Genomic DNA, 424,281 nt, shown 5'->3' on the forward strand with positions numbered 1-424,281 from the left:
GTCCGGGGTGAGCAGCAGCCGGTGCGCGAACACCGCCTCGGCGAGCGCCTTGAGGTCCTCCGGCATGATCCAACCCCGCCCGTCGATCAACGCGTACGCGCACGCCGCCCGGGTCAACGCGATCACGCCGCGCGGGCTGACCCCGACGCGCACCTGCGGGTGGTTACGGGTGGCAGCGGCCAGCCGGACCGCGTACGCGTAGAGCGGTTCGGCGATGTGCACCCGGCGGGCCATCCGCACCATCTCGCCGACGGTGGCGGTGTCGGTGACCGGGGCGAGCGCCTCCGGGGACCGGACGGTAGCGCCACGCAGCACCTCGACCTCGACCGCCTCGTCCGGGTACCCGACGGAGAGCTTCACCAGGAAACGGTCCAGCTGCGCCTCGGGCAGCCGGTAGGTGCCGTCCATCTCCACCGGGTTCTGCGTGGCCACCACCAGGAACGGCGACGGCACCGGGTGCCGGACCCCGTCCACGGTGACCGTGCGTTCCTCCATCACCTCCAGCAGCGCCGACTGGGTCTTCGGCGACGCCCGGTTGATCTCGTCGGCGATGACGATGTTGGCGAAAACCGGCCCCGGATGGAACTCGAAGTCCCTACTCGCCTGGTTGAAGATCGTCACGCCGGAGACGTCCGAGGGGAGCAGGTCGGGGGTGAACTGGATGCGCCGCCACTCACCCTTCACGGTGGCGGCGATGGCCCGCGCCAGGGTCGTCTTACCGACCCCGGGCACGTCCTCCAGCAGTACGTGACCCTGGGCGAAGAGCGCGGTCAGTGCCAGCCGCACCACCTGCGGCTTGCCGAGCACCACCGCGTTGACGTTCTCGGCCAGCCGGGCGGCCAGGGCGGCGAAACCCTGCACCTCCGGTTGGGTGAGCGGCTCGTGGGTGTTCACGGTCGGTGGTGCTCCTCGCCTGGTGGTTCAGCAGGTGGGCAGGACGTTGATGTTGTCGCCGCCCTCCAGGTTGAGCCAGGCCCACGGGATGTAGTTCTTTCCCTTGAACTCGACCTGCACCCACCAGTTGCTCTGCTTCTGGTTGTTGTAGATCCACGAGTCGACGTTCTCGCCCGACTTCTTGCAGTACGCCTTCAACCGGGTGCCGGGCTTCGCCCAGCCGGCCTGCTGGTCGTTGTCCTGCCGGGTGACCTTGAAGACCTCGTTGCCGTTGCGGCCGTCGACCTCCTTGTCGCAGTAGGTCCGCTGGTCACCGTCAGGCCCGTTGTTGCAGGTCGCGATTCCGTACAGCGGCTGCGTGTTCTGCGCCTTCTGCGCGGTGCCCTTGCCGGCGGCGTTGGTGGCCGTCACCGTGAACGTGTACTTCGTGCCCGGCGTCAGGCCCGTCATCGTGATGCTGGAGCAGGCCCCGGCCTTAGCCGGCTCGCCCGCCGTGCTCAGTGTGCAGGTGGCCTGACCGCCGCCCGCGTCCACTGTGAACGTGACAGTCGCCCCGGTGGCGGTCGACGACGAGCCGGTCACCGTGACCCGTGGCTCGGCGACCGTGCGGGCGGTGGCGGTGGCCTCCGGCCCCGGCCCGGCCTGGTTGACCGCCTTCACCTTCACCGTGACGTTCTGACCGTTGCCCAACCCGGTCACCGTGGTGCGGGTGTCGGTCACCTCGCTGACCCGCCCACCGACGTCCACCAGGTACTTCGTCACCGGCCGACCGTTGGCTTCGGCCGGCGCCCACTGCACCGTCACCGCACCCGGCTGGTTGGCGACAGTACCGGCGCGCAGGTTGAGCGGCCGACCGGGCGCGGCGAAGGGCACCACCGTGTTGCTGACCGGGGACGCCGCCGACCCGGCACCCTTGCTGTTGACCGACACCACTGTGAACGCGTACTGGGTGCCGTACTCCAGCTCACCGGCGGGCACCACCAGCTCCGTCCTGGTCGACTCGCCGGCCGGCGCGTTCGCCCCCGCCGAACTGGCCGTCACCGCGTACCTCGCGATGGTGTTGCCCTGCCCGTTCGCCGCCGGCCACTTCACCAGCACCGTGCCGTCGGGCCGTTCCTGCGCGGTCACGCTGGCCGGCGGGTCGGGGACCGCGGCGGTCGGCGTCACCGGGTTGCTGTTGCGCGCCGGGCCGTCGCCCTTCGCGTTGACGGCGTGCACCGCGAACCGGTACGTCTCGCCGTTGGTCAGACCCTTGACCTCCACCGCCCGCTGGTTGGCGCCCACCTGCAGGCGTTGGCCGGCGCCCTCCACCACGTACTTGATGATCTCGGCACCGTTGGCGGCGGCCGGCCGCCAACTCACCCGCGCCTGGGCGTTGCCGGCGGCGGCGGTGACGCTGCGGGGTGCGCTCGGCTTGCCCACCCGGGGCTTCTTCGGTGGGGGCGGCGGCGGTGGGACCGGCGGCGGGTCTCCGCCGAGCACATCGTTGGCGTACTTGTTGACCTCGCGCACCTGGTGCTTGTCGTCCACCACCCGGGCGGTCGCCGAGTCGGGGGAGTTGATGAACAGGTGATTCTCCCGGACCTCCAGCTCCAGCGGCCCGTTGGCCCGCCCTCGGATGGTCTCGACCAGCTGACCCGCCGCGTCGAAGGAGTAGATCGTGCCGGTGGCCTCGTCGGCGCAGTAGAACCGGTCCGCCCAGGCCACCGCCGGGCTGAGTCGACCCCCCTCACCCGGCACGGTGAACGCGCTCTCCTGCCCACCGTCACCCACCAGCAGCACCCGGCGGTCGGCGGTCACCGTGACCGGCACCCGTGAACCGCTGGTACGCGCGGGAAGCGCCGCCGGCCCGGTCAGCGTCAGCGGCGTCGGGTGCACCTCACCGTGCTGCACCCGCACCAGCTTGCCGGCCGTCCGGTCGAGCACCGCCACCCCGTCGTCCAGGGCAGAGACCACCAGTTCGTGGCTGGCGTCGGCGACGTCGTACGACTCGACCCGCTGCGGGCTGAGCCCGGCGCCCGCCGGCGCGGCCGACGCCGGCGCGGACGGCAGCTTGGCGGCGGTGATCGCCGAGACGGTGCCCTCGCTGGGCACCGCGATCCAGAGTCGACCCGCACCGTCGAAGGTGCCACCGGTGATGCCCGGCGGATAGCGCACCGGCTCACCGACCGGGGTCAGCGATCGCGGGTCGAGCTGCCGGACGATGCCCTGCACGGCGTCGACGACGAACGCCGCGTCCTCGTGCAGGGCCACACTCACACCCAGGCCAGGGGTGGTCCGGGTGGTCGCGCTGAGCTGGAGGGTGGCCAGGTCCAGTGAGCTGACCTGCCCCGTCTGCAGGTCACGCAGGATCAGCAGCCGGTCGGTCTGGGTGATCTGCATCGGATGCTGCCGGGCACCGGGGATCTCGGTGCGGGTGTCCACCCGGGCGGTGACCCCGTTGACCCGGGCCAGCTCGCTGCGCGCCGCACTCCACAACCAGGAACTCGCGTCGTAGTTGGCCACCGCGTTGTCCGCCGCGCCCAACCCGAGGACGGTCAACCCCATGGCGGCCAGCAGCGCGGCCACCGTGCCGACGGTCACCAGCCCGCCGCGCAGCCGGGACCGGGGGCGGGGGGCCTCGGTCCGTACGGCGTCGTCGATGCTGGCCACAGCCGGCTGCCTCCCGTGAGTCGTGGCAGGTGGCGTGCGCCTCGCGGCGACCCCTCCCCTGAGCCGGGTGCCATCATATGGCGCTGGTGGTGGCGGGGGAACCCGCACCGTCACCCCTGTGGATACCGAGCGTGTGCGTTGTGGACGTCCAGCTCAGCCGGGTTCCCGGCTCGGTTCGGCGCGGTTCCCCGCTCGGTTCAGCGCGGCGACGGTCGGCCGGAGGGCGACCCGGTCGGCGTGGGTCGGCGCTCCCTCGCCGTGCAGACCTGCCCGGAAGTCGCAAAGCTGTCAGTGGAGTAGACCGCCAACACGGTGAAACAGTGATCCACCCGGGAGTTCAGCCCGTTGACCGTGTAGCTGGTACGGCCCGGGTCCACGGTGGCGATCACACCCAACGCCTGCCCGGCCCGACCGGCGGCGACCATGAACGGCACCGCACCGCCGGTCGGGTCCGTCCAGGTCAACGTGATCGTGGTCGAATCGTCCCGCAGCTTCAGGTCGCCCGGCGCCGGCCCGGCCGCCGTCGGCGCCTGCGTCGCCGCCGTCGTCGGGGTTGCGGCCGGCGGCGGGTCGTCACGGGTCAGCACCACCGCGCCCAGACCCGCCACCGCCACGACGGCCACCCCGGCCGCCACCACCGCACCGATCAGTGCCGCCCGGTTGCGTCCCGTCGACCCACCATCATCGGCTGACGCCGACGGGTGGTACTGCTGGCCCGGGTACGGCGGCTGGTACTGGTCCTGGCCGGGGTACGGCGCCTGGGCCGGCTGATGGTGGTACTGCTGCACCGGTGGCGTCGCGGCCGGCGGCGTCGCGTCGGCGCCCGGTGACCAGGCCGGCTGTGCGACGGGGCTTGCCTGAGCGATGCTCGGGTCTGCTGGGGAGGCTCCGGTGACGTTCGTCGGCGCGGCGATGGGCTTCGTCTGCGCGGCCATCGGGGCGGGCTGGGCGGCAGCGGGCCAGCCAGGACCGGCCGGCCCACCAGGCGACGGGAACACCACGGTCTGGTCGGACAGTGCGCTCCCGGTCTGCCGGCTCGACGCCGCCGGGGCATCGAGGATGCCCAGCCCGGGGTCACCGTCCGCACCGGTACCACCCGCGTCCATCATGGTCTGTCCGGCCGCCGTGCCCTGTCCGGCGGCCGTGCTCTGCCCGGCGGTCCCGGTCCGCCCGGCCGCCGTGCCCTGTGCGGCGGTCGTGGCCTGTCCGGCGGTGGTGGCCTGTCCGGCGGTCGCGGGCTGGTTGCGCGTTGCGGGCTGGTCGGTGGCGTCGGCAGGGGGAGTCGGCAGAGGCTGCGGTGGGGCGCTGCTGCTCCAGGGCGGTGCGGTCAACCCCCAGGGCGGCACGGGTGGCGCGCTCACCGGAGGCGCGGAGACGGGTGGCCCGTAAGGCGGCCCGGAGACAGGCTGCCCGAGCCCGGGTTGGCTGTAGCCGGGTGGTGCGGAGACCGGGTAGCTGTGCCCGGGTGGTGCGGAGACGGGTTGGCCGTAGCCGGGGGGTGCGGAGACGGGGTAGGTGTGTCCGGGGGGTGCGGAAACCGGATAGGTGTGCCCGGGGGGTGCGGAAACCGGGTAGCTGTGCCCGGGTGGTGCGGAGACGGGCTGCCCGTAGTCGGGCGGTGCGGAGACCGGGTACGGGTGGGCCGGCGGTCCGGACACCGGGTGCGGCTGGCTGGGTGGCGCGGAGACCGGGTGCGGGGTCACTGGCGGTGCGTTGACGGGCAGCGTAGGTGGCCCACTTGGCGGCGGGTAGGCCGGCCCCGGGTGGTCGACGGCTGGGACGGCCCTACCCGGCAGCGTCGCCTCGGTGCCGGACACCTTGTGCGAATCGCCCGGTGCGGTTGGCCCGGCGGCGACTCGGGCGGCCTCCTCGGCGAGCAGCGGCTCGATCTGCCGTACCTGGATCGTGGGGTTGTCCCAACGCGGTGCCGGCACCACCGGTGCGGCGGTCGGCGGGGGTGGCACGTCGGCCACCGGCGGGGTCGCCTGGTCACCCACCCGCTGACGTGGTGCCACGGTTGGCCCGGCTGGCGGTCGGTGTGGTGATCGCTGCCCGGCCGGCGTTGTCGGCGGGCCCCCAGCCCTCGGCCGGGGCGTCGGGTCGACCGTTGACCGGGACGGCGCGGACGGGTGCTCGTCGGCGCGTTGAACCGCCGGCTGCGCATTCGTGGGGGACTGCCCGCTGGAGTGTGAGCCGAACGACATATCGGTCGTTGACGGCTGCTCGTCAGCGGGTGGGCCCGGCGTCGCCACAGGTCTGGGTGCGGCCGTCGGCGGGCTGGGCTGCGTCGGCCTGGCCGAGGAGACTGCCGGCTGAACGGGCATCGCCCGAGGTGCTGGGACGGCGTTGCGGGGCGACGTGGGTGCGGCGGGTGCGCGTACCGCCGGCGGGGTTGGTGGGGGTGCGGCCGGCGGTTGCGGCGGTGCCCAGGGTGAGACGGCCGGCGGCGGGCCGCCCGCGGAGGGCCGCATCGCGGCGAGGGTCGCCAGCGACAGGGTCGGGCCGGTGAGCGCCGACCGCGCAACCGGCTCGTCCGCCGGGGCGACCGGAACCGGGCCGGACGTCCGCGCGGGGTGCTGCTCGCCCGGCGTCGACGCGGACGGGCCGAGATAGTCGCGGGCCGCGCGTACCGCCGGATGGTCTTCCCCGAGCGCGGCGGGCCCGGCGGTGGCGACGCGCGTGTAGTTGCGGCGGGCCTCGTGCCGGTTGCCCAACTCCTCCGCCACCTCCGCGAGCTCGAAAGCGAGCGCGAGCATCAGCGGATCCGAGTGCTCCCAGCGCCGCTCGCCCGCCGCGAACGCCTCCTCCAAGACCCGGCGGGCGGCCGCCGGGTCGTCCCCCTCCCGGTGCAGCCGCGCCAGCAGATGCGCGGTGTGCAGCACCTCCGGATGATCGTCACCGTACGGCGGAGGAGCGGATTCGACAGCCTCCGCGAGCAGGTGCCGGGCGGCGCTGAGGTCGCCCGCGGCGCGCAGGGCGAGGGCTCGGTGCTGGGCGGCTGCCATGGGGGAGGGATGGGGCACGTGGCAATGCTGCCGTCAGAGGGCTACCGGACGCTACCCGGACACGCCTCGACCGTGTGTCGCCTCGCCGTTTGAGGTGGCTTGAGCAGCGGCGGAAGCGCCGGGGGAGAGGTGCCGGAAGGCGATGTGCATGATCCACGAGCGGCGTGTACAGTAACTCCCCGTGCGGCCCGCCGTGCCGACCACCGGATGGAAAGATCATCTGGTCGGCGAGGTAGGCTGAACGTGTAGGTCCGGGTGGCGGAATGGCAGACGCGCTAGCTTGAGGTGCTAGTGCCCGTATAGGGCGTGGGGGTTCAAGTCCCCCCTCGGACACATCATTTCCCCACGAAGCGTGATTCTCTTCGCGTTTCGAGCGATCCCCGTCCCGATGGGCGGGGATTTTTGCTGTGCGGGTCAGAACGCTCGTCGGGGCGGTGAGCGGGAACACTTCCGTGTCGGTTTCGGTGGTCCAGGCTTCGTGGTCGCACACGATGATCATGTTGTGGAGCCGCAGGTAGCCCGCGACGCTGTCTGGATCCTGGTCGCGCATCGCCGGGTGGTGCCGACGCTGCCGAGGGGAGATGCTCTCCTCTGCTGCCCTCTGAGCGGGACCGCCGGCGTGTCGGCGAGGCAACCGTCGCCCGATCGTTCGCCGAGGGTGAGCGGCCAAACCGCTTGGGTGCCCAGTCGGGTTCGCCACGTGGCACGGTCGTCTGGCGAACCTGACCCCTCCGCCGTCCGTCCGCTGCCCGTGCTGTCGTACCTTTGTCACTCTCCGTACCTCTATCGGGATTGACCCCCTTACCTACGTCCCATACTGTTGGCCACATCAATTCACGGGGGTGAATGATGTATCCAATGGATGTATCTTGGGCGACTGTCCGCCCGAGACGACTGCCTACTGGACGATCGAGGCCGTTGACGCCCACTGCGCCGGCCGAACGTCCGTCTCCGCGTAGGGCGATCCGGGTTGTGCCCGAGCTGATCCCGTACGTGTCAACGCCCCGCACGGCGCCGATCCGCCTCGAATACTGAGGCTCAGCGCGCGCTGACCGGTCGCGCACAGACCCGAGTGCCCGCACAAGTTCCGTCGGTCCCGATGGCGGCTTACTTGCGAGGCCGCCCCGCGCGCCCATCGCGCACCTCACGATATCCCGATCCTCCCTAGCGACGGCCAGGCCTGCCCTGGTCGGTTGGAGCTGCCATGTCTGTCGATGTTGGTCACGCCGCCGCCGACCCAGCAAAGGTGGGCGGGCTGCCCAGCCGCAGCCGGCCAAACGGGTGGCGCCGATTGGGGCGGCTGCGCTGGCTCGCGGCCGCCACCGCACTGCTGATGCCGGTGGCGGGGTTGCCGGTGCTGGCCGAGCGGCCGGCCGCTGCGGCACCCGCCGCTGCCCCCTGCGTGGCGGTGGCGGCCTCCCCGGCGCAGGCACTGGCCATGGCGAAAAACTGTGCCCGACCGGTGGTGGTCGGTTCGTCCCGCTCCGAGTACACGCAGGTCACAGCGCAACCGGACGGTCGGCTCAGGTTCGAGTCCGGGGTGGTTCCGCAGTGGACCCGCCGCGTGGACGGCACCTGGCTGGACGTCGACCTCGACCTCGCTCGGGGCGCGGATGGACGGGTACGGCCGGCGGCGTCGGCGGCGGAGGTGGCGTTCTCCGGCGGCGGGACGGCTCCGCTGGCAAGCCTGACCAGGGACGGGAAGACCCTCACGGTGGGCTGGCCGGCCGCGCTGCCGGCGCCGGTGCTCGCCGGGGACACCGCGACGTACCCGGAGGTGCTGCCCGGCGTCGACCTCGCGGTCCAGGCGACCCGGACCGGCTTTACCCACGTGCTGGTGGTGAAGACGCCCACAGCGGCTGCCAACCCGGCGCTGCGCCAGATCCGATTCGACCTGGGCGGCGACGCGCGGGCGGTCCGGCTGCCGGACGGGTCGTTGCGGGCCGACGTGGGCGCCACAGCTTTCGCCACGGCCACACCGGCGACGATGTGGAACTCCGCAGGTCAGACGACGATCGCCGGCCGGGCCGGTGTGGTGGCGGTGCCCGCCGAGCGCTCCTCGGTCGACGGCCCGGCGGCGACCGCGCGGACCGTACGGGTGGAAACCGCTGTCAACGCCACCGGTGACCTTCTTCTGACCCCGGACCCGGCCATGCTCGACGGAAACACGGCCGACTTCCCGGTCTTCATCGACCCCGCCTGGTCGGTGAAGCAGAACCGCTGGGCGTACGCGACCAACAACGGCTGCTCCAACTCGGACGTCAGCGTGGCCCGGGTCGGGCTGAGCCCGGAGGGGCCCTGCCAGGGGCAGCTCTACCGGTCGTTCTTCCAGTTCCCCCTCACCGCCATGAAGGGGAAGCACATCGAGAGCGCCTACGTGCAGATGAAGCTGGACCACTCCTGGTCGTGTGACGATAGCTGGGCCTACATGTACCACGTGCCGGCGATCGACCACGCCATGCAGGCGACCTGGTCGAAGATGAAGCTCAACGCGATCATGGACGGTGCGCCGGGGCACGCGAACGAGGCGGGTGGTTGCGGTGTCATCCAACCCGACATGATCATGAACTTCCAGTCCGGTGTGGTGACCTCGAAGGTCCAGGCCGTCGCCAGCGCGGGCGGCACCGCGATCACGGTCGGCTTCGCCGCCCGGGACAGCGACGGTGATGGCGAGTCCGCCGAGGGTCGGTGGAAGAAGTTCTTCCCGAACGACGCCAAGCTGATCGTCGACTACGACTCCATCCCGGGCAAGCCGAACAGTCTCCAGGTCGCCGGTGTCGCCTGCCTGTCCGACGGCGTACTGCCGATCGGCACGCTGGCCCCGACGTTCTCCGCGGTCTACCCGGACGCCGACACCACCCAGAGCCTGACCGGCACCTACGAGTGGATCGAGGTGCCGGCCGCCGGCATCGGCACCGTCACCGACGCGTACCCGACCCGGCTGACCCGGCCGCCGACCGCGTCCGCACCCGCGAACGGCCGGGCCACCACCGCCGCCGTGGCCGTCGTCACCGACAAGACGTACGCGTACCGGGTGACCGCCGTCGACCCGGCACCGTACTCGCGGTGGAGCGGCTGGTCGCCGTGGTGCCAGTTCACCGCCGACACCACCGTTCCCCCGGTCGAGGTCACGCTTCAGGGCTCGCCGGGCGGGCCGGGTGAACCGGTCACCTTCCGGATCGAGTCCACCGCGACCGACGCCACGTCATTCAAGTACGGCTGGACCGGCCCAACGACAGTGGTGACCGCCACCGGCACCCCGAAGAGCGCCACCGTGACGCTGCGGCCCCCGAAGTACGGCCAGAACACGCTCTACGTCTCGGCCGTCGACGCCACCCGCAACGAGGGGTACGGCAGCGTCGAGTTCGTCGTCGACCGTCCCTCCCCGGCGATCGCCCGCTGGGGGCTGGAAACCTACCCGGGCGTCACGCAGGATCAGGCGCTCGCCGACCAGCAGGGCGCTATCGCCGGTGACACCCCGCTGGCCCCGACGAATGTCAGCTGGGCCGCCGACGCCCGGCTGCTCGGCGGCGGCAGCGCCGCGTTCAACGGCACCACCTCCCAGGCCGCCACCGCGGCTCCCGTGCTCGACACCACCAACTCGTTCAGCGTGGCCGCCTGGGTCAGGCCGGGTGTCCTGCCGACCAGCGACATGAAGGTGCTCACCCAGGACGCCACCGACGCCGCCCGGTTCGAGTTCGGCGTACGCCGGCAGGGCACCCCGTACGTCCCGCACTGGTCGTTCGTCATGAAGGACACCCCGGCGCAGACCAGCGCGAGCCGGGTGGCTATCGCCCCGACCCCGATCACCGCGGCCGAGGCGGCACGCTGGACCCACCTGGCCGGTGTCTACGACAGGACCGCCGGCAAACTGCGACTCTACGTCAACGGCGTCCGGGTGGCCGAGACCGACTACGTCGCGGCGCCCTGGCCCACCAGCGGCAAGTTCGTGGTCGGTCGAGGCTTCTCCGCGGGTCTCCCGGCCAACTGGTGGACCGGCAACATCGCCGACGTGCAGGTGTTCAACCGGGTGCTGGTCGACCACGACTTCACCGGCCAACTCGCCACCGACGAGTACTCCGGTGGCTTCGACGAACCCGGCATCCTCACCCCGATCGAGGTCGGGCGCTGGGACATGAACGCCGCCACGCCCTGTTACCAGGTCGGCATTCCGTCCACCTGCGAGGCGCCGGACGGGGCGACGTGGGGCCGGCGGTTGAGTCTGACCCAGGGTACGACGGTCGACGCCGGCTACCGCGACAGCGGCCTGATGCTCGACAAGCGCCACTTCGTGGAGGACCCAGCCGACCCGTACTTCGGTCTGTCCACGCTGGAGCACGGCTGGTCCCAGCGCAACCTGGCCGCCGAGGGCAGCCCGCCGCAGTGGCAGGACAGCCCGGTGCTGCGTACCGACGACTCCTTCACCGTCTCGGTCTGGGTACGCCCCGACCAGTTCGAGCCCCGCACCTTCACCGCGGCCGGGCAGCGGGGCACCAAGGAATCAGCCTTCTACCTCTCCCTACGGGAGTACCGCCTCGCCAGCGGCGCGAGCGAGCATCGCTGGCGGTTCACCGTGGGCGGTGCGGACGACGACGTCACGCCGGTGCGCACACATGCCGAGGGAAACCGGCTGCTGACCGAGGACGACATCGGCACCTGGACCCACCTGGTCGGCGTCTACGACGCCCAGGCCGCTGAAATCCGGCTGTACGTCAACGGCGTCCTGGAGAACTCCAAGCCCTGCGCCGGAGTGTTCCGCGCCACGGGGCCGCTGACGGTGGGGGCGGCGTTGTTCACCGGCCCCGGTGAGCAGCCCCGCCTCGTCGACTACTTCCAGGGCGGCCTGGACGACCTGCTGGTCTACCAGGGCGCCCTGACCGACACCGCGGTTTCCGAACTGCACAAGTCCCAGGCGCAGGCAGAGCTCGAGTCCTGAGCGCTGGTCGACCGCCGGATCGCTGACCGGCTCCGTACCCACACACCCGACCTCGTCGACCCCTTATTCCGGAGGATCCAATGAACGGTCCGCGTCAACGAGGCTCGGGCGCCACGCCGCCGGGCCGCCCTCGTCGGGTGCTCGCCGCCATTGTCACCGCGGTGGTCGTGGGGTCGATGCTGGTGGCATCGCCAGCGCCGGCGGGCGCGCCGGCCGCCCCGGAGCGCCTGCGGTCACAGGCCGACCCGGTGGACAAGCACGGCGGGGAGGTGCGCGGGATCGCCTGGCCCGCACCGCCACAGGCGGGCAAGCCCGCCCCGGCGCCGGTGTGGCCCAAGGCGGGCTGGGCAGCGGCCTCGCTCGGGACCGGCCGCGCGGACACGTCGGGCACACCAGGCGTACGGGTCGGTCAGCTGCCGGTCTGGGTGAACCGGGCCGGTGGCTCCACGAGCGGGAACCCGACCGACGTCACGGTCGAGATCGTCGGTCGCGACACCGTCGCACCATCCTGGCGGGACGGCGTGGTCCTGCGGGTAAGCGGTCCGCGACGGACAGCCGGACCAGCGAAGGCCAACGTGTCCGTCGACTACAACGAATTCCGCCATGCGTACGGTGGCAGCTGGGCTGACCGTCTGCGGCTGTGGCAGCTACCGCCCTGCGCCCTGACCACACCGGAGGCTCCGGGCTGCCAGGCCAGCCCACTACCCTCCCGGAACGACACCGTGACCGGTCGCGTGTCGGCCGACGTGTCGACGGCCGGCGGCGGCGTGGTCGCGCTGGCCGCCGACGCCAAGGGGTCGGCGGGCGACTTCACGGCCACCTCGCTGTCACCGTCGGCTACCTGGACCGGCGGCGGCTCCACCGGAGGGTTCTCCTGGGCGTACCCAATGCGGACCCCGCCGGGGCTGAATGGGCCTAGCCCGACGGTCTCGTTGGCCTATTCGTCGGCGAGCGTCGACGGACGGTCGGCCGCCACGAACAACCAACCGTCGTTCGTCGGCGAGGGCTTCGACTACTGGCCCGGCTACATCGAGCGCAGCTATGTGTCGTGCAGCGACGACAAGACCTCCGGCGCCAACAACGAGAAGAAAACCGGAGATCTCTGCTGGCGCTCCGACAACGCCACCATGACCCTCAACGGCACCGGTACGGAACTGGTGTTCCAGAACGGCAAGGGCTGGCATTCGCGCAGCGAGCAGGGCGCGAAGATCGAGAAGCTGACGAACGCCACGAACGGCGACAACAACGGCGAGCACTGGCGGGTCACCACCACCGACGGAGTCCAGTACTACTTCGGGTTGAACAGCCTGCCCGGCCAGAGCAGCGGCACCAACTCGACCTGGACCGCACCCGTGTTCGGCAACCACGACGACGAGCCCTGCCACGCCAGCCAATTCCTCGACTCGGACTGCACCCAGGCGTGGCGATGGAACCTCGACTACGTCGTCGACCCGCGCGGCAACACGATGTCGTACTGGTACGACAAGGAAAACAACAAGTACGCGCAGAACCTGACTGCGGCGTCCGACGTCTCCTACGTCCGGGGCGGGATGATCCGCCGGATCGACTACGGCACCTGGGACCGCGGCGCCAGCGACCGGTCGACCACCCCGATTGCGCAGGTCCTGTTCACCCCGGACGACAGGTGTGTCACGTCGAACTGCGGCACCCACAACGCGACGAACTGGCCGGACGTGCCATGGGACCAGGAGTGCACAGGGTCGGAGTGCGGCGACAACTTCTCCCCGACCTTCTGGACCACGAAGCGACTCGCGAAGGTCACGACCCGGGTCTGGGACACGACGAAGGCGACCCCGGCCTGGCAGGACGTCGACTCCTGGACCCTCACCCACACGTTCCCGTCACCCGGCGACGGCACCAACGCGGGGTTGTGGCTCTCCTCCATTGCGCACACCGGTCACGTCGGCACGGCCGTCACCCTGCCGCCGATCACGTTCGAGCCGACCGCAATGCCGAACCGGGTCCTCACCGACTCGAACACGACGAACAACTGGCAGCGGATCGCCAACATCGTCGCCGAGACGGGTGCCAAGATCCAGGTCACCTACAGCCTGCCGGAATGCCACAAGGACAACGTTCCGAGCGACGCACACACCAACACCAAGCTCTGCTATCCGGTCATCGGACCCGACCCCAACGGTGCCGAGGGCGCGCTGCTGACGGAGTGGTGGCACAAGTACGTGGTACGCCAGGTGTCCGAGTCGGACGTGCAGCTCGCCGGTGGACACCAGGCACCGCCGAAGTTCACCACCTACTCGTACGGCGGCAAGCCGGCCTGGCACTACTCGGACGACGACGGTCTGATCAAGCCGAAACACAAGACCTGGAACCAGTTCCGGGGCTATTCAGAGGTCACCACCCGGGTCGGCGGCACCGACGGCCGGAAGACCCTGACCGTCACCAAGTATCTGCGCGGGATGCACGGTGACCGCTCCAGTCCCACCGGTGGCACCAGACAGGTTACCGTCGGTGCCTCGCTGGGCAACGAGACCGTTCACGACGAGGACTGGTTCGCCGGCTCGGTGCGTGAGGAGACCGTCTACAACGGCGACCTCGACAAGCCGGTCAGCAGAACCGTGAACGTACCCTGGCAGTCCCCGCCGACCGCCAGTCGCACGATCAACAATGACCTGGTCACAGCCCGCTTCACGAACACCCGGATGACCTACTCCGCGACCGCGCTCGGCGTGGACGGTGCGGCCGGCTGGCGGGTCACCCGCACCACGTCGGCGTTCGACGACACCCACGGCACCCTGGACTGGACGCAGGACGACGGCGACGTCAACGTGGTCGGTGACGAGCAGTGTGTCACCCAGGCCTACAACCGCAACCTGGGCAGGAACCAGACCGGTCTGTTGAAGCGGGTCACCACGAACGCCCTGCCCTGTGGGACGGCACCGGCCAGCGCCGACGACGTCGTGGCCGACGCCCGTTACAGCTATGACGGTGCGGCCAGCGCGGACACCGCACCGACCTACGGCTCCATCTCCCGGACCGAACAACTGCGGGACTGGACGACCACGACCGGCACGGTATTCCAGACGGAGGGCCAGGCAACCTACGACGCTTTCGGCCGGGCGGTCACCACTACCGATGCACGGTCGGTGACCACCGCGACCGCGTACACACCGGCCGCGGGCGGGCCGGTGACCAGGGTCAGCAAGACCATCAAGAACGGATTCAACTGGACGAGCCACGAGGAGGTGTCGCCGTACTGGGGGACGGCCTGGAAGACCACCGACGTGAACTCGCGAGTGGCCGAGGTGACCCTTGACGGCCTGGGACGGACGACCCAGGTCTGGAAGGTGGGCTGGTCGAAGGCGGACAACCCGCAGAAGCCGTCCGCCCGCTACGTGTACACCTATTCACCGACCCGGTCCGACTACTCGTCGGTCAAGACCGAGACCCTGAACTCCGCCGGCAACTACCAGACGACCTACCAGATTTACGACGCGATGCTGCGGCCGCGGCAGACCCAGTCCTCCGGGATCGGCGGCGGTCGTCTCGTCACCGACACCATCTACGACCGCTGGGGGCGGACCGCCGTCGCCTACGGGGCGCATGCCGAGCCGGGCACCGCCTCGGGGACGCTGTGGTGGGAGCCCGAATGGTCGGTACCGGCGGTCGCCCGCACCGAGTACGACGACGCCAACCGCCCGATCGCGGAGATCTCGCTCGCCGGCGACGGTGTGACGAACCTGGTGGAGAAGTGGCGGACCAGCACGTCGTACCGGGGTGACAGCATCGCCCGCACCCCGGCCCCCGGTGAGGTCCCCACCACCAAATTCCTCGACCTCAAGGGACGCGACGTCGAGGTACGCCAGCACACCACTGCGGCGGGTGTCTCCGGCGCGTACGACGCGGTCAGGTACACGTACAACCGGAAGAACCAGCTCACGAAGATCACTGACCCGGCCGGCAACGAGTGGACCTACAAGTACGACATCAGGGGTCGACAGATCGAGTCCCGCGACCCGGACAAGGGCACCAGCCTCGCCACCTACACCCTCTACGGCGACCTGGAGAAGAGCGTCGACGCCCGTGGGGAGGTGCTCGTCTACACCTACGACGCGATGGGCCGCCGGACCGGCCAGTACGACGATGAGGTCTCACCGGGCAAGCTGCGGGCCGAGTGGAAGTACGACCAGCTCTTCACCGGCGTCACCGTACGCGGACAACTGACCCAGTCGACCCGGTACGAGCCGGCCGGCTCGACGAATGCGTACACCTGGCGGGCGATCAATTTCAACACCCGTTACCAGGTGACCGGAGACCAGTACGTCATCCCGGGCACGGTGACCGGACTGGGACAGGAGTGGACCTACTCGTACGGGTTCGCCCCCACCGACGGGACGCAAGTCTCGATCACCTACCCCGCAGCCGGGGGCCTCGGCCAAGAGACGGTGAGCACCGGCTACGACGGCACGACCGGACTGCCGCAGACGCTGACCACGAACTTGCCGACGGTCGGGTCGTACGTCGTCGGGCAGCAGTACACCGTGTACGGCGAGCCCACCGTCCTGACCCGGAAAACCGCCGGTGGGACGTACGTCGAGGACAACAACGTCTACGAGACGGACACCCGCCGGATCCGACAGACGACGATCAAGCCGGAGACCTCGCCCGGCACCATCTCCGACCGCACCTACTCCTACGACGCCGCCGGCAATATCCTGCAGTTGGTCGACAAGCCGGGGGCCGGCCAGGCCGAGAGCCAGTGTTTCCGGTACGACGGGCTGCGCCGCCTGACCTCGGCCTGGACACCCCGAGCCGGCGTGGAGTGCGCCACCGATCCCTCGGTGGGGAACCTGGGCGGACCCGCCCCCTACTGGACCGACTGGACGTTCGACCGGATCGGCAACCGGCTGACCCAGACCAGCCACGGCTCGACGGGCGACACCACGAACACGTACACGGTGCCCACCAGCGGCGCGAACTCCGTACGGCCGCACGCGGTGACGTCGGTCCGGACCGAGGCCCCCGGACAGGCGCCGGTGACCAACTCGTACGGCTACAACGCCACCGGCGAGACCGTCACCCGGCCGGGTGTGGCCGCCGACCAAACGTTGGCCTGGGACGCCGAGGGTCGACTGACCAGCGTCACCGAAAGCGGCGCCACCCTGGCCAGTCACGTCTACAACGCCGACGGCGAGCGGATCCTCCGGCGGGACGCCACTGGCACCACCCTCTACCTGCCCGGAACGGAAATCCGGCGAGACCTCGGCGCCGCGCAGAACACCGCCACCCGGTACTACTCCTTCGCCGGCAAGTCGATCGCCAGCCGTTCGAGCGGCGGTGGACTGCAGTGGCTGTTCAGCGACCACCAGGGCACCCAACAGATCAGCGTGAACGCGGCGACCCAGGCGGTCACGATCCGCCGCCAGACCCCGTACGGTGCACCGCGCGGGGACCAGGCGGCCTGGCCCAACGGCAAGGGCTTCGTCGGTGGCGACATCGACTCGACCGGGCTCACCCACATCGGGGCACGGGAGTACGACCCGACGCTCGGCAGGTTCGTGTCGGTCGACCCGTTGATGGACCAGAGTCAACCGCAGCAGTGGCATGGCTACGCGTACGCCGGCAACTCCCCAATCACGTTCAGCGACCCGACTGGGTTGATCCAGGATGTCGTCTGGGACGGTCTGGCAAGTCCGGACGACGTGAAGCGGAACGACGGAGGCTCTGGTTCCGGCGGAGGTGGCGGTGGTGGTGGTGGTGGTGGTGGCTCGAAGGCTGGCCAACCGGATCGTGATGAGGAAGTCAAGAAACGGCGGAAAGCCTTCATCAATTTCACGGTTCACTACATCGGTGACTGCGACACGTACGGCGGCTTCAGTGGCTACCGCTATTTCAGGTGTCACATAACCGACTTCACTCCGGCTGAACTCCAGGAGTCGCTTGCCGCCTTCATGTGTGAGGTCGAGGGCGACTGCGCTATGCGGGACGCCCGGGCCAAGGAATCGAAGCTCGAGTTTTACGAGTGGATGAGCTGGATTCCTGGCATCGGGATTCCGTACTCCATTGCGCTCGCCAAGGAGAAGCTTGACAACGGCGACTACGTTGGGCTGGTTCTCGATCTCGCCGGAGCAATTCCGGTGGGCAAGGCCGGAAAGGTTGTCGGCGAAGGCGCCGATCTTCTTTCCGGTGCCTCGAAGGCAGCCGATGACGTGGTCGAGGCATGCAAGATTGGCAACAGCTTCAGTCGGGACACGCCGGTACTCATGGCGGATGGTACGACGGAGGAGATCGGGGACGTCAAGGTCGGCGACCTGGTGCAGGCGACCGACCCCCACACCGGTGTGACTGCAGCCAAATCGGTGACTCGCCTGCACCTGAATCGCGACTCGCAGCTCACGACGCTCGTCGTGCTGCTGCCCACCGGCGCGAAGGCTCATGTCGAGACCACGTGGGAGCACCCGATCTGGTCCGTCTCCCGTGGTGTCTGGGTCGATGCTGCAGAGCTCGTGCCAGGAGAGCGGCTGCGCTCAAGCACTGCCGGCGAGGTCCGAGTCGCGAGCGTCCGTAACTACACTGGCGCCCAGTACATGTACAACCTCACCATTTCCGACACCCACACGTACTATGTACTCGCCGGCAAAACCCCGGTCCTCGTACACAACACCGGTCCATGTTTTCCCGCGATCCAGGCGACGGCCAAGGGGGAACGTAAAATCAACGATGCCCATCGCGCGTTCGGTGGGCGGCTCGGTGGACGAAGTCAGTTCTTTGATCAGGTCAAGACCGATGATCTGATTTCCCGCGCGAGTAGTTCCACCCCTATCCAAAACGCAAAGGGTGACTGGGTGTATCAAGTAAACTACGGGAGCCCGGTCGGGGTTGATCGATCCACCGGTCTACCTACTGACTTTTTCACTCTCGTTACAAACCGTAATGGCCACTTGGTCAGTGCGTATCCAGGATTGATGTGAGAGTCGTGGCGATCTTGATAATTCGCCTACGAGGCGACAGCGTTGACGACGTTTTCGATGTAATGGCAGACGAGTCGGGAAGATTGGCCCAGGCGTTAACTGATCTTGACGACCGTTACCCCTATCTGTCGTGTATTGATCAGTATGGGATTACGGTTTTCAACCGGCTTCAGTCCAGAATGCTTCTGGCCGAGATCGCCCGGGTGAGAGGTGAGCCGCAATTTGCTTCGCTTGCAGGCCTGTTGGATCGCTTGTCTGCACTGGCGGAGCGATGCGCCCAGGGAGCGCATTTGTTCGTAGAGATAGAGGGTGATTGACGCGCTGCGCGCGCGACCACGTCGTCGGCGCTGGCGGGCGCGCTCCGCGTAAGGCGTGCGGCGCCGACCGATTCTCCAGCTGGGTACACCCCTGCGGACGGTGATCTCGAGTGTCGGTCGCGGATGGCAGAATCCCGCTCACTGCGCGGCGGGAGGAGATCAACATGGGCTGGCTGGCGGCCGGTGTCGACTATGAGGTGAGCCTGGAACGCGGCAAGGTGATCGCGCGTAACCGCCAGGGCAGGCTGCTCAAGAGCCTGCCGAAGGCGTTGCGTGACACCGACGTGGTCGTCGGCTTGCGGCAGCTCTCGGAGTGGTTGAAGCGGCACGAGGTTTCCTGCCGGCGTGAGGTTGAGCAGTGGATGGTGCGGTCGCTGCCCGTGCCGACCACGGTGATCTGCGAGGTGTGGGCAGACGAGGCATGGCGTACGTCGCTGCGTGATCTGGTTGTGGTGCCGGTGGACGGTACGGGGCGATGGGACACCGCCCGCGCGGGGCTGCTACGTGACGCGGACCCCGAGAAGGGTCTGGGTGTGGTGGACCTGGACGGCGAGAGCGGCCGGACCAGCGCCGTGCAGGTTGTTCTGCCGCATCCGGTTCGTCTGCCTGATCTGGCGGATCTGCGGGAGTTCGCCGCGGACCTGGGGGTGCGTCAGGAGACGCTGCAGTTGTTCCGGGAGGTGTGGGCGCTGCCGGAGTCACTCGACGATCGGCGGCGCGACCTGGCCCGCTACGCCCGGGGCCGGTACAAGGAGTTGCGGCACGTGCAGGCGCGGGCGACGTCGGCGGGCTACCGCGTGCAGGGTGGCGCCGCGTCGGTGCGGGTGTGGGAGGACGGCGTCCCGGTGGTCGCGTCGGTGTGGATCGGCGAGGGCGATCCACTGTACGAGACCGAGACCGGCCCGCTCTATTTCACCGATCCGGAGGGGGCGGCGGTGGCGTTGGCGGCTGTGGGGCCGGTGGCGTGGTCGGAAGGAATGCGGATGGCGGCGAATCTTCACGCCGGCCGGGTTGTGGACGAGGACGGTGAGCGGGCGTGAGTGAGGCGCTGTTGGAGGCGGGAGCGATCCTGCCTGACGGTGGGGCGCAGACCGGCCGTGATGTGGTGACCGCGCGTCACTACATCCATCCGGCGCTGACCGGCCGCACCGTCGTCCGTCTCGCCGGGGCGACCCTGGGCGAGGCTGAGGACCTGTCGATGGAGTTCCTCGGCTTCAGCCGCACCGCCGAGCCGACGCCGGTGGGCACGGCCCGGCGGCAGTCGCTCGGGTTCCCGGCGTGGGCGTTGATCAACGATCCGGCGAATGGTCGGCACGCGCTGGCGATGGTCAAGGACATGGCGCGGCTTGCGCGAAGCGCCGCTTCCAAGCCGGGTAACGCCCGCGAGGGTTACCAGCAGCTTGCCGGCCGGCTGGGTGCGGCGGCACCGCATTTCCTGCCGACGTTCTGGGAAGAGGCCGGGCGGGCGTTCCGCGCCGCCGACAACCCGCGGATGGCCGGCGGCTGCTTCGCCGATGCCCGCCGGGCCGAGCAGGTGCACGGGCTGCCAGTGGACGAGGAGCGGCTGCGGGAGGTGCATCTGGAGTTCGCGTTTGCCGGTGCGCTGACGGCGAAGATGCTGACGGAGTACTCCCGCGCGGTCGCGACGCGGCGGCCGGCGTCTGAGGCGTACGAGTTGGTGCGGACCCTGGCCATTCGTCGCGTCGCTGGCGGGCTGCCGCCGTACGCCGGGATGGCGGAGGATCTGCGGCGGCTGGCGAAGGCGGCCGGCGTGGACGTCGAGGAGCAGGCCGAGGCGGTGATCCGGCAGTTGCTGGCGTTCCCCGCGATGACCCGCTCGGGCGAGGCGGTGTGGAAGGCGTACCGCCAACCCTTGCTGCGGCTGGCCCAGCATGATCCGGCGGTGCGCGCGCGGTTGGTGGAGATCTTCCCCGAGCCGCCCGGTTGGTCCACCGACGTCACCGACTTCTGGCTGGAGCTGCTGGACGCGGCGGGCACGCTCGATCTGCTGCGTGACGAGGCGGCGACGGTGTCGGCGGCGCGGTGGCTGGAGCGGCTGATGGCGCTGCGGGAACGGCGCAGCCGGCGTCGTTGTGAGCGTCTCATCCGCGTCGTCGCGGACCTGGCGCCGCGGCTGCGGGCGGAGGGCCGGCCGGTGACGTTGTGGAGCGACTTCGCCCACCGGGCGGACGTGGACGTTCTCGACGTGTGCCTCGCTGGTGAGGTACCGGTGGCGATCGGCAGCGACAGCGGTGGGTTCAACGTGTCTGCCTGGGTGCACGACGTCGGCCCCGGCCGGCGGGACCTACGCGCCGTCGCCGCCGACCCCAGGTGTCGGGTGCTGCTGGCACGGGGGGCCGCCGACGCCCTTTCGCAGCTGCACGACAGGCAGGGGTCGGGGCCATTGCCGGCGCAGTTGGTCACCGAAACGTTGGGAGCGACCGGCCTACGGGAGGTGCTGGCCGAATTGCTCGTCGAACGGGCTGCCCGGGTGCGGGAGGGCACCGTGATCGGTTTGGACGAGGCGCTGTCCCAGCTCGCGGCCGTGTGGTCGCCCGCCGGTGTGGCGTTGGCCCCGGACGCGTTCACCGCCCTGGCGAAGGTCGACGTGCCTGCGGTACTCGCCCGGTCACTGCGGGCTGGCCTGGTCGCGGAGCTGTCCTGGCCGGCCTACGAGCAGGTGGCCGAGGACAAGCTCGGCCGACGCTTCGGCGACGGTTGGCCGCAGTTGGTGGTGCACGACAACCGGACGGCGCACGTCGTCGACGTTGACGTTGACGTTCCGACCAGTGAACACATCTTCCGGTATCCGCCCGCGGACAGCCCGCACGCGCGCAACTCCCACGCCGACACCACCTGCCGGCTGGTCAACGGGCAACTCCTGGTTACCTGGTACAGCACTGACGGCCGGCTCGTCGGCTACTGGTCGGCCGACCCGGACGAGCTGATCGACCCCGGCCAACCGACCGACCACGCCCTGTGGGGCCGCCGGTCGCTGCCGTTGCCGCTGCCCGGTGGTGCGATGACCACGGGCAGTCGGCCCTGGCACGCCGGGGACACCCGCAGTCCGGCCGCCACGTATCCGGTCGCTAGTGACGGCGTCTCGTTCTGGCGGTGCGAACAGCCCACCGACCTGACGGCCAATGAGCGGCGCTGGCGGGAGTACGACCCGGCGACGGGCGAGAGCGGCCGGTACAGCCTGCCCGCGTTCTTCGCCTCCGACCTGCCCCCGGGTGCGACCCTCATCGCTGACCTGTGCGAGTTGCGCCCGGCACCGGCACCGTTCGCCTCGTCGCCACTGGGCTGGCGTGACGGGCTGGTCGGTTGGAGGGTGATCCGCCTGCCTGACGGAACGCAGGTGGGGGAGGGGGTCGACGGGCGGCGGGTGTCCTGGCATTCGAGTGCGGTCCGGGCCAGCCGCAACCCGTTCCACAGCGACGCGCTGGTTGCCGGCCTTCGGCTACCGGGCAGCGACGTCGTGCTACCGGTGACCGGGCGACCCCATCACCGGGCCGAGTTGGAGCTGACCGTGTGGAGCGCCGACGGCCGAGAACCGGTGGACCGGTGCCGACCATCCCGGTACCTTCCGCCGCTGGCCTGGTGGCATGCACTCACCCCGCGCGATGCGTCGGGCTCGGCCCGGCTGCGGCGGCTCGACGCCGCCGACGCCGCCCGGCTGATGGCAATCGACGACAAAGTCACGAAGTCCACCGAGATCAATGCGGTAGCGCTGGCCCTCGTCACCGAGGTGCTGACGGAGGTAACCGACCCGGTGCTGCGTACCGCCGTGGCGGAGAAGGTGGTGCGCGCGGTACGGCTGCGTCGTCGATTGGAAGCAGTGCCGCAGCTGCTAACGACCGAACCGGTCGACGAGACCACGGCCGACTCCGTCGCCGACGATCTGTTGCGCACCGCCTGGTCCGGACTGTTGCCGGCGGAACGGTTCACCTACTACAGCGGCCGTGCCCAGACGCGGCGGGAGATCCTTCGCCAGATCAACGCGGTCGCCGACCTTTTCACGGCCGGGACGATCGAGGACGTACCGCAGGCCAGCCCGACGTGGGTGGACGCGCTCGGCGGACTCGGCGCCCTGGCCGTCCGCGCCGCCGCGCCGGTCACCAATGAGCAGGAGCGCCCAGCGCTGGCCCAGTTGCTGTCCACCCTGGCCGGTACCGTCCTGGCCGACCCGGCACAGGCGGTGCGGGTGCTCACCGCGACGTGGGACGAGGCGCCCCCGGAGAACCAGCGGGTCATTCAGCGAGACGGGGCCCAGGTCACGGTGCTGCTGCCAGAGCATGGTCCCACCTGGTACGCCGGGCGAGGCAAGCAGTGGCGGCGCACGGCCGTGCAGTTGTCCCCGACCGGGCGGTTCACTCCGCCGTCCGGTGCCACCGTCGAGGCGGAGACCGTCGCGGCCGGCTGGCGGGGCGCTGATCGAATCAGGGCGTTCTGCCGGCTGCTCGCTGAGCAGGGCCCGATCTCGTGGCGCGCGGAATGCGTCGACGCCCTGGTGCGGCGCACGGGCATGACGCGAACCGAGGCCGCCTTGCTGCTGGCTGGTCTTCCCGGCATCGATGACTGGCAGGCGAACTTCCTCACCGCCGACCAGCGGCGCATCCTCGGGGTGAACAGCACCCAGGCGCGCACCGCCCGCGACGCGTTGAAGGCTCTGTCGTACGGGCACCGCATCGCGCTGGTGGACGCGGCGATGCCGCAGGACCCAGCGGATCTGTGGCGCAACGGTCCGGACGTCGACCGTCTCGCAACGGCCTGGCTGGCACTGCGTGGCGCCCGCGTCGTCATCGGCGAGCAACTGCTCGCCGACGCCACCCGCATCCTGCCCACAAACCGAGCGGCCGACATCCTGCAGACGATCGCCGACCCGGCACCCGGAAGCTGGCTGACCACCGACGGGGAGAGCCAGCCCGGCGACTGGGGCCGACTGGAGACCACCGCCACGAGCGGAACCCCGTTCGACGGCAACCACCTGTACGGCTGCACGGTGGCGCTGCTGTGGCTGTCCTACCAGCTGCCATGGGGCGACCCGATGCGCGACGCTCTGCCCCGGGCGTTGGAGCTGCTGCGGCAGCGGTTGCGCAACCCGCGGCTGCTGATCGGCGCCGGACGGCACGAGGTGGACGAGCAACCCCAGGTGGGACCAGCGCTCGTGGCCGGGCACACCTTCCGGGACATGGTCGTGCACCACCTCGCCCCGGCCCGCCTCAGCGGACCGAACGACCCGGCGGTCGGCTTTATCTCCGGCCCGGTCGCGGACGCGCTGCGGCTGGTGCTCTCACCGGACATCGCCGCCGTGCTGTCCACCCCTGAGGGTGCCAGCGGCGAACACCGCGACCCCCGGGTCAGCGCACCCGACCTGGTCGACACCGTCGCAGCTCACACCGGCCTCGACCGGGACTCGGCAGGCTACTACCTGCAGCTGCTCGCTCTGCCCAACCCTACCGATGTCAACGTGCGGACCTGGAACGCGTGGAAGCCCGCCACCCTCAAGCAGGCCCAGGCGGCGCTGCTCGACTCCGGACTGGTGGTGGCAGGCAAGCGGGAACGGGCCGGCCGTGGCGTCTTCCTGCCCGGCGGCTGGCTCGCGGCGAAGAACCCCACCCCACCCATGGAGAGCTGGAAGCAGCCGCTGTACCTGTTCCTCAACGGGTTGACGCTGGTCACCCGCGCGACGCCGGAACTGTTCCGCACCGCGTGGGACCGCGTGAGCGCCGGTGACAAACCTCGCTACCTCGACCTGCAGGAGAAGGCGTGAACGCCCGACAGATCGACCCGCCGGAGCACCTGTACGCCGACGAGCTGGCGTTTCTGGCTGCCGCCGACCATGGTCCCCGCCCGCCCGGCTGGAAGCTGACCCCCCAGGCGGTGGTCACGTTCATCGCCGGCTCCGCCGGCCGGCCCGTGCAGGCCCCCGACGGCCGTCAGGTCACCATCGCGGCGAAGTTCGTGGGGGAGCGGGCACTGGTCGAGCGGTGCGTCGTGACCCTGGCCGGAGAACGGGGCCTGCTGCTCGTCGGCGAACCGGGCACCGCCAAGTCGATGCTGTCCGAGCTGCTCGCCGCCGCCGTGTGCGGCACAAGTGCCCTAGCCGTGCAGGGTACGGCCGGCACCACGGAGGAACAGCTGCGCTACGGCTGGAACTACGCGCTCCTGCTGGCCAAGGGGCCGTCCCGGGAGGCACTGGTGCCCTCGCCGGTGCTCACCGCGATGACCACCGGTGCCGTCGCCCGGGTCGAGGAAATCACCCGCTGCCTGCCCGAGGTGCAGGACGCGCTGGTGTCGATCCTGTCCGACCGTCGGATGGCCCTGCCCGAACTTCCCGACGACTCCGTCGCCTACGCGGCTCCTGGCTTCTGCGTCATTGCCACGGCCAACCTGCGGGACCGAGGCGTGTCCGAGATGTCCGCGGCGTTGAAACGGCGGTTCAACTTCGAGGTGGTGCCTCCGATCGCCGACTTCGACGCCGAGGTCGCCCTCGTCACCCGGCAGGCCCGCGCCGCCGTGGAACGGGTCGGCGCCGCGTACACGGTGGACGAGGCGGTGCTGGAGACCCTGGTGACCGCCTTCCGCGACCTGCGCACCGGCAGCACCGTCGAGGGCTGGGAGGTGGAACGCCCGTCCTCGGTCATGAGCACCGCCGAGGCGGTCGCCGTCGCCGCGTCGATCGGCCTGTCCACCGCCTACCTGCCCGGCCCGGACCCGTTGTCGCTGCTGCCCGGACACCTGGTGGGCGTCGTACGCAAGGACGACTCGGCCGACCATGCGCGGCTGTTGGCGTACTGGGACGGCGCCCTGCGCCGCCGCGCCGAGGCCGGCGGCCGGATGTGGCGGCAGCTGTGGGAACAGCGCGATGTCCTGCGTGACTGACGACAGCACAGCCGACGACCCGCGCGCCGCCGTCGCACGTCTCAGCGACACCGGCCGCGTCACCCTGATCGGCGTGCGGCATCACTCACCGGTGCTCGCCGCGGCGATCCCCGCCCTGCTGGACGCGGCCGCCCCGGACGCGGTGCTGGTCGAGTTGCCCGCCGACATGCAGCCGTGGCTGACCTGGTTGGCGCACCCCGACACCCAGGCGCCGGTGGCCCTGGCCGCCGCCAGCGGTGATGAGGGCGGACCGCTCGCCTTCTACCCGTTCGCCGACTTCTCCCCGGAGCTCGCCGCGCTGCGGTGGGCGCAACGGCGAGGCGTGCCAGCCCACTGCTGCGATCTTCCGCTGGGTGACCCGGCGTGGCAGGAGCGCGCAGCAGCCGTCGGACCGCGGGTGAGGGGGTACGCCGACAGCGTGCGGGCCGCACTGACCGGTCGGACCGGAGACGACCTGTGGGACCGCTGGGTCGAGGCGGCAGCCCCCGGCTCGCCGCCGGAGGCGGTACGCCGGGCGGCGCTGGCCGTCGGCTGGGCGCTTCGCAACGATGCCGCCGACGGCATCGGCGCCCTCGATCAGCGGCGCGAGGCGTGGATGCGGCAGCAGATCGCGGAGACCCCCGGCCGGCTCGCCGTCGTCGTCGGCGCCTTCCACGCCCCCGCCCTGACCACACCGGGACACCCAGCATCCACCACACCACCGACACCTGATGCCGAGGCGCAACGACGTACCCCGGTCATCTCCCTGGTGCCGTACTCGTTCGACCTGCTCGACGCGCGGTCCGGCTATCCCGCCGGGATCCGCGACCCTCGCTGGCAGCAGGCTGTCCATGATGCTCACGCCGATCCCAGCGCACTAGCCACGCACCTACGCGGTTTCGCCGTCGAGATCACCCGGCACCTGCGAGACCAGGGACACCCCACGGGCCCGGCGGAGGCCACCGAGATCACCCGACTCGCCCACGATCTGGCCCGACTGCGGAACCTGCCCGCCGCCGGACGCGGTGAACTCGTCGAAGCGCTGCAGACCGTCCTCGCCCAGGGCGAACCGGCCGGCCGGGGCCGAGCAGTCGCCGCTGCCATGCAGCACACCCTGATCGGACAGCGCCGCGGTCACCCCTGCCCGGACACACCCGTCTGCGGGCTGACTCCCGCCACCAAGGCCTTACTGCAGCACCTGCGCCTGCCCGGCCCCGGTGACCCGCCCCGCACCGTTCGGCTTGATCCACTGCGTAACCCACTCGACCAGCGACGAGAGGCCACCCTGCAACGACTGCTCGCCTGCCAGGTGCCCTACGCCGAGCCCGCCGAGACCACCACCGCCGACACCCTCACCACCCGCTGGCGGCTGCACTGGCAGCCCGGCACCGACGCCGGACTCGCCGCCGCCAGCCCACACGGTGTCACCCTCGCCCAAGCCGCCGCCGGCATGCTGAACACCCGGCGCCGCCGAGAGGTGACCGACGGCGGCCCCACCGCCGCACAAGCTGTCGCCGGGCTCACCCGCGCCGCCGCCTGCGGACTACCCGACGCCGTCGACGTCCGCCTCGCCGACCTGCACACCGCCGTGACCCGCGCCGCCACCCTCGCCGACCTCGCCACCGCCAGCCAACTACTCCAGCGGCTGCACCGGGGGCACATCCCCGCCACCCCGTCACCACCAGCCGGCCTCGACGAGCACCTGACACACCTGCACGCCGCGGCAGTCCGCGCCATCGACGGGCTCGCCGGATCCACCGACCCCGGGGACGCCCGCGCGCTGCTCGACCTTGTCCGGCACGCCGACGACAGTGGCCACCTGCTACGGCTCAGCCACGCCGTCAGCCGCCTCGCCCGCGACGGATCACCCCTGATGCGGGGAGCAGCCCACGCCGTCCAGGTACTGCTCGGCATCACCGCCCCCCACGCATTCGGCGTGGTCCTGGCGTCCTGGACCGAGATGCCGGCCACCGAATGCACCGACCGACTTCGCGGAGCGCTCAGCCTTGCCGCCGCCCTGCTCGAAGCCGGTGGGGAGACATTGACCCCGCTGCTAGACGCCATCGACGGCTGGGACGACGACCACTTCATCCGCCGGCTGCCAGCGCTGCGCGGCGGCTTCGACGCGTTGAGCCCCGCCGACCGGGACCGTATTCTGGACACCGTCCGTCACCGCATCGGTGACGTCGACGCGACGGTGAGCGTCGCACCCGACCTTCTCGCCGACTGGCTCGCCGTCGACCAGTCGGGACGGCAGGCCCTGACCACCCTCGGACTGCCGACGGGCGGAGACGACCACACCGCCGATAAGTCGGCTCCGCCACCGTCCCCGGCAGAATCCCGGCCCGCTCACCGAGTGCACACGCTGCCCGCCGCGCAGCGATGGCGGCTGCTGCTCGGCCGCCGCCCCGACGATTTGCCACCGCACGTCCGCCGACTCGCCACCGCACTCGACGAGCTGTACGGCAGCGGCAGGGGAGAAGGCTCCCACACCGCCGCCGGACCCGGCGGTGGGCGACAACCCGCATACCCGCAGGTGCGGGACTGGGCCGACGACCTCGAAGCGCTGTTCGGCACCGCGGTACGCGACGAGGTGCTCGCCCGCGCCGCCGAACGGGGACGTGCCGACGCCCTGCTCACCATCGCACCCGAAGACGTCCGACCTTCGGTGGAACTGCTGCACACCGTTTTGGCGCTGGCCGGCGGACTTCCCGAGGCGCGGCTCAACCGACTGCGCCCACTCGTCGCCAGGCTCGTCACCGAGCTGACCGCGCAGTTGGCCCGACAGATCCGACCGGCACTGACCGGGCTCACCACACCACGACGTACCCGCCGACCCACCGGGCGCCTCGACCTCGGCGCCACTGTGCACGCCAACCTGCACACCGCACGCCTCGACTCCCACGGTGCAGCGCAGATCCGCCCCGAACGGTTCGTCTTCCGCAGCCGCGGTCGACGCAGCGTCGACTGGCAGGTCATCCTCCTCGTCGACGTATCCGGGTCGATGGAACCGTCCACGATCTGGGCGGCGCTGACCGCGTCCGTCCTGGCCGGCGTGACGACCCTACGAACCCATTTCGTCACCTTCTCCACCGAGGTTGTTGACCTCACCGACCGGGTCGCCGACCCACTCAGCCTGCTGTTGGAGATCAGCGTCGGCGGCGGCACCCACATCGCCGCCGCCCTGCGCTACGCCCGGCAGCTCGTCACCACCCCCAGCCGCAGTCTCGTCGTGCTCGTCAGCGACTTCGAGGAGGGACATCCCATCGGCGGGCTACTGGCCGCCGTCCGGGCACTCGCCGACGACGGGGTGACCCTCCTCGGCTGCGCCAGCCTCGACGACCGAGGTCAACCCCGTTACAGCACCGCCGTCGCCGGGCAACTCGTTGCCGCCGGGATGCCCGTCGCCGCGTTGAGCCCCACCGAACTGGCCCGCTGGATCGGAGACCAGGTCCGATGAGCCTGCCCGCCGTCGCACCCCACGTCGTCGCCGACGCCGTCGCCGCCCTTCCCGCCCGGCTGCGGTCCAAGCTCGACCAGGCTCTCGAGAAGCAGCCGACCTGGACCGTCACCACATCCGACTCCGGGGCGACGATCACCATCGACGACCACGTCACCGTCACCCTCACCACCCCGGTCGACACCGCCGAACGAGCCGCCTGCAACTGCCTGCTAGCGCCGCGCTGCCTGCACCGAGCCGCGGTGCTCAGTGCCGCCCCCGTCCTGAGCACGCACCCACACCACACGGCCGCAACCGGATCGGACGGGACCACCGTCGAGGCCGCCGTGACCACGGAGGCCGATTCCGCCGCTCCGACCGCCACCGCCGACGAGAAGGCCACCGCCATCCAGACGCGCGACGTCATTGCGCAGATCCTCGAACACGGGGTGGCAGGCGCCGGTGCGGTGACCCAGGCGGACCTACTCCGCGCCATCCACCAGGCACGCGCCATCGGACTGCCCCGACTGGCGACAGCCGCGACCAGAGTGGTGGAACTCCTGCGCGCAGCCCGCCAGAGCCCCGCATTCCGGCTGGCCGACCTCACCGAGGCACTGCGCGAAGTGCTGACCGTCTCACATCTCCTGATCAGCGGCATCGGTGACCAGCAAGCCGCTCGGGGCGTGAGTCGGCGCGGCTACAGCCCCATCGGGGATCTGCACCTGTACGGGCTCTACACCGAGCCCTTGCGCACCACCACCGGCCACGTCGGCGCTATCAGCTACCTGACCGATGGCGATTCGACCATCTGGAGCCTGGCGCAGGCCCGACCCGGCGATGGCGACACAGCCCGCAACGCCGCTCAGGCGAGCGTAAACCTCGGCGACGTGACGATCAGCCACCGGGAGCTGGACCGCGCCGGGATCATCGTCATCAACGCCCATGCGTCCGTCGACCGGCGCCTCAGCCACGGCAGGACAGTGCAGGCCGTACGAACCGCAGGCCGCACCTGGTACGAGGAACCAGCCGACGCCCTCTGGCGGCAACCAATCCCCGAACAGGCCGCCCGCTGGCTGAACGCCTTCGACGTCGCCCAACACGAGCGGCCCGCCGGATACGACCTCGCCTTCATCGACGGCGTCCTCGCCGCCGACCAGCGAGGTCTACTCCTGCAGACGAGGCAACTGCCGGGGCCGGTCATCGTCCTCGCTCCACACGATGATCCGGTGCTCCCGTACGTCGCGAACCTGCGCCTGCTCGCCGCCCACGCCACCGGCATGCCGCTACGGATGATCGGGCGCTTCCACGGCCCCCGCCAGGTCCACGGTCTCGCCGTTGCCGCGCCCTGGCTGCCGGGCCGCTTCGGCGGACACGTCGACCTTGGCGTCGACCAGCTCCAGCGTGCCGACCTACCCCACGCCGGAACCACGGAGCCCTCCGGCAACGATCAACCTCAACCGCCGCTGCACCTCCTCACCCACCACCTGCAACGAGTGGTCGCCGCCGGCCGCGCCGCCCTGGTGCCGGACGTCGACCGGGACGCACGGGCGCTCCTGGACGCCCAACTGCCGACAGCCGCGTCCGTGCTGAACGAACTACGACGCGCGGGTCACCGACGTAGCCGCGACGCGTTCGGCCGCTTGAACCAGCAGGACTCCACCGCCCTCGCGGTGGCCTGGCTGACCGCTGCGGCCTACCAATACATCGCAGCAACAGCCGTAGCCGCTGGGTCATGGCAAGCCAGGGGCGGTCGCTAGGGGGATTCGGGAGTAGCAACCGGTCGAGCCAAGGGGCATCGCGCTCATCGGATCCACCGCACTCCAACTCTGCCTGAAGTTGAGCGCTCGCCCGTGCTGGTGCTGGCTCGGACGCCTCTAGTTGCCGGGGAGGGTCAGCCGCGCGTCGTCGGGTAGTGAGGTGAGTACTCGGCGCTGGCCGTTGGCGGGGTTGGCGGCGACCAGTTCGGCGCCGTGGGCGGTCCAGCGTTGCAGGAGGATTTCGGTGCCGGCGAGACCGAGGAATTCCTCACCTTGGTCATTGTTGGGCGTCATGAGGTCGATCCGGCCGGCTGGTTGGCCGGACCGCAGGTCTACCCCGACCAATGTCCAGGGGGGATCTGACTGCGTCTGCTCCGGCTGGCCGGTCGGGGCCTGCTCTTGCCGGGTGACCACCGCCCACACGCTCGGCGGATTGCCTCCGCCGCGGATGACCGGGGCGACCGCGTTGCGGATGTCGCCGGGGCCTACCTGCTGGGTGGTGGGGATCGACACCGAGCGGGCTTTGCGGCCGTCGACGTCTTGAATGGCGATGGTGAGCTGTCGGCGCGGCCGGAGGTTCGCTCCGAGGTTGAACTCCGCGGTGGCCAGTTCACGCCCGTCGAGGAATGCCAGCATTCGACGGGCCGGCATCGCGGGTAACCCCAGCGGGCGCAGCTCCCCACGGGGCAGGGTGAACGCCGTGTACGCCTCGCTGGTACCGGTGGTTTGCGCGAGCAGCAGCGCCTGTCCGTCGGTGGACCACTGCCGCAGTTCGTACCCGGGCGGGACGGCACGATCGGTGGTCCCGGTGAGGTCGCGGATCCACCACTGCCGGTCTCGACGTTGGGCGAACCACCGCCCGTCCGGGGAGAGCGCTTGACTGAACTCGCTTATGGTGGCCAGCCCGACGGCGAATTGGTCACCGGTGGCGGTCACCAGGTAGATCGGCAGTCGAGGCAAGCCGCCGCTTGTGGCGGTGTAGCGGTCGGGGTCGTTGATCTGGTAGAGCAGGGCTCCCCGTCCGACGGGCCGGTCGGTGGGTAGGGCGGTCGGGTCGGCCGGTGGCAGTAGTCGGTCGGGTAGCCCGGCGAAGAGTTCCTGAGCCGTCTCGGTGGTAGTGACCTCGGCCGATGCCGGTGACGGGGTGGCGGTTGTCCGCCAGATTGTCACTCCGGCCGCCCCGCTGGCCAGTGCCCCGGCCAGCGCGATCGCGAGCCATGCCCGACGTCGGCGCGGTCGCGGCGGCGTGACGGGTGCAGGTCCCGGTGCCGTGGTTTCCATTGTCGTCCCCCCGATCCGGGCGTTCTGCCCGCCGCACAGCTCACGGGAGTTGCACCGGAGGGTCAACGGCCCGGTCAGACCCGACATCCAATCGTGATCTTGAGTGAGCTCGGTCCTCGATGAACCTCGCACGGCCGGGCGGTGAAAGCCGTCGGGTCCTGACCGAAGCGAATGTGACGGGCAAGGAGCATCCAAGGAAGCAAGGGCTGCTGCCACCCACTGCGGACGAGACGATCAGGTGCTACGACACGAGCTGAGCAGCAGCGGATGCAGAACGAGTCACTGTAGGTGAGGCTGCTGCCGGACAGATGTCCTACTGTCCCTTTGATCCTTTCAAGTTGTGATTGATCTTTACAGGCGATTGTCAGGGCTCTTACAGTTCGGCCACTCATAGGGTGTGATCAACGGGGGCTTTGGGTGGTTGCTGCATGTCTCCGCTTCGGAGCTGAGCCGCGTAGGCGCGGCAGGCATTGGGGCGGGCTCGGATCGTTCGCGGCTGTGCTGCTGTCGGTGAGCCTTGGCGCGGTGGTGCCGCTGATAGCGGCGCCGGATCAGGCCGCTGCGGCCCCGGCGGACTGCGCGACGTTGGTTCGTGAGGATGTCCGGGCGGCGGCGCTGCTCGCAGCGGAGTGTGACGAGAGCGTTGAGGTGCTCGGCGAGCGCTCTGAGACCACGCAGGTGTTCGTCGACGCGTCAGGTGTGGGGCGGTTGGAGTCGGCGGTGGTGCCGCAACGGGTGCATCGCAAGGACGGCACGTGGGCGGATATTGATCTGGCGTTGCAGCCTGTGTCTGGTGGACTCGCGCCGGTGGCGTCGACGGCGGACATGACGTTCTCCGTTGGTGGTACAGGCGCGCTGGTGACCTGGCGGGAAGGCGCTGCCACGTTCGAGTTGAGCTGGCCGGGATCGCTGCCTGTGCCCCGGGTGAGTGGGGCGACGGCGATTTACGACGGCGTCCTGCCGGGGGTGAATTTGCACGTCACGGCGGATCGGGCTGGGTTCCGGCATGTGTTGGAGGTGTTGACGCCGCAGGCGGCGAGTAATCCGGCGTTGCGGCAGGTTCGCTACGGCCTGGGCGGCGACATGAGGGTTACTCGCGCAGCTGACGGCGGTCTGAGTCTGGCTGATGCCTCGGGTGAGAAGTTGCTGCAGGCGTCGCCGGCGGTGATGTGGGATTCGTCGATCTCGACTCCCTCACCTGGCCTGCAGGAACGGGTGGCAGGCCCAGAGGACACAGGTCAGGCGGGGACCGGCGCTGAGGTGCCAGTACCGTCCGATCTGGTCTCGACCGCGCAGCGTCCTGGAGTACTGGCTGCGTCAGCTCCGGTAGAGGTGGCGGTCTCCGGCAGCGACCTGACGCTGACGCCTGACCCGAACATGATGGCGGCGTCGTCGGCGGCGTTTCCGCTGTTCATCGATCCGGCCTTCAGCAAACTGCGATCGAAGTGGGCGTACGCGAGTAGTAACGGGGAGAACAACGACACCAGCTCCGCGCGGGTGGGACTGAGTCCGGAATCCGGCGCCCGTTACCGCTCGTATTTCAGCTTCGACACCTCCGCGATGAGTGACACAACGGTGTTGACCGCCAAGATCCTGATGAAGCTGGATCACTCCTGGTCATGTGAACCAACCTGGGTACACCTGTACCGCACCGGGAGTTGGACGGCGTCCAGCGGCAACCGGCTGGCCTGGTCCTCGTATCCGCTGGGATCCTCCGCCACCTGGTTGGACTCCTGGGAGGGCAACGCCAACGAAGCGGGCGGGTGCGGGTCGCAGCAGCAGAACTCCGACGCGGTGTTCGAAGGCGGCACCCTGCTGCAGGACGTGCAGGCGCAAGTGGGCAGCAGCAACTCCTACTGGGTGGGCCTGTGCGCCTGCAACCAGGAAAATGAATGGGAGAGCGCTCAAGACCGGTGGAAGAAGTTCTTCACCGACAGGACGTATCTGGTGGCCACGTTCGATGTGAAGCCGAACCCGCCTGTGGGCTTGGCGTTCACCACCACGACGGACTGCTACCGGCAGTGCGCGTCACCCGCGATGTTGCGTAGTTTCACCCCGACCTTGCGGGCACAGGTGCAGGACCGCTTCGGCGGTGTGTTGGGGACCGCGTTCGAGATCAGGACCTCGCCGAGCCTGACAGGGACGATCGTGGTCAGCAGCACCACGATGCCCTTCGCCTCCGTGACAACGGTAGGTAATGCCACGGGCGTCGCTACGTCGAAGGTGCCGGCTGGGTCGCTGGTGGCCGGGGTCACCTACTACTGGCACGCGACGAGCATGGATGAAGCCGGGCTGTGGAGTGGATGGGGTCCCTGGTACAGCTTCACGATCGACAACACCCCGCCGACGGTGTCGAACGTGACCTCTACCCAGTATCCGTTCAAGTCTTGGGGTGCCACGCCGGGCACGGCGGGAACGTTCGCGTTCACGGCCGCTGGAGCCGCGGAGTACACCTGGGACATCGATGGCGGAAGCGCGACCACCACCACGTCGGCGTCGGCGACCTACACCCCGGCCACTGACATGGTCCACACGCTTCATGTGAAGGCGAAGGACAGCGCCGGTAACACCAGCAGCACGTACGACTACCAGTTCTGGGTCTCTCCCGTCCCTAACGCGTACTCGCACTGGACGTTCGACGAGACGGACCCGGTGAAGACGGCGGCGGACGCAGGAAGCGGCTTCAGCGCGCGCAATCCTGCGACGCTCACCGGCGGTGCGCACTTCGTGCCTGGTTATCTGAAGAACGCGTTGCACGTGTCCGGTGCGGTCGGGGACGGCGCGGTGACGAGCGGGCCGGTACTGGACACGACGAAAAGCTTCACCGTCATGGCATGGGTACGTCCGGCCAACCTGTCGGCGCGCCCCCTGCAGACGTTCCTTGCCCAAGACGGGTCCTGGATGTCACGGTTCCAGCTGCAGTACCGCCAAGACGCCAACGGCGGCCGGGGCGGCTGGTGCTTCACGCTGTCGAGCGCGGATGCTACCGGCGCCAGCAAGACCATCCCCTGCGCGGGCCAGAACGTCGGTATTCCTACCAACGGGGAGTGGGCCCACGTGGCCGGCCGCTACGACCGCGTCACCGGCAAGATGCGCGTCTACGTGATGGGCGACCCGAACTCCTGCGCAGGTGAGGTCACGGAGGCAACTGCGCCAGTCTCTTGGTCGGCCACTGCCCCGTTCAGGATCGGGCACGACTTCAGCGGCGACATCGACGATGTGCGCGCCTATCAGAGAGTCCTGTCGGACTCGGAGATCTGTCAACAAGCTTCGCAGTAACCAGCTAAAGGCCGCCACGGCCCGGAGAGACGCCGGCCGTGGCGGCGCAGCAACATGGCGGGTGGCGGTGCCACCCATCGCAGGGCTTGGCAAGACACCGGCCAACGCCGGTCGACTCTGTCGTCTGTACCGCATGGGGAGCGTTCTGGTGAGTGGAACTGGTTCCGGTCGAGCGCGAGTGGCCTTCTTCAATCGGCGGCTGTGGCGATCGGCGTTGCTCGCCAGCGGTCTGTCGATCGCCGTGCTGGCCAGCGGGTTGGGGCAACCAGCACAGCGAGCTGAGGCCGCATCGAAGTGGACGGCGCCGACGCCGAAGGAAGCCACCGGTGTCGTGGTACGTGACGCGGTACCCGGCAAGAGCCGCTCCACGCATGCCGCGTCGAGCGTGACGACCAAGGCCAAGAAAATCACCTGGCCTTCCGGCACCGCTACGGCCGACCTCAGCCAGGCGCAGGCAGCCGCGGCCAAGGCTGCCAGTACTCGAGCGGGTCTTACCGGCCCGGTGCGCGCCCGCGCCGGGGCGCTGCCGGTGACGATATCTCCGCCTGCCGAGGGCTTCAGCAAGAGTGCCGCTGCAAGCGTCGACGCGGTCAAGGTGACCGTGCACAACCGATCGACAACGGAGAAGGCCGGTGTGCAAGGCCTTCTGGTTTCGGTCGAAGGCGCCGACGGCGCATCGGCGGCAGGACGCACCGGTCTGCAGATCGACTACGCCGGTTTCGCCGACGCCTATGGCGGCGACTGGGCTTCCCGGCTGCGGTTGGTGGCGCTCCCCGCGTGTGCACTGACCACCCCTGAAGTGTCGTCGTGTCAGAAGCGCAGCGCCCTGCGGACGGTCAACGACACTCCGGACAGCCTCCTGTCGACCGACATCGCCCTTACCGGCAGCAGCCCCATGCTGCTCGCCGCCGAAGCCGGTGCCTCCGGCGACAGCGGCGATTACACCGCAACGAGCCTGTCCCCGGCGGGCCAGTGGCAGGTATCGACCCAGAGCGGCGACTTCTCGTGGTCCTACCCGTTGAGGATGCCGCCGGCGCTCGGCGGTCCTGCCCCCAATGTCAGCTTCTCCTACTCCTCCGGCAGCATCGACGGCAAGACCGCGCTGACCAACAACCAGGGCTCCTGGATCGGTGACGGCTGGGACTCCTGGCCCGGCTTCATCGAACGCACATACCGGTCGTGCGCTGACGACAACCCCAACCACAAGACTGGGGACCAGTGCTGGTTCACCGACAACGCGACCCTGTCACTCAACGGCCACGCCGGTGAGCTGATCAAGGACGGGGCAGTGTGGCGACTGCGCAACGACGACGGCACCAAGATTGAGAAGCTCGCGAGTTCCGCGCGGGGTAACGGCGACAACGACAACGAGTATTGGAAGGTCACCACCACCGACGGGACCCAGTACTTCTTCGGCTACCACAAGCTACCCAACTGGGTCAGCGGAAACCCGGTCACCGACTCGGTGTGGACTGTCCCGGTCAACGGGAACAACTCTGGCGAGCCCTGCTACGACGCCACCTTCGTTAACGCCTTCTGCACGCAGGCGTGGCGGTGGAACCTCGACTACGTCGTGGACCCGAACTCCAACACCATGGCCTACTTCTACGGCAAGGAGAGCGGCGCCTACGCCAAGGACAATGACCCCGCCAAGCGCACCAGCTACGACCGCGGCGGCTACCTCAAGCGCATTGAGTACGGCTTGCGCAAGGACGCCGAGTACGCCCAGGCCGCGCCGCTGCGAGTGGTGTTCGACACCGCCGAGCGGTGCCTGTCGAACTGCTGGACGGGTGCGGCATGGACCTCCGACCCGGTGAACGCGCAGTGGTTCGACACCCCGTGGGACCAGTACTGCAACTCTGGTGACCAGTGCACCGAACAAGGCGCCCCGACCTACTGGACCGCCCGCCGGCTCAAGAAGGTCACCACCCAGGTGCGCAACGGCACGTCTACCTACGCCGACGTGGAATCGTGGTCGCTGCGGCAGGAGTTCATCAACGCTGGCACCGGCGAGTCCACCCCGATGTGGCTGCGGGGCATCACCCGCGCCGGCCACGTCACCACCGCCGGCGGCGCCGCCGTCTCCGACCCGGAAGTCACCTTCGACACCGGCGCCCAACCGCTGCCCAACCGGGTTGACGGACCCTCCGACCAGCGCTCGGATCTGAATCGCTGGCGAATCAAGACCGTACACACCGAGAGCGGCGGCGACGTCATCGTCAGCTACTCCGGACCAGACTGCACCCGCACGACCCTGCCTTCACCGGCCAGCAACACCAAGCGGTGCATGCCCTCCTACTACGCGCCCGAAGGCCAGGAACCGAGCCTGGACTGGTTCCACAAGTACGTCGTCACCCGCATCGACCTTGACGACACCGTCACCGACCAACCCACCGAGGTCACCCAATACGCCTACGACAACCCCGCCTGGGCCTACAACAACGATGAGCTGACCAAGGACAAGTACCGCACCTGGAGCGACTGGCGCGGCTACGGCAAAGTCGTTGTCTATCACGGCGACCCGGCCGGGCAGCAGACCGCCGTCGAGCACCGCTACCTGCGCGGCTTGGACGGTGACAAGGCCGCAGACGGTGTCAAAGACGTATGGGTCAGCGACACCTGGGGTGGCACGGTTGAAGACCACGAAGCGTTGCAGGGCTTCGAGCTGCAAGCCATCACCTACAACGGTCGTGGCGGCGCGGAAATCTCTTCCACGCGCAACGATCCGTGGATCAACGGGCCGACCGCTACCCGTAACCGAGAAGGCATCACCACCCGCGCGTGGATGACCAACACCGATATCACCCGCACACGCACCGCTCGGGCCGTCGGTGGCCACCTTTACACCAAAACCATTGTCAGCTTCAACACCGACGGCCTCACCACCGCCGTCGAAGACCAGGGCGACGAGTCCACCACCGCGGACGACACCTGCACCCGCACCACCTACGCCCGCAACGACAGCACCTGGATGATCGACAAGGTCTCACAAAGCGAAACCCTGTCCATCCGCTGTGCCGGCGCCCCGAATCCCGCGGAACCGTCGACCGTCCTCAACCGGTCGCGCACCTTCTTCGACACCTACGTCGACGACAGCTCCTTCGGGCAGGCACCCACCCGCGGCAACGTCGTCCGCACCGAGCAGCTGGAGAAGTTCAGCGGCAGCACCCCGGTCTACACCCGGCTCTCGAGCAGCACCTACGACGCCAACGGTCGACTCCAATCGGTCACCGATCCGCGCGGCTACACCACGACCACTGGCTACACGACAGCCAACGGCGGGTTGGTCACCCAGACCGTGGTGACCAACCCCAAGAGCCATACGGTCACGACGGCCATCGCACCCGCCTGGGGATCCGCGACCAAGGTCACCGACCCCAACGGCGCTGTCACCAACCTCACCTACGACGGGCTCGGCCGCATCACCAACGCTTGGGTACCCGGCCGCGACAGTGCCACGCAGACCGCCAGCGCAAGATTCACCTACAAGCTGCGCAAAAGCGGTGCCCCATCAGCGGTCACCACTGAAATCCTCCTGCCAACCGGCACGGCGTACCGCAAATCAGTGAACCTCTACGACGGGTTCCTACGACTGCGGCAAAACCAGCTCCAGGCAACCGGCGGCGGGCGAACGATCACCGACAACCGAACCAACAGCCTCGGTGTCACCGACTGGACCTCCGCCCCCTACGAGGACAAGACGAACGCCGCGGTCAACGACACGGCCCTTGCGCAACCACAGGGCCAGATCCCCTCCATCACTACCTACGCCTACGACGGCGCAGGGCGGCAGGTCGCGCAGATCCTGCTCGCCAACGGCGCGGAAAAGTGGCGCACCACCACCGCATACGGCGGCGACCGGGTCAACACCACCCCGCCGGCCGGCGGCACCGCCACCACCACCATCACCGACGCCCAAGGCCGCACCACCGCGCTGAGGCAGTACAAGAACCCCGCCGACGTCGGCAGCGACGACACGACCAAGTTCGACCAGACCACCTACACCTACACCCTGCTCGGACAGGCCAAGACCCTCACGGACGCGACCGGCGCCAACGTCTGGTCCTACACCTACGACCTGCGTGGCCGTCAGATCAAGGCCGTCGACCCCGACAAGGGCACCACCGAGACCACCTACGACGTCGCCGGCAACATCGCAACCACCAAGATTCAAGTCGGCACCGGCACGGGCACCGCCACCACGGCCTACACCTACGACGAGCTCGGTCGCAAGATCAGCATGCGCGACGACTCCGTCACCGGCGCTCTGCGTAGCAACTGGGTGTACGACACCAGGGCCAACGGCAAGGGCAAGATCTCGTCCGCCTCGCGTTTCGTCAACGGCAACCGCTACGACTCCCGAATCGATGAATACGACGCCTACGGTCGACCCACCGTCACGTCCGTCGTGCTGCCCGCCAGCGAGTCGACGCTCTGCGCCGCCGCCACCCCCAACACCTGCACCTACACCACCACGACCAGTTACCGGGCGAACGGCCAGCCCTACCAGGTCACCATGCCCGCCGCCGCCGACCTGCCCTCGGAGAAACTGACGTTCGGCTACACCGATGTCGGCGACCCAGGCACCCTCCTGTCGGCCTCCCAGATCTACGTCTACTCCGTCAACTACGACAAGCTCGGCCAACTGACCCAGCGGCAACTCGGCGCCTACGGCTCACGCGTCGCCGTCACCTCAACCATCGACGAGCCCACCCGTCGCCTCACGAGCACCAACGTCGTGCCCGAACTCAAGGCCGAAGCGGCGAACTACAACTACCGCTACGACCCCGCGGGCAACATCACCGAAATTCACGACACCCCCGTCGGCGGGGTCGCCGACAACCAGTGCTTCACCCTCGACTACCTGCGTCGCCTGACCGAGGCGTGGTCTCCGGAAAGCGGTAGCTGCGCCACGAAGCCCACCGCCTGGACGCAGGTCGACGGCTCGGCCTACCCGTACTGGCGCACCTGGACTCTGAGCCCCGACGGAAACCGCAAGACCGATATCCGGCACGGCAGCACCGACGCGACCTTCACCTATAAGTACCCGGCCCCTGGGGCGGCTCGACCGCACGCCGTCACCAGCGTCAGCGCCAGCGGCGCTGGCACCTGGACCCGCGGCTACACCTACGACAACGCCGGGAACACCACAACCCGGCCCACCACCAGCGGCGCCACGCAAACCCTCACCTGGGACCGCGAAGGTAGGGTCGTCAGCTCCACCGACTCCACCACGACCAGCTACATCTACGACGCCGACGGCAACCGACTCGTCCGTACCGACGCCACCGGCAAAACCCTCTACCTCCCCGGCGGCACCGAAGTCCGCTACACCACCAGCGGCACCACCAAAAAAGCCACCCGCTACTACACTCACGCCGGGCAAACCATCGCCATCCGCACCGCCACCGGCCTGAACTGGATCACCAGCGACCACCACGGCACCGCCGAACTCACCATCAACGCCACCACCCTCGCCGTAGCCAAACGCCGCATGCTCCCCTACGGCGAACAACGAGGCGCCACCATTGGCACCTGGGCAGCCGGCATGGACAAGGGCTTCGTCGGAGGCACCCAAGACCCCACCGGCCTCACCCACCTCGGCGCCCGAGAGTACGACCCCTCCATCGGCCGATTCATCAGCGTCGACCCCCTGATGGACCTCACCGACCCACAACACTGGAGTGGCTACTCCTACGCCAACAACAACCCTGTCACCCTGTCCGATCCCAGCGGACTCGACCCAGGCGGCGGTCAAGCCTGCGACAACGGTCATTGTTCAGATACCTGGGGAGCGCCTACGCCCGGCAACACAACCTCGCCCCCTACTTCAAGTCCCCACACGGACACGAGCATCGCGGCGACGCACAAGGACGCAGGTGAAGCCCGCCAAGAAGCGAAGAAGGCCTTCCTAGCGACCTTCACGGAAGAGCACTATGTCTGCGCAGGCTACCTCGGTAAAAACTGCGAAATGATGCGGAACCTCGTCCGAGACAATCGGATGGACCCCGACCAGGCGACCATCGAAGTCCTCTGCGGCGGCGACAGTATGTGCATCACGCAGTACTACTCCGACGGCGGTGACCTCGAAGCACTCCTCACCATCATCGGCTTCATGCCCGTCGTAGGCGAAGGGGCCGACGGCATCAGTGCGGCCATCGCCCTTTCCAAGGGGGACTGGAAAGGTGCCGCACTGTCCGCCGCTGCGATGCTACCCATTATCGGTGAAGCCGCAGGCGCGAAGCGGCTAGCGAACCTTACGAATAAGGCCTGCAGCTTCTCTGCTGAGACCGAAGTTCTCCTCGCCGACGGCACCACTAAACCAATCAGCGAGATCACCCCAGGCGACGAAGTTTTCGCTACCGACCCCGAAACCGGAGAAGAAGGCCCGCGGATCGTAACGCACGTCTGGGTACACGACGACGAGCTCGTCGCACTCAAACTTGCCGACGGCACAAGCATCACCACTACCGAAGACCACCCGTTCTGGAACGCAACGGACAAGCAATGGCAGCAAAGCCAACAGCTAGACCATGGAGACAGTCTCTACACGCGCACTGGCAAGCGACTCCTTGCCAACGGGATAGACTGGACGACCGCCCACCGAGCAAGCGCCTACAACCTCACCGTCGACGATATCCACACGTACTATGTGCTCGCCGGCAACACGCCGGTCCTCGTGCACAACACGGGCGGACCGTCTGGCCCGGCCGCCGGCGCCGCTGGCACCCAGATGCTTATCAATGACCTGCAGGTCCGTGGATACATAATTCGAGGCACCGAGATCAGCATGACAGCGGCCAACGGCGTCAACGTGCGATTCGACGTTGTGGCCGAGAAGAATGGTGCACTATCGGTCTACGATTCAAAGAATGGCCCTTCGGCTGGCTTCACGAAGAATCAGGGTGCTCGCGGCGGATATGCGGCGGTCGAAACGCATGGGGGGACCTTCTATGGCCCGAACGCCGAAAAGGCTGGCCTCGCCGGCACGTCGTTGGGGCCGACACGCGTGAACATCGCAGGGTTCGGCGGCTACCCTCACTGCTGACGTAAGGAGTGATTACATGACTAGCTTGGAGAAGGATAGCCAGGACGCTTGCGCGTCCGCCTTGAGGCGGTACGGCTTTGTGCCGAAGCGACGTGGCATTCTCTTGCAGCCACGGGGTGTTAAGGACGTCACCGGATGGCTCGGCCTGAACCTGGCAACATGGGCACTACCGGCCAAGATGCAGATCAACCCGGTGGTAGGCGTCAGGCACGTTCCACTTGAGAAGGCGCTGGTCGAACTGGCTGATTGGAAGGCTCCGGTTGCGTGCGTTTCGAAGCCTTTAGGCTACTTGATGCCTCGAAACACATTCGCGCAATGGGATTTCCCGGCAGGTGGTGACCTTGTTGCGATAGCGGAAGATTTGGCGGCGGCTGTCGCCGGCTTCGGTCAGCCGTTTATCGATAAGTGGGCGAATTGGGATACATTTTCGGAGGGCGTTACCGATGCGGGGCTCCTGCTCGATAATCAGAAACTCTTCGTGCTTCCGTTGGTTGCCGCAATCAACGGGGACCGGCGGCGCGCAGAGTCGCTAATCGAGCAGGAGTTGGACCGAATCGATGACGCCCCTGACGTCTATTCGAAGTCGTATCGTTTATTCGCTGAGAAATTCGCGGCAAGACGGTTCTAGCGGCTCGGCGCACGGTAGGTCTAACGACCTACTGCACAACGAAGTGGGGCAATTACAATAGTAGTTGCGCCAGTTCGTTGTGTCGTGGTGGCTGCGTCAGATGCCGGGCGCTGCCGGCAGCCGGTGAAACACCGTGGACGGCCATTGGGCTGATGCCCACGTCGTTCCACGGCCATCGGGTCACCCGGCCCCGGAATCAAGGCAAGTGCGGGTTGGTCAATTTTTCGGTCGCCGATCACGCTGAACCAGGCGGCGGCGTAGTTGTGAGCGAGTCTGTCGCCGGGCCGCTCGCAGCTTGCCAGGCCCATCCGAGTCGACCCCTGCCGGGCGCGTTCGAGAGCGTCGACGTCCTTCCGCAGCGGGGTGCCGGTATTGGCGCGTCGCCAGCGTTCGAAATTCGCGATGTGGATCAACGTGTGGGTCGGGGACCCGCTTGGGTGCCTGTCGGTCCGCTCGCGCGCGCACTGCGCCGTGAGAGCGGCGGAATATCCCCATTGAGAATTGACGGAGATAGTTGCTTGATAGTGCCCGCGAAAGTGATGGGGGTTGCGCTTCTCCAGTTCCTCGCGACGTTCAGCGGTACGCTCCAGGCCGATTTCGTGCCCTCGCGCCAGCTGTAGTAGCCACACCCAGGGCGGTGCGTCCGCTGGCGCCAGCTCGGCCGACGCCGGTCCGGCGTCGCGAGCGAACCCCACCAGGGCGAGTCGCCTCGGGCTCGGCGAGGCGGGCCGCCATGATTGGAGCCGCCCTCGTGAGTTAGCGGGATGCTTGCGGGTCGGCGTGGCCGGCTCAGCCTTCACCGGTTCGACCTGATCGACGCCGATCGCAACAGCCCGCATAGCTGGTGGAGGGTGCCGGCTGTTGAACTGAGGCCTGCCGGTGCCAATCAGGCGGCCAGACCGCATCGATGTATGGCTCTGCTGTCGTCGCGGTGGCGTCGGTATGGATCCCGCGAGGTGAGGCCCAGATACCAATGGCGAACCTCTGAGCAGGGCCTCCTGAACGGTGACCTCTTCGGCCAAAGAAGTCACCACCACAGCTAGACTTGCGTGAGCTTTAAAGTTGCGCTGAGCGTCAACGGCGGTGGGGCAACGGGTCGTGTCGCCCCTCGGACACAAACGATTTACCTACGGTGCGCGCTGAGGTCGACTGCAGCGCGCACCGTTTGCGTTTCAGGCTGGCAATTCAGCCGGAGACCTAGATGCCGGTAGGCCTTCAAGGTTGAGGTGAACATGGGCCGGGCCACCGCCTCCTACCGGCGGGTCTCGTCGCGAAGCGAACCGCGCCCGCCCGGCGGCGGTCGCCGAAGCTGGTGACCCGAGCGCGGTCCTCGCCATCATGGCCGGCGCCTCCAGCGAACTGTTGGCCCCTCCACGACGACGTGGTCGCCGTGCCTGTCATCGACGCACCACGGGTCACCACAGTCATCGCCTGGCCACCACACGGCCGATCCCGAGCTGTCGCCCACCTCGTCCAGACCGCGACACGTCTCCAGCTTGCTTCCCGGCCGGGCGACCCATCGCCCGGTGGATGCCGAGGTGCTACCAAGGAACCGTGTCTGATCTGACAAGCTCCCTCGGCGCCACGTCCCTGGAGACTCCGCGCCTGCTCTTGCGCCCTTTCCTGAAAGACGACCTGGACGGGTTCGCCGCGATCAACGCGCAGCCCGAGGTGATGCGCTACATCCATGACGGCAACACCCTGGACCGCGCCGCGACCGAGAAGCGCCTGGCCGTCTATCAGCGGCATTGGGACGAGCACGGCTTCGGCTTGTACGCGGTTCAGATCAAGGAGACCGGTGAGCTGGCCGGTTTCACCGGACTGGCGGTGCCGACCTTCCTGCCCGAGATCATGCCGGCAGTGGAGATCGGTTGGCGGCTCGGCCGTACGCACTGGGGTCGGGGCCTGGCCACCGAGGCGGCCCAGGCGGTCGTCGCCCGCACTCGTGCCGAGCTCGACCTCCGGCGGCTGGTCAGCATTCACGTCGTCGGCAACGAGGCGTCCGCTCGGGTGATGGTCAAGCTGGGTATGTCATTGGATCGCGAAACGGTGCAGCCGGACACCGGCCGCCGGGTCCGGGTGTATGCGATGGACCTGTAGCGCGGCATCGAGGCATGAGCCCGGCGCTCAGCGTTGGCCGGCCGACCTGCGGAGCGCGTCACGATTGACGAAGCGCCTGAGCGATCTCCTGCCGCAACAGTGCGGCCTCGTCGTCGCTGTCGCACAGCAGCCGGAGTGACCAGCGAGCGGTCGCCGGTGGCGACCGCCGCGATGAACGCCTCGATGAGGGCCGCGCCGGCGCCGCCGTGCCCGTCGGCGGCGGAGGCGTCGCCGTCGGGATCCAGGTCGATGGTCTCGGCGGTGTCGGTGAGCAAGTCGTGGACGTGCAGGGTACGGCCGTCGCCCGTGGGCCCAGGAGCCCCGTCGACGGCCGCCTGCGTCTGAAGAACCGCTGGAGGGGCACCTACGCCCATACCGAAAACATGACCGGCAGCACGACGCGCTCGATGCCGGTGTCGATCAGTTCGTTGCGGCGTTGGACGAGTCCGTCGGTGTGGAGGACGAGCGCCGCGCCCGGAGGTAGGTCCAGGGGGAGCAGGGTGGGAGCAGCGGGATGCCCTGAACGGCCGTGAACTGCGTCCAACGGCATCGAACGACCGGCCTCGCGCAGCAGGGCAGGAGTTCGGGGTGGGTGCGAAATGCGGTGGTGTCATGCTCGCGGCCGGGACGCACGGCGAGGTCCAGATAGGCCAGCCGTCGCCGACGGTGACCGCCTGGACGTTGCCGCCATGGTTGTCGTGCTTGGCCGACCACCAGAGATAGGGTCCCGGAGTGCGGCACAGGGCAGTTTCGATCAGCGTGCCGTCGATGATGACATGTGCTGTGCGGCGAGCACGTCGATGGCCTCGTGTCGGTAGTCGTAGCCGGTCGAGACGCTGATCCGGTTGCCGGCGCCGAGTTGCGTGATCCGGGTGCCGTCGTAGAACCGGTGCTGGGTCAGGATCGCCTGGTCACGGCAGGTCAGTGACCGGGTTCGGGCGTGGCCGCCACGGCGGGTTCGTTCGGCGTCCAGCAGCCCGGTCAGACGGTTCACCGTCTCCTCGCCTACCGGCAGTACGGCGGTGTTTGTGACACTCATGTCGACGCAGGGCCTCTACGAAGTTGATCTGTGGCAGGACAACTTCGTATCGGGGTCTTGCGTATTTTCGCTGCACCCCTGTCTGATCTGGCGCCCGACACCTCCCGACATTCCGGACAGCTACTGACTGCTACCGCCAGCTAGCGCGGATGGCTCAGTGCAGGCCAAACCATCTTCGCGCGCATCGCCAGGGCCTGAGCCGCACCACTCGTCCGGATCCTGAAAATCTTGACACAAAATGGAGCGAGGTGTGGACTTGTGGCCATGGGCCCGGCTTCAGCAGGAGACCAAGGATCGTTCGCCAGTTCAGATGCGGCTGACCGCCAGCTTGTGGTCCCGGGGTGGTATTACGCGACACTCGGAGTAATCGCGGGCGCTGCGGTCGTGGCATTTGCGCTTCTGCCGCAGCCGATCGCGGGCCCTACTCTCGTCGTCGCAGCTCTGCTTGTGGCAGTGACGAGCCGTATCGCGGCGAAAGCCTCGGGAACTCGTCTGCCCATTCCAGCTAGCGCTATCGGTGCCGGTTATCTGATAGCCCTGGCGGTCGCACTGGTCGGGCCCTTGATCGTTGTATGGATCGTGGTGCGTCCTGACGGCCCTTCCGGGCTCGCCTGGATGCTTGGCGCTCTCGTGTTCGTGGTCGCACTCAGCGGGACATGGGTGGCCAGGACGGGGCGGTCGGCATAGACCTCAGTGGTCCTCGGCCGTAACGGGTCAGCACGCACCAATCGCATCTGCCCCCGGGTACGCGAGATTGATCACAGCCGACGCGAGCGTCTGCTTGGTGGGGAAGTAATAGGTCAGGATCTCAGGCGCGGCGTTTTTCTCGCGATTGTCACTCAGGCTGACCCATAGCGCTCGCAGAGCGCTATGCCTAGGTGGCTCATTCTCGGTGACGCTCATAAATCCCCCGTTCATCTCCGGTGGAACGAAGTGCGGGTACGTCCCACGCCTCCACCACGGCGATGCCCTGGGGAAACGGCGGCGGTAGTAGGCGGCGCTGGCCCTGCATCCGCCGGTTGCAGGCGGCGGAGTAGATCAGGCCGCGGAAGACGTACGGATTGGGGGCGCGGCGTTGCCGTTGCGGGATGTCCAGGCCCGACCGGTGTCGTGCGAGCAGCGTTTGTGCTTGTTCGAAGGTGGCCTCATCGATGATCGGTGGGTGGGTGATCTCTTTGGAGATGACCCACTTGTCCTCCGGGTTCCAGCGCATGACTCCGGTGTGACCGAGCGCGACGTCGTCGAGGTCGACGTCCAGGAGGACCTCGTCGGTGCGTTGTTTGTCCCAGACCTGTCGTCCGGTGTAGCGGGGGTTGGTGAGGATGGCGCTCTTGGACCAGGCGATGCCGCTGCGGTGGGGGTTGCGGGCCCGGTCGTGTGCGGAGAATAGGATTCCCGGCAGACCCAGGCGAGGATGTGACAGGCACCGGCAGCGAAGAAGGCCTGGTCCGTCCGGTCCCATGCGACCCGCTGGTTTGACCGCTCAACCGGCGTCCGACGAAACGCTCCCGCTGCTGTGGCTGCCACAGCCCGGACGGTAGTGGATGAGCTGACACATCCGATCACGCCGCCCGTGGCGAGAGGCCGGCCCTCCCAAGATGGCCGGCCTCCACGCGTCACGCCGCCGCTCGGCTCATCGCGGCACTGGCCAGCCCGTTCAACGTGGTCAGGTCGGCCGCCCCCAGGTACGAGTCCGACATCATGACCACCACCACGTAGTGGCCGACTGCCGCGGCGACATAGCCGACGTAGCGGTCGCCCTCGTCGTAGGTGCCGAGGAACAGTACCGTGTCCGGCCCAAGGTGGTCCTCGGCGACCGGGTCGAAGCCCTCGTCGTCGCCGCCCACCCCGCACCGGGCGAGCTGCGCCTTCAGTTCGGTGATGTATGCGTGTGCCCCATCGCCGCGGTACCGGGCGACGTTCTCGTAGATCCGAAATCGGGTACCGAGATCGGCCGCCTCAGTGCGGGAAACGACGGGCTGCGGCACTGGCGTGTCCGCGCACGGCTGGGGTAGCAGCGGCCACACCAGCCCGTCCTCCACCGGCCCCGGCGCGGCCCCGCCGAGATCGTCCGGCTGCAACATGACCCGGTCAGGGATCCCCCGTGGCCGCTGCTGCGCCGCCGCCGGCCCGCTTGCCGACACCAGCCCCAGGATCACGGCCGTCATCACAATCAGTGTCCTTCGCATGCGAGCCATCCTTCCCATCACGGCCAAGCGATGAATGAGCAGAACTACCTAGCCATCCCTGAGTCCACGTACTCCCCTCCGGAATGGAAGTCCGGTGCCGGTGCCGCAGCAGTTCGTCGGTCTGACATTGCACCCGGGGCGAAGGTCGGCGACTTCAGTTTCCGTTGATGCGTGCGGCTGCGGCCTGACGCACGGATGCTTCCTCGACAGGGTCGTCGCGTAGCGTGAACAGCCAGCGCCGGGTCTGATGGTCAAGAGGTCGACCCGGCGACCTTGAGCGTCCTCTCGGCTGCGCTGCGCGGCGTTCAACACGCTGTCGATCCTCGGATCCCGACCCCGCAGCGCAGCCATGGCTCAGAGGTCGGCAGTATCTCGGCCACATCTTCGGACCCGATACGCGTGGCCGCGGTCTCCCACAGGTCGTCCCACCACTCCGTCGGCCAGATGGAGGCCAGCGTTGTCAAGTGCATCGATGCAGCGGACGCCGTCGCGAACGTATCCGCGCAGCGTTTCGTGCGCCTGCGTGTTTCCTTTGCGGGCGAGCGCCTCCAAGACGCCGACCGCAAGGTTGAACTGACTGGCGTCATCGGTCGGGTCCGTTTGGGGCCAAGGGCGGTACGGGCCGCAGGCGCGAAGCTGCGCGACCAGTGCGGCTGGGTCGAGGCGCAGGTCGTGCAGCAGCCGAGCCAGGTACCTGTAGCGGTCGTCGACCTGCCAGTCCCACCGGGTGTCGCGAGTGGTGCAGGTGTGAACCATGGACCCGTGATCCGGCTGACCCTGCAGCCAGGTCACTGCGGAACCCTGGCCACGTTGCAGCGCGCCCAGCCCGGTGTAGTACGGCGCATAATGCCACTGTCCGAGCAGCCGTCGTCTTCACAGCCCATCGCGAGACAGAATGAACCCGCGGGTTCCCCCGCTCCAGCGAATTGTTGCGACAGCAGGGTGCGCAGCACAGCTCCCTGAGCAGGGTGCGAGCTCAGACCCGGGTGATTCGTACCGCGTCGGCGACCACGAGTCCGGTGCCGCTGGTCCAGCGGCTCACGCCGACCTTGTTGCCCGTGCCGGCCGCCAGGGTGAACACGCCGATCGAGACCCACCTACCGCCGTTGATCCGCTGATTGACGACGACGGACCTGCTGCCTGTGGTGGTCTCCACAAGGTATGGCGTCTGGTTGTTGTAGCCCGCGTCGGCGGGGTACCAGACTGAGATCTCATAGCTTCCGGTCGCCGGGATGGTCGACCGGAACCAGGCGACGTCGCTGGACGACACCGGACTGGTAAACCGGTAGTCGGTGCCGAACCGTTGGCCGGAGTAGGCCGAGGTGCCCCATTCGGTGCTCGCGGTGAAACCGCCCGTGGTGCTGTTGTCGATGGTCGTGGTCCACTGCTGCGGCGGGGTCTGCGTACCCCTCACGTCGAGGTAGTTGCGGTCGATCTTCATCGTGACGCCACCCCACGTCTCGGTGACCTCCCCGGCGTACTGGTGTATGCGCTGCTGGTCCGCGTAGTAGGCATCGGCGCAGTAACTTCCGGCGTCCGTGTCAGCCACCCCGTTCCACCAGGCGATCCAGATCTGGTCGAGTCGCGTGTAGCTCGGGTTGTCGTATGCGTCGCAGACGTCCTTGATGCCGGACGATCCGCTGGAGTACATGCCGGCGAGGTAGCCCCGTACGTGCAACTGCTCGGTCCAACCGGACAGGAACGACAGCACGGCGGCACGGCACGACGTGTTCGACGGGTATTGCTCGATGTCGTTGTAGATGGTGCTCGCAGTGCCGATGCCCAGTGCCTGGGCGGCATTCGCGGCGCTGTTGGCCGCTAAGACGCCCTGCGACCGGGCGGTGGTGGGGTCGGCGGACATCTTCGGCGCGCGGGTCCCGCACGGTGCCTGGTAACCCAGTTCGATGGGGATCAGGCGCCATCCGTTGCTGGTCTGGTTGGCCACCCAGCTTGCGGTGAGGTTGGGCTGGGAACAGGAGCGGCTCGCCCCGCTGATGTAGATGCCGACCGCACCGTAGGGCGAACTGGCCCGCCACGCGTTCATCGTGGCCTGTGACGGAGCGGCGCAGGTATCGAATCCCCGGCCGGTGAAGGTGCCAGGTTGCGGGCCGGTGGCCAGCGGCGTCACTGCAGTTGATGCTTGTGCGGGTGTCGAGGCCACAGCAATCGACTCGGCGGGCGCCACGATTACCGCGGCGACGGTAAGACTCGCCAGCCACCTGGCAGTGACGCTCACGTCGCCTCCATCTGAAGAAATCCTTGCCTGGGAACGGGTAGTGCGAAGGATTTCTACCACAAATCGATGAGCAGCAATAGAGGTCCGCCCCCGACCCGGCGACGAGGTCAGCTGAGGGGCAGGCCCACGTCGGTCTCGGCGAGGCTGGTGGCGTGCGGGCGGGAGCTGGCACGCTGAGCGCGCTTGGCGGCCACGACTTCTGACGTCCCGATACCGAGTCGCGGGCTGTCCGGCGGATGGCGATGCCCGGTGTGCCTACCGGCCGCTGTCCGGTGGGGGGTCCTCCAGGCGCCGGGCGATCTGCTCGATGGCGGTGAGGTCGTCTGGCGTGAGCCGGTCGATGAAATGGCGTCGTACCGACTCGACGTGGGCGGGTGCGGCCCTGGTGAGGGCGCCCAGGCCCTCTTCGGTAAGCACGAGGAGGCAGCCTCGGCCGTCGGCCGGGTCGGGAGTGCGCCGGAGTAGGCCGCGCTCCTCCATCCGGCTGGCGTGCCGGGACAGCCGGCTGCGGGACCAGCCCATCTTGTCGGCCTGCGCGTGCAGGGTGCTGGTGTGGCCGGGTCTTTCCGACAGGGTGCTCAGCACCTCGTAGTCGGGCTCTGAGAGCCCGACCGCCGCCAGGTCACCCGAGGTGCCGGCCCGGACGGTCACCATCACCCGCAGAAAGGCGCGCCACGCCCGCTCCTCGTCCGGGTTCAACCAGTGCACCGGCGCTTCCTCAGGTCTCGTTGACATGTAAACAACCTACCCCTATATTTCGTTTCCATGTCAACGAAACCGCTCCGCCTCCTCGTCCTGGTATGCAGCACGCGCCCAGGGGCCCTCGGCCCCGTGATCGGGCAGTGGCTGATCGACGCGATAACGCCCTGTGCCGCCGAGCTTGGCGTCGAGTTGGTGCCGGTGGGCCTCGCCGACCTGGATCTGCCGTTCCTCGACGAGGAGGAACATCCGTCGTCGGGCATCTACCGGCAGGAACACACCCGTCGGTGGAGTTCGATCGTGGACGCGGCGGACGGTTTCATCGTGGTGACACCGGAGTACAACTACGGGATGCCGGCGACCCTGAAGAACGCGCTGGACTACCTCGGCCGCGAGTGGGCGTGGAAGCCGATCGGCTTCGTCAGCTACGGCAACACGTCGGCCGGCACGCGGTCGGTCCAGCACGCCAAGCAGGTCGTGACCACGCTGCGACTGGTCCCGTTGGGCGCCACGGTCGCGATCCGCATCGGTGACGCGTTGGACGACGGACGGCTGCGCCCCGACGCCGCGCGCGACGCGGCGAGCCTCGGCCTCCTGGACGAACTGGTCCGGGTCTCCCACGCCCTCCGGCCGATGCGCGAACGGGCAGGAGCCGGGACGGTCGCTGGCCCCGTGCCCGGATCGTATGCGCGGCGGCTGACCCCCGACGACGCGCCCGAGGTCGCCGTGCTGCAGCGGTGCTGCTGGGTAGAGGAAGCCGTCGTCAACGACACCCTGGCCATACCTGCCCTGCACGAGTCGCTGGAGCAGGTCCGCGAGTGGCTGGCCGACCAGCACACCACGGGCGTCTGGCTGGACGGTCGACTCCTGGGCATGGTGCGTACCCGCCGCGCAGGCACCGACTTGCACGTGGGTCGCCTCGCCGTCGTACCGGACCTACGCGGTCACGGGCTCGGCCGGTGGCTCCTGCGCACCGCCGAAGCCGCCGCCGACCCGGGCATCCGCCGCATCATCCTGTTCACAGGCTCCAAGAGCCAGCGGAACATCAACCTCTACCAGAGCGAGGGATACGAGCTCGTGCCATCGACCAGCACGGACGGAACCGCGCTCCTCGCCAAGGACGCTTCCGCCGACCGGTTTGACGCTGCGACCAGGTAGGCCCGCTGTCACCATCTCCGAAAACAACGGCTTCCAGGGACCCGCCCGGAGGTGCTGCGGGCGCGGCAGGAATGCGCGCTGCGGTCGAGCGCCGTACCGGTATCCGCCTTGATTCCGACCAGCGGGCCGAGGTGTCGTAGCCGCGGACTAGGCAGTCGCGGCCGGGGCGTACTCGGGCTCGCGACCTTCGCTCGGATCCGTGGCGTTGTTGCGGTTCGCTGTGGAACGCCGTACCACCAGCGCCAGCCCGGCGAGGACGGTCGCGGCTGCGGCCAGCTCCGTCGGGCCGATGGGCTCGTCGAGCAGGAGCCAGGCCGCGCTGAGCCCGAAGACCGGCACCAGCAGGCTGAACGGCGCCACTCTCGCGATTGAGTACTGGGCGATCAGCCGGTTCCAGATACCGAAGCCGACGAGGGTCGACACGTACCCGACGTACGCCACGGCTAGCAGCCCGTGCCACGACAGACCGGTGATCGCATCCAGCATCGCCTGTCCACCGTCGACAACGCCGGCCAGGCCGAGCAGCGGCAACGGCGGCACCAGGCTCGACCAGACCAGCAGCGAGAGCGGTCGCGTCTCGCCGCTGGCCCGCATGACCAGGTTTGCCAGGGCCCAACTGGCCGCCGCGAACAGCGTCAGCGCGAAGCCGATCACGGAGGCGTGGCCGCCGCTGTGGATCGCCAGCAAGCCGATCCCGACCGATCCGACCAGCACGCCGGCCACCTGCGCCCGCGCCGGCCGTTCGCCCAGCACGGCCGCCGCCAGCAGCACCGACATCAGGGCCTGCGCCTGCAGCACCAGCGAGGCCAGACCGGCCGACATGCCAGCCGCGAGCGCCGTGAACAGCGCGCCGAACTTCAGGACGCCGAGCACCAGCCCGTAGGCGACCACGTAGCGGAGCCGGGCGCTGGGGCGCGGCACCAGGAAGACCAGCGGCACCGCCGCCGCGACGAAGCGCAGCGCGGTCAGCACGAGTGGCGGCAGGTCGCGCAGGCCCAGCTCGATGGCGACGAAGTTGACGCCCCAGATAGCGGCGACGAGCAGGGCGAGAAGTCGGTGTGATGCTTTCATGCCGGCTACGCTGCCCGAGGTAACGCTTAAGGACCAGTTCAATGTTCTTCATTACTGCTGTAGCGTGGCTACATGAATCTTGACGTACGCCGGCTCCGCGTGCTGCACGAGGTCGCGCTGCGCGGCAGCGTCACCGCCGCCGCCGCGGCGCTGCACGTCACTCCGTCGGCGGTCTCTCAGCAGCTCGTCCAGCTGTCCCGAGAGGCCGGGCACGAGCTTGTCGAGCGGGCCGGGCGCGGGATCGTCCTCACCCCGGCCGGCCAGGTTCTGGCCAGCCACGCGAAGGACGTGCTAGGCGCGGTGGAGCAGGCGGAGGCCGGACTTGCCGCGCTCCGCCACGGCGTCAGCGGTACGGTGCGGGTCGGCGCGTTCGCGTCCGCAGCCGGCGCGCTGGTGGCTCCCTCCGCCGCCCGCCTGCGGGCGAAGCACCCGGAGCTGGACGTGCGGATCATCGAGGCCGAAGACCAGCAGAGCCGCCTCGACCTGCGCTCCGGCACCCTCGATGTGGCGGTGCTGCAGGAGTACGACCACGTGCCCGCGCCGCTGGTCGACGACCTGGACCGGCATCCGGTCACCACCGACCCGATGCACCTGATCACCCCGGTCCGGTGGCGCCGTCACACCGGCCGGCTGACCGAGCTGAGCGACGTGCCGTGGATCGCCAGCACCGAGCACACGCCGTGTCTACGGTCCACATTGCACGCTTGCCGGCTCGCCGGCTTCGAGCCGGACATCCGGCACCGTGCCGTCGACTTCACCCTCACGCTGGACCTCGTCGCGGCCGGGCTGGGCGCCGCGCTGGTGCCGGAGCTGGCGCTGCGCCACGTGCCACTCGGGGTGCACGTGGAGCCGCTGGTCGAGCCGGTCACCGAGCGACGCATCTTCGCAGTCACCCGCACCCTCGGCAGCACGCCGCAACGGCCCGCGGTGGACGCCCTCCTGGCGGAGCTGAGCGGCTCGTCCGGCGTCCCCCGTGGACAGCAGCCGGCGACCATCGCTTGATGTACGTGCTGTGACCCGCCATCGACGAGCATTCGGCCATGATCGGGGCAGCGGACGTTGCCGTCCGTCCGCGCGCACGTCAAGCCCGAGGTTGGTGACGATGACCAGGAAGTCAAGCAACACGGGAAGCGACGCGGTCGGCAGCGCGTCCGGAGCGGGTGGTGCCTCGGTGCGCCAGGCCAGCCGTATGCTCCATGGCCGGCCCGGCGGCCCGGCGGTAGGCGTCGGCGATGCCGCCGGCCGTGCCGCTGGAGAACCCGAGGATGCCCGACTCGAAGACCACCTCGAGCACGTGGCTGCGGCCCGAGGCTGACCGCGCCGCAGCCGCTCATGCCGCCGAGAGGTCGCTGCCGGGCGACCGCTTGCCGTCGGACCTCGGCGCCTGAACACTTTCCCGCCTGATCGGCAATGTCAGGGTGAAGCGCGGACTTTGCCGAGGAGGGCCATGGCGTCGGATGCGGATTTGATAGGCCGGTCGCTGGATGGCGATGTCGACGCCTTCGTGGAGGTGGTCGAGCGTCATGAGGCCGCCGTCGGTTCGTACCTCGTTCGCCGGGCTGGGCGGGATGCGGCTGAGGACCTCCTGGGCGAGGTGTGGGTTGCGGCGTTCGAGTCGCGGCGATCGTACGACCGGTCGTACGACGATGCGCGGCCGTGGCTGTACGGGGTGGCTTTGAATCGCTTGCGGCGCTACTGGCGGACCCGGCCGGCCGAGGACCTGGTCGCGGACGTGCCGGACGGGGCCACTGGATGGGATCCGTGGTCGGCGGTGGACCTCGGCGTGGACGCCCGGGCGGTGCTCCGGTCGGCCCTGACGCGGCTCAAACCCGAAGAGCGGGAGGTCCTGAGGCTCGTCGCCTGGGAGGACCTGACCGCGGCCGACGCCGCGCGGGCACTCGGCATACCGGCCGGCACCGCGCGGCGGCTGCTGAGCCAGGCCAGGACGGCATTGCGCGACGCCCCGGGGGTGTCCGCGCTTCTGAAGGACCGCAACAGCGCGAAGGAGAGACACCGATGACCGACGAGCTCGATCTGGTCGGTGCGTTGGGCAGCGCAGAACCACTACGCCCGGAGGCGTATCAGCGGGCGCGGGCGGTGCTGCGGGCGGCTATGGCCGACCCCGGAACCGTGCGGCTGCTGGGCGCGATATCAGCGGAGGACACGACTATGGAGGCGACGTCAACCATGGAAACGACGACAACCACGCGGGACCACGAACCCAGCCCGGCGCTTCGGCCCCGCCGCAGGATCGGTATCGCGGGCCGATTGGGCATCGGCGCCGGGGTGGGGGTCGCCGCCGCGGTGGCAGTCGTCGCTGTGGTGCTCAACTCGCCGGCGACCGGGGGCGTGGAGGCCAGCAAGGATTCGTCAGCCGCCACCTCGGGCGCGACCACCGTCGACGGGTTAACCGAGCGCGCGCCGCTGATGACCCTGGCCGGGTCCATCAAGACGGTCGCCCCGGCGACGGGCGACGCGTGGCTGGTGAAGGCGACGCAGGTCCACGGCACCAAGACCATGCAGGTCGTCTACACGCTGTACACCGACGGTCACGCGATCTATACGGGCAACAGCGTGAAGGACATCAAGCGTGCGATCGCCCGTCACCAGGACCAGATGACGGACGGCGGCTACGCTCCGCTCCTCAAGGCAGCCGTCGCGGCCGCGGACAGCAGCCCGGCCGACGGCCGGACCCAGATGCTCAAGGCAGCCAAGGATCCACTGGTGGGCCTCGACCCCGCAGCGCAGAAGGCGGTGTGGGACAAGCAGCAGGCGGACGTCCAGGTGATCATCAAGCAGAAGGGCGGCAACGCCGAGCCGAAGCCGTACAGCCCTCAGGCCGTTCAGCGGCACTTCGACAACGCCCTGTGGACGTTCAGCACCCAAGCGCTGTCCGCCGGCGACGGCAACACGCAGGTCCGGGCGGGTGTGCTGCGTCTGCTGTCCACCATCTCCGCGATCAGCGTCAAGAACTCGACCACCCACGGCAAGGCCACGCTGACGATCACCGCCGGTCCCGAGGTGTTCGGCGGCGAGGGGAGCGAGGTGCTGACCATCGACGCCACGACCGGCATGCTCGTCAAGGACGTCTCCACCGTGCCGGGTCTCCCCCCGGCCTCCACGACATACGAATCCTCCCGCGTGACGAAGGCCGACCTGTGAGCCGGGAGCTATCTGAGACACCCATCCCCAGCTAGGCGTGTGCGAGCTTCAGAATCGCACCGAGCGTTATCGGCGTTGGGGCTTCGACACGGTATTTCCCCACGACGCGTGATGTCTCTTCGCGTTTCGAGCGATCCCCGTCCCATTGGGCGGGGATTTGCTGTTGTGGCGAGGATGCCCTCCGCAGAGGTGAGCGGGTAGATCGCAGTCAGGACGCCAACCCGGTCCGTCGGACGGCTGACGTAGGTGGTCGTTGTTCGCCGATGTTGGCCGCCTACTGCTGCTCAAGATGGGACGCTGGCACGTGGACTGGGCAGCGAGCCGGGGGAGGGTGACATCGGGATCACGGTGAACGGCCTCTGATGCGTACCGCTTTGATCGTAGTAGCGGCGCTGGTGGCGGCGGTGGTCATGGACTTGATCTCCGGCTTGCTGGTTCGCCGGGTGGCCCGTGGCCGTTACCGGTGGTTGTTGGGGCCGTTGCGGCACACCTGCCGGCGCCCGGCAGCCGCGGTGCTGCTGGTGGGGGCGCTGTACTACGCGCTGCCGCTGGAGCCGGCCGGGTGGCAGCGTCATCTGCGGCACGCCGTCCTGGTGGGCCTGGTTCTGTCCGCGGCTTGGTTGGTGATCAGGGCGTTGCACGTCGCTGAGGCGGTCGCGTTCAGCCGGCTGCCGGGCGACGCGGTCGCCAGCCGACGGGTCCGGCGGGCTCGGACGCAGATCCGTCCCGTGCGGCGGCTCACCGTCGCCGTCGTCACGATTGTCGCGATCGGCCTGATACTGATCACCTTTCGGCCGGTACGCCTCTTCGGTGTCTCCGTGTTGACGTCGGCGGGGGTGGTCGGGGCATTGATCGGCCTGTCTGCCCGTACCGCGCTGGGCAATGCTTTCGCCGGTGTCCAGGTCGCCTTCGCCGACGCGCTACATGTCGGCGACGTGCTGGTGGTGGACGGTGAGTGGGGCCGGGTTGAGGAGGTGAAGCTGACCAACGTGGTGATCCGGCTCTGGGACGAGCGGATGCTCATCCTGCCAACGACGTACTTCACTGAGCGGCCGTTTCAGAACTGGACCCGAAACGAGTCCCGGGTAATAGGCAAGATCCAGCTCCATGTCGACCACACCGCCGACCTGGACGACCTGCGTCGGGAGACGCGTCGGCTGGTCGAGTCCTCATCGCTGTGGGATCGCGACCAGTGGGTGCTCCAGATGGTCGATTCCACGCCGCAGACGGTCGTCGTCGAGGTGCAGGCCTCGGCCGCCGACGGCGCCAGCGCCTGGGACCTGCGCTGCGACCTGCGCGAGGGGCTGATCTGCTACCTGCGCGACCATCATCCGCAGTGGCTGCCCCGCACCCGTAGTCAGTATCAGCCCTGAACTTTGCTTCAGGACTCGCGTCCGGCCACCTGGCGCGAGCCCGGCGGCGTGCGCCCGCTCAGCTCGCGCTGCTGGACCGCTCCCTGCCTTTCTCGTCCTGCCAGCCGCGGGGTTGGGGGTGGTAGCCGTAGGCGGCAGCCCGGACTGTCTGCTCGTTCTCCAGCCCTGAGCCAATCGCACCGCCGACTGTGGCCAGTGAGCTGATGATCCAGCCGAGCTTCAGGTAATCGCTGGCATTCACCTGCCGCTGCAGGATCTGCTCGAACACGGATGTGTCGATCAGCAGCGCCCCGACGAGCACCGTTCCCACGAACAGCACCACGTAGGACGCCGCCGTGGCCAGAGTGAGAGTGAGGATCGTACCCAGGTTGAACAGCCGTGCCAGCTCGGCCGGCGTCTCGCGGCTCGGCTTCTCCCACAGGTCGTGCGCAACGATCAACCAGGTCACCAACGCGCTCAGCCCGAGCACCATGATCACAGCGAGCCGGAGTCCGCCGAGGGCATCGCCCATCTGCCAGATGGTGTCCGTGGTGAGCGCGAACGCAGCCGTGCCGAATGCGCCGACCAACAGCTTGGACAGGCCCAGCAGGGCCCGTCCAGGACGGTTGGCGCGGACCATGCCGGTCAACAGGCGCGCCCGGCCGATCAACCCCGAGGCGAGGTAGCGCCGCTCACCAGCGTCGGCCCCGTCGATCACCCGACGGACGGCGGGAAGGTGCCGTGTCGTCTCGGCCGGTGCCCGCTCGGCCGGCGGCGCCCGGTGGTCGGAGGCGTCGGCCAGCAGTTGGCCCACCAGATCCGGGACGGCTGCGCGGACCGAGCGCATTTGCCGCAGTCCCAGCGCGGGCAGGGAAATCATCCCGACGTGGCGCCGGCCGGAGGTCTGCGCGACCAGGGGCGCCCGCCCGGCATGCAGTGGCAGGTCGGTCAGGCAGATGGCCACGTCCCACCGATCGTCCGTACGCCGCCTAGCAAGATCGTCAAGCAGCGCCTCCGCGCCGCCATCGCGACGCGGCACCACCTCCCCCCAGCCTTCTCGGACGGTCCACCGCACTTCCGCGCTCACCCGCTCGGTGAGCCCGCTGACCAACTCCGCAGCGAGCCTCCCAGCCACCCGGGCCGGCTGGTCCGGTGGGGTTGCCACCAGTCCCACGACTATTTCCGGCCGATGCCGTTCGCTGTGGGTCACCGCTGCTCCTCACCGGTAGCCGGGCACCGCCGGCGACGGCGAAAACCGCGGGCGTCACGCGCCGTCGCGACAGCTCCCGTGCCGACTGACATGGTGGTAGAGCCAGGTCGCCGAGGGGAACGCCTCGATCGCCGTAAAGCGCCAACGCGACGCCTGCGTCGAACCGGCGATCTGCCACGCAGCCTAAGAGACCATCCCGAAGGGTGTAGCTGATTCGCCGGGCTTAGGTCTTTTCGAAGGCGATGAACGCCTGGCAGGCCGGCCACCCCGCACACCGGCCAACACGCTGGTTACCTCCTCGGCCGGAGCCGAAGAGGTCACCATCGCAGCTCGACTCGTGCGAGCTTGAGAGTGATGCCGAGCATCATCGGAGGGATGGGCTCGGACGCGCGGCTGCCCTACCGGGCGGCGGCGAGCGTCAGGCGGAGAGTTCGCCCGAGATCAGCGTGGCCAGTTCGCTGGGCTGAGAAAGGAACGGCGAGTGTGAGGAGTTCATCCGCAGCACCCGTTCGGCCCGTTTGGCCATGAGTTCCTGGGCGAAGGGCGGCAGGGCGTTGTCCGCCTCGCAGACGATGTAGGTGCTGGGAATGGTGTGCCACGCCGCCTGGGTCAGCGGCTGCTGCGTCGATGCCCAGGCTTGGAGTCCGAGTCGCCCAACGGCCTGTTCGGCGGTCTCCGGATCGACGTCGCCATAGAAGACCTCTCGGGGCTGCGACGGCTTGATGTAACCCTTGCCCTTGAGCTCGGCCCGCTCGTGCACCTCCCACCACGGCGGAGCAACACCGCCGGCGGTGGAGAACAGCGAATCACCGACATCCGGTTGGAAAGCAGCGAGATAGACAAGCCGGCGTACGTTGTCCGCAGCGCCGAGCGCCTCCGTGACCGGGGCACCACCGTAGGAGTGGGCGACGACCACGACCGGGCCGTCGATAGCGGCGACGGCGGCTTTGACCACGGCCGCGTCATCGTAGAGATCGCCGAGGGCTGCGGCGTCGTTGCCGCTACTGGGCAATGAAACCGTGTGGATGTCGATATCCGGGAGTTGCTCGACGAGCGACTGCCAGGCCCAGGGCCCGTGCCAGGCGCCGTGCACGAGAAGAAGCGACGAAACTCTATTCAAAATGAACTCCTGCCCAGAATGGACGGACATGATCGTGTGGGAATTGGCTGCTGCCGGCGCCGTGGTGTGGACACCGCGGTGTGGAACATTGAACCGGATCGGCAACAGCGGAAATGTATACCGCTACTTCCCGGTAGTCAGATGCGGTCGGCTATGAGCCGAGCCACAAGACTGACGCTGACGACTGTCGTGGGTAACGACACATTGCCCGGGCTTTCATGCCGATTCAAGAGCCGTAGTGACCATGTGTTCATCTGCCATTCAGCGACTGTTGCACCAGGTCTGCGACCGCGACACGGCTTCTCGCATGAACCTGATCGGTGTCGAGCGGCTGTGCGCCGGAATGCCAGGGGAGGGGTCCGGGTGCCGCTGCGGCCCGGACCCCTCCGGCCTGCTCCGTCGGTGTGGGACGAGGAAGTGGTCTCAGGTCACCCGCAGCGTTGGCCGTTGAGGGTGAAGGCGGTTGGCGACGGATTGGTGCCGCTCCACGTGCCGTTGAAGCCGGTGCTGGTGGACGCGCCGGGGGCGAGTCTGCCGTTCCAACTCATGCTGTCCGCGGTGACGCTCGTTCCGTTCTGTTTCCAGGTGGCCGACCAGCCCTGGCCGACCTTCTGGCCGGCGGTGGGGAAGTCGAAGGCGAGTTTCCATCCGTCGATCGCGGTGGTGCCGGTGTTCTTGATCGTCACGGTCGCGGTGAAGCCGCCCGGCCAACTGTTCGCCGCGTAGGCGACTGTGCAGCTGCCGGTCGGGGCGGTGGTCGCGGTCCGCACGGTCAGGCCGGGCGAGGCCGCCGAGACGTTGCCCGCCGCGTCGCGGGCGGTCACCACGAAGGTGTACGGAGTGTCCGGCGTCAATCCGGTCACGGTGTACGTGGTGCCGGTGGCCGTGCCCACCTTCACGGTGCCGGTGGCGTCGACCCGGTGCACGTCGTACCCGGTGACGGCGGTGTCGTCGGTGGACGGCGCCCAGGCCAGCGCGATGCTGTCGCTGGTGATCGTGCCGGCGGTCGGCGTGCCCGGGACGGTCGGCGCCTGGGTGTCGCCGGGGGTGGTGCCGCGCGGCAGCACCAGGTGGGTGATCGAGTTGGCCGGGAAGGTGGTCGTGAGGCCGCCGGCGGTCACCGGCTGGTCGGCCTCCCGGACGACACCGGCGAGATTCGCCCCGCTGTAGCGGTAGACCTGGGCGGTGCTGGCGGAGGCGCCGGTGAGGGCGACCGAACTGGTCAGGTCGTCGCCGGTCTTGTTGACGACGACCAGTGTGAGCGCCTTGTCGGTGCTCCGCTCGGCGGCGTACACGGCTAGTTTGCTCTGGTCGGTGCTGGTGGCCTGGATGGAGGTCTCGCCGAACGCGCCGCCCTTTCCATCGTAGTTCCGGTAGATGCGGAAGGCGTTCGCCACCGGCTGGTCGGCCGTCGGTGCGGTCCAGAGGGTCGCCAGGTCGAGTCCTTCGCGGCCGAAGATGCCGAGTACGTCGGCCTGGGCGAGAGCGCCGTTGAGCGATCCGTAGCCACCCCAGTTGTATTCGGTCATCGCGATCTTCGTGCCCGGGTAGTGCTGGTCGACCAGTTCGCGCAGGCGCGGGATGTACCGGACGGGCTGGTTGATCCAGCTCTCGTCCACGTAGGTCGGGTCCCAGAGCTGGCGGGTCGAGCGCAGTCGCAGTGCCTGGGTGTCGGCGTCGCCGGCCGCGTCGCCGAGCACGCCGGCCTGCTGCGGGTAGAGATGGACGTCGAAGTAGTCGAGGATGCGGGTGCCGTGCTGCTGCTCGTACTCGCGCATCCGGTCCAGATACCACGGGCCGAGGTCCTGGCCGCCGTGCGCGGCCTTGTCCGGTGGGTTCGACCAGCAGCCGGTGCGCGAGCAGGTGTCCTGGTCGAGGCCCGAGTAGAAGATCGAGTTCAGGCCCCAGCCGACCGGGCCGAGCGTCTTCGCGCCGGGGTCGGCAGCCTTGATCGCGGCGGCGTACTCGTAGGTGCGGTCGCGGAGCTCGTCGTAGCCCAGTCCGGTCGGGCGGACGTCGCGGTGGGTGGAATGCCACAGGTCCGGCTCGTTGTCCAGGTTGTAGAACTGGACTCCACCGTCGGCAGCGCCGCCGAACTGTCCCTTGAGGTGGTTGACGAAGTCGGTGGCGTACTCCGGGCCGGCGGCGATGCTGGTGTCCTCCGGATCGTTGCCGGTGATCAGTGATCCGTCCGGCTTCCTGCCGTTGCCGCAGTCCGGTGCCCAGGGGTCGGTGGACTCCTGCGGGCCGTACTTGGCGACGCTGAAGCCACAGGCCCGTGACCGGTCCTTGGCGATCCAGCCGAGCATCGGCATCGTCATGACGGTGGCGGCGCCGGTGGCCCTGTTCTGCTGCACGAACCGGTCGGTCTCCGAGCCTTCCGGGAGGTCTTCCGGGGTCGGGTTGTCGTTGGGGATGTTCTCGAAGTACCAGTCCGCCGCGCGGTTGGTGGTGTCGGCACGGAAGTTGTAGCGGGTGGTGGCGTTGCCTCCGTAACGGTGCACCGGTAGCCGCAGGTCGCGGGCGAGCGCCTCGTCGGCGAAGTTCATGCCGTAGATGTACGGGCTGATCTGGTGCCGGGGGGCGGTGGTGTCGACGGCCAGCGCCGGACCGGCTACCGCCAGGGCGGGCTCCGGCAGGACCAGACCGCCGAGGGCCGTGGCGAGCACGACCGGGAGTAGAGCGGTGGTGGGACGCACGAGCATTCCTTTCGGATAGAAGCTCGACGATGGGAGCGCTTCCACAGGATTGCGCTTTCCCCGCTTCGAGTCAACGCCGGGAGACTCGTTGTGGATCATGTCGATCTCATCCAGAGCGACTTGCGCAAGGGCTGCCCAGGCCCGGTCAGTAGCCATGCCGCGAGGCGGGCGCGCGGCAGTGCAAGGCGGGGCTCCGTGTCAGGCCCCGCCCTCCGGCCGGTCCAGCTGCCGCAGCCCCATGGGCCGTTGCGCGGCGCCACTTCCTCACTGGGCACTCGAACGGACAGCATCGAGGTGAGGTCTAGTCGGCGTCCCGCCGTGATGCTGCCACGTCTACGAGAGTCAGCACGGGCTAGGTCGAGCCTTCACATCCTGCCGCCCCTGGGGACCTTGATCTCTGGGGCGACAGGGGTTGCTCAGACCGTTAGGGAGATGTCTACCTTGGATCGGAACGCGGAAGAAGCAGTATCTGGCACCACCGACGCGGGCTCGCCCCTGCAGGGCGGTCGGCCGAGTGGTGGCAGCCGCCTGAGTGCCAGGAGTCTGCTCGCTGTGACCCACGGGATTCTGGCCGGCGTCGGCGGGGTCTATCTGGCTACGGTCAGCCTGCCAGTAACGCTGATCGCCGCGGTGTCGGCAGTGCTGCTCGCCAGCCTGATCGTGATCGCGCATCGGTAGGAGGGCGATGGGCGAGATCGGATCTTGCAAGTGCCGGCCGGCCGCCCGGAAAGCTCGGACCAGGCGCTTCACGGTTGGCAAGCCTCGCAGACCTAACTCCCATGGGGAGTCATCGACGACGGAGGGAGAGGTCGCACGTGACTCGAGCGGACGAGGGCTCGGTCGAGGCGCATCCATCGCCGCATGCCGACGAACCTGTGGCTGTGGCAGGCGACTACGACCTGTTCTTCGAGAGCGCCTATCCATCTCTCCTGCGAGCGGCTCTGATCGCCGGGGCTACCACAGAGGAGGCAGAAGACTTTGTGGGTGAGGTTATGGCTTACCTGTTCTGTCGATGGGGAGCCGTGACCAACCCCTGGGCGTACTCAACCAAGGCTGTCCTGAACCGGCTTCGCAAGATCAAGAAGCGGGAGAAAGAGCGCCTGGACCGTACGACTCGTGGTGGCCACGTCACCCCGACGGGCGTCAACGATGTGACCCTGACCGATTGGGAGGAAAAGGAGTGGGTGATTCAACACCTGGCCCGCCTCCCGCTGCATCAACGTGCGGTCATGGCGTACAACTTCGACGGTATGAGCACGGACGAGATTGCTGCCAAGCTGGGCAAGAACCATGCCAACGTCCGCAAGCTCCTTCAACTTGCGAGGGAACGGCTCCGGCTCGAGTTGGCCAGGGAGCAAGAGCGCGATCGGAAGATCACCACGCAGGACGACAACGGCCGGAGAGAGGAGACCCGGTGACCGACAAAAGCCACCTGGAGCCGGTCGAGCCGCAGGCCGAGAGTCTCGATGAGCTGGCTCGGGAGGTTCGTAACCTCGCCGACGAGATTGTGGCCTCCCGCCTGCCGGACGGAGAACTCGTTAGGCGACGAGAGAGCATCAAGCAGGCTGCCGCAGGGAGGGCTGCCAGCCTGCCACAAGACCAACGCTCGGCCAGTCTTGGTGCCGGGCGCGGCCTTACGGCGCCTACGCCAATTCAACAGCACATTGGTGTCCCGACGGACCAACCCGGGGAGGCGGCGCGGCGGGAGGCAGAATCCATCCGAGCGCAAGCCCGCCAAGAGGCAGATGAGCGCCGGAAAGAGGCGCTCCAACAAGCCATGGACACCGTCGCGAAAGCCCGCCTTGAAGCACAACACATCGTGGATCGAGCTCGAGAAGAGGCATCCCGAACTCCTCGGCGGCGGACGGAGGCATGGCCGTTCGGAGCATTGTCGAGCCGCATGGGGACCGTGAAATCGTGGGCGATTGTGGTGACGGCACTCACGGTGGCGCTGTGCCTGAGTGGAAACTTGCTGGCCCTTGTACTGGAGGGTGGCCCGCTCCCTCTCAGTGTTAACTTGCTCGCAATCAGCATGGTCAGCTGTGCGCTAGTCCTTGCAATCGTCGCCGAGATACAAGAGCGACTTGACGACCGGATCAGCGCCCTGACCGAATTCCTCGTGGTGCGACTCAACGAGATTGAGACACACACCGGTGACCGGAATACCGGCTTCGTGGAGGGCTACCTGATGCGGCACGGCCAAGAGGCAAAAGTCGTTCCGATCGGTTCACGACAAGCAGATCGCTCGCGCCCTGCTCCGTAGGGTCGGAGACCGGCTTGCCTGAGGAGATCCTGCCTACGGAACGGCTCCCCGTGCTGCCGCGGGAGCCACATTCGAGTGTTGGGGTGGCGTGGGCTGGTGGATCGTGTCGGTCGTGGCGGCTCAGTCTGGGTCGGGGCCGCGTCGGCATGTCCCTGCCCGACCTGCGGCACATCGCCGCAGGACCCTCGCGTCGGGGCAGCGGGGATACCCATGACCTAGACGCGGATGGTTGGTCGATCTCATCGAACGATTCGCGATCATCGACCTGGGCAAAGGCCACCTCACCACGCTCGACATCTCGACCAACCTGAGCAGGCTCCTTGTGGCTGACGGCATCTGGCCGCGTCCAACGCAGTGAGCCGGCTCAACACCGCCTCGACAGGAGGCTGACGGCGGAAGAACCCGTACGCTGGAGCGGTGATCGACTTTCGTGCGGCGGTGGAAGCACGCGACCCCGATGCCCTTGAGGCGGCCCTGGCCGACAACGTGGTGTTTCGCAGTCCGGTGGCGTTCAAGCCCTACCCGGGCAAGGCAATCACCGCAGCGATCCTTCGCGGTGTGCTGCGGGTCTTCGAGGACTTCCGGTATGTCCGCGAGCTGAGCGGCGAGGGCGGCCGCGATCACGCGCTGGTTTTCGAGGCGCGGATAGGCGACGTCGCCGTCGAGGGTTGTGACTTCCTGCACCTGGACGAGAGCGGTTTGATCGATGACTTCACGGTCATGGTTCGTCCGCTGTCCGCCGCGCAGGCCCTGGCCGCTGCGATGGCCGCTCAATTCGAGCAGATCCAACGTGAGGCGGCCGCCGGCTAGCTGGAGCGTCGGCCGCAGCGATCACCGGCCTCCCACCCACAGGCTCCGACCTCGTCGTGCCGAGGTTTCCATCCGCGAACTGTTGCCGTTGGTGATGACGCCCAGCACCCGTCCGGGTACCCGACCTGGACCCCCGGAGCGTCTGCCTCGTCTACCTGGTACCGCATCTCATGAACTGACGCAGTGCGTCGAGTGTCGGCGGGGCGAGCACGTCGGGATTGGCGGGGTCCGTCAGGTCGTGTGCCACGCCGGCGGTACGACTCGGCCGGGTCCGCTGGTCTGAGCCCGTTCCAGCGCCACTGCCAGTGATGTGTCGTGCGGCACGGTACCTGCGGGTCGATGGTTCCGCAGGTGAGCAGGGTAAAAGTTCCCGAGGGTAGCCGGTGGGCGACCGAGGCGGGGTCGACGGCGTCGATGGTCTGCACGGGCGGCTTCGAGTGGAGGGCCGGCGAACAGAACCGTTCGGCTGAACACGCGCGAGACGACGGCAACGCCGGTATCGACTGGCGTCGGACGGTGAGGCTACGCTGCGACTCAGGCTCCATCGACGCAAGGAGATGTCGTGTCGCGCCGCACCGGTAAGCCCTCCTACCTGCAGTCCGCGCCTGACACGCGCCGCCGTCGTGTGGCGCGAGTCGCCGTCGTCGTCGGGGCGACCGCTCTCGCGGCTGTTCTTGTGGGGGGCGCTGCCGGCTACACAGCGAATCGACCGGACGGCGTCGAGTCGGCTGTCGCCGACATACGCGAGGCCGAGGCGCAGCGCGACAGTCAGCAGATCGTCGAGTTGACGGCAACGGCCCGGCGCCTTCGTGAGGAGATTTCCCCCATCCTCAACGCTCTGCGCACCGACACGCCAATCGGCGGGCAGCCCGGCCCCGACCAGGTCCGCCAGTGGCAACAGACGATGTCGCGGGCGGCGGAGCCGTTCGCCGACCCTCCGTCGGGCACCACCGCCACCAATGTGGCGCGCGGGGGTCTGCGCGGCGCTGTGGAGCAGGCTTCCCTGGCTGTCGAGTCCTACCTGCTCGCGGTTACCGGGCCGCCCACCCAGCGGGCCGCTCTGGCGCAACTGGCGAAACGGCAGGCAGTGCAAGCCGCTGCCGCGTGGTCCGTCGCGGCTACCCAACTCGATCAGGTCAACATCGATGCGGGTCAAGGTCATCAGCATGTCTACCTGGACACTGGTCCCGACGGTGGCGCCTTCACGCCTGACGGTGCTGCGGAAGGCTCTGGCGGTTGAGTGATCGCCTGCACTCTGCGGTGGGGTAGCGCTGACGCCTGAGGTTGTGCCCGGCGCTGCGGAGGGCTACTCGTACGGATCCTTGGGGGCGATCACCCGTCGCCAGGTTTCCACCTCGATATAGGGGATCTCTTCGTCGTTGATGGGGTCACGGGTCACGCGGTCCGTGTAGCGGCCGGTGACCTGGATCCAGGTGTCGTCGGCCAGACCGGTGGGGGCGTTGCCGGCCATTCCGAGTTTGACGGGTCGACCGTCGGCGGCGCAGCAGGACAGGATCATGCGGGCGAGGATGGGTTGTCCGTCGGGCCCCGGGGTGATGAAGCCGGTGAGCTGGACCCGTCGGTTGCCGATCGACTGGCCCTTGTCGAACAGGGCTCGGGCGGCGTAGTCGAAGACGTTGATCGTCGCCGGATCCCCGGCGGGCAGCGGCGGATAGTCGTAGTCGTAGTCCTGCTGAGCGGTGAGTGCGGTGCCCGCTTGGCCGGCCGCGTACGAGCCCAGGGCGGGTGGAGTCACGAGTAGCAGCCCGAGAGCGGGAAGGAGAAGCAGCCAGGCGACTCGCGGTTCGTGGTGGGTGTGCTCGTCGTGTAGGACTTCGGTCGTTGACCCGCTCGGGCTCCGCTCGGCGCTCTCCGGTCGAGTCCGGCCGGCGGGGTCGCTCTGGCCCTCGGACCCGTCCGCGTGGGGAAGTAGGTCGTACCAGAGGGTCATCACCGCGGCGACGATCAGCAGGAGGCTGGCGGCGATGAGGAACGGTCGCAGCCCTTCCTTGACGTAGCGCAGGTAGAGGTCCGTGACGCTGGCGTGCAGAACTGCCGCGCCGAAGAAGATCATGACGCAGGCCTGGGCCATCCGGTTCACAGCAGCACCATCCCGGTGATGACGGCGACCGCGACGGCGACCGTGAAGGTGGCCGGCGCGAATCGGGCGGCGAAGCGCCGGCCGAAGATGCCGGCCTGCATGGAGATGAGTTTCAGGTCGACCATCGGCCCGACCACCAGGAAAGCCAGTCGAGCGGTGAGGGAGAACTGCGACAGGGAGGCGGCGACGAACGCGTCCGCCTCGGAACAGATCGACAGCAGGACCGCGAGCGCGGCCAGGGCGAGCACGGAGAGCACCGGCTGGTCGGCGAGGGTCTGCAGCCACTGTTCGGGGACGACGACGTTGATGGTGGCCGCGGCCATCGCGCCGATGACAAGGAACCCGCCCGCGTGGGCGATGTCGTGCCGTACGGCGGACCAGAACGCTTCCCCGCGCCGCAGCCCGTCCAGGTCCGGTCGGTGCGGGAGCCGGATCCAGTCGGTGCGGCCCAGCCGCAGCCAGAGCCACCCCATGATCATGGCGACGACGAGGCTGGCGATCGCGCGGGCAAGGACCATCTCAGGGTTGTTGGGGAAGGCCACGGCGGTCGCGGCGAGGACGATCGGGTTGATCGCCGGTGCTGCGAGCAGGAACGCCAGTGCCGCCGCAGGTGTGACACCGCGGCGGATCAGGGAACCCGCGATCGGTACGGCACCGCACTCGCACCCCGGCAGGATCACCCCTGCCGCGCTGGCGACCGGTACGGCGAGGGCCGGGTGTTTCGGCAGGGCCCTGGCCCAGAACGACCGGGGTACGAAGACTGCGATGGCGGCGGACAGCAACACACCGAAGACGAGGAATGGCACGGCCTGCACCATCACCGAGACGAACACCGTCGTCCAGGTCGCCAGCGATGGTGCGGACAGCAACCTTGCCAGGGGCTCGCGCAGGAAGATGAGCAGGACGAGCACGGCGGCGAGGATCTCGACCGAACCGATCCGTCCGGTGAACGGAAACGGGGACCGGTGACCGTGGTCGTGCTGGACGGTGTCGGGGCCTGGCGGCGTGTCGGGAGTGCCGGCTGTTCCTGTGCTCGATGAGGTGGTGGGCTCGGATGCGGCCACGCCGGCCCCCTTCTGTGCTGGGCATGTGGACATGGCGTCGACCCGGTTGCCTGCCCGCGTTCCGAGGGCTGTGGCGCGCAACGTGTGTGCCGACCTTTGGTTCGCTCACACACCAACAGCGATGTGAGTGTATCGATAGCGACGGGCCATCGTCGCGAAACCGCAGGGTCCTCTCCTGAGAACGGGTCCCGAGATGACGGGGGCGTGTGAGGGAATCCTTCTTGGTGTTGGTAGTCGATGTCGATAGATGATTGGACGTTGTGATCTCTCCGTGACATCACCAGCACTGCTGGACCTGGACGCCGGCCGGTCTGCGTTACCCGCGACAGGCCAGGGGTCGGGGGACGGTGCGGCCACGCTCATGCACGACGACGCATAATGGTCTGACGGGCAGCGAGGCGAAGTGTCGGAAGCGGTAGGCCGGCGGCGCCCACATCACGGGAGGATGGCGGCCACGGTGAATCAGACGGTGCCTAATGTGACCCGGAACACCCGGCAGCGGGCAGAGGTGCTGGCACTGCTGCGCGAGGTCGAGGGCTTCCACTCGGCGCAGCAACTGCACCAGATGCTTCTGGCGCGTAAGGCGGGCGTGGGTCTGACGACCGTCTATCGGACATTGCAGCTGCTGGTGGATGCCGGCGAGATTGACTCGACCCGGTTGCCGGGTGGCGAACAACTCTTCCGTCGGTGTAGTCAGAGCAAGCACCATCACCACCTGGTCTGTCGAGATTGCGGGCGTACGGTCGAGGTGGCCGGGCCGGCCGTGGAGCGGTGGGCCGACCAGGTTGCCGCACAGCACGGGTTCGTCGACGTCGGTCACACCTTGGAGATATTCGGCACCTGCGCCGCCTGTGTGCGCTGAGCGGTCGACGGATCATCTGAACGAAGGGCGACGGGGCCCGGCCCTGGTTGCTCCAGGAGGTCCGAGCGTCGTTGCGGTGAGCTGAATCAGGCACGCCCCGAACTCCTATTGAAAACGGGACCCATTAGCATGTGGCTGAACCCGTATCGAGGAGACCTCTCATGGCCGTGCCCAAGCGCAAGATGTCCCGGTCCAACACCCGCCACCGTCGCGCCCGGTGGAAGGCGACCGTGCCGCAGTCGACGCCCTGCCCGTGTCCGCGCAAGGAGATGGTGCTGCCGCACCGCGCCTGTACGCACTGCGGTCTGTACAAGGGTCGTCAGGTGCTGGATCAGCCATGACGGAGCAGCTGCCGGTGACGGTGCTGTCCGGGTTCCTCGGTGCGGGCAAGACCAGCCTTCTCAATCATGTGCTGGCCAACCGCGAGGGGTTGCGGGTGGCGGTGATCGTCAATGACATGAGCGAGATCAACATTGACGCCGCGTTGGTGCGTGACGGTGGAGCGTTGTCGCGGACGGAGGAGCGGCTGGTCGAGCTGACCAACGGCTGCATCTGCTGCACGTTGCGCGACGACCTGCTCGACGAGGTGGCCCGGTTGGCCCGGCTGGGTCGCTTCGACTACCTGTTGATCGAGTCCAGCGGCATCTCCGAGCCGATGCCGGTGGCCGCCACGTTCGCCTTCGGTGTGGAGGACGGGCAGGTTCTGGATGACCTGGCTCGGCTGGACACCACAGTGACGGTGGTCGACGCGGCGGGCCTGCTGGCCCGCGTCGAGGCGGGGGAGACCCTCGAGGCAAGTGGGCTGGCCGCGTACGAGGGGGACGACCGGGGCGTCTCCGATCTGCTGGTCGACCAGATCGAGTTCGCCGACGTGCTGGTGGTCAACAAGACCGATCTGGTCGCACCGGAGGATCTGGCGGTGGTGGAGGCGCTGCTGAGCCGCCTCAACCCGGCCGCCCGGCAGGTGCGTGCCGTGCACGGCCGGGTGGCCCCGGCGGAGATCCTGCACACGGGCCGGTTCGATCTGGAGCGGGCCGAGACGGCGCCCGGTTGGGTCGCCGAGCTCAACGGTGGGCACGTGCCGGAGACCGAGGAGTACGGCATCTCCAGCATCGTCTTTCGCGACCACCGGCCGCTGCACCCGCAGCGACTGTGGGACCTGCTGGCCGGCGGGCTGGACGCGTTCGGTGTGGTGCGCTCGAAGGGCTTCCTGTGGCTGGCCAGCCGCCCGGACGTGCAGGCACTGTGGTCGCAGGCAGGCCCTTCCGGCCGGTGCGATCCGATCGGCGTCCCCGTCGTGGTCTCCGGGGAGTGGCCCGAGGATCCCGACGAGCGGATCGAGCTGGAGTCCCGCTGGCATCCGCTCTTCGGGGACCGGCAGCAGGAACTCGTTCTCATCGGTGTCGACCTGGACGGCCAGGGCCTGCGGGCCGCGCTGACCGCCTGCCTGCTCACCGACACCGAGATCGCCGCCGGGGAGCCTGCCTGGCGGGCGCTGCCCGACCCGTTCCCCGAATGGGACCTGAGCGACCTGCACGAACACGAGCATGTCGATCCGGTTCAGGTCTGACCCATGGCAGTCACCCTGTGACTTCGGATGATGTCCCCGTAGTCGGCGGCGGCGCGCTCGTCGGCGTTGGCGGGACCGCCCGCGGGCTCGGCGGCTGCAAAGAACGAGAGGGATTGAGGGCCGTCCCGCCGGAGCGCTGCTGACGGTCGCCCGCGAGCTGGTTGCCCTCGGCGACCGGCTCGCGGGCGAGCGTCAACTGCCATGCCCGGTTGTGACGGGGGCCGTCGACCTGTCGCGGCACCGGTCGGTCCAGTCGACCGGCACGTCACGGTCACGCGCCCTGCGGCCCCCGGCGGGCGTACTTCCGGCGGAACTTCTCGACCCGGCCGGCGGTGTCGAGCAGGCGTTGCTTGCCGGTCCAGAAGGGATGGCTGGCGGAGGAGATCTGCACGTCGATGACGGGGTAGGTGGTGCCGTCGGTCCACTCGATGGTCTAGTCGCTGGTGGCGGTGGACCGGGTGAGGAAGACGAGATCGGCGCCCTTGTCGCGGTAGACGACGGGTCGGTAGTCGGGATGGATTCCGGGCTTCATGCGGGTTGCGCTCCTTCGGTGTCGGTGTCTGCCAGTTCCTCCGCCCCAAGGGGGAAGCAGCCGGCGAACGGGTCGTGGTAGGCGCGCCACGTTTCTTCGCCGTCGGCGAGTTCGGCGTCGGTGAGCAGGCACCGGGCGAGGGTGCGGTGCAGCTCGACGGGGTCGACGTCGAGGCCGATGAAGACCAGGTGCTGGTGGCGGTCGCCGTAGTAGGGGTCCCACTCCAGGGCGGCGGCGAGGCGGCGTTGGTCTTCGACGTGCTCCCAGCGGTCCTCCGGCAGGCTGACCAGCCAGTGTCCGAGCGAGCCCATGGACAGACCGCCGCCGGCGAACTCCCACGCCACCACGGTGTCGGGTTGGCTGGCCAGCCAGAGGTGGCCCCGGGACCGGATCATCTCGGCGTTGACGTCCTCCAGGACGTCGTGCAGGCGTTGCGGGTGGAACGGGCGGCGGGCGCGGAAGACGGCGGAGACCACCCCGCAGTCGGATTCCGGCTCGTGTGCGCCCAGCGTGTAGCCCTGTAGACCACGGGCCAGCAGCCCGGGGGTCTCCGGCCGGTGCCGGTGGGTGTGGCGCAGTTGGCGGGTCAGCGTGCTGGCGTCGACGCGGTCACCGTCAACGCGGATGTGCACCGCCCACGGCGCCATCCGCCGCAGCAGGACCGACAGCCGGCTGGTGTCGAAGGCACCCTCCCGGGACTGTCCCCAGAGGACCAGGGTGTCGGCGTACTCGATCTGGCGGACCACGACGTCGGCGAGCGCGCGGTCGTCGTCGTCCGCGGCCTGGATGCCGAGTGCGGTGAGGTCGTCGGTGCTGGCGAGGCCGTCGAGCAGGTGTTCGGCGTCGAGGACGGTGACATAGGAGTCGACGCGGATGAGCTCGGTGATCGGTGCGCCGTCGACGAGGCAGTGGGCGCAGGCGGCGGCGACCGCCTCCGGCTCGACCACCTCGGGCAGCATCAGCACCAGATCCCGGCCGGGTTGGCTGCGGGCGAGTCGGACGAGGGTGGGCAGCACGTCTTCGCGCAGGGTGCAGGAGACGCAGCCGTGCTTCAGGCCGACCCGCTCGTCCTCGGTTATGCCGGTGCTGGAGCGCACCACCCGGCGCACGGCGCCGTCGCGGATCCCGGTGAGGTCGTGGCGCACCAGTAGCAGTGAGTCGTCGGCGGCGAGCAGCGCCCGAGCGACGGCGAAGGTCGCCGCCGGCCAGAACCCGGACAGCACGGTCAAGGACGGGCGGGTGTCAGTGTCCGTTGTCAGGACGTGCGTCGGTGCCTGTGGTGACGACGACATGGCACTCCTCTCGACGTAGTTGAAAACGATTGTCATTTAACCACATCCGGAGTGGCGGACGGTCGGCGGGCGCACCCGGCCCAAGTGGGGGTCGCTGGCGATCGGCCCGCTGCGGGTCTGACCGAACGGATGATGTAGAACTGAAAACCGTTGTCGTTATCGTCAACCTCAGCAAGGAGCGTGCACTGTGTCCCGACGTTGTGACGTCACCGGCGCGAAGCCGAGCTTCGGCAACGCCGTGTCCCACTCCCACCGGCGCACCCGCCGCCGGTGGAACCCGAATCTGCAGAACCACCGCTACTGGCTGCCGTCGCAACGGCGATGGGTCAGCCTCACCCTGACGACGAAGGCGCTGAAGACCGTGGACCGCAAGGGCATCGAGAAGGTCGTCGCCGAGCTGCGCGCCCGGGGGGTGAAGCTCTGATGGCCCGCCAGACCGACGTGCGACCGATCGTGCGGCTGCGCAGCACCGCCGGCACCGGCTACACGTACGTCACCCGCAAGAACCGTCGCAACGATCCGGACCGGCTGGTCCTGCGCAAGTACGACCCGGTCGTCCGCCGACACGTCGAGTTCCGCGAGGCACGCTGATGGCCAAGAAGAGCCTGGTCAACCGGCAGACGCGCCGCGAGGAACTGGTAGCCCGGCACGTCGAGGGGCGGGCGGAGTTGAAGCGGCTGGTCGCCCATCCGGACACCGACCCGGAGGTACGCGCCGACGCGGTGCGCCGGCTCAGCCGGCTGCCACGGGATTCCAGCCCGGTGCGGCTGCGCTCACGTGACCAGATCGACGGCCGCCCGCGCGGCGTGCTGGCCCGGTTCGGGTTGTCCCGGGTGCGGTTCCGCGAGCTGGCTCTGCGTGGCGAGCTGCCCGGGGTGCGCAAGGCGTCCTGGTGATGGCAGCACATGTACCACCGCGCGCAGGTACGCGCGGTGCTGAAAGGGGAGGAATGAATGCGACTCTGAGGGTTCGCGGTTTCGCGGCCCTGGTTGCCGGGGCGGTGGTGGTCGCCGGCGCGGTGCTGGCGCCCACCGCCGCGTCGGCGGCCGAGCAGGTGGTGTTGTCCAAGGGGCACACCGACGCGCTCGATGTGCACTACGCGGATGGCGTGCTGTCGTTGAAGGTGAACGACGACACGGTCAGCCCTTCGGTGACGCGGAATCCGGCGGACGTGACGTTCCAGGTTCTGCCGCAGGCGGCGATGGCCGTTCCGGACGATCCGCGGTTCGCCTTCCTCGGGCCGGCGGGGAGTCAGATCTGGCTCCTCCCGTTGACCCAGGACCCGGATCTGCTCTGGCCGGGTTGGAACACCACGACGCTCGACTCAGGGGTGTTCGAGGGCAACAAGGTGCGGCTGAGCCTGGTCGGCGTGCAGGGGCCGGGTACCGTCACGCTGTTCACGCAGGACTCGTTCGGCGGTCCGATCATCAAGTTCCGCTCCGACGACGGTCTGCCGGACGCGATCGACGTGCCGGTGCACACCCACGCGCACTCGAACTGGGCGTTCGGCGCGCTGGGCAACTACACGCTGACGTTCCAGGCCAACGCGACGTTGACCAACGGCACGACGGTCAGCACCGGGCCGGTCGACTACTCGTTCGTCGTCGGTGAACTGTCCGGCGGTGGGCCGCGGGTCAGCCTGTCGGTCAGCGGGATGGCGGACGAGTACCAGCCCAACGACACAGTGACGCTCAACGCGGTGCAGACGCCGCAGACCGAGCTGGACCACTACCACTGGTTCAGCCGGTGCCCCGGCACGGACGACTGGGCGATCATCGCGGGTGAGGCGGGTGCGAGTTACTCGTTCACGGCCACCCGTGAGCTGAACGCCTGCGAGTACGTGGTGAAGCTGTACGGCGACGCCCACGAGGTGGTCGCGACCAGCGAACCGGTGGCCCTCTGGGTGGCGTTCCCGCCGCAGGAGCCGGGCACCTCGCAGACGATCACCGCGTCGATCGACGCGACGCAGGGTTCCCTGGTGATCAGCGTCAACCCGGACGACCGTGCCGTGGTGCTGCCGCCCGCACAGCTGACCGCCGGCGGTGACCGGTGGGAGAGCACCGGGGAGCTCCGCCCGGTCACGGTGACCGACACCCGTGCCGGCCGACCGGGGTGGAGCGCGTCCGGGCAGATCCCGGCCGACTTCGCCGGGCCGGACGGTGCGACGTTCAGCTCCGGCTACCTCGGCTGGAACCCTCGGGTCATCGCCCAGGGCTCCGGGCAGGGTGTCGTGGCCGGTCCGGAGGTCACGCCGTACGTCGTCGGGTCCGGCGGCGGTCTCGGCAACAGCGCGGTGCTGGGCTCGGCGCCGGGCGACACCGGGCGGGGTACCGCCCAACTGGGTGCGGGTCTGCGGCTGAGCCTGCCCACCGAAACGGCTGCGGGGACGTACTCCGCGACCCTCACCCTCACCGCGATCTGATCGCCCGAACCCGTCCGGTGGCCCGGCGCTGAACCGCCACCGGACGGTCGCGGGGTGGGTGGGCCGTTGCCGCGACCCACCCGCCCCGCCTCACCCCTCGCACCCAGGAACGGAACCCATGCGCCTGTTCGCCGCCATTGCCACCGGCATAGCCCTGCTCGGCGCGGCTCCGGCACCGCCCACGCCCCCCGCACCGCCGGCGTCCGCCGCGACGTGGGGAGTGGCGCCGTCGAGTGCCAAGGGCCCGAACGGTCGGCCGGCGTTCACCTACAAGCTCGATCCCGGCGCAACAGTGACCGACTACGTCGCGGTCACCAACCACTCGGTGCGCCCGCTGACCCTGAACCTCTACGCCAGCGACGCGTTCACCACCGGGCAGGGCGGGTTCGACCTGCTGGCCGGTGGCCAGAAGCCCACCGACGTCGGCACCTGGGTCCGTTTCACCGGCGGCACCGTGACCATCCCGTCCACGTCCCGTGTGGACATCCCGTTCACGCTCACCGTGCCGAGCAACGCCACGCCCGGGGACCACGCCGGCGGGATCGTCGCCTCGCTCGCCGCCACGGCACCAGACGCACAGGGCAACCGGGTCGCCGTCGACCACCGGGTCGGCGCGCGGATCTACCTACGGGTGAGCGGCGAGCTGCAACCAGCGATGACCGTCGACAACCTTCGGGTACGGCACACCGGCTCGCTGAACCCCCTCGCCGGTGGCACGCTCACCGCTACCTTCACCGTCCGCAACACCGGCAACGTCCGGCTCACCGGGCGGCCCACGCTCACCGTGGCCGGGCCGTTCGGCCTCGGCCGGCGCTCGACCGACGGGGCGGCCCTGCCGGAGATCCTGCCCGGCGGCGAACTGACCACCACCGTACGTATGACGGGCGTGCCGCCACTGTTCCGGTTGACCGTGAGTGCCGCCGTCACACCCGCCGCCGTGGGCGACCAGGTCCTCGACCCGCAGCCGCAGAGCGGCACGGCGCGCGCCACCGCCTGGGCGGTGCCCTGGCCACAGCTGGCCCTGCTGGTCCTGCTCGCCCTCATCGGCTGGGCGCTGACCGCCGCCCGCCGGCGGCGGGCCCGACAGCTCGCCCGGGCGGTTGCGGCCGCCCGGGAGGAGGGTCGTTCCGAGGCCGACCGGCAGACCGAGCAGACGCCGGGCGGCGGTGCGGCAGCGGCTCCCGCCACCAGTCACGTCGGCCGGCGAGACACGACATAGACGAACCACTCCGAAGCCGTCTGGGGAGCAAGCAATGAGGATGAGAATCATGCGCGCCGGTGCCGCCGGTGTGGCATCAGTCGTACTGGCGATGGCTCTTGGGGGTGCGCCGGCGGCTGCGGAACCGGCCGCGGTCACCGCGGCCGGCGCGGACCTGGTGTCCGTCGCGCTCGACGGTGACTCGATGTCGCTGCGGCTGCGCGACGCCGCGCAGGTGTCCAGCGACGCTGCCGGACACGACCCGGCCGAGGTTGTGCTCGGCCCGGCTGGCGGGCTCGCCGGCCGGGTGCCGGCGGGCAAGGGCTTCGCCTTCCTCGGTTCGCCGGGGCAGGCGGTGTGGTCACTGTCCGCTGGCGACAGCGGGTTCCCCGCGCTGGACACCACCGGGGTACGCCCCGGCGTCGTCACCGACGAGACGGTGGCTCTCACCGTGCGCTCGGTCGAGGGTCCGGGAACGTTCACCGCGTACAGCCTGTCCGGTCTCGGCACGGCGAACCCGCTCTTCGGCAGCGGCCCGGGCCTGAAGCGGACGGCGCAGCTGCCGGTGGCGACACGGACCGGCGGCGTGGTCTGGGCCTTTGACGCGGCCGGTGACTACCGGTTGACCCTGACCGGCTCGGCCACCCTGCGCTCCGGCCGGAAGGTCAGCGCGGATGCGACGTACCGGGTGCGCGTGCCGGTGATCAGCCCGGGTGAGCAGGTGCCGCCACCCGCTCCTGCCGAGCCGGCGACCCGCCCCGGCGGGCAGTCGGCAGCGCGCGCACTCGCCGCACCCCCGGCGGCCCCGAAGGCCGCCGCCACGCCGAAGTCCGTCGCGGCCCCGTCGACGGCGGCCGCGAAGGCGGCGGGCACCACCGCCACGGGTGCCCGACAGGTGATTGCCGACGGGCACGTCGACATGGGCCCCGACCTGTCCGGAGACACGTGGACGATCCGGATCAAGGACGACCGGACCAGCCCTCCCGTCTGGCGGGAGACCACCGACGTGGTCCTGCAGGTCAAGGACAACGCGAAGATCACGGTGCCCGCCGGTGCCGACTTCCTCGGCAAGCAGGGCGACGCCGCGTGGCTGCTGCCGCAGTCGCAGCAGGCGGGCATCATCTGGCCCGGCTGGAACACCCAGCACGAGTCCGTCGTGTCGAGGGTCAAGGGCAACGTCACCTGGACGTTGAAAGGCGTCGACGGGCCCGGCCGGTTCGCCCTCTTCCTGACCGGCTCGTTCGGCAAGGCCGATGTGCTGTTCGACTCGGCCAAGGCGTTCCCGCAGCAATTGAGTGTTCCGCTGAACACCCACGCCCACGGCAACTGGGCGTTCAGCAAGCCCGGCCTGTACCGCCTCGTCGTGCAGATGAGCGGCACCACCAGCGCCGGCAAGGCGGTCACCGACACGAAGACGCTCACCATCGCCGTCGGCGACAGCACCGACCCGAACAGCGGCTTCGGTTCCGGCAGCGGCGCTGACGGTGACAAGAACGGCGACGGCGGCGCGGCTCAGGGCGGCGGCGGGCCTCTGCCGCGTACCGGTGCCGGCTGGGTGCTGACGGCCGGAGCGGTCGGCATCGTCTTCGTGGCGGTCGGGGTTCTGCTGGTGGTGTCGGGCCGTCGCCGCCGTGCCGGCCTCCCGACGGCAGACGCATGAACTCGCTGGTCGTGCCACGGCTGCGGCAGGCGATCCTGCCGCTGCTGATCGTGGGGCTGATCGCCGGCTGCCGGTCGGAGGTGGCATTGACCGCCGACGACGACCGACTTCAGGTCATCACGACCACCGGCATCCTGCGGGACCTGGTGAGCAACGTCGGCGGAGAGCGGGTGGCCGTCACCTCCCTGGTGCCCGACAACGCCGACCCGCACAGCTACGAGCCGTCGCTGCGGGACATCCGAAACGTCGTCTACGCCGACGTGGCGTTCAGCAACTATCTGCTGTTGGAGGAGCAGGCCGTCATCAAGGCGCTGGACGCGAACCTGCGGGCCGGCATACCGAACATCTCGCTGGCCGAGGGCGCGGTGAAGTACGCCGCGGAGATCATCCCTCTGGTCGAGGACGTGTCACTGGACACCATCTGGTTGGGCATGCGGGTGCGCGGCACCGGCGCGGCGCAGGGTGCGAACCGTTCCTCCGACGTGCTGCTCACCGCGACCGCGGCGGACGGGCCGGGTCGGGTACGGGCGTACCTGACCGAGTCGTTCGGCAACCCGTCGTTCTACGTCGACTCCGGCGACGGGTTCGACGCCGCCAACGGCTACCGGGACGACACCGCCACGCTGCCCCCCGACGCACACACCCACATGAGCTGGGCGTTCACCAGACCCGGCGTCTACCGGCTGACAATGCGGGCGGAGTTGGCGGTGACCCCCGAGACCGCGCCCGTACCCCTGGGGGAGCAGGTGTTCACCTTCGCCGTCGGAGTGGACCCGCACTCGGTGCCAGGGATGACAGGTGCGGACGTGCTGAACTCCGGTCACGCCGACATCGCCGTCGACCTCGACGAGCGGCGGCTCTACCTGTTCGCCGACCCGGAGGGCAGCGGCGAGGCCAACCAGCGGGTGTACGACCCGGCCAGCACCGTCATCGAGGTGCCGAACAAGGCGCTGCTCGAGGTGCCCGGTGACCGCAGGTTCCGGTTCCTCGGCCGGCCCGGCACCCAGGTCTACCAGCTCCCGCAGGCGGTGCTGGGCAAGCACGTGCACGGCGAAATCGACCCCCACCTGTGGCAGAACGTCCGTAACGCCATCTCCTACGTGGAGCTGATCCGGGACACCCTGATCGGCGTCGACGCGCAGGGCGCGGCGGACTACCGCATGAACGCCTCGGCCTACATCCGTGAACTGGAGGCGCTCGACACCCAGATCCGCGACACCATCGCCCGCATCCCGCCCTCGCGGCGGCACCTGGTCAGCACCCATGACGCGTTCGGCTACCTGGGCCAGGCGTACGGAATCCAGATCTCCGGCTTCGTCACCCCGAACCCCGCCACCGAGCCGAGCCTCGCCGACCGCCGCCGGCTCACCGAGACGATCCGCAACCTGAAGATCCCCGCCGTGTTCCTGGAGCCCAACCTGGCGGCCCGATCCACGACCCTCACCGAGGTGGCCCGCGAAGAAGGGCTGCGGATCTGCGCGATCTACGGCGACACCTTCGACCGGGACGTCACCACCTACGCCGACATGATGCGGTTCAACGCCGAATCGCTGCACGACTGCCTGACGGACAAGTGATGGAGGAGCCAGTGACGGCAGGACGGGCGCGACGGCGCCCCCGTACGACCAGCGCCATCCTGCGATACGCGGTTGCCACGGTGATCGTGCTGGCCACGACGCAGGCCCCGGCCCGGGCAGCGGAGCCGACGCCGGGCCTCGGCCAGTCGATCGCCGCCGATCAGCCCCTGGCCACCGGCCGGGCGGAACTCGCCACCGGGCACGTCGACATCGGCCCCCGCTACGTCGGCAACCGGTGGACACTGCTGGTCCACGACGGCACGAAGGCGCGACCGGTGTGGCGTGACCCCGACGAGGCCCTGCTCCGGGTCTCCGATGCCGCGTTGCAGACCGTTCCCGACGACCCGGCGTACGCCTTCCTCGGCGTTGACGCCGGCACGCGGGTGTACGTGGTGCCGCAGACCCAGAACCAGAACGTCGTCTGGCTCGGCTGGAACACCCAGGATCCCCGGGTGATGCAGACCATCGACCGAGGCGTCACCCTGACCCTGCTCGGCGTACGCGGCCCGGGAAGCCTCACGACCTACCTTCAGTCGGGCAACTTCGCCGCACCCCAGCCACTCTGGCGCTCCGCTGATTCCACCGCGCAGCCTTTCTGGGCCGAGGTCAACACCCACACCCACGCCAACTGGGTGTTCACCGCGCCCGGCGTCTACCTGGTAGCGGTGCAGGCGTCGGCCGACCTGGTCAACGGTGAGACGGTCTCGGCGACCCGTACGCTGCGCATCGCGGTGGGCGACACCACCAGCGCCGACGAGGCGTTCGCCGCCACCGCGGACCTTCCAGCAGCAGGGCAGGCACCAGCCGGAGAGGACCGGGCCGCAGACGGCGAGCCTGCCGCCACGTCCACGACAGTGCTGCTCATCGCGCTGGCGGGCGCGGCCGCCCTGCTCGCCGTCGGACTGGTCCTCCTGTTGCTACGCGGACGCGGCGCGAAGCGCCGGGCCGAACAGGAACGTGCCGCCGCGGTGTCGGAGGGGCAGCGGTGAGAGCACTCGACATCGACGGGTTGGACGTGGACCTCGGCGGCCGGCCGGTCCTGCGGGACATCCGGCTGCACCTGGACCGGGGCGAACTGGTCGGGCTGCTCGGGCCCAACGGCGCCGGGAAGACCACCCTGCTTCGCGCCATCCTGGCACTGACTGGTACCTGCGGCGGCACCGTGACGGTGGAGGGCAGGCCGTCGCGCCCCGGCCGGTCCGAAATCGGTTATGTCCCCCAGCGCCACGAGTTCACCTGGGACTTTCCCATCTCGGTCGAGCAGGCCGTGATGAGCGGCCGGACCGGGCGCCTCGGTCTGCTCCGTCGGCCTGGGGTCACCGACTGGCGGGCAGTCGGCGACGCACTGGACCGCGTACAGCTGACCGGGTTACGGCACCGGCCGGTCGGTGAGCTGTCCGGCGGACAACGTCAACGCGTCCTGGTCGCTCGTGCTCTCGCCCTCGCTCCGCGCATCCTGCTGCTGGACGAGCCGTTCACCGGACTCGACATGCCCACGCAGGAGTTGCTGGGTGACCTGTTCACCAGCCTGGCGGCAGAGGACCGTGCGGTTCTGATGACCACTCACGATCTCGTCGCGGCAGTGGACTCCTGCACTCGTCTGGTCCTGCTCAACGGCCGGATCATCGCCGACGGGCAGCCGGCGGACCTGCAGGACGCCGAGCTGTGGACGAAGACCTTCGGGGTGAGCGCCACCTCTCCGCTGCTGAAGCTCGTGAGGGCGACCTGATGTCGATCACCGATTTCCTCACCGATTTGCTCAACCCCGACCTCGCCTTTCTGCCCAAGGCGCTGGCGATCGCGGTCATGTCCAGCATCGTCTGCGGAGTCGTCGGATGCTACGTCGTCCTGCGCGGAATGGCGTTCATCGGCGACGCCGTGGCGCACGCGGTCTTCCCGGGCATCGCGGTCGCCTTCGTCCTCCAGGGCAGCCTGGTGCTCGGTGGTGCCGTCGCCGGTGTCGCCACCGCCCTGCTGATCGCGATCTTCTCGCAGAACCGACGGGTCAAGGAGGACTCGATCATCGGTGTCTTCCTGGTCGGCGCGTTCGCCCTCGGCATCGTGATCATCTCACAGGCCCCCGGCTACGCGGGGTCGCTGCAGCAGTTCCTCTTCGGCTCGATCACCGGTATCCCGGATCGGGACCTGTACGTCGTCGGTGGCGCCGGCCTGGTCATCCTGGGCTTGGTGCTCGCTCTGCACAAGGAGTTCGTCGCGGTCTGCCTGGACCGGGAGATGTCGCGCGCCATGGGGCTGTCCGTCTTCTGGCTCGACATCGTGCTCTACGTCCTGGTCACCCTGGCCGTGGTGATCTCCCTGCAGACGATCGGCAACATCCTCGTCCTGGCGCTGCTGATCACCCCGGCGGCGGCAGCCCGTCTACTCACCGACCGGCTCGGCGTCATGATGCTGCTCGCCCCGCTGGTCGGCGGCGTATCGGCGATCGTCGGGCTGTACCTGTCCTGGAGCTACGACACGCCGGTCGGCGGCACCATCGTCCTGGTCGCCACCGCGGTCTTTCTTGCCGCCTGGCTGTTCGCCCCGCGACACGGGCTCCTGACTCGACGGTGGCGGCCCGGCGGGCAGGAACTCGGCGACGACGCGCATCCGAGTCCTCGTTCAGCCCTATCGCAGGGCAAGTAAAACGACTATCGTTTTCATTAAGCGTTGGTCCACTCGGGACCTTCGCGGGAGAGGAGTCTCTTCGTGCGTAGCACCATCCGTCATCTACTGACGTCGGGCGTCCTGGGCGTGGCGTTGGTCGCCACGGCCCTGCCCGCCCAGGCCGCCACCACGTCTCTCGTGGTGTTCGACACCGGCCATCTCGACCTCGTCGACGTGGCCTACGAGGACGGCGCGCTGGAGGTCGGCGTCCACGACGAAGACAACGACGTCGAGTACGGCGCCGACGAGGTCAAGCTGATCGTCAAGCGCCACGCCAAGGTCACCGTCCCCGCCGACCCCGCCTTCGCGTTCCTCGGCACCCCGGGCGTGGCCAAGGTGTGGGTGCTGCCGCAGATCCAGAACGCCAACCTGATCTGGCCGGGCATCGCTGCCGAGGAGGTCGAGGCCGGAGTCTTCGCCGGTGACGCCCTGACGCTGTCCGTGCAGTCAGTGACCGGCCCTGGTCAGCTCGCGATCTACACCGAGAACGCCGTCGGGCAGCCGACCATCCTCGCTGACAGCGGTGACGGCCTCCCGGACGCCGTCACGGTGGCTGCCGGTGACCACGCCCACGCCAACTGGGCGTTCGACAGGGCCGGTACCTACTGCGTCACCGTGCGTGCCACCGGAACCCTGGCTGCCACCGACCAGCAGGTGACCTCCGCCCCCGCCACGCTGCGCTTCACGGTCAAGGCGTGAGCGCCATGCGAACCCGTAACCGGCTTTTCGCCGGTCTCGTCGTGACCGCCGCACTGCTCGTCGGGACCACCACGCCCGTCGCCGCGGCACCGGTCGTGCTTTCCAGCGGTCACGTCGACGTGATCGACGTCGACTACGCCGGCGGCGCGCTGACCGTCGACGTCCTGGACGGCACCGGCACCACGAGCGTCGAACGCAACCCTGCCGACGTGCTCTTCCGGGTGCCGAACACGGCCAAGATCACCGTGCCCGTTGGCTCGGCCTGGTCCTACCTCGGTACTGGTGGCCAGGCATGGGTCCTGCCGCAGTCCAGCACTGCCGGACTGCTCTGGGCCGGGTGGAACACCACCGAGGTGCCCAGCGGCATCTTCCAGAACAACCGGGTCACCTTCAAGCTCAGCAGCGTCTCCGGCCCCGCGGGCTTCAGTATCTACACCGTCTCCGGGGGCACCCCGACGGTGCTCTTCGACAGCGGGAACGGCCTGCCCGACAGCCTCAACGTCAACTACAACGCCCACGCTCACGCCAACTGGGGCTTCGATGCCGCCGGCACGTACGCCGTCACCTTCGAGGTCACCGGCAAGCTCGCCGCCACAGGTGCCACCGTGAGCTCTGGTGCCCAGACCTTCACCTTCGAAGTCCTGTCCTGATCCGTTGCACCGAAGCTGACCTGCCAGAACCGCTGTCGACATCCGCTCCGGCGGGAGGCATGTGCCGAGGCGGAGTCGGCCTGCGCGGCGCCTACTTCTGGTAGGCGCCGCGCGTCGGCGTGTGCCGCAGAGCAGGGGAAGAAATGGAACTTCCGCCATGCTCGCGCGGTTCGCTGAATGGTTGGCGATTACGCAGACGCACATGCACAACTGACTATATGAGGACGTTCGGCCGGTCGTTAGTCCAGCGCCCCTTGGCGGGCGTAGGAACATCGGTTACGTTGAAGCAGGCCGCCGTCACGAAGGGTTTCTTGACGTGATGGATGGCGGCGTCCGTGGCACCACGGCTCACCTGAGGAGTCGCATTGCCCCTCCACCTGACTCCGCGAATCGATCCGACACTGCGGTCGGTGCTCGACGAAACCGCCCTCATGGCGCAATTATCCGATGCGTTGGGATCCCCGCTCGGCGTGATTCTGCCGCAGCAGTTGAGGGAGAACATCGCCGCATTTCGTTCGGTCTTCACCAATCATCGCCTGTCAGGTCAGATTTACTACGCGCACAAGGCCAACCGATCCAGTGCCCTGGTGCGTGAACTCGCCGCCACCGACGCGGGCATCGACGTCGCATCGCTGGCTGAGCTGCAGCACGCGCTCGGTGCCGGCTTCGTGCCGCAACGGATCATGGCGACCGGGCCGAAGAACGAGCAGTTCCTCTGGCTCTGCGCCCGCAGCGGAGTCACGGTCAGCGTCGATTCGGTCGATGAGATGACCACGCTCGCCAGACTGGTGACGGACTGGTCGTTGCCGCGCGTACGCGTGATGGCACGCCTGTCGGGTTTTGCCTCGTCCGGCGTGCAACTCGGCAGCCGTCGCAGCCGCTTCGGGGTGCCGGCCGCCGCGGTGAGCGTGGTTCTCGACGCGGTCGAGAAACACGCCGACGCCCTGGAAATGATCGGAGTGGCGTTTCACCTCGACACGATCGGGCTGCCGGAGAAGGCTGTGGCGTTGGAGGGCTGCCTCGGTGCGCTGGACGAGTGCCGCCGACGCGGTCTGCGGCCCTGGTCGGTCGACATCGGCGGTGGGTTCGGTGTCGACTACCTCGCTGACGGCGTGCAGTGGGAGCAGTACACCACCGCGCTGACCGAGGCGGTGCTGGGCGTCCGGGCGCCGCTGACCTGGAACGGGTACGGCTACGGTCTGCGTGCCGAGGGTGGTCACGTCCGGGGATCGTTGAGTCTGTACCCCGCGTACCGGCCCGTCTCGGGGGCGGCGTACCTCGATCGGTTGTTGCGAACCCGCTCACCGGAACAGCGCCGCCCGCTCGGGACCCTGCTACTGGACAACATGTACGACCTGCACGTCGAGCCGGGTCGGGCTCTGCTCGACCAGTGCGGCCTCGTCCTGGCCACCGTTCTCGAGGTCCGTGACGAGGCCGACGGCGACACGATCGTGCGCCTGGACTGCAACGCCCGCGATGTCAGCCTTGAGGAGCACGGAGTCCTGATGGACCCGGTCGTCGTGCACCGGACGACCCCGGCCGCCCCAGGGCCCACAGGGGTGTACCTGTTCGGCAACCTCTGTCTCGAGGCGGATCTCATCACCCGACGGAAGGTCTTCCTGCCGTCCCGGCCCCGCCCCGGCGACCTGCTGGCCTTCGTCAACACCGCCGGCTACCTGATGGACTTCAGCGCCACGCACGCGCTGCACCAGCCGATCGGCCGCAAGGTCGCGCTGTACCGCGACGACGGCGCGTGGCGATGGTGCCTCGACGAGCAGTACTGGCCCGTTCACCGTCGTGTGGAGGCACCATGAGGTTCGAGAGCATGACGGATGCCATCGGCAACACACCGCTGGTCCGCATCGACGCCGCCGTGCACGGTCTGCGCAACATCGACCTGTACGGCAAGATGGAGCTGCTCAATCCGTTCGGCTCGCTGAAGGACCGCGCCGCATGGAACATGGTCCGACCCCTGCTCACCCAGGCCGTTGAGCGTGGTGACACCGTCGTCGAGTTGTCGAGCGGCAACACGGCCAAGGCACTCGCCGTCATCGCCGGGATGCACGGGCTCACCTTCAAGAGCGTCACCAACCGCATGAAGGTCGCCGAGATCAAGGACCTGCTGCTGCTGCTCGGCGCGGAGATCGACGAGCTGCCCGGGCAGGCCGAATGCCTCGACCCCACGGACACCGACGACCCGCTGACCAGGATGTACCACCGGCTCGCCGGATCTGATGGCGGTCACCTGCACACCGACCAGTACTTCAACGAGCTCAACGTCGACGCGCACCTGAACGGCACCGGCCCGGAGATCGTGAAGGACCTCGACGGCCGGGCGCCGGACTACTTCATCGCCTGCGTCGGCACCGCCGGCTCCTCCACCGGCGTCGCGGCCGCGCTGCGCCAGCACAATCCCGACGTACGTGTCGTGGGTCTGGTAGCGCACAAGTCCGACTTCATCCCGGGAATCCGCACCATCGACGAGGTGCACGAGGTCGGCCTCTTCGATCCCGACGTCTACGACGAGGTGGAGACGATCACCGCCGACGACGCGATCGATGGTCTGCTGACTCTCGTACGTCGGTGCGGCACGCTCGCCGGGCCGACCGGTGGCGGCGCCTACCAGGGTGCCGTCCGTCATCTGCGCGCCGTCGACGCGCAGCTCACCGAACGCCGCACGGCGGTCTTCATCGTCTGTGACCGCGTCGAAAGCTACATGGGTTACCTGCGGGACAGACGGCCCGAGCTGTTCGGCCGACCACCGCGACGCAACTCCCTTCGCACGGTCACCGACGCGGAGGTGAGGCAGGCGGCGACAATCGATGTCGCGGAGGCCGAGCGGTGGATCGCCGAGCGCCGAGGGCTGGTGGTCGACCTGCGTAGCCCGTTCGCGTATCAGGCGCTGCACATCGATGGCTCGATCAACATCGTCGACGAACTCTTCGCCGAGCTGCTGTACGGCGGGCTGCCGTTCGGGCGCCGCCAGCCGGTGCTGCTGGTCTGCCCGGTGGGGGAGAAGTCGGCCCGTTACGCGGCTCTGCTCACCCGGATGGGTCACAGTGACGTCCGGTCTCTCGACGGTGGGATCATCGCGTGGCGCGACGCGGGCGCTGAGCTTGTCCGCGACTGACATGGGTGCTCTCGACGAGCTGCGCACGTGGCAGGAAGGGCTTCGTGCCCAGTTCCCGCTGATCACCGCCAACCCGGACGTGGCCTACCTGGACAGCGCCGCTACCTCGCAGAAGCCGCAGGCGGTCCTCGACGCCGTCCTGACCTACCTGACGACGGGCAACGCCAACGCCGCCCGGGGCACGTACCCGTGGGCGAACCGGACCACCGCCCGCATCGAGCAGGCTCGCGACCGACTGCGCCGCTTCCTCGACGACCCGGCACCGCAGCGTTCGGGCGTGCACTTCGTCGGCGGCACCACCGAGGGGCTGCGGGCCATCGCCCGCGACTGGCTCGCCCCGCAGCTGCGCGACGGCGACGAGATCATCGTGCCGTTCGCCGATCACGCCGCCAACAACGCGCCCTGGCTGGAGGTCGCGGAGCTGCTGCGTCACCAGGGCACGTCCGTCGTGGTGCGGGCGATGCCGTACGACGCCGCCCACGACTACGACACCGGCCGGCTCGCGGCGATGATCAACGACCGGACGCGTCTGATCGCGGCGACCCACGTGCACCACGTGTACGGCAACGACATGAACGTGCACAGGCTGCGTTCGGTAGCCGGACCGTCGGTCCCGATCTGCCTCGACGCCGCGCAGGGAGTGGGGCACCTGCCGCTGTCCACCGCGACGACCGACGTCGACTTCGTGGTGTTCTCCGGGCACAAGGCAATGGCGTTGCCCGGGACCGGCGCGATCTGGGCGCGCAATCAGCGCGGCCCGACCTACGCGCCGGCCGGCTGGCTCGGCTCACCCAACACCAGCGGCATCATCAGCCTGGTGGCCGCACTGGACTGGCTCGACGCCGCCGGCCTGGATCGCATCGCCCGGTGGAACACCGCTCTCGGCGCACGGCTCACCGACGGGTTGCGCACGCTGTCCACCGTCGAGGTGCTGGGCTGTCAAAGCAGCCTGGCCGCCGACACCCGGACCCAGCAACGCCAGGGCATCGTGGCCTTCCGGCACCGCCTGATCGGCTCGAACGACCTCGGGTTCATCCTGGCCGCGCATGGCTTTCTGGTCCGCGCGGACGGTCACTGTCAGGGCGACCAGGGCGAGAAGACGGCATCGGTACGGGTGAGCTTGCACATCTACAACACCGCCGAGGAGGTGGATCGACTCCTGTCGGTCCTGGTCGAGCTCGACGACGATTGACGGACACGCCGCGATTCGCCGGTTCCTCCGTCTCGGCTCACCTATCCTGTCGGAAATGGCTCTCGTTATCGTTGGCCTTCCCGTCCGTGCGTCGTCCGGAGTGCACCCATGGCAACGACCACCGGCGCGCCTGCCGCCGAGCTCGACCCCACGCAGATCGTCCGGTGGCGCAAGACATGGTCTCAGGTGATGGAAGGATTCGTGCCGCACCTCGCGAGCCTCGAGGAGACGCTTTGCCGGGTCGCCGAGGCTGTTCGCGGCCGGCCGCCCGGGCGGGTGCTTGACCTCGGCGGCGGACCTGGGCTGCTGGCCGAGCGAATGGCCCGGCGGTGGGCTGACGCAGAGGTCACCCTCATGGACATCGATCCCGTCCTGCTCGCGCTGGCGCGTGGAGCCTTGGCGGGCGAGGTGCGGGCGTTGGACGGAGACCTGTCTACGCCGCGCTGGGTGGACCGAACGGGTGGCGGCTACGACCTGATCACGGTGGTCATGACCCTGCATTACCTGCCGCCGGCCCAGGTGCGCGCGTTCTACGACCACGCGCGACGCTGCCTGACCCCCGGCGGGCTGCTCATCGTCGCGGACCTTATGCCCGACGAAGGGCTCCCGTCCCTGATGAGCGCGCTGAACCCCGCCCCGAACGAGGCCGCCGCGGAGTTTGCCTGGGCGCAGTGGTGGAGCGACATCGCGGACCTGGAGGTGCTGCGCCCACTGCTGGCGCAGCGGGCGGCGATCTTCGGGAGCCGCCTGCCGGCCGAGTTCACCGCTCCAGCGTCATGGCACGCGACCGCCGCTCATGAGGCCGGATTCGACCAGGCCGGGACCCTCTGGCGATGTGGCAGACATGCGGCGCTGGCGGCCGTGGCCTGAGGGTCGACCGACGGGGCCCTGAGGGCTGTGGGTAGCGCCTGGACACATGGTCGTCTCGCTATTAGACGATACTTAGCGAAAACGATTACCGTTCCGGATCTCAGGAACGGAGTGTTTTCGTGAAGCATGGACAACGCATCATCATCGCCGCGGCGGCAGCCGCCACGCTTGTTCTTCTTGGTGGTTGTGGCACGGGTGGCGACGCCGCCGAGGGTGGTGGCACCGCCTCGGCCGGTACGAGACTCGCCGTGGTCGCCACCACCCCCGAGGTGGCCGACTTCGTCCGCACCATCGGCGGCAGCGACGTCACCGTCACACAGATCATCAAGCCGAACGTGGACCCGCACGACTACGAGCCCACCCCTGCCGACATCCAGGCGATCGGTAAGGCCGCCATCGTCGTCAAGAACGGTGTCGGTCTCGAGGAGTGGCTCGACCAGACCATCGAGTCGGCCGGCTTCAAGGGCACCGTCGTCGACTCCAGCCAGGGCGTGACCCTGCGCGAGGGCGGCCACGAGGAGGGCGAGGAAGCCCACGAGGAGGGCGAGGGCGCGCACGAGGGCGAGGAGCACGACCCGCACATCTGGCACAACCCGTTGAACGCCAAGACGATGGTCGCCAACATCGAGAAGGGCCTCGCCGCGGCCGACCCCGCGCACGCCGCGACCTTCGCCGGCAATCTGAAGAACTACACTGCCGAACTCGACAAGCTCGACGCGGACAACGAGGCCGCCTTCGCCAGGATCCCTGCCGACCAGCGCAAGCTCGTGACCAACCACGACGCCTTCGGCTACTACGTCGACCGGTACAAGTTGCAGTTCGTCGGCTCAGTCATCCCCAGCCTCGACACCTCCGCCGAGCTGAGCGCGAAACAGCTCAACGACCTCGTGGCGAAGATCAAGGCGACGGGTACGAAGGCTATCTTCGCGGAGACGTCGCTGCCGCCCAAGAGCGCCGAGGCGATCGCGAACCAGGCCGGCGTCAAGGTCATCGGCGGCGAGGACGCCCTCTACGGCGACAGCATCGGTGCCGAAGGCACGCCGGCAGGCACCTACCTTGGTGCGGAGCGGCACAACACTGAGGTCATCGTCTCGGCTCTGGGCGCCTGACATGGGCGATGTCGCGGTGGCCGACGCCGCCCTCCGCTTCACCGAGGTGAGCGTCGGCTACCACGGCACGCCCGTGCTCACCGACGTCAACCTCGACCTGGTCGCCGGGCAGCGCCTGGCCCTGATCGGGCCCAACGGCGCCGGCAAGTCCACGCTGATCAAGGCGATCCTCGGCCTGGTGCCGGTCCTCGCCGGTACGCCCACCGTGCTCGGGCGCGCGCCGGCCCAGGCCCGGACCCGCACCGGATACGTTCCCCAGACCGACTCCCTCGATGCCGACTTCCCCGTGACCGCGGGCCAGGTCGTCATGATGGGCCGCTACCGGCGCATCGGCTGGTGGCGCCCCACCCGCAGCATGGACCGTCGAACCGTCCACGAGGCCCTCGACCGACTCGGCCTCGCCCACCACGCAAGGACCCACTTCGGCGTCCTCTCCGGTGGACAACGCCAGCGGGTGTTGCTCGCCCGCGCCATCGCCGCCGAGCCACGGCTGCTGCTCCTCGACGAGCCGTTCAACGGCGTCGACGCGGTGAGCCAGGACGCCATCGTGTCCGTCCTTCGCGACCTCAGCGCGGTCGGAACCACCCTGGTGCTGAGCACCCACGACCTGACGGTCGCCCACGAGCTCGCGGACACGGTCTGCGTGCTCAACGGGCGACAGTGGGCGGTCGGCCCGCCCGACGAGACGTTGACGTCCGATACGTTGCGCCGCGCCTACGGTGGGCACGCCATCGAGTTGAGAGACGGCCGGACAGTGCTGGTGGAGCCGTGATCGAGCCGTTCACCGTACCGTTCATGGGCCGTGCCCTGGCCGAACTCGCGCTGCTCGCCCTCATCTGCGGACCGGTCAGTGTCTTCGTCTTCGCCCGCCGCCTGTCGTTCGTCTCCGACGCGCTGACGCACACCGTGTTTCCCGGCGTCGTCATCGGGTTCCTGGCCGGCGGCATCGAGGGCGTCGTCGTCGGAGCGCTGGTCGCCGGCGTCGTGACCGCTGTGGTGTTGACAGTGCTCAGCCGTGGCGGGGCGCTGTCCGATGATGCCTCCACCGCCGTGGTGCTCACCGCCATGTTCTCGATCGGTGTGGTGCTCGTGTCGCGGCGCTCCTCGTACACCTCGGATCTGACGTCGTTCCTCTTCGGGCGCATCCTGACGGTGACGCCGCGACAGATCGCGGAGACCGCCGTGCTCGCGGTCGTCATCCTTGGGCTGTTGCTGATCAGCGCCCGCGCTCTGATCTTTCGGACCTTCGACCCGGCCGGCGCCGCCGCGGCCGGCTTCCGGATCGCCGGGCTCGACCTGCTGCTCAACATCATCGTCGCGCTCGTCGTCGTCGCCGCGGTACGCGCCGTCGGCACCATCCTCGTGGTGGCGTTGCTCATTGTGCCCGCCGCGGCCGCCCGCATGCTCACCACGCGCCTGTCACTGATGGCGGTGATCGGCACCGGCCTCATCCTCATCGCCGCATACGGCGGCCTGCTGGCCAGCTGGACCGCATCGGTCGACCACGGCATCGCCCTGACCTCGGCCTCCGCCGTCGTCCTGCTGCTCGTGCTCGCCTACCTGCTGCTGCTCCCACTGGGCGCGCTGCGGTCAAGGCGCAACCACGGGCGGATCCTTCCCGACGCAAGGAGGTCCCCGCATGAACTGGTGGGATGACGCGCTGCACCGGGCCACGGCCGAAGTGCTACTCGCCGGCGCGCTCGCCGGACTCGTCGGCGTTCATGTCGTGCTCCGCCGGCTGTCCTTCTTCACCATGGCACTGACCCACGCCACGTTCCCCGGGGTGGTGGCCGCCTCCATCATCGGCGTCAACATCATCGTCGGCGGCGTGGCCGCAGGCGCGATCGTCGCGCTGGGCGTCGCCGCGCTCAGCCGCCACAGAAGCCAGAACACGGCTGCGGCGACCGGCGTCATGCTCTCCGGTGGCTTCGCGCTCGGCGCCGGGCTCGTCGCCACCCAGAACGGCTTCAGCCGAGACCTGACATCGTTCCTCGTCGGATCGATCCTCACCGTCAGCCCTCAGGATCTCGTGACCACGGCGGTCGTGCTCGTGGTCGTCGCGGTCGTCCTGCTGGCCTGCGCCCGTCCACTGCGGTACACCGGTTTCGACCGGTCCGGCGCGCAGGCGGCCGGCTTCACCACCGGTGTCTGGGACGTCGTATTGCTGCTTGCCATCCAGGTGACGGTCGTGACCATCGTCCCCGCCATCGGCACGATCCTCGCCCTCGCCCTCATCGTCGCGCCGGCAGCGGCGGCACGCCAGTGGTCGCACCGGCTGAGCATCATCACCGCCCTGGCTGTCACACTCGGCGCTCTCAGCGGGCTCGGCGGTCTGTACGCGTCGAGCCGCTGGGACGTCGCCGCCGGCGCGAGCATCACCCTGACCGCCACCGCGGTCCTGGCGCTGTCCACAGTGCTGTCCCGGCTGGTCAAATCCACGCCCACCGCGACCACCGGCCTCCGGGCGGTCCCCGCATGAGCGCCCCACATTTCGACGAGACGAGGCGCACACTGGACCGCGCGGTCGTCGTGTTACGCGCCATGGCGTACGAGCACCGGATACGCATCCTCGTCCTGCTGCAGGACGGCGAACAGACACCGGCGTCCCTGGCGGGGGCGATGTCCGCAGACCCGACGCTCATCGCCCGCCACCTGCGGTACCTCAAGGAGGCCCGGTTGATCCGGCGCAAGCGTCGCGGGCGGGAGGTCACCTACACGCTGCAGGGGGAGGCCACCAGGCGACTCATCACGGAAGTGCTGCACCACGCCGAGCACTCAGCTTGATCTCGTACACGGCGTTTGGCCACCGCAGCTAGACCTGCGCGAGCCTCAGCGTCGCGCTGAGCGTCATCCGCCGATCAGCGGCTGACCGAGGGCGGCAGACGTGAAATGATGGCGCGTTCCTCTCAGGCGCCGTGGATGATGGCTGGCGTGACTGAGAATGGCGGCGGGTTCGCGGAGCAGCGCCTGTACGACGCGGTGGCGCAATGGAACGTCGAGACCGGGTACGGCGTGGCGGACCTCATCCATTCCGCTTGTCAGGCGTTGGTCGACGGGCTGGACTCTCCGACGCTGCGTGAACTCGCCGGTGCATCGGTGAATGATTCTTCCTGGGATATCCGCGATCTCGTGGGCAAGTCGCTTGAGGAACTTGGGATCCCCTGTCCGGGCACTGTTCCCCCGGGCTTCACCCTTGCCTCAGGTGGAGGAGTCGTCCGTCGGCCAGGAGTCGACTCTCTCCGTCTGGAGGTATCCCCGCTGCCCGGCGACGCAGGCGGCGGATTCCAAGTGCAGGTCTACGTCAACGGTACGGAGATGACCTCTGCCGGAGCAGGCCTCGGGATGGACCCGTACGACGTCCTTGTTCCCACCAATCGTCTCGCGGCCGCCCCCGAGCCGAAGACCGTTGCAATCGCCCGATGCGAGTGCGGTGTGTACGGCTGCGGATCCACAGACGTCATCATCGTGCGTGACGGCGATCTGGTCCACTGGGACTGGTCGCTGGAAGTGCCCATGATGCGGGGTGTCTCCTTCACAGCTATGGAGTACGACGTGGAAGTCGCGCGTGTGGCTGCGGATCATTCGTGGGAGACGCCGGAGCGTACGGCCGGACGACGTGTCCTGACGGACATTGACCGCGATCGTCTGCTCACGTACGGCCTGAGACCCAGTTGGGTCGCCAACGACTACCGCAATCAGGAGCTGTTCCGGGTTGCCTTGCAGCTCAACGGTGACTACCAGATCTTCGTCGACACCCCGTGGCGTGGCCGCAGACCCGGGGAATTGGCGGGCGAGGTGTGTGCCACCTTGGCGCTCCCTCCCAGCGCCTGGCACGCCACCTGGCACGCCATCATCCCCACGATCACCAAACCGCCGAAGATTGCGGGGCCGTCCTGGCGACCCGCGCGGTTCTAGGGCCTGTTTCATAAGGGCGGCCGAGCCGAGGCGGAGTCCGGGCGGCGATCCGGCAAGGCGCGGTTGCGTCCGGATACCGGTGTCGTATCCGGACGAAACCGCAACGGCGCCGGTCGTCGTCCGGGCCCGCCGCAGGCCGGCCAGTTCTTATGAAACAGGCCCTAGCAGCGGCAAGCCGGCACCCGGCGCCGGGCTTGCTGGTCGGCGCCGGCTCACGCCGGCCTCTGGAGCTACCGCCAATGACCACTCCCGAACTCGAATCGCAGGTAGTCGGCCGGGACCGCCTCGGTGAGCCAGACGCCGTTGGCGCTGCGATGGAACACGTGCCCGGCGGCGGCCATCGCCGCCGCGTCGATGGTGAGGACCACGACCTGACCGGCCCGTCGGGCCCCGACCCGGTGGGCGGTCTCGGTGTCGGCGGAGAGATGGACGTGGTGCCGGCCGCCCCGGTGCAGGCCGGTGGCCCGGATCGACTCCAGCGCACCGGCACCGGTGCCGTGATAAAGCCGGTTCGGTGGGCTAACCGGGGGCAGCCCGAGGTCCACCGGAACCGAATGGCCCTGGTTGGCCCGGATCCGCAGCACCCCGTCGGCGCCGCGCTCGACAGCGAACCGCTGCTTGTCGTTGCCCGCGACGACCGCATCCAGCTCGGCCCGCCCGATCCGTAGGGCGGCGAGCAGGGCGTCGACGGGAGTCCAGCCGGCCCGGTCGAGCACCAGGCCGGCCCGCCCGGGGTCGTGCCGGAGTGCCTTCGACATCCGTTTGCTCAACTTGACCACGCGCTCGCGTTCCACTGTGGCATTGTGGTCGATTTCCGTCGCGCGGATCGAGAGGTTTTCCGCGGCACCGAACCCGGGCTTCTCTCCGGCGGGCCTGCGGGGTGCAGCGCGCGGGCTCCGACGTGTCCACTACAGAGGAGGATGCCCGGGTGATCGGCGGGATTCCGAAATCAGCCCGGGACGTCGCGGATCTTCTGCGCGATTCGACATCGGCCGTAAGGGCCATCGCGGCTCCTCGATAAGACCGTGTACGCCTCGTCCACGGCGACCACTATCGATCCCGAAGGGACCAACGACCTGGCTTTGGTTTGCCTCGCGGCGGCATGATGTAGTGACTCGACCGAGGAGTGGCGATGCGATCGGTTAACGCGGCACGCTTCATCCCGTTCGCGCTACCGATCGGCTTTCCCAGCGCCAGCACTTTGACGTACGACTTTCTCTACCCGGCCCTCGCGTTCGTCGTGGTCTTCGTCGTCGGTGCGTTCGGCGCACGGATAGTTCAGACGCTGATCCGTCGTCGGCGTGCGGCGGCACCCGCGATGGCGGTCGTGCCCGGCGGTCTGGACCTGGCCTCCGGCAGCTCGCGCCGGCAGCGGATCGTGCCCGCCGAACTGCCCCCGCCGCCCGGCCTGCTGGCCGGCCGGGACCGTGAGCTGGATGAGATGTGCGACCACCTCGCCCGGCCCGACCGGGACGGCGGTGCGCTGATCGTCATCTACGGCGAACCAGGGATCGGAAAGACCGCGTTGGCGATCAGAATGGCCCACCTGGTGTCGGACCACTATCCCGACGGGCAGCTGATGCTCCGGTTCGACAGCGCCGACGACCAGTTGACCGAGGACCGGTTGGAGACCTTCGTGCGAGCCCTGCGCGGGCCACGGGAGGTCATGCCGGAGCGCGCGGATCTCGGCCGCTGGTACAGGGACTGGACGCGGCGCCGGCGGGTGCTGGTCATCCTCGACAACATCGGCGACCCGGACCAGATCCGACCACTGTTGCCGGCCGGCCCCGGCTGCCTCACCATGGTCACCGCCCGCGGTGCGGTCCCCGGGTTCCCTGGACAGTTCCCGGTGGCGCTGGAGCCGCTGGGGGACGATGCCGCCACCGCCCTGCTCGACCGGCTGGTCGGGGGCGACCGGATCGGCGCCGAACCGGAAGAGGCGCAGCAGATCGTGGCCGCCGCGGCCGGCTATCCGGTGGCGATCCAGATGGCCGGGGCGGTGCTCGCCGTACGCAAGAACTGGACCTTGGAGATCGCCGTCCGGCGCATGCGGGACATGGCCACCGATCTGCAACGAAGGAAGGTCGTCGCCTTCTCCGGCATCCTCGACCTGGCCTTCGCCCTGCTCACCCGGGAGGAGCGGGAGGCGCTGGTCCTGCTCGGCCTGGCCGACCGGCGCCGGGTGGAGCGGTGGATGCTGGCGATGCTGTTCAACGGCGCTTTCGCCGATCGCACCATGCCCGAAAACGTCGCTGGCCGATTCCTCGACCATCTCGCCTCCGCCCGGTTCGTGGAACGTCGGGTGGACGACCACTCCGGGCTGCTGACCTTCCGGGTTCCGGTCTACGTCCACGCCTACGCCGCCACCCATCTCGACAGCTACCTGACGAGCCCGCAGCAGCGGCGTGCCCGGCGGGAACTCTCCGAGGGACGGCGCCGGCGCAACGAACGCAACGCCGATGATTTCCTGCGCATGACGGTCTTCGAGTTCCTGGACCGGGGTCAACTCGACGCCGCCCTGAACTCCGCCCGGGAGTCACTCGCCCTGTGCCGGGAACGCGCCGCCGCGGTGTCGAGCACCGACTCCGGGGCGCTGGCGTTCGCCACCGAGGAAGGTCTCACCCTCGCCGCGCTGGCCGAGGTCAACGCCGAACTCGGCTGGATCGACGAGGCCATGACCGGTGCCGAAGACGCCGCGAAACGTGGCAGTCAGTCGCCGCGCACACTGGCCCGGGCACTGCGGGTGACCGGCAGCCTGCGCCGGCGGCTACGCCAACTGCCGCAGGCCGAGGCGGACCTGCTCGCCGCCGAGCGCAGCGTCCAGAACGCCGACGACCGCGACGAGCACATCCGAGTGCTCTGCGAGTTGACCGCTCTGCAGGCTCCGCGCAAGGACCTGGATACGGCCACCCGGTACTTCGAGCAGGCCCGACGGCTCTGCGCCAGCGGGGGACCGTCGGGCGCGCGGCAACTTCCCGCCGTGCTGCTGGCGTACGCGCAGGTGTTGCGGGAGTGCGGCGACCCGGAGGCGGGCAACACCCTCGCCGAGGCCGAGCGGCTCACCGGTGACCCCGACGGCTGGCAGCGACTGCGCCGGCCGTGGATCAGGCTGCACCGCGCCCTGACCCTCCTCGACCGTGGCAAGTACGACCAGAGCCGCGAGTTCAGCTCGGCGGCGTTGGAAGGTTTCACCACGTTGCGGCACCGCTACGGCAGCGGATACGCACGGCTCGCCCTCGGCCGGGCGCACCTCGCCGACGGGAACCTCAGCGGGGCCGTCCCGGAGCTGGAGGAGTGTCACGGGACGTTCCGCCGCTGCGGGGACCGCTGGATCGAGGCAGAGTCGGCGACCTGGCTGGCGGCGGCGTACCACCGGGCCGAGCGCGGCCAGGAGGCGGTCGACCTGCTCTCCGCTGCCGAACAGGCGTTCTCGAAGCTCGGTGACGAACAGGGCGTACGGCGGGTCGGCCGGCAGCTGTGGGAGGTGGAGTCCTCACTGCCCGCCCAACCGCTGAGACCGTTGCCGGGTGTCCGGGAATGGATGGCCGCGGTCGGCCGGCAGCCGACCGACCCGGCCGGCACCCGAGCGGGAACGTGATGCTCTCCAACCGGCCCAGATGGGATGGCTTCCTTGTCGTTACGCTGGTCGATCCGGCGGTTACGCCGACGCCTCAAGCGGTTCCGGCTCCTGATCGCCGCGGCGGTGACCGTGCTGGCCAGCGTGCTCGGCACCATCTACGACAACATACCCGCCAAGCTGCAACTGGCGGCGCTGCTGGCGATCGGCACGCTCGGCGCGGCCGCGGTGATTCTGGTCGAGTCGCCCGAGGCCAGTTACGAACAGTCGCGGGTGGACCCGCCGGCCGCCCGCAAGAGCAAGCGCGCCAAGCCGGCCCGACCGCGCCGGGACCGGATGGAGCCACGCTTCCGGCTCACCCGATGGCTGGGCTGGTGGCGCAACCAGGTGGTGCCCACCCTGCCGCCTCGGGACGAGCTCTTCCGGGGCCGCGAGCGTGAACTGGCCGACCTGCAGGAACTACACGACCGGCAACGGGCGATCCGCACCGGCGGCGTACGGTCGATCTTCCGGCGCGGCGGACGGCGGACGGCGGACCGACGCGGCGCCGCCGGACCGGTGATCCTGCTTCTGCACGGCATGCCGGGGGTCGGCAAGACCGCCCTGGCCGACGAGTTGGCCCGGCGGCTCGCCCGCCGCTACCCCCACGGGCAACTGTTCGTGAACCTCGGCACCGGTGGCGCCGCCCGCACACCGATGGAGATCCTCAAGGAGCTCCTGCTGGCGTTGGGCTGGAGCGAGATGCCCGACACCGCGGTCGGCCGGGCGATGGTCTTCCGGTCACTGACGGCGAAGAAGAAGATCCTGTTCATCCTGGACGCCGCCCGCAACGCCGACCAGGTCCGGCACGTACTGCCGAGCGACTCCGCCGCCGCCGTGATCATCACCTGTCGGCGCGGCATGACCTGGTCCGATTCGCTGGCCGAACCGTCGTACCCGTTGGGCCTGCCAGACGACGATGAGGCGCTGGCCATCTTCCGGGCCGTCTCGCGGACCGCCGAGACCGTCCGGCCGGAATGTGCCGCCGAGATCGTGTCGTTGTGCGGACGGCTCCCGCTCGCCGTCCGGGCCGCTGCCGAGCGCGTCTCCAACGACGGCGCCGACATCTGCCAGATTGCCGGGCTGCTGCGCGAGCCGCGGTCCCGCCTCGGCTGGTTGGACCGCCCCGGTCGGTCCCTGCGGGCCCACCTGCAGACCGAGTACGGCCGGCTGCTGCCGAAGGAACAGCGGGCGTTGGCCATGCTCGCGCTGATTCCGTCACCCACCTTCGTGCCGTGGGTGCTGGGCCCGCTGATGGACCTGCCACCGGCCGAGGTGGAGGCCCTGGTCGACCGGCTGTCCGCGGCCCAACTACTCGAAGACCTCGGCATGGACGAGGTGTCGGAGGTGGCCCGGTACCGGCTGCACCCGCTGGTGCGGCTGTTCGCCGGCGCGCAGGCCGCCCGGATTCCGGCCCACGAACGCGAGTGGGCACTGGACCAGCTCACCGCCGCCTACATCCAGGTGGTCAGCGCGGTCCTCGCCGTCCTGCACGACGACTTCACGTACCCCGGGCCGATGAACTGGCTCGCGCCGGACTCGAAGTTCCCGCAGCGGATCGCCGACCATCCCGAGGCCTGGGTCCGGGCCGAGTACCCCAATCTGCTGCGGGTGATGGACGACACCGCGGCCCTGCCGGACACCGGCTTCGGCACGCAGTTGCACTGGCGGGTCGGCGCCTGGCTTGACGGCTGTGTCGCCGACGGGGTGAGCTCGGCGGCGACGCTGGCGGCGTACACCCAGGCGGCCCGCGCCGCCGAGCGCGACGGCAACGTCCTCGCCCAGGTGGACGTGCTGCTCGCCAAGGGCACCTTCCTGGTGGCCGTGGAACGGTACCGGGACGCCGAGCAGACGCTGGACCGGGCGATCGCGTTGTCGCACCGCCTGCTCGGGGACCGGTCGGCGGCGCGCGACGAGGCCGAGCGTCGGATCGCGATCGCCCTGCGGAAGATGGGTGAGGGATTCCTGCAGGCCGCCGCGTACCAACGCGCTGTGGAGAAGCTGGAGGACGCGCTCGCCCGGGCGGAGACCATAGCGGACGGACCGGAGCAGCGACTGATCCGGATCCTGTTCGCCGAGGCGCACCACGTCGACACGGCGGAGGCCGTCTACGACGAACTGCTCGACCCCGCGCTTTCCGACGCCACCCGCTACCGGATCTATCTGTCCCTGGCCGAGGCGGGTCGCCGACGGGGGGACTGGCAGTCCGCCGGTGACTACCTCGGTCAGGCTGCCCGGCTGGTCGACGGGGACCTGCGCCGCGTGGCGAACGTGCGGTACCGGACCGCACGTCTCGCTCTCGACCAGTACGAGGACGGGACCGGCGGCGGTCGAGACCCGGAACTCGCCACGACAGCCGTCCGGCGAGCCGCCCACGCGTTACTGACCTTCCGGCAGATGGGCAACCCGCTCGGGACGATACGGACCCAGTGTCTGCTGGCCCGGGCGATCCTGGCGATGGGCCGGCTGGTGGAGGCGGACCACGTCGCGCACGCCGCCGAGGGTGAGCTGGCCGCGGTGCAGGGATCGGGCGAGAAGCCCGAGGTGCTGGCTCCGCTCACCGCGCGGCTGACCCGGGTCAAGGGCGAGATCCGGCTGCGCGCCGGGGACCGGACCGGCGGACGGCAGCTGTTGATGGACGCCGCCATGGCGTTCGGCGAGCTGAAGGACTGGGCCGGGCTGCGCGCGGTGCTCGGCCTGTTGGAGGAGGTCGCCCCGACCGGGGCCGAGACGACCGGTGCCGGGCTGCCGGTGGTCGTCCCGGCCGACGGATGGCCGGGGCGCGGTCCGATGCCGATGGGCGGTGGTCCGGCCAGCCTGTCGCCGGCTGTCACCGAACGCCTGGCGGCCCGACTGAGCAGCCAGGTCATCGACCGGGTGCAGGATGAACTCCGGCAGACACTCACCCCGGCCGAACCGGTGGCGTTCCGCGGTGCGCTCGGCGCCGGGCTGACCAGCGCCGAACCGGTCCACAACGAAGATCCGCAGCCGACGTGGCGTATCCCGGTCGGCGAGCTGTGCCACCTCACGGTGCTCGTGGCGACCGGGCACCGGGCCTTCGCGGACGAGCCGGGGCGGCGACCCGCGCTAGCCGACCCACAGGTCTGGCGCCCGCTCGCTGTCAGCAGCGGCGCACGGGCCGACGACGTCGACCTCACCCTGTTGGTCGACGCCCCGTTCGTCGACGTGTCCGACCCGGAACTGCGCACCACCTGCCGGGTCGACGGCGGACTGGCCCGCTTGGACAGCACCCTGCGGATCGACGTGCCCGGTGGTGCCGACCTGCGAATCACCCTGCTGTCATCAGGTCGGCTTGTCCAGTCGCTGCCGATCCGGCTGTTGGCGGTAAGCGGAGAGGAGGGCACGGGTGGACCTGCCACTGTTCCGCTCTCCTGACGTGACGGCCCGGACCACTGTCAACGACAAGGGCATCTGCCTGCGGCTCACCGCCGCCCGCGGGCCGGCGCCGACGGACATCCAACTGGTCGACCCGGACATCGTGCGCGAACACTGCGCCAAACTCGGGAGGCTGGTCGGGCGGGTAGTGGCGAGTTGCCGGCAGTACTGGCCGGTCGCGACCGACGCCGCAAGCGAGGCGCTAGGCAACCTCGCGGCCGCCGGGCGGATATTTCTCTTCGACGTGCTGCACGACCCGCAACGGGACTTCCCTCGGTTGTCGCTGTTCCTACAGGCGGCCTGCCCGACCTGGCAGAGCCGGCAGAGCCGTACCCCGTTGATCCACGCCATCGCCGAACCGAACCAGTACTTCCCCTGGGAGTTGCTGCCGTTGTTCGCCCCGACCTCCACGGTGCGGGCCGGCAACCAGGCAGAGTTGGAACGGGCGGCGCTGGCCTTCCCCGGTTTCGCGGCTGTCGTCGAACGCCGCGACCCGGATCACCTGCCCGATTCCACCTCCCTGAACGGCTGGGACGGACTCCCGATCCGGATGGTGTACGACGCCAGTTTCCCGGGAGTGCAGCAGGAGGTGGGCTTCTTCCGGGGCAAGGACGCCCTGTTCCTGCTGAGGGGGCCGTACCCGAAAGACAGCGACGACCCGGCGGCGCCGACGCTGGCGCAGCAACTCTGCGACCCGGCGCTCGGGCTTGACCACAACCGGGACGGCCCGCTCGACCAGGTGGTCCACTTCTCCTGTCACTGCCAGGCAGCCGACGGCGACACCACCCGGTATGCCTACCACCTCTCCGACGAGCAGGGCCGCAAGCTGGTGGTACCGCTGGAGGAACTCGTTGAGGAGATGATGCGGATCTGGGCCGCCGAGGTGATGGCCGCCCGACCGGGGCCGCGACCGGACATGCCGTTGGTGTTCCTGAACGGTTGCGGCACCGTGGCGATGGACCCGACGAGCGCGGCGTCGTTGCACAAGCCGTTCCGGCACAATCGCAATCGGGGCATCATCGGCACCATCGCGAACGTGCCGGACCGGATCGCCGCGGAGATCTCGAAGTGGTTCTACCTGAACCTCCTCGTCGAGCGGCACGACGTAGGGCAGGCCCTGCACGAAGCGAAGTGGCGGCTCCTGCAGGACCGGGGCAACCCGCTCGGTCTGCTGTATTCCATTCACGCGTACGCGGGCCTGCGGATCGAGCCGGTTCCCACGTACGCCGGTCCCGCCGACGGAGGCGCTCGATGACCAGCCTGCTGACCAGTCTCTGGCACGAGACCCGGGGTCGGTTCGACCGGCTGCCGGTCTGGCTGCCCGGGGCGCGGATGGAACTCGGCGACGTCGGTGTCTTCGACGACGGGGGGTGGGTGAAGCACACCACCCTGGACGCACTCGGCATCCCCTTCACGCCAGATCCGCCCGGCGTTCCCACCGGCTACGACTACGCCTCGCACGACGGTGCCCAGGTGAGCACCTGGCTGGCAGCCGACGGCGACCCCACGGTCAGCGGCATCGCCCACGGCAACGCCGGGCTGCGGATCCGGTTCTCCCGGGCCGGCGCGTTCGTGCTGAAGGCCGACGAGGTGACCGTTCAGAGCCTGGCCAACCTCGCCGAGGTCGACCGGCGGGTCCTCGCCCGGCACCGGGCCGGGAAGTGGGAACGGGGCTGGGTGCTGGTGAGCGAGGTGGCCCGGGGCGGACCGGCGATCACGGTGGTCTCGGGCAGCTCCGACGGCGAGGCCTTCGTCGACCTGGGCGTGACGGCGGCCCCCGCCGGCCAGCCGCTGGCCGCCGCCGGTGCGGGGATCGCCCTCGGTACGCGGCGGGGCCTGGCCGGCTACTTCGTCAGCCCCACCGAGACGACCCTGCTGTGGCGGGGCCGCTGTGTGCGGGATCCCTGGTGGTCGTCGAAGACCTCGATGAGCGACCGGGGCGACCGGATCCACGAGGAGCTGTCGGTCGACGACACGGGCCTCCATGTCGTCGAGATCGAGCACCTCGAGGACATACCGACCGACGACGCGTGATCGCAGGCACGGCTGACAGGTCACCGCCGATTGCGTGGTCGGATCGGTCAGGCGGCCGAGCAGGCGGTGTCCAGCTCCTTGATAGCGGCTTCCAGTGCCTTCTTGCTGGGCTTGGCGTCGGCGGACTTGTTGTACGCGTCGCTCAGGCCCATCATCTCGTTCTGGACCTTCTCGGAGGCGGTGGTGACTGCCTCGTTGGCGCCCATCGAGTGCGCCAGGATCGCGACCGACCCGGCGGCCCACTGGGCACTGACCGCGAAGTGCCCGGCTGGTGGGCCGATCTTCTCGGCCTCGGCGACCTTGGTCGCGTTGTCCTTGATGTCCTTCTTGATGTCGGTGCAGGCCTTCACTGTGGCCGCGTTGTTGGCTGCCGGGTTGGCCGCGGTGGTGGCCGCACCGCCGGTCGGGGCGGCGCTCGAGGCCACCGGGGACGGCGAGGTCGCGGCGTCCTCGGACTTGGGCTGTGGATCGCAGCCGGACGCTGCGAGAGCCGCCGCAACGGCCACGCCGGTCAGGACGAGTCGAATTCGGTTCATCGATGTTACCCCCGTGATCTTCATGTTCGGCGCACGCTACCAGCCATGGTCGATCCGGTGGGGTCAGTAAATTTGCCGACGAGCACCGAGCCCCAGGTCTGCACGTGGATGCGACGAGGGCCAGTACTGTGGACGACGGCTGCCGCGCAGTGCAATCGCGGCACCGCCGGCGGGCTCGCCACATCCGACGGTGCCGCGTCCGGAGGCGGTTCAGTGTGAACGGAACCGCCCCGCCAATGCGACAGTCAATCCTCGCTCAGGCCAGTGGAGATCCGGCGACCGCATCGAGCAGCAGTTCCTCGACGTCGACGATGTCGCTGACGTCGAAGCCCTGCATGTCCGCGGCCAGTTCGGGGCTCGCCACGTAAGCGGTGGTGAATGCGGCGGGGTGGGTGTCCTCCCGAAACGAGAGCAGGGCGATCAACCGGTGCGCGCCGGCCTGGTGATCGGTCCAGAAGCCGTGCACTGTGACGCCGAAGGCGGGCATGCTGGTGACGTGCCGCGGCCAGTGCACTGTGGCGTACTGCTGGAGCGCTTCTGCCGTGCGCAGGGTGTAGGTCCTGATCTGATACATGATCGGACTCCGTTCGGGGTGTGGGGTCAGTTGATGGAGCTACGCCCCTGCGGCGGCTGTCGTGGCGGCCTCGATTGCCGAGTCGAAGTCGGGCTTCGCACCGATTTGTGCGAGCAGCACGTTCGCCGCGTTGTAGCAGTCGAATCTTTCGATTTTTCCGTCCCGGAGGTGCCAGAGATCCGCCGTCGGCACGTCGATCCGGTTGCCGGTCGGCGGGATTTCACCGACCGGGGTGGGGAACCCGCCGAGATGCGTTCCCTGAATTCGGAGTTCGACGGCGACGACAGCACCCAGCGCATGCACGCCGAGTAGCTCGCGGTGGACGTCGGGAAAGACGCTGGCGAAGCCCATCAATGCCTGCGGAATCTCGTCCCCGCGGAAGCTCATCGAGTTCGGCATGTCGTTGAACGCCCCGTCCTCCGTGAACAGGGCGCGAAAGCCATCCCCGTCCAGGACGCTTCCTTCCGCCAGCCGGTATGCCTCGCGGACAACCTCTTCGTTGCTTCTCACTTCGCTCTTTCCTAAGCCCTGGTGTCGCTACCGGAACTGCATTGCTGGCGCCCGCCAGGAGTCGCGTATCGACCGGCGCCCCAACCACGCTAACAGGTTTTTGACCATATGGTCAATAACGTATGCTTGCTCACATGCCTCGTCCCCGCAAGTTCGTCGAGAGTGATGTCGTCAGCAGCGCCGGCGAGGTGTTCGCGGCGCACGGCCTCGCGGCTGCGACGCTGGACGATCTGGTGCGGGCCACCGGTCTGGGGAAGCAGAGCTTGTACAACGCCTTCGGCGGGAAGCGGGAATTGTTCCTCCGAGCGCTTTCCGAGGACCGGGAGGAAGCGACGCGCGCCGTCTCGGAAGCACTCGGACACGCGGACGCGTCAGCGCTGGAACAAATTCGAGGTCACATGCTCCGGCTGGCGATCGAGCTCAGTGGCAGTGATCGGCGGGTCTCGCTGACCACGCGGGCGCTTGTCGAATCGACAGGCGAGGATGACCAGCTGTCAACGGCCACGAAGGCCGGTATCGAGCAGCTCGCCGAGGTCTATGCCCAATGCCTGGAACATGCGCGGGAGGACGGGGATCTCCCGGAAGATGCGAACGTGCAATCGCTGGCGGTCTACTTCGTCGCCGTCACCCGAGGGATGGAGTTGCTCGGCCGTGCCGGTGTCGGCCGCGCCGTTCTCACCGCAGTCGCGCTCGACGCGCTTCGCGCGCTCCACGGTCAGCGGATGGAAGAGCTCGATGGTTCCCCGTCTCTGAGGGAATGACTGCACGCCTGGCCGCTGCCAAGGAACTGGTTGGCTGTGAATGGCGCACCGGCTCGTACCCCAACCTGTCCGTCCCGGCCGGTGCCGGCCTCAGTCACCGGAGATCCAGAGATATCCGCGCGCCCGGGTCGCCTCCTCGATGAGCACCCCCAGCGCCTGAACGTCGACCCGGAGCTCCGGTTTGCGGCTCGCGATCTCGTCCAGCTCTGCGGTCAACTGCGGCAGCTGGATCAGGTTGATCATGGTGTCGCCGTAGGAATCGATCCTCGACACCAGGTGGTGCCGCTCCCGGTCGCTCGCCGCCACCAGGCGTTGCAGCGAGGAGCCTGCTTCCACGCCGGCATAGCGTTGCTCGTGCACCTGGTTCTCGATATATACGCCAAGCCCCATCGCCGCACCTCCTTCACGCAAATGGCCAGCCAGGGCATGGCACACTGCGGCCGGCCGACCTTACGGTCGTCGACGCTCAGTCCTTGCAGGGAATCGGGTACATCGTTCGCACGCGCCCCGCCGGTCCTGAACCACCATCTAACAACTCGTGCTCTGTGCGCCACTGTCCTTCGACGTCCGGCCGACCGGGTTGTCGGCCTTCGCCTCACACCGAGGACAGCCGAAGATCGTGCGGGTGGCCGCGTGCCAGAGCGTAGACCCGCCGGGTGGCAGGGCACAGCGTTGGCGTCCCGCCGCGACGGTAGGGCGGCATCCGCTCAGGTCGGAGCGGGCGCACACGGTTGCCGGGCTCCGTCCTCTGGTTGTCGCCTGCGTGGCACCATGGTGCGCTATGGATCATGAGGGGCAGTTTCGTCACGCAGCGCTCGCGATCGGCCTCCCGGACGACGAGGTCGGCCGGTTCGTCCAGCACCTGCGTCTGTCGATCCGGTTGAGCGGGGGATCCGGCGGTGTTCCGGTCGGGCGGTTCGGTGGGTTGCCCCGACTGCCGGTGGGCATGGACTGGCCGTCCGACGGGGTCAGTCCGTTGCCGTTCGTCTTCTCGGTCGACTGTGCGGCGCTGCCGAGAGTCGACGGTTTCGGCCTGCCGGCAGACGGCTCGATGCTGTTCTTTCTGAACCACGAGCAGGCGGCTGCCACCGGGGAGCGGAGGTACGGGCGAGTCGTGTATGTGCCGGCCGGTACCGATACCGAGGCAGCGACGGGATCCACCGACGACGCGTTCGTCGGCGAGCAGTACGACGTCTCTGCCACGCTGCGCGCGGAGTTCCCCGGTTGGTTCGGGGTCGACGAGGACGAGGACGGCGACGAGGACGAGGACGACCTGTCGCCTGTGCAGCAGCAGGTGACCCGTGACCTCGAACGTGACCTGCCGCACCTGGACGAGCTCTGTGCGCTGGCCAACGATCTCTGGCCGTCTGACAACGGGTACGCCAGCGCCTGTATCGGCGGGTACGCCGACGGGGAGGTCATCAAGAGTTTTGCGGAGCAGACCCTCGCGTGGCGCGAGAAGACCGGCGAGATCGTCATCCCGGTCGCGAAATGGTATTCCCATGTGGAGCTGGAGACGCACCGGCTGACGAGTGAGTGGGTGTCGCTGGCCCGTTTTCCCGTGGACAACGAGCGCTATTACCGCAGTGACGGGGGTTTCGTGATCCGTCACGACGACCTGGCCGCCGCTCGGCTGGACGAGGCACTGCCAGTAGCTGAGCTGACCCCGTAGAAGACCGGCGGTGCGCCGTCGGTGGGCAGGGTAACGCCGACGACCCGCCGGCCGTGCTCGGCGCGTTCGCGCTGCGCCCCGGTTTGCCGGCGCTCAACTGCGGGTCCTGCCGCTGCCGAGAGCGCGTAGCGCGTTGAGGATCACGGCCACGTCGATGCCCTCCTGTAGGAACGCGCCAGCCACCGGGGGCAGCAGGCCGAACGCGGCGGCGATCATCGCCACCACCGCCAATCCCATGCCCACGCCAGCACTCTGCGCCGCGATCGTCCGCGACCGGCGGGCGATCTCCACCGCGTCCGCCAACCGGTCCAGCCGGTCCACCGACAGCACCGCATCCGCCACGTCCGCCGAGGCCGTCGCCCCGGTAGCCCCCAGTGCCACGCCCACTCCGGCGGTTGCCAGCGCGGGCGCGTCGTTGATCCCGTCGCCGACCATCACCGTCACCGCCCGGTCGGACTCGGTCCGTACCCGGGCCACCTTCTCGTGCGGGGAGCAGCGCGCGACCACGTCATCCACGCCCACCGCGCGGGCCACCCGTTCGGCGACCTCCGGCCGGTCCCCGGTCACCATGATCACCCGTTGGAAGCCGGCCTGCCGCAGCCGTCGTACGGTGTCCTTCGCGTCGGGCCGTACCGGGTCGCGGAGAAGCACCGCCCCGGCGAGGACGCCGTCCAGGCCCACCCAGACCGTCGACAGGCCGTCCTCCTCCGCCTGCTGCCGTGCGCGTGCGGCCCAGTCCGGTACGTCACCGCCGTGTTGGCCGACCCGGACCAGCCGCCCGTCGACCCGGCCGCTCACCCCCTGTCCGGGCTCCTCCGTCACCTCGGTGGGCGCCACGAGCCGACTGCTCCGGTCCTTGGCGGCCCGCACGATCGCGGCGGCCAGCACATGGGAGGACAGTTGTTCGACCGAGGCGGCCATCCGCAGCAGTTCGTCCCCGTCCCCGCCCGGCGCGGTCAGCACCCTGGCCATCTCCGGACGCCCTGCCGTCAGCGTCCCGGTCTTGTCCACGAGCAGCGTCCGCGCCCGGCCCAGTAGTTCCAGCGAGCCGCCGTTGCGGACCAGCACACCGCGCCGGGCCGCCCTTGACAACCCCGCCACTATCGCGATCGGGGTGGCCAGCAGCAACGGGCACGGAGTCGCCACCACCAGTACCGCCACCGCCCGCACGAACTGCCCGGAGACCGCCCACGCGATACCGGCCAGGATCAGGGTGAACGGCACGAACGCCGCCGAGTACCGGTCAGCCAGGCGCACCAGTGGCGCCTTTTCCGCGTTCGCTTCCTCCGCGAGCCGGACGATTCCCGCGTAGGTGCTCTCGGCCGCCACCGACGCGACCCGCAACCCGAACGCCGCGCCCGCGTTGACCACTCCACTGGCCAGCCGGTCCCCGGCCCGGCGCTCGATCGCCTGGGACTCGCCGGTCACCGCGGACTCGTCCAGCGTCGCCGCGTCCTCGGCGAAGCCGTCCACTGGCACGACCTCACCCGGCCCGACCAGCAGCCGATCGTCTTTTCGGATGTCGTTCACGTCGACGTCCTGGATGTCGCCGTCCGGACCGCGGCGTCGTGCCCGGCGGGGTGCTCGCGCCAGCAGTTCGTGCAGGTCCCGAGTGGCCCGCCCCTGGGCGTAGCGCTCCAACGTGTGCCCGCTGGCCAGCATCAGCGCCACCACCGCCCCGGCCAGGTACTCACCGACCAGCAGCGAGGTGACCAGAGCCAGAGTCGCGATCACGTCCACGCCGATCCGGTGCCGCCGCAACGACTGGACCAACCAGCGCAGCGTGACCAGCAGGGTGACCGCGGTCGTCGCCGCCCAGCACACGTCAGCGGCCCCGCGCTGGCCCGCGAACCACAACCCCGCGCCGGCCAGCACCGGCACCGTCAACGCGACCAACGGCGCGACGTCACGCCACCGTTGCGCCGCAGACCCGCCAACCACGTCCCACCCCCACATCGAGGGGCCGTCGCGCACCCCTGGCCGGCGAAACCATGGCCGGCCGGGCCCGGCGCTGGCGAGTAACAAGGGTCTCAACAACGCGAGGCCGGCGTGGTCGAAACATCATGATTTTCTGAGGTCGGCCCCGACCGCGGGTGCCGGCCGCCGGCGCGGGCTGGCGTGGCCCCCGGATCCGCTGCCGCGCTCGGATGGGCGGGCGGCCCTTCTTGACCGTCACCGTGCCGCTTTACTATGTTCCTAGTAAATCAGTAAGGGGTCATCGTGTTCGTCTTCCGGCTCGACACCCACTCCGGTGTGCCGCCGTACCTGCAACTCGTCCAGCAGGTCCGCCAGGCGGTGCTGCTGGGCTTCCTCCAACCCGGTGACCGCCTCCCGCTCATCCGTGAGGTGGTCGAGGACCTGGCGATCAATCCGAACACCGTCGCCAAGGCGTACCGGCAGATGGAGCAGGAGAACCTGGTCACCGGCCGGCCCGGCCAGGGCACGTTCGTCAATGAGCAGCAGTCGGCCGCGATGTCGGCATCGACGTACACGTCGCTGCGCCGCGGCCTGGCGACCTGGTTGCGCCGCGCCTACGCGGCCGGCCTCGACGAGCAGGCGGTCAACGCGCTCTTCACCTCCGTGCACCAGCAGACGAGGAACGAGGACGTGGCGTGACGGCGACCCAGTTCGCGCTGCGCACCGACGCCGTGGGCAAGCGATACCGGAAGGGCTGGGCGCTGCGCGACTGCACACTGGCCCTGCCGGCGGGCGGTGTGATCGCCCTGGTCGGGCCGAACGGCGCGGGCAAGACCACACTGCTGCGCCTGGTCGTCGGGTTGCTGGCACCGAGCACCGGCACTGTGGAGGTCCTCGGCCACGACGTCACCGCCAGCACCCCACAGACGCTGTCCCGGGTCGGGTTCCTGGCCCAGGACCACCCGCTGTACAAGCGCTTCACCGTCGCCGAGATGCTCCGCTTCGGCCGGGCCTGCAACCTCCGGTTCGACCAGGGGTTGGCGGAGCGCCGGCTGGCGAAGCTGGCCATCCCGCTCGACCGCAGGGCCGGCACGCTCTCCGGCGGCCAGCAGGCCCAGGTCGCGTTGGCGTTGGCGCTGGCGAAGCGGCCGGACCTGCTCGTCCTCGACGAGCCGGTGGCCAGCCTCGACCCGCTGGCCCGGCACGAGTTCCTCCAGGTCCTCATGGGTGCGGTGGCCGACGGTGGGGTGACCGTCCTGTTCTCCTCCCACGTCGTGCACGAGTTGGAGCGTGTCTGCGACCACCTGGTCGTGCTCAACAACGGCCGGGTCACGCTCACCGGTGACATCGACACCCTCCTCGCCGAGCACCGGCGACTCGTCGGCCCGCGCACGCCCACCGACCTCGACCGGGCCGGCGCCGTCGTGGAGGCCGTCCACAGCGATCGCCACACGAGCCTGCTGGTACGCGACGGCGGGCTCCCGACCGCGCCCGGGTGGCAGGCGCAGCCGGTCGCGCTGGAGGAGCTGGTGCTGGCGTACCTGCGCCGGCCGTCCGAGCCGAGCGTCACCGTCCCGTCCGAGGTGCCGGCATGACGTGGCTGATCTGGCGCCAGCACCGGGCCGAGGTCTGCGTCCTGGGCCTGTTCGTCGGCATGTTCGCCGTCGTCCTGCTCGTGCTCGGGACGCAGGCCCACGACCTGTTCCCCGGCGGTCCCGCCCGGTGCGCGGGAGACGCCGGTGTCAACGGGGCCTGCGCGGCCTCCTTCCGCCGGCTCGACGAGGAGTACGGGTACGTCGAGAACCTGCTGGCGGGCTTCTACCTGGTCCCCGTCGTCATCGGTGCGTTCCTCGGTGCGCCGCTGCTCGCGCGCGAGCTGGAGGACGGCACGTGGCAGCTCGCCTGGACGCAGGCCGTGCCGCGGATGCGTTGGCTGGCGGCCAAGCTCGCGGCACTCGCCGGCGTCACCGTCGCGCTCACCGGGATGTTCACCGCGGTGCTCACCTGGTTCCGTCAGCCGTTCGACGCCTGGGAGGGGCGGTTCCAGTACGACGCCTTCGACCTGGAAGGACTTGTTCCGGTGGCGTACGCGCTGTTCGCGTTCGGCGTCGCCACCGCCGCCGGGGCGATCCTGCGGCGCAGCCTGCCCGCGTTCGGCGTCGCGTTCGGGGCGTTCCTCGCCGCCCGGATGTCGGTGGCGCTGCTGGCCCGTCCCGCGTACGCCACGCCGCTGACCGCCACGGAGCCGGTTCCGGTCGGCGGCTCGACGGACCAGGCCGGGCGCCGGGCCGTGCCCGGCTTCGCCGACTGGGTGATCGAACGCGGCTACGCGGACGCCACCGGGCGCAGGTTGAGCGGGACCGAGTACCACGAGATGGAGGACGCCGCCGACCGGGCCGGCGCCAACCTCAACCAGTTCCTGCACGCGCGGGGCATCCAGCGGTTCGGGGTCTACCATCCGGCGGACCGGTTCTGGACGTTCCAGTTCATCGAGGCGGCAGTGTTCGTCGCCGTCGCGGCGATCCTGATCGGTGTGGTGGTGTGGCGGATACGGCGTCGGCTGATCTAGCCGTACCGCTATGACATAGATGGGATTATATCTCTTGCGTCATCTCAGGTAGGAAGGCCGAAGGCACGTCTCGGTGCTGATTCCTGAGAAGGAGCGACAGATGAAACATGCCCTGCGCCGCCTACGAACGGGGGCGGTCGCGCTCGCTGCCTGCACACTCGGGCTGAGCCTACTGTCGGTACCCGCCGCCGAGGCGTACTCGGTTGCCCCTCTCGCGCCACCATCCGAGCGGGCACCCGAATCGAACCAGTTTTCGGCAGAGGGTGTGACCACGATCGGCGAACTCCGCACCGTCGACAGTTCGCTGTCCTACGCCCCCAACGGGGGGACACAGGTCATCCAGCACCCCGGCGCCACGTACGTCAAGGTGCACTTCAGCTCACTGCGACTGGCCGAGGGCGACTACGTCACGGTGTCGAGCCGCGACGGCAAGGAGAGCTACCGGTACGACCGCCACCTGAACCGGGCGACCGGTTCGGACTACACCACCGACGGACGGCCGGGTTTCTGGGCGATGTCGGTGGACGGCGACACCGCAGTGGTGACACTGCACAGCAGTCGCCCCGGACGGGGCAGCGCGGCCACCATCGACCGGTTCTGGCGCGGATACGACCGCGCGGAGATCACCGCGCACAACTTCTCCACCCAGTCCGTGTGCAGCACGGACGCCCGCCGCGACGTGGTGTGCTACCAGAACAGCCACCCCACCGAGTACGCCCGTGGCATGGCGGTGGCGCGGTTGCTGATCAGCGGCGGTGGAATGTGCACCACCTGGCGGGTCGGCAACACCAACCGGATGCTGACGAACAAGCACTGCTTCTCCACGCAGTCCGCGGTGAGCGGCAGCGAGATGCAGTTCAACTACCAGTGCGCCACCTGCGGCGGCGCGAATCCCGGCGCCGGCACCAAGGTCAGCGGTGCCACCCTCTACCGGGTGAGCAGCGGCGGCTCCAGCCAACTCGACTACACCCTGTTCTCGGTCAACAACTTCGCCGCCATCCAGGGATTCGGCACGCTGTACCTGGCGACCACCGCCACCAGCAACGGCACCCGGATCTACATTCCCGGGCACGGCGACGGTAGCGCGAAGCGGCTGTCTATCTACGAGGACACCCAGAACGGCGCGACCTGCACCGTGCGGAACGCGAACTACAACACCTGGAACATCAGCTACAGCTGTGACACCTCCGGCGGCAACTCGGGTTCACCGGTGCTCAACGGCAGCCACCGGGTGATCGCCCTGCACCACCTCGGCGGTTGTCCGTCGAACCAGGGCGCGAAGGCGCACCTGATCTACAACGAGATCGCCAGCCTGATCGACAACGGCTGAGAGGGTGGGCCGCCGACGCGCGCGCGGCGCCTCGGCGGCCCATCGGCATCCCTGCTGTCGTCCTGCCGGGCGTCGATGACGGCGGCGGCGTCGCGTTCGCTGGGATTCGAGCCACGGTCCAGTCAGCTGACGTACCTAGCCGAGCAGCGTCGCCGCCGCGGCCACTGTGGCCAGCGACAGCGTCGTGGTCACCAGCACCGCCCGGTTGGTCACCGCCTCGCCGACGCCGTACTCCTGGCTGTAGATGAACGTGTTCTGCGCCGTCGGCAGGCCAGCGCACACCACCACGGCGAGCAACTGTGGCGCGGACAGGTGCAGGGCCAGCCCGGTCACGTACGCGACGACCGGCTGTGCGACGAGTTTCAGCGCGGTGATCACGGCCAGCTCGGCCAGCCCGGCTGGCTCCGCCGGCTCTGCCCGCGACGGCGCTGTAGCGTGCAGCGACGCGCCGAGCGCGACCAGGGCGGCCGGAACCGCGGCAGCGGAGAGCAGTGTGAGCGATGCGCCGGCCGCCGACGGCAGTCGCAGGTCGGCGGCCGAGCACGCGACACCGAGCAGCGACGCCAGGATCACCGGGTTGCGGACCGGCAGGGAGGCGATACGGCGGACGCGTACCCGCCCGGCCGGGTCGCTGTGCCGGTCCAGGGCGACCAGGATCACGGGCGTCACCACCAGCACCTGCAGCAGCACCACCTCCGCCAGGAACGACACGTTGCCGAGAACCTGCGTGGCGATCGGGATGCCGAGGTTCGCCGAGTTCACGTACCCGGCGGCCATGCCCCAGATCGGCCGTTCGCCGGGCCTGCGACCGAACAGCCAGCTCGCGGCGGCCCACCCGAACCCGACGACCGCGACGGTGCTCACTGCGAAGGCGAGCAGCGAGCGGCCGTCGAACCCGGACAGCGGCATTCGGGACAGGGCCAGGAACAGGGCGGACGGCATCGCGAGGTGGAACACGAACCGGCCGAGCACCGACGCCGCCGCCTCGCCCAGCAGGCCCTGACGACAGGCCGCGTAGCCGACCGCGGTGAGGATCCAGATCGGTACGAACGCCGACACCAGGCTCATCCGGGCGTCACCGGCGGGCGGGCGTGGCGAGGATGTCGTCGGGCTGCCGCAGGGGGGCCGCCGGGCGGCCGAGGATCGTTCACGTGTACGCCGGTCGGGAGGCCACGCGTTCAGCCTCGCATCCCGCCTGTACCGCGCAAACATTCCATCCGCAGCTGCACGGGCCATCACCAGCGCGCACGTCTGCCGCCGTCCGGGTGCCACCCAGCGTTACGCCCGCAGTTCCTGGATGCCGTCCGGCTGTGCCGCTGAGAGGGCGGCGGAACGTGGCGGCATTAGTCGGCTGACAACGGTGGCGACGCCCGGGGCCACGCAATTCTTCCGCCGCTGAATGATGCGGATCCGCAGCCAGTCGGGTGGCGGCGGCGAGATTTTCTCCGACGGCTCTATTGCCCCGGCGTGTTCGCGGTGTCCTCTGGAAACGACGGGCCGGGTACACAGTGCCAGGGCGCGACGCCCCCTGACGCGCTCGGCCAGCCACAGCACGGCGTGCGAGCCGCCCACCACGACCACAGCTTCGGCACGTTGTCGGGGCGGTGACACCGCTGTCGGGGTCTCGTGGACCGGGCGCGTCAGCACCGGTGGCGGTCGCCCGGTGGCCGTATCGGTCAGCGGGCCGTGCCGTGCCGGCCGCCCGCGCCTCTGGTCGGCAGGTCGCCTCACCACCTGATCTGGCCGGCTGTCAGCGGTGCCGGAGTGGGCCGCCCGGCCCGTCATTACGAAGCCCGCAAGAAGGTGGTGAAGGTGAACTATCGGAGCAACTTCCGGAAGCAAGCGACAGTGGACATGACGCGGCTGTACAGGCCAACGCCATTGTCACTAAGGTGCAATAGCGGCTAGTCTGTGCCGATCAGGCGATCGAACCTCGTCGAAACTTTCGACGAGGCTACCGTTACGGAGAAGCGAAATGACGACCGCAACAAAGAGTCCGGCAGAGGCCGGGCCCCACGGCGGCGAGGTGCCTGGCCGGCTGATCCGAAACCCGGTCCTTCCCGGCTTCAACCCCGACCCGTCGATCTTGCGCGTCGGCACTGACTACTACATCGCCACGTCGACCTTCGAGTGGTACCCGGGCGTCCGGCTGCACCACTCGACCGACCTGGTGCACTGGCGCCCGCTCGGTGGCGTCATCACCGAGCGGCGGCTTCTCGACCTGAGTGGAGCGGGCGACTCCAACGGCGTGTGGGCGCCCGATCTGTCCTATGTGGACGGCGAGTTCCATCTCCTGTACGCCGACGTGGCAAGCTTCGCCAGCGGATACTGGGATCCGCAGAACTATCTGGTGACCGCCCGCGACCTCGCCGGCCCCTGGTCCGACCCGGTCGTCCTGCACGGGCGCGGGTTCGACCCGTCGCTGTTCCACGACGAGGACGGCACCACCTGGATGCTGTCGATGGTCGCCGACTGGCGGCCGGGCCGTAACCGGTTCGCGGGCATTCAGATCCAGCAGTACGACCGCGAGGCCCGTCGCCTGGTCGGCACCGAGCGGACGATCTTCCAGGGAACCACCGCCGGCGTCACCGAGGCGCCGCACGTGTACCAGAAGGACGGCTGGTACTACCTGCTGACCGCGGAGGGCGGCACCTCCTGGACGCACCAGGCGACGATGGCCCGCTCCCGTAGCCTGTTCGGGCCGTACGAGGCCCATCCGGACGGCCCGCTGCTCACCTCGCAGGGCCGCCCCGAGCTGGAGTTGCAGAAGTCCGGTCACGGCAGCCTGGTGTCCACGCCGGACGGACGTTGGTACCTGGCGCACCTGACGGCCCGGCCGTACACCCCCCTCGGCCGGTGCGTGCTCGGCCGGGAGACCGCGATCCAGGAGGTGCACTGGCCCGAGGGGGAGTGGCCGCGCATCGAGGACGGGATACCGGCGGTGCTCGTACCCGTGCCGGGCGAGGCTGAGCCGCCAGCGGACCTGCCGGAGGAGCGGGACGACTTCACCGAGCCGGTGCTCGGCCCCGAGTGGTCGACGCTGCGCCGTCCCGCCACCGAGGACTGGGTGGATCTCACCTCGCACCCCTCTTTCCTGCGGATCCACGGCGGCCAGTCGCCGGTCGGTCGGCGCCGTCCGAGCCTGGTCGCGCGTCGCGTGACCTCGCAGCAGTGCGAGCTGACGGCCGCCATGCACTTCGAGCCGGCCAACTACCGCCAGCTCGCCGGCGTCACCGCCTACTACAACACCCGCAACTGGCACTACGCCTACGTGACCGCCGACGACGACGGTCAGCCGGTACTTGAGGTGATGTCGTGCGACAACGGTCGGCGGGTCATGCACGACGCGTGCCACGTCGACCTGCCGAGCGCGGGCGACATCACGCTGCGGGCCACCTTCGACGGCCCGCGTCTGACCTTCGCCTATCAACTGGCCGGCGAGGCGCGCTGGATCGAACTGCCGGCAGAGCTCGACGCCACGATCCTGTCCGACGAGTACGCCGCGACTCTGGTGGATGGTGAGCCTGAGGGCTGGGGCTTCACCGGCGCGTTCGTCGGCCTGTGGGTTCAGGACCTGGGCGCCGAGGGCGTCCACGCGGACTTCGACTGGACGTCGTACCGCCACTGGTGAGCCCTCGCCGACGCGAGCGCGGCAGCCGCGCCCGCCGCCCCGCACAGCCGGGCGTGCGCCGTCCAGCGGTGCCACGCCCGGCTGTCGTTCCTCGACCGACCGGCGAGGCGTCGGTTGGTGCCGATCTCTTGCCTGCTAGCGACGGCGACAGCGATGACCATCGCTGCGGGCTGCGGGAATTCAGCGCTGAAAAAGGGGTGCGGCGCGTGGAAACATAGTCGACGTCCGTCGATCGACTGAACGGGGATCACCGTGACGACACAGTTGTCCAAGGCCACCGCCGTACCGGGCCCGACCGGGCATCCGCTCCTCGGCATGTTGCCGGAACTCCGCCACGACCTGCTGGGATCGATCCTGAACGGCTTCCACAGGTACGGCGATGTGGTGGCCTACCACGTCGGGCTGCCACGGGGGCCACGCGCCGTCAGCGTCGACGTGGTGAACGTGCACCACCCGGAGGGCATCCATCAGGTCCTCACCACGCCCCAGGTCTTCAGCCGTCGCGCGAGCGCGTACGAAATCCTTCGGGAGTTCATCGGTGAGGGCCTGTTGACCAGCGACGGAGACCGTTGGCTGCATCAGCGGCGGACGCTGCAACCGCTGTTCACGCCGCGCCGGGTGGCCCGCTACACCGAGCTGATGGCCGAGGAGGCGGCCCGCGTCGTCGACGACATGGCGGTCACCGCCGGGTCCGCGGTGGACCTCTACCAGGTCATGCAGCGTTACACGATGCGGGTGGTCGGCCGGGCGCTGTTCGGCGACGACATCGACGAGGTCGTTCCCCGGCTGCAGGAGCTCATGCCCATCCTGGGGGACCTCGCGCTGGCGCGCGCCCTACAGGTCGTCAAGCTGCCCCTGAGCTGGCCGACTCCACGGTCGCGCCGGATCACGCAGGTCCGCGCCACCCAGTACGACATCATCGACCGCATCATCGCCGCCCGCCAGCGAACCGGCGGCGAGGAGACCGAGGACATGCTCAGCCGGCTGTTCGCGGCCAAGGATCCGGAGACCGGGCAGACCCTGTCCATGGAGGAGATCCGGGACCAGATGCTCGTGTTCCTGCTCGCCGGGCACGAGACGACCTCGGCGGGGTTGGCTTTCACCATGCACCTGCTGGGTCAGCATCATGAGGTGCAGGAACGAGTCGCGGCCGGGGCCGCCGAGGGCGACCAGGAGCTGGTGCGGGCCGCGATCATGGAAGGCATGCGGCTGTACCCGCCCGTGTACAGCATGGAGCGGATGGCCGAATCCGACGTCGTGGTCTCCGGACACCGCATTCCGGCCAATACCAAGGTGGTGGTTGCCCCCTGGGTCACGCACCGGCATCCGGAATTCTGGCCCGACCCGGAGCGCTTCGAGCCGGACCGGTTCCTCGGGCAGCAGGATCGGCCGCGCTACGCCTACTTCCCATTCGGTGGCGGCCCACGCAGTTGCATCGGCGAACACTTCGCGCTGCTGGAGATGACCGTCCTGCTGAGCGCGTTGCTCACCCGATACCGGGTCGACACGCGTGGCGAGCGGCTGGAGGTCGTACCGATGGTCACGCTGCGTCCGGCTGGCGCGGTCCGGGCCACGCTGACCGTCAGATGACCTGATGCCCTGGCTGATCCGGACCGGATCAGCCAGGGCACCGTTCGGTTCCGGGTCCGCCTGTCGCTACGTGACCCGCGTCCCGTCACCCGTCGCGACGGGCACCGGCTCACCGGCCGGCGTAGCGGCAGCCACCGCGGCAGCCGGCGGTTTGCGGGGCTTGGCGAACCGGCGCATCATCGGCCGTTCCACGCCGATGTGAAGCAGCGATGCCAGGCCCAGGGTCAGCAGGTAGGCGCCGACCATCACGGCGAGCGCAGCGGCGACGCCGAAGCCGTTCGGAGCCATGTTGGCGGCGCCGTACAACACCAGGATGTGCAGGAGGTAGAAGGCGAAGGACGTGTCGCCCAGCCAGCCGGTGACCCGCCCGCGCAGCGGTGAGCGGTGACCCTCGACGTCCGCCCGGGCCGCGGCGGCCACCAGCAACGCGAGCGGGATGACCATCGCCGCGACGACCGAGTAGAGCAGCGGAACGACCTCGGAGACGCCGTAGAAGGCCAGCGTGACAAGTGCGGCACCGGGCAGGCTCAGCCTGATCCACAGCCCCCGCATGACGAGCTGGGCGATGACGATCCCGAGGACGAAGTCCAGCATCCGGATCAACGGAAACTGTTGGACGAACCAGAACTGCGGAAATGCCGCGTCCGCGTAGGTGTACGTCGGCTCGGCCGGGAGAAACGCCAGGGAGAAGGCGGGCGCCACGAGCATCGCGGCGACGATGCCACCCGCGAGCGACCAGAGCCAGGCGGCGTTGAGCCGCCGGATGCCGGCGAGCACCCACGGGAACGACGCGTAGAAGAAGATTTCACAACTCAGCGACCAGCTCGGCGGATTGACCCCGTTGAAGATGAACTCGTTCGGGATCCAGCTCTGCACCAGGGCCAGGTTCGCCACCGTCGGCCACAGCGGCGCGCCGCCCCGCACCAGGATCAGGAGAACGATGAACACGGCGCAGACGACCAGGTGGTTCGGCAGGATCCGGGCGGCCCGGCGGCGCCAGAACCGGCGGTTCGGCTCGTGGTCGGGAGCCGACCAGGTCAGGACGAAACCGCTGAGGATGAAGAAGAAGCCGAGCGCGGCGGAGCCGGTACGGCTGAGAACGAGGTACCACCAGTCGTCGATCCGCTCGTCGGCGAAGAAGCCGAACAACGTCGTGTGCGAGAAGAAGACCGTGACCGCGGCGATCCCCCGCAGACCGTTGAGGGTCGGCAGTTGCCGGGCCATCCGTCCCGCCTGCTGGGTCATCGGCGGCCACCTTCCGTCGTTTCGGACATCTCCTGTCGGCGTACCGGCCGGCGTGTCCGGAACGCCTCCTCGGCGATGTCGGCCGCACGCCGTACGCCGTCCAACTCCGCGATCCGGCGTTGGTAGTGCTGCGCCTTCGCCCGGTAGGCGGGGTCGCCGCTCACCGTGTCGATGGCCGCCCGCAGCCGCGCCGGAGTCACCTTGTGCACTGGGATGAACTCGCCGGCACCGAGGTACTTGAGCCGGGCGGCCACGCCCGGTTGGTCGTTCCCCACGGGCAGCGCGACCATCGGCACGCCGTGGGCGAGCGCTTCCAGTGTGGTGTTGATGCCGGCGTGCGTGATGACCAGAGACGCCCGCGCCAGCAGATCGAGCTGGGGCGCGTACCGGACCACGATCGGGTTTCCGGCAAGACCGGTCGGCGGTTCGACGTCGGTGCTGCCGAGGGAGATGACCAGTTGCGCGTCGAGTCCTGTACAGGCCGTGGCGATCGCCTCGAATATGTGCGGGAGGCGGTTCTGGAGGGTGCCCATCGACGCGTAGATCAACGGACGGTCGTCGAGCTGCTCCCACGGGAAGGACACCGGCTCGGTGCTGTCCTCGTCGTGGAACGGCCCGGTGTAGTGGAACGAGTCCGGCAGGCGGGTACGGGGAAAGTCGAAGAACGGCGGTTGTTGGGTGATCTGGGCGAGATCCGAGCCGTCATTCACGCTGTTGATCAGCGGCAGGCCCCACGCGGCGCGACGTTCGTTGATCCGTTGCAGCACCGGCCGGATGACCCAGGCGATCACCTGGTCGCCCACCATGTTGCGTACCCGCGCGAGCGGCGACGGATGGTACGGCCACGCCGTCATGAACGGCGGCACACCGGGCTCGGTGTTCAGCGCCAGCGCGTTGCACACGTTCACGACCGGAATGTCGAGGTGGTCCCCGACGGTGTTGCCGGCGCCGTAGACCTGGTCCACCAGCAGCGCGTCGATGCCGTGCTGCCGCACCAGGACCGGCAGGTCCCGCAGCAGCACCTCGACCTCGCGCACGTACCCCCGGACGATGAAGCGCACTGCGGCCAGGCCGGTCAGCCGACCCTGCTCCTCGGAGAAGCGCGCCAGGGAGCCCACCGGAAACTCGCGCTCGCCGATCGGTGCGAAGGCGAACCTGGCCGTGAACGACTTCGTTCCGGCGTCCGGCAGGGAGATCAGGGTGACCCGGTGGCCCCGCCGGAGCAGTTCTCTGCCGAGCGTGGCCATCGGGCTGAGTTGGCCGGTGTAGTCGGGAACCACGAGTCCGATGTGGAACATGGTCGGGGCACTCACGTGTCGCTCCTCGCTGGGTTCATACCACCGTCGTCAGGCAGGACGGATGTATCGAAAACTCGGCCGGGGTGTATCCGACGATCTCGCCGTCGACCTCGACCGGCAGCGGGCTGTCCGCGTCCACGCACACGGTGCGGACCTCCTGCCGGTGGATCGCCGGATGTCCCGCTGCGGCCCCGCGGAACACCTGCCACATCAGCCCGGCCACGCCGAGGCGGCCGACACCCGCCACCCGCACTGCGTCCAGGTAGCCCGCCCGCGGGGGTTGCGTGCGGCCGAAGGTCAGCCCACCGGCGAAGTACGGCACCTTGAGCACGGCGAGATTGCTGATGCTCTGGTGGGACGGTTCGCCATCGAGTTCCAACCGCACCGCCACGGGCCGCCAGCCGGCCAGCGTCCGGATGCTCGACGCCGTCTCGGCGAGCTGGAGGTTGAGCCGCTTGAGCACCCGGTTGACAGGGGTCTTCTCGGTGAACCGCTGTCCGATCACGCTGATCAGTCCGACGGTGCAGCTGACCAGGAAGTACCGCTGGTCCCGGGTGCCGTCGGGTCGGGTGAAGGTCACCATTCCGACGTCGGTCTCCCGGTCGCGGGTGCGGTCGAGCAGGTCACCGAGGTCGGTGACCGGTCGCAGGCCGCGGGCGAAGTCGTTGCAGGTGCCAGCCGGCACGTACGCCAGTCGCACCTTTTCCCCGCCGGCCTCCAGCACGCCGTTGGCCACCTCGGACAGCGTGCCGTCGCCGCCGATCGCCACCACTGTGGCGTACCCGTCCTCGACCGCCTGTCGTCCGAGGGCGATGCCGTGCCCGGGATAGCGGGTGGACCAGCACCGCGCCTCGGGTAGTTCCGCGGCGATCCGCCGCATGAGGGTGTCCCTGCGCCGAACACCGGACGCGGGGTTGGTGATGCAGACGACCGGGTCGTTCTCATCGGCTGCCATGCGCCTGCTCCCATTCCAGTTCCGCCATGGCGAGGCTCAGCGCCTCCTCGAAGCCGTACCGGGGTGAGTGGCCGATCGACCGGATCCGGCCGACGTCGTACCGCATGCCTCCGGCCACGGACCGAACCGCGTAGCGGGTGAGCAGCGGCCGGCCGGATCTGATGCCGATGCCGGCCATCCCGGCGAGTTCGGACACGGCTCCGGCGGCCAGGGCAGCGCCGAAGGGGATCGAGGTGGTCGGCGGCCTTGCCCCGATCCGCTCGGCCACCGAGGCGAACAGCTGCCCCAGCGTCAGGCCGTACGAGTCACCGACGATGAACCGGCCGCCGGCGCAGCTGGCAGTGGTGCCGGCCAGCACGATCGCGTCGGCCAGGTTCGCGCTGTACGTCAACTCGATCGGCGGTACGCCACGGTCGAACTGGACGAGATGGTTGGCGCGCAGCCCGCGCACGAGTTCGGGCAGGAAGGTGCGGTCGCCGGGGCCGAAGACCCAGGCGGGGTACACCACAGTGACATCAAGACCGTTCCCGTGGTACGACCACGCCAGGTCTTCGCCGGCAGCTTTCGACAGCGGGTACGGGTAGCGCGGCACCCGTCGTGGCGACCCCTCGTCGATGACCTTCCCGGCGTGGAAACCGAAGACGTCGACGGTGCTCAGGTAGACGAATCGGGAGACGCCGCAGCGCCGCGCCTCGTCCAGCACCGCCCGGGTGCCGTCCCGGTTCACCTGCCAGATGCGTGGGCCGGGTCGCCAGTCGGTCAGGTCGGCGGCCGCGTGCACCACCAGGTCGACGTCCGTGCAGGAGCCGCGCAGCGACTCCGGGTCGGTCAGGTCACCACGGTGGGCGGTGTACGTCGCGTCGTCCGGCGCGGGTGCCCGTACCAGCCCGCGTACCGACCAGCCCTGTTCCCGCAGGGCTGCGGCGACCGCGCGGCCGACGCAGCCGGTGACACCGGTCACCAGAGCCAGACCCGACCCCATCACGAACCCTCCGCCAGCACTGCCCGCAGGTCGGTGAGCAGCGACCCGGCCGGGTCGAGTGCGCGCATGCGCGTCAGCAGGTCCCGCAGTTCACGGCGCTGGCCGGACTCGTCGACCATCAGCAGCTCCGGACCGGCGACGAGGTGTCCGACGTGAAACGGACGCAGTCCGCGTTGCGTGAGGGCCTGGGAGCACGCCCGCGCGTCGGCCGGATCGATCGCGTACAGCAGCTCGAACTCGCCCCACTCGGCGGCAGCCGAACACCACCGGGGCAGGCCCGCCGCTTCGGCGACGGCGGAGACGATCGGCGCGTACACCTCGTCGTGCAGCACCACCTCGGCCCCCAGCCCGTTGACCTCGGCGAGGCTGACGGCCGCGCTCAACAGACCGTCGCTGGTGTCGATGCACGCCCGGGCGTAGCGGCGCAGCGGTTCGCACGCGGTCACCCGCGCCTCCGGCAGCCACGGTTCGCCTGCGCCCGTACCGCCCAGTGCCAGCGTGCGGAATCCGACCGCGTTGCCGGCTCCGATCGGGCCGGTCACGTACAGCGCGTCGCCGGGCCGGGCACCCATCCGGTTCAGGATGGATTCGCGTGGGACGGTACCCAGGGCGCACGAGGTGAAGCTCTCCTCGTTGGCCCAGTTGGTGTCGCCACCCACGACGTGGCAGCCGTACCGCTCGGCGGCCTCGGATGCGCCACGCCCGAACTCACGGGCCTCCTCGGGGCTCCAGCTGTCCGGGCGCAGCGAGCAGGAGATCAGCACGGCGACCGGGTCGGCGGCCACCGCGGCGAGGTCGCTCACGCTGACGGTGGTGGTCAACCAGCCCTTTGCGTACGGCGTGCTGGCGGTGGCCAGTTCGGCTCCGTCGTTCAAGGTGTCGACAGTGACCGCCAGGAGCCCGGCGGCGCCCAGATCGAGGAGTTCGGCATCGGCCTCGAAGGCGTTGTTGAGTTGCCGTGGCGACCGGGTCATGCGCTCGCGGATCGCCATGATCAGGCTGCTCTCGGCGGCGCTCAGCGGCAACCGGTTGCGGGTGGTGGAGGCCATGTCACGCCTGCCGGGAGGACTGGGTCGCCCGCAGCGTCAGCTCCAGGTAGGCCATCATCGGAACGGCGACGACGAGGAAGAGCGTCGGTCGGTGCAGTGCGCCGAGCGACAGGAAGAACAGTGTGGTCGCCCTGATGAACCAGACCAGTGCCTCGTACGCCCGTGTCTCTGGTGCCCGGTTGAGCGTCACGAGGCTCTGCGTGAACGCGAGCGCGGACGCGATGAGCAGCACCCAGCAGGCGATCTCGGCGTAGGCGCTCGCCGTGTCGGCCTCCGCCACGGCGGCTGTGCCCGCCGCTATCACCGCCACGACCGGAAATATCACGGCGATCCGGCTGGAGGCCCTGGTGCCGATGGCCACCGGCAGGGTCCGGTAGCCCGCGACCCGGTCGCCCTCGATGTCCTTGAAGTACCCGACGAGGCAGAAGCCGCTGAACGTGACAGCGACCAGTGCCGTCTGGAACCACGTCACCGCCGGGATGTCGAGCCATCCCGCGTCGGGTCGGACGGCCACGGCGCCGAGCACCGTGAACAGCGCCATGTCGACGCCGTTGACGAGATTGCCCAGCATGGGGATGCGCTTGGTCCACGAGTAGACCAGGTGCCCACCGATCGCGATGACGCTCCACAGCGCCAGCGTCGGTGCCACCACGATCGCTACCACCATCAGAGCCGCGGACAGCGTGAGCGTCAACGCCAAGCCGATGTGGGGGTTGATCAGCCCGGTGACGAACGGGCGGTCCGGAGCATTGACCGCGTCGGCCTCGCGGTCGAACCAGTCGTTGATGACCACGCCGACGCCGTATCCCAGTGTGCAGAACAGCAGCCCGATCACGATGCTCGCGGCGTTGGCCCCGGCCGGCGGCGCGGTCATGCCGACCAGACCCGCCGACAGTGAGAAGGGCACGAAGTGCAGGCGCCACATCCGCGCCCAGGCAACCACCAGATCCCGGGTCCGGACTGCGGGTTCGAGCTGGTTGACGGTCATTGGTCCTCCACTGACATCAGGTCGCCGACCTCGGCGAACGCGGCGACGACGCGCTTGAGCTGCTCCGGTGTGTGCGTGGTGGAGAAGCTCGCTCGCAGCCGGGGCGAGGCGGCCGGGGGGATGACCGCATTGACGTAGACGCCGCGGTCCAGCAGGTTGCGCCACGCGAGCAGGGTCTGCGGTACGCCGTCGAGCCGTACCGACACGATCGGCGTTTCGCTCGGGATCGGGTCGTAACCAAGGGCCGTCAGCTCGCGACGCACGTACGACGCGTTCTCCACCGCCTGCTGGCACAGCCCCGGCTCCGCCTTCAGGATGCGCAGCGCGGCGTACGCGGCAGCCAGGCTGGCCGGCGGCGCGGACGCGCTGAAGATGAGGCTGCGCGCGTGGTGGCGCAGGTACTCGATAACCTCCGCCGGGCCGGCCACGGCACCACCGATCGACGCCAGCGACTTGCTGAAGGTGACGGTGATGAGGTCGACCTGGTCGGTGACGCCGAAGTGCGCGCTGGTGCCCCGGCCGTCGGCCAGTACGCCGATGCCGTGTGCGTCATCGACGAGCAGGCGGGCCCCGTACTGCCGGCACAGCCGTACGACCTCGGTCAACGGGCACAGGTCGCCGGCCATCGAGTACACCCCGTCCACGACGACCAGCCGGCCGGCGTCCGAGGGGCTGGCTGCCAACTGCCGCTCCAGGTCGTCCATGTCGTTGTGGGCGAACCGTCGTGTCTTGGCGCGGCTCATGCCGCAGCCGTCGTAGACCGAGGCGTGCGCCTCACGGTCGAGGATGACCACGTCGTGACGCGACAGCAGGGATGCGATGACGCCGACGTTCGCCTGGTAGCCGGTCGGAAACACCAGGGCCGCCGGCATACCGAGGAAGTCGGCCAGCTCCTGCTCCAACGCGTCGTGCAGTGGCGTATTGCCGTTGAGCAGCCGCGAGCCCGTGCGCGATGTGCCGTACTCCTCGATCGCCTCCTGCGCCGCGGCCTTCACGCGCGGGTCGGAGGTCAGCCCGAGGTAGTTGTTCGAGCCGCACATGAGGATGTCGCCGTCGAGCGTCTGGGCGACTGTCGCGTCGTGCCCCTCGAAGGGAATGAAGTACGGGTAGAGCTTGGCTGCGCGAGCCTCCTGGCTCTCGGTGTATGACTGGCAGCGACCGAAGATATCCACTGTCACCACGGTTCGCGAAACCCCTCTCATCTGGTGCCCCGTGTGCATCGGGCCGTTCAACGGACCTGCTGCTCCAGTAGTCGGCACCGTCGCTCCGGACAGTGGCGCGCCGGCGATCGGAATCGGCCAGCACCTAGCCGCCCTGCGGAGGGAGGTGGCCGGTCGTCTCTCCCACCCGCTGGTGCCGCCGGCTCGCAGGCTGAGCCAGCGCGGGGACGTCGCGGCGCGGCTCGGTGAACCGCAGCGTGAGGGCGTTCCTCGTCCCCGGCGGAGTGAGGGCGACGTGTGTGCAGAAGACGGTCGACAATGCTGTTGATGCGCCTGGCCCGGCCGGCCCGACGAGCGACGGAACCGCCGCGGGCTCCCGGCCCTGGGACACGCCGCCGGGTGCGATGCCAGCGGTGTTGCTGGTATCGCTGTCCGATCGCTGTGGAGGCGAGTATGCGTGTCGGGCCGTCGCGGCCCGCAGTTCGGTCCGGGGCTGGCGCACACCAGCCGACATCAGGCCAATAGGCTCGTGACGGTCGGCGCTGGTCCTGTCATCGTGTTTCGCCGCATTCCTCTGGCGCAGCGGCAAGAATCCAGGGCTGTGGCGCTATGGCAGCGCAGGAAAAGTGGCATTGCAGCGGCAGCGCATAGTTCATTTCTCCCCCCGATCCGCTGTCTACATTCACCAGCGGCGATCGCTTGACGATCTCTCTGGAGCAGGATGCTACGCCGGATCCGCAGCGCAAGTCCAGCCCACTTTCCTCGTCGGATCCGCCCGCCCACCGCGCCTCAGCTGCCTTCCAGGAGTATTGCGCCAGGTGACAAGCGAGGGGGCAGGACCGAGCGCCATCTCAGCCCGTTCGGCAAGATCAACGAATAGGCGTCAGTGAAATCGGTCTCCCACCGCGAGGTGCCGCCAGTGTCGCTGCGGATCGACGGTTACTACGGGTAGTCGCTGGCGGGGACCGTTGCCGTGGCTCGTCGAATCCGGCATGGACGGCATTGAGCCGGCTCGCTTGCTTCCTGACCTGGCCGGGGCGGTGGCGGCAGCTCCTCTTTGCCCCATTTGGCCGTCATGCGATGGCGGCGAATCTCCGCACGGCTGTGGATAATGATTGATCGTGGCGCATCGCAGCAGACTCTCGACGATCCTGATCGACGTACCCCGAGGTGAGGCACCGGCAGCTGCCGCCTTCTGGTCGGAAGCGCTCGGCGTGCCTGCCCGTACAGTCCCCGATGAACAGCAGTTCACCGCCCTGCACGGTGCACTGCCCGACCTGGTGCTGGCCGTGCAGGCCGTGGATGACCAGGCTCGCTACCACGTCGACATCGAGACCGACGACGTCGAGGCGGAGGCCCGCCGACTGATTGCCCACGGCGCTGTCGAGGTCGGCCGCTGGCTGGAGTGCGTAACCCTGCGGGCCCCGGGCGGCCATCTCGTATGCGTTATTCCGTGTCACGCCGATCCGGAGACCTTCGAGTCTCTTTCCCAGGCGTGGGAGTAGGTGCGCGGACACGATTTGATCGCGGCGTCGTTAATGCGGAGCGCCGTGGCGTCCGGGCCCGGCAAGAGATGTGCGCTGCGCGTTTCTCGACGGATAGACACCTGAATCGACGCGGCCCGCCTCTCGTACTGTTCGTGACAGCCGCATGAATCTGATTCCATTGCAAATCTGTTGTGGGAATCGTCATCCACCTGGTGCGCTCGCTGGGGCTTGGGGGAGTAGGTAGGCGACGGTAGTCGCCATTTCGTCGATACCTCCGACGTGACCGATTGGCGTCGCCGCATTCATGCGTTTCAGGCGTCTCCCACGCGAAGGCGCTGGTTATTGTGGTGCTACCGCGTTGCTCGTCAGGCCGCGTCGTCCCACGTCGTGGGTCAGCGAACGAGTGAATACCTACCGGCCGGGAGCCGTCGCCCGGTGCGCGGACAAGCGGTGGAAGCCCATTGCGGCGACGATCGAGGAGATGGTGACGACGCGTCCCCGCTCGGTCATCGCCAGGGGCGACCTGTCCACCAAATGGCGTCGGCGACACAGGAGCCAGATTCACCCCGGGACTCGGGCGCGTCCGCCCGGGTCGTGATTACCGGCCGGGTCGCTGCCGCTCCGGGTGTGCCCCGCCCGGGATCTTCAGAACAGCGAGAAAGGCGTTTACCGCGGGGGTCCGGCCCAGGCGACTCCAGACGAGGTGCTCGACCCGGGCCGGCGCGTCGGCGACCGCAATGGTGGTCACGCCTTTGAGTCGTGGCACGTAGGCGGAGGGGAGCATGGCGACGCCGATACCGGCAGCGACGAGGTCAGCCATCAGGTCGGCGGCGGTCACCTCGAACGCGACGTCGCGGGCGAGGCCGGCGGCGGAGAACGCCTGATCGGTCTGGGCCCGCCCGGCGCTGCCGACCGGAAAGTCGACGAAGACCTCTGCGGCGAGCCGGTCGAGGTCGACTGCCGGTTCCCCCGCGAGCGGATGATCCGGGGCGACCACGGCGACGAGCCGGTCCCGGGCCAGTTCGTGCACGTCAACGCCCTTTGGTTGCACCGTTTCCGGCAGCCCCAGGAACGCCACGTCGATGACGCCCTGCTTGACCTGCTCCACGAGTGCGTCGCTCCCGCCGACGCGCAGGCCGACGCGCACGTACGGGTACCGCTGGCGGAACGCGCGGAGGGTGGCCGGAATGTCGACGGCCGCAACCGTGGGGATCAGACCCACCCTCAGTCGTCCCCGTACCTCTCCCACCGCCGCCGCGACCTCGGCGGCCGCGCGTTCGGCGGCGTCCAGACACTGGCGGGCGGCGGGGAGGAACGCCGCACCCGCCGGGGTCAGCCGCACCCGGCGGCTGGTCCGCTCGAAGAGCCGCGCACCGAGTTCCCGTTCCAGCCGCGCGATCTGATGACTCAACGCGGACTGGACGACCAGGCACCGTTCGGCGGCCCTGGTGAAACTGCTGGTCTCGGCGACAGCGAGGACGTAGCGCAGTTGGTGAAGCTCCATCGATCCATCTTCTCTATAGATCGGTCGGATGACAAACATGCATTGGACTCATCGATGAGCACGCGACGAGACTTCTGGCATGACACGTTCCGGACCGGAGAGAGCCGGCGGCGACACGTTCTCCAGCAACCTGCCGCGTACCGCGGTGACCGCGCTCGCTCCGCTGGCGTGGGGCACCACCTACGTCGTCACCACCGAGCTTCTTCCGCCCGGCCACCCGTTGTTCGCCGGACTCCTGCGTGCGTTGCCCGCCGGACTGGTGGCGCTGGCGTTCACCCGTACGCTGCCGAACGGGGCGTGGTGGGGGAAAGCGGCGACGCTCGGCGTACTGAACATCGGACTCTTCTTCCCGCTGCTCTTCGTCGCGGCCGAGCGGCTGCCGGGAGGCGTCGCGGCGACCCTGGGTGCGGTGCAGCCGCTCGTCGTCGCCGTCCTGGCCGCGACGCTCCTGCGGGAGGGGCTCTCCGTCTGGCGCGCCGTCTGGGGTGTCACCGGAGTGCTGGGCGTCGGCCTGGTGGTGATCGGACCGGATGCCACGTTCGACGCCGTGGGGATCGTGGCCGGTCTCCTTGGCGCGGCCGCGATGGCGCTCGGGGTGACCCTCACCAAGCGTTGGCAACGTCCCGCCGGGGTGAGCCCGATGGCCTTCGCCGGTTGGCAGCTCAGCGCGGGCGGTCTCTTCCTGGTGCCCGTCACCTTCCTCGTCGAAGGACCACCACCAGCGATCGACCCGCCCGCTGTTCTCGGCTACCTCTGGCTGGGCCTGATCGGCGGCCTGTGCGCTTATGTGCTGTGGTTCCGTGGCGTCATCGCGCTGCCGGTGACCTCCGTCGCGGTCCTCGGTCTGCTGTCCCCGCTGGTCGCCGCGCTGCTCGGTGCCGTCCTGCTCGATCAGACGCTCGGCCCGATCGAGCTACTCGGGTTCGGGCTCGCACTGGCCGCGATCGCCGCGGGACAGCTCCCCGTGCCGACCCGCCCGCGCCACCCGTACCGGAAGGGACAACCGGAGTGCCGGAGGATCTCGCCGTCGCCGTCCTCGACGAACTGGAGAGATCGGGCGGGGACAAACACTTCACCGTGGGATGAGCTTCCCGTACGGACGCGGACCGGCCGCCATGGCGATCATCGCCATCCATCGCTACGATCCGACATCGACACATCACCGAGCGTTGATGTGTGCCGTCGTGAGGTCCTGGACGCTGGCAGTCCGGCGCCGCCACCACACGGCGCCGGCCTGAGGAACACGCCGCCTCGACGAAGGGAATCCGGATGACCGAGAGCGCGCAGACCACCGAGAGCCGAACCGTTCCGCCCGCACGGGCGTACCCGTTCAGCGTGCCTGACCGCCTCGTCGTCGACCCGACCTACGGCCAGCTGCGCGAGAGCGAGCCGATGACCCGGGTGCAGCTCCCCTACGGTGAGGAGGCGTGGCTCGCCACCCGGTACGAGGACGTCCGTACCGTCCTCGGCGACGTGCGGTTCGGCCGCGCCCCGGCCGTCCAGCGCGACGAGCCCAGGCTCACCCCGCGCCAGCAGTACAGCGGCATGCTGACCATGGACCCGCCCGATCACACCCGGTTGCGCCGGTTGGTGGCGAAGGCGTTCACGGCCCGTCGGGTGGAGGCGCTGCGACCCCGCACCCAGGAGATCGCCGACGCGCTGGTCGACGACATGGTCCGGCTCGGTCCTCCGGCCGACCTGGTGGAACACGTCGCCACGCCGCTGCCGATCCAGGTGATCTGCGAACTGCTCGGCGTCCCGTACGCCGACCGCGACCGCTTCCACACCTGGTCCGAGGCGATCGTCTCGACCACCTCGCTGCCCATGGAGACGATCCAGGAGTATCTGAACAATCTCTGGGGCTACATCGGTGATCTGGTCGCCGAGCGCCGCCGCGAGCCGGGGATCGACGACCTGCTCGGCGCGTTGGTGCGGGCCCGCGACGAGAATGAGGATCGGCTCAGCGAGACCGAGCTGGTGGAGTTGGCCGGAGGACTGCTCGCGGCCGGCCACGAAACGACAGTGACCCAGATCCCCAACTTCGTCTACGTCCTGTTGCACAATCCGGACCAGCTCGCTCGGCTACGGGCCGACCCGTCGCTGGTGCCGGCCGCGGTCGAGGAGTTGTTGCGGTACGTGCCGCTCGGCGTCGGTTCCTCCTTCGCCCGGTACGCCAAGGAGGACGTCGAGGTCGGCGGGGTGCTGGTCCGGGCAGGTGAACCGGTCCTCGGCTCACTGTCGTCGGCTAACCGGGACGGCACCGTCTTCGCCGACCCGGACCGGCTGGACCTCGGCCGAGAGCAGAACCCGCACCTGGGCTTCGGGCACGGCGTCCACCACTGTGTCGGCGCGCAGCTGGCCCGCATGGAGTTGCAGGTCGCCGTCGCCACAGTGGTGACCCGCCTGCCCGGACTGCGGCTCGCCGTACCGGAGGGCGAGCTGCGGTGGAAGCGGGGCATGCTGGTCCGGGGCCTGCTCGGCATGCCGGTGGCCTGGTGAGTGCCGCCTGGCGGGTCGGGGTGGACTCGCGCCGCTGCATCGGCACGAGCATCTGCGCCGGTACCGCGCCCGAGCACTTCCGCCTGGTCGGCGGCCAGTCCGCGCCGCTTGCCGACGTCGTCGCCCCGGCCGAGGTCATCCTCGACGCCGCCGACTCGTGCCCGGTGGAGGCGATCACGGTCCGCGACGCCACCGACGACACGCTGATCGCGCCGCAGGAGTGAACCGACATCGAGCCCGGCCGTCCGCATCATGAGCCGGGCAGCTGTGGAAGCCGGCAGGCCAGCGACGAGGCGGTCATTGTACCGCACCGGACCCGCGGAAGCTCAGGTCGAGGTGATCGGGAGTCGGCAGGGGACCATGGGGGCGAGCCCAAGGTCGCCAAGGATGGCCGCGCCCCGCTGGGCATGGGCGCCACCGGCGAACACCAGGGTCCGTGCCGACTGGTATCGGCAGCCGGCGGCGTCGAACGTGTCTGCCGCAGCCAGCAGCGCCTGTTGATCGCCGTCGAGCAGCGCTTCGGCTCGTTGCACCATGGCTTCCGCGACGACGTTGCCGGCCACGACCGTCCTGGCCTCGGCCAGATGGTCACGAGCGCCCGGGGCCCCGGCGAGCACCGCAGTCTCGGCGCGCAGCGCGACATACCAGTGCAGCCAGATCCAGGTGACTGACTTCCACACGTCGCCCGGCTCGGGAGCCATCCGTTCCAGCGCCTCTGGCGCCTGCCCCCGGTGCAGCAGGAGCATGGCGTCGAAGACCGGTCCGTAGCCATAGGTCTGCTCGTGTGAGGCGCCGAGCTGATTCAGGACCGCTGTCCAGACGCTCTGCGCCTCCCGGTCGTCACGGAGACCATGGATCATCGCAACGCCGGCTGCGGCGGGACCGAGGACTGACCTGGCAGGGCTGCCGGCCCGCTGCCACGCGTCGAGGAACCGCACACTGCCGGCCAGTACGTCCTCGGTGTTACCCGCGAGCGCGTCGGCCACCAGCAGCCAGCTGGTGGCACGATGACCAACCTCCGCGAGCAGCGGGTGGTCGGCGATCTGACGTGCCAACCGGCGGGCGGCTGCCAGGTCACCCGCGCCGAGGCTGGCCTCGGTGGCGTTGCCGAGAGCGTCGAGCAGTTCGTGGGTGTTGGCCGGGGCAGCCGGTAAGGACGAGAGCAGCCCGACCCGGCGCCGCGCCGTGGCTGCGCTGTCGAACGTCTCGCCGGCCCAGCACTGGGCACCGGTGAGCGCATCGAGCGCTGCGGACTCGGCGAGCGGGTCGCGCGTTCGGTGTGCGAGTGTGACGGCCCACTCGGCGCGTGCGATCGTCTCGGGTACCGCGTTGTCGGGTGGGCCCTGGGGTGCGCCGAACGCGTCGCTGAGCACTCCGGCCTCGGCCAGCGCCACCGCGGCCTCGGCAGCCGGGTCATCGCCGGCCAGCTCTCGCGCCTCGGAGAGGAGCGCGATCGACTCCTCCGGTGGTGGAAGTAGGTCGAACCTGCTCCAGAACCGGTAGGCGTTGGTGGCAGCGGTCGCCAGGTCGGAGGCGGCACCGGCGGTATCTCCCGCTCGGCGGGCGGCCTGCGCCGCGGCCCGTTGAAGACGGTGCATGTCGTCACCGCGCATGCGGCATCCAGCCACGGCAGCGGCGTGCCGGAGCATCGATGCCTCGGCAGCGGGCTCGACAGCGAGCGCGGCCGCCTGTTCATAGCGCAGCTGAGACTCACCGACCAGGTTACGAATGAATGTCATGTCCGCCAGCTGGCGGGCAAGGCGATAGGCGTCCACGCGTTGCTCCGGCCGGCCGGCCGCCCACGACAGCGCGGCGCGAAGTTCGTCCGCCACCGGGTCGAACCGGGCACGCCAATTCGCCCGCACCACGGCGAGGTCAGCGGCAGTGGCAAGACACCAGCGAAGGTGCCGGTGACGGGACTCCACCAACTCGCCGGCGTCGGCAAGCCGCTCCGTCCCGTACTGGCGGATCGGTTCCAGCGCCCGGTACTCGGTTCCACCCGGGAAAGCCCTCACCAGCAGCAGGCTCTGTTCAGCGAGCCGGGCCAGCCCATCGGCGACGATGCCCTCCTCCGTCTCGGCTACCTCCGCCGCCGCCGAAGCGGTGAACGGCGCCACGAAGACCGACACCCGGCGCAGCAGCGCCCGGTCGGCAGGCTCCAGCAGGGCGTGACTCCAGTCCAACGTGGCGCGCACCGACCGGTGCCGGTCATCGGTACGGGCACCGCCGGTGAGCATTCGGAGCGGATGGGACAGGGCGGCGGTGATGCCATCCAGACCCAGCATCGGATACCGTGCGGCAGCCAACTCGATCGCCAACGCCATCCCGTCGAGCCGCTCACAGATCGAGGCGACCTGTTCGCGCAGTGGCGGATCCAGCGGCCAGCCCACCGCCGCCGCCCGTTGCATGAACAACGCGACCGCGTCCGACTCGCCGTCGACACCCAGCGACAGCGGCGGCACCGGATACACCCGCTCGAACGGCACCATGAGCCGTGCCCGACTGGTAGCCAGCACCGTCACCGCCGGACACGCTGCCAAGAGCCGCTCGAGAAAGACCGCCACCCCGTCCAGTACGTGTTCGCAGTTGTCGAGCACCAGCAACGCCTGACGGTCGGCCAACGCGGCGAGAACGGACTCGGTCATGTCCCGACTGGGCTGCTCGCCCAGGCCGAGCGCCACGGCGACCGCAGCTGCGATCATGTCGGGGTCGGCGACCGGAACCAGATCGACGAACCACACGCCGTCGGGGTAGTCGCCAACTGCTTGCGAGGCCACCGCCAGCGCGAGGCGGGTCTTGCCCACTCCGCCGGGCCCGACCGCGCTCACCTGACGATGAGCCCGGATCAGCTCGGTCAGCTCAGCTCGCTCACTGACCCGGCCGACGAACGGGGTCAGCGGGGCCGGCAGAACCGGCGCCTGGGGCACGGCGCCACCGCCGGCCACCTCCCGCGCCCGCTGGGCGAGCGCACGGCGATCCGGGACCTCCAGCTTGCGCAGCAGCGAGGATACGTGTGTCTCCACGGTACGCACCGAGATGAAGAGTCGTGCTCCGATCTCCGCGTTGCTGAGATGGTCTCCGAGCAGGGCAAGCACCTCGGCTTCCCGAGGGGAGACGTCAACCACCACCCCATTCTGTCGTACGCCTCTCCGTACGCCGGTTCCGTGGTGGACTCCGTGGTCGCCACGGATTCGCGCCGGGCATGCCGGAGGACATGCTGTGGACACGCAACCGACCGGGCCGGCAGTGGCCCGCGACCTAGGGAGTGACCATGGCGAGCTCGTCCACGCAGGGGATCCGGACCGTGCTGCACCCGGTGTCGGATCTGGCCAGCGCCACGGCGGTGTACGAGGCGCTGCTCGGCGTGCCGCCGACGGACGAATCGGTCTACTACGTCGGCTTCAATGCGGCGGGCCAGCACATCGGCCTGGTGCCGGGCGGTGGGCCGCAGGGCCTGACCGCGCCCCTGACCTACTGGCACGTCACGGACATCGAAGCGAAACTGGCCGAGCTGAGCGCCGCCGGCGCCACCGTGACCGCAGCGGCACACGATGTGGGCGGCGGCCGCCTCGTGGCTACCGTCGCCGATCCCGACGGCAACCTGTTGGGGCTGATTCAGGACAGGTGATCGGCCGGGCTCGTCCGAGCCGCCGTCGCAAGCAGCACCGCCAGATCCCCGAACCCGCCTTCACTCCTTCGCGGTCCGCCAACCGAGAACCGCACCGCCCGAAAGGAACCACTCATGCTCACCATCGACTCCGTCACGCTCGAGGTGCCGGCTCCGGCGCCCGCCCAGGACTTCTACACCGCGGCCTTCGGCCTTGGCCCCCGCCTGCGCGTCAGCGCGTCAGACGCACCCACTACCGGTTTCCGTGGCTTCGCCGTCTCGCTCGTGGTGTCCCAGCCGGGCACCGTCAACAGCCTCTTCGGCGATGCCCTTGCCGGCGGAGCGACGGCACTGAAGCCGGCCGCGAAGGGTTTCTGGGGCTACGGCGGGGTGCTGCGTGACCCGTACGGCACGATCTGGAAGATCGCGACATCGGCGAAGAAGGACACCGGACCGGCCAACCGGCACATCGACGAGATGGTGCTCCTGCTGGGAGTGGACGACGTCGCCGCGACCAGACGGTTCTACGTCGACCACGGTCTCACCGTGGCCAAGAGCTTCGGCCGCAAGTACGTCGAGTTCGCCACCTCGAACATCAAGCTGGCGCTGTACGGCCGTCGTGCGGCCGCCAAGGACGCGGGCGTCTCGCCCGACGGCACCGGATCACACCGGCTCGTCATCGGCAGCAGCGGCGCCGGAACCTTCACCGACCCTGACGGCTTCGAGTGGAAGGCCGGCGAATGAAACTGCCGCCCACGTCGGCGTGCCACGAATCGCCGACGCGCGCTGTTGACGACGCGTGCCGAGGGCTGATCGTACGGGTCGCGGGGGGCGGTCGTCGTCATGGGAAGGGCCGGTCGCTGGCTTTGCTGGGGGTGAGGACGTGTCGGGTCCGGTCCCCGGCCCAGGCCGCTTCGAGGATCGCGGTCAGGCTGGCGGTGTCGGTCGGACCCGGATGGTTCTGGATCAACCGGGTGACGCCACTGGCCATCTCCGCGAAGCGCGGCAGGTCGGCGCGGGCCACGCCGATGTCCGCCAGGGTGCGGGGGATGCCGATGTCGGCGAGGAGCCCGTCGAGCCAGGTGAGGAACACCTCCGCGGCCTCGGCATCGGAGGCGTCGGTGACGTCCAGCCCGCACACCCTGGCGAGGACGGCCAACCGGTCGCCGATGGCGTCCCTCGCCGCGTCCAGCGCGTAGGGCAGCAGCAGCCCGACGCCCAGGCCGTGCGGTGTGTGCGTGGCCGCGCCGATGGGGTACTGGAGGGCGTGCGGGGCCGCGTTGCCCGCGTGGGAGAAGGCGATCCCGGCGAGCATGGACCCGTAGGACATGTCCGCGCGGGCGTCCGTGTCGCCTCCATTGCTGACGGCACGACGCAGGCTACGGGCGATCCGCTCCGCCGCCAGCAGCGCGTAGTGGTCGGTGACCGGGTTACGCCCGAGGAAGACCTGCTCCACCGGGTCGCGCGGTCCGTGGGCGCGGGGTCGCGCGGTGTAGCTCTCCACCGCGTGGCAGAACGCGTCGATGCCCGAGTGGGCGGTGACGCTCGCCGGGCAGGAGTAGGTGAGTTCGGGGTCGACGATCGCGAAGTCGGGCACGATGTGGACGCTGGAGACGCCCACCTTCAGTTCGCGGTCCGGGTCGGTCAACACCGAGACGGGGGTGAGCTCCGACCCGGTGCCCGACGTCGTCGGGACAGCCACGAGAGGGGTCGTCGGCCCCGGCACCTTCGACTCGCCGTAGAAGTCGCGCGGCGTCCCACCGTGGCACCGGATGACGCCGACGATCTTGGCGAGGTCGATCACCGTGCCGCCCCCGATGGCGAGGATCACATCGGCGTCCACCTTGGCGGCGGCCGAGACGGCCAGTGCGACATCGGTCAGTGGCACGTCGGAGGTCGCGTCGGCGAACACCTCGACGGCCTCGACCTTGTCCCGCACGGCGGCCACGATCTCGGCCACCCCCGGCTGCCGGAGAAGAACCTGGTCGGTCACGACGAGGACTCGCGAGCCGCTTTCGGCCACCACTCGTGGGATGTTCTGCGCGACCCCTTCGCCCACTATCAGTTGGCGGGGTCCGCGGACGGTCTCAAGCATGTCGGTGCCTCTCCGGAACGTCGGCGGCGATGTGCGGGGCGGTCGCCTGGAGCAGCGGGCCGGTCACGGGAGGTCGATCGCCGCGTAGGTGACGTCGAGATATTCGAGGATTCCCTCGTGCGATCCCTCCTTGCCGATCCCGGACTGCTTCACACCACCGAACGGAGCTGACGGATCCGATATCAGGCCACGGTTGATGCCGAGCATCCCGGTGTCCAGCCCTTCGGCGAACCGGAGCGCCCGCTGAAGGTCACGGGTGAAGATGTAGCCGACCAGGCCGTACTCGGTGTCGTTGGCCTTTGCCATCACCTCGTCGTCGGACGTGAACGAGATGATCGGCGCGACCGGGCCGAAGATCTCCTCCTGCAGCATCCGTGCCTCGTCGGGCACGTCGGCGAGGACCGTGGGCGGATAGAAGTGGCCCGGCCCATCCGGACGCTCACCGCCCACCAGGACCCGGGCGCCGCGCTCGACGGCGTCGGCGACGAGTTCGTCGATCTTGGCGACCGAGGCCTCGTCGATCAACGCCCCGACGGTCACGCCGTCGTCGAGACCATGGCCCATCGACAGCGCGCCCATCCGCTCGGCGAAGCGCGCCGTGAACTCCTCGCGCACCGACTCCTCGACGTAGATCCGGTTGGCCGCGATGCAGGACTCCCCGATGTTGCGCATCTTGGCCACCATGGCGCCGTCGAGCGCGACGTCCAGGTCCGCGTCGGCGCACACGATCAGGGCCGCGTTGCCGCCCAGTTCCATCGAGGTACGCAGCACGTTGTCCGCGGCCTGTCGCAGCAGCACGCGCCCGACCTCGGTCGACCCGGTGAACGAGAGCTTGCGGGTCCGTGCGTCGGCCAGCAGCGCGGAGACCACCGCGCCGGAACGCTTGGTGGTCACCACGTTGACGACCCCCGGGGGTACGCCGACCTCCTCCATGATGCGGGCCAGCAACAGCATGGTGAGTGGCGTCTGGCCGGCTGGCTTGGTGATCGTCGTACAGCCCGCTGCCAGGGCGGGAGCGATCTTGCGGGCCCCCATGGCCAACGGGAAGTTCCAGGGCGTCACGAAGACGCACGGCCCGACCGGTTTCGGCACGGTGAGGATGCGATATCCACCTGCGGGAGCGGTGTTGTACCGGCCCTCGACGCGGACGGCCTCCTCGGCGAACCAGCGGAAGAACTCGGCGCCGTAGGCCACCTCTGCCCGAGCCTCGGCGAGCGGCTTGCCCATCTCGAGCGTGATCAGCCGGGCGACCTCCTCGGACCGCTCGGTCAGCGCCCGGTACGTCGCGGTCAACAACTCTGACCGTTTCCGCGGCGGGGTCGCCGCCCACTCCGCCATCGCGGCGCTCGCCGCGTCCAGCGCGGCGAGCCCGTCACCGACGTCGGCGTCCGCCACCTCGGCGATGGTCTTGCCGGTTGCGGGGTCCTCGACGGCGAATGTGGCTCCGCTTGCGGCGTCGCGCCAGGCGTCGCCGATCCGGAGCCGCCGGTGCTCCGGGGCCAGCACGTTCATCGGATCACTCATTCCGTCGCCTCCTGTGATCTTCCTGGTGATGTCCGTCGTGCCTCAGCGACCGCGGCTGTCCGCGCGCACGGATGGACGCCACCGGTCGTCTTCTCGGACTGCGGCCGGCCGGGCGTCGTCAGGCCGTGTGCACTGCTGACGATCCGCCGACGCCCGGTTGCCACTCGTTGGCGCGTGGGGGCCGTCGCCGCCGGGCGCGGTTACCGCCCCGCCTCGGACAGCGACAGCCCGGAGCCCGCGTCGAACAGGTGCGCACGGTCCAGGTCGACGGTGACCGACAGTCGCTCGCCCGGCGTACCGCTGACGGTGGGTCGTGCCTTGACCTTGACGATCTCCGTCCCCACCCGGACGTCGACCACCGTCCGGTCGCCGAGCGGCTCAAGCCCGTAGAGCTCGCCCGACAACGACGCGTCCCCACGCTGCTCGACGGAGAGGTCCTCCGCGCGCAGGCCCAGCAGCAGCGCCTGACCGTCCTCAGCCGTGGCCCAGCGGGGTCGCGGCAGCGTCCAGCCGTCCGCGCCGACCAGACGATCCCCCTCGGCGCGGCAGGTGAGCAGGCTGATCGGCGGGCTTCCGACGAATCCGGCGACCCACTGGTTGGCGGGACGCTCGTACACCTCGGTCGGTGTTCCGACCTGTTGCACCTTGCCCTCCTTGAGGACCGCGACCTGGTCGGCCATGGACAGCGCCTCGACCTGGTCGTTGGTCACGTAGACGAAGGTGGCGCCGAGGCTGCGGTGGATGCGGGTGAGCTCGGTGCGCATCTCGACCCGGAGCTTGAGGTCGAGGTTCGTCAGCGGCTCGTCCATGAGGAACGCGCGCGGGCTACGGACCAGTGCCCGGGCCAGGGCGACACGCTGCATCTCACCGCCGGACAGTTGGGCGGGACGACGCTGCAGGAGGCGTTCGATGTGCAGCAGGCTCGACATCTTCTGCACGGCGGCGGCGATCTCGCTCGACGAACAGCGGCGTGCCCGCAACGGCGAGGCGATGTTCTCGTACACCGTGTGCCGTGGGTAGAGGGCGTAGCTCTGGAAGACCATGGCCAGGTCGCGTGCGGCCGGGGCGTCGCCGGTCGCGTCCCTGCCGTCCAGATGCACAGTGCCCGCGTCGAGCTTCTCCAGGCCGGCGATCGCCCGCAGGGTCGTCGTCTTGCCTGCCCCGGAGGGCCCGAGGACGACGAAGAACGAGCCGTCCGGCACGTCCAGCGTCACCCCGTCCAGCGCCTGGACCTTGCCGAAGGACTTGCGCAGCCCGTGTGCTGCAACGGTTCCCATCAGGCCACCAGCTCTTCCGTGCTCACGTCGTAGACCGCCGGGGTTCCGCCGGTGTGCCGCAGCCCGACCTTCGCGTCAGCGGCGAAACGAACAGTTGGTGGCATCCGGACCCGGACGTCACGTTGGCCGCCGTGGTCGACCACGTAGATGATCTCGTCGCCCAGCCACTCCACCGAGACCACCCGGGCCGGGATCGAGCCTTCCGCCCCCGGTGCGGTGACCTCCAGCGCCTCCGGCCGGACGCCGGCGACCAGGCGACGGTCGCGTGGCAGGCCCGACGGTGGCGTGAGGACCAGTCCGCCCTGAGCGTGCAGCCGCCCGTCGGTGATCTCCACTTCGATCAGGTTCATCGGCGGGGAGCCGATGAACGCGGCGCAGAAGAGACTCGCCGGACGGTCGTAGACCTCCAGCGGGGTGCCGATCTGCTCGACGCGGCCCTTGTTGAGGATGGCGATCCGGTGACCGAGCGACATCGCCTCGACCTGGTCGTGGGTGACGTAGACCATCGTCGCCCCCAGCTCTCCCTGCAGGTGCTTGATCTCCGTGCGCATGTCCGCCCGCAGCTCCGCGTCCAGGTTGGTGAGCGGTTCGTCCATGAGGAACGCGCGCGGTCGCCGTACCAGGGCGCGAGCCAGCGCGACACGCTGCTGCTCCCCGCCGGACAGCTGGCGCGGTCGGCGGTTCAGGAGCGGACCGAGCCGCATCAGCCGGGCGGCCTCCTCGACCCGCGCGTTCACCTCCTGCTTGGGCAGTCCCTCGGCCCGCAGGGGGAACGCCAGGTTGTCGCGGGTTCGCAGATGCGGGTAGAGCGCGTAGAACTGGAACACCATGGCGATGTCGCGCTCGGCCGGCCGCAGGTCGTTGACCAGCGTGTCGCCGATGCGGATGTCGCCCGCCGTCTGCCTCTCCAGGCCCGCGATGGCGCGCAGCGTGGTCGTCTTGCCGCAACCCGAAGGGCCGAGCATCACGAACAGCTCGCCGTGGCCGATGGACAGGTCGACGTGCTCGACCGCCACCGTTCCGTCGGGGTAGCGCTTGTGCAGCGCGGTCACCTCGATGCCCGCCATCAGCGTCGCACCGCCCCGAGCGTCACACCGGCGATGAGGTGCTTGCGCACCAGGTACGCGAAGACGAGCACCGGTAGGGCGAACACCACGGAGGCGGCAGCCACGAGGCCCCAGTCCGTGGTGGTACCGCCGATCAGGCCGGCGATGGCCGGGGGAGCCGTCCGCACGCTGTCACTGGAGGTGAGGAAGGTGGCGAACACGAACTCGTTCCACGAGAAGATGAGGGCGAAGACCGCCGTCGCGGCGATGCCGGGCACGAGCAGCGGCAGGGTGTATCGCCAGAACGCCTGCAGACGGGTGTACCCGTCGAGCATGGCGGCATCCTCGTACTCGGCGGGCACCTCGTCGACGAACCCCTTCATCATCCAGATCGTGAACGGGACGTTGAACGCGGTGTAGATGAGGATCAGACCGAGCTTGTTGTCGTAGAGGCCGATCTGCCGGTACATGAGGAAGATCGGGATCACGACCACCACGGGCGGCATGAAGCGGGTGGACAGGATGAAGAACAGTTGGTCCTTCTTGGCCTTCACGGCGAAGCGTGAGTAGGCCCAGGCCGCCGGGACCCCCAGCACGGTGGCCAGCAGCGTGGAAGCTCCGGCGACCACCACCGAGTTGAGGAAGTTGACGGACACGGGCGTGCGGCCGTCGCCCTGGGCGACGAACACGTCCTTGTAATGCTGCAGAGTGACGGCGAAGTCGAAGAACTTGGCCGGGATGGCGTAGACGTCCCGGTTCTCCTTGATCGACGTCTCGAGCATCCACAGCACCGGAAAGAGCATCACCACGGCCAGTACGGTCAGCAGCGCGATCTCCACCAGGGAGCGGCCCCGACCGCCGAGGCGGCGCGCGGGGGGCCCGTGGTCCGGGGTTGAACCGGTGGACACGGCCTCGTCAACGGAGACGGCCATCAGTCCTCCTTGAGCTTGTTCAGGTAGCGCAGGTAGAACTGCGTGAGGACGATGACGACGAGGACCATGAGGATCCCGTACGCCGATGCGGTTCCGGAGTTGAAGCCCAGGAACGCGACCTTGTAGATGTGGAACGACAACGTCTCGGTGGAGACACCCGGACCTCCGCTGGTCAGGATGTAGACGAGGTCGAACAGCCGGAACGCCTCGATCGCCCGGAACATCACGGCGATGAGGAGCAGCGGCCACACCAGCGGGAGGGTGATGGTGCGGAACCGGAACCACTCGGAGGCCCGGTCGATCGAGGCGGCCTCGTAGAGGTACTTGGGCACCGCGGTGAGGCCCGCGAGCGCGATGAGCATGATGAACGGCGTCCACTGCCAGGTGTCGACGACGATCAGGGAGACCAGTGCCGTCCGCTGCCGGGTGAGCCACTCCACCTGCCCCAGGCCGACGGAGCCGAGCATGCTGTTGACCACGCCGAACTGCGCGTCGAGCATGAACCGCCAGAACAGCCCGACCACGACCGGTGACAGCATCATCGGAACCAGGAACAGGGTGGTCAGCGCTCCCCGCCCGCGCGTGCGCCGGGAGATCAGGTAGGCGATGCCGAAACCGAGCACTGTCTGCAGGCCGACCGCGCCGACCACGTAGATCAACGTGGTCAGGGCCCTCGTGTGGACCTGCGCCGACGTCAGGATGGCGGTGTAGTTGCCGAAGCCGATGAAGTTGGCGGGCCCGCCGCGGGTGGCCGAGTAGTCGGTGAAGGACAGGTACAACGCCCACAGCAGCGGGAACACCGACATGCCGAGCAGCAGCAGCATCGCGGGGGAGATGAACGTGACGGCGAGCCAGCGGTCGCTCAGCCGCCGGGACCGCCCCGGTGCAGGTGGCGTCACAGACACCACCTGCCCGGGGTGGTCGGTGGTCAGCGGGGCGGGGTCTTTCACAGTCCGCCGCCACCCTTGCGGTTGCTGGAGTCGAGCACGTTCTGCTGCTCCTTGGCGATGTCGTCGAGCGCGTCCTTCGGCTTCTTCGCGCCGTTGAGCGCCGCGTTCACGTTGGTGTTCTCGATGTCGACGAGGCGCGCGTACTCGGGCACGTTCCACATGTCCCGCATCCGCGGCACCGAGTCGGCGTACACCTTGTTGAACGGCCCGGCGTTGAGGAACTCGGGCGACGCCAGAGCGTCCGTACGCGCTGGCACGCCGCCGGCCGCGGCCCACTTCTTCTGGACGTCAGCCTGCTCGAACCACTTCATGAAGTTGAGGGCTTCCGCCTGGTTCGCCTTCGACGAGTAGGCCGAGATGTGCATCCCCATACCGCCGAGTGGGACCAGGTTCGTCTTCTGGCTCGGCAGGGTGGCGAAGCCCAGCTTGTCGAGAATCTGCTCCCGGCTGGTGCCGAGCGTCGACTGCTTGGGATCGAGCAGGCCGCCGCTCGCGGCGATCCAGTTGAACGCGATGCAGGCCTTGCCCTGAGCGACAGCCGCGTTCACCTCGTCGATGAACCAGTTGCCGGAGCCCTTTGCGGTCAGCGGCTTCATCTTGTTGACCAGGACGTCCATCGCCTCCTGGCCGGCAGCGTCGTTGAGGACACCGTCGATCTTGCGCGTCTTGGGGTCCCAGAGGTTGCCGCCGTAGACGCCGTTGACGGTGTTGTAGGTGACGGCCGCGGCGTCGGAGCCGTTTGCCTGGTGGAAGGCCAGCCCGCTGACCCCGGGGTTGTCCGCCTGGCACTTCTCGGCGGCTGAGATCATCTCGTCCCAGGTCTGCGGTGGCTTGTCGCCGATCAGGTCCTTGCGGTAGATCATCGTCCAGGTGTCGCCGAGCAGCGGCAGCCCGTACAGGCTGGCGTTCTCGTCGCGTTTGCCGGTCTCCGCCTGGGGGAACTGACCGTACGCCGCCAGGAGGTACGGGTTGTAGGCGTTGACGTCGATGTTCTCTTTGACGAAGTCGGTGAGGTCGAGGATGTTGCCGTTCGTCACGGCCTCGCCGATGTGTTGCGAGTCCAGGATCGCGATGTCGAAGTCGGTCTTGCGCGCGGCGAACTGGGTGAACATCGCGTCGTGCCAGTTGGCGTTCGGCACGGTGTTGACCTTGATGGTGGCGTTCGGCCGCTCTTTCTTGTACTCCGCGTTCGCGAAGGCTTCCAGTGCCTGGGCGGGGGGCCAGTCGAACCAGATGAAGCTGAGGGTCAGCGGGTCCTTGGTGAGCTCCGGGATTGCCGCTGGCGCCTTCGGGGCGCTCGCCTTCGCGCCGTCGTCCTTGCTGTCGCCGCCGCACGCCGCCACGGTCGTGGCCATCAGCAGCATGGCTGCCGTCGCCAGCTGCACCTTCCGGGCGGGAAGGGACATTCGTCCTGTTCGCTTCTGATATCGCATCTTATGGCCTGCTTTCTGGGGTGGGGACTTCTAAGGCCTCGCTATGTGCTTCGCCGTGCAGTTACGGGTTGCTCAGGCGTGTCGCCGCCGGGCTGTCGCGGGGTGCCGACCCGCGGGCTGGCGTCACAGGTGCGATGGCGGACGGTTCCGCGATGGCGCGGGATGAAGATCATCCAGCGCTTTTCCTATACGATCTGGTGGGGGCGTCAGCATGTCGCAGCGTTGTGACTGATGTCAACAGGTTCCCGAAGGCGCAAGAAAGGACCTCACGTCACGATGGACGACGAAGCGATGACCGCGCGGGGCCGTAGGGCCGTCGCAGGCGGAACGCCGCCGGGCAGATCTGGCGGCCGGCTTGCCGACGAGGTGTACGACACGCTGCTCGGACAGCTGATGTCGCTACGGATCGAGGCCGGCTCCCGCGTCACGATCGACGTCCTGGCGCGAGAGCTGGGGGTCTCGCAGACGCCGATCCGGGACGCGCTGAACCGCATGGAGGCCGAGGGTCTGGTCGTGCGGGTGCCCCATGCCGGCTACCGCATCCCTCCGCACATCACCCGCCAGCGATTCGAGGACATGCTCGAGGTCCGCCTGCTGCTCGAACCGGCGGCGGCGCGCAGATCCGCCGAACGCGCGACCTCGGAGCAGGTGGCCGGTCTGCGACGAATGCTGGAGGAGATGGCGGAGTTGGAAGGGGGCAACGGGCCAACGGCGTACGGGGCCTTCGGGCTGCGCGATGCCGCCTTCCACGATCTCGTCGCCCTGAGCGCGGAGAACCAGGTCATCCGTGAAGCGCTCGCTCGCCTGCACAGCCACGTGCACCTCTTCCGGCTCCACCACGACACCCAGGTCACGCACTTGGCGATGGCCGAGCACGAGGACGTGGTGGCCGCGATCGCCGCGCGTGACCCCGACGCCGCCGCCTACGCGATGCGTCGGCACATCCTGCGCTCCGGCGAGCGTTTCCGGCGACTGTTCGACGGCGTCAGGGACGCGGACGGGATGGCGGCAGACGCTTGACGGGCGGGCCGGGCCGGGGAATGCTAGCCCAATCGGATCGGATTGGATTCGATGGGATCCACCACCTCACCCGCCCCCAGACGCGAGGAGAAGCAGGTGCCCAGAGCGCTGCTGCTGACCGGCGACGCCGCCGAGGAACTCGACACCATGTATCCCTACTACCGCGTGCAGGAGGGCGGCTGGGACGTGGACGTCTCGTCACGGACGATGCGTGACGTGCAACTGGTCATCCACGAGTTCGACCCCAACTCCGACGCCTACGTGGAAAAGAACGGCCGGAAGCTGCCGGTCGACGTGCCCTGGGCCGACGTCGACGTCGAGCGCTACGACGCCCTCATCATCCCCGGCGGCCGTGCCCCCGAATGGATCCGGGTCGACGCCGATGTCAGGCGCATCACCGAGCACTTCTTCGCCCGCAACCTCCCCATCGCGCTGGTGTGCCACGGCGCGCAGGTGCCAGCGGTGTACGGGCTGCTGAAGGGCCGCAAGACGGCGTGTTTCCCGCCCATCACCGGTGACATGGAGAACGCCGGCGCGACCGTCATCGACGCTCCCGACGTCGTGGACGGCAACCTCGTCTCCTGCCGGGGCTGGCCCGACATGCCGCAGTTCGGGCGGGCGATGATGGAGGTCTTCTCGAAGTCCGTCAACCCCGCATCGGCATGAGCGCAGCTGGCTTGTGCCGGTGACGGCACTTCGGACCGTCACGGTCGACGGTTCCCCGGTCCACGTCCTGGAGAGCGGCGCCGGACCCGCAGTGCTGATGCTGCACGGCTCCGGACCCGGCACGACCGGGTCCGGCGCCTGGGCAGCGACGGCGCAGGCGCTCGACACGTCCTGGCACGTCGTGGCTCCCGACCAGGCGGGGTTCGGCCGTACACCCGTCCCGGCGGGCTCCACGGGCGGGCTTCGTCTGTGGACGGAGCAGGCCGCGGGCCTGATGGACGCTCTCGGTATCGAGCACTACGCCGTGGTGGGTCACTCCATGGGTGGTGCCGTGGCGCTGGCGTTGGCGGCCGCGCGCCCCCGACAGGTCACCCGTGTCGTGGCGGTCGCGACGATGGGCGCCCCCGGCGCGCCGCTGTCCGCTGGACTCGACGCGATCTGGGCCGCCCCCGCCGGCCCGCTCGGGGCACGAGACATGCTGAGTCGCCTCGTCCTCGACCAGGCGCTCGTGACCGAATCGGCCGTCGACGCACGGGCGGCCGCGATGCGAGCGGGGGAGGCGGCCTTCGCGTCGTTGTTCCCCCCACCCCGGGCGCGATGGGTCGACGACCTCACCCTCTCGGCGCGAACGCTGGCGGCGATCAGCGCGCCCGTGCTGCTCGTGCACGGTGCCCAGGACCGCATCACCCCACTCGAAACGGCAACCCAGCCCCTGCTCGAACACCTGACCGACGTCCGCCTGCACGTGTTCGGCCGGTGCGGGCACGTGCCGGCGATCGAACACCCGCAGGAGTTCAGGCAACTGCTGTCGTGCTTCCTCGGTCACGGCTACCGGTAGTTCGGTCAGGCTGGGCCGGTGACCAGGGGGTCGTGGACCCGGCCGAGGAACAGCGGCACGCCGGTGAGCCGGTCGTGAATGACGTACAGGAACGGTCGGTCCACAAAGAACTCCGGCCCTTGCGGAATCGACGGCGGCCGGACGATGACGGCCGTCGCGGCCGCGGCTTCGGTGCCCTTCTCGTCCACCGCGATGAACGTCTCGTGCACCACGTCGTCGATGCACAGGGACGGTTCGGTGCTCATGCCGGTGAAGTCGGCCTGTGCGGTGAATGCCGTGGGCATGCCGAGGCTGCCCAGCGCGGCTCCCAGTTCGGCCGGCAGGCGGAACCTCCATCGGGGCAGGCGTAGTTCGACGTCGGTGACCTGGAACCCGGTCAGCAACGCGCCCAGCCAGGTGGCGTCGAGGTTCGCCTCGACCGCGGCGAGGTCGCCCCGGGTCGGCATGACGATGGCCATGGCGAGCCCGTCGCCCGCGTACGGCACGTCGACCGCGCGCCAACCGTCGCCCTCGAGGTAGCCCATCCGGTCGAACGGCCCGCGCATGATCGAGACGTCGACGACGCTGCCGTCATCCCGGGTGAACGGCTCCACCATCGTGGCGGTGGGGGTGAACGGGTACTTCCACGCTGCCATGAGGTAGATCGCGTTGGTGAGGATCAGGCGGGTGTCGGGGCTGACGCCGTCGGGCAGCAACAACTCCGGGATCTTCGCGTTGGTCCGATCGGACACCCAGGTGTTGATCTCCTGGCGGGCCCCCTCCGGGTTGCCGCCGAAGTCGACCGGATGCGGCGCGGCGCCGTAGTAGCCGGCCAGAGTGTCCCGGAACCCGGGCCGCAGGCACAGGTCGAGTCGTGTCCACAGCGCGTTGGCGGTGGTCAGCCGAGGCTGCTTTGTTCCGTCCCCGTTCTGGTAGCGCTCGGCGAGCGCCTGATCGACGGTGTTGAGCCCGCTGTCGAGCGCGCTGGGGCGCGGATGCGGCGCGTGGAGTACGGCGTCCATCTCGTCGGCCGTCGTCGAGCGGGCGCCCGCCCGGGTCATCGCGAGCGCGAGCCCGACCGAGTACGGTGCGCACACCACATTTCCGCCAGCCTCAGTCGAGGCCAGTGTGCGGTAGAGGTCGGCCGTGAAGCCGCGAACCGCGGCGGCGGCGGCCTGCATCGTGGCCGGGTCCGCTGGTACGCGGGCCGCATCCGTCGAGGTCGACGACGGGTCAAGCCAACGGGAATGATGTGGGGCGGCGGTGAGGGCGGCAGCCGCAAGTGGCACCGCTCGCAGAACAGATCGACGGGAGACCATGTGTTGACGGTAGGACAGTCCCCCGGAAACCCGCCAGACACAACGGCGAATTAATCGAAGCTCGACAATGTCCGTCACTCGTGCGGCGCAGAGAGCTGTCCACGGCCCGCTCCCGCCCTGGCCCCTTCGTGTTCGTGATGCGGCAGCCGATGAGTTGGACGTTCAACACGTCTGGCTGTGGTGTCCGGGCTCCGGCAGCGATCGGAGCAACGCCGGCAGGGTGTCGAACACGAGCGGAAGCTCGGCCATCTGGCTGAGCGTGATCCAGGCGATGGCGTCATGCTCCTCGGGTGCCCGGTTGGTGGGGGAGCCGACCCAGTCTGCGATGTGCCAGACGCCCACGTGGACGGCGTCCTCGCCGCTGCCGGCACGCAGGTCGCCCACCCGTGACGAGGACTGCGCCGCGATGTGCACCCCGAGCTCCTCGTGCATCTCACGCGCGAGGGCCTGGAGCTCCGACTCGCCGGCGTCGACGTGTCCTCCGGGCAGGTCCCACAGGTCCGGGTACGCCCGGCGGGTCGGGCTGCGGTGGACCAGCAGGACCGCGCCGTTTCTGACGAGTGCGCCGCAGACGACGACATGCATGACGGGATTAGAGCACGGGGATAGGACAAGCCCGTGCCGGCTCGACACTGTGCACCGGATAGTCCAATCGGCCGTTCAACCCTGAGCCGCCCTTCGGCGGGTGAACCTCGATATCCGGGCGGCTCAGCTGGGCTGATGAGTGGAATGTGCCATCGTGTCCCGGACCGGACTGATCAGTGCCAACGCTTCAACCGGACCAGGAGGTCCCTGTGGTCTGGCGGCTGCAACTAGATGCCGGCCGGGCGGGAGTCAGCGTCGATCGACGGCGGAATCAATCCTGCCGTCGGCGGTTTGCTGCAAGATGGAGCGCCTCGCTCTCACGATGACGCTCCCATTGACCTCCGGCTGCTCGCGCCCACCGCGAGCAGCCTCATCGCCACTGATGGGGCCCATTAACGGGTCGGTTCACCGGGCGGCTGCACGAGGAACGATTTGATGTGGTCCAGCGCCATGTCCAGTGCGACTTCCATGGGTGCGACGTCGTGCGCGGCGTTCGCCAGCAGGTAGCCGCCTTGCAACGCGCCCATCAACCCCGTGGCCAATTTTTCCGGGTCGGCGTCCTGGCGCAGGAGACCACTGTCCCGCATTCGGTGCAGACCATCACTGATCAGCTTTTCCCATGCCGCGAACGTCTCCGACAGCGACGATCGGGCCTGCTCATCTTGATCGGACAGCTCGAGGGCCATCGACCCGAGGCCGCACCCGTATTTGCCGTTGTTCAGTGAGTTGGCCTGGACCAGCGCGTTGCGCCACCGGACCAACCCGGAGAACGATCTGAGTCGTTCGAGCCCCGCGCGCTCACGCTGAAGCACGAGCGCGCCTCGATACTTGACCAAGGCGCGCACGAGTTCCTGCTTGTCGGCGAAGTGGTGGTAGAGCTGGGACTTGCTCGTCTGGCTTGCCTCGCGGATGTCGTCGAGGGTCGTCGCGTTCACTCCGCGCACGAGCATCAGCCGGTTCGCTGCGTCGAGGATCCGCTCTCGGGTCGCAATGCCCCGTTGGCTGATCCTCCGCCTATTCGTCGGCGCAGCCACCTGCTCGTCGCTCATCTGTCAAGTGTATCCAGCGCGCCAGATAATCCCGTGCGAATGGGACCGTCGAGTCCATGCCGTGTCACGCGGCATTCACCTGGTGGTGTCTCGATGAACGTGTTCCCACGTCGCCAGACATTCTATTTGGCAGCTTACATGGACCATTTAGTCCCAGGTCTCCGGTCTTGTGTGGCGACGTCTCGTACGCGGCGCTCCGGCGGGAGCCCCAACCCATCCGGGTTTCTCACCTCGACCGGCCCGGCGCGCGGACCCTTGGGTCCGCGCGCCGAAGGTGTCAGGCAGTCGCCCGCTTCGGCAGCTTCCATCCCGGGCGGGGGAAGTGGCAGGTGTACCCGTTGGGGTAGGTCTGCAGGTAGTTCTGGTGCTCCGGCTCGGCCTCCCAGAAGTCTCCTGCCGCGGTGACCTCGGTGACGACCTTGCCGGGCCACAGGCCCGAGGCGTCGACATCGGCGATCGTGTCCTCGGCGACCCGCTTCTGCTCGTCGTCGGTGTAGAAGATCGCCGAGCGGTAACTGGTGCCGATGTCGTTGCCCTGGCGGTTCTTCGTCGACGGGTCGTGGATCTGGAAGAAGAACTCCAGCAGCGCGCGGAAGTCGGTCTTGTCGGTGTCGTAGACGACCTCGATGGACTCCGCGTGGGTGCCGTGGTTGCGGTAGGTGGCGTTCGGGACGTCGCCGCCGCTGTACCCGACGCGCGTCGACACGACGCCGGGCTGGCGACGGAACAACTCCTCCATGCCCCAGAAGCAGCCGCCGGCGAGGATTGCCTTCTCGGTGTTCACATCGTCTCCTTGGCTGATGTCGTGCCCGTGTTGGTGTCGCTCGTGAACAGGGTGCGGTATTCGCCGTACCCTGCGTTTTCCAGGTCGTCGCGGTGGATGAACCGCAGCGACGCCGAGTTGATGCAGTAGCGCAGTCCGCCCTTCTCGGGGGGACCGTCATTGAAGACGTGGCCGAGGTGGCTGTTCCCGTGCAGCGAGCGGGCCTCGGTCCGAATCATTCCGTGGCTGGAGTCGTGGCGCTCGACGACGTTCGTCCTGGCGATCGGCCGGGTGAAGCTCGGCCAGCCGGAGTTGCTGTCGTACTTGTCGACAGATGCGAACAGCGGCTCGCCGGACACGACGTCGACGTAGATGCCGGGTTCATGGTTGTCCCAGTAGGCGTTGGCGAACGGTCGCTCGGTGCCGTCCTGCTGGGTTACCCGGTACTGCTCCGGGTTGAGCCGCGAAACGGCCTCCGGGTTTCTGTGGTACTGGGTCTGCTGGTGCACAGCTCTCCCTTCGTGGCCTCAGCTGCGGAGCCCAGGCGGAGCGCACCTGGACACGCAGGTACAGACAATCTCCGGGTCGGCCGTATTCCCGCAGCCGTCGTCACATCTGGACGGCGTAGTCCAAGCAAGAATCCATGCCTGCTGGGGCGGGTTTCCTTGCGATGGCTCTGAGCTGCAATTACTGCGGCTTCGGCGCCGGCCAGGCAGCCAAATACTGGACTTGACAGACCAGTTTTGCCGCAGCTAGGTTCGGGACGGCCGACGAGCTGCCCGGCTCGCCCGTCGGCATCGAGGTCGACAGGCGTCCCCGCCGACACCCCACCGCGCCCGGTCGCTACCGGTCGCCGTGCTCTGACGCGACGCCGAGGCGTGGCGCCGCCGGTGCTGGGAACGAACAGTGCTTCTCGTGGCAGTGCGGCGAGGGCTGAATACCAGGAGGTATCTGATGAAGGCGATCGTGGTGACCGACGAGGCCGCGGGAACGGCCGGAATGACGGTGATGGAGCGGCCTGAGCCGGTCGCGGCCATCAACGACGTCGTCGTCCAGGTTCACGCGTCGGGATTCGTGCCAACCGAGCTGACGTGGCCCTCGACCTGGACCGATCGCCTCGGCCGGGACCGGACGCCGTCGATACCCGGGCACGAACTGGCCGGAGTGGTCAGCGCACTCGGGTACGGCACGACGGGGCTGTCAGTGGGGCAGCGGGTCTTCGGCCTCACTGACTGGAGCCGCGACGGCACCCTGGCGGAGTACGTGGCGGTCGAGGCGCGCAACCTCGCACCGTTGCCCGGCGACGTCGACTTCACGGTGGGCGCGAGCCTGCCGATCTCTGGCCTGACCGCTTGGCAGGGACTCTTCGAGCACGGCCGCCTCCAGGCGGGGCAGAGCGTCCTCGTGCACGGCGCGGCCGGCGCTGTCGGTTCGATGGTGACGCAGCTCGCCCGTGAGTTCGGCACCTACGTCATCGGTACCGGGCGCGCCGCCGACCGGCAGCGGGCGCTCGACTTCGGCGCCCAGGAGTTCGTCGACCTTGAGAACGACGTCCTCGAAGATGTCGGTGGAATCGATCTGGTTTTTGACGTCATCGGTGGCGACATCGGGCGGCGTTCGGCAGGCCTGATTCGCGCCGGCGGAACCCTGGTGTCCGTCGTCGGGCCGCCCGAGGTGCGGCCCGCGGACGCCCTGACGATCGACTTCGTCGTGACGTCTGATCGCACCCAACTGGGTGAGATCGTCCAGCGGGTACGGGACGGGCGACTGCTGACGAACATCGGCAAGGTCGCGGACCTCGACGACGCCGTCGCCGCCCTCAACCCGACCGAACGGGCCACCGGCAAGACGGTCATCCGCGTTCGCGCCTAAGGACCTCGGGGGAGAGCGGTCGGGACGCGTTCAGCGTCCCGACGCGTGTTCAGTGCCCTCGCTGGCCGGGGTGTGACCGGAATGTCGGGTCCAGCACGTCGGCGTACTCCGGATGAGCATCGACGAACGCTGCCGCGAACGGACACGTCACGGCAACGGTCTTCCCCTGCCCGCGCAGCTCGTCGAGGACGCCGCCGAGAAGCCTGCTCGCCACCCCCTTCCCCCGGAACTCGGGGAACACGGATGTCGCCGACAGGATGACGCGGTTCCCGGCGGTGCTGTAGACGAGCCCTGCCGCTGTCCGGCCCCCTACCGTGGCCTCGTAGATGCCGCCTGCGCTGTTGTTGGTGATGACGAGGTCCTCCTGGCCGGCGGGCGGCAGGTTCGAGGCGCCCCAGTCCTGCTCGGCGTTGGTCAACGCGATCATGTCCTCGGCGTTGTTCGCCATGGTGTCTCCCGAATCTCGCTTCGTCGCAATTGTTCGAATCTCGGTCCCTTGCTGGGTCCGAAGCGTTCGGTGCGAATGGTCGAGGGGTTGTGGCCGATGGTGACGAGAAGGTCGGCCACGGTCTCGACGAATCCGGTGGGCCCGCAGACGAACGCGACGGCGTCGGCGTCGTGGGGCCATGCGACGCGGGCCAGGGTGTCCGCGTCCAGTCGTCGAGGTTGGGCCGGCCAGCCGGGGGGCGCGACCCGGGTATAGACGCGGGTGACGGCGACTAGACCGGCTTCTGCGGCTTCCGCGGTGGTGAGATCCGCCGTGAACAGCGCATCCGACGGGGATCGGGTCGAGTAGAGCAGCCTGGTGGGAGCCGTCGCCGCCCGTACCATCGACATCAGCGGCGCCACGCCGGATCCGCCGCCGATCAACAACGCCGGGCGCGGATCGGTGGGTCGGCGCACGAACCAGCCACCGAGCGGCCCACGGATCTCGAGATGGTCACCCGGTTCCGCGACATCGACGAGGTACGGCGAGACCTCACCGTCGATCACCGTCTGGACTGTCACCTCGAGCCGGCCCGGTCCCGGGGCGGACGAGATCGAGTAGCTGCGTTGTGCCGTGTAACCGTCAGGAGCCGTCAATCGAACGTCGACGTGCTGGCCCGGCACGTGACCTGCCCAGCCGTCGACGTCGAGGACCACCGTCCGCGCCGTCGCGGTCTCCGCCCTGGTGGCCGCGACGGTCGCCGGTCGCCAGGTCAGTCCGCCAGGTAGCGTTGCTCGCGCCACGGGTCACCGTAGTTGTGGTAGCCGGCCGTCTCCCAGAACCCAGGCTCATCGTCATGACGTAGTTCCAGGGCGCGCAGCCACTTCGCGCTCTTCCAGAAGTACAGGTGCGGAACGAGGAGGCGGGCCGGACCGCCGTGCACCGCGGCCAGCGGCTCGCCGTCGAACTCGTACGCCACCCAGGCCTGGCCGTCGAGAAGGTCCTCAAGCGGAATGTTCGTGGTGTAGCCGCCGTAGGAGTGGGCCACGACGTACTCGGCCGAGGTCTCGACATCGGCCAGCAACGTGTCTACCGAGACGCCCCGCCAACGCGTGCCGAGCTTCGACCAGTGCGTGACGCAGTGGATGTCGACGGTCGTCTCGTCGGCGGGAAGGGCGGTGAACTCCGCCCATGACCACGTGCTCCGCTCGCCGATCTCGGTGACGACGGCGAGCTCCCACGTGTCGAGCCCGATGCGCGGTGTGGGTCCCGCCGACAGCACCGGAAAGTCGTCGGTGCGGTACTGGCCGGGCGGAAGATCGGTGTCGTCGCGGCGACGGCCACCGAAACCGCGTGAAATCACTGCCATGCGCCCCTCCCAGAGCAGTGGCCGCATGATCGCGACACCAGTAATTGGACCATCTCGTCCATAGTAAGCCGAGATGGCGGCTGGCGGCAAACGTTGCTCACGGTCCGTGAGTGCGCTCAGCAGCGACGGCCGTCCGTCACGGCGGTGCATGTGATCTGACGGGCCTCGACGCGATCAGGCTCCGATGGACTGAATCGTCCATGTAATCGCGGCAGGTCGGCAGAAGAAGTCAGGAGGGCAGCGGGGGTGCGTGGAATGCTCGCACCAGGGATCGACAGCATCCGCCGATTAGGGTTCCTCTCTGCTCCCCAACTGGCGCTGCGTCCGCTCCGCGATCTCGCCGGAGGCCTTGCCCATCATCGATCTGGCCCGGCCGAAGGCCGCCACCCCGAAACGACTGGCGACGCCTACACCCTCCGCCCCGGTCTCCAGCACCTTCCCTCCCACCCCGGTTCCGGTGTCGAGGACCTTGTCGCGTACCTCGGTCCCCGTCTCGAGGACCTTGTCGCGCACTTCCACGGCAGCGTCCAGCCACCGCCTGGCATCCCACGACCGTCGGTCGCGTTCGAGGCCGAGCCGCCCGCGAAAGTCAACGACGGTGGTCGCCACGTGGTTGGTCGAATGCACCACGGCGCGGGATGTACTCGGGTTCAGCAGCACCTTCGCGTTGGCAGTGCCGGCGGCAGCGTCCATCCGGGACATCAGGCGCGACGTGCTGCGCGAAATGAGGTCGAGGCGGTTGCGCCGGGCGGCCCGGATGGCGATGCGATGCTCCTCCAGCTCTCCCGGGGACGTGTCCAGCACCCGGTCGAGTTCGAGCACGGCGACCGCGTCCTGGAGTTGGAAGCAGCGGGCCAGGACGGCTAGCCACTCCTGAACCTTGCTCTCGGCCTCCTTGACTGTCTTGGCCAGGTCACCAACCTTGGTTTGGGTCTCGAGCTTTTCGGTGATGGCGTCGAGCTGTCGCAACGCGTACACCTGGGTTCTGGCCAGCGGCACCGGCGTGGCCTGCACCTTCGACCAGGTGACCTCGGAGACCCGGCCCACCCGCTCGCGGATGGTCAGGGCTTCGTCGATGACGAACTCCACTCCGATCATGTCCGCCACCACGGCGTCGGTCTGAGCGCGCAGGACGGCGTCGACCTTCGCGTCGATCACGGCGAGATAGTCGGTGATCTCCTCCATGGTCTGTTGCATTGCGAGCTGCGCCATGAGTCCGGCGGCTCCGGTCAGGATCGCCGGGTTGGTCAGCATCGCGCTTGGGGTCCGAACCACTTCGAGCAGGCCGGTGATCTTGCCGTGGTCGGTCAGTACGGCGCGGCTGACACCGCTCTCCGAGCCCGTCATGAGGTTGTACTTCTTCATCGCCTCGGCGGACTCCGCAGTCAACCGGACCCAGCGGCCGGAGTGGTCGGCGATCTCGGCACCGGCCTTGGCGATGGTGGATCCGGTACGGAGGGTGGAACTGAGTCGCTGCAGCCCGAGGTCTTTCGACGACAGTCGCTCCGCGGTGAGGAAACGATCGACAGTCGCCGGATGCCCGATGACCGCCAGGCCATCGCCGTCGCTGATCAGCTGGATGGCGTCTTCCACCGTCGGCTCCTTGAGGCGTGGCACGGATCGGCCTCACGCTACCGCCGGCGTCTTCGGCCTCACCATGGTCCGCTCGTCTCGATGATCTCGGGATTGGAGGATGTCGCACCCCGTCCGTCCGGTGGCCAGTTCGTTCGCCGGCGGTGAAGGTGGCGCACTGAAGAGGTGCTCGGCGCGTTTTTCGCGGGCTGGATTGCCTGCGGCTTTCCGCCGTTCGTGCTGCGTCTGCATGTTGCGGATCGCATGTTGAACGCCGGTGACCCGTGGCCAATTTTGGACGCGGCATTCCAGCCATTTGTCCGCAGTGGAACCCGCGCCGACGGTTCACCAAGTGGGACGGACGTCAGGGTTGAAGGCGAAGGCAGGAATATGACCGCTTAGGGTGATTCACCATAGCCGGCCATGATCGTGGTGATATCAGATTAGACGTGGCCCTCCGTTCGATTGACCAGGTGTCCGGGCGGTCGCTGCACAGCTCGGCAGCCGTCGCGGGTCGTTGGCGGCCGCAGCCCGAGACCGGCAGGTCGTGGGTGATGTAGGGGTTTCCGGGACATTGTTCCGCGCTTCTGGCCACCGGTCCTTTTCTGCGGCTTGTGAGGTGATGTCGGAAAGAACCTGCACCGCGACGCCATCTGTTGGAATGGGCGCGGCTCGCATCGGTATGTTTCGACATTCAGCGGTGCTTGGGTATAGTGCGGTCAATTCCCCTTGAGTGTGCCGGAAGGCGTCTGGTCTGCGTGATGACACCTGGGCTGGAAAGCGCATCATTGAGCCCGCGCTTCGTCGGGCGGCGACCACAGTTGGCACGTATCGGGAGAGCCCAGGCGACTGTGCTGAGCCGACGGTGGCAAATGGTTTGCGAGGTGGTCGGAGAGCCGGGCATCGGCAAGACCCGGTTCGTCCACGAGGCTCTGCAGCGGTGCGGGCCCACCATCCCCTGGGCCGTCGGGACCTGTTCGCCGGACGAACGAGGAGTCCCGTTCCACGTGTTCCGACACGCCTTCAGCGAGGGACAGTCACTCCGCCACGAGGTGCGTGCCGGGCGGCCCACCGAGGAGACCTGGGCGGAGTCGGTCGCGGCGGTGCCAACCGCGCCGGCGCGAGCGTCGGACGCCCGGCGGTTCCGGACCTACCAGCTGGCCCGCAGGCTGATCGGTCTGGCGGCCCGAGACGGTCTGGTGCTGGTCCTCGACGACCTGCACTGGGCGGATGCCTCCTCCACCGGTCTGATCGCCCACCTGCTGCGATATCCGGTGCCCGCCCCGCTGCTGCTCGTCCTGGTCTACCGCCCGCGGCAGATGGCGACCCCGATGCCCTTCGGGCCACCGGTTCCCGCCGAGCACGCCGACGCGGACCCGACGTCACACGATCGGATCGAACTGCACCCGCTCAGCGTCGCCGAGGTCGGGCTCCTGCACCCCCACGTCGACCAGGCGGAGCTGCGCGCCCGGTACGACCTGAGCGGCGGCAACCCCGGTTACCTCGCGGTGCTGCCCAGCGGCCCCACCTCGACCAGCGCGGACCCGATCCGGGAAGCACAGGGCGCCCGACTGACCGACGCGGCGGTGGCCGTGCTGCGCCGCGAGTGGGTGGACCTGCCCCCCGTGGAGCTGACCTGCCTGCGGGCCGGGGCGATCGTCGACGCGCCCTTCAGCACGGACCTGCTCGCCGAGGTCGCGCAGGTCCCGCCGTCGGCGGCGGTCGAGGCCAGTTGGCGGTTGGCCCGGCTGGACCTGGTCCGCCGGGTACCCGGAACGGGACGGTTCGCCTTCCGGCACCCGGTGCTGCGGATGGCGGTCGCCCAGGACACCGACCCGGCGTGGCAGGTGAAGGCGTGTGTGCGCGCGCTCACCGCGCTCGTCGAACTGGGTGCACCACCAACGGACCGGGCCCGCTACGCGGAACGCCTGCTCTCCCTGCCGAACGGTGGCTGGGCCGACCGCTGCGTCACCGTGCTCTGCCGGGCCGCGCAGGAGGTCCGGCGCGAGACGCCGGACCTGGCCATCCGCTGGCTGCGGCTGGCGCTGTGTGCGTTGCGACCGACCGCCGGGCTCACCCGACGTCGCCAGGACGTGTCGCTCGCGTTGGCCCAGATCACCGGGGAGACGGGCGATCTCGCCGAGAGCAGGGCCCTGCTCCAGGAGATCGTGCCGCTGTTCCCCGCCGACCCGGACGGACGGCGGGCGCGGGCAGTGGCTCTCTGGGCGCGGGTGGAACGTCTGCTCGGCAACTACGCGGAGGCGGCGGCCATCAGTCGGCGGGAACTGGCCGCCCTGCCAGCCGGTGCCGGACCCGCCGGCGCTTACCGACTCGCCACCGAGATCGGCGTCGCCGGCATCCTGGCCGGGCACCCCGTGACCGGGGTACCCGACATGCTCGCTGGTGACCTCGGCGGCTCCGGAGCGGACCGGGCCAGCCTGCTGGCTGTCAGCAGCCTGGCCGCCGCCCACGACGGCTCGCTCGACGACGCCCGGGGCCTGCTCGATGCCGGTACCCGGATCGTCGACGCGCTGCCGGACCGGGACATGCGCGACCACCCCGACTGCTTCACCGCGCTCGGTCTGAGTGAGCTGTACCTCGAACGGCAGGCCGATGCCGCACGGCACCTCGACCGCGGGCTGACGCTCGTCCGCGCCTCGCACCGCGACGACGGGCTGTGCCAGCTGCTGCTCGGACGTAGCCAGGTGGCCTACCACGGCGGGCAGCTGAACACCGCCATCGCACTGGCCACCGAGGCCGGCATCGTTGCCCGGCGCATCGGCAGTCACCACCTGCTGAGCTTCGCCCTGGCGTTCGAGGCGGAGGCGACGGCGTGGCGGGGTGGCCCTCAGGACGACGACCGGGCGGTGGCGCTGGCCCGCAGCGCCGTCGGCATCGCCACCGACCTCACCACCTGGTGCGGTCGTACCGCCGCGACGGCGTTGGCGACCGCGGCGCTGCTGTCGGGCGATCCGGGAACCTGTGTCGAGCTGGTGCTCTCGGCCGGCGGCGACAACCGACTGAGCCGGCTCCAGACGTCCCTGCGGCCCCGGTGGTACGAACTGCTGTGCGCCGCCGCGCTCGCCGCCGGCGAGGTGGCTGACGCCGAGCGGCAGGCGCGGCTGGCAATGACCGAGGCGGACCAGGTGGGTCTGCGTGGGCAGCGGGGCTTCGCCGAGTCGGCGTACGGCGAGGTGCTGCTCGCCCGCGGCGAGTTCCGGGCGGCGCTGCCGCACCTTCAGACCGCTGCTGACCTGTTCCGTACCGGTGGGATGGTGCTGCGGCGCAGCCTTGCGCTGGCCTCCCTGGCCCGGGCGGCGGAAGCCGCCGACCAGACCGCCCTGGCGGCGCGGGCCCGCCGCCGGGCGTTGGAACTGGCCGGGTGGTGCGCAACGGAACGGGTCGGCCTGCGACTGGCCCGTCCGGTCGGTCCGCGCGAGGTCGCCGCCCTGACCGACCGGGAGTGGCACATAGCCCGTCTGGCGGCGACCGGGGCCACCAGCCGACTGATCGGCCGGCAGCTGAACATCAGCCCCCGCACGGTGGAGGCGCACCTGACCCGCATCTATCGCAAGGCGGGCGTCGCCTCCCGATCGGCTCTGGTCGCCTGGGTCGCTCGGCTCGATGACACCGATCGGTGACCACGACCCGGGCCGGATGACGTCGTTTCGTGCAACGTCGACAGGCCGGGCAGCACGAGGCAGCGCCGCCGCCGTCGTAGCCCGACCGCCGCTCACATACTCGACTGCATCCGGGTGCGATTCCCGTGCGCCGGTGGTGGATGGAGGACGAGATGCTGCGCAGAAGGTCCGTCAGGAACCCGCGTACCCTCGCCGCGCCGGTGCCGGCGATCCCGTTCGCCGCCGCCACGGTGGCGCTGCTGGTGCTGACCGGCTGTGGTGGCGAGCCGGTGGACGCGGCCACCCCGGCGCCCCACGACTCGACCGCGTTCGGTCGGGACCGGGCCGCGCTGGTGCTCACCGCCTTCGACCAGGCCGACTCGGCCGCCTCGGTGGCCGGTGACGTCGAGGCGCTGCGGACCCAGGAGGTGTCGCCCTCGCTGGACCTCAGCATCGCCGCGGTGCGGCGGGCCGAGTACAACCAGCGTGCCCAACCGTCCTTTCAGCACATCAACCCGGCCTTCGCGGTGCCACCCGGCGAACCGTCCTGTTTCCTCGCCACCGCCACGCTCCGGCTGACCGGATCGGAACTGGCTCCCACCGACGTCAGCCAGTTCGTGCGCGGTGCCGATGGCCAGTGGAAGCTCAGCCACAACGTTCAGGTCACCCAACCCTCGCTGGTGGTGGCTCGCAGCATCGACGGCCGGCCGGCCACCGCGGGCGGCGCGGCCCTGGACGAGACCAGTCGCCGGGCCCTCGCCGCCGAGGTGTTCGCCCGCAGCATCGGGTCCACGACGGGCAACCGTTCCCTCGTCGCGTCGAGTCCGCTGCTCGACGGCCAGTTCGCCGGCGGTTGGGAGGTGTACGGGCAGCAGCTCGCCGGTGTCGGCGGGGCGGTGCGGCGGACGATGGACCAGGCCCAGTGGTCCGACTGCGCGGTCGCCGTGCCGACCGGCACGCTCACCTTTCTGACGATCCACGCCACCGACACGCTGAGTCCGGCGCCGGGCGGTCCGGCGACCGTCCGACTGGAACCGCAGAGCCCGGACCTGATCGCCACCGGTCATCGCACGGCGGTCAGCGGAAAGTCGATCCGGGTCACCCGGGTGGAGACCTTCGCGCTGCTCGTGCCGGCGCAGACCGTCGGCACCTCGGTGCTGGGGCTCAACGACACCGCGTTGACAGTCACCGCCGGCTGACCCGGCCGCCCCGCTGCCACGGCACCGGCGACGGCAGAAACCGGTGGCATCGCTCGGATCGGGGCGCACCGGACCGCGACGATGGCAGCAGCCGTGATCGGGGCGGGCCCCGCTCGGTCCGGCCACCAGGCCCGGGAGGAACCCATATGTGGCGTCCGCGCTTCCGAACGGACTACGTGCCGGTGCGGCTGCCCGACGGCCCGCTGGTGGTGTTGGGGGAGACCCGCAGCCTGCTCATCGACGACCCGGTCGCCGCGGACCTGGCCGACCAGCTCGACGGTGCCGCGCCGCTGGCCGACGTGGTGGCGCGGCTGGCCACCCGGCACCCGGTCGCCGCCGTCGCCGCGGCCCTCGCCCGGCTGCGCGACCACGGCCTGCTGGCGTCCGGCCCGGCGCACAGCACGCCGGCCGAGGCCGCAGGCTGGGACGCCCGGGGTGTCCCGCCCGACGCCGCACGGCGGTGGATGGTCGGGGGAGCGGTCACCATCGTGGACCTGGGCGCGCCCCGGGTGGCCGAGACCGCCGACGCGCTGCGCGCCCTCGGACTCGCCCCGACGGTGGTCGGGCCGGACGCGCCGGACCCCGGCCCGGCCACCGACCAGGTGCTGGTGCTGCCGTCGTCGATGCTCGACCCGCGGCTGGCGCTGATCAACGACCGGCACCTCGCCGCCGGTCGCGCGTGGACCCTGGCCCGGCCGCACGGCAACGTCGTCTTCCTCGGCCCGCACCTCGTGCCGGGCCGCACCGGCTGCTGGGCCTGCCTGCGGCAACGCTGGCAGGAGAACGAACAGGTGAACGCCTTCCTCGACGGGCAGGACCTGGCCGGTCCGCTGCCGCAGCCCGGCCGTGCGGTACTGCCCGGCCTGGCCACCATGGCGGCCGGGCTGCTCGCCGCCGAACTCGCGGTGCTCGCCATCCGGGGCGCGTCGCCCCGCCTCACCGGCCGGATGGTCGCAGTGGACACCCGGGACCTGAGCACGGAGAGCCACCAACTGGTACGTCAGCCGCAGTGCCCCGCCTGCGGCGACCCGGACCTCGTCCGCAAGGCCGAGGCGCGGATCGACCTGCCGCCGAGCGGCGCCCAGCCCAGCCGGACCGTCGACTCCCGCACCAGGCAACCCGCCGAGGCGTACGCCGCGCTCGTCCACCACGTCAGCCGGTACCTGGGCGTGGTCAGCCGGCTGACCCCGCTGGAGGCGACCGACAACGGCGTCACCCACACCTACTCGGCCGGGCACAACTTCGCCCAACCCCGCCAGCTCGCCGCGTTGCGCCGCAACCTGCGCGGGCAGAGCGGCGGCAAGGGCCGGACCGACCTGCAGGCCCGGATGAGCGCGCTCGGGGAGGCGGTGGAGCGCTACTGCGGGGTGTGGCGCGGCGACCGGCCCGTACACCGGGCGACCTACCGGCAGCTCGGCCCGGACCGCGCGGTGCACCTGCGGGAGCTGCTGCTGTTCTCGGAACGCCAGTACGCCGACCGGCACCGGCTCAACCGCGACCTGGGCCACCTGCACCGTGTTCCCCGCCCACTGCCCGACGAGGTGGAGCTGGACTGGACCACGGGTTGGTCGCTGACCCGGCAGACACCGCGCGAGCTGCCCGCGGCGCACTGCTGGTACGGGCATCCGGAGCTGACCGGGCTGGGGGTGTGCTCGGCCGACTCGAACGGCTGCGCGGCCGGAGGCAACCTGTCCGACGCGATCCTGCAGGGCTTCTGCGAACTCGTGGAGCGAGACAGCGTGGCCCTGTGGTGGTACCACCGCTCCCGGATGCCCGGGGTGGACCTGGCCTCGTTCGCCGACCCGTGGACGGCCGCCTGCGTCGACCATCACGCCACCGCCCTCGGCCGCGAACTGTGGGCCCTCGACCTGACCGCCGACCTGGGCGTACCCACGTTCGCGGCGGTGTCCCGTCGCGTCGACCGGGGGCCGGAGGACGTCCTGGTCGGCTTCGGCGCGCACCTGGACGCGCGGGTCGCGCTGACCCGGGCGCTGACCGAAGTGAACCAGTTCCTGCCCGCCATCGCCGGCCCCGACTCCGAGCGCAACCGGTACGGCGTCGACGATCCGGACACCGCGCGCTGGTTCGGCACCGTGCGGGTGGCCGACCAGCTGTGGCTGGCCCCGGATCCCAGCCGGCCGCCGCGCACCGCGGCGGACCACCCGCCGCTGACCACCGGCGACGTCGGTGACGACGTGCGGTGGTGCGTACGCCGGGCCGAGCAGGCCGGCCTGGAGGTGATCGTCGTCGACCAGTCCCGACCGGACGTCGACCTGGCGGTGGTGAAAGTCGTCGTTCCGGGCCTGCGGCACTTCTGGCGTCGACTCGGTCCCGGCCGGCTGTGGGACGTGCCGGCCCACCTTGGCCGGAGCCCACTGGCCGTCGACGAGACGTCAGCCAATCCGCTGAACGTCTTCTTCTAGCCGGTGATCCCGGGCCCACCGGGACCGCGGGAAGGATGTGGGGGATGACCACCGTCGTGAACCCGGTCGGTCGGCGACCGTCATGAGCGGCTCCGTCGGCGGTCCGCCGATACAGGAGTCGTACCGGCTGCGCCGTGACGCGGAGCTGCGGATCGGTGAGGACGGCACGCTGACGCTGCGGCAAACCCGATTCCAGCTCAGCCTGGAGCAACCGGGCATGGGCCGGCGGGCGCTGCTGCTGCGGCTCGCCGCCGACTGGGTCAACGACGTCGAGGTCGGCCGGCTGATCAGCGGCCTGGAGGGGGAGAACCGGGTGTTGCCCGCGCAGCTGCTGCTGCGCCGTCTGCTCGCCCACTCCTGGTTGGAGCGTCGCGTCCAGGTCGACGATCGGCCGCTGCTCGACCTGGTGCCCACCGGCCTGGGCCGGGGGAGTCTGCCGGAGACGCGCCCGCACACCCCGGGGGTCCGCTACCGGCTCTCCCGCTTCACCACCCTGCAGCACGACCGGGACATGCTGGTGGCCGCGTCGGCGCTGAGCACCCTCGTCGTCGGCTGCGCCGACGCCGCCCTCGGCGCGGTGCTGGCCGCCGCCGTGCCGGGCGTCGGACCCGACGCGGTGGCCCGCACGCTCGGCGTGCCGCCGGATGTCGCCGGCCGGGTGCTCGACGAGTTGACCACCGCCCGGGTCCTGGTCACCGAAGCCGATTTCGAGGCGGAATGCGACGAGGCGCCGCTGGCCTACTGGTCGCCGGAGGAGCTGCGGCTGCACCACCGCTCCCGCGCCGGCCGGCACGCGCTGCCGGTGGGCGGCACCTACCGGATGCGGGAGCGCTTCACCCCGCAACCGCTGCGTCGCCCGTACGAGGGGAGTCGGGCGATCGAGCTGCCGCTGCCGGACCTGGCGACGATCGCCAAGGAGGACCCCTCGTTCAGTCAGGTCGTCGCGGACCGGCGCAGCGTGCGCGAACACGACGACGCGGCGCCACTGCCCCTGGAACGGCTGGCGGAGTTCCTGTACCGGTCGCAGCACACCACCGCCGTCGGCGAGGCCGGCGGGCAGGAGGTCGGCCACCGGCCGTACCCGGGTGGTGGCGGCGTCTACGAACTGGAGATCTACCCGCTGGTGGCGCGCTGCGCCGGGCTCGATCCCGGGCTCTACCACTACGACCCGGTGGGGCACCGGCTGGAGCCGGTCGCCGCCTGGGGAACGGCCGCCGACCGGCTGCTGGCGTACGCCCGGGCGTCCGGCGCGCTGCCCCGGCCGCCGCAGACGGTCCTGGTCGTCACCGCCCGCGTGCAGCGGCTCATGTGGAAGTACGAAGGGATGAGCTACGCCATGATTCTCAAGGACGCGGGTGTGCTGACCCAGCAGATGTATCTCGTCGCCACCGCCATGGGGCTGGCGCCGTGCGCCCTCGGCGCCGGAGACTCGCAGGCCTTCGCCGAGCTGTCCGGGCTCGACCCGCTGGTCGAGCCCAGCGTGGCCGACTTCCTGCTCGGCTCGCGTCGCGCCACCGGCCCGGCCGCCGGGGAGGGTCGGCCATGAAGTTCCGGCGGCAGGCGCTGCGCCAGTTGGAGGCGCCCGAGCAACTGGACCGGGCGGTCCGGCTGACCACCGTGCCGAACTGGCTGGCCACCACCGCACTGGTCATCGTCGTGGTCGCCGCAGGTGTCTGGTCCGTACGCACCGTGGTGCCCCGGACGGTCGAGGCGGCCGGGGTGCTGATCCACTCGAACGGGATCTCCGCGCTCGACGCGCTCGACGCCGGCCAGGTGACCAAGGTGTGGGCGGCACCCCACCAGCGGGTGCCGAAGGGCACGCCCCTCTACAGCCTGCGCACGACCGACGGCAAGGTACGGGTGGAGACGGCGCCGGGTGACGCGTACGTCGTCGCCTGGCTGGTCTCGGAGGGCGAGATCGTCACCCCCGGGACGCACCTGGCCGACCTGGAACGGCTCGACGCCGCCGGGGACGCGTTGCAGGCCGTCGTCTACGCCCCCGCCGTCGCCGCGCCGCTGCTGCAACCCGGCGTCTCCGTCGAGGTGGCTGCCGCGGCCGCGCCGCGCAACGTGTTCGGCACCCTGGCCGGCCAGGTCACCACTGTCGGTGCTTTCCCGGAGACCGAGGCCTCGCTGCGCGCCTTCCTGGGCACCGGGCCGGACGTCCGGCGGCTGCTCGCCCGCGGCAGCGTGGTGCGGGTGACGGTGGCCCTGGAACCCGACCCGGCCGCCCCGGGCGGCCTGCGCTGGACCAAGTCCCCGCCGCCGTTCCAGCTCAACTCGGCCAGCGAGGTCACCGCATGGTTCACAGTGGACCGGGAACACCCGATCGACTGGTTGCTGCGGCGATGAGCGCGCCGACGACAGCCGCCAGCGGCACGCCGGAGCTGCCCAGGATCCGGCGTCGCCGGGTCCGCACACCCGCCCTGATCCAGATGGAGGCGGTGGAGTGCGGTGCCGCCGCGCTGGGGATCCTGCTCGCGCACCACGGTCGGCACGTGCCCCTGGAGGAGCTGCGCCGGGTGTGCGGGGTCAGCCGGGACGGCTCCACCGCGGCCACCGTGCTCAAGGGTGCCCGCCGCTACGGCATGGTGGCCAAGGGTTTCCAGATGGACCTGGCCGGCCTGGCCACCGTGGCGCTGCCGGCGGTGCTGTTCTGGCGGTTCGAGCACTTCGTGGTGCTGGAAGGGCTCGGCCGTAAGGTCCACATCAACGATCCGGCCACCGGCCCTCGGGCGGTGAGCTGGGAGGAGTTCGACGGCGCCTTCACCGGCATCGTGCTCACCATGGAGCCCGGCCCGCAGTTCCAGCCCGGTGGCACCCGCTACCGGCTGGTGCGGGCGCTGGCCGAGCGGTGGCGCGGCCCGGGCTCGGCGATCGCGCAGATGCTGCTGCTGGGCCTGCTGATCGCCGTGGTCGGTCTGACCATCCCGGTGATGGCCAAGGTCTTCGTCGACCGGGTGCTGCTGCAGGAGGATCGGGCCGCGTTCGCCGGCCTGGTGGCGGCGGTGGCGGTGGCCACCGTGCTGACCTTCCTGGCCAGCCTGCTTCAGCAGCGCCTGACCGTACGCGCGGAGACGGCGCTCGCCCTCGCCAGCGCCGCCAGGTTCTTCCGACATCTGCTGCGGCTGCCGCCGACCTTCTTCGACCAGCGGCAGGCCGCCGACCTCAGCCAGCGGGTCCGCGGCAACGAGGTGGTCGCCGAGGTGCTCACCCGCCGGACGGCCACCACCGTCGTGGACACCGGCCTGGTGCTGGCGTACGGGGCTCTGCTCTGCCAGTACGACCTGCTGCTCGGACTGTGCGCGGTGGTCCTCGCCGGGCTGAACGTCAGCGTGCTCCGCTACGTCGCCTCGACCCGGTCCACCGCCGTCGTCGGCCTGCAGGCGGACCGCAGCAAGCTGGTCACCACCGTGTACACCACGGTTCAGATGATCGAGACGGTGAAGGCCGGCGGCGAGGAGGAACGGGCGGTGGCCCGGTTCGCCGCGCGCCATGCCACCGTCGCCACCCGTCAGCAGCGGCTCGGGGTGCCCACCGCGGTGCTCTCGGTGCTGCCGGCGCTGCTCGCCTCGGCGACCACGGCGGTGCTGTTGGGGTTGGGCAGCCGGCAGGTGGTGGCCGAGTCGATGAGCGTCGGTGTGCTGGTCGGCATGCAGAGCCTGGCGGCGGCGATGAACCGCCCGTTGGGAAATCTGACCGCGCTGGGCTCCCGGTTGCAGGACATGAGCGCCGACCTCAACCGGCTGCGTGACGTGGAGCGCTACCCACTGCCCACGGTCCAGGACCGACCCGCCGGTCCGGTGGCCCCGATGGAGGGGCACCTGCGCATCGACGGGGTCACCTTCGGCTACAACCCGTTGGGCCGTCCACTGCTGGAGAACTTCAGCCTCGACCTGCCGCCGGGTGCCCGGGTGGCGCTCGTCGGGCGGTCGGGCAGCGGCAAGTCGACGGTCGGCAGGCTGGTCGCCGGGCTCTACCGGCCCTGGAGCGGGCAGGTCACTGTGGACGGTCTGGAGCGGGCCGGTGCCGACGACGGTCTCTGGGCGGCCACCGTCGCCATGGTGGACCAGGACCAACGCCTGTTCGAGGGGACGGTGCGGGACAACGTCACCATGTGGGACCTCACAGTCGCCGATGACGACGTCGTCACCGCGCTGACCGACGCGTGCCTCTACGACGAGGTCGCGGCCCGCCCGGGCGGTCTCGGCAGCCCGGTGCGGGAGAACGCCCGCAACTTCTCGGGTGGGCAGCGGCAGCGGCTGGAGATCGCCCGAGCACTCGTCCGCAACCCCCGGGTGCTGGTGCTGGACGAGGCCACCAGCGCGCTGGACGCCGAGACCGAACGCCGGATCGACATGCACCTGCGCCGGCGTGGGGCCACCTGCCTGATCGTGGCCCACCGCCTGTCCACGGTGCGCGACTGCGACCTGATCGTCGTGCTGGACGGCGGCCGGGAGGTGGAGCGCGGCACCCACGAGCAGCTCGTCGCCCGCGACGGGGCGTACGCGCGCCTGGTCCGGGACCACTGACCACGACGATCCGAGGAGACGCTGATGAGTGGCGCGGTGGAGGATCCCCCGGCCGGTGGCCTGAGCGGTTTCTGCTCGGACGGCGTACGCCAGGTGTGTCGCCTGGACGGCCCGGCGGCGGGCTGGCTGGTCACCGGCGGTGAGGCCGACCTCTTCGCGGTACGCCGGGCCGGGATGAGCCCCTCGCGCCGGCACCACGTGGCCCGGCTGCCGGCGGGTGGCCTGGTCCCGACGTCCACCGCGATCGGTGCGTGGCAGTTGATCCTGGTGCCGTTGCCCGGAACGGAGCTGCGCGGGCTGTCCCGGCGTCACCTGTCGGTGCTGGAACGGCATGTTCGGCTCGGCCGGGTGGCGGACGAGGGGGCGTCGCTACGGGCGCGCGTCGCCGCGACGGAGTTGGTGGCGGCGGTGGATCTTGTGCTGGTCGCCGTCGCTGACGCGTTGCGTCGCGGGCAGGCGCCCCGGCAGGCGTCCACCCTCCAGGGACGCGAGATCATTTCGTTGGCGCAGGGGAGTGCCGTCACCTCCACCGGTGGGGCGTGGTGGCTGCGCAGCGCCGGTGGGCAACTGCGACGCAACGACGGTGGCCCGGCGGAGATGTCGGGGGAGCGGGAGCTGCTGCTGGTCGCCGAGCGGGACTGGGTGGTGGCCGAGTCGGCGTGCGCGGTGGAGAGCCACGGCAGCTGGGACCTGCTGGTCAACGGTCAGCTCCGGTCGGCGGTGGACCAGCATGTGGCCCGGTTGCTGCGAATGGTGGAGATCCGGATCGAGGAGGCCGACGCGGCGGTGCTGGGTGCCGTGCAGCGGCGCCGGGAGGCCGACGCGGCGGTGCTCGCCGCGGCGGCCCGCCGCTCGATCGGGGTGATCGGTGCGGGCGGTGCGGGCGGTGTGGTTCCGGTTCCCGACGGCGAGGCCGGCTTCGACCGGTACGGGCGAGCGGCCTCGGTGCTCCGGGTGGTCACCGAGGGGATGGGCAGCCCGATCAACGAGCCGGCCGACCGCAGCCGTGCGCCGCTGGACGACCGGGCGGCGGTGCACGCGGTGACCCGGGCGTCCAGCCTGTTCCTGCGGGAGGTGCGGCTGCCGGACCGGTGGTGGCGTCGCGACCTGGGGCCGCTGGTGGGGTGGCGGCCCGGCGACGACCCGCAGCGCGCCGTCGCGGTGCCGCTGGTGTTCCGCCGTGGTCGCTACCACCACGTCGACCCGGACACCCGGGCGTACGGCCCGGTCGACGCGATGGTGGCCGCCACGTTCGCCGCGGAGGCCACCGAGGTGCAGGCGCCGCTGCCGCCGACCGCCCGGATGCGCCACCTGCTGCGGGCCGGGCTGGTCGGTGCGTCCGGCGACGTACGGGGCCTGGTGTTCGCCGCCACCTGCGTGGCGGTGCTGGGCCTGGGCGTGCCGCTGGCCACCGGCGAGGTGCTCGGTCAACTGGCCCGGCAGGGCGAGGTGACCGGCCTTGTCGGGTTCCTCGCGCTGATGCTCAGCGCCGCGGTGGTCGCCGGGTTGGTGGGTGTGGTGCAGAACCTGCGTCTGCTGCGGTTGGACGGCCGGATGCAGTCGGGGGCGCAGCTGGCGATCTGGGATCGGCTGATGCGGCTACCGGCCCGGTTCTTCGCCGGTCGCAGCAGCGGCGAGATCGCCAACTCGATGTTGGGGATCTCGTTCGTCGGTGAGGCGTTGAGCGCGTTGCTGCCGCAGCTCGTCACGGCGGCGGCGACCGTCGCGGTGACCCTCGGCATGCTCCTGGTGGTCGAGCCGGTGCTCGGGCTCTGGGCAGCGGGGATCGTCGCCGTCACCATGCTGACCTTCGGCGGGTTCGCCGTGTTGATCGTCCACCAGCAACGGTCCGCGCTGCCGGCCGAGCACCGAGCGGCGGCGATGACCAATCAACTGCTCGGCGGCATCGTCAAGATCAAACTGGCGGCCGCCGAAAGCCGTGCCCACGCGCGCTGGTCGGAGGTGGCCGCGACGGCCCGAGCGGCCCTGCAACGGGTCCGGCAGAGTCAGGCGGGCCTGGTCGCCTTCGGCACCGTGCTGCCGGTAGCCGGTCAACTGGTCCTGTTCGCCGTGCTGATGGGGCCGCTCGCCGGCCGGGTCGCGCCGGCCGACTTCTTCATCCTCAACGTCGGCTTCGCGATGCTGCTGGGCGGGCTGCTGGTGCTGGTGTCGGCCGGGGTCGAAGTGATCGCGGCGGTGCCCCGGTTGGGCAGCCTGCGGGAGATCCTGCGCGCTGACCCCGAGGCACGGCCGGACCGGGTGGACCCGGGCGAGTTACGCGGCGAGATCGCGCTGCGCCGGCTCACCTTCGCCTACCAGCCGGACGAGCCGCCGGTGCTCGTCGACATCGACCTGCACATCCGCCCGGGCGAGTTCGTCGCCATCGTCGGGCCGAGCGGCTGCGGAAAGTCCACGCTGCTGCGGTTACTGCTCGGCTTCGAACGCCAGCAGCAGGGCGCCGTGCTCTACGACGGGCAGGACCTCTCCGAACTCGACGTGCACGCGGTCCGCAGGCAGTGCGGAGTGGTCCTGCAGGACGGTCAGCTCTTCGCCGGCTCGGTACGCGACAACATCTGCGGCGCCGGCAGCTTCCCCCTCGACCAGGTCTGGGAGGCGGCGCGGATGGCCGGCCTCGCCGACGACCTGGAGGCGCTGCCGATGGGGATGAGCACGATGGTGCCGTTCGGCGGCGGGACGCTCTCCGTCGGGCAACGTCAGCGGGTGCTGATCGCCCGCGCGCTGGCCCCGCTACCCCGGATCATCTTCCTCGACGAGGCGACGAGCGCCCTCGACAACCGCACGCAGGAGGTGGTCAGCCGCAGCACCGCGGCGCTGGCCGCGACCCGGGTGGTCATCGCCCACCGGTTGTCCACGGTCCGCGCGGCGGACAGCATAGTGGTCCTCGAAGCGGGGCGGATCGTCCAGCGGGGCAGCTTCGACGAGTTGATGGGCGACTCCGACGGGCTGTTCCACCGGTTGGCGCGGCGGCAACTGCTCACCGAACCGGAACGGTCCGACGCCGTGCCGGAGAGCCGACAGGCGGACGGTCAGCCCGCGACCGGCTGACGGTCCGGTCAGCCGTTGTCGATGACGGTGCTGTCCTCCAGGCACACGTCCGCGTCGAGGTGGTTTTCCAGCAGCTCGGCGATATGTGCCTCGGACTGGTTCTCCACCGCCAGTCGGAACGCCTCGGTGAGGACGTTGACCACGCCCTGGGTGAGCAACAGGGTCTCCCGGTCGAGGTCGGCCCAGGACGACCGGGCGTCGCTGCGTACCAGCTCCGGAGCGAGGGTCAGCAGCCGGGCGGTGACGGCGGCGACCAGCTCGTCGGCGACCGGTCGGAGGCTGTCCAGCACCTCGCTGAGGGTCTGCAGTGCCGGTACCGTGCCCACCCGTACCCGGTGCAGGTCCAGGGCGGCGCGCAGCGGACGCGGCCGGACGGTGCGGACGGTGCCGTCGGTGGTCCGGCCGATCACGCCGTGCCGGGTCAACGCGTGGGCCAACGCGGGGCGGTCGGCGGTCAGCCGTTGCAGCATCGCGGTGAGCCCGTCGGGCGCGTCGTCACTGGCCCGGACCCCGAGCATCGCCTCGATGGACACCAGGTTGAAACCCTGTCGTTGCAGGGCCAGGATCGCGTCCAGCCGACGGACGTGGGAGTCGTCGTAGAGCGCGGCCCGACCGCGGCGCACCGGCGGGGGCAGCAGCCGCCGCGCCTGGTGGGCTCGGATGTTGCGCGGCGACATCCCCACCTTGCGGGCCAGCTCCTCCACGCTGTACCCGACCGGAGCACCGGACGTCGTCGTCACCTCGTCGATGGTCACGGTGGCCTCCGGCAGCACTCGGTGACGGAACACGGCAACCCCGTCGAACCGCTGTCACGCTGGGCGGTCCGCCGATCGCAGCGTAAGTGCGGGCACCGGGCGGGTGAAAGGCGAGGAATTACTACTTGTCCACAGTGGTGACAATCATTAGGATCACCATCCGCCGCAACTCGCTGATTCCCAATTACCCGGCTTTCGCCGCAGCGCGACCTTTTCGCGGCCACATTCGATGAAATTCCCGCTCCCTGAGCTGACCGGATCCACCGGTGACCCACGATGAAGCGAAACCGGCGGCCCGGACCCTCCCGCGCTGCCTGTCGCCGCCATCGGCGGCCGACCATCGAAGGGAGCAGGGTGTGACACCTGTCGATCGAGCGGTCTTCGTGGCCGCGTACAGCCGGCTGGTCGCCGACGTCTGGGCCGACCCGGCCAAGGAGCAGGCGCTCGACCGGGACCCGCGCGGCTTCCTCGCCGGCTACGGGCTCCAGCTGTCCGAGGACGTGCAGGTCCGGGTCGTCCGGGACGTCACCGACGCCGATCCGGACCTGGAGGTGCAGATCGAGTCCTGGCAGCAGGCCGGCAGCACCGGCACGTTCGTGCTCTTCGTGCCGTCGCTGCTGCCGGTGGCTCAGGCGGAATTGGCCGAGGACGAACTGGACAGCGTCGTCGCCGGGCTGGACCCCAGCTGCGCCTGCTGCTGCCCGTGCTGCTGCACCTGACACCGAAGTCTGCCGCCCATTCGCCGGCACGGCAGATTCTGATGGCAGACAGTCAAAAACATTGATTGTCGAAGCTCGATCTTCGTAGCGTTCTCGCCACGACGATCACACCCCGTCTTGCAGCCACCCGAGGAAAGGACCGAACGATGAGCAACGACGAACAGGAATATGGCGCGAGGTTCGTGACCAAATACTCGGAACTGGTCACCGCAGTGTGGCGCAGCGACGAGGAACTGCAGCGCCTGCTCGCCGACCCGACCGGCTACGCGACCGCGGCCGGCCTGCCGGTCACCCCCGGCGCCCGGGTCGAGGTCGACCGCGCCCAGCCCGCCACGCTCTACACCAAGGACCAGATCGTCGCCGACTGGGCCGGCACGCCCGGCCTGCACATCCTGCACGTGCCCGAGGTGCCGCTGGTCGACCTCAACGAGCTCACCGAGGCCGAGCTGGAGACGGTCGCCGGCGGCGTGGCCCCCATCGCCGACAACAACGTCAACATCATCGCCGTCCTCATCCTCTGAGTTCCCCACCCCTCGCCGGGAGCCTCGATGACTGACACGACCGAGACCATCGCCTTCCGATCCGGCACCTACCGGACGGCCACCGTGGAGCAGACCTGGGAGCGGGTCGGACACCTGCTCGACCGGTTCCGGATCACCCGGGTCGCCGACATCACCCGGCTCGACGAGATCGGCCTACCGGTGCACGTCGCCTACCGGCCGGTGGGAGCCACCATGGCGGTGAGCGTCGGCACCGGCGCCACGGCGATGCAGGCCCGGGTCAGCGCGGTCATGGAGAGCATCGAGTCCTGGCATGCCGAGAACCTCCGGCCGGGGACCGTCGTCCGGTCCCCGGCCGAGGCGCTCGACCTGCCGTACGACGTCCGGTGGCTGCACCTGGCGGAACGGTCACCACTGACCCCTGCCGTCGAACTCGACTGGGTGGAAGGCCGTGGGCTGGTGACCGGTGCGCACTGCCTGGTGCCGCGCGCCACCATCGAACTGGACTTCACCATCCGGCGTGGCTGGGACCGCGCCCTGTTCACCCCCAGCAGCAACGGGCTGGCCACCGGGAACACCTTCGCCGAGGCCAGCCTGCACGCTCTGCTGGAGGTCGTCGAACGCGACTGCATCGCCCCGTACTGCACCGCACCGCTGGCCGAGCGCACCTACGCCGACCCGGGCACCGCCACCAACGCGATGACCCGCACGGTGCACGACGCGCTGGTGCGGGCCGGTTGCTGGGTGGAGGTCTGCGACATCACCAACGCGGTCGACGTGCCCTGCTACGCCGCCTCGATCTGGTCGGAGGACCTGCCGGTCACCTTCGGCGGCTTCGGCTGCCACGTGGACCCGGAGATCGCCGTCGGTCGAGCCATGGCGGAGGCGGCACAGTCGCGCCTCGTCATGGTCTCCGGAGCCCGGGACGACATCGACGCCACCGCGTACCACGATGTCAGCGCGCCGCCGGTGCCACCGCCCACCGTCGACCGGCCCGCCCGGCCGGTCCGCCCGAATCCGCCACCGGTCGGGGACGTGACCCAGGTGCTGCGCGAGCTGGCGTCCCGGGTGCAGCGGGTCACCGGCGTCGAGCCGTTCAGCGTCGACCTCACCCACGACGACATCGGCATCGCGGTGAGCAAGGTGTTCGCCCCCGGCCTGCGGATGTTCGACGAGCGGGCGCTGAGTACCCGACCGGGGGTGCCCCGTGACTGACGTCGTCTTCATCGGCCCGAGCCTGCCCGCCGACGAGGTCGGTCGGCTGCTGCCCGACGCGGTGGTGCTGCCCCCCGTCGCGCACGGCGACCTGCTCCGCCTGGACGTCGCCCCCGGCGACCGGGTCCTCGTCGTCGACGGGTTCTTCCTGCAACACCCGCCGGTCCGCCACCGCGAGATCCTCGACCTGCTCGACCGTGGCGTGACAGTTGCCGGCGCGGCCAGCATGGGCGCACTGCGCGCCGCCGAGCTGTGGCCGTTCGGCATGCGTGGCGTGGGCGAGGTCTTCCAGCTCTACCGCGACGGGGTCGTCACGGGCGACGACGAGGTGGCCGTGGTGCACGGCCCCGCCGAGGAGGGCCACCGCGCCCTGAGCGTCCCGCTGGTGAACATCCGGGTCGCGCTGCGCCGCGCCGTCGCGGCCGGCGTGCTCAGCGACACCGAGGCGGTGCTGCTGCTGAACATCGGCCGGGACCTGCCCTTCCGGCGACGGTCGTACCGGGCGCTGGAACGCAGCGCGCCACCCGAGGCGAGAGACGTGGTGGACCGGTTCCTGGCGTGGCACCGGCGGGACCCCGGCGACGCCAAGGGCGCCGACGCGCGGCTGCTGCTGTCGATGGCCGCGGACAACGCCCCCGAGCTGTGCCCGGCGCACCCCGGCGACCAACCGATCGACAACCTGCACACCCGCTTCCTCGACAGCTGGCGCTCCCGGTTCGCCGGCGAATCGGTCGGCGGGCACTGGACCAGCGACCGGGAGGCCGCCGCGGTGCTGATGCTGCTGCATCCCGAGTCGCCCACCTGGCACCGGCGGGGAGTGCTGGCCGGGCTGGCCGAGGTCGACAGCACCGACCCGGCGGTCGAGGAACGCGCCAGCGAGGTGGCCCGCCGACGCGGGCTGACCGGTGCGCCGGCGAGCGGGTGGGACTGGTTGACCGACCGGGAACGGGATCTCGACGACCGCGAGGCGGTGCTGCGGGTGTTGGTGCGCGCGTTCGGCACCACGCCGTACCGCAGCCTGGCGCTGTGGATGGTCGCGGCGCCGCTGCGTACCCCCGCGTTGCTCACCGCGGCGCGGCAGGTCGCGGCGACCGCGGCGTCGCTGAACGAAACGCTCGTCCCACGGACCACGGGGCGTCGCCGCCCGGGTGGTCGGCTGCACTTCCGCACCGAGATCGTCGACGCGTGCTTCGCACGGCTGTGGGGCTGTCCCGTCGACGAGCTGGAAGCGGCGGCGTGGGACCGCGGCTTCGTCGACCTTGCGGCGTTCCGGTACGCCGCCGAACCGTTGGTCGCGTACGTCAAGGCGTTCGGTTCCCCGCGACTGCCCACCGTGGGCACGCGCGCGCAGGAGGGCACCCTGGCCGGTCCAGCGGCCCGGGTCGGCTGAGGAGGCGTCGATGAGCGGCACGGTGAAGGCGGCACTGATCTACCCCCCGCTGACCGATCCCACCTCGGGATACCACTCCCTGAACTACCTCGACTCGTACGCCCGGGCCCAGGGGCACCAGCCGGCGGAGATCATCGACGCCAACATCGAGGCGTTCCACCACTCGTACACCCCGTCGGCGTACGACTGGCTGCGGCGGGAACTGTCCCGGCTCTCGATCGACGACCTCAGCGGCCCGGACGCGCTGATGGCCCGGGCCAACCAGCTCGGCCTGCCCGACCCGGATCCGGAGCGGCTGCGTCGGTCGATCGGCGTGCTGCAGGATCCGACCCTGTTCTACGACTACCGGCACTACCAGGACGCCGTCGAGGGCGTCATCTCCTGGATGGACGCGCTCGGCTCGGTCGGGTTTCCCGGGCAGTTCCACGCCGGCTTCCGACTCCACCCACCGCCGATGATCTCGATCGGTTCGGTGGCCGCGCTGACCGACGAGGCGCTGCTCGCCCGGCTCAACCGGCCCTTCCTGCCGTACTACGAGGACGTGCTGATTCCACGGCTGGCCGCAGGCGGGCACCAGGTGATCGGCATCAGCGCCACCTACCAGTGGCAGCTGCCGTTCGCGCTGTGGATCGCCCGACTCGTCCGGCAGGCCTGCCCGGACGTCTTCCTCATCGCAGGGGGCACGGAGATCTCCGACGTCTGGAAGTGCGCCAGCAAACCCGAGTACGTCTTCCAGGTGCTCGCCGACTTCGACGCGATAGTGGTCGGCGAGGGGGAGAGCGCGTACACGGAGATCCTGGACGCGGTGGCGACCGGCACCCTGCCGGCCGGGCACCCCAACGTCCGGCTGCACCCCAGGTACGGCCGCCAGCGTCACCTGCCGCTGCGCTACGAACGCCTGGCGCAGGTGCCGGTACCGGACTTCTCCGGCCTGCCCTGGGACCTCTACCTCAGCCCGGAGAAGTTCGTCTACTACTCGCCGACCCGGGGCTGCTACTGGAACAAGTGCACGTTCTGCGACTACGGACTGAACACCGACGGTCCCACCAGCCCTTGGCGACAGGACACGGTGGGCACCATGATCGCGGACGTCACCGAGCTGTCGAAGTTCGCCAAGTTCATCTACTTCTCCGTCGACGTGCTCGCCCCCGCAACCATCCTGCGCTTCGCCGAGCAGGTCGTCGAGCGAGGGCTGGACTTCCGCTGGGGCGCCGAGATCCGGCTGGAGAAGTACTGGTCCGACGAGCGCTGCGAACTGCTGCGGCGCAGCGGCTGCGTGGCCATCTCGGTCGGCTTCGAATCCGGCAACCAACGCATCCTCGACCTGATCGACAAGGGCACCAAACCCGAACAGGTACGCCGCACCATGACCGCGATGACCAAGGCCAACATCGGGGTGCAGATGATGGGCTTCACCGGCTTCCCCACCGAGACCCGCGAGGAGGCGCTGGACAGCGTCACCTTCCTGCGCGACAACCCGGACCTGTGGACCCTCGGCGGGCTCGGTGACTTCATGCTGACCCCGGGCGCCATCGTCGCCAAGGAACCCGAACGGTTCGGCATCACGAACGTGCGGCCGGTGGAAGGCTCCGACATCGTCCGGATGCTCAAGTACGACGAGCCGGTGACCGAGGCGGCGCAGGCCGAGGTCGCCCAGGCCAAGGCGGGCCTGAACCCGGGGCACTACCACCGTCCGTGGCTGGGCAGCACCGACACCCCGCACACGTTCTTCTACCACGACCGGTACGGCACCGCGGTGCGTGGCGTCCTCGCCAACGACCGGGTCCGGCACGACACCGACGACCAGACCGAGTTCCTCGCCAACGGCTCCTTCGTGGAGCGCGACGACGAGCAGGTCTGGGAGGCGTACCGGCGAATCCGGTCCGACGAGCAGGACGGCACGCCGGGCGACCTCCCGGCCGACCGGCACCTGTTCCGCCGGGTCGACGGTCAGGTGTTCGCACTCAACCGCAGCAGCCGGCTGTTCCTGGACCTCTTCAGCGCGCCACTCACCCTCGCCGAGGCGCAGCGTCGGCTCTGGATCGTCGAACCGACCGTCGCGGACCGGGTCTGGCGGACCTTCATCGGGCAGCGGCTGATCCGCCGGCACCGGCTCCCCGCCGAGCCGGCACGCTGAGCCGACCGCCCTGCCGGCCGTCGTCCGGCTGGACACCGGCTGCGGGTGGCGGCCCGGCCTGCCCGCCCGCTCGTCCCCCGCACGCGTCAGCCCGCGTGGCGCTCGAACAGAACGTCGGCGTCCTTCCAGCACTCGTGCGCCTTCGGGGGCGCGAGAGCCCGCGCCTGCCGGAACTGGTCCTTGGTCATGCCGCTGCTCCGGGCCTGGTAGGCGTCGAGGGCCAGTTGACGACGTGGGGGATCGGAGTCGGGGGCCGCGTAGAACTTCCCGTCCCGCAGAAGGGCCTTCACGGCATCCGGTCCCATCCCCAGTTCCTCAGCGATCGCGGCGCGGCTCATCCCCTCCTCCTGAAGGGCGACCGCCCGCCGGCAGCGCTCAAGCCGCGCGGCACGTGTCGCGGCGTTCGCGTCGGGGTTGGTGGTGCGGGGTGCCGGTGAACCGGGCTTCCTGGGCCGCTCAAGCCGTGGATCGGTTGGCCCGCCGAAGAGGGCACCCGGCACCGGCCGTGCCTCACCGATGATCCACGACGCGAAGACGTCGTGCAGCTTGCCGAGGTCCGCCGAGGTCACGCCGACGAGGCGAATTCCCGTGCGAGCCGCGAGCTCGATCTTCCGCGTCATCTTGTGCGCGTAGGCCGGCTCGTCCGGGAGACCCCAGGCCTCGACGTAGGTGCCGTCGTCGAGCAGCCAGTCGGCCCGCAGGCCCGTGGTGTTGAGGTCGGGATCATAGGGCCAGTAGGGCTCGACCTCGTGGGCAATGCCGTTCACGGTCAGGAAGTCGTCGATGTGCCGCTCCAGGAGGGACCGGCACAGGTGGCCGTCCGAGGCGACGGTGACGGTGCCACGGGCCAACTGCACACCGTCTCCGAGCAGCCCCGCCCGCTTCAGCCAGTCCGCCCAGATGAGCGGAGCGCGCTGCTCGGCGCCGGCGGCCGCACGGCGGACCCGGGCCCGGGGGACGTGCATACGGACGAGCATGGCGTGATCGGTGGCGGCCGGTTCCACAGTCGCCACCAACCGGGGGATCTGCGCCTGGCTGGGCGGGCCGCCCAACTCCACGGCGAGCTGCTGCAGGCACCACAGGGCCAGTGGTTCCCACGGCTCGTCCGCGCCGTGGTCGACCAGGAACCCCTTCACCGCCTTCCGGGCGCACCCGGAGCAGTACGCGAGCGGCCGGGCTCCCGGCTCGTCGCGACGAGTTGCGGTCAGTGCGTCCCGGCCGCAGAGGCGACAGGGAACGGGCTGCTGACCGTGCTGGTACTCGCCGTGGTCGTGCGGGCCGAACAGGGACTCCAGGTCACGCAGGTAGTAGCTGTCGTGGTGGAGCCAGTAGGTGTCGTTCTCAGCGAAGATCCGGTTCTGCTTCTCGTCGGTCCACCGCAGGGGCGACAGCTCGCCCAGCCCGTTGGGAAACACGTTCCGGTGCCGGGCCCACATCCGCCACACCTGCTGCTCGGCCAGGTCCGACGCCCGGCGTGACTCGGTCGCGTACCGGTCGGTGACACCGAGGTGACGGAGAAACTGCGCGGGATCGGGTGCGGCCCAGCGAGTGGCGACGGGGACGATGCCGTGCCGCCGCAGGAGGATCTCGGCGGGCTCCCGGTACGCGTCGGCGTGGACGTGAAGAACCTCGGTCTCGGGGTCGTACCAGCCCATCGAAGGCCCGGTGCCACGCGGCGTGAGAAGCCATCGCGCACCCCGGTGCACCAGCACCGCGTCGGGAAACCAGTCCCCGACAACCGCATCGTGTTGCGGAATGCCCGCGCGCTCGAGCGCGTCCAGAGCCGTCCGCCGGTGGCGCTCGTCGTCGAGGAACAGCACCCCGTCCTTGAGCTGCCCGAGGCGGCCTCCGGCCTGGTTGACGACGTAGACCAGGTGGTTGCCGAACACGGACCGTTGCTGGACGCGCAGCGGCGTGGGAGAGACGTCGCCGGGTGTGGACCGCCACTGGCGTACGTGGCCCTCGGCTTGCGCTTCGAGCAGCACGGCCTGCTCGACCCGTGCCGGCGGAACGTGCTCCCTTGCCTGCGCGGCCAGCACGGACGTGACGAGAGTGCGGTCCGTTGCACGACCCGCCGGGGTCCCGCCACGGCTCAGGAAGTCGTCTATGAGCGCGAGTGCCGCTTCGGGTCCGGGCACCCACAGCTGCAACTCGCCCTCGGACCGACCGGCCTTCACCCGGGCATGGCAACCGATCTCCGCCGGCTGCGCCCACTCCGCCAGATCGTGGAAGCGGTCTCCTCCGACGAAGCGGTGGTCGGCGTCGTACACGAAGGCCATGTGCCGGTCCCGGTACGACCCGCCGTACGTGATCGGCTGGGCGATCGAGATCGCCTTGGGGTTGTAGTCGTTGTCCGGTCGGGGGACGAGCGCCACGACGACGTCGATCCACTCGTCCCGACTCCCGCAGCCCTGGCGCAGCAGCTCGATTTCGACGAACTCGCTGAACCGTGCTCTCACCCACGTCGCGCAGTCGACGCGGCGCTGCCCATGGGGGAGCATCCACAGGCCGTGCTCGGCGCTGAACGTGATCGCTGCTGACACGAGAGCGAATGATGCCAGGGATGATCAACGAAGCTGCGGAGGGTCGGGGCACGTCAACCTCGTGGCGCTGGCCAACGTCACTGCTCGCCGAATCAGGTTGCGAGGATCCCGATGGCAAGTGCGTCCGTGCTCCGGCGCAGCGAGGTCCGTGGGCTTCTCGTGCCGCCGCGACAGGTGGAGTATCTGCTTCCGCACTTCCTGGATGGTCTCGACAGCGGCCGCGACATCGGCGCGTTCTTTTCTCACGACGGAATGCCTCTGTCGTAAACAAGACAGACGGACATCGGGCCCCGGCGAGCTGAGCGGAAAACGCTTGGCCGACGTATTGATAGGCGAACCGAAGCAGCGCGGTGCCGGCCCGGCGGGAGGCGTCATCTCCCCACCGGGAGCGCTGGCAGGTCACTGACGACAGATGCGACAGACACCTGGATCGAGCTGGGCTCCCGCGTCCACAGAGGCCGTTCGGGTCACCATGGTCGATCGGCGTACGTCATGCCCGAGGCGTTGGGTGGGGCCGCTATCGCCGATCCGTCCGATGTGGTGACTCGGCTCGGACGCGGCGACCGTGCGTCGATTGACGGTGAACGTTCGGGTGTCTTTGCCAACTGTCCATCTTGGTATGGTCGAGCCCAATCCTGGGGGGACGATGCCGGAAACCGAACTTGTCAGATTTGTTGTCCGTGACGGCACCTCGGTCATTGTCGAGGTGGAGGAGGAGCGTCGAGGCTCGACTCCCGCCGGTAGGCGGGTGAATGGCGTCCGGGAGGCACGCGAATTCTTCGAGGCGAATCTGACTCATATCCGTGACGCGGCCGAAGCCGTGCTCGCCGACCTGCGCAGAGCATCGAGCCCCGACGAGATCAAGATCGGATTCGGGGTGAAGTTGACGACCGAGGTGGGTGCGGTGATCGCCCGTTCCGCCGTGGAGGGCAACATCTCGGTTGAGCTGCTCTGGCGCCGCGACGACTCCACGGACACCCGCACGCCATGACCGGTGTCGACGAGGTGTGGCGCTTGGAGGTGACCGGCGCCAGCACGGGGTGTGGCTTCGCCGTCACACCGACCCGCGCGCTCACCTGCGCCCACCTCATCGCACCCGGCCAACGGCAGTGCCGGGTCGCCTCGCTGCCCGGCATCCGCGCGGTGGACGTGCCCAGCGCCTTTGACAGCGACGTCAACCCGGTTCCGGACGTTGCCACGATCGACATCGCTGGTCACCCGGCGGACGCCGTCGCGCCGATGGGACCGGCAACCCGGCCCGCTCCGGGAACGATCCTCGACCTCTTCGGGCTTCCGGACCGCGGCCAGGAAGGACGCCGCAGCCAGGCGCGGGTCTCAGGCCCGAGTCGCACCGGCGAATGGCTCCAGATCGACGCCGTGCACGGCCATACGGCATGGGTCGAGCCCGGGTTCAGTGGCGGTGCCGCCACGGACGCGGCCACGGGACTCGTCGTCGGCATGGTCGTCAGTGCGGACAGGTCGCTCGCGGAGCGCTCCGCCTGGATCATTCCCAACGACACCATCGTCAGGTGCGCGCCGTGGCTCGCCACCGTGCTCGCCGACCCGCTCGCCGGAGACCCCGACTATGTCGCGATGCTGCGGTCCCTCGACGCCCGGCGCTACACCGCGGCTCTCGACCGGCTCCCCGATCTGCACAGCCGGCACCGCCGCAGCTCGGATCTGTACTACTACTGGGCACTCGTGCTGCTCCAAGGTGTCCGCCCGGCGAACCACTCCGGCGAGGTCATCGACGGCATCGAACGGCTGCTGGGCGAGGCATGCCGCCTCGACCGGGGCTCGGCACACGCGCAGGCGCTCCTGGCGCTGGTCCGTGAGGACTACTACGGCCTGCGCAGCCTGCCGGTGTCAGGTCGCGACAGCCACCACGACCAGGCCACAAGCCGCGTGTCGACCGGCCACGCGATCGAAATCGTCAGCCACGTCCCGGCGACGGAGTGTCTGACCTGGCGCAACCTCTATCGGCGATCCATGGGATGAGTGGCATGACACAGAACCACACGACGCAGAACCCCAGTCGGCAGGAGTTGGTACACAAGTACTTCAACCTGGTGCCGCAGAAACCCTCGTACGTCGGGGCCCTGATCGCGCTCGGCGGCGGCGGCCTGCTCCTTGTCGTCGGCCTGCTGTCGCTCGTCGGTGCCTCCGCCGACAGCGGCCTGGCCGGTCTGGCGTGCCTCGGCTGCCTGGGCATCCTCGGCGGCGGTGCCGCCGTCATCTTCGGTGGAATCAAGCTCGCCGGGACGTACTCGGCCTACAACTCGGCGGTCGCCGCGGCCTATCCCCGCGCCACCGACAGTCAGATGGACGGCTGGCTGCAGGAGGGTGAGAACTACGCGGCGGACGCCGGTCGTCGGAGGTTGAACCGGCACCCGGGCGAAGTCACCCTCAAGTGGGGCGAGAACCTTCTGGTCTTCCACGGTCTGCCGCCGGAGATCCCGTACCAGATCGCCCGTGGTGCCGACGGCGTCCTGCGCGCCTCGCTCTACAAGATCCTGGTCGTCTACCTGTCGAACTATCGGCTGCTGACCTACGAGTCCATCCTCGACATGCGGACCGGCGCGACGATCAGCGACGCGACCAAGGAATACCACCTGCAGAGTGTGGACGGCCTGGAGACCGCCAGTGACCGGGTGAACTTCTTCCTTCCGCCGGCAAACCAGGTGCCGCCCCCCGGCCAGCCGATGCCGCAGAACCCGACGGCGATCCCGATCGCCACGGCCACCGGGAGCATCGTGCACGTGACCGGCAGGCAGACCCTGCGGCTCATGGTCGCCGGACGGCCAGCCATCGAGCTGGTGATGGGTATCTCCGCCACCGACCAGCTCCACATCGAGGGTGTCTCGGGCTCGACCACCGAGGGCATGATCCATACCCTTCGGGAGTACCTACGGCGCCACAACGGTGGCATCTCGGGGCAGACGAGCATGCCTCCCAGCAGCCTCCCTCCGCTGCCACCGCTCGGCCCGGAGTGACGGGCGCGGCGTGGGTGCGGTGACCACGACGGTGGACGGTGTCGGGGTCAGCTGCGCCGGTGGCGCGCTGGCCCCGGCGTCGTGTGGGCTTCGCCCGATGCCCCGTGGGTCGCGGGAGACGCCACCTGACGCAGCGCGGACACGGTGAGCTGACCGAGGCTCGGCACCTGGACCGCCCCGAGTTGCCCCTGGTCACCGACCAGCACCACCGGGCATCCGGCGGCCACCGCGCTGGCAACGCCCGTGGGGGAGTCTTCGACGACGGCGCAACGGCCGGGCGGCAGACCCAACCGCCGTGCCGCCAACAGGTACGGGTCGGGGGCGGGCTTCGTCCGCTTCACGTCGTCGCCGCAGACCACCACGTCGAAGCGGGGAGCACCGGAATGGACAAGCAGAGCGTCGAGGATGTATCGGCTGCTCGACGTGACGAGCCCGACGGGCACACCGCCCGCCCGCAGGGCCCTGATCAGGCGTACGCCGTCGGCCTGCCAGCTCGTCGCCCGGTCACGGTAGAGCTGCCGCACCGCCGCCTCGACCTCCGCCACATCTGCCGCCGGATCCCACCCGGTCCAGCCGATCCGGCGGTGGATCGTCGTGATGGCCTCCAGCGCGGTGAGGCCGAGCAGACCGTCTGTCGCCCCGGCCGGAACAGGCTGTCGCCCGTCGATCAGGGCGACGAAAGCGGACCGCCAGATTGGCGCGGTATCGACCAGGGTGCCGTCGAGGTCGAACAGCACTGCCCACTCATCCATGCCGGTCATGGTGCTCCTCGGCAGGTCACGAATCAATGCGCCATCCTGGCTGGGCCAGGATGTTGCCCGATACGATCGGCGAACCGCTTTCCCGACGGAGGATGTGCTGATGTACCGGGTCGAGCAAGCGATTGCCTTCGTTCTCGACCGGGCGAAGGCCGACCCCGTCGGACTTGCCTTCCTGGTCGGGGAGCGGCTGATGCTGACGTGCGCGCACGTGGTGAATGTGGCGCTGGGCCGTCCCGCCCGACAGGTGGAAAGAGTCCCGAAGAACAGCCGCGTCTCGCTGCATTTCGCTCTGCTGGGGACGCCGAACAGTTGGATCGAACGCAGCGCCGAAGTGGTGGCGTGGTTGCCGGCCGGTGACGACTTCGACGTCGCCGACGTCGCGGTGCTCAGGTTGGGCGAGGGTCTCGCCGGCAGTGGCGCGGAACCGCTTCGCATCCGGGCGGACCTGAAGGACCGTTACAACGTGCCGGTGCAGATGTGGGGGCCCGGCCAGGGGCGTGACCTGGGCAGGCATGTGCAGGGCCGGTTGCTCGGCGCGGTCGGCAGACACCGGTTGCAGGTCGACGAGGTGGTGCACCGGGTCTTTCGGGTTCAGCGCGGGTTCAGCGGAGGGCCGGTCTGGGATCCCGCCACCTCCGCGGTGTTCGGCATGCTCCAGGCGATCACCACCGACGACTCGGCAGAGGTGCTGGTGCTCGACGGCGCGTTGCTGGAGCGGGCGTTGGCGGCGGTCGCCACCGCGCGACCCGGTCTGGTGCTGATACACGACCATGGCGAGGTTCATTACGACGGCACGCAATACACCCTGCGCCAACGGCGCGTGCTGCACCACGGCGGCAGCGCCCCGCGCGCGAAGTACGAGATGAAAGTGTCAGTGCAGCGCTTTCTCAACGACGAGGCCGTGCGTAATCTGCGCCACCACGCGCAGCACCCACTCAGTGTTGACGACCCTGTTCGTGACATCGGCCTACGAGCCTGGTGCGTTTTCGACGGCGAATCCCATCCGATGGATGCCAAGCCGACAAAGGTACGTCACGAAGAGATCAACTTCGACCTCTGTTTTCCCGCCTCGAAACTGCTGACCCCGGGGCAACAGGTGGTCGTCGAGTACACGTACCAGGTCAGTGACGAGATCTGGGGGCAGTGGTACAAGCGCAACATCAAGCCGAACACCGACCGGCTGTCGGTGGAAGCACACCTGCCGACCGAGTTGGAGCCGGAGTGCTGGGGCGTGACCTCACTGCCGTCGGAGACGGACCTCGAACCGTTGCCGGACGTCCAGGTACGGGTCGAGGACGACCGCACCATCTACTCCTGGGACCGTACGGCAGAGGAGGACGACCTCGCCGAGGAGCGTCGCATCCGGCTGGACTGGTTCTTCTGGAAGCGCATCCCGGACAGCAGTGTCTGCGCTGACGCGCCGAGCGTCCTTCGGCAGTTCGGCATCAGGCAGTTGCGGGGCGCGGCACGCGGGCGACGGTCGTCGGAGCTGCCGGCCAAGACGCGGCAGATCAACTTCGACTCACCGAGTGACCGGCTGCTGGCCGGACGTGTGCTCGCGCACCTGCGCCGCGTCGCCGGATGGGTCAACCGGTACCACTCGTTCAAGCCTGAGGTGAGTATGGGGATCGCCGCCCCTCAGCTCGGCATGGCCTACGCCATCGCGATCGTCAGGGTGCCAGGTTCACAGGACTACATCGAACTGGTCAACCCGAGCGTGGTGGACCGGACCGACGAGGAGGTCCGCGACTACGAAGGATGCCTGAGCTTCTTCGACGTCCGCGGCATCGTCCAACGGCCCTACGGTCTTCGCGTACGCCACTGGACCGCGGCGGGCGACCTGCGAGACGTCGTCCTCACAGGAGGGCTCGCCCGCAGCGTCGCTCACGAGATCGACCACCTGAACGGCAAGGTCTACACCGATGTTGACCGCATGCCTGAGGGTGAGGGGCCTGTCGACGTCCCCCGTTACCGTCGGCTGCGGGAGGAGGGCGTGTTCACTGCGCCGGTGCCTCCGACGCAGCTGAGGTGGCAGCAGCCGGGGGCTCACTCCGCCGCCAGGTGACGTTCACAGTGAACGTCGCCTCGGTGGTTCCCTTGGTGAAGATGAGACCGGTCTCTCCGCCGATGGCCAGGCCGAGTTCGACGGTGATCTCGTCCGGCGCCGCCGCCGTCCGCAGCCGGCCGATGACGGTACGCAACGCGGGCAGCACCCTCTCCAGCGACGCGGTCAACGTGGTCGCCGCCCACTGGCCCCGGCCGTCGTCCGCCGCGGCGAGCTCGATCCCCGCGAGGTCGCGGCGATCTACCTGCACCTCCACGTATTCATCGCTACCCTCGGCGACCGGAACCTTGAGCAGCACAGTGCTCATTCACCCTCCCTGGGTCTGATGTCACGAACCGTGTCTGTCGTCTGAACAATGTGTAGCAGTTGATCGCCCGTCGGCGGAAGGCGAACGGTTCGCGGCCCGTGTGCCGGGTCCGATCCCGGTCCCTGGCGCTGGCGCGGACGCACCGCGTTGGTCAGACTTGAGCTCGATGGGGGGACGGGCGATGGACACCTCCGCTCAGGACGAGGCCGCTGCGGCGTTCGTCCGGGAGCTCGCGTACTGGCGCCGCTACCGGGCGATGTCCAAGAAGACGCTCGCCGGCCGGATCGGGTTCGACCCCTCGTACGTCAGCCACATGGAGAGCGGGCGGCATCAGCCCACCGAGGAGTTCGCCCGCCGTGTCGAGGCGGTGTTGGAGACCGGGAACCGTGTCTGGCAGCGGTACGTCGTCTTCGCCGGCACCAGACGGCAGCGAGGTCTGAGCCTGGCTCCCGCTCCTACCGCGATCGCGCCGCCGGCCGGCCCGCACCTGGTGATCGAGGAGGAGTTGGCCTCCCTCGCCCTCGTCGACGGCTGGTACGAGTGCCGGATCTGGCGGCACCTGCACAGCGTCGGCACCGAGCCGATCACCCGGCATACGGTGCAGATCGACATCGACCGGTTCCCCGACGACCCCGAACGGTCCATGGCGTTTCATGCCCGCCATCCGCTCAGCACCGAGGAGGTCGACTTCCGGGCCTCGATCGGCGTCGACCAGCCGGAACCCATGGAGTGGAAGGTCACCCGCAGCCGAAACGCCTTCATGAAGATCGTTCTTTTGTTCGGCAGCGATGGGGTTCCCTACCCGCTCTATCCTGGTCAGCGCACGTTGATCCACTACGCCTACCGGGTGCCGGAGTGGAAGTTCGGCGACTGGCTCCAGCGGGACATCCGGCTGCCCACGCGGCGACTGAACATCAGGATTTCCTTCCCCTCCTCCAGCCATCCCGCGGTCTGGGGCAGCGAGACATCCTTCACCACCGATGTGGCGACCGACGTCACTCCGTCTCCTCGGGTGCGCGACGGTCTGGTCGAGTACGAGTGGGAGGTGCCCCGGCCCCGGCTACGCGCCCAGTACCGGCTGAACTGGCACTACCCCGACCTGAGTCTGCGGTGACCGGAGCGACGCGCTCGCGCGCACTGCCGTACGCGGGGTCAGCCCTCGCCGGGGCGGACCAACCCGCTCTCGTACGCGATGACCACGAGTTGGGCGCGGTCACGGGCGTTCAGCTTGTGCAGCAGGCGACTCACGTAGGTGCGGGCGGTGTCCGGGCTGAGGTGCAGGGCCGCCCCGATCTCCACATTCGACCGGCCGGTGCCGACCTGTGCCAGCACGTCGCGTTCCCGCCCGGTGAGCCCGGTCAGCCGGGCCGGGTCCGCGACGGGGGTGCGAGCTGCCGCGGCGATCACCCGCCGGGTCACCGCCGGTGACAGCAGCGCGTCCCCGCCGGCCACCACGCGGACCGCGTCCCGCAGGGCGTCGGGCGGGGTGTCCTTGAGCAGGAAGCCGGCCGCGCCGGCGCGAATGGCCTCGAAGAGATACTCGTCGTCGTCGAAGGTGGTCAGCATGACCACCCGGACGTCGGCCAGCGTCGGGTCGGTGAGGATGCGCCGGGTTGCCTCGATACCGTCGCCGCCGGGCATCCGGACGTCCATCAGCACCACGTCGGGCCGTTGCTCGCGAACGACCGCCAGGCCGGCTCGGCCGTCGCCGGCTTCACCGACCACGGTGATGTCCGGGGCGCGTTCCAGCAACGCGCGGAGCCCGGTGCGTACCAGGTGCTGGTCATCGACGAGGACGACGCGTATGGCGCTCATGCGGGGACCCCGGCCAGTGGTAGGTGGACCGAGACGCGGAAGCCGCCGTCGGCGGTCTCGCCGGCCGCGAAGGTTCCGCCGAGCAGGGCAACCCGCTCCGACATGCCGCGCAGCCCCTGACCCGTCTCCACCCCGGTGCGGCCGGGGGATCCCCGGCCGTCGTCGACGACCTCCACCGACAGCCGGGCCGGGGTGGCCCGGATCGTCACCACGGCGCGGGTGGCGTGGGCGTGGCGCAGCACATTGGTCAGGGCCTCCTGCACGATCCGGTAGACGGTGCTGCCGACCACCGTGGGCAGGGCGTCGACAGCGCCGTCGAGACGCAGTTCGACCGGCAGCCCACCACTGCGGACGCCCTCGACGAGCGGGCCCAACTGGGTGAGACCGGGGGCCGGCCCGCGCGGCCCGGGCTCGCGGCGCAGCGTGCCCAGCGTGGCCCGCAGTTCGGCCATGGCGCTGCCGCTCACCGCGTGGATCGCGGCCAGAGCGGCCTCGGCCTGCCCGGGCTCGGCATCGGCAAGTGCCTCCCGGGCGACCGCCGACTGCAGGGTGACCACCGACATCGTGTGTCCGAGCGTGTCGTGCACCTCCCGGGCGATGCGCAGCCGCTCGGCCTCGACCTGCCGGGCGGCCTCCCGACGGCGTTCCTCGGCCGCCGAGGCGGCCTGCCGGGCCAACGCGGCCCGTAGCGAACGCCGGTTGCGCACGGCGTCACCGAGAGCGATGACGGCGAGCATCAGGGCCGCCTCGGAGCCGAGACCAGCACCGATCACGACGGAGATGTCGTCTCCCTCGATGAGCCGGGCGGCCACCGAAACGGCCAGCAGGCTCCCGCCGACAGCGGCGGCCGGCAGCACCCGACCCCGTTGGGCGGCCAGGTAGAGGATGGCGGCGGCCGGGGCGGCCACGCCGACCGGCGGCAGTTCCAGCGCGTAGTAGCCGAGGATGCTGGCTGCGGTCACCAGCAGCGCCGCAACGGTCCAACGCCGGGCCACCAGCAGCAGGACTGCCCACCCGGCCCCGAATCCGCCGGCCGACGCCGCCTGGGCGGCGGACGCGTCCTCGGTCACGACCGCCGCCGTCACCAGGCTCAGGATGGCGACAGCGAGCAGCGCCTCGGTTCGGGTGGGTGAGGTGGCCGGCACGTCCGTGAGCCTAAGTCGGTGCGGACCCGCGCCGCTGCCGTCCGCAGGCAACACCCCCGCCCCGGCAGGTACGTCGAGAAGCGATGCCAGCTCGCGCGGCTGCGCGGCAGACGGTGCCGGGTTGGCGACCTAGCGTCGACGGCGACATCACCGATCGTGCCCACCAGGGCCTGGAAATGACGGAGAAGTGCCGCTGTGTCCCGTATCAAGCTGACGTGGATCGTGCTCATCGTGCTCGTCTGGGCGGCGATGATGTCCTTTGGTGGGGTCGCGGCCGAGACCGTGATGCTCTACCCGAACATCTTCGGTGACGCGCCCGCCTCGCTGGACCGGGCCCGCGAGTTCCTGGTCGCCGGAGGCCCGAGCGACTACTTCCCGCCGCTGGGCGCCTCGGTCGTGCTGACCAGCCTCGTCGCTACCGCCCTCACCTGGCGCAACCGGCGACTGCGGTGGTACGTCGCGGCAGCCGCGGTGGTCTTCATCGCCTGCGAGTTCCTGTTCTCCGTGGTGTTCTTCTGGCCGCGCAACGAGATCATGTTCGTCGACCCGGTCGGCACGCACTCCCCGGAGTACCTGCGCCAGGTAGCCGAGGAGTTCGTCGCCGGCCACTGGGTACGCCTCGCCGGCGGCGCGGTGACCTCCGCGCTCGCGTTCACCGCCCTGCTGCGCTTCGCCCGGGAGACCGCACCGGTACGGGGCGAGCGATGAGCGCCGCGCGGCGCACTCTCGGGTTCTCCTGGCCGGCCCTGGTCGGGCTCGCCGCGTTGGCCACACCGCGGGTGATCCTGCACGACCTGCACGTCGTGGCGGAAGGGCAGCCGGCCACCGTGCTGCTCGCGGTCGTACCGCTGGTCTGTTGGGTGGCCGCCGTGCTGTGGCGGCGTCCGCCGCGTCCGTTCCTGACGGTGGTGGTGATCGGGGCGGTCCACGGTGTTCTTCTCGCGGTCGGTCACCAGGTCCTGTGGGACGAGGCGTTCGGTGCCACCGGGCCGAGACTCGGCACCTTCGACCCTCGTGTGCAGGAAGCGATCCTTCGGGTGGCGGCGGTGTTCTCCAGCCTCGTCACCGGGGTGCTCACCGGGGTGGTGGCCGGGGCGGTGGCGGCGGCGTTGACTCGCTTCGTCATGGGGCCGCGGCGTGTCGCCGAGCAGCCGGTCGAGCAGACGTCGTGCGGGCCGGACGACGCTCGGGGGACTCGGCCACCGCAGGGCTGACCGGTGAACCGGCGCGCGTGGTGGGTCCGACCCGGCCCGCGTCCGCTGACGCAACTCCTTCCGCTGCCTCGTCGTTGGTGCGACCAGGGGCGGATGGAGGCGGTCGATGGCGGCAGGGCGGGGTGCCGGGCTGCTGCGTCCGCCGACGAGTTCGGGCCGTGCGACGTTCCTGGAGCTGTTCTTCGATCTGGCGTTCGTGGTGGCCCTCACCCGGGTCTCGCAACGGTTCGCCGGCCTCGGCGAGGACACCGGCTGGACGCTTGTGCTGGGGTTCGGGCGGACGCTCCTGCTCTTTCTGGCGCTCTGGCTGATCTGGTCGCACACCGCCTGGATCACCAGCCGTTACGAACCGGAGCAACCGGTCATTCAGGCCGTCGTGGTCGGCACCATGTTCGCCGGTCTGATCATGGCAGTGACGTTGCCGCGGGCGATGGAGGAGCGGGCGCTGCCGTTCGCTGCCGCGTACCTGATCGTGATGGTGGTGCGGCCGTTGGTGATCGCCACCGCGTTGCGTGGCCATCCGCGACGGCTGGTGCCGTTCCGGCTTGCCGTGTGGGCCTCGGCGAGCGCGCCACTGTGGTTGGCCGGCGCGCTGGGTCCGGACGACCTCCGCCTGCCGCTGTGGGTTGCCGCTGTCGCTGTCGACTACGTCGCGTGGGCCCTGGGTTGGCCGCTGCCCTGGCTCGGGGCCTCGAAGGTGGCCCGGTGGCGGATCGCCGGGACTCACCTCGCTGACCGGTATCAGCAGATGTTCCTCATCGCACTCGGTGAGTCGATTCTGGTCATCGGCGTGGTTTTCAGTGGCGCGGACTATTCGGCGGACCGGGCAGCCGCCTTCGCTGTCGCGTTCGCGACCAGCGCGCTGCTCTGGCGAATCTACTTCCACTGCGCGGGTCTGCTCCTGACCGATGCGTTGGACCGGGTCGTCATGCCGGCTCGCCTCGGCGCGGCGTCGGAACGGACGCACCTGTTGCTCGTACTCAGCGTGCTCGTCACGGCGGTCGGCTACGAGTTGGTGATCGATGATCCGTTCGGGCAGCCGAGGCCCGGCTGGCTGCTGTTCGTGGTCGGCGGTCCGATGCTCTTCCTGGTCACCCGTGTCCGGTTCGAGTACGAGATCTTCGGGAGGGTGTCCCGGTCCCATCCGATCGGACTGGTCGCTCTGCTGCTGTGTACGCCGGCGCTGGCCCACCGGGCGCCGATGGTCGGGCTGAGCGTGGTGGCCGGGGTGCTGGCCCTGGTCGCGCTTGTCGACGCGTGGTGGCGGCGGGGAGAGCCGACGGAGGTTCAGGGGTCTCCGATCGGAGGGGAGAAGTCCGACGTTGGCGATTCCGAGGCGTGACGTGATGCCTAGTACTATTAGGCGATAGACTGATGGTGTTAGGCAGGCGGGGGAGGGTCATGGAGAAGCGAGGGCTCACGCCGGAGCGTCTGACCCGAGCGGGGGCGGAGCTGGCCGACGAGGTCGGCTTCGACGAGGTCACCGTCTCGGCGCTCGCCCGGCGGTGCGGCGTCAAGCTCCCCAGCCTGTACTCGCACCTGAAGAACTCACATGACCTCAGGGTCCGCATCGCGCTGTTCGCGCTGGAGGAACTCGCCGACCGGGCGGCCGATGCCGTCGCCGGTCGTGCCGGCCGCGATGCCCTGGCCGCGTTCGCGGAGGCCTACCGCGACTACGCCAGAGAGCACCCGGGCCGTTATGCCGCCGCTCGGCTCCGGCTCGATCCGGAGACGGCGGCCGCGAGCGCCGGCGTCCGGCACGCGCAGATGGCCCGGGCGATCCTGCGGGGCTACGAGTTGAACGAGCCGGACGCGACGCACGCGGTCCGCCTGCTGGGCAGCGTCTTCCACGGCTTCGTCAGCTTGGAACTGGCCGGCGGTTTCGCGCACAGCGCCCCCGACGAGCGGGAATCCTGGGACTGGATCGTGGATTCAGTCGACGCGCTGCTGCGTAGCCGCAGCGGTTGCTGACGGGGTCAGGAGCCGCCCGTCCGCGAGTGGTTCGCGGCGCGGCGCGCCGATGGACACCGACATCCCCTCGAAAGGCTTGAGGCAATGCCCACCGATCATCGATGGACCACCCCGATCACCGCGGACCTGCTGCGCGGCTTCGTCGACCTGGAGACGACCACGCGCGGTCTGCTGCCGCATCGGCTGACCGCGCGGGCGCGCCGGCAGATCCCCGACGACCAGCTGGCCATGGCCGAGGCCCAGCCCTCCGGTGTGCGACTGGTCTTTCGGACCCGGGCCACCACCATCGAACTGGACACGCTGCCCACCAAACGGGTCTACCAGGGCTTCCCGCCACCAGCGGACGGCGTCTACGACCTGCTGATCGACGGCCGTCTGGCCGCGCAGGCGTCGGTGGCCGGCGGCAACGTCCGGACCGTCACCGACATGTTCACCCAGACGTCGGTGCTCGCCGAGGGACCGGCCGGCACCGCCCGCTTCGCTGACCTGCCCGCAGGTGAGAAGGACGTCGAGATCTGGCTCCCACACACGGAGATCACCGAGTTGATCGCGCTGCGCACCGACGCGCCCGTCGAGCAGAGCCCGCCCGGCCGACGCAGAACGTGGCTGCACCACGGCAGTTCCATCAGCCACGGCTCGAACGCCGGTCATCCCAGCGCCATCTGGCCGGCGCTGGCCGCCGCCGCTGGCGGCGTGGAGCTGGTCAACCTGGGGTTCGGGGGGAGCGCGCTGCTCGACCCGTTCACCGCCCGCGCCATGCGGGACATTCCGGCGGACCTGATCAGCGTCAAGATCGGCATCAACATCGTCAACAGCGATGCGATGCGGCTGCGCGCCTTCACCCCCGCGGTCCACGGTTTCCTCGACACCATCCGGGAGGGGCACCCGGGCACGCCACTGCTGGTCGTGTCCGCCATCCTGTGCCCGGTCCAGGAAGACACGCCCGGCCCTCTCGCGCCGGACCTCGACGGCGGGAGGCTGCGGTTCAAGGCCACGGGGGATCCGGCCGAACGCAGCGCCGGACGGCTGACCCTCACCATCATCCGGGACGAACTCGCCCGGATCGTCCAACAGCGGGCCACCGACGACCCGAACCTGCACTACCTCGACGGGCGTGACCTGTACGGCGAGGCGGACTACGCCGAAATCCCCCTCCCCGACGAGGTCCACCCCGACGGTGCCGGACATCGCCGCATCGCGGAGAACTTCGCGCGGCTCGCATTCGGCGACGGCGGCCCCTTCGCCACGAAGACCCGATAAACCGTTCGGGTACGCGGACAGCGGCCGGCCCGTTCCCTCGACGTGCCGGCCGGGTGTCCGCCGAGCCTGACGCTGCCATCGATCTCGAACCACCACCGTTGACCGGTCGGGTCCAGCTCGTCCTCGACCAGGTGCGCGGTGGACGCGGATCCGACCTTGGGTGAACAGAACGATCGGTCTTGACGATCGGGGCGCAAGTCGCTATCGTTCTCATAGACAGAACGTTCGTTCCGCCTAGGCAACTGACTGTGCGGCGGTGACCGAAGGAGAGCGCCATGCCCACGAAGATCACTCTGATCATCGGGAATCCCGCCAACCCGGACGAGTTCGAGAAGGTCTACGCCGACGTACGCCGGGCCGCGGAGACGTTCCCGAAGCTCCAGCGGGTCGAGTCGGCCAAGGTGTGGCCGAAGGAGGACGGCACGCCCACCCCCGCCTACCGGACGCTCGACCTCTACTTCGCCAGCTACGAGGACGCCTCCGCCGCGGTCGCGACGCCCGCCGCCGGCGCCGTCTTCGGTGGGCTCCAGGGCGCTCAGGTGGAGATCACGGGCCTGTTCTCGGACGTCGAGTAGTCCCGCCCGTCCCAGGGGCCCCACACCCCGCTGAACGTCCCTTCGCTCCGGAATCCTCGAGAGGATGACATGACCACCGTTGCCGCCCCCGGCATCTCGACGACGGCCGCCGCCCTGCGGCGGTTGTACTTCGGCCGCTTCGCCTTCGCCCTCGTCTGGGCTGCCGTGACGTTCCCCCTCGCGAAGCACCTCAACCCCCTCACCGCCACGCTGCTCGTGCTCTACCCGCTGTTCGACGTGGCCGCCGCCATCGTCGACGTCCGTGCGTCGCGGGCCACCGGATCGCCCACCCTGCTGTACGTGAACGTCGCGATCAGCCTGCTCGCCGCGGTCGGACTGGGCATCGCCGGTACGTCCGGCGTCCCGGCGGTCCTGCGGGTCTGGGGTGCCTGGGCGGTCGTGGCCGGGCTGGTGCAGCTGATCGTCGGCGTCACCCGCCGTAGGATGGGCGGCCAGTGGCCGATGATCATCAGCGGTGGTCTCTCCGTACTCGCCGGTGGATCGTTCATCGCGGCAGCCTCGGCGGACAACCCGGCTCTGACCAACGCGATCGGCTACGCCATCCCCGGCGCCATCTTCTTCCTCATCGCCGCCATCCGCCTCGGCCGCACCGCGAAGGGCAACTGACATGGAGAGCGTCACCTACGACGTCGTTGTCATCGGCGCGGGACCGGTGGGGGAAAACGTCGCCGACCGCGTCGTGAAGGGCGGCCTGACCGCCGCGATCGTCGAGCGGGAACTGGTGGGTGGCGAATGCTCCTACTGGGCCTGCATGCCGACCAAGGCGTTGCTGCGCAGTCAGACCGCGCTGCGGGCGGCCCGTCAGCTGCCGGGCGCGCGCGAGGCGGTGACCGGCGAACTGGACGCGGCGGCCGTCCTGCACCGCCGGGACTCCATCGTGTCGCACTGGACGGACGACGGGCAGGTGTCCTGGCTGAACTCGGCGGGGATCACGCTGTATCGCGGCCAGGGACGGATCAGCTCCGACCGGACCGTCGAGGTGACCGGCGCGGACGGCGCCCTGACCTCGCTCACCGCCCGACACGCCGTCGTCATCGCGACCGGCAGTAGCGCACTGCTGCCGGACGTCTCCGGCCTGGGTGAGGCGGCACCGTGGACCAGCCGGGAGGCGGCCGCCGCGAGCCAGGTTCCCGGCCGGCTCGCCATCATCGGTGGTGGCGTGGTGGCCACGGAGATGGCCACCGCGTACGCGGGCCTCGGATCGGCGGTGACGGTGCTCGCCCGGGACGGACTGCTCACGCTGGCGGAGCCGTTCGTCGGCGAGCGGGTCACGCAGTCGCTGCGGGAAGCCGGCGTCTCGGTGCGTCTGGCTGCCGAGGCCGCGTCGGTGAGCCGCGACGGCGACGGCACCGTGCACATCACACTCACCGACGGCGAACAGGTCCACGCCGACGAGGTCCTCGTCGCGATCGGCCGTACGCCGAACACGCAGGACGTCGGCCTCGACCGGATCGGCCTGAAGCCGGGGGCCTGGCTCACTGTCGACGACACCCTGCGGGTGGTCGACGACGCCGGGGCGTTGATCGGCGACGGATGGCTGTACGCGGCCGGCGACGTCAACCGGCGGGTGCTGCTGACCCACCAGGGCAAGTACCAGGCTCGCGCGGTGGGTGACGTCATCGTGGCGCGGGCCACCGGCGAGGCGGCGGACGACCGCCCGTGGGGTCGGCACGTCGCCACGGCCGACGCGCGCGCCGTGCCGCAGGTCGTCTTCACCGACCCGGAGGTCGCGTCGGTGGGGCTGACCGCAGCCGCCGCCACGGCAGCCGGGCTGCGGATCCGGGTCGTCGACTACGACCTGGCCGCCGTCGCCGGGTCCACTCTGCATGCCGACGGCTACCAGGGGCACGCCCGCATGGTCGTGGACGAGGAGCGGCGGGTGATCGTCGGCTTCACGCTCGTCGGCCCGGACGTCGCGGAACTGCTCCATGCCGCGACGATCGCCATCGTCGGCGAGGTCCCACTGGACCGGCTGTGGCACGCCGTGCCCGCGTACCCGACCGTCAGCGAGGTCTGGCTGCGCCTGCTGGAGGCGTACGGCCGCTGACCTGAGCCGTCGCGGTCGTGCGCGCCGTCCCCGGCCGCGCACGACCGCGACGACACCCGTGGCGGACTCTCTGGCGGCTACCTACTGTGCCGACTCTGCCGACTGACGCTGCGCGTTGATCCTGAGGAGCCCTTCGATGCCACTCAGGAACGTCTCGGACACCATCGTCGGGTCGGCGAGGCATCCGGCCGCCATGGCGCCGTCGCGGAGCATGACGAAGTGACGCGCCGCGGGATCCGCCGTTTCTTTGTCGACCTGCGCCATGAGCATGGTGATGGTGTCCAGGAACCACTGCCGGTGGGCCATGAGTTCCTGGTGCACGGGATGGTTCGCGTCGGGATATTCCGCCGCGGCGTTCAGGAACGCGCACCCCCGGAACCCGGGGGACTGGATGTTCTGCGCGATGGAACCGGCGATGGCCAGCAGCGGATCGACCGGCGACCGGTTGACGGCGAGAGCCTCGTCCACCATGCCGCGCTCCATCTGCTGCACCTCACGCAGATAGGCCAGAATGAGGTCGTCCTTGCTGGGGAAATGCCGGTAGAAGGTGGCCCTGGTCACCTTCGCCTCGGCGATGATCCGGTCGACGCCGACGGAGTGGATGCCCTCGGTGTAGAAGATCCTGGTCGCCGTGCGGAGCAGCCTGAGTCGTGCCTCAGAGGGCCGGGCCTCGGGTACCTCGCGTGTCATCCACCCATCTTAGCGAATAGAACGTTCGGTCGCGCCGCGCGACGTCGAGACCGACGTCCGATGGTCCACTCAATTCCTCGATCTCGGCGACAGTGGCCGGACAATGCTGGATTCTGGATGCGGCAATCCGCCGGATCCCGGATGCGCGACTGATGCGCGCGGCCGGCGGAACATCCGTCGACCGCCCCGGTCGATTCGGTTTTTCACGCCAGCTCTGGCGAACGGCGAGGCACCTCGAAAGGAATCCCAGATGAGCATTGCTCCTGACATGTCCGCCCAGGGGGCGGGGATGCCGACAGTTGTGCTGGTCCACGGGGCCTTCGCCGGCTCGTCGAGTTGGAACGGGGTGATCGCCGACCTCAAGCGTCGGGGCTATCCGGTCATCGCCGTCGCCAACCCGCTGCGCGGTGTGCAGAAGGACGCCGCCTACGTTCGGGCTCTCCTGGACAGCTTGCCCGGCCCGGTCGTGATGGCCGCCCATTCCTACGGCGGGCTGGTCATGACCGAGGCCGCGGACGGCGCCGCCAACGTCAAGGCCCTGGTGTACGTCGCCAGCGTGAGCCCGGAGGTGGGCGAGAGTGTGATCGGGTTGCTCGGCAAGTACCCCGGAAGTCAGCTCGCAACGAGCATCACGATGGTCCAGATCCCCGCCGAGGGGGGCGGAACGACAATGGATCAGTACATCCTCCAGGACAAGTTCCCGGAGGTGTTCGCCGCCGACGTCGACCGCGGCACCGCCGAGATCATGGCGGTGACGCAGCGACCGGCCTCGGCGAGCGCCCAGGAGGAGAGCGTCACCAAGGCCGCCTGGAAGACCATCCCCTCGTGGACCCTGGTCACCACCGAGGACCAGGGCATCCCGCCGGACCTGCAGCGCTTTCTCGCCGATCGGGCGGGATCCACGACGGTGGAGATCGCCGCCTCCCACGCTGTGGCAGTCTCCCGACCCGGCGCGGTCGCCGACCTCATCGACAGCGCCGCCCGCGCCACCATGAGTTAGGGGGTGGACGGCGTCGGTATCCAGTTGCCGGATACCGACGCCGTCCGAGCCCGTGCTACTCAGTGCCGTCGAGCACGCCCTGCCGTCAGCGGGCGGCTGGCTGAACCCGCTCGAAGCGCACCCGGCTCAGCCAGCCGGGAAGGTCACTGAGCACGTACAGTTCGCCGTTCACGTCGGTGCCGATCGCGGTGGGCTGAATGGGGAAGTTGCCGATCGTCGCGGACTCGTACCCGCCCGTGGGCTTGGGACGCACGGCGAACGCGAGGGTCGAGCAGTAGTCGCTCGCCACGTAGACACCCCGCGCCTCCGGGGTGGCGGACCCTCGGTACACCACGCCGCCGGTCACCGAGCAGTTCTCCGTGAGGTAGTGCTCGTACTCGAAGACCGGGTCGGTGTACCGCGTGCCCGGCCGGCACTGCGTCTGGTCGAAGACCGGGGTGCCCTCTCGGCAGGACCAGCCGAGGTTCGCCCCACGCTGCCACGGCCGGATGTGGTTGATCTCTTCGACCAGGCCCTGGCCGACATCACCGATCCACAGGGAGTTGTCGACCGGGTCGATGGAGAACCGCCACGGGTTGCGCAACCCGAAGACCCAGATCTCCGGCCGCGCACCTGGCGTGCGAACGAACGGGTTGTCGGAGGGCACGCAGTACGGCTTCCCGCCGCAGGAGCGGTTGACGTCGATCCGCACGATCTTGCCGAGCAGGGTGCCGAGGTTCTGACCGGACTTGAACGGGTCGTTCGCGTGGCCGCCGTCGCCGAGGGACCAGTAGAGGTAGCCGTCGCGGTCGAACGCCACCTGTCCGCCGTTGTGGTTGCCGTACTCGGCGTGCTCCTGGGTGAGCAGCACCTGCACCCGGTCAGGGGCCCCGATGGGCACTCGCGCCAGGGTCAACGCCCCGGCTGGCAGGCTCGTGTAAGCCACGTAGAGGATCCCGGTCCGCGCGAAGTTCGGTGCCGGCGTGATGCCGAGCAGGCCGCGCTCGTTGTCCGAGGTGTCGATCCGGGAGGTCAGGTCGAGCACCGGCTCGGCCGCCAGGCCGGTGTCGGGGTGATAGGCGCGGACGGTGCCGTTCTTCTCCGCGATCAGCATCCGGCCGTCCGGCAGCCCGGTGATCGCGATTGGCCGTTGCAGACCGAAGGCCACCTGTTCGGAGACCACTGTCAGCTCGGCGAGGGGCACCGCGCGGGTGCGGGATGGGCCGGCCGCGGCGGTGCCGGCCACCGGTGCCGGCGGTAACAGCAACGCGGACAGGGCCAGAATGAGCAGCCCGGCCAGGATGGTGGCCGGGCGACGACGCCGTCGGGACATGTTTCAGCTCCTCAAGCAGGGTGGAGGTACGGAACGCGATCTGGGAGCGTTCCCACGATACATCGATTCAACCCGATCTCAAGCCCGTCGTCGTGCCGCCGTCCGGCTGCGGCGGAACGAATCCACGGTGAGCGCCATCGATGTTGCACGAGCGGATCAGACGTGTTGGAATGGCTCATATCGCCGCAGCGCGGGGGCAACCGCGCTGGGAACGGCCAGCACGGGAGCATCGCAGTGCCAGCAGGGCGTCGCTTGTGGCGGGCGCTCGCGTGGCGCATCGCCGGGCCATCCTCCTGTCGACGGGCACGTGCCGGGCAGGCACCCTAGCCCGCCCGTGCCCATCTCCGGTCCGTGTCCCCGGCAGCTGACGTGCTCGACGTCGGAGCTGCCAGGGGCGTCCGATGTGGTCTGCCAGCGCACCAGAAGCGGCGACGAGGTGAGAAGCAATCATGATTTCCCGAGAGAGTTTCGCGGGCTGGTACCGGAACCGCTTCGTGTGGGTGGCGGTGATCGTCCTGGTGGTGTCGGCCGGTGCGGTCGTGCTGGTCAACCGGGCCGAGTCGACAACGGAGCCGGTGGATCTGCAGGGGCAGATCACGGCCCGGATGCGTACCACGCTCGAACAGGTGGACCCGGGGCAGCACAACCACGCGGGGCACGGTGTTCAGCAGGCGGCCACCACGGAGAAGCCGCCGGTGATCTGCGGGGTCCGCGTCTACGGCTACGAGCCGGCCGACGTCACAGCGCTCGCCGACGTGCGCACGGTGTACGGCTTCCACCTCTGCGGCGTCGCCGAGCAGAAGCGCCCCTGGGACGTGGCGGTCAAGCTGGCCGGGCCCGTGATCATGGACATGTCCACCGAGCCTCCCGGGATCCAGGTGGTCGAGGCGACCGCTGACGTCATGTTCGTCGACCGGCTGCGGGAGATGTTCCCGGACAAGTACGAGGAGGTGGCCCTCAAGGAGGCGCTTACCGAATCGGAGATGGCCGAGCAGCGCCGCCGTTACGACGTCGCCGCTGGGCTGTGACCACGCCGGTCGGTCGGGCGGGGTGGTCGTACCCGCGGGGTCGCCGGTTCCGAACCTGCGGCTGGGCGTCGCCTTCGCGGGTCCTGCGGTAGCGGCGAGCCGAGGGGACGCCGTCGCGCACGATCCGTCCGACGGTGCTGCGGACCCGGGTGTGCCGAACCGTCGTTGGTGCGTCGTCGGGTCAGCGGTCCGTATCGCGGGGCCCGGCGCCTGGTGGTGATCCGGCCCTGGTGAGGCGGCTCGTCCTTCAGCGTGCCCCGGTCGGGGACCTCGTCGGCTTGATCCACATTCGACCATTAATGAATCCGTATTGATATTTACGGCCATGGATGTAACAGTTGGTTTGGGAGCGTTCCCATTGTGATCTCTCGTACCAAGAGCGGAGGATGAACAGTGCGTTCACACAAGCCCGATCAATCCGGCGGGCGATCTCGGTCACCCGTCCGTCAGTCCATCCGGGCGGTCGTCCTGCTGTTCGCCATGGTGGTCGGCACGCTGCCCTTTACCGGCGCGGCCCAGGCCCACGGCACGATCATCAACCCGGCCAGTCGGGCCTATCAGTGCTGGAAGACCTGGGGCAACCAGCACATGAACCCGGCCATGCAGCAGCAGGACCCGATGTGCTGGCGGGCGTTCCAGGCCAACCCCGACACCATGTGGAACTGGATGAGCCAGCTGCGGGACGGCCTCGGCGGCCAGTACCAGGCCCGTACCCCGGACGGTCAACTGTGCAGCAACGGCCTCTCCCGGAACGACTCGGTGAACCAGCCTGGAGCGTGGAAGGCGACCAACGTCAGCTCCAACTTCACGGTCCAGCTGTACGACCAGGCCAGCCACGGTGCTGACTTCTTCCGGGTCTACATCACGAAGCAGGGGTTCAATCCGAGCACCCAGAAGGTCGGGTGGGGCAACCTCGACCTGATCGCGACGACCGGGCGCTACGCGCCAGCGCAGAACATCTCGTTCAACGTCTCGGCGTCTGGGCGCTCCGGAAGCCACGTCCTGTTCGTGATCTGGCAGGCGTCGCACCTGGACCAGGCCTACATGTGGTGCAGCGACATCAACATCACCTGATCGGCAAGATCCACAACCGCAACACAATCCGGCCCAGGACGGTGACGTCCTGGGCCGGATTGTGCGTCGGGTGATGCCCGGCCACGGCCGCCCAGGCGCCCCGCGCCCGCGCCGGTCGGCCGCAGCTGCGCGGCCCGCTTCCAGGGGATGGACCGCTCGTCCAGCAACGTCGGGTCGGCGATCGCCTGCTGGCTCAACGCTGTGGGCACCACGCCGGGCCCGATGGTGTTGACGCCGCTAGCGGACGGGAACGGGAGGAGGGCCGAGCACTGTGCGGTCACCGTCGGAGCCGTGCTCCAGCGCAACGGCGACATTCTCGTGGGGCGCTCCTGGTCGGATGGCACTCACCTCGTCCAGGTGCCGGTAGTGCTGGTCGCCGAGCTCGAGGTGGAGCGACCTCAGGTATTCGTCCAGCTGGGCCGGAGTTCGGGGGCCGACGATCGGGATCAGGGCCGTGGTGGCCAGCGCGGCCCGGCGGCGCAGCCAGGCCAGGGAGACCTGGACGGCGCTGACGCCGAGCTCGTCGGCGATCGTCAGTACGGCGTCGACGATGGCGGTGCGTTGTGCGGTGCTCTCGATCGCGTCGCCTCGGACGGTCAGTCGACCCTGTTCACCCCGCCGATACTTGCCGGTGAGCAGTCCGCCGGCCAGCGGAGAGTAGAGGACCACGCCCAGGCCGTGCGCCGCCGCCATCGGCAGGAGCTCCCGCTCGGCGGATCGTTCGGCCAGGCTGTACTCCGTCTGGATGCCGACCACGGGCGCCAGGCCGCGCAGGTCGGCGTGGACCGCGGCGCCGGCGATCCGCCAGGCCGGGAAGTTGGACAGGGCGCCGTGCAGGATCTTGCCCGAGCGGATCAGGTCGTCGAAACCGGCCAGGATCTCCTCGATCGGTGTGACGCCGTCGGGAAAGTGCGGCATGAAGACGTCGACATGGTCGGTGTTCAGCCGGCGAAGAGTCGCTTCGAGGGATCGGACCATGACCTTGCGGCTGTTGCCGGTAGTGCCGGGGCGGGGCTCGGCCTGCCTGCTGCCGCTGTACTTGGTGATGATCACGAAATCGTCCCGTTGCTGGCCGAGCAGCCCACCGAGCACGGTTTCGGCCTGTCCGTCCTGGTACAGGTTGGAGGTGTCGAACGTGGTGCCGCCAGCGGCGACGAAGGCATCGAAGATCTGTCGGGAGCCTTCGGGGCCGGCGCCGGCGTCCGACGTGCTGAAGGTGGCCGTTCCGAGCACGTACTGCGACACACGCAATCCGGTCAGCCGGCCGAAGGTCTGGTAGCGCACTGGTGGCTCCTGAGGCGTGGTGGGGCGAGGTAGGCTGACAACGGTAGCAAAAAAAGCGAGGGGTCACTCTTTATGCCCAGGGTCAGTCAAGCTCATCTCGACGCTCGCCGCCAGCAGATCGTCGACGCCGCCCGTGCCCGGTTCGCCAGTCACGGGTTCGCCCACACCTCGATGGCCGACATCGTCACCGAGTCCGGGCTCTCCAACGGGGCCATCTACCGGTACTTCGCCAGCAAGGAGGAGATCGTCATCGCGGTCTGCGAGCAGGGGACCGACGCCCTGCCGAGGGCGCTCACCGCCGAGGCCGTGGGAGGCTTCCTCGAACATGTGCGGGCCCGCGCCCGCGACACCCATCATGCTCGACTGGTTGCCCAGATCTACGCCGAAGCGGCGATATCGCCGCCGCTCGCGGCCGTTGTGCAACGACAGCTCTCCGCCATGCGGGCCGCGATCGCCGAGCTGGTGCCCGACTCCCGGCGCGCGCAGGCCGGGCAGATCGCCGAAGCGTTCGTGGCCCTCAGCATCAGTTACACCGTGCAGCTGGCGATCCGCGGCGACCTGGACCCCGCACCCTTCACCGCAGCGCTGGTGGCAGTCATCAACGGCTAGGCGAGCGTGACGTGAGCGGCTCCCGCTGCTCCTCCACCGACGCTCGGCCGGCGTCGGACACTACCGGCGGCCTGGCACAAAAAGAGTGGGCCGTCGTTTCGAGTGCTAGCGTCACTTGGTCGGCCTGTACCCACTGGAGGACCCGTGCCTGTCGCTCACCTCGCTGCGCTCAACGTGGAGTGCCCTGACCCCGCCGCGCTGGCCCGCTTCTGGGCCGCCATGCTCGATGGTGAGGTCGCTGTCGAGACAACGGATTTCTGTGCGGTGAAGGCCGGTCCGCTGTACCTCGGCGCGGTTCGCGTCGACGACTACCGGCCACCGACCTGGCCCGCCGGCGACCGGTCCCAACAGATGCACCTCGACCTGGCCGTTGACGACCCCGACCACCTCGACGACGCCGAGGCGCGGGCGATCGAACTCGGCGCTGTCAGAGAAGACCAGCAACCCGCCCCGGAACGCTTTCGGGTCCTGCGCGACCCGGCCGGGCACCCCTTCTGCCTACGCCGGTGAAGCCGCACCACCCCGCAGCCAGGCAGCACGAACCCCGCAGGTCACCCACGCGCATCTCCACGACGGCGCAGATCAGCGGCGCGGGCGATCACGGCGTGAGGAGCAGTTGGCCGAGTTCCTGGGTGCATCGGGTGAGCGCGACGTAGAGGCCGTTCCAGCCGCGCGGTTCGGCGGCGATGCCCTGCGGGTCGACCAGCAGCGTCGCGTCCCATTCCAATCCCTTGGCCTGGGTTGCGGTGAGCACCGGCACGTCACTCAACACGGCGAGGAGTTCGGCGACGCGGTCCGCGGGGGCGATGACGCCGACAGTGCCGCCCTGCCACCGTTGCCGCAACCGCCGCACTGCCTCGACGGCGGCACCGGCGAGCTCGGTGGGTGCGATGGTGACTTCCCAGGGGGCGACACCGGAGGAGCGGACCGCCCGGGGTGGCGTGCTGTGGCTGCCAGCCTTCGTCAGGACCGGTCCGGTGAGTTCCATGACCTCGCGCGGGGTCCGGTAGCAGATGGTGAGTTCCGCAGCGGTCCAGCGGTCTCCGAAGACGGCCCGCACCGCTTGTGCCCAACTGGTGTGCCGGTGCGCCGCCTCGGCCTGGTCGATGTCGCCGACGGCGGTGATGGAGCGGCTGGGGCACCGCCGCAGAACCATCTGCCACTGCATCTCGGACAGCTCCTGCGCCTCGTCGACGACGACGTGGCCGTACACCCAGCCGCGCTGCCGCCGGGCGCGGTCGGCGACGAACTCACCCTGTGGTTGCGGGGCGTCGACCTCGCCGAGCAGTTCGGCGAGGGCGTCGAGCAGAGGGATGTCGCTCGGTGCCCACCCGGTCGGCTCGGCCGAGACGGCGGTGATCTCCTCGGGGGACAGCTGTGGGGCGAACCGGGTCAGCAGGGCGGGATCGGTCAGCAGTCCAGCCAGCAGGTTCTCGGCATCGAGGGTGGGCCACCAGGCCTCGATGAACCGGGCGACAGCGGCGTTCTCGGCGATGCGGGACCGCAGATGCTCGATCTCCTCCTCGGAGAGCAGTCCGTCGATGTCGCTGCCGGTGGACGTCCGGGGGGCGTGGTGCTCATGCTCCATGCTCTGGTCGACGCGGGCGAGGATGTCCTCGAAGCCCTCCTCCATCTCGTCCATCAACGCCTCGCGCTGCTCGGCGACGACATCGGCGAGGAGGTGGTGCAACTGCTCGGCGAACGCCGCGCGGGCGCGGTGGTACGGGCGTCCCTGCGTCGCCGAGGTGAGCGCCTGTGCCACCGTCGCAGCGTCGATGACGTAGAACTCGCCATCCCAGCGCAGCTTCAGCTCGCGCGGCCGGGGGAGCAGTGACGCGACGTACCTTTCGAGCGTGCCCTGCCAGAGCGCGCGGCCCTTGATCTCGGCGAGAAGCCTGCTCTCGTCGCGACCCACCTGGACGTCGGCCAGCAGGGTGTCGCAGGTCGCCGAGACGACGGCGGTCTCACCCAGCGCGGGCAGCACCTGGGCGATGTACCGGAGGAACCGCGGCGAGGGGCCCAGGACCAGGACCGCCTGCTCGGCCATCTTCCGGTACGTGAACAGCAGGTACGCGACGCGGTGCAGGGCAACAACCGTCTTGCCCGTGCCGGGGCCACCTTGAACGATCAGCGGGCCGGTCGCCTCGGCCCGGATGATGTCGTCCTGTTCCCGTTGCAGTGTGGAGATCGCCGTCGACATGTGGCCCGTGCGCCGCTGGTCGAGAGCGGCCAGGAGGGCGCCTTCGCCGACGAGGTCGGCGGTCATGCTCCCGTCCAGTGGCTCGTCGTCCACGCCGACGACTGTCGATCCCGTGGTGCGGATGTGCCGCCGCCGTGCCTGACCCTGTGGGTCGCCGGCCGTCGCGGTGTAGAACGGCCGAGCCGCCGGGGCGCGCCAGTCCACCAGCAGTGGCTCACCGCCCTCACCCTCGTCGCGCAGACCGATCCGCCCGACGTGCCGCACCGTGCCGTCAAGGCTGTCGAGGCGACCGAAGACCAGCGCGTCCTCCGCTCGCCGCAGCTCGTCGTACTGCTGGCGGAGCATGCGCTGCCGGGCCTGCTCCATCGGGTCCACTGCCGCAGTCGAAAGCTCGTCCCGAAGGTGGTCGGCCAGCCTGTCCCGCCGGGCCGTGGCCACGTCCAGAAACGCCTGTTCCTCGGCGACCGCGGATCGCAGCGCGGCCCCCTCTGCGGCGGCGGTCAGTTGGCCGTCCGGCGTCTCGTCGCTGACGCCGGCGGTGCTGTTGCTCGGAGCAGACTTACGGCGCATTCGCCAATCCCCGTATCGGTTCCCCCTCGACCCGGACGGGCCGCCGTGCATTCGGCGGCAAGCATAGAGTCGGTTGCCATCACCGCCCAGGAACTCCGCCCGCAGAGACGGTAATCTCAATTCCTTGCAGGTCCCGGGGCTCAGGTGGCCTCCATCCGCTGTGGTCAGCCCAACGTGAAGGTCACGTCGTCGACGTCGAAGGCGGTGACGCCGTTGCCGGCCGTCTCGCTGCCGAGGAAGCTGACCGTCGCGGTGCGCTCGGTCGTCGCCGTCCCGCTCGACATGGTGTACTGCCGCCACGGCGTCCCACCGTCGAAGGCCAGCGAGAACCTCGTCTTCGGCGGTATTCCGGTGACCGCCATTCCGACGTTCAGGTAGTCGCCCCGACTGATCTCCGTGGTGGTGGTCCGCACCCAGAAGCTGACCGTCAGGTCGCAGTTGGCCGGCACGGTGACTGTGGTGCGCAGCAGGTCGCTGCGCGTCACGTCCAGCCCCGCGAAGGTGGCGTACCCGCGCCCGGTGTGTGCGGGCCGGGTCGCGTCGCCGAAGACGACGATGCGGGGGCCGGCGGTCCAGCCTGTCGCGCCGCGCTCGAACCCCGGGTTCGGGTGGATCTGCCCGGAGCAGGGCGGGTCGGCGACCGGCTTGCCCTGCGATGTGCTGCCCGTGCTCAGGAGCAGGGCCGCGGCCACTGCGATGGTGACGAAGGCTTTCATCAGGTCTCCCCGCGTCAATACATTCGAGATGATCGATACGTGTCGACGATGCGTGATGGGCGTGGGCGCGTCAAGCCCTTCCCACGTCGGCTCCGCACACGGTGGCTGACCGGCGCTACTGGCGACGGCGGGCGTCAGCCTCGGTGTCGAGCAGGTCGTTGAGGGTCAGCGCGGAGTTGATCAGGGAGAGGTGGCTGAACGCCTGGGGATAGTTGCCGATCTGCTCCCCGGTCGCGGCGATCTCCTCGGCATAGAGGCCGAGGTGGTTGCTGAAGGTGAACATCTTCTCGAAGGTGAGTCGGGCGTCGTCGAGGCGGCCGGAACGGGCCAGCGCCTCGACGTACCAGAACGTGCACATGTTGAAGGTGCCCTCGTGGCCGGGGAGGCCGTCGGGGGAGTGGACCGGGTCGTACCGGTGGACCAGGCTGTCCGAGACCAGCTCGCGTTCGATCGCCAGCAGGGTGGACTGCCACAGGGGGTCGCTCGGGGTGACGAAACCGACCGCCGGCATGGCGAGCAGCGCCGCGTCCAGCACGGTTTCGTCGTACGCCTGCACGAACGTGCCCCGGCCCCGGTGGTATCCGCGGGCCATGACCTGGTCGTAGATGCGGTTGCGTTGCTCGGTCCAGCAGGCCATGTCCCCTGGGCGGCCGGTGCGGGTGGCCAATCGGATCGCCCGGTCCAGCGCCACCCAGGACATCACCCGGCCGAAGGTGTAGTTGCGGGGGTGGTGACGGCTCTCCCAGATGCCGGCGTCGGGCTGGTCCCAATTGCGGCAGAGCCAGTCGACCAGCCGGACGGTGCTCTTCCACACCTGGTGCGAGACACGGATGCCCTGCTCGTCGGCGAGGTGCATGGCGTACAGCGCCTCGCCGTGGATGTCGAGCTGGAGCTGGTCGGCGGCGCCGTTGCCGATCCGTACCGGGCGTGATCCGCGGTAGCCCTCCAGATGGTCCAGCACCTCCTCGTGCAGGTCGGAGGAGCCGTCCACCCGATACATGATCTTCAGTGGATCCTGGTGGTCGCCGGCCTCGCGGATCCGCTCGTCCAGCCAGTTCATGTACCGGCTGACCTCCTCGGTGAAGCCGAGGCCGAGCAGCGCGTGCACCGAGAAGGACGTGTCGCGTACCCAGGTGTAGCGGTAGTCCCAGTTGCGGGTTCCGCCGACCAGCTCGGGCAGCGCGGCGGTGGGCGCGGCGATCATCGCGCCGGTCGGCGCGTACGTCATGAGTTTCAGCGTGATGGCCGAGCGCTCGACCATCTCCCGCCAGCGGCCGGTGTAGCGGGAACGCTCAAGCCAGCGCCGCCAGTAGTCCTGGGTCCACTCGAACATGCCCTGGATCTCTTCCGGCGGGAAGATGCGCGGTTCGCTACCGCCCGTCTCCAGGACCACCCCTCCCGTGTCACCCTCGTTCAGCGTGCCGTACGCGACCAGGTCGCCGCCCTCGAGGTGGATGTCACCCTGCTCGGAGATCAACCGCCGCACGGGGTCGACCGGGTGGAACGTCAGCGTGGCCGACCGGCTGCGGAAGAGGTAGCCGTTGTGGTGGCGCTCCAGCTGATGCTCGTCGCGGGCGTAGTTGAACCGAGGTCGGCACTCCACCCGGAAGCGCATGCTGCCCCGGACCATGGTGACGAGGCGGACCAGGCGGTGCGCGTCGGTGACCCGTTCGCCGGTGACCGGCATGAAGTCCATTACCTCGGCCACACCGTCGGCGCTGATGAACCGCGTGATCAGGATGGGCGTGCCGGGGAGGTAGAGCTGCTTGGTCACGTACCGCACGTCGTGCGGCGCGATCCGGAAGTAGCCGCCCTTCTCCTTGTCCAGCAGCGCGGCGAAGATGCTCGGCGAGTCGAATCGCGGCGCGCAGAACCAGTCGACCGTTCCGTCACACGTCACCAGCGCAGCCGTCTGCAGATCGCCGATGAGTCCGTGATCCTCGATCGCCGGATAGCTGTCCACGTCTCTCCCCGGTTCGGCGGCGTCCTGCGCATCGAACCTAGGGGGAAAGATTGTCGGCTTACGTGGGATTCACGTTCTGCCACCCTGTCGCGTACCCCAGGGTGCGCGGACGAGTTCGCCGAACCCGTCCGGGGTGCCGCGCCCCCTTCAGCGTCAGCGGTGCGGGCGGCAGGAGGAGCGGATGACCAGTTCCGTCGGGAGCCGGATGTGGGTGTCGCGCTCGACGCCGGCGATCAGGTCGACGAGCAGGCGCAACGCCTCGGCGCCCATCCGCTGTAGCGGCTGCATGATGGTCGTCAGCGGCGGGTTGACGAGCGCCGACTCCGGCACGTTGTCGAAGCCGATCACCGAGAGGTCGTCGGGCACGCACAGGCCCATGTCGCGGGCCACGGTCATCGTGGATATCGCCGAGAGGTCGTTACCCGCGAAGATCGCGGTCGGCCGGTCGGCGAGGGCGAGAAGCTCCGCAGCCGGGCCGGCGGCGGTCTCGATCCGGAACCCACCGACGCGGACGAGCCGTTCGTCCACCGGCACGCCGGCTTCGGCCATCGCACTGCGAAAGCCGGCCTCGCGCAGCTGTGCCGACATCAGGTCGGTACGTCCGCTGATGTGCCCGATCCGGGTGTGGCCGAGGGAGAGCAGGTAGTTGGTCGCCAGCACCGCGCCGGCGAAGTTGTCCGAGTCGACGGTGGGCAGGTGGGACGGACCGGTGTGCGGGTCGACGGCCACGACGTGGAAGTTGTTCTCGGTCTCGACCACTGTCGGCGTGACGATCACGGCGCCGTCGATGAGAGTGCCGGAGAGCCGGGCGAGCGAGCGCCGCTCCCATCCGACCGCCGCGCCCTCGCCGTCCCCGCTGGAGTAGGCCAGCAGCTGGTACCCACTGCCGGCGACCTCCTGGGACGCGCCCTTGAGAAGCTCGGTCGAGAACGGCTCGAACTCGGCCAACAGGATGCCGAGCACGTTGGTCCGGTGGCTGCGCAGGCTCTGCGCCCCCAGGCTCGCCTCGTAGCCGAGCTCGTGGATGACCTGTTGGACGCGCTCCACCGTCGCTCGGGCCACGCCGTACCGACCATTGACAACCTTCGATACGGTCGCGACCGAGACGCCGGCAGTGCGTGCGACATCGGACATCTTGACGCGCTGCTGAAACACCACGTCGATGATGATAGGGCCGCAGTCGGCGAGGTGTCGCCGCCGATTCGAAAACGTTATCGATACCGATTGACATCAAGTTACATGACTGTAAAACTTCGCCGCAGGCCGAGTACCGCGACTGAGTAGTCGAGGAGACATCGATGGCAACGAAGCGACGTAGAAGTGCCGTCCTGGCACTGTTGATGACAGGTGTTCTCGTCGCCGCCGGGTGCAGCGGCGGCGGTGAAGAGGCGGCCCCTGAGGGCGAGCTCTACAAGGATCCGGTGACGCTGACCTGGTGGCACAACGCCTCGCAGGACGGGCCCGGCAAGACCTACTGGGAGAAGGTCGCCAAGGACTTCTCCGCACTCCACCCCACGGTCAAGATCGAGATCGAGGCGATCGAGACCAACCAGCTCCAGCGCACCAGGATCCCCGCCGCGCTGCTGAGCAGCGACCCGCCGGACATCTTCATGACCTGGGGCGGCGGTGAGATGACCGAGCAGGTGGAAGCCGACTACCTCAAGGAGATCACCGACCAGACCAAGGACGAGGTCGCCAACATCGGCAGCGCCGCAGAGATCTGGCAGGTGAAGGGCAAGCAGTACGGCCTGCCGTTCCGGATGGGCATCGAAGGCATCTGGTACAACAAGGACATGTTCGCCCAGGCGGGCATCTCGGCTCCGCCGACCACCTTCGAGGAGCTCAACGCCGCTGTCACCAAGCTCAAGGCGATCAACGTCGTTCCGATCGCCGTGGGTGCCGGTGACAAGTGGCCGGCCGCGCACTGGTGGTACAACATGGCACTGCGCGCCTGCTCCGTCGACACCCTCAAGAAGGCGGCCACGGAGAAGACCTTCGACGACCCGTGCTTCGTGAAGGCCGGCCAGGACCTGAAGGCGTTCATCGACACCAAGCCGTTCCAACCCAACTTCATCGCCACGCCGGGCCAGAACGACCCGACCAGCGCCAACGGCATGCTCGCCAACGGCAAGGCCGCGATGGAGCTGATGGGTGACTGGAACCGCGGCACGCTGGACACCGTCGCCACGGACAAGGCCAAGCTCGCCTCGTTCCTCGGCTGGTTCCCGGTGCCGGCGATCTCCGGTTCGCCGGGTGACCCGAAGGCGGCCCTCGGTGGTGGCGACGGGTTCTCCTGCTCCAAGAACGCGCCCGCCGAGTGCGTCGAGTTCCTGAAGTACATCGTGAGCCCCGAGGTGCAGAAGGGCTATGCCGAGACCGGCACCGGCCTGCCGGTGGCCAAGGGCGCGGAGGGGGCCGTGAAGGACCCCGCGCTGACGTCCATCCTGCAGGCCACCTCCGGATCGAGCTACGTCCAGCTCTGGTTGGACACTGCCTACGGCAGCACCGTCGGGACCGCGATGAACGACGCGGTCGTCGCCATCTTCGCCGGCAACGGGACGCCTGAGAAGGTCGTCTCGGCGATGAAGGCGGCCGCAAGCAAGTGACCTCCGCCAACCAGCTCCGTATGCCCGCCGGCGGCGCCTCCGCGTCGCCGGCGGGCCCCCGCCAGGCTGGGCGCGCGTCCGCCCGGCGCGCCGACAACCGTCGCAAGTGGTACGAGATCATCGGCCTCACCACGCCAGCGGTCCTCGTCTACGTGATGTTCGTGCTGGTGCCGATGGGCTTCGCGGTCTACTACAGCCTGTTCCGCTGGCGTGGGGTCGGGCCGCCCACCGAGTTCGTCGGCCTGAGGAACTACACCCTCGCCTTCCAGGATCCGATCTTCCTCGACGCGTTGCGCAACAACGCCATCATCGTGTTCGGGTCGCTGCTGATCCAGGGCCCGATCGCCCTGGGCGTCGCCCTGCTGCTCAACCGTCGCTTCCGTGGGCGCGCCGTGTTCCGCCTGCTGGTGTTCGTGCCGTACGTGCTCGCCGAAGTCACCGTCGGCATCATGTGGAAACTGCTCCTGACCGGCGACGGCACCGTTGACGCGCTGCTGCGGTCCCTGGGCATGGGCGGTCTGGTGCAGGCCTGGCTCGCGGACCTGGACGTGGTCATCTGGACCCTACTGGCCGTCCTCACCTGGAAGTACGTCGGCTTCGCCATCATCCTGCTCCTCGCCGGTCTGTCCAATGTGCCCGACGAGCTGACCGAGGCGGCGTCCATCGACGGCGCAAGCTGGTGGCAGATCCAACGGCACGTCACGATCCCGCTGCTCGGCCCGACGATCCGGATCTGGATGTTCCTGTCCATGATCGGTTCACTGCAGATCTTCGACATGATCTGGGTGACCTCGGTGCCCGCGGTGCGGTCCCTCGGCGCATCGGCCACCATGGCGACCTACATGGTCGACAACGGCTTCTTCGCCCGGCTGTGGGGCTACGGCAACGCCGTGGCGGTAATCCTCTTCGTCATCTCCTTCGTGGCGGCGCTGCTGTTCCAGCGGTTCCTGCTCCGCCGCGACATCGAGGGCGCCATCACCGGAAGGGCGAAGTGACGATGGCCGTGAACAGCGTTCTCCCCCAGTCCACCGGGCGTCGTCAGATTTCCTGGGGCACACCGCTCACCTACGCGCTCGCCCTCGCGATCGCTGCGGTGTCGATCGCCCCGGTCATCTACGTGGTCATCGGCGGCTTCCGCACCACCCCGCAGATCGTCGCGGACCCGGCCGGCCTGCCCGCCCCGTTCGTCTGGGACAACTACGCCCGGGTGCTGACCCAGAGCAACTTCTGGCAGCAGGCGTTCAACAGTGCGGTCATCGCCCTCGGCACCACGCTGGCCGTGGTCGTGCTCGGCCTGGCCGCCGCGTTCGTGCTCGCCCGCTACAGCTTCCGCGGGCGGGAAGGGCTCTACACCTTCTTCACCCTCGGTCTGCTGTTTCCGGCCGGGGCGGCGATCCTGCCGCTCTACCTCATGCTGCGTGACCTGAACCTGATCAACTCCTACTACGCGGTGATCCTGCCGCAGGTCGCCTTCTCACTGCCACTGACGATCGTGATCCTGCGTCCCTTCCTCTCGGCCATTCCGAGAGAGTTGGAGGACGCCGCCGCCATCGATGGCGCGAGTCGGCTCGGCTTCCTCTGGCGCGTCGCGATGCCGCTGTCGCGGCCCGCGCTCGTCACCGTTGGCGTCCTGGCGTTCGTGGCGAGCTGGAACTCGTTCCTGCTGCCGCTGCTCGTCCTCAGCGACGTCAACCTGCACACCCTGCCGCTGGGCGTGCAGAACTTCTCCAGCCAGTACACCACCGACACGGCGGGCGTCCTCGCCTTCACCTCGCTGGCGATGCTGCCGGCACTGCTGTTCTTCACGCTCGCGGAGAAGCAGATCGTCGGTGGCCTGCAAGGTGCGGTCAAGGGCTGAGCGGCAGCGGTACGAGCACAACCAGAGAGGCACAGCATGACTGAGGTCCACGAGGTGGTGGGCGGGCCGGCGCCGGCTCAGGCAGATCCGAACCACAGCCGACAGGACGGGCACGACGGAGGGGATCGCCTCCGCGACCTCCTCGGCCGGATGACGATCGAGGAGAAGATCGCCCAGCTCGTCGGGTTCTGGGAGAAGGAGGACGGCGAGGCGGTCGCACCACTGCAGGGGGAGTTCGGCGACGACTCCGCGCTTGGGGACTTCTCCCGGCACGGGCTCGGTCATCTCACCCGCGCCTACGGCACCCGTCCGCAGGATCCGGCGGAACGCGCGTCCTGGCTGTGGAAGTTCCAGCGGGACCTGGTCACCGGGACCCGGCTGGGCATCCCGGCGATCGTCCACGAGGAGTGTCTCACCGGGCTGTCGGTGTGGAAGGCCGCCACCTTCCCCACCCCGCTGGCCTGGGGTGCCGCGTTCAACCCCGAACTGGTCACCGAGATGGCCGCGGCGATCGGCGCCTCGATGCGGACTCTTGGCGTTCACCAGGGGCTCTCCCCGGTGCTCGACGTGATCCGCGACCCCCGCTGGGGTCGGGTGGACGAGTGCATCGCTGAAGACCCGTACCTGGTCGGCACCATCGGCACGTCGTACGTGCGCGGCCTGCAGTCGCAGGGGGTGCACGCCACCCTCAAGCACTTCGTCGGCTACTCCGCCTCGCGCGCCGGGCGCAACTTCGCCCCGGTGCACGCAGGCCGTCGGGAACTGGCCGACGTGCTGATGCTGCCGTTCGAGATGGCGATCATCGACGGCGACGCCCGGAGCGTCATGCACTCCTACACCGATATCGACGGGGTGCCCGTCGCCGCCGACCCGACGATGCTCACCGGCATCCTGCGCGACCAGTGGGGCTTCGACGGCACTGTGGTCGCCGACTACTACGGGGTCGCTTTCCTGAACCTGCTGCACCACGTGGCGAGCGACCACGCGGAGGCGGCCGGGCAGGCGTTGACGGCCGGTCTCGACGTCGAGCTGCCGACCGGCGACGCCTACCTGACCCTGCGGGAGTCGGTGCGGGCCGGCAGGATCGACGAGGCGATCATCGACCGCGCGGTGCTGCGGGTGCTGCGCCAGAAGCAGGACCTGGGCCTGCTCGACGCGACCTTCACCGACGAGCCGCCGCAGGCGATCGACCTCGACTCACCCGAGCACCGGTCGATCGCCCGCCGGCTCGCCGAGGAATCGATCGTGCTGGTCGCCAACCGGGACGCGCTGCCACTGCCGGCGGGTCGGCGGACGGCCGTCATCGGCCCCAACGCCGACCGGCAGAGTGCGCTCTTCGGGTGCTACTCGTTCCTCAACCACGTCCTCGTCCAGCATCCCGGCGTGGAGACCGGCATCGAGGTGCCGACAGTGCTCGACGCCGTACGGGTCGAGTTCGGCGACGACCTCGTCAGCTGGGCCCGCGGCTGCGACGTGGACAGTGACGACCGGTCCGGCTTCGACGAGGCGGTCGCCACGGCCTCCGCCGCGGACGTCGCCGTCCTGGTCGTCGGCGACCACGCCGGCCTCTTCGGACGCGGCACGGTCGGCGAAGGCTGCGACCGGGACGACCTGGAACTGCCCGGCGTCCAGCGCGAACTGGTCGAGGCGGTGCTGGCCACCGGTACGCCGGTGGTCCTGGTGCTGCTCACCGGGCGGCCGTACACGATCGGTTGGGCGCTGACGCGCTGCGCGGCGGTGGTGCAGGCGTTCTTCCCGGGCGAGGAGGGTGCCGGGGCGATCGCGGGAGTGCTCTCCGGGCGGGTCAACCCGTCGGGCAAGCTGCCGATCACCATGCCCGGGCCGGCCGGCGCGCAGCCCTACTCGTACCTGCACCCCACCCTCGGCCAGGGCAACGAGGTGACCAGCCTGCCGGCGATACCCGTGGCGCCGTTCGGCCACGGGCTGTCCTACACGACGTTCGCGCACACCGATCTCACCGTGTCCGGCACGGTGCCCACCGACGGGGCGATCGGCGTGAGTGTGCGGGTGACGAACACCGGCGCTGTCGCCGGCGACGACGTGGTCCAGCTCTACGGTCGCGACGTGGTCGCCTCGGTGACCCGGCCGTTGGCGCAGCTGCTCGGCTACCAGCGGGTCCACCTGGAGCCGGGTCAGTCCGTCACTGTCGAGCTGACCGTCCCCACCACCCGCCTGGCCTTCTCCGACCGCACGTACACCCGGGTCGTGGAGCCCGGCGAGGTCGAACTCTGGGTCGGCACCAGCGTGCAGCGGGACACCCAGGCGGTGACCACGCTGGTCGGTGACACCGTCCCGGTCACCAACGCCTCCCCACGCTGGACCGTCACCACCATCCGCTGAGACCGGTCCGCCGGCCGTCCCTCCAGGTCGGCCGGCGGATTGGCCCCAACCCGCGTGCCCCCCAGCGGAGATGTGCACACCTAGGCGTCGCGTCGGTGGAAGCTGTAAGCGGCGAGGGCCAGGGCACCGAGGGTCCAGCCGACCGTCGCGGCGGCGCCACGGCACGGGTCGAGGGCCGCGGTGTCCGGCAGGTAGGCAGCGCTGGTGGCGGACCAGGTGCGGATCAGCGGTCCCGCGATGAAGTACAGACCGAGCAACAGGATCACGGCGAGCACCGAGCGGCGGACGACACCGGCGAATGCCGCCCCGAGCAGTGTGGTGAGCGTCAGGTACGCGGTTGCGGCCGGCGTCCACGTGGCCGCGCCGGCCGGCAACGCACTGGTGGCCGCCGTTGTGGCGGCTACCGGAAGCGTCACCACGGCCAGCGTGAGGGCCTTCACCGCCTGTAGAGGCAGCCGCCGGGGCGACGCGAGCAGTGTGGTGCGGATCTGGCCGCCCTCCTCGTACTCGGATGCGGCCGCCAGCACGCCGAGCACCAGGAAGCCGGCCTGGGTGTAGGCGAGCGGTGCGAGGGCGGGGTTGTCGCCGAGTGGCTCGCCGCGAGACTCGGCCACCCTGTACGCCCAGGTCAGCGTCAGGTGGGCGGTCCAGGTCAGCAGTACGGTCAGGCGTAGCGATGGCAGGGTCAGCAGTTTGCGTAGTTCCGCGCGGGCGGTGGTCACGTGTCCCGCCGGTGAAACAGGACCGCGCCCGCCGCGAGTAACGCTACGACCCACGCGGTCATCACCAGTCCGGCGGTCAGCGGAGAGATCTGAACGGGGAAGTCCGCGTTGCGGAGGAACATCCGCGCCCCAACGATGTCCGGCAGGTAGGCGGCGAGGTCGGTGACCTTCGTCAGCAGGTACGACACCGAGACGACAGTGTTGTTGATGATCAGCAGTGTCAGTGGCACTATCCCGTTGCGAGTGATCAGCGTGATCGCGTAGGCAAGTAGTGCGGTCAGCGTCCAGTAGAGGATCGCGCCGGCGACTCGGGCGGCTGAGGGTGTCGGTGCGTGGTCGCCGTGCAGCACCCGGGCGAGGCTGAGTGCGGCGGCAGCGGTGACCGCCGCCTGTGCCGCGACGACAAGCACCAGTGCGGTGGTCTTCGCGGTGAGCAGACGCCGTCGGTCGGGGACAGCGGTGAGCGTCGTGGTGAGCTGACGGGCGCCAGGGCTGTCCGGTCCGGTGGACGCATATTCGCTGCTCATCACGATCACACCGAGGATCATCGGACCGATAAGACCGAGACCCAGGTCGCGCAGGCCCAGGTCGGACGTGTCGGTGACGGTGCCGGCGGCGATCGCACGGCGGGTGTACGGCGCGTTCAGGAGGACGATCAGGGGTGCCGCCAGGGTGCCCAGCACCAGGCCGACCCAGGCCGTGGGCAGTCCGAACAACTTTCGCAGCTCAGCCCTGACAAGGCTCACCATGATCCACCTGTTTCGGTGGCGGTCAGCGCCAGGAAGGCGTCTTCGAGCGTGCGATGACCTCCGGTGACGTCGGCGAGCCCACCCTGGATCACGACCCGCCCCTTGTCGATCACGATGACGTCGTCGGCGATCTCGGCCAGTTCCCCCATGAGGTGGCTGGAGAGCAGGACGGTTCGGCCCTCCGCCGCGCTGTCTTTGAGAAACTCGCGGATCCAGCGGATCCCGGCCGGATCGAGGCCGTTGACCGGTTCGTCCAGGACCAGCACGTCAGGGTCGCCGAGCAGTGCGGTGGCGAGCCCGAGCCGGCGGCTCATTCCGAGCGAGAAGCGGCCGGCACGCTTGCGCGCGGCGCCGGTCAGGCCCACGATCTCGAGGACCTCGTCGGCTCGGGATTCGGGCAGCCCGTTGCTCGCGGCCACCCAGCGCAGGTGGGCGCGGGCCTGGCGGGCCCGGTGCGCCCCGCTTCCGTCGAGCAGCGCGCCGACCGTTGTCAGCGGGTGGTCCAGTTGCCGGTACGGACGCCCGCAGATCAGTGCGGTTCCGCTCTGTGGGCGGTCCAGGCCGAGCAGGATACGGAGCGTGGAGGTCTTGCCAGCTCCGTTCGGCCCGAGGAAGCCGGTGACCCGGCCGGGGCGGGCCTCGAAGCTGACGTCGTACAGGATCTGCGTCTTGCTCTTGGTCTTGCTGACGCGATCGATCGTGATCATGCATCGAGTCAACCGGTCGGTCGGCGCTCGGACATCCGACCGTGCTCGGATTTCGACAGCCGGGTCGGTCCACGGACCGTCAGACCCTGGTCTGAGATCTACAGTCGGGGTGGTGAACGCCCATCCGCGCCCCTCCGGGCAGTCCAGGGCCGTGCCGGTTGTTGTCGCGGTGACCAGCGTGCTGGTGATGGCCATGTGTACGGTCGGCGCGCGGGGCCCGCTCGCGGTCGTCCTGCCGTCGCTGATGGTCGGCGGCGCAGTCGCGACCGCGGTGTGGGCGGTGCGGCGGTCACGCACCGATCGAGCCGCCTACGAGTCCCGGTTGACCGCCTGGGCGGCGTCCGAGGCGGTGCTCGCCGAACGGCTGCGGATCGCCCGTGACCTGCACGACATCGTCTCGCACGGCCTGGGCCTGATCACGGTCCGCGCGGCGGCCACCCGGCACCTACCCAAACCTGCCGAGGTGGAGGCGGCGCTCACCGACATCGAGGACGCGAGCCGGCATGCGACGGCCGAGTTGCGCCGCATGCTCACGGTCCTCCGTGAGCCGTCGGCCGCCAGCCGCCGTGCCCCGGTGGACAACCTCGACGACCTACCCGGCATCGTGCATGGGGCGTCGCTCGCGGGGCTTCGGACACGGCTGACGGTCGAACCGCTCGGTTCGGTATCGCAAGGTGCACAGGTCGCCGTCTGCAAGACCGTGCGGGAGGCGCTCAGCAACGCGGCACGGTACGCGGGCCCGACAGACGTGCGGGTGCGGGTGTCTCGGGACGGAACGTACGTGGTGGCCACGGTTGCCGACGCCGGCCCGCAAGGTGACGGGTGGCTGGCGACACCCGGCGCCGGACACGGGTTGGCCGGTTTGCGGGAGCGGATCGGCAGTCTCGGCGGCACCCTGTCCGCTGAGCACGTCGGCCAGGGCTTCCGGGTCACCGCGCGAATTCGGGACGGGGCAGCGTGAGTGACATCCGGGTGCTGCTGGTGGACGATCAGGCGCTGCTCCGACACAGCCTCGCCATGATTATCGACAACGAGCCGGACCTGACCGTCGTCGGCGAGGCCGGCGATGGAGCACATGCCGTGGCGCACGCCCGGACCACCCGCCCCGACGTCATCCTGATGGACGTACGGATGCCGCACGTCGACGGCCTCAAGGCCACCCGTCGTATCTGTGCCGACCCCGCGCTGGCCGCCGCCCGCGTCCTGGTTCTGAGCATGTTCGAACTCGACGAGTACGTGTACGAGGCGCTGCACGCCGGCGCATCCGGCTTCCTGCTGAAGGACTCCCGACCGGAGGAGCTGATCGAAGCGATCCGTCGGACCCACCGAGGTGAGTCGCTGTTCGCACCGTCGATCCTCACCCGGCTGGTGGCGCACTACGTCGCGGCGCCGTACCCGGACCGGCCGACGCCGGCGCTGCGGGGGCTGACCGGCCGAGAGGTCGAGGTGCTGACACTGATCGGCGGCGGCTTGTCGAACGACGAGATCGCAACTGCCCTGGTGATCTCCGTGAAGACGGTGAAGACGCACATCACGCACCTGTTGGCGAAGCTGGCCGTACGAGACCGGGCACAGTTGGTGATCGCGGCTTTCAACGCGGGGCTGGTGCGGCCGCGTCACTGAGACCGAGCAGCGCGGTCTGCGTCGGTTGTTCCCCGTCTCCGCCGAGAGACCTGTTCGTGCGGCCGGTCGTGCTGCGGGCCGAGCTGGCTGATCTCGTACCCGTCGGGGTAGCTCCTGGCCCGGATGCCGTCGGCGAACAACGCCGTCGTCCGTGGCGCGCCGAACCACCGCTGCGACAGTGAGCGCGTCTTCAGAGCCAGGTGCAACCCCGCCCGGACCGGCCAAGCCGGCGTGTCCACCCGCGTCGCGCGCCGCAGCGGCGCGTCGTACATGGCACTGACCAGTGCGTTTCCCAGCGGCGCGAGCATCCGAGGGAGCCGGGCGAGCATCAGCATGCGGGTGGCTCGTTCGATGGCGGCCGCGTCGTCGTTGGGTTGCAGGTGAGTCGCGTCGTGCGCGTCGAACCAGGTCTCGAACTCGTCGTACGACGCGGGGATGTCGGTGATGCCCATCCGTCGGCCGAGTTCCCGGTAGAACAGGTACGTGGCGTGCCGTTCGTGGCAGCAGGGCGGGCGCCAGCCGTACGCCTGCAACCACCGGGTCGGGATCACGACCAGGCAGCCGAGGACGTAGCGGAAGTCGTCGTTGCTGATGTCGTACGGGCGGTGGATCTGGTTGACGCGCCGCAACGCGTCACGGCCCCGGGGCTGTTCGAAGCCGTTGAGCACCATCTCGTACATCAGCAGGCCGGTGTCGTCGATCCGCTTCTGGGTGCGTTCGGTCAGCTCGCCGGTGGCGGCGTGCACAGTGGCGATGGCGGGGACGGAGAAGGACCGGTTGAAGGCGAGGTTGAGCCCGAGCTTCATGTCCCAGGGGAACTCGTAGCGCAGCATCGTCTGGTAGATGTCCAGGTAGTCGCGCTCCGGGTCCAGAGCCCGGGTACGGGTCAGGTTGTCGTAGCGGCCTCTCATCGGCGGGCGTCTCCCGTGGTGGCCCTGCCGGGTCGACCAGCACCGGCTGCTCCGCAGTGCTGAGGATGGGGAGATCCGACGGTCAGGGTGCCGGCGGCCCACGCCCCCGTCGCACTACCGACCACTGTGCCACCGGCGGTTCGCCATCAGTCGAGTGTACGGGCGGCCGGCGTCGGCGGTGTTGTCCGGCCGCCCGGCACTCGACGGTGAACCCGCCAGCGACGCTCAGTACGGATATCCGGGAATGTTGAGGCGCACGCTGTACAGCCCGGAGTCGCCCCACGGGCCCGAGGTGATGAAGAGGGTCTGCCGGTCGGGGCCGCCGAACGCGACGTTTGTCGTGCCGGTGTTGCCGGGCCGGATCGTGCCGAGCGGGGTGCCGGCCGGGGAGTAGACGTGGACCAGCGAGTCCCGACCCGAGGTCCAGTAGACGTTGCCGGCGCAGTCGATGGTGCCGCCGTCCGGACCGCCGATGTAGTTCACGAAGACGCTGCGGGCGCCGACGCTGCCGTCGGGCTGGACGACGTACTTGTAGATCTTGTTCTCGGCGTACGCGCCCACGTACAGTGCGCTCCCGTCCGGCGACAGCGAGATCCCGTTGGGTTGGCGCAACGTGTCGTCCACCAGCGACACCTGTCCGCCGGACACGCGGAAGACGCTGGTGCGCCCGCTCATCTGATCGGGGCGGTTGCCGCGCTGGAAGTTCGGGTCGGTGAAGTAGACGACGCCGTCCGACCGGACTGCGACGTCGTTCGGCGAGTTGAACGCCCGGCCCTGGTAGTTGGCCGCGACGGTGCCGCGGGTCCGGTCGCTCAACCGGTACGCGGAGACGCTGCGCTGGTCGTGGGTGGCCGCGACGAGCTGCTGGGCGTCGGGGGTGAGCGCCAGCCCGTTGCTGCCGGCGTTGGCGATGAACGTGTCGAACGTCGCCGGCGGGGTGAACCGGCGGATGGTCGACGGCTGGACGTTGTACGGCCCGGTGCCGGCGGTCATGTCGGACATCAGCAGGTAGCCACCGTCGGCGACCCAGACCGGCCCTTCGAGGAAGGTGAAACCGCCCCGGATTCGCGGGGCCGTCACGGTGCCGGCCGGCAGCGGCGGGCCGTCACTGACGCCGGTCGGGCAGGCCCCGGGCGGTGCACCGGGCGGACCGGCGAGCGCGGCGTGCGCGCTGGTCTGGACGGCGTCGGCGGCGGCACCGGCGGGCATTGTGGTGATGGTGACCGCGAGGCACAGTCCGGCCAGCGCGGCAAGGGTGGGACGCCAGGTCATCGAACACTCCAATCGGCGTCGAGGGTGGCGATGGCCGGCGTGCAAGGTCGGGGGCTGGCACGGCGTGAGGGCGGGCCGTCGACGTGAGTATTCGGGAGCCTAAGTCATGAACCAGCGGTCCGCAGCGGTCTTGCTGGCATTTATTTCGAAGCGGATCCGACCTGTCGACAAAGACGCTGGTCAATGGGAAAAGAGGGCCGTGGAATAGTTCCGATCGGAGCGCAGTGGAGCGAGCGGCGGTGGCCCGGGACATCGGTGCGGACCGTGGCGCAATAGGGTTGGGTCATGACCGGCCCGCTCAGTGGTGCCCGAACCGCTGTCAATCCGCTGCGCCAGCTCACGATCGACCAGCTCCGGCAGCGGACCAGCCTCAAGTGGCGGGAGCACCCCGACGACGTGCTGCCGCTGTGGGTGGCGGAGATGGACGTGCCCCTGGCCGAGCCTGTCGCACTGGCGATCACCGACGCCGTCGCGCGCGGCGACACCGGCTACACCGCCGGCACGGCGTACCCACAGGCGTTGGCGGAGTTCGCTCGGCGGCGGTGGGGTTGGGACGGGCTGGCCGTGGAGCGCACCGCACTGGTGCCCGACGTGATGCACGGCGTCGTCGAGGCGCTGCGCCTGGTCACCGAACCGGGGGACGCGGTGGTCGTCAACTGCCCGGTCTACCCGCCGTTCTACGAGTTCGTGGCCCACGCCGGCCGCCGCGTCGTGGAGGCGCCGCTCGGCGAGACCCTGCGCATCGACCTCGACGCGTTGGAGGAGGCGTTCCGGCGAGCCCGCACCGGTGGACGGCCGGCGGCGTACCTGCTGTGCAGCCCGCACAACCCGACCGGCGTCGTGCACAGCGCGGCCGAACTGACCGCCGTCGCCGATCTCGCCGAGCGGCACGGGGTGCGGGTGGTCGCCGACGAGATCCACGCCCCGGTGGTGGCCGGGGGAGCGCGGTTCGTGCCGTACCTCTCGGTGCCCGGCGCGGAGAACGGCCTGTCTCTGATGTCCGCCTCCAAGGGGTGGAACCTGGCCGGGCTGCGCGGCGGGCTCCTGATCGCCGGCCCCGCCGCGGCCACAGACATCGCCCGCGTCCCCTACGAGGTCAGCGTCGGCACCAGCCACCTCGGGGTGATCGCCCACACCGCGGCCTTCCGCGACGGCGGCGAATGGCTCGATGCCCTGCTGGCCGGCCTGGACGACAACCGTCGGCTGCTTGGCGAACTGCTCGCCGAGCACCTGCCGACCGTCGGCTACCAACCCGGTCAGGGCACCTACCTGGCCTGGCTCGACTGCCGGGCGCTGGGCCTCGGCGACGACCCGGCCACTGTGTTCCTCGACAGTGCCCGGGTGGCGCTCAACTCCGGGTTGGCGTTCGGCACCGGCGGTGGTGGGCACGTCCGACTGAACCTGGCCACCGCGCCGGAGCTCATCACCGAGGCGGTACGCCGGATGGCCGAAGTCGTCGGCTGAGGCCGACACGTATGCGGGTAGGTTGCGCTCCACGGTGTGCCCCGTGAACCCGCGTTAGGCCGGGCCGGGACACCCCCCGGCCCGGCCGAATGGGTCCGCCTTCCGACCTTCGTTCGCGGGGGACGCAACCTGATGGGCGTCCGGCCCCGTCGAGCTTGCGGAGGAGGGAGCCTTGATGGTGGATGCCGAGGGTGAGTTCGTGGAGTACGTCTCCGCGCGACTGCCGAGCCTGCATCGGACCGCGTTCCTGATGTGCGGTGACGCCCATCTGGCCGACGACGTGGTGCAGCAGACGATCACGGCGCTCTACGTGAACTGGCGCCGGGTCAGCCGGGCCGACAACGTCGACGCGTACGTCCATCGGATGCTGGTGCACAAGCTCGTCGATGAAAAGCGCCTGAGCTGGGCGAAGGTCCGGTTGTTGGGGTCCGCGCCGGTGCCGGAGCGCTCGCCGGCGACCCCCCACGACGACCTGGCCGAGCGGGACAGCCTGCTCGCGGCGCTCGCCCGTCTCCCGCGCGGCCAGCGCACCGTGCTGGTCCTGCGGTTCCTGTGCGACCTGTCGCTGGCCGCCACGGCCGCCGCGATGGGCTGCTCCGAAGGCAACGTGAAAGCGCAGACGGCCCGGGCTCTGGCGGCTGTTCGCCAGGTGCTCGACGTCGCCGAGATGTCAGTGAGGAGTCCGAGATGACCACCGTGGACGATCAGCGGATCGCCGCGCTGCTGCGGTCGGTGTCGGTTCCCGAGCCGCGGGTCGACGTGAGCCGGGCGGTCCGCGACGGCCGGCGACGCCGCCAGCGTCGCCGCGTCGCCGGAGTCGCGGCCCTGACGGTGCTGGCCGGGGTCGGCGTCGTGGGTGCCGTTCAGGTCGGTGGGACCGCCAGTTCGCCGGCGCCGACCACGCCGGCGCTCGCGGTGTCGCCGGCCGCGACCGGGTCGGCCGCTCCCCGCCCGCCAGTCACCTGCCAGGCGTCGTGGTTGTCGCAGCCGATCGACGGTCCGGTCGCGGTGGCCGTCGGGGTCGACCCCACCGGGCGGTACGTCGTCGGCGACATCGGCACCGGGCAGGAGGACGGGCGGGTCGTGCTGTGGACGGACGGCAGGCCGGTCGTCCTGCCGAAGACCGCGCGGCACGCGGCAGCGGTCAACGCCAGCGGCCATGTGGTGGGCACCGACGGCGACGGCACCGGTTGGGTGTACCGGGACGGGAAGCTGCGTCCCCTGGCCACGCCGCCCGGCTACGACGCGGTGCTCGTGCACGCGGTCAACGCCCGGGGTGACATCGTCGGGACGGCCCGCAGGTCGGACGACTCGCACCAGGCCGTGCGGTGGTCGACGGCGCAGCCGCAGACGTACCGGCTGATCGGCCAGCGGGGGTCGACCGCGACCGGGATCACCGACGACGGCACGATCGTCGGCGAGATGGACCAACAGCCCTACCGGTGGACGCCGCAGGGCGTCGGGGCGGCGCTGACAGTGCCCGAGGGCTACCCACGGGCGTCGGTCGAATCGGCGCAGGGTGAGTGGGCGGTCGGAATGGTTCCCGGCGGCAGCAACGGCGACGCCGTGCAGATGCTGCCGGTGCGGTGGAACCTCGCCACCGGGGCGGTGGGCCTGTTGCCCTTCCCCGGGGCGAGCGGCATCTCCGGCGAGGGTGAGGTGCTGGTCGGCGACGGTGCGCCGCTGATCGTCGCCCCGGACGGCACCTCCCGCCGGCTGCCGGGCCGACCCGAGGTCCGCGCCACCGAGCCGGGCACGTACACGGCGGAGGGGATCAGCGACGACGGTCTGACGGTGGTCGGGGCCGTCTACGAGAACCAGGCGTACCGGCCGCTGGTGTGGCGCTGCGGACGTTGACGGATCGAGCGGCCCCGTTCACCGTCACGGTGGGGGACTGCCGGGGAGCGTGCCATCCGGGTCGTTTCAACCGACCGCGCCCGTGGGTACGCTCCCACCCGGCTGATCACGGCGTTGGTGACCGGCGGCTACTACCTCATCGTCCACCTGGTGTCCGGGCCACGGGTGTTCCACTTCGAGGTGGTGGGCATCGGGGTGGGGCTCGCCCTGCTGTGGAGCCGGCTGACCGGGCGGCCGACGCCGCGCGACGGGCAGTCGGACGGTGCCACCGGAGTCCGGCTGTTGCTCGCGATCTTCGGCCTCATCGCGATCGTCGTCGGCGTCCAGGGGCTGTTCACCCCGGACGGTTGAGGCTCACCGGCTCAGGCGGTGGTGGACGGTCGCGGTGCCCTGGCGCCCACGGCGCTGGCGAGCAGGAGCGCCACCGCTGGGAGGAACGCGCCACCGATGCCCAGTCCGAGCAGCAGCCCCCAGCCGGTGATGACGAGCGCGGCCACCAGGTCGGCGGCCACTGTCAGCCGACCGAACCGCTGCGCGAAAGCGGGAAGCACCGCCGCGACGACGGGGACGCCGAGCAGATAACCGGCCGCGGCGCCCGAGTCGTCCACTGTGAACGGGGTCAACGCGGCGGCCACCAGCACGGTGATCGCCAGGGCTGCCCAGCGGAGCACCGACCGGGTGTCGGCCGGTCTGCGGAGCAGGACCACGAGGCCGACGAGCAGGACGCCCACGACGGCCGCGACGCTCACCACACCGATCATGATGTTCTCCTCGACCGCCGCAGGTGGTGTCCCATCGAAGACGGTGGATCGTCGTCTCTGCGTCCACCATACGGCTGCTCCGGCCACCGACACGAGGTCAGAACATCAGGTGGCCGGTGTCAGCCCGCGTCCAGCACCTCCCGTAGCCGCGTGGCGAACTCCTCGGGCTTGCCCGCGTAGCCGAACTCGCCGCCGAGGAACCCGCCGTGGTGACTCGGGAACACCACGGCCTCCTGGCCGAGCAGCGCCGCGAGGCCCATGGCGGTGCGGGCGGTGTACGTCCCGGCCGACTCCTCGCCGACCGCGACCACGATCCGGGTGGGCGCGGCGGTGAGCACCTCCGCGTCGGGGCGGTAGTCGGTGATCGCCCACGAGTTTTGCGACAGCAGCGGATCGTCGCGGCTGCCGTCGTCGTCGGCGGACATGCCGAACATCGCCGGGTCGGGGGTGGGCTGGGCGAAGTAGGCGTCGGTGAACTCGCCCTGCCAGGAGGTCATCGCGATGAACGCGGCCATCCCCGCGCCCGAGCCCTTCGCCTGGTACGCCTCGTAGAAGCCGGCCCGGGCGCGCTCGGCGGCCGTGGCGTCGGGGAGCACGGCGTTGATCGGCGGTTCGTGCGCCACCAGGGTGGCGACGTCGCCGGGATGGGTGGCGACCAGTTCGAGGGCGGTCACCGCGCCGCCGCTGCTGGCGAACAGGTCGACCGGACCGACGTCGAGCGCCTCGACGAGCGCGTGCAGGTCTGCCGCCTGCTGCTGCGGTGTGTGGTCGGACCGACCGTCAGTGCGGACGCTGCGGCCCAGGCCACGCGGGTCGTAGGTGAGGACCGTGCGGTCCGTGAAGTGCGGGGCGAGGGCGGTGAAGCCCTCCGCCGTCATCGGCTGGCCGATCAGGAGCAGCGCACGATGGGCGCCGGTGGGAGGTAGCGGGCCGCGGACGTCGTAGACCAGGTCGACGCCGGGAATGTCCAGGGTGTGTGTCTGGATGTCCTGCATCCGATGAGACTACGACCGGCCAGGGGTAAATGGCGGCGGCTGACGGAGCGCGTCGCCGATGATGCCGGGCATCCGCCGGGCCACCCCCGCGAGGAGATCCGCGACCTGGACGCGCGGATCATCGCGGGAATCGACCATCACCAGCCCCGCCAGGGGTGACACCCCGGGCGGTAACCCGGCAGCCCGGCTGCCGCCGGCCGCCGACGCGTCGCCGTTGGCGGCCAACACCCGCTGAAGGCGGGTCAGCCGGTCTGCCGTCAGGGCACTCTGCTCGTCGTGGGTCACCAGCACCTGCCGCTGGCCGCCGCTCCAGGACAGGACCGTTTCGGCCAGCGCCGGCAGCAACGGTTCCAGCGGGGGAGGAACCGTGCGGTCGTCGGCGTCGAGCCTGGCCACCACGGCCCGCACCTGGTTCGGGCGGAGCCCGGCGAGGACGGCGTCGGCCACCGCGCCGAGGTCGTGTCGTCGCAGCGCGTCCCGGGCCTGGAAGAACCGCCGCACCGTCTGGTCGACCGGAAGCCGCCGCTTCATCCGGACCAGATCGACGAACGCCGACAGGAAGGCACTCCAGTCGCTTCCGGTCGAGCGCCCGGCCTCGTGCAGGGCGAGAGCGGCCGGATGGTGCTCGCGAGCCAGGTGGGTGCCCGCCGCGTACGACGGCTCGGTCAGCAGGAACTCCACGATGCGGGTGACGAGGAAGAACTCCTTGTCGATGAGGTGGACGTGCGCGCGGCCGGCCAGCGCCGCCAGGAACCACTCCAGTGCCTCCTGCGCACCGGAGCCGCGCAGGAACCGGCCGGACTTGAGTTCGTGCGGCGCGAACCGGAACCCGGACCGTAGGGCGGTGATGATCGCGACCGCCTCGTCGGCGGCCAGGTCGACGCTCGCGTGCGTGATCACCGGGGCGGTCGAGTGCAGCAGGTTCGTGCCCGAGAAGCCCGACTCGTCGCAGGCGATCCGCACGACGGCCCCGACCACCACCGCGCCGCCCGGCGGTAGTCCGCCTTGAAGGGGCGATCTCACCGCCGTCCTCCCGCCATGCCGCCCATGGTCACCCGTGATCCGGCGGAGAACAACCCGATTGTGGAGGCGAGAGCGCTGGGCGTTGTCGGCGCGGTGCCGGTGCTCGGCCCATGGCGCAGCCGGATCGCCGTACATCTGATGTATGTCCTTCCGGGTGGGTCGTCGGCGGGGCCATCGTGGCCCATCGCCCGGCGCTGCCGTCTCGCTCCCTCGCTGCTCACCCGCCCGCGCATCTTGCTGACCGGGCACAGGGGCGTGACGTCCACCCATTGATCGACCGTTGCCTATTCTGTGGCCCCGGAGTAACCTTCCCGAAACACATCAGATGTCTGGCGAGTCACTGCCGGGCGTCGGCCTGCTCAGGCAGGGTCCCGGTTGGCCCCACCAAGCGGATCCCCATGTCGAGTCCCACAGTTGTCACGCTTCGGGGTGGCCGGACTGGTCACCGTTTGGAGGATCGATGTCAGACCTGACCCGACGGCAAGCCCTCAAGATCGGCGCAGCCGGCGCGGGTGGTGCTCTCCTGCCGGTGCCCTGGACCGCCGTGGCACGTGCGGACTCGGTGGCGCCGCCCCAGGTGCTGGCCGCCGGTGACCTCGCACTCTGGTACGACGAGGGGGCCGGCACCGACTGGCTGCGGGCCCTGCCGATCGGCAACGGCCGACTCGGCGCCATGGTCTTCGGCAACGTCGACACCGAGCGCCTTCAGCTCAATGAGGACACCGTCTGGGCCGGCGGCCCGCACGACCCCAGCAACACCCGGGGCGCGGCGGCGTTGCCGGAGATCCGGCGGCTGGTCAACGCCAACCAGTGGACCCAGGCCCAGGATCTGATCAACCAGACCATGATGGGCAACCCCGGCGGCCAGCTGGCCTACCAGACCGTCGGCAACCTCCGGCTCGCCTTCGGATCCGCCAGCGGAGCATCCCAGTACGACCGGACGCTCGACCTCACCACCGCCACCGTCACGACGTCGTACGTGCTCAACGGTGTTCGGTTCCAGCGGGAGGTCTTCGCCAGCGCGCCGGACCAGGTCATCGCGATGCGACTGACCGCCGACCGTTCCGGCTCGATCAGCTTCACCGGCACGTTCGACAGCCCGCAGCGCACCACCGTGTCCAGCCCGGACGGCAGCACGATCGGCCTGGACGGCATCTCCGGGAACATGGAGGGCGTCACCGGCCAGGTGCGTTTCCTCGCCTTGGCCAACGCGACGGTCAGCGGCGGCAGCGTGTCCAGCTCCGGCGGCACCCTGCGGGTGACCAACGCCAACAGCGTGGTCCTGCTGATCTCCATCGGCTCCAGCTACGTCAACTACCGCAATGTCGGCGGCGACTACCAGGGCATCGCCCGGCAGCGCCTCACCGCCGCACGGGCCAGCAGCTACGACCAGTTGCGCAGCCGGCACGTGGCCGACTACCAGGCGCTGTTCGGCCGGGTCACCCTGGATCTGGGTCGCACGTCCGCTGCCGACCAGACGACGGATGTCCGGATCGCCCAGCACAACAGCGTCAACGACCCGCAGTTCTCCACACTGCTGTTCCAGTACGGCCGGTACCTGCTGATCTCGTCGTCGCGGCCCGGCACCCAGCCGGCGAACCTCCAGGGCATCTGGAACGACTCGCTGGCTCCGGCATGGGACTCGAAATACACCATCAACGCCAACCTGCCGATGAACTACTGGCCGGCCAACACCACCAACCTGGCCGAGTGTCACAACCCGGTCTTCGACATGGTCAGAGATCTTGCGGTCGCCGGAGCGCGGACCGCCCAGGTGCAGTACGGCGCCGCCAGCGGCTGGGTCACCCACCACAACACCGACGCCTGGCGGGCCACCGCCGTGGTGGACGGCGCGTTCTGGGGCATGTGGCAGACCGGTGGGGCCTGGCTGTCCACGTTGATCTGGGACCACTACCTGTTCAACGGCGACATCGAGTTCCTGCGGACGAACTACCCGGCCATGAAGGGCGCGGCACAGTTCTTCCTCAACACCCTGGTCACCGAGCCGACCCTCGGCTACCTGGTGACCAACCCGTCGAACTCGCCGGAGCTGAGCCACCACTCGAACGCCAGCGTGTGCGCCGGCCCCACCATGGACAACCAGATCCTGCGGGACCTGTTCGACGGCGTCGCACGGGCGAGCGAGATTCTCAACGTGGACAGCACGTTCCGCGCCCAGGTTCGTGCCACCCGGGACCGGCTCCCCCCGATGAAGGTCGGCTCGCGGGGCAACATCATGGAGTGGCTCTACGACTGGGTGGAGACCGAGCCCAACCACCGGCACATCTCGCACCTGTACGGGCTGGCCCCGAGCAACCAGATCACCAAGCGCGGCACCCCGCAGCTGTTCGAGGCGGCCCGGCGGACCCTGGCGTTGCGTGGCGACGACGGCACGGGCTGGTCGCTGGCCTGGAAAATCAACTTCTGGGCTCGGATGGAGGAGGGCAAGCGGGCCCACGACCTGATCCGCTACCTGGCCACCACCGCGCGACTCGCGCCCAACATGTTCGACCTGCACCCGCCCTTCCAGATCGACGGCAACTTCGGGGCCACCGCGGGCATCGCCGAGATGCTGCTGCAGAGCCACATCGGCGAGCTGCACATCCTGCCCGCGCTGCCGCCGGCCTGGCCGAGCGGGCGGGTGACCGGTCTGCGCGGTCGGGGCGGGCACACGGTCGGCATCACCTGGGCGAGCGGCCTGGCCACCGAGATCCTCATCCGACCGGACCGGGCCGGCACCGTCCGCCTGCGCTCGCGGATCCTGACCGGCACCGTCACCGTGGTCGACACCGCCGACGGTACGGCGGCCCGCACCACCCGGATCGAGTCCGACCTGATCGAGGTCACCGTGCAGGCCGGGCGCACCTACCGGGTCACCAGTTCCGGCGCCACCACACCGACGTTGGAGCAGAGCTTCAGCAACGTCGGCATCACCAGCGACAGCAACACCAACGTCGGGAACTTCGACGGCGGCGGGGCGTCGCTCTCCGCGCAGGCACTGGCGCAGGCCGGCGCCAGCCCGGGAGGCACGATCAGCCGCAACGGGGTCACCTTCCGCTGGCCCAACGTCAGCTCCGGAGCCGCCGACAACGCCATCGCCTCGGGGCAGACCATCGGCATCAGCGGCACCGGCAGCACGCTGGGCTTCCTGCTCACCGGCACGTACGGCGCGGTGTCCGGCACCGGCACTGTGGTCTACGCCGACGGCACCCGCCAGACGTTCACGCTCAGCTCGCCCGACTGGTACGGCGGGCCACACTCCGGAGGAACGGCGGCCATCGTGTCCGCGTACCAGAACCGGCCCAACAACGTTCGCCAGAACACCGCCGCGTGTATCTACTACGTCGGTGTCGGGTTGCAGAACAAGGCGGTGGCCTCGGTCGTGTTGCCCAACATCAGCGCCCGGCCCGCGACGAACGTGCCGACCATGCACATCTTCGCCATCGCGATCGGAGGCTGACGGCAAGGGCAGCAGCCTCGGGGGAGCGTGACCGGGCCCGTCCCAGCTGGGACGGGCCCGGTCACGGCTTTCGGGTGTCGAGGTGGATGCGGTATACCGCCCATCAGCACATCGGCGTGGCGGGCCAGCCGGAGCGCACGGTCAGCGGACGCGTTCCCCGTGGCTCTCGATCCGGAAGTAGTCGAAGGCGACGTCGAGGTCGGTGGAGGTGCCGGCCCGGTTGAAGGCCAGCAGCCCGGCCTTCGTCGGCTCGGCGTTCAGCGTCTGCGAGCCGATGTAGCGGTAGACGCTCCCGTCGCTGGAGTAGTAGGCGCGGTAGCGGTCCCCGACCTTGGTCAGGCGGAGCCAGATGGCCCCGTCGGCCCCGACGATGCGCTGGGCGTCGGCACCGGTGATCTCCAACGTCGACGCCGTGCCGTTCTGTTCGCGCAGGAAGACGATCCGGGTCTTGTTGATGGCCGCTGTCGCGTTGCCCATCTCCCAGGCGAGCTTCACGTAGTTGTTGTCGTCCGCGTACCCGAGAACACCGCCCTGCTCGTTGTTGCCGGCGAGTGGGCGGGAGAAGACCACCCGGGACTCGGCCGTCCAGTCGCCGTCGACGTCCTGGAGGGCCAGGTTCCTCGCGGTGTTGACGTTGCCCTGGAGGTCACCCTGCTGGGCGGTGACGACCAGGGACCCGTCGGCCAGTCGCCGCCTGCTCTCGTCCGGCCGGACCCACTGCCACTGCGGGCCGAGCGGGGTCGACTCGAACTCGTCGCTGCCGGTGAGGCTGGTGTTCAGGTCCACCGTGTAGACCGACGACGCCGCGCCGTTCGCGACGGTGACCCGAGCCTGCCCGGTGGCGTTGGCCGCCTGCTCCACCGCGACCGAGGCGGCGGGGTCGGCGGCGGTGGCGGTGACCGTCGGCACTGTCGTGGTGCCGGCCGGCGTGAGGGCGTTGTAGCGCAGCACCGTCGGCGCGAAGGACGTCAGTCGCCTGCCGTCGACGCGCAGCGCCGTCAGCGTGGTGTCGGGCACCAGGTTGAAGACGTAGTTCTTCACGAGAGGGCCGAAGAAACTCTCGGTCGTGACCTTGACGACCGCCTGCCCGGGTACGCCGGCCGCCTGGGAGATGATCTCGTAACGGGCCCTGCGGTCGGCGGTCCGCACCTTCGTGATGGTCGGCGACGACCCGGCCGGCAGCGGGATCGTGTACGAGGCGTCCGAGAGGTTGAAGCCGCCGAACGTCTTCCCGTTCACGACGATCGTCGCCGACAGTGGCGCGTCGTCGACCGGGATGTCCCGCCCGCTGAACTCCTTCCAGTAGTTCACCGAGGTGTCCCGCCAGTCGGCGGCGTCCGCCTCGTGGACCGCCAGCTTGGCACGCACCTCGGCGAACCGGCGCGCGTCGATGTCGGGTTGGAGCGCGTCCCAGGTCTCCCGCATCCAGGTCACGTACTGCACGCCCATCTGGTAGCGGTAGACCAGCTCTGTCCAGAACGTCCGCCCGCTGTCCATCCGATGGCCCCACGGCACGTGGTGGAACCACATCAGCAGGTTCTCCGGAATCGAGTCGATGTTGCCGTAGCGCTGCTGTAGGCGCGGGAAGTACTGGGCGGCCAGGTTGCTGCCGGTGGGGGAGCGGTCGAAGCCCAGACCGACGCTGTCGGCCTTGTTGTAGTAGATCGGGCTCCAGTCGTCGCGGCCCGCCCAGTCGGCGGGGTCGGGACGGTAGTGGGCGCCCTCGGCGAACTGGTGGCCGATGCCCAGCGGCGTCTGGTAGCTGACCAGCGACTCCCACGACCCCATCATCATCTTCCGGATGGTGTCGACGACACGCCGGTCGTTGCTCCAGGTCATCCGCGTCCAGTCGGTCGCGATGTCCGCCGAGTCGAGGGTCCAGTCCCAGGCCTGACGTCCGAAGGCGAAGAGGTTCGCCTGGGCGAAGTGGTGCCCGGTCAGGTTGTCGGCGTTGCCGAGGTTCGCGACACCGACGATGGCGGTGTCCGAGTGGTGCTGCGCGGTCCCGTCGACGATGTCGCCGACCAGCCGCTCCTTGAGTAGTTTCCCGTTCGCGTCGGTCGCGTACGTGTCGGTCTTGAGGATCTCCTCGTACATCGGGCCGAGGTAGGCCAGCATCCAGTTCTGGCCGGTGTACTCCTGCGTGATCTGGAGTTCCAGGGCCTGGTTGGTGTTCTCCATCCGGCCGAACATCGGGTGGATGGGCTCGCGGGCCTGGAAGTCCAGTGGGCCGTTCTTGGTCTGCAGGAACACGTTGTCGGCGAAGCGTCCCCGGCTGCCGTCCGGCTGGACCTCGTCGTCGATCGGCCCGAACTCCAGGTAGGCCCGCTTGAGCCGGTCGTTGTCGACGTCGGCGTTGTAGACGAACGTCCGCCAGTGCACCGTCATCCCGAGTGGCGCCACCGCGGCGGCGATGGCGTTGGCGCCGTCACCGTGGTCGTACCCGAAGTCCTGTGGCCCCGGCTGGCCCTCGGAGTTGGCCTTGACGGTGAGTCCCATGAAGTCCGGGATCGCGGCCTGGATCTGCTGGGCCCGGCGGTGCCACCAGCCCCGGAAATCCGCACCGTACGGGTCGAGCTGGCTGTTGGTCAGCGTGTCCGGCGCGAACCGGCTGTCGGTGGGCGCGGTGTACCGGATCGACAGGCCCAGCCTGATGCCGTACGGCCGCAGCGCGTCGGCGAGGGCCGCCTCCTGCGCGATGCGCGCGCTCGTCAGGTACGCGTTGTCGGCGTTGACGTTGTTGATGGTGATGCCGTTGATGCCCAGTGACGCCAGCGCGCGGGCCATGACGAGGTAACGGTCGAGGATGACGGGCAGGTTCCGGTCGGCGCTGGCACCGGTCGCGGCGAAGTTGAAGATCGCCCCGCTCTCCCCGTTCAGCCCGCCCAGCCCGGAGGCGTTGTTGCCCGCGTAGAGACGCTCGGTCTCCCAGTTGTTCAGCAATCGGTGCTTGATCTTCGGTGACTCCGCGACCCGGAGGTGGTCGATCGGTTTCCGGGTCTGGAGGAGCCGGAGGAAGGCGAAGGTGCCGTACAGCGCGCCGAGGTCGGTGTTGCCGGCGACGACGGTGAACCGTGCCCCGCCCCTCGACACCGAGCGGACGAGGTAGCCCTCGTCGCCCACCCTGGCCAGGTCGCGGGTCGCGATGGTGCGGCTCACCAGCGGTGAGCTCGCCGGTGTGCCGACGACCACCGCACCGTCCGGTACGCGGTGGCCGTCGACCGTCGTCACGGGGGTGGGTTGGCCGAGCAGCCCGCCAAGCCCGCGTACCAGCTCGTCCCGGGCCGCGCCGAGCGTGGTCTCCACCAGCTTCTCGCCGGACCCGGGCGCCATGGCGAGGTTCGGCGTGTGCCGGTGGACCTTCGTGGCGTCGGCGTTCTCGACCACGATGCCGGTGACCGTGCGGCGGTAGTCACGTAGCAGCTTCGGGTCGCTGACCGGTACGTACCGCAGCCACAGGTCGGAGCCGCTGTAGTCGTCGGGTGACGGGGCGGCGGCGACCGGTGTGGTGGCGACCGTCAGGGTGGCCGCGACCGTGGCGAGCACCGTTGTTAGCACGATGACCGTCCGTCGCAGCCGTGGTGTGGAGCCTCGGATCATCGCCGTCTCCTCGTTCGTCCGCTCGGCAAGTCGTGCGGTCCGGCGCGCACGACATTCGACAGATCGTGAAACGTCGATGCTGCGCGGTGCGACCGCAGCTCGGCAACGAGTTGTCGTTTCTTGCCGCGACCCGCGCGGCCTCCGGCCGTGCCGGCCGGTGCTTGCCGCCGCACCCGAATCGAGTAGCGCCGCCGGCTCCCTCGTGACACTGTCGCCGCGTGGCCCAACCGACTCTGCGCACCGCCCGTCTGCTGATGGTTCCCCTCGCCGATCGGCACTTCGAACTGGAGGTCGAGCTCGACTCCGACCCGGAGGTGCTTCGCTACATCACCGGGCGGGCGCGAACCAGGGACGAGGTGGCCGCGTCGCACGCGCAGAGGTTGGCACTGGCCGGCAAGGTGGACGGCCTGGGTTACTGGATGGCGTTCGGGTCCGATGGCGGTGCGCGTGGCACGGTAGCGCCGGAGCACGAGGACCAGGGCGATGTCATCGGGCTCATGATGCTTCCGCCGGCACACGGCCCCGACCAGCCCGACGATCCCACCGTCGCGGAGTTGGGCTACCGGCTCGCTCGCCGCTGCTGGCGGAGAGGTCTGGCCAGCGAGGCATCCCAGGCCCTGCTGCGGCATGCCTTCGACACGGTCGGGCAGAGCAGGGTGATTGCGCAGACCATGACGGTGAACGTCGGGTCTCAGGGCGTGATGAAGGCCGTCGGCATGCGCTACGTGCGCACGTACTTCCCCTCCTGGGACGCCCCGATACCAGGAAGCGAATCCGGCGAGGTGGAGTACGAGATGACCCGTGAGATGTGGGCGGCACGTCTGACTGCGTGAGGGCGTTCCGCTGCACCACAGACCGGGCCACCCGCTCAGGACAGGTGGGCCGCCGGGTCGGGTGCGGGCCGTTGAACCCACGGTCGGGCGCGACCCGTGCTCCGGCGGGTGGCCGTCGAGTCGCGGACCACGAGGCGTACCGGCAGGACCATCGGCCGGCCGGTATGGCCGGGCGCCCCCGCGATCATCGTGAGCAGGTGCCGGGTCGCGGCGGAGCCCTCCGCGTAGAGCGGCGCCGCGACGGTGGTGAGCCCGGGCGTGACGATGTCTGCGGCGAGGATGTTGTCGAAGCCCACAACGCTGACGTCACCCGGGACGTTGACGCCCATCCGGCTGAGGCCACGGATGATCCCGATGGCCATCTGGTCGTTGAAGGCGAGGACCGCCGTCGCCGGGCGGGCGCACAGTTCCCGTGCGGCCCGCTCACCGCCGGCCATGGTGGGGCTGAACGGCCCGATCTGACGGACCTTGATCTCCAGCTCCATGCCCGCCTCGAGCAGCGACCGCCAGCGGATGCCGTTGGGCCAGGACGCCTGCGGCCCCGCGACGTAGGTGATGTGGTCGTGCCCCAGCTCGCCGAGGTGCTCGGCGGCCCGCCGTACCCCACGGGGGTCGTCGGTGACGACGCACGGCACGTCGGCGAGAGCGCGGTTGAGGACCACCACCGGCCGTTGTTTGGCGACCATCCGGATGGCCGAGTCGGACATCCGGCTGCTGGCCAGCACGATGCCGTCGACAGTCGACATGGTGCGTTCGACAGCCGCCCGTTCCAGCCGGTCGGACTCCTGGGCGTCGATCAGCACAGTGGTGTATTCGCCGTCGGTCGCCGCCTCCTGCGCGCCGCGCACGATCTCCGCGTACACCGGGTTGGTGATGTCGGCGATGACCAGCGCGATCATCTGCGTGCGGGACGTGGTGAGGGCGCGGGCGAGGGGGTTGGTCCGGTAGCCCAGCCGCTCGGCGACCCGTCGGATCCGATCGGCGGTCTCGGAGTTGACGCGACTCGGTCGGGAGAACGCCCGGGACACCGTCGAGGGTGAGACGTCCGCCTCGGCGGCGACGTCGTAGATCGTGACTCTCTTTTCCGGCGGCCTGGTGTGGTCGGGCATCTGCATGCTCCTCCCGGCTACGCGCAGTGATCATGGTATGGCGGCCGTGAATACTCGGCAATGCCCCCGCAACAATCCGGCCGCCCGATCGCATTCGCGCGAGGCAATACATGGCAACCCGTTGCCGCCGTGGCGTGCCGGCTGAATCAATCAGCACCGATGACACCCGGCGGAGGGAACGGCTCATGGGTATGACGCGGCGCGGCGCTCTCCTGGTCACGGCATCGTCGCTGCTGGTGGGCGCGGTCGGGTGTGGGGCGCCCGAGGCACCCGGTGACACCACCGGCGACACCACCGGCGAGGTGCCACAGCGGCCCGGCAGGGCCGTCACCCTCAACGTCCTCGACGTGGCGGGCAACCTCCAGTTGACCCAGGGGATGATCGACGAGTTCGTCTCGAAGAACCCCGACGTCATCTCCCGGGTGACGTATTCGAAGGCACCGGCACCGGAGCTGGCCGGGAAGATCAAGGCCCAGCAGGGGGCGGACCGGGTGGACATCGGTCTCGTGCTGACCGGCGTCGACGGCCTGGCCGCCGGAATCGAGCAGGGGCTCTGGATCGACGTGTTGCCGACCTTCCAGGACCGCCTCGGCGGCATGCGCGACTACCTGGCACCGGCCGCCGCGATGCAGCAGCTCGCCGGAAACGCCGGCGTCACCGTCACCTACTACCCGTCCGGCCCGCTGCTCGAATACCTGCCGTCCCGCCTTCCGACGCCACCCACCAGCGCGGACGCGCTGCTCGCCTGGGCCAAGGCCAACCCCAGGAAATTCCAGTACGCCCGCCCGGCCAACTCCGGCCCCGGCCGGACCTTCCTCATGGGACTGCCCTACATCCTGGGCGACGCGAACCCCAAGGACCCCACCGCGGGATGGGACAAGACGTGGGCCTTCCTCAAGGAGCTGGGCCAGTACGTCGACTACTACCCGTCCGGCACCACCGAGACGATGAAGAACCTCGCCAACGGCACCGCGCACCTCATCGTCAGCACGACCGGTTGGGACATCAACCCGCGGGTGCTCGGCACCGTGCCCAAGGAGGCCAGGATCACCCCGATCGACGGCTTCCACTGGGTCACCGACGCGCACTACGCCGTCCTGCCCAAGGGCGTGTCGACCGACACCCAGGCCGCGGTGCTGGCCCTGCTGGCGTTCATGCTCACCCCCGAACAGCAGGCGAAGGCGTACGACGAGGGCTACTTCTACCCGGGCCCGGCGATCAAGGAGGTCCAGCTCTCCTCGGCCCCGCAGAAGAGCCAGGACGCGATCCGGGAGTTCGGTCGCCCCGAGTACGACGCGCTGATCGCCGGAAACCCGACCGAGGTCCCGCTCGACGCGAAGAGCCTGGTGGCGGCGTTCAGCCGCTGGGACCGTGAGATCGGCGGCGGGAAGGTCAAGCAGGGATGAGCGCCTTCTCCCAGCTGCGGCTGGACGGGGTGTCCCGACGGTTCGGCGGCCAGGCCGCGCTCACCGAGCTGGACCTGACGATCGGGGCGGGGGAGTTCATCGCCCTGCTCGGCCCGTCCGGCTGTGGCAAGTCGACGGCGTTGAACTGCCTGGCCGGGCTGCTGCCGTTGACGGCCGGCAGCATCTGGCAGGACGAGCGCCGCATCGACACACTGCCGCCGGAGCGGCGCGGCTTCGGCATGGTGTTCCAGAGCTACGCCCTCTTTCCGCACCTGACCGTCCGGGCGAACATCGCCTTCGGCCTGCGGATGCGGCGGCTGCCCAAGGACGAGACGCGCCGGCGTACGGACGAGGCGGTGCGGCTGGTGCGGCTGGAGGACCACGTCGACAAGCTGCCCGGTCAGCTCTCGGGTGGACAGCAGCAGCGCGTCGCCATCGCCCGCGCCGTCGTGTTCGAGCCGTCCCTGGTGCTGATGGACGAGCCGTTGAGCAACCTCGACGCGAAGCTGCGCCTGGAGATGCGCACCGAGATCCGCCGGCTGCACCAGTCGCTGGGGCTCACCACCGTCTACGTGACCCACGACCAGGAGGAGGCGCTCTCCCTGGCCGACCGGCTGGTGGTGCTGCGGGAGGGACGGGTGCAGCAGATCGGCTCGCCGCGCGAGCTGCACACCCGGCCGGCGAACTGGCACGTCGCCGACTTCATGGGTTACCGCAACCTGTGGCGGGGGCGGGTGGAGGGGGTGGACGGCGCGCGGGCCACCGTCGAGTCGTCCGGGCATCGTCTGCTCGGCGAGGTGGTGGGCGGCGTCCAGGCCGACGCGGAGGCCGTGCTCGCGGTGCGCCCCGAGGACATCCGCGTCGACGGGCCCGGCGAGACCCGCAACGCCCTGTCGGCGACCGTGGAGGTGGTGGAGTATCAGGGCCGCGAGTTGGCGGCCGAGGCCCGCACCGACACCGGGCTGCTGCTGCACCTGCGGACCGAGCAGCGGATCGCCCCGGGCGACCAGGTGAAGCTCGGTGTCGACCCGCAGCGGCTGCTCGTCTATCCCGCCGACGCGGCGGCGCCGACCGACCGGGTCCCGCAGGGCTCGGGGGCGACGCGGTGAGCCGGGCTGGGCCCGGACGGCCGCTGACGCACTGGCAGCACCGCCTCGCCGAGCGGGGCGTCGACCGTCAGCTCTGGTTGCTGGTCCCGGCGCTGGTCTTCGTCATCGCCCTGTTCCTCTACCCGTTCTTCTACGGGCTGACGCTCTCGTTCCAGCCGACCACCGGCGGGCCGTTCAGCGACTACGCCCGGTTTTTCTCCGACTCCTACGAGCGGGGCACGATCGGGATCACCCTGCGGATCGCGTTGCCGGCCGCGCTCCTGAACGTCATCGCCGCGGTGCCGATCGCCTACCGGATGCGTGGCCGGTTCCGGGGCAAGCGGTTGGTCACCACCCTGCTGGTCGTGCCGATCACGCTCGGCACCGTGCTCACCGCCCAGGGGCTGTTGAACTTTCTCGGCCCGACCGGCTGGTTCAACCGTCTCCTGCTGGCCAGCGGCCTCGTCGACGAGCCGGTGCGGCTGACCCACAACTACTGGGGCGTCTTCTTCTCGCTGGTGATCACCGGCTTCCCGTTCGCGTTCCTGCTGGTGCTGTCGTACCTGTCCGGCATCGACCCGACCCTGGAACGGGCCGCCGCGACGCTGGGCGCGGACTGGCGTCGCCGGTTCACCCGGATCACCCTGCCGTTGCTGATGCCCGGTCTCGCCACGACCTTCTGCCTGACGTTCGTCCTGGCGTTCAGCGTGTTCCCGTCGGCGGTTCTGGTCGGCAACCCGGCCGGTGAGACCCGGGTCATCTCCCTCGCCGCCTACCAGGCGGCGTACGAGCAGTACGACTATCCGTACGCGTCGGCGATCGCCATGATCATGGGCTTCGTCGAGTTGGTCGTCATCGCTGTGGTGCTGGCCGCCCGCAGCCGCTTCTACACCGGCTCCACCGGAGGCAAGGGCTGATGGCAACGACCACCCAGGCGCCACCGGCGCGGCCCCCCGCCCCCACCACCGACCGGCGGCGGCGCATCGTCGCGCGGCCGGCCGCCTGGATCGTGTGGGGCGTCGTCATCTTCTTCTTCCTCAACCTGCTGGGCGTCGTGGCGTCCGTGCTGGTCAGCTCGTTCGGCAGGCGGTGGTTCGACACCTGGCTCCCGGACGGCTACACCACCGACTGGTACGTCCGGGCCTGGGACGAGTTTGCGCTGCTCCAGGTCATCGTCGTGACGCTGGAGGTCTCCGTCCTCGTCGTGGGCCTCTCGCTGCTGATCGGTGTGCCGGCCGCCTACGCCCTCGCGCGACGCTCGTTCCCGGGCAAGCGGCTGGTCTTCCTGGTGTTCCTGCTGCCCATCCTGATGCCCCCGATCACGTACGGCATCCCGCTGGCGACGGTCCTCTACAAGTTCGGCCTGGCCGGGCACCTGTCCGGGGTGGTGCTGGCCAACCTCGTACCGTCGGTGCCGTTCGTCATCCTGACCATGACCCCGTTCATCGAGCAGATCGACCCGCGGATCGAGAGCGCCGCGCGGATGTGCGGCGCCGGCCTGCGCACGGTGTTCCTCCGGGTCCTCACGCCGCTGCTGGTGCCGGGCATTCTCGCCTCCGCGATCCTCGTGCTGGTCCGGACCGTGGGGATGTTCGAGCTGACCTTCCTGACCGCCGGGCCCGACTCGCAGACCCTGGTGGTGGCGCTCTACTACTCGATGTCCGCGTCCGGGATCAGGGCCCAGCAGTCGGTCGACGCCATGGCGGTCATCTACACCTCGATGATGCTGGTCCTGCTCGTCGTCGCACTGCGCTACGTGAACCCGACCCAGCTCGTGGCGCAGGTCAAGGACGAGCCGGAGCACTGAGCCCGCTGCCGGTGTCGAGGATCTCGCCCAGGCGACCCGCGACCGTGACGAGCGCGGGCAGCCTGGTCCGCAGACCGCGGTAGGCCGTGGCGAGCGCCGGGTCGACAGTGACGCGGTCACCGCCGGCCCCCGGGTCGAGCTGGGTGACCGCCGCCTGGAGATCGGCGCTGTGGCCGATCGCGAAGAGTCCGAGCGCCGCCGCGCCGAGGGTGACCTGGTCGGCCGCGCCCGCCACGTGGACGGGGCAGTCCAGTACCGCCGCCATCACCTCGCGCCACAGCGGAGACCGGAAGGCGCCGCCGGTCAGCCGTACGCTGCCGATCGGCGTCAGCTCGGCCAGCCGGTCACGGACACCGCCGAGTTGCAGGCAGACACCCTCCACGGCGGCCCGGACCAGGTGGGCGCGCGAGTGCTCGCCGCGCAGCCCCAGGAACGCGCCGGGCGGCGCGCAGCCCTCCGACGCGGCCGGGTCGGCCCACAGGTACGGCAGCATCACGACCCCGTCGCTGCCCGGTGCGATCCGTGCGGCGAGATCCAGCAGTGCGGGGGTGGCGTGGTCGTCACCGAGAACCCGTCCCGCCCACCGCACCACGTTGCCGCCGTTACCGACCGCCCCGCGGACGACCCACGCGTCCTCGGTCAGCGCCGCACAGGAGAAGGTCTCGGCCGCGTCGGTGCGAGGTGCCCTGACGACAGTCCGCAGCGCCCCGGTGGCCCCGAGCGTCAGGCCGCCGACGGTGTGCTCGGTCGCCGCCGCGCCCACGCTCCGCAACGGACCGTCACCCGCACCCACCACGACGGGTGTGCCCGGCGGCAGGCCCACCGCGCGCCCGGCCGTCGGCGACAGCCGCAGCACCGCCGTGGTGGGCAGGACCGGGGGCAGTTGACTCTCGGACACTCCGGCGAGGTCGAGGACGGCGGCACTCCACGCCCGACGGTGTACGTCGAACATCCCGGTGCCGGACGCCGAGGACAACTCGGTCACCAACATTCCGGTGAGCCGATGGACCACATAGTCCTTGAGGCCGACCCACCACCGGGTCGCGGTGCAGAGGTACGGTTCGTGCCGGGCGAACCACAGGAGCTTGCAGAGCGGGTTCATCGGGTGCACCGGCGTACCCGTCAACCGGTGCAGCTCCCGGCTCTGACCGGACGACAGCAGTTCGCGGGCCGCCTCCGCCGACCTCGTGTCACGCCCGGTCAGCAGCGGCGTCACCGGCGCCAGCGCCGCGTCCAGCCCGATGAGGCCGTACCTGGCGGAACTCAGCGCGAGGGCGACCACCTCCGCCCCGGCGGTGCCGGCCACGCACGCCGACGTGGCCGCCAGGGTGGCCGCCACGAGCACGTCCGGCTCCTGCACCCGCCAGCCCGGAACCGGCTCCACCATCGGGTACGCCCGGGTAGCGACGTGTCGTGCGGTGCCGTCCAACGCGAACGCGACCGCCCGTGCGGCAGTGGTGCCCACGTCGACTCCGACGATCACCCGACGCTCCGACTGCATCCGCACATGGTCGAGCGGCGGTCAGCGGGCCGGCAAGCGGTTGCGCGCAGTTGTCGTCACGGCGGTGGCAGCCCCCGGTCGGGCCGGGAAAGACCGGGCACCGCCGACACGAGTCGTGACAGGATCGTCGGCATGTCTGCTCGGGCGCTGAGCTTCGGGATGGTGGCGAAACGATACGAGCGGTACCGACCGGGGTACCCCGTCGAGCTTGTCGACCTGGTCTCGACGTACGCGGGTCGGCCGATCCGTTCGGCCCTGGAAATCGGTGCCGGCACCGGCAAGGCGACCCGGCTGTTCACCGCCCGGGAGGTCACGGTCACCGCGACCGAGCCGGACGGGGCCATGCTCGCCGAACTGCGCCAGCACGTGCCCGCCGACGTCCGGACCGTACCTGCCGCGTTCGAGGACCTGCGGCCGGGCGCGGCAAGGTACGACCTGGTCTACGTGGCGGCGGCACTGCACTGGACGAGACCGGAGGGTCGCTGGCCGCGAATGGCAGCGCTGCTGGAACCAGGCGGCGTGTTCGCCTCGTTCGGCGGGCCAGTCCAGCTGGCTGACCCGGCCGTGGCGGACGCCGTCCGCGCCGTCCGGGCACCGTTCCTGGACAGCGACGAGATCCCGTCTCCCGACGGCACGCCCCCGGAAGATGCCATGCAGTGGCCGGGCACCGAACTGCGCCGCTCCGAATGGTTCACCGACGTCCAGCAGAGCGTGATCGAGCGGCGTCTGACGATGAGCGCGCGCGACTACGTCGGCTACCTGTCGACGGTCTCGGCGTACCTCGAACTGCCGACCGAGGCGCAGGGGCAGCTCTTCCGCCAGATCGAGCAGATCCTGCCCGAGACGGTCGAGCTCTGCGCCGACATCGTCGTGCACCTCGCGCGCCGACGCCCCGAGCGATAGCACCGCCGGGCGGTCAGACCAGGAACTCCTCCCGCATCCGCGCACCCAGGTTGATCCCGCCGACCGTCCGTGGACCGGCCGGATCGTGCACGGCGACGGTGTTGTTGCGGCGCATCAGCTCACGGACGGCAGGTGGCAGTCGCGGCGGGTCGTCCATGGCCACGAGAACCCGCCCGGCGCTGGAGATCAGTCGGTCGGCCAGGGCGGCGGCGTCGGTGTCCACCCGCACCCGGCCGTACTCCCAGCCGGAGGTGGTGAGGTCGAGCACCTCGAACACGCGGGTCAGCAACGGGTTCGGGTCGGTCACCCGGTCGAGCCGGGGCGCCCGGCTGCCGACCACCGTGACGGCGGCGGCCACCTGCGCGTACGGGTGGAAGCCGCACGGCAGCGCGAACAGCGGCCAGCGCAGGGCCGGGCCCGCCTCCTTCCACAGCGGCCGGTAGTTACGGCGGTGCACCAGCAGCCGCCGGCCCGTTCGCCGGTGGATCTCCTGGGCCTGGGCCTGGAGGTCCACATGGGCCTCGTCGGCGACCTGACTCACGATCCGGGTCGCCACCACCAGGCCGTCGTCGCTGTCCAGCGAACCGGTGAGCGCCTCGACCTGGTCGTTGAACCGGATCCGCGCGTGGGAGCCGTACCGGGACTGGACGTCGTGCAGCAGCGCCTGCTGGCGTCCCGGGTCGAGCTGGACCCGCCTACCGCCCAGCAACCGACGGAGCCAACGCATGTCGCCTCGATTCAGCAGAGCCGTCGCGGACGGCGGCAATGCTAGTGCGTCGCCTCTTCCCGGCGTCGCCAAGGGTGTTGATCGACTCCGCTGTCCGCGACGGCGCTCACCGGCGACGTGGCGTGATCAGCCCCGACTCGTACGCCCACACGACCAGTTGGGCCCGGTCGCGGCAGTGCAGCTTGGTCATCGCCCGGTTGACGTGTGTCTTGGCGGTCAGCGGACTGATCACCATGCGCGCGGCGATCTCGTCGTTGGTCAGCCCACGGGCGACCAGCTCGACGATCTCCTGCTCCCGGGCGGTCAGCACGTCGCGGCCGGCCGTCGGCTCGGCCGGCGGTGGACCGGCCACGAACTCACTGATCAGCGTGCGGGTGACGGTCGGCGCGAGCAGCGCGTCCCCGCGCGCGACGACGGCGACGGCGTGCAGCAGGTCGGCGGGGTCGGCGTCCTTGAGGAGGAAACCGCTGGCGCCCGCGCGCAGGGCGGCGAAGACGTACGAGTCGAGCCCGTAGTTGGTCAGGATGAGAACCCGGATGCCGGCGAGGTCGGGATCGGCGGCGATGCGCCGGGTGGCCTCGATGCCGTCGAGACCCGGCATCTGCACGTCCATCAGGACGACGTCCGGGCGCAGGCTTCGCGACAGGTGGACGGCCGAGCTGCCGTCGGTCGCCTCGCCGACGACCTCCAGGTGGTCCTCGGCGTCGAGCAGTGCCCGGAAGCCGGCCCGCATCAGCGCCTGGTCGTCGACGAGCAGCACCCGGATCATCCCGGCCTCCGCAGCCGACAAGAGCGGCGCGCTCCGGCCTGCCTCGGTCGGCCGGTCACGGGCCGTCAAACGGGAAGGTGGCCCGCACCGTGAACCCGTGATCGTCGTGCGCGGCGGCCCGCAGGGTGCCGCCCAGCGCGCTGACCCGCTCCCGCATGCCGCGCAAACCCACGCCCGGGGTCAGCGGCTCGCCCGGTGACGCCCGACCGTCGTCGGTGACCGCGACGGTGAGCCCCGCCGGGGCGTACTCCACCTGGATGTGCGCGGTCGCGGGGCCGGCGTGGCGGGCCACGTTGGTCAGTGCCTCCTGGATGACCCGGTATCCGGCCTGGTCGACCTCGTCGGGCAGGTCCCCACGCTGACCGGTGACGGTCACCTGCACCGGTACGCCGACAGCCCGGGTCCGCTCGGCCAGCTCCTCCACCCGGGCCAGTCCGACGCGATCGGCGTCGGTGGGCGCGCGCAGGACGTCGAGGGTGGTCCGGAGTTCCCGCATGGCAGCGCCGCTGGCCTCCTGGATCGCCAGCAGGGCGGCCGACGGCGCCTCGCCGTGTTTGCGGGCCAGGTGCACGGCGATCCCGGCCTGCACCTTGATCACCGAGATGCTGTGGGTCAGTGAGTCGTGCAGGTCGCGGGCGATGCGCAGGCGCTCCTCCCCGGCACGCCGCAACGCCATCTCCTCGCGGGTGCGTTCGGCTTCGACCGCCCGCTGCTCGACCTGCTCCAGGTACGCCCGACGCTGCCGCCCCACCAGCCCGGCGACGTTGGCCGCCACGAACCAGCCGAACAGCAGGGCCGTCCGCTCGAGGATCACCTGCCCCGGTTGGCCGGGCGGCGCCACCGAGACGTCGCGGGCCAGGAAGCCACCGAGGAAGGCGAGGCTGGCCACGACGGCGGCCGACCGGTGCCCCCGCCAGGCGGCGAGGTACACCGCGCCGAGGACGGGGAACGCGGCGGACACCCCGGGGTGCACCCGCAGGTGAACGGCCAGCATGGCGACGGTGACCACGCCCAGCGCCACCACCGGGTAGCGCCGGCACGCTGCCAGGGCCACCGCCATGGCCAGGATCAGGGCGACGTCGAGCACCTCGACCGTCGCGGCGTCCGGGGTGAGCGCGGCGTTGCCGAGCAGGAGGACGCCGAGGGCGAGACCGCCGAGGGCGTACGGGAGGTCACGGCGCATTGTCGCACTGTAGAACGGCCGCCGCCGGTGCAGCATCCCGCGCGCGTGGTACCTGCCGCGTACCACGGGCGCGGTATCGGCGACCCGGCAAGTGTCTGCGCCGGAACGACGCTTTCCCGGCCCGGCGGAACAAGCATCGAACCCATGACATACCGCTTCTTCACCCCCACGCCGACGAGGGCGGCCACCGGCCTCACCGCGGCGGTCTACCAACAGTTGCGCGACGACTTCCTCGGGCCGTTGCCGACCTTCCAGGCGCTGTCGGCGGTGCCGGAGGTGCTGGCCGCGACCTGGGCGTTGATGCGGGAGGCGCTGCTCGCCGGCGACGCGTCCCGGGTCGAGCGGGAACTCGTCGCGACCGCCGTGTCCCGGGCCAACCGCTGTCAGTTCTGCCTCGACGCCCACGTGCTGCTGCTGCACGCGCTGGGCGCGTCGAAGCTCGCCGAGGCCGTTGCCCGGGGTGAGACGCCACCCGAGCCGGGACACGCCCGGCTCGTCGAGTGGGCACAGGCCAGCCGCAGCCCCAGAGCCACCGACTGGACCAGCCCGTACCGGGTGGAGATCACCGGCACCCTGCTGGTGTTCCACTTCATCAACCGGGTCGTCTCGGCGTTGCTCGACCCCGATCTGCTCCCCGGCGGCCTGCAACGATCCCCACTGATGCGCTCGGTCGGGGGCCGGCTCTACGCCAGGGCGGCCCGGGAGCCGAAGGAACCCGGCCGGAGCCTCCCGCTGCTCGACGCCGACGCCACGGGGGCGCCGGCCTGGGCGGGGGACAGCCCGGTGGGTGTCGCCTACGCGTCGTTGCGCGACGCCGCCAACCGCGGTGGGGAGCTGCTGGGCGAGATGGCGCGCGAGACCGTCACGGCGACGGTGCGCTGGGAGGACGGGCGGTTCCCGGCCCGGCCCGCGGACTGGGCCGTCGATCTGGTGCGGGACGTGCCGGGCACGGACCGCATCGGGACGCGGATCGCCTTGCTGGCGGCGTTCGCCCCCAGCGCGATCAGCCCGGGCGACGTCGCGTTGTGGCGGCTCTCCCACCCGGCCGACGCCGACCTCGTGCGGTTGGTCGCGTACGGGGCGATCACTGCCACCGATCACGTCGCCCAGGCCCTGGCCTCGGCGCACCTCTAGGAGGTATTCCATGCGCAAGGCTCTCGTCATCATCAGCGCGCTGACGCTCGTCGCGTTCGCCCTTCAGTTCATCTTCGCCGCGGTGGGCGGGTTCACGAAACCGGCCGGTGACGGCGCGTACGCGTTGCACAGCGTCAACGGCATGGCGGTCATCCCGGTTCTCACACTGCTCACCGTCCTGATCGCCGCCCTGGCGAAGGCGCCGGGACGGCTCATCGGGCTGGCGGTGCTGCCGGTCGGCCTCGTCGTCCTCCAACCGCTCATCGCCATGCTCGCCAACGCGTTCGCTGACGCGTCGGGCGTGAGCACTCCACTCGGCCTCACCATCGGCGGGCTGCACGCGCTCAACGGAATCATCGCGGTGCACGTCGTGGTCGGCGTCCACCGGGCGGCCCGGAAGCTGGCCGGCCTGGTGCCGGCCGAGGCCGGGCTGCCCGCCCGGGAAGTGGAGCCGGCGTGAACACCGGATCGTTGCTCGCGGTCGACCTCGTGATCGCGGTCCTCGCGGCCGGCGCCTGGTTGGGTGCTGGTGCCGCGTCCGTCGCGCGACGTCGCCCGCTCGCGCTGGGACTGGCGGCGGTCGCGCTGGTCGCGACGCTCGCCCGCGCGATCACGATCACCGCCCTGGCTCGCGCCGGCTGGTGGTTCGCCGCGGAGAAGGTCCTCATCGCCGCACCCCTGTCGCTCGCGGCGGTGGCCGTCGCCGGTCCGTGGCTGTTGCGGGCCGCGGGTGACGTCCGGGCCGTCGCGGTTCCGCTCCTTTTCGCCGGGTACGCCACGGGCAGCGCCCTGCTCGTGACGATCCTGCACGGCTATCCGGCGTCGGCGGGGGCGGGGCTGCTCGCGGTCGCCGGGGTCGTCGCGGCGACGGTGATCTCGGGGCGTGCCCTCGGCGCGCGCCCGTCGCGGCCGGTGTCCCGGGTGGCGGTCGTGGTGGCGGTCGCGGCGCTGGTCACCGGAACCGGGCTGACCGTCGCCCCGGAGGCCGCGCCCGACGTACCGCACGAACATGGCCTTCCGGCGGCGGCCCGGATCTCCGCCGAACCCACCAGACGGTTCACGCTGACGGCCGGAACCGCCACGGTGAACGCGGGCGGCCGGGACGTGGCGGCGTGGGCGTTCAACGCGCAGGTACCCGGACCGGAGTTGACCGCCACCGTCGGCGACATCCTGGAGGTGACGCTGCGCAACCGGGACATCGGGCGCGGCGTCACGCTGCACTGGCACGGGTACGACGTGCCGAACGATCAGGACGGGGTGCCCGGCGTGACCCAGGCGGCGGTGCGGCCCGGGCAGGAGTTCGTCTACCGGTTCCGCGCCGACCAGGCCGGAACGTACTGGTACCACACGCACTCGGCCTCCGATGTCGGCGTCCGGATGGGTCTCTACGGTGTGCTGGTGGTGCGACCGGGGCCGGTGAGCGGCCTCGACGTCACAGTGCCGGTGCACACCCTGGCCGGGCGTCCGCTGCCCGCGCCGACAGTGCAGCGGGTGGAGGCCGGCGTGCCGGTGCGGTTGCGGCTGATCAACACCGACAGCACCACGCACCGGTACGCCCTGGCGGGGACCGCGTTCCTGGTGGCCGCGATCGACGGCGTCGACCTGCGGGGCCCGACACCGCTGGTGGACACCGCCGTGCTGATCCCCGCCGGGGGCCGCTACGACCTGGTCTTCAACGCGCCGGCGACCCCGGTGTCGCTGTTCGTCGACGGGCGGGCGGTCTACTCGACCGGCCCGGTGTCGACGGCGACCGGCGCCTGGCCGGTGCTCGATCCGTTCGGCTACGGCGCTACCGCAGCGGTGCCGTGGCCCCGGTTCGACCGGACGTTCACCCTCGTTCTCGACCGCGGCCTCGACCTGCGCGGATTGCTGCCGCGTTACGCCCACACCGTCAACGGCGCGGCCGACCCGGACATCCCACCGCAGGTCGTACGCCTGGGTGACGTCGTGCTGTTCACCATCGTCAACCGGTCGCAGGTGGTGCACCCGTGGCACCTGCACGGCCACCACGTCCTCGTGCTGGCCCGCGACGGGGAGCCGGCGGCCGGCAGCCCGCTGTGGCTGGACTCGTTCGACGTCCGTCCCGGCGAGGTGTGGAAGGTGGCGTTCCGGGCCGACAACCCCGGGATGTGGGCCAACCACTGCCACAACCTGGCGCACGCCGATGCCGGGATGACGGTGCATCTCACGTACTCCTGATCACGGATGCCGGTAGGTTTCAGCCATGACTGAGGACACCTTTCGCTCGGTGGCGATCGAGCGCACCAGCCTGGGCAACTACGTCGTGCGGAACGTCCGGGGCGGGTCGGTGTCGCTGGGCACGGGCGAGGACGGCAGTTTCACGCCGGTGGAGCTGCTGTTGGCCGCCATCGGCGGCTGCGCCGCTGTGGACGTGGACCACATCACCAGCCGCCGCGCGGAGCCGACCGGGTTCACCGTCGCCGTCACCGGTGACAAGATCCGCGATGAGGCGGGCGGCAACCGGATGAAGAACCTGCGGGTCGAGTTCACCGTGACGTTCCCGGAGGGCGCGGACGGCGACCAGGCCCGGGCGGCGCTGCCCCGGTCGCTGCAGCAGTCGCACGACCGGTTGTGCACCGTCTCCCGTACCGTCGAGCTCGGCACTGCCGTGTCCATCGTCGAGTCGCCCGCGCCCACCGCGGAGTGACCATTACTGAGCCCGGCTACTCAGGTCCCGGTGCGGTCGTTCGGGGGAGGGTGACGGCATGCGTCGACTACTTGTGCCACTGCTGATCGTTCTCGCCACAGCGGTGGCCTGCGCCGAGCCGAACGCCCGGCCGGGGCAGCCGGACCCGACGGTGGCGGAGCCGGTGCCCACCGAACTGCTCGCCGACGGCAGCGTCCCCTGGGCCGACCTGAAGATCACCGACGAGGACCTCAACGGCCGCCCCGCCGAGCCGAGGAGGCCGGCCAGCGGCAGCGAGCCGTGCCGCGCGGAGCAGCTGACCGGCCGGCTCACCAGTTGGACCCGGCCGGGCACCGGCGGTGAGAAGCCGCGCGGCTTCGACGCTGCCATCGGCAAGCTCATCGGCGAGGTGGACGTGCGGAACTCGTCGAAGGAGGAGTGCACGCTGCAGGGCGAGGTGCCCACCACGATGCTCATGGGCGGCCGCGAGGTCCCGATGCTCTACACCCACGGCATCAACGAGGAGGGCCGCACCCGGGTCGTTGCCGTACCGCCCGGTGGCCACGCCAGCCTGCGCCTGGACTGGTCCGGGCCGTTCTGCCAGCCCCTCGGGCTGTTGGAGCTCGCGATCGAGCTGCCGCACGACGGGGGCACCCTGCGCGCGCCGGTCACCGCCGATGAGCGCCCGGGCTGTCCGCAGGGGGAGGGGGTCAATCCCCGTGCCCGGGCGACGTTGTCCGCCAGTGGGTTCACCGAGCCGGTGGCGGTGTCGGAGCCCTCGTCCTCGCCGCTCGACCAGCTCACCGTCGCCGTCCAGGGGCCGCCAACCGCCGCCGCCGGGTCGCGGGTCTCCTTCCAGGTGACGCTCGGCAACCCGACCGACGGTCCCCTCGCGTTGGACCCCTGCCCCGCCTACCTGATGGAGCGGTTCTCGCTCGGCGACGCGACGAACGACGCGGTCAACTCGGCCCAGCTGTACCGGCTGAACTGCCGCGCGCTCACGCAGATCCCGGCCGGCGGCAACGCGGTGTTCGAGATGGTCGCCGAGGTGCCGGCCTCGATGCGGGCCGGGCGCGAGCTGACGGTGACGTGGAAGTTCTATCTGCCGCACTACGTGCAGCGCAGCGGCCAGTTCGGGGTGCTCACCCTCACTGTCCGCTGAGGAGCGTCGCTCCGGCTCGGTGGCAGCAGCGGGAAAGTCGACGGTGAACGAGAAGCAGGCATAGATGTTGTTGATGGTATGGGAGCGCTCCCGTAACATACCCGACGCGGCCTGTTAACGCTCACAATCAGTCGTTGAGCATTGATAACCACCACCGGGTAGGCCGCCGTCCCGTGAGGAGGGTGCAATATGGCCAGATCCAGAGCCACCAATGCCGGTCTGGTTGTGGCCGGCGTCGGTTTACTGCTGTCGTCGACAGTCGTCGCCGCGCTGCCGGCCGGTGCCGCAGCCGAGGGTTGTTCGGTGAGCTACGCCGTGTCGTCGCAGTGGCAGGGCGGCTTCGGCGCCAACGTGGCGATCACCAACCTGGGTGATCCGCTGACCAGTTGGACGTTGACCTGGTCCTACGGTGCCGGGCAGACGGTGACGCAGGCCTGGAACACGTCGCTGACGCAGAGCGGGTCGGCGGTGACGGCGAGGAACGTGAGCTACAACGGGTCGGTCCCGACCAACGGCACGGTGTCGTTCGGGTTCAACGGCTCGTGGACGAGCAGCAACCCGAACCCGACGAGCTTCGCTCTCAACGGCGTCACCTGCACCGGTGGCACGACCACCCCGCCCCCGACCACCCCGCCACCCACCGACCCGCCGCCGACGACTCCACCGCCGAGCCAGACGTGTGACCTGCCGTCGACGTACCGGTGGTCGTCGACTGGTGCGTTGGCGCAGCCGAGGTCGGGTTGGGTGTCGTTGAAGGACTTCACCGTCGCTCCGTACAACGGTCAGCAGCTCGTGTACGCCACCACCCACGACACCGGGACCAGGTGGGGTTCGATGAACTTCGGGTTGTTCTCGAATTACTCGCAGATGGGTTCGGCGAGTCAGAACGCGATGAATTCGGCGACGGTGGCGCCGTCGTTGTTCTACTTCGCGCCGCGCAACATCTGGGTGTTGGCGTATCAGTGGGGTGGGCCGGCGTTCTCGTACCGGACGTCGTCGGATCCGACGAACCCGAATGGGTGGTCGTCGCCGCAGACGTTGTTCAGTGGGAGTATCACGGGTTCGGGTACGGGGCCGATCGATCAGGCGGTGATCGGTGACAGTCAGAACATGTATCTGTTCTTCGCCGGTGACAACGGGAAGATCTACCGGGCGAGTATGCCGATCGGGAACTTCCCGGGCAGTTTCGGGTCGAACTACACGACGATCATGAGTGACACGACGAACAACCTGTTCGAGGCGGTGCAGGTCTACAAGCTGCAGGGCCTGAACAAGTACCTCATGATCGTGGAGGCGATCGGGTCGCAGGGCCGCTACTTCCGGTCGTTCACGGCCACCAGCCTGGGTGGTTCGTGGACGCCGCAGGCCACCAGTGAGAGCAACCCGTTCGCGGGTAAGGCGAACAGTGGCGCGACCTGGACCAACGACATCAGCCACGGTGAGTTGTTGCGGACCAGCGCTGACCAGACGATGACCGTGAACGCCTGCAACCTGCAACTGCTGTACCAGGGTCGGTCGCCGAACTCGGGTGGTGACTACGGTCTGCTGCCGTACCGGCCGGGTCTGCTGACGCTGCAGCGCTGACACGGTTGATCACGCTCGACTGACCGGGAACGGGCGGGCTCGGCAACACGCCGAGCCCGCCCGCGCCACGCCGAGTGCGGTGCACCCCTCGCGACCTGCACCCGGTCAGTTGCCGCCGTTCCGGACGGTGCGACACCCGTGCAAAGATGGCGCGTGAGCTGCGAATCCACGACGTCGCCGGCGGTCGATCCCACCGCCTTCCCTCTCGTTGTGAAGGGGGAGGGGATCGTGCTGCGCGACTGGCTCGACGCGGATCTGCCGTACCTGCCGGGTCTCTTCGACGCGCCGGACATGGCCGCGAACACCGACATCCCCTCGCCGTTCGACGCGGACGCCTTTCTCAGCAGAATCCGGCGGCGCCGCGCGCAGGGCGTCGTCGACCTGGCCGTGACGCGCCACGGCGGGGAGCCGCTCGGCCTCGTCGCGCTGCACGTGGCGATCGGGGTGCTCGGGTACGCCATCGGCCCGGCGCACCGCGGCCGGGGGATGGCGTCGCGTTCGCTGCGGTTGATGACGGCGTTCTGTCATCAGGAACTCGGTTTCAGCCGACTGCGGCTGAGCATCGTGCAGGGCAATGTGCCCTCGCAGCGGGTCGCCGCGTCCGCCGGATACCTCCGAAGCGATGACGAGGTCGTGGAGAGGACGAACGGGTTGGGGCAGTCGAAGCTGCTCGAAACGTGGCATTGGCTGGCTCCCGTGACGTCCGCCTGACAAAAGGCGGGATACGACACGCGTCACCGGGCCTGTCGGTGGTCGACGAGTTTGGGACGATGCGCCGGTCGACATCACCGACGCGAAGGGATCCCCCGCGATGGCAAAGGTCATTTCCACGCTGTTCATCTCGGCCGACGGCGTGGCCGAAATCGACCCTGACTGGCACTTCCCGTACTTCGACGAGAACATGGGGCGCGCCGTCACCGAGGACTACGACGCCGCCGACGTGCTGCTCATCGGCCGCGAGACGTACGACAGCTTCGCCGGGGCCTGGCCCGACCGGGAGGCCGCCGGTGGCGACGACGCACCGTTCGCCAAGCAACTCGGCGACATGCGCAAGGTCGTCGTGTCGCGTCAACCGCTGGAGTTCTCCTGGCGCAACTCGGAGCTGATCAACGGGGACCTCCTCGACGCCGTCAGCGCGCTCAAGGCCGATGTCGGCGTCCGGGGCATCCTCATCCCGGGGTCGATCTCGGTGGTGCAGCAACTGCTGGCGGCGGGCCTGGTCGACGAGCTGCGCCTGCTGGTGCACCCGGTGGCCGCGCGCAAGGGCCGTAGGCTGTTCGACGACGGCGACACGGCGTACCACCTGCGGCTGGTGGCTTCGGAGGCGTTCCCGACCGGCGTCCTGCGCGTGATCTACGCCCCGGGCACGGCGCCGACGCCGGTCGGTTACGACGAGGTCAAGGACCAGGTGCCGGCCGGCAACTAGGGCGTTTCGGGGCCGGCCGCTCGCGGACCGGGGTCGTCGTACGCCCGTGTGAAGATCTCGTCGTGACTGAGTGGACGTACAACGACCGCCCCGAGGGCGTCAGGTTCCTCACCGATCGGGTCCCCGAGCCGGGCCGCACCGCCGTCGACGACGAGCTGTGGGGTTGGGTGGTGCGGGGTGAGAGCGACCCGGACGAGTTCGTCGACGTCTTCGACGACCCCGACGAGCGGTGCGGTGCCACTGACGACGAGCTCAGGGCGGCGTACGAGGCGGCGTTGGCGGTTCGGCGGGAGCAGCAGCGCGGGTGGGGTGAGGTGCGCGGCAACCTCACCCGTGCCTTCGCCGAGCTCAATGAGCTGGGGGTGTTGGCCCGGGAAGACTTCAGTTGCTGCGGCACGTGCGCGAGCGCCGAGATCCACGACGAGCGGGACGACTCCCGCCACTGGCACGGGTTCCTCTGGTACCACCAGCAGGACACGGAGTCGCTGATCGGGAGCGAGGACGGCGAGGTCTACCTCGGCTACGGCGTCTATCCCGCGGCCGACTTCGACGAGGTCGCCTATGCCGCCCTGTCGGAGGCCGAGCAGCAGGCCAGCTACCAGGCCGACCTGGAACGACTGCTGGACGAGATCGCGTTTCCGGTGCTCCGCAAGCACGGCATGCGGGTGGAGTGGAACCGTAAGCAGTCCCGGCGGATTCGGGTCACCGGTGCCCAATGGTATGCACCGCTGGATTGACGGCTACCGATTCATCCCACACTCCGGACGAGTGTTTAGTGAGGTCTATCGATATTGACGGCGGCGGTCGGCGGCGACAGGATCTCGGGCACCACCACCCCTGATCCCTCCTGGGAGCCTCCATGACCCGTCCCCGCCTGCCCCTGATGAGGGCAGCCACCCGGTTGGCCGCCCTCGCCCTCGCCACCGCCGGTGTGCTGCTCACCGTCGCCACACCCGCCAGCGCGGCCGTGCCCACCGGCCGCTACGTCGCGCTGGGCGACTCGTACACCTCAGGTCCGTTGATCCCCACCCAGGTCGACCTCAACTGTCTGCGCTCCAACCGCAACTACCCGTCGCTGGTGGCGGCGTCCGCCGGCTCGTCGTCGTTCGCCGACGTGAGCTGCTCCGGAGCCACCACCGACGACATCCTCTACGGCGGTGATGGCGCACTGGGCATCACGCTGCCGCCGCAGCTCAACGCGGTCACCTCGAACACCTCGCTGGTGACGGTGCAGATCGGCGGCAACGACATCGGCTTCTCCGGCATCATCGGCGACTGTGCGGAGGCGAGCGTCAGCAGCCCGCTCGGCTCGCCGTGCAAGAACCGGTACACCGCCGGAGGGGTAGACCAGTTGCAGGCGCGGATCGCCGCCGCCACGCCGAAGGTCACCGCCGTGCTGCAGGCGGTCCGGCGGGCCGCTCCGAGCGCGCGGGTCGTGGTACTCGGGTACCCGGCGATCCTGCCGGACACCGGTTACGGCTGCTGGCCGGTCGTCCCGATCGCCTACCAGGATGTGCCGTACCTGCGTGGCATCGAGAAGTCGCTCAACGCCATGCTGGCCAACGTCGCGAGCGCCAACGGCGCCACCTACGCCGATGTCTACACCCCGTCGATCGGCCGCGACGCGTGCAAGAGCAGCGGCACCCGGTGGGTCGAGGGTCTGGTGCCGCAGAACTCGGCCGCACCGTTCCACCCCAACGCCCGGGGTGAGCAGGGCATGGCCACCGCCCTGCTGGCCAGGCTGAACAGCTGACCCGGCCCGGTTGAGCCGGCCCTGCCGGAAACGGCGGGGCCGGCGCCCCACCGTCGGCGCTGACGGTGCTTCCCGACGCGGCACCACCACCCGAGGCGACGTCGCGGTGCTTGAGATCGCGCAGTCCGGGGTACCGAACGTGTCATGCCGAGCGTGGGGCAAGTCATCGGAGGCCGTTACCGCCTGGTCGAGAGCATCGCCAGCGGTGGGATGGGTGACGTCTGGCGGGCGGTCGACGACACCCTGAACCGCTGCGTAGCGGTCAAGATGCTGCAATCTCGACTGGTCGCCGACGCCGGCTTCGGCGAGCGCTTCCGCCGCGAGGCGCGGGCCATGGCGGCCCTGCGTCACCCCGGCGTGGCCCAGGTCTACGACTACGGGGAGGTGTCCCAGGCCGACGCGCCGGTCCTCGCGTACATCGTGATGGAATGTGTGCAGGGACAACCCCTGTCGGAGCGGATCGCCGAGGTCGGCCGGTTGGGGGTGGCCGAGACGATGTCGGTCGCCGCGCAGACCGCCCGTGCGCTTCAGGCCGCACACGACGCCGGCCTCGTGCACCGGGACGTGAAACCCAGCAACCTGATCATCGAGCCGGACGGGCACGTCGTACTCGTCGACTTCGGCGTCGCGGCGACGCCGGAAGCGGCGAGCCTGACCGGTACGAACCAGGTCGTCGGCACCGCCCACTACATGGCCCCCGAGCAGATCACCAGGAACGAGACCACCTCGGCGATCGACATCTACGCGCTCGGTGCCGTCGTCTACCACTGCCTCGCCGGTAGGCCCCCGCACCAGGGCGAGCACGCCGTCGCCGTGGCGCTGCGGCATCTCGAGGAGGAGCCACCGGCGCTGCCGGAGGACGTTCCGGCGGCGGTCCAGCACCTGGTCGCCACCGCGATGGCCAAGGAGCCGACCCGCCGTTTCCCGACGGCGGCGGCGATGGCCACTGCCGCGCAGACGCTCGCGGAGCCGTCCGACCAGTTGGTGCGGACGGCCGTCGGCGCGCCGATCGCGGCGGCGGTCGAGCACTCCCAGGCCCGGCCCTCGGTTGCCGGCGGCGCGGCGCAGCGGTCGGGAGGTCCCGGGCCGAAGGTGCTCGCGGTGCTTCTCGGATCGATGGCCGCCGCGGCTGCCGTCCTGGTGTTCGCCGATCCCACCGGCATGATGCCGGGCCCGGCAGGGCGATCGTCGACGCCTCCCGGAGCGCCATCCTCGGTGTCGCCAACGGTGCCCTCGCGGCAGGAACCCGGCCCCGGTGCCGGCGGCGGTGAACCGGGAACCCGCGGTTCAGCGGGCATACCGGTCCGCGCACCCGGATCACCGACGGCCAGCCGTTCGGCGGGCGAGGGAGCGACGGGCCGACCGACACCGTCCAGTCCGAACACGTCGGACGCGCCCGAACCCACCACCTCCGAGAGCCCCGATGCGGAGCCGACGACGGAGCCGACCCGTGGAACAACGGCGCCCGCGACGGTGGCACCGACCGAGGCACCAGCGGCCGACACCGAGGAATCGGACGACACCGAGGAGTCATCGGAGCGGGAGACGGTGGCCGGCGAGAACGCCGCGCCGCCGGTCTAGCTGACGGCGGCGACTGTCACGGCCGGGGCGCGCCCGTCAGGACCGTCGAGGCGTGGCATCCACCTCTGGCGCGGCACCGCCTCTGGCGTGACGGCCGAGGCCGCCACGCCAGAGGCGGTGTCAGATGATGCTCGGCGTCAACTGGTACGGCAGGTGACCGTCGGCCAGGTCCAGTTGCCGTTGGCCATGATCGTCACACCGAAGTTGTTGCCGTTGCCGTTCGGCGTCGCGGTGACAGTGCCGCTGTTGCCGTTCACTGCGGCGTTCCAGCTGTTCTGGATGCTCTGGCCGCCACCGAGGCCGAGGCTGACGACCCAGTTGTTGGTGCCGCTGACCGCGACATTGAGGTTGAACCGGTCACCCCACTGCTGACCGGCGGAGAGCGTCGCGGTGCAGTTGCCGGTCCCCGGGTTACCGGTGGTGGGCCCGGACGTCGGGTTGCCGCTACCGCCCTCCCGGACGGTGATGTCGGAGCTGCCGCTGCTCTGGTAACCCTCGGTGGCCATGATCTGGTAGCTGTGGTTGCCGAGGTTCAGGCCGGCGCGGGCCCAGGCGTCGAAGTGGTTGGCGGTGGTGATGGTGCCGCTCGAGCGCTTCTGCTGACGGACGCTCCAGTACTGGTAGAACGTCTGGGTGCCGTCGATCGACGGGGCGTTGACCCGCTGGCTGCGGAGAATGTCGTAGGTGCCGCCGTCGGTGGTGACCGTGCCCAACCGCTGGGCGCCGCTGCTCGGGTTGTAGCTGCCGAAGTTCTCCACCACGTAGTACTCGATGAGCGGGTTGCGGGTCCATCCGTACAGGGCGAGGTAGGTGTTGTTGTTGCCCGGGTTGTAGCTGCCCGAGTAGCTGACCGTCCGTCGGTTGCCGGTGGCCCAACCCTTGCCGCCGACCCAGTTGTTGGTGCTCCTGTCCCAACTGCTGGTGTAGCGGCCGTCGGCGCGCAGCGTCATGCTGGCGTTGCCGCTGTCCTTCCAGAACGAGAAGTAGTACCCGTTGTGCGTGCCGGTGAGGTTCGAGGTGAGCGTCCGGTCGGCCTCGGCGTACGCATTCGTGGCCGTCATCGTGCCGGCGACGGCCAGGACGGCGGTGCATGCGGCGCCGAGGAGCAACCGCATACGGCCGCGATTCCTCGGTCTGGTGTGGCTGGTGTCGGTCATGGAACTGTTGCCTCCTCGTGACGGCTGGCGGGGGCCAGCGGCGCGGTACGCCTCGGCAGGCTGCCGGTGGTCGGGTAAGGGCCACGGGCGTCATACCGCTCTGGTGGTGGGGCCGGTCGTCCTGCACGACGACCGGAGAAGTGGGTCGTGGTGGTTGGTGCTGACGACGATTGAGCGCCGTCGATGGCGACCGTATTGACCGGTCCTCGGCTTGTCAACAATTTTCGGAAACAGAATGGCAACACGGCTGTCGTCGTTGATCCCACATTCATCCAGGTCAGTAGTCGATCAGAGCGCAGGGGAGTCATCGGACGTTCACAATGGCGGAGTGAGGGCTCGGCGGAAGATCGCTGAAACTTCCGGAGACTTTCCGGACCGCCCTGCGCCGGCAGTGGCACATGGCGCGCAGTCGGCCCGTGGTGCGACCGGTCAGCGACGCCCGAGCGCGTTGAGCCGGGCGGCCTGACGGGTCAGGTGGTCGCGCTCGGCGAGGTTGGGGGCCTGCCGGGCTGCTTCGGCGTACCGCCGCGCCGCCGTCGCCGGGTCGCCGTCGCGCTCGTGCAGGTACGCCGCCACCGCCGTGTACCGGGGCAGTGTGTCGTCCACCGCCGCGAGAGCCCTCAGGCCGGCCCGGGGACCGTCGGCCTCACCGACCGCCACCGCCCGGTTGAGTCGGACGACCGGGCTGTCGGTCAGGCGCACGAGTTCGTCGTACCACTCCACGATCTGCACCCAGTCGGTCTCCGCGGCGGTGGGCGCGTCGGCGTGCAGCGCCGCGATGGCGGCCTGGGCCTGGAACTCGCCCAGTTGGTCGCGGGCCAGGGCCGCCTGCAGGATCTCGACGCCCTCGGCGATCAGCCGGGTGTCCCAGCGGCTGCGGTCCTGCTCGGCGAGGGGCACGAGGCTGCCGTCGGGCGCGGTACGGGCGGCGCGCCGGGCGTGGTGCAACAGCATGAGGGCGAGCAGCCCCGCCACTTCGGGGTGGTCGATCGTGGCCGCGAGCTGTCGGGTGAGCCGGATGGCCTCGGCGGCGAGGTCCACGTCACCGGAGTAGCCCTCGTTGAAGACAAGGTAGAGAACGCGCAGCACGGTGGCGACGTCGCCGGGTCGGTCGAACCGCAGCCCGGAGACGGTGCGTTTCGCCCGGCTGATGCGCTGCGCCACGGTCGCCTCGGGCACCAGATAGGCGTGCGCGATCTGGCGGGTGGTCAAGCCGCCGACGGCGCGCAGCGTGAGCGCCACCGCCGACGACGCCGTCAGCGACGGGTGGGCGCAGAGGAAGTAGAGCGCAAGGGTGTCGTCCACGGTGAAGGCAGGCCCCGGCGCCGGCTCCTCGTCGACGAGATCCTCACGTCGACGGCGGGCGGCGTCGGCTCGGGCCGCGTCGAGGAACCGCCGCCACGCCACAGTGGTCAGCCAGCCCTTCGGGTCGCGCGGCGGGTCGACCGGCCAGACGCGGACCGCCTCGATCAGGGCGTCCTGCACGGCGTCCTCGGCCGCCGCGAAGTCGATTCCGCGGCGGACGAGGATCCCGATGACGCTCGGCGTGAGGCTGCGCAGCAGCGTCTCGTCCATCGGAGCGGTCACTCCGTGATGGTCGGCGGCTCGCTCAGGAACGGGCGCAGCTCCAGCCACTCGTGAATCGGCTTCCCGCCGGCACCGGGAGCGGCCGACAGCTCCCCGGCCAGCTCGACGGCCCGGTCGTAGCTGTCGACGTCGATCACCATCCAGCCGGCGATGAGATCCTTGGTCTCGGCGAAGGGGCCGTCGGTGACCGGCGGGCGGCCCGGACCGTCGTACCGGACGAACGTCCCCTCCGGGGCGAGTGCCTGGCCGTCGACGAACTCGCCGGTTGCCTCGAGTCGGGTCGCGAAGTCGCGCATGTACTGCATGTGGGCGGAGATCTCCGCCGGCGTCCACTGGTCCATCGGCACGTCGTGCACCGCCACCGGACCGCCCCGGTAGTGCTTGAGCAGCAGGTACTTGGCCATCGTGATGCTCCTTGAAGCTGGCTGCGACCCATCGTGGTCACGTTCACCCCGGGGACGGAGCCGGTCGGGACTTCTCGACATGGCTGACCGCTTTTTCTTCCCCCGAAGGTTAACCTCGGGTGAATCGTCCGCCGTTGGGCTACCTCGGGTAGGCCCAAAACTTGATTCGTTCCAAAAAAGTGAGCTAGTGTTCGTACCCGTGATGTCCGACTTCGAGGCGCAGCTGCGGGCTGTCTCGTTGCGCGTGACCCGGCCCCGGTTGGCGGTGCTCGCGGCGCTGCGCGACCACCCGCACATCGGTACCGAGGCGGTGATCTCGCTGGTCCGGGCTGGTCACCCCACGGTTTCCCATCAGGCGGTGTACGACGTGCTGCGCGTGCTCACCGACGCCGGGCTGGTGCGGCGCATCCAACCCGCCGGGGCGACCGCCCGCTACGAGTCCCGGGTCGCGGACAATCACCACCATGTCGTGTGCCGCTCCTGCGGCACGATCGCCGACGTCGACTGCGCCGTCGGTCACGCCCCCTGTCTCACCGCCTCGGGTGACCACGGTTTCGTGGTCGACGAGGCGGAGGTCGTCTACTGGGGCACCTGCCCCGACTGCGCGACCGAACGCACGCCCCAGAGATCCGCAAGCTCGGAAGGAAGCACATGAGCGACACCCAGGAGAACCGCCCCACCAGTGCGCAGGGCGTGGACCAGAAGGCAGCGGCTGGCTGCCCGGTCGCGCACGACTCGGTGACCGCGCACGGCAGCGAGAGTGAGAACCCGGCGATCGACTCGCCGACCCCGAAGACGGGCGGTCGTCCGCGCACCAACCGGGACTGGTGGCCCAACCAGCTCGACCTCTCGGTGCTGCACGCCCACTCGTCCAAGGGCAACCCGCTGGGCGCGGACTTCAGCTACGCCAAGGAGTTCGCGAAGCTCGACGTCGAGGCGCTCAAGCGCGACATCGTCGAGGTGCTCACCACCTCGCAGGACTGGTGGCCGGCCGACTTCGGCCACTACGGCGGCCTGATGATCCGGATGAGCTGGCACGCCGCCGGCACGTACCGCATCGAGGACGGCCGGGGCGGCGCCGGTGACGGTGGTCAGCGGTTCGCGCCGCTGAACAGCTGGCCGGACAACGCCAACCTGGACAAGGCCCGCCGGCTGCTCTGGCCGGTCAAGCAGAAGTACGGCCAGAAGATCTCCTGGGCCGACCTGCTCGTGCTCGCCGGCAACGTGGCCCTGGAGTCGATGGGCTTCAAGACCTTCGGCTTCGGCTTCGGTCGCGAGGACGTCTGGGAGCCCGAGGAGATCTTCTGGGGTCCGGAGGACACCTGGCTGGGCGACGAGCGCTACGCCTCCGAGAAGGAGATGGCGGCCGGCGTCGGCTCGACCGAGATGGGGCTCATCTACGTCAACCCGGAGGGCCCGCGCGGTAACGCCGACCCGGCCGCGGCGGCGCACTTCATCCGCGAGACCTTCCGCCGGATGGCGATGAACGACGAGGAGACCGTCGCCCTCATCGCCGGTGGTCACACCTTCGGTAAGACCCACGGCGCCGGCGTCGCCGACAATCACGTGGGCCCGGAGCCCGAGGGCGCCCCGCTGGAGGCGCAGGGCCTGGGTTGGCTGAGCACCCACGGCAGCGGCAAGGGCCGCGACACGATCACCAGTGGTCTCGAGGTGACGTGGACCGACCTGCCGACGCAGTGGAGCAACCGCTTCTTCGAGATCCTCTTCGGCTACGAGTGGGAGCTCACCACCAGCCCCGGTGGCGCGAAGCAGTGGGTCGCCAAGGACGCCGAGGCGATCATCCCGGACCCGTTCGACCCGGCGAAGAAGTACAAGCCGACGATGCTCACGACCGACCTGTCGCTGCGCGTCGACCCGGAGTACGAGAAGATCTCCCGCCGCTTCCTGGAGAACCCCGACCAGTTCGCGCTGGCCTTCGCCAAGGCGTGGTACAAGCTGCTGCACCGCGACATGGGCCCGGTCGAGCGCTTCCTCGGGCCGTGGGTGGCCGAGCCGCAGCTGTGGCAGGACCCGGTGCCGGCCGTCGACCACGAGCTGGTGGGTGACGCCGACATCGCCGTGCTCAAGGCGAAGGTTCTGGAGTCCGGGCTCACGATCGACCAGTTGGTCTCCACCGCCTGGGCCTCCGCCGCGAGCTTCCGTCACACCGACAAGCGCGGTGGCGCCAACGGCGCCCGCATCCGCCTCGAGCCGCAGCGCAGCTGGGAGGTCAACCAGCCCGAGCAGCTGGCGACCGTCCTGACCGCCCTGGAGGGCATCCAGCAGGAGTTCAACGCGGCTGGCGGGGCGAAGATCTCGCTCGCCGACCTGATCGTGCTGGCCGGTTCGGCCGCTGTGGAGAAGGCGGCGCGTGACGCCGGCGTCGAGGTGACCGTGCCGTTCCGGCCGGGCCGTACCGACGCGACCCAGGAGCAGACCGACGTCGAGTCCTTCAAGGTCATGGAGCCGCGTGCCGACGGGTTCCGCAATTACCTGCGCGCCGGCGAGAAGACCCAGCCGGAGGTGCTGCTCGTCGACCGCGCCTACATGCTCAACCTCACCGCGCCGGAGATGACCGTCCTCATCGGCGGTCTGCGTTCCCTCGGCGCCAACGTCGGCGGCAGCCGGCACGGTGTGCTCACCGACCGGCCGGGTGTGCTCACCAACGACTTCTTCGCCAACCTGCTTTCCCCGGGCACCCGGTGGAGCGCGTCGAAGTCCGAGGAGCACGTGTACGAGATCCGCGACCTGGCCACCGATGAGCTGAAGTGGACCGCCACCGCGGTCGACCTCATCTTCGGGTCCAACTCGCAGCTGCGCGCCCTCGCCGAGGTCTACGCCAGCCAGGACGCCCGCGACAAGTTCGTGGCCGACTTTGTGACCGCCTGGACCAAGGTCATGGAGCTGGACCGGTTCGATCTCGCCTGACAGGTAGCACCGAGAGCCCCGGTCGATCCGCTGTGATCGACCGGGGCTCTTTCGGCATATACCACCCGGTATGGCCGTTTCATCGTCGGTCAGGTGGCGGGATGGGTACCCCCGGGGGTATGGTTGCCTCCAGGAGGTGCCGATGAAGCTTCGACCGGAGATGACCTCGGATGCGCTGACCCGGCTCAAGCGGGCGCGTGGGCAGCTCAACGCGGTTATCGAGATGATGGAAAACGGTCAGGATTGCCGCGAGGCGCTCACGCAACTGGCGGCGGTGTCGAAGGCGATCGACCGCGCGGGTTACAAGATCATTGCGTCGGGGATGCGGCATTGTGGGGCCGCCCGTGACCGTGGCGAGGAGCCGGAGATGACCGAGGAGGAGCTCGAGAAGCTCTTCCTGGCACTCGCCTGAGACGTCCCCGGGTCCGCCCTCCCGGGGGTGGGCCCGGACCGTCCCGTCGAGGTATGGCGCGGCGGGTGCGGGCTCATCGTGCCCGACGGCCCGCCGTGCCGACTGGTAACGGCGTGACCGGGTAACAGCGTGGGTGAAGAACCGCGCAGCAGTGTGTCGTCTACATACCCCCCGGGGTATTTTGGAAGGAGCTCAGGACATGTCAGTTGAGGTTTCCGTCGTCGCCACGTCCGCCCTCGGCGATCGCAGCTACCTGGCCTCGGACGGGCAGGTAGCGATCGTGGTCGACCCCCAGCGCGACATCGACCGGATCATGTACCTGGCGGGGGAGAAGGGCGTGCGGATCACCCACGTCCTGGAGACGCACCTGCACAACGACTACGTTTCCGGCGGGCTGGAACTCGCGCGGATCACCGGCGCGCACTACCTGGTGGCAGCGGCCGACGAGGTCGGCTTCGCGCGGACGTCGGTCGCCGACGGCGACCAGGTGACCGTTTCCGACTCCCTGCGGCTGCGGGTGGTCGGCACGCCGGGTCACACCTTCCACCACCTGTCGTACGTCCTGGACGTGGCGACCGACGGCCGCTGGGAGGCAACCGGTGTCTTCACCGGCGGGTCGCTGCTGTTCGGCACGACGGGCCGTACCGACCTGCTGGGCCAGCAGCACGCCCACGAGTTGGCCCAGCGGCAGCACGCCTCGGCGAAACGGCTGGCGGATCTGCTGCCCGACGGTGCGCAGGTGTGGCCCACGCACGGGTTCGGCAGCTTCTGCTCGGCCAGTCAGGCCGACGCTCCGGAGTCGACCATGGGCCGGGAGAAGGAGAAGAATCCCGTCCTGCGACTGGCCGCTGACGACTTCGTCACCGAGACCCTCGCCGGCCTCGACGCCTACCCGGCGTACTACGCCCACATGGGGGTGGCCAACGCCGCCGGCCCGGCCCCGGTCGACCTCACGCCGGTGACCCGCGCCGACGCCGCCGAACTACGCGAGCGGATGACCGCAGGGGAGTGGGTGGTGGACCTGCGCCACCGCAAGGCGTACGCCGCCTCGCACCTGGCCGGCACCGTCAGTCTCGGTCTGGACGGTCCGATGGCCACCTGGCTCGGTTGGCTGATCGAGTGGGGGGTGCCGATCACCCTGCTCGCCGGGACACCGCAGCAGGTCGCCGACGCTCAACGTGAACTCGTCCGCATCGGTATCGACCGCCCCGCCGCGCAGGCCACCGGCGACGCCGCGCGGTGGGCGACTGACCCCGGTCAGCTGCGCGAGTTGCGGATGGCGGACTTCGGAGCCCTCGCGGCGGCCCGGAAGGGCCACGTCCCGGCCGGTCTGCCCGGCGCGGACGTGATTCTCGACGTGCGGATGACCAACGAGTGGCGGGCCGGCCACATCGACGGCGCCGTGCACGTCCCGCTGCCCGACCTGCCCCGCCGGCTGGCCGGCGTACCGACGGGGACCGTCTGGGTGCACTGCGGCTCGGGCTACCGGGCCACCGTCGCCGCCTCTCTCCTGGCGAACGCGGGCCGCGAGGTGGTCGTGGTCGACGACGCGTTCGGGCACGCCCAGGCCGCCGGCCTGGACCTGGTCACCGCTGCCTGACCGGAACAGTTCGCACCACCGGCCGACGCCACCGCCGCCGCCGGCCGGCTTCCCCTGCCGTGACAGCTGCCACCTCATCCAAGAAAGAAGAGAAATGAGTACTCCCGAGACCGCGCGCCCTGCCTCGCTCGACGCCACCGGCCTTCGCGAACTGATCGAATCCGGTCGTGCGCCCCGCGTGCTGGACGTGCGTACCCCGGCGGAGTTCGAGACGTCGCACATCCCCGGCTCCTACAACGTGCCGCTCGACCTGCTCAAGGAGCACCGCCGGGAGTTGCGCGACCAGGTGGACGAGGACGTCGTTCTGGTCTGCCGCTCCGGTGCCCGCGCCCGCCAGGCCCAGCAGGCCCTGGCGGGGGTCGGCCTGCCCAACCTGACGGTGCTGGACGGCGGCATCATGGCCTGGCAGGCGGCCAACGCGCCGATCACGCGAGGCGTGCCCCGCTGGGACCTCGAACGTCAGGTCCGCCTGGTGGCCGGCTCGATCGTGCTGGTCAGCATTCTCGCCTCGGTGTTCGTGCCGCAGCTCAAGTGGGTGGCCGGGGCCATCGGCGCCGGCCTCACCGTCGCCGCCGTCACCAACACCTGCGCCATGGGGATGTTGCTCGGCAAGCTGCCCTACAACCGGGGTGCCAGCCGCGACCTCGACACCGTCATGGGCCAGCTGCGCGGGAGCGCCGTGGAGCGGGCATGACCGCCACGGTGGTGCTGACCGTCGGGCTGGCCGTGCTGATCGGGGTCAGCCTCGGGCTGTTGGGCGGGGGCGGCTCGATCCTCGCCGTACCGCTGCTGGTCTACGTCGCCGACCTGCCCGCGAAGGAGGCCATCGCGACGTCGTTGCTCGTCGTCGGGGCCACCAGCCTGGTGGGCGTCATCCCGCACGCCCGCGCCCACCGGGTGCGCTGGCGCACCGGCCTGATCTTCGGTCTCGCCGGTATGACCGGCGCCTACGCCGGTGGTCGCCTGGCCGGGCTCATCCCCGCCGGAATCCTGCTCACCGGGTTCGCGGTGATGATGCTGGCCACCGCGGTAGCGATGATCCGTGGCCGACGCGAGGCCGCCGGCGCCGTGGTGCCGCATGAGCTGCCGGTACCACGGGTGATCCTCGACGGTGTGGTGGTCGGCCTGGTGACCGGCCTGGTCGGCGCGGGCGGCGGCTTCCTGGTGGTGCCCGCCCTGGCGTTGCTCGGTGGCCTGCCGATGCCGGTAGCGGTCGGCACCTCGCTGGTGGTCATCGCCATGAAGTCGTTCGCCGGCCTGGCCGGCTACCTGGCCAATGTGGACATCAACTGGGGCCTCGCGGCAACGGTCACCGTCGCTGCCGTCGCGGGCAGCCTGGTCGGTGGACGACTCACCGAGCGGATCCCGGCGGACATCCTGCGCAAGGCGTTCGGCTGGTTCGTGGTGGTGATGGGCGTCTTCGTCCTCGGTCAGCAACTGCCCGACGACCTGCGGACCAGGCCGCTGCTCTGGGCCGGCGTCGCCGTCGTCGCCGCGATCACCGTGACGCTGACCGTCCTGCACACCAGGAGAGCGTCCGAACCGACCGGATCGTCGCCGCGCCCCTGACATCCGGCCGGCCCGGGCGCGCGGGCTGTTCATCCGCTGGTCGACCCGGTTTCACAGCCGTCCGCGTAGATGTCATCCGGATGGCATGTCACGAACCACGAATCCCACCGATGATTTTTTTGTCTGGATGATCGGCTGGCGGACGGGTCCGTTCGTGGCAAGGTGTTGATCTGCCCGGGCGCGGGCGCGCACCTAGTCACGCAGGGAGTCATCGTGGCCTACCCCGACCTGCAGACCGACAATGTGGACCAGGGCACCGGACATTCTGCGATTCCCCGGCAGCGGGGCGAGGGTGTCGCGGCGCGGCAGGCGCTCGACGGCTGGGCCACCGGACGGGACAGCGCCGCAGCGGGCGCGGGCTGGCGTCCGCTGCGGATCGCGATGATCGGCCAGAAGGGGATGCCGGCGACCTACGGCGGGATCGAACGGCACGTGGAGGAGATGGCCAGCCGGCTCGCCGGCTACGGGCACGAGGTCACCGTCTACTGCCGCCGCAGCTACGGCGAGACATCCGCCGACGGCTACCGGGGGGTCCGGCTGCGCCAGACCCACACGATCGCGAGCAAGCACCTCGACGCCATCGTGCACGCGGCGACCTCGACCATGGCGGCGATGACCGCGCGGCCCGACATCGTGCACTACCACGGGCTCGGGCCGGCCCTGGTCGCCCCGCTTCCGCGCGCCCTGTCCCGGGCGCGGGTGGTGCTGACAGTGCACGGACTGGACAACCAGCGGGGCAAGTGGGGGCTCGCCGCCCGGGCGGTGCTGGGCAGCGCCCACTGGTTCAGCGGGTACGTCCCCCACCAGCGGGTGGCCGTCTCCCAAGGGCTCGCCGCCCACTACAGCACCCGGTTCGGCAGCCCGACGACCTACATCCCGAACGGCGTGAACCCGGCCCGAACGGCACGGACGCGGCAGATCCAGGACCGGTTCGGTTTGACCCCCGGCGGCTACCTGCTGCTGGTCGGGCGGCTGGTGCCGGAGAAGGCGGCCGACCTGCTGATCCGGGCCTTCCGGCGCACCGAGACCCCGATGCGCCTGGCGATCGTCGGTGGGTCGTCGTTCACCGACGACTTCGTGGACCGGCTGCGCCGTGAGGCCGGGGCGGACGACCGGATCGTCTTCACCGGCTTCGCCTACGGCGACCTGCTCGCCGAGCTGTACTCCGGTGCGGCCGGCTTCGTCCAACCGTCCCGGTTGGAGGGGCTGCCGTTGACGTTGCTGGAGGCCGCCGCGTACGGGCTGCCGATCGTCGCGAGCGACATCGCGCCGCACGTCGAGGTGCTGAGCGCCGACGCCGCCGGGGGGCGGTTGTTCCGCGACGGCGACGAGGACGACCTGGTCCGGGTGCTGACGGCGCTGCTCGCCGACCTGCCGGGTGAACGGGCCGGTGCCGTGGCGCTGGGCGAGCGGGTCACCGGCAGGTACAGCTGGGACACCGCCGCCCGCGAGTTGGAGCAGCTCTATCTCCGCCTGGCACCGGAGCCGGGCCGACGGGGCAGGGTACGACGCGCGGCGGCCGCCGACTGACCGGGCGGTGTTCGCCGGGGAGCGGGGGATCAACCCGGTGGAGGACGCAACAGTCGGCGCAACGGCCCCTTCTACCGTCGAGGGGACAGGGCTAGATTGAACCGATCTTGTGCCGGGAGGACATCGGTTGGCCGCGCCCGGCAGCGGCCGGGCAACGCCGATTCAGTTCAGTGGGATCAGTGGAACAACACACGCAGCAGGTCAGTCCGCTCATGACCAGGCGGCTCGACCCGACCCGCCTCCTCACCGGCGGCGCGGCGCTGGCCGCCGCGGTGGTGGCGGTGGTCGCCGGTGTCTCCATGGCAGCCGGTGACCGTCGGGGCATGGTGCTGCCGCTCGCGGTGGTGGCGGGGATCGCGGTGGCCGTGCTCGCGTTGACCCGGTTCGCCGGGTACGTGCTGCTGATGCTCGCGGTGCGCTCCTGCGTCGACCTGTTCAAGCTGACCGGACCGAGCGCCGGCCAGGCCAACTCCGCCGGAACGGCCCGGGCGGCGGACCCCTCCACGCTGCTCGCGGTGCTGTTCCTCCTCGCCGCCGGGCTCTGGCTGGCCGCACAGCTCAGCCGGCACGGCCGGCTGCGCGGCTCCCCGCTGAGCTGGGCGATGCTGCTTGTCGGCGCCAGCAGCGTGGTCAGCGCCCTCGGTGCCAGCCGACCGGCGAACAGCCTGTTGGAGGCGCTGCGGATCCTCACCGTGGTGGTGATGTTCGTGGTGCTGGAACAGCTCATGCCGGACACCGCGGCGATCCGTCGGGTCCTGCTCGCCTGCTATGCCTCGCTGGTGCTGGCGTTGGGCTACACCGTCGTGATGTCGCTGCTGGGCAACCCGCCGGCCGAGGTGAAGGGCGACTTCACCCGGATCAGCGGCACGTTCAGCCAGTCGACCACGTTCGGCCGGTACCTGATGTTCATGGTGATCTTCGGGTTCGCGGTGTACCGCTTCCTGGACCGTCGACTGCGGGCGTCCCTCGGCGTGCTGCTCGCGCTCTCGCTGCTGTTCCTGCTGCTCACCAACACCCGAAGCGCCCTGCTCGGCGCGGCGATCGGCCTGATCGTGGTCGCGGTGCTGCATCGCAGCAAGCGGATGCTGGTCACCCTCTGCGTGGTGGCGGTCGCCGGGGTGGCACTGGTGCCCGCCGTCGGCGAACGGTTCGCCCAACTCGGCGCGTCCCGCGCGGTCGGCGGCGACCCGACCGGGAACACCCTGCAGTGGCGGATCAGCTACTGGACCGAGATCGTCACGCTGGCCGACCGGAACCCGGTGACCGGCATCGGACCGAACATGACCCAGCGCGAGACCGACGAGGCGAAGAAGCCGCACAACGACTTCCTGCGGGCGTACGTGGAGACCGGGCTGCTGGGTCTCGGGGCGTACCTGCTGATGCTGTTCGCCTTTCTGTACACCGCCCGGAGCGCGCTGCGGCGGGCCCCTCCGGGCAGCTTCGAGCGTGGCGTCGCGGTCGGGTTCACCGGCTGCGCCGCCGCCTTCGTGGCGGTCAGCGCCGCCTCCAACGTGATATCCAACGTGGTCACCCTCTGGTACTTCGTCGCGTTCGCCGCGGCGGCCAGTGTGATCGCCCGCCAACCGGCTCCGCACCTGACCGGCGAGCAGCCACGACGCACGTCCGTCCCGGTTTGACTGAACGACAGCATTGGGGAAAAAGTGGAGATCGTCGACTACCTGCGGGTCGCCCGGCGGCGCCTCTGGGTACTCGTGGGGGTGCCGGTACTCGCCACCGGTGCCGCGGCCGCCATCGTCCTGCTCGCGCCGCAGCAGTTCAGCGGGACCGCGTACGTGGCGGCGCCGGCCCTGGTGGGCGGCACGGCCGGGACGCAGTACACCGGTACGCAGGCGGCGAACCAGTTCGTCGCGGCGTTCGGCGCGGCGGTCACCTCACCCCGGGTCCTCGCCGACGTGGGCGCGGACACCGGGGTGCCGCCGGAGCGGCTGCGCGACGGGCTCGCCATCAGCCAGGTCGGCGCGAGCAGCCAGTTGGAGGTGACGTACACCGCCGGTGACCGGGCGACTGTCGCGCCGGTGCTGACCGCTACCACCACCCGGGCGCTGGCGTTCCTCTTCTCCTCCCAGGTCGGCATCGCCACCGGTGAGGTCGAGGCGGCCAACGCCGACGTCACAGCGGCGACCAGGGCGATCGGCGAGTGGGAGAAGGCGAACAAGGTCTCCCAGCCGGACCGGATCTACCAGGCGACGCTGGGCGAGCTGACCAGCCTGCGCCAGCAGCAGCTCTCCATGCAGGCGGTCGGCAACGGCCGAGGCGTCGACGCGGCGACGACCGCGATCACCGCCGCCCAGAAGAAGCTCGACGAGCTGGGGCCGAAGCTCCCCGACTACCAGGCCCTGCTCGCCCAACGGGACGCGGCGACCAACGCGCTGTCCCAGGCGCGGGAGGGGTTGCAGGCGGCGCGGGCCCAGGCCCAGGCCGCCGATCCGAAGCAGGTGACCAGCATCGGCGAGGCGCACGAGGTGAGCCGGCTGGCCGAGCTGGCGCGTACCGCCCTGCCGGTTGGCGGTGCGGGTCTGCTGCTCGGCGTGCTGCTGGTGGGCGTACTCGAACTGCTCTCGCGGGGTCGAGCCGCCACCCGCCCGGCGGCCGCGAGCAGTGCGGCCCCCGCGCTGCCGGCGGAGACCGTGACCGCGGCACGGCCGTGACCATCGGAGAACGGCCCGCCGGGTGCGCGAGGTGACCGGCCGGCCGCCGGCCGCGCCGGAGGCCGGCGACCAGCAGGTACGCGGCATGGCCCGCGGCGGTGTGCTGAACCTGGTTAGCGCCGTGTTCAGCCAGGTGGCGCTCTTCCTGGTCATGCTGTTGCTGGCCCGGGCCCTGGGGGTATCCGAACTCGGCCGGTACGCCCAGGTCTACGCGGTGTTGTCGCTGCTGGGGTTGCTCTCGCTCTCCGGTTTCCGGGCCGGGCTGACCCGGTTCGTGGCGGTGCATCTCGCCGACGGCGAGCCGGCCGCCCTGCGGGGAGCGATCCGGCTCGGGATCGGCATCTCGGCCGCCGCGTCCACGGTGATCGCCCTCGGCCTGGCGGTCGGCGCTCCGTGGCTCGCCGACGCTCTGCACGACCCGCAGCTCACCACCGGGCTGCGGCTGGTGGCGCTGTGCCTGCCCGCCAGCACGGTGTGCGAGGCAGCGCTCGCGGCCACCCGGGGCTGGCGCACCCAACGGGCCTACGCGCTCATCGGCCAGGGCTACGAGCCGGCCGCCCGGTTGGCGCTCACCGCGCTGGCGCTCGCCCTCGGGGCGGGCCTGACCGGCGCGTTCTGGGCGCTGGTGGTGGCGAGCTGGAGCGCCGCCGCGTTCGCTCTGGTGGCGCTCGTCCGGATGGTGCGCCGGGTGCCCGCTGCCCGGCCCGCGTACCGGCCGGGGGAGCTGTTCCGGTTCTCCACCGTCAGCTGGGTCTCCTCGCTGTCGTCCACCGGGCTGATCTGGGTGGACGCGTTGCTGCTCGGCTTCTTCGACTACGGTGCCGACGCGATCGGCGTCTACCACGTGGCGACCCGGCTGGTCACCATCGCGGTGTTCGTGCTGGCGCCGGTCAACGCCTCGTTCGGTCCGCACCTGGCGCACCTCTACCACCAGGGTCGACTGGACGAGGTGCGCCGCATCTACCGGGTCGCCACGGGCTGGGTGCTGCGGCTGTCGCTGCCGGCCTTCGTGGCGTTGCTGGTCTTCCCGGAACAGTTGCTGCGGTTGGTCGGCGGGCCGGGCCTGGCCGGCGGCGCGGCGGTCACCGTGGTGCTGGCGCTCGGTCAGCTCGTCAACGCCGCGACCGGGCCCTGCGGGACGTTGCTGAACATGTCCGGCCGGGTCTCGGTGAACATGATGGACAACCTCGCCGCCCTGCTGCTCAACGTTCTGCTCAACCTCTGGCTCATCCCGGCGTACGGCATTCTCGGTGCGGCGGTGGCCTGGGCGGTGTCGTTGGCGGCGGTGAACATCGCCCGGGTCTGGCAGGTGCGCGCGCAGGTGCACACGGTTCCGGTGACGGCGAGCATGGTCAAGGGCCTGGTCGCCGCGCTGGCCGCGATGGGTGTCGGGTTCGGTGTGCGCTGGCTGGTCGAGGGGTGGACCGCGCAGCTCGTGGTCGGCCTGGCCGCGATCGGGGTGGCGTACCTCGGCGCGGTGCTCGCGCTCGGGCTCAGTCGGGAGGACGTCATGGTGCTGCGTGCGGTGACCCGCCGAGGCGGTCGACGGGCCGCCGCCGACCCGGCTGGCCCGGCCGACGGCGTGGGTGCCGCTGCGGGTGCCGGCCAGCGCGGAGTCCACTCGTGAGCGGCGGCGCGCGGCGTCAGGTTACCGACCGGCTGCGCCGGGGGGTACGCACGGCGCGGGCCTGGGGACGCGCGGCGCGACCGGGAGAGCCAGGGCCGCTGCCCGACTTCCTGGTGATCGGCGGGCAGCGCTGCGGCACCACCTCGCTGTACCACCACCTCGCCGCGCATCCCCGGGTCCGGGTGCCCACCGGCAAGGAGTTGCAGTACTTCAGCGTCCACCACGCTCGGGGGCTGCGCTGGTACCGGGCGCACTTCCCGCGCCTCGCCCCGGGCGAGCGCACGTTCGAGGCGAGCCCCTACTACCTGTTCCATCCGAGCGTGGCATCCCGGGTCGCGGCGGCCCTGCCGCAGGCCCGCTTCGTCGTCCTGCTGCGCGACCCGGTGCAGCGGGCCTACTCCCACTACCTGCACACCCGCTCGTACGGCGCGGAGCCGCTCTCCTTCGCCGACGCGCTCGACGCGGAGCAGGAGCGGCTGGCCCGGGCGACCCGCGGCGGCCCGGACACCACTGTCGCCCACCTGGCGTTACGCAATCACTCGTACGCGGCCCGGGGTCGCTACGCCGAGCAGTTGGACCGGTGGTTCGCGCAGGTTCCCCGGGAGCGGATCCACGTCGCCCGCACCGAAGACCTGCACGCCGACCCGGCCGGTACGTACGGCGACATTCTGCGTTTCCTCGACCTGCCGGCTTTCACCCCCGAGGCGTTCACGCGGCACACCCGCCGGGTCGACCCGGGCGTCTCCGAGCTGACCCCGGCCCTGCGGAAGCGCCTGAGCGAGCAGTTCGCGCCGCACAACGCGCGCCTGGCCGCCCTGTTGGGCTGGCCCGACCCCTGGCCGCACTAGCGGACGGCGGCGAGGATCCGGTCCACCGGTTGGTCGGCGCGGAGCACGACGGGCACGTCGGTGACCGTGGTGCCGCCGCCGGCCACGCCCAGCGGGGAACCCACCGCCCCGGCCCGAGCGCCCGGTGCCGCCGGCACCGTCACCGGCGTGTTCGACGCCGACCAGAGCACCAGCGTGCTCGACCCACCCCGGACGAACGCGACCCCGTTCAGCCTGCCGGCCACCGAGGCGGGTAGCGGCGTGACGGTGGCGTCCCGGGCGGCGTCGGCCAGGGCCGCCAGCATCCGGCCGGCCTCCCGTTCGGTGCCGTCCGGGTCGAGCAGGCCGTAGCGGACCTCGCTGCCGGCCGCGTTGTTCGGGTTGTACGCCAACGGCAACCAACTGATCTCGCCGATCCCACCGGCCGCCAGCAGGGTGACCGTCTTGACCATCTCCGTGGCCCGGCCGGCGGGGTCGCCGTCGCCGTCGCGCCAGAACTGACCGACCTCCCACGCCTGGATCGGCGTGCCCGGCGGTGTGGTCGCGCGCAGGTAGTCCAGCAACGGGGCCACCCCGCTGAAGTGCTCGTAGAAGTGGACCTGCCGGACGTCGACGGTGCGGTCGGTCAGCAGCGACTCGGTCACCGCCAGAAAGCGCAAACTGCGGCTGTTGGTCTCGGTGCCGAGCGCCCGGCGTAGCTGCGCCTCCCCGGTCACCGCCGGGATCTGCTGCCCCCGGGTGCCGACCCGACGCTGGAAGTACGCCTGATAGGCGGCGACGGCCTCGGGCACCCGGTCGGCGCGCAGCAGCCGGTCGGCGACACCCATGCCGTACGCGACACTGCTGATGCCGGAGTCGACAACCAGCGCCTTCGGGTCGGTCGCGCGGATCGTCCCGGCGGCGGCCCGGACCAGCCGCGCGTAGTCCTCGGGGCTGCCGGCCCAGTAGCTCGGCGCGTTGACCTCGTTCTCGATGGCGTACTCCCGCACCCCGTACGGACCGTAGCGGCGCACCACCTCGCTGACGAACCGCTGGTACGCGCCGAGGTCGGTGGGCATCGCCGACTCGGTCTTGTTGGCCGCGCCCCGGGTGTAGCGGGCGGTGCCACCGGTCGCCCAGCACACGCCGGTGCGGATCTTCAGGTGCAGGGTGATGCCCAGCTCCCGGCTGCGCGTGGCGATCTCGTCCAGCCCGGCCCAGTCCGCCTGCCCCGGGGTCCGTTCGATCTCGCACCAGGAGATCTCCTCGTACGTCGCCGAACCGGCGAGCCGGCGCAGGTACGGCCCGAACTGCTGGAACCGCGACCAGTCCCAGTGCGCGCCGAACGGGTTGCTCACCTGCTCGCCGGTGCGTGCCGGCGCGCCGGTTGCGGGTGCCGCCGTCGCGGAGGGGGTGGCGGCCGGCGGCGGATCGTCGTCGCCGCCGGTGCAGCCGGCGGTGAGCAGGAGGGTGGCGGCGATGGCGGCGGCGGCGATCGCGCGCCGCCGGCCCGGGCGGGTCACCGGTAACCCAGGGCGCGCAGGGTCGGACCGGAGAAGACCCAGACCAGCAGGCGCAGGAACGGGTCGAGTTCGCGGCGGTAGGTGCCCACCCGGGAGCCGTAGATCGGTTCGGTGATGCTCGCCGCCGCCCGTCGTCGCTCCGCCTCGGTGGTGTACTTCTGGGCCACGTCGTGCTGCTTGCTGTCGTAGTCGAGGATGCCGTCCTCCCACGGTTCGCCGAGGAACTCGAACAAGGCCCGCATCGTCTTCTCCGGCTCGCTGACCGCCTGCTCGTAGCGCAGCTCGTAGTAGCGGTCCGCCGGCAGGGTGGCGCCGACCGCCCGCGCGGCCCGGATGTAGCGCGGCCACTTCACCACGCACTTCACGGCGGACCAGTAGCCGAACCGTTTGCGGTGCGAGACCACCACGTCGCGGCCGTCCCGGATGAGGTGCACGATCTGGGCGTCCGGGAAGACCTCGGTGACGAAGTCCAGCGACATCGCGTACAGCGGGGTCTTGTCGGCCCACCGGGCCTTGCCCCGGGCGGCGGCGTAGTCGGCGTGCACACCGCCGAAGAAGTCCCGGATCCGGCGCAGCCAGTCCTCGCGCGGAAACCCGAAGCGGGCCAGCCGTTCCCAGTCCCGGCCGACGATCCGTCGCAGGTCGGGCAGGAACCGGGTCTCCGGGCCGCAGCTGATCCGCGAGTGTGAGTCCAGGACGAGACGCACCATGGTGGTGCCCGACCGCTGGCAGCCGACCAGGAAGATCGGCGCGGTACGGGTTCCGGTCTCAGCCACTGTCGGCCGCCTTCGTGGTCTCGGGTCGGGCGTCGGCCGCGGCGCGGTCGAGCCGGTCGGTCAGCTCGTCGCAGCGGGCCCGCACGCGCCTGTCGATCGGCAGCCGCCGGTGGTCCGCCGCACCGTGCGACCGGCGGGGACCGATGTGTGCGTGCAGCCGTGGGTGGTACGGGAAGTCGAGGAAGGCGCAGAGCCGCCGGAGCTGCTCGGCGGGGTCCGCGACCAGGCTGTCGTATCGGCAGAGCAGCACGTCGGTGCGCCGGTCGAGGCCGAGCTGGAAGACCAGCGAGTTGCGGACGTACCAGAACAGCGCCGCGCCGCTGTGCGGATCCAACCGCTGCGGGTCGTGGGCCCGGATCAGCTCGACGGTGTCGGCGTCGAGGCGCTGCCCCTGCCACCGTCGCCCGATGCTGCCGTCGGCGATCGCCCGCAGCGCCAGCAGGTTGGCGTCGCCGAACTTGGCGACCTCGGAGCGGGCCCGGTCGTCGACGTCGCGGTAGACCCAGAGCGCGCGCCCGGGGGTCAGCCCGGGCAGGGCCAGCAACTCGTCCACCCGGTGACTCTCGCAGAGCGGCTTGACCAGCACGTACGCGTGACGGCTGCGCTGGATGGCGGCGGTCAGCACCGGGTCCGGGCGCAGTTGGAAGCGGTGGAAGAGGGTGCTGTCGTTCTCGTTGCGGACCTCGACCTCGGGTGCGGCGTCCAGGCCGCGGACCAGCATGTTCGTGCCGGAGCGTTGCAGACCGACCAGGTAGACCGGCATCGCCGAGCCGGGCGTCCGGCCGGCCCGCCGCCGCCAACGTCGCTTCGCCACCGCCGTGCCGATCCGGTCGACCGGGTTGAGGCGGTCCTCCTCGATCAGCCGTCCGATCCCCTCGGTACGCGCCCAGCGCAGATGCCGCCGGACCCGCCGCGCGGTGTACGCGAGCGCGGAGACCTCGTCGTCGGCTGCCACGGGTCCTCCTTGTCGGGGCACCGGCCCGGCCCCGCATGAGAGCGGGTACGACCGGCGGCAGCCAGGCTATCGGGAGATCATGGTGGGAGGCCAGGCTGCGGACCGCACGGGCAGACGAAGATCACCCGTTCAGCCACATGGCTAATGTGAACTGGACTCGCTGACCCGGCCTGCATACCGTGGGCCGTGGCCGGGGCGGGCGGATCCCGGTCATCACCCCCGGGCCCGGTTCGCCCGATCGACGTGAGCAGGCCGAGTCGATGCGCGTGCTGCATGTGAACAAGTTCCTCTACCGCCGTGGCGGTGCCGAGGGTTACCTGCTCGATCTCGCCGACCTGCAACGGGCCGCTGGCGACACTGTCGCCTACTTCGGCATGAGCCACCCGGAGAATGAGTCGCCGCTGCCGTACGCCGCGCGGTTCCCGTCCGAAGTGGAGTTGGAGCCGGCGCCGAGCGGGGTTCGGCCCCGGGCGGTGGCCGTCGGGCGGATGCTCTGGTCGCCGACGAGCCGGCGCGGGCTGGCCCAGGTGATCGACGACTTCCGGCCGGACGTGCTGCACCTGCACAACATCTACCACCAGCTCTCCCCGTCGGTGCTCGCCGCGGCCCGCGCCGCCGGGGTGCCGTGCGTGCTGACCATGCACGACTACAAGCTCGCCTGCCCGAGCTACCAACTGCTGGACCGGGGCCGGACCTGCCAGGCGTGCGTCACCGGTGGCCCGTTGCAGGCGGCCCGCCGCCGCTGCAAGGACGGCTCGCTGTCGCGCAGCGGACTGCTCGCCGTCGAGTCCTGGTTGCACCGGCGGCTCGACGCGTACGACCCGGTGCAGCTCTTCGTCAGCCCGAGTGGGTTCCTGGCCGACGTGATGCGCCGCGCGGGCGTCTACCCGGACCGGTTGCGGGTGGTCAACCACTTCGTCGACCTGACCGGTGTCACCGCCAAGCAGACGCCCGGCGGCGGTGTCGTCTTCGCCGGCAGGCTGGCACCCGAGAAGGGCGTCGACGTGCTGATCGAGGCCGCCGCCGCGCTGCCGGACGGAGTCGGCGTGGACGTGGCCGGGGACGGCCCGGCCCGACCGGAGCTGGAGGCGCTCGCCGCGCGGCGGGTGCCCGGCCGGGTCCGGTTCCACGGTCGGCTCGACAAGCCTCGCCTGCACGAGCTGATCCGGTCGGCGGCGGTGGTCGCCGTCCCGTCGCGGTGGCACGAGAACCAACCGATGGCGGTGCTGGAGGCGTTCGCCTGCGGCGTCCCGGTGGTGACCACCGATCTGGGTGGGCTGCCCGAGCTGGTCGAGTCCGAGGTGGACGGGCGTATCGTCGCCGCCGACGAGCCCACCGCCCTCGCCGCCGCGCTGACCGACATCCTGGCCGACCCACGGCGGGCGTACCGGATGGGCCGGGCCGGCCGAGCGAAGATCGCCGCCCAGTTCGCGCCGGACCGGCACCTGGAGCGCATTCGCGGGCTGTACACCGAGGCCGCCGCGGCGCTGCCGGCGCGGCGGACCGGCCGCGCCACGGCCGGTGGGGGAGCGGCCCGGTGAGTCGGGTGCGGGTGCTCTACCTCGCTGGCACCGGTCGCAGCGGCAGCACCCTGGTGACCACCGTCCTGGGCCAGTTGCCGGGCTTCGTCGCGGCCGGCGAGCTGCGGTACCTGTGGCGACGCGGCATCCTGGAGAACCGGCAGTGCGGGTGCGGTTCCCCGGTGGTCGACTGCCCGCTCTGGGCCCGGGTGCGCGCCGACCTGAGCGACGCCGACCCGGGCGGGATCGCCGCCCGCTTGGCCCAGCGGCTGCGGCTGCGGCGGCTGCCCGCGCTGCTGCGCCGCCACCGTCACGGCCAGCCGCCGGTCCCCGGCCACCCCGACGACAGGCACCTGGCCCGGCTCTACGCCTCGATCGCCGAACACGCACTGCCCGGCCGGTCCGACGGTGTCATCGTCGACTCCTCCAAGCTGCCGCCGTACGGCGCCCTGCTCGGCAGCCTGCCCGGCATCGACCTGTACGTCCTGCACGTGGTGCGTGACCCGCGAGCGACCGCGTACTCCTGGCGTCGTCGGCGCCTCCTGGACGGTCCCGCCGACGACCAGCTGATGAGCCGACCACCCGTCGGCAAGGCCGCGCTGCTCTGGCTGGTCTGGAACACCGCGACCGTACGCCTGTGGGGTGGTCGCCGCGGCGCGCCGGGCCGCTACCTGCGGGTCCGGTACGAGGACTTCGTGGCCGACCCGGCCGGCACCACCGCCCAGATCGCCGGCTTCGTCGGCGCGACCCCCGACGAGCTTCCGTTCCCGACGCCGGCCACGGTGCGGCTCAAGCCCACCCACTCGGTGGCCGGCAACCCCTCACGGCACCGCACCGGGCTGGTCGAGGTGGTCGCCGACACCGAGTGGCTGACCGGGCTCAGCACCCGCGCGTACGCCGTGGTGACCGGGCTGACCGCCGTGGCCCTGACCCGGTTCGGCTACCCGTTGCGCCGCCCGGCGGCCACCTCGTCAGCCGTCCGCAGCGCCGTAGACCCGGCCGTCTCCCCGTCACCCGCCACCCGGCAGGAAGGCTGAACGATGCTCTCACTGGTGGTGGGCACCGGTCGCTGCGGTTCGACACTGGTCCAGGAGTTGCTCTCCCGGCATCCCGCCGTCGGCTTCGTCTCCGGCCTGGACGACAAACTCGCCCGGCTCAACCCCAAGGGCAGGTTCAACGGCCCGCTCTACCGGCGGTCGGCACCGCGCCCGGCGGGGATGACCTCGCTGCGGCACAGTCGACGGTTGCTGGAGCGGGGTCGGCTCCGGGTCGCGCCGTCCGAGGCGTACCACCTGCTCGACCGGCAGGTGCTCGCCGGTTTCTCCCGACCGTGTCGGGACCTGGTCGCCGAGGACCTGACGCCGTTCGTGTCCAGGCGGCTGCGGGCCTTCTTCGACGAGCGGATCGCGCGGCAGGGCTGTCACCAGATGGTGCAGCACGTCACCGGGTGGCCGCGCACCGGTCTGCTGCACGCCGCGTACCCGGATCTGCGGGTGGTCAACGTGGTCCGCGACGGCCGGGCGGTGGCCAACTCGTGGCTCCAGATGGGCTGGTGGGACGGGTGGCGCGGGCCGGACAACTGGATCTACGGCCCGCTCCCGGCCGACCTGCGGGAGGAGTGGATCGAGTCCGGCCGTTCGTTTCCGGTGCTCGCCGCGCTGGGTTGGAAGATGCTGATGGAGGCCTTCGCCCAGGCTCGGCTGCGGCACCCGGCCGACCAGTGGCTCGACGTGCGCTACGAGGACCTGGTCGAGCAGCCGCGTGAGCAGGTCGCCCGGATGCTCGACTTCCTCGGGCTGGGCTGGTCCACCGCCTTCGAGAAGGGCTTCTCCCGGTACGACTTCACCGTGGGCCGGGCGGAGGCGTACCGGGACGAACTCAGCCCGGCGCAGGTCACCGCCATCGAACGGGTGCTGGAGAAACCGTTGGCCGAGTGGTGCTACCCGGTCTAGCGGTTCCTGCCGACACGACAGTGCCGGTGCGGTATCGACGGTGCTATCGACGGAGGTCACGAGGGGCGGCTAATCTTTGGCCCCACCCCATCGATGCGAGGAGATGCGATGGCGCGCCGCACCGGCCGACCCTCCTACCAGTTGGACACCGCCGCTGTGGGTCGTCGCCGCACCGCGCGGTTCGCGGCTGTCGCGGGCGTGATCGCCCTGGTCACCGCGTTGCTCGGAGGGCTGGTGGGCTACCAGGTGGGCCGTCCGGACGCCACCGAGGCGACCATCGCGAGCATCAAGCAGGCCGAGGCGAAGCGGGACGCCCAGCAGATCGTGGAATTGACCGAGACGGCGCGGCGCGTCCGCGACCAGGTCGCCCCGGTCCTGGCCGCCATCAAGACGGAGACGACCGACGGACGCGCGCCGGACGCCGCGCAGGCCCGCCAGTGGCAGGATGTCATGCGCCGGGCGGCCGAGCCGTTCGCCGACCCGCCGTCGGGGACCACCGCCACCAACGTGGCGCGCGGCGGGCTGCGCGCAGCGGTCCAGCAGGCGTCGCTGGCCGTCGACGCGTACGCGCTGGCCGCTGGCGTTCCGGTCGCGCAGCGGGCGGCCGTGCTGGATGTCGCGGCACGGCAGGCGGCCGAGGCCGCGACGATCTGGTCGGTAGCGGCGACCCAGCTCGACCAGGTCAGCGTCGATGCCGGCCACGGCCACCAGCACGTGTTCCTGGACACAGATCCGCACGGTGGGGCCCTCACCCCGGACGGGGCGGCCGAGGGAACCGGTGGTTGAGGCAGGTTGCTGCCTGTGTGTCCGGTTCGCCGGCGGTGACCCGAGTGTCGCGCCGCCCGGGTGGCCACGGCGTGATCTGGGGGCGACGGGCCGGATCGGGTACGGTCGCTTATCGCAAAGTCTATGAACCAGATTGGCTTTCTGTGCAAGGGAAGCCGAATCGGAGGGACACAGCCGTGAGGTTCCCAAGCGCCGTCCGTCAGGCCGGCCTCGTCGTGGCCGTCGCCGCCCTCGCGCTGAGCGCGGGTTGCGCGAAGAAGGACGACAGCGAGGTCCAGGCCAGCGGCGTCAAGCTGGTCGCGGCGGGCAAGCTGACCGTCTGCACCCACCTGCCGTACCCGCCGTTCCAGTCCAAGGACGCGAGCGGCAAGGTGACCGGCTTCGACGTGGAGATCATGGACCTGGTCGCCAAGGAGCTCGGCGTCGAGCAGACGATCATCGACACCCCGTTCGAGGGGATCAAGTCCGGCCAGGACCTCAACACCGGCAAGTGCGACGCGGCTGCCGCCGGCATGACGATCACCGAGGAGCGGAAGAAGGTGATCGACTTCTCCGATCCCTACTTCGACGCCACCCAGGCGATGCTGGTGAAGACCGGCAAGACCTACAAGTCACTGGACGACCTCAGGGACAAGAAGCTCGGCGTCCAGGCGGCCACCACCGGTCGTGACTACGCCAAGAAGCTCGAGACGGAGAAGGGCCTGAAGCTCGTCGAGTTCGAGGACCTCGCCGCCCTGCAGCAGGCCGTCGCCAACGGCCAGGTCGAGGCCGCCATCAACGACCTGCCGGTCTGGACCGAGTACCTGAAGAAGAACCCGGGCGGGTTCGAGGTCGCCGCCGAGTTCGACACCGGCGAGCAGTACGGCTTCCCGGTGAAGAAGGACGCCAACCCGGAGCTGCTCAAGAAGATCAACGAGGTGCTGGCCAAGGCCAAGCAGGACGGCACGTACGACACGATCTACGAGAAGTGGATCGGCAAGCGGCCGAGCGCCTGAGCCGCACAGCGGCCGAGCGCCTGAGCACCACGTAGTACCGGAGGGCGCGCGTCCCGCGCGCCCTCCGTGTCGGTAACCCTCCGGGAAGGCAACGAGCCAACGTGAAGCTGCGACGCCGCCAGCGGGAGCGGCTGTCCCTCGGGATCCAGTACCTGGTCTTCATCGCCGTCATCGCCGTGGTGGCCTTCGCCGCGGACTGGGGCAGGCTGGCCGACGCGTTCTTCCGCGTCGACATCATCACGTCGATGTTCCCGACGATCATCACCGTCGCGCTGCGCAACACGGTCCTCTACACGCTCGGCGCGTTCGCCTTCGGCCTCGTTTTCGGCACCATCCTGGCGCTGATGCGGCTGTCCCGGGTGGCGCCGTACCGCTGGGTGGCAACGGCGTACATCGAGCTGTTCCGGGGTCTGCCCGCGCTGCTGGTGCTCTTCCTCGTGGGGTACGGCATCCCGATCGCCTTCCCGGAGCGCGAGATCCCGGGCGGGGTGTTCGGGTCGATCGCGATCGGCCTCGGGTTGACCGCCGCGGCGTACATGGCCGAGACGATCCGGGCCGGCATCCAGGCCGTGCCGAAGGGGCAGATGGAGGCGGCGCGGACCCTCGGCATGTCGCACTTCACCGCCATGCGCACGATCGTCATCCCGCAGGCGTTCCGGATCGTGATCCCGCCACTGACGAACGAGCTCATCCTGCTCACCAAGGACTCGTCACTGGCCTACGTGCTCGGCGTGACGGCGCAGACCATCGAGATCACCAAGTTCGGTCGGGACATGCTCAACGACCGGGTGAACGCCACGCCACTGCTGGTGGCCGGCCTGGCCTACCTGGTGATCACCCTGCCGCTGTCGCAGGTCGTACGACGCCTCGAACTCCGCTACGCGAAGGCTCGGTGACCCAGATGACGACCGAACCGTCCCGCCCCGCCGTGGAGATCCGCGACCTGCACAAGTCGTTCGGGCCGCTCCAGGTGCTCAAGGGCATCGACTTCGAGGTGGGCCAGGGCGAGGTGGTGTGCGTCATCGGGCCGTCGGGCTCCGGCAAGTCGACCCTGTTGCGCTGCGTCGACCTGCTGGAGCAGCCGACGGCCGGCACGATCTGGGTGAACGGGGTCGAGATGACCGACCCGGACGTCGAGATCGACCAGGTCCGCCGCGGCATCGGCATGGTCTTCCAGTCGTTCAACCTGTTTCCGCACCTGACCGTCCTGAACAACCTCACCATCGCCCAGCGTCGGGTGCTCCGGCGGGGTCGGGCCGAGGCCGAGCGGATCGCCCGGGCCAACCTGGAGCGCGTCGGGCTGACCGACAAGGCCGACGCCTTCCCGGCCCAGCTCTCCGGTGGGCAGCAGCAGCGCGCGGCGATCGCCCGGTCGCTGTCGATGGAGCCGAAGCTGATGCTGTTCGACGAGCCGACCTCCGCGCTCGACCCGGAACTCGTCGGCGACGTGCTCACCGTGATGCGCAAGCTGGCCGAGGACGGCATGACGATGATGGTGGTCACCCACGAGATGGCGTTCGCCCGCGACGTGGCCGACCGGGTCGTCTTCATGGACGGTGGGGTGGTGGTCGAGCAGGGGCCGCCGCAGGAGGTGCTGGGCGCGCCGAAGCACGAACGGACCCGCGCGTTCCTCTCCCGGGTCCTCGACCCGACCCACGTCGCGCAGCTCGGCCAGCCGGACCAGTCGCCCGAGCCACCGCAGGCCCCGAGCCTGCCTGCGGACGACCGCCACCAGATCTGACCCACATCTTCCGTACGCCTGACGCCGGGTTGCCGCATTGACGGCAGCCCGGCGTCTGCTTGTGTGTCAGCTTCATGTCAATCGACCGACGTCGTGATGTCAAGGTAATCTTTTTGCAATCAGAGCTGTACTTTCGTCGATGGATTACATAAGTTGCTGTCATCCATCGAAAGCTTTGAGTCTTCCGAGCAAAGTACGCGACGAGCCTCACCCTCAGTCGTGCCACCGCCCCCGTGCTCGGGCCGATGCACCCTGTCCTCGTCGCGTCTTCGCCCGGTCGGGAACGGAGACCAATGGACGATCACGCTGGTGGCCCTCACCGCCACCTGTCCCGTAGATCGCTGATCGCCACCGGTGCGCTCGCCGCCGGGGCACTGGGCGCGTCCGCCCAGGCGATCGGCAGCACGTTCGGCGGCAGCCCCGCCCGGGCTGCCGCCGGTGTCACCAAGAAGATCACCATCTACGCCGAGCAGTTGCCCGGCAACCTGTTCGGCTACGGCCTGGCACCCGGTCAGGCCACCGTTCCGGGCCCGGTCCTGGAGATGTACGAGGGTGACACCCTGGAAATCACCCTGGTCAACACCACCAGCCAGCGGCTGTCCATCCACCCGCACGGGGTGGACTACAGCACCGAGTCCGACGGCAGCCCTTTCAACGCCTCGTTCAACAACCCCGGTGAGACCCGGACGTATGTCTGGCGCTCGCACGAGATGGTGGCCGCGGCGGGCCGGCGGTACATGCCCGGCAGTGCCGGCTACTGGCACTACCACGATCACGCGATGGGCACCGACCACGGCACCGGCGGTGTCGCGAAGGGACTGTACGGCGCGCTGATCGTCCGGCGGCGCGGCGACATCCTGCCGTCGAAGCAGTTCACCGCCGTGTTCCACGACATGATGATCAACAACAAGATGGCCCCGGCGACCCCGATGTTCGAGGCGAACCTGGGCGAGCGCGTCGAGTGGATCGCCATCGGCCACGGCAACCTGTTCCACACCTTCCACCTGCACGCGCACCGGTGGGCGGACAACCGCACCGGGATGTTGGAGGGGCCGAGCGACCCCAGCCCGGTGGTCGACAACAAGGACCTCAACCCCGGCAGCTCGTTCGGCTTCCAGGTGCTGGCCGGGGAGGGTGTCGGACCCGGCGCCTGGATGTACCACTGCCACGTGCAGACGCACTCCGACGGCGGCATGGCCGGGATCTTCCTGGTGCGCAACGCCGACGGCAGCATGCCGCCGGGCGCCGAAGAGGCCATCCACCGGTTCCAGGGCCACACCCACACGCACGGAAGCTGACCGAACCGAAAGTGGGGACGGGCATGACCAGAAATTTACGACGAACCCTCGCCGCGGTAGCGGCCTTCGCGACACTGATCCCGGCGACGACGGCCGCAGCCGCCGCCGCACCACGAACGGCGGCCGCCCCGCAGGCGGCGCAACCCCAGAGGACATCTGTCCTGGTGTTCCACGGGCCGGTGGCCGAACAACAGGACCCGGTGTCCCGTGCGGTGGACACCATCAAACAGCTTGCTGCCGGTCATGACATCGATGTCACGGCCACCACCGACCCCGGTGTGTTCACCACGGCAGGGCTGTCCGCGTACCGCAGCGTGGTTTTTCTCTCCGCGACGGGCGCCGCGCTCAACCGCGACCAGGAGTCGGCGCTACAGAGCTACATGAAGGCCGGCGGCGGCTTCGTCGGCATCGCCGACGCCGCCCGCGCCCAGGTCGACTCCACCTGGTTCACCGGGCTGATCGGCACCCGCCCAGCCGGCGCCATCCCGGTGGCCGAGCCGGTGGCCCGGGTGACCGCCAGCGGCGAGAACCCGCCCAACGAGACCAAGGAGAAGCTGACCGACGGCGACGCCAACACGAAGTGGCTGGTCCGCACCCCGACCGGCTGGGTGGCGTACGAGTTGGCCGCACCGAAACGGGTCACCGGGTACGCGCTCACGTCGGCCAACGACTCCGCCGGCCGGGACCCGAAGGACTGGACCCTGCAGGGCTCCACTGACGGGCAGAGCTGGACCGACCTGGATCGTCGCACCGGGCAGACCTTCCCGGACCGCTTCCAGACCCGCCGGTTCGACATCGCCACGCCGCAGGAGTTCACCCGTTACCGGCTCAACGTCACGGCGAACAGCGGGGAGCCGCTGGTCCAACTCGCCGACCTGCGCCTGTTCACCGGCAGCACCACCGCCCCGGAGCCGCCCGCGGTGAATCGCGCGGTGGTGAACATCCTGGACCGCAAGCACCCGGCCACCGCGTCGCTGCCGATGACCATCACCCGGTCCGACCGCTGGGAGAACTGGGACCCGAACCCGATCGGCACGGTGCACACCCTCGCCCAGGTGGAGGAGCGGCACTACAACCCGGGAGCGGCCGCCAACGGCCCGTTCCACCCGGTGTCCTGGTGCCGGGACTACGACGGCGGCCGGTCGTTCTACACCGGCATGGGCCACACCGAGGGCAGCTACGGCGAGGAGGCGTTCCGCACCCACCTCGCCGGCGCGCTGAACTGGACCACCGGTCGGGTACGCGGCGACTGCCAGGCCACCATCGCGTCGAACTACAAGGTGGAGCGACTCACCGCCGCCAACCAGACCGGTCAGCTGGACCAGATCGGCGAGCCGCACGGGCTCACCATCTCACCTGACGGCACCGTCTTCTACGTCGGCAAGGCGGCCTGCCCGAGCGGCCCGATCGCGGACTGGAACAACCCGAAGGTCGGCCTGGGCTGTGGCACCATCCACTCCTGGGACCCGCGCACCAAACAGGTCAAGCTGCTCACCACCCTGGAGGTGATGGGCAACCGGGGCAGCGGCTCCGAGCTGGTGAAGAACGAGGAGGGCCTGCTCGGCATCGTGCCCGACCCCGCGTTCGCCGAGAACGGCTGGCTCTACGTCTACTGGATGCCGCACGACTCGGTCGACCGGGTGAAGCGGGTCGGTCAGCGCACCATCTCGCGGTTCACCTACGACCGCCAGGCGCAGACCATCGACCAGGCCACCCGCAAGGACCTGTTGCAGTTCCCCGTGCAGGTCCACAGCTGCTGCCACGCCGGTGGTGGCATGGCGTTCGACGCCAAGGGCAACCTCTACGTCGGCTCCGGCGACAACAACTCCTCCGAGGGGTCGCAGGGTTACGCCGGCAACAACTGGACCCAGGAGTACGAGGGGATCTCGTTCCAGGACGCCCGCCGAACGTCGGGTAACACCAACGACCTCGCCGGCAAGATCATCCGGATCCATCCGGAGCCGGACGGCACGTACACCATCCCGGAGGGCAACCTGTTCCCGCCGGGCACCGAGAAGACCCGCCCGGAGATCTACGTGATGGGCGTGCGCAACATCGCCCGCCTCCAGATCGACCCGAAGCACCAGTGGCTGACCGCCGGCTGGGTCGGCCCGGACGCCTCGTCGCCCAGCCCCACCCTCGGCCCGGCGAAGTACGAGACGGCGACCATCATCACCTCGGCCGGCAACCAGGGCTGGCCGTACTGCATGGGCAACCGGCAGCCGTACCGCGACCGCAGCAACACCGATGCCGCAGTGCTCACCGGCTGGTACGACTGCGACAACCTGAAGAACACCTCGCCGCGCAACACGGGACTGGAGGACATCCCGGCGGCCCGGGACAACATGATCTGGTACTCGCCGGACGGCGGCGGCCCGGTCTTCCCGAAGCGCACCGACGGCAGCGGCCTGCCGACCTACGTCGCGGCCGACGCCACCTACACCCAGCCGTACCTGCGCGGCGGCGGCCAGGCCATCATGTCCGGTCCGACGTACCACCGCGACCTCGTCGACACCGACAGCGGCGTGGCGTGGCCGGAGCACTGGGACGGCAAGTGGTTCATCGGCGACCAGTCGAACGCCGCCAACCGGGTGGCGGTCACCGTCGACCCGGCCGGCGTGCCACAGGCCGCCCCACCGGTGTACGCCGAGTCTCTGCGGGCCATCATCCCGGGCGGTAACGGCGACACCAGGTTGCAGAGCTGGATGGACGCCAAGTTCGGCCCGGACGGTGCGCTCTACCTGCTCGACTACGGCGGCGGGTTCTTCAGCCTGCACGCCAACCAGAAACTGCTCCGGATCACCTACACCGGTGGCGCACCAACCCCCGTGCCGGCGGCCAACTCGGTAGCCGTGCAGAACAAGCCGCTGACCATCGCGTTCGACGGCTCGCGGTCCGGCGGCGTCAGCCACCGGTGGGAGTTCGGCGACGGCACCACGTCGACCGAGGCGAACCCCCGGCACACCTACGCGACTGTCGGCACCTACACCGCGAAGCTCACCGTCACCTACGCCGACGGTGAGACGGCGACGGTGCAGAGCACTGTCACCGTGGGCTGCGCGGTGCCCGACGACCGGCCCACGGTGTGGCTCGGCGACACGGACACCGGGGTACCCAGTCGCACGGTCGGGCAGGGCTGCACGGCCAACGACCTGATCGACGACGAGAGCACCTGGGCCGACCACAACGGTTTCGTCCGGCACGTGACCGCCGTGGCCCGCTCGTTGCAGGACGACGACCTGCTCAGCACCCGCGAGTCGGGCACCCTCACCCGCCTGGCCGCCGCGTCGGAGATCGGCCGGGACGGCCACACCGGGTACGAGCCGCTCTTCGACGGCACCGCCGAGTCGCTGCGCGGTTGGCAGCAGGCGCCGACCGGGGAGTTCGGCATCCAACCGGACGGGTCGCTGCGTTCCAGCGGTGGCCTGGGCATGCTCTGGCACACCAAGGAGCTGGGCGACTTCTCGCTGAAGGTGCAGTTCCGGGACATCGCACCGGGCACCGGCCGGGCCAACACCGGGGTCTTCATCCGGTTCCCGGACCTGCGAACCCCCCTCGACCAGCGACCGCCGGGCAGCTGCGGCACCGTCGGGTCGGCCCGGACCTCGCCGGCCTGGATGGCGATCTACTGCGGACACGAGATCCAGATCTACGACGGTGACACCGGTGAGCCGCAGAAGACCGGCTCGGTCTACAACTTCGACCCGGTGCCGCTGGCCCAGGCCGGGGTGACGCCGAAGAACGAGTGGAACGACTACGAGATCCGTGCCGTCGGGCAGCACTACACGATGATCCGCAACGGTGTGGTGATCAACGAGTTCGACAACACGCCCGGCAAGCAGTCGTCGCGTGCCGGCGACCCGCCGACCGACCTGCGGCAGTTCCTGCGCGGCTTCATCGGCCTGCAGAACCACGGTGACAACGACCTGACCGAGTTCCGCAACATCCGCGTGCGGGAACTCTAGGAGTGACGATGACCCGACGACTGAAGGCCGCGCTGGCGGCGCTCCTGCTCACGGTGATCCCGTTGGCAGCGGTGCCCGCCTCCGCCGCCCCGCGCGTCGCCGCCGACCAGGTGCTGACCTGGACCGCCGACGACAGCATCACCCGCTACAAGTCCGCGCCCACCACGGCGGTGGCCGGGGCGACCACGATCATCTGGGAGAACAGCGCGGCCACCGGCAACACCACCGGGATGCCGCACACCCTGACCTTCGACACCAGCACCGAGGGCTACAACCACGACGTCACAATCAACATCCTGGCCAGCCCGTTCGACGCCAACGACGGCCGCCACCAGGCGACAGTGACGCTGACCCCAGGCCGGTACCGGTACTTTTGCTCGATCCCCGGCCACAGCTCGATGGTCGGTGAGCTGGTGGTCACCGACGACGGTGGGGGCGGTGACACCACCGCGCCGACGGTGACCGGCACCGTCTCCGGCGACCAGGACCAGGACGGCAACTACCTCGGCGCGGCCACGGTGACCGTGACGGCCACCGACGCCGACTCGGGGGTCGCGACAGTCGAATACCAGGTCGACGACACCAGCTTCCACCCGTACACCGAACCGGTGCGGGTGACCGCGGTCGGCGACCACGCGGTGCAGTTCCGCGCCACCGACCAGGCCGGCAACACCAGCGCGGTCGGCTCGGTGCAGTTCCGGATCGTCGAGGCCGGGGAGCAGGACACCACCGCGCCGGTCGTCACGGCCGAGGTGGCCGGCGACCGCGACGACGACGGCAACATCATCGGTACGGCCACCGCCACGTTGACCGCCACCGACAGCGGATCCGGTGTCGCCACCATCGAGTACGCGCTGGACGGGGCGGCCTTCACCGCGTACACGAACCCGATCGTGGTGACCGCGGTCGGGATGCACATGCTGCACTACCGGGCGACCGACGTCGCCGGCAACACGTCGGCCGAGCAGATGGAACACTTCACCGTCGTCGAGCCGCAGGCCGCTGACACCACCCCACCCACCGTCGCCGCCACGGTGACCGGTGACCGCAACGACGACGGCGCGTACGTCGGCGGCGCGACGGTCACCGTCACGGCCACCGACACCGAGTCGGGCGTAGCGAAGATCGAGTACGCGCTCGACACCGGTGCCTGGACCGCGTACTCCGCTCCGGTCACCGTTCGCGCCCCCGGAGCGCACACGGTCCGCTTCCGGGCGACCGACACGGCGGGGAACGCCTCCGCCGAGCAGTCGACCACGTTCACCGTGGTGGCCGACGGCAGTGACCGGTGCCCCGACTCGGACACCCGGGCCACCGTGATCATCGACGGCGGCGACACCGGTGTGGCCAATGTGGACAGCGGCGACGGCTGCACCATCAACGATCTGATCGACGAACACGCCGACTACCCCGGCCACGCCGAATTCGTCCGGCACGTCGAAGCGGTCACCGCCGCGCTGGTGACCGCTGGGACGCTCGACCGGCGGCAGCAGGGCGCCATCGTCCGGGCCGCGGCCCGATCGGACGTCGGCGCATGAGTCCTCGAACCTCATCGACAGGGAGAAACACGATGCCCGGACGTACCGTCGCCAAGCTGGCCACCGTGAGCGCCGTCATCGCGGCCTCGGTGCTGGCCGTGGCGCCCACCGCACACGCCGACCTGGTCACCCACTGCATCGGTACCGGCGGCGCGGTCACCGTGCCCAACGACCTGCTCGTGCCCGCCGGCGAGTCCTGCGCGCTGACCGGCACCACGATCACCGGCAACGTCACCGTCGCGGCCGGCGGCAACCTGGTGGTGACCGGTGGCCGGATCAGCGGCGAGGTACGCGTCGCGGCCGACGGGTACCTCGACGCCACCGAGACGACAGTCGCCGGTCAGGTGGTGCTCGCCGCCGGGGGCTACGGGATCTTCCTGAAGGACGCCAGCACCGGCACCGTCACCGTCCGGCCGAAGGGCTCCACGACCATCGACAGTTTCCTCTTCGCCGAGGCGACGACGGTCAGCGGGCACGTCAACGTCAGCGCCGGTGAGGTCCGGCTGGACCAGGGCACCCAGGTGCAGCGCAATCTCAGCAGCACCGGCACCTACTACACCGACCTGCACGACTCGTTCGTCGACGGCACGCTGTCGGTGCTCAACAGCGCCACCGGCAGCGTGGTGTGCGGCAGTGCCGTCCAGGGCCGGGCCACCTTCGCCGGCAACCTGGGTGGTGTGCAGCTCGGCCCGAACGGCACCCTCGACAGCTGCGCCTCCGGCGGTTACTGGGGTGGGGACGTGAGCGTCACCAGCACGACCGGTGGCGTCACGGTCGACGACAACATCATCAACGGTCAGCTGGCGGTGACGTCCAACGACCCGGCCGCCCAGGTGGCCGCGAACAACCGGATCCGTGGCGGCGTGACCGGTGACCAGGCCACGGCCACCGCCAACCGGGCGGCGCGGGTGGCAGGCCCGGACCGCGAGGAGGCCGGCGACCAGCGCGCCGAGGTACGCCGTACCTCGGCGGTGCAGGAGGCCACTGAGGCGGGCGCGGCCCGGCTCTAGTAGCTCCACCCCGCACGCTGGGCCGGACGCCATCCAGGCGTCCGGCCCAGCGGCATGCCGAAGGGTCGGGCGTCGGGAAGCATGAGCAGTGCCGCGTCAACCACCACGACGGTGATCGATCGGATGTACCCGAGTCGCTACCGGTTGTGGTTCCGTAAATGCCGTGGATGCGGAGGTAGCCATCGGGGCGTTGAGCGCGGCCCTCGCCGTTCTGGGGACCGTTGCCGCTTTCCTGCAATTGCGACGGACGCCCGCCTCGTCTGTGTCGACCCCGCCCGCACCGGCGGTGAGGGGCAATCGGGGTTCACGCGGTCCGCTCGTCGTCGGTGACGTCCCGCGTGAGCCGATGTCGCACATGCGTCGCGAGGAGTTGTTGGCTGAGGTCGCGACGGTCCTGGCGACCAGCAAGGTATGCGTACTGATGGGAGGGCGTGGGGTCGGGAAGACGCATCTCGCGGCCACCCACGTGCGCGACCAATTGCGCGTGAACGTCCCCCGGGTGGTCTGGGTCGTCGCGGATGACGTCGCTGCCGTGGTCACGTCGCTTGCTGACTTCGCGCGGCAGGCGGGCGCGGTGGACGAGGTCGTCGACACCGAGCCGGCCGCGCGCACCGCCCTCCGCTGGCTTGAGAACGAACCGGATCGGTCCGTGATCGTGTTCGACAATGCGCTCGATGCCGACGCGATCGCTCGATGGATGCCACAGCGCGGCAATGTCCACACGCTCATCACGACAACGAATCAGGAGTTCGCTGTCTTCGGCGTCACGGTGCATGTCGAGGTCTTCACGCCCGTGCAGGCGGTGACCTTCTTGTGCTCGCGGGCGGGCCTCGACGACCCGGGGGCCGCGGCGCTGGTCGCGCGAGAGCTGGGCCAACTGCCGCTCGCACTAGCGCAGGCGGGTGCCGTGATCCGCCGCCACCGGTGGTCGTTCGCCGAGTACCTGGCCGGTTTCCGATCGATGCCACTGAGGTCGCTACTTCCCCGGGTGCCCGGTGACGAATATCCACGCACTCTGGAAGAAGCCACGCTGCTGTCGGTCAACGAGGTTGAGGACAGCGATCCGAACGGGCTGGTCCGCCGTCTGATCGATCTCATGGCCGTGCTGTCGGAGGCGGGAGTTCGTCGTGACCTACTGCGCAACCTGCACACCGAGCCGGCGAGCGTCGATGAGGCCTTGGGCGGGCTGGCGAACGCCTCCGTTGTTGGTTTCGACGTCACCGGCACACGGGTGGCGATGCATCGGCTCACCCGCCAGGTGGTGTTGGCGCGGGCCCGAGCGGAGGGACGAATCCGCGACGTGGTCCGGGATGCGCTGACGCTGTTGACCCGTGCCACGGAAGCGCAACCCGCGTCCGGCGTCGACCTGGTGGACCACATCGCCGAGGTCTGGGCCGAGACGCAAACGGTTCTGGTGAGCGACGGCGGGGACGATGAGATGTGCGTTGAGCTGTTACGGCTGCGGCGGTGGAGCGTCGAGGGGCTGACCGGCATGGGGGAGTTCAGCCGTGCGGTGACCATGGGCCTCACGGTGTTCACCGAGCACCGGGCGCTCGCGCCGTCCGACGACGAATCCATCGCCCTGGCGCGACAGGCACTGATGGATGCCTATGTGGCCGCCGACCGTCACAGTGAGGCCATCCCTTACGCTGAGCAGGCCTTGGCGGACCGGATACGCCTGGCCGGCCACGACCATCCGAGTACGGTAAGCGCCCGCAACCGCCTGGGCTACTGCTGTGAATGCGGGGGTCAACTGGACCGCGCCTTGACCATCCATCGGTACAACCTCGTCGAGAGCATTCGTGTCTGCGGCGAGGACGCGCCGTCCACCATGGGCGCGAGGATCAATCTCGCCAGCACCTACCGCTCGATGGGCGACCTCGTCAAAGCCGTCCCGTTGTTCGAAGAGAACCTCGCGGAGAACCTGAGGGTCTATGGCCCTGAGCATGGATCGACGATCAACGCTCGCGGTGAGCTGGCACGCAGCTATGTGCGGACGGGACGGGCCGACGAAGGCGTCCGACTGCATGAGGAGAACGCGACACTCGAGACCGACGAGCAACGGGCCGACATCCGCCTCAGTTGGTGGCCGCAGTACCGGGCGGCCGCGTACTCCGCCGCTGGTCGGCACGATGAGGCGATCAACCAGCTCCGTGCTCTCGTGCAGCGTATGGACGATGTTCTACCGCATGACAACCCGCGGGCGATCCGACTCCGCTTGTTCCTGGCACGGGCGCTGCTCGCCGGTCGACGTCACACCGAGGCACTAGCGCTGTTCGAGCGAACGGTCGTGGACCGGGAGCGCGTCCTCGGCATCGATCACCCGTCGTCGCTCAACGCCCGGCGCAACCTCGGCCTGGCCCTGGCAATCACCGGGCGGCGTCGGCGGGCCCGCCTGATCCTCAGCGCCGTCGTGTCGGACTACACCCGTGTCCTTGGGCCGGAACATCCCTACACGCGCGGGGCTCAAGCGAACATCGCGAGCCTGCCGAAGTCGCGCGGGTTCATTTGGGGCTGACGTTGCCGTGTGCTCCATCGATTCCGAGTAGTCGGAAGTACCGTCGACTGTGGTGGTCCGTAGGCGTAACGGCTGGTGGTCCGCTGCCCAGACCGCTACCTGGGAGGCGATGATGAGCGACTCCGCGACCTTTGGTGCGCGCCTGCGGATGTATCGCGAGCGTGCGGGAAAGGCTCGGCCGGTTCTTGGCGGGCTGGTCGGGCGTAGCGCGGCGTGGGTCAAGGCGTTGGAGAATGGCCGGCTACTGCCGCCCCGCCTGCCCATGCTGCTACGGCTGGCCGAGGTGCTCGACATCCCGGATCTTGCGCAGCTGACCGGTGATCAGTCGTTGCCGGTGGCGTCGGTGACCAGAGCGGGGCATTCCGAGGTCGGCAAGGTGGCTGCGGTGATGCAGCGGGCGTCGGAGCCGGTGGGCGCGATGACGCCAGTCGCGGTGATGCGCGACCTGGTGGATCAGGCGTGGGGGCTGTGGCATCGGTCGACGACCGAGCGTACGGCGGTGGCGGCGGTGCTTCCCGGGTTGCTGACGGACGCGCAGCGGAGTGCCCGGATGCTTGACGGCGGGGACCGTCGGCTGGCGTTGGTGGAGTTGGCGCGGGTGTATCACCTGGTGCAGTTGTATCTGGCGCACCAGCCGTTGCCGGAGCTGGTGTGGCTGGCCGCCGACCGGGCGATGTCGGCGGCCAGGGACGCGGACGACCCGGCGGCGATGGCGGTGGCTGCCTGGTACTACGCGCACGTCTATCGGGGCGCGAATCAGGTGGACGCCGCCGAGCAGGTGCTGGTCGAGGCGGCGGGTCTGGTTGACCCGGCGGCGGGTGGCGAGCAGTTGGCGCGGTGGGGTCAGGTGCAGCTCGGTATCGCGTTGGGCCACAGCAAGGCTGGCCGGGCCGGTCGGGCGTGGCGGGCGTGGGATGCCGCCGACTCGGCCGTGCGCCGGCTCGGTGACGGCTATGTCCATCCGTGGCTAATGTTTGAATCGGCGGCGTGAGCCGTCGCCACCGCCCGGGACCGGGCAGCGGTACCAGGACGTTGAGCAGGCAGCGGCTACTCGACCACGCGAGGCAACTGCGGCGGTGCCCGGGCCATCACGAATCAGCAGACCAGCTCGGACTGGGTGACCAGTCGGCAGGCACGGGCGAGCACGGATCGCTTCCTGGCGGGTGTGCGGTGACCGTGCACGGTCCGGTCATGCCGATCTGGAGCTGCGGTGGCTGCGGGGAGGACATGCCGTGGACACCGGCCGGGGTGCTGCACCGCCGGTTCCTCGGCTGGACCAGGGATGCCGAGCTGCCGAATCCGGCAGTACCGCAACAGTGCCGGTCCGCCCGAGCCGAGCCCTAAGGCCTGTTTCACAAGAACTGGCCGGCCTGCGGCGGGCCCGGACGACGACCGGCGGCGTTGCGGTTGCGTCCGGATACAACACCGGTATCCGGACGCAACCGCGCCTTGCCGGATCGCCGCCCGGACTCCGCCTCGGCTCGGCCGCCCTTATGAAACAGGCCTTAGTCGACCGACGCCCTGGCCGGACCCGTGCCGCCGCCACCCGGCCTGTGCTTGTGTGGCGGTGCCGGCATTGGAAGAATCGCCGGTCGTGTCGGAAGATCATCAGCCGGAGCCCGGCGAGGACGAGGCGGACATCGAGAGCTGCGTCGCCGAATGCCCGATCGACGCGGAGTTGGCCGCTCAGCTCATCGGGCTGGCCGACCTGCCCTGGCACGATCCGGCCGTCACCGGCCGGGCGATGCGGGGCCTCGGCTGGTCCACCGACGGGGTGCCGACCGACGAGGCGCGATTCGTCACCGCGGCCGGTCACGCCGTCTACACCGACTACGGGCTCTACCTGCCGTTCGTCCACTACTACGTGGTCGGCGGTGAGCTGTGGCCGGACGATTTCTGGGGCTCGCAGCCCGGCTGGACGAGCCAGCGGGGCGCCGGTCGCGAGGAGTTCGAGGCGTGCCTCGACGTGGCCATCGACAGGTTCGCCGAACAGCTCGGTCCGCCGGAGTGTGACGTCCGGACCGAGGGCAGGTACCTCGCCATCGGCAGGTACTCCTGGCGGTACGCCGCCTGGCGGCGGGGCGGCACCATCCTCGTGGTCGGACCGGCCCTGGACGGCTACTCGTACGGCCAGGACGAGGAGGCCGTCGTCTACGTCGGCGAGTTCGCCCAGGACAGGCCGTTCCCGGCGGCCGCCGACTTCCTCAGCCTGCTGCGTAAGTAGGTCGGCGCGTCGACGGGGTTGAGGTCATCCCACGGCCGGATACCCTGACCCGCGGTGTCGCGCACCAAAGCGGAGGAGTCGATGCGGGTATGACGACTGGGCGACCGATCCCGACACAGGACGACGTGCTCGGATACTTCGACGCGCTGTCGAACTGGGGACGGTGGGGCGACGACGACGAGCGCGGAACGCTGAACCACATCACCGACGACGTCCGGCTGGCGGCGGCGCGCGCCGTACGCCACGGCAGAAGCGTGTCCTGCGCGTGGGAGGTCGCCGTACCGGGCGACATGGACCGGTCGACGACGGTCTGCCCGTGCGCGGCCGACATGCCGGGCGCCGAGAACATGCCGGCGCACTTTCACGCCGACCGGCACTGGGGTTTCTCATCCGAGCGGCTCGGCATCACGTTCCACGGCAACACCCTCACCCACCTCGACTCGCCGTGCCACATCTTCTGGGACGGCGCCCTGTACAACGGACGGCCGCACTCGTCTGTCGACGCCGCGACGGGTTCGACGTGGGCGGCCGTCACGGCGGCGTCGAACGGGATCGTCACCCGGGGTGTCCTGCTGGACGTGGCTGCGGCCCGCGATGTGCCGTGGCTGACGCCGGGGCAGGGGGTGTTTCCCGACGATCTCGACGAGGCCGAGCGTCGCCAGGGCGTGCGGGTGCGACCCGGCGACGCGGTACTTCTGCGCACCGGCTACGGCCGTTTCCGGCACGAGAACGGCGCGGCCAGCGGTTTCACCCAGGCGGGCTGGCACGCGTCCTGCCTGCCGTGGCTGCACGAACGCGGCGTCGCGCTGATCGGCGCCGACACACCCCAGGACGTTCAGCCGTCGGGGTACGACGCCGTGTTGATGCCGGTCCACGCCGTGAGCCTGGTGGCGATGGGCCTGTGGCTGCTCGACAACTGCGACCTGGAGGCGTGCGCGGCGACGGCCACCGAGCTCGGCCAGTGGGATTTCCAACTGGCGGTCGCGCCGGTCCGTTTCGCCGGCACGTCTGGCAGCCCGGTCAACCCGATCGCCACCTTCTGACCCGGCTGGCGGGAGGTCTCCGGTGTCCGGTTCGGCAGGGCCGCTGAACCGTCCACCGGAGACCTCGCCGATCGCCGACCCGCGAGGTTCGGCCGGGCCAGGTCAGCTCAGAAGTTGCCTGCCGAGTCGCACTTCACGCCCTGGTCGAGACAGTTGCGCACCCGTGCGGCGAGCGCCTCGTCCCGCCACGCGTTGAAGAAGTCCGCGTGCATGGAGAAGGACGTGCCGGAGGCGAGGGTGATGCCGTCAGTGTTCGCGCTCAAGGGGTACGAGATCACGAAGGACACCGACGGCACGGGCACCGGGTGGCTCTTCGGGCAGGCTCCGGTGTGGTCCCCGTTGGCCATGTGTGCCTTGTGGTCCGGGCTGTCCAGGTGCTTGCCGTCCCAGCAGTCCGGGAAGGTGATCTGCCGGACGATGTTCGCGGTCTTGGCGCAGACCGGGAACGTCCTGTCGGCGCTGCGGCCGATCTCGCCGCCGATGCCGGCGCACCAGAAATGGTTACCCTGCTTGTCCGGGGTGTCGACCTGGTTCTTGGCGTCACCGGTGATCATTCGCAGGCCGAACGGGAAGGGCTGGGTTCTGCTCGGGTCCTTCAGGCGGGAACCGTAGTAGACGGTCACCTCCTTCGGGTCCACGACCTTGCCGTTCTGGTACATCGTCGGCACCCAGTAGGCGGACTGGTCGTCCGGCGAGTTGCAGGTGGTCGCCTTCGAGGCCCGCAGCGACTCGGCGGTCGAGGTGGCGTCGGTCGACCTGTTGCCCCAGAACGTGTGGTTGTGCGAGGCACCCACCAGGTTGGGCAGCACGATCGGGTCGTCGCTGTTGTGGTGACTGGTCGTACAGCCGACGTTGAACTCGGGCACCGTGACCTGGTTTCCGGTCACCGGCCTGGGTTTGCGGGCGAAGAACGCCTTCGTCGCGGCGGCCTGCGCGGCCGCGTCGATGGTGATCCAGCCGCCGGAGGCGGTGGGTGGGGCGGCGCTGGTCGCCGGGGTCGCCGGTGTGCCCGGCGCGGACGGGGTGGCGGACGGGCCCGGGGCGCCCGGGGTGGCCGACGGGCCGCCCGGTGCGGCGGCCGTCGGCGCGTCCGGGCCGGGCGAGCTGGTGCCGCTGGACGGGCCGGACGCGCCAGGAACGGCAGGCGTTTCCTTGCAGCCGGCGGCGAGCGCCACGCCCACCACCAGCAGGGCGGTGACCCAACGGCGGTGTCGAGGAGTGGAGGGGTGATTCATCAATGGGGGCGCACCTTTCTTCCGAGCCCGAAGAATACGAGTCGGCCCCCTGCTCGTTTCCCACTGAAACGATTAATTCTCGCTTAAATAGCGCTCAGCGACCGCCTGTTCGGCTTTGTGGAGTCGTTGCGATGTCGACTCCATCTCGATTCTCTGTTTCTCTTCGAAAAACTGTAATCGCGGCTGCGGCGGCACTCCACCTTCCGGGCCGGTCGGCGGGGCCCGGTCAGCAGCTGTCGCGTGCCTTGCGTAGGAACGTGTCCCGGGAGACGACCTTCGTCGAGTCACGTCCGTGCGGCGCGAGCACCTGGTCCGGCCCGATGCGCGGCAGGTCCGCGAGGGTGAAGTCCACCGAGATGGCGTCACGGCGACTCGTCCCGCTGACGCTGTAGGTGACCTCGGGTCGAAGTTCGGTGAGCGGCTCGACGTCCACGTCCATGCCTGCCTCGGCCGCCGGGAGGTCGACAGGGTCGGCGACCTTCCAGCCCTGCGGCGGTTGGCCCAGCAGGGCGACCTCCACGACCTCGGTCGTGGGCCGGCCGGTGACTTTCCACCTGATGAAGGGGCGAGCGGACGCATCGTCGGGGTGGTCGCTCTCGAACACGTCGAGCGAAGCGAAATCGTCGTCGCAGGTGACCAGGACGCCGACCGGTCGGCCATCCTGGACGGCGAGAGCGACCAGCGGCTCATGCGCCGGAGTGCAGGCGGTCAGCAGGAGGAGGGGGAGCGGTAGCAGAATCCATGAACGTCGTCTTCTCCGCATGTCGGCAGCATTCCACGACACCATCACGCTTCGCTGTCCCGCGGGTCACGAAAGGGCGGCGCACCGGCGGATCCGCGTCGGGTGTCTCGCTGCGGCACGGTCCCACCTTCGTTGCGTGATTCCCAAGAAACAGCGCACCGCGTCGACGGCGCGGAGAGAATTGCCGCCACGGAGAACACGAAGGCCGGGGGACGTTGGATGGGGATACGAAAGCGCGTGGCGCTGGTGGCGGTGACCGTCGCGGCGACACCTCTGGTCCTCGGCGGGTGCACCGCCGAGCGGAAGCCTGCCGCCCGCCCCGCGGAGCGCGTGGTCCCGGCGCCGGAGTTGACCGTCGCGCCCGCCGACCTGTCCCGGGACGTGCCGCTCAGCGCCGAGGTGGTGCCGCTCGTCAGGGGCGGGAAGATCACCGCCGTACGTCTGGTCGACGACACCGGCACGCTGGTCCGCGCGGAGCCACGGGAGGACCATTCGGCCTGGGTGCCGACCGCTGCGCTGCGGCCCGGGCACACCTACACCGCGATGGTGACCGCCACCGCCGAATCCGGGCGGACCACCACCCGCACCACCACCTTCACCACGGCGGCGGCGTCGACGAAGCCGCAGGTGACCAGCACGTTGTCCATCGCCGACAAGCGGACCTACGGCACAGCCATGCCGGTGACGATCAGCTTCGAGCCACCTGTCGCCCGGGAGGCCCGCGCCGACGTGCAGCGTCGGTTGTTCGTCACCACGGACCCACCCCAGCCGGGAGTGTGGTCCTGGGTGGAGGACGGCAGCCAGGTCTACTACCGGGCTCGTGACCTCTGGCGGCCGGGCACGACCATCAGTGTCCGCGCCGGCCTGGCGGGGCTGCCGATCGGCGGGAACCACGTCGGTGACGCCGACCGCACCGCGACGTCCCGGATCGGACGGCAGGTGGCGCTCGAAATCGACAACGCCAGCAAGCAGATGCGCGTGCTGCGGGACGGCAAGCTGATCCGCAGGATCCCGGTCAGCCTGGGCAAGCGGGGCACCCCCACCTCCAGCGGCAAGATGGTGATCATGGAGAAGCACCAGCAGACCACGTTCGACACGCGCGGCGAGCCGAACGGCGGGTACGTGGTGGACGTCGCGGACGCGCAACGGCTCACCTGGGGCGGCGAGTTCATCCACGGGGCGCCCTGGTCGGTGTCGGATCAGGGACACCGAAACGTGTCGCACGGCTGCACGAACATCTCGCCGGCCAACGCCGACTGGCTGATGGGCGTCACCCAGGTCGGTGACCTGGTCACCGTCACCGGCACCGAGGTCCGACTCCAGCCGGGCAACGGCTGGACGGCCTGGAACACCAACTGGGGCCAGTTCATCAAGGGCAGCGCACTACCCGTACCCACGGATCTTCGAGCGGCGCCGCCGGCCCGCGCGGCAGCGGACGGTGCACCGACGCCGGGGCCGTCCGCAGCCGGCGGCTGAACCCCCGGCGTCCGGCGGCGGACGCACCGCTTGTCCGGCGGCCCTACCCTCCGGGCCATGACGTACGAGCCGATGATGGTGCCCGGACCGAGGTCCAACCGGACGCTTCGCACCGTCCTGATCGTCGTCGGCGCCCTGCTGGCGGTGTGCTGCGTGGTCGGCACCTGCGTTGGCCTCTGGCTCTACCGCTCGGTCAAGGATTCGGTCGAGCCGGCCCGGGCGGCCACGACGGCGTTCCTCGACGACGTGCAGGCCGGCAACTACCCGGGCGCGTACGGGCAGCTGTGCGACCGGGTGCGCGACACCATGACGCAGGAGGACTTCGCCCGGATCCAGGGTGCGCAGTTGAAGGTCCGCAGTTACGAGATCACCGGGGTGAACGTCAGCAACTACAACGGGCGGGTCACCGCGACCGCGCACGTCGAGGCGGTCCAGGAGGTCACCGGCGCACAGTTCAGCCAGGTGATGACGCTGGTCAAGGAGGACGGCGAGTGGCGCGTCTGCCAGTGAGTGACCGCGCCGTCGCGGGGTCTGCCTGACGGCCTCCGGGCCGGTTGGGGAAGAGCCGTACGCGAGCTACGGTGAAACCTGACGTAAATGTGAGGGGCGAGGTTGGCTGACTGGGGTCACCAGCCGGGGGAGGGGCCCATGCGGATCGGGGAACTCGCCACGAAGACCGGGGTGTCGGTACGAGCCCTGCGCTACTACGAGGAACAGGGCCTGCTGACTGCCGCCCGAAGCGGTGGCGGCCAGCGCCACTACCTCGACGAGGCCATCGACCGGGTGTACCTGATCCAGATGTTGTACGCCGCCGGCCTGTCCAGCCGGACCATCCTGGACCTGCTGCCCTGCGTCGACGCGAAGGTCAACACACCGCAGTCGCGGGCCATGCTCCGCGCCGAACGCGACCGCATCGAGCGGCAGATCAGCCAACTCCGGCAGGCGCGTGAGCGGCTCGACGCGGTCATCGCGCTCAGCGAGAGCCCGGCCAGCGGTTGCGTCCACACGGACACCGACACGTCGGTGTCATAGCGACCCGGCAAGGTCGTCCGCCGACGCAGGGGCCGGCGGGACGGTTTATGACCAGTTCGCCAATGTGCCGTCCGAGGTCCCCGCCCTAGAGTGTTTGACATGATTGTGCGGACCGGCTGGGTCATGCCACATCCGCCCGCTGTGTTGTGGCCGGCACTCTGTGACTCGCGCCTGGAACTGCAGCCGCGCTGCCCGGTGTTCTACCTGGGCACGCCCCGACCCACGTCGTGCCGGCTGCCCGACGGGCCCGGTGAGGTCGGTGCCACCCGGCAGTGCGTTTCGGAGCAGGGCGTGGTGCGGCAGCGGATCACCGTGTGGGAACCGCCGAGCCGCCTGGCGTTCCACATGGAGTCCACGGACCTGCACTTCCACCGCTGTGTCGACCATCTCGGGGACCTGTTCGAGTTGACCGAGGTGAACGGTGCCACGCAGGTCACCCGGACCACGACGGTGACAGTCCGTGGGTATGGCCGCGTCGCATTGGAACCGGCACTCTGGGTCGGGCTGAAATCGGTGCACCGCTTCGTCTTCCGTAACTGGCAAAAGATGGCGCTGTCACCGCCCGCCGCCGTCTGACCTCGCGGCGATCGGTGGCAGCTCAGCAGGGCGTCGCTCGGCGCGTCGAGCTGCTCAGCTGCCAACGATCAAGGAATGGGCCAGCGCCGGGATGCCGTAGTGCTGGTCGAGGACCTGCATCGCGGCGCCCGCGGCGATCACGTCCGCGCCCAGGCTGGACACTGTCACCCTCGTGCTGAGCCAGGCCGCGCGCCGCGCGTCGTCCTGCACGGCCCCGGTGACCGCCGAGAGGTAGGTCTGCGGGTGCCGGAGGAGGTCCGCGCCCGCCAGCACCACGTGCGCGAGGTCGAGGGTCTGGAGCAGGTTGACCACGCCCACGGCCAGCACCCGGGCGGCGTGTGCGACGTCCCCGGCCTCGGCGGCGTGCTGGTGCACGATCTCCAGGCACCCGTGCCGGCCGCAGACGCAGCGGGGCCCGGCCAGGTCGACGACGGTGTGGCCGAACTCGCCCGCGTTGGTGTGCGCCCCCCGGTGGGTCGCGCCATCCAGCCAGAAGCCCGCGCCGATGCCGGACTCGACCATGATGAGGGCCGCGTCGCCGAACGTCGCGCCGTGCCGCCAGGCCTCCGCCGTGATCCCGGCGGTGACATCCTTGTCCAGGTGGACGGGGAGACCCAGGTGCTTCTCGGCGATCTCGCGCAGCGGTACGTCGTGCCAGTGCCGTAGGCCGTGGGCGTCGCGGACCAGGCCGTTGGCGTGGTCGAGTGGGCCGATCATGCCGATGCCCAGCCCGGTGAGCCGGTCCCGCAGGTCGCCGACGCCGGCCATCGTGTCGACGCCGGTGGCCAGGGCGTCGAGGAGCTGCTCCGGGGTGAAGTCGCGGGGCAGCGGGCTGACCGCCGAGTGGTGCACGGTGCTGGCCAGGTCGACCAGGACGAGCCGCAGTGTGCGCCGGGCCACGTGCGCGCCGATGGCGTACCGGCTGTCCGGGACGAGTTCGTAGACGACGGCGGGCTTGCCGATACCGGGACGTCGGACACCGGCGGGGCGGATCAGCCCGTCGGCGGTCAGCCGGGCGATGACCTTGGAGACCGCCTGTGGTGTCAGGCCGGTGGCCTCGACCACCGTGGCCCGCTCGAAGGTGCGGGCGGTACGCCCCACCGCCATGACCAGTGCCTGGTTGTAGCCGCGGAGGAAGGTGACGTCGGCAGTGACGCGAGTCATCTCACCACCCTATTACGCAACGCTGTTGCTAAATTTTTTCGGTGATCGAGTTGAGCAGAGGTCGGCGGTTGGCGGCACTGGCCGCGCTGGCACTGGGTGGCGTCGCGGTCGGCCTGACCGAGTTCGTGGCGATGGGGCTGCTGCCTGACATCGCCCGCGGTCTGCTTCCGCACGAGTACGCCCAGTCGTCGTCGGACGCGGTCGCCCGCGCCGGCTGGATGATCACCGCGTACGCGCTCGGCGTGGTCGTCGGCGCGCCGCTGATCGCCGCGTTGAGCGCGCGCCTACCCCGCAAGAAGCTCGTCCTCGGGCTGCTCGTGCTGTTCGCCGTCGGCACCGTCGCCTCCGCGATCGCCCCCACCTTCGACCTGGTGCTGGTGGCCCGGTTCGCGGCGGCGCTGCCGCACGGCGCGTACTTCGGCGCGGCCGGTCTGCTCGCGGCGACCCTGATGGGCCCCGGCAACGAGGCGCGTGGGTTCGCCACAGTGCTCGGCGGCCTGACCGTGAGCAACCTGGTTGGCGTACCCCTCATCACGCGGCTCGGGCAGGCGACCGGCTGGCGGGTCGCGTACCTGGTCATCGCCGGTTTCTTCCTGCTCACCCTGCTGGCGGTGCTGGCGGTCGTGCCGGAGGTCGCGGCGGCGGTCGACGGCTCGCCGGCGGCCGAGCTGCGGGCGCTGCGGACCTCGCAGGTCTGGCTGGTCGCCGCGACCGGCGCTGTCGGTTTCGCCGGCTTCTTCGCGGTGAACACCTACATCGCGCCGGTCACCACCGACGTCACCGGTCTCTCCGCCGCGACGGTGCCGTGGGCCCTGGTCGCGGTGGGTCTCGGGATGACCGTCGGCAACGCCCTGGGCGGTTGGTTGGCGGACCGCGACCTGCGGCGCAGCATGGTCATCGGCTTCGTGGCGATGATCGTGAGCATCGGCGTGTTCAGCCTCGTGGCGTCGACCCGCGTCGGTCTGTTCGTGGGCGCGTTCCTGGTCGGCGCGACCAGCCTCTATCTCGGTCCGGTCCTCCAGGCGCGCCTGATCACCGTCGCACCGGGAGCGCAGTTGATGGGCGCGGCGCTCAACCAGTCGGCAATGAACATCGCGAACAGCCTCGGCGCCGCCCTGGGCAGCGTCGCCATCGCCGCCGGCCTCGGTTACCTCGCGCCGGCCCGGGTGGGCGTCGTCCTGGCGGTCGTCGGGTTGGTCCTGGGGTTGGTCAGCTTCGCCGTCGGGCGACGACAGCGGGCGCGGGTTCCGGCCACCGTCTGACGACCCAGTGGGCGGGCCGGCCACCCTCGCGGTTCGAGGTGGCCGGACCGCCCCGGGGGTCGCCGTCAGAAGTCGTCCACGGTGACCGTCACCCGGTCGGTGCTCGATCTCCAGTTCGGCACGTTGATCACCTCGTGGCCACCACCGCGTTGACCCACGGTGATCTGCACCAGGCCGAGGTGTGCCGGCGTCGCCGGGATGAAGACGTCCATGCCGGTGATGAAGGTCTGGCTGAAGAACTCCGGCAGCGGGGCCGTCAGGTCCGTCACGCCGTCGCTGCCGTCGTCGAAGGCGAAGATGCCGATCGTCCGCTTGGCGCGCGGGGTGTTCGCCGCGTTCAGGACATCCCTGCCGTTGATCCGAAGCTGGTCACCGGCGTCGCCCTGGTCGCCCCACCACTCCTTCTGCCGTTGGATGGTGAGCGCCGTGTGCCGGTCGCTGGTGTCGACCAGGGCGCTGAGGCCCTCGCCCGGCACACTGGTCGCGAGGCGGACGAACGAGTCCGAGCGCAGGAACGGCTGGAAGTAGAAGTGGTGCGTCGCCGCGCCGGGGCGCACGATGGCGAACTCGTAGCGGGCCGTGGCGAACACCGGGAGCGGGCCGAACGAGCCGTCGCCACCGAGCGACAGCCGATGCGCGGGCCGGTGTGACAGTCGGCCGCCGGTCAGCGGGCTGACCGGGTAGACCTCAAGCGTGGCACCGGTGACGCCGACGTTGCTCGGGAAGAGCACCGCGCGTCCGGAGACCCGGGCGGTGCCGAAGAACTGGGGCACGATCCGCGTCGTGTGCGGCGCGCGGCCCCGCAGGAACCGGAAGACCTCGGTGAACGACTCCGCCGACGACACGGTCTGGGTGTGCGACTGGTCCGGCAGGTGCACGTTGGTCGCGCCGACGATGGCGCGGGCCGGATCACCCTCGCCCCAGATCGCCAGGGTGGGAACACCACCCGGCGGGGCGGCCGCGGTGCGCCCGTCCAGGTTGACGTAGTGCGCGACCCGGGCGGCGCGCTCCGGCGAGCTGGTGAGGTAGCCCTGTGTGACGAAGGTGCCCAGCGAGTGCGCGAGCAGGTCGACCCGGTCCGCGCCGCTGGCCGCCAGCAGGCGGGAGATCCGCGCGTCGAGTCCCGCGTACAGCTGGGGCAGGATCGCCGCGACGTTCGGGGAGTCGTACTCGTGGGCTTCGATGATGTCGATCGGGTAGCCGTTGCTGGCCAGTCGTTTGGCCTGGGACTCGAACTGGGCCGCCGATCCCGCGCTGCCGTGGATGAAGATCACCGGACGGTACGTCGGTGCGGCGGCGGCTTCGGCGGCGCGGGGGACGGCGACGGCGGTCAGGGTGGCGGCGAGGGCCACCCCGACCCCGACCAGCACGGAGGGCAGTCTCCGGCAGGATGTGTGCATCGATCCTCCATCTGACGGACGAAGTATTTGCACTGCTAGCGCAAGTATCGTGGCAGGGTGCGGCGCAATGGTCCACACCGCACCATCGGCGGACCCCGGTCGGGCACCCCGCCCGTACACCGAGCCCCGGGACGTGTCGGTCGACACGGCGTCAGCTGGCAGACACACGGCGTTGCTGTTCGTTCGGTTGTGCGACGATCGGCGGGCATCACGTCGAACGCCCTTCCACCGGTCTGCCCGCGCACGGACGCGGGCAGTGACCGGGGAGGGCACACATCTCGTTACCCCCTTGGAGAGCACGATGTCCCTCTCCCCATCCCGGGTCTTCGCTGAGCTGAACGCGGCTCGACCCCCTGACCAGCCGGCACCCACGATGGGAACGGCTGTCGTGGTCGGCGGCAGCGTCGCCGGTCTGCTCGCCGCCCGGGTGCTGTCCGACCACGCCGACACCGTCGTCATCATCGACCGGGACGACCCGCAGGTGACCGGCGCGCGTCCCGGCGTACCCCAGGGGACGCAGCTGCACGCGCTGCTGCCCGGCGGCCTCTTCCAGCTGGAGCGGCTGTTTCCCGGTTTCCGCGACGAGGCACTGGCACGCGGCGCGATCGAGGCGCCGCCCACGGCCCGGCGCAACTACCTCGACGGGCGACTGAAGGTCGTCGTCCCCGACGACGCCGACAGTCTGGCGGGCAGTCGGCCGCTGCTGGAGGGCCTGATCCGCCAGCAGGTGCTCCGACTGCCCAACGTCAAGACGATCACCGCCCGCGCGACCGGCCTCGTGTTCGACGACAACGCGGTCACCGGGGTCCGGTGCGAGGTCGGTGGGGTGCCCGGTGTCGAGCGCGGCGACCTCGTGGTGGACGCCATGGGGAGGTCCAGCAAGCTGTCCGACTGGCTGGAGCGGGCCGGCTGGGAGCGCCCGGTCACCCGGCGGATGACAGTGCACCTCAACTACGCGACAGCCCTGTTCCGTCGTCCGGAGCCCACACCGGCCTCCACCGTCGTGCTGGCCCTGAACACGCCGGGAACAGGGCTGGACGTGGCCGGGGCCGCGTTCTTCGCCATCGAGGACGGTCGGTGGATGGCCATGATGGCCGGTTACGGCGACGACCGTCCGGGCCGCACCGCGGAGGACTTCGTCCGCCGCCTGCGGGAGCAGTTCCCACCGGAGTTCGGCGAGGTCGCCGACCAGGAGATGATCGGCGACGTCCAGACCTACCACCACGCCGACAGCCGGCGACGGGACTTCCACGCGCTCAAGCGGTTCCCGGCCGGTCTGATCAGCGTCGGCGACGCCGTCGCGTCGTTCAACCCGGTGTACGGGCAGGGCATGACGGCGGCGGCCCTGCACGCGGCGTGCCTGTCGACGTACCTCCGGTCCCACCCGGACCTGCGGGCACCCGCGCGCCACTACCTCGCGCTCCAGAAGGTCGTCGTCGACGCCGCCTGGTCACTGTCGACCTCGGCGGACCTGGCGTTGCCCCACGTCGACGGGCCCTACCCGCGTGGCCACCGGCTCTCCAGGTGGGCCAGCAGGCAGGTCATCGCCGCGACAGTCACCGACGTGCCGACCGCGCGACGGTTCAACGACGTCGTCTCCATGCGCGAGCACCCCAGCTCACTGGCCCGGCCAAGCGTGCTGCTGGGCGCACTGCGGGCCAACCGTCGCGCACGCTGAACGGTGCCCGGCGGCCTCCTCGCGAGGCCGCCGGGACAGCCCTTAGGGCCTGTTTCGTAGGAACTGGCCCTAGCGGGGAAGCTTGCGCAGAATGTCGACCACGAAGCGGTGGTCGTCCAGCTGCGGCAGCCCGGAGACACCGACCCAGCCCACCACGCCGGTGCCGCGCACCCGCAGGGGCACCGCGCCACCGGCAGCCGCGTACCGCGAGGCCGGCAGGCCGAACCGCTCGGCCAGCGTCACCTGCTTGTCCTGGCACAGTCGGGCCATGTAGAGCGAGGAGTGCTCGAACCGCATCACCACCCGCCCCTTGCGGCGCAGCCACGCGTCGTTGTCCGCCGTCGACCCCGGCAGACCACAGTGGAACAGCTGCCGTCCGGCCCGCCACACGCCCACCGAGACCGGCAGCCGCTGCTCGGTGGCGGCGGTGACGGCGAGTATCCCCAGCTCGTACGCGTCGGTCTCGGACAGGCCCGCGAGCTCCAGCTCGCTCTCCTCGCGCAGCAACTCGTCGAGCGTCGGCCACGATGCACTGTCAGCTGACATGTCTCTTCTCCTCATGGTGCAGAGGCGATCATCGGTCGATCACCAGGCGCAGGGCGCGTAGTCCTTCAGGAAACAGCCGTACAGGTCCTCGCCCTGCTCGCCGCGGACGATCGGGTCGTACACCCGGGCCGCGCCGTCGACCAGGTCCAGCGGGGCGTGGAAGCCCTCGTCGGCCAGCCGCATCTTCGTCGGGTGCGGGCGTTCGTCGGTGATCCAGCCGGTGTCGACGCTGGTCATCAGGATGCCGTCGGTCAGCATCTCCTCGGCGCTGGTGCGGGTCAGCATGTTCAGCGCCGCCTTGGCCATGTTGGTGTGCGGATGCCCGGGCCCCTTGTAGCCGCGGCCGAACTGGCCCTCCATGGCTGACACGTTCACCACGTACTTGCGCCGGGCCGATGCGGCGGCCATCGCCGGCCGCAGCCGGCTGACCAGCACGAACGGCGCGGTGACGTTGCACAGCTGCACCTCGAGCAGTTCGACCGGATCGACCTCCTGCACGCGCTGGACCCAGCTGTTGACCGAGTCGAGGTCGGGCACCAGTCCGCCCGCGTCGATGGCGGTGGACGCCGCGATCCGGTCCGGTGAGGCCGAACCGCTGGTCAGTGCCAGCGCGGTGAGCGCGTGCGGGGTGAGCGCCGTCGACTGTGGCCCGGCGGTCAGGCTGCCCACCGGGCCGCCCGGGCCGTCCGGCTTGGCGAACGTGATCAGCTCCGGGAGCGGACCGTCCGGCAGGGCTGCTGCCTCCGCGGCGATGAGCTGCGCGTACGCCCCGGGGGACCGGCGGACGGTCTGCGCCGCGTTGTTGATCAGGATGTCGAGCGGGCCCTGGCTGCTGACGTCGTCGGCGAGGGCGATCACCTGGGCGGGGTCGCGCAGGTCGATCCCGACGATGCGCAGCCGGTGCAGCCAGTCCCCGCTGTCGGGCATCGCGGTGAAGCGGCGGACCGCGTCGTGCGGGAACCGGGTCGTCACCGTCGTGTGCGCGCCGTCGCGCAGCAGCCGCAGCGCGATGTACATCCCGATCTTGGCGCGTCCGCCGGTGAGCAGCGCGCGCCGGCCGCTCAGGTCGGTACGGGCGTCGCGGCGCTCCCGGTTGAGCGCGGCGCAGGACGGGCACAGCTGGTGGTAGAACGCGTCCACCTGGCGGTAGCGCTGTTTGCAGACGTAGCAGCCGCGTGGGTTGTGCAGGAAGCCCGCCGTCTCACCCGCCACCGAGGACGCCAACGGGATGCCCTGCGTCTCGTCGTCGATCCGCCCCGGAGCGCCGGTGGCGGTGGCCTCCGTCACCGCCCGGTCGGCGGCGAGGATGGCGTCCCGCCGCTCCTCGCGCCGCCGCTGCTTGATCACCTTGTAGAGCCGGGCGGTGGCCCGCTGCACCCGCACCACGTCGGGATGGTCGGAGGGAAGTGCCTCCAACTCGTCGAAGACGCTGAGGCAGGCCTCCAGCCGGCTCCGGTCAATACCGTTCTGACCGTTTTCGGTAATGTTGTCCACCGTCATGCGTCGTTGTCTCGTCCCGTATCCCGTGCCGGCTCCAGCCGGCCCGCCCCAAGTCCGACCCGAAACGGTACGCGCCTCACCGCCTCCGACGCACCTCGCGCCTGCCCGGCCGGTGCGCGGCGCGGTCAGCTGACGTCGGCCTGGCCGAGACGCCAGTAGCCCATGAAGGCCACCGCCCGCCGGTCCAGCCCTCGCTCGGCCACCAGGTGCCGGCGCAGGGTACGGATGACGCCGGCCTCCCCGGCCAGCCACGCGTACAGCGGCACCGGGGCCATCTCCTCCGGCACCTCCCACAGGATCTCCCTGTCCACGTCCACGTCCGGCACGGGCTGGGCGGCCCTCGACGCGTCGCCGGCCAGCAGTTCCCCGGCCGCGGCGACGACGGCGGGCACCAGCCGGCTGCCGTACCCGTCGGTGCCCCGGGGCAGCCAGCGGACCTCCACGCCGGGCGGCGCGACCAGCGGCAACACGTCGGCCGCGTCCGGCACCTCCAGCACGACCGTGCCGCGGGCGTCGAGGGGGAGCCGGGCGCAGATGCCGCTGATCGCCGGGACGGCGGTCTCGTCCCCGGCCAACAGCAGGGTGCTGCCGGCCGACTGTCGAAACTCGACCCCGCCGTGGTTGCCGTCGTAGCCGGCGTCCGGCCCGACGAGCGCGATCTCGTCGCCGATGCTGGCCCGCCGAGCCCAGCGCGTCGCCGGGCCACCGTCGCCGTGCAGCACCAGGTCGACGTCGACCTCGGCCAGATGTGGTCGGACCGCCCGCACCGTGTAGGTACGGATCGGGTTGCGCAGGTGCTCCGGCAGGGCCCGCCACTGCGCGTACCAGTCCGCTCCGTGGGGCAGGGTCGCCCCACGCTGACCGGCCAGCGGCAGCGCCAACTTGATCCGCTGGTCGTAACCGTTGTCGGCGAAACGGTCCAGGTCCGCCCCGGTGAAGGTCACCCGGGTGAAGGACGGGCTGAGTCGTCGTACCGCGCGGACGGTGACGGTGAACACGCGCCACGGGGCGATGGGCAGGGTCTCGGTCATGGTGCCTCTCTCGACTCGGGTCGGCGTGCTAGCGGGTGGTGCTCGCCACGGCGCGGGAGCGCCACAGCAGCCAGATGAAGTACGGGGTGCCGATCATGGCGGTGACCAGGCCGGCGGGGATCTGGGCCGGAGCGATGACCGTCCGGCCGAGGGTGTCGGCGATGCTGACCAGCGCCGCGCCGAGCAGGGCGGCCACCGGGAGCACCCGGGAGTGTCGGCCGCCGACGAGCGCCCGCGCGGCGTGCGGGGCGACCAGCCCGACGAAGCCGATGACCCCGACGGCCGAGACGGCGGTGGAGGTGAGCAGCGCCGCCGCGCCGAGCGCGATCAACCGAGTGCGTTCCAGGCGGACGCCCAGCACCCGGGGGGTGTCGTCGTCCAGCGTCATCAGATCGAGTTCCCGGCGGGCGGCGACCACGGCCGGGGTGAACACCAGCAGCGCGATCAGCACCGGCAGCACCTGGGCGGGCATCCGGCCGTAGGTGGAGCCGGACAGCCAGGTCAACGCCTTCCCGGTGTTCCACGGGTCGAAGGCGACGACCAGGTAGGTGATGACCGCCAGGCCGCCCTGCCAGGCGCCGAAGCCGATCAACACCAGCCGGTCGGAGCTCAGCCCGCCGCGCCAGGCCAGGCCGTAGACCAGCGCGAACGCCACCATCGCGCCGAGCCCGGCGACGCCGGAGACGGCCCACACGCCGGCCAACGGCACGAAGGTGAGCAGCCCGACCGCCCCGAGCCCGGCCCCGGCGGTGATGCCGAGGATGCCCGGTTCGGCCAGCGGGTTGCGGCAGACGGCCTGCACCGTGGTGCCGGCGACCGCGAGCGCCGCGCCGGCCAGGACCGCCGCGGCGACGCGCGGCCACCGCTGGTCCAGCACGAAGGTGTACGCCGGCCCGGTGCTGCCGTTGACCCAGTTGAGCACGTCGCCGAGCAGCACCCAGGTGTCCCCGGCGAGCATGCCGACGGTGACGGCGGCGACGGTCAGGACGGCGGTGACGGCGACGACGCCACGGTGGAAGGCGGCGGAGCGGACCGCCGCGTGCCCACCGGGTGGACGACGGGTGGGACCCGCGTCGCGGTGCCGGCGGGCCAGCCAGATGAGGATCGCCGCGCCGAGCACTGTGGTGACCACGCCGGTGGGGATGTCGACACCGGCCTGCCCGCCCAGCGCGGCCCGCAGCAGCACGTCGGAACCGAGCACGATGATGACCCCGGCGATGCCGGACAGCGGCAGCAGGACGCGGTGCCGGTGCACCCCCGGCACCACTGGCGCGAGCAGCCGGACGATCACCGGGGCGCACAGGCCGACGAAGCCGACCGGGCCGGTGAGGGTGACGGCCGCGGCGGAGAGCAGCACAGCGAGGACCAGCACGGTGAGTCGGGTGCGCCGCACGTCGAGGCCGAGCACCGTGGCGGTGTCGTCGCCGAGGGCGAGGATGTCGAGGCGGTGCCCGAGCAGGACGAGCACGACGACGGCGCCGACGATCACCGGGGCGAGTTGGGTCAGCGAGGTCAGGTCGCTCTGCACCAGCGAGCCGTTGCCCCAGGCGAACAGCCCGATGGTGGCCTGCTCGAACAGGAGCAGCAGCAGTGTCGTCACCGACCCGAGCGCCAGCGCGGTCGCCGAGCCGGCGAGGATCAGTCGGGTGGTGCCGGCCTGCCCACCGGAGGACATCGCCATCACCAGGCCGGCGGCGGCCAGCCCGCCGCAGAAGGCGAGGCCGCCGGCGGGCAGCGCGGGCAGCGAGACACCGAACGCGGCGAAGAAGACGATCGCCAGGTGGGCGCCCGCGTTGACAGCGAGGGTGTCGGGGGAGGCCAGCGGGTTGCGGGCGATCGACTGCAACGCCGCCCCGGCGCAACCGAGCGCCACCCCGATGGCCAGCCCGGCGAGCAGCCGGGGCAACCGGGAGGCGACCAGGACCCGGGCCGCCTCGTCGTCGGCGCCGGTGGCGAGCCGCAGCAGGTCGAGGGCGCCGACGTTCGAGGTGCCCTGGGTGAGGTGCACCGCGGCGACCACGAGCAGCAGCAGGACCGCGGCGACGACGAGACCGGCGACGCGGGGCACGGCGGGGTGTCCGCCCGGAGCCGGCCGGGTGGCCGGCTCCGGGCGTGGTGGCGCGTTCAGCACGCTCACACCGCGTACGTCTTGACGAGTTCGTCGATGTACTGCTTGCCGGAGAGCGGACCGCCGAAGGTCCAGATGCCGTTGGGCATCCTGTGCAGGTTGCCCTGCTTGACGAAGGGCAGCGACGTCCAGATGGCGTTGCCGGCGAGCCCGTCGGCGAACACGTCGTCGCCGTCGGAGGCGTTGTAGAACAGGTGCGTGTTCGGGTCCTTGAGGACGGTCATGCCCTCGACGTCGGTCTGGCCCAGGCCCCACACGTCGTCGGTCTTGCCGGTCCAGGCGTTGGTGAGGCCGAGCTGGATGCCGATCTGGGAGACCAGCGCGCCCTGGCCGAACATCCGGATGCTGACGGTGCTGCCCTCCTTCCAGCCGTCGGCGATGGCGAACGGGCGGCCGGCGGCCCCCGCGTCGGCGATCTTCTTCTTGCCGTCGGCGATGGCCGTGTCGAAGTCGGCGAGCAGCTTCTGCGCCTCGGTGGTCTTGCCGACGGCCTTCGCGATCATGTTGAGGTCGGTGCGCATCCGGCCGAGGTTGTCGGTGGCGTCGCTGCCCTTGGCGACCAGGACGGGCACGAACTTCTCCAGCTGACTGACCATGGTGGCGCCCCGGTCGTCCTCCATCACGACGAGGTCGGGCTGGAGAGCGACGATCGAGTCGACGCTGGGCTCGCCGCGGACGCCGACGTCCTTGACGGTCGGGTCGAGCTTCGCGGAGGTGACCCAGGTGCCGTAGCCCTTGGGGTCGGCGACGCCGACCGGCATGACCCCCAGGCTGACCAGTAGTTCCACCTCGCCCCACTCAAGTCCGACGACCTTGCTGGCCGGTGCCTTGAGGGTGATCTCCTTACCCCGGCTGTCGGTGACGGTGACCGGGCCACCGGACGCCGGGGCGGAGGCCTCGGGGGCGGCGGCGTTCTCGGTGGTGCCGCAGGCGCCGAGGGTCAGCGCGGCCACGATGGCGATGAGGGCGGTGAAACGGGTACGGGTCATGACGGTCTTTCTCTGCTGGGGATGAGGGGTGTTCAGACCAGGGCGCGGATCTGGTGCCGCCCGACGGGGCGGGTGGTGACCAGTCCGGTGACCGGATCGGTGGTCACCTCGATGCGGATGCCGTAGGTCTCGGTGAGGGCGTCCTCGGTGAACACGGTGGCCGGGGTGCCGGTGGCGCGGACCCGGCCCTGGTGCAACAGGACCACCTCGTCCGCCACGGCCGCCGCCTGGTTGAGGTCGTGCAGCACGACGCCGACGGCGACGTCGTGATCGTCCGCGAGGTCACGGACCAGGTCGAGGATCTCCACCTGGTAACGCAGGTCGAGGAACGTGGTGGGCTCGTCGAGGAGCAGAACCGGGGTGTCCTGGGCGAGGCAGGTGGCCAACCACACCCGCTGCAACTCGCCTCCGGACAGTTCGTCGACCGGGCGATCGGCCATCGTGGCGACGCCGGTGACGTTCATGGCGCGTGCGACGGCGGCGGGACCGTCCGGGTCCTCCGTGCGCCAGCGCCCCCGGTAGGGGTGGCGGCCGTAGCCGACGACGTCGCGGACGGTGACCCCGCTGGGCACCGGCCGGCTCTGGGCGAGCAGGGTGACCCGCTGGGCGAACTCCCGGGCCGCGAGAGCGGCGGCCGTGACGCCGTCGGCGAGGTGCACCGTGCCGGCCTCGATCGGGTGCAGCCGGGCCAGGGCACGCAGCAGGGTCGACTTGCCGCTGCCGTTGGGCCCCACGAGCGCGGTGACGGCGCCCTTGCGGAGATTGATCACGGCACCGTGCACCACCGGCACACCGTGATAACCCAGACGGAGGTCGACGCCGGCCAGGCGGTGATCCCCGTTGGCCGACGCCAACTCGTTCTGCATGAGGTTAGGCTAACCTAACCCAACGATCGCCTGTCAAGCCGGTCGCGGGCCGTGACCAGCCGGGCGCACCGGTGGTCATCGGGCCCGTGGGCACGTGGGGGATGCTGGGTCCGTGCAGATCGCGACCCTCGGCCCCCTCGCCGTCGACGGCCAGCCCGTCCGGGGTGAACGGCTCGCGGCGGTGCTCCGCGCGCTCGTCGACGCGCGGGGGCGGGCGGTCTCCGTCACCCTGCTCGTGGACGCCGTCTGGGACGGCGCGCCACCCGACGACGCGACAGGCGCCGTGCAGGCGCTCGTGTCCCGGGTACGCCGCCTCGGTTTGCCAGTGGTCGCGGTGCCGGGCGGATACCGGTTGCCCGCCGAGGAGATCACCGTCGACGCGGTCGAGGCGCGCGCGCTCACCGACCAGGCGCGCACCGTGCTCCGGTGCGGTGACGTCCGGACCGCCCGGGGCCTGGCCGATCAGGCCCGTGCCCTGTTCCCCGAGGTGCCGGAGTTGGTCGGCGCCGAGGACACCCGCCTGTTCGCCGACGTCGCCGCGCTGCGCGCCGAGGCGGCACTCGCCGGCGTTGGCCCGTTCGACGAGGCCGACCTGGGCCGGCTCGTCGCGCGTACGCCACCGGACGAGCCGTCCGCCGCCCTGCTCGTGCGGGTGCTGGCCGCCCAGGGACGGGAGGCGGAGGCGCTGGAGCTGGTCGAGCGGCTGCGCACCGACCTGGCCGACCGGTACGGCACCGACCCGTCACCGGTGATCACCGCCGTGCACCTGGCGTTGCTGCGCGGGGAACTCACCGCCCCGCCCGTCGCCACGCCACCCCGCCAACCGGCGCGGATCACGCTGCCCGCCGCGTGGCGTCGTCCGATGGCCGCCCTCGTCGGGCGCGAGGGGGACGTCGAGACCATCACCGACGCCCTCACCGAGGCACCCGTCGTGACGATCGTGGCGACCGGCGGGGCGGGCAAGACCCGGCTCGCCGCCGAGGTGGCGAGGCGTACCGCGGCGGCCGGGCGGGCGGTACGCGTGATCGAACTCGCCGGTCTGCGTTCGCCGGACGAGGTGCTGCCCACGGTGCTCGCCGCGCTCGGTGGCGCGGACACCACGGCGACCGGCGGGAACCTGGGTCTGGAACGTCGGGTCCTCAACCCCGAGGAGCGGCTGCGCGCCGTCGCGCCGGACCTGGACGGGCTGCTGGTGCTGGACAACTGCGAGCACGTGCTCGACGCGGTGGCTGTCGTCGTCGCGGACCTGGTGGCCGCGGCCTCGCCGGAGGTCGCGGTGCTCGCGACGAGCCGCGCCCCACTGGGCCTGGTCGGCGAGTTGGTGCACCGGCTGACCGCGCTGCCGGACACCGACGCGCTCGCGCTCGTCGAGTCGCGGGCACGGGCCGGCGGCGCCGTACCCACCTGGGACACCGAACGGGCGCTCGTCCTGTGCCACCGGCTCGACAACCTGCCGTTGGCGCTCGAACTGGCCGCCGCGCGACTGCGGCACATGCCGATCGACGACGTGCTCGCCGGGCTGACCAACCGGTTCGCGCTGCTCGACGACGCCCTGCGTGGCCTGCCCGAGCGGCACGCGAGCCTGTGGGCGCTGGTCGACTGGAGCCGGGAACTGCTCGCCGAGGACGACCGCGACCTGCTCCAGCGGGTCGCGGTCATTCCCGCGCCGTTCACCACGGACCTCGCCGCCGCCGTCGCGCAGGTCCCGGACGTCCGTCGCGGCCTGGCGACCCTTGTGGAGCAGTCCCTGTTGACCCTGGTCGAGGGGGACGGTCCGCCCCGCTACCGGATGCTCGAAACGGTCCGTGAGTACGGCGAGGCCCGGCTGGACGCGGCCGGTGACCGGGGCCGTGCCATGGCCGGCCTGGTCGACTGGGCGCGGAAACAGGCCGTCGCGCTCGCCGGCCGCTTCATCGGACCCGACCAGGTGGAGGCGCTGCACCGGTGCGCCGCCGAGCAGGACAACCTGGTCGCGGGCCTGCGCTGGGCGATGCGGGAGGACGACGAGCCCGCCTCGGTCGACGTCGCCACCGCGCTGTTCCACCTCTGGTCGGTGCGCGGTCTGCACCTTGAGGTCCTGGGCTGGGCGCGCGGACTGCTGCACATCGACGACCCGCGGCGGCGGCTGCGGTCGGCGATCCTGCGGGGTGCGGCCAGCGGCCGGCCACTGCCCAACGCCGACCGGCTGGCCTGGACGTGCCTGGTGATCAGCGTGAACGCCGGTATCAGCGCCGACCTGCGGCCCGCCGTGCTCGCCCGCCGGGCCCTGCGGTTGGTCCAGGCCGAACGACCCACCGAGGTGTCCTCCCGGCTGACCGCCCTCGCGGCGGCGCTGCCCGGCTTCGACACGTCGGACCTGGAGCAGAGCCTGAAGCACGCGACCGAGCTGATCGCCCACCCGGACCCGTACGTGCAGGGGCTCGGGTTGTTCGCGCGCGCGGCGGTACGCGAGAACGGCGGCCAGCCGGAAGCGTCGATCAGTGATGCCGAGCAGGCGTACCACCGCTTCGAGGCGGTCGGCGACCACTGGGGCATGGCGATGGCGGCCGGCGCCGTCGGGCAGTTCCTGGTCCCGGGTGGGGACGCCCGGTCGGCCGAGTGGCTGACGCGCAGCGTGCACCACATGGAGCTGGTCGGCGCCGCGCAGGACGCGCGGTCGATCCGGCTCCGGCTGGACGTGCAGCTCGCCCTCACCGGCGACGCGGAGGCGGAACGGCGACTGGGCGAGACCGCCGCACCGGGCCAGGCTGACCAGATGGACGCCGCGCAGGCGTTGCTCGGCCTGGGGCACCTCGCCTGGCAGCGCGGGCGCTACGACGAGGCGCTCACCCACGTCGACGAGATGACCCGCATCCTCGCCGGTTGGACCGGGCCGCAGCCACAGCCGCGGGCTATGCTCCGGGCCGCGGCGGCCGTCCTCTGCCTGCGGGTTGCCGAGGCTCGACCGGTGTCGGGTGACGACCCGGCCGTCCAGGCGACCGCGATGCTGTCGCTCACCCGCGACGACGCGCTGACCTCACGGGACCTGCCGGTGATCGGGGCGTGGGCGTCGGGCGGCGCGGAACTCGCGGCGTACCGGGACGACGCCGACACCGCCCGCGAACTGTCCGTACTCGCCAAGCGGATCGGCACCCACATCGAGATGTTCTTCCCCACCGGGATCAGCGAACGGCTCAACGCCATCCTCGGGGACGAGGAGCAGCGTGAGCCGTTGCTGACCCGGTGGCGCGAGCGGCCGCCCGCGGCGGCCGTCAACCGGATCCGCGACCTGATGGACGACCTGCTCGCCTGATTCAGATCTTCCTGCGGTACGCCCGCAGCGCCAGCGGCATGAACAGCGCCACGAAGCCGGCGCACCAGCCGAGCGTCCACCACACGTGTGAGCCGAGCGGGGTGCCGAGGAACAGCCCGCGTACCGACGCCACCAGGTGGGTCATCGGGTTGACGTCCACGAACGTCCGCATCCAGCCCGGCAGGGTGTCCGCGTCGACGAACACGTTCGACGCGAAGCTCAGCGGCATGATCAGCGCGAACATCAGACCCTGGACGGCACCCGGCGTGCGCACCTTCATCGACACCAGCACCGGCAACCAGCTCAGGCAGAGCGCGAACAGCACCGCGAGCAGACATCCGGCGACCGCCCGGAACGGGTCGGTCTCGATCCGGAAACCCATCACGTAGCCGATCGCGAGGGTCGACACGGTGACGATGACGTACCTGACGACGTCGCCGAGGACCGCGCCGACAAGTGGTGCGGAGCGGGGGATCGGCAACGACCGGAACCTGTCGAAGATGCCCTTGGCGATGTCGGTGTTGAGGTTGACGCCGATCGCGATGGCGCCGGTGGCGATAGTCTGCGCCAGGATGCCGGGCAGCAGGAACTGCAGGTAGTCATGGGTCGAGCCGGCGACCGCGCCGCCGAAGATGTACACGAAGATGACGAGGAACAGCACCGGCTGCACGGTGACGTCGATGAGCGCCTCGGGCGTACGCCAGGTCTTGATGAGGCTGCGCTTCGCGAGCGCCAACGAGTGCCGGACCAGCCGCAACGGCCGCGGGTTCGGGGCGGTCGTCGACAGCCCGCGGCGTGTCGTGGGCGGTGTGTCGGTCAGGGTGCTCATGCCGCGACCTCCGTGGGGCGGGTGGTGTCGTCGTCGGACGCCGTACGCCCGGTGAGGGTGAAGAACACCTCGTCGAGGCTCGGCAAGTGCAGGGAGAGTTCGGTGACGGCGATGCCGGCGGTGGCGAACCGCGCGACGCTCTCGGTCAGGGCCGCGTCGTCGCTGACCGGCACCGCGAGCACGCCCTTGCGGATCTCGTCGGCCTGCGCGCCGGAACCGACCCGGGTCAGGATCTCCGCGGTACGGGGCAGGTGCGCCGGGTCGGACGGACGGACCTCCAGGGTCTGCCCGCCGACCACCCGCTTGAGCCCTTCCGGGGTGTCGTGCGCGATGACCCGGCCGTGGTCGATCACCGTGATCGCGTCGGCGAGCGCGTCGGCCTCCTCCAGGTACTGGGTGGTGAGCAGCACCGTCGAGCCGTTGTTGACAAGCGACCGGACCACGTCCCACATGTCCTCGCGCTTGGCCGGGTCGAGCCCGGTCGTCGGCTCGTCCAGGAAGATCACGTCGGGGGAGCCGACCAGGCTGGCGGCCAGGTCCAGCCGCCGCCGCATGCCGCCGGAGTAGGTCTTGGCCGGCCGGTTCGCGGCGTCGGTCAGGTCGAACCAGTCGAGCAGTTCGGCGGCCCGCCGCCGGGCGCCGGCACGGCCCAGCTCCAGCAGGGTGCCGAACAGCTCCAGGTTCTGCCGGCCGGTCAGGTCCTCGTCGACCGAGGCGTACTGGCCGGTGAGGCCGATGCTCTGCCGAACGCGCTCGGCGTCGCGGACCACGTCGAAACCGCCGATCCGGGCGGTTCCACCGTCCGGGGTGAGCAGGGTGGAGAGGATGCGCACGGCGGTGGTCTTGCCGGCGCCGTTGGGGCCGAGCACCCCGAGCACCGTCCCGCGGGGTACGGTGAGGTCCACGCCTTGAAGCGCCCTCGTCTTCCCGAATGTCTTCACGAGGCCCTCGGCCTCGATCACCAGGTCAGCTGTCATGCGCCGAGTCTGCGTGGGCCGGCTGACACCGCCCCGACACGCCACCGACACGGGCTGACACCAGGCGCGGCGGGTGAGGGCGGCCGGGGGCGCACCGCCACGCCGACGGTCGGCGGCACGATATGTTGACCACGGCAGAACGCCTGCCAGTGCCCGATGTGGTGGCCCACGCCCGACCGCATGCCCGGGGCCAAGAGTCTCCGACTCCGCGCCGATCTGTCGACTCCCGGCGTGCCGGTCGCGCCGCCAGTTCGGTGGAGTGCGTGGGGCTGCAGCGGAGGCGTCATGTCTGATCCCATCCCCGACGGACCCCGGCCCCGGGACGCGCCCGCAAGCGCGCCATCCGCGAACATGCCGCCCGGGCCGGCGTCGCCTACTCGGAGGCCGCCCGGCAACTGGACTCGGTCGGCCTCCGGCCCGGCGAAACCCTCTCCAGGTACGGGCGGACGATCTATCCGATCGGGTTCGACCCGCATCGCCAACTGCTCGTCGAACGTCGTGAGCGGCGGTCGTTCAATGCCCCATGCCGCGATCTTGCACTTTCTGTCCCGACATAGGGGTCGTTCCACGCGTATCGGCAACCGAAACTGCAAGATCGGCGGGACGTGGGACGTGGGGGCACGGGTATGGGCCGGCCGGGCTCCCTCGCGGGGAGCCCGGCCGGTGCGGTCGAGGCCGTCGTCGAGCTGTCCGGCCGGCAGTCGGGGGGTGCTGCGGCGGGAGAGGTACGCACGGCGCGACCGCGCTCCGCGCGGTGGTCCACCTGCTCAGCTCGGCAGGCGGCCCCGCGTGGAGACGAAGTGGTACGACATGACGGCGAACCCGGGGTCGCGCAGCAGCCGCCGGAACGCGTTCAGTTGCTGGGCCGACAGCCCGGCGGCCAGCAGGCCCGGTTCCAACTGGCGGGAGTTGGTCTCGTACAGCGACGTTCCGGTCGACCCGCCGGCCCAGCTCTGCGAGTGGGTGATGGTGTCCAGGTCGGTCAGACCGGCGAGGGCCATCTCGGTGTGCACGTCCTGCGCCCAACCCAGGTCGGCGCCGTGGTCCTCCAGGACACCCATCATGGCGTCCATGACCTGCGCGAAGAGCTTCGCGGCGTCGTCGGTCGGTGCGGTGAGCACCCGCTGCGGCGAGGTGCAGTCGAACTCCTCGACCACCAGCCACCCGCCCGGTGCCAGCGCGCCGGTGAGGGTGCGCAGGACCCGGCGGCGATCGGGGAGGTGCAGCAGCACCAGCCGGGCGTGGATCAGGTCGAACGCGTCACCGGGTGGCGGTTCGGTGCGCACGTCGTGCCGGCGTACCCGCAGGTTGCCCTCGGCCACCAGGTGGGTGGGGTCGATGTCGGTGGCCAGCACGTGACCGTCGTCGCCGACCGCGCGGGCGATCCGTCGGGCCATCGAGCCGCCGCCCGCCCCGACCTCCCAGCAGGTCGCGCCCGGTCGCAGCACCGGGCCGGCCAGCCGACGCGTGGTGATCGGATCCAGGAAGGACTCCAGCGCGTGCATCTGGGCAACGGCGTCCGGTGCGCCGTTGTCGAACGTGTACGTGTCGTCGCTCGTGACGGTTGTCATCGGTGTCCACCTCTCCGAGAAGGGTCGGGTTGACTACGGGGTGTCGGCCCAGAGCCGAGGGGTCGGTCGGTTGCGCGGGGACGGCGCGACGGCGGCGATGCTCACCATCGCCGCCAACGGGGTTGGATCGCGGCGGGCCTCCACTGTCGGCCGGTCGTAGACCACCCGGCCGTACTCCAGCACCGCCACCCGGTCGGCGATCTCGATGGCGTGCTGGAGTTGCTGCTCCACCAGCAGCACGGTCAGGCCGTCGGCGGCGAGACTGTTGACCAACTCGCGGACCCGCGCCGCCAGATCGGGCGAGAGGCCCTCGCACGGTTCGTCGAGCAGCAGCACCCGGGGCTGGCCGAGCAGCGCACGGGCTATCGCCAGCATCTGCTGCTCGCCGCCGGAGAGTTCGCAGCCGCGGTGCCGCAGCCGTACCGCCAGCCTCGGCAGCAGTTCCAGGGTCCGGGCGACCGTCCAGCCCTCGCCGCCGGAGGTGCGGGCCCGCCACGGCGCAGCCGCCAGGTGCAGGTGCTCGGCCACTGTCAACCGGGAGAAGACCCGCCGACCCTGCGGTACCAGACCGACGCCGGACTGGGCGATGCGGTGCGGTTGCCGGCCGGCGACGTGCACCCCGCCGACCTCGATCCGACCGCTGGACGGGCGAACCAGCCCGGCGATGGTGTGCACGAGCGTGCTCTTGCCCGCCCCGTTGCGGCCCACCACGGCCTGGATGCTGCCCTGGCCCACCCGCAGGCTGACCTCGTGCAGGACGGTTCCCCCGCCGTAGCCGGCGTAGAGACGATCCACAGTGAGCATCACGCCACCCCGTCCGCGTAGGCCTGCCGCACCAGCGGCGAGGTACGGATCTCGTCCGGTGTGCCGGCGGCCAGGGTCCGACCGTCGCGCAGCACCGTGACCGTGTCGGAGAGGGCGTACACCAGGTCCAGTCGATGTTCGACGAGCAACACCGCGACGGCCCGGGGCAACGCCTGGAGCAGCTCGACCAGTCGGCCGACCTCGACGGCCGACAACCCGGCCGCCGGTTCGTCGAGGAGCAGGAGGCGGGGGCGCCCGGCCAGGGCCATGGCGATCTCCAACTGGCGTCGTTGCCCGTGCGCGAGGTGCCCGGCGGGCACCTCGGCGACGGCGGTGAGCCCCATCTGCTCCAGCAGCGGACCGGCCAGCTGCTGCGCGGCGTGCCGACGTCCAGCCGGCCACCACCGGCGGCGGGGGATGACCCGTGGCAGCGCGGCCACCACCACGTTCTGCGTCGCGGTCAGCGTCGCGAACACCGCCGGTCGTTGGTGGATGCGGTTGATGCCCCGCTGCGCCCGGGCCGCCGGGCCGAGCCGACCGATGTCCCGTCCGGCGAACCGCACCGTGCCGCGCTGCGGCCGCGTGGAACCACTGAGCACGTCGAGCAGGGTGCTCTTGCCGGCCCCGTTCGGGCCGATCAGCGCGTGCCGCTGACCGTCGTGGACGCACAGGTCCACGCCGTCGAGCGCGGCGAGTGAGCCGTACCGCACGCTCACCTCCTGGGCGTCGAGCAGGCCGGTCATCGGCGCAGCTCCCCGACGGTGGCCCGCTCCTGGGCGGCGGGCGGGTCCGACTGTGGCGGCGGGGCCGCCGACAGCCGCAACCGGGCCCGGTTGAACCCGGTGGGCAGCAGGTAGACAGTCGCCACGAACAGTGCGCCCAGCACCAGTGGCGCGTGGCCGGGCAGCACCCCGAACAACCAGTCCCGGACGGCGATGACCAGCGCCGCGCCCACCAGGGCGCCGCCCACCGACGCGGTGCCCCCGATGACTACACCGAGCAGCAGCAGCGCCGACGTGTCGAAGCCGAAATCGGCGGGGGAGATGTACTGCTGGGCGACGACCAGGAGTGACCCGGCGGCTCCGGCTATCGCCCCGGCCGCGATGTGCGCGCCGGACAGGTGCACCGCCACCCGGTGACCGCTGGCGCGCAACCGCGTCTCGTCGTCGCGGCCGGCCCGCAGTACCAGCCCCGCGCGGGTACGCAGCAGCACCAGCACCGCGCCGACAAGCGTGGCCACGACGACCAGGGCGTACAGGTAGCGGCCCTGGTCGCTGGCGAGCGCCGGGAGCCCCCAGAACGGGCGGACCGCGGGGACACCGGCCAGCCCGTCCGTGCCACCGGTCACCGACCGCCAGCGCCCGAGGACGACAACCACGAGTTCGCCGATGGCCAGGGTGATCATCAGGACGATTACCCCCCGGGCGTGCACGACGAGCGGCACGGTGAGCGCGGCCAACAGCGCCCCGGCGCCCGCCGCGACGACGAGCTGCACCACGCCGATGTCGGAGACCCGGCTGCCGACCACGGCGCAGGCGTAGGCGCCCGCCGCGTACGGTGCGGTCTGCCCGAGGGTGGGCATGCCGGCGACGCCGGTGAGCAGCGCCACGCTCACCCCGACCAGGGCCAGCGCCAGCGTCCGGGCGAGCAGCGCCGTCGTGTAGTCGTCAACCACCCAGGGCGCCACGACCAGGCCCACCAGGACGAGCGCCGCGACGGCACCTCGGGCCCGTCGGATCACCTCGCCGCTCATGCCGTCCGCCACCTGACGGCCAGGCCGCGCGCCCGCGCCGCCAGCACCGCCGCCATGGCGGCGAACAGCAGGAACGGCGCGGCGGACGGCAGCAACGCCACGCCCAGCGTCTGGATCTCGCCGATCGCGAGCGCGGCCAGCAGGGTGCCGGCCATCGACCCGAGACCACCGAGGACGACGACCACCAGGGAGAGCAGCAGCACGGTGTCGGCGGTGTCCGTGCCGGGGCCGATGATGGGCGCGCCGAGGACCCCGGCCGCACCGGCCAGCGCACCGGCGGCGGCGAGCACACCGGCCCGGATCCGCGCCGGGCTCACGCCCAGACAGGCGACCATCTCCGGGTCGTCGACGGCCGCACGGACCAGCATCCCGGCCCTGGTGCGCCGCACCACCAGGTAGAGCGCGGCGGCGAGCACCGCCGCGACGACGATGAACCCCAACCGGTACGCGGCGTAGCGGTGACCGGCGACCACCACCGACCCCTCCAGCGCGGCGGGCACCTGGACCTGCGGGTCGTCGGGTCCGAAGCCGGCGACGAGCAGGCTGCCGCCGGCCAGCGCCACCCCGAACGTCAGCAGCGCCTGACTCAGATGATTGCCGGTGGCGACCGGTGTGAGCAGACCGGCCAGCAGCACCCCCGCCGCGGCGGCGGCCAGCACCCCGACCGCCAACGCCAACGCCAGGCTCGCCCAACCACCGTCGAGCAGCGCCGCGGCGGTGTACCCGCCGATCGCGTAGAGCAGGCCGTGCGCCAGGTTGAGGATGTTGGCGACGCCGAAACAGAGGACCAGGCCCGACGCGGCGACGAAGACCAGCAGCCCGTAGGCGACTCCGTCCAACGCCGGGATCAGGTACGGGTCGATCCGGTTCGTGCCGACCGCCACCGCTGTCACCGGCCGACGGTCGCGAGGTCACCCACGACGGTGTTGGACAGCGCCCGGCCGTCCTGGCGGACCTGCCGCAGGTACCACTTCTGCACCGGGGAGTGCGTGGTGGTGGAGAACTGCCAGGTGCCGCGCGGGCTGGCGATCTGGCCGAGTTGGCCGATGGCCGTGTTGATGGCCTCGGGGGTCGGGTCGCTTCCGGCGGCGCCGATCGCGCGGTCCAGCACCGCTGCCGCGTCGTACGAGGCGAGCGCGTAGGTCGTTGGTGAACCGTCGTGCTTCGCCTTCCACGCCGCCACGAAGGCGCGGTTCTCCGCGTTGTCCAGGTCCGGCGAGTAGTTGAGCACCGAGTAGATGTCGCGGGCGGCGTCGCCCTGCGCGTTGAGCACCCCGCCCTCGGTGAGGAACCCGGCCGCGTACAACGGGATGTCCTTGATCTCGGACTGCGCGTACTGCTTGACGAAGTCGACGGCGGCGCTGCCGGCGTAGAAGGTGTAGACGGCCGCCGCGCCGGAGGCCTTGATGCGGGCGAAGTACGGGAGGAAGTTCGTGGTGGCCGGGAACGGCGTGAAGGTCGTCTTGCCGTCGGCGTTCGCGAGCTTCCCGCCGATCTTGCTGAACGCGTCGGTGAAACCGCGCAGCTCGTCCCAACCACCCTGGTAGTCCGGGCCGATCGCGTACACGGAGCCCTTCACGTTGTCGCGGACGTGCTGGGCGATCGCCGCCCCGGGCTCGTCGGACAGGTACGAGGTGTGCCAGATGCGGGAGACGTCCTTGAGTTCCGGCCGACCGTTGGAGCCGACCAGTGGCACCTTGGTCTCGTTGAGCACCGGGGTGACTCCGGCGACCGAGCCGCCGCCGACGATGCCGGTGAGCGCTGACACCCGGTCCTGCTTGAGCAGCTTGGTCGCCGCCGGGACGGCGGTCTGGGCGCCGTTGCCCTCGTCGGCGACGATGAGGTCGACCTGCCGGCCGCCCAACTTGCCGTCGTGGGTGTCCAGGTAGAGCTGGAAGCCGTCGCGGATCTCCGTACCGACGGCCTGGTACGTACCGGACAGCGACGCGAGCAGGCCGATCTTTATCGAGCCGCCGGCGCTCGGCCCCGGCGCGTCGTCGCCGCAGGCCGTACCGGTGGTCAGCACGGCCGCGAGCAGTGCGGCGGTGAGGGCACGGCTGCGCCAAGGCGTGGTGAGAGGCATGTCTGACTCCAGAGGAAGGGGAAGGGGTCTCCGGCGTGGGGGCGCCGGGGTGGTCAGCGGGTGCGGGCGAGCGCCGCTCGGGCAGCGGGGGTCAGCGCGTCCCCGATCCGGTTTGCCAGCTCGGTCATCTCGTAGGAGACCTTGCCCACGTCGCACTCGGGGGCGGCGAGCACCAGCAGCGAGGCGCCGTCGTTGAAGGCCATCGAGAACATGAACCCGCCCTCGAGCTGCGTCACGTTGGAGATCACCGCGCCGGCGTCGAAGAAGGCTGCCGCCCCGCGCAGCAGGCTGACCAGCCCGCTACCCGTGGCGGCCAACTGGTCGGCCCGGTCCGGTGGCAGGTCGCGGGTAGCGGCCACCATCAGGCCGTCGCTGGAAATGGCGATCGCGTGGCTGACCTCGGTCGCGCGCGCCGCGAAGTTGTCCAGCAGCCAGCCGAGATCCTGTTGGTCGCTCACGTGCTCTCCTGTCGCGTCATGGGTTGCCGCTGTTGATCGGGGTGCGCCGTCGGTTCGCCACGCCCCGCGCGTACGCGGCCATCGCTGTCGCCACCTGCGCCGGGTCGCGGTACTCGGACCGTTGCTGCTGCTGGGGCACTGTCACTCCGCCGGGCACGAGGTGCCGTTGCGGCTGCCGTTTGGGCAGGCCGGAGTTGGTGGTCGTGGCGACCTCGGGGGTCTGCGCCCGGGCGGCGGTACGCCAGGCGTCGTCGGCGGGGCTGGACCACTGCCGGCCGCTCTGGCCGCTCTGGCCGCTCTGGACGTTCTGGCCGCTCTGGCCGTCGACGACGTCGCTCTGGAACCAGTGGTTGACCTGTTCGAAGATGAGGAGTTCCTCGGTGGGCGCATCACCCCGGTCCGGCGGTGGAGGAGCCGGTCGGAACACCGGTGCCGCCGGCAGGGTCCGCTCGGCCGCCGGGCGACCGGCGGTGGGTTCGGGGCGCGGCTGGTACGGCGGCGGCGGGTGGGGCGTGCGCGCCGCTCGCCGCGACAGGCGTCCGGGTGCGAGCAGGTACTCCTCCGGTGGCAGGGACCGGATGATCGCCGCGGGCAGTGTCGCCTCGGCGAGGACCCCGCGTCGGGGGCCGCGTCGCAGTTGGACGGTGGCGCCCAGCCGGGCCGCGAGCTGACCCACCACGACCAGCCCCATCGCCCGTACGGCGGCGACGTCGATGGCCGGTGGGTGGGCCAGCAGCTCGTTGAGTTGCTGCATCCGCTGTGCGGACAGCCCCACGCCCTCGTCGCTGATCTGGACGATGACGCGGTCGCCCAGGCTCCGACCGCTCACCCAGGTCTCACTGCCCGGCGGCGAGTACGTCGTGGCGTTGTCCATCAGTTCGGCGAGCAGGTGCACGACCTCGTCGACGGTCTTGGCGGCCACCGCGACGTCCCCGTCGATCATGCCGAGCCGGACCCGCGCGTAGTGCTCGATCTGAGACAGCGCCGCTTGGAGCACCTGTTGCAGCGGGACGTCGCGCTGGCGTACGCGGCCCACGCCGACACCGCCGAGCACCAGCAGGCTGGCGTTGATCCGGCCCATCCGGGTCGCCAGGTTGTCCAGCGTGTACAGCTGGTCGAGCCGGTCGGGGTCGGTCTCGTCCCGCTCGACCAGGTCGACCTGGGCCAGGACGGCGTCGACGAGTCGCTGCTCGCGGCGGCTCAGGTGGATGAAGATGTCGGCGGTGTTGGCGCGCATGACGGCCTGTTCGGCGGCGGTCCGCACCGCCGCCTGGTGCACGGCGTTGAACGCCTGGCCCAGCTCGCCGATCTCGTCGTCGCTGGACGGTTCGAGGGCGGCACTGGATTGCTCGTGGGCCAGCTTCTGTGGGTCGACGGTGGCGCTGCCGGGCTGTTGGAGCTGGGCCACCACGGCGGGAAGCTGTTCGAACGCCACGGCGTTTGCCGCGTCCCGGAGGCGGCGTAGCCGTCGGGTGATCTGCCGGGCGACGGCCCAGGTCACCAGCGCGGTCAGGATCAGGGCCAGGATGACGCCGGCCGCCTCGGCCACGGCCCGACGGCGCTGGTCCGCGTGCGCGGCCCGGACGTCGTCGCGGACCGCGTCGTCGACCCGGGCGCGCAGGTCGGCCAGCCGGGTGGCACGCGTCTGGGTGGTGGACACCCAGTCTCCGGTCTCCAGTTTCAGCTGCGACCCCGGCTGGGCCCGGGACACCTCGTCCTGCATCCGTTGCAGGGCGAGCGCCTCCTTGCCGGTGCCGGCCTGCTCCCACCAGAGGCTCCACTCGGGTGGGGCCAGCGCCAGAAACGACAGGCTCGACTCGGTGTAGCTGGTGCGGGCCGCGGTGATGTCCTGCTGCATGGCCGGGGTCAGCTCGCCGCCCGCGACGGCGCGCAGCACCGCCACCTGCTGCTGACCGATGGCCTCGGCCGTCTTCGACAGCGCTGCCGAGGCGCGGATCCCGTCGGCGAGTTGTGCGTCCACCACGCCGTGGGAGACGTTCTCCCGCAGGTTGATGAGGTCGGCGATGGCGATGCGGTAGCTGAAGGTCATCGCGGACACTGACGCGTGGGTGGCGGTGCGGACCTGGGTGCGCAGCGGGGCGAGGCCGTTCAGCGCCGCGTCGATGCGCCGCATCAGCTCGGGGTTGGCGTCGTTGTCGGCGGACAGCCGGTCTCGCTGCGCGCGGTAGCGGGCGACCGCTTCGTCGGTGGCGGCCACCTCCGCGACGAAGGCGTCCTGCTGCTCCGGCCGGGCGTAGGTGAGCAGGTCGGCGGCGGCGATGCGTTCGCGTTGCAGCCGGTGGGCCAGGTCGCCGGCCTCGGCACCGACCTGTGTCAGGAGCTGCAGGTCGCTGGCACGGGCCGTCTGGCGGGCGCTCTCGGTCAGGGCGAGACCGGCGAAGCCGATCACGGCGATGAGCGGGGCTGCCACGATGAGGCGCATCCGACCGGCTATCTTCCAGCCGCGTCGGCGCGTCGGGTAGGGTCTGGCCGCGTGGGACCGGGTGCTCGACGCCAAGATTGACTCCCACGACTCGTCGATGACGGTCTATCCGCACGTTGCCGAATGCAAGTCCCATTCGGCCGGAAGCCGCGCTCGTAGACCAGACCTGGCCGTGGTACAAACTGCCCGTACCAGCATCTGTACCCAAAGTCAGCGACCGGTGACGCCCCGCGGTCGTGGCGGATCGGCCGGGTCAGTGCTGGTTGTCGGGAGGCCCGACCGGCGGGTGCCGCCGCTGCGGGTCGTCCGGTTCGGGTTGGCCGTTGAGCACCTGGCCGATCAGTTCGCGCAACTCGTCGATCGCGTCCACGACGGCATCCGGGTCCCGCGCGTCGCGCCGCCCACGCTGACGCGGCACCCGCCGATCCAGCCGGCCCGGCTCCGGCCCGCGCGGGCCCCGGCGACCGTCGGCCGCCAATTGCTCGGCCGCGACCTGTGGCCAGAGTGCGGCCAGTCGTCCACCGGTGCCGAGCACGTCGTCGCAGCGCAGCGCGAACTCGTGGCTGCCGAACCGGCGACCCGACTCGACCGCGGCGACCGTCTCCCGGCTGAACCGCACCAGATCCGCCAGGGCCCGTTGGGTCAGGCCCCGCTTGACGCGACAGTTGCGCAACTCCCACCGGAACCGCTGACTGGCCGCGGAGTGAGCCGAGCTCGACGGGGACGTGTGCTCCATGCGCTCACCTTCGTGGAACGGACATTCAGCGTCCGGTACGGGATCGAGGCCGGCCAATGAGCTGGACATTCGCAGAGAGCAATTCTTAACCCAGGACGCGATGGGTGTGAAGACGTTCGCCGGCATGGATCGTCGGGCAAAGCATGAACGGCGCGTGCCGGACCGGTGTCGGCACCGAGATGCGTCGGGTGGAGCGGGCAACCCTCGCATGTCTCACCCCTCGACCGTCGGTAGGTCGACATCGCCGGCGCTCGGGGCGTTCAGCAGGCGCGCACTTCGGCCGTCGCGCCACCGCGTGCCACCGGCTCGTCCGAGGACGCCGGGATATCGATTGTCGCGAGCAGTCTGTGGTGCGCACGAAACGCGACATTGGGTTTGTATGAACGATGTTGCTCCGGCGACAGTCGGAGGCCGGGAATGGTTTGGGCGAGCCGGCTGAGGGCGATGCCGGCCTCAAGTCGCGCCAATCCCGCGCCGATGCAGAAATGTGGGCCGTGACCGAACGACAGGTGGTTGCCCACATCGGGTCGATGTGGGTCGAACCGGTCGGGGTCCTGGAATGCCGCGGGGTCCCGGTTCGCCGCACCGATCAACAGCAGACACCGTGCCCCGGCGGGGATCGTCACCGCACCCACTGTGACGTCTCGGGTGGTCACCCGGAGCCAGCCGTCGATGGCCGGTGCGAACCGGAGCGTCTCGGCCACGAAGGCGGGGACGAGCTCCGGGTCCGCGGCGATCGCCGACCACCGCCGGGGATCGGACAGGGCCTGGTCGAGAGCGTGGGCGAGCAACCCGGCGGTGGTCTCGTGCCCCGCGACCAGGAGGTTGAAGGCAAGGCTCGCCACCTCTGGCACCGTCAGGACGCTGTCGTCGTCGTCGCGGTAGGTCAGGGCCCGGCTGATGAAGTCGTCACCCTGCTGTCCACTGTCCACCCGCCGGCGGACCAGCTCTTCGCAGTAGTGCCAGAACTCGAGCAGGCCCTGCGCCAGGCGTACCTGCTCGGCGGGGTCGGGCTGCCCCCAGATGAGGGCGATCTGGCCATCCGCCCAGCTCCGGATCCGCCCGATGTCCGCGTCGGGCACCCCGAGGATGTCCAGGACCACCAGCAGGGGAAGCTCGGTCGCGAAGTCCGGGATCAGGTCGACCTGCTCGCCCTGACGGGCGGCGAGACGGGACACCAGCTGGTCGACCCTTCGCCGCACGATCGCCCCGTACTCGGCCTCGACCCGCTCGGCGGTGTTCGCGAAGGTCGCCCGCAGGGCCCGGCGGGTGCGTGGGTGCGTCGGTGGGTCCGCGGCGGCCGTCGTGGGTGGCGCGTCGATCTGCATGATCACGCTCAGTGCCGCTGGGCACACCTCGTAGACCGGGACGAGGGTGAGGGCATTGGCGAATGTCGCGGCGTCGGCGAGGGCCCGCCGGACGTGTGCGTGTCTGCTGATCAACCACAGGCCCAGATCTTCGGCGTAGTGCGCGCCGTCGGGATCGTCGAGAATGCGCCGCCACACGCCAGCCGGGTCGGTGAGATAGACCCTACTGAAGGGATTCAGACGCATGGAAAACCTCCTGACGCACGCGGCGCGAAACCGGCAGCGCCCCTATTTGGCGATCCACTTCGGCGATGCCGATAATGGCGCTCATCTGCCTCTGGCCCTTTACGGTGCGCTGGCCAGGCGTACAAGTCAAGATTGGTTTTCGTCTATTTATTGCTTGGTCTGATTGCGTGTTGCAACAGCCGGGCGAACCTGGCCGGATGCAACTTGCGGCACGGCCCTTGCCCGGAAAAACCGACCCGGTCGGACGGTGCAATCGACTCGCCGATTCCCCTCATGACCGGGGAAACGACCCCCGGGACGACGAGTGACGCCGCCGGACCGGCGACAACGGTGCGGGGGTCCGGCCCAGGCCGGACCCCCGTACGTCGGGTCGTGACGACCCGGTCAGGGCGCCCACGGAGCGGCGATGCTCCAGGTGCTGTCGGCGGTCCACAACGTCGGCGTGTTGTACGCGTCGCCGCCGGTGCCGTTGCTGAGCCAGACCTCTGCGTTGTAGTGCCGCAGGTACCTACCTCGGAAGTTGTACGACTCCAGCGACACACCGGTGCCGCTCAGCCCGGTACGGGCGCACCAGGTGGCGTCGGCGCGCAGCAGCGCCGAGCCGTCGTCCGGCGAGTTGCGGACCCGGGAGTTCTGGTGGCGCAGGTACTGCCCGGGGAAGTTGACCGACTCGAACGAGTAGCAGGCGGCGTCGGCCAGGCCGGGCCGGATGGTGTACGTGGCGTCGGCCTTGAGCAGGCTGGAGCTGGCGGCGTCGACCACCTCGGTGTAGGCCAGGCTGTCCTGGTGACGCAGGTACCGGTTGGTGAAGCCGGGCGTGGTCACCTGCAACGATCGGCGGGTGTTCGTCGGCAGGACGACGGGAGCCGAACTGCCGATGGTCTTCGAGGCGTTGATCAGTGCGGTGTTGACGGCGCGCACCCGCGCCTGGTCCATCTTGATCACTCGCCGGTCGTAGGTGAGGAAACCGTTCAGCTCACCCTCCAGGTCGGTGATCTCGGTGTAGATGGAGGCACTGAGCCCCTTGCCGAGCATCAGGTTCTGGCTGCCCTGCACCAGCCCCACGTAGCGGTCCGTGAGCACTGTGGCGTTGGCCTGCCACTCGTAGGCGAAGAACTGACCGTTCGGGCTGTACTCGTGCCCCGGCGTGTGCAGGCCCAGGCCGCCGAACTCACCGAGCACCGCGATCCGGGTGCTCGACGGTACGGGGGAGTCCGGCCCGAGGTAGACGTGCCAGTCGTCGATGTCGCCGTTGCCGGGGTTCCCGAGGGACTGGCAGCAGTTGTGGCCGCTGTGCGGGTTGACCAGACGGGTCGGGTCCTGGCTCTTGATGTTCTGCGCGACCCGTCGGGTGTCGGCGAGGGACCGCTCACCCCAGCCCTCGTTGTACGGCGTATACGCGATCACGGCTGGTGAGCTGCGGTGCTCGTCGACGATCTCGCGCGCCTCGGCCTCGAACTGCGCCTGCTGCGCGTCGGTGGGGTCGACGTCCTGTGCGGTCAGTGATGGGATGTCCTGCCAGACCAGCAGGCCGAGCCGGTCGGCGTGGTAGAACCAGCGCTGCGGTTCGACCTTGATGTGCTTGCGCACCATGTTGAAGCCCAGGTCCTTGTGCTTCTGCAGGTCGAAGGCGAGTGCGGCGTCGGTCGGCGCGGTGTAGAGCCCGTCCGGCCAGAAGCCCTGGTCGAGAGTGCCGACCTGGAACACGAACTGGCCGTTGAGCTTGGGACGCAGCACGCCGTTGACGAGGCCGGTGGTGATCTCCCGCATGCCGAAGTAGTGCGTGGTCCGGTCCACCACGGCGCCGGCCGCGTTGCGCACCGTCACCCGGAGGTTGTAGAGGAACGGATCGTCGGGTGACCAGCGGCGCGCGTTGGGCACGGGCACGCTGAACTCGGTGAAGCCGCCGGTGGCCGACCCGACCACGGTGGCGCCGTTCAGCGCCTCGGCGAGCACGCTGTGGCCGCTCACGTCGCCCCGGGTGAAGACCCGGACCCGCACCGTGTTGGTGGCCAGGTTCGGGTAGAGGTCCACGCTGCTGATCGAGGCGGCGGGCACCGGCTCCATCCACACCGTCTGCCAGATGCCGGAGCTGGGGGTGTAGAAGATCCCGCCGGGTGTCTTGGTCTGCTTGCCGATGGCGGGCAGGCTGCCGTTCTGCCGGGTGTCGGTGGGGTCCCAGACCTTCACGACGATCTCGTTCGCCCCGGCGGTGAGCTGGGGGGTCACGTCGAAGGTGAAGGCGTCGTAGCCGCCGGTGTGCGCACCGACCCGGACACCGTTGACCCAGACGGTGCTCTGCCAGTCGACGGCGCCGAAGTGCAGCAGGGTCCGCCGGCCCGACCAGTTGGCCGGGATGGTGACGGTGCGTCGGTAGAACAGGTAGTTGCGGTTGTCGTTGGCGGCCCGTTGGATGCCGGACAGGGCGCTCTCCACCGGGAACGGCACGTTGACCCGCTCGGGCAGGTTGGTGCCGAACTGCGGGGCGTCGTCGGTGGTCGACTGGCGTAGCTGCCACTCGCCGTTGAGGTTGAGCCAGTCCGGCCGCGTCATCTGCGGTCGGGGGTACTCGGGCAGTGGAGTGCCGGCGAGGGCCTGGCTGGTCCAGGGGGTGGTCAGTGGCGGCGTCTTGGCCGGCGCGGCGGACGCCGACGAGGAGGGCGCGGCGAGAAAGCCGGCCACCATCGCGAGAACGAGTAGCAGTGGCAGGGCGGGGCGGATGGGGATGTGACGTGTCATGCCGTCTCCGAGGGGGCGGGTTGCCACGGGCGGTGCAGCCAGGCCCGAAGCGCGTGGGTGGTGGGCATCGGGTGGTCGTTGACGGGGGACGGGCGCCAGCGACGGATGTCGGGTGGGATCTCCACCCGCCGACGGTGGTCGACATATTGACATCTGTCTTCGCCTGTATAACGTTATAGAGCCGCGTTGGGCGTCCCGTCAATGCTTGTTCGTCGATGCCCGACCGGCCCGCCGGTCGACGTCGCGAGGGGGTGGTGGATGGGCGTCAGCCTGAAGGACATCGCCCAGCGCGCCGGGGTCTCGCTGGCCACGGTCTCGAACGTGGTGAACGGGTACCGCCCGGTGGGGGAGCGGACCCGACAGCGGGTGCAGCAGGCGATCGACGAACTCGGCTACAGCCCCAACCTCGGCGCCCGGCACCTGCGCCGCGGTCGCAGCGGACTGATCGCCCTGGCTGTCCCGGAGCTGACCAACCCCTACTTCGCCGAGCTCGCCGAGATCGCCATCTCCGAGGCCGCCGGGCTCGGCTACACCCTCGTCATGGAGAACACCGCCGCCGACCGGGAGGTGGAGCTGGCGCTCCTCGACGGCACCCGGCAGCGCGTCATCGACGGTCTGATCCTCAGCCCGGTGCGCATCGGCCGGGAGGAGGTGCTGGCCCGTACCGCCAGTGGGCCGCTCGTGCTGATCGGTGAGGGCGTCTACGACGTGCCGCACGACCACATCGCCATCGACAACGTCGCGGCCAGCCATGCGGCGATCCGGCATCTCGTGGCGATCGGCCGTCGCCGGATAGCGTTCATCGGCGCCACCGCTGGCGGCGACCGGCAGTCGGCCCACCTGCGGGTCCGGGGCTACCGGGAGGCCCTGGCGGCGGCCGGCCTGCCGTACCGAGCGCGATTGGTCGCCCGCACCGACGCGTTCGGCCGGCTCGACGGCAGGCGGGCCATGCACGACCTCCTCGCTCGCGGTGACCGGCCGGACGCGGTGTTCGCCTACAACGACCTGGTCGCCATCGGCGCGCTGCGGGCGCTGGCCGAGGCCGGCCACCGGGTTCCCGAGGACGTCGCGGTGGTCGGCATCGACGACATCGAGGATGGGCGGTTCAGCGCGCCGACCCTCACCACGATCGCCCCGGACAAGAGGGAGATCGGCCGTCTCGCGGTACGCCGTCTCGTCGCCCGCATCGAGGGCGCGGAGGTCGTGGGGCCGCTGAGCGTGCAGACACCGTTCCGCCTCATCCGCCGGGAGAGCACCGGCACCCCGGGCGGCTGACAACCGGTCGCACCGCAGCCCTGCGGCGCACCGCGCGAGATCCATAACTCCGGTGGTACGACCCAGAGAGGATGGCCCGCGAGATCCATAGCGCTCAATATGATGACCGCTATCTCGACTGCGGTGCGCTCACGAGGCGCGCCACCCTGATGCGGAGGAATGCATGGTTCGCTGGCGTACCCTCACTGGCCTGCTGGCCACCGCGTTGGCCGCGGTGACCGCGGCCAGCCTCACCCTCACCGCGCCGGCCGCCGCGGCCGACAGCCCCATGACGCCGACCGTCGTCGGCGGCACCCGCGCCGCGCAGGGCGAGTTCCCGTTCATGGTGCGTCTCTCGATGGGCTGCGGCGGGGCGCTGTACAGCGCCCGGCTGGTGCTCACCGCGGCGCACTGCGTGGGCTCGACCGGCACCAACACCAGCATCACCGCGACGCTCGGGACGGTCGACCTCCAGTCGTCCAGCCGGATCACCGTCCGGTCCAACTACGTCTACCGGGCCCCCGGCTACAACGGCGCCGGCCGTGACTGGGCGCTGATCCGCCTGGCCAGCCCCGTCACCGGGCTGAGCACGCTGCCGATCGCCACCACCACCGCGTACGACAGCGGCACCTTCACCGTCGCCGGCTGGGGTGCCGCGCGGGAGGGCGGCGGCCAGCAGCGGTACCTGCTCAAGGCGACCGTGCCGTTCGTCAGCGACTCCGTGTGCAACGCCAACTACGGTGGCGACCTCATCCCCGCCCAGGAGATCTGCGCCGGCTACGCCAGCGGCGGCACCGACACCTGCCAGGGGGACTCGGGCGGCCCGATGTTCCGCCGCGACGCCAACAACGCCTGGATCCAGGTCGGCATCGTCAGCTGGGGCAACGGCTGCGCCCGGCCCAACTACCCCGGCGTCTACACCCAGGTGAGCTACTTCGCCTCGTCGATCGCCTCGGCCGCGGCGAGCCTCGGCGGCTGACCGTACGACCGCGGCAGCCTCGGCGGCTGACCGCACGCCCACTCGGGCGGCCCGGACGGCACGGTCCGGGCCGCCCGTTCGCGTCGTGCCCACGGACGGGCGGCGAGTGGGCCACCCGACAGATACGGCGGGCCGTCAGTGCGACGCCGGCCGCAGCGGCGATGATGGGCCGGTGAAGATCCTGTCCATCCAGTCGTCGGTCGCCTACGGCCACGTCGGCAACTCGGCGGCGGCCTTTCCGCTGCAACGCCTCGGGCACGAGGTCTGGCCGGTCCTGACTGTGCACTTCTCCAACCACACCGGGTACGGCGCGTGGCGGGGCCCGACGCTCCCCGCGGCGGACGTGGCGGAGGTGATCGCCGGAATCGGGGACCGCGGGGTCCTCGGCGACGCCGACGCGGTGCTCTCCGGCTATCAGGGCGACCCGGCCGTGGGCGCGGTGATCCTGGACGCGGTGGCGACGGTGAAGGCCGCCAACCCGGCCGCCGTGTACTGCTGCGATCCGGTGATGGGCGACGCCGGCCGGGGCATGTTCGTCCGGCCCGGAATTCCGGAGTACCTCCGGGACACCGTCGTGCCCCGTGCGGACATCATCACGCCGAACCAGTTCGAGCTGGACTTCCTCGCCGGGCGCACGACGACATCGCTGGCCGGGGTGCTCGACGCGGTCGACGTGGTGCGCGCGAAGGGGCCACGGCACGTCCTGGTGACCAGCGTGCTGCACGGCGACCTGCCGCCGGACTCACTGGAGGTGGTGGCGGTCTCCGACGAGGGTGCCTGGGCGGTGACCACACCGTTGCTGCCGATCAACCCGAACGGTGGGGGCGACGTCACCGCGGCGCTGTACCTCGCGCACCTGTGGACGACCGGCTCACCCGCGACCGCTCTGGAACGCACCATCGCCTCCGTCTACGCCGTGCTCGAGGCGACACTCGCGGCCGGCACCCGGGAGATCCAGCTGATCGCGGCACAGGGCGTGATCGCCGACCCGCCGACCCGCTTCACCGCCCGCCGGCTGCGCTGACGGCGGGTCGGGCTACACGGGTCGGCGACGGTCAGCGGCCCTCGGGGACGGCCATCTCACCGAGCAGCGACCAGTCCTCCTGTGGCACGGTGGCGTTCACGATGCGCGGGGTCTCGGCCAGGTGCGGCGGCAGGGTCTCCTGGGCCGCGCGGAAATGGGCGGACTGCACGTGGGCCGCCCCGGCCTGGTCGTCGCGGAACGCCTCGACCAGCACGTACTCGGTCGGGTCGTCCAGACTGCGGGACCAGTCGAACCACAGACAGCCCGGCTCGGCCCGGGTCGCCTCGGTGAACTCGGCGGCGATCTGCGGCCACCGGTCGGCGTGCTCGGGCCGGATCCGGAACTTGGCGGTAATGAAGATCATGGCCTCAGGCTACCCAGCCGGGCGGGCCCGGGCGACGACCTCCTCGGGGGTCAACGGCGCCTTCGGGTGGTGGGTCAGGCACAGCGGGGTGCGGACCTTGACGAATGAGAATCCCTCCCCGGCGGCGTAGAACTCACCGCTGTTGAGAAGGCCGATGTCCGGCAGCCGTCCGCCCTTGGCCTCGGCGAGCTGCCGGGCCGCGTCGATCTGCGCCGGAGCGTTGAGCAGCCCGAAGAACTGCGTGGTCGCGTTGCCGGAGATCTGGTTGTGCAGACCCTTGGGCGCCTGGGTGGCGAAGACCAAACCGAGCCCGTACTTGCGGGCCTGCGAGGCCAGCGCGATCGTGCTGGCGGTGCAGGCCGTGGTGGCGGTCGAGGGCGCGAGCGTCTGCGCCTCGTCCATCACGAACAACCCACCCAGCGGTCGGTCACCAGCGGGGTGCCGTTTGATCCATGCGAAGAGCGCCATCTGCAACTGGTTGACGAAGCTCTGCCGCTCCTGGTCGGAGGTGAGGCCGACGAAGCTGATCACCGACACCCGGGCCCGTCGCCCGGCCGACGGCGTCAGCAGCAGCCCTGGATCGGCAGGTGCGCCCACCCCGCCGAAGAGAGGATCGGTGACCATCGCCGCCTTGAGCGCCTCGGCCAACTCCTCGGCGAGCTTCCCGGCGCGGGCCAGCCGACTGACCCCGTCGGGCAGGTCGGTGAGGAACTCGGTGAAGCCGGGCAGACCCACCATCCCGCTTCGCGCGTACGCCTGGAGAGCCTCGGTGAGGACGGCCTTGCCCTGCTGGGCGAGCCGGCTGGAGCGGTCCACGCCGGCCCGGGGCGCGAGCGCCTCCACGGCGGAGCGGACGGCCTGGTCGAACTCGTCCGGCCAGTCCCGCAGCGAGGTGAAGTCGGGCAGCGGTTGGAAGCTCAGCGGCCGACCGGCGGTGACCCGGGGCGTCCAGACCACCACCTCGGTGTGCGCGAGGTAGTCGGCGGCCCGTTCGGCGTCGCCGGGGCCCCAGCCGGCGGGCGGGTCGGGCCAGGCGTCACCGAGCCGGGCCAGGTCGTTGTTGGGGTCGAGAACGATCGCGGAGACACCCGCGCGGGCGCACTCCTCGACCAGCCGACGGATGAGCACGGTCTTGCCCGAGCCCGAGCCGGCGAACACGACGGCGTGCCGGCGCAGCGACTCCAGCGGCACCGTGAACGGGTGACCACCGTCGACGGCGCGCCCCAGCCCGACGGCCGGACCGCCGGCGTCGACCGCGAGGTCGGCCGGGTCAGCGGGTACCGAACCGGTCGACGGACCACCTGCCACGTCGGCGGCCGACACGCTCGCCGGGTCGGGCTCTGGGCCACCCGACGGTGGCCCGCCGTCGTCGGGCGTCGTCGACGGGGCCGCACCGCGCGTCCCGTCGGGCCCGGGCAGGACCGTCCGGAACAGTTCGGTGCCGCTGGCCGGACGGCGGGCCACCAGCCACTCCTGCAACGCCGTGGACGGCTCGGCCGCCATCACCCGCAGTGCCGCGAAGATCCGCAGGTCCGCCTCCGGCACGGCGCACCGCAACCCGCCGGCCGCGTCGAAACCCGTCAACACCTCGGTCGTACGCTTCCCGGTCGGCCACGGACCGTTGCGCAGCAGGACCAACCGCCGTTGGGGCAGGTCCCGGTCCAACCCGGCCAGGGTGCACGCGGCCTTGACCCGGGCGGTGACGGCGATCGCGTTGGGGTGCGCGATGGCCCGGAAGCACCAGTGCGCCTCGTTCTCGGTGGCCTCGTCGAGCACCTCGATCAGCCGCCCGTGCAGCGCGGGCTTGCGACCGGGCGGCGGATCGTACTTGTACGTGGCGCCGGTCGGCGCCTGCTCGGCGATCCAGGCGGCCAGGCCGGCGGCGAGCAGTTGCGGCATGTGCTCGTCCTCGCCCGCCGGGTCGACGGCGGCCGACACGTCCGCGGCCTCGACCAGCTCGGCGAACCGCGCGTCCAACTCGTGCAGGCGGCGCTCGTCGGTCGGCGGGTCACCCGGCGTGCCACGGACGGCGCTCACCGTCGGCGTCGATTCGGTGCCGTCGATGAGCCGGTCCAGCTCGACCACCTCGTCGCGGTCCCGGCACCAGGCGATGTGGCGGTCCACCCGGCGCAGCAGCGCGCGAGGCGTCAGGGTGGGCGCGTCGGCGAAGGCGGCGGGGGCGATCGGCCAGGTGGGGTGCGGTGGCCCGAAGAACATACCCGCGAACGCTGCGGAGAGGCGCTTCGCCACGATCGCCTGCCCGATCTCCGGGGTGGGGATCCGGTCCGGCAGGGTCGCCGTACGGAAGCGGTCGGCGACCGGAGTGGGCGCTGCGCGGGTCATCAGCTCCCAGGTGTCCGGCAGGCACGAGACGACGACCAGCGTGCGGCGGGTGATGTCGCGGAGCTTGAGCAGGCCGTCGGCGATCGGGCCGAGCACCTTGGCCTGGGCGTCCTCCAGCCCCTGGTGCTGGTTGAGCAGTGAGGTGCTGGTCTGGGCGAACAGCGTGTCGAGCTGGTCCACGGCGATGACAGTGGGATCCAGGGCCAGCGCCATCAGCCGGGAGATGTCCTGCACGACCTGCTGCGGGGTACGGATCGCGGCGCTCAACCCCCACGCCGCCCGCGCGGCCGGGTCACCCGGTTCGGAGATCAGGTGGGCGTACCCGACGTCCTGCGCCTCGAAGTCGACGGCACCGTGCAGGACGAGCGCCCGAGCGGTGTCCTGGGCGTCCCGCCCGACCTCCCGGTCGCGCTCGCGCAGCGCCCAGATGAAGGTGTCGAGCTGGGCGCGGGTCACCGGTCGGGCGCCGGCGACCGCATCGCGGACCTCCACCGGCAGGCCGAGCTGGGTGGTGAGTCGACGCAGAAAGGTCTTCAGCTGGGTGCCCCAGCCGACGTGCGGGCGGCCCATCCCCTCCACCAGGGCCAGGGCGACGCTTTCCCAGAACGTCTTGCCACTGACCATGTCGACCAGGAAGAAGTAGCCGCCGTCGCGCTGGATCTGTTCGCGGACCGCCCCGAGCAGGTGCGTCTTGCCGGCGCCCGCGCGGCCCTGCATGGCCACGCCGAGCGGCATGCTCGTGTCGTCGGTCCGGGCCCTCGCCACCCCGCGCAGGATCTCCGCGGCCACCTTCTCGTGCAGCTCCGGCACATTGTGCGGGCTCGGTCGCCAGACGTCGTCCGGGGTGACCGCCGGGTTGAGACTCACCGCTTCCAGCGCGGTCCGCTGGTCGTCCGAGATCATGCCGGTCCGATCGCCAAAGCGTGGTTGTCCTCGTTCCCGATGCGGACGGCCGCGGCCCGGTCCCGTGCGGTCAGGGACTTGGTGTTCGCCACCGGGATGATGCGGACGTCCTCCCGGCCGACCATCGCCCGCAACGCGGCGTCCAGGGTGGCCCGGTCGGTGTCGGCAAGTTGGTCCCGGACGTCGGCGAGGCCGACCCAGGCGCCCGGCGCGGGGGCCAGGTCCCGGTACGCCGTACGCACCAGCGCCTCCACCTGAGCAGCGGACACCGGTGCCGCCGCAGCGGCTGCCGGTGCTTCCTGCCGGGACTCGCCGGTCACCGACGCCGTCGCGCCGGTCTGCTTGAAGAAGTCGCCGTGGCTGACCCGCAGCCGGTCCAGCGAACGGTGCAGGTTGGACAGCACGACGAAGAGCGACCGCGTGGTCGAGCCGCCCTGCTTGGGCGGCGCGGTGGTGTGCAGCTGACGGGCCACCCGCCAGCCCTCGTCGGTCAGCTCGTGGGCGAACGGCCGGTGCGTCCGATCGGTGTCGACCAGGCCCAGGGCGACGAGCTTCGTGTTGTCCTTGCCGGTCAGCGTGAAACCGGCCAGCTCCTTCAGTTCGACGTTGGTGAGTCGGCGCGCCTCGACCATCAGCACCACGAGGGCGTTGATCTGGTTCGGCGTCAGGTGCGGGACGTCCGCCGGGCTCGTCATGATGTCTCATCTCCGTCGGGGTGCGTGCCGCCCGCGCGTCGCCGGGCCAGCAGCCGACGGATCCCGTCGACCACCGCCGGCGCGTCGGTGAGCACCTGCTCGTTGGTGAAGCGGAGCACGTCCAGCCCGAGGAGTTGCAGCTGCACGTCTCTCCGCCGATCGTTGGCGAAAGCGATTCGCCCACGATGCTCCGGGCCGTCCACCTCGACCGCAAGACCCTCCGTGGGCCAAAACAGATCCAGTCGGTACGCCGTACCCAGGACATGCCACTCGTAGGTCTGGTTCCAGCGCCGGCCACGGGCCCAGTCGTACGGTGCGAGCGCGCGTTCCAACGCCTGCTCGGCGGCGCTGTCGCCGCGTGGCACGCCCGCGATCGGCGGCCAGGCCAACACCGTCGACCCCGGTTCGGCGGCGGTGGCCGGAAGCCGTTCGATCGTGCTGGTCAGCTCGGCGAATCGTGGCGGCAGCAGCAGCGGCACCGACCGCACCCGGTCGGCGTGGCGCAGTGGCCCGCCGGCCAACCACACAGTGACGTCGCCGTGCCGCACCAGCCACTCGGCGGCGGCCACCAGTGTCCGCTCGGCATCCGCCTCCAGATCGGGCAGGGCCACGATGAGCAGGAAACTCTCCCGGTGGTACGCCTCGGCGATCACCCGCGCGAGCCCGGCGGCGCGTACCCCTGGGGCGAAGCGGGACCGGCCGGCCCGGTGGCGCGGACCGCGCAGCCCTCGCTCGGCGAGGTCGGCCAGGAACGGGCCGAAGTGTCGGGAGCGGGCGGCGGTGCGGGCCGCGAGGGCGCGCACCGCCGCCACGCCGAGGCTGCCGTCGCTGTCGAAATGGTCGGCCCCGGTCAGCCAGCGGGGGAACATCGTGAGGGCCGCGGTGTCGAGTTGGTCGAGCAGGGCGTCCACGAAGTCGCCGAGGCGACCTACCCGGGTGGGCCGGTAGTGCACGATCGCGGGTGCCGCCGCCGGCAACGGGTCGAGTGCCACCCGCAGCAACTCCGGGTCGACGCCCGGCAGGTGACTCACCCGCCGCGTCGGTGGGGCTGACCACCAGGCACCGATGGCGTCGCCGTCGGCCCGGACGGGGTGCGCCATGCCGGCACCCTACGACAGTGGCGGGCCCGACCGGGCCCCTCGGTGTGCTCGCCGTCAGCGCAGCCGGCGGATGTCGCCGTACGCGCGGTAGTAGCCGCCGCGGCTGGACTCCCGCACCTCGGTCACCAGGTAGCGGGCACCCGGCTCGCGGATCCCCTTGGGGAACTGCACGGACCAGTCGCGCCGGTAACCGTCGGACAGCACCTGAACCCGCAGCCGCCCGCGATCGTCCAGGCACTGCACCACCACGCCCGCGCCCGCGTCGCTGGTCACCTCGACCATCGTCGGTTGCACCGGCTGGGGCGCCTGGCGGGGGGCCTTGATGTCGCGCACCTGCGGCACGTCCCCGGCCTGCGCGGCGCGGATCGCCGGCTCGCTCGCGTCGATGCAGGCCAGGTGGCCACCGGTGGTGACGACGTAGAGCCGGTCGTCGTGGTACTGCATGGAGTACGCCGAGCCGCAGCCGGTGCCGAGCTTCCACAGCCGGGTGCCCGCCGAGTCGAAGCAGTAGATCGAGGACTGGCTGTCGCCGGCGAAGACGTACCGGCCGCCCTGGGCGGTGGCGCAGGAGAAGACCGGGGCGTCGCAGCGGTAGGTGCGCTCGTGCCGACCCGACTTGGACAGCCGCACCACCTCGCGGGTGCCCGTCCCGGCGAACACACTGCCCTGCTCCTGCCAGCCGAAGAGCACCGAGCCGGTGCTGGTGTGCCACAGTTCCCCGCCGGTACGCCATTCGTAGCCGGTCACGCCCTGCGAATGGCCGTGGTAGATGGCGTTGTCGTCGCAGCGCACCATCCAGGCCGAACGCCCCCGCCCGGGGCGACGCCACAGGAACTCGTCCTCGTGGTCGACTGCGGTGATCCCGCCGTCGGCGTCGGAGACGCCGAGGACGCCGTCGTGGATGTCGAGCCAGTAGATGTCGATCTCCGGGGCGATCGCGTACGCCACCCGGGGCACCTTGCCGGACAGGTCGTAGACGTTGCCGTCGTCGCAGCCGGCGTAGATCCAGGCGTCGTCGGCGACGATGCACTTCACCCCGTCGGGCAGGCGGACCTGGCCGCGCACCTGGGCGTCGTGGTCGAGCGTGGTGATGACGCCGTGCTCGTTGCCGACCATGCAGTGCTGCCCGTCGACGAAGATGCCGAAGGCGGGGGCGCCGGAGTCGTAGCGCCAGAGCACCGGGGCGGTGTGGGCGGTGGAGCGGGTGCTCACGATCTGCCGCCGGGACACGGTGCGCTTCTGACGGACGCCGGGGACGGCCGGCGCGTAGCCCTTGCGGATCTTCTCCCCGATCTTCTTCGCCGCGGCGGCCCGGGCCCGGGCGTTGTCCGGATAGGCGCTCGCCTTGATCTGCCCCTGGTCGCCGATCCGGCCGTAGCGCACCGTCAGCGTGGCGTTGTCGACGATGACCTCGTAGAACTTGTGTGCACCGTCCACTTCGGACAGTTCGAGGTAGGTCGTCTCCTGGGACATGGGGGGCCTCCGAGGGTCAGCGAGCGGCCAGATCCGGCCGGCGCGGCGACAGTGACCACACGTTAACGGCGACCTCCGACAGGATCGGCGTGCGGAAATCGGAGCGCGTCGTCGCGGAGGACGGCGTGCGCGCCGACGCTCTGGTTGACGATCTGCGTCACCCGCACGTCGACGGCGACGCTGGCCAGCGCCACCGCGTCCGCGCGGCTGAGGCCGTGCAGCCGCTGCATCAGTGTCAGCATCGACTCCAGGGCGGTGAAGGTGGCGTCGTCGAGGGAGGCACCGACGCCCAGGGTCAGCCACGCGTCGGGGGTGCGGGCCACCGGTCCGCTGACCGGGAAGTCGTCGCGCACGTCGAAGGTCAACGTCACCTCGTCCATCGGGCACTCGATCGCGGTGCCGCCGACCTCGCCGTCGCCCTGTGCGGCGTGACCGTCCCCGACGGAGAACAGCGCGTCGTCCACCGGGATCGGCAGCAGCAGGGTGCTGCCGGCGGTGAGGTCCCGGCAGTCCAGATTGCCGCCCCAGGGCCGCGGCGGGATCGTCGAGTGTCGTCCCGGCTCGGCGGGTGGCATGCCGAGCACTCCCATGAACGGCCGCAGCGCGATGGTGTGACCGTGCTGGTTGCGGCCGGTCATCGTCTCCGGGTCCAGTGTCCAGGCGTGCACCACCTGCTGGTCCTGCACGCCGTAACGCTCGTTGAACCCGCTCGGCCACCCGCCGGCCACGGTGGTTCCCCAGGTGGCCGGGACGACTGCGTCGATGCGTACCGCGAGGGTCTGGCCGGCGCGAGCACCGCGGACCGCGACCGGACCGACCAGGGCGTGTCCGTGCTCGGGCCGGTGCTGCGCGACCCGGGGCCGGTCCCGGTTCGGTCCGCCGGGGTACGGGCCGGCGGACCACCAGCAGTCCAGGGTGCGGTAGGCGACGGTGTCGCCGGGGTCGATGGTGAGCACCGGCGGGAGATCGGGGGAGAAGTGGCCGTGCAGGCTGTCGTCTGAGGGGGTGAGGGTGTGTCGCATCAGTGCAGGCTAGTGGCGGCTGGTCCGCGCGCCGGGCGGCCAGGTGCGCGGTGGGTGCCGGGCGCACCCACCGCGCACGTCTCAACCTGGGCGCGACGTCAACCCGAGGTGCAGGAGCGGATCTGTGGGCGGGCGCTGCTGTTGCCGTTGGTCATCGTGGTGAAGCCGAAGGTGTTGCCGCTGCCGTTGGACCGCATCGTCATGACGGTGCCGCTGCTGTCCCAGGTGGCGGTGCCGTTCCAGACGGTGGAGATCCGTTGGGGTGAGGTGATGGCCACGACGACCGTCCACGTGCTGGCGCCGCTGACAGTGACGGACGTGTTGTACCGGTCGCCCCAGACGTTGGTGGTCGCGGCGGTCGCGGTGCAGGTTCCGCCGGTGGGCGGCGGGGTGGTGGTGGGCGGCGGGGTGGTGCCGTCCGGCGCGACGGCGCGGCCGGTGGACGACGAGATCATGCCGGGGCACAGGTTGCGGCTGGTCAGGTTGGCCATGATCTGGGGGATCGCGTCGCGGGTGTTCTGGATCCCGTCGTGCATCAGGATGACCTGACCGGCCTGGAGCCGGCTCGCGTTGGCCACGATCTGGCTGACGCTGGCGCCGTTCCAGTCCTGGGAGTCCACGTCCCAGAGCACCTGGCGCATGCCCAGCGAGGAGGCGACGGACTGCAGGGTGGAGTTGGTCTCGCCGTAGGGCGGCCGGAAGAGAACCGGTCGGCTGCCGGTCGCCGACTGGATCGCCGAGCTGGTCTGGGACAGGTCCGACTGCATCTGCGCCTGGGACATCGAGGTCATGTGGGCGTGGTTCCAGCTGTGGTTGGCGACCCACATGCCGGCGGACACCTGGGCCTGCGCGGCCGACCGGTTGTTCTGGACGTTCTGTCCGACGTTGAACATCGTGGCCCGTACGCCGTTGGCGCGCAGCACGTTCAGCAGCGCGCTGGTGCTGCCGGTCGGACCGTCGTCGAAGGTGAGGCCGACGTAGCCGTTGCAGGTGGCGGCGCTCGACGGGGTCGAGGTGGCCGCGAGGACGACACCACACATGGCGACCGCGGTGGCGAGGACGGCGAGCGCTGCGCGCAACCGCCGGGACCACAGGGCCGTGCGGGGGAAGAGCCTGCTCATCTGGTGCCCCTTCGCGCAGACCCGGACACGCCCTGGGTGCGGGCAGCACAGTCCGGACAGGTGTGGATGAGTGGGTAGCTGGAGTCGGTACCACAGCGAAGCCGATCGCATTGACCTCAATGGATCGGAGTATTACAGCGAGAATTCCAACACGTCAACAAGTTCCGGAAAGTCCCCGGAACAACTCAGGCGCGGGTTCGGGTGCTGGCCAGGCGTGCCGCTGTCGCGTCCGCTTCCTTGCGGCATCCCGATCTCGGAGGTCTACACGGTCAGAGGTGGGGTGATCCGGAAAGTGCCTGGAAGTACCGGTCGCCGGTCGCCGGGTCTGCCCTCGCCCGACCGTCACCGGAATAGTAAAGAGTGTGAACAGAAGATGTTACAGTCATTCCGGTCGATGTCCGTCCGGATCTCGGCCGGTGAGGTCCCAGGAAGGAGTGATCACATGACAAGACTGCGCGCGCTGGTCGCGCTGGTGGCACTGATCGTCGCCGGTGGACTGGTTGCGGTCATCCCGGCCACCGCCGCGTCGGCAGCGGCCTGCTCGGCATCGTGGCAGGCCTCGGCCGTCTACTGGGGAGACGCCCAGGTCTCCCACAACGGCCGCAACTACCGGGCGAAGTGGTGGACCCAGAACGAGGCCCCGCCGGGTACGACAGGCGTCTGGGAGGACCTCGGAGCGTGCGGCGGAGGGACCACGCCACCCACCGGGGGGACGTGTAGCTACCCGAACTGGACGGCCGGAACGTGGTACGCCGCCGGGGCGATCGTGCGGTACACCAACGGTCTCTACTACATCGCCGAGCACGACAATCCCGGGTACGACCCGATCGTCAGCACCTGGTACTGGGAGCCCTACACCTGCGGCGGTCAGCCCCCGACCACCCCGCCGCCCACCAACCCGGGTGGCTTCGTGGTGACCGAGGCCCAGTTCAACCAGATGTTCCCGGGTCGCAACTCGTTCTACACGTACTCCGGACTCGTCGCCGCGCTCAGTGCCTATCCGGCGTTCGCGCGCACCGGTAGTGCCACCGTCCAGCGGCAGGAGGCCGCCGCCTTCCTGGCCAACGTGTACCACGAGACCGGCGGGCTGGTGCACATCGTCGAGCAGAACACCGCCAACTATCCGCACTACTGCGATCCCGGCCAGTCGTACGGCTGCCCGGCCGGGCAGGCCGCCTACTACGGGCGGGGGCCGATCCAGCTCAGTTGGAACTTCAACTACAACGCCGCCGGTAACGCCCTCAACCTGCCGCTGTTGACCAACCCGTGGCTGGTGCAGACCGACGCCGCGGTGGCCTGGAAGACCGGTATCTGGTACTGGATGACCCAGAACGGGCCGGGCACCATGACCGCCCACAACGCGATGGTCAACGGCGCCGGGTTCGGGCAGACGATCCGCAGCATCAACGGCTCGATCGAGTGCAACAACGGAAACCCCGCCCAGGTGCAGAGCCGTGTCACCAGGTACCAGCAGTTCGTCGGCATCCTCGGCGTGCCCGCCGGAGCCAACCTCTACTGCTGATTCGTGCCCGGGCCTCGGCGTACGTCCTCGGACGGGGTCGAGGCCCGGCACGTCGGCCGCCGGGCCCGGTGCGGGCGGTGGCCGTTTCGAGGCGGTCAACCCGTTGACACGGCCGTGTTGCGCCCGGAACTATCAGCGGCAGTCCACTGCCCCGATCTTGTTGCTCACGACGTCTGATGACAACGATGTCAGGGCCCGACCCCCACCTGCTCCACACTGCCCAGACGTTCGACGTACTCGACCCCGTTCGAGTCGAAAGGCCCCGTCCCTCATGTCGCACAGACCACTTGCGAGCCCCCGTTCGCCCCGCCTGATCGCGGCGACGACAGCCGCCCTGCTACCGCTGGGCCTGCTCGTCGCCGCGCCCCTGGCCAACGCCGCGCCCCCGGCAACGCCGGGCACCTTCGCGTCCTCGTTCGAGTCCGCCGACCCCAAGCCCGCCACCAGCACCGTCGAGGTCGGCGCGAACGGAAAGCCGATCCAGGCCAACCTGAGCGGCACGGTCGCCACCCTGCCCGGCAGCCTGCTCGGCCAGGTCACCGCAGTGACCGCGAGCGACGAGTACCAGCCGCGAGAGATCGCCGCGAACCTCACCGACGACGACCCGTCGACCAAGTGGCTCGTGTTCGCCACCACCGGCTGGGTGACCTACCAGCTCGCCAAGCCGGCGAGGGTGGTCCGCTACTCGCTGACCGCGGCCAACGACGCGCCGACCCGCGACCCCAGGGACTTCGTCATCCAGGGGTCGAACGACGGCAGCACCTGGACCGACCTGGACAAGCGCACCGGCGAGAAGTTCAGTGGTCGCTTCGCGACCAACAGGTACAGCTTCACCAACCCGACCGCCTACAGCTTCTACCGGCTGAACGTCACCGCGAACTCCGGTGACACGCTCGTGCAGCTCGCCGACTGGAACATCAGCGACGGCTCGGATGTCCGCCCACCGACCACCCCCATGGTCAGCGTGGCCACCGCCGGCCCGAACGGCGGGTACACCACGAAGCCCGACGTCGGCTTCACCGGACTCGCCGCGCTGCGCTACGCCGGCGGCGCCCTGGCTGACGGCCGCTCGTACGGGACCAACAAGCTCTTCGACGTCACCATCCCGGTCGGGCCGAAGACCCGGCTGTCGTACAAGATCTTTCCGGAGTACACCGGCGGGGACGCCGGCTACCCGTCCACCTACGCCGCCGTCGACCTGCACTTCACCGACGGCAGCTACCTCAGTGGCCGCTCGCCCGCCGACCAGCACGGCAACCTGCTCACCGGCGCCGGGCAGGGCGCCTCGAAGGCGCTCTTCGCCGACCAGTGGAACCTGGTGCGGGCCGACCTCGGCACCATCGCGCGCGGCAAGACGATCGACCGCATCCTGCTCGCGTACGACAACCCCACGGCCACCGAGGGCACCCGGTTCCAGGGCTGGCTCGACGACATCGAGGTGGAGGGCTCGCCAGCGGCGATCGACGGCTCGAAGCTGACCAACTACGTCGACACCCGGCGGGGCACCAACTCGTCGATCGGCTTCTCGCGCGGCAACAACCTGCCGATCACCGCGGTCCCGAACGGCTTCAACTTCTTCACCCCGGTGACCGACGCGACCTCCGACTCGTGGGAGTACGAGTACCACCGCATCAACAACGCGGCCAACCTGCCGATGTTGCAGGGCCTCGCGATCTCCCACGAGCCGAGCCCGTGGATGGGTGACCGCAACCAGATGTCGGTGATGCCGGTCGTCGGCGGCGGTTCGCTGACCGGTCAGCCGGCGAGCCGCGCGGTCGCCTTCAGCCACGACGACGAGACCGCGCAACCGGACCTCTACCGGGTCACCCTGCAGAACGGCCTGGTCGCGGAGATGACGCCCACCGACCACGCCGGGATCATGCGGTTCACCTTCCCCGCCGGGCAGGCGGCCGGAAGCCTCGTCTTCCACAACGGCACCTTCACCATCGGCGCGGACGGCACGTTCACCGGATGGGTCGACAACGCGAGCGGCCTGTCGGCCGGCCAGTCCCGGATGTTCGTGTCCGGCGCGTTCGACCGGGCGCCGACGGCGAGCGCCGCGACGTCCGCCACCTTCGACGTCACCAAGAGCCGGGAGGTGACGATGCGCCTCGCGACGTCGTTCCTCTCCGTCGACCAGGCGCGCAAGAACCTCGACCTGGAGGTCACCGGTAGGAGCTTCGACCAGATCCACGCCGCCGCCACCGCCGCGTGGCAGGACCGGCTGGGCCGGGTCGAGGTGCGGGGCGCCAACGAGGCGCAGCTGGTCTCGATGTACTCGAACCTGTACCGGCTGAACGTCTACCCGAACTCGCAGTCGGAGAACACCGGTACCGCCGCCGCGCCGCGCTGGCAGTACGCGAGCCCGGTCTCGGCCCCGACCGGCACGTCGACAGCCACCCATACCGGCGCGAAGATCGTCGACGGCCAGATCTACGTCAACAACGGCTTCTGGGACACCTACCGCACCGTGTGGCCCGCCTACTCCCTGCTCTACCCGGACATCGCCGCCAAGATCTCCGACGGCTTCGTCCAGCACTACCGCGACGGCGGCTGGATCGCCCGCTGGTCTTCGCCCGGTTACTCCGACCTGATGACCGGCACCAGCGCCAACGTGGCCCTGGCCCAGGCGTACCTCACCGGGGTCAAGCTGCCCGACCCGCTCGCTGCGTACAACGCCGCCGTCAAGGACGCGACCGTCGCGTCCGGACGCCCCGAGGTCGGCCGCAAGGGCATCGAGAACTCTCTGTTCCTCGGCTACACGCCGACCTCCACCCCGGAGTCGGTGTCGTGGGCGCTGGAGGGCTACATCAACGACTACGGCATCGGCAACATGGGTGCGGCCCTGGCCAAGGACCCGGCCACGCCGAAGTCGGAGCGCGCCCGGCTCAAGGAGGAATCACGCTACTTCCTGGAGCGCGCCCGCAACTACGTGCACCTGTTCGACTCGAAGACGAAGCTCATGCAGGGCCGCGACGCCGCCGGCAACTTCCTCGCCGGTGACCCGTTGGACTGGGGTGGCGTCTACACCGAGACGAACGGGTGGAACTTCGCCTTCACCGCGCAGCAGGACGGTCAGGGCCTGGCCAACCTGCTCGGCGGGCAGAAGGCGCTGCGCGACAAGCTCGACACCTACTTCTCCACCCCGGAGAACGCCGACCGTCCCGGCGGTTACGGCGGCATCATCCACGAGATGGTGGAGGCCCGCGCGGTACGGATGGGGCAGCTCGGCATGAGCAACCAGCCGTCGCACCACATCCCGTACATGTACAACTTCGCCGGCGCGCCGTCGAAGACCCAGGAGGCGGTCCGGGAGATCCTGCGCCGCCTCTACGTCGGCAGCGAGATCGGCCAGGGCTATCTGGGCGACGAGGACAACGGCGAGATGTCGTCCTGGTACATCCTCAGCTCGCTGGGCATCTACCCGCTGCAGGCCGGGTCGTCCGAGTGGGCCATCGGCTCTCCGCAGTTCACCAGGATGACAGTGCACCGCAGCACCGGCGACATCGTCGTCAACGCCCCGAACAACAGCGTCGCGAACGTGTACGTGCAGGACGTCAAGGTCAACGGCAAGAAGCAGCGTGGCCTCTCCCTGGACGTGTCGGCGTTGGCCAGGGGCGGCACCATCGACTTCCAGATGGGCCCCAGGCCGTCGTCGTGGGGCAGCGGCAAGAACGACGCGCCGCCGTCGCTGACCAAGGGTGGCGAGGCGCCGAAGCCGTTGCAGGACGTCACCGGCCCCGGTCTCGGCACCGCGACCGCCACCGGCGGTCAGGACGCGTCGAAGCTCTTCGACGACTCGTCCACCTCGCAGCTGACCTTCACCTCGGCGACCCCGCAGATCACCTGGGCGTTCCGCGGTGGCAAGCAGAAGCCGACGTACTACACGGTCACCTCAGGGGCCGGCGCGGGCGACCCGGCGGACTGGCGCCTGCAGGGCTCCAACGACGGCCTCACCTGGACCACTGTGGATTCCCGTACGGACCAGGTGTTCGCGTGGCGCAACCAGACCCGCCCGTACTCGATCGACAAGCCGGGACGGTTCGCGCAGTTCCGCCTCGCCGTGACGAAGACCGTCGGCGCCGCGCAGACCAACCTCGCCGAGGTGGAGCTGCTGGCCGGGGGAGACCTCGACCTCGCGGGCGGCGACATCACCGTCACCGCCACCCAGGGCGTGCACGCGACCGCCGGCGTACCCGTCTCGGTGCCGCTGGCCACCGTCACCGGCGGTGACGCCAACGGCTACCAGGCCACCATCGACTGGGGTGACGGCACGCCGGTCACCGCCGGCACCGTGACGTTGAACTCGCGGGCCGTCTACCGCATCGGTGGGTCGCACACCTACAGCACGCCGGGTTACCACCAGGCGAACGTCACGGTGACCGACGGCGAGAGCCAGAGCTCCGCGACGGTCGGCGTCGAGGTGGCGTACGCCCCGGCCTCCGGTCTCACCGCCGCGTTCGACAACGTCTGCGTCGGTGACGAAGGGGTCCTCGCGGCGGACTGCGACGCCAAGTCGTGGGCGTACTCGCGGGCCGCCCTGGCGGCCGGCGGTGTGACCCAGGGGCAGCCGCAGCAGGTGCCCGGAACCGCCCTGCGGTACACCCTGCCGGTGATTCCGGCCGGGCGGCCGGACAACGCCACCGGTAACGGGGCGACTGTCGTGCTCGACCTTCCGCAGGACGCGAAGAGCATCTCGTTCATCGGCACCGGCACGCAGGGCAACCAGAGCACCACCGGTACGGCGACGTTCAGCGACGGCAGCACGGCCAGCGTTCCGATCCAGTTCAGCGACTGGACGCTGGGCGGCAACGCCAACGGCACCCCGTCGTACGGCAACGTCGTCGTCGCCCGGACGGCGTACCGACTGCACGGCACGAGCCGGGACGGCGCCCAGCCGTTCCTGTTCGCCACCGCGCCGTACCAGATTCCGGCGGGCAAGACGTTGGTGTCGGTGACCCTGCCGACGCAGACCGGCGATCCTCGCTCGGCGGGTCGGATCCACGTGTTCGCCGTGGCCAACGACGGCACGCCGGCCCCGGCGCTGGCGACCGTCGCCGGGAAGAACCAGACGGCGACCGCCGGGCAGGTCCTCGCGGCGAACCTCGGTACGGTGACCGGCGGTGTTCCCGGTACGACGGGCTACCGTGCCCGCGTCCAGTGGGGTGACGGCACCGTTCCGCAGGACGTGACGATCGGCGCGTCCGGCGCGATGAGCGGCACGCACACTTACGCCCGGGAGGGCACCTACACGGTGCGCGTCACCGCGTGGGACACCCTGTCGAGCAGCGCCGCGTCCTTCACCGTGACGGTGGTCCGGGGCGGGTCGCAGCCGGCGATCGCGCTCTCCGCGTCCGGCACGGTCAGCACCGGTGGTGCGATCACCGTCGAGGGCAGCGGCTTCGCCGCCGGCGAGCAGGTGACCGTCAGCGTCGGCACCGACCCGGGCCGGACCGCGAAGGTCGCGGCCTCCGCGACCGGAACGGTTCGCGCCTCGGTGCCGACCTCCGGTGATGCCGAGCCCGGCCGGTACGCCGTCACCGCGACGGGCGCGTCCTCGCGTACGCCGGCCACGGCCACCGTCCAGGTGACCGAGCGGGCGCAGGCGCGGACCTACCGGCCGAGGGTGGCGCTCCTGACCACCTCCGGGCCGCGCGGCACGTCGATCATGGTCGACGGTTCCGGGTTCGCTCCGAACGAGACGGTCACGATCACCTTCGGCGACGGGCTCGCGGTCAGCACCGTGCGCGCGAACGGTGACGGCGTCGTCTCCGGCGCGACGGTCAGCGTCACGGGTGCGGCGAAGGCGGGCGCGACCAGCGTCACGCTGAACGGCGTCACGTCGGCGACGACGGTGTCCCGACCGTTCACCGTCACCGGCTAGCACCGAGCCGGCGACAGCGCAGCCGGGTGGGGCGGGCCGTGATCACGGCCCGCCCCACCCCACTGTTAGCGTCGTCTGTCATGGCCGATCACGCGCTGCTCGCCTCGGGACGCGACGCCGATGTCTTCGCGCTCGACGAGTCACGGGTGCTGCGCCGCTACCGCCGGGGCGGGGAGACCGCCCCGGAGGCGGAGGTGATGGCGTATGTCGCGGCGGCCGGCTACCCGGTGCCCGTGGTGTACGACGCCCAGGGGCCCGATCTGGTGCTCGAACGGCTCGACGGAGAGACTCTCCTGGCGTCGATGCTCGCCGGGCGTACCGCCGTTGGCGCGGCGGCCGACCTGCTCGTGGGTCTGCACGAGCGACTGCACACCCTACCGGCCCGGTTCAGCGCCGATCCGGCGGATCGTGTCTTGCACCTCGACCTGCACCCACAGAACGTCATGATGACCTCGCGAGGGCCGGTGGTCATCGATTGGCGCAACGCCGCCGAAGGGCCGGCCGACCTGGACGTGGCCATGACCGCTCTCATTCTCGCCGAGGTGGCCGTCAGCCCGGACGCGCCGCTCGCCGATCGTGCCCGCGACGGCCTCGACGCCTTCGCGCGGCGGGTGCCGCGGCCTCGGGCCAGCCAACTGCGGGTGGCGCTGGACCGACGCCGGGTCGATCCCGCGCTCTCGGTGGTCGAGAAGTCCGCCCTGGACCGCGCCGCCGCACTGGTGCCCACCCGCGCGGGCTGACTCGGGGCCCGGACGCCGTGGCGCTCCGCGGCGGTGCGGTGAGCGGCGGAGGGTCGGTCGCGGTCAGCGGGGTGGCAGCAGCGCGTCGACCAGGTCGCGCAGCGGGGCGATCAGGTCCTGTTCGGTGGCGGAACTCAGGGGTTCCAGTCGGATCGACGATCGCAGCACCGCGACTCCGATGCCGGCGGCGAGGGCCATCTGGGCGCGCAGCAGGATCTGTTCGTTTCCCGGCTCGCCGGGCCGCCACCCGCGAGCCGCCGCCAGTTGTTCGCTGGAGCGGACCAGGACACCGCGCCGGATCTCGTCGGCCCCCGCGTCCCCGGATGACCGCAACAGCAGTGAGAGCTGGCTCGACAGGCCCGTCGCGCCGAGGTCGGCGATGTGTCGGGCGATGGCTTCGGGCATTCGGTCGGCGGAGGTCTGGCCGGTCGTTCGGCGCAGCTCGTCGCCCGCGGCCCGCAGGCACGCCTCGAACAGGCCTTCCTTGGACGTGAAGTAGCGGCTGATGAGCGCCACGTTGACGCCCGCGTCGTCGGCGATGTCCCGGACGGTCGTGGCGGCGTAACCGTCGCGGGCGAAGCGTTGCCGGGCGGCGTAGAGCAGCAGCTTCCGGGTCTCGGCCGCGTCCCGACGGCGACGCTGGGCCGGTTCGCCGGCGGTGTTGCCGGTCGCGGGGACAGGCGGCTCTGCTGTCACGACGCGGTACCTCCGGTTCGGTGCCGAGGGCGGCGGTGGTGCTGGCGACGGTGGTGCTCCGGAGCAGCCGTCCGGGTCAGTCGCGGGCTCCAGAAAGTAAACATATGTTGACTTGGTGGCTGGCGCAAGGCTCGGCGCGGGTCGCCATGGTGACGTAAACAACCGTTGACATGGCTCCTCGGCGGCGGATACTGGCAAGTCAGCAAACGTTTACATCTAGCTTCGGGGATTTCATGACCCACACCATCGAGGAGCCGACCCACCTCGACTCCGCGCCCGGCGTCGCCCCGCGCGCCAACGGCACCCTTCTGGTGCTGTACCTGTCGCTGGGCGGCCTGGCCTTCGCGGTGCTGCAGTCGCTGGTGGCGCCCGCGCTGTCGACAATCGGCAGGGACCTGGACGCCTCGACCGGAGAGATCAGCTGGGTCCTCACGGCGTACCTGTTGGCAGCCTCGGTGCTGACGCCGATTCTCGGCCGCCTCGGTGACATGGTCGGCAAGCGTCGGGTCCTCATCGGCGTCCTCGCGGCCCTCGCCGCGGGCACCCTGCTCGCCGCACTGGCCCCCAACCTGACCGTGCTGATCGTCGCCCGGGCGCTACAGGGAGCCGCCGGGGCGATCCTGCCCCTGTCGATCGGCATCGTCCGCGACCAACTGCCCCGGGAGAAGGTCGGCGTCACCGTCGGCCTGCTGTCGGCGATCTTCGGTGTCGGCGCCGGTGTCGGCATCGTGGCGGCGGGACCGATCGTGGAACACCTGTCGTGGCACTGGCTGTTCTGGCTGCCGCTGGCCCTCGTCGTCGTCGCGCTGCTCGGAGCCATCTTCGGGATGCCCGAGTCGCGGGTGCGCACGCCCGGCCGGCTCGACATGTTCGGCGCGGCCATCCTGTCGGTGTCGCTGGTCTCGCTGCTGCTGGCCGTGAGCAAGGGGCAGGGCTGGGGTTGGACCGAGCCGAAGACCATCGGCCTGTTCGTGCTCGGTGTTGTCGCGATGATCGTGTTCGTCCAGGTCGAGCTTCGGGTACGCGAGCCGCTCATCGACATGCGCCTGATGCGGATCCGCGGCGTCTGGGCCACCGACCTCGTCGCACTGATTCTCGGCTTCGCGATGTTCGGGACGTTCGTGCTCGTACCGACCCTGCTGCAACTCCCCGCCGCCACCGGGTACGGGTTCGGCAAGACGGTGTCCCAGGCGGGCGTCTTCCTGCTGCCCACCGTCCTCATGATGGTGGTCTTCGGACCGCTCGCGGGTCTGCTGGACCGTCGCTTCGGCCCCAAGGTCCCGATGTTCCTCGGCACGGTCCTGGTCGTCGTCGCATTCGCGCTGCCGGCACTTGCTCACGGCGCGACCTGGCAGGTGCTGCTCTCCGGGGTGCTCACCGGCGCCGGCATCGGCCTGGCGTTCGCCGCGATGTCCAACGCCATCATCGAGAGCGTCCCGGCCGGGCAGACCGGCGAGGCGAGCGGCGTCAACACCATCGCGCGCACCATCGGCAGCAGCATCGGCGCGGCGGTCGTCGCGGCCGTCATCACGTCGAACAGCACCCCGCAGGGGCTGCCCACCGACACGGCGTTCACCGCCGGCTTCTGGGTGTGCGCGGGCGTTGCCGTCCTGGCCGTCTTCGCGGCACTCGCTCTGCCCTCGGCGCGCCGCCGCCACGAACAGGCCGTCGCCGCCGGTGTCGACGACCTTCCGCCCGAGCCGGTCGAACTGCACCTGCCGCACCGGCACCACTGAACAGTCGCCCGACCCGCGAGGCCGTGTCCACCGTCTGGTGGGCACGGCCTGCGCCGTCGACCTCAGCTCAACCTGCTGCCGGCCCGGCCAGTCGGAGCTGCCAGCGGGTGCCCTGACTGGTGAGCCGGACGATCGCCAGCGGCTCCACGTCCACCTGCCGGTACGCCCCCGTCGGCAGGCCGAGCGCGTGCACCACCGCGACCCGGATCACCAGCGGGTGGGTGACAGCGACGATGCGCCGACCGGCGTCGCGCTGCCCGTCCAGCCAACGACCGACCCGGTCCCGCACCGCCGTGACGGACTCGCCGCCGTGCGGTGCGCTGTCCGGTGTGGACAGCCAGTCACGCAGCGCCTGCTGTCGCGTGCTGGCGATCTCCTGGAGCGGCCGGCCGGACCAGTCGCCGTAGTCGCAGTCGGCCAACGCCGCCTCGATCGTCGGCAGCAGACCGAGGGCGTCGGCGGTCTGTCGGGCCGCCGCCGCCGGGCTGGACAGGCAGGTGTCGGTCACGCCGAGGTGCCCACGCCGGTCCGGACCGGCCTGGGCGAGAGCGGCGCGCAGGCCGCCCTCGTCCAGGCCGTCGTCCGGTCCGCCGAAGTGGGCCCGGCGCAGCGCGGCGGTGTGACCGTGGGCGACCAGCCGAAGGCTGGTGGCCCTCACGTGCCCGGCAGCGCGGTGGCGGCCCGGCGACGCCGCTCGTGGTGCATCAGGGCCGCGAAGAGCAGGCCGATGCCGGTCCAGAGCACGACCTGGGTGCCGAGCGAGGCCATCCGGAAGTTCCACAGCAGGGTCGCGGGGAAGGTCGCCGGAACCTCCTCGAAGGACGGCATCACCACGTACGCCACTGCCGTGACCAGCAGGAATCCACCCACCGCCGCAGCGGCGCGCAGCCACGGCGGGGCCTGCGCGCCGACCGACCGGTAGCCCAGCGAGCCGGCCCACACGGCCACCAGCCCGAGCACCACCATCAACAGGTAGGTGACGGTCCGTTGGTCGATGGTGGCCGGATCGCCGACCGCCGGTGGGTTCGCCGGGTACTTGAGGAACGGCACGATCACCACACCGAGCAGCGCCGCACCGGCCAGCAGCAGACCCGACCGACCGTCGTCCTCGGCGCGCCGCCGACGGGACAGCAGAACGTACGCCGTGGCCAGCAGGCCACCCATCGCGGCCCCGAACAGGCCGGTGGCCAGGAACAGACCGCCGCGCTGACCCGTCCGGCTGACCAGGGCCTCCCCGTGATCGTGGGCACCCACCGCGGGCTCGGCGTGCGTCGCGGCCTCCTCGATGGCGATGGCCGCCTCGACGTGCGGCTCGCCGGCCACGTACGCGAACCCCCCGGCGAGCAGGCCGGCGATCAGACCGGCGAGCAGACCGCGGACGAGGACGGCGAGGAACGGGGGAGTGGTGGGGTTCAGTGGCACGGGACGCCCAGCAGGTGCCGGCCGTCGTGCATCAGCTCGTGCAGGTACGTCCCGCTGCGCGACACCGCTCCCTGGTCGAAGGCGACGAGATAGGTCACCAGGGCGAGTACGGCAACGGTTGCCAGGGCCGTCCACAGTAGACGGGTGCTGCCGGCGGGGTGCACCACCGGCTGGCTGGAAGCGGAGCTGGACATGAATACACGAACCTCCCCGGGGATGACGCGTCCCCATCGCAAGGCTGCGGACGACCGAGCGTCCTGGCTCGCGGCCCCCGTCGGGGAGCCGCTCACAGTGGCGCGACCGCGCCGGATTCACACCGGCTTCCCTCGCGTCGCCGCAGATAGTGGCTCGACGGTATCGGTGCGACCCCGGGCGGTCAACCCGGCCCCTGGGCACCGACGGTGTCACCGAACCGGGGTGTCGATTGGGTCGGAGCGATAGCGGGGCAGGGGGGATTCGTCAGACCAAAAGACGACTGTGTCGGGAGCTGGCCGTACCGCGCGAGCGCCATCTGTGAACAGTCTGTTACCGCTAACATGGTCAATCTGCCAGATCGGTGGTGTGTCTCCGGGTGACCCGGTGGGGTTCGATCAGTGGCTGGGGCGGGGTGTGGGCTGGACGTGACGGCACCGGGACGGCTCCGATGACAACGGGCGCCGCCACCTGGTCCAGTCCGAACCCGACCCGACCTATCTCGACCGTCCCGAGGTACGGCGGGGCATCGCCGCTGTCGGTGCCGCCGGTCTCGCCTTCGACCTCCTGGTGCGTCCGCACCGGTGCCGGCGGCCACCCGGCTCGCCCGCGACCTTCCCCCGGTGCGGTTCGTCCTCGACCACCTCGGCAAGCCCTCGCTCGGGCGGGCCGATCTCAATGACTGGCGCCGTGACCCACGGGCTCTGGCGGCCGAGCCCAACACGACGGCGAAGCTCTCCGGCCTGGTGACCGAGGTGGAGGGTGGTTCCTGGATGGCCGCCGACCTGCGGCCCGCCGTCGAGCACACCCTCGACGTGTTCGGGCCGGACCGGCTGATGTTCGGCTCGGACTGGCCGGTGTGCCTGCTCGTCACCTCGTACGTCCGCTGGGTCGCGGTCCTCGGCGACCTGTTGGCCCCGCTGTCCGACGACGAGCGGGCGGCGAACTGGCAGCGGACCGCCTCCCGGGTGTACCGGTTGGCCCCGTCCTGAGTTGAGCAGTGGCTTCCGAGCTGGCGACATAGCGTGTTATCGATAACATGCTAGCGGCGGCGGCCGATGTCGGGTGGTCAGATGTATGCCTCCGGCTGTGCAGGTAACGATGACAAAACATGCCCGCAAGACCTTGGCAACATACGTGAATGCGTGGCAAGGTAACGCCTGATCGTGGGAAACATCCGATCTATCTCTGAGGTTGTGCGGGCACTTGGCCGTACCGACAGCTGAGCGGGTCGGTCGCTCACAGGCGTTCGGCTCGTCGGCGGGGTCCTCGTCGGGGGCCGGCGCCACGCTTGGGGAGGTCAGGTCCGACGATGAGTAGCGTCGAGGCAACCGCCGGCACGCAGCGCGGCGAGCTCAGCGACTGGTTTCGCGAACGCGTCTCCCACGCCGTCTCCGAGTTCACCGCCGCCACCGCGTTGGTCGTCCTGTTCATCGCCCTGACCTTCGCGAGCCCATACTTCCTGACGGCTGACAACCTCTTCAACATCGGGGCGCAGACGGCGGTGATCGCCATCATCGCCACCGCCCAGACGATGGTCATCATCACGAAGGGCATCGACCTGTCCGTCGGGTCGGTCGCCGCCCTTGCCGGCGTGCTGGGCGCGATGGTCGTGCGTGACCTCGGCTTCTCGCTCTGGGCGGCCACGGCGGTCGCGATCGGCGTCGGCGCGCTGGCCGGACTGCTGAACGGGCTGCTGGTGACGGTGGCCCGGATCCCGCCGTTCATCGCGACGTTGGGAACCATGTCCGTGGGCCGCGGCCTCGTCTTCATCATCACCGGAGCGGTCGGCGTCTACGGTCTGCCCCGATCCTTCCAACTGCTCGGCAACGGGGAGATCCTCGGCATTCCGTTCGCCGTGGTGATCACCATCCTGGTCGCGGTCGGGGTCGCCTTCCTGCTCTCCCAGACCCGCTTCGGTCAGTACACGTACGCGATGGGCTCCAACCTGGAGGCGGCCCGCCGCTCCGGCATCCGGGTGGGGCGGCACCTGACCGGGGTGTACGTGCTGGCCGGCGTGCTGGTCGGGCTGGGCGGCATGATCGCCGCCTCCCGGGTCAACTCCGGTCAGCCCAACTACGGCATCTCGCTGGAGCTCGACGTCATCGCCGCCGCAGTCATCGGCGGAGCCAGCCTGTTCGGCGGGCAGGGCCGGATCGTCGGGACCATCATCGGCGCGTTCCTCATCGCCCTGGTCCGCAACGGCGCCGTCCTGCTCGACATCAGCATCCACTACCAGCAGGTGATCGTCGGCGTGATCATCTGGGCCGCCGTCTACTTCGACCAGTACCGCCGCCGGCGGCTGGAATCACGGGGTTGACATGCCATTCCGAGAGTCCGAACGAGGAAGGACACACACCATGGCACACACCACCACCAGCCGGCGGACGCGAGGCCGACTCCTGCGCGCGCAGGCGATCCTGGCCGCCGCCGCGGCGACCGCTCTGCTCAGCGCCTGCGGCGGGGTCGAGGTCCGCGACGGCGGCGGCGACGGCGCGACCAAGGACGCGAGCGGTCCGTTGAAGCTCGCCGTCGTGCCGAAGGCGGTCGGGGCCGACTACTGGAACACCGTCAAGGCGGGCGCGGAGTGCGCCGCGCAGCGCGCGGGGGACGTCACCGTCCAGTGGGACGGGGTGACCACCGAGACCGACGTCGAGGGCCAGGTCAACCTGATCCAGAACTTCGTCACCAAGAAGGTCGACGGCATCGTCTACGCGGCGACCGACTCCAGCGCGCTGGCGCCGGCGACCGACAAGGCGCTCGGCGCCAACATCCCGGTCGCCATGATCGACTCTGGCACCAGCCCGCAGCCGTCGAGTGTGCCTCTCTTCGCCACCGACAACCGGGCGTCGGCGACCGAGGCGGCGAAGATGCTCGCCACCGAACTCGGGCCCGGCAACCACGAGGTGGCGCTGGTCGAGTTCCAGCCCGGATCGCAGACCAACACCGAGCGGGTCGACGGCTTCAAGGCCGGCCTGGCCCAGTACCCCAACCTGAAGCTGGTCGGCCAGCAGCCGAGCAAGAGCGACGTCAACGAGGCCCGACGGGTCACCGAGAACATCCTCACCGCCAACCCCAACCTGAAGGGTGTCTTCGCCGCCAACGAGCCGAGCGTGCTCGGTGCCGCGCAGGCCATCCAGGCCGCCGGCAAGTCCGGCAAGGTGGTCATCATCGGCTGGGACGCGGCCCCGGACGAGATCGCCGGGGTACGCAACGGCCAGATCTCGGCGCTGGTCGTGCAGAACCCGTTCAAGATGGGCTACTTCGGCGTCGACAAGATGGTCAAGCACCTCCGGGACAAGGCGCCGCTGGCATCGGCCGACACCGGCGTCACGTTCGTCACCAAGGAGAACATCGACTCGGCGGAGATCAAGGCGGTGCTCGAGCCCAGCTGCGCCAACCCGCCGGTGCAGTGATGGGCGTGAACCCCACGGCCACCGCGACCAGCGACCAGCAACCCACCGACGCGGAGCCGCCGGTCCTCGAAGCCCGCGGCATCGTCAAGCGGTTCGGGCACGTCGAGGCGTTGCGGGGGGCCGACTTCACCGTCCGCCGGGGCGAGGTCGTCGCGTTGATCGGTGACAACGGCGCCGGGAAGAGCACCCTGATCAAGACCTTGTCCGGTGTGCATCCGCCGGATGAGGGCGAGATCCTGATCGGCGGCCGTCCGGTCCAGTTCTCCACCCCGGTCGATGCCCGCCGGGCCGGGGTGGAGACCGTCTACCAGGATCTCGCCGTCGCCGACGACCTGAGCGTGGCCGCCAACCTGTATCTCGGCCGGGAGATCCTGCGCTCCGGGCCACTCGGTCGGCTCGGCCTGCTCGACAAGCGCGCCATGCGGCAGGGTGCCGCCGCCGCCCTCGACGAACTGGGCGTACGGATTCCCCGGGTGACCACCCCGATCGCCATGCTCTCCGGTGGACAGCGGCAGTGCGTGGCGGTCGCCCGCGCCATCATCTGGGCGACCAACGTGGTCATCCTCGACGAGCCCACCGCGGCGCTGGGAGTGGTCCAGACCGGGCGGGTGCTCGACGTGGTCCGACGGGCCCGCGACGCCGGCATGTCGGTGGTGCTGGTGAGCCACAACATGCCGCAGGTGCTCGACATCGCCGACCGGGTCGAGGTGCTGCGCCTCGGCCGGCGGGCCGCCCAACTGCGCGCCGACGAGACCACCACCGACGAGCTGGTCGCGGCGATGACCGGCAGCACCGGTGTGGATCGGGGTGAGCGGTGACGGCGGCCGTGCACCGGGGTGCGCGCGGTCGCACCCGGTGGGCGGGCTGGGCCGCCGCCGGGTCGCAGCCGCGGCTGAGCGCGCTGGGCTTCGGCGCCGCACAGGGCGGCAACCTGTACCGGGCGACGTCGGATGAGCAGTTCGCCGCCGCTGTGGACACCGCCTGGGCGGGCGGCATCCGGTACTTCGACACCGCGCCGCACTACGGGCTGGGGCTGTCGGAGCGGCGGTTGGGCGCCGCCCTGCGCTCCCGCCCGCGCGACGAGTACGTGGTGTCGACGAAGGTCGGCCGGCTGCTCGTGCCGTCACCGGAGGCGGCGCACCGACGGGACCCGGAGGGTTTCGACGTTCCCGCCGATCATCGCCGGGTCTGGGACTTCAGCCGGGACGGCGTGCGCCGTTCGCTGGAGGCGAGCCTTCGGCGTACTGGCCTGGACCGGATCGACGTGGTGTATCTCCATGATCCGGACGAGCACTGGGAGCAGGCCGCGTACGAGGCCCTCCCGGCGTTGGTGGAGCTGCGCGAGCAGGGCGTGATCGGTGCCGTCGGTGCCGGCATGAACCAGTCCGCGATGCTGGCCCGGTTCGTGGCCGAGACCGACGTGGACGTGGTGATGTGCGCCGGTCGGTACACGCTGCTGGAGCAGGGCGCGTTGACCGACCTGCTGCCTGCCGCGCAGGCCCGCCACGTCGGTGTGGTGGTCGCCGGGGTCTACAACTCCGGGTTGCTGGCCCGGGACATGCCGCCGACCGACGCCGTCTACGACTACCGGCAGGCGCCGGCGGAGGTGATCGACCAGGCCCGCCGGATAGCGCGGGTCTGCCAGGCGTACGGCGTCACGTTGCCCCAGGCGGCGCTGGCGTTCGTCCGTCGCCACCCGGCCGTGGTGTCGACGGTGGTCGGCATGCGGGACGAGGCCCAGGTGACCGAGACCCTGCGCCGGGCTGACGTCGACGTCCCCGATCAGCTCTGGGCGGCCCTGTACGACGAGGGGTTGCTCGACGTGCAGTCGTGAACGGTCACGAGCGGGCCGTCTCGATGGCCGCGTCGGTGTCGTCGGGCAACCCCTGCAACGACTCCTCCACGCCGATCAGGTGGTTGGCCATCCTGGTGCGGGCCCGCTCCGGGTCGCGCGCCACGAGGGCCTTCAGGATCGCCACATGTTCGTCGTGGGTCCGCAGGTCCGCGCCCTCCTCGTGCAGGCTGCGCCAGAGCCGGCTGCGGATGGTGCGCCCGGCGAAGGCCTCGATCAGGCCGACGAGCACCGGATTCTCGGCGTGCACGGCGATGATCCGGTGGAAGGCGATGTCGATTTCCATGATTCGCTCGTGGTCCTGCGGCGACTGGCCGACCAGCCGGGCCGCCTCGTCGAGCAGGTCCCCCGCCTGAGCCAGCGCCTCGTCGGTGATCCTGGTGGCCGCCAACCGGGCGGCCTCGCACTCCAACAGTCGCCGGACGGTGTGGATGTGCCGCGGGTCGCCCTGACCCTGGAAGTCGACCACGAAACCCATCGGGGCCAGCAGTTGCGGGGCGTCGAGGTTGGTGACGTAGGTGCCGTCGCCCTGGCGGATGTTGACGATGCCGAGGATCGACAGCGCCGACATCCCCTCGCGCAGCGAGCCCCGTGAGACGCCGAGCGACTCCGCGAGGTCCTTCTCGATGGGTAGCCGGTCACCGGGCCGGAACTGCCCTTCGAGGATCATCCGTTTGATGCCGTTGACCACTTCGTCTGTGCGAGACATGCTTCCCCTAGCGGCCGACGGGGGTGGCCTGTCCACCCGCGATCACGTACGCCTCCGGAGATGACACGGTAGTCGGGTCCGCCGCGGCCCAGTAGTGGCCGTCGGGAAACCGGTAGAGCGTGACCGACTCGGGACGCATCCGGGTGGAGTAGCCGGGTTGGCTGGGCAGGACGTAACCGCTTCCCGAGCCGGTGTCGCGGATGATGCACGGGTCGGTGAAGTGCTCGTGCAGGTGGTCGACGAACTCGGTGACCCGGTTGGTGAGGTCCCCCGAGATCGCCACGTAGTCGAGCACCGAGACGTGTTGGACCATCTCGCACAGCCCGACTCCGCCGGCGTGGGGGCACACCGGGATGTCGAACTTCGCGGCGAGCAGCAGCACGGCGACGATCTCGTTGATGCTGGCCAGCCTGCCGGTGTCCAACTGGCAGAAGTCGATGGCCTCGGCCTGGAACAGCTGCTTGAACATCACCCGGTTGTGGCAGTGCTCGCCGGTGGCCACGCCGATCGGAGCGACGGCACGGCGGACGGCGGCGTGGCCGAGGATGTCGTCGGGGCTGGTCGGCTCCTCGATCCAGAGCGGCTTGAACTTGGCGAGAGCGGTGACCCACTCGATGGCCTGGCCGACATCCCACACCTGGTTGGCGTCGATCATCAGGTTGCGGTCCGGGCCGAGGATCTCCCGGGCGATCGCGCAGCGGCGGATGTCGTCGTCGAGGTTGGCGCCGACCTTGAGCTTGACGTAGCCGTAGCCGCTGTCCACCGCCTCCTGGCACAGCCGGCGCAGCTTGTCGTCGCCGTAGCCGAGCCAGCCCGCCGAGGTGGTGTAGGCGGGGTAGCCGGTCCGGTCGAGCTCGGCGAGGCGGTCGGCCTTCGTGCTCTCCTTGGCGCGCAGGATGGCCAGCGCCTCGTCCCGGGTCAGGGCGTCGGACAGGTAGCGCAGGTCCGCGATGTCGACGAGTTGCTCGGGGGACATGTCGGTGAGCAGTCGCCACAGTGGCTTGTCGGCGACCCGGGCGGCCAGGTCCCACGACGCGTTCAGCACGGCCGCCAGCGACAGGTGGACGACGCCCTTCTCGGGGCCGAGCCAGCGCAGCTGAGAGTCGGAGGTCAGGAGGCGGTAGACGGCGCCCATGTCCGCCGCCATCGTCGCCACGTCCAGGCCCACGAGAAGCTGTGCCTGGTGGACCGCCGCCGCCGCGACGATGTCGTTGCCACGGCCGATGGTGAAGGTCAGCCCGTGCCCCGCGAGCGGCGCGCCCGCGCCGTCGACGCCGTCGGTGTGCAGCACGACGTAGGCCGCCGAGTAGTCGCCGTCCTTGTTCATGGCGTCTGACCCGTCAGCGGTCAGGGAGGTGGGGAAGCGGACGTCCTCGACGGTGACGGCAGTGATCTGCGGCATGCGCTCCTCGCCCGGCTAGGCTAAAGATCAGATGATCACTGGGAGTATACGGACGGCTCCTCGGGTGCGTCAACGTTGTCGATCACTACGGACGTGCAGACATATGATGTTTGCGTGGGGTGTCGACCCACTGACCATTGTCGACACCGACGCGGAGAATCGTGCCCCCGGTGTCGGCGTCGTCCGGCGCGGCGCGCGCGGCCCGGGTGGTGACGGTGGTCACCGCGCTGGCCGCCGACACGCCCGAGACCGACATGTGGGGTGTGACAACGGCTGCGTCCCTATATATGGTGTCGAGCGCAGCTGGTTCGGCCGCTCATCCGGCGCGGTCGAGGCAACAGGGAACCCGGTGGAAATCCGGGACTGTCCCGCAGCGGTGAGTGGGAACGACCGCCGTCATCAGCACTGGGCCACCCATCGGCCTGGGAAGCGACGGCCACTAGGAGACCGGCGAGCCCGGTCGTGCCCGCGAGTCCGAAGACCTGCCAGCGCGCCGCGTACCCGCATCCGGGTGCGCGGCGGTCCGAGGCCGCGTGGGACGGCTGACGCCACCTGATCCCACGCCGCGCCGGCGTGGCGTCCGTCGGTGTCTGTCTCCTCGCGTCCGGGCCACCAGGTCTCGAACTCCGAGGAGCGAGTGGTGACAGTCACCCAGGTAGTCCCGGTCAGCGCCGACACGCCCGCGCGGCGGACGCCGATGCGGGTCCGCAAGCGCGACGGCGCGGCCGAACCCGTGGACGTGAACAAGATCGTCCGGGCGGTCGAGCGGTGGGCCGACGATCTGACCGACGTCGACCCGATGCGGGTGGCCACCCGCACCATCAGCGGCCTCTACGACGGCGCCACCACCGCCGAACTGGACCGGCTCTCCATCCAGACCGCGGCCGAGATGATCGGTGAGGAGCCGCAGTACTCCCGCCTCGCCGCGCGGCTGCTGGCCGCCTACGTCGACAAGGAGGTACGCCGGCAGGGCATCACCTCGTTCAGCGCGGCGATCCGGGTCGGCCACGCCGAAGGGCTGATCGGGGACGACACCGCCGCGTTCGTCGCCGCACACGCCACGACCCTCGATGCCGCCGTCGACCCGGACGGCGACCGCCGGTTCGAGTACTTCGGACTGCGCACCGTCTACGACCGCTACCTGCTGCGCCACCCCACCAGCCGACTGGTGCTGGAGACCCCGCAGTACTGGCTGCTGCGGGTGGCCTGCGGTCTGTCCCGGACGCCGGACGAGGCGGTCGGCTTCTACCGACTGATGTCCAGTCTGGCCTACCTGCCCAGCTCACCGACCTTGTTCAACTCCGGGACCCGGCACACCCAGATGTCCTCCTGCTACCTGGTCGACTCCCCGCTCGACGAGTTGGACTCGATCTACGCCCGGTACGCCCAGGTCGCCAACCTGTCCAAGTTCGCCGGTGGCATCGGCATCGCGTACTCCCGGGTCCGCTCCCGCGGCGCGCTGATCCGGGGCACCAACGGGCAGTCCAACGGGATCGTGCCGTGGCTGCGCACCCTGGACGCGAGCGTGGCGGCGGTCAACCAGGGCGGCCGGCGCAAGGGCGCGGCCTGCGTCTACCTGGAGCCGTGGCACCCGGACATCGAGGAGTTCCTGCACCTGCGCGACAACACCGGCGAGGACGCCCGGCGCACCCACAACCTGAACCTGGCCAACTGGATCCCGGACGAGTTCATGCGCCGGGTCGAGGCCGACGAGATGTGGTCGCTGTTCGACCCGAACGAGGTGCCCGAGCTGCCGGACCTGTGGGGGGATCGGTTCGACGCCGCGTACCGGGAGGCCGAGGCGCAGGGCCGCTACGTGCGGCAGGTTCCGGCGCGGGAGCTGTACGGCACGATGATGCGCACCCTCGCCCAGACCGGCAACGGGTGGATGACCTTCAAGGACGCGTCGAACCGGCTGTGCAACCAGACCGCCGAGGACGGCAACGTGGTGCACCTGTCCAACCTCTGCACCGAGATCGTCGAGGTGTCCAGCGACACCGAGACCGCCGTGTGCAACCTCGGCTCGGTGAACCTCGCCGCCCACCTCACCGACGGCGGCATCGACTGGGAGAGGCTGCGCGCCACGGTGCGCACCGCGGTGACCTTCCTCGACCGGGTCATCGACATCAACTACTACCCGACCGCGCAGGCGGCGGCGAGCAACCCCCGCTGGCGGCCGGTCGGGCTCGGGCTGATGGGCCTACAGGACGTCTTCTTCGCACTGCGGCTGCCGTTCGACTCGCCGGCCGCCCGGGAACTGTCCACCCGGATCAGCGAGGAGCTGTACCTGACCGCGCTGGAGACCTCCGCCGACCTGGCCCGCGACTTCGGCGCGCACCCGGCGTACCCGCAGACCCGGGCCGCGCGGGGCCAGCTCCAGCCCGACCTGTGGGGTGTCGAGGGCACCCAGACGGCACGCTGGGAGGCGCTGCGCGAGCGGGTCGAGGCGTACGGGCTGCGTAACTCGCTGCTGGTGGCGGTCGCGCCGACAGCCACCATCGCCTCGATCGCCGGATGCTACGAGTGCATCGAGCCGCAGGTGTCCAACCTGTTCAAGCGCGAGACCCTGTCGGGGGAGTTCCTCCAGGTCAACACCGCTCTGGTCCGGGAGTTGAAGGCACGCGGTCTGTGGACCGAGCCGATCCGTTCGGCGATCAAGCGGGCCGAGGGGTCGGTGCAGGACATCGCCGAGCTGCCGGCCGGCGTACGGGAGTTGTTCCGCACCGCCTGGGAGCTGCCGCAGCGGGCGCTGATCGACCTGGCCGCCGCCCGCGCCCCGTTCATCGACCAGTCCCAGTCGCTGAACCTGTTCCTGGCCGCGCCGACCATCGGCAAGCTCTCCTCGATGTACCTGTACGCCTGGAAGGCCGGCCTGAAGACCACGTACTACCTGCGTTCGCGCCCCGCCACCCGGATCCAGCAGGCCACCGTCGGCGCTGTCGCGCCCGCCGCTGTCACGGTCGCCGTCGACGCGGAGGCGCTGGCCTGCTCACTGGAGAACCCCGAATCGTGCGAGGCCTGCCAGTGAGCCCCGCCGACGCCATCACCGACGCCGCCATCACCGACGCCGCCACCATCGACACGAGGACCACGCACATGCTGCTCGACCCCGGGATGGACCTCACCCTGCGCCCGATGCGCTACCCGCACTTCTTCGACCGCTTCCGCGACGCCATCCGCAACACCTGGACCGTCGAGGAGGTCGACCTGCACGCCGACCTCGCCGACCTGGACAAGCTGTCACCGGCCGAGCGGCACCTGGTCAGCCGCCTGGTCGCGTTCTTCGCCACCGGCGACACGATCGTCGCCAACAACCTGGTGCTCAACCTCTACCAGCACGTGAACAGCCCCGAGGGTCGGCTCTACCTGTCCCGGCAGCTGTTCGAGGAGGCGGTGCACGTCCAGTTCTATCTCAACCTCCTCGACACCTACGTTCCCGACGAGACCGAACGTTTCGAAGCCTTCGCGGCGATCGAGAACATCCCCTCGATCCGGCGCAAGGCCGAGTTCTGCTTCCGCTGGATCGACTCGCTGGGCGACCTGCGGGAGTTGCGGACCCGGGACGACCGGCGGACGTTCCTGCTGAACCTGATCTGCTTCGCCGCCTGCATCGAAGGGTTGTTCTTCTACGGCGCGTTCGCCTACGTCTACTTCCTGCGCTCCCGCGGCCTGCTGCACGGCCTCGCCTCCGGCACCAACTGGGTGTTCCGCGACGAGTCCATGCACATGGCGTTCGCGTTCGACGTCGTCGACACGGTCCGCGCCGAGGAGCCGGACCTGTTCGACGACGACCTCGCCGACCAGGTCCGGCAGATGCTCACCGAGGCCGTCGAGTGTGAGGTGCAGTTCGCCGAGGACCTGCTGGGTCACGGCGTACCCGGTCTGACCCTGGCCGACATGCGGGAGTACCTCCAGCACGTCGCCGACCGCCGCCTCGCCCAGCTCGGCATCCCGGCGCACTACGGGTCGAGCAACCCGTTCGGTTTCATGGAGTTGCAGGACGTGCAGGAGCTGTCCAACTTCTTCGAGCGGCGGGTGTCGGCGTACCAGGTCGGGGTGAGCGGCACCGTCGCCTTCGACGACGATTTCTAGGCGGCAACCGATCCGGGGGCCCGGCGTCGTTTGGTGAGCCACCGCATCACGTGCAGGGGGTGCGACGCCGGGTCCTGGATCGGGTGGAAGACGTGTTCGACAACGCCGTCGGCGATGATCAACGTCAGCCGTTCGTAGAGCGTCATGTCGCCAGCGGTACGGGTCGGCAGACGCAGCGCGGCGGCCAGGGTCAGCCTCGGGTCGGGGATCAGCGGGTAGGGCAGCCGCAGCCGGTGCGCGAGTTCCCGTTGGTAGCCGGTCGACTGCGCGGACAGCCCGTACACCCGGGCGGCGCCGGCGGCGCGCAGCTCCGCGTGGTGGTCGCGGAACCAGGCGGCCTGCTCGGTGCTGCCCCGGGCGCCGTGGATCTCCAACAGCCCGTTGGGCAGGTCGACGCCGGGTCGCCCGGTCAGCGGGTAGACGAAGATGACGGTGCGCCCGGCGCCGAGCGCGCCGAGGTCGACCGGGCGGCCGTCGGTGCCGTAGAAGGACAGCGGTGGCAGGCTGGTGCCGACCAGCGCGGCGGGGTCGCCCCCGACCGCGCCACCGCCGGGTACGACCTGGCTCGCGGCGGCGTCGAGGCGTGCGTCCAGGGCGTCGCGCTGGGCGGTCAACCTGCCGATCCGTTCCTGCAGGTTGGTGATGGTGCTGCGGTACGTGGCCACCGCCGCCGCGCACACGTCGGCGTCGTCGGCACCCCCGGCGATCGACTCGACGAACGGGCGGGTCTCCTCGACGGTCAGGCCGAGTGCCATCAGCTCGCGGATCTGGGCCACCAGCCGCACCGCGATCGGGTCGTACTCCCGGTAGCCGTTGCTCAGCCGCCGGGGCACGACCAGCCCGGCCGACTCGTAGTACCGCAGTGCCCGGACCGTGGTTCCGGTCCGTCGTGCCAACTCGCCCACCCGCATCCCGCGACCCTAAACCCGCACCCCGGGGTACGGGTCAACGTGTCCATCGTCGCGGTGTCAGGGCCGCCGTTTCCTGCCAGTCTGGCGGTGAAACAGCAGCTTGAGCAGGGAGTGTGCGATGACGGCAATCAGTCGGGTGCGGGGTCGGCAGATCCTCGACAGCAGGGGCAACCCGACGGTGGAGGCCGACGTGGTCCTTGCCGACGGGTCGACCGGACGGGCCGCCGTGCCGTCCGGCGCGTCGACGGGGGCCAACGAGGCGGTCGAGCGGCGCGACGGGGACCGGACGCGTTTTCACGGCAAGGGGGTCAGCGCGGCCGTCGCCGCGGTCAACGGGGAGATCGCCGACGCGGTGCGCGGGCTCGACGCGGAGGACCAGGCCCTGATCGACGAGACGATGATCGACCTCGACGGTTCCAAGGACAAGGGCCGCCTGGGCGCCAACGCGATCCTGGCGGTGTCCCTGGCGGCCGCGAAGGCGGCGGCGTCGGCCCACCGGCAGCCGCTCTACCGCTACGTCGGTGGCGTCGGCGCCCGCCTGCTGCCGGTGCCGATGATGAACATCATCAACGGTGGCGCGCACGCCGACAATCCGCTCGACTTCCAGGAGTTCATGATCGCCCCGGTCGGCGCGCGGACCTTCGCCGAGGCGGTCCGGATGGGCTCGGAGGTCTTCCACACCCTCAGGGCGTCCCTGGCCGCGGCGGGGCACAACACCAACGTCGGTGACGAGGGTGGCTTCGCCCCGAACGTCACGGACGCCGACGAGGCACTGCGGTTCGTGCTACGCGCCATCGAGGACACCGGTTACCAGCCCGGTTCCGACGTGCTGATCTGTCTCGACCCGGCCAGCTCGGAGTTCTTCCGCGACGGCGTCTACGACTACGTCGGCGAGGGACGTCAGCGCACCGTTGACGAGCACATCGACTACCTGCTGGACCTGGTCGCCCGGTACCCGATCAGCTCGATCGAGGACCCGATGGCCGAGGATGACATCGCCGGCTGGCAGCGGCTGACGGCGGCGGCGGGGGAGCGCGTGCAGTTGGTCGGCGACGACGTGTTCTGCACCGACGTCGACCGGCTGCGCGACGGGATCGACGGCGGTTACGCCAACGCGATCCTGGTCAAGGTCAACCAGATCGGCACGCTCACCGAGACCCTGGCGACGGTGGACGCCGCCCACAAGGCCGGGTACCGGGTGGTGATGTCGCACCGCTCCGGAGAGACCGAGGACACCACCATCGCCGACCTGGCCGTCGGCGTCGGTTGCGGACAGATCAAGACCGGTTCCCTGTCGCGCTCGGACCGCACGGCCAAGTACAACCAGCTCATCCGCATCGAGGAGGAGCTCGGCGACCGCGCCCGCTACGCCGGTGGCCGCTGACGGCGGTGCGGCTACCGTCGACTGGCGCACGCCACACAGGTACGCGCTGACGGGCGGGCGACGAGACGCTCGGCGGGAATGGGACGCAGACACCGTTCGCACACGCCGTAGCTGCCGTCGTCCACCCGTCGCAGCGCGACGTCCAGCTCGGCCAGGCGTCGGCGGGTGGCGTCCAGGACGGCGATGAGCTGCGCGCGTTCGAAGGCGATCGTGCTGCCCTCGGGGTCGTGTTCGTCGTCGGCGTTGGACGACCGGGACGCCTCGAAGAGGCCCCGCAGGTCGCCCTCCAGGGCGGTGGCCTGAGCCTCGGTCTGCGCGCGCAGCCGCAGGAGCGCCTCGCGGACCGCGCCGGATTCGCTGGTCATTGTCGCTCCAGCGTACTGCGCGCCTACATGAAGTTGCGGGTGTGCAGCGCGGAGAGCGCCGCCGCCTCGTCGGGCTGGAAACCCAGCCGGACGAGGCGGCGCTGGCGGCCCTGATCCATGGCGTGCTGCAGAGCCCGCACCCGGTCGAAGCCGGCGGACACGTCGTCCGGATGCCACCCACCCGCCGCGAGCACCACCAGCGCGTCGAAGACGTCCGCGTTGAGCCCCGCGGTGTCGACCAGCGCGTCGTGGCGACGGTGGATGGCCGCGCGCAGCCGGTCACGCAGCAGCGGATCGAGGTGCGCCTGATGTTCCAGGTGCGCCATGCCGAACACGACGTGCCGCCGTTCGTCCTGCATGGCGAGCCAGCAGATCCGACGCGTCACCGGGTCCGGGGCGTTCTCGTGCAGGAACGAGAGCAGATCGACGAAGCTGCCCTCGCCGAGCACGGAGAGCAGAAACGACGCCAACGCGAAGTCCGACTCCGCGACCAGCGTGAACAGCGACTGCCGGCCGCCGGCCGACGAGGTGCCCAACTCGGCGCCCCGCAGCAGCGCCCGCCGGCTGAAGACCTCCATGTGCCGGGCCTCGTCGGCCATCTGCACGGCGAGCAGCTGCACCACCTCCCGAAAGTGCGGGTGGATGCGCCCCACGAACCGGGCCGGCACGACGAGGGCGGCCTGTTCGTTCTCGACCAGGTAGGTCATCACCTGCACCACAGCGGCTTCGACGTCGGCCGGCAGCGCGAACGGGTCGTCCCACGGCACCGCGGTCTGCGGGTCCCACTGTCGGGCGGCGGCCTGCGCGTACAACTGCGGGGCGATGTCGGCCCAGACCAGGTCGCGGTCGTCCAGGTCGAAGCGGGCCTGCGGGCCCCCGGCTTCGAGGAGCGCGCCCCGCGCGCCGAGCCCCCACCGCGCCGGTGGACGACTGCTGAGCGACGTCGGCAGGGCCGGCCCGGCCCGCTCGGCGCCGGACCAGCGGTCGTCGTCCGCCGACCCCCGGACCACGACCGCCACCAGCTCGCTGCGGTCGCACCGATCCGGCCATTCGACCCGGTGGCCCCGAGCACGGCACCAGGCGGGCAGGTGGACGCGCAACGCCGGGTCGTGGCCCGAGACCGCCAACCGGCCGCCGGGTGGCAGCCCGGTCAGCGCGCGTTGCACGAGCAGGTGCGCACCCCGGGCGAAACCCAGGTCACCGAGGTCGACCTCGGCGACGGGCGCCGCGCTCACGGCCGGTAGTCCGGGGCCGTCACCCGCCCGTCGGGGGAGTAGAAGCCCGCGGCGTCGACCGCCTCGGCCAGGGCTGCGTACCCCGTGGCGCGGCCGTCCCGCCAGGCCGTCAACCCCTCCAGGTCGAGCAGCGGACGCACCTGCGGATCGGCGTACGACATGCCGAGCAGCAACGCGCCGAAGAGCCGCACCCCGTCGGACTCCGGCGCGCGGACCGTCATGTTGCAGTGGTCGTAGGGTGCGGTCTGCGCCACGATCCGGGTGCCGTCAGGCGGTAACGTGCCCTCCTGCACGAACCCCAGATGGTTGGCGTCGATCATGCAGGCGGCGTCGACCTCCCCGGCCACCAGGGCGCGGGCCGCGTCGCGCTCACCGCCGAGGTGATCGCCGTGCAGGCCGACACCCACGTCGAAGCGACGGACGTCGACCGTCACCCCGGCCGCCGCGAGGTGGCCGAGCGGAATCAGCGTCGCCTGTGGACTGTCCAGTGCGCCGACGGCGACCACCCGCCCGGCGAGGTCGGTGACCTGGCGCACCGGCGACTCCGCGCGAACCACCACGACCGAGGTGAGGTCCTGGTCGGTGTCGCGCATGGTGAGCGCGCGTACGGCAGTGCCGTGGGCGGCCGCCAGCCGCTCGGCGCGCAGCCAGGCCAGGGGAGAGTTCCAGGCCGCGTCGATCCGCCCGGCGACGAGGTCCTCGACCTGTCGCTCGTAGTGGGAGTAGAGGACGAAGTCGAAGTCCAGGCCCCGCCCGCGCAGCCAGGCGCGGAAGCCCTCCCAGATGGTCACCACCTTCGGGTCGTACGCGACCGCGCCCATCAGAACGCCGGGCGCGGGCATCAGCGGTTCGCCTCGTCGAGCAGTGGCAGCCCGGTGGCGACCCGACCGACGAAGTCGTGCAGCGCGTCGGTGGTGGGTGCCATCACCCGGGCCGCGCGGGCGTCCCGGAAACGGCGCTCAAGGCCCAACTCCTTGCGGAAGGCGCTGCCGCCGCAGAGTTGCATGGCACCGTCGGTCACGTCGGCGACGGTCTCGCCAGCGAGTGCCTTGACCTGGAGCACCCGCAGCATCGCGTCGTCCCGGCCGGTCTCCAGCGCGGTGAGCGTGTCGCCCAGGAAGGCGCGCAGCGCGTCGGTGCGGATCATCAGGCGGGCGAGGTCGCGTCGGGTGACGGGCGCGTCGCGCAGGGCCGCTCCGGTGTGCGCGAGCGTGGTGCCGGTGAGGTGGCGGCCGGCCTCGGCGACCGCGCTGGCCGCCAGACCGAGGCAGAACGCGGCGTTGAGCACCAGGAACCAGGGCAGGATCGCGCCGAGCGCGGTGTCGAGCCCGGCGCCGTCGGCCGCCATCCGTGCCGTCGACGCAACCCGGAGCCCGTCGGCGGTCATCGGCCGGGAACCGTTGCCGCGCAGGCCCAGCCCATCGAAGTCCCCGGTCACGCTCAGGCCGGCGCTGTCGGCGGGTACGAGCCACAGCGTCATCGGGCCGGCACCGGGGGCCAGCGGAAGGCTCGACCAGACGTAGCTGTTGGCCTCACCGGCCGAGGTGACCCAGCTCTTGCGGGCGTCGAGGCGGACCGTGTCGTCGTCGGCGGCTGTCGCGGTGCCGGTCGGCGACCAGAAGTGGCTGCGCGAGCCGTACTCGGAGAAGGCCAGCGTGGTGAGGTGGTCGCCGGCGGCGATGGCGGCGCGGACGTCGCGGGGGCCGTGGGCCTCGATGACGGCGGTCGCCGCGTAGTGCATCAGCACCACCATCGCGGTGGACCCGCACTCGGCGGCGAGCCGCTCGATGACCTCGGCGACCGCCCGCATGCCGTGGCCGCCGCCACCGATCTCGGTCGAGGACGCCAGGCCGAGCAGGCCGGCTGCGGCGAGGGCGTCGACACCGGGGCGGGGGAAGGCGCCGTCCCGGTCGACGATCGGCGCCTGCGGGCGGATCACGTCGTCGATCACCGGGCCGAGAGCGTCGGTGGGATTGGTGGCGGTCGGGGCGGTGTCCACACTCGTCGTCATGCCGGCACCTCTTTCGGAGGCCGATGGGACCGCCGTCGACACTATCCGCACGGGAACACGCAGCGCGAGGGTCGGATCACCGTCCGGTGCGGGCGTTGTCGCGGTGCGGTCGGCTGTGCCCGTCGTCCCGGTCGATGCGCAGCTCACGTTCCAATTCGGTGATGACCGCCCGCAGGTCGTCCAGCCGTTGGGTGAGCGCGATCCGGTCCACCTCGTCCGGTACGCCGTCGCCGTCCTCGTCGTAGCCGGGAGCCAGGCGCTCGGTCATCTCCAACCGGCGGGCCTCCTCCATCGAGTTGACGATGACCGCGATGAGAATGTTGAGCAGCAGGTTGACGGTGATGACGACGTAGCTGACGTAGTAGAGCAGCGTCCACGGTGAGATCGCCATGCCCTGCTCGATGAGGTCCGGCAGCGTCTCCAGCGACAACAGCACGAACAACGTCAGCAGCGACCGGCCGATGTCGCCGTACTCCTCCGGGTACCTGTTGCCGAAGATCAGCCAGCCGGCCATGCCGTACACGTAGAGCGTCACCACCGCCAGGGCGAGGAAGCCGGTGACACCCGGCAGGCTGCGCCACAGCGCGGACACGATGGTCCGCAGGCCCGGTGAGAACCGCACCAGGCGGACCATGCGGGCGACCCGCACGACCCGCAGCAGCGCCGGGTCGCCGTGCAGGCCCGGAATGAAGATCGCGGCGATCACCACGAAGTCGAAGACGTTCCAGCCGTGTCGGAAGAAGTCCTGTGGGCGCTTGCCGTACGCCGCCAGCCGGATGGCGATCTCGACGACGAAGACGGCCCGGAAGAACACCTCCAGCCAGTGCAGCGCGGTGCCCGCCGGGCTCAGGTTGTCGTAGGTCTCCAGGCCGAGAACGATGCCGTTGGCGAGGATGACCACGACGATGGCGATCTCGAAGGGGCGGGACCGGGCGAGTCGGTCGCAACGGTCGACCCAACCCGACTGGTGCCGCTGTGGGGCGGCCGGTCCACCCCGTGGGGCGGGCACGGGTGCGTCGCTCACCAGGTGGCCGGCTCGATCGGGCGCGCCGAGCAGGTGGCCCACCTCCGGCCGTCGTCATGGCGGTGCCGATGGTGTGCGGACATGCCCACCAGCCTAGCCAAGATCAATGACAGTGGTCGAGCACGCCGCCTCGCGGTGACGACCCGACTGGCGAACGGCGGTTGCCGTTTAGTGTGGATCGGTGAGTGACGTACCGCCGCGCGTCGGCGACGGCGACCCCGACCGGCGGCCGATCTGGAGCAGGCCCGAACGGGGCAGCCGTGGCCCCGCTCCGGCGCGCAGCCGGGACAGCATCGTCGTCGCCGCCATCGCGCTGGCCGACACCGAAGGGCTGGCCGCGGTGTCGATGCGCGCCGTGGCCGCCGCGCTCGGCACCGGCGCCGGCTCCCTCTACCGCTACCTGTCGTCCCGCGACGACCTGCTGGACCTGATGACCGACCGGGCGGTGCGGGACCTGCGCCCGTACCCGCGGGTGGAGGGCGACTGGTTGGCGACGATGGTGCTGTTGGGCCGCCGGCAGTTGGCGCTGTTCGGCGCCCATCCGTGGCTGCTCGACGTGTTCCACCGGCCGTCCGGCATCGGCCCGGAGACCCTGGCCTGGTTCGACTACTGCATCGAAGTCCTGGAACCCGTGCGCTGCCCGGTGGCCGCCAAGTTCGAGGCCATCGCGATGATGACCGGCGTGGCCAGTCTCTTCGCCCGTCAGGAGTCCGCCGCCGGGGCGTTCAGCTTCGCCGGGGTGGACCTCACGGCGTACCCGCACCTGGTCGCGGCGTTCGGCCAGCCCTCCGGACCGACGCCCCGCGCGGATCTCGTCGAGCGGACCCTACGCGGTCTGCTGACCGGCCTGCTGCTCACCGAGCCGACCCCGGCGGACTGACCGGGTCACGAAGCGGTGGTGAGGTACCGGCGGTAGCCGAGGGCCGACTGCGTGAAACCGACTGACGCGTAGAACTGGTGGGCGTCGGTGCGTGCGGCGTTCGACACCAGTTGGACCTTGTAGCAGCCGGCCGCCGTCGCATCGTCGAGCGCCGCCAGCACCAGGGCCCGGGCGACGCCGCGCCGGCGCCATCCGGGCGCGACCACCACGTTCTCCACCATCATGTACGGTCGCGCGCCGTGGGTGAGGTTGGGGGCGACGAGGGTGTCCAGGGTTCCCACGAAGGTGTCCCCGGCGACGGCCAGCAGGAGGCGGCGGCCAGCCTGCGCGTGCAGGTCGCGCCAGGCGCTGGCCAGCCGGGAGGAGTCCGGCCGCGCATCTCCGGGGGCGAGCTGCCACAGCACGTCGAAGACCCGCTCGGGGTCGTCCTGCTCGACGGCGACGCGGACGACGACGTCGCCGCTCACCGGACCGACCCCCGCCGGTCCACGGTGGACATTGAGGGGTCCCGACGTGGCGGCCCGGCGTGCCGGCGGAACCGGTCATTGACGTGCCTGAGCATGCCGTCGAGGATACGTGCCCGGCTGCACCAGGTGGCGGGCGGCGGGGACCTGCCCCGCCGCCCGCTTCGCTGGTGAGCGGTCAGGCCCGGGCGGCCCGGATGGCGTCGCGTAGCGGGGTGCTCGGCCGGCCGAGCAGCCGGCTGAGGTCGTCGCTGTCGGTCGTCAGCTCGCCGTTGGCGATCGACTGGTCGAGCGCGGCGACGAAGCCGGCGGTGCCCGCGTCCAGGCCGACGTTCTGCAGGGCCGAGGCCAGTTCGGCGGCGGACATGTCCTGGTGGACGACTGTGGTGCCGGTGACCTCGGTGACGGCCGCGGCCAGCTCGTCGAAGGTGAACGCGGTGCCGCCCAGCTCGTAGACGGCGTTGCCGTCCTCGTCGCGGGTCAGCGCAGCCACCGCGGCCCCCGCGTAGTCGGCCCGGGTCGCCGCGGAGATCGTGCTGCCGCCGGTGGCGCCGAGGATCGTGCCGGACCCCAGGTACTGCGGCAGCTGGTCGGTGTAGTTCTCGGTGTACCAGCTGTTGCGCAGCACTGTGTAGCTCAGTCCGGACGCGGCGAGGACCTCCTCGGTGGCCTTGTGCTCCGGGGCGAGCGGGTTCGCTGTGGTGTCGGCCTTCAGGATGCTGGTGTAGACGAGCCGCTCGACCCCGGCGAGCTTGGCGGCGTCGATGACAGCGGTGTGCTGCGCGACGCGCTGCCCGGGGGTGTCGCCGGAGATGAGCAGCAGCCGGCGTACGCCGGCCACGGCGCCGGGCAGCGTCGACGGGTCGTCGTAGTTGGCAGTGCGGATCTCGACCCCGCGTGCGGCCAGGTCGGCGGCCTTCTCCGGGCTGCGGACGATGGCGGCGATCTCGGCGGCGGGTACGCCGCTGTCGAGCAGCTGCTCGATCACCAGCCGGCCCAGTCGGCCGGTGGCGCCGGTGACGGCGTAGGTGGGCATGGGAACCTCCGAAGGGTGGTGACAAATCAGCTGGCACTTACGAATCTACAGCACTAACCAAGTGTGGGGCATGAGATAGGCTGGTGAGGTGAGCGACAGGCCGGCCCAGGATCCGGCGGGGCCTACCCAGGAATTCGTCAGCGATGTCTTCGCGCGGGGTTGCACCTCTCGTGCCGCCTTCGAGGACGTCACCTCGAAGTGGGCCTCGCTGGTGCTGTTGGCGCTCGGCGAGGGTCGGTACCGGTTCAACGCGCTGCGGCGCCGCATCGACGGGGTCAGCGAGCGGATGCTCTCCCAGACACTGCAGACCCTCGAACGTGACGGAATGCTCACCCGCGAGGTGCTCACCGCGATCCCACCGCGCGTCGAATACTCGTTGACCCCCCTCGGCGCCCGGGTCGCCGAGCAGCTGCGTGGCCTCGCCGATCTGCTGGAGGCGTCGGTGCCCGAGTTACGGACCGCCCGCGACAGCCACGAGCGCGACCGGGGCTAGCTCGGAGCCGACGAACGCCGCGCCGGACGGCGTGCGTGCCCGCGTGCGCCGTGTCGGCGGAGCAGGGTCGCGGCCTCAGGTGTTCAGCGTGATGCGCGGCGGCACACCGTAACTGGCCTGGTAGCGCGCGGTGAACCTGCTGTGGCTGGCGAATCCCCACCGACTGGCGATCGCCGAGACCGTCTCCTGGCGTGGGTCGGCGCGGACCAGGTCGTGGTGTGCCCGAGCGAGCCGGAGCCGACGCAGGTAGGCCATCGGGGTGGTGCCGAGATGACGGCGGAAGGCGAGTTGCACCGCCCGCAGGGAGACGCCGGCCGCGCCGGCGATGTCGGCCGCGCTGATGTCCCGGTCGGCGTGCTCCTCCAGAAACGCGATCGCCCGACGCAACGTGGCGGTGGTGGCGTCGTTCCGGTCCGCGGCGGTCGGTTCGGTGAAGGCCGTATTGGGAAAGACCGCGAGCGCCGCCGCGGCCAGCATCCGGGCGGCGTTGCCGATCACCAGCGGCTGCGCTCCGGCGACCGGGCTGTTCAACACGACGTCGCGGACGAAGCTCGTGGTGTTGCCCCACTGCCGGGCCAGGGCCGTACCGGCGGCACCCAGTTCGGTGAACTGGATCCGACCTGGCCGGCGGGCCGGCGCGGTGGTGGCCACCCGCGCCAGCACCGACAGGTCCAGTACGCAGAGCTCCACCTCACCCGGATGCCAGCGCACGGTGCACGGCTCCTCGGGCCTGGTGACGAGGAAGACCTCGCCGGGGCCGAACCGGTGGGCCGATCCGGCGCAGGCCCGGTTGACGCGCGCGCTGCGGGAGCGACCGATGACCAGCCCGCCGAGGCTGCTGGCATCGATCTCCAGGTGCCCGGTCTGGCTGGTGCTCGCGATGGCGAACGGACCGGTGTCGACGCGGCGGTGGGTGAGCCGATATCCGTTCCTGCTGTGAATGCGCAGCTTCGGGTCGTACGTGGCGGAGAGGAATTCCTGGATGGCCGCCGGGTCACGACTGTCGAACTGGTGGGTCTGCACTGGCGATGACGTCATCCGCTGTCTCCGTCCGGTGGAGGTGCCGCCGGGGTCGTGGAACGGGTGCCGACGGCAGGGATCGGGACGTGCCGGGGTGCGCGGCGGTGACCCGGCACGTCGGTGGCCGGCGGTGCGGTGAAGTGGAACGTCGCGAGCGGGACGGCAGCGACCGGTTGAGGGCGTCGGATCTGGTCTGACTTCCTGCAACCGCAAGGCGCAATATCTGTAGATGGGAATGTCACCATACGGCAATCACCGACGTGCCGCCCTGCAAATCACGTGCTGTGTCGGCAGCTCGACTTCGTTTTCCGGCTAACCCGGCGAATGGTTCTACGCCTGCTGTCCTAGCCACCCTCACGGAGGACAGCGAAATCTTGTTCATGATTCGTTCCGGGGGTGACCGGATCACCGCCGGGGAACCGGCCATCGAAGGGGGGAAGCGTTGGACAGTACTGATCCTGACCGCATCGTTCGCCTCGCCGTCGGCGAGGCGCTGGCCCGGGTGGCGGACGAGGACAGCCTGGGTCTGGGCGAGGGCGACGCGCTGGAAAGGCTCGGAGCGGGGCTGCGTGAGGTGCTGCGCCGCGCACTCGACGACCGGGTGCCACTGACCACGCCGGACTTCGTCGACCTCTGCCGTGACCTCGGTCTGCACCGGGACGCCTTCGACCTGCTGGGGCACTACCTGATGACCGCCCTGCTGACCCAGCACGTCGGACCGGATGTCCTGATCCGCGTCGGGGTGCTGCTCGGCACCGTGGGTCGCTACCTGCCCGGCGCCCGTCCGGCACCCCACCGCAACGAGAGCCCCGCGACCCGGCGTCGCGACGTGCGCTCGGACAACAGCGTCGTCGGCCGGTACCGCCGCGCCAAGCTGCCGGAACACCTGCCCAACCCCCCAAGTTGGACCTGCACCGGCTGCGGGCGAGAGTGGCCCTGCGCCACCAAGCAGAGCCAGCTGCTCGCCGAGTTCGGTGGCGCGCGCGCCTCCCTCGCGGTCTATCTCGGCTCCTGCCTCGTCGCCGCAGCCGAGGACCTGCCCACGCTGCCGCTGCCCCGGGTCCGGCACCGGTTCCTCGGCTGGTTGCCGCGCGCCCGGATCTGACCGGGTCGCTGGCACCCGCCCGGCTCCCACCGGTCGGAGCAGGGTGTTCATCGTGAGCACCCACTGCGTACGGCGGGCGTTCACCGGCCTCTTCAAGGCTCCTTGATCGAAAGAGCATTCGCTTGATCGAGGAGAGGCACCACGTGTCAGACAGGCATTCCGAAGAGACCGAGCACCCGCAGCTGTCCCGGCGCAAGCTGGTCAAGTACGCGGGCGTCGGCGCGACGCTGGCCGCCGCCAGCCCACTGGTCGGCGCCGGAGCGGCGTGGGCCGACGAGGACCGCCGGCCCGCTGACCACGACAAGCCCGACCGGGGTGACTCCAAGAACCGGGTGTGGCGGGCGGGCGACCACCACGTCCACTCCGAGTACAGCGGCGAGTTCGACACCACGAAGTCCCCGATCGTCTTCCACAAGGGCGCGGACGCGGTCTACCCGATCGTCACCAACGCCATCATGGCGAAGAACTTCGGCCTGACCTGGGCGATGTGCACCGACCACGGTGGACCCACCCACTCGAAGGTGAACATCGAGCAGGCGTACCCCGACCTGCTGCGGTCCCGCAAGCTGGTCCCCGAGGTGCTCCAGTTCTGGGGCATGGAGTTCGACGCGCCCTCGCTGGACCACCACACGCTGATGATCCCGCGTCACGACGACGAGGCGAAGCAGCTCTTCGAGTTGGAGAGCCGGTTCGCCAAGTACGACGCGTTCCCCACCGACCCGACCCGCGACACCGAGGCCAGGATGGTGGAGTTCCTCAAGGTCGCCCGGGGCATGCCGCACAAGCCGCTGGTGATCGCCCACCACGCGTCCCGTTCGGCGCCCGGCCTCGGCGTCTACGGCCAGGACACCCCGCGCGAGTTCCGCAACGGCAATAACGCCGCGCCGGACGTCTACATCGGCTTCGAGGGCGCACCCGGGCACCAGGCCGGCCCGCTCAACGGTGGCAAGCGGGGCGGGTACGGCAACCACCCCACCTACGGCGGCTTCGACCAGATGACCGCCCGGGTCGGTGGGCTGTGGGACTCACTGCTCGGCGAGGGCCGACGGTGGTGGATCACCGCCACCTCGGACTCGCACGTGCACTGGACCCGTGGTGGGTCCGACTTCTGGCCGGGGGAGTACAGCAAGACCTACGTGCACGCCCGCCAGGACTACGGCGACATCATGGACGGCCTGCGCAACGGCCGGATCTGGGTCACCACCGGTGACCTGATCCGCAGCCTCGACGTCACCGCCACGTCCCAGGGCAAGACCGCCGAGGTGGGCGAGACGATCACGGTGAGCCGTCGGAGCCGTACCGACGTCGATATCGAGATCACCTTCCGCCCGCTGGGTGGGGTGAACGCGAACGGCGACCGGCCCGAGGTCCGCCGGGTCGACCTGATCGTCGGCCAGATCACCGGCCCGAGCGCCAGCCTGGACGCCGACACCAACCCCACCACCAAGGTGGTGGCCCGGTTCGGCCCGCGCGACTGGCGTCGGCAGGGCGACAGCTACGTCATCCGGCACACCCTGCGCAACGTCGAGGCGGACACCTACGCGCGGGTGCGTGGCACCAGCACGGACGAGGCCGAGCCGCTCGCCGACGGCCTGGAGAGCCCGTGGGACGACCTGTGGTTCTACTCGAACCCGGTGTTCGTGCACGTTCGCTGACCGGGCGCGGTAGCGATACCGCGGGGTCGCCCGGCACCGCTCGACGAACGACGTCGGGTGGTGCCGGGCGGCCCGTCGGTCAGATATCCACTGGTCAACCGGTGCTTCGGCGGGTTCGGGGGGAGGCGGTTCGTCCGCTTCGCACCGCCGCGGCACCGGTCCGGCGGGCAGTGGGCGACGCCGGTTCGGCGTGCACCTCGGTCACCACCTCACAGAGGTCACGCAGCGGGTCCGCCGCCTGGGCCGAACAGGCGACCTTCTGCAGCAGGGACCGCAGCGTCGCCGACTCGGACGGCGTGAGGGCCCCCAGCAGATGCGACTCGACCTGCCGCAGTGCCGTTCGTCGCTGCTCCCACGCGGCACGGCCGGCGTCGGTGACCTCGATCAGCCGGTTGCGCCGGTCGGCCGGGTCCGCGCGACGGGCCACGAAGCCGGGCCCCTCCAGGTCATCGATCAGGTACGTGAGGACCGTGCGGTCGACGCCGATCTCCTCGGCGATCGCCCCCTGGTTCCGGGCGGGTCCGTTGATCGCCGCGGTGAGCAGCTGATAGCCACGAGGGCCACCGGGGAAATCGGTGAGCGCGTGCTCGGCCGCGCGGACGTAGCCGCGGAAGACGATCCCGAGCATCCAGCCCAGGTCGTCGTCGAGCGGATCGGGCCGGCCCGGCCGGTGAGTGGCACCCGTCATCCCCCGACAATAGCGCAGTAAGCCAGACCTTGATGGCAGCAGATGTTCTGTATGGCATAAGGTTAAGGTCACGACGCATCAGCCGACGCGTCGGGGTGAATCGGGAGGCTCGCAGATGAGCGACTACGGCCACGACCTGGTCTTCGGATCCTTCGTCACGCCCAGCGCTGACAATCCGGACCGTACGGTCGGGGTCGCCGTCCTGGCCGAGCAGGTCGGGCTGGACCTGGTCACCTTCCAGGACCACCCGTACCAACCGGCGTTCCTCGACACCTGGACGCTGCTGAGCTTCGTCGCGGCCCGCACCCACCGGGTGCACCTCGCGGCGAACGTGACGAACCTGCCACTGCGCCCGCCCGCGGTGCTCGCCCGCAGCGTGGCCAGCCTGGACCTGCTCAGCGGTGGCCGGGTCAGTCTCGGCCTCGGGGCGGGGGCGTTCTGGGACGCCATCGAGGCGATGGGCGGCCGGCGGTTGACCCCCGGCGAGGGCGTCCGGGCGCTGACGGAGGCCATCGAGGTCATCCGTCAGCTCTGGGACGTCGAGACGCGCGGCGGAGTGCGGGTCGACGGCGAGTTCTACCGGGTGATGGGCGCCAAGCGCGGGCCCGCCCCGGCCCACCACACGCCGATCTGGCTGGGCGCGTACAAGCCCCGGATGCTCCAGCTCACCGGCCGTCGGGCCGACGGCTGGCTGCCCACGCTGGGCTACCTCCAGCCCGGCGACCTGGCCAAGGGCAACGCGATCATCGATGACGCCGCGCGGGAGGCCGGCCGGTCCCCGCGGGACGTGCGCCGGCTGCTCAACATCGCCGGACAGTTCTCGGCCGTCGGGCGCGGCCCCCTGGACGGGCCCGCCGAGCAGTGGGCCGAGGAGTTGGCCGAGCTGGCAGTGGAGGACGGCGTCGGCACCTTCATCCTGGCCAGCGACGACCCCGACGACCTGCGCCGCTTCGCCGGCGAGGTCGCCCCCGCCGTCCGTGAGCTGGTCGCGGCCGAACGGAACCAGGGCGCGGCGCCGGGGCGTACGCCAGCGGAGCCGGAGCCCGAGCCGTCGGCGGTCGTCGCGGCGCCGGTGCGGGAGAGCCGTGCCACCGCGACCGGCGGCGCGTTCGCCGTGGTGCCGACCCCCGGCGACGGTGTACGACGAAGCGAGCGGCGGGTGTGGGACGAGTCGACCCGGCCGACCGGGCCCGCGCCCGACCCGGAGCGCACCTACACCCCGCAGGAGCAGGCCACCGGTGCGCACCTCGTGCAGATCCACGACGGTCTGCGTGCCGAGCTGGCCCAGATTCACGACCTGATCGACCAGGTGGCGGCCGGCGAGATCGACGCCGGCGCGGCCCGCTCCCACATCAACACCATGACCATGCGGCAGAACAGGTGGACGCTCGGCGTCTACTGCGAGTCGTACTGCCGCATCGTCACCACCCACCACACCATCGAGGACCAGTCGTTCTTCCCCCGGCTGCGGGCGCGCGACCCTCGACTCGGCCCGGTGGTCGACCGGTTGGAGCAGGAGCACCACGTCATCCACGACGTGCTGGAGGGTGTCGACCGGGCCCTGGTTGCCTACGTCGGGTCTCCGGACGGCCTCGCCGAGCTGCGGGCCGCGGTGGACCTGCTGACCGACGCTCTCCTGTCGCACCTCAGCTACGAGGAGCGGGAGCTGGTCGAGCCCTTGGCGCGGTTGGGCATCGCCTGATCAGCGGGGCGCCGTCGCGGCGGGCCGGGGGTTCCCTGATCTGATCTGAGAGGCTACTCTCGAAACATGTCTCTCAAGAATCCGTACGGGGATTTCGAGATCACCGAGCCGCAGGCGCTGCGGGCGCTGGCCCATCCGGTCCGGCTGGCCATCCTCGACCGCCTCCAGCGGCACGGCCCGGCCACCGCCACCGGGCTCTCGCCGCACGTCGGGGCCACCCCGTCGGTGGTCAGCTGGCACCTGCGGCACCTCGCCACGTTCGGCCTGGTCGTCGACGCGGAGGGCACCGCCAGCAAGCGTGAGCGCTGGTGGCAGGCGGCGGCCCGGGGCTTCCGCTTCGAGCTGCCCGACGATGCCGAGGGGCAGGCAGCCGGCCGGCAGCTCCGCGGCGAGATGTTCGCCAGGGCCGCCGAGGCGCCCCAACAGTGGCTGCTGCACGACGAGCCCCGACTGGACGCGCAGTGGCGCGGCGTGGCCGGAGTGGCCGACACCCGGTTCGTGGCCACCCCCGAGGAGCTGCAACGGCTGGAGGCCGCCATCGAGGAGTTGCTCGCGCCGTACGTGCGGCGCAAGGACGACGACACGTCGCCGGCCGACGCGCGAACCGTGCGGATGCTGCGCTACCTCCTGCCCGAGCCCGGCGACGACCCGGCCACGTCGTGACCGCCACCGCCACCGCCCCCGCGCCGCCCCTGCACCGCGACCGGCGGTTCCGCACCTTCTGGATCAGCGAGACGATCTCCCAGTTCGGCGACCGGATCAGCGAACTGGCCCTACCGCTGATCGCGGTCACCCTGCTCACCGCCACACCCGTGCAGGTGAGCGTCCTCACCGCGCTGATCTGGCTGCCCAACCTCCTGGGCCTCTTCCTCGGCGCGTGGGTCGACCAGCGCACCCACAAGCGGCGACTCCTGATCATCGCGGACCTGATCCGCGCTGCGGTGCTGCTCAGCCTGCCGGTGGCCTACCTGTTCGACGCGATCACCCTCACTCAGCTCTACCTCGTGGCACTGCTCACCGGCCTGGGAGCGGTGCTGTTCGCCATGGCCCGTCAGGCGTTCTTCGTCGCCCTGGTGCCCCGATCGGCGTACGTCGACGCGACCAGCAAGCTCAGCATGAGCCGGTCGCTGTCCTTCATCGCCGGCCCGGCCGTCGGCGGTGGGCTCGTCCAGGTCCTCAGCGCGCCGGTCGCGATCCTCGTCGACGCGGTGTCCTTCCTCGGCTCCGCGCTGCTGCTCAGCCGCATCCCGGTGACCGAGCCGCCGCCCCCGCCCCGTCGGACGTCGACGTTCGGCCTGGTCCGCGAAGGGCTGGTGCTGGTGCTGCGGCACCCGGTGCTGCGGGCCGCCCTCGGCTGCACCAGCACCGTCAACTTCTTCACCTTCATCGCCAGCGCGCTGCTGGTGCTCTACGCCAGCCGCGACCTCGACCTGTCGGCCGGCGCGATCGGCATCGCCTTCGGGGTCGGCGCGCTCGGCGGGTTCGCGGGCGCGGCCCTCGCCCCACGGATCTCGCGCACGATCGGCCTGGGCCGCACCGCCATGATCGGCGCGATGCTCTTTCCCGCACCGCTGGCACTGACCGCACTGGTGTCCGGACCCACCTGGGCGAAGGTGGCCATGCTGGCGGCCATCGAGCTGGTCTCCAGCGTCGGGGTGATGCTGATGGACGTGAACCTCAACGCCCTCCTCACCGCCGTGACACCCGACGACGCGCGAGGACGCCGGGCCGGCGCCTACAGCGCCGTCAACTACGGCATCCGACCGCTCGGCGCGCTTGTCGGCGGCGCGTTGGGCACCACCCTCGGCCTGCGGCCCACTTTGGTCATCGCCGGCCTGGGTGGCGTGCTCGCCGTGCTGTGGTTGCTCGCGTCACCGGTGCGCCACATCAGAACCCTGGACGACCAGACAGCCTGATCTCTGCTGTCGGAGCGGGTCACCACGGGGCGGCTCACCCCGATGAGGGTGATGCCTCAGAGGCATCGTGATGACTCTGAGGCATCACGCCCATCGAAGCGACCGCGCCATCGCCGCCCCCACGACCGGGCGATGGCGGCGAGCGGCGGCACCGCGCCGACATTCACGCGCCCGGCGCAGGTCAGCCGGCTTGCGCGACCAGGATCCGGGCCAACTCGGTGGGCTGGGAGAACATCGGCCAGTGGCCGGTGTCCATCGTGACCAGTCGCCAGTGGTCACTGGCCAGCAGCGTGGCCACGGTGTCGTTGGGCTCAGGCCCGTCGAGCAGGCACTTCACGTACGTCGCCGGCAGCTCACCCAGCGGTCGGCTCAGCACGGCCGGCTCGGTCAGCGTGGCGCCCGGGTGCGGGGTGGCCCCCTCGACCAGGCGCGCAATCTGCCCGTCGGTGAGACCCTGACCGTCGAAGTCGGTCACCGTGAGCGGCGCCCAGTGCCCGCCGTTGTCGGCGAGTTGCGCCTCGAAGGCGGCCTGGCCCTGCCACCAGCCGGAGGCGAACGACCCGCCGTCGACCGGCACCTCGGAGTCGACGAAGACCACCCGGATCAACCGGTCACCGATCCGTTCGGCGGCCTGACCCACCGGGATGCCCGAGTAACTGTGCCCGACCAACACCACGTCGCGCAGGTCGCGGCGCTCGATCTCGTCGACGATGTCCTGCACGTGGGTCTGCTGCCCGGCGGGCGCCTCCCGCCGCTCGGCGAGACCGGAGAGGGTCAGCGGGTGCGTGCCGTGGCCGGCCGCCCGCAGGGGCGGCACCAACTCGTCCCACGCCCATGACCCCAGCCACGCCCCCGCCACCAACACGAATTCAGCCATGGCGCGGAGCCTAACGGCGACCTGCGACAGGTCGGCGGGTCACGAGCAGAGCCGGGCATCGGCGTCGAGCCACCTCGCGCCCACCCGGCCCGGCGCTCAGCGGGACGGCGGCACCGTGGGGCCGACCTGCGCGGCGAGCCGCTTCGGGGCCAGGACGCAGTAGCTCTCGGTGAGCAACTCACCCACCTCCTCCCAGTCGGTGTCCCCGTCCACGATCATGCCCAGCACGTTCGGAGCCCAGTCCGGTTTGTAGAACGGATGGCCCATGCCGAGGAGCCCGGCGATCTCGTCGAGTGGCGACCGGAAGGTCAACAGGCAGGCGGGCCGGTCGAGGGCGGCGGCCCGGGCGTGGACCTGCTGACGGTCGGGGTCGACGGTGAGCACGTGGGCGAAGGTCCGCTTGCGGATGCGCCAGCGGATGCCCACCCAGGCGGGCTCTTCGTAGGTCTCCGGCAGCCCGAGGCAGATCGGCCGCAGCCGGTCGAGGACCTCGGGTGGGACGTCTCCGGGTGCGGTCACGGGCAACGACGCTAACCGGTGGGTGTGACAAGTTCCGCTCGTCGAACCCGGGCCGGGCCGGTGGTGCGGGTCCTGCCGATCGGCCAGGATGGGCGGGGCGACAGTGGGCCGTCGCCCCGCCCGCCCCCCGCGCCCGCTGAGGAGTGCCGTGCCGTCCACCCTGCTCTCCCGACGTGACCTCGACTTCCTGCTGCACGAGTGGCTGCGGGTGGCCGAGCTCGTCGAGCGTCCCCGCTACGCCGAGCACTCCCGGGAGACCTTCGACGACGCCCTGGACCTCGCCGAGCGGGTAGCCACCGAGCAGTTCGCCCCGCACAACCGGGCCGCCGATCTTGCCGAGCCCACCTTCGACGGGCAGCGGGTGCGGCTGATCCCGCAGGTCCGGGCGGCGTTGGACAGCTTCGCCGAGACGGGTCTGCTCACCGCCGGGCTGGACGCCACCGTCGGCGGCCTGCAACTGCCGCACGCGGTCGCCGCGGCCTGCTTCACCTGGTTCCAGGCCGCCAACGTGGCCACCTCGGCGTACCCGTTCCTCACCCTGGGCAACGCCAACCTGCTGCTGGCGCACGGCAGCCCCGAGCAGGTGGACACGTACGTGCGGCCCATGTTGGACGGTCGGTTCTTCGGCACCATGTGTCTGTCCGAGCCGCACGCCGGCAGCTCACTGGCCGACATCACCACCCGCGCCGAGCCGCAGGCGGACGGCACGTACCGGCTCTTCGGCACCAAGATGTGGATCTCCGGTGGCGATCACGAGTTGGCGGAGAACATCGTCCACCTGGTACTGGCCCGCATTCCGGGCGCGCCGCCCGGGGTCAAGGGCATCTCGCTGTTCATCGTTCCCAAGGTGCTGGTCGGACCGGACGGGTCGCTCGGCGACCGTAACGACGTGGTGTTGGCGGGGCTCAACCACAAGATGGGGTTCCGGGGCACCACCAACACCCTGCTCAGCTTCGGCGACGGCGCGCACACCCCAGCCGGTCGCCCCGGAGCGGTCGGGCATCTGGTGGGCGCGCCCCATCAGGGTCTGGCGCAGATGTTCCACATGATGAACGAGGCCCGGATCGGGGTCGGGGCCGGCGCGACCGCGTTGGGTTACACCGGCTACCTCAAGAGCCTGGCGTACGCGAAGGAGAGGCCGCAGGGCCGGCCGGTCGGCGCGAAGGACCCGGCCACCGCGCAGGTGCCGATCATCGACCACCCCGACGTACGACGGATGCTGCTGGCCCAGAAGAGCTACGTGGAGGGGGCGCTGGCACTGGTGCTCTACTGCGCGCGGCTGCTCGACGAGCAGAAGACCGCACCGGCCGAGGCCGACCGCGAGCGCGCGCACCTGCTGCTGGACGTGCTCACCCCGATCACCAAGAGTTGGCCGTCGCAGTGGTGCCTCACCGCCAACGACCTGGCGATCCAGGTGCTCGGCGGCGCTGGCTACACCCGTGACCACGACGTGGAGCAGCACTACCGGGACAACCGGCTCAACCCGATCCACGAGGGCACCCACGGCATCCAGGCGCTGGACCTGTTGGGGCGCAAGATGACCATGCAGGGCGGCGCTGGTCTCGTCCTGCTGACCACGACGATCGGCGACACGGTCGAGCGGGCCCGGCAGACCGGGGGCGAGGCCGCCGAGCTGGCGGGCCGGCTGGCGGCGGCGGTGGACCGGGTCATCACTGTCACCAGTCGACTCTGGGCCGACGGTGATCCGGTGCTGGCGCTGGCCAACGCCAGCGCCTACCTGGAGGCCGTCGGGCACGTGGTGATCGCCTGGATGTGGTTGGAGCAGGTGCTGGCGCTGCCGCCGGAGGGGGCCGGCGACGCGTTCCACGCCGGCAAGCGGCAGGCCGCCCGCTACTTCTTCACCGTCGAGCTGCCCCGCACCGGGCCGCAGTTCGACCTGCTGGAGAGCCGGGACCGGACCACGCTCGACATGCGGCCGGACTGGTTCTGACCGGTCAACGTCGTCGGGACTGGTGGCTCATGGCCTGCCGCCCCTTGACGACGCCCCAGACGATCACGATCACCAGCGCGATCAGACCGATGATGATCAGCCAGCGGACCGCTTCGAGGAGCAACCCGAGCAGGATCAGCACGCCGGCGACCACGCCGACGACCCAGAGCAGTGCACGCATGTCGACCTCCCGTAACCGGCCGCGCCTGGTGCGGCCGACCCGGGTACACGTTCCCCGTCCGGCCGACACCATGCCGATTGATCGACTCGGGTTCCCCGCGGTGGGGGGCGTCGACACCCCGACGTCCTGAGACGCGGGTCGACCCGGGGCGCTCAGCCGTCGGCGCGCGCCACGTAGACGGTGTTGGCCGACTCGCCACCGGTCAGCGGGTTGGCGAACGGCACGACGTGCGCCCGCACGTCCACGAACACCTCGCTGAGCGACGCGGTGAACTCGGCGTCCGGCGGGTCGTCCGACCAGAGCGCGAAAACGCCCCCGGGGCGCAGCCGGGCGGCCAGGCGGCGCAACCCGTCCGGCGGGTAGAACGCCGCGTGGCTCGGGTGCAGGACGTTGCGCGGGGAGTGGTCGACGTCGAGGAGCACGGCGTCGAAGCGTCGACCGGGCACCTCGCTGTCGAAACCGGTGTCACCGGCCACCGCCGCGAAGAAGTCGGCCTGCACGAAGCGGGTCCGGGGGTCCTCGGCGAGCCCCGCCGCGAACGGCAGCAACCCGCGCCGGTGCCAGTCGATCACGTCCTCGATCGCCTCCACCACGAGCAGTGAGCGCACCCGGGGGTCGCCCAGCGCCGCGCAGGCGGTGTAGCCCAATCCGAGACCGCCCACCACCACGTCGAGCGACTCACCGGTCACCTCGGCGAGGCCGAGCCGGGCCAGCTCGATCTCCGCGACCGGGAAAAGGCTGGACATCAGATACTCGTCGTCGAGCTTGACCTCGTACACCTCGACCTGGAGTGCCGGGTCCCGGCGTCGGCGCAGGCTGATCGCGCCGATCGGAGTCTCCCGCCAGGCCAGCTCTTCGAAACGCGCGCCCACGGGTGCCCTCTCGCCGCCGGATTCGTCCCCGGATGGTACCGGTTGCCCCGCCGCCGACGGCCACGCAGGGTCCACGGGACATCGACGCAGCGCATATCCTGTGCCCGGCCGATCCACCGGAGGGGACTCATGCCGTCGCGGCAGGACCAGCTGCACTCCTACCAGTTCAGCGTCCAGCGGGCGGTCGCCGCCCTGGTCATGCGGGAGACCGATCCCGCGCAGTCGCCGTTTCGGCGGCTGGCCGGTGCCGGCCTGGCCAGCGTTCTGGTGGCGGCGATCGGGCTCGGTGGTTTCGCCCTCTACGGGCTGTTCGCCGGTGGCGGCAAGGGGTGGCGCGACCCGGGAGCGGTGATCGTGGAGAAGGAGTCCGGCGCCCGGTTCGTCTACCGCGCGCAGAAGCTGCACCCGGTGCTCAACTACGCCTCGGCGCTGCTCATCGTCGGCGCGGACCGGTCGAAGACCGTGCTGGTGTCCCGGCGCACGATCGACGGGGTGCCGCGCGGGCTGCCGTTGGGCATCGCCGACGCCCCCGACTCGTTGCCCGCTCCCGGCCGGTTGGCCGCCACGGCGTGGACGGTCTGCTCGACGATCCCGGCCGGCGCGGGCGCCCAGGGGCCCCGTTCGGCGTTGCTGATCGGCACCGAACCCGACGGTGGCCGGCCGCTGGGCGACGACGCGCTGCTGCTGCGTCACCCCGACGGCGGGCTGCACCTGGTCTGGCACCAGCGGCGGTACCTCGTCCGCGATCCCAGCCGGGTGCTGGCGGCGCTCGCCACCACCCGGGCGCAGGCGGTTCCGGTGGCGCCGGCACTGCTCAACTCGCTGCCTGCCGGCGTCGACCTCGCCCCGCTCGACCTGCCCGCGCTGGGCCGGCCGGCTCGTCGGGTGCCGGGTGCCGCGATCGGCACCGTCTACCTGGTGAGCAACTCCGGTGGTGGCCGGCAGTACGCGGTGGCGCTCGACGCCGGCCTGGCCGGTATCACCGAGTTGCAGGCGGGGCTGTTGCTGGCCCGCACCGGGCAGGTCGCGCCGGTGCCGATGACGTTGGGCCGGTTCGCCGCGCTGCCCACGGTGTCCGATCTCGCCCCGACCGGTCCGAACGCCCCGCCGCCGGCCCCGCCCCGGCTCGCAACCGCCGACGGCGGCGCGCTCTGCACCCGCGTCGGCGACGACGGCGGGGTGGGTGAGGTGCGCTGGGGCGTACCGCTGCGGGACCTGACGGCCGTGCCGCGCACCGCGCCGACCGGTGGTGCGGTGCTGGCCGACCACGTGGTGGTGGAGCCGGGCCGCGGCGCGGTGGTCGAGGCAGCGGCGGCGCCCGGCGCGACCGGCGGCGCGGTCTCCGTGGTCACCGACCTGGGTCGACGGTACGTGCTGGCCGACCGGGAGGTGCTGCCGATGCTCGGCTACCGCGACGTGCGACCGGTGCGGCTGCCGGCCGGGCTGGTCAGCCTGGTACCCGCCGGCGCCACCCTCGACCCGTCCGCCGCCCGAGCCGTCGCCGCCGGAGACTGACCATCCGAAACCCCCAGCGGTGCGCCATGACGGCGGCGATCAAGAGGTTTGCGTCAGAATGTGGCGCGAGCCCGACGCAAACCTCTTGATCACCGGAATGATATGCGGCAGGCGGTGCTCAGCCGGCCGGGCGGCGCAGGATGGTGACCGCGAACGGGGCGTCGTCGCGCCACGGGCGCAGGTCCCAGGTGGCGAAGCGGTGCTCCACGCGCAGCCCGGCCGCCACCGCGTCGGCGTCGAACGCGGTCAGCGGGTAGCCCCGTTCGGTGCCGAAGCCCACGGTCAGCACCCCGTCGGGTCGCAGGTGGCCGGCGACCCGACGCAGCACCTCCGGTTCGGTGCCGACGGCGACGAAGGCGAGGACGTTGCCGGCCAGCACCGCCGCGTCGAACGGCTCCGTCTCACCCAGCGCAGGCAGATCGAGCTCGGCGAGGTCGGCGACCAGCCACGTCGGGCCCGGATAGTCGGCGCGGGCCGCCGCCACCAGCGCCGGGTCGGCGTCGACCCCCACCACCGTGTGCCCACGCTGCGCCAGCGCGGCACCGACCCGGCCGGTGCCGCTGCCGGCGTCGAGGATCCGGGAGCCGGGTGCCACCAGGGTGTCGACCAGGCGGGCCTCGCCGGCCAGGTCCGCTCCCTCGGCGGCCAGCTTGCGGAACCGGTCGATGTACCACTGTGAGTGCTCGGGGCCGGTGTCGGTCGCCCAGCGGGTCGGGTTGGCCATGTGGCCACCGTAACCGGGCCGCTGGGGGAGCGGTGTGGGAGTCAGGGGCGGCGGCGTGGGTCCACCCGAAGACCGTCGAGGACGAAGTCGGTGTGCCGACGCCAGGCGTCGGCGCCCGCCTTCGGGTCGCTCCGCAGGATGCCGGAGTTCGCCAGGAAGATCGCGGTGAGGTCAGCGGGGCCGAAGTCCTCGCGTAGCGAACCGTCTTCCTGGGCCGCTTCGAGGAACGACGACGCGTGCACGACGGCGTCGTCGCACAGGCGCGCCAACTGCTCCGAGCCCGGGTACCGCCGCGCCATGATGTCGTCGAGGGCGGGCAGGGTGGCCTGGAGCTCGAGCAGGCTCGTCAGGTAGAAGCGGAAGCGGCTCCACGGGTCGGGAATGGCCTGGGCCTCGGCAGCGATGATCGCCATCTGCTCGCCCGCGATGATCGGGACGACGGCGTCGATGAGCGCCTCCCGGGAGCCGAACCGGTTGTAGAGGGTGCCCGTGCTGACACCGGCCGTGCGGGCCACCTCCTCCAGCGGCGCGCCGAGACCGTGCGCACGGAACACCTCAACGGCGGCGTTAGTGAGCTTTGCGAGGTTCTCCCGTGCGTCGCGCCGCAGCGTCGACTTGCCCGTTGCACCCGTCCTCATCCGCGACGACCTCCATAAGTTGATGGCACCCTCAAGTTGGTGCTAGCGTCGGTCAGGTCAACTTGAGGCAGTCCTCAATTTATCACTCGACCTGGGGAGTACACATGTCCAAGACCGTTGCAATCTTCGGCGCGGGAACCGGCCTCGGCCTCTCGGTGGCTCGACGGTTCGGCCGCGAGGGCTACCGGGTGGCCCTCGTCGGCCGCCGGCCGGACGCCCTCGACCGGCTCGTCGCCGAGCTGACGACCGACGGCATCGAGACGGCCGCGTTCCCGGCCGACCTGACGCGGACCGCCGAGGTGCCCGCACTGCTCGCCGCGATCACCGCGCGATACGGCGGCATCGACGTCGTCGAGTACGCCCCGATCACCACCGCGCCGTTCATCCCGGCGGCGGAGCTGACGCCGGAGGTCGCACAGGAGTTCGTGAACCTGTACCTGCTCACCCCGCTGGAGATCGTGCGTCAGGTCCTGCCGGCAATGATCGAACGCGGCGACGGGGGCATCCTCATCACGCAGGGCGCTTCGGCGGTCAACCCGGCACCCTTCATGAGCGGCGTCGGACCGGCGATGGCGGCGGCCCGCAACTACCTGCACAGCCTGCACGGCGAGGTTGCCGGCAAGGGTGTCTACGTCGGCACCTTGATGGTCAACGCCATGATCCTGGGCAGCGCCGGACACCGGGCGATGACCGCTGGCGAGCTGGGTGTCGACATGCCCCAGGGCGTCGAGATCCCCACTGTCGACCCGGTCGACCTTGCCGACCTGCTGTGGAAGCTGCTCAGCACCCGCGACCGCATCGAAGTGCTGCACCCCGACGTCGACTACAGCAGCGCCCTCTGAGCACGCCGAGCGGGCGCTGAACGGCGGCGACACCGCTCAGCGCCCGAGGGTGTCCCTCACCCCTTCTCCGCGCCGCTGGTCAGCCCTTCGGTGAGCAGTCGTTCGCTGGCGAAGAACAGGATCACGATGGGCACGGTGAGCACCACCGACCCGGCCATCAGCACTGTCTTGGGCACCTCCACCCCGTCGGCGAGCAGGGACAGCCCCAGCGACACCGTCCACCGGTTGGGCTTGTCGACCAGGAACAACAGCGCGAAGAGGAACTCGTTCCAGGCGATCATGAAGTCGTAGAGCGCCACCGCCATGATCGACGGCATGGCCAGGGGCAGGCTGACGCGCCGGATGATGCCGAGCCGACCGGCGCCGTCGATGGCTGCGGATTCCTCCAGACTGACTGGGATGGTCTCGAAGTAGTTCTTCAGCATGTAGACCGACACCGGCAACGTCTGCGAGATGTAGACCAGCACCAGACCGAACAGCGAGCCGCGCAGCCCGGCCCGGGTGAAGACCACGAACAGCGGGATCGCGATGACGATCGACGGGAACAGATAGACCGCCAGGAACAGGAAGTCCACCTGCCGCCGGCCGAAGAACCGTAGCCGGGCCACCGCGTACGCGCCGGGGATCGCGACCAGCAGGGTGAGCACTGTCGCCGCGACGGCGACCAGCCCGCTGTTGCGGATGAAGGTGAGGAAACCCTGGCCGCCGTCGTCGGTGGCCTTCAACACCTCGGCGTACGTGGCCACTGTCAGCTCACCGAAGCCGACCACCAGCGCGCCGGGGTCGAGCAGCAGCCGCTCGATGGGGCGTACCGAGAGCAGCAGCATGTAGTAGAAGGGGAAGACGGTGATCACCAGGAACACGGCGATCACCAGGCGGCGCAGCCACCGCAGGCTCACCGTCTCGACGACGTCCCGATCCATCAGCTCACCCTCCGTCCGAAGAAGCGCAGATAGATCAGCACGAACACGATGAGCACCACGGCCAGCACGACGGCCTGCGCGGCGGCGGCCCCGATGTCGGTACGGGCGGTGAGGAACTCGTACACCCGCACGCTGACCACCTCGGTGCCGGCCGCACCGCCGGTGAGCAGGTAGACGTCGTCGAACTTGTTGAACGTCATGATGAAACGCAGCACGCCCAGCAGGGCGATCACCGGCAGGAGCTGCGGCAGCAGGATGTGCCGGAACCGCTGGGTGGGGGTGGCCCCGTCGACCCGGGCGGCCTCCTCCAACTCGCCGGGCACCGCCTGGAGCCGGGCCAGCAGGAACAGGAACGCGAACGGGAAGTACCGCCACGCCTCGAAGATGATCACGGCGGCCAGCGCTGTCGACTCCTGGGTGAGGAACGGAACCGGGGCGTCCCAACCGAGCAGGCGTTGCCCCCACGCGTTGACGACGCCGAGCTGCGGGTCGAGCATCACCTGCCAGACGAACGTCGCCGCGACCACCGGTGCCACGTACGGCAGCAGCATGGACGCCCGGACCACTGTGCGGCCCCGGAACGGCCGGCGGACCACCAGGGCGGCCACCAGGCCGAGCACTATCGACCCGACGGTGCCGCCGATGCTGTAGATCAGCGTGACCCACAGCGTCTCGGCGAAGCCGGGGGTGTGCAGCACCCGGTCGATGTTGTCCATGGTGAAGTCGCCGAACAGGCCGGTCTTGCGCAGCGTGGCGAGCCGGACCCGCTGGAAGGCCAGCACCACTGTCCACACGATCGGGATGCCGATGACCACGATGGTGACGAGCACCGTCGGTGCGACCAGCGCGAGGCCGGCCCGGGATTCGCGGCGGCGCAGGGTCAGGGGTCGGCGCCGGGGTGGCGCCGGCCGCTCCCGGGTGGGGGAGCGGCCGGGGCCGGGCGCTGTGGTGGTCAATTGACGCCCGCCTTGATGGCGTCGACGTCCTTCTTGGCGCGGTTGGCGGTGGCCGCCGCCTCGGCCTTGCCCGCGACGAGGTCGCCCAGCACCTTGGGCACCGGCAGCTCGCCGAGCATCGCGCCGACCAGCTTGCCCTGCCCCTGACTGAGCCCCCACCGCCCGAAGGTGTCCGGGCTGCGGCGCAACGTGGCCAGCACCTCGTCGCCGTACACGTCGGCGAGGGGCTTCTTCGCGTCCACGCCCGCCTGGCTGGTGTTCCAGGCGGTCAGGTACGCCTCCGGCTCGGCCGGGGTGCCCTTGCGGACCGGGAAGCGGCCCTCGGGGGACATGCCGAACCAGCGCGGGTAACCGTCACTGAGCATGTACTCCACGAAGGACTTCGCCGGATCGGTCACCGCGCCATCCAGCACCGCCCAGGAGCTGATCTCGCCGTACTGGGCGGGTTCGGTGCCGTCCGGTCCCTTGATCGCGGTGACGAACCCGCTGTTCTTCGCCAGGAACCCCGGGTCGCTCTGGCACTGCGCGCAGGTCGGCTTGGCGTCGTTACGCAGCCCGGCCAGCTCGTCAAGGATGAACGGGGACCAGATCACCATGGCGGCCTTGCCCGCGAAGTAGGTGGCCCGGGTGGTGTCCACGTCCTGCGCGCCCTTGGTCGAGCTGGTGCGGATCAGGTCGCCGTAGAAGCGGAACGCCTCGACGCACTGGGGTGAGTCCAGGGTGACCGCGCCGGAGTCGTCGGTGAGCTGACAGCCGTTGGCCAGCGCCAGGTGCTCGAAGGTCTGCTGGGTGAACACGTCGCTGGGGGCGGTCGCGGCGGTGATCCCGGCGACGCCGCCGGTGTTCAGGCGTGCCGCGGCGGCGGTGATCCGCTCGTACGTGTCGGGGGCGGGCAGACCGGCCGCGGCGAACAGGTCCTTGCGGTAGACCAGCAGCTGCCCCCACCCGTCGCTGGGCACGGAGAGCTGTCTGCCGTCGTCGGAGGTCAACTCCAGCGCGCGCGGGGAGAACGTCTGCTTGCCCAGCTTGTCGACGACCTCCGCGTTCGCCGAGGCGTGCAGCAGCTCGTTGCCGGCGAGCGTACGGATGCCGGCGAGGGAGACGGACCCGACCACGTCGGGCAGGTCGCCGGCGGCGGCGTTTGCGGCGATCAGGGAGGGGAACTGGTCCTCGTTGACGGTCACGAGATCGACCTGGATCCCGGTCCTGGCGGTGAAGTCCGCGATGATCGCCTTGGTGGCGGTGACCCGGTCGGCCACGTCCTCCAGGCTCCAGACGGTGATCTTCTTGCTGTTGCTGTCCGGCTCGTCGTCGCCGCAGGCCAGCAGGGTGGACGTGGTCAGTGCCATGATCAGGGTGGTGGCGAGTATCCGCCTCGGAGGTGCTGACATCGGTGGCACTCCTCTCGAAGGGTACATGACGGATCCAACACCTTCGATTGATCAATAGCAAGACATATGGCGATTTCTTGCTATCCTGGAACCCAGTGCTACCGGGATGTGACACATGGGCAACTGGGTGGTCTCTCTCGCCGGGCCTCGACGCATCAGCCTTGAGCCCTGCCCGCCGGATCCGCTCGGCCCCGGCCAGGTCCGAGTCCGCACCTGCTACTCGGGCATCTCCGCCGGCACCGAGCTGACCCTCTACCGGGGCAGCAATCCCCGGCTCAGCAAGGACTGGGACGACGCCGCCCGGATGTTCGTCCCCCGACAGACCCCGGTGCCCTACCCGCTGATCGGTTTCGGCTACGAAGAGGTCGGCGAGGTCATCGAGGTCGCCCCGGAGGTCACCGACCGGCATCCGGGGCAGCTCGTCTGGGGCATCTGGGGGCACCGGGCCGAGGCGGTGCTCGCCGCCGACGCGGTCCGGGCGCTCCCCACCGGGCTGGATCCGCTCGCCGCCGTCTTCGCCCGCCCCGGCGCCATCGCGCTGACCGCCGTGCTCGCCGGCGACCTGCACCTCGGCGACTGGGTCGGTGTCTTCGGGCAGGGCGTCATCGGGCTGCTCGCCACCCGGCTCGCCGTGCTCTCCGGGGCCCGGGTGGTGGCCGTCGACCCGGTGCCCACCCGGCTGGCGCACGCCGCCCGCTACGGGGCGAAATCCACAGTGGATGCAACCGTCACCTCCGCCGCCACTGTGCTGCGCCAGGCCACCGACGGCCGGGGGGCCGACGTCTGCCTGGAGCTGTCCGGCGCGTACCCGGCGCTGCACGAGGCGATCCGCTCCACCACCCACGCCGGCCGGGTCGTGGCCGCCGGCTTCTACCAGGGCCAGGCCGACGCGCTCGGCCTCGGCGAGGAGTTCCACCACAACCGCATCCAGTTGGTCGCCGCCCAGGTCTCCGGGCCCACCCCCGCGCCGAGCATGGCCGGCCGGTGGAGCGGAGACCGGGTCGCGCAGACCTTCATGGACCTGGTGGCCGACCGCAGCGTCGACCCGCTGCCACTGGTCAGCCACGTCGTCGACGCCAGTGCGGTCGCCGACGCCCTCGCGCTGCTCGACCGCGGCGCCGGTGACGTCCTCCAAGTCGTGCTGAGGTTCTAGATGACCACCATCGCGCTGGCCTGTCAGGAACAACTCCTGCCGGGTGCCAACCTGATCCAGAAGTTCGCCCTCGCGGCCGCCCTCGGCTACCAGGGCATCGAGCTACGCGGACGCGGCGACCTCGCGTTCGCTCGCCGGCTGCCCGAGCTGCGCCGGGCTCGCGCCGCCGGGGTGGTGATGCCCACCGTCTGCGTCGAGATGGACCACTTCATCGGCGACTTCGACAGCGCCCGGTCCGCCGACGCCGTCCGCAACCTGCGCTCCCAGCTCTCGGTGATCGCCGAGCTGGGCGGCGTCGGGGTGATGACCCCGGCCGCCTGGGGAATGTTCTCCCGGCGGCTGCCACCGTTCGAGCCGCCCCGCCCGCCGGACGGGGACCGGCAGGTGCTCCTCGACGCCCTCGGCGAGCTGGGCGAGCACGCCCGGGCCGAGGGGGTCACCGTCTTCCTGGAACCCCTCAACCGGTACGAGGACCACATGGTCAACCGGCTCGACGAGGCCGTGGCGCTCTGCGCCACCCTCGGCCTGCCGTCGGTCCGGGTGGTCGCCGACACCTTCCACATGAACATCGAGGAGGACGACGTGCACCGGGCGCTGCGTGCCGCCGCGCCATATCTCGGGCACGTGCAGGTCAGCGACTCCAACCGGTACCAGCCCGGTGCCGGGCACCTGGACTGGACGGCGCTGGTGCGTACCCTCCTGGAGCTGGACTACCGGGGGTGGCTGTCCCTCGAGTGCCGGCTGCGCGGTGACCCGGTCCGCGCCCTGCAGCAGGCCGCCACCGTGTTGCGGCACGCGCTGCCCCGGCGGGCCGCCGCATGACCGCCGCCCCCGGCCCGCCCAGCGTGGGTACGCCCGCGGACGCCGCGTCGTCCGGCGTCGACGCCGGACGCACCGGTGGCCCGGCCGACCCGACCGGGCTGCGTCAGCTGGCGGTCGACACGCTCGACGCCAACTGGGAACACGACCACACGGTGCCCTCGCGCACCCTCTACCCGCACCAGTGGAGCTGGGACTCCGCGTTCATCGCGATCGGGTTGGCCCAGGTCCGCCCCGAGCGCGCCTGGCGGGAGCTGGCGAGCCTGTTCCGGGCGCAGTGGGCCGACGGCCGGGTGCCGCACATCGTGTTCAACCCGACGCTGCGGGTCGGCGCGTACTTCCCCGGGCCGGAGATGTGGCGCTCGGCCGACGTGCCCGGAGCACCGGTGGTGGCCACCTCCGGCCTGGTCCAACCCCCGGTGCACGCGCTCGCCGCGTTGCTGGCGTACCGGCGGGCCCCTGACAGCACCGGCCTGGCCGCGCTGCGCCGGCTCTATCCCGCGCTGGTCGCCCAGCAGCGGTACCTGGCCGAGCAGCGGGACGTGGCCGGCGACGGGCTGGTCTGCGTCGTGCACCCGTGGGAGTCCGGGTTGGACAACAGCCCGGCCTGGGACGAGCCGATGGCCGCGGTGCCGGCCGAGGCGGCCGTCATGTCCGCGTACCGTCGGCACGACACCGCGCACGCCGACGCCGCGCACCGCCCCACGGACCTGGACTACGCGCGATACCTGGCGATCGTCGCCGCCTACCGCGACCACCGCTACGCCGACCGCGACCTGGCCGCCGGTCACCTGTTCCTGGTGGAGTGCCCGCTGTTCAACGCCGCCTTCGGGGCCGCCGAACACGCCCTCGCCGAGATCGCCGCGCTCGTCGGCGGCGACCCCGGTCCGCACCGGGCCCGCGCGAGCCGGATCACCGAAGCCCTGGTACGACGGCTGTACGACCCGGACACCGGCACGTTCCAGCCCCGCGACCTGCGCACCAACCGGCTGCTGAGCGCCCGGACCGTGCTCGGGCTGGCACCGCTGATCCTGCCCGACCTGCCGACCCGGCAGGTCGACGCGCTTGTCGTCGAGGCCCGCTCGGCGCGTTTCGGGGTGGCCCGGCGGATGGCTCGGCCGTTGCCCACCTACGACCGCACCGCGCCCGACTTCGAGCCGCTGCGCTATTGGCGCGGGCCGAGCTGGCTCAACGTCGGCTGGCTGATCCGGCGCGGGCTGCTCACGCACGGGCATCCGGAGTTGGCCGCCGGGCTGCGCCGCTCGATGGTCGGGCTGGTGGCCGGGGCCGGCTGCCACGAGTACTTCCACCCGGACACCGGTGCCGGGCTCGGCTCACCGGCGTTCAGTTGGACCGCCGCGCTGCTGCTCGACCTGCTGGCCGACTGAGCGCGGGTTCCGGGTGGTAGCGTGCCCGGTCCCAGCGGCCGGAAGGAGCATCGTGCGCGAGATCGACAAGGTGGCCTGGATCCTCATCGAGGACGGCAGGGTGCTGAGCACCAGGTCGCAGGGGAAGGACGTCTGGTACCTGCCGGGTGGAAAACGCGAGCCCGGCGAGACCGACCTGGAGACCCTGCGCCGGGAGATCGACGAGGAGTTGAGCGTCGAGGTCGACGTGCGTGACGCCGTGCACCTGGGCACCTTCACCGCTCAGGCGCACAGCCACGCGACCGGCACCACAGTGCGGATGACCTGCTACCGGGCCGGGTACCAGGGCCGGCTTCGGCCGGCGAGCGAGATCGCCGAGATGGCCTGGCTCGGGTACGCCGACCGGCACCGCACCTCGGCGGTCGACCAGATCATCTTTGACCATCTGCTGGCCGAAGGGCTGCTGACCTAGCACCAGTTTGTCCCGCCCGGCCAGGGGTAACCGCCCGGGCGTGACCGACGGCGACGGGTTCCCGTACTTCATCGACGCGGTGTCCAACCGGTCCGGCCTGCCGGCCGAGCAGGCCGCGGTGCTCGCCCGGGCCGTACTCCAGACCATTGCCGAACGGGTCATCGGCAGCGCGCCCGGCGACCTGGTGGGGCACCTACCGGACGAGGTCGGCGGCTACCTGAGCGGCCCAGCCCCGGATGCGGCCGGGACCGGCGGGCCGACCCCGGATCCGGTGGTGCCCGTCGGCTCGGACCCCGGCATGGACGCGATCGACACCGGCGTGGGTCTGGATGTCGGCGGCGCCACCGCCGTTCCGCCTCCGCCGGACGCCGGCCCGGCCGAGTTCCTGCGGCTGGTGGGAGAGCGCGCCGGGGTGGACCCGGCCACCGCCCAGGCCGGAACCGGGGCCGTCTTCGCCACCCTGCGGTCGGCGATGACGGTACGGGAGTTCCGGGAGATGGTGGCGCGACTGCCGCGCGACGGCGACGGCAGCCCCATGCTCACGCCACCCTGACCGGCCGCTGCGGCGAGGTCCGCTCGCGTCGCACGGGGTTGATGTGTCTGCGCCGCGTTCGGTACTTTCGGCTCTCGTGCCGAGCAGTGCGGGGGCAACGCGATGGCAGAGCTGTCTGGTCCGAGCGGGCAGAGCACCACCGGGCGGCCGACCGATCGCGATTGGTCCGCCCTCATCCACGACGACCAGGTCCGCTGACGCCGTGTGGCGAATGGTCCGGTTGCAGCTGCGGAACACTCCCGGCCGATCCCTGGCGATGTTCGCCGCTGTTCTGATGGCGACCACCGGTTTCACAGTGCTCACCGGTGCCGCGAGCACCTCCCGGCTGGTCGCGAGCGGTTCCGTCGACGGGCAGTTCCGGCCGTCGTACGACATTCTGGTTCACCCCGCGGCGCCGGTCACCGGCCTGCTGCATCAGGACCGGCCCACAGCGGCCTACGGCGGCATCACGCTGGACCAGTGGCGGCAGATCGAACAGGTCCCCGGCGTCGAGGTGGCCGCCCCGCTGGCGGTCCTCGGAATCGCCGACATCCAACCCGACCTGCGGGTGGACGTGACGGAGCAGGTCGACCGGTCGGCCGAGCGGCAGGTCATCGAGATCGCCCGCCGGATCAGCGGGGACCGCGGACTGAGCACGGTGACGGCCGCGCCGGCCTACGTCTACGTGTCCCGGCGGCCTCTGGTGCCGCTGGCCGACCTGAACAGTCAAGCGTTCATCTACGCCGACGGCACCCGGGTTCGCCAGCCCACGTCCGCCGCCGAGTGTCCCGGCACCGGTGGCGGCGGCCCGCTGGAGGTGCAGCCGGACGGCCGGCGTCGGCAGGTGTGCGACATCGCGGCGGGCAGCTTCGACCCGGATGCCCGGCGCACCCAGGTCGGCACCATCGATGCGTACCAGTTGCTCCCCGACGGCACCTTCCGGCGTGCCTCCGTGTTCACGTCCGGCCGTCCGGCGTCGGTGGTGCCGGCGACCGCCCGGCTGGAGATCCAGCTGCCGTCGGTGGCACCGGCGGTGATCGCCGCGATCGATCCGGCGGCTGAGGCGCGCCTGGTCGGCCTGGACCAGGCGGTGCGTCGGGGCCGCTACCTGACCGGCGTCGACGCCGTCGCCCCGGCGGGCCGCGTCGCGGGGACGTCCTCCCTGCCGCCGAACGGCCCGGCCGGGCGGACGCTGCCGGTGCTCGCCGCCGACACCCTCGCCGTGGACGAGCGGATGGACGTCTGCGTGTCCCGGCTGACCGGCCGGGTCGCCGACCAGGTGCCCGGCACCGCGACGCAGGCGCTCTGGCCGCTGCTGAATGCCTCGGCGCAGGGGCCGTCGCAGGCGGTCCAGCACGACCTGGCGCAGCTCTACCGCGCCCGGCTCGACGCCGCAGTGGCCGAGCGCGCTCCACTCTCCGCCATGATGACCCTTCTCCGGCCGGGACCACCGGCCTACGCGCCGCAGCCGGATGGGAGTGACCAGCTGCTGCCCCGATCCGACGGGCCCGACGCGGCCGACCCGACGATCGACGACGCGTGGCGGGATTCCTGGTTCGGTACCGGCGGTGCCGCCACCGCGGATCCGGTGAGCCTGGCCGACCGGTCGGGGTGGTCGGTCACCCCGGTGGGCAGTTTCGCGCCCGACGCGCTCGAATCCGCCGCCGCGCAGCAGGCACTCGACCTCTACCGTCCGACCCCGCCGGTGGGTGCCGACGCCCGCTCGCGTGATCTGCTCGGCGACCGCGCACTGCTTGCCGCGGACGACCCGCTCGGTTACCCGCGCCAACCGCCCAGCCTGCTGACCAGCTTGACCGCCGCCGGCGAGCTGTACGCGAGCGTCGCGCCGGCGTTGGCCGCCGCCCCGCTGAGTTCCGTACGGATCCGGGTCGCCGGGATCGACCGGTTCGACGCGGTGGCGCGGGAACGGGTCCGGATGGTGGCGGACGAGGTCGTACGGCAGACCGGCCTCACCGTCGAGGTGGTCCTGGGTGGATCGACGGTACGCAGTCCGGTGCTGCTACCCGGGGGCGAGTTCGGTCGTCCCGACCTGAACCTGGTGGAGGCGCGTACCCGCAAGGGTGTGGCGACCGAGATCGTCACCGCCGTCGATCGTAAGAACATCCTGCTGCTGGGGTTGCTGCTGGTGGTCTGCGCTCTGCTGGTCGGCAACGCGGTCTCCACGGCGGTTCGGGTCCGCAGACGCGAACTGGCCGTCCTGGCCTGCATCGGCTGGCCCGGCTGGCGACTGAGCATGTTGGTCCTCGCCGAGACCACGGCACTCGGACTGACGGCGGGGGTGTTCGGCGCCGGCCTGTCGGTGCTGCTCGGCCGGTTCGCCGGGGTTCAGGTCTCCGGTGCGGTGACAGTGCTGTGCGTGCCGCTCGCGGTGCTGCTGACCGCGGTGGCCAGCGCCCTGCCCGCACTGCGGGCCGCCCGGACCCGGTCGGCGGAGGCGCTGCATCCGAGCGTGGCACCGGCCCGGCGAGCCGCGGCGGGAAGCCTCGCCGGGCTCGCGGTGGCCAATCTCCGACGGGCACCCGCGCGTACGATCGCCGGCGCGACGAGCCTGGCGGCGGGCGTCGGCGCGGTGACGCTGATCCTGGCGGCGCTCTGGGCGTTCAACGACGGCATGGTGGGCTCGCTGCTCGGTGAGGCGGTCTCCGTGCAGGTGCGCGAAGTGGACCTGGTGGCGGTCGGCGGAGTGCTGCTGTTCGGGGTGCTCGGCGTGGCCGACGTGCTCTACCTCAACGTGCGGGAACGGTCGGCAGAGTTCGCCACGCTCCGGGCCGTGGGGTGGCCCGACGTCGCGCTCAACCGCCTCGTGGTCTACGAGGCGATCGGCGTCGGGGCGCTCGGCTGCGTCCTCGGGGTCGCCGCCGGTCTCGGCTCGGTCGCCCTGCTGGTCGGTCGGGTGGATGGCCGGCTGGCGTTGCTGGCACTGGCCGTCACGGGGGCGGCGCTGTTGCTCACCGTGCTCACCGCGCTCGTGCCGGCGATCCTGATCCGACGGTTGCCGATCGCCGTTCTCCTCGGCGAGCAGTGACGATCACCCGGGTCACGGCTCGTCGCCCCGGGGTCACCGGTCGGCGGCGTCGGCCTCGGGCAGTTCCTCCGGCTCGCTGATCCAGGCGGAGAAGACCGGTACCCCGTGCCAGGGGCGAGTGACGCCGTCGGCCCCGGTGTCGGTGGCGACGGCCACCACGGCGTACGGGTGACCGAAGCGCATCTCGGCGGTGCGGGCGACGCCCTCCGGCGGCAGACTGGTCAGCCCGAACATCCCGGTCACCGCCGCCGCCTCGAAGCCGTACCGGCCGAACCGGGCCACCGCCGTCTGTCGCGCCTCGACGTTCTCGATCGGCAGCGCCAATGTCTTCGCCAGCGTCGCCGACGCGGCCGGGAAGCCGAGCGCCGCAGCGGTCAGGTCGTGCTCGCTCCGGGCCGACCAGCAGGGGAGGACGGCGGTGTGCCGCTCTTCGCGGCCGTCGCGGGCCCGGGTGCGCACCCGCTCCTCGGTCACCGTCCATAGCGGTGTCACACCGAGCGGCAGGTCGAACAGGGATCGGCTGTCGGCCGGTTGCGCGCCGTCGGCAGCGCCGGCGCTGAGGTCGTACGCGATGGCCAGCACGTCGGCCGGCGGCACCTGCGGTGCGGCGGCAACCGAGACGACCAGCAGCCCCGCGCCGTCGGTCGTCTGGGCCGGTGCGGCGTGCACGATCACGTCACCGGCCTGCGCGGTGGACACGATGGCGCAGCGGTGACCCTGGCTCGGGCTGCGCAGCGCCCGCCGCAGCTGGCCCGCCCACGGGCTGTCGGCGCCGAGTGCGCGGGCGTCGGCGACGTCGAACGGGGTGGCCCAGGACACCCGGGTGGCCAACGCGCTGGCCAGGGCCAGCACCACGTCCGGTCCGACCCGCAGGGGGAACGTGTCGATCAGGCCGAGGGTGTGCTCACGCGCCCAGGCGTCCAACCCGGCCTGGTCGGGCAGGACGCCGACGTCGGTAGCGGTGGGCAGCGCGGCCCGCCACGCCGGCGGCCCGTTGACCTGCCCCGGCCGGTGCCAGAGCGCGGTGGCGGCCCCGACCAGCGGGTGCGGCGCGTCCAACAGGGTTCGGGCGACCTCGGCCGCGTCCGCCGCATCGGTGCCCAGGGCGCGCGCCAGGTCCCTGGTGGCCGGGTCGGAGGTGTCCGCCGCGGCGGCGCAGACCGCGAGCAGGAGCCAGGCCCCGAGCGGGGACGCGACGTGATGCCGGTCGCCGACCGTGGCGTGCAGCCGTGCGGCGTACGCGGAGAGGGGCCCGTGCAGCGCTGTCGTCATGCCCCTACTCTCCCCGCCGGCCTGGCTCACGACCACAGCTCGAACGGCTCGTCGATCTCCGTGCCGGCGAGGAACGGGGTGATCAGCCGAGGGAGCTGCCCGGGGTAGAACCGTTCCCGGCTGGCCACCACCTCCGGCAGCGGCCACCAGCGGAAGCCGAAGTAGTCCTCCCGCTCGTAGTCGAGCCGGTGTGTCTCGTCCACGTCCGGGCCGGGGCCGCCCAGCCGTACGGCGACGACAACTTCGTCCTGCACGTGCCGCACCTGGCGGTGCAGGAAGCTGGCCCGGCGCCGCCAGTTCGGGGCGCCCACCTGGTCGGCGATGATCACGATGCCGGTCTCCTCGAGCAGTTCCCGCACCGCCGTGTCGCGATAGGTCTCACCGGCGTCCATGCCGCCGCCCGGCAGCTCCCACCAGGTGCCCAGCCGGGGGTGGTCCGGGTCGTGGGTGTGGAACAGCAGGACCCGTCCGGTGCCGTCGGTGACCACCACCCGCACCGCGCGTCGCTCAAGGATCGGTAGGTCGCGGGGGAGCTCGTCCATGGGGCCAGTCTGTCGCAAGATCAGCAGCGGCGGCGGGTAGGCTGCCCGCCGTGGCTGGTCTGTTGAGGAATGTCGCGGCGCGTATCTCCCGGGTCGGTGCGGTGATCCCGTCGCCCCGCCGTACCGGGCCGGCACCCGCGCAGGTGGCCCGCCGCCGTCAGGTGAGCGCGTTGCAGCGCCGGGAGCTGACCTACGCCCCGGAGCGGGACGGTCAGGCCGACCCGGGTGAGATCGTCTGGACGTGGGTGCCGTATGAGGACGACCCCCGCCAGGGCAAGGACCGGCCGGTGCTGGTCGTCGGGCGGCACAGCCGGACCCTGTTCGGGCTGATGCTGTCCAGCCAGAGCGAGCGGGACGGGCAGCGGCACTGGTTCGCGCTCGGCCCGGGGGAGTGGGACCGCGACAACCGGCCGAGCTGGGTCCGGCTGGACCGGGTGCTCACCATGCGCGAGGACAGCATCCGCCGGGAGGGCGCGGTGTTGGACCGGCCCCGGTTCGACCGGGTCGGGCAGGCGCTGCGCGCCAACTACGGCTGGCGCTGAGCGCGTACCGGCCGGCTCCGGAGTGGGGCGGGCCGACAGAGCCGCACCCGGTGGTCGCGGTCGACAAAATCGCTCGGTCGGCGGCCGGAGCGCTGGCATGGTGTCGGCATGGCACAGGACGTCGTGCGGCAGGTGGTCGAGCGGGTGGGGACGGGCTTCGGCCTGCGACTGTCCACGATGGAGCGCGTCAGCCACGGTGCGGACCAGCACGCCCGACTGTGGCTGGCCCAGGCCGCTGACGGCGGTCGGTACGCGGTCAAGCTGAGCGGTGGCGGCACCCCGGCCGGTCTGGTCGTGACGGCGTACCTGGCCGGGCAGGGGGTGCCGGGCATCGCCGCGCCGCTGCGGTCCGTGGACGGACGGCTGTCCATCGACCACGACGGCCGCCGCCTCTCGGTGGTGCCGTGGGTCTCCGACGAGCGGGCGCTCGACGGCCCGATGACCGGGGCGCACTGGCGCGCGTACGGCGAGGTGCTGGCCGCCGTGCACGCGGTGCCGGTGACCGGGGAGCTCAGCCGGTTGCTGCCGGCGGGCGGGGCGGCGTACCCCTCGATCGTGACCGCGACCCGGGCGGTGGCCGAGCGGTTGCGCGACCCGGACCCGGGCGATCTCGCGGACCCGCTGGCCGCGGAGCTGGCGGGGGTGTGGTCAGCGGTGGCGGACCGGCTGCGGTTCCTGACCCGCGAGGTCGAGCGCCGTGCGGCCGACCAGCGTGACGGGCCCGGCTCGCACGTCGTCTGCCACGGTGACCCGCACCTGGGCAACCTGCTGCTCGGCGCGGACGGGCAGGTCTGGCTGATCGACTGGGACGACGCGGTGCTCGCCCCGCGTGAGTGCGACCTCATGTTCGTGCTCGGCGGGGTGCTCGCCTTCGCGCCGATCACTCCCGACCAGCAGCGGGCCGTGCTCGCCGGCTACGGCACGACCGAGGTCGACAGGCCGCGCCTGGCCTGGTTCCTCGCGGTCCGCGCGCTCGACGACCTCAGCGACTGGACCCGGCAGGCGTTGGACCTCGACGCCGAGGCGGCCGACCGGAGCCGAGCGGCGCGGATCGTGCGCGGGCTGGTGTCACCGGTGGGCCTGGTCAGCCTCGCCGACGCGGCGTTGCGCGACCTCGACCGACAGCGCTGAGCAGCGGGCAGGTCGGCTACGGCGGGCACGTCGGCTACGCAGGCAAAAAGTAAGGCAAAGAGCGAACACGCTCCCTGCCACCTCCAACATATATCGCACCCGGGGCCTTGCGGCAAGACCCGGGTGGTGCAGCAGAATCTCCAGCCGACGCCCAAATCTGGAAAAATCGGGGGATTCCATGATCGATGTGATCATTGCTGGCGGTGGGCCGACCGGCTTGATGCTGGCCAGCGAGTTGCGACTGCACGGGTTGCACGTGCTGGTGCTGGAGAAGGAGACCGAGCCGACCAAACATGTCCGCGCGCTCGGCCTGCACGCGCGCAGTATCGAGGTGCTGGACCAGCGGGGCCTGCTGGAGCGCTTCCTCGCGGTCGGGCAGCAGTACCCGGTCGGGGGCTTCTTCGCCGCGATCCCCAAGCCGTCGCCGGGCGGGCTGGACACCGCACACGGGTACGTCCTCGGCATCCCGCAGACCGTCACCGACCGCCTGCTGAGCGAGCACGCCAGCAAGGTCGGCGCCGAGATCCGGCGCGGCAGCGAACTGGTCGGGCTGAGCCAGGACGACCACGGGGTGACGGTGCGGCTGGCCGATGGGACCCAGATGCGTGCCCGCTACCTCGTCGGCTGCGACGGCGGTCGCAGCACCGTGCGCGGGCTGCTCGGTGTCGGCTTTCCCGGCGAGCCCAGCAGCGTCGAGACCCTGCTCGGTGAGATGGAGGTGGGTGTGCCGCCGGAGACGGTGGCCGAGGTGGTGGCCGAGGTCCGCAGGACCCACCTCCGATTCGGTCTCGGGCCCCTCGGGGAGGGGGTGTACCGCGTCCTCGTCCCGGCCGAGGGGGTGGTCGAGGACCGCACGGTGCCGCCGACCATCGAGGACTTCAAACGCCAACTGCTGGTGTACGCGGGCACCGACTTCGGTGTGCACTCACCGCGCTGGCTCTCCCGTTTCGGTGACGCCACCCGGCTGGCCGAGCGGTACCGGGTCGGGCGGGTGCTGCTGGCCGGCGACGCGGCGCACATCCACCCGCCAACCGGTGGGCAGGGGCTCAACCTCGGCATCCAGGACGCGTTCAACCTCGGTTGGAAGCTGGCGGCCGAGATCGCCGGCTGGGCGCCGCAGGGGCTGCTGGACAGCTATCACCGCGAACGTCATCCGGTGGCCGAGGACGTCCTGACCAACACCCGGGCGCAGATGCTGCTGCTCTCACCCGAGCCGGGGCCTCGCTCGGTGCGCCAACTGTTGTCGGAGCTGATGGACTTCGAGGACGTCAACCGGTACCTGATCGAGAAGGTCACCGCGATCGGTGTCCGCTACGACTTCGGCGAGGGACACGACCTGCTCGGTCGTCACCTGCGCGACGTACGGCTGAAGCGGGGGCGTCTCTACGAGCTGATGCACGGTGGCCGCGGCCTGCTGCTCGACCAGACCGGTCAGCTCTCGGTCGCCGGCTGGGCGGAGCGGGTCGACCACGTCGTCGATGTCAGCGAGGAGTTGGACGTGCCCGCCGTGCTGCTGCGGCCGGACGGCCACGTGGCGTGGGCCGGCGACGATCAGAGCGACCTGCTCGGCCAACTGTCCAGGTGGTTCGGCGCGCCGGTCTCCTGAGCGGTCAGCGCTCGGTGAGGAACGCGCTGTCGACCAGTTGGCGCGGTGACCGGGCGCCCCCGAGGCTCTTGGCCTGGTACATGGCCGCGTCGGCGCGGCTGAGCGCGTCGGTGAGCTGGGCCGGGCCGCTCACCGGGGCGAGCCCGACGGAGGCGGTGACCCGCACGCTGCACCCACTCAGCCGGATTGGCGCGGCGACGGTCTCGCTGAGCCGGCGGGTCGAGTGCTCGATCCAGCGGCGGTCGACGGTGGGGCTGGACAGCAGACCGGCGAACTCGTCGCCGCCGAGGCGGGCCACGAGGTTGTCCCCGGCGAAGCCGGCGAGCCGCTCGGCCACGCTGATCAGCACCTGGTCGCCGGCGGCGTGCCCGTACCGGTCGTTGATCTGCTTGAAGTCGTCCAGGTCGAGCACCACGGCAATCAGCGGCTGGCCGGCGGCGTCGGTGAGCAGGGCGGCCGCCAGGCGGTAGAAGGCGCGTCGGTTGGGCAGCCCGGTGAGCGGGTCGTGGCTGGCGGCGTGCCGTTCGGCGGCCAACTCGGCCTGGAGGTGGCTGATCTCGGCCTCGGCGCGCACCGCCCGGCGGCGTAGTTGCCAGGAGGAGAGCAGCGCGCCGGCCGCGCAGACGCCGGAGGCGACACTCATCGGATCCGGCACGAACCCTCCCATCGCCGCGACCGCCTCCAGCCTTCGGTTGACGCGGCGCGCCGCGTCGGGCCCAGTTTTGCCTGATCGTTGCCCGTGTGGGGGTAACACAAAGTGAACGGATGGGCACCGATCATGTGCGTTATCATGCTCGCCGTCGGATGCAGATGCAATAGCAGATGCACGTGCAGAACCGTCCAATGTCGATACCGCACCCCCTCGCCGTCACCGCTCCTCCCACGGCCAGCCGGCGGGCTCGTAACAGAAAGACGCCTCCATGCATCAGCCACCCAATGGCGTACCGATCCATCAGTTGCCCCCGCTGAGCTGGCAGAAGAGCCGCCGCAGCAACCCCAGCGGCAACTGCGTCGAACTCGCCGAGCTGCCCGGGGGAGCGGGCATCGCGGTCCGCAACTCACGACACCCGGAGGGGCCGGCGCTGATCTACACAGTGGACGAGATCGCCGCCTTCGTTCTCGGCGCGCGGGACGGTGACTTCGACCATCTGATCAACTGACCGTCGGGGGGTGGGTCGTCCCGGCGACGGGACTTATTCACCGACGTGGAGGAGTTCACCTCACTGTCGGTCCATGGCATGCTTACACGTCGGCCGGGCCGGGGCGCCCGGCCGTCGTGGGTCGGTGTCCGGAGGTCCGCACGTGACGATGGTTCCCGCCGAGGGTGGCCCGACAACCGGGCCGACCGTGCTGCGCATGCTGCTCGGCGCCCAGCTGCGCCGCCTCCGGGAGTCCAGCGGGGTGACCCGGGAGGGCGCCGGTTGGGAGATCCGCTCCTCCGAATCCAAGATCAGCCGGATGGAGCTGGGCCGGGTCGGCTTCAAGGAGCGCGACGTCGCCGACCTGTTGACGCTCTACGGCGTCACCGACGAGCACGAGCGCGACGCGCTGCTCAAGCTCGCGCGGGACGCGAACAGCCCCGGCTGGTGGCACCGCTACGGCGACGTGTTGCCGTCCTGGTTCCAGTCGTACCTCGGCCTGGAGGCAGCCGCCGCGCTGATCCGTAGCTACGAGGTGCAGTTCGTGCCCGGCCTGTTGCAGACCCCGGAGTACGCCCGGGCGGTGGTGCTGCTGGGACACGGGACGGCCGGTCCCGGCGAGATCGACAGGCGCGTCGCGTTGCGGATGCAGCGTCAGCAGCTGCTGCACAGGGAGAATCCGCCGCAGCTCTGGGCCGTGGTGGACGAGGCGGCGCTGCGCCGGCCGATCGGTGGCACCGAGGTCATGCGCGGTCAGCTCACCGCGCTCATCGAGGCGACCAAGTCGCCCCACATCCGACTCCAGGTGATCCCGTTCGCCGCCGGCGGTCACGCTGCCGCCGGGGGCGCCTTCACCATCCTGCGCTTCGGCGACCAGGAGCTGCCCGACATCGTCTACATCGAACAGCTCACCAGCGCCATCTACCTCGACAAGCGCGACGACCTGGACTACTACGCGGTGGCGATGGAACGGCTCTGTGTCGAGGCCGAGCCGCCGGAGCGTACGGCGGAGATCCTCGACCGGCTGCTGGACGAGACGTACCCCGCCTGATCCTCCGCCACGCCGGCCCTCGCGGGCGGTGTCCTTCAGTTCACGTATTGACCGACGCCGACCGGTCGGGCTAGTCTCTGTATCGATACAGACTGGATCGATACAGAGAGGTGCCGGTGAAGCCAACACTGCAAGCCGTGGCCGACGCCGTCGGCGTCTCCCGCAGCACCGCGTCCAACGCCTACAGCCGCCCCGACCAGCTCTCCGCCGCCCTGCGCGAGCGGATCCTGGACGCCGCCCGGCAACTCGGCTACCCCGGCCCCAACCCCACCGCGCGCTCCCTGCGCCGAGGCTTCGTCGGGTCGATCGGGGTGCTGTTCACCTCACAACTGTCGTACGCCTTCACCGACCCGTTCGCGGTCCGCTTCCTCGCCGGTGTCGGCGCGGCGGCCGAGCGGCACGGCACGAGCATGCTGCTGGTGCCGCTGCCGCCGGCGGTAACCGACGCCCGACGGGCGGTGGAGAACGCCGCCGTCGACGGGTTCTGCGTCTACTGCGTCGCCGACGAGGAATGGGCGCTGGACGTCATCCGTCACCGCGGGCTGCCCTTCGTCAGCACGGCATCCCGCGACGACGCCGGCGCCGACGAACGGTACGTCGGCATCGACGAGCGGGCCGCGGCGCGCAGTGCCGCCGCGCACGTCGCCGGGCTCGGGCACCGTCGGGTGGCGTTGCTCGCCGACTCCGTGCTGCCCGACGCGCCGGCCGGCCCGCTCACGGTGGCCAGCGTCGACCAGGTGCGGCACCCGACCACCCGGGGCCGGCTCACCGGGTTCGCCGACGCCTTCGCCGAGGTCGGCGTCGGCTGGGCCGAGCTGACAGTCGTCAACGCGCCCGGCAACAGCCGCCCAGCGGCAGCGGCGGCCGTCGCCGAGCTGTTCGACCAACCCGCACCGCCGACCGCCGTGCTGGCCGGATCCGACGTCCTCGCGCTCGGTGTGCTGGACGCCCTGGCCGCGCGGCCGGCCCACGATCGTCCGGCTGTGTCGGTGACCGGCTTCGACGACGTCCCCGAGGCCGCCGCGGCCGGCCTCACCACTGTCCGGCAGCCGGCCGAGGAGAAGGGCCGGATCGCCGCCGAACTGCTGCTCGACCCGCCCGCGGACGCCGCGGCCGGTCACGTGTTGCTGCCCACCGCACTCGTCGTCCGGGACTCCACCGGACCTGTCCCGAGGAGTTGACCATGGAACTGCCCACCGGATACGTCACCGCGCTCGACGCCATGAACCGGCACGTCAACTCGGCTCGACCGGACGCCCCGGTCCAGGTCGAACACCCCCGCCGGGCCCTGCTCGCGCCGACCCGGGAAGTCACCGCCCTCGCCCTGCGCCGGCTCGCCGACCGCATCCAACCGCGACCGCTGCCCGGCACCCCGCGCTGCTCCTGACCCGAACCAACCCCATTCCGGTACGCACGGGACGACCAGTACGGGGTCGGGCACACAGAGTGGTCGACAGCGGCGTTGCCAGGCAGACTGGGGAAGCCATGTCTCCGCTCAGGCCCACCCTCCGCCTCCACGACCGCTACGTCCTGCACGAGCGGATCGGTCTCGGTGGCATGTCCGAGGTCTGGCGCGGCGACGACGAGGTGCTCGGGCGGCCGGTGGCGATCAAGGTGCTCGCCGGGCAGTTCGCCACCGACCCGCAGCTGCGGGCCACCATCCAACGCGAGGCCCGCGCGGCCGCCCGGCTGACCCACCCCCACGTCACCCAGGTGTACGACTACGCCGAGGCGACCCTGGCCGACGGCGTCGTCGTGCCGTACCTGGTGATGGAGCTGGTCGAGGGTCACAACCTGGCCGACCGGCTACGGTCCGGGCCAATGCCGTGGCCGGAGGCGGTCCGGGTGGCCGGGCAGATCGCCGCCGCGCTGGCCGCCGCGCACCGCATCGGCGTCGTGCACCGCGACGTCAAGCCCGGCAACGTCATGCTCACCGACACCGGCGCCAAGGTGCTCGACTTCGGCATCGCCGCGCTCGGCGGCCTCGACAGCCAGTCCGGCGAACCAGTGATGGGCACCCCCGCCTACTTCGCCCCGGAACGGCTCACCGCCGGTCCACCCGACCCGGCCAGCGACGTGTACGCCGTCGGCGCACTGCTCTACCGCACCCTCACCGGGCAGGCGCCACTGCCCGTGCAGAGCTGGGAAGACGCCCTGGAGGTGCACCGGCGGGGCACCCCGGTGCCGCCGCTGCGGGTGCCCGGCCTCCCCGCCGACATCGCCGAGCTGACCGTCGCCTGCCTCGCCGGCAACCCGGCCGACCGGCCGAGCGCCGCGCAGCTGGCCCGCCGCTTCGGCGCCGGTCAGCCGGTCGAGCCGCCCACCGAGCTGCTGCGCATCAGGCCCGCCGCCCACCCGCCCACCCTGATCGACCGGTCGGTGCTGGCGCGTCCCGTCCCGGCTCCCGCCGCGCCGGCCCGACGTCGACAGCGTCGGCCCCTCGCCGCGCTCGTCGCGGCCGTGCTGGCCGTGCTGGTCGGCGTCGGCGCCCTGTTCGCGCAGAACCCGTTCGACAACCCGGGCGCACCCGACCCGGCCGAGATCGCCGAGGCGCCCTCGACCTCCGCGCCGGCCCCCGCGCCCACGACGACTTCGCCGACGCCGGCCGCACCGTCCACGCCCCCACCCTCCGCCAGCACCGCGCCGCCGACGGGCGGGCAGCAGATACCGGTCAGCTTCCGGGAGGTGACCAGCGAGTTCGCCGCCGTCCTCGCCACCGCCGTCGCCCGCGGCGACGTCGACCCGAAGACCGCCGAGGACCTGCGCGACGACCTCGCCGACCTCAACCGCCGCACCAGGGACCGCGCCAAGCGCGTCGACGACCTGCGCGACCGCATCGCCGAGTTGGTACGACGAGATCGCCTACCAGCGCAGACAGGCGCGAAACTGGACGCTCTGCTCACCCGGGCCGGTAGCTCCTCCTTCGGCCGTACGGACGACTGATACCCCCGTCGATACCGCTGGCATGATGTCCCGATGCGGACACGTCTGATCTTCGTGCGACACGGCGAGTCGGTCCACCAGCTCGAAGGAATCGTCGGTGGGCCGCGTGGCTGTCGGGGCCTCACCGCCCTCGGCCACGAGCAGGCACACCACCTGGCCAACCGGCTCACCGGTGAGGTCGCCGCCGACGGGCCGGTGGCGGTCTACTCGTCGGTGCTGCGCAGGGCCGTCGAGACCGCGCAGCCGATCGGCGCGGCGTTCGGCGTCCGGCCCGTGGCCGACTGTGGTCTCTGCACCTGGCACACACCCCCGTACGCCGACGGCCTGCCGACCGCCCTCTTCCGCACCGACCACGCGGTGGCCGGCGGCGGCGTGTTCCGACCGTTCGAGGAGGGCAACGAGAGCTGGGCCGAACTGGTGGTCCGCGTCAGCCGCGCGATCATGGAGATCGCCCACCGGCACCGGGGCTCGACAGTGGTCCTGGTCGGCCACAGCGAGACCGTCGAGGGCGCGTTCCACGCGCTCGGCGCGCAACCGGTCTTCCGGGCGTTCGACCTGGACGTGCCCCCGGCCTCGATCACCGAGTGGACCACCGACCACGACCCCGGCGGGTGGCCACCGGCCCGCTGGACGCTGCGTCGGTTCGGCGACAACGGCCGGTGGGCTACAGCGTGATCCAGTATCGCCGTGCGGAACCGGTTTCGGTGTCCCGAATCTCCTCGAGGACGCCGCCGTGGTGCTCGATCGTCGCCGCCGACGCGACGTTGTCCGCCGCGCAGACCAGCAGCACCCGGCCCAGCCCGAGTGCCCGGGCCGCACCGAGCATCCGGCCCAGTGCCCACGTCGCCAGCCCACGCCGACGCGCGGACGGCCGGATGCCGTAACCGATGTGGCCCGCGACCCGCAACAGGTGGTCGTCGAGCTGGTGGCGAAGCGCGATCCCGCCGAGCACCCGGTCGTCCTCGACGATCCACCGGTACGTGCACACGGTGCCACCGTCCGGCCGCTTCCCCGGGTCGGACTGGTCGGCCAGTCGGGTCACCCAGGCCGCGAAACCCTCCGGTGAGCGCACCTCATCTGTCGACCGCAGCCCGAACCCGTCCTCGTGCAGGCCAGGACCCCACTCGTCGTGCGCCGCCAACCAGGGGGCGTGCAGGCGGACGGTCGGCGCGACCAACTCGGGCATGCGTCGAGGCTAGTCGGCGGCCAGGATCTGCTCGCGCAGGATCTCCGCGTGCCCGCAGTGCTGCGCCAGCTCGCGCAGCACGTGCAGGTACACCCAGCGCAGCGGCAACGGGCCACGGCGGTTGCCGCGAAGCATGTCGTCGAGGCCCAGGCCGGACGTGGCGCGGCGGGAGGCTTCACAGGCCTCCCGGTGCGTGCGCTGGACAGTGGCGATCGTGTCGTCGTCATCGAGGATGAACGACTCGTCCGGCGTGGCGGGGATGCCGATCTCCGAGCGGGGTCGACACGTGACGGCCTCGTCGAACCAGACCTTCTCCACGAACGCGGCGTGCTTCACCAGACCCAACAACGTGGTCCGGGACGGCACCAACGAGCGGCGCGCCTGCTCCTCGGTCAGCCCGTCCAGGTAGCCGTTGAGCGACCTGCGGTGCTCGTCGATGAACGCCTCGAACTGCGCCTGGGCTGACTGGCCGACGACATCTTCGGCGAAGGTCGGGGGAAAGGACGTCATTCCCGAAGCATTTCAAGGTCATCGCCGACGCGCAAACAGCACGTTCAGCCAAAGGAGAGGAGAGCGCCGCGCTCGTCGAAGCGCGCGGTGCCCGCCCAGGCGATCTCCCACCGGTTGCCCTCCGGGTCGGCGATGTAGCCGGAGCGCCCACCCCAGGACCGGTCGATCGGCTCCGCCACCACCGTTGCTCCCGCCGCGACGGCGGCTTCGAACGCTGTATCGACCTCGTCGCGGCTGTCGACGTTGCAGGCCAGGGTGACCCCCGACCAGCCACCGGCCGGCGCGGGTACGCCCGGTGCCGCCTCGGCGGCCAACTCCGGCAGTGGGTAGAGCGCGAACAGCACACCACCGAGCAGGAAGGCCGACCAGCCGTCGTCACTGGTCGGCAGCTCGGGCCACCCCAACGACCGGTAGAACGACCGCAGCGCGGCGACGTCGCGCGCTCCCAGTGTGACCACGGACAGTCGAGAGGGGACGGTGCTCATGGGCCGACCGTAACGGTGTCGCCGTCCGCCACCCGCCCGGGCCGGAGCACGGTGGCGTACGCGCCGACACACGGCTGGGGACCCATTCCGGGCAGCGGTTCGATCCGGTTGAGCCGAGCGGGAGCCCGCAGCGCCTCGGTCTCGCGGGGCAGCGGGCCGTGCGCGAGCGTGGGCACCGCGCAGCGTGGCGTCGGGGCCAGCACGGCGAGCACCAGGTCCGGGCCGACGCGCAGTTCCCGGCCGACCCAGTCGTTCTCGGCGAAGGCGTCCGTGTCCGTGTCGAGCACCAGGTTGGGCCGGTAGCGCTCCACAGCCCCCGCCCCAGGCGGTACGTGCCCGGCGATCCGATCCAGGGTTGCGGTGGTGACCAGGTGGATCGGCGCGAAGTCGAAGAAGGTTCCGGGCAGAACCGACCCGAGCCGGCTCTCGTCGGCCAGGACCTCTTCGGTGAGGCCGGCCGCGAGCACCGCCTCCGGGTGAGACCGCAGCAGGGTGGCACCGGGCGGTACGGCGTCGACGAGGGTCACCGGGCGGCCCACCGCCGCGCTGAGCGCCGTGTCGATGCCGGGGTCCTCGCTTGACAGGTGTCGACCGTCAGGCAGGGTTATCCGTACCGGATCGGTCACCCCGCCGGTCGCTCGTAGCGTGAGCAGGCCGCGCATCACGTCACCCTAACCGCGCCCGCCGCCCCGGTCGGGGGACATGAGGTTGACGCTGACCGACTCGCCCGGGTCGGTGCCCGCGCGGGCGTATTCTTCGCCGTCCGGCGTCCAGACGCCCGATCGCCCCGCCGCCTCGGTGTAACCACCGCCGGTCGATCCGGCGAAGCTCGCCACCGCCACCCAGACCCGGTGCGCGGTGGCGATCCGGTGCGCCCGCTGATCCGTCACGGCGGCGTCGCGGGCGGACTCCAGGACGCCCCCCGCGTACACGTCGATCCCGAGCGCCGCGGTCCGCGCCGCGTGCGCGACCACGCCGGTGTCCTTGCAGATCGCCAACCCCACCCGCCAACCGTCCACATCGAGCACGGCCGGCGCACCGCCGGGCCGGAACCGGCGGGCTTCCGCGTCCCCCAGCCACATCTTCCGGTACGCCACCGTCGCACCGCCGCCGGACACCGCCAGCATCGCGATGTGCTCGCCCGCCACCGGCGCACCGACCAGGGCCACCGCGTTCGTCTCGGCGCACGCCTCGACCAGGGGCGTCAACCGCGGGTCGTCGACCGACACGACCGGCGCGTCCAACTCGTACCCGGTCAGGGACAGCTCCGGAAAGACCACCAACCGGGCACCCGCCGCGCGGACCGCGGCGGCGTGCGCCCGCGCGTTCGCCGCGACGTCCAGGGGTACGCACGGCGGCTGCACCACCGCGAGCCGCAACGGGGTGCGGCTTTCCACACCCCCACCGGTGTGGTCGACCCGCGCGGCCGGGCGGTCGGCCCCATGGTCGACTCTCAGGATGACTTCGTAACGTGGGCGCATGATTCGAACGTCCCACGCCGTGTTCGCCACCGGAACCCCCGCCGCCGCAGCGGAACCACCGCAGGACGGAATCGTCGGCTACGTCACTGACCTGGTGGAACGACTCGGCGGGCCGGGTGCCGGCCTGGCGGTGGCGTTGGAAAACCTCTTCCCGCCGATCCCCAGTGAGGTGATCCTGCCGCTGGCCGGGTTCGTCGCCGCGCAGGGCCGGATGAGTCTTTTCGGTGCGATTTTCTGGACCACGCTGGGCTCGGTGCTGGGCGCGCTCGCGCTCTACCTGATCGGCGCGGCACTGGGACGCGATCGCATGCGCGCCATCGTGGCCCGGCTTCCCCTGGTGAAGCTCAGCGACGTGGACCGGACCGAGGCGTGGTTCCTGCGGCACGGCGTGAAGGCCGTCTTCTTCGGCCGGATGATCCCGATCTTCCGGAGCCTGATCTCCATTCCGGCCGGCGTGGAGCGGATGCCGGTGGCCACATTCCTGCTCTACACCACGCTGGGCAGCCTGATCTGGAACACCACCTTCGTGCTCGCCGGCTACCTGCTCGGCGACAACTGGCACCTCGTCGAGGGCTACGTCGGCACGCTCCAGAAAGTGGTGATCGTGGTCTGCGTGGCGGCGGCGGCCTGGTTCGTCGGGTCCCGTGTGTGGAAGGCCCGCCGCGCCGCGCGCAACCCCGAGCCGACCGAACCCGAGCAGAGCGCACTGACCGGGGTGCCCGACCCGGGTGGTCGCGGCACGCTCTACCGCAGCGGATCGTGGGCCTCCGACGAGCGCTAGTCAGCGCCACTGGTGGGCTCTGCTCCCTGCCTTCGCTCTGCTGCCCCTGAAGCGCCATCTGGGCACCGCGCGGACGCGGCAGGCGACGCGGACCGTGCGGAACCGGCTCGGCACGAAAGGCGGAAGAGATGGCGGCGCAACGGCGAACCGGCAGGTGGTGGCTTCGACTGCCGGTCGGCGTCGCCGCCGGAACCGCGACGGCCGCCGTCGAGTTCGTCTTCCTCGTCGTCGCGGCCGTCGCGTTCACCGGGTGCGCGTTCGCCCCGGCCGCCGGCCGTCGAATCACCGGCCTGACCAGCAGGTACGGGGGGTGGCTGGTGCGGATGGAACATCGCCGCCTGGTCGGGCTGCTCGCCGCGGCGGATCTGCCCGCGCCGAACGCCGTGGCGACCCGTCGCCAGGTCGGCTACCTGGCCGCCCGCCTGCTACCCGGCACGCTCGGCCTGCTGGCGTACGCCGTGCTCGGCGTCGGCGTGGTGCTCGCCGGGATCGTGCTGAGGGCGGCGGTGCGCGGAGAGTTGACAGTTATCGACACCGTGTCCCAGATCGCCGTCGGGGCGGTGCTGCTCCTGCTCAACGGCCAGGCCGTCGCCAGCATCGCCGCACTGGACGTCCGGCTGGCCCGACGACTGCTCGGCCCGGGAAGCCGAGCGGAGCTGACCCGGCGGGTCCACGAGCTGACCACCAGCCGGGCCGGGGTCATCGCCGCAGTCGACGCCGAACGGCAGCGGATCGAACGCGACCTGCACGACGGCCTCCAACAGCGGCTGGTCGCCCTCGGCATGCTGCTCGGCCGCGCCCGGCGTACCCGCGACAGCGACCGCACACACGCACTGCTCCTACAGGCGCACGAGGACGTGCAGCGCGCCATTGAGGAGTTGCGCCAGGTGGCGTGGCGGGTCTACCCGTCGGCGCTGGACGGCGGCGACCTGGGCGAGGTGCTGACCATCGTCACCCGCGGATCAGAGGTGCCGGTGCGGATCCGGTACGAGCTACCCGTACGCCCCCAGCGGCACATCGAGACGGTGCTGTACTTCGTGGCCTGCGAGGCGCTCACCAACGCCGCGAAACACGCTGCCGCTACCCTGGTCGCGGTCGAAATCGGGGTACGGGATGGGTGGATCCGGATGCGCGTGCACGACGACGGCGTCGGCGGTGCCGACCCGACCGGGCGCGGACTGTCCGGGCTGGTGCGGCGGGTCGCCGCGCTGGACGGCCGGCTGACGGTCACCAGCCCGGCCGGCGGTCCGACGACGGTGCTGACGGAGTTGCCGTGCGACTAGTCCTCGCCGAAGACTCGACGCTGCTCCGCGAGGGCCTGACCCGGCTGCTCGCCGACGAGGACCACGAGGTGCTCGCGGCGGTCGGGACCGCCGTCCACCTGGTCGAGGCGGTCGAGCGGTCCCGTCCCGACGTGGTCGTCACCGACGTCCGGATGCCACCCACGCACACCGATGACGGGCTGCGGGCCGCACTGGAGATCCGTCGTCGGTGGCCCGACACCGGCGTCCTCGTACTCTCCCAGTACGTGGAGCGGCGGTACGCCGGGCGGCTGCTCGCGGATCGCCCCGAGGGGGTCGGCTACCTGCTCAAGGACCGGGTCGCCCAGGTGGACGACTTCCTCGACGCACTCGACCGGGTCGCCGCCGGCGGCACCGCCCTCGACCCGGAGGTGGTCCGTCAGGTGGTGGCCGGCTCGGAGCGGCCCGAACCGCTCGGTCGGCTCACCCCGCGGGAACGGGATGTGCTGCACGAGATGGCCCAGGGGCACACGAACCTCGCCATCGCCCAGCGGCTGCACGTGTCGCAGAGCGCCGTCGAGAAGCACGTCAACGCCATCTTCGACAAACTCGACCTGGCCCACACGACCGGCTACAGCCGGCGGATCCTCGCCATCCTGCGCTACCTGGACACCTGACCCACCCAGCACCCAACGCCGCCCGCACGGCATCCCCGCCCGAGTGCAGCTCTTTACGCCGGTCCATGGCCGGCTGGCGGGCTTGTGCGCCGGTGCGTGCCGGGGCGTGCGGAGCCAGGGCGGGCGGCGTGGGGGCTGTGGCCGGCTGGCGGGCTTGTGCGCCGGTGCGTGCCGGGGCGTGCGGAGCCAGGGCGGGCGGCGTGGGGGCTGTGGCCGGCTGGCGGGCTTGTGCGCCGGTCCGTGCCGGGCATGCCGGAACCAGGCCGGCCACGCGTGGGCGTTGCCGGCGCGCCGGGCCGTGGGTCGGCCATGCGGGGGCCGGCCGCCATGATCGACTCGGGCTTCATGAAGTCGGGGTGTCCTGGCGTCCCGGATGCCCCGGTTTCCGTGAAGCCGAGTGGATCACGGTCGTGCGGGCCCGGTTCGGTGCCGTGGGTCCGTGGTTGTGTGGGTGGTGTGTCCGGTTGTGGGTGTTTGTGGGTGGTGGCCGGGGGCACC

Annotated in this window: 347 protein-coding genes, 1 tRNA gene, 4 pseudogenes and 2 riboswitches (1 of these 354 running past the window's edge); of the genes and pseudogenes, 205 read left to right on the forward strand and 147 right to left on the reverse strand. The window is 70.4% G+C overall.

Translation table 11 applies throughout. The annotated features are described in order from the left end of the window. The 3 genes and pseudogenes from QSK15_RS29280 to QSK15_RS32640 form a co-directional block, all read right to left on the reverse strand. Positions 1–894, reverse strand: partial view of an AAA family ATPase gene (locus QSK15_RS29280; protein WP_285797272.1) — the 5' portion only. 102 nt of this gene lie to the left of the window's left edge; 894 of the gene's 996 nt are visible here — the first part of the coding sequence; the start codon lies at positions 892–894; its stop codon lies off the left edge, out of view. A gap of 27 nt (positions 895–921) precedes the next feature. Beyond that, positions 922–3,546, reverse strand: a complete 2,625-nt coding sequence (locus QSK15_RS29285) for a fibronectin type III domain-containing protein (protein WP_285797273.1) — start codon at positions 3,544–3,546, stop codon at positions 922–924. A gap of 2,393 nt (positions 3,547–5,939) precedes the next feature. Further along, a pseudogene (locus QSK15_RS32640) lies at positions 5,940–6,551 on the reverse strand (tetratricopeptide repeat protein); the annotation flags it as partial. A gap of 249 nt (positions 6,552–6,800) precedes the next feature. Between QSK15_RS32640 and QSK15_RS29295 the strand changes: the two are divergent. From QSK15_RS29295 to QSK15_RS29330, 8 genes are all read left to right on the forward strand, one after another. After that, positions 6,801–6,884: transfer RNA gene (locus QSK15_RS29295), tRNA-Leu, on the forward strand. Positions 6,885–7,755: 871 nt separating this feature from the next. After that, complete coding sequence (locus QSK15_RS29300) at positions 7,756–11,487, forward strand: LamG domain-containing protein (RefSeq protein ID WP_285797275.1); 3,732 nt, start codon at positions 7,756–7,758, stop codon at positions 11,485–11,487. Positions 11,488–15,581: 4,094 nt separating this feature from the next. Next, positions 15,582–18,437 (forward strand): RHS repeat-associated core domain-containing protein, encoded by a 2,856-nt coding sequence (locus QSK15_RS32645; RefSeq protein ID WP_502889661.1) that lies wholly within the window; start codon positions 15,582–15,584, stop codon positions 18,435–18,437. A 481-nt stretch (positions 18,438–18,918) separates the two neighbouring features. Then, positions 18,919–19,794: a DUF4132 domain-containing protein gene (locus QSK15_RS29310; RefSeq protein ID WP_285797277.1), complete on the forward strand. Its 876-nt coding sequence runs from the start codon at positions 18,919–18,921 to the stop codon at positions 19,792–19,794. After that, a complete protein-coding gene (locus QSK15_RS29315; RefSeq protein ID WP_285797278.1) occupies positions 19,791–24,527 on the forward strand; it encodes a hypothetical protein in 4,737 nt (1,578 codons plus the stop codon). Before QSK15_RS29310 ends, QSK15_RS29315 begins: the two co-directional genes overlap by 4 nt. After that, the gene (locus QSK15_RS29320) at positions 24,524–25,639 is read left to right on the forward strand and encodes an AAA family ATPase (RefSeq protein ID WP_285797279.1); all 1,116 of its coding nucleotides are present in this window, start codon (positions 24,524–24,526) and stop codon (positions 25,637–25,639) included. Before QSK15_RS29315 ends, QSK15_RS29320 begins: the two co-directional genes overlap by 4 nt. Further along, a complete protein-coding gene (locus QSK15_RS29325; protein WP_285797280.1) occupies positions 25,632–29,078 on the forward strand; it encodes a DUF5682 family protein in 3,447 nt (1,148 codons plus the stop codon). Before QSK15_RS29320 ends, QSK15_RS29325 begins: the two co-directional genes overlap by 8 nt. Then, entirely contained in the window at positions 29,075–30,814 is a 1,740-nt protein-coding gene (locus tag QSK15_RS29330) for a hypothetical protein (protein WP_285797281.1), read from the forward strand. The genes QSK15_RS29325 and QSK15_RS29330 overlap by 4 nt, the downstream gene beginning before the upstream one ends. Before the next feature lie 117 nt (positions 30,815–30,931). On the opposite strand, the gene QSK15_RS29335 is transcribed toward QSK15_RS29330, so the two are convergent. Then, the gene (locus QSK15_RS29335) at positions 30,932–32,182 is read right to left on the reverse strand and encodes a hypothetical protein (protein WP_285797282.1); all 1,251 of its coding nucleotides are present in this window, start codon (positions 32,180–32,182) and stop codon (positions 30,932–30,934) included. 411 nt (positions 32,183–32,593) lie between these two features. Here QSK15_RS29335 and QSK15_RS29340 point away from each other — a divergent pair, with 411 nt between their 5' ends. The 4 genes from QSK15_RS29340 to QSK15_RS29355 all read left to right on the forward strand — a co-directional run bounded on the left by QSK15_RS29340 (position 32,594) and on the right by QSK15_RS29355 (position 45,150). Then, complete coding sequence (locus QSK15_RS29340) at positions 32,594–35,374, forward strand: LamG-like jellyroll fold domain-containing protein (RefSeq protein WP_285797283.1); 2,781 nt, start codon at positions 32,594–32,596, stop codon at positions 35,372–35,374. Between the two features lie 199 nt (positions 35,375–35,573). Continuing rightward, positions 35,574–42,422: a polymorphic toxin-type HINT domain-containing protein gene (locus QSK15_RS29345; protein WP_285797603.1), complete on the forward strand. Its 6,849-nt coding sequence runs from the start codon at positions 35,574–35,576 to the stop codon at positions 42,420–42,422. Between the two features lie 16 nt (positions 42,423–42,438). Next, positions 42,439–43,050, forward strand: a complete 612-nt coding sequence (locus QSK15_RS29350; protein ID WP_285797284.1) for a hypothetical protein — start codon at positions 42,439–42,441, stop codon at positions 43,048–43,050. A 1,554-nt stretch (positions 43,051–44,604) separates the two neighbouring features. Continuing rightward, positions 44,605–45,150 carry a GNAT family N-acetyltransferase gene (locus QSK15_RS29355; protein ID WP_285797285.1) on the forward strand — a complete coding sequence of 182 codons (546 nt, stop codon included), beginning with the start codon at positions 44,605–44,607 and terminating at the stop codon, positions 45,148–45,150. Between the two features lie 564 nt (positions 45,151–45,714). Here the strand turns inward: QSK15_RS29355 and QSK15_RS29360 are convergent. From QSK15_RS29360 to QSK15_RS29385, 6 genes and pseudogenes are all read right to left on the reverse strand, one after another. Further along, a pseudogene (locus QSK15_RS29360) lies at positions 45,715–46,189 on the reverse strand (transposase family protein); the annotation flags it as partial. A gap of 883 nt (positions 46,190–47,072) precedes the next feature. Continuing rightward, on the reverse strand, positions 47,073–47,651 hold the full coding sequence (locus QSK15_RS29365; protein ID WP_285797286.1) for a recombinase family protein: 579 nt from the start codon (positions 47,649–47,651) through the stop codon (positions 47,073–47,075). Between the two features lie 154 nt (positions 47,652–47,805). Beyond that, the gene (locus QSK15_RS29370; RefSeq protein WP_285797287.1) at positions 47,806–48,357 is read right to left on the reverse strand and encodes a hypothetical protein; all 552 of its coding nucleotides are present in this window, start codon (positions 48,355–48,357) and stop codon (positions 47,806–47,808) included. Positions 48,358–48,732: 375 nt separating this feature from the next. Next, the gene (locus tag QSK15_RS29375) at positions 48,733–49,170 is read right to left on the reverse strand and encodes a hypothetical protein (RefSeq protein ID WP_285797288.1); all 438 of its coding nucleotides are present in this window, start codon (positions 49,168–49,170) and stop codon (positions 48,733–48,735) included. A gap of 184 nt (positions 49,171–49,354) precedes the next feature. Beyond that, entirely contained in the window at positions 49,355–50,674 is a 1,320-nt protein-coding gene (locus QSK15_RS29380) for a glycoside hydrolase domain-containing protein (RefSeq protein WP_285797289.1), read from the reverse strand. A gap of 195 nt (positions 50,675–50,869) precedes the next feature. Continuing rightward, positions 50,870–51,349 carry a MarR family winged helix-turn-helix transcriptional regulator gene (locus QSK15_RS29385; protein WP_285797290.1) on the reverse strand — a complete coding sequence of 160 codons (480 nt, stop codon included), beginning with the start codon at positions 51,347–51,349 and terminating at the stop codon, positions 50,870–50,872. Between the two features lie 30 nt (positions 51,350–51,379). Here QSK15_RS29385 and QSK15_RS29390 point away from each other — a divergent pair, with 30 nt between their 5' ends. Continuing rightward, positions 51,380–52,471 (forward strand): bifunctional NAD(P)H-dependent oxidoreductase/GNAT family N-acetyltransferase, encoded by a 1,092-nt coding sequence (locus tag QSK15_RS29390; RefSeq protein ID WP_285797291.1) that lies wholly within the window; start codon positions 51,380–51,382, stop codon positions 52,469–52,471. A gap of 147 nt (positions 52,472–52,618) precedes the next feature. Here QSK15_RS29390 and QSK15_RS29395 read toward each other — a convergent pair whose 3' ends face one another. Further along, entirely contained in the window at positions 52,619–53,542 is a 924-nt protein-coding gene (locus QSK15_RS29395; RefSeq protein WP_285797292.1) for an EamA family transporter, read from the reverse strand. 72 nt (positions 53,543–53,614) lie between these two features. On the opposite strand from QSK15_RS29395, the gene QSK15_RS29400 reads away from it, so the two are divergent. Next, positions 53,615–54,544 (forward strand): LysR family transcriptional regulator, encoded by a 930-nt coding sequence (locus QSK15_RS29400; protein ID WP_285797293.1) that lies wholly within the window; start codon positions 53,615–53,617, stop codon positions 54,542–54,544. Positions 54,545–54,656: 112 nt separating this feature from the next. Here the strand turns inward: QSK15_RS29400 and QSK15_RS29405 are convergent, their stop codons facing one another. Beyond that, positions 54,657–54,836 carry a hypothetical protein gene (locus QSK15_RS29405; RefSeq protein WP_285797294.1) on the reverse strand — a complete coding sequence of 60 codons (180 nt, stop codon included), beginning with the start codon at positions 54,834–54,836 and terminating at the stop codon, positions 54,657–54,659. Positions 54,837–54,989: 153 nt separating this feature from the next. Between QSK15_RS29405 and QSK15_RS29410 the strand changes: the two genes are divergently transcribed. The 3 genes from QSK15_RS29410 (at position 54,990) to QSK15_RS29420 (ending at position 58,077) form a co-directional block, all read left to right on the forward strand. After that, positions 54,990–55,562: an RNA polymerase sigma factor gene (locus QSK15_RS29410; RefSeq protein ID WP_285797295.1), complete on the forward strand. Its 573-nt coding sequence runs from the start codon at positions 54,990–54,992 to the stop codon at positions 55,560–55,562. Further along, positions 55,559–56,704, forward strand: a complete 1,146-nt coding sequence (locus QSK15_RS29415; RefSeq protein WP_285797296.1) for a hypothetical protein — start codon at positions 55,559–55,561, stop codon at positions 56,702–56,704. Before QSK15_RS29410 ends, QSK15_RS29415 begins: the two co-directional genes overlap by 4 nt. A 362-nt stretch (positions 56,705–57,066) precedes the next feature. Further along, positions 57,067–58,077 carry a mechanosensitive ion channel family protein gene (locus tag QSK15_RS29420; RefSeq protein WP_285797297.1) on the forward strand — a complete coding sequence of 337 codons (1,011 nt, stop codon included), beginning with the start codon at positions 57,067–57,069 and terminating at the stop codon, positions 58,075–58,077. Positions 58,078–58,135: 58 nt separating this feature from the next. On the opposite strand, the gene QSK15_RS29425 is transcribed toward QSK15_RS29420, so the two are convergent. From QSK15_RS29425 to QSK15_RS29435, 3 genes are all read right to left on the reverse strand, one after another. Further along, a complete protein-coding gene (locus QSK15_RS29425; protein WP_285797298.1) occupies positions 58,136–59,167 on the reverse strand; it encodes a hypothetical protein in 1,032 nt (343 codons plus the stop codon). Positions 59,168–59,684: 517 nt separating this feature from the next. Then, a complete protein-coding gene (locus tag QSK15_RS29430; RefSeq protein WP_285797299.1) occupies positions 59,685–60,491 on the reverse strand; it encodes an alpha/beta hydrolase in 807 nt (268 codons plus the stop codon). 323 nt (positions 60,492–60,814) lie between these two features. Further along, positions 60,815–63,085, reverse strand: a complete 2,271-nt coding sequence (locus QSK15_RS29435) for a glycoside hydrolase family 44 protein (protein WP_285797300.1) — start codon at positions 63,083–63,085, stop codon at positions 60,815–60,817. A gap of 552 nt (positions 63,086–63,637) precedes the next feature. Between QSK15_RS29435 and QSK15_RS29440 the strand changes: the two genes are divergently transcribed. The 6 genes from QSK15_RS29440 (at position 63,638) to QSK15_RS29465 (ending at position 67,398) form a co-directional block, all read left to right on the forward strand. Continuing rightward, on the forward strand, positions 63,638–63,763 hold the full coding sequence (locus tag QSK15_RS29440; protein ID WP_285797301.1) for a hypothetical protein: 126 nt from the start codon (positions 63,638–63,640) through the stop codon (positions 63,761–63,763). Between the two features lie 137 nt (positions 63,764–63,900). Then, positions 63,901–64,503 (forward strand): RNA polymerase sigma factor, encoded by a 603-nt coding sequence (locus QSK15_RS29445; protein WP_285797302.1) that lies wholly within the window; start codon positions 63,901–63,903, stop codon positions 64,501–64,503. Positions 64,504–64,985: 482 nt separating this feature from the next. After that, positions 64,986–65,348 carry a hypothetical protein gene (locus QSK15_RS29450; protein ID WP_285797604.1) on the forward strand — a complete coding sequence of 121 codons (363 nt, stop codon included), beginning with the start codon at positions 64,986–64,988 and terminating at the stop codon, positions 65,346–65,348. A gap of 229 nt (positions 65,349–65,577) precedes the next feature. Further along, entirely contained in the window at positions 65,578–65,706 is a 129-nt protein-coding gene (locus QSK15_RS29455) for a hypothetical protein (protein WP_285797303.1), read from the forward strand. Between the two features lie 59 nt (positions 65,707–65,765). Then, a complete protein-coding gene (locus tag QSK15_RS29460; RefSeq protein WP_285797304.1) occupies positions 65,766–66,158 on the forward strand; it encodes a nuclear transport factor 2 family protein in 393 nt (130 codons plus the stop codon). 562 nt (positions 66,159–66,720) lie between these two features. After that, complete coding sequence (locus tag QSK15_RS29465) at positions 66,721–67,398, forward strand: hypothetical protein (RefSeq protein WP_285797305.1); 678 nt, start codon at positions 66,721–66,723, stop codon at positions 67,396–67,398. Between the two features lie 66 nt (positions 67,399–67,464). Here the strand turns inward: QSK15_RS29465 and QSK15_RS29470 are convergent, their stop codons facing one another. Both QSK15_RS29470 and QSK15_RS29475 read right to left on the reverse strand, forming a co-directional pair. Further along, on the reverse strand, positions 67,465–68,259 hold the full coding sequence (locus QSK15_RS29470; RefSeq protein WP_285797306.1) for a TIGR03943 family putative permease subunit: 795 nt from the start codon (positions 68,257–68,259) through the stop codon (positions 67,465–67,467). Further along, complete coding sequence (locus QSK15_RS29475; RefSeq protein WP_279517784.1) at positions 68,256–69,197, reverse strand: permease; 942 nt, start codon at positions 69,195–69,197, stop codon at positions 68,256–68,258. The genes QSK15_RS29470 and QSK15_RS29475 overlap by 4 nt, the downstream gene beginning before the upstream one ends. 571 nt (positions 69,198–69,768) lie before the next feature. Between QSK15_RS29475 and QSK15_RS29480 the strand changes: the two genes are divergently transcribed. The 3 genes from QSK15_RS29480 to QSK15_RS29490 all read left to right on the forward strand — a co-directional run bounded on the left by QSK15_RS29480 (position 69,769) and on the right by QSK15_RS29490 (position 71,755). Then, on the forward strand, positions 69,769–70,185 hold the full coding sequence (locus QSK15_RS29480) for a Fur family transcriptional regulator (protein ID WP_285797307.1): 417 nt from the start codon (positions 69,769–69,771) through the stop codon (positions 70,183–70,185). A 161-nt stretch (positions 70,186–70,346) separates the two neighbouring features. Then, a complete protein-coding gene (gene rpmF, locus QSK15_RS29485; RefSeq protein ID WP_285797308.1) occupies positions 70,347–70,526 on the forward strand; it encodes a 50S ribosomal protein L32 in 180 nt (59 codons plus the stop codon). After that, positions 70,523–71,755 carry a GTP-binding protein gene (locus QSK15_RS29490; protein ID WP_285797309.1) on the forward strand — a complete coding sequence of 411 codons (1,233 nt, stop codon included), beginning with the start codon at positions 70,523–70,525 and terminating at the stop codon, positions 71,753–71,755. The genes rpmF and QSK15_RS29490 overlap by 4 nt, the downstream gene beginning before the upstream one ends. 271 nt (positions 71,756–72,026) lie before the next feature. On the opposite strand, the pseudogene QSK15_RS29495 reads toward QSK15_RS29490, so the two are convergent. Together QSK15_RS29495 and QSK15_RS29500 are read right to left on the reverse strand one after the other, a co-directional pair. Next, positions 72,027–72,287 (reverse strand): annotated as a pseudogene (locus QSK15_RS29495) (type B 50S ribosomal protein L31). Next, positions 72,284–73,579 carry a CobW family GTP-binding protein gene (locus QSK15_RS29500; protein WP_285797605.1) on the reverse strand — a complete coding sequence of 432 codons (1,296 nt, stop codon included), beginning with the start codon at positions 73,577–73,579 and terminating at the stop codon, positions 72,284–72,286. Before QSK15_RS29500 ends, QSK15_RS29495 begins: the two are co-directional and overlap by 4 nt. A gap of 187 nt (positions 73,580–73,766) precedes the next feature. Between QSK15_RS29500 and rpmB the strand changes: the two genes are divergently transcribed. From rpmB to QSK15_RS29610, 22 genes are all read left to right on the forward strand, one after another. Next, entirely contained in the window at positions 73,767–74,003 is a 237-nt protein-coding gene (gene rpmB, locus QSK15_RS29505; protein ID WP_203118037.1) for a 50S ribosomal protein L28, read from the forward strand. Then, entirely contained in the window at positions 74,003–74,170 is a 168-nt protein-coding gene (gene rpmG / locus QSK15_RS29510; RefSeq protein ID WP_013287204.1) for a 50S ribosomal protein L33, read from the forward strand. Before rpmB ends, rpmG begins: the two co-directional genes overlap by 1 nt. Continuing rightward, positions 74,170–74,475, forward strand: a complete 306-nt coding sequence (gene rpsN, locus QSK15_RS29515) for a 30S ribosomal protein S14 (protein WP_285797310.1) — start codon at positions 74,170–74,172, stop codon at positions 74,473–74,475. The genes rpmG and rpsN overlap by 1 nt, the downstream gene beginning before the upstream one ends. Positions 74,476–74,528: 53 nt before the next feature. After that, positions 74,529–76,001, forward strand: coding sequence for a choice-of-anchor M domain-containing protein (locus QSK15_RS29520; protein WP_285797311.1), 1,473 nt, complete (start codon positions 74,529–74,531; stop codon positions 75,999–76,001). Between the two features lie 118 nt (positions 76,002–76,119). Then, entirely contained in the window at positions 76,120–77,220 is a 1,101-nt protein-coding gene (locus tag QSK15_RS29525; protein WP_285797312.1) for a WxL protein peptidoglycan domain-containing protein, read from the forward strand. 34 nt (positions 77,221–77,254) lie between these two features. Beyond that, positions 77,255–78,859, forward strand: a complete 1,605-nt coding sequence (locus QSK15_RS29530; protein WP_285797313.1) for a TIGR03773 family transporter-associated surface protein — start codon at positions 77,255–77,257, stop codon at positions 78,857–78,859. After that, positions 78,856–80,436 (forward strand): anchored repeat ABC transporter, substrate-binding protein, encoded by a 1,581-nt coding sequence (locus tag QSK15_RS29535; protein WP_285797314.1) that lies wholly within the window; start codon positions 78,856–78,858, stop codon positions 80,434–80,436. Before QSK15_RS29530 ends, QSK15_RS29535 begins: the two co-directional genes overlap by 4 nt. An 11-nt stretch (positions 80,437–80,447) precedes the next feature. After that, a complete protein-coding gene (locus QSK15_RS29540; protein WP_285797315.1) occupies positions 80,448–81,425 on the forward strand; it encodes a choice-of-anchor M domain-containing protein in 978 nt (325 codons plus the stop codon). Between the two features lie 26 nt (positions 81,426–81,451). Further along, the gene (locus tag QSK15_RS29545) at positions 81,452–82,165 is read left to right on the forward strand and encodes an anchored repeat-type ABC transporter ATP-binding subunit (protein ID WP_377619649.1); all 714 of its coding nucleotides are present in this window, start codon (positions 81,452–81,454) and stop codon (positions 82,163–82,165) included. Beyond that, complete coding sequence (locus QSK15_RS29550) at positions 82,165–83,079, forward strand: anchored repeat-type ABC transporter permease subunit (protein WP_285797317.1); 915 nt, start codon at positions 82,165–82,167, stop codon at positions 83,077–83,079. Before QSK15_RS29545 ends, QSK15_RS29550 begins: the two co-directional genes overlap by 1 nt. A 63-nt stretch (positions 83,080–83,142) precedes the next feature. Beyond that, complete coding sequence (locus QSK15_RS29555; RefSeq protein ID WP_285797318.1) at positions 83,143–83,799, forward strand: choice-of-anchor M domain-containing protein; 657 nt, start codon at positions 83,143–83,145, stop codon at positions 83,797–83,799. Beyond that, complete coding sequence (locus QSK15_RS29560; protein WP_285797319.1) at positions 83,796–84,449, forward strand: choice-of-anchor M domain-containing protein; 654 nt, start codon at positions 83,796–83,798, stop codon at positions 84,447–84,449. The genes QSK15_RS29555 and QSK15_RS29560 overlap by 4 nt, the downstream gene beginning before the upstream one ends. 410 nt (positions 84,450–84,859) lie before the next feature. Continuing rightward, on the forward strand, positions 84,860–86,263 hold the full coding sequence (locus QSK15_RS29565) for a Y4yA family PLP-dependent enzyme (RefSeq protein ID WP_285797320.1): 1,404 nt from the start codon (positions 84,860–84,862) through the stop codon (positions 86,261–86,263). A gap of 11 nt (positions 86,264–86,274) precedes the next feature. Beyond that, a complete protein-coding gene (locus QSK15_RS29570; RefSeq protein ID WP_285797321.1) occupies positions 86,275–87,579 on the forward strand; it encodes a pyridoxal-phosphate dependent enzyme in 1,305 nt (434 codons plus the stop codon). Beyond that, on the forward strand, positions 87,566–88,771 hold the full coding sequence (locus QSK15_RS29575) for an aminotransferase class V-fold PLP-dependent enzyme (RefSeq protein ID WP_285797322.1): 1,206 nt from the start codon (positions 87,566–87,568) through the stop codon (positions 88,769–88,771). The genes QSK15_RS29570 and QSK15_RS29575 overlap by 14 nt, the downstream gene beginning before the upstream one ends. A 108-nt stretch (positions 88,772–88,879) precedes the next feature. After that, a complete protein-coding gene (locus QSK15_RS29580; protein WP_285797323.1) occupies positions 88,880–89,641 on the forward strand; it encodes a class I SAM-dependent methyltransferase in 762 nt (253 codons plus the stop codon). A 119-nt stretch (positions 89,642–89,760) separates the two neighbouring features. Continuing rightward, a complete protein-coding gene (locus QSK15_RS29585; RefSeq protein WP_285797324.1) occupies positions 89,761–90,750 on the forward strand; it encodes a metal ABC transporter substrate-binding protein in 990 nt (329 codons plus the stop codon). Position 90,751: 1 nt separating this feature from the next. Continuing rightward, complete coding sequence (locus tag QSK15_RS29590; protein WP_285797325.1) at positions 90,752–91,522, forward strand: metal ABC transporter ATP-binding protein; 771 nt, start codon at positions 90,752–90,754, stop codon at positions 91,520–91,522. Beyond that, on the forward strand, positions 91,519–92,406 hold the full coding sequence (locus QSK15_RS29595; RefSeq protein WP_285797326.1) for a metal ABC transporter permease: 888 nt from the start codon (positions 91,519–91,521) through the stop codon (positions 92,404–92,406). The genes QSK15_RS29590 and QSK15_RS29595 overlap by 4 nt, the downstream gene beginning before the upstream one ends. After that, on the forward strand, positions 92,390–93,229 hold the full coding sequence (locus QSK15_RS29600; protein WP_285797327.1) for a metal ABC transporter permease: 840 nt from the start codon (positions 92,390–92,392) through the stop codon (positions 93,227–93,229). The genes QSK15_RS29595 and QSK15_RS29600 overlap by 17 nt, the downstream gene beginning before the upstream one ends. Continuing rightward, the gene (locus QSK15_RS29605; protein WP_285797328.1) at positions 93,226–93,534 is read left to right on the forward strand and encodes an ArsR/SmtB family transcription factor; all 309 of its coding nucleotides are present in this window, start codon (positions 93,226–93,228) and stop codon (positions 93,532–93,534) included. Before QSK15_RS29600 ends, QSK15_RS29605 begins: the two co-directional genes overlap by 4 nt. Before the next feature lie 138 nt (positions 93,535–93,672). Then, on the forward strand, positions 93,673–94,665 hold the full coding sequence (locus QSK15_RS29610) for a hypothetical protein (protein ID WP_285797606.1): 993 nt from the start codon (positions 93,673–93,675) through the stop codon (positions 94,663–94,665). A gap of 230 nt (positions 94,666–94,895) precedes the next feature. On the opposite strand, the gene QSK15_RS29615 is transcribed toward QSK15_RS29610, so the two are convergent. Next, a complete protein-coding gene (locus QSK15_RS29615; protein ID WP_285797329.1) occupies positions 94,896–95,459 on the reverse strand; it encodes an RNA 2'-phosphotransferase in 564 nt (187 codons plus the stop codon). A 338-nt stretch (positions 95,460–95,797) separates the two neighbouring features. Between QSK15_RS29615 and QSK15_RS29620 the strand changes: the two genes are divergently transcribed. Genes QSK15_RS29620 through QSK15_RS29635 form a run of 4 tightly spaced genes read left to right on the forward strand, consistent with a single transcriptional unit; the run spans position 95,798 to position 103,711 of the window. After that, the gene (locus QSK15_RS29620) at positions 95,798–98,263 is read left to right on the forward strand and encodes an AAA family ATPase (protein WP_285797330.1); all 2,466 of its coding nucleotides are present in this window, start codon (positions 95,798–95,800) and stop codon (positions 98,261–98,263) included. A gap of 33 nt (positions 98,264–98,296) precedes the next feature. Continuing rightward, on the forward strand, positions 98,297–101,677 hold the full coding sequence (locus QSK15_RS29625) for an NB-ARC domain-containing protein (RefSeq protein WP_285797331.1): 3,381 nt from the start codon (positions 98,297–98,299) through the stop codon (positions 101,675–101,677). Further along, positions 101,649–102,932, forward strand: coding sequence for a CHAT domain-containing protein (locus QSK15_RS29630; protein WP_285797332.1), 1,284 nt, complete (start codon positions 101,649–101,651; stop codon positions 102,930–102,932). Before QSK15_RS29625 ends, QSK15_RS29630 begins: the two co-directional genes overlap by 29 nt. Then, positions 102,929–103,711 (forward strand): hypothetical protein, encoded by a 783-nt coding sequence (locus tag QSK15_RS29635; protein ID WP_285797333.1) that lies wholly within the window; start codon positions 102,929–102,931, stop codon positions 103,709–103,711. Before QSK15_RS29630 ends, QSK15_RS29635 begins: the two co-directional genes overlap by 4 nt. Before the next feature lie 47 nt (positions 103,712–103,758). On the opposite strand, the gene QSK15_RS29640 is transcribed toward QSK15_RS29635, so the two are convergent. From QSK15_RS29640 to QSK15_RS29650, 3 genes are all read right to left on the reverse strand, one after another. Beyond that, positions 103,759–104,247: a hypothetical protein gene (locus QSK15_RS29640; protein ID WP_285797334.1), complete on the reverse strand. Its 489-nt coding sequence runs from the start codon at positions 104,245–104,247 to the stop codon at positions 103,759–103,761. Positions 104,248–104,503: 256 nt separating this feature from the next. Further along, positions 104,504–104,821: an NIPSNAP family protein gene (locus tag QSK15_RS29645; protein ID WP_285797335.1), complete on the reverse strand. Its 318-nt coding sequence runs from the start codon at positions 104,819–104,821 to the stop codon at positions 104,504–104,506. 39 nt (positions 104,822–104,860) lie between these two features. Beyond that, positions 104,861–105,331, reverse strand: a complete 471-nt coding sequence (locus QSK15_RS29650) for a nuclear transport factor 2 family protein (protein ID WP_285797336.1) — start codon at positions 105,329–105,331, stop codon at positions 104,861–104,863. 134 nt (positions 105,332–105,465) lie between these two features. On the opposite strand from QSK15_RS29650, the gene QSK15_RS29655 reads away from it, so the two are divergent. Next, complete coding sequence (locus QSK15_RS29655) at positions 105,466–106,092, forward strand: TetR/AcrR family transcriptional regulator (RefSeq protein ID WP_285797337.1); 627 nt, start codon at positions 105,466–105,468, stop codon at positions 106,090–106,092. A gap of 90 nt (positions 106,093–106,182) precedes the next feature. On the opposite strand, the gene QSK15_RS29660 is transcribed toward QSK15_RS29655, so the two are convergent. Then, positions 106,183–106,482, reverse strand: coding sequence for a hypothetical protein (locus QSK15_RS29660; RefSeq protein ID WP_285797338.1), 300 nt, complete (start codon positions 106,480–106,482; stop codon positions 106,183–106,185). A 391-nt stretch (positions 106,483–106,873) separates the two neighbouring features. On the opposite strand from QSK15_RS29660, the gene QSK15_RS29665 reads away from it, so the two are divergent. Then, positions 106,874–107,764, forward strand: a complete 891-nt coding sequence (locus QSK15_RS29665; RefSeq protein WP_285797607.1) for a DUF1963 domain-containing protein — start codon at positions 106,874–106,876, stop codon at positions 107,762–107,764. 93 nt (positions 107,765–107,857) lie between these two features. Here the strand turns inward: QSK15_RS29665 and QSK15_RS29670 are convergent, their stop codons facing one another. Next, positions 107,858–109,720: a heavy metal translocating P-type ATPase gene (locus QSK15_RS29670; protein WP_377619654.1), complete on the reverse strand. Its 1,863-nt coding sequence runs from the start codon at positions 109,718–109,720 to the stop codon at positions 107,858–107,860. Positions 109,721–109,984: 264 nt separating this feature from the next. Here QSK15_RS29670 and QSK15_RS29675 point away from each other — a divergent pair, with 264 nt between their 5' ends. The 4 genes from QSK15_RS29675 to QSK15_RS29690 all read left to right on the forward strand — a co-directional run bounded on the left by QSK15_RS29675 (position 109,985) and on the right by QSK15_RS29690 (position 113,580). Beyond that, on the forward strand, positions 109,985–110,380 hold the full coding sequence (locus tag QSK15_RS29675; protein WP_053656509.1) for a GntR family transcriptional regulator: 396 nt from the start codon (positions 109,985–109,987) through the stop codon (positions 110,378–110,380). Further along, on the forward strand, positions 110,377–111,276 hold the full coding sequence (locus QSK15_RS29680; protein ID WP_285797340.1) for an ABC transporter ATP-binding protein: 900 nt from the start codon (positions 110,377–110,379) through the stop codon (positions 111,274–111,276). Before QSK15_RS29675 ends, QSK15_RS29680 begins: the two co-directional genes overlap by 4 nt. Continuing rightward, on the forward strand, positions 111,273–112,250 hold the full coding sequence (locus QSK15_RS29685; protein WP_285797341.1) for an ABC-2 membrane transporter-related protein: 978 nt from the start codon (positions 111,273–111,275) through the stop codon (positions 112,248–112,250). Before QSK15_RS29680 ends, QSK15_RS29685 begins: the two co-directional genes overlap by 4 nt. 265 nt (positions 112,251–112,515) lie before the next feature. Then, complete coding sequence (locus tag QSK15_RS29690; RefSeq protein WP_285797342.1) at positions 112,516–113,580, forward strand: trypsin-like serine peptidase; 1,065 nt, start codon at positions 112,516–112,518, stop codon at positions 113,578–113,580. A gap of 135 nt (positions 113,581–113,715) precedes the next feature. On the opposite strand, the gene QSK15_RS29695 is transcribed toward QSK15_RS29690, so the two are convergent. After that, a complete protein-coding gene (locus QSK15_RS29695; protein WP_285797343.1) occupies positions 113,716–114,648 on the reverse strand; it encodes an AEC family transporter in 933 nt (310 codons plus the stop codon). Positions 114,649–115,555: 907 nt separating this feature from the next. Between QSK15_RS29695 and QSK15_RS29700 the strand changes: the two genes are divergently transcribed. Together QSK15_RS29700 and QSK15_RS29705 are read left to right on the forward strand one after the other, a co-directional pair. After that, positions 115,556–117,211, forward strand: a complete 1,656-nt coding sequence (locus tag QSK15_RS29700; protein ID WP_285797344.1) for a glycoside hydrolase family 43 protein — start codon at positions 115,556–115,558, stop codon at positions 117,209–117,211. Between the two features lie 252 nt (positions 117,212–117,463). Then, complete coding sequence (locus QSK15_RS29705) at positions 117,464–118,801, forward strand: cytochrome P450 (RefSeq protein ID WP_285797345.1); 1,338 nt, start codon at positions 117,464–117,466, stop codon at positions 118,799–118,801. A 66-nt stretch (positions 118,802–118,867) separates the two neighbouring features. Here QSK15_RS29705 and QSK15_RS29710 read toward each other — a convergent pair whose 3' ends face one another. Genes QSK15_RS29710 through QSK15_RS29740 form a run of 7 tightly spaced genes read right to left on the reverse strand, consistent with a single transcriptional unit; the run spans position 118,868 to position 126,490 of the window. Next, the gene (locus QSK15_RS29710; protein ID WP_285797346.1) at positions 118,868–120,046 is read right to left on the reverse strand and encodes an acyltransferase family protein; all 1,179 of its coding nucleotides are present in this window, start codon (positions 120,044–120,046) and stop codon (positions 118,868–118,870) included. Then, a complete protein-coding gene (locus QSK15_RS29715) occupies positions 120,043–121,359 on the reverse strand; it encodes a glycosyltransferase (protein WP_285797347.1) in 1,317 nt (438 codons plus the stop codon). Before QSK15_RS29715 ends, QSK15_RS29710 begins: the two co-directional genes overlap by 4 nt. A gap of 19 nt (positions 121,360–121,378) precedes the next feature. Continuing rightward, positions 121,379–122,299, reverse strand: coding sequence for a diacylglycerol/lipid kinase family protein (locus QSK15_RS29720; RefSeq protein WP_285797348.1), 921 nt, complete (start codon positions 122,297–122,299; stop codon positions 121,379–121,381). Continuing rightward, positions 122,286–123,281, reverse strand: a complete 996-nt coding sequence (locus QSK15_RS29725; RefSeq protein WP_285797349.1) for an NAD-dependent epimerase/dehydratase family protein — start codon at positions 123,279–123,281, stop codon at positions 122,286–122,288. Before QSK15_RS29725 ends, QSK15_RS29720 begins: the two co-directional genes overlap by 14 nt. After that, positions 123,281–124,330, reverse strand: a complete 1,050-nt coding sequence (locus QSK15_RS29730) for a thiamine-phosphate kinase (protein ID WP_285797350.1) — start codon at positions 124,328–124,330, stop codon at positions 123,281–123,283. Before QSK15_RS29730 ends, QSK15_RS29725 begins: the two co-directional genes overlap by 1 nt. A 1-nt stretch (position 124,331) precedes the next feature. Further along, positions 124,332–125,318, reverse strand: coding sequence for a UbiA prenyltransferase family protein (locus QSK15_RS29735; protein WP_285797351.1), 987 nt, complete (start codon positions 125,316–125,318; stop codon positions 124,332–124,334). After that, entirely contained in the window at positions 125,315–126,490 is a 1,176-nt protein-coding gene (locus QSK15_RS29740; RefSeq protein WP_285797352.1) for an aminotransferase class I/II-fold pyridoxal phosphate-dependent enzyme, read from the reverse strand. The genes QSK15_RS29735 and QSK15_RS29740 overlap by 4 nt, the downstream gene beginning before the upstream one ends. Before the next feature lie 1,109 nt (positions 126,491–127,599). On the opposite strand from QSK15_RS29740, the gene QSK15_RS29745 reads away from it, so the two are divergent. Continuing rightward, entirely contained in the window at positions 127,600–127,983 is a 384-nt protein-coding gene (locus QSK15_RS29745) for a VOC family protein (RefSeq protein ID WP_285797353.1), read from the forward strand. 580 nt (positions 127,984–128,563) lie between these two features. On the opposite strand, the gene QSK15_RS29750 is transcribed toward QSK15_RS29745, so the two are convergent. Next, positions 128,564–129,469: a LysR family transcriptional regulator gene (locus QSK15_RS29750; protein WP_285797354.1), complete on the reverse strand. Its 906-nt coding sequence runs from the start codon at positions 129,467–129,469 to the stop codon at positions 128,564–128,566. A 79-nt stretch (positions 129,470–129,548) separates the two neighbouring features. Between QSK15_RS29750 and QSK15_RS29755 the strand changes: the two genes are divergently transcribed. Genes QSK15_RS29755 through QSK15_RS29765 form a run of 3 tightly spaced genes read left to right on the forward strand, consistent with a single transcriptional unit; the run spans position 129,549 to position 132,192 of the window. Further along, a complete protein-coding gene (locus QSK15_RS29755) occupies positions 129,549–130,742 on the forward strand; it encodes an EamA family transporter (RefSeq protein ID WP_285797355.1) in 1,194 nt (397 codons plus the stop codon). After that, positions 130,739–131,968, forward strand: coding sequence for a cytochrome P450 (locus QSK15_RS29760; protein WP_285797356.1), 1,230 nt, complete (start codon positions 130,739–130,741; stop codon positions 131,966–131,968). Before QSK15_RS29755 ends, QSK15_RS29760 begins: the two co-directional genes overlap by 4 nt. Beyond that, on the forward strand, positions 131,965–132,192 hold the full coding sequence (locus QSK15_RS29765; RefSeq protein ID WP_285797357.1) for a ferredoxin: 228 nt from the start codon (positions 131,965–131,967) through the stop codon (positions 132,190–132,192). The genes QSK15_RS29760 and QSK15_RS29765 overlap by 4 nt, the downstream gene beginning before the upstream one ends. Positions 132,193–132,294: 102 nt before the next feature. Here the strand turns inward: QSK15_RS29765 and QSK15_RS29770 are convergent, their stop codons facing one another. Next, positions 132,295–135,093 carry an ATP-binding protein gene (locus QSK15_RS29770; protein ID WP_285797358.1) on the reverse strand — a complete coding sequence of 933 codons (2,799 nt, stop codon included), beginning with the start codon at positions 135,091–135,093 and terminating at the stop codon, positions 132,295–132,297. 179 nt (positions 135,094–135,272) lie between these two features. Here QSK15_RS29770 and QSK15_RS29775 point away from each other — a divergent pair, with 179 nt between their 5' ends. Then, the gene (locus QSK15_RS29775; protein ID WP_285797359.1) at positions 135,273–135,596 is read left to right on the forward strand and encodes a VOC family protein; all 324 of its coding nucleotides are present in this window, start codon (positions 135,273–135,275) and stop codon (positions 135,594–135,596) included. Between the two features lie 114 nt (positions 135,597–135,710). Continuing rightward, entirely contained in the window at positions 135,711–136,319 is a 609-nt protein-coding gene (locus QSK15_RS29780) for a VOC family protein (RefSeq protein WP_285797360.1), read from the forward strand. Between the two features lie 97 nt (positions 136,320–136,416). Here QSK15_RS29780 and QSK15_RS29785 read toward each other — a convergent pair whose 3' ends face one another. The 7 genes from QSK15_RS29785 to QSK15_RS29815 all read right to left on the reverse strand — a co-directional run bounded on the left by QSK15_RS29785 (position 136,417) and on the right by QSK15_RS29815 (position 144,805). Continuing rightward, positions 136,417–137,670 (reverse strand): iron-containing alcohol dehydrogenase, encoded by a 1,254-nt coding sequence (locus tag QSK15_RS29785; RefSeq protein WP_285797361.1) that lies wholly within the window; start codon positions 137,668–137,670, stop codon positions 136,417–136,419. Between the two features lie 63 nt (positions 137,671–137,733). Continuing rightward, the gene (locus QSK15_RS29790) at positions 137,734–139,194 is read right to left on the reverse strand and encodes an NAD-dependent succinate-semialdehyde dehydrogenase (protein WP_285797362.1); all 1,461 of its coding nucleotides are present in this window, start codon (positions 139,192–139,194) and stop codon (positions 137,734–137,736) included. Between the two features lie 200 nt (positions 139,195–139,394). Further along, complete coding sequence (locus QSK15_RS29795) at positions 139,395–140,471, reverse strand: ABC transporter ATP-binding protein (RefSeq protein ID WP_285797363.1); 1,077 nt, start codon at positions 140,469–140,471, stop codon at positions 139,395–139,397. Further along, entirely contained in the window at positions 140,471–141,538 is a 1,068-nt protein-coding gene (locus QSK15_RS29800) for an ABC transporter ATP-binding protein (protein ID WP_285797364.1), read from the reverse strand. Before QSK15_RS29800 ends, QSK15_RS29795 begins: the two co-directional genes overlap by 1 nt. Beyond that, entirely contained in the window at positions 141,538–142,449 is a 912-nt protein-coding gene (locus QSK15_RS29805) for a carbohydrate ABC transporter permease (protein ID WP_285797365.1), read from the reverse strand. Before QSK15_RS29805 ends, QSK15_RS29800 begins: the two co-directional genes overlap by 1 nt. Continuing rightward, positions 142,449–143,348, reverse strand: a complete 900-nt coding sequence (locus QSK15_RS29810; protein WP_036410793.1) for a carbohydrate ABC transporter permease — start codon at positions 143,346–143,348, stop codon at positions 142,449–142,451. Before QSK15_RS29810 ends, QSK15_RS29805 begins: the two co-directional genes overlap by 1 nt. Positions 143,349–143,395: 47 nt before the next feature. Further along, positions 143,396–144,805 carry an extracellular solute-binding protein gene (locus tag QSK15_RS29815; RefSeq protein WP_285797366.1) on the reverse strand — a complete coding sequence of 470 codons (1,410 nt, stop codon included), beginning with the start codon at positions 144,803–144,805 and terminating at the stop codon, positions 143,396–143,398. Positions 144,806–145,108: 303 nt separating this feature from the next. On the opposite strand from QSK15_RS29815, the gene QSK15_RS29820 reads away from it, so the two are divergent. The 3 genes from QSK15_RS29820 (at position 145,109) to QSK15_RS29830 (ending at position 147,356) form a co-directional block, all read left to right on the forward strand. Further along, positions 145,109–145,852 carry a GntR family transcriptional regulator gene (locus QSK15_RS29820; RefSeq protein ID WP_285797367.1) on the forward strand — a complete coding sequence of 248 codons (744 nt, stop codon included), beginning with the start codon at positions 145,109–145,111 and terminating at the stop codon, positions 145,850–145,852. Positions 145,853–145,948: 96 nt separating this feature from the next. Continuing rightward, complete coding sequence (locus tag QSK15_RS29825; RefSeq protein WP_210857678.1) at positions 145,949–146,518, forward strand: DJ-1/PfpI family protein; 570 nt, start codon at positions 145,949–145,951, stop codon at positions 146,516–146,518. A gap of 19 nt (positions 146,519–146,537) precedes the next feature. Beyond that, entirely contained in the window at positions 146,538–147,356 is an 819-nt protein-coding gene (locus QSK15_RS29830; protein ID WP_285797368.1) for an alpha/beta fold hydrolase, read from the forward strand. Between the two features lie 5 nt (positions 147,357–147,361). Here QSK15_RS29830 and QSK15_RS29835 read toward each other — a convergent pair whose 3' ends face one another. The 5 genes from QSK15_RS29835 to msrB all read right to left on the reverse strand — a co-directional run bounded on the left by QSK15_RS29835 (position 147,362) and on the right by msrB (position 151,560). Then, complete coding sequence (locus tag QSK15_RS29835) at positions 147,362–148,732, reverse strand: serpin family protein (RefSeq protein ID WP_285797369.1); 1,371 nt, start codon at positions 148,730–148,732, stop codon at positions 147,362–147,364. 84 nt (positions 148,733–148,816) lie between these two features. Next, complete coding sequence (locus QSK15_RS29840; RefSeq protein WP_285797370.1) at positions 148,817–149,239, reverse strand: NUDIX domain-containing protein; 423 nt, start codon at positions 149,237–149,239, stop codon at positions 148,817–148,819. 392 nt (positions 149,240–149,631) lie between these two features. Then, positions 149,632–150,288: a TetR/AcrR family transcriptional regulator gene (locus QSK15_RS29845; protein ID WP_285797371.1), complete on the reverse strand. Its 657-nt coding sequence runs from the start codon at positions 150,286–150,288 to the stop codon at positions 149,632–149,634. 277 nt (positions 150,289–150,565) lie between these two features. Next, on the reverse strand, positions 150,566–151,072 hold the full coding sequence (gene msrA, locus QSK15_RS29850) for a peptide-methionine (S)-S-oxide reductase MsrA (protein ID WP_285797372.1): 507 nt from the start codon (positions 151,070–151,072) through the stop codon (positions 150,566–150,568). Continuing rightward, a complete protein-coding gene (gene msrB / locus QSK15_RS29855) occupies positions 151,069–151,560 on the reverse strand; it encodes a peptide-methionine (R)-S-oxide reductase MsrB (protein ID WP_285797373.1) in 492 nt (163 codons plus the stop codon). The genes msrA and msrB overlap by 4 nt, the downstream gene beginning before the upstream one ends. 445 nt (positions 151,561–152,005) lie before the next feature. Here msrB and QSK15_RS29860 point away from each other — a divergent pair, with 445 nt between their 5' ends. Beyond that, a complete protein-coding gene (locus QSK15_RS29860; protein ID WP_352232240.1) occupies positions 152,006–152,923 on the forward strand; it encodes an NADP-dependent oxidoreductase in 918 nt (305 codons plus the stop codon). A gap of 49 nt (positions 152,924–152,972) precedes the next feature. Here QSK15_RS29860 and QSK15_RS29865 read toward each other — a convergent pair whose 3' ends face one another. The 4 genes from QSK15_RS29865 to QSK15_RS29880 form a co-directional block, all read right to left on the reverse strand. Then, on the reverse strand, positions 152,973–153,371 hold the full coding sequence (locus QSK15_RS29865; protein ID WP_285797375.1) for a GNAT family N-acetyltransferase: 399 nt from the start codon (positions 153,369–153,371) through the stop codon (positions 152,973–152,975). Continuing rightward, the gene (locus QSK15_RS29870; RefSeq protein WP_502889659.1) at positions 153,347–154,153 is read right to left on the reverse strand and encodes an FAD-binding oxidoreductase; all 807 of its coding nucleotides are present in this window, start codon (positions 154,151–154,153) and stop codon (positions 153,347–153,349) included. The genes QSK15_RS29865 and QSK15_RS29870 overlap by 25 nt, the downstream gene beginning before the upstream one ends. Further along, positions 154,123–154,719 carry a sulfite oxidase-like oxidoreductase gene (locus QSK15_RS29875; protein WP_285797377.1) on the reverse strand — a complete coding sequence of 199 codons (597 nt, stop codon included), beginning with the start codon at positions 154,717–154,719 and terminating at the stop codon, positions 154,123–154,125. The genes QSK15_RS29870 and QSK15_RS29875 overlap by 31 nt, the downstream gene beginning before the upstream one ends. 288 nt (positions 154,720–155,007) lie before the next feature. Beyond that, positions 155,008–156,312 (reverse strand): hypothetical protein, encoded by a 1,305-nt coding sequence (locus tag QSK15_RS29880; protein ID WP_285797378.1) that lies wholly within the window; start codon positions 156,310–156,312, stop codon positions 155,008–155,010. A 740-nt stretch (positions 156,313–157,052) separates the two neighbouring features. On the opposite strand from QSK15_RS29880, the gene QSK15_RS29885 reads away from it, so the two are divergent. The 7 genes from QSK15_RS29885 to QSK15_RS29915 all read left to right on the forward strand — a co-directional run bounded on the left by QSK15_RS29885 (position 157,053) and on the right by QSK15_RS29915 (position 171,131). Then, positions 157,053–159,932, forward strand: a complete 2,880-nt coding sequence (locus QSK15_RS29885; RefSeq protein ID WP_285797379.1) for an ATP-binding protein — start codon at positions 157,053–157,055, stop codon at positions 159,930–159,932. A gap of 152 nt (positions 159,933–160,084) precedes the next feature. Further along, positions 160,085–161,110, forward strand: a complete 1,026-nt coding sequence (locus QSK15_RS29890; protein ID WP_285797380.1) for a hypothetical protein — start codon at positions 160,085–160,087, stop codon at positions 161,108–161,110. Between the two features lie 146 nt (positions 161,111–161,256). Next, a complete protein-coding gene (locus tag QSK15_RS29895; RefSeq protein WP_285797381.1) occupies positions 161,257–163,533 on the forward strand; it encodes a TOMM precursor leader peptide-binding protein in 2,277 nt (758 codons plus the stop codon). An 82-nt stretch (positions 163,534–163,615) separates the two neighbouring features. Continuing rightward, positions 163,616–165,079: a SagB/ThcOx family dehydrogenase gene (locus tag QSK15_RS29900; RefSeq protein WP_285797382.1), complete on the forward strand. Its 1,464-nt coding sequence runs from the start codon at positions 163,616–163,618 to the stop codon at positions 165,077–165,079. Beyond that, positions 165,076–165,885 carry an HlyD family efflux transporter periplasmic adaptor subunit gene (locus tag QSK15_RS29905; protein WP_285797383.1) on the forward strand — a complete coding sequence of 270 codons (810 nt, stop codon included), beginning with the start codon at positions 165,076–165,078 and terminating at the stop codon, positions 165,883–165,885. Before QSK15_RS29900 ends, QSK15_RS29905 begins: the two co-directional genes overlap by 4 nt. After that, positions 165,882–168,065: an NHLP family bacteriocin export ABC transporter peptidase/permease/ATPase subunit gene (locus QSK15_RS29910; protein WP_285797384.1), complete on the forward strand. Its 2,184-nt coding sequence runs from the start codon at positions 165,882–165,884 to the stop codon at positions 168,063–168,065. The genes QSK15_RS29905 and QSK15_RS29910 overlap by 4 nt, the downstream gene beginning before the upstream one ends. A 24-nt stretch (positions 168,066–168,089) precedes the next feature. Continuing rightward, complete coding sequence (locus tag QSK15_RS29915; RefSeq protein WP_285797385.1) at positions 168,090–171,131, forward strand: ATP-binding cassette domain-containing protein; 3,042 nt, start codon at positions 168,090–168,092, stop codon at positions 171,129–171,131. An 8-nt stretch (positions 171,132–171,139) separates the two neighbouring features. Here QSK15_RS29915 and QSK15_RS29920 read toward each other — a convergent pair whose 3' ends face one another. Then, entirely contained in the window at positions 171,140–171,919 is a 780-nt protein-coding gene (locus QSK15_RS29920; RefSeq protein WP_279518678.1) for a MerR family transcriptional regulator, read from the reverse strand. 323 nt (positions 171,920–172,242) lie between these two features. Between QSK15_RS29920 and QSK15_RS29925 the strand changes: the two genes are divergently transcribed. The 5 genes from QSK15_RS29925 (at position 172,243) to QSK15_RS29945 (ending at position 177,847) form a co-directional block, all read left to right on the forward strand. After that, positions 172,243–172,605 carry a hypothetical protein gene (locus QSK15_RS29925; protein WP_130401942.1) on the forward strand — a complete coding sequence of 121 codons (363 nt, stop codon included), beginning with the start codon at positions 172,243–172,245 and terminating at the stop codon, positions 172,603–172,605. 146 nt (positions 172,606–172,751) lie between these two features. Next, positions 172,752–173,126 carry a class IIb bacteriocin, lactobin A/cerein 7B family gene (locus QSK15_RS29930; RefSeq protein ID WP_030328340.1) on the forward strand — a complete coding sequence of 125 codons (375 nt, stop codon included), beginning with the start codon at positions 172,752–172,754 and terminating at the stop codon, positions 173,124–173,126. 27 nt (positions 173,127–173,153) lie between these two features. Next, positions 173,154–174,320, forward strand: a complete 1,167-nt coding sequence (locus tag QSK15_RS29935; protein WP_285797386.1) for a YcaO-like family protein — start codon at positions 173,154–173,156, stop codon at positions 174,318–174,320. Next, entirely contained in the window at positions 174,313–175,710 is a 1,398-nt protein-coding gene (locus QSK15_RS29940) for a TfuA-like protein (RefSeq protein ID WP_285797387.1), read from the forward strand. Before QSK15_RS29935 ends, QSK15_RS29940 begins: the two co-directional genes overlap by 8 nt. Before the next feature lie 10 nt (positions 175,711–175,720). After that, positions 175,721–177,847, forward strand: a complete 2,127-nt coding sequence (locus QSK15_RS29945; RefSeq protein ID WP_285797388.1) for a B12-binding domain-containing radical SAM protein — start codon at positions 175,721–175,723, stop codon at positions 177,845–177,847. Between the two features lie 86 nt (positions 177,848–177,933). Here QSK15_RS29945 and QSK15_RS29950 read toward each other — a convergent pair whose 3' ends face one another. Further along, on the reverse strand, positions 177,934–180,390 hold the full coding sequence (locus tag QSK15_RS29950; protein WP_285797389.1) for a hypothetical protein: 2,457 nt from the start codon (positions 180,388–180,390) through the stop codon (positions 177,934–177,936). 619 nt (positions 180,391–181,009) lie between these two features. Here QSK15_RS29950 and QSK15_RS29955 point away from each other — a divergent pair. The 3 genes from QSK15_RS29955 to QSK15_RS29965 are packed head-to-tail and all read left to right on the forward strand — an operon-like array spanning position 181,010 to position 183,383. Next, positions 181,010–181,381 carry a CU044_2847 family protein gene (locus tag QSK15_RS29955; protein ID WP_285797390.1) on the forward strand — a complete coding sequence of 124 codons (372 nt, stop codon included), beginning with the start codon at positions 181,010–181,012 and terminating at the stop codon, positions 181,379–181,381. Then, positions 181,378–182,388 (forward strand): S1 family peptidase, encoded by a 1,011-nt coding sequence (locus QSK15_RS29960; RefSeq protein WP_285797391.1) that lies wholly within the window; start codon positions 181,378–181,380, stop codon positions 182,386–182,388. The genes QSK15_RS29955 and QSK15_RS29960 overlap by 4 nt, the downstream gene beginning before the upstream one ends. A 5-nt stretch (positions 182,389–182,393) precedes the next feature. Next, on the forward strand, positions 182,394–183,383 hold the full coding sequence (locus QSK15_RS29965) for a hypothetical protein (RefSeq protein WP_285797392.1): 990 nt from the start codon (positions 182,394–182,396) through the stop codon (positions 183,381–183,383). Positions 183,384–183,430: 47 nt separating this feature from the next. On the opposite strand, the gene QSK15_RS29970 is transcribed toward QSK15_RS29965, so the two are convergent. Beyond that, a complete protein-coding gene (locus QSK15_RS29970) occupies positions 183,431–184,144 on the reverse strand; it encodes an HAD family hydrolase (RefSeq protein ID WP_285797393.1) in 714 nt (237 codons plus the stop codon). Here QSK15_RS29970 and QSK15_RS29975 point away from each other — a divergent pair. After that, positions 184,143–186,209: a peptide deformylase gene (locus QSK15_RS29975; protein ID WP_285797394.1), complete on the forward strand. Its 2,067-nt coding sequence runs from the start codon at positions 184,143–184,145 to the stop codon at positions 186,207–186,209. The genes QSK15_RS29970 and QSK15_RS29975 overlap by 2 nt on opposite strands. On the opposite strand, the gene QSK15_RS29980 is transcribed toward QSK15_RS29975, so the two are convergent. After that, a complete protein-coding gene (locus QSK15_RS29980; RefSeq protein ID WP_285797395.1) occupies positions 186,142–186,516 on the reverse strand; it encodes a CU044_2847 family protein in 375 nt (124 codons plus the stop codon). The two genes, QSK15_RS29975 and QSK15_RS29980, sit on opposite strands and share 68 nt — an antisense overlap. Before the next feature lie 181 nt (positions 186,517–186,697). Between QSK15_RS29980 and QSK15_RS29985 the strand changes: the two genes are divergently transcribed. Next, positions 186,698–187,630, forward strand: coding sequence for a helix-turn-helix domain-containing protein (locus tag QSK15_RS29985; protein ID WP_285797396.1), 933 nt, complete (start codon positions 186,698–186,700; stop codon positions 187,628–187,630). 38 nt (positions 187,631–187,668) lie between these two features. Here QSK15_RS29985 and QSK15_RS29990 read toward each other — a convergent pair whose 3' ends face one another. Together QSK15_RS29990 and QSK15_RS29995 are read right to left on the reverse strand one after the other, a co-directional pair. Beyond that, positions 187,669–188,331: a response regulator transcription factor gene (locus QSK15_RS29990; RefSeq protein WP_285797397.1), complete on the reverse strand. Its 663-nt coding sequence runs from the start codon at positions 188,329–188,331 to the stop codon at positions 187,669–187,671. Continuing rightward, positions 188,328–189,476, reverse strand: a complete 1,149-nt coding sequence (locus tag QSK15_RS29995; protein WP_285797398.1) for a sensor histidine kinase — start codon at positions 189,474–189,476, stop codon at positions 188,328–188,330. The genes QSK15_RS29990 and QSK15_RS29995 overlap by 4 nt, the downstream gene beginning before the upstream one ends. 195 nt (positions 189,477–189,671) lie before the next feature. On the opposite strand from QSK15_RS29995, the gene QSK15_RS30000 reads away from it, so the two are divergent. The 8 genes from QSK15_RS30000 (at position 189,672) to QSK15_RS30035 (ending at position 196,564) form a co-directional block, all read left to right on the forward strand. Further along, positions 189,672–190,184, forward strand: a complete 513-nt coding sequence (locus tag QSK15_RS30000) for a DUF1772 domain-containing protein (protein ID WP_285797399.1) — start codon at positions 189,672–189,674, stop codon at positions 190,182–190,184. After that, positions 190,181–190,690: a hypothetical protein gene (locus QSK15_RS30005; protein WP_285797400.1), complete on the forward strand. Its 510-nt coding sequence runs from the start codon at positions 190,181–190,183 to the stop codon at positions 190,688–190,690. Before QSK15_RS30000 ends, QSK15_RS30005 begins: the two co-directional genes overlap by 4 nt. Before the next feature lie 106 nt (positions 190,691–190,796). After that, complete coding sequence (locus QSK15_RS30010) at positions 190,797–192,032, forward strand: low temperature requirement protein A (RefSeq protein WP_285797401.1); 1,236 nt, start codon at positions 190,797–190,799, stop codon at positions 192,030–192,032. Between the two features lie 59 nt (positions 192,033–192,091). Continuing rightward, entirely contained in the window at positions 192,092–192,661 is a 570-nt protein-coding gene (locus QSK15_RS30015) for a TetR/AcrR family transcriptional regulator (RefSeq protein WP_285797402.1), read from the forward strand. Positions 192,662–192,745: 84 nt separating this feature from the next. Then, the gene (locus QSK15_RS30020; RefSeq protein ID WP_285797403.1) at positions 192,746–193,921 is read left to right on the forward strand and encodes a GDSL-type esterase/lipase family protein; all 1,176 of its coding nucleotides are present in this window, start codon (positions 192,746–192,748) and stop codon (positions 193,919–193,921) included. Between the two features lie 275 nt (positions 193,922–194,196). Next, positions 194,197–194,496 carry a hypothetical protein gene (locus QSK15_RS30025; RefSeq protein ID WP_030328301.1) on the forward strand — a complete coding sequence of 100 codons (300 nt, stop codon included), beginning with the start codon at positions 194,197–194,199 and terminating at the stop codon, positions 194,494–194,496. Between the two features lie 69 nt (positions 194,497–194,565). Further along, the gene (locus QSK15_RS30030) at positions 194,566–195,123 is read left to right on the forward strand and encodes a hypothetical protein (protein WP_285797404.1); all 558 of its coding nucleotides are present in this window, start codon (positions 194,566–194,568) and stop codon (positions 195,121–195,123) included. Between the two features lies 1 nt (position 195,124). Then, positions 195,125–196,564, forward strand: coding sequence for a dihydrolipoyl dehydrogenase family protein (locus QSK15_RS30035; RefSeq protein WP_285797405.1), 1,440 nt, complete (start codon positions 195,125–195,127; stop codon positions 196,562–196,564). Positions 196,565–196,645: 81 nt separating this feature from the next. On the opposite strand, the gene QSK15_RS30040 is transcribed toward QSK15_RS30035, so the two are convergent. Next, positions 196,646–197,254 carry a TetR/AcrR family transcriptional regulator gene (locus tag QSK15_RS30040; RefSeq protein ID WP_285797406.1) on the reverse strand — a complete coding sequence of 203 codons (609 nt, stop codon included), beginning with the start codon at positions 197,252–197,254 and terminating at the stop codon, positions 196,646–196,648. Between the two features lie 250 nt (positions 197,255–197,504). Between QSK15_RS30040 and QSK15_RS30045 the strand changes: the two genes are divergently transcribed. After that, positions 197,505–198,254, forward strand: coding sequence for an alpha/beta fold hydrolase (locus QSK15_RS30045; protein WP_285797407.1), 750 nt, complete (start codon positions 197,505–197,507; stop codon positions 198,252–198,254). 85 nt (positions 198,255–198,339) lie between these two features. On the opposite strand, the gene QSK15_RS30050 is transcribed toward QSK15_RS30045, so the two are convergent. After that, entirely contained in the window at positions 198,340–199,566 is a 1,227-nt protein-coding gene (locus QSK15_RS30050) for a PQQ-dependent sugar dehydrogenase (protein ID WP_285797408.1), read from the reverse strand. Between the two features lie 449 nt (positions 199,567–200,015). Here QSK15_RS30050 and QSK15_RS30055 point away from each other — a divergent pair, with 449 nt between their 5' ends. Further along, on the forward strand, positions 200,016–200,594 hold the full coding sequence (locus QSK15_RS30055) for a hypothetical protein (RefSeq protein ID WP_285797409.1): 579 nt from the start codon (positions 200,016–200,018) through the stop codon (positions 200,592–200,594). A gap of 393 nt (positions 200,595–200,987) precedes the next feature. Next, the gene (locus tag QSK15_RS30060) at positions 200,988–201,668 is read left to right on the forward strand and encodes a lytic polysaccharide monooxygenase auxiliary activity family 9 protein (RefSeq protein WP_285797410.1); all 681 of its coding nucleotides are present in this window, start codon (positions 200,988–200,990) and stop codon (positions 201,666–201,668) included. 237 nt (positions 201,669–201,905) lie between these two features. Here the strand turns inward: QSK15_RS30060 and QSK15_RS30065 are convergent, their stop codons facing one another. Further along, positions 201,906–202,952, reverse strand: coding sequence for an aldo/keto reductase (locus QSK15_RS30065; protein ID WP_285797411.1), 1,047 nt, complete (start codon positions 202,950–202,952; stop codon positions 201,906–201,908). A gap of 72 nt (positions 202,953–203,024) precedes the next feature. Between QSK15_RS30065 and QSK15_RS30070 the strand changes: the two genes are divergently transcribed. Continuing rightward, complete coding sequence (locus QSK15_RS30070; protein WP_285797412.1) at positions 203,025–203,561, forward strand: TetR/AcrR family transcriptional regulator; 537 nt, start codon at positions 203,025–203,027, stop codon at positions 203,559–203,561. Positions 203,562–203,705: 144 nt separating this feature from the next. Beyond that, positions 203,706–204,071: a VOC family protein gene (locus QSK15_RS30075; RefSeq protein WP_285797413.1), complete on the forward strand. Its 366-nt coding sequence runs from the start codon at positions 203,706–203,708 to the stop codon at positions 204,069–204,071. Positions 204,072–204,159: 88 nt separating this feature from the next. Here the strand turns inward: QSK15_RS30075 and QSK15_RS30080 are convergent, their stop codons facing one another. The 4 genes from QSK15_RS30080 to QSK15_RS30095 form a co-directional block, all read right to left on the reverse strand. Next, entirely contained in the window at positions 204,160–206,331 is a 2,172-nt protein-coding gene (locus QSK15_RS30080) for a HelD family protein (protein WP_285797414.1), read from the reverse strand. 164 nt (positions 206,332–206,495) lie between these two features. Continuing rightward, complete coding sequence (locus QSK15_RS30085) at positions 206,496–207,047, reverse strand: hypothetical protein (RefSeq protein WP_285797415.1); 552 nt, start codon at positions 207,045–207,047, stop codon at positions 206,496–206,498. 115 nt (positions 207,048–207,162) lie between these two features. Beyond that, entirely contained in the window at positions 207,163–209,010 is a 1,848-nt protein-coding gene (locus tag QSK15_RS30090; protein WP_285797416.1) for a glycoside hydrolase family 15 protein, read from the reverse strand. A 153-nt stretch (positions 209,011–209,163) separates the two neighbouring features. Continuing rightward, complete coding sequence (locus QSK15_RS30095; protein ID WP_285797417.1) at positions 209,164–210,168, reverse strand: LacI family DNA-binding transcriptional regulator; 1,005 nt, start codon at positions 210,166–210,168, stop codon at positions 209,164–209,166. A 182-nt stretch (positions 210,169–210,350) separates the two neighbouring features. On the opposite strand from QSK15_RS30095, the gene QSK15_RS30100 reads away from it, so the two are divergent. From QSK15_RS30100 to QSK15_RS30115, 4 genes are read left to right on the forward strand one after another with little or no spacing between them, the layout of a single operon-like run. Next, positions 210,351–211,616 carry an extracellular solute-binding protein gene (locus QSK15_RS30100; RefSeq protein WP_285797418.1) on the forward strand — a complete coding sequence of 422 codons (1,266 nt, stop codon included), beginning with the start codon at positions 210,351–210,353 and terminating at the stop codon, positions 211,614–211,616. Then, a complete protein-coding gene (locus QSK15_RS30105) occupies positions 211,613–212,611 on the forward strand; it encodes a carbohydrate ABC transporter permease (RefSeq protein WP_285797419.1) in 999 nt (332 codons plus the stop codon). The genes QSK15_RS30100 and QSK15_RS30105 overlap by 4 nt, the downstream gene beginning before the upstream one ends. Continuing rightward, a complete protein-coding gene (locus QSK15_RS30110) occupies positions 212,608–213,474 on the forward strand; it encodes a carbohydrate ABC transporter permease (protein ID WP_285797420.1) in 867 nt (288 codons plus the stop codon). The genes QSK15_RS30105 and QSK15_RS30110 overlap by 4 nt, the downstream gene beginning before the upstream one ends. A gap of 36 nt (positions 213,475–213,510) precedes the next feature. Then, positions 213,511–215,835: a beta-xylosidase/alpha-l-arabinosidase gene (locus QSK15_RS30115; protein ID WP_285797421.1), complete on the forward strand. Its 2,325-nt coding sequence runs from the start codon at positions 213,511–213,513 to the stop codon at positions 215,833–215,835. An 80-nt stretch (positions 215,836–215,915) separates the two neighbouring features. On the opposite strand, the gene QSK15_RS30120 is transcribed toward QSK15_RS30115, so the two are convergent. From QSK15_RS30120 to QSK15_RS30130, 3 genes are read right to left on the reverse strand one after another with little or no spacing between them, the layout of a single operon-like run. Next, positions 215,916–216,557, reverse strand: coding sequence for a hypothetical protein (locus QSK15_RS30120; protein ID WP_285797422.1), 642 nt, complete (start codon positions 216,555–216,557; stop codon positions 215,916–215,918). After that, a complete protein-coding gene (locus QSK15_RS30125) occupies positions 216,554–217,306 on the reverse strand; it encodes a hypothetical protein (RefSeq protein ID WP_285797423.1) in 753 nt (250 codons plus the stop codon). Before QSK15_RS30125 ends, QSK15_RS30120 begins: the two co-directional genes overlap by 4 nt. Beyond that, positions 217,300–218,013 (reverse strand): ABC transporter ATP-binding protein, encoded by a 714-nt coding sequence (locus QSK15_RS30130; RefSeq protein WP_285797424.1) that lies wholly within the window; start codon positions 218,011–218,013, stop codon positions 217,300–217,302. The genes QSK15_RS30125 and QSK15_RS30130 overlap by 7 nt, the downstream gene beginning before the upstream one ends. A gap of 112 nt (positions 218,014–218,125) precedes the next feature. On the opposite strand from QSK15_RS30130, the gene QSK15_RS30135 reads away from it, so the two are divergent. Together QSK15_RS30135 and QSK15_RS30140 are read left to right on the forward strand one after the other, a co-directional pair. Next, positions 218,126–218,974 carry a sensor histidine kinase gene (locus QSK15_RS30135; RefSeq protein WP_285797425.1) on the forward strand — a complete coding sequence of 283 codons (849 nt, stop codon included), beginning with the start codon at positions 218,126–218,128 and terminating at the stop codon, positions 218,972–218,974. Next, a complete protein-coding gene (locus QSK15_RS30140; protein ID WP_285797426.1) occupies positions 218,971–219,636 on the forward strand; it encodes a response regulator in 666 nt (221 codons plus the stop codon). Before QSK15_RS30135 ends, QSK15_RS30140 begins: the two co-directional genes overlap by 4 nt. Here the strand turns inward: QSK15_RS30140 and QSK15_RS30145 are convergent. Both QSK15_RS30145 and QSK15_RS30150 read right to left on the reverse strand, forming a co-directional pair. Further along, entirely contained in the window at positions 219,630–220,547 is a 918-nt protein-coding gene (locus QSK15_RS30145; RefSeq protein WP_285797427.1) for an oxygenase MpaB family protein, read from the reverse strand. The two genes, QSK15_RS30140 and QSK15_RS30145, sit on opposite strands and share 7 nt — an antisense overlap. Before the next feature lie 225 nt (positions 220,548–220,772). Next, entirely contained in the window at positions 220,773–221,819 is a 1,047-nt protein-coding gene (locus QSK15_RS30150) for an SMP-30/gluconolactonase/LRE family protein (RefSeq protein WP_285797428.1), read from the reverse strand. 285 nt (positions 221,820–222,104) lie between these two features. Here QSK15_RS30150 and QSK15_RS30155 point away from each other — a divergent pair, with 285 nt between their 5' ends. From QSK15_RS30155 to QSK15_RS30170, 4 genes are all read left to right on the forward strand, one after another. Continuing rightward, positions 222,105–223,283 carry a MalY/PatB family protein gene (locus QSK15_RS30155; RefSeq protein ID WP_285797429.1) on the forward strand — a complete coding sequence of 393 codons (1,179 nt, stop codon included), beginning with the start codon at positions 222,105–222,107 and terminating at the stop codon, positions 223,281–223,283. Positions 223,284–223,458: 175 nt separating this feature from the next. Further along, positions 223,459–223,974, forward strand: a complete 516-nt coding sequence (locus QSK15_RS30160) for a SigE family RNA polymerase sigma factor (protein WP_352232237.1) — start codon at positions 223,459–223,461, stop codon at positions 223,972–223,974. Beyond that, on the forward strand, positions 223,971–225,140 hold the full coding sequence (locus tag QSK15_RS30165; RefSeq protein WP_285797431.1) for a hypothetical protein: 1,170 nt from the start codon (positions 223,971–223,973) through the stop codon (positions 225,138–225,140). Before QSK15_RS30160 ends, QSK15_RS30165 begins: the two co-directional genes overlap by 4 nt. Positions 225,141–225,257: 117 nt before the next feature. Next, the gene (locus QSK15_RS30170) at positions 225,258–225,491 is read left to right on the forward strand and encodes a hypothetical protein (protein ID WP_285797432.1); all 234 of its coding nucleotides are present in this window, start codon (positions 225,258–225,260) and stop codon (positions 225,489–225,491) included. Between the two features lie 11 nt (positions 225,492–225,502). On the opposite strand, the gene QSK15_RS30175 is transcribed toward QSK15_RS30170, so the two are convergent. From QSK15_RS30175 to QSK15_RS30185, 3 genes are all read right to left on the reverse strand, one after another. Then, a complete protein-coding gene (locus QSK15_RS30175) occupies positions 225,503–225,901 on the reverse strand; it encodes a hypothetical protein (protein ID WP_285797433.1) in 399 nt (132 codons plus the stop codon). 119 nt (positions 225,902–226,020) lie between these two features. Then, complete coding sequence (locus QSK15_RS30180; protein WP_285797434.1) at positions 226,021–226,896, reverse strand: alpha/beta fold hydrolase; 876 nt, start codon at positions 226,894–226,896, stop codon at positions 226,021–226,023. A gap of 9 nt (positions 226,897–226,905) precedes the next feature. After that, positions 226,906–227,919, reverse strand: a complete 1,014-nt coding sequence (locus tag QSK15_RS30185; protein ID WP_285797435.1) for a hypothetical protein — start codon at positions 227,917–227,919, stop codon at positions 226,906–226,908. A gap of 460 nt (positions 227,920–228,379) precedes the next feature. Between QSK15_RS30185 and QSK15_RS30190 the strand changes: the two genes are divergently transcribed. Then, positions 228,380–231,379 (forward strand): glycoside hydrolase family 95 protein, encoded by a 3,000-nt coding sequence (locus QSK15_RS30190; RefSeq protein WP_285797436.1) that lies wholly within the window; start codon positions 228,380–228,382, stop codon positions 231,377–231,379. Between the two features lie 141 nt (positions 231,380–231,520). On the opposite strand, the gene QSK15_RS30195 is transcribed toward QSK15_RS30190, so the two are convergent. Next, positions 231,521–234,979, reverse strand: a complete 3,459-nt coding sequence (locus QSK15_RS30195) for an alpha-glucuronidase family glycosyl hydrolase (protein ID WP_285797437.1) — start codon at positions 234,977–234,979, stop codon at positions 231,521–231,523. A 218-nt stretch (positions 234,980–235,197) separates the two neighbouring features. Between QSK15_RS30195 and QSK15_RS30200 the strand changes: the two genes are divergently transcribed. Then, complete coding sequence (locus tag QSK15_RS30200; RefSeq protein ID WP_285797438.1) at positions 235,198–235,812, forward strand: GNAT family N-acetyltransferase; 615 nt, start codon at positions 235,198–235,200, stop codon at positions 235,810–235,812. A 35-nt stretch (positions 235,813–235,847) separates the two neighbouring features. Here QSK15_RS30200 and QSK15_RS30205 read toward each other — a convergent pair whose 3' ends face one another. Next, entirely contained in the window at positions 235,848–236,921 is a 1,074-nt protein-coding gene (locus QSK15_RS30205; protein WP_285797439.1) for a LacI family DNA-binding transcriptional regulator, read from the reverse strand. Between the two features lie 185 nt (positions 236,922–237,106). On the opposite strand from QSK15_RS30205, the gene QSK15_RS30210 reads away from it, so the two are divergent. The 4 genes from QSK15_RS30210 to QSK15_RS30225 are packed head-to-tail and all read left to right on the forward strand — an operon-like array spanning position 237,107 to position 241,222. Further along, complete coding sequence (locus QSK15_RS30210; protein WP_285797440.1) at positions 237,107–238,327, forward strand: ABC transporter substrate-binding protein; 1,221 nt, start codon at positions 237,107–237,109, stop codon at positions 238,325–238,327. Beyond that, complete coding sequence (locus QSK15_RS30215; RefSeq protein WP_285797441.1) at positions 238,324–239,436, forward strand: ABC transporter ATP-binding protein; 1,113 nt, start codon at positions 238,324–238,326, stop codon at positions 239,434–239,436. Before QSK15_RS30210 ends, QSK15_RS30215 begins: the two co-directional genes overlap by 4 nt. Beyond that, the gene (locus QSK15_RS30220) at positions 239,433–240,332 is read left to right on the forward strand and encodes an ABC transporter permease (protein WP_285797442.1); all 900 of its coding nucleotides are present in this window, start codon (positions 239,433–239,435) and stop codon (positions 240,330–240,332) included. Before QSK15_RS30215 ends, QSK15_RS30220 begins: the two co-directional genes overlap by 4 nt. Then, entirely contained in the window at positions 240,332–241,222 is an 891-nt protein-coding gene (locus QSK15_RS30225) for an ABC transporter permease (protein ID WP_285797443.1), read from the forward strand. The genes QSK15_RS30220 and QSK15_RS30225 overlap by 1 nt, the downstream gene beginning before the upstream one ends. On the opposite strand, the gene QSK15_RS30230 is transcribed toward QSK15_RS30225, so the two are convergent. After that, entirely contained in the window at positions 241,200–242,723 is a 1,524-nt protein-coding gene (locus QSK15_RS30230; protein ID WP_285797444.1) for a gluconokinase, read from the reverse strand. The genes QSK15_RS30225 and QSK15_RS30230 overlap by 23 nt on opposite strands. A gap of 132 nt (positions 242,724–242,855) precedes the next feature. Here QSK15_RS30230 and QSK15_RS30235 point away from each other — a divergent pair, with 132 nt between their 5' ends. Then, entirely contained in the window at positions 242,856–243,626 is a 771-nt protein-coding gene (locus tag QSK15_RS30235; protein WP_285797445.1) for a class I SAM-dependent methyltransferase, read from the forward strand. A 13-nt stretch (positions 243,627–243,639) separates the two neighbouring features. Here the strand turns inward: QSK15_RS30235 and QSK15_RS30240 are convergent, their stop codons facing one another. From QSK15_RS30240 to QSK15_RS30250, 3 genes are all read right to left on the reverse strand, one after another. Next, complete coding sequence (locus QSK15_RS30240) at positions 243,640–244,353, reverse strand: hypothetical protein (RefSeq protein WP_030328233.1); 714 nt, start codon at positions 244,351–244,353, stop codon at positions 243,640–243,642. Positions 244,354–244,459: 106 nt separating this feature from the next. Next, positions 244,460–245,122 (reverse strand): response regulator, encoded by a 663-nt coding sequence (locus QSK15_RS30245; protein WP_285797446.1) that lies wholly within the window; start codon positions 245,120–245,122, stop codon positions 244,460–244,462. Positions 245,123–245,177: 55 nt separating this feature from the next. Next, positions 245,178–246,305: a sensor histidine kinase gene (locus QSK15_RS30250; protein ID WP_285797447.1), complete on the reverse strand. Its 1,128-nt coding sequence runs from the start codon at positions 246,303–246,305 to the stop codon at positions 245,178–245,180. Between the two features lie 144 nt (positions 246,306–246,449). Between QSK15_RS30250 and QSK15_RS30255 the strand changes: the two genes are divergently transcribed. The 11 genes from QSK15_RS30255 (at position 246,450) to QSK15_RS30305 (ending at position 257,592) form a co-directional block, all read left to right on the forward strand. Then, on the forward strand, positions 246,450–247,439 hold the full coding sequence (locus tag QSK15_RS30255) for a carboxymuconolactone decarboxylase family protein (RefSeq protein WP_285797448.1): 990 nt from the start codon (positions 246,450–246,452) through the stop codon (positions 247,437–247,439). A gap of 10 nt (positions 247,440–247,449) precedes the next feature. Then, entirely contained in the window at positions 247,450–247,899 is a 450-nt protein-coding gene (locus tag QSK15_RS30260) for a DUF6220 domain-containing protein (RefSeq protein WP_285797449.1), read from the forward strand. Further along, on the forward strand, positions 247,896–249,638 hold the full coding sequence (locus tag QSK15_RS30265) for a multicopper oxidase family protein (RefSeq protein WP_285797450.1): 1,743 nt from the start codon (positions 247,896–247,898) through the stop codon (positions 249,636–249,638). The genes QSK15_RS30260 and QSK15_RS30265 overlap by 4 nt, the downstream gene beginning before the upstream one ends. Before the next feature lie 25 nt (positions 249,639–249,663). Continuing rightward, a complete protein-coding gene (locus tag QSK15_RS30270) occupies positions 249,664–250,107 on the forward strand; it encodes an OsmC family protein (protein ID WP_285797451.1) in 444 nt (147 codons plus the stop codon). Between the two features lie 58 nt (positions 250,108–250,165). Continuing rightward, the gene (locus QSK15_RS30275) at positions 250,166–251,248 is read left to right on the forward strand and encodes a hypothetical protein (RefSeq protein WP_285797452.1); all 1,083 of its coding nucleotides are present in this window, start codon (positions 250,166–250,168) and stop codon (positions 251,246–251,248) included. Between the two features lie 189 nt (positions 251,249–251,437). Further along, complete coding sequence (locus QSK15_RS30280; RefSeq protein ID WP_285797453.1) at positions 251,438–252,832, forward strand: glycoside hydrolase family 62 protein; 1,395 nt, start codon at positions 251,438–251,440, stop codon at positions 252,830–252,832. Positions 252,833–253,060: 228 nt separating this feature from the next. Next, positions 253,061–253,543 (forward strand): GNAT family N-acetyltransferase, encoded by a 483-nt coding sequence (locus QSK15_RS30285; RefSeq protein WP_285797454.1) that lies wholly within the window; start codon positions 253,061–253,063, stop codon positions 253,541–253,543. Between the two features lie 100 nt (positions 253,544–253,643). Continuing rightward, positions 253,644–254,258 carry a dihydrofolate reductase family protein gene (locus QSK15_RS30290; RefSeq protein ID WP_285797455.1) on the forward strand — a complete coding sequence of 205 codons (615 nt, stop codon included), beginning with the start codon at positions 253,644–253,646 and terminating at the stop codon, positions 254,256–254,258. A gap of 62 nt (positions 254,259–254,320) precedes the next feature. Then, positions 254,321–254,995 (forward strand): DUF6891 domain-containing protein, encoded by a 675-nt coding sequence (locus tag QSK15_RS30295; RefSeq protein WP_285797456.1) that lies wholly within the window; start codon positions 254,321–254,323, stop codon positions 254,993–254,995. A gap of 122 nt (positions 254,996–255,117) precedes the next feature. Beyond that, positions 255,118–256,011: an SGNH/GDSL hydrolase family protein gene (locus QSK15_RS30300; RefSeq protein WP_285797457.1), complete on the forward strand. Its 894-nt coding sequence runs from the start codon at positions 255,118–255,120 to the stop codon at positions 256,009–256,011. 153 nt (positions 256,012–256,164) lie between these two features. Next, positions 256,165–257,592: a serine/threonine-protein kinase gene (locus QSK15_RS30305; protein WP_285797458.1), complete on the forward strand. Its 1,428-nt coding sequence runs from the start codon at positions 256,165–256,167 to the stop codon at positions 257,590–257,592. Between the two features lie 137 nt (positions 257,593–257,729). Here QSK15_RS30305 and QSK15_RS30310 read toward each other — a convergent pair whose 3' ends face one another. The 3 genes from QSK15_RS30310 to QSK15_RS30320 form a co-directional block, all read right to left on the reverse strand. Further along, positions 257,730–258,749 (reverse strand): glycoside hydrolase family 11 protein, encoded by a 1,020-nt coding sequence (locus QSK15_RS30310; RefSeq protein ID WP_285797459.1) that lies wholly within the window; start codon positions 258,747–258,749, stop codon positions 257,730–257,732. A gap of 429 nt (positions 258,750–259,178) precedes the next feature. Then, positions 259,179–260,324, reverse strand: a complete 1,146-nt coding sequence (locus QSK15_RS30315; RefSeq protein WP_285797608.1) for an RNA polymerase sigma factor — start codon at positions 260,322–260,324, stop codon at positions 259,179–259,181. A gap of 8 nt (positions 260,325–260,332) precedes the next feature. Then, positions 260,333–260,740 (reverse strand): YciI family protein, encoded by a 408-nt coding sequence (locus tag QSK15_RS30320; RefSeq protein ID WP_285797460.1) that lies wholly within the window; start codon positions 260,738–260,740, stop codon positions 260,333–260,335. A gap of 199 nt (positions 260,741–260,939) precedes the next feature. On the opposite strand from QSK15_RS30320, the gene QSK15_RS30325 reads away from it, so the two are divergent. The 11 genes from QSK15_RS30325 (at position 260,940) to QSK15_RS30375 (ending at position 273,923) form a co-directional block, all read left to right on the forward strand. Further along, positions 260,940–261,395: a Fur family transcriptional regulator gene (locus QSK15_RS30325; RefSeq protein WP_285797609.1), complete on the forward strand. Its 456-nt coding sequence runs from the start codon at positions 260,940–260,942 to the stop codon at positions 261,393–261,395. Next, a complete protein-coding gene (katG, locus tag QSK15_RS30330; RefSeq protein ID WP_285797461.1) occupies positions 261,392–263,668 on the forward strand; it encodes a catalase/peroxidase HPI in 2,277 nt (758 codons plus the stop codon). The genes QSK15_RS30325 and katG overlap by 4 nt, the downstream gene beginning before the upstream one ends. Positions 263,669–263,810: 142 nt before the next feature. Next, positions 263,811–264,080, forward strand: coding sequence for a metal-sensitive transcriptional regulator (locus QSK15_RS30335; protein WP_130400556.1), 270 nt, complete (start codon positions 263,811–263,813; stop codon positions 264,078–264,080). A gap of 199 nt (positions 264,081–264,279) precedes the next feature. Next, entirely contained in the window at positions 264,280–265,680 is a 1,401-nt protein-coding gene (locus QSK15_RS30340) for an MBL fold metallo-hydrolase (protein WP_285797462.1), read from the forward strand. 94 nt (positions 265,681–265,774) lie between these two features. Then, positions 265,775–266,374, forward strand: a complete 600-nt coding sequence (locus tag QSK15_RS30345; RefSeq protein ID WP_285797463.1) for a rhodanese-like domain-containing protein — start codon at positions 265,775–265,777, stop codon at positions 266,372–266,374. Then, positions 266,371–267,249: a sulfite exporter TauE/SafE family protein gene (locus QSK15_RS30350; protein ID WP_285797464.1), complete on the forward strand. Its 879-nt coding sequence runs from the start codon at positions 266,371–266,373 to the stop codon at positions 267,247–267,249. The genes QSK15_RS30345 and QSK15_RS30350 overlap by 4 nt, the downstream gene beginning before the upstream one ends. A 213-nt stretch (positions 267,250–267,462) precedes the next feature. Next, positions 267,463–268,779 (forward strand): glycosyltransferase family 4 protein, encoded by a 1,317-nt coding sequence (locus QSK15_RS30355; RefSeq protein WP_285797465.1) that lies wholly within the window; start codon positions 267,463–267,465, stop codon positions 268,777–268,779. A gap of 212 nt (positions 268,780–268,991) precedes the next feature. Next, a complete protein-coding gene (locus QSK15_RS30360; protein WP_285797466.1) occupies positions 268,992–270,416 on the forward strand; it encodes an O-antigen ligase family protein in 1,425 nt (474 codons plus the stop codon). Between the two features lie 24 nt (positions 270,417–270,440). After that, the gene (locus tag QSK15_RS30365) at positions 270,441–271,448 is read left to right on the forward strand and encodes a Wzz/FepE/Etk N-terminal domain-containing protein (protein WP_285797467.1); all 1,008 of its coding nucleotides are present in this window, start codon (positions 270,441–270,443) and stop codon (positions 271,446–271,448) included. Between the two features lie 31 nt (positions 271,449–271,479). After that, positions 271,480–273,075 carry an oligosaccharide flippase family protein gene (locus QSK15_RS30370; RefSeq protein WP_285797468.1) on the forward strand — a complete coding sequence of 532 codons (1,596 nt, stop codon included), beginning with the start codon at positions 271,480–271,482 and terminating at the stop codon, positions 273,073–273,075. Next, positions 273,072–273,923 carry a sulfotransferase family protein gene (locus QSK15_RS30375; protein ID WP_285797469.1) on the forward strand — a complete coding sequence of 284 codons (852 nt, stop codon included), beginning with the start codon at positions 273,072–273,074 and terminating at the stop codon, positions 273,921–273,923. The genes QSK15_RS30370 and QSK15_RS30375 overlap by 4 nt, the downstream gene beginning before the upstream one ends. Here QSK15_RS30375 and QSK15_RS30380 read toward each other — a convergent pair. Genes QSK15_RS30380 through QSK15_RS30390 form a run of 3 tightly spaced genes read right to left on the reverse strand, consistent with a single transcriptional unit; the run spans position 273,920 to position 277,135 of the window. Next, positions 273,920–275,404 (reverse strand): hypothetical protein, encoded by a 1,485-nt coding sequence (locus QSK15_RS30380; RefSeq protein ID WP_285797470.1) that lies wholly within the window; start codon positions 275,402–275,404, stop codon positions 273,920–273,922. The genes QSK15_RS30375 and QSK15_RS30380 overlap by 4 nt on opposite strands. After that, entirely contained in the window at positions 275,401–276,180 is a 780-nt protein-coding gene (locus tag QSK15_RS30385; protein ID WP_285797471.1) for a sulfotransferase family protein, read from the reverse strand. The genes QSK15_RS30380 and QSK15_RS30385 overlap by 4 nt, the downstream gene beginning before the upstream one ends. Next, positions 276,173–277,135 (reverse strand): sulfotransferase family protein, encoded by a 963-nt coding sequence (locus QSK15_RS30390; protein ID WP_285797472.1) that lies wholly within the window; start codon positions 277,133–277,135, stop codon positions 276,173–276,175. The genes QSK15_RS30385 and QSK15_RS30390 overlap by 8 nt, the downstream gene beginning before the upstream one ends. A gap of 260 nt (positions 277,136–277,395) precedes the next feature. Here QSK15_RS30390 and QSK15_RS30395 point away from each other — a divergent pair, with 260 nt between their 5' ends. The 16 genes and pseudogenes from QSK15_RS30395 (at position 277,396) to QSK15_RS30470 (ending at position 297,725) form a co-directional block, all read left to right on the forward strand. Beyond that, a complete protein-coding gene (locus tag QSK15_RS30395) occupies positions 277,396–278,676 on the forward strand; it encodes a glycosyltransferase family 4 protein (protein WP_285797473.1) in 1,281 nt (426 codons plus the stop codon). Further along, a complete protein-coding gene (locus QSK15_RS30400; protein WP_285797474.1) occupies positions 278,673–279,692 on the forward strand; it encodes a sulfotransferase in 1,020 nt (339 codons plus the stop codon). The genes QSK15_RS30395 and QSK15_RS30400 overlap by 4 nt, the downstream gene beginning before the upstream one ends. Before the next feature lie 3 nt (positions 279,693–279,695). Further along, a complete protein-coding gene (locus QSK15_RS30405; protein WP_285797475.1) occupies positions 279,696–280,607 on the forward strand; it encodes a sulfotransferase family protein in 912 nt (303 codons plus the stop codon). A 108-nt stretch (positions 280,608–280,715) separates the two neighbouring features. Continuing rightward, a complete protein-coding gene (locus QSK15_RS30410; protein ID WP_285797476.1) occupies positions 280,716–281,393 on the forward strand; it encodes a hypothetical protein in 678 nt (225 codons plus the stop codon). A gap of 176 nt (positions 281,394–281,569) precedes the next feature. Next, entirely contained in the window at positions 281,570–282,388 is an 819-nt protein-coding gene (locus tag QSK15_RS30415) for a basic amino acid ABC transporter substrate-binding protein (RefSeq protein ID WP_285797477.1), read from the forward strand. 101 nt (positions 282,389–282,489) lie between these two features. Further along, the gene (locus tag QSK15_RS30420) at positions 282,490–283,284 is read left to right on the forward strand and encodes an amino acid ABC transporter permease (RefSeq protein ID WP_285797478.1); all 795 of its coding nucleotides are present in this window, start codon (positions 282,490–282,492) and stop codon (positions 283,282–283,284) included. 5 nt (positions 283,285–283,289) lie between these two features. Next, the gene (locus QSK15_RS30425) at positions 283,290–284,129 is read left to right on the forward strand and encodes an amino acid ABC transporter ATP-binding protein (protein ID WP_285797479.1); all 840 of its coding nucleotides are present in this window, start codon (positions 283,290–283,292) and stop codon (positions 284,127–284,129) included. Between the two features lie 293 nt (positions 284,130–284,422). Then, on the forward strand, positions 284,423–285,427 hold the full coding sequence (locus tag QSK15_RS30430; protein WP_285797480.1) for a multicopper oxidase domain-containing protein: 1,005 nt from the start codon (positions 284,423–284,425) through the stop codon (positions 285,425–285,427). A gap of 23 nt (positions 285,428–285,450) precedes the next feature. Beyond that, a complete protein-coding gene (locus tag QSK15_RS30435; protein ID WP_285797481.1) occupies positions 285,451–289,392 on the forward strand; it encodes a ThuA domain-containing protein in 3,942 nt (1,313 codons plus the stop codon). Between the two features lie 8 nt (positions 289,393–289,400). After that, complete coding sequence (locus QSK15_RS30440; protein ID WP_285797482.1) at positions 289,401–290,930, forward strand: OmpL47-type beta-barrel domain-containing protein; 1,530 nt, start codon at positions 289,401–289,403, stop codon at positions 290,928–290,930. A gap of 32 nt (positions 290,931–290,962) precedes the next feature. Next, positions 290,963–291,940: a hypothetical protein gene (locus QSK15_RS30445; RefSeq protein WP_285797483.1), complete on the forward strand. Its 978-nt coding sequence runs from the start codon at positions 290,963–290,965 to the stop codon at positions 291,938–291,940. 163 nt (positions 291,941–292,103) lie between these two features. Further along, the gene (gene fxsT / locus QSK15_RS30450) at positions 292,104–294,458 is read left to right on the forward strand and encodes an FxSxx-COOH system tetratricopeptide repeat protein (RefSeq protein WP_285797484.1); all 2,355 of its coding nucleotides are present in this window, start codon (positions 292,104–292,106) and stop codon (positions 294,456–294,458) included. A gap of 112 nt (positions 294,459–294,570) precedes the next feature. After that, positions 294,571–295,446: pseudogene (locus QSK15_RS30455) on the forward strand (helix-turn-helix domain-containing protein); the annotation flags it as partial. A gap of 203 nt (positions 295,447–295,649) precedes the next feature. Next, positions 295,650–295,802 carry a hypothetical protein gene (locus QSK15_RS30460; RefSeq protein WP_285797485.1) on the forward strand — a complete coding sequence of 51 codons (153 nt, stop codon included), beginning with the start codon at positions 295,650–295,652 and terminating at the stop codon, positions 295,800–295,802. Between the two features lie 250 nt (positions 295,803–296,052). Continuing rightward, positions 296,053–296,682, forward strand: a complete 630-nt coding sequence (locus tag QSK15_RS30465; protein WP_285797486.1) for a hypothetical protein — start codon at positions 296,053–296,055, stop codon at positions 296,680–296,682. Positions 296,683–296,771: 89 nt separating this feature from the next. Then, entirely contained in the window at positions 296,772–297,725 is a 954-nt protein-coding gene (locus QSK15_RS30470) for a cyclase family protein (RefSeq protein WP_285797487.1), read from the forward strand. 107 nt (positions 297,726–297,832) lie between these two features. Here QSK15_RS30470 and QSK15_RS30475 read toward each other — a convergent pair whose 3' ends face one another. After that, positions 297,833–298,960 carry a DUF1996 domain-containing protein gene (locus QSK15_RS30475; RefSeq protein WP_285797488.1) on the reverse strand — a complete coding sequence of 376 codons (1,128 nt, stop codon included), beginning with the start codon at positions 298,958–298,960 and terminating at the stop codon, positions 297,833–297,835. A 226-nt stretch (positions 298,961–299,186) separates the two neighbouring features. Continuing rightward, the gene (locus tag QSK15_RS30480) at positions 299,187–299,723 is read right to left on the reverse strand and encodes a hypothetical protein (protein WP_285797489.1); all 537 of its coding nucleotides are present in this window, start codon (positions 299,721–299,723) and stop codon (positions 299,187–299,189) included. A gap of 198 nt (positions 299,724–299,921) precedes the next feature. Between QSK15_RS30480 and QSK15_RS30485 the strand changes: the two genes are divergently transcribed. The 4 genes from QSK15_RS30485 to QSK15_RS30500 all read left to right on the forward strand — a co-directional run bounded on the left by QSK15_RS30485 (position 299,922) and on the right by QSK15_RS30500 (position 302,786). After that, positions 299,922–301,178 (forward strand): L,D-transpeptidase, encoded by a 1,257-nt coding sequence (locus QSK15_RS30485; RefSeq protein ID WP_285797490.1) that lies wholly within the window; start codon positions 299,922–299,924, stop codon positions 301,176–301,178. Positions 301,179–301,235: 57 nt separating this feature from the next. After that, positions 301,236–301,688 carry an Rv0361 family membrane protein gene (locus tag QSK15_RS30490; RefSeq protein ID WP_285797491.1) on the forward strand — a complete coding sequence of 151 codons (453 nt, stop codon included), beginning with the start codon at positions 301,236–301,238 and terminating at the stop codon, positions 301,686–301,688. Positions 301,689–301,826: 138 nt separating this feature from the next. Then, complete coding sequence (locus QSK15_RS30495; RefSeq protein WP_285797492.1) at positions 301,827–302,210, forward strand: MerR family transcriptional regulator; 384 nt, start codon at positions 301,827–301,829, stop codon at positions 302,208–302,210. A 99-nt stretch (positions 302,211–302,309) separates the two neighbouring features. Then, on the forward strand, positions 302,310–302,786 hold the full coding sequence (locus tag QSK15_RS30500) for an SRPBCC family protein (RefSeq protein WP_285797493.1): 477 nt from the start codon (positions 302,310–302,312) through the stop codon (positions 302,784–302,786). 54 nt (positions 302,787–302,840) lie between these two features. Here the strand turns inward: QSK15_RS30500 and QSK15_RS30505 are convergent, their stop codons facing one another. Then, entirely contained in the window at positions 302,841–303,950 is a 1,110-nt protein-coding gene (locus QSK15_RS30505; protein WP_285797494.1) for an ROK family transcriptional regulator, read from the reverse strand. Between the two features lie 41 nt (positions 303,951–303,991). Here QSK15_RS30505 and QSK15_RS30510 point away from each other — a divergent pair, with 41 nt between their 5' ends. Continuing rightward, a complete protein-coding gene (locus tag QSK15_RS30510) occupies positions 303,992–305,212 on the forward strand; it encodes an MFS transporter (protein WP_285797495.1) in 1,221 nt (406 codons plus the stop codon). Between the two features lie 65 nt (positions 305,213–305,277). Here QSK15_RS30510 and QSK15_RS30515 read toward each other — a convergent pair whose 3' ends face one another. Continuing rightward, on the reverse strand, positions 305,278–306,612 hold the full coding sequence (locus QSK15_RS30515; RefSeq protein ID WP_285797496.1) for an alpha/beta hydrolase: 1,335 nt from the start codon (positions 306,610–306,612) through the stop codon (positions 305,278–305,280). A 301-nt stretch (positions 306,613–306,913) separates the two neighbouring features. On the opposite strand from QSK15_RS30515, the gene QSK15_RS30520 reads away from it, so the two are divergent. After that, the gene (locus QSK15_RS30520) at positions 306,914–308,290 is read left to right on the forward strand and encodes an FAD-dependent oxidoreductase (protein ID WP_285797497.1); all 1,377 of its coding nucleotides are present in this window, start codon (positions 306,914–306,916) and stop codon (positions 308,288–308,290) included. Between the two features lie 69 nt (positions 308,291–308,359). On the opposite strand, the gene QSK15_RS30525 is transcribed toward QSK15_RS30520, so the two are convergent. The 6 genes from QSK15_RS30525 to QSK15_RS30550 all read right to left on the reverse strand — a co-directional run bounded on the left by QSK15_RS30525 (position 308,360) and on the right by QSK15_RS30550 (position 315,350). Then, positions 308,360–308,836: a heme-degrading domain-containing protein gene (locus tag QSK15_RS30525; RefSeq protein ID WP_285797498.1), complete on the reverse strand. Its 477-nt coding sequence runs from the start codon at positions 308,834–308,836 to the stop codon at positions 308,360–308,362. A 39-nt stretch (positions 308,837–308,875) separates the two neighbouring features. Continuing rightward, complete coding sequence (locus tag QSK15_RS30530; RefSeq protein WP_285797499.1) at positions 308,876–310,336, reverse strand: SDR family NAD(P)-dependent oxidoreductase; 1,461 nt, start codon at positions 310,334–310,336, stop codon at positions 308,876–308,878. A 125-nt stretch (positions 310,337–310,461) separates the two neighbouring features. After that, entirely contained in the window at positions 310,462–311,367 is a 906-nt protein-coding gene (locus tag QSK15_RS30535; RefSeq protein WP_285797500.1) for a siderophore-interacting protein, read from the reverse strand. Positions 311,368–311,395: 28 nt separating this feature from the next. Continuing rightward, complete coding sequence (locus tag QSK15_RS30540; protein ID WP_352232241.1) at positions 311,396–313,495, reverse strand: iron ABC transporter permease; 2,100 nt, start codon at positions 313,493–313,495, stop codon at positions 311,396–311,398. A 5-nt stretch (positions 313,496–313,500) separates the two neighbouring features. Continuing rightward, positions 313,501–314,484, reverse strand: a complete 984-nt coding sequence (locus tag QSK15_RS30545; protein ID WP_285797502.1) for an ABC transporter substrate-binding protein — start codon at positions 314,482–314,484, stop codon at positions 313,501–313,503. Between the two features lie 32 nt (positions 314,485–314,516). Continuing rightward, positions 314,517–315,350 (reverse strand): ABC transporter ATP-binding protein, encoded by an 834-nt coding sequence (locus QSK15_RS30550; protein WP_285797503.1) that lies wholly within the window; start codon positions 315,348–315,350, stop codon positions 314,517–314,519. A gap of 112 nt (positions 315,351–315,462) precedes the next feature. On the opposite strand from QSK15_RS30550, the gene QSK15_RS30555 reads away from it, so the two are divergent. Further along, a complete protein-coding gene (locus tag QSK15_RS30555) occupies positions 315,463–318,642 on the forward strand; it encodes an ATP-binding protein (RefSeq protein WP_285797504.1) in 3,180 nt (1,059 codons plus the stop codon). Position 318,643: 1 nt separating this feature from the next. Here the strand turns inward: QSK15_RS30555 and QSK15_RS30560 are convergent, their stop codons facing one another. From QSK15_RS30560 to QSK15_RS30620, 13 genes are all read right to left on the reverse strand, one after another. Further along, positions 318,644–319,471 carry an ABC transporter permease gene (locus QSK15_RS30560; protein ID WP_285797505.1) on the reverse strand — a complete coding sequence of 276 codons (828 nt, stop codon included), beginning with the start codon at positions 319,469–319,471 and terminating at the stop codon, positions 318,644–318,646. Further along, the gene (locus QSK15_RS30565) at positions 319,468–320,448 is read right to left on the reverse strand and encodes an ATP-binding cassette domain-containing protein (RefSeq protein WP_285797506.1); all 981 of its coding nucleotides are present in this window, start codon (positions 320,446–320,448) and stop codon (positions 319,468–319,470) included. Before QSK15_RS30565 ends, QSK15_RS30560 begins: the two co-directional genes overlap by 4 nt. Positions 320,449–321,215: 767 nt before the next feature. Then, positions 321,216–322,019: a class I SAM-dependent methyltransferase gene (locus QSK15_RS30570; RefSeq protein ID WP_285797507.1), complete on the reverse strand. Its 804-nt coding sequence runs from the start codon at positions 322,017–322,019 to the stop codon at positions 321,216–321,218. 33 nt (positions 322,020–322,052) lie between these two features. After that, positions 322,053–322,823 (reverse strand): ABC transporter ATP-binding protein, encoded by a 771-nt coding sequence (locus tag QSK15_RS30575; RefSeq protein WP_285797508.1) that lies wholly within the window; start codon positions 322,821–322,823, stop codon positions 322,053–322,055. After that, positions 322,823–323,566, reverse strand: a complete 744-nt coding sequence (locus QSK15_RS30580; protein WP_285797509.1) for an ABC transporter ATP-binding protein — start codon at positions 323,564–323,566, stop codon at positions 322,823–322,825. Before QSK15_RS30580 ends, QSK15_RS30575 begins: the two co-directional genes overlap by 1 nt. Continuing rightward, the gene (locus tag QSK15_RS30585; protein ID WP_285797510.1) at positions 323,563–324,576 is read right to left on the reverse strand and encodes a branched-chain amino acid ABC transporter permease; all 1,014 of its coding nucleotides are present in this window, start codon (positions 324,574–324,576) and stop codon (positions 323,563–323,565) included. The genes QSK15_RS30580 and QSK15_RS30585 overlap by 4 nt, the downstream gene beginning before the upstream one ends. Beyond that, positions 324,573–325,469 (reverse strand): ABC transporter permease subunit, encoded by an 897-nt coding sequence (locus QSK15_RS30590; RefSeq protein ID WP_285797511.1) that lies wholly within the window; start codon positions 325,467–325,469, stop codon positions 324,573–324,575. The genes QSK15_RS30585 and QSK15_RS30590 overlap by 4 nt, the downstream gene beginning before the upstream one ends. Then, positions 325,466–326,659: an ABC transporter substrate-binding protein gene (locus QSK15_RS30595; protein ID WP_030336258.1), complete on the reverse strand. Its 1,194-nt coding sequence runs from the start codon at positions 326,657–326,659 to the stop codon at positions 325,466–325,468. The genes QSK15_RS30590 and QSK15_RS30595 overlap by 4 nt, the downstream gene beginning before the upstream one ends. A gap of 53 nt (positions 326,660–326,712) precedes the next feature. Beyond that, positions 326,713–327,117, reverse strand: a complete 405-nt coding sequence (locus tag QSK15_RS30600; RefSeq protein WP_279517884.1) for a roadblock/LC7 domain-containing protein — start codon at positions 327,115–327,117, stop codon at positions 326,713–326,715. Positions 327,118–327,133: 16 nt separating this feature from the next. After that, positions 327,134–329,560: a sensor histidine kinase gene (locus tag QSK15_RS30605; RefSeq protein ID WP_285797512.1), complete on the reverse strand. Its 2,427-nt coding sequence runs from the start codon at positions 329,558–329,560 to the stop codon at positions 327,134–327,136. Positions 329,561–329,813: 253 nt separating this feature from the next. Continuing rightward, a complete protein-coding gene (locus tag QSK15_RS30610; protein ID WP_285797513.1) occupies positions 329,814–330,296 on the reverse strand; it encodes a helix-turn-helix transcriptional regulator in 483 nt (160 codons plus the stop codon). Between the two features lie 260 nt (positions 330,297–330,556). Next, positions 330,557–331,849, reverse strand: coding sequence for a cytochrome P450 (locus QSK15_RS30615; RefSeq protein WP_285797514.1), 1,293 nt, complete (start codon positions 331,847–331,849; stop codon positions 330,557–330,559). A 384-nt stretch (positions 331,850–332,233) separates the two neighbouring features. Then, entirely contained in the window at positions 332,234–334,588 is a 2,355-nt protein-coding gene (locus QSK15_RS30620) for an AbfB domain-containing protein (protein ID WP_285797515.1), read from the reverse strand. A 258-nt stretch (positions 334,589–334,846) separates the two neighbouring features. Between QSK15_RS30620 and QSK15_RS30625 the strand changes: the two genes are divergently transcribed. The 3 genes from QSK15_RS30625 (at position 334,847) to pdxY (ending at position 337,845) form a co-directional block, all read left to right on the forward strand. After that, complete coding sequence (locus tag QSK15_RS30625) at positions 334,847–335,863, forward strand: LacI family DNA-binding transcriptional regulator (protein WP_285797516.1); 1,017 nt, start codon at positions 334,847–334,849, stop codon at positions 335,861–335,863. A gap of 163 nt (positions 335,864–336,026) precedes the next feature. Further along, the gene (locus tag QSK15_RS30630; RefSeq protein ID WP_285797517.1) at positions 336,027–336,821 is read left to right on the forward strand and encodes a S1 family peptidase; all 795 of its coding nucleotides are present in this window, start codon (positions 336,027–336,029) and stop codon (positions 336,819–336,821) included. A gap of 172 nt (positions 336,822–336,993) precedes the next feature. Further along, positions 336,994–337,845 carry a pyridoxal kinase PdxY gene (gene pdxY / locus QSK15_RS30635; RefSeq protein WP_285797518.1) on the forward strand — a complete coding sequence of 284 codons (852 nt, stop codon included), beginning with the start codon at positions 336,994–336,996 and terminating at the stop codon, positions 337,843–337,845. A gap of 31 nt (positions 337,846–337,876) precedes the next feature. On the opposite strand, the gene QSK15_RS30640 is transcribed toward pdxY, so the two are convergent. The 7 genes from QSK15_RS30640 to QSK15_RS30670 form a co-directional block, all read right to left on the reverse strand. Further along, positions 337,877–338,209: a putative quinol monooxygenase gene (locus tag QSK15_RS30640; RefSeq protein ID WP_285797519.1), complete on the reverse strand. Its 333-nt coding sequence runs from the start codon at positions 338,207–338,209 to the stop codon at positions 337,877–337,879. 9 nt (positions 338,210–338,218) lie between these two features. Continuing rightward, positions 338,219–341,455: an ATP-binding protein gene (locus tag QSK15_RS30645; protein ID WP_285797520.1), complete on the reverse strand. Its 3,237-nt coding sequence runs from the start codon at positions 341,453–341,455 to the stop codon at positions 338,219–338,221. Beyond that, on the reverse strand, positions 341,452–342,150 hold the full coding sequence (locus QSK15_RS30650; protein WP_285797521.1) for a hypothetical protein: 699 nt from the start codon (positions 342,148–342,150) through the stop codon (positions 341,452–341,454). Before QSK15_RS30650 ends, QSK15_RS30645 begins: the two co-directional genes overlap by 4 nt. Beyond that, complete coding sequence (locus tag QSK15_RS30655; protein WP_285797522.1) at positions 342,147–343,250, reverse strand: endonuclease domain-containing protein; 1,104 nt, start codon at positions 343,248–343,250, stop codon at positions 342,147–342,149. The genes QSK15_RS30650 and QSK15_RS30655 overlap by 4 nt, the downstream gene beginning before the upstream one ends. Before the next feature lie 54 nt (positions 343,251–343,304). After that, the gene (locus QSK15_RS30660; RefSeq protein WP_285797523.1) at positions 343,305–344,723 is read right to left on the reverse strand and encodes a WGR domain-containing protein; all 1,419 of its coding nucleotides are present in this window, start codon (positions 344,721–344,723) and stop codon (positions 343,305–343,307) included. Between the two features lie 62 nt (positions 344,724–344,785). Further along, positions 344,786–345,745, reverse strand: coding sequence for an acetamidase/formamidase family protein (locus QSK15_RS30665; RefSeq protein ID WP_285797524.1), 960 nt, complete (start codon positions 345,743–345,745; stop codon positions 344,786–344,788). A gap of 98 nt (positions 345,746–345,843) precedes the next feature. Continuing rightward, positions 345,844–346,866, reverse strand: coding sequence for a polysaccharide deacetylase family protein (locus tag QSK15_RS30670; protein ID WP_285797525.1), 1,023 nt, complete (start codon positions 346,864–346,866; stop codon positions 345,844–345,846). Positions 346,867–347,308: 442 nt separating this feature from the next. On the opposite strand from QSK15_RS30670, the gene QSK15_RS30675 reads away from it, so the two are divergent. The 3 genes from QSK15_RS30675 (at position 347,309) to QSK15_RS30685 (ending at position 355,012) form a co-directional block, all read left to right on the forward strand. Then, positions 347,309–348,388 (forward strand): glycoside hydrolase family 19 protein, encoded by a 1,080-nt coding sequence (locus QSK15_RS30675; RefSeq protein WP_210860349.1) that lies wholly within the window; start codon positions 347,309–347,311, stop codon positions 348,386–348,388. A gap of 271 nt (positions 348,389–348,659) precedes the next feature. Continuing rightward, positions 348,660–354,272, forward strand: a complete 5,613-nt coding sequence (locus QSK15_RS30680; RefSeq protein WP_285797526.1) for a GH92 family glycosyl hydrolase — start codon at positions 348,660–348,662, stop codon at positions 354,270–354,272. 80 nt (positions 354,273–354,352) lie between these two features. Continuing rightward, a complete protein-coding gene (locus QSK15_RS30685; RefSeq protein ID WP_285797527.1) occupies positions 354,353–355,012 on the forward strand; it encodes a phosphotransferase in 660 nt (219 codons plus the stop codon). A 63-nt stretch (positions 355,013–355,075) separates the two neighbouring features. On the opposite strand, the gene QSK15_RS30690 is transcribed toward QSK15_RS30685, so the two are convergent. Further along, positions 355,076–355,708, reverse strand: a complete 633-nt coding sequence (locus QSK15_RS30690; protein WP_285797528.1) for a TetR/AcrR family transcriptional regulator — start codon at positions 355,706–355,708, stop codon at positions 355,076–355,078. Positions 355,709–355,941: 233 nt separating this feature from the next. Between QSK15_RS30690 and QSK15_RS30695 the strand changes: the two genes are divergently transcribed. Then, a complete protein-coding gene (locus QSK15_RS30695) occupies positions 355,942–357,444 on the forward strand; it encodes an MFS transporter (RefSeq protein ID WP_285797529.1) in 1,503 nt (500 codons plus the stop codon). A gap of 67 nt (positions 357,445–357,511) precedes the next feature. On the opposite strand, the gene QSK15_RS30700 is transcribed toward QSK15_RS30695, so the two are convergent. Genes QSK15_RS30700 through QSK15_RS30710 form a run of 3 tightly spaced genes read right to left on the reverse strand, consistent with a single transcriptional unit; the run spans position 357,512 to position 359,060 of the window. Then, positions 357,512–358,102, reverse strand: a complete 591-nt coding sequence (locus tag QSK15_RS30700) for a histidine phosphatase family protein (protein WP_285797530.1) — start codon at positions 358,100–358,102, stop codon at positions 357,512–357,514. Beyond that, on the reverse strand, positions 358,099–358,866 hold the full coding sequence (locus tag QSK15_RS30705) for a CbtA family protein (RefSeq protein WP_285797531.1): 768 nt from the start codon (positions 358,864–358,866) through the stop codon (positions 358,099–358,101). The genes QSK15_RS30700 and QSK15_RS30705 overlap by 4 nt, the downstream gene beginning before the upstream one ends. Further along, positions 358,857–359,060, reverse strand: coding sequence for a CbtB domain-containing protein (locus QSK15_RS30710; RefSeq protein ID WP_285797532.1), 204 nt, complete (start codon positions 359,058–359,060; stop codon positions 358,857–358,859). The genes QSK15_RS30705 and QSK15_RS30710 overlap by 10 nt, the downstream gene beginning before the upstream one ends. Positions 359,061–359,118: 58 nt before the next feature. Further along, positions 359,119–359,191: riboswitch (cobalamin riboswitch) on the reverse strand. Between the two features lie 451 nt (positions 359,192–359,642). Between QSK15_RS30710 and QSK15_RS30715 the strand changes: the two genes are divergently transcribed. The 5 genes from QSK15_RS30715 (at position 359,643) to QSK15_RS30735 (ending at position 364,308) form a co-directional block, all read left to right on the forward strand. Beyond that, the gene (locus tag QSK15_RS30715) at positions 359,643–360,050 is read left to right on the forward strand and encodes an amidohydrolase family protein (RefSeq protein WP_285797533.1); all 408 of its coding nucleotides are present in this window, start codon (positions 359,643–359,645) and stop codon (positions 360,048–360,050) included. A gap of 320 nt (positions 360,051–360,370) precedes the next feature. Further along, complete coding sequence (locus QSK15_RS30720; protein WP_285797534.1) at positions 360,371–361,378, forward strand: ABC transporter permease; 1,008 nt, start codon at positions 360,371–360,373, stop codon at positions 361,376–361,378. Positions 361,379–361,418: 40 nt separating this feature from the next. Further along, a complete protein-coding gene (locus QSK15_RS30725) occupies positions 361,419–362,474 on the forward strand; it encodes an ABC transporter substrate-binding protein (protein ID WP_285797535.1) in 1,056 nt (351 codons plus the stop codon). Further along, positions 362,474–363,292 carry an ATP-binding cassette domain-containing protein gene (locus QSK15_RS30730; protein WP_285797536.1) on the forward strand — a complete coding sequence of 273 codons (819 nt, stop codon included), beginning with the start codon at positions 362,474–362,476 and terminating at the stop codon, positions 363,290–363,292. Before QSK15_RS30725 ends, QSK15_RS30730 begins: the two co-directional genes overlap by 1 nt. Further along, complete coding sequence (locus QSK15_RS30735; RefSeq protein ID WP_285797537.1) at positions 363,289–364,308, forward strand: aldo/keto reductase; 1,020 nt, start codon at positions 363,289–363,291, stop codon at positions 364,306–364,308. Before QSK15_RS30730 ends, QSK15_RS30735 begins: the two co-directional genes overlap by 4 nt. A 4-nt stretch (positions 364,309–364,312) precedes the next feature. Here the strand turns inward: QSK15_RS30735 and QSK15_RS30740 are convergent, their stop codons facing one another. Together QSK15_RS30740 and QSK15_RS30745 are read right to left on the reverse strand one after the other, a co-directional pair. Continuing rightward, positions 364,313–365,035, reverse strand: coding sequence for a FadR/GntR family transcriptional regulator (locus QSK15_RS30740; RefSeq protein ID WP_285797538.1), 723 nt, complete (start codon positions 365,033–365,035; stop codon positions 364,313–364,315). 7 nt (positions 365,036–365,042) lie between these two features. Then, positions 365,043–366,437 (reverse strand): enolase C-terminal domain-like protein, encoded by a 1,395-nt coding sequence (locus QSK15_RS30745; protein WP_285797539.1) that lies wholly within the window; start codon positions 366,435–366,437, stop codon positions 365,043–365,045. Between the two features lie 287 nt (positions 366,438–366,724). Further along, positions 366,725–366,941, forward strand: a riboswitch (cobalamin riboswitch). A gap of 193 nt (positions 366,942–367,134) precedes the next feature. Between QSK15_RS30745 and QSK15_RS30750 the strand changes: the two genes are divergently transcribed. Together QSK15_RS30750 and QSK15_RS30755 are read left to right on the forward strand one after the other, a co-directional pair. Next, positions 367,135–369,465, forward strand: a complete 2,331-nt coding sequence (locus tag QSK15_RS30750) for a ribonucleoside-diphosphate reductase subunit alpha (protein WP_285797610.1) — start codon at positions 367,135–367,137, stop codon at positions 369,463–369,465. A 68-nt stretch (positions 369,466–369,533) separates the two neighbouring features. Beyond that, positions 369,534–370,529 carry a ribonucleotide-diphosphate reductase subunit beta gene (locus QSK15_RS30755; protein WP_285797611.1) on the forward strand — a complete coding sequence of 332 codons (996 nt, stop codon included), beginning with the start codon at positions 369,534–369,536 and terminating at the stop codon, positions 370,527–370,529. Here the strand turns inward: QSK15_RS30755 and QSK15_RS30760 are convergent. Further along, the gene (locus QSK15_RS30760) at positions 370,526–371,440 is read right to left on the reverse strand and encodes a MerR family transcriptional regulator (protein WP_285797540.1); all 915 of its coding nucleotides are present in this window, start codon (positions 371,438–371,440) and stop codon (positions 370,526–370,528) included. The genes QSK15_RS30755 and QSK15_RS30760 overlap by 4 nt on opposite strands. Before the next feature lie 118 nt (positions 371,441–371,558). Between QSK15_RS30760 and eno the strand changes: the two genes are divergently transcribed. Continuing rightward, on the forward strand, positions 371,559–372,824 hold the full coding sequence (gene eno / locus QSK15_RS30765) for a phosphopyruvate hydratase (protein ID WP_285797541.1): 1,266 nt from the start codon (positions 371,559–371,561) through the stop codon (positions 372,822–372,824). An 11-nt stretch (positions 372,825–372,835) separates the two neighbouring features. Here eno and QSK15_RS30770 read toward each other — a convergent pair whose 3' ends face one another. The 5 genes from QSK15_RS30770 to QSK15_RS30790 all read right to left on the reverse strand — a co-directional run bounded on the left by QSK15_RS30770 (position 372,836) and on the right by QSK15_RS30790 (position 377,459). Further along, positions 372,836–373,189 carry a TraR/DksA family transcriptional regulator gene (locus QSK15_RS30770; protein WP_285797542.1) on the reverse strand — a complete coding sequence of 118 codons (354 nt, stop codon included), beginning with the start codon at positions 373,187–373,189 and terminating at the stop codon, positions 372,836–372,838. Positions 373,190–373,212: 23 nt separating this feature from the next. Further along, the gene (locus QSK15_RS30775) at positions 373,213–374,424 is read right to left on the reverse strand and encodes a ferritin-like domain-containing protein (RefSeq protein ID WP_285797543.1); all 1,212 of its coding nucleotides are present in this window, start codon (positions 374,422–374,424) and stop codon (positions 373,213–373,215) included. Next, the gene (locus tag QSK15_RS30780) at positions 374,421–375,266 is read right to left on the reverse strand and encodes a phosphate/phosphite/phosphonate ABC transporter substrate-binding protein (RefSeq protein WP_285797544.1); all 846 of its coding nucleotides are present in this window, start codon (positions 375,264–375,266) and stop codon (positions 374,421–374,423) included. The genes QSK15_RS30775 and QSK15_RS30780 overlap by 4 nt, the downstream gene beginning before the upstream one ends. Then, positions 375,266–376,435: an acyl-CoA dehydrogenase family protein gene (locus tag QSK15_RS30785; RefSeq protein ID WP_285797545.1), complete on the reverse strand. Its 1,170-nt coding sequence runs from the start codon at positions 376,433–376,435 to the stop codon at positions 375,266–375,268. Before QSK15_RS30785 ends, QSK15_RS30780 begins: the two co-directional genes overlap by 1 nt. 76 nt (positions 376,436–376,511) lie before the next feature. Beyond that, positions 376,512–377,459 carry an ion transporter gene (locus tag QSK15_RS30790; protein WP_285797546.1) on the reverse strand — a complete coding sequence of 316 codons (948 nt, stop codon included), beginning with the start codon at positions 377,457–377,459 and terminating at the stop codon, positions 376,512–376,514. Between the two features lie 181 nt (positions 377,460–377,640). Here QSK15_RS30790 and QSK15_RS30795 point away from each other — a divergent pair, with 181 nt between their 5' ends. Further along, positions 377,641–378,339 (forward strand): TetR/AcrR family transcriptional regulator, encoded by a 699-nt coding sequence (locus QSK15_RS30795; RefSeq protein ID WP_285797547.1) that lies wholly within the window; start codon positions 377,641–377,643, stop codon positions 378,337–378,339. A gap of 5 nt (positions 378,340–378,344) precedes the next feature. Here the strand turns inward: QSK15_RS30795 and QSK15_RS30800 are convergent, their stop codons facing one another. Both QSK15_RS30800 and QSK15_RS30805 read right to left on the reverse strand, forming a co-directional pair. Continuing rightward, positions 378,345–378,806 carry a GNAT family N-acetyltransferase gene (locus tag QSK15_RS30800; protein ID WP_285797548.1) on the reverse strand — a complete coding sequence of 154 codons (462 nt, stop codon included), beginning with the start codon at positions 378,804–378,806 and terminating at the stop codon, positions 378,345–378,347. Positions 378,807–378,981: 175 nt separating this feature from the next. Continuing rightward, positions 378,982–379,839 carry an SDR family oxidoreductase gene (locus tag QSK15_RS30805; RefSeq protein ID WP_285797549.1) on the reverse strand — a complete coding sequence of 286 codons (858 nt, stop codon included), beginning with the start codon at positions 379,837–379,839 and terminating at the stop codon, positions 378,982–378,984. Positions 379,840–379,927: 88 nt separating this feature from the next. Here QSK15_RS30805 and QSK15_RS30810 point away from each other — a divergent pair, with 88 nt between their 5' ends. Then, positions 379,928–380,332 carry a winged helix-turn-helix transcriptional regulator gene (locus QSK15_RS30810; RefSeq protein ID WP_285797550.1) on the forward strand — a complete coding sequence of 135 codons (405 nt, stop codon included), beginning with the start codon at positions 379,928–379,930 and terminating at the stop codon, positions 380,330–380,332. A gap of 75 nt (positions 380,333–380,407) precedes the next feature. Here the strand turns inward: QSK15_RS30810 and QSK15_RS30815 are convergent, their stop codons facing one another. Beyond that, entirely contained in the window at positions 380,408–381,370 is a 963-nt protein-coding gene (locus tag QSK15_RS30815; protein ID WP_285797551.1) for a helix-turn-helix transcriptional regulator, read from the reverse strand. A gap of 424 nt (positions 381,371–381,794) precedes the next feature. Between QSK15_RS30815 and QSK15_RS30820 the strand changes: the two genes are divergently transcribed. Further along, complete coding sequence (locus QSK15_RS30820) at positions 381,795–382,457, forward strand: hypothetical protein (RefSeq protein WP_285797552.1); 663 nt, start codon at positions 381,795–381,797, stop codon at positions 382,455–382,457. 143 nt (positions 382,458–382,600) lie between these two features. Then, entirely contained in the window at positions 382,601–384,112 is a 1,512-nt protein-coding gene (locus QSK15_RS30825; RefSeq protein WP_285797553.1) for a CehA/McbA family metallohydrolase domain-containing protein, read from the forward strand. A gap of 94 nt (positions 384,113–384,206) precedes the next feature. On the opposite strand, the gene QSK15_RS30830 is transcribed toward QSK15_RS30825, so the two are convergent. Next, positions 384,207–384,800 (reverse strand): MarR family winged helix-turn-helix transcriptional regulator, encoded by a 594-nt coding sequence (locus QSK15_RS30830; RefSeq protein ID WP_285797554.1) that lies wholly within the window; start codon positions 384,798–384,800, stop codon positions 384,207–384,209. 115 nt (positions 384,801–384,915) lie between these two features. On the opposite strand from QSK15_RS30830, the gene QSK15_RS30835 reads away from it, so the two are divergent. From QSK15_RS30835 to QSK15_RS30845, 3 genes are all read left to right on the forward strand, one after another. Then, a complete protein-coding gene (locus QSK15_RS30835; protein ID WP_285797555.1) occupies positions 384,916–386,502 on the forward strand; it encodes an LLM class flavin-dependent oxidoreductase in 1,587 nt (528 codons plus the stop codon). 66 nt (positions 386,503–386,568) lie between these two features. Next, entirely contained in the window at positions 386,569–387,165 is a 597-nt protein-coding gene (locus QSK15_RS30840; RefSeq protein ID WP_285797556.1) for an ArsR/SmtB family transcription factor, read from the forward strand. Beyond that, entirely contained in the window at positions 387,162–388,418 is a 1,257-nt protein-coding gene (locus QSK15_RS30845; RefSeq protein ID WP_285797557.1) for an MFS transporter, read from the forward strand. Before QSK15_RS30840 ends, QSK15_RS30845 begins: the two co-directional genes overlap by 4 nt. Positions 388,419–388,599: 181 nt before the next feature. On the opposite strand, the gene QSK15_RS30850 is transcribed toward QSK15_RS30845, so the two are convergent. Continuing rightward, positions 388,600–389,295 carry an alpha/beta fold hydrolase gene (locus QSK15_RS30850; RefSeq protein WP_285797558.1) on the reverse strand — a complete coding sequence of 232 codons (696 nt, stop codon included), beginning with the start codon at positions 389,293–389,295 and terminating at the stop codon, positions 388,600–388,602. 96 nt (positions 389,296–389,391) lie between these two features. Then, positions 389,392–389,814: an MmcQ/YjbR family DNA-binding protein gene (locus QSK15_RS30855; protein WP_285797559.1), complete on the reverse strand. Its 423-nt coding sequence runs from the start codon at positions 389,812–389,814 to the stop codon at positions 389,392–389,394. Positions 389,815–389,962: 148 nt separating this feature from the next. On the opposite strand from QSK15_RS30855, the gene QSK15_RS30860 reads away from it, so the two are divergent. Next, the gene (locus QSK15_RS30860) at positions 389,963–391,765 is read left to right on the forward strand and encodes an acyl-CoA dehydrogenase (protein WP_285797560.1); all 1,803 of its coding nucleotides are present in this window, start codon (positions 389,963–389,965) and stop codon (positions 391,763–391,765) included. A 4-nt stretch (positions 391,766–391,769) separates the two neighbouring features. Here QSK15_RS30860 and QSK15_RS30865 read toward each other — a convergent pair whose 3' ends face one another. Together QSK15_RS30865 and QSK15_RS30870 are read right to left on the reverse strand one after the other, a co-directional pair. After that, complete coding sequence (locus QSK15_RS30865; protein WP_285797561.1) at positions 391,770–391,946, reverse strand: hypothetical protein; 177 nt, start codon at positions 391,944–391,946, stop codon at positions 391,770–391,772. Between the two features lie 152 nt (positions 391,947–392,098). Next, on the reverse strand, positions 392,099–392,818 hold the full coding sequence (locus tag QSK15_RS30870; protein WP_285797562.1) for a polyamine aminopropyltransferase: 720 nt from the start codon (positions 392,816–392,818) through the stop codon (positions 392,099–392,101). A gap of 129 nt (positions 392,819–392,947) precedes the next feature. Between QSK15_RS30870 and eccB the strand changes: the two genes are divergently transcribed. Continuing rightward, a complete protein-coding gene (gene eccB, locus QSK15_RS30875; RefSeq protein ID WP_285797563.1) occupies positions 392,948–394,333 on the forward strand; it encodes a type VII secretion protein EccB in 1,386 nt (461 codons plus the stop codon). Positions 394,334–394,451: 118 nt separating this feature from the next. Here the strand turns inward: eccB and QSK15_RS30880 are convergent, their stop codons facing one another. Together QSK15_RS30880 and QSK15_RS30885 are read right to left on the reverse strand one after the other, a co-directional pair. Beyond that, positions 394,452–395,057: a class I SAM-dependent methyltransferase gene (locus QSK15_RS30880; protein WP_285797564.1), complete on the reverse strand. Its 606-nt coding sequence runs from the start codon at positions 395,055–395,057 to the stop codon at positions 394,452–394,454. Between the two features lie 41 nt (positions 395,058–395,098). Beyond that, a complete protein-coding gene (locus QSK15_RS30885; protein ID WP_285797565.1) occupies positions 395,099–395,695 on the reverse strand; it encodes a TetR/AcrR family transcriptional regulator in 597 nt (198 codons plus the stop codon). Between the two features lie 104 nt (positions 395,696–395,799). On the opposite strand from QSK15_RS30885, the gene QSK15_RS30890 reads away from it, so the two are divergent. Further along, on the forward strand, positions 395,800–396,537 hold the full coding sequence (locus QSK15_RS30890; RefSeq protein ID WP_285797566.1) for an SDR family NAD(P)-dependent oxidoreductase: 738 nt from the start codon (positions 395,800–395,802) through the stop codon (positions 396,535–396,537). A 56-nt stretch (positions 396,538–396,593) separates the two neighbouring features. Here QSK15_RS30890 and QSK15_RS30895 read toward each other — a convergent pair whose 3' ends face one another. The 3 genes from QSK15_RS30895 to QSK15_RS30905 are packed head-to-tail and all read right to left on the reverse strand — an operon-like array spanning position 396,594 to position 399,807. Further along, complete coding sequence (locus QSK15_RS30895) at positions 396,594–397,460, reverse strand: carbohydrate ABC transporter permease (protein WP_030336367.1); 867 nt, start codon at positions 397,458–397,460, stop codon at positions 396,594–396,596. Then, positions 397,460–398,416 carry a carbohydrate ABC transporter permease gene (locus tag QSK15_RS30900; protein ID WP_285797567.1) on the reverse strand — a complete coding sequence of 319 codons (957 nt, stop codon included), beginning with the start codon at positions 398,414–398,416 and terminating at the stop codon, positions 397,460–397,462. Before QSK15_RS30900 ends, QSK15_RS30895 begins: the two co-directional genes overlap by 1 nt. Beyond that, positions 398,413–399,807: an ABC transporter substrate-binding protein gene (locus QSK15_RS30905; protein WP_285797568.1), complete on the reverse strand. Its 1,395-nt coding sequence runs from the start codon at positions 399,805–399,807 to the stop codon at positions 398,413–398,415. The genes QSK15_RS30900 and QSK15_RS30905 overlap by 4 nt, the downstream gene beginning before the upstream one ends. A gap of 115 nt (positions 399,808–399,922) precedes the next feature. On the opposite strand from QSK15_RS30905, the gene QSK15_RS30910 reads away from it, so the two are divergent. The 6 genes from QSK15_RS30910 (at position 399,923) to QSK15_RS30935 (ending at position 407,196) form a co-directional block, all read left to right on the forward strand. Then, positions 399,923–400,960 carry a zinc-dependent alcohol dehydrogenase gene (locus QSK15_RS30910; protein ID WP_285797569.1) on the forward strand — a complete coding sequence of 346 codons (1,038 nt, stop codon included), beginning with the start codon at positions 399,923–399,925 and terminating at the stop codon, positions 400,958–400,960. Further along, positions 400,961–401,782, forward strand: a complete 822-nt coding sequence (locus tag QSK15_RS30915; protein ID WP_285797570.1) for a sugar phosphate isomerase/epimerase family protein — start codon at positions 400,961–400,963, stop codon at positions 401,780–401,782. Beyond that, a complete protein-coding gene (locus QSK15_RS30920) occupies positions 401,779–403,167 on the forward strand; it encodes an MGH1-like glycoside hydrolase domain-containing protein (protein WP_285797571.1) in 1,389 nt (462 codons plus the stop codon). The genes QSK15_RS30915 and QSK15_RS30920 overlap by 4 nt, the downstream gene beginning before the upstream one ends. A gap of 52 nt (positions 403,168–403,219) precedes the next feature. Beyond that, entirely contained in the window at positions 403,220–403,618 is a 399-nt protein-coding gene (locus QSK15_RS30925; protein ID WP_279517933.1) for an NUDIX hydrolase, read from the forward strand. A 40-nt stretch (positions 403,619–403,658) separates the two neighbouring features. Beyond that, positions 403,659–404,171, forward strand: coding sequence for a DUF2267 domain-containing protein (locus QSK15_RS30930; RefSeq protein ID WP_285797572.1), 513 nt, complete (start codon positions 403,659–403,661; stop codon positions 404,169–404,171). A 211-nt stretch (positions 404,172–404,382) separates the two neighbouring features. Then, a complete protein-coding gene (locus QSK15_RS30935) occupies positions 404,383–407,196 on the forward strand; it encodes an FtsX-like permease family protein (protein WP_352232242.1) in 2,814 nt (937 codons plus the stop codon). A gap of 33 nt (positions 407,197–407,229) precedes the next feature. On the opposite strand, the gene QSK15_RS30940 is transcribed toward QSK15_RS30935, so the two are convergent. Continuing rightward, a complete protein-coding gene (locus QSK15_RS30940) occupies positions 407,230–408,468 on the reverse strand; it encodes a hypothetical protein (protein WP_285797574.1) in 1,239 nt (412 codons plus the stop codon). Between the two features lie 26 nt (positions 408,469–408,494). Further along, complete coding sequence (locus tag QSK15_RS30945; protein WP_285797575.1) at positions 408,495–409,010, reverse strand: NUDIX hydrolase; 516 nt, start codon at positions 409,008–409,010, stop codon at positions 408,495–408,497. Positions 409,011–409,060: 50 nt separating this feature from the next. On the opposite strand from QSK15_RS30945, the gene QSK15_RS30950 reads away from it, so the two are divergent. The 3 genes from QSK15_RS30950 (at position 409,061) to rox (ending at position 412,289) form a co-directional block, all read left to right on the forward strand. After that, the gene (locus tag QSK15_RS30950) at positions 409,061–409,552 is read left to right on the forward strand and encodes a type II toxin-antitoxin system PemK/MazF family toxin (RefSeq protein WP_285797576.1); all 492 of its coding nucleotides are present in this window, start codon (positions 409,061–409,063) and stop codon (positions 409,550–409,552) included. 108 nt (positions 409,553–409,660) lie between these two features. Beyond that, positions 409,661–410,683 carry a phosphotransferase enzyme family protein gene (locus tag QSK15_RS30955; protein WP_285797577.1) on the forward strand — a complete coding sequence of 341 codons (1,023 nt, stop codon included), beginning with the start codon at positions 409,661–409,663 and terminating at the stop codon, positions 410,681–410,683. A gap of 178 nt (positions 410,684–410,861) precedes the next feature. Further along, complete coding sequence (gene rox, locus QSK15_RS30960) at positions 410,862–412,289, forward strand: rifampin monooxygenase (RefSeq protein ID WP_285797578.1); 1,428 nt, start codon at positions 410,862–410,864, stop codon at positions 412,287–412,289. Between the two features lie 4 nt (positions 412,290–412,293). On the opposite strand, the gene QSK15_RS30965 is transcribed toward rox, so the two are convergent. Continuing rightward, positions 412,294–412,944, reverse strand: a complete 651-nt coding sequence (locus QSK15_RS30965) for a GGDEF domain-containing protein (protein ID WP_285797579.1) — start codon at positions 412,942–412,944, stop codon at positions 412,294–412,296. Positions 412,945–413,209: 265 nt separating this feature from the next. Between QSK15_RS30965 and QSK15_RS30970 the strand changes: the two genes are divergently transcribed. The 6 genes from QSK15_RS30970 to QSK15_RS30995 all read left to right on the forward strand — a co-directional run bounded on the left by QSK15_RS30970 (position 413,210) and on the right by QSK15_RS30995 (position 418,097). Beyond that, the gene (locus QSK15_RS30970; protein WP_088947853.1) at positions 413,210–413,449 is read left to right on the forward strand and encodes a DUF397 domain-containing protein; all 240 of its coding nucleotides are present in this window, start codon (positions 413,210–413,212) and stop codon (positions 413,447–413,449) included. A gap of 142 nt (positions 413,450–413,591) precedes the next feature. Further along, complete coding sequence (locus QSK15_RS30975) at positions 413,592–414,479, forward strand: Sco1979 family transcriptional regulator (RefSeq protein ID WP_285797580.1); 888 nt, start codon at positions 413,592–413,594, stop codon at positions 414,477–414,479. A gap of 137 nt (positions 414,480–414,616) precedes the next feature. Beyond that, positions 414,617–415,660, forward strand: a complete 1,044-nt coding sequence (locus QSK15_RS30980; RefSeq protein WP_285797581.1) for a LacI family DNA-binding transcriptional regulator — start codon at positions 414,617–414,619, stop codon at positions 415,658–415,660. 2 nt (positions 415,661–415,662) lie between these two features. After that, positions 415,663–415,866 carry a hypothetical protein gene (locus tag QSK15_RS30985; protein ID WP_285797582.1) on the forward strand — a complete coding sequence of 68 codons (204 nt, stop codon included), beginning with the start codon at positions 415,663–415,665 and terminating at the stop codon, positions 415,864–415,866. Positions 415,867–415,964: 98 nt separating this feature from the next. Then, positions 415,965–417,422 carry a serine/threonine-protein kinase gene (locus QSK15_RS30990; protein ID WP_285797583.1) on the forward strand — a complete coding sequence of 486 codons (1,458 nt, stop codon included), beginning with the start codon at positions 415,965–415,967 and terminating at the stop codon, positions 417,420–417,422. Between the two features lie 33 nt (positions 417,423–417,455). Continuing rightward, positions 417,456–418,097: a histidine phosphatase family protein gene (locus QSK15_RS30995; RefSeq protein WP_285797584.1), complete on the forward strand. Its 642-nt coding sequence runs from the start codon at positions 417,456–417,458 to the stop codon at positions 418,095–418,097. On the opposite strand, the gene QSK15_RS31000 is transcribed toward QSK15_RS30995, so the two are convergent. From QSK15_RS31000 to QSK15_RS31020, 5 genes are read right to left on the reverse strand one after another with little or no spacing between them, the layout of a single operon-like run. Next, positions 418,087–418,608 (reverse strand): GNAT family N-acetyltransferase, encoded by a 522-nt coding sequence (locus QSK15_RS31000; RefSeq protein WP_285797585.1) that lies wholly within the window; start codon positions 418,606–418,608, stop codon positions 418,087–418,089. The genes QSK15_RS30995 and QSK15_RS31000 overlap by 11 nt on opposite strands. Before the next feature lie 9 nt (positions 418,609–418,617). Then, positions 418,618–419,118, reverse strand: a complete 501-nt coding sequence (locus tag QSK15_RS31005) for a DinB family protein (protein WP_285797586.1) — start codon at positions 419,116–419,118, stop codon at positions 418,618–418,620. A gap of 44 nt (positions 419,119–419,162) precedes the next feature. Next, positions 419,163–419,603: a VOC family protein gene (locus QSK15_RS31010; protein ID WP_285797587.1), complete on the reverse strand. Its 441-nt coding sequence runs from the start codon at positions 419,601–419,603 to the stop codon at positions 419,163–419,165. Next, a complete protein-coding gene (locus QSK15_RS31015; protein WP_285797588.1) occupies positions 419,600–420,265 on the reverse strand; it encodes an MOSC domain-containing protein in 666 nt (221 codons plus the stop codon). The genes QSK15_RS31010 and QSK15_RS31015 overlap by 4 nt, the downstream gene beginning before the upstream one ends. Before the next feature lie 9 nt (positions 420,266–420,274). After that, complete coding sequence (locus tag QSK15_RS31020; protein WP_285797589.1) at positions 420,275–421,000, reverse strand: carbon-nitrogen hydrolase family protein; 726 nt, start codon at positions 420,998–421,000, stop codon at positions 420,275–420,277. A gap of 82 nt (positions 421,001–421,082) precedes the next feature. Here QSK15_RS31020 and QSK15_RS31025 point away from each other — a divergent pair, with 82 nt between their 5' ends. From QSK15_RS31025 to QSK15_RS31035, 3 genes are all read left to right on the forward strand, one after another. Continuing rightward, on the forward strand, positions 421,083–421,865 hold the full coding sequence (locus QSK15_RS31025; protein WP_285797590.1) for a DedA family protein: 783 nt from the start codon (positions 421,083–421,085) through the stop codon (positions 421,863–421,865). 128 nt (positions 421,866–421,993) lie between these two features. Continuing rightward, a complete protein-coding gene (locus QSK15_RS31030; protein ID WP_285797591.1) occupies positions 421,994–423,148 on the forward strand; it encodes a sensor histidine kinase in 1,155 nt (384 codons plus the stop codon). Then, positions 423,139–423,783, forward strand: coding sequence for a response regulator (locus QSK15_RS31035; protein ID WP_285797592.1), 645 nt, complete (start codon positions 423,139–423,141; stop codon positions 423,781–423,783). The genes QSK15_RS31030 and QSK15_RS31035 overlap by 10 nt, the downstream gene beginning before the upstream one ends. The last annotated feature ends 498 nt before the right edge of the window (positions 423,784–424,281 follow it).

The sequence above is a fragment of the Micromonospora sp. NBRC 107095 genome (assembly GCF_030269705.1).
Taxonomy (GTDB): domain Bacteria; phylum Actinomycetota; class Actinomycetes; order Mycobacteriales; family Micromonosporaceae; genus Micromonospora; species Micromonospora parva.

Coding starts and splice junctions, on each gene's coding strand:
- QSK15_RS30695 (WP_285797529.1), top strand. CDS start 355,942: ATGACCCACACCATCGAGGAGCCGACCCACCTCGACTCCGCGCCCGGC.
- QSK15_RS30680 (WP_285797526.1), top strand. CDS start 348,660: ATGTCGCACAGACCACTTGCGAGCCCCCGTTCGCCCCGCCTGATCGCG.
- QSK15_RS30895 (WP_030336367.1), bottom strand. CDS start 397,460: ATGGATCGGGACGTCGTCGAGACGGTGAGCCTGCGGTGGCTGCGCCGC.
- QSK15_RS30910 (WP_285797569.1), top strand. CDS start 399,923: ATGGGCAACTGGGTGGTCTCTCTCGCCGGGCCTCGACGCATCAGCCTT.
- QSK15_RS30230 (WP_285797444.1), bottom strand. CDS start 242,723: ATGCAGTCGGAGCGTCGGGTGATCGTCGGAGTCGACGTGGGCACCACT.
- QSK15_RS30165 (WP_285797431.1), top strand. CDS start 223,971: ATGACCACCGTGGACGATCAGCGGATCGCCGCGCTGCTGCGGTCGGTG.
- QSK15_RS29955 (WP_285797390.1), top strand. CDS start 181,010: ATGGTCGAGCCCAATCCTGGGGGGACGATGCCGGAAACCGAACTTGTC.
- QSK15_RS29820 (WP_285797367.1), top strand. CDS start 145,109: ATGGACGACGAAGCGATGACCGCGCGGGGCCGTAGGGCCGTCGCAGGC.
- QSK15_RS30320 (WP_285797460.1), bottom strand. CDS start 260,740: ATGGCCAAGTACCTGCTGCTCAAGCACTACCGGGGCGGTCCGGTGGCG.
- QSK15_RS29400 (WP_285797293.1), top strand. CDS start 53,615: ATGAATCTTGACGTACGCCGGCTCCGCGTGCTGCACGAGGTCGCGCTG.
- QSK15_RS30920 (WP_285797571.1), top strand. CDS start 401,779: ATGACCGCCGCCCCCGGCCCGCCCAGCGTGGGTACGCCCGCGGACGCC.
- QSK15_RS30080 (WP_285797414.1), bottom strand. CDS start 206,331: ATGCGCCGTAAGTCTGCTCCGAGCAACAGCACCGCCGGCGTCAGCGAC.
- QSK15_RS30300 (WP_285797457.1), top strand. CDS start 255,118: ATGACCCGTCCCCGCCTGCCCCTGATGAGGGCAGCCACCCGGTTGGCC.
- QSK15_RS30535 (WP_285797500.1), bottom strand. CDS start 311,367: ATGACCGAGACCCTGCCCATCGCCCCGTGGCGCGTGTTCACCGTCACC.
- QSK15_RS30505 (WP_285797494.1), bottom strand. CDS start 303,950: ATGACTCGCGTCACTGCCGACGTCACCTTCCTCCGCGGCTACAACCAG.
- QSK15_RS30970 (WP_088947853.1), top strand. CDS start 413,210: ATGCATCAGCCACCCAATGGCGTACCGATCCATCAGTTGCCCCCGCTG.
- QSK15_RS30290 (WP_285797455.1), top strand. CDS start 253,644: ATGGCAAAGGTCATTTCCACGCTGTTCATCTCGGCCGACGGCGTGGCC.
- QSK15_RS29890 (WP_285797380.1), top strand. CDS start 160,085: ATGCTGCGCAGAAGGTCCGTCAGGAACCCGCGTACCCTCGCCGCGCCG.
- QSK15_RS30805 (WP_285797549.1), bottom strand. CDS start 379,839: ATGCCCACCTACGCCGTCACCGGCGCCACCGGCCGACTGGGCCGGCTG.
- QSK15_RS29350 (WP_285797284.1), top strand. CDS start 42,439: ATGACTAGCTTGGAGAAGGATAGCCAGGACGCTTGCGCGTCCGCCTTG.
- QSK15_RS30495 (WP_285797492.1), top strand. CDS start 301,827: ATGCGGATCGGGGAACTCGCCACGAAGACCGGGGTGTCGGTACGAGCC.
- QSK15_RS30990 (WP_285797583.1), top strand. CDS start 415,965: ATGTCTCCGCTCAGGCCCACCCTCCGCCTCCACGACCGCTACGTCCTG.
- QSK15_RS29930 (WP_030328340.1), top strand. CDS start 172,752: ATGAGCAACGACGAACAGGAATATGGCGCGAGGTTCGTGACCAAATAC.
- QSK15_RS30785 (WP_285797545.1), bottom strand. CDS start 376,435: ATGACGACGAGTGTGGACACCGCCCCGACCGCCACCAATCCCACCGAC.
- QSK15_RS29535 (WP_285797314.1), top strand. CDS start 78,856: ATGAACTCGCTGGTCGTGCCACGGCTGCGGCAGGCGATCCTGCCGCTG.
- eno (WP_285797541.1), top strand. CDS start 371,559: ATGACGGCAATCAGTCGGGTGCGGGGTCGGCAGATCCTCGACAGCAGG.
- QSK15_RS29935 (WP_285797386.1), top strand. CDS start 173,154: ATGACTGACACGACCGAGACCATCGCCTTCCGATCCGGCACCTACCGG.
- QSK15_RS30005 (WP_285797400.1), top strand. CDS start 190,181: ATGAGCGCCGCGCGGCGCACTCTCGGGTTCTCCTGGCCGGCCCTGGTC.
- QSK15_RS30460 (WP_285797485.1), top strand. CDS start 295,650: ATGCCGATCTGGAGCTGCGGTGGCTGCGGGGAGGACATGCCGTGGACA.
- QSK15_RS30575 (WP_285797508.1), bottom strand. CDS start 322,823: ATGCTCACTGTGGATCGTCTCTACGCCGGCTACGGCGGGGGAACCGTC.
- QSK15_RS30605 (WP_285797512.1), bottom strand. CDS start 329,560: ATGCGCCTCATCGTGGCAGCCCCGCTCATCGCCGTGATCGGCTTCGCC.
- QSK15_RS29795 (WP_285797363.1), bottom strand. CDS start 140,471: ATGGGAACCGTTGCAGCACACGGGCTGCGCAAGTCCTTCGGCAAGGTC.
- QSK15_RS30130 (WP_285797424.1), bottom strand. CDS start 218,013: ATGATCACGATCGATCGCGTCAGCAAGACCAAGAGCAAGACGCAGATC.
- QSK15_RS29670 (WP_377619654.1), bottom strand. CDS start 109,720: ATGTGGGGGTGGGACGTGGTTGGCGGGTCTGCGGCGCAACGGTGGCGT.
- QSK15_RS30745 (WP_285797539.1), bottom strand. CDS start 366,437: ATGCCGCAGATCACTGCCGTCACCGTCGAGGACGTCCGCTTCCCCACC.
- QSK15_RS29550 (WP_285797317.1), top strand. CDS start 82,165: ATGTCGATCACCGATTTCCTCACCGATTTGCTCAACCCCGACCTCGCC.
- QSK15_RS30160 (WP_352232237.1), top strand. CDS start 223,459: ATGGTGGATGCCGAGGGTGAGTTCGTGGAGTACGTCTCCGCGCGACTG.
- QSK15_RS30640 (WP_285797519.1), bottom strand. CDS start 338,209: ATGATCTTCATTACCGCCAAGTTCCGGATCCGGCCCGAGCACGCCGAC.
- QSK15_RS29395 (WP_285797292.1), bottom strand. CDS start 53,542: ATGAAAGCATCACACCGACTTCTCGCCCTGCTCGTCGCCGCTATCTGG.
- QSK15_RS30595 (WP_030336258.1), bottom strand. CDS start 326,659: ATGCCTCTCACCACGCCTTGGCGCAGCCGTGCCCTCACCGCCGCACTG.
- QSK15_RS30010 (WP_285797401.1), top strand. CDS start 190,797: ATGGCGGCAGGGCGGGGTGCCGGGCTGCTGCGTCCGCCGACGAGTTCG.
- QSK15_RS30445 (WP_285797483.1), top strand. CDS start 290,963: ATGCCCGGACGTACCGTCGCCAAGCTGGCCACCGTGAGCGCCGTCATC.
- QSK15_RS30890 (WP_285797566.1), top strand. CDS start 395,800: ATGTCCAAGACCGTTGCAATCTTCGGCGCGGGAACCGGCCTCGGCCTC.
- QSK15_RS30410 (WP_285797476.1), top strand. CDS start 280,716: ATGGCGCGCCGCACCGGCCGACCCTCCTACCAGTTGGACACCGCCGCT.
- QSK15_RS29790 (WP_285797362.1), bottom strand. CDS start 139,194: ATGAGTGATCCGATGAACGTGCTGGCCCCGGAGCACCGGCGGCTCCGG.
- QSK15_RS30175 (WP_285797433.1), bottom strand. CDS start 225,901: ATGATCGGTGTGGTGAGCGTCGCGGCCGTCGTGGGCGTCCTGCTCGTC.
- QSK15_RS30585 (WP_285797510.1), bottom strand. CDS start 324,576: ATGAGCGGCGAGGTGATCCGACGGGCCCGAGGTGCCGTCGCGGCGCTC.
- QSK15_RS29635 (WP_285797333.1), top strand. CDS start 102,929: ATGACCAGCCTGCTGACCAGTCTCTGGCACGAGACCCGGGGTCGGTTC.
- QSK15_RS30835 (WP_285797555.1), top strand. CDS start 384,916: ATGAGCGACTACGGCCACGACCTGGTCTTCGGATCCTTCGTCACGCCC.
- QSK15_RS30480 (WP_285797489.1), bottom strand. CDS start 299,723: ATGCGGAGAAGACGACGTTCATGGATTCTGCTACCGCTCCCCCTCCTC.
- QSK15_RS29410 (WP_285797295.1), top strand. CDS start 54,990: ATGGCGTCGGATGCGGATTTGATAGGCCGGTCGCTGGATGGCGATGTC.
- QSK15_RS29970 (WP_285797393.1), bottom strand. CDS start 184,144: ATGACCGGCATGGATGAGTGGGCAGTGCTGTTCGACCTCGACGGCACC.
- QSK15_RS30655 (WP_285797522.1), bottom strand. CDS start 343,250: ATGGCGCACCCCGTCCGGGCCGACGGCGACGCCATCGGTGCCTGGTGG.
- rox (WP_285797578.1), top strand. CDS start 410,862: ATGATCGATGTGATCATTGCTGGCGGTGGGCCGACCGGCTTGATGCTG.
- QSK15_RS29390 (WP_285797291.1), top strand. CDS start 51,380: ATGTCAACGAAACCGCTCCGCCTCCTCGTCCTGGTATGCAGCACGCGC.
- QSK15_RS30340 (WP_285797462.1), top strand. CDS start 264,280: ATGTCAGTTGAGGTTTCCGTCGTCGCCACGTCCGCCCTCGGCGATCGC.
- QSK15_RS30085 (WP_285797415.1), bottom strand. CDS start 207,047: ATGAAAGCCTTCGTCACCATCGCAGTGGCCGCGGCCCTGCTCCTGAGC.
- QSK15_RS30240 (WP_030328233.1), bottom strand. CDS start 244,353: ATGCGTTGGCTCCGTCGGTTGCTGGGCGGTAGGCGGGTCCAGCTCGAC.
- QSK15_RS30955 (WP_285797577.1), top strand. CDS start 409,661: ATGGCACAGGACGTCGTGCGGCAGGTGGTCGAGCGGGTGGGGACGGGC.
- QSK15_RS31030 (WP_285797591.1), top strand. CDS start 421,994: ATGGCGGCGCAACGGCGAACCGGCAGGTGGTGGCTTCGACTGCCGGTC.
- QSK15_RS30610 (WP_285797513.1), bottom strand. CDS start 330,296: ATGGAGCACACGTCCCCGTCGAGCTCGGCTCACTCCGCGGCCAGTCAG.
- QSK15_RS30430 (WP_285797480.1), top strand. CDS start 284,423: ATGGACGATCACGCTGGTGGCCCTCACCGCCACCTGTCCCGTAGATCG.
- QSK15_RS29685 (WP_285797341.1), top strand. CDS start 111,273: ATGACGTGGCTGATCTGGCGCCAGCACCGGGCCGAGGTCTGCGTCCTG.
- QSK15_RS30615 (WP_285797514.1), bottom strand. CDS start 331,849: ATGCGTCTGAATCCCTTCAGTAGGGTCTATCTCACCGACCCGGCTGGC.
- QSK15_RS30070 (WP_285797412.1), top strand. CDS start 203,025: ATGCCCAGGGTCAGTCAAGCTCATCTCGACGCTCGCCGCCAGCAGATC.
- QSK15_RS29815 (WP_285797366.1), bottom strand. CDS start 144,805: ATGTCCCTTCCCGCCCGGAAGGTGCAGCTGGCGACGGCAGCCATGCTG.
- QSK15_RS29845 (WP_285797371.1), bottom strand. CDS start 150,288: ATGAGCGACGAGCAGGTGGCTGCGCCGACGAATAGGCGGAGGATCAGC.
- QSK15_RS30830 (WP_285797554.1), bottom strand. CDS start 384,800: ATGACGGGTGCCACTCACCGGCCGGGCCGGCCCGATCCGCTCGACGAC.
- QSK15_RS30660 (WP_285797523.1), bottom strand. CDS start 344,723: ATGTCCCAGGAGACGACCTACCTCGAACTGTCCGAAGTGGACGGTGCA.
- QSK15_RS30885 (WP_285797565.1), bottom strand. CDS start 395,695: ATGAGGACGGGTGCAACGGGCAAGTCGACGCTGCGGCGCGACGCACGG.
- QSK15_RS29700 (WP_285797344.1), top strand. CDS start 115,556: ATGACGACCGCAACAAAGAGTCCGGCAGAGGCCGGGCCCCACGGCGGC.
- QSK15_RS30405 (WP_285797475.1), top strand. CDS start 279,696: ATGCTCTCACTGGTGGTGGGCACCGGTCGCTGCGGTTCGACACTGGTC.
- QSK15_RS30670 (WP_285797525.1), bottom strand. CDS start 346,866: ATGAGCAGGCTCTTCCCCCGCACGGCCCTGTGGTCCCGGCGGTTGCGC.
- QSK15_RS29865 (WP_285797375.1), bottom strand. CDS start 153,371: ATGGCGAACAACGCCGAGGACATGATCGCGTTGACCAACGCCGAGCAG.
- QSK15_RS29450 (WP_285797604.1), top strand. CDS start 64,986: ATGGGGACCGTGAAATCGTGGGCGATTGTGGTGACGGCACTCACGGTG.
- QSK15_RS30730 (WP_285797536.1), top strand. CDS start 362,474: ATGGGCGTGAACCCCACGGCCACCGCGACCAGCGACCAGCAACCCACC.
- QSK15_RS30350 (WP_285797464.1), top strand. CDS start 266,371: ATGACCGCCACGGTGGTGCTGACCGTCGGGCTGGCCGTGCTGATCGGG.
- QSK15_RS30620 (WP_285797515.1), bottom strand. CDS start 334,588: ATGACACGTCACATCCCCATCCGCCCCGCCCTGCCACTGCTACTCGTT.
- QSK15_RS30525 (WP_285797498.1), bottom strand. CDS start 308,836: ATGTCAGCTGACAGTGCATCGTGGCCGACGCTCGACGAGTTGCTGCGC.
- QSK15_RS30270 (WP_285797451.1), top strand. CDS start 249,664: ATGACTGAGGACACCTTTCGCTCGGTGGCGATCGAGCGCACCAGCCTG.
- QSK15_RS30100 (WP_285797418.1), top strand. CDS start 210,351: ATGACAGGTGTTCTCGTCGCCGCCGGGTGCAGCGGCGGCGGTGAAGAG.
- QSK15_RS30205 (WP_285797439.1), bottom strand. CDS start 236,921: ATGCCCGACCACACCAGGCCGCCGGAAAAGAGAGTCACGATCTACGAC.
- QSK15_RS30310 (WP_285797459.1), bottom strand. CDS start 258,749: ATGACCGACACCAGCCACACCAGACCGAGGAATCGCGGCCGTATGCGG.
- QSK15_RS30255 (WP_285797448.1), top strand. CDS start 246,450: ATGACATACCGCTTCTTCACCCCCACGCCGACGAGGGCGGCCACCGGC.
- QSK15_RS29530 (WP_285797313.1), top strand. CDS start 77,255: ATGAGGATGAGAATCATGCGCGCCGGTGCCGCCGGTGTGGCATCAGTC.
- QSK15_RS29730 (WP_285797350.1), bottom strand. CDS start 124,330: ATGGCCTCCACCACCCGCAACCGGTTGCCGCTGAGCGCCGCCGAGAGC.
- QSK15_RS30345 (WP_285797463.1), top strand. CDS start 265,775: ATGAGTACTCCCGAGACCGCGCGCCCTGCCTCGCTCGACGCCACCGGC.
- QSK15_RS29330 (WP_285797281.1), top strand. CDS start 29,075: ATGAGCCTGCCCGCCGTCGCACCCCACGTCGTCGCCGACGCCGTCGCC.
- QSK15_RS30985 (WP_285797582.1), top strand. CDS start 415,663: ATGGAACTGCCCACCGGATACGTCACCGCGCTCGACGCCATGAACCGG.
- QSK15_RS29620 (WP_285797330.1), top strand. CDS start 95,798: ATGCGATCGGTTAACGCGGCACGCTTCATCCCGTTCGCGCTACCGATC.
- QSK15_RS30215 (WP_285797441.1), top strand. CDS start 238,324: ATGAGCGCCTTCTCCCAGCTGCGGCTGGACGGGGTGTCCCGACGGTTC.
- QSK15_RS30280 (WP_285797453.1), top strand. CDS start 251,438: ATGGCCAGATCCAGAGCCACCAATGCCGGTCTGGTTGTGGCCGGCGTC.
- QSK15_RS29660 (WP_285797338.1), bottom strand. CDS start 106,482: ATGGGGCTTGGCGTATATATCGAGAACCAGGTGCACGAGCAACGCTAT.
- QSK15_RS29805 (WP_285797365.1), bottom strand. CDS start 142,449: ATGGCCGTCTCCGTTGACGAGGCCGTGTCCACCGGTTCAACCCCGGAC.
- QSK15_RS30030 (WP_285797404.1), top strand. CDS start 194,566: ATGACCACCGTTGCCGCCCCCGGCATCTCGACGACGGCCGCCGCCCTG.
- QSK15_RS30275 (WP_285797452.1), top strand. CDS start 250,166: ATGCGTCGACTACTTGTGCCACTGCTGATCGTTCTCGCCACAGCGGTG.
- QSK15_RS30485 (WP_285797490.1), top strand. CDS start 299,922: ATGGGGATACGAAAGCGCGTGGCGCTGGTGGCGGTGACCGTCGCGGCG.
- QSK15_RS29735 (WP_285797351.1), bottom strand. CDS start 125,318: ATGACCGTCAACCAGCTCGAACCCGCAGTCCGGACCCGGGATCTGGTG.
- QSK15_RS30335 (WP_130400556.1), top strand. CDS start 263,811: ATGAAGCTTCGACCGGAGATGACCTCGGATGCGCTGACCCGGCTCAAG.
- QSK15_RS30905 (WP_285797568.1), bottom strand. CDS start 399,807: ATGTCAGCACCTCCGAGGCGGATACTCGCCACCACCCTGATCATGGCA.
- QSK15_RS30545 (WP_285797502.1), bottom strand. CDS start 314,484: ATGACCCGTACCCGTTTCACCGCCCTCATCGCCATCGTGGCCGCGCTG.
- QSK15_RS29370 (WP_285797287.1), bottom strand. CDS start 48,357: ATGACGGCCGTGATCCTGGGGCTGGTGTCGGCAAGCGGGCCGGCGGCG.
- QSK15_RS30210 (WP_285797440.1), top strand. CDS start 237,107: ATGGGTATGACGCGGCGCGGCGCTCTCCTGGTCACGGCATCGTCGCTG.
- QSK15_RS29720 (WP_285797348.1), bottom strand. CDS start 122,299: ATGGCAGCCGATGAGAACGACCCGGTCGTCTGCATCACCAACCCCGCG.
- QSK15_RS29905 (WP_285797383.1), top strand. CDS start 165,076: ATGAAGTTCCGGCGGCAGGCGCTGCGCCAGTTGGAGGCGCCCGAGCAA.
- QSK15_RS30630 (WP_285797517.1), top strand. CDS start 336,027: ATGGTTCGCTGGCGTACCCTCACTGGCCTGCTGGCCACCGCGTTGGCC.
- QSK15_RS30560 (WP_285797505.1), bottom strand. CDS start 319,471: ATGAGCACCCTGACCGACACACCGCCCACGACACGCCGCGGGCTGTCG.
- QSK15_RS29590 (WP_285797325.1), top strand. CDS start 90,752: ATGGGCGATGTCGCGGTGGCCGACGCCGCCCTCCGCTTCACCGAGGTG.
- QSK15_RS30440 (WP_285797482.1), top strand. CDS start 289,401: ATGACCCGACGACTGAAGGCCGCGCTGGCGGCGCTCCTGCTCACGGTG.
- QSK15_RS30050 (WP_285797408.1), bottom strand. CDS start 199,566: ATGTCCCGACGGCGTCGTCGCCCGGCCACCATCCTGGCCGGGCTGCTC.
- QSK15_RS30040 (WP_285797406.1), bottom strand. CDS start 197,254: ATGACACGCGAGGTACCCGAGGCCCGGCCCTCTGAGGCACGACTCAGG.
- QSK15_RS30880 (WP_285797564.1), bottom strand. CDS start 395,057: ATGGCCAACCCGACCCGCTGGGCGACCGACACCGGCCCCGAGCACTCA.
- rpsN (WP_285797310.1), top strand. CDS start 74,170: ATGGCCAAGAAGAGCCTGGTCAACCGGCAGACGCGCCGCGAGGAACTG.
- QSK15_RS30055 (WP_285797409.1), top strand. CDS start 200,016: ATGATTTCCCGAGAGAGTTTCGCGGGCTGGTACCGGAACCGCTTCGTG.
- QSK15_RS30995 (WP_285797584.1), top strand. CDS start 417,456: ATGCGGACACGTCTGATCTTCGTGCGACACGGCGAGTCGGTCCACCAG.
- QSK15_RS30625 (WP_285797516.1), top strand. CDS start 334,847: ATGGGCGTCAGCCTGAAGGACATCGCCCAGCGCGCCGGGGTCTCGCTG.
- QSK15_RS29310 (WP_285797277.1), top strand. CDS start 18,919: ATGGGCTGGCTGGCGGCCGGTGTCGACTATGAGGTGAGCCTGGAACGC.
- QSK15_RS30235 (WP_285797445.1), top strand. CDS start 242,856: ATGTCTGCTCGGGCGCTGAGCTTCGGGATGGTGGCGAAACGATACGAG.
- QSK15_RS30945 (WP_285797575.1), bottom strand. CDS start 409,010: ATGGACGAGCTCCCCCGCGACCTACCGATCCTTGAGCGACGCGCGGTG.
- QSK15_RS30245 (WP_285797446.1), bottom strand. CDS start 245,122: ATGATCCGGGTGCTGCTCGTCGACGACCAGGCGCTGATGCGGGCCGGC.
- QSK15_RS29915 (WP_285797385.1), top strand. CDS start 168,090: ATGAGTGGCGCGGTGGAGGATCCCCCGGCCGGTGGCCTGAGCGGTTTC.
- QSK15_RS29665 (WP_285797607.1), top strand. CDS start 106,874: ATGGATCATGAGGGGCAGTTTCGTCACGCAGCGCTCGCGATCGGCCTC.
- QSK15_RS30850 (WP_285797558.1), bottom strand. CDS start 389,295: ATGGCTGAATTCGTGTTGGTGGCGGGGGCGTGGCTGGGGTCATGGGCG.
- QSK15_RS30520 (WP_285797497.1), top strand. CDS start 306,914: ATGTCCCTCTCCCCATCCCGGGTCTTCGCTGAGCTGAACGCGGCTCGA.
- QSK15_RS30155 (WP_285797429.1), top strand. CDS start 222,105: ATGACCGGCCCGCTCAGTGGTGCCCGAACCGCTGTCAATCCGCTGCGC.
- QSK15_RS29985 (WP_285797396.1), top strand. CDS start 186,698: ATGGACACCTCCGCTCAGGACGAGGCCGCTGCGGCGTTCGTCCGGGAG.
- QSK15_RS29975 (WP_285797394.1), top strand. CDS start 184,143: ATGGTGCTCCTCGGCAGGTCACGAATCAATGCGCCATCCTGGCTGGGC.
- QSK15_RS30260 (WP_285797449.1), top strand. CDS start 247,450: ATGCGCAAGGCTCTCGTCATCATCAGCGCGCTGACGCTCGTCGCGTTC.
- QSK15_RS29785 (WP_285797361.1), bottom strand. CDS start 137,670: ATGCTTGAGACCGTCCGCGGACCCCGCCAACTGATAGTGGGCGAAGGG.
- QSK15_RS29895 (WP_285797381.1), top strand. CDS start 161,257: ATGTGGCGTCCGCGCTTCCGAACGGACTACGTGCCGGTGCGGCTGCCC.
- QSK15_RS30020 (WP_285797403.1), top strand. CDS start 192,746: ATGCCCACCGATCATCGATGGACCACCCCGATCACCGCGGACCTGCTG.
- QSK15_RS31015 (WP_285797588.1), bottom strand. CDS start 420,265: ATGCGCGGCCTGCTCACGCTACGAGCGACCGGCGGGGTGACCGATCCG.
- QSK15_RS30025 (WP_030328301.1), top strand. CDS start 194,197: ATGCCCACGAAGATCACTCTGATCATCGGGAATCCCGCCAACCCGGAC.
- QSK15_RS29910 (WP_285797384.1), top strand. CDS start 165,882: ATGAGCGCGCCGACGACAGCCGCCAGCGGCACGCCGGAGCTGCCCAGG.
- QSK15_RS30045 (WP_285797407.1), top strand. CDS start 197,505: ATGAGCATTGCTCCTGACATGTCCGCCCAGGGGGCGGGGATGCCGACA.
- QSK15_RS30435 (WP_285797481.1), top strand. CDS start 285,451: ATGACCAGAAATTTACGACGAACCCTCGCCGCGGTAGCGGCCTTCGCG.
- QSK15_RS30145 (WP_285797427.1), bottom strand. CDS start 220,547: ATGAGAGGCCGCTACGACAACCTGACCCGTACCCGGGCTCTGGACCCG.
- QSK15_RS30550 (WP_285797503.1), bottom strand. CDS start 315,350: ATGCAGAACGAGTTGGCGTCGGCCAACGGGGATCACCGCCTGGCCGGC.
- QSK15_RS30475 (WP_285797488.1), bottom strand. CDS start 298,960: ATGAATCACCCCTCCACTCCTCGACACCGCCGTTGGGTCACCGCCCTG.
- QSK15_RS30750 (WP_285797610.1), top strand. CDS start 367,135: ATGCGGGTCCGCAAGCGCGACGGCGCGGCCGAACCCGTGGACGTGAAC.
- QSK15_RS30180 (WP_285797434.1), bottom strand. CDS start 226,896: ATGCAGGACATCCAGACACACACCCTGGACATTCCCGGCGTCGACCTG.
- QSK15_RS30935 (WP_352232242.1), top strand. CDS start 404,383: ATGGTCCGGTTGCAGCTGCGGAACACTCCCGGCCGATCCCTGGCGATG.
- QSK15_RS30685 (WP_285797527.1), top strand. CDS start 354,353: ATGGCCGATCACGCGCTGCTCGCCTCGGGACGCGACGCCGATGTCTTC.
- QSK15_RS30840 (WP_285797556.1), top strand. CDS start 386,569: ATGTCTCTCAAGAATCCGTACGGGGATTTCGAGATCACCGAGCCGCAG.
- QSK15_RS29490 (WP_285797309.1), top strand. CDS start 70,523: ATGACGGAGCAGCTGCCGGTGACGGTGCTGTCCGGGTTCCTCGGTGCG.
- QSK15_RS30915 (WP_285797570.1), top strand. CDS start 400,961: ATGACCACCATCGCGCTGGCCTGTCAGGAACAACTCCTGCCGGGTGCC.
- katG (WP_285797461.1), top strand. CDS start 261,392: ATGAGCGACACCCAGGAGAACCGCCCCACCAGTGCGCAGGGCGTGGAC.
- QSK15_RS29655 (WP_285797337.1), top strand. CDS start 105,466: ATGCCTCGTCCCCGCAAGTTCGTCGAGAGTGATGTCGTCAGCAGCGCC.
- QSK15_RS30470 (WP_285797487.1), top strand. CDS start 296,772: ATGACGACTGGGCGACCGATCCCGACACAGGACGACGTGCTCGGATAC.
- QSK15_RS29750 (WP_285797354.1), bottom strand. CDS start 129,469: ATGGAGCTTCACCAACTGCGCTACGTCCTCGCTGTCGCCGAGACCAGC.
- QSK15_RS29860 (WP_352232240.1), top strand. CDS start 152,006: ATGAAGGCGATCGTGGTGACCGACGAGGCCGCGGGAACGGCCGGAATG.
- QSK15_RS29780 (WP_285797360.1), top strand. CDS start 135,711: ATGCTCACCATCGACTCCGTCACGCTCGAGGTGCCGGCTCCGGCGCCC.
- QSK15_RS29420 (WP_285797297.1), top strand. CDS start 57,067: ATGCGTACCGCTTTGATCGTAGTAGCGGCGCTGGTGGCGGCGGTGGTC.
- QSK15_RS30780 (WP_285797544.1), bottom strand. CDS start 375,266: ATGCCCGCGCCCGGCGTTCTGATGGGCGCGGTCGCGTACGACCCGAAG.
- QSK15_RS29525 (WP_285797312.1), top strand. CDS start 76,120: ATGCGCCTGTTCGCCGCCATTGCCACCGGCATAGCCCTGCTCGGCGCG.
- QSK15_RS29605 (WP_285797328.1), top strand. CDS start 93,226: ATGAGCGCCCCACATTTCGACGAGACGAGGCGCACACTGGACCGCGCG.
- QSK15_RS29695 (WP_285797343.1), bottom strand. CDS start 114,648: ATGAGCCTGGTGTCGGCGTTCGTACCGATCTGGATCCTCACCGCGGTC.
- QSK15_RS30940 (WP_285797574.1), bottom strand. CDS start 408,468: ATGACGACAGCGCTGCACGGGCCCCTCTCCGCGTACGCCGCACGGCTG.
- QSK15_RS29710 (WP_285797346.1), bottom strand. CDS start 120,046: ATGACCCAGCAGGCGGGACGGATGGCCCGGCAACTGCCGACCCTCAAC.
- QSK15_RS29645 (WP_285797335.1), bottom strand. CDS start 104,821: ATGTATCAGATCAGGACCTACACCCTGCGCACGGCAGAAGCGCTCCAG.
- QSK15_RS30725 (WP_285797535.1), top strand. CDS start 361,419: ATGGCACACACCACCACCAGCCGGCGGACGCGAGGCCGACTCCTGCGC.
- QSK15_RS29840 (WP_285797370.1), bottom strand. CDS start 149,239: ATGCATGTCGTCGTCTGCGGCGCACTCGTCAGAAACGGCGCGGTCCTG.
- QSK15_RS30530 (WP_285797499.1), bottom strand. CDS start 310,336: ATGACGGTGGACAACATTACCGAAAACGGTCAGAACGGTATTGACCGG.
- QSK15_RS29965 (WP_285797392.1), top strand. CDS start 182,394: ATGACACAGAACCACACGACGCAGAACCCCAGTCGGCAGGAGTTGGTA.
- QSK15_RS30645 (WP_285797520.1), bottom strand. CDS start 341,455: ATGATCTCGGACGACCAGCGGACCGCGCTGGAAGCGGTGAGTCTCAAC.
- QSK15_RS29500 (WP_285797605.1), bottom strand. CDS start 73,579: ATGTCGTCGTCACCACAGGCACCGACGCACGTCCTGACAACGGACACT.
- QSK15_RS30770 (WP_285797542.1), bottom strand. CDS start 373,189: ATGACCAGCGAATCCGGCGCGGTCCGCGAGGCGCTCCTGCGGCTGCGC.
- QSK15_RS30490 (WP_285797491.1), top strand. CDS start 301,236: ATGACGTACGAGCCGATGATGGTGCCCGGACCGAGGTCCAACCGGACG.
- QSK15_RS30650 (WP_285797521.1), bottom strand. CDS start 342,150: ATGACGAGCCCGGCGGACGTCCCGCACCTGACGCCGAACCAGATCAAC.
- QSK15_RS30195 (WP_285797437.1), bottom strand. CDS start 234,979: ATGATCCGAGGCTCCACACCACGGCTGCGACGGACGGTCATCGTGCTA.
- QSK15_RS30675 (WP_210860349.1), top strand. CDS start 347,309: ATGACAAGACTGCGCGCGCTGGTCGCGCTGGTGGCACTGATCGTCGCC.
- QSK15_RS31025 (WP_285797590.1), top strand. CDS start 421,083: ATGATTCGAACGTCCCACGCCGTGTTCGCCACCGGAACCCCCGCCGCC.
- QSK15_RS29945 (WP_285797388.1), top strand. CDS start 175,721: ATGAGCGGCACGGTGAAGGCGGCACTGATCTACCCCCCGCTGACCGAT.
- QSK15_RS30565 (WP_285797506.1), bottom strand. CDS start 320,448: ATGACAGCTGACCTGGTGATCGAGGCCGAGGGCCTCGTGAAGACATTC.
- QSK15_RS30500 (WP_285797493.1), top strand. CDS start 302,310: ATGATTGTGCGGACCGGCTGGGTCATGCCACATCCGCCCGCTGTGTTG.
- rpmG (WP_013287204.1), top strand. CDS start 74,003: ATGGCCCGCCAGACCGACGTGCGACCGATCGTGCGGCTGCGCAGCACC.
- QSK15_RS30360 (WP_285797466.1), top strand. CDS start 268,992: ATGACCAGGCGGCTCGACCCGACCCGCCTCCTCACCGGCGGCGCGGCG.
- QSK15_RS30740 (WP_285797538.1), bottom strand. CDS start 365,035: ATGTCTCGCACAGACGAAGTGGTCAACGGCATCAAACGGATGATCCTC.
- QSK15_RS30015 (WP_285797402.1), top strand. CDS start 192,092: ATGGAGAAGCGAGGGCTCACGCCGGAGCGTCTGACCCGAGCGGGGGCG.
- QSK15_RS29990 (WP_285797397.1), bottom strand. CDS start 188,331: ATGAGCGCCATACGCGTCGTCCTCGTCGATGACCAGCACCTGGTACGC.
- QSK15_RS29365 (WP_285797286.1), bottom strand. CDS start 47,651: ATGGGACCGGACGGACCAGGCCTTCTTCGCTGCCGGTGCCTGTCACAT.
- QSK15_RS29480 (WP_285797307.1), top strand. CDS start 69,769: ATGGCGGCCACGGTGAATCAGACGGTGCCTAATGTGACCCGGAACACC.
- QSK15_RS30125 (WP_285797423.1), bottom strand. CDS start 217,306: ATGGTGAGCCTTGTCAGGGCTGAGCTGCGAAAGTTGTTCGGACTGCCC.
- QSK15_RS30225 (WP_285797443.1), top strand. CDS start 240,332: ATGGCAACGACCACCCAGGCGCCACCGGCGCGGCCCCCCGCCCCCACC.
- QSK15_RS30815 (WP_285797551.1), bottom strand. CDS start 381,370: ATGACGTCATCGCCAGTGCAGACCCACCAGTTCGACAGTCGTGACCCG.
- QSK15_RS31000 (WP_285797585.1), bottom strand. CDS start 418,608: ATGCCCGAGTTGGTCGCGCCGACCGTCCGCCTGCACGCCCCCTGGTTG.
- QSK15_RS30395 (WP_285797473.1), top strand. CDS start 277,396: ATGCGCGTGCTGCATGTGAACAAGTTCCTCTACCGCCGTGGCGGTGCC.
- QSK15_RS29755 (WP_285797355.1), top strand. CDS start 129,549: ATGACACGTTCCGGACCGGAGAGAGCCGGCGGCGACACGTTCTCCAGC.
- QSK15_RS29580 (WP_285797323.1), top strand. CDS start 88,880: ATGGCAACGACCACCGGCGCGCCTGCCGCCGAGCTCGACCCCACGCAG.
- QSK15_RS30115 (WP_285797421.1), top strand. CDS start 213,511: ATGACTGAGGTCCACGAGGTGGTGGGCGGGCCGGCGCCGGCTCAGGCA.
- QSK15_RS30425 (WP_285797479.1), top strand. CDS start 283,290: ATGACGACCGAACCGTCCCGCCCCGCCGTGGAGATCCGCGACCTGCAC.
- QSK15_RS30570 (WP_285797507.1), bottom strand. CDS start 322,019: ATGACAACCGTCACGAGCGACGACACGTACACGTTCGACAACGGCGCA.
- QSK15_RS30710 (WP_285797532.1), bottom strand. CDS start 359,060: ATGTCCAGCTCCGCTTCCAGCCAGCCGGTGGTGCACCCCGCCGGCAGC.
- QSK15_RS30190 (WP_285797436.1), top strand. CDS start 228,380: ATGTCAGACCTGACCCGACGGCAAGCCCTCAAGATCGGCGCAGCCGGC.
- QSK15_RS31010 (WP_285797587.1), bottom strand. CDS start 419,603: ATGAGCACCGTCCCCTCTCGACTGTCCGTGGTCACACTGGGAGCGCGC.
- QSK15_RS30035 (WP_285797405.1), top strand. CDS start 195,125: ATGGAGAGCGTCACCTACGACGTCGTTGTCATCGGCGCGGGACCGGTG.
- QSK15_RS29385 (WP_285797290.1), bottom strand. CDS start 51,349: ATGTCAACGAGACCTGAGGAAGCGCCGGTGCACTGGTTGAACCCGGAC.
- QSK15_RS30865 (WP_285797561.1), bottom strand. CDS start 391,946: ATGCGTGCACTGCTCTGGGTCGTCGGCGTGGTCGCCGGCGTGCTGATC.
- QSK15_RS30250 (WP_285797447.1), bottom strand. CDS start 246,305: ATGCGCCGTGACCTCCCGTACGCCCTCGGCGGTCTCGCCCTCGGCGTC.
- QSK15_RS29335 (WP_285797282.1), bottom strand. CDS start 32,182: ATGTCGGGTCTGACCGGGCCGTTGACCCTCCGGTGCAACTCCCGTGAG.
- QSK15_RS29520 (WP_285797311.1), top strand. CDS start 74,529: ATGAATGCGACTCTGAGGGTTCGCGGTTTCGCGGCCCTGGTTGCCGGG.
- QSK15_RS30720 (WP_285797534.1), top strand. CDS start 360,371: ATGAGTAGCGTCGAGGCAACCGCCGGCACGCAGCGCGGCGAGCTCAGC.
- eccB (WP_285797563.1), top strand. CDS start 392,948: ATGCCGTCGCGGCAGGACCAGCTGCACTCCTACCAGTTCAGCGTCCAG.
- QSK15_RS31005 (WP_285797586.1), bottom strand. CDS start 419,118: ATGACGTCCTTTCCCCCGACCTTCGCCGAAGATGTCGTCGGCCAGTCA.
- QSK15_RS30580 (WP_285797509.1), bottom strand. CDS start 323,566: ATGACCGGCCTGCTCGACGCCCAGGAGGTGAGCGTGCGGTACGGCTCA.
- QSK15_RS29415 (WP_285797296.1), top strand. CDS start 55,559: ATGACCGACGAGCTCGATCTGGTCGGTGCGTTGGGCAGCGCAGAACCA.
- QSK15_RS29760 (WP_285797356.1), top strand. CDS start 130,739: ATGACCGAGAGCGCGCAGACCACCGAGAGCCGAACCGTTCCGCCCGCA.
- QSK15_RS32645 (WP_502889661.1), top strand. CDS start 15,582: ATGGGCCGCCGGACCGGCCAGTACGACGATGAGGTCTCACCGGGCAAG.
- QSK15_RS29610 (WP_285797606.1), top strand. CDS start 93,673: ATGGCTGGCGTGACTGAGAATGGCGGCGGGTTCGCGGAGCAGCGCCTG.
- QSK15_RS29875 (WP_285797377.1), bottom strand. CDS start 154,719: ATGGCAGTGATTTCACGCGGTTTCGGTGGCCGTCGCCGCGACGACACC.
- QSK15_RS29570 (WP_285797321.1), top strand. CDS start 86,275: ATGACGGATGCCATCGGCAACACACCGCTGGTCCGCATCGACGCCGCC.
- QSK15_RS29300 (WP_285797275.1), top strand. CDS start 7,756: ATGTCTGTCGATGTTGGTCACGCCGCCGCCGACCCAGCAAAGGTGGGC.
- rpmF (WP_285797308.1), top strand. CDS start 70,347: ATGGCCGTGCCCAAGCGCAAGATGTCCCGGTCCAACACCCGCCACCGT.
- QSK15_RS30755 (WP_285797611.1), top strand. CDS start 369,534: ATGCTGCTCGACCCCGGGATGGACCTCACCCTGCGCCCGATGCGCTAC.
- QSK15_RS29980 (WP_285797395.1), bottom strand. CDS start 186,516: ATGAGCACTGTGCTGCTCAAGGTTCCGGTCGCCGAGGGTAGCGATGAA.
- QSK15_RS29960 (WP_285797391.1), top strand. CDS start 181,378: ATGACCGGTGTCGACGAGGTGTGGCGCTTGGAGGTGACCGGCGCCAGC.
- QSK15_RS29900 (WP_285797382.1), top strand. CDS start 163,616: ATGAGCGGCTCCGTCGGCGGTCCGCCGATACAGGAGTCGTACCGGCTG.
- QSK15_RS30150 (WP_285797428.1), bottom strand. CDS start 221,819: ATGACCTGGCGTCCCACCCTTGCCGCGCTGGCCGGACTGTGCCTCGCG.
- QSK15_RS30315 (WP_285797608.1), bottom strand. CDS start 260,324: ATGGACGAGACGCTGCTGCGCAGCCTCACGCCGAGCGTCATCGGGATC.
- QSK15_RS29725 (WP_285797349.1), bottom strand. CDS start 123,281: ATGGGGTCGGGTCTGGCTCTGGTGACCGGTGTCACCGGCTGCGTCGGC.
- QSK15_RS30760 (WP_285797540.1), bottom strand. CDS start 371,440: ATGCGGGTGGGCGAGTTGGCACGACGGACCGGAACCACGGTCCGGGCA.
- QSK15_RS29600 (WP_285797327.1), top strand. CDS start 92,390: ATGAACTGGTGGGATGACGCGCTGCACCGGGCCACGGCCGAAGTGCTA.
- QSK15_RS30665 (WP_285797524.1), bottom strand. CDS start 345,745: ATGCGACACACCCTCACCCCCTCAGACGACAGCCTGCACGGCCACTTC.
- QSK15_RS30515 (WP_285797496.1), bottom strand. CDS start 306,612: ATGCACACATCCTGCCGGAGACTGCCCTCCGTGCTGGTCGGGGTCGGG.
- QSK15_RS29640 (WP_285797334.1), bottom strand. CDS start 104,247: ATGAACCGAATTCGACTCGTCCTGACCGGCGTGGCCGTTGCGGCGGCT.
- QSK15_RS29800 (WP_285797364.1), bottom strand. CDS start 141,538: ATGGCGGGCATCGAGGTGACCGCGCTGCACAAGCGCTACCCCGACGGA.
- QSK15_RS29885 (WP_285797379.1), top strand. CDS start 157,053: ATGACACCTGGGCTGGAAAGCGCATCATTGAGCCCGCGCTTCGTCGGG.